This is a genomic window from Pseudoalteromonas undina (genome assembly GCF_000238275.3).
In the GTDB taxonomy this organism is placed as follows: domain Bacteria; phylum Pseudomonadota; class Gammaproteobacteria; order Enterobacterales; family Alteromonadaceae; genus Pseudoalteromonas; species Pseudoalteromonas undina.
In genome coordinates, this window is record NZ_AHCF03000003.1 from 1903157 (window position 1) to 2227500 (window position 324344).

Here is a 324344-nt window from a genome sequence, read left to right on the forward strand (position 1 = left end):
ATAAAAACCGCAATAGCATTAAAACCAAAACGGGTTGCAACCCAAAGGTTGCAACCCGTTTTTTTGCGTTGATAAACAGCGCGTATTAGTTAAGTTTTTCTCTAATACGTGCAGATTTACCAGAACGCTCACGTAGATAGTAAAGCTTAGCACGACGAACCGCACCGCGACGCTTAACTGTTACGCTATCAATAAGAGGGCTGTGCGTTTGGAATACACGCTCAACACCTTCACCGTTCGAGATTTTACGAACTGTGAATGCTGAGTGAAGACCACGATTACGCTTAGCGATTACAACACCTTCAAAGGCCTGTAGACGCTCTTTAGCACCTTCTTTTACTTTTACCTGTACAACTACTGTATCACCAGCGCCGAATGCAGGTACGTCTGTTTTAAGCTGCTCTTCTTCAAGCGCTTTAATAATATTTTGGTTTACTTTTGCCATTATGTTTCTCACTTTCCTAGGTGTAACTGTCTTCTAGCCACAAGCTTTTTGGTACTCTTGCTGAAATTTCGCGAGTAATACCGCTTGCTCCTCAGTCAGAGCTAGGTTATGCAACAAGTCAGGACGGCGAAGCCAAGTTCTACCTAATGACTGCATAAGCCGCCATTTTGCTATCTCTTGGTGGTTTCCGCTGAGTAATACAGCAGGCACCTGTTTGTCGTCCAATGTTTCTGGCCGTGTATAGTGAGGACAATCTAGCAAGCCATCCGAAAATGAATCTTGCTCTGCTGACTGGTTGTGTCCTAAAACCCCTGGCACTAATCGAGCTACTGCGTCAATTAATGTCATGGCAGGTAGTTCACCTCCACTCAAAATAAAATCACCAATTGACCATTCTTCGTCAACGTACGATTCTATTATTCTCTCGTCTATACCTTCATAGCGACCGGCAATTAAAATCAGTTTTTCAGAGCTTGCGAGTTCGCTAGCCCCTTGCTGATCTAGTTTGCGCCCTTGTGGCGACATATAAATTACTTTTGCACCATCCCCTGCAGCCTGTTTGGCTTCAAGAATGGCTTGTTTAAGCGGCTCAACCATCATTAACATGCCTGGGCCGCCCCCGTAAGGACGATCATCTACGGTTCTATGCTTATCAGTTGCATAGTCTCGTGGATTCCAGCAGTTAAAGTCGATTAAACCCTTTTTAACAGCGCGACCGGTTACACCTTGCGTTGTAATTGCATCAAACATATCCGGGAAAAGGCTGATAACCCCTACCCACAACGAACTTGTTTGACTCATTAAAAGCTTGGATCCCAATCTACAGTAATTTCTTTCGCATCATATTTAACCTCTTGAATAACTGAATCAGTTAAAAAAGGAATTAAACGTTCTGCTTGGCCAAATGCATCTTTACTGTTTGCTTTCACAACCAGTACGTCATTTGAGCCTGTCTCCATAAGGTCATCAACAATGCCTAAGTTATAACCTTTATCAGTTACAACCGACATGCCAATGAGATCTCGCCAATAGAATTCACCTTGCGGTAATTCTGGTAGCTGCGCTGAATCCACAGAAATTTCAACATTGGTATAAGCCATTGCTTGGTCTCTGTCGTTTACTTGCGCAAACTTAGCGATAAAGCCTTTGTTGTGGCGACGCCAGTCGACCACTTCTAAGGATTGCCATTTACCTTGCTGCCCTATCAACCACGGGCTGAAATCGAAGATCCCTTGGGGATCATCAGTAAATGAATGCACCTTAAGCCAGCCCTTTATACCATATGGGGCGCCGAGCTTTCCTACGACAATTATTGATGAGGTGTTCTCTTGACTCATGGTTACACTTACGCCTATTAAGCCGCTTTACGAGCGTCTTTAACTAATTTAGCTACACGATCTGAAAGACCTGCGCCTTGACCTAACCAGTGCTCAACACGTGGTAAATCTAAACGAAGTTTTTCTTCTTGACCTGAAGCGATTGGGTTAAAGAAACCTACTTTCTCGATGAAGCGACCGTCACGCGAGAAACGGCTATCCGCAACCACAATTTGATAGAAAGGGCGTTTTTTAGCGCCACCACGTTGCAAACGAATAGTTACCATACCGTCCTCTAAATAGATTGACTGTTTTCATTAATAAGATTTACTCCCCAGTATGGGGAGCCGGTGAATTGTACGAGTTTTTAGCAACAATGCAAGTAAGAAGTGATGCAAAAAGGCAGTTTAGTAGATTAAACCGTGATCCAAGAAGAAAAAGCATGTGAACAAGCTATTCTGTGCATAGTTTATTCAACAATAAAGAGGCAATTTGCCTCTTTATTGATTGCTTTTTATCTCGTATCGGAGATATTAAAGGTTAAATTATTAAAATTTCGGGCCACCGCCGCCCATCATTCCCGGTGGTAACATCCCTTTCATGCCACGCATCATTTTTTGCATGCCACCTTTGCCTTTCATTTTTTTCATCATTTTTTGCATTTGGGTAAACTGCTTAAGCAGCTTATTGATCTCTTGTACTTGAGTACCCGACCCCGCTGCAATGCGCTTTTTACGCGAACCTTTAATGATCTCTGGGCGTGCACGCTCTTTTTTAGTCATAGAGCTAATAATTGCTTCCATTTGAATAAAGGTTTTATCGCCCATCTGGCCTTTTACTGCATCTGGAATGTTTTGCATGCCTGGCAGTTTATCAAGCATCGACATCATGCCGCCCATATTTTTCATTTGCTTTAATTGATCAGCAAAATCATCCAGTGTAAAACCATCACCTTTAAATACTTTTTTCGCTACTTTTTCTGCCTGCTCTTTATCTACTTTCATCTCGACTTCTTCGATTAATGAAAGTACATCACCCATGCCTAAGATACGTGAGGCGATACGATCAGGGTGGAAAGGTTCAAGTGCGTCAGTACGCTCACCAACACCCATAAACTTAATAGGTTTCCCGGTAATATGACGAATAGATAACGCAGCACCACCACGGGCATCACCGTCTGTTTTAGTTAAAATCACACCGGTTAAAGGCAATGCTTCGTCAAACGCCTTCGCGGTGTTTGCAGCATCTTGACCTGTCATTGCATCAACAACGAATAAAGTCTCGATTGGATTAATTGCACCATGAAGCGCTTTGATTTCATCCATCATGTCATTATCAACATGCAAGCGACCTGCAGTATCAACTAATACCACATCAATAAATTTCTTTTTCGCGTGAGAAATAGCAGCTTGTGCTATATCAACTGGCTTTTGTGAAATGTCACTTGGGAAAAATTCTACATCTACTTCTGTTGCTAATGTTTCTAACTGCTTAATTGCCGCAGGACGGTAAACATCGGCACTCACTACCAGCACAGATTTTTTCTTGCGCTCTTTTAAAAACTTAGCCAGTTTACCCACACTGGTTGTTTTACCAGCACCTTGAAGACCCGCCATCATCACAACAGCCGGAGGTTGCGCGTTAAGGCTTAGCTCTTCATTAGCTTCACCCATGGCCTTTTCAAGTTCTTCACGAACAATTTTTATAAATACTTGGCCAGGACTTAAGCTTTTAGTAACTTCAATACCAACTGCGCGTTCTTTAACTTGTTTTACAAACTCGCGAACAACAGGCAACGCCACATCGGCTTCTAAAAATGCCATTCGCACTTCACGAAGTGTATCTTTAATGTTGTCTTCAGTTAGGCGGCCACGGCCACTAATATTTTTTAGGGTTTTACCTAATCGTTCTTGGAGGTTCTCAAACATGTAACGGTTCCGAAAAGACGTTGAAATCAACTCTATTAATAAGGTCGATGTTATTAAAATTCAATTAGAAATAGTATACCGTAAATGGTGGCATACAATACAGTGCTGAAATGCTGCTTATTGAGTTTCTTTTTACAGGGTCTATGCATTTGCTTTGCTATAAAATACAATGGCCACATAACGAACACGAATTATTTGACTTCAATTAAGTGGCCAAAGCAAAATGCTGATTATTAGTTTAACTATTATTGCCAGTTTATTTTATGTGTTAGCAACGTCTCACGTGCTTTCGCGATTGTTTCACCGTCAGGGGCCGAGCCAAAAAGTTACTATTATACTCAGTACTGTCGCTATTTTGGCGCACATGCTGCTTTTAGTAAATTCGGTATTTAGGGCTGATGGGCAAGATTTAAGTATTGTTAATGTGGCATTACTGACATGCTGGATTATCGTGCTGTGTGTCACCACTGTTTCTTTGAAGTTTCCCGCAACCTTGTTACTACCTGTTGTTTATGGCTTTGCTGCGCTTTTAACCATTTCTAGCTTATTTATCCCTCATCATGTTTTATTACAAAGTATTAATGTAGAACTAGCACTAGTAGCGCATATATCACTGTCGTTATTGGCTTACTGTATTTTAATTATTGCGACTTTATATGGTGTGCAATTTTATTTTATTGATAAGCGCCTAAAGCGAAAAGACCTAGCAATAGTTCACAGTCACTTACCACCTCTGATGGTTGTAGAGCGTCAACTTTACCAGTTATTAAACTTAGGCACCGTATTATTAAGTGTGGCGCTGATCACTGGTTTTGTATTTCTCGATGGCATGTTTGCCAAAGAGTTTATTCACAAAACAATCTTATCCCTAGTTGCTTGGGCCATTTTTGCCACAATTGCAGTTGGCCATGTCAAACGTGGTTGGCGAGGAAAAGTTGTGGTAGTTAGTATAATGATTGCCGCTTTTACACTCACACTCGCTTATTTTGGTAGCCGTTTTATACAAGAAGTGGTCCTGAATAAGTTTTAACTTGACTCTGAAAGCTCACTCTAGCTTAATACACATTGGTTTATAAAAAAAGGATCCATCGTTGGACGACATATCGACAAGTACCCTGTTTATCATATTAGGTTTATTGGTGCTTTTTTCTGCTTACTTCTCCGGGTCAGAAACCGGAATCATGTCAATCAACCGTATTCGTTTGCGACACCTCGCTAAAGAGAATCATCGTGCTGCGAAACGCGTTAGTAAATTACTGAGTCGACCAGATAGGTTGATAGGTCTGATCCTAATTGGTAATAACCTTGTTAATATTGCTGCAGCGCAGGTAGCCACCATTATTGGTATTCGCTTGTATGGCGATTTAGGTATTGCCATAGCGACAGGTGCATTAACACTTGTTGTACTAATTTTTGCTGAGGTAACGCCAAAAACACTGGCCGCCCTCTATCCTGAGCGAGTTGCTTTTCCCAGCTCAGTGATACTCAAAGGCTTGTTAAAAATACTCTTTCCGTTTGTAGTTGTTGTTAACTGGATGACCAACGGCATATTACGCTTATTTGGAATTAGTGCTGCACAAATAGATGAGCACAGCATGAGTAAAGAAGAATTAAAAACCGTGCTTAACGAATCTGGAGCGCTGATCCCCGCGCGCCACCAAAGTATGCTGACCTCAATTTTAGATTTAGAACAGGTTACCGTTGAAGATATTATGATACCCCGCAATGAAATTGTGGCGATTGATATCAACGATGACTGGAAAATAATTAGTAAGCAGCTTACTCATGCTCAACATACTCGCGTGCTTTTATACCGCGACAATATAGATGATGCAGTAGGCTTTATTCACTCTCGTGATGCATTGCGTCTTCTTACTAAAGAGCAATTCGATAAACCTTCGCTACTACGCGCTGTACGTGAAATTTACTTTATTCCTGAGGGAACGTCGCTTAATACTCAACTACTGAAGTTTCAGTTATCAAAAGAACGAATTGGTATTGTTGTTGATGAATATGGCGATATCCAAGGCTTAGTTACCCTAGAAGATATTCTTGAAGAGGTTGTGGGCGATTTCACCACTACTCAAACCCGCACACCAAGTGAAGAAGTAACCACACAGAACGATGGCTCTTACATTGTTGATGGTGGTGCTAACGTTCGCGACTTAAATAAAGAAATGGGCTGGGAATTCCCATTAGATGGCCCTAAAACTTTAAGTGGCCTGATTGTTGAGTATTTGGAAGATATCCCTGATGCTAACTTAAGTATTCGTATTGCGGGTTACCCAGTTGAAGTGCTTGAAATAAAAGAAAACATGATTAAACAAGTTAAAATTCAGCCCAATAAACGTAAAAAATAACCCAATAAAAAAGGAGCCAAATGGCTCCTTTTTTAATTAATCTGGGCTTAGATTAGTTAAAAGAATAAACGCTCTAACCAACCTTTGTCTAAATCATCCTCACAGCGTCTTAGCTGCGCTCCATAACGGCTCGCACGGTGTTTTACTTTATTGGCAACGCTCATTAACCATTTTTTCTTACGATAAGTGCCTCGCTTATAACCGCCCCACCCTTCGTGATAATTTAAATACTGTGCGTAGGCATCCCATTTAGAAACACCATTAACTTTGTGGGTTTTATAAACAAACCACGCCATAAAATCGATCGCATCTTCAAATTCATCTCTATCAGCACCACTATTACCTGTTTCACGAATATAATCAGACCAAGTTGGCGTTTTAGCTTGAGAATAACCATAAGCATCACTTGCGCGTCCAGTTGGTATTATCCATAAAAAGTATTCCATGGGCGGTGCAGCATCATGACGAAAAGAGCTTTCTTGATACATCATGCTCATTAATACGTGTTTGGGAGAGCCCCACTTGTCTTGCGCGTCTTTTGCATCAAAATACCAGTCAGACTTCTCTTCAAAGATTTTACAAATATCTTCTGGTTGCTTAGGTGGTGCAGTGGCACAACCAACTAAAGTAAGCACTAGAGATAAAGTAATAATATTTTTTTTCATTTTTTAAGATCTCACTGAACTTTTTAAAAAAGCGTGGGTCTGAATCTATGAATGCAGCAGTACAGCATTGTTTCATCCCTAAAGAATATTTACGCAGCTACTATGAGCTGCGTTTTTTTTTGCCTACGACTTACTTGGGTCTGTTGACCTTTCAAGGTTGAATTTGCAGCAGTCTGTTTGGTATTTAGGCAAGGCAGAACCTATGTGGTGTGGTTATTCCCCATAAATAGGCGATAACGCAGCATCAATGCCAAACAGGCGCCGCCCTTCGGGTTCTGCCTAGGAGCGATTTGCTCTTTGTTGCTCGGTTTTTACTTATTCTTACATGGATGTAAGCCAGTAGAATAACGCAGGAGCAGTTATCGAGCCCACTAGGTTACAAACCTCGCGCCGCGATTAAACCGCTCCTAGTTTGAACAAATTGTAATCCGCAAAGGTCAACTGACCCTGAAATATGTATCTAAAAATGCAGTAAATGATTGATTATCGGCTTGCTCAATTGCTTTTTGAGCTTGGTAAGACTCTGTCGCTTGTTGCTCTAACCACGACTTTGAGAATTCAGTATAACTGGCTATATCATGGCTTTGTTTATACTTTTGAGCAAGTGAGAGTGCATAATGACCATTATCTAGCCCTGATGCTTTTAATTGCTCAACATAACGCCCTGAATAGGTTAATGTAGGATTATGCACCCACGTTGCCATGCGCTTAATAGTGTTTGAGTAATAATCAACCCCGTACGCGCTATCCATCCACTTAGCAACATCAACGAGCTGATTAAATATTTCATCACCCCATGATTCAAGACTGCGCTGCTCATTATTAAAATTAAGCATTAGGCCTTTTTCTCGGCCTTGGTTTACTACTGTATCAAGATTTTCAGTGCTTCGCGCTTGCTCTTCCCAGTCCATAGGGGCTGAGTCTTTTAATAAGCAATAGGTTAAAAATACATCTAAAAAGTGTATTTGCTCTAAATCAATGCCAACTTCACTAAATGGGTTAACATCCAATGCACGAATTTCAATATATTCTATACCCGCTCTTAGTAATGCATCAGTGGGTGTTTCACCATTTTTAGCATTACGCTTAGGGCGAATTGGCGAGTAAAACTCATTCTCTATTTGTAGAATATTTTTATTTAATTGCTTTGGCTCTGCACTGGTATAGTCGTCAATACTGCCATAAATATCTGAAGGCGTATTTATGGCTTTTTTAAGCCCTGCTACATACTCATCTAATGAGTTATACATAACGCGTAATGATGACTGTGCACTGTTGGTATAACCTAAGTTACCTAATCGAAGCGCCGTGCCCACTTCTAAATATAAAGTACCTTTACCCAGCTTTTTAAACGGTAAATCGCTTTTACGCCCCTGCAAAAATGAACTACACAATGCCGGTGACGCACCAAACATATAGCTAATTAACCACAACTCGCGCTTAAAATTACGAATTAATGCTAAGTACCCATCTGATATAAAGTCTTCAAGCTTCGCGCTGCTTTGCTTTTGTGAATGTAGTGACTGCCATAACGTTTCTGGAAAAGAAATATTAAAGTGCACCCCAGCAATTGCTTGCATCATACTACCATAGCGGTTCTTTAAACCTTCGCGGTATAAGGTTTTCATTTTACCAACGTTAGAATCGCCAAATTGTGCTAATACAATATCGTCCTGATGATTTATAAAACACGGCATACTAATTGGCCACAGCAGTTCATCGTCCATATGTTCTAGGGTGAACTTTTGTAAATCTTTCAGCTGTTGTAACGTTTGCGTTGATGACTCGCTAACAGGCGTAATAAACTCAAGTAAAGACTCAGAAAAGTCAGTCGTGATATGTCCGTTGGTAAGCGCGCAGCCAACCCCTTTTGGGTGAGCTTGTTTAGAAATAGAACCATCGGGTTTAATTCTTAATGATTCTCTCTCAATACCGCGCATAATACCTTTAATAGCATGCTGATTATCTGCATTAGATAGCGCGTTGAGCGTGTTCTTTAAATTATAAGTTGCCAAAAAAAAGTTTCCTCGAGCCAAGTGGCTTAATCATAAGGTTATGGGGTCTAATTACCTTTACTCAAGATTAAATGAAGAAAAAACTATATGAATTTATTAGATATAGTTTTTAATGAATTTTAAACACGCTTTGTTTCACGCCATAAAAGATAATCTTGCCATTGCCACCAGCAATATACAATTTCTTTTGCATATTATTTGCCACAATACATCGTAACCTCAAAGCACTATTTCTCCCCGTACGAAAGGGTGAATCACTTGCTAAAAGTTTGGCATAACTAAAAAAATCAATTACTCTTAAAGTTGATAAAGATCATAAAAACATAAAAAAAAATGCCTTACTACTGCTATTTAAAACTTATCACTAACGTACATTAGTTTTAGTAATTACAATAGACACCCCAATAAAGAATGATAAAGGATTACTATGCGTCGTAATCAAAGCTTAATAGATGAAGAGGTCACTTTTGAAGAACATCAAGAGTTAGTTTCAACGACCGATCTTCGAGGTGTTATTACCTATGCCAATCATGAATTTTGCAGTATTGCTGGCTATGAAATGGATGAACTCATTAATAAAAACCACAATATCGTTCGCCATCCTGATATGCCTAAAGCGGCATTTAAAGAGATGTGGGACACCTTAAAGCAAGGGCATTCTTGGCGTGGTGCTGTAAAAAACTTATGTAAAGATGGCCGTTACTATTGGGTTGATGCATTTGTAACACCTATTTTTGAACATGGCCAATTGATTGGTTATCAGTCTGTGCGTGTAAAACTCTCGCAACACGCAAAACGCAGAGCGCAGAAGCTGTATGCCAAAATTAACGCTAATAAGTCACTATTTAGCTGGCGTGAGCACACCTCACTCAGACAGAGCTTGAGCATAGCCGGTGTTTTAGTTTGGTTAGCTAGTGTCGCTATTTGGGGGTCAATCGCGATTGCAGCGGTTAACTTGGTGGTGTGTATTATCATTTTAGCTTTAAATTATGATGAGCTAATAGCAACACCTGCAACTCTAAAGCAGCAAAAAAGCCAGGCAGATTCGGTGTCTCGTTATGTATTTAGTGGTTCACACCCTCACAGTATTAGTGATTACCGAGAGCAAATGCTTTGCGCTAAGTTAAAAACGGTACTCGGTCGTGTTAAAGACTCAACCTTGAGTTTTAATACCATTGCCCAAGGCTTAGATCAGCAATCTACGCTGACCGAACAAGGTATTTCTTCTCAGGGAACCCAGCTTGAGCAAATAGCCACAGCAATGTCACAAATGAGCACCACCATTGGTGAAATTTCTAATAATACTAATGATACCGCAGATAAAGTGGGGATCACCTATCAAAGCTGCTCTGATATAAAAAGTCATATAGCCGATAACAGCAAAATGGTATCTGACTTAGCCATGCAAGTTGAGCAAGCGGCAACCACAGCCACAGGGCTGGCCTCTGAGGCCGATAAAATTGGTCAGGTAATGAGTGAAATAGAAGGCATTGCAGAGCAAACCAATTTGTTAGCACTGAACGCCGCGATTGAAGCTGCCCGTGCTGGTGAGCATGGTCGAGGTTTTGCGGTGGTTGCTGATGAAGTACGCGCATTGTCCTCACGTACTCAAAACGCCACAGCACAAATTCATAGCTCCATTAAAGAGATTCAAGACACCTTGTTCAGCTGGTCTAAAATCATGCAGAGCACAAAACAACAAGCCGATGACTGTGTTAACACCACAGGGCAAACACAACAAGAGCTAGATAGTATTTTCATTCAAATTAGTGAAATCTCACAACTTGCTACCGACATCTCAGCCGCCGCAGAGCAACAACAAGTGGTAAGTCGAGATATTGGCTGCAATGTTGAAAAAATTAAAGGCTTGGGGGATGACAATTTACAGCTCAGTTATAGCGTAGCGCATGGCGCTGCTGAATTGGTCGAAGGCTCACGAAAAGTAAATGATTTACTGCTTACCTTTAAAGTTTAATCCACCCACTTGAATCAAAAACAAAAAAGCCGCTGTTTTCAGCGGCTTTTTACTGTGCTCAGATTATCGGCTAGTAAACTCTAAGCCCTCACTACTTGCATCAATAACAATGATGCAGCCTGGTTGAAAATCATTATTAAGCAGCTTTTGTGCTAACGGATTTTCAATGGTTTGTTGTATTGCACGCTTAAGTGGGCGAGCGCCATAAACCGGATCAAAACCACTGGCAGCAATCCGCTCAAGCGCAGCATCCGTCAATTCAAGTAAATAGCCCATCTCAGTTAATCGTTCACGCAATTTACTTAACTGTATATCTGCGATTTCTTTAATATGACTATGTGCAAGTGAGTGGAACACTACTGTTTCATCAATACGGTTAATAAATTCAGGCCTGAACTCATTATGCAGTACACCCATTACCTTTGCTTTAAGCTCGTCATAGTCATTACTTCCCGATTGCTCTTGGATAATGTCTGAACCTAAGTTAGAGGTCATAATGATAACCGTATTTTTAAAATCAACCGTACGCCCTTGGCCATCCGTTAAACGCCCGTCATCAAGAACTTGTAGTAAAATATTAAACACATCTGGATGCGCTTTTTCTATTTCATCAAGCAAAATAACCGAATAGGGTTTACGACGAACAGCTTCGGTTAAATAGCCACCTTCTTCGTAACCTACATAACCGGGAGGCGCACCGACTAAACGCGCAACTGAGTGTTTTTCCATAAACTCAGACATATCGATGCGTACCATGGCACTTTCAGTGTCAAACATATAGCCAGCCAACGCTTTTGTTAGCTCTGTTTTACCCACCCCTGTTGGCCCTAAGAATAGAAATGAGCCAATAGGACGATTCGGATCAGCAAGCCCTGCACGCGAACGACGGATGGCATTAGCCACAGCAACCACCGCTTCATCTTGCCCTATCACTTTATTGTGCAACTGCTCTTCCATTTGCAATAGTTTTTCACGCTCACCTTGAAGCATACGTGCCACCGGAATGCCGGTCCAACGTGATAAGATTTCGGCTATTTCGTCTTCGCCCACTTGGTTTTTAAGTAAGCTCATTTCTTGCATTTCGGCTTGCGATGCTAAATCAAGCTTACGCTCAAGCTCGGGTATACGGCCATATTGCAGCTCTGACATACGCTGTAAATCGCTTGCTCTGCGTGCCACTTCTAAATCAAGTCGTGCTTGTTCAAGTTCGGCTTTAATGACTTGCGTACCTTGCAAAGACGCTTTTTCGGCATTCCATACTTCATCGAGCTCACGGTATTGCACTTCAAGCTCAGTGATCAGCTCAACCATTTCTGCACGGCGCTTTTGACTCGCCTCGTCTTTTTCTTTAGCCAGGGCGTTATCTTCAATTTTTAATTGAATGATACGACGCTCTAACTTATCTAAGGCTTCAGGTTTTGAATCAATTTGCAGTCGAATAGAAGAGCCCGCTTCGTCAATTAAATCAATTGCTTTATCAGGTAATTGGCGATCACTAATATAGCGATGTGATAACTGCGCTGCAGCAACAATTGCCGGATCGGTGATTTCCACTGAGTGATGTAATTCGTAACGCTCTTTTAGACCACGTAATATAGCGATAGTATCTTCAACCGATGGCTCTTCAATTAATACTTTTTGGAAACGGCGCTCAAGTGCAGCATCTTTTTCAATGTATTTACGATATTCATCTAAGGTCGTTGCACCTACACAATGGAGTTCCCCACGTGCTAATGCAGGTTTTAACATGTTACCCGCATCCATAGCGCCATCACTTTTACCAGCGCCAACAATGGTATGAATTTCATCAATAAACAAAATCACTTGGCCTTCTTCTTTGGCCAATTCATTTAAAACTGATTTTAAACGCTCTTCAAATTCACCTCGGTATTTGGCCCCAGCAACCAACGCGCCTAAATCAAGCGAGAGTACGCGCTTATTTTTTAAGCCCTCTGGTACTTCCCCATTAATAATACGTTGCGCAAGCCCTTCGGCAATCGCGGTTTTACCCACCCCAGGCTCACCAATTAACACAGGATTGTTTTTGGTGCGGCGTTGTAATACTTGGATGGTGCGACGAATTTCATCATCACGGCCGATTACAGGGTCAAGCTTACCTTGCTCCGCCCGCTCAGTTAAATCAATAGTGTACTTTTCAAGTGCTTGACGAGTTTCTTCAGCATTAGGATCATCAACTTTTTGACCACCGCGAATTGCTTCTATGGCAGTTTCAACTTTGTTAGCAGTGATATTAAGTGCTTTAAATACACTGCCAAGCGGCCCTTTATCTTCACATGCAACTAAAACAAACAGTTCGCTTGAGATATATTTATCTTTGCGTTTTTGGGCATACTTGTCACACAGATTAATAAGTGAAACCATGTTGTTTGACAATTGCACATCGCCACCAACACCTTCCACTTTAAATAACTTTTCTATCTCTTGAGATAGTTTGGTATTGAGCTCGTCAATACTAATGCCCATTTGTGCAAACAAGGCACGCACACTTGAACCACTTTGCTTTAATAAAGCATACATAAGGTGAACGGGTTCAATAAATTGATGATCGCGACCTAGCGCTAATGATTGCGCATCTGAAAGCGCAGACTGAAATTTACTTGTAAATCTATCTAAACGCATGGGGGTTTACCTATAAAAAAACGAATTACTTTATAAATGGGTATGTTAGCGGATTTGTTCAAGGTATTGAGGGAAAAATAATCACTTAATAGTAATTTACTTGCGCCAGATCAAACTTGCCATACGACCGGTTTGGCCGTCACGTCGATAAGAAAAAAACTGATTTTTTTGAGAGAACGTGCAGTATTCACCACCACTAATATTCACAACACCCCGTTGGTTTAGCAAAATACGCGCTATGTAATAAATATCAGCTAAATATTTATCGTTATTTTGAGGTTTAAACGCATCATGCAAAGCTGGATTGTTGGCTGTAAATGTTGCAACGACCTCTTGGCCGACTTCAAATTGGTCAGCCCCTATTGCAGGACCTAACCAAGCATGTAAGTTCGTTGGTGCATGCTTAAAATAGCTAACTGTATTATTAATGATTCCTTGCGCTAACCCTCGCCAACCGGCGTGAATTGCAGCCACTTCTTGGCCATCGCTTGAAGTAAGTAAAATAGGTAAACAGTCAGCGGTCATTATAGCTAAAGGTTGATTATATAATTGCGTGTAAAGCGCATCCCCCGTCAGAGTTTGGTTAAAATCAAACCCTTCATCCACTCTAATTACATCAGCGCTATGAACCTGATTTAACCAAACAGCAGGATTAGGTATGTAACTATTTACATGCGCTCGATTGGTTAATACATCTTGGCTGTTATCACCTACATGCAATCCTAAATTCAAGCTATCAAATGGAGGCTTTGATACGCCTCCATCCCGTGTAGTACTCAATGTGCCTACACCCTGAATAGATTGCCATGTAGCTGATAAGCCAGACATAATTAACTAGCTATGTCTGGATTTGCTTTTGTATCTTCACGCAGTGCTTGAGTCATCTGAACCATATCATCAGGGATAGGTGCTTGCCAGGTCATCATTTCACCGGTAATTGGATGAGCAATGCTTAATTTAACAGCATGGAGCGCTTGACGCTTAAAGCTACGCAGTAACTCAAACAGCTCAGGCGTTGCTCCTTTTGGTGGACGAGGACGACCGCCATAAGATTGATCGCCAATTAATGGGTGGTTTAAGTACGCCATATGCACGCGAATTTGATGCGTACGTCCGGTTTCAAGGCGTAAACGCAAACGAGTATGAGCACGGAACTTTTCTGCCACACGGTAATGCGTAATCGCTGGTTTACCCATTTCATGAACTGCCATATGCGTACGCTGAGTTGGATGGCGGCCAATCGCTTTTTCAACCATACCACCGGCAGTCATAGTACCATTACATAACGCTTCATATTCACGTGTGAAATTTTCGCGCTTTTGTAAGGCTTTCACCAGGTGAGTTTGTGCCTGAATCGTTTTCGCGACAACCATTAAACCTGTGGTGTCTTTATCTAGACGATGCACTATACCCGCGCGTGGCACGTTGATAATGTCTGGAAAATGATGAAGTAACGCATTTAACACCGTACCGTCAGGATTGCCTGCGCCCGGATGAACCACTAATCCCATTGGTTTATTGATAACTAAAATATCATCGTCTTCATAAACGATGTTTAATTTGATATCTTGTGCTTCGTATTCACGAGGTGCTTCTATTGTTGTTTCAACAGCCACAACTTCACCACCGAGTAATTTTTCACGCGGGGTGTTGAAAATTTCGCCATCAACGGTGATTTTATCATCTAAAATCCACGTTTTTATCCGTGATCGTGAATAATCAGGGAACAATTGTGCTAATACTTGGTCTAGACGTTTACCACCTAAGTCTGTTGGGACCTCGGCTTGGAGAGATATTTGCTCTGACATTAGTAACTTTACCCAATTTACCAGTGCAAGCTTTGCTTGACTGGGTTAGAATCGCTTTTAATAAAAGCATAACATAATACGCATAGTTTACTCGGTTTTACCCACTTGGCCTAGCCGAAGACATCGAAGGTAACAAATAAAATGATAAATAAAATAGGGAAACGTGCATTCGCCATTGTTTTTTCAGTTTCAGTGCTTAGTTTAGGAGCTTGTTCGTCTGCGCCTGACCAAGAAGATATTCAACGAGTACCAAACAGATCAGCACAAGCACTATACGAAGATGCAAAACAAACGCTTGATTCTGGTTTATACGCACGTGCAATTGAGTTGTTAACGGCAATTGATTCTCGCTACCCGTTTGGCCCGTTTTCAAAGCAAGTACAAATGGATTTAGTGTATGCACATTACCAATCAGGTAATACAGAGCAAGCACTGGCGACAATTGACCGCTTCATTCGCTTAAACCCAAACCACAAAGATTTAGATTACATGTATTACATGCGTGGCTTGGTTAATATTAAAGCTGATAAAAATGCTTTCCAAGAATACTTTGGTGTAGATAGAGCAGACAGAGATGCTAAACGCACCCGTGTTGCTTATACCGACCTATCAACCTTAGTTAAACGTTTTCCAGAAAGTGACTATGCGCCGGAGGCAAAACGTCGTTTAGTTTGGTTATTAAACCGTATGGCTCGTTATGAGCTGAAGGTTGCAACTTACTATTATGAACGTGAAGCCTATTTAGCAGCTGCGAATCGCGGCAAGTATGTGGTAGAGCACTACTCACAAAGTAGCTACCTTGATGCAGCATTAGCCATGATGGAAAAAAGCTACGATAAGCTTGGGTTAACTGAATTAAGTGATAATGCAGCGCAAACACGCAAATTTAACAGTAGAAATAAATAACACAAAAAAGGCGCTACTTTTAAATTAAAGTAGCGCCTTTTTTATACTCAAGACAACGATTATATTGCGTCTTCATCTTCTTCTGCGGTACGAATACGAACAACACGCTCTACCTCAGTGACAAATATTTTACCATCACCAATTTTACCTGTTTGTGCGGTTTTAACAATCACATCAATAGCACGCTCTACATCTTCATCACCAAGCACAATGTCCAGCTTTACCTTAGGTAAAAAATCAACCATATACTCTGCACCACGGTATAGCTCAGTGTGGCCTTTTTGACGCCCAAACCCTTTTACTTCACTTACTGTCATACCCGTAATACCAACATCAGAAAGTGCTTCGCGCACATCATCGAGCTTAAACGGTTTAATGATTGCTTCTATTTTTTTCATATTAGTTACTTTTGAAAGCCTCAGTTGCCTCGATTTTAGACAATCATGAGGTTCATAGCAAACAAAGTGATTGAATAGCACAGGTGAAAAATAATCATGGTATGATTATTTTAATAAAAATAACTATACTAGGGTCTGTTGACCTTTCAACATCATCGAGTTAATGAGATTTATATGAAAACCAAGCATACAGGATTTACTCTATTAGAGTTAATGGTTACCGTTGCTATTGTTGCGATTATAGCGAGTATTGCAATATGGAATAGTAGCGATATGCTGGAAGAAAACCGAGGCGAAAACTTTTTATTGGAGCTAAAGCGTAATATTAGTTTTGCGCGATCACAAGCAGCTAGTACTGATGAAATCGTGGTTATTTGTGCAGCTCAGCATTCGGAGGTTAAAAATAATGATGATAGTATGCAATGCCGAGCAAGGTGGGATGGTAATAAAGTTATTATTACCTTTATTGATGCAGATAATGATGGTCAATACAATTCCTCATCTGACAGCTTAATTCGCGTTATGGAAAAAATTAACCTTAATGATAAGGTAACATTCACAGCTGGAGATAGACGAATACGGTTTAACACCAGCGGTCGTATCACCACTAAACCTGGAAATTTTATTTTTTGCCCTAATGGTACTAATGAAAATAATAAAGGGTTAACACTGTCTCAATCAGGGACTGCTTTTTATATAGGTGACACAACTCAAACCTGCAGCTAAAAGCCATTTCATACTTTGTCGTTTTTTGATTATTTACTAAACTAATATAATGGACTGTTCAATGTAAGGCTTCTGGGATGAAGTTAATTATAAGTGTTCACAAAAACGATGGCGTTACGCTAGTAGAATTACTAATAACCATTTCAGTTATAGCAATACTGAGCCAACTCTCTTTATGGTTTGTTCCTGATTTCTTGGCGCTCAATCGCGCTGATAATCAGGTGAATTTATTACACCGAAATATTAATTTAGCACGTCTTTATGCTATAGAGCATGGCAGCTACGTAACTCTTTGCGCTTTAAAAGATAAACAATGTTTAGATGGTGAGTGGCACACGGGTGTGTCACTATTTACTGATAATGACAAGTCAACATCTTTGGATAATGACGAACGTCTTATTAGTACCTTTGAACATACCCATCCCTCTGATAGCTTAGAGTACCCTCGCACTGCAATAACTTTTAGACCTGACGGCTCTTTAAATGGCTTTCAAAACGGTACTTTTATCTATTGCCCTAATAGCGAAAAAGCAAGCCTTGAAGGGCTTGCTCTATCTATAAGTCAAACAGGTCGCATACGAATAAAATCTACAAATAGATGCAAAAATAACTAACCTGAACTCTGGTTAAAAGATTTACGGATATATTGAATCATAGTGATAGCTAGGTGGATTTTCTATAGCCAGAGACTCACAGTGAAAACAAGGTGGATTTTCGCGTCAATAGCTGGACTATTGCAAGTAAATTCAACGCAATTAGCGCTAAAAGTAGCTACTTGAGATGGGTATATAATCCAGAGTAAGGTTTACCTGCATTATCTACCCCAACAATAATTTATATCTGATTGACCTTTGGTGCCTTTAGCCCCTTTTAAGCCTAAGTCATTAATAGACAGCTCAGTACAATCGGCATCCCCTTTCACCGCTCCAGCGATGGGTTTAGCTGTAATTGTAAATTCATTGCTATCAACCACATTAATTGCCAACTCAAAATGCCCGTTTTCAGTTTTACTTTGAATACCTAAGTCGCTAAACGAAGTCGAATAAACTCGGTTATCTACAAAGTATTGCTCTTGCTTGTTTGCCGCATCTAACAGCGCAGATGCTGCTTCTGCGCGTGATGCCCTTTTTACATACTCAGTGTAATTCGGCAGCGCAACTGCAGCAATGATGCCAACAATCGCAACTGTGATCATTAACTCAATTAATGTGAATCCTTGTTGTGTCTTGTTCATATACAGCCCTTAATTGTTTATTTCGTCGTTTTCTTCACGCTTATAAATATATGTTTGCTGCGTTTTAAAGCCAAAACCAATGGGCTCTTTATCATTAACCAGCTTGATTGTACCGTCAACCACTTTTAAACCAGGTCCTGTAATTTCTACAGGTTTAAGAGGGTTTTCGGCTTGCTCACCTTTTATTCCAGGACCAATTAGAAAAAACTGACTTTCTTCGATAACGTCTTCTTCTGGATTATCATCACACTTTCCATCACCGTTCGAATCGGTACAAGAGTTAGTTGCACCAAAATAAAGCTGTGGTGTATCGGGTACGTCATAACTGGTTGCAAATTTGAGCTGATCATACACTTTTGTACCATAATGCAAATGAAACGCATAAAGCGCACCACCGCCCCCACTTAAAGAACATTGATTCTCTACAACGGCATCAGATGCTGGTGTGAAAGAGGTAAAATAAGCAACCCCACCAACAACAGTAGCTGCAGCTAATGACTTTTCACCTTTGGCTAATTCATAGCGCCACCCTTTCTTTTTTGCCAACTCAGCTTCAACAAGATTAAAACCATCTATGTCATCTAGAGTATTACCAAACGGGTCATCGTTCATAATCATTAAGTCGGATGGTTTAATTGCAGCAGGCGCATTGATTTTAAATGAGCGTGTCAACGTATTTTCATCACGGATCATAAACAATTGATCTTGCTCATTTGTATTCGTTGGTTTTGAACGATTACCACTGCCGATAACAACAGCATCATAAGGAGTATCTAAACGGGTAATAACCTTATCACCGTTGATGGTCGTCTCTGTTACTTTACTAAACAAGGTACGCGCAACTAAAGGCTTATAAAAGAAACGTCTATCTTGGGTATTTTGATTGCTACCAAGCTCTGCAAGTTTGAAATGGCTGAACTCGCTGCTATCTTCTCCTGGCATATCAATTCGCCAAATATTACCACCGGTATCTGAAGCATAAATTCGGTCAATATAGCCGTCATAATCTGAATCAAGCGTAGTTAAATCAGCGGCAATGCTATGCTTACCTTTAAAACCATTGCTATCTGGGGTTAACGCCCAAACTAAACTGCCAGTTTTTGCTTCAACAATATAAATGCCCCGGCCGCTGGTGTCCTCAGACCTAATTGCGGCGTCTTTATTAATATCGTAACCTGCACCAAATACGAGTAAAGGTTTATTACCAAAGGCTTTAATATAAGCTATTTGCGGTTTTGACCATGTTTGTGCTAATTCCGTAAAGTCGCCTTTGCCGCCTTCAATTGGTTTGCTCCAAAGGCGCTTTGGCTGGTTCGGGTTTGTAATATCTAAGCCGTAGTAATTCTTGCCACCACGACGCATACCAGCAAAAGCCCAAACAGCATCTCCTTTACTAGCATCTATAATACCGTCATTTAAACCTTCGCTATTTAAACTCTTATTACTAAAGTAAACACTGATAGGGCCGTCCATACCATATACTTTACTATCCGCTTGTTTATTTCTGAGTGGTTTAATAATGTCAAATAATGCTGAAGGTATAAACGCCCAGCTTTCACTTACAGTCTCACCGGCATCTTTAAACATATGTAAAAATCCAGCATTTGTTCCTATAAGAATTCGTATATCATCATTGCCATAGTCGATGGCAATAGGTTTTGAATGTAATGGGTCGCCAAAAATATCAGAGCGTTGATCTTGTGATGAACCATCTTTATCCTCATCATCAACGTCGACCCCTCTTGCCCAATTCACATCTTGACTAGATAGGAACAACGGGTTATTGGTAACCCCGCTAAGAATGTCACTAACAACCGAAGTATTAAAACTAACAACAGAGCCTTGATTCTCCGTAAATAAATTACGAGCAAGCGGATCTATCGTGCTTAAATAATGATTCACACCACCTTGTGCAACAGCATTACCGTCAGCGGGTTGGCCTGCAGGAAGCCAAAATGTTTTTGCATCTTTTGAGATTAAACCGTCGCTATTAAGAGCAGGCTTGTTAGTTGCGTCAACAATCTGACTACCTGAAACTTTTAACTTTTTGAGGTTACCACGCCAGCGCGCACCAGTTTCTGGATAAAACATTGCAAAATAAATAGCATCACGGCTTCGAGTTTGATCTACGTTATTACTGGCCACTGATGGCGATGAAAAACTATCGTTTACTTCACGAATACGAGAAATCGTATTTTTGAGTGCGTCTGATAATTGTGCTGCAGTATTTGCATGTAAATACTGTCCACCGCCGTAGTTTGCTGTCTCAGTAAGTAGGTTCTTTCCTGAGTTGCTCATACCCGTACCAAAACCAATAGGAAATACACGTCCAATATCAAGCACATTATTGGTTTTGCTATACAAATCAACTTTTACATCATCTGTACCATGGATAATTTTCGCCAGTGCTGCTAAATAACTATTACTAACAGCAGGTGCATTTTCAGAAAAATAGTCATTATGGAGATTATATATATCATTATTTCTGTTAGAGTCGTTTGTAGGGTCACCGTCCGTCATTAAAATAATGTTGATACTATTATCACAACGTAATGGCTCACCCGCTACAGGGGCAAAGGGTGATTTATAAACTCCTGATGACTCTGCGGTAAAATCTCGATTATTAGTATTACCTCCATAGTAAACGTTTTGGCCTGTTATATATAAATACGCTTCCCACAATGTTTCAGTTAATGGGGTTGATCCGCTGGCAGGTAGCTCATCAACTTTATTTAGCAACGTTGATTTTGCAGCACCAACTCTGGCTAGTACATACCCACCATTACTACCATTAAAGCGCATTAAACCAAATTCGATATCATCATTATCGTTCACTAACTGTGTAATCGCATTTTGTGCAACTCTTAAACGACTATCACTACATGTGGCTTCATAATTGTAGTAACTAGTTCTTTTGTAACATTGCTCATTTCGTTTATAGCTATCTTTACTTTCAAAGCAATCAACCTCGTAATAACTATTACCGCTTCTTTTATAGCAGGCATTGCCATCGTTTACATCCCAGGCCATACTTCCCGAGGTATCAAAAATCATAATAACACGTGGCTTTTCATTAGTTTCCACATTGTGGTTAACATAGAGCTCTATGTCTTCACCATTCGCTGATAAACTAATTAATACACAAAATATAGAAATGAGTACTCTCTTTAACGTAAGTTTCATTTTAAATCCCCTTACTTATGCTAGCCATCTCTTGGGCTACGCCGGTCACAATTGTAAGCTGGTGCTTACTTTTAGAGCCATATTCTATGGTTGTTGAAACTTGTACCATGTTGCATGAGATACCAGCAGTAAAACTAAAACGACGAGGGCATTCTAAATCGAGTACACCATTGTTTAAATTAATCATATTGCTTTTCATATCATCACGTTCAGCCATAACAATACCCTTGTCTGAAACTTCTTCAGGGGTCAAAAAGAACTGATTAGCAGCTCCTTTACTGACTTCGTCAGCAATTATGCGCTGCACTTCACCAATTAGTTGGTTTTCTGCAACCTCGCGCTCTTGGGCTGCGTTGGTAATTTTAATATCAATACTACTACTGCTCATTAAAGTAACCGCAATTCCTGTCACTGCTATGACCATAATAAGCGCTGTAATAAGTACAACGCCATGTTGTTTATTTTTCATCTGCGTTAAATACGCCATAAATTTGCACCCACGTTATTTAAACGAATAGTCGTCGTGAAAACAGTTCGTCTGAAATTATCTGAAAAAGTGAGAGTGCGACTATTAGCATCTTCCCCTAATACGTACGTTTGGTTCTTAATTTTAAGACCTGGATCAGGCTGCAATGCTCTGATCAATAAAAAAACTTGTACTGTTAAAATGCCTTTACGATTTTCCCAGTCACTGACATTCATATCATTGATGCTTTTGTATGTATCAACACGGCTGTCGCTGGTAGTATCTAGACCAAAAACAAAACGCATATTTTCCACGCCTTCCATTATGGTTTCAGTGTTTATAGACCCTCCCACCAAACGTTTTCGCATTAGTGCAGGTACAGTAAGGCTCTTATTATTTACCGTATAAGTTTGCTCTGAAATATAATAGCTGTGATGACTATACGGCCATACCGACGCATTAATATTTATGCTAGTAGGGTCAACAACACCTCGCTCAAAGCGAGCACTTTCTTGCTCAGCAATAAAATAATTCTCATCACTTTGCGTTTCATTAACACCTGCGGCATCCACTTCTAGTTGGTTTCCTTGTAAAAACTTAACCTGTAAAATATCAGTGCCTGCTAAAGGGTTATTAACGCAATTAAGTTCACTTGAACTAGTAGCTGTTTTTGCATAAAGCGTTTTAAAGTTACTGCTGCTGGTTAAATCAGGAAAGCTACCGTTATTGAGACCTTCAAAACAATCACCTGTAGGATTCGACAATGATGATGTGTTTATAACGGTGAAAGAATCATCATAAAATGTTCCCCAAAAACCAACCTGCTCAATATCACGTTGCATAATATTTATAGCTAAGCGACCTGATTCTTGTAACTCACCTATAGTCATTGTGTCTTTGGTGGTTACTTTCATACCGATATAAGTAAACATTACCCCACCCAAAATTAATCCCCCTATAAATAGAGATATCATCATTTCAATGAGTGTAAATCCTGTTTGCTTCATTTTAGCTCCTAACGTATACATAGCTATTAAGCACGACTAAGCGACGTTTTTTATCTGCAACACCACAGCTAATTTTACCTGTGGCCTCACTCGCTTTAAATTCTTGGCGACCCTGCCAAGAAACAATAACCTCTATGTTATATGCTTTCCCCCCAGACCCCCCTACAACTTCAGGGTTAATACACACAGTTGCCCCATCAAGTGATCCGGTATTCTCTCGGGCTCGGATAGCACGTTTCCATTGCTCGATATCTAAACTAGCTATTTGTGCGTTACTACAAGAGCTTGTAAAACATGTTTTAGACGGTTTCTTAGTGGTTTCACTGGTAAACTCTACATCATAATGGGTCGCGAGTTGCGATGTATCGTTTGCTCGAATACGTTGAATAATATCATTACCAAGCGCAACAGCAGCAGCACGTTGCATTGAATCAAAACTTGCTTGCTTTGCTTTTGCTTGTAAAGCCACCGCACCGAGTAAGCCAAAGCTTAAAATAATGAAAGCAATCAGAACTTCGATGAGAGTAAAGCCCTTTTGAAACTTAAATACAGTCGAGAACATACTTAAACCAAATAATAATTATCTAACAATAAGTGTATGCAATTAAAAATTAGATTCAACTAGAACCATGACTAACGGTTAATTATGTTGATAAGCGGTTAATGGGTAGGTGTATTAAAGTTCGCTTTTTACGCTTTTGAGTGCTCGACGACTTACAGCTAAAAAAGCGCTACAGCCTTGTAGCTCAATAACATGTTGATGGTTTTTAAGCGTATGTAGGGCAATGATTTTGTTCTTATTCACCAAAGTATGTCGATGAATTCTTAATAAATGATGCGGGTATTGCATTTCAAGATGCTTTAAACTGTCCTCAATTAAAGCTTCCCCTTGATCAAACACAACCTTGGTATACTTTTCCTCTGCGTTAAAATAAAAAATACTCTCTATTTCAATACTTCTGATAGTGCCGGCCAGTTGATACGTTACTTTTTCTGTATGTTGCTGTTGCAGGTGTACTCTGTTTAAACGTCCTAGCTGTTGTAATGCATGTTGCAAACTTTTTACTGATATAGGTTTTACTAAATACCCAGCTGCATTTAGTTGCAGTGCATCAAGTGCATGCTCAGGGTGAGCGGTTATAAAAATAATCGCAGGGGGAACCGCCAAGCCATTGAGTTGATTAGCCACTTCGATGCCATTTAAGCCTGGCATGTCAACATCTAAAAACACTAAATCAGGCTGAAGCTCTTCTATTTTCATTAAAGCGTCATTGCCATTATCGGCCTCACCTTGAACATGAATGGATGTATGGCTTTGACCAAGTAAACGCTTTAAGCGTGCTCTTGCTAAGGGTTCATCATCTACAATCAGTACATTCATAACATGTTCTCTGTTTGTTTTGGGATAACCACTTTAACTCTAAATTTATTTTCTTTGTTGGTTATAGTCAATTGCGCCCGACCTTTATAATAAATACTTAAACGAGAACGGATATTATCAATTGCCATACCGTTATGCTCTCTAGTATTAGCAGTTTCAGTAGGTACAGGGTTAGTTACAATCAAGGTTAAATAATGTGTTGTAACATGCAACTCAATACTAATGGTAGCACCACTTTGGCTGGGCTCTACACCATGACATACTGCGTTCTCTACCAAAGGTTGTAATGTTAGATATGGAATATAGAGCGCAGGGAGGTTTTCTGGTAATGACCACTCAACCTGTAAACGCTCTGCAAAACGCCATGATTCAAGAGCAATATATTGTTTAGTTAATATTATTTCATCACTGAGTAATACACTTTGCCCTGAACGCATTGCAGCTTGCGAAAGCGCTGCTAATGCCAAAATAGCATTCTCAGCAGCTTCAACGTCATGATGCGTTAATTCTGCTGCCGTATTCAAACTATTATATAAAAAATGGGGTCTGATCCGCGCCTGCAAGGCATCAAGCTCCGCTCGAGAGAGTGCTTTGGCTTGCTGTTCTTTTTCAAAATGAATAAGCAAAAATTGTACAAAAAGTAAGGTAAGCAAAAATACAATAATGCAATTACGTAACACAAAAAACGTAAGTTGTTTTTCGTTTTCTATATCAAAAGCAATATGAGAAAAAGCCAGACTAAATAAAGCAGTGCTCAGACTATATACAGCAATAAAAAAACTAAGCTGAATAAACTGAGGCTGTTTTGCAAGAAATCGCCGGCAAATGTATAAAAGAGAGGTACTGACTAATACTGTTACATGAAGAAATAAACTAATCTCTCCCAAGTGCAGCCATATGTCACCGCCAGCATTAGGAGCAAAAGCTAAAATAATAGCCACGACTTGTGTTACTACGAGGGATGCAAGTACACCACGCTCATTAAAAAGGGCCGAAAAAAGTAGTGCATCTGGTGTCAGTTGCTTACTCATTCGGCCCTCCTTTTATCTATTAATAGACTAACGCAGCTCTACTGGTACAGCAAAAACGATGTTTTCTTCTTCACCTGGGTTCTCGGTTACTTGCGTGCCACCAAGCTCTTTTAAGCGAGTAATGACTTGCTGAACTAATACCTCAGGAGCTGAAGCACCGGCAGTCACACCTACACTATTGATACCATTAAACCATGATGCTTCAACATTACTAGCATCATCAATTAAATAGGCTTGCGTACCCATCTTATCTGCCAGCTCTCGTAAGCGATTAGAGTTGGAACTGTTTTTAGCACCCACAACTAATAACACATCTACTTTATCAGCTAAATCACGAACCGCATCTTGACGGTTTTGCGTTGCATAACAAATATCATCTTTACGTGGGCCATCGATTGCAGGGAATTTACTACGTAAAGCATCAATCACATCGGCAGTATCATCTACAGATAGAGTTGTTTGGCTGCAGTAAAAAAGATTATCCGCATTTTTTACATCAAGCTTTAATACATCATCAACCGTTTCAACAAGGTAAATACCACCTTGCTCGTTATCGTATTGACCCATGGTACCCTCAACCTCAGGGTGTCCGTGGTGGCCAATTAAGATGCATTCAATACCTTTTTTACTAGCACGAGTTACTTCCATATGCACCTTAGTCACTAACGGACAGGTTGCATCAAATACTTTTAACTCTCTGCGTTTAGCCTCTGAGCGAACAGCCTGAGATACACCATGAGCGCTGAAAATAACAATGCTATCATCAGGAACCTGATCTAGTTCTTCAACAAACACGGCGCCGCGATTTTTTAAACCATCGACTACATAACGGTTATGCACCACTTCGTGTCTTACATAGATTGGTTTTTCAAAAATATCTAAAGCGCGCTCAACAATACTAATTGCGCGGTCAACACCGGCGCAAAAGCCTCGTGGATTAGCTAGTAATATTTCCATTAACCTTGTACCTCAATAATATCAACCTCAAACGTTAAACGTTGACCTGCTAATGGGTGGTTAAAATCGATAGTGACTGACTCACCTTGCACTTCACGAACCAGGCCTGGAAGCTCAGTACCATCAGGTTGAGTAAAGGCAATAATCGCACCTACTTTAGCCGGTGTTTCTGCACCAAACTTACTACGATCTACATAATAAATATTATCTGGATTAGGTTGACCAAAGGCATCTTCAGGCTCAAGTTCAAATGTTTTGCTTTCACCCGCAGTTAGGCCAAGCAAACATTTTTCAAAGTTAGCGGTTAAGCTGCCATCACCCATAGTGAGCTTAGCAGGTTTGTTATGTACTTTTGTTGAGTCAGCGGCAGAGCCATCTTCTAGTTTAATAGAAAAATGAAAAATAACGTCTGAGTTTTCACCAATTACAGCTTGGCTCATGCTTTATGCTCCTTTGGTTCTTCGCCTGTAAAGGCGTCAAATAGTAATAATGCAGCGCCTATACAAATAGCGCAGTCTGCAATATTAAATACGGGGAAATGTGAGTCTTCGTAAAACACATGTAAAAAGTCAATAACGTATCCATAAGCAACACGGTCGTATAAGTTGCCGATAGCACCCGCTAACACTAACGAATATGCACTGCACAATACTTTATTAGATGCAGGAAGGCGCTTTAACCACCATACCAACAAACAACTAATTGCGATTGCTATTACACTTAAAAACCAACGTTGCCAGCCACCCGCTTCGCTTAAAAAGCTGTAAGCTGCACCGTAATTATGTACATAAGTGATACTAAAAACAGGCAGTAGATTAATTGACTCACCATAAGCCATGGTGTTTACAACCAGTGTTTTACTGGCAAAGTCTATTACTAGTAGTAATAGACTCAACCAAAGCCACACTAAACCACTTTTTTGGGCTAGTTTGCTCACTAAAAACAACTCCTAAGCGAATTGACGCTTTTCACCTTCACCGTCAACGTTACTAACACAACGACCACAGATTTCAGGGTGCGCAGGCTCAATACCTACATCTTCACTATAATGCCAACAGCGCTCACACTTTTTAGCATCAGTTGCTGATACGCTAATGTATAAACCTTCAATTTCGGTTGCTTGTGAGTCTGCTGGCTGGCTCTCTACTTCAGTAACATTTACAGCTGAAGTGAGTAACACAAAGCGCAGTTCATCGCCCAATGCCGCCAGCTTAGCTGCAAGTTCTTTGCTTGCAAACAAGTTAACCGTTGCTTGTAATGTAGCGCCAATCACTTCTTCTTTACGTGCAGCTTCTAGCAGACGGTTTACTTCGTCACGCACATTTAAAATAGCTTGCCAATCTTCATTACTAAACTTGGTCGTAGTTGGCGCTTGTAAGCCCTCATACCAAGTTGAAGTAAATACATAGTCACTGCGCTCGCCTGGAAGTGCTTCCCAAATTTCTTGTGCTGTAAAGCTCATGATTGGTGCCATCCAACGCGTCATTGCTTCAGCAATGTGGTACAGCGCGGTTTGACAAGAACGACGTGCATGACTGTCGCTTTTTGCCGTGTACTGACGATCTTTTATAACGTCTAAGTAGAACGAACCAAGCTCACCGGTACAGAAGTTCATTAGCTTTTGCGTTACTAATAGCATTTGGTAGCTATCGTACGCTGCTAAAATGTCATCTTGTAACTGTGCTGCGCGCCCTACAATCCACTTATCAAGCTCAACCATATCATCAACAGCAACTTGATCCGTTTTTGGATCAAAACCGCTAAGGTTAGCAAGTAAGTAACGGCTGGTGTTACGAATACGACGGTAGCGATCTGCTGAACGTTTGAATATTTCATCTGATACCGTCATTTCTGCCGTGTAATCAGTTGATGCTACCCATAAACGTAAAATATCAGCACCTAGTTTATTCATCACATTTTGTGGTGAAATAACATTACCTAATGACTTAGACATTTTGCGGCCGTTTTCATCAACCGTAAAGCCATGCGTTAGCACTTGTTTGTAAGGTGCATGACCATTTATTGCCACTGAGGTCATCATTGATGACATAAACCAACCACGGTGTTGATCTGAACCCTCTAGGTATAAATCAGCAGGACCGGTTAAATCTTCACGCGCATCAACAACACAGGCATGAGTTACACCTGAATCAAACCACACATCGAGTGTGTCTTGCACTTTCATGTATTGTTGTGCGTCTTCTTCACCTAGTAAAGTAGCTGGGTCTAAGTCATACCAAGCTTGAATACCTGACTTTTCAACAAGCGCTGCTGCTTGCTCAATCAGCTCTTGAGTATTTGGGTGTAATGCACCCGTGTCTTTATCAACAAACAGCGCAATAGGTACACCCCAAGTACGTTGGCGTGAAATACACCAATCAGGGCGGCCTTCAACCATGTTGGCAATACGGCTTTCGCCCCATTCAGGTAACCATTGGGTATTTTTAATTTCAGCCAGTGAGTCTTGGCGCAAGTTAGCCTGATCCATGCTAACAAACCATTGTGGTGTGGCACGGAAAATAATAGGTGTTTTATGGCGCCAGCAATGTGGGTAGCTGTGCGTTAATGCATGATGATGCATTAGGGCATTATTTTCTTTTAATACCTCAATTACACTCGCATTGGCTTTAAACACATGTTGACCGGCAAATAATTCAGTATCAGGTAAGTACACACCGTTTGCGCCAACAGGGTTAGCTACTTCAAGATTGTACTCAAGACCTGCCACGAAATCTTCTTGACCATGACCTGGTGCAGTATGCACGATACCCGTACCAGAATCTGTTGTTACGTGCTCAGCAACAATAACAGGAACATTAAAGTCATAAAAAGGATGTGCTACGGTTAAGTTTTCAAGTGCTGCGCCTTTAACATAGCCAAGGATATGGAAATGGTTAAAACCAAAACGATCCATCGCATCTTTAACCAGCTCAGAACCTATAATAAGACGTTGCTGAACGCCTTCATCTTCTACTTGTACTAGCGCGTATTCTAAATCAGCATGCACAGCTACCGCACGGTTTGCTGGCAAAGTCCATGGTGTCGTAGTCCAAATAACGGTTCCTACGCTACCTGTTCCTGTATGGCCAGCCGCTAAATCAAACGCATTAACCACCGCATCTTGATCTGTAAAAGTAAAACGTACATCAATAGCTGGAGATTGTTTATCTTGGTATTCAACTTCTGCCTCAGCTAATGCTGAACCACAATCTGTACACCAATGCACAGGCTTAGCACCTTTATGTAAGTGACCATTTTTTATAATGCGGCCTAGTACACGAATGGCATTAGCTTCAAAGTCAAAGTTCATGGTTAGGTAAGGTTTATCCCAATCACCAAAAACGCCTAAACGTTTAAAGTCTACTTTTTGGCCTTCCACTTGCTTTTTAGCATAGGCACGACATTTCTCACGAAACTCTGCCGCAGTTACCTTAACACCGGGTTTACCGACTTTTTTCTCAACCATTAACTCGATTGGTAAACCATGACAGTCCCAACCTGGTACGTATGGCGCATCAAAGTCTGATAAGGTTTTAGACTTAACAATAATATCTTTTAATATTTTATTTACTGAGTGGCCTAAATGGATATCGCCGTTTGCATACGGAGGGCCGTCATGCAAAATGAAAGTTTTTTTACCTTTCTTCGCGCTGCGAATTTGACCGTATAGGTCGTCTTCATACCATGCTTTAAGCATTTTTGGTTCACGTTGTGCCAAATTGCCACGCATTGGAAACATTGTTTCCGGTAAATTCAAAGTATGTTTGTAGTCGCTCATTAATCCTACTTTCCGTTTCTATCGGCTACCTAATTTAAACCAAAACACTGCTTAGCGGCGGCAACATCGGTTGCTATTTGTGCCGTCAGTTGTGTTAATGTCTCGAATTTTTTCTCATTGCGGAGTTTTTCAATTAGCTCCACATGCATAAATTGTCCATAAATATCTTGTGCAAAATCAAAAAGATGAACTTCTAATAAGGCACGAGTTCCATTAAACGTGGGTTTGTTTCCAATGTTAGCCACCCCAAAAACTTGCTTTCCTGCGATCATCACTTGAACCGCAAATACACCATTGACCGGACAAACTTGACGTTTTAGCGCAATATTTGCCGTTCTAAAACCCAGTTCGCGGCCTTTTTTCCAGCCATGAATAACACGTCCAGATATTGCATAATTATGCCCAAGCATAACTTTTGCACTAACTAGGTCACCTTCTGCAAGCGCCTCTCGTATCAAGGTGCTGCTTACTCTAGCATTTAATTGCCTAAAGCTGGCAGTGCTTTTAACACTCATTCCCGCTTGGGTGCCCATAGTTGCCAATAGACTAAAGTTACCTTGGCGCTGTTTACCAAACCTAAAATCATCACCAACCGTTAATGCTTTAACGCCCAGCTTTTTAATTAAAATATCGCTAACAAACTGCTCAGCATGCATGTTTGCAAAAGCCTGATTAAAGCTAATACAAATAACGCGTTCAATTCCTAAGTTACTCAATAGGCGTAGTTTATCACGCAGTCGAGTAAGCCTAGCCGGAGCGTTATTTTTTGCAAAAAACTCTTGTGGCTGAGGCTCAAATAACATTACGGTGCTGGGTAAATTATTTTCTTTTGCATCAGCTAAAAGCCCTTTTAATACGGCAGCATGACCCAAATGAACACCATCAAAATTACCAATGGTCAGCACACAACCAAAGTGTTGTGGGCGTATATTGTGTATACCTCTAATTAACTCCATGCCACCTAATGCCTTTTTCAGCGAGCGATAAAATGCGACCTCGGGCCGCAGAGTGTCCGATTATAATCTTTTTTTTAATTTGATTCAGTAATTGCTACACTTTTTATCGTATTTAGTCTAACACCCATCAAAAACAACATAAAAAAGTAACTAACAATCGCAATAATTAATAACACAACCAATAACATAACTTGTTCGCTAAAGTGCCAACTAACCCAGTCATATTGCCTACTAGTAAACCAAACCAATGCGCCCATTGTTATACTTGCCAACAAACACTTCAAAGTGAAGTAGCCACTCATGCTGGAAAACTGATAAACATTCTCTTTTTTAAGCTGTCGATACAGTAAGTAGGCATTACAACTTGCCGACATTGAGGTTGCCAGTGCCAAACCTAAATAGCCAATAAATGGTGCCAGCATAATATTAAACACCATATTTAGTACCAAAGTAATAATACCAATGCGTACCGGTGTTTTAGTATCTTGGCGAGAATAAAACCCAGGCGCGAGGACTTTAATTAACATAAAACTGACTAATCCCACTGAGTAGGCAACCACCCCTAAGCTCACCGCCTTAACATGATCGATGCCCGCTTCTTTGAAAGCGCCATGATCAAACAGCACGGTAATAATAAGTGGGCTTATAATCATCAATCCTATCATTGCTGGAAGCCCTAAAAAAATCACAAACCTCACTCCCCAATCTAGGGTATGTTGAAAGTCGCTACTTTTTTTACTGCTGTGTAATTTTGACAGCGCAGGTAAAATAACCGTCGCAATACCAATGCCAAATAAACCAAGTGGGAATTCAATCAGTCTATCTGAGTAATACAGCCAAGCGATAGAGCCTGTCATCAATAATGAAGCTATTACCGTATCGAGTAATAAGTTAATTTGACTAATTGATACACCAAATAAGGCTGGGAGCATTAACTTGCGTACTTTTTTCACATTTTCATCTTGCCAACCCCAGCGCGGGCGCGCTAGCATTTTTGCTTTATACAAAAACGGCAGTTGAAATAATAGCTGTACCACGCCTCCTAAAAACACGCCAACAGCTAACGCATAAGCGCCTACAGAAAACTGATCATGTAATAAAATGGCACAACTAATGATGGATACATTGAGTAACACCGGGGTAAAAGCCGCAACGGCAAAACGATTATAAACGTTCATCACAGCGCCACTGAGCGCCACAAGGCTTACAAAAAACAAATAAGGAAAAGTCAATTTTAATAGCGAACTGGCAAGCTCAAACTTTTCTGCGTCAGGGCCACCTTGCCACCAATCAATAAACCAACCAGTGCCGAATAAAGCAGCAATAACAGGTGACGCTATCACACCAAAGAGCGTCACTATCAGTAAAATAGTGCCTAACGTGCCGGCGGCTTGGGCAACAAATATTCTGACCTTCTCATCGCCTTGCTGCTGTTTAATTTCACTTAATACCGGTACAAATGCTTGCGCAAAAGCCCCTTCGGCAAATAAACGGCGTAAAAAATTAGGAATACGGTTAGCAAATAAAAATACATCGGCCGCAGCGCCTGCGCCCAACAAGTTAGCTACGACGGCATCTCGTACTAGCCCTAAAATACGCGAGATCATTGTCATTGCACTTACAATCATCCCAGAACGAAACAAACCTTTTGACACTATGAATCCATATTAAAAATCAGCAATTAAGTTAATTATGCCATAGTCTTTTTTATAAATCGCTTTAAAGCACTAGGCTGGAACCCCTTGCTTTGTTACAATAGCGCTATTAACTGCTAAAGCGGCAAATTGATGTTCGTTATAAGGAGCAGTTTTTCTTGGATTGTTAAAATTAAATTGACATTCATGATAAAAACAGGCATATTCCACGGCCTTTAATTTAAGCTTTATTTAAGATTGTTAGGAGCAAACCTTGGCTAACATCAAGTCTGCAAAAAAACGCGCTATCACAAGCGAAAAAAACCGTCAGCACAACGCAAGCCGTCGTTCAATGATGCGTACTTACTTCAAAAAAGTAATCGTAGCTATTGAAGCTGGCGATAAAGAAGCTGCACAGCAAGCTTTTTCTGTTGCTACACCTATCCTAGACCGTTACGCAACTAAGGGTCTAATCCACAAAAACAAAGCTGCTCGTCATAAGAGCCGTTTAGCTGCTAAAATTAAAGCGCTATAATTTGTTTTTGCAAGATTAAAAAAACCGGCTTTTGCCGGTTTTTTTTTGCCCAAAATAAATGCGCCTATTAAACGTTATCAAGCTCTGGGTAAAACTTTTTCAACATCGCCGCAATTTTCTTTGGAGAAAATGGCTTAACTACAAATCCTTTAGCCCCTCTATCTATCGCATCCTTCACATTTTCAACGCCTGAATGAGCCGACACCATCACCACGTTTGTTTCTGGTGATAACTCATTAATTTGCGCAATAAGCTCTTTACCGTCGCCATCAGGTAGCTCTATATCTAAAAATATAATATTAAAATTGGCTGCACGACACTCGCTAATGCACTGCGCGGCCGTTGACGCCTCTTTTACATTCTCTATCCCTAAATGCATCAATGTTTGACTGAGAAAGCTACGCACCGTGCTAACATCATCAACTATTAAAATAGATAGCTGCGTATTCATATATAATCCTTATAGGCTAAAGCCATGTCTGCGAAATTGGTGATTTGCTTAAAATACAAATATTTACTTTATTATAGAGAGCTAAGCTAAAAAGGCCAGATTTGCTTTATGTCGAAAACCACAAAAAAGAGTCGCCGCAAAAAAAATAAAACGATTACTGTTAAACCTACACCCACTAATAAGCTTGCAAACCTTGGCCCACAATTAAAGCCGCAATCAAAGAACACTAAGCGTGGTATCAAGCTGACCCTGTTTTTTATTTTCACGATATTATTACTTATACTTGTTTTAGTGCCAAAGCCAAGCTTACTTACTTATAAAAAATCATCTATGGTAAGCCAAAGTGTGTATTGGCCTGGGTTGTTTTCAAGCGAACCAAAACTACTGGACTCAACCCTCCACCCGCGACTGGATAAGGAGCATAGAACCCTTTACCTATGTATTGATTTACAGCAACCGCAGAGCTGCCAAAAATATCGAATTATTGCTGAGGAAGGAATATTTTCAGTATTGCTTACTTACTTTTAACATTAAAAAAACTAATCTGAAAATTTAAAATTACTTGGTTGAAAGCTGTGCAAAAGATCAACATAATGGCGCTCCTTTTTTCAACAACTGAACTATTGAAACGACCATGCTAAACGAGCTAGATTGGCTTTTAAATACATTACTACTTGCACTAGGTTTAGGTGCATTCTTTATTAACCAACTGACACTGCTTCGCGTTGCTGCGATTAGTGCTTGTGGTTTGTTATTCCTATCATTTAGCTTAGATCTTATGTCGTCGAGTATTATTTCAAATATGAGTTTAGTTTTGATCAACACATTTTACTTGTTCAAAGTTTATACATTTGGGCAATTTACTGTATCTCAACACTAATTACTTCCCCTTAGAATATTTTATAGCCCAGTTTTTCTGGGCTTTTTTTATCCCACAGCTTTAAAAATCTTGGGTCTTAGTTTGAACTAAGTTAAAATTTATCTCGTATTAGCCTAATTTGAGATAAGCCCATGCCGTTGTCAGATTTCGATTTATTCTTATCCTCTATGGAAGATGTTACCCCTATCAATCACGACACCGTGACATTACCATCTAAAAGCCATAAAACGGGTATCGCACAGCAAGAAAAAAACAAAGCTGCACAATTAAACTTAAACAGTGAACAATTTAATCCGTTAGATGAACCACTTGAATTGCTCGACCCACTCGCCATATTAAGCTTTAAACGAGATGGCGTGCAAAGCCCGGTTTTTAAAAACGTAAGACTAGCTAAATATCAGCTCGATGCGACATTAGATTTACACGGGCAGCTTTTAAAAAATGCCCATGATTCGTTGCAGGCCTTTATTAAAGATTGCCACCAGCGCAATATAAGAATGGTTCTTGTTCGTCATGGAATAGGAATTAAAAATAAAGCCAAACCGGGTATTTTAAAAAGTTACGTAAACCAGTGGTTGCAAACTATTCCCTGTGTTTTAGCATTTCATACTGCACTCAGGCAGCATGGAGGAAGTGGTGCAACGTATGTCTTACTGAAGAAGAGTGATGATAAGAAGCATCAAAACCGAGAAATCCACAGCAAGCGTAGCTAATTCCTACTGTGGTAATAAGAGTTAGTTGAGCAGCACTGTCGCATTGGCTTGGTTAAACCAAGCAGATATTCCTAATATAATGATAGATACAACCACAATGCTGATTTTTGCGCCCCCTTGACTGGGTTTCATAATTCATCCTATTTATTATTATTGTTAGAACGGCTTTTAACAATAATAAAAATTACAAATGTTAACAAGCTGTTTCTATTAAAAGTTAAACAAATTTTAATGCTTTAAAGTCAAACAACTCTAAACTAATAACCTTGCTGCTTATTAATGCAATTAATTAATGGCTGTCTCGCTTTTAAGCGCAAAATATTATCTGCTATTTGTTCAACAACACTATCTAGATCTGACAACGCAGCACAATGCGGCGTTAAAGTAATATTTGGGTGCTGCCAATAAGGGTGTTCGCTTGGTAGTGGCTCACTGGCAAATACATCAAGCGTTGCTGCTCGTAGACGTGCGTTGTTGAGCGCATCGAGCAAATCAGCTTCAACAACATGCTCACCTCGGGCCACATTAATTAACACTGCGTGCTCAGGAAGTTGCTTAAGCAACTGTTGATTAATAATACCTTTGGTATTACTAGTAAGTGGCAGTAGACAGATTAAATAATCTGTATTCACTAACGTATCATTTAGTCCCTGATCACCATGGTAGAGTGTTGCTATGGTTGATGTTTTAGGACTTCTGCTCCAAGCATTGACTTTAAAAGCGTTACTAACCAGCCTATGTGCACATGCTTGACCTAGTTCGCCAAACCCTAAAATACTCACTTGATTATGTTTATGCGCTCTTTTGGGTTTCCATTCACTTTGCTGTTGTTTTAAAAAATATTCTTTTAATCGCAATTTTTGCGCTAATACATGGGTAAGAACATATTCAGCCATGTCGTTGGCTAACTGTTTATCGACAATGCGCACTACTTCAACATGTGCAGGTAGTAAACTTAAATCGATACTATCAACCCCAGCACCAAACGATGACACCGCTTTCAAATTTATCAACTTTGGCCATAAAGACGCGGGCGCATTCCAAGCCAGTACAAATTCCACACTTGCAAAATCTTGGCAATCATCAAGCTGCTCAATTTGAATATTGGGTAATTGTGATTGCATTCTTGCAATTAATTTTGTGTTATCTCGACCGGTAATCGCGACTAAAACTGACATGATGATTCCTTAAAAAGTAACCGTAAATAATAGTACTGGTATGATTTAATTCAATAGTAAGTAAACGGTTTTAAAAAGTCACACAACTGACCGCGTATTGTCATATCCGCACTCTAAGCTAAACATATTGGCCTTAGCCTAGTATAAAAAGAGGTGCGTATGATCAGTGTAGATAAAGTAATAGCAACCAATTTACCACAGTTAACTAACTCATTTAAAATAAAAAAACTGGTAAAAAAAAGTCTTAGCTACTTATTACATGAACAAGAATTTACAAACTTTGCAACTGCCTATCCCCACCTTCAAGGAATAGAATTTGTAGAGCAAGTACTTGATGAACTTGATTTTGAAACTCGTTATAAAGCTAAGCAAATAGAAAATATTCCCAGTGAAGGAAAAATTGTCATTATTGCAAACCACCCTATCGGCTCCTTAGATGCGCTTGCATTAATTAATGTGTTATCAACGGTAAGAGCCGATTTAAAAGTAGTGGCTAACCGTATGTTAATGACCGTTGACGCCATGCATTCGTTATTACTACCCGTTGATAACCTATCAGGGCAAAGTAAAAAACAAGAGCTGAGTAATATCCACCAGCACTTAAAAAATGAAGGAGCGTTACTTATTTTCCCTGCCGGTGAAGTTTCTCGACTTCGTCCTACGGGTATAAAAGACTGCAAATGGAACAGTGGCTTTTTACGCATTGCTAAAAAGGCTAACAGCCCTATTTTGCCTATCTATATTAAAGCCAGAAATAGTCCGCTGTTTTACGGCGCATCAATGCTTTATAAACCACTGGCTAGCTTATTACTGGTAAAAGAAATGTTTAAGCAACGTCAAAAATCACTCGAGTTTGAAATTGGCGCTTCCATTGCTCCTGAGTCTTATTTAATCCCAGACTTAAAAGACAAAGAAGTGGTTGAGCTAATCCGTAAGCAACTATATCGTTTAACCACAAAAAAAACGCTACCATTAAAAACTCATGCTCCAATTGCCTCTCCTGAATGTAAAAAAGAATTAAAAAAAGCCATAGAATGCTGCGAACATTTAGGTAAAACCAGTGATGGCATGGTGATTTATTTGTACCAATACCAAGGAAGCTCTCCCTTATTTCGTGAACTGGGCCGCTTACGAGAAATCGCTTTTCGGGCTGTAGGTGAAGGTAGTGGAAACCGCCGAGACATAGATAAATACGATATGCACTATCAGCACTTAGTATTGTGGGATGAACATGCACTAGAGTTGGTGGGTGCTTACCGATTAGCTTGTGCACAGGATGTGATTGAACAACACTCACAAAGTGGGCTTTATACCGATAGCCTATTTAATTATACCCAAGATATGACTCCTTATTTTAAACAAGGCATAGAGCTAGGCCGAAGCTTTGTACAACCTAAATATTGGGGCAGAAAAAGTCTCGACTACTTATGGTATGGTATTGGCGCTTTTATAAATCGCTACCCCCAATACCGTTACTTATTTGGTGCGGTGAGTGTGTCAAACGCACTACCTGAGCAGGCAAAGTCTTTATTAGTGCATTATTATCAGCACTATTATGGCTGTGAAAAATCACTCGCAACGCCTAACAATGCTTTTCGTCACACACCTGATCAGCAAACTCAGTGCACTAACTTGTTCGAGGGTAATAATATAAAAGAAGATTTTGTAGAGCTTAAACACATACTCGCTAACATGGGCACGCATGTACCCACACTATTTAAACAATATACAGAGCTATGCGAACCAAATGGTGTTAAATTTTTAAGCTTTAGTATTGATCCACAATTCAATAATTGTATTGATGGCCTAGTATTGGTTGATCTTGAAAAAGTAAAACCAAGCAAAGCAAAGCGCTACTTGGGTACTGATAAATCAGCATCAGCAAGTTAAAGCGTTAACCCTTAATCGAATAACTATTAAAGCGGCATTAAGCGGCGCTTTAATAGTTATTAATACTTCAAGGCTGAGTAAAAATACCATCGAGTAATTGCGTATAAATCTTTTCTATTTCTAACAAGTCGCAAATCGGTACATGTTCATTAACCTGATGAATACTATGGTTTCGTACCCCACACTCTATGACTTGTGTTTTTTGCTGTGCAAAAAATCGTCCGTCCGACGTCCCACCACTGGTGCTTAATAAAGGGTAATTCCCCGTCACTTTAAAAATTGCTTGCTCTAACTGAGCGAGTAAGCAACTCTCAATATTATGGCTTGTATAATAAGGTTCACATGGACGCTCCCACTGTATAACCAAATGCTCGCTGAAATCCTTCAGTGCAGCAAACACACGTTGCTTAACATGTTTACTTTTATACCCATGGCTATAGCGAATATTAAAAGTAATATCACACTGAGCTGGCACGAGGTTATCTAGCACATTATCAATATTAATACCGGTGACTTGCAGCGTTGTTTTTGAACTAAGTTCATCTAAAGGCCAGTCTATTTGTGTGAGCCTATTGACCACTTCAGCACTGATGTGCGCAGCATTAATGGTATTCTCAGGATAGGCTACATGCCCAGCCTTTCCTTGAATAGCTAATCGCGCAGATAAGGCTCCACGTCGACCATTTTTTATAGTGTCACCTACCTGCAGGTGGCTGGTTGGCTCACCAACAATACAGCCATCAAGCACAACGCCCTGTTGTGCTAATCGCTTGGCAATCAACACAGAGCCATGCTCCGCCTCACCTTCTTCATCTGAGGTGATCAGCCAAAATAATGTTCCCTGCTTTTGCTGCGCGCTGTTTATTAACGTCTGCGTTGCACTAAGCATCGCGGCAATGCCTCCTTTCATATCGGCGGCACCACGCCCATAAATTGCATCGTTAATTATGTGTCCACCAAACGGATCGGCTAACCAGCCACCTTGCGTTGCGGGTACCACATCAATATGGCCAGAAAATGCCACCACGGGGCCTGCCCCAAAGGTTATTTTTGCAATTAAGTTTGTCACATTATTAGAACTAAATTGCTCTGTACTAAAGCCTAACTCAGTAAGGTGGTTCGCAAGCCACTCAATGCCACCAGCTGGATTAGGAGTAATCGATTTAAATCGGATCAGAGTTTGTAAGTGACTCACTGTTTTTAACTGTGCAATAGTTAAGTACGGCGCTTGTGCTTTTGTATTGATAGCTTTTGTCATAATAAACACACCTCGTTTTAGCAGTGTATTTATTACAACGACTTTTTATGACCGCATTATGAATTTACTAGCTAACGTGCGCCCTCTTCTATTAATGTTTCTCGTGTAACCTGCACTATGTGCTTATCTTCTTTAGTTAACTTGGTTTTTTTCCAAGAGCCACGCATAAACCATGCAAATGCTATCAATGCGATGGTTATGTTAGTAATTGCAAAAGAATACCAAATGCCTTGATCGCCAAGCTCAGTATGATTAGAAAGAATATAAGCGGCAGGGAACTGCACTACACATTGTGATAATAACGCGATAACCATTGCATTGAGCATATTACCTGAGGCACGAAAAGCAGCAACAATACAAAGTTGCACCCCTATTCCACCCCAACTTAAGCACATTACTTGCACAAATTGCGCGCCTTTAGTAATAACGTCATTATCGTCAGGAATAAAAAATGCAACTAATGAATCTGCATATAAATATGCAATGGCGCCAACACATGAGAGCCCTAACAAGCCCCACACACTAGCAAGTTTAGTGATCTGCTCAGCCCGCTTGATATTACCAGCCCCCATGTTTTGCCCAACCAAGGTTGATACCGCCATTGATAAGCCCATAGCGGGGATCATTACCATTTGCAAAATATTAGAGCCAACACCATAAGCAGCAATTGTCGTAGTACCAAAGCTGGCAACTAGAAATGACATGATGATCAAACCAAATGCACGTGTCGATAATTCAATAGAGCCAGGCGCTCCCAAGAAAAAAGCGCGCTTAATATAGTGCCAGTCGGGGTAAAAGCTTTTTAGCTGTAATTGAATACCATGGCGACCACGTAAAAATATAATGATGCCCGCAAGCGCCGCTAAGCTCTGTGTAACCAATGTTGCTAGCGCAGCGCCCATCACACCAAGCCCCTCAAAACGACCATAGCCAAATATGAATAACGGATCGAGTATAAAATTAAGTAACACGGTTGTGCTGACTATAATTAACGGCACCTTCGTTTGCCCTATACCCCGCATCAGCGATTGAAACATGGCATAAATAAACACAAAAATAACGCCAATAAAAGATACATGCATAAACTTAAGTGCATCACTATATACGGCCGCTTCAACCCCCAGTAAGGTTAAAAAATAAGGTGATAATGCATAGCCTAGTAACCCAAGTAATAGTGCAACTAATGTCACCATTAACACCGTTTGCGCGGCAACATGGTTGACCTTATCTTGTTGTCCCGCCCCCATGTATTGGGCCGATAAAATCGCCCCAGCCATAGCAAATCCTGAACCTATCGCAATAACTAAAAATGTGACAGGCATACTAATCGATACAGCAGCCACTTGCGCAGCCCCTAACCGGCCAACCCAAAAAGCATCTGTAAGCTGATAAGCAGACTGCAAAATATTAATGAGGACAATAGGAATGCCTAATTTTAATAGCGCTTTGGCAATAGAGCCTTGAAGAAATAGTTGACCAGAGGGAGTCATGAGGCCGCTTACTTTTATTAAACCGTGAACATAGCCTTAGTTTAACAAAACTAGCTGATTATATTCTGAATACTTCGTTTACGGCCGGTATTTAAGTGATCAGTCAATAATTTTTGAGCACTAAGTAAGTAAAAGTTTAATCTAAATCAATAAATAGAGGCTCTTTACTTATACGCTTTTGAAACTTTGATCTAGAACAGGTTTTTATTTTTAAACTCGAGCGATAATAGCCTCAATCAACAAATAGTCACACAGTAGTTCACGGAGAACAACATGAAAACTAAACTAAGCATTGCAATACTTACTTCTTTACTAGCTCTTTCTCCTGCAGCACACGCTAACTTTAGCGTTAATGTTGGCGCAATTAATGTTAACCCTGATAACGATGGCTCAAAGATTAACGAAGCACCTACTCTTGGTTTAAAAGGTGATTCAAATACTCAGTTAGGTATTACTGTAGATTATGCATTTAACGACCAATGGGTGTTAGAGCTTATTGCAGCAACGCCATTCTCTCATGATGTAGAAGGTACAGGCGGTTTAGCTGGTAATAAAATTGCCGACATTAAACATTTACCACCATCACTGGTTGCACAATACCACTTTTTAGACAGCAGCTACGCACTTCGTCCATTTGTTGGTGTAGGTATTAACTATACGACGTTCTTTGACGAGCAGCCTTCTGCAGCACTTAAAGCAACTTTAAATACTGACGACGTGGAAGTAAAACTAGATGATTCATTTGGTTTTGTTGCTCAAGTAGGTGCTAACTACAAGATTGATGAGAAATGGGGCCTACACGCTATGGTATCTATCATGGATATAGATACTGATGCGACTGTATATGCTAATGGCGCAAAAGCATTAACTTCAACCGTGTCACTTGACCCTGTTGTAGCTATGTTTGGTCTTAAATACTCGTTTTAATAACGATTATGTGTGTGTTAAAAAGGCCGTAAGGCCTTTTTTTTGCGTGTAATTAACGAGGTAAGTTATTTACTTTTTTTTGCTCAAGCATTTCTTTCCAATGAATTATTTCTGCCGGTAAAATAGGTGCTACGCCTTCAAAACCAGCAACCTCCAGCATATGCTCAACGCTTACCACCCCTTTTTTACTTTTAAATACGCCACGTACATAGGCAATTGCATGTAAGCCACGCTCTGAATGAAATTTTTGTTCAATATAAAAGTATTTATGATCCCAGCCGACTAAACGGGTACTAATGGTAAAGCGCTGCATAGGCTTAATATCACGGATATAAGTAATGGCGGTTGCATTAACAATAGGAAACCAACGACGCTTCATTATTTGCTTTAGTAAACCAACTCGCTCGGTCATCCATGTGCGCGATAAATCCATCATTGCTAAATAGCGTGAATTAGTTAAGTGCAAATTAATATCACAGTCACTTGGCAGTGCTTTGTAGTCTATATCAACCGTGTCTAACAATGATTGATAATCACGATTACGTTTAATTTTGAAAAATAATAGTAGCAGTCTAAAATATAAATTCACAGTAGAGGTCTTACCAGTTTGTTTTTTGTGAGTGTATCATAGCAATTGATCCCCTAGGGTATTTTTACACCAAGGGGTCAATCACTAAGAAAGGTTGTTTTAATATCTATCTTTAAACTTTAACCGTTTTACGATTAATACCGTAATCACGTAGTTTATTAGCTACCGCTGTATGGCTTAGCCCTAAGCGCTTAGCTAACTGACGTGAACTTGGATAAGCTGGATAAAGCTTACGCAATAAGGTAGCTTCAAAACGCTTAACCGCTTGATCAAGCGAGCCCTCAAAATCAGACTCTAAATAGCCTAAATCATGGGTAAAGGTCGGCAGTTGTAAATGCTCAACTCGCAATTCACTGTCTTCTAACAACGATACCGCACGGTAAATAGCATTTTCTAATTGGCGCACATTACCTGGCCATGGGTAATCTTGTAAAAACGTTAAACATTCTTCAGATAGCTCAGGCACAGTATGGCCATTTTGCTGCGCATATTTTTGAATAAAGTGTTCAGCAAGTGGGCCAACATCGGCTTTACGATCTCTCAGTGGTGCAATTTCTAACGTTAGTACATTAATGCGATAGTATAAGTCTTCTCTAAATACGCCTTCTTGCACCATTGCAGGTAAATCTTTTTGGGTAGCAGCAACTATGCGAACATTTACTTTAACTTCGTTTTCGTCGCCTACTTTTCGAAACGTACCGTCTTGTAAAAAGCGCAGTAATTTAGTTTGGAGCTGAGTCGACATTTCACCCACTTCATCTAAAAATACTGTTCCACCATCCGCTTGTTCAAGTACACCGCGTTTAGGCGCTGCATTTTCTTCATATCCGGCGTAACCAAAAAGTTCTGACTCAGCAACATCATCTGGTAACGAGGCACACGATAAAGCAATAAACGGTTTTACTGAGCGGTTAGATGCATAGTGACAAGCTCGCGCTAATAACTCTTTACCTGTGCCGGTTTCACCGGTGATAAGAATAGGGGCTTCAAGTTGCGCCATTTTACGCGCTTCGCGTACAACACGACGCATCGCCGTACTAAAATTGTGAATTGTCGCAAAGCTTTCTTGGCCATAGCGTCTAAACGCACTCACTTGCTGACCTAGGCGGCTTTGCGATTTTATATTAATTACCGCACCCGCTAACACATCCCCCTCACTGCCTTGTGGTACAGCAATAGGTAAAATATCGGCAATAAAGTCTTCACCTGCCACTTCTACACGGGTAGTTTGCCCAAGTACTTCTTTGCCTTCTAACCAACGGGTAAAATTAAAACCTTTAAGTAAATTATTGATATTGGCGCCAATGACTTCTTTTTCTGTTAGCTGTAAGTCTTTACACGCCGCGTCGTTACACAAACGCACCCAGCCTTTAGCATCAATAGATATAACACCATCTGGCAGTGCTCTTAATAAGGTGTTTAATTCATTGTGCTCACGTTCAGAAGGTAAAAACGCGGTGGTACGTACATCATGTACACCATCGATCAATCGAATTGAAGGCATAATTTTTTGAAATTGTTCAAATTCAATTTCAGGAAAACTCACATACATACGGCAATTAACTGAGTCGACTTCAATTCCTTTCAAGTCAACATTGTAGCTAACTAAAATATTAAGAATCTCTTGAGCAATACCAACTCGGTCTGCACAGTGAATATCTAAACGCATACACCCTCAGGTAAGGAAAAAACTAATTGGCGTGAATAATACGCTAACTATGATTATCAGCATAGTTTATTGTAAAGAAATTTGGACGAAAAATGTTTTTTTACTTCCTAGAGCGCTTTTTCAAGCACTTAAAATATTTAATCTTGGCTGCTCACTAAAAGTCGGGGTCATTACATGTAAATATAGCCAAACTAACTTTGTATAAATTATATTCTCCAATGGGCTAATCATTGCTGTGCATCCGCTAATATTTGCTCATGTTTAATCTAAACGGTGATTATTAAAATAAAGTAGTAAAGGTTAACGATTGTTGAATAACTTGGTGCTTGTAACCCCCCGTAAATAAAGCGGTTTTATATTTTTTCAATAAAACTTAAAACCGGATAAAAGATAGCTTTGCAAAGACAATGTTACTTGTGTTGTTAAATATCTTTTTTGATAAGTTTAGGTGTTTAGTGCAACAACTAGAACTTTAGGTGTTGGTATTTAACAATTACATAACGGATGTGTGATAGCGCGCTCAACGCTTCCCCTCGTACAAAGGTCTATGTATACTTAAGCGCAATTGTAACTAGGATAAGGGTGTGACTCTTACCTAAACGTATAGCTGCGTTTAGCAAACCATTACCTTAGCTGCATAAAAACACTGATGATCGAGCATTTATTATACTTTTTAGAAGTAACAATTTAGCTAAATAAAAAACCACAAGGTCATCAAAACAATAATGAATTAGGAAGTAAATATGAGTTCAAATTCTGACAGTGGCTGGTTTGGTCACCCTAAAGGACTTTCAACCCTGTTTTTCACAGAAATGTGGGAACGAATGAGTTACTACGGTATGCGAGCTATGCTCGTATTATTTATGACAGCAAGTTTACAACAAGAAGGCTTAGGATTTACCGTTGCTTCTGCTGCTGCAATTTATGGCTTATACACAGGTTCAGTATACTTTTTAGGTTTACCTGGTGGCTGGTTAGCAGATAGATTATTTGGTGGTCAAAAAGCAGTATGGTACGGCGGTATCATCATCATGTGTGGCCACATTATTTTAGCCGTTCCGCATGAATATTCTTTTTTCATTGGTTTAATCTTTGTCGCAACGGGTACTGGTTTACTTAAACCTAATATCAGTGCCATGGTTGGTCAGCTTTATACTGACGAAGATGAACGCCGTGACGGTGGTTACGCTATTTACTACATGGGTATTAACTTAGGTTCTTTAATTGGTTACTACGTTTGTGGTTACTTTATGGAAAACGTAGGTTGGCACTGGGCATTTGGTGCAGCTGCTGTAGGTATGGCTATTGGTTTAATACAATACAAACGTACACTTAATAACTTACCAGAACATAGCTCGTTACCTGCGAATCCATTAAGCCCTAAAGGTGCTTCACGCGCCTGGGGCGGTATTGCTGCGTTTGTAATTGTTGTTGCCAGCGTGACTGCTGCTGCGATGACAGGCGCTATAGTTATTAACCCGACTATTGTTGCAGGTTACACAGCAGTTGTATTTACTGTTATCTTTTTCATTTACTTTGGCCTTGTTTATTTCAAAGGCAAACTAACCGACGCTGAAAAGCAAAGAATGTGGGCGCTATTTTTAGTCTGTGTCGCTTCTGCGTGTTTTTGGTCTGGTTTTGAACAAGCGGGTTCTTCATTAAACCTATTTGCTCGTGACTACACAGACCGTCTTATTGGCACATTTGAAATTCCAACGACTTGGTTCCAATCTTTAAACTCGCTATTTATTATTGCCCTATCACCATTTTTTGCCGCTCTTTGGATTAATTTATCTAAGAAAATGGTTTCGCCTACTTATAGCGTAAAATGTGCGTTGGGCTTAGTTATTATGGCTTCAGGCTTTTTAGTTATGTTTATGGCAGCACATTACGCAGCTGAAGGCTTAAAAGTAGCTCCTTACTGGCTGGTTACAACGTATTTTTTACATACAGTGGGTGAGCTTTGTTTAAGCCCAGTCGCATTGAGTGCGGTAAGTAAATTATCTCCTCGTCGCTATACGGGTCAAATGATGGGTGTATTTGTACTGACATACTCAATTGGTAACGTAATTTCAGGATTACTTGCTGGTAACTTTGATCCTAACAATGTTGCAGAAATTCCTAACCTTTACTTACAAATTGCATTATTTAGTATCGGTGTAGGTATCATCTTAGTACTGATGAGCTTCAAAGCTAAGGTATGGGAAAAACAAGGTTTAGAACAAACCGCACCAGCACAATAATTTAAATTAATCACAACGCGTAATTATGCGCTTTGACTAATGATATTAAATACCCCCTGCAGCTAACTGCAGGGGGTATTTTTATGGCTAACTAACCTGAACTCTGGATAATAGATCTCTTAGCCAGAGTTCAGGTTAACTAAATTTGTTGTTACAGCGTAATACTACAGAGTAAGTGGAGTTAATGAATCAAACCCTCAATATCTATTGCTTTGTTAATGTTGTGAGCAGCTACGCTCAGGTTGAGTGTAAACAATAGAATACAAAAACCACTCTTTTTTTAGTATGAAAGAACTAAAAAAACAGATGGGCAATTAAATTTAAAACAAATAAATTCAGTAACATACATGAAAAATACGTACATTATCCGAGCTAGCTAATTTTTACTTACCTCGGCACGTATGTAAATAAATATCATACTTTGCTAACCGTCCCGTAAAATTTACACACGCGCTATTTACTAAATAACAACACCCTCTTCCCCAAAGCAGTAATCTGGTTAATCATGCAGGCAATACGATAACTAATAATCGCAGTGCTTAATTGCGGGAGTAATTATAATGAGTGAAGTAAATAATCCTTTAGGTTTGGTTGGTATTGAGTTTACTGAATACGCAACACCCGATGCCGATTACATGGACAAAGTGTTTACCGATTTTGGTTTTTCAAAATTAAAAAAATTCAAAGGTAAAGACATTGTTTATTACAACCAAAACGATATTCATTTTTTACTAAATAATGAACGCGACGGCTTTTCAGCTGAGTTTGCTAAAAATCACGGCCCAGCAATTTGTTCTATGGGCTGGCGTGTAGAGAACGCTCAAGCAGCATTTGAAGCAGCGGTTAAGCGTGGCGCTAAGCCTGCCACTGATGCAGCTAATAAAGACTTACCATACCCTGCTATTTACGGCATTGGCGATAGCTTAATTTACTTTATTGAACAATTTGGAGATAAAGGCTCTATCTACGATAATGATTTCGAAGATCTGAGCGAGCCAAACAAAGTTGAGAGTAAAGGCTTCTTACGTATCGACCACCTAACCAACAACGTATATAAAGGTACTATGGAAACATGGGCTAACTTTTACAAAGACGTGTTTGGTTTTACCGAAGTACGTTACTTTGATATTAAAGGCCAAAAAACAGCCCTGCTTTCATATGCATTAAAATCACCATGCGGTACCTTCTCTATTCCAATCAATGAAGGTAAAGGTAACGACAATAACCAAATTGATGAATACCTAGGTGAATACAATGGCCCAGGTGTGCAGCATTTGGCGTTCTTAACTGACGACTTAGTAAGCTCATTAGATAAGCTTGATAAATCGACTATCGCTACTTTAGATATTATTCCAGAGTACTACGATACTATTTTTGACCGTGTTCCATGGGTTAAAGAAGATAAAGAGAAAATCCGTGAACATCAAATCCTTGTTGATAGCCAAAGCGAAGATTGCTACTTACTGCAAATTTTCTCTAAAAACTTATTTGGTCCTATCTTCATTGAAATGATTCAACGAGTTGATGATGGCGGCTTTGGTGAAGGTAACTTCCAAGCGCTATTCGAATCAATCGAGCGAGATCAAGAACGTCGCGGCGTTTTATAAGCAAATAAAATAACTTTAAAAAGCAGCGTATTTCGCTGCTTTTTGTCGTTTAATCGTAATTGAGAGGTAAAACTATCTCTCTGTGTGTTTAAATCGCGCTTTTCATCACCATATAGCTAGGTAATAGATGAAATTAACGGGTGCTATATTCTTATTTAATAAATTGATATTTATACTGATAAGCGCGACCAACTAAACCAAAGGAAATGTAATGAGTTTAATTAACGAAACCCATGATATAAATTTAACTAGCTGGGTAGCATCAGCAAATGATGCACAATGTGACTTCCCTATTCAAAACCTACCTTTTGCAGAAGTACGTCGCAAAAATAGCAATGAAGCTTTTCGTGGTGCTGTTGCCATTGGCGATCAGGTTATTGATTTAGCAAAAGTAAATGAACTCGGTATTTTTTCAGGTGACGCCCAAACAGCCGTTGCATCTGCAAGTAACCCGACTTTGAACGAGTTTATGGGATTAGGTGAGCAATATTGGTCTGCGCTTCGTTTAGCACTGTCTAAGGCATTACGTGAAGGCTCTGCTCATCAAGAGCAACTAGCACAAGCGCTTATACCACAAACCGAAATTGAATTTGCTCTACCGTGTCGCATTGGCGATTACACTGACTTTTACACATCAATTTATCATGCGACTGCCGTAGGAAGTTTATTCCGTCCCGATAACCCATTACTACCAAACTACAAATGGGTGCCGATTGGTTATCATGGTCGCTCATCGTCTATTGGCGTGTCTGGACAGCAGTTTCATCGCCCTAAAGGACAAACTAAAGCGCCAGATGCAGAAGTTCCTTCATTTGGTCCATGTAAGCGCCTTGACTACGAGCTGGAACTAGGTATTTACCTAGGTAAAGGTAATGATCTAGGCGATGCAATCGCAATTGAAAATGCTGAAAAGCATGTATTCGGCTTTTGTGTTTTCAACGATTGGTCAGCACGTGATTTACAAGCATGGGAATACCAACCGCTTGGTCCATTCTTAGCGAAAAATTTCGCATCAACCGTGTCTCCATGGATTGTTACCACCGAAGCACTTGCACCATACAGAACAAGCTGGACGCGTGATGAAAATGATCCGCAGCCACTTGAGTACTTAGAATCAACGGCTAACCGTGATCAAGGTGCATTTGATATTCAAATGGATGTTAAAATTCAAACACAAAAAATGCGTGATGAAGGCTACAACCCAACTCAAGTGTCTAAGTCTAGCTTTAAGCACTCATACTGGACTGTAGCGCAAATGGTAACTCACCATACCGTAAACGGGTGTAACTTTATGCCAGGCGACATGCTGGGCTCTGGCACGCAATCAGGGCCTACTCACGAAGAAGCGGGTTCATTACTTGAGCTTTCTCGTGGTGGTAAAGAAAAGATTACTTTAAGCAACGGCGAGCAGCGTAGCTTCTTGGAAGATGGCGACAACGTTATAATGCGTGGCTGGTGTGAAAAAGAAGGCTTTGCACGTATTGGCTTTGGCTTTGTAGAGAGCACCGTACTACCAGCAAAATAATATATAAAATCAATAAACTAGTAAAAAAGGGTTGTTGAATAAGCAGCCCTTTTTTATTAATTAAGCCGAAGTTACAATTTTTTTCTGGCTTTTTTAGTTCAAATTGCTATCTTGAATCCGTTAATAGCCAGTATTTATGTGACATGCCTGTATTTATAAAGTCTTTTTTTAATAAACATTTCCCAGCTCGTCAGCTGCTCATTCGCCAAAATGGTGAAGTAAAGCATGTTGTTTTGGCGCCTTGGTTACAGGTTTCTGCGCTTGCTATTATTTTCATTGCTATTGCATGGATCAGTGTTTCGAGTATCCGTGTTTATATGCAAACACACCAAATTTCTCATATCGAGCAAACTCAGCTTGATAAGCAAGTACAATGGCAACAAAAAGTAAAGCAACAGCAACAACGCTACGCATTGCAGCAAGAACAGTTAGCTGAACTTGAACAAAAACAAGCTTTACTTCAAGGTATGATTGAATCACTCCCAGCTTCTATCAGCAAAGATGTAATAAAATTAGAGGGTGAGCTTGAATCTTCTCCTATTAATGAGAACGAAAGCGAATTTCATGAGCCGCTCGAAGAAGATAAAACACAAAATAAGCATGCACAAAACAGTTTAACCAGTTTTGAGCAGCGCTACATCATGCTAAATCAGCAGTACGATACTAATTTCACGTTATTGGCTGCGCAGATTAATCAGCGCCATGATGCGATTATAGAAATACTCAAAGGCACGGGTCTTGAAAATGCACTGGCACAACATCTCGCGTTAAGCACGCAAACAACGGCGCAAGGTGGCCCGCTAGATATACTCGATGAAAGTAAAATTCCTAGTAACTTTCTAGTCATTGCAGATAAGTTGTTATTGTTAAACCAGCTAGAGAGCTTTTTAACTGAGTTGCCAAGTACCCTGCCCTTACCTGCTGCAAAATATTATATTTCCAGTAATTTTGGACTTAGAAAAGACCCAATGAATAAAAGGCGCGCTTTTCATAAAGGCATTGATTTAGCTGGGTGGCATAAAACAGAAATTTTTGCCCCTGCCGATGGCACGGTTCGTCGAGCTGGCCGTAATGGCGGTTATGGTAACTTTATAGAGTTAGAGCATAAAAACGGTGTTGTAACGCGCTTTGGTCACTTAAACAAAATTAATGTTAAAAAAGGTCAATTAGTCACAAAGCACGATGTCATTGGCTTAATGGGCAGTACCGGAAGAAGTACAAGTACTCATTTACACTATGAAGTATTAATAGACGACAAGCATGTCAATCCACTAAAAATAACAAAGGCGCTTTCTCGTGTTTGGTAAAAATAAACAAGCAAAAACAGACTCATCTATTAAGAGAGTGAGTCACACTCCCTCAATCATTTCTAATGATGTGCGTATAACGGGCTCTTTGGTAAGCCAAGGTGAAGTACAACTCGACGGACGTATTGATGGTGACATTAAGGCCGAACATTTAGTGATTGGCACCTCTGGTGTTGTTGAAGGCGTTGTTGAGGCAAGCAGTGTCGTTGTTAAGGGTAAAATCATCGGCTCTTTAAATGCAAGTGAAGTAAAGATCGAAAATAATGCTCATGTACTTGGCGATATATTTCATGACACCCTGAGCATAGAAGCAGGTGCTATTATTGAAGGCAGTTTAAAGCAGCGCTTTGAAAAAGAAGTGATTGAGCATGCTAAAGATAAGCCAAAACCAGCTCACGACGTAAAAGCCATTGTTGATAATGAAGACAGCGGGCTTTCGTTTGTTAATAAGCAGCCTGCAGCTAAAAGCTAGCTACATTAGTTTATAATGGTTTAGCCTGCCTGTTGGCTAAACCATTAATCACCTCTTTAAAATCCCGTTAGCGGCTTATACTCTTACTTTTTCTGTGTTATATACATGGTTATGTCTGCGGTAAAAACCAGTTCGTTACGCGTATTGTAAAGCTTTACCGGTACGACTAAATCTTCTTTATCAATCCATTGATGAGGCAAGTCAATTTCAGCGATAGCGGTAACATCAGTGTCTACCTTAGCCAGGTACTGTACTGTCATTCCCTTAGGGATCCAACGGTGGGTTTTATAAGGTACTGTTGCATCAACCATCACCCCCGCACACAGCTCAGCCAAATTACATTGTGCGATAGCGTGAATAGTGCCAATGTGATTGTGTACACGGCGTGTGTTTTTAACCACAGCACTACAGTGCCCTGCTTTTAAATCTAAAATAGTAGGTTTCATAGAGCCAAAGTAAGGCGCTTTAAAACATACGGCTTTACTAAACAGCCAGTTACCAAACGGCAGCTTTTTAAATTTATGCCACGTTTTTATTAATGCAGACTCATTACTCATTATTGTTTTCCCATTGTCTTTGCTTAAAAAGCAAATTAACACATCGGATCAGTTTAAAGAAGTGTGATACTTAAACAAAAATAATCATAATAAAGTTAAAAGTAGGTAACATGTCTGATGCATCGGTCATAAGCCCTTTCTTTTTCATCAGTCGCCACTTAAAATACCGACAAAAGGAGACCTGATGCAAACACAGCCCGCTAAACCAAACTTAATTTTATTACTGATCTTAGCGTTACTCGTCATTTTTTGTCCTATGGGCATTGATATTTATTTACCTGCCTTTCCTACTATTGCAGAGCAATTTTCAGTGAGCGAAAAACAAGTACAACAAACGGTGGCTATTTTTATGCTTACTGTTGGTTTGGGGCAATTAATTGCAGGCCCTCTTGCTGATCGTTTTGGACGTAAGCCGGTAGCCTTAACCGGTGTAACTTTATATGGACTGGCGGCATTAGGTGCATACTATGCTCCTAGCTTTTTAATACTGATGTTTGCTCGTGCAATTCAAGGGTTAGGCGCATGCGCCACCTTTGTTGTTGCTTTTGCAATAGTAAGAGATAAGTTTGGTAGTGAACGCAGTGGCCAAATAATTACCTACCTAAACGGGATCGTGTGCTTTATTCCAGCGTTAGCACCCATTTTAGGTGCGTGGTTAACCGTGCAGTTTGGTTGGCAAATGAACTTTCTATTTCTAACTGGTTTTGCATTATTAGGATTTATTGTCACCTTATTATTGTTTAGAGAAACACGCCCAGTAGACAGCCATTACCAGGGGCATATCTTAGATCTAAGGCGCTTTATCCCTATTATTTCAACTCCGTTATTTTTATTTAATAGCTTGCTATGTATGGTCACTATGTCGGCTATATTAGTATTTGTAACATTGGCTCCTGGTTGGCTTATTACTGAATTAGGGGGCAGCGTAGCCGACTTTACCTTTTGGTTCTCGCTTAATGCAGTGCTTAGTATTCTTGCTAGCTTTATCATGCCTATTTACATTAAACGCCAACCAAAAAGAGCACTAAAAGCAGGTCTTGTGTTGTTAGTGAGTGCAGGCTTACTGATGCTAGTATTAAGCCAATATAAAACCCCATTAGCATTAATGATCCCTATGTTTATTGCTGCCTTTGGTTTTGCTTTAACACTTGGCTCTGCCGCTGGACGAGCTTTAAGTCTGTTCCCTAAGCAAGCTGGCACCGCCTCAGCTCTTTTAGGAGCGATGCAAATGAGTGGGGCAAGTTTATTGGTGTTTATTACTCAATATTTAAACTTATCTACACCCGAGCTTATAGGCACACACTTTTTATTATTAATTCCCTTTTCTTACTTACTATTTCGTTATACTAAATATGCTTAGGCGCTAAAGCGTTTTCTATTACTCTTCAATTTTGGCTAATTCAGGTATTACCTGATTAGCCGCCCCTAATTCAAATACAAATGTATATTTTTTGTTTAATACTGGCTATTTTAAAGTTAAATAGTTTTGTTTTTGTAGATAAAATAGCTTGTTTTATGCTTTATATTATTTTACTGTCTGCTAAAGTTAACAATTAGTTAACCAATTAATTCTAGGATAATATAATATGAAAAAGAATAAACTCGCCTTAGCATTAGTTCTTACTGGTATTTGTTCAACAGGTGCTGCCCAAGCTGCGAACGATCGCTTCATCATCCAAGTTGATAATAATAAAAAAGGTGTTGTTAAAGCGCTGACTAAAAAACTAGGTGGTGACATTAAAGTAGATGGCAATGGATTCATTGCAGCCAAATTTACTGGACAAGATTTAAGTAGCTTAAAAGGCCTGCTTAACAACCCGCATATTAAACTCATTGAAGAAGATCATAAGCGCGTTCCTATGTCATTATTTAACGATGATGTAGGTGATGCCATGCAGCAACAAATTACGCCATATGCGGTTTATCAATCACAGGTTGATCAAGTTACTTTTGATGCCAATGCAGGCATGAAAGTATGCGTTATCGATTCAGGCTTAGATAGCTCAAACCCTGATTTTGTTTGGGGTAACATTACTGGCGATAACGACAGCGGTACTGGAAATTGGTTTGATAATGGCGGTCCACACGGGACGCATGTCGCCGGTACGATTGGTGCTGCAGATAATAACCTCGGTGTTGTGGGTATGGCACCGGGTGTGGCAATGCACATTATTAAAGTATTTAACGAAGCGGGTTGGGGTTACTCATCTGATTTAGCTCAAGCGGCTGATTTATGTTCTCAAGCAGGTGCAAATATTATTAGCATGAGCTTAGGGGGCGGTGGCTCAAACAGTACAGAGTCAAATGCGTTTGCTAACTTTACTAATGCTGGCGGCCTTGTAGTTGCTGCAGCGGGTAACGATGGTAATAACGTACGTTCTTATCCTGCGGGCTACTCATCGGTGATGATGGTCGGCGCTAATGATGCCGATAATCAAATTGCTGACTTTTCACAATTCCCAAGCTGTTCATCTGGCCGTGGTAAACGCGCAACTAATGATGAAACAATTTGTGTTGAAGTAACTGCTGGTGGTGTTGATACTCTATCGACCTACCCTGCGGGCATGGCAACAGCAGCGAGTATGTCGGCTGATGGCACAGCATATAATTCATCAGCAATGGAAAATGCAGGTCAAATCACTGCGAGTACCTACTTTATGGGAACTGGCGAAACAGTTGATCCAGCGGCGGCTGGTAAAGTATGTATGATTGACCGCGGCGTTATTTCATTTTATGACAAAGTCGCTAACTGTGAAAACTCAGGCGGTGTAGGTGCGGTTATTATCAACAATGAAGCTGGCATGTTATACGCAACACTAGGTGATACCAACGATACTACAATTCCCGCTGTAGGCGCTGCATTTGAAGATCGTAGTGCATTAGTCGCTAGTACAAACGTGACAATTAATATTGGCGCAACTGATTATGGCTTTATGAGTGGAACGTCAATGGCAACTCCTGCGGTTTCAGGTATTGCTGCGCTAGTATGGTCTAATCATAGTGACTGTACAGGCACAGAAATTCGCGATGCGTTAAAGGCAACTGCGCAAGATCAAGGGGCTGCTGGTCGTGATGATTACTTTGGCTACGGTATTGTAAAAGCGGCTGACGCTGATGCTTACCTTACAGCAAACGGCTGTGCGGGTGGCGATACTGGTGGTGTTGATCCAGAGCCAGGCGTAGATGCTATCCCTCTTAGCGCTTCAGGTTACAAATCAAAAGGCACTAAATTTGTTGATTTAAGTTGGAATGGCGCGGCAACAAGCCAAGTTGATATCTACCGCAATGGTAACAAAGTCATTACCACTGCAAATAATAATGCCTACACCGACAGCATTAATACTAAGGGTGGCGGTACCTATACATATCAAGTGTGTGAAGCGCTGAGCACTACGGTGTGTTCAAATAATATCACCGTTATTTTTTAATAAATTTAGCACTTCATTATGTTTAAAAGCATAACGACTAGTTTTAAAAGAACTTAGTATCATCAACTTAGCGGGCAATATGCCCGCTTTTTATTTTCCTCATTGCTTGATAAAATCATTTACCACTTCTTTTTTGTACTATTTAATGATCAACCCCGACTTTTTGCTCTCATTTTTACTCGCTAGCTTTTTAATGGCCGTTGCGCCTGGGCCATCAAACGCGTTTTTAATGGCGCAAACTTTTGCAAATGGGCGAAAAGCAGGTATGCAGAGTGCTTTTGGCTTTGCGTTAGGTGGCGTAGTACATACATTTTTTGCGGTTGTCGGTTTAAGCGCTATTTTAAAAGCTTCTGAAACTGCCTATGCCAGCGTACAATATGCAGGTGCAGCCTATTTATGTTACTTAGGGTTTATGATGCTTAAAGACACCTTTAAGCCCCCCATTTGCGAGCAAGAAGATAAGCCTCATGTTACCACCAGTAAAAACAAAAACGTGATGTTTCAAGCTATGATGACCGAAGTACTAAATCCTAAGGTGGCTTTGTTTTTTATTGCTTTTATCCCACAATTTGTAGACCCTAGCTTGTCATCTGCAACTTTTCAGCTGGCGTTTTTTGGGCTACTGTATCCAATCTTTGCTTTTCCTATCGACTGCACGTATATTTATTTCGGCGATAAAATAGCCCAGTTTTTTAAAAGTCACCCTAATAGCCAACTTTGGATAGATAGGTTCACAGGCATTGTATTTATTGCCTTGGCTATCAATTTATTACTCTAACTAATAAGAATCAGCATGGACCAAAAAATACAATCTCTTCCAGCTAAGAAAAACATAGCCCTTGTTGCACATGATGGAAAAAAAGCCGCGTTAAAATTATGGTGTGAAAAACACACTCCAATGCTAAGTAAACATAAGCTATACGGCACTGGTACAACCGGACATTTAATAGAAAAAACCACCGGTTTGAATGTCGTGCAATTACTCAGTGGACCTATGGGGGGTGATCAGCAGCTTGGTGCTAAAATAGCGGAACATGAAATTCATGTGTTAATCTTTTTTTGGGATCCTCTGGCATCTCAGCCGCACGACCCCGATGTAAAAGCATTGCTTCGATTAGCCGCAGTGTGGAACATTCCTGTTGCTTGTAATGAAGTAAGCGCTGATATGTTACTAAGCTCTCCCCTTATGGACACCGAGTTTGAGCGTTCTTTGCCAGATTACGAAAAGTACCTCGCAACCCGACAAATCTCTTTATAACAGCTTATTTATAAAGCATACTCGCCCATTTAGTCAGACCAGCGGTGACACTGCCAAAGTGATCACCGTTAACCATTTTAATGTCACCTAAGTGGTTTTTTAAAGCCGCTTTGATCAGTGGTGATTGCGCGCTACCACCCGTTAAATAAATTACATCTGGGGTGGTGTTTGCATCTGCAATGGCCTGTTTTGCTAATGTCACTATTTGGCTAATACTATCGTCAACGGCTAATGCTAATTCATTAATAGAAATATCTTTATCAAGTGATGAATCTAAAAATGTTAAATCACAATTAAAGTTTTCAGACGAGCTTAGTGCAATTTTTGCCGCTTCAGCTTGTTGAACTAATTGATGACCTTGCTTATTTTGCTGTAAATGGATGAGCCGTTTATATAAATCGGGCGCACTCACATCGCGTAGCTGTGCACTCAGTTCACGATAATGCTGAGCACTATAAAACTGACTTTGTAAATTCACATCGTTAATTTTACATGCTTGCCAAAATGCCTGATTAGGTAATGGTAAACCCGATTTAAAAGTACTGCCTAAGCCAAGTAACGGCATTAAACCATGATAGCTCAGAGCAATATCTAAATCATTACCGCCTACTCGCTTTCCGCTATGTGCTAAAAAGTCTGCATCTCGCTGTTGTTTATTTCTAAAGCTGGGCCCCATTTGTACAAATGAACAGTCACTTGTACCACCACCAATATCTATTACCAGCACTTTTTGGTCTTGCGTTAAATCACTTTCATAGTCAATCCCAGCGGCAAGTGGTTCATATAAAAATTCCACATCTTTAAAGCCGGCTCGGTTTGCTGCGCGTGTTAAAATACCCACGGCTTGTTGGTTTGACTGCTCACCACCAACCGCTTGAAAATTCACTGGGCGACCAATAACAGTTTGGCTCAGCGTATACCCTAACGATGATTCGGCACGTTGTTTTATTTTTAAAATCATTGCAGTGGCAATATCTTCAAAAAAATTAATTTGTCCTTGCTTTAAACCAGTAGCGCCAAAAAATGATTTAGGGGATTTTACAAAATAACCTTCTTCAGGAAATTGCACATATTCACTAATCGCCTCTCGGCCGATGAATAGAGTCTCGTCGCCGGCTTGTAGGTCTAGGTCTGATTTAATTCGCGTAAGCGTATTAAGTAATGGTTGGCGCGCGGTTTTATAGCCATGCTCATGCTCTGAGCCCTGCAAGTGCTGCGCTACAAAATCAACGACTAAGGCACTATGATGTGTGTATAACGTTGATGGAAGATAATGTTTGCCTTGCTCTAAAGGAATGAGCTGAACACGCTCTTCGTTTAAAACACCCATAGCACAATTAGAACTACCATAATCAAAACCAACGAACATAGATCACCAAACATCACTAAAAAGGCCGCGCAATTTAGCATAATTGCTAAAAAATATATACTGAATTGGCCTACACTCGTTATTTTTCGGGTCTTTCCCGTAAGAAGCTGGCAAAACGCGGCAAGCCATTTTTAGTGTACCCGTGGTATCGATAAGTAATTGTTGCGCCTATAGCTGGCGGATACTTTCGCTCTTTATCGCTAAAACCCGTACCAATAGAAAATGTCAGCCCTTGTTTTGTCTGTACTTTCAATGCACCAAGCATTCCTGCGTATTTACCTTTACCCGGTAAATGTTCAATCACTAACGCTTCGGCATCTAAATAAGGCTTGAGTTTTAACAATGCACTAGAGCGACCAGTTGTATGCTTAGCCTCTGCTAAATGAAGCATAACGCCCTCGCCGCCTTGTTTAGTAACCTGATTAAAATAATTACTGAGTTGCTGATTGTCGCTAAATTGATATTGCTTAACCGCTTTAATATGGGGACTATTTAGCTTAGTAATAAGTGACAAGTAATTTTGATAACGACGGTGAAAAGGCATGCTTGTATCTGGCATATCAAACACCTGATAAGTAACGGTTTGCCATTGCAAATCGTTGGGTATTTTTGTTCTGACAATACCACTGAGTACAGAAAATTGACCTCGTTTGGTCCATAACTCACCATCTAACCAAATATCTGGCAAAGGGGCTGTAAACCAATCAGGCGGGTTTATGGAGTTGCCTTGACGGGTTACAAACTGCTTTCCCGTCCAGATTGCTCTTACTCCGTCATACTTTTCACTCACCAAATATTGACGAATATCCTCATGCTTAGTTTCATCGTAAACATTAGCAAGTTGCACTGGAGGCAATTGCGCCAATAAGCCCGTACTAATGAGGGTTAAAAAAGTAAACAGCGTTGCTTTAATCATTGCTGCATCCTTGCAAATTTAAATATGGCTTAAACTATAGTTGAGATTGAAGCCAGTGCCAAAATTCTTCAAGGCTTTGCATTTGCTGTGTTGCTTTACTAAGGTCGTGCTCCTGTGTATGTTTATTAGCGATAGCTATCACAGCTAAAGCAGCATTATTCGCTGCGGTTACACCGGTGAAAGTATCTTCAACGGCAATCGCATTTTGTGCAGCAACCTGCATATTTTTAAGTGCTAATAAGTAGGGATCACCGGCAGGCTTTGGATTAATTACATCATCTTTAGTTACCACGGTATCGAATAAATTATAAAACCCTAATCCTTTTAGTATTGGCTCAGCTTCATGCCTTGCGCTGCCTGTTACTAACGCCATTTTTAAACCTTGCTCTTTAACCGCTAACAGAACATTTTCAGCATAAGGCATTAAAGGCGGTAAATTGGTTTTAACGTACTCACTAAATAAGCGATATTTTTCATCCGCTAAATAGCGGCTATTTACCGACAAATTATGAGCTTGTTTTATTTCCTTTGCAGTGTCAATAGTAGGACGTCCCGAAAAGCGCCGACAAAAATCATCTTCTTTATAACACACACCAAAAGGCGCAAGTAATTGGCTCCAACAGTTATAGTGCACACTTTCAGAGTCAACCAAAGTGCCATCCATATCAAATAATACCGCTTCAATTGACATACTTTTCTCCTTGTTATTTAACCTAAACTTTAGGTAATAAAAAAGGTGCCTAGGCACCTTTTATTAATTTGTGTTACTCAGCCAAACCTGCTGGCGGCTCAGCATAAGCGTCTTCGCCGGTATCTACATCAACTAACTCATAACCTCGGGCTTTGCGCATTACTTTAAGTATCGGCTTTTCGAAGGCGGTTTTTAAGCGCTCAGCATCATCTTTTAACGCATCTAATGTGGTTCCAAATGGTGCAGCACCAGTCTCTGACCAGTTAGTTACTTTACCATTTAAGTTATATTCCACTTCGTGTATTTGATATTGCGCCGCTTCATCTTTGGTTGCTTCACAATAAATTACACGGTAATTCCAAAATCCAGCCATTACTTTTTCTCTTTAATAAACATATGAGCGCTACTTTAGCAGCTCTACAAAAATAAAAAAGCCTGCACTAGGCAGGCTTTTATCAATAATTACAATTTAACGTTAAATTTATCGATTAGAAAAAGTTAACTTTAAATTCAGCGCCAATATAACGCTCTTCGTTAACCATGGCTGTATTGTTATTAAAATCAACACCACCAATTGCTTGCTGCTCGTCAAACATATTACGCACGAATGCTGATACTTCATATTCGTAATCGCCTTGTGCCCATGCATAACCGGCACGTAGACCAACTTCAGTTAGTGGCTTACCTTCAAACTCAACTGATTCATATAAGAAAAAGTCAATTTCACTGCGGTACGACACATCAGCGTAAGCAAAGAAATCACCTTCAGCGAGTTCTTTAGTGTAACGAAGTGTGATGTTAGAGATCCACTCTGGAGCATGCGGTAAGCTGTTACCATCTAAAATAGCACGATCTTCAGGACCAAATGCACCTGGTACTTGGAAGGTAGGATCAGTAACAGTACACTGTGCACACACTGCAACGGCTAAATCTTTGTCTTTAAGCTCTGTTTTGTTGTAGCTTAAATTAAACGTTGCATTTAGCTCATCCGTTAACACCCACTCAGAATCAATTTCGAAACCGTAGCCAGTTGTTTTATCAGCATTTAATAGGCGGTTAAAGTTAGCACCACCACCTACAGCAGTTAGCTGTTGGTCATCCATAGTGTAATAAAATACGGTTGCATTTACACGGCCTTGGCCATCTAACACATCAGATTTAATACCTGTCTCGTATGACGTAACAGTTTCTGAATCAGCAACGGTTACTTCATCACCAAATAAGATACGACCCTGAAGACTTGGTGCACGGAAACTGTTAGCAATACGACCATACCAGTTTACGTCATCGTTGATTTTGTAGTTAGCTGATAAATCCCAGCTTACGTGATCATCGCTAACATTTTTTTCAATGTAAGTAGCAGCACCACCTACAGGGCTAAGCGTACGATTTGCTGAGAATTCTTTCTCATCGTCTGAATAACGAAGGCCCGCGGTTACTTTCAAGTCATCAGTAATGGTGTAATCAACTGAGCCGAATACAGCCCATGCTTTAGTATCTTGCTGCTGACTAACAAAACCGTTTAATACGCCATTATTGGCTGTATCATAGCTAAAGTTTTCAATCGTTAATGCTTCGTCGAAGTAAAAAACACCCACCTGGTAATTTACGTCACCGGCAAAGTTGCTTGATAAGCGAAGTTCTTGCGTGTATTGGTCTTGATCTGGAATACCATCAGCACTTTCTGAAGAGAAAGGAATAAAGCCAGGGCCCATTGCAACTGGAACATCATTGATAGAGAACCCACCGTAGCCACCATCGATGTCAGCACGAGAGTAAATTTCTGCACTTTCCCAACCAGAAATTGACGTTACTGTATGATTAGCTAAGTCCCACTCAAGCTTAAGGCTTGCACCTTGCGATTCCACTTGCTGCGTCGCACGAGATGCGGCATCGTGATACACCACGTCATTTTCAAAACCATCAACTAAATCGTTAGTACCAGGTTTGATAGTGTTAGCACGAAAGGCAATTGGAGAGCCATCTAAATCACGAACATGGTAATTAAATAATCCAGTGAAATCGTCACCTTCATATAAAAATTGAATACGGGCTGCTTGTTCAGTGTAGCCACCTAAGGCATCTTTTTGCTCAAAACCTGGTGCACGAATATCAATGTAATCGTCTTTATCTTGCCAAAGTACTGAAACACGTGTTGATAAACGATCTGTTAATGAACCACCAACAGCACCTTCAAAGTCAACAGCACCACGACTACCGTAAGATACAGAGCCATAGCCTTCAAATTCTTGGCTTGGTTTTACGGTATCAAATTTAACTAGACCAGCCGGTGTATTACGACCAAATAATGTACCTTGAGGACCACGAAGCACTTCAACACGTGCTACGTCAAATACAGGGAAACCTTTTAAGATTGCGTTTTCTTGTACAATTTCATCAACCACAAGCGACACTGGTTGCGAAGCATTCAAATCGAAATCAGTGTTACCAAGGCCACGTACATAAAAGCGTGGGAATGAACGGCCAAATGAAGATTCAATAGATAAACTTGGGATTTTCGCATTCATAAAACGAATATCCATACCAGCTGAGCTGTAAGCATCTAAGCTATCGCCTTGCAGGGCTGAAACAGCAACAGGCACTTCTTGAGCGTTTTCTACTCGTTTACGAGCAGTAACTTGAATAACTTCTAGTTGGTTCTTCTTAGCAGTAGTTTCTTGCTCAGCAGCTACGGCTGAAATTGACGTACCTGCTACGGCAGAGAACAACGTTGCATTGATAAGGGTTGCTAACGTAGATCTTTTCATTGCTTTCATGTCGGGGTTAACCTTTTTAGTGCACTCTTGTTCAACGGTTGATGTGTTGCGCAATTAAATAATTACGGATTCAGTCAATTTTTCGCGACTTGCTCTATGCGGCGCGGACCTTATTACCGAGAGTACAAAAACGGCATAAATAAGGCTGACTGAATGCGCGAGATTATATCATGCTGTAATATATTTACCGCATATTGAACACTAAAAAATAAACTTATTTTTAACACTTAACCGCACTATCCCGACATTTAGTGTACTTTTAGCAACTAAACAACCAAAAAGCGGACATATGTCCTTACATTGGGTTGTTAAAAAATATAGCAAAATAACGCGACACTTTTTTAAATACTACTTTTTCACTAATGAGCGTTTAAGAACAATTTCACCATCAATATGAATATCTCGCTGCGGGAATGCAATCACCACATCGTGTTGTTCAAACACTTCATAAATACTAAAACGAATATCACTGCGGACTTGTCTTAATCGAGTTTCTGATTCAGCGCAGACCCAAAAAATAGCATTAAAAACTAACGAGCTATCTGCAAAATCATCAAACAATACGGTTGATTGAGGCGTTGCCAGTATTGCCTCATGCTCATCTAATACTTGCTGAATTAACTTTTTAACTAATAACACATCAGAGCCATAAGCTACGCCTACGCTCACAGATGAGCGCGCATTACCGTCAATAAGCGTCCAGTTGGTAACTGTGTTTTCTAATAACTGGCTATTGGGTATTAGCATATGAACACCGTCGTTCCTGCGAATACGAGTAGAGCGAGTATTAATGGTTTCAACCACCCCTTTTGCAGTGCCAACCTCTAAAAAGTCGCCAATACGGATTGGCCGCTCCCACATTAATATCCAGCCACTAATAAAGTTATTAATAATATTTTGTGCACCGAACCCCACACCGATGGCAATGGCACCCGATACAAAGGCAAATGCGGTTAGTGGAATGTTGAGCACCTCAAGGGAGGTAAAAAGTAAAATCGCAATACTTAAAATGAAATAAAAACGCGTGAATAAATGCACTGCATCTGGGCTCATTTTTCGTGCAAGTAATGACTTTTTAATTAACTTGCCAATCTGAGTCACCACAACCCACATAGTAAACAAAATTAGGGGTACTTGAATTACTTTTGCCACGGTAATGTGAATGTCGTTGTAGCTAAACAATACGAAGGCGAGAATGTGATTAATTTGTTCTAAGTTCATTTATTTTCCATGTATAAGGTCGCACACAAACGATTATTTTTATGCGCTAATAATACCCCAAGTTTAGCATGCGGTTAGCTTAAATACGCAGCAACAAACTTAAAGCTAATTGCATAATTGCTGTATTTTTCTACTTTTTTATTTACATACCGAGTTTTTATCACCTAATTTGCGTTTAAATCCCGCTTTAAATCGATAAACTTTGTTGTATATAAGTCAAAATTTGGTAAGTTAACTGGGTTTTCGACTCGAAAAGCCTATTTCGGCTACTATTTTTTATGGAGTTATTATGCGTAAAACACTGATCGCCACTACGATTGCTAGTGCACTTTTATTATCTGCCTGTTCTTCTGAAAGCACCCAAGAAACAAAACAACAAAGCACAGCACAAGTGCAAGATATCAACGCAAGCAATGTATTATTTAAACCAAGCCCATTGCAATACATGGCTCCTGAGTTTGATAAGTTTGGTACTACTGAATACGAAGCTGCATTTGATGCAGGTATTGCACAACATAATGCAGAAATTTTGGCAATTGCCAATAATCCAGAACCAGCTACTTTTGAAAATACCTTGGTAGAAATGGAGCTTGCTGGTGAACTATTAAACCGCGCATCAGCTGCATTCTACAACTTATCAGGTCTTATCTCTAACGATGAGTACCAACGCATTGATAAAAAAATGGCGCCTGTGTTCTCAGCACACTCTGATGACATTTACCTAAATGGTGCATTATTCGAACGTGTACAAACAGTATACGACAGCAAAGATAAGTTAAGCGCTGAAGATCAACGTCTTGTTGATTTTTACTACAAACAATTTGTTAAAGCCGGTGCTAAATTAAACGATGCTGAAAAAGCAAAAATGCGTGAAATTAACGCTGAGCTTGCAAAGTTATCAACAGAGTTTTCTCAAAACGTATTAAAATCGTTTAAAGAAGACGTCATTTTAGTAACAGATAAAAGCAAACTAGCTGGTTTATCTGAAGGTGAAATTGCAGGTCTTGCAGCAGCTGCTAAAAAAGCAGGCAAAGATGGCTACATGATCACCCTAGTGAACACCACACAACAGCCTATTTTATCTAGCCTTGAAAACCGTGAACTGCGTGAGCAGATTTTTAAAGCATCAACCAACCGTGCAGCTAAAACCAACGGCCCTATCATTATTAAAGAAACTAACCTACGTGCACAAAAAGCAGAACTGTTAGGCTTTAAAGATTGGGCTTCGTATGTAATGACTTCACGCATGGCTCAAACCACTGATAACGTGTACGGTATTTTAGATGACCTAGCGCCAAAAGCAGTTGAAAAAGCGCAAGCAGAAGCAAAAGCGATTCAAAAAGTAATTAACGATTCTGGTGAAAGTTTTGAACTAAAACCATGGGATTGGTCTTTCTATGCAGAAAAAGTGCGTGCTGAAAAATACGACCTAGATCCAGCCTTAGTTAAGCCTTACTTTGAAATGCAATCGGTTATTCATAACGGTTTATTCTTTGCAATGGAAAAACTTTACGGCATTACATTCAAAGAGCGTAAAGACCTACCGCTTTATCACGAAGACGTCATGGCGTTTGAAGTATTTAATGCTGATGGCAGCGCAATAGGCTTATTTTACATGGACCCATATGCACGTGAAGGTAAACGTGGCGGTGCATGGATGAGTGCATACGTAAGCCAAAGCGGCTTAAAAGGCACAAAACCGGTTATTTATAATGCACAAAATATTCCAAAGCCAGCAGAAGGCGAGCCAACGTTAATGACGTTTGACGAAGTGTCAACTATGTTCCATGAGTTTGGTCATGCAGCACACGGTTTATTCTCTGACGTTAAATACCCAAGCCTAGCAGGTACTGCTACAGCGCGTGATTTTGTTGAATTTCCATCACAAGCACATGAAGACTGGATGATTGAGCCAAGTGTATTAGCTAACTACGCTAAGCATTACAAAACAGGTGAGCCAATTCCTCAAGCACTACTTGATAAAGTACTTGAGTCGCAAAAGTTCAACCAAGGTTTTGGTACCACTGAATATTTAGCTGCAGCACTACTGGATATGGAATGGCACTCATTTGGTTCTGACAAAAAAGTAACTGATGTACAACAGTTTGAAAGTGAAGCGTTAAAGGCACACGGTATTGATTACTACCCTGTACCACCTCGTTATAAATCAAACTACTTTAGCCATACGTTTGCAGGTGGTTACTCAGCGGGTTACTACGCTTACCTGTGGACTGAAGTATTTGCAGCCGATGCGTTTGCTCACATGGAAAACAACGGTGGCTTAACGCGCGAAAATGGCGATAAGTTCCGTAAAGAGATCCTATCAAAAGGTAATAGCCGTGACTTAATGCAAAGCTACATCGAGTTTAGAGGCCAAAAACCAACGACTGATGCATTACTTAAGCGCCGTGGTTTAGTTGATTAATTAATATTTTTAATCAACTGATATAAAAGCCCGCTTGCGGGCTTTTATTGTTTATAGAACAATATATAACAGATAAACTGACACCATTACTTAAGACAAGATGAGTGTTATGGGCTATTTATTTGCAGTTACCCTTCTTTGGGCGTTTTCGTTTAGTTTAATTGGTGTGTATTTAGCTGGCCAAGTTGATGCGTGGTTTAGTGTGCTAATTCGTGTGGCTTTAGCAGCGTTAGTATTTTTGCCTTTTTTAAAGAAAATCCCTACCCCACTTGCGTTTAAACTCATGCTGATAGGCGCACTGCAACTGGGGGTTATGTATGGCTTTTATTACCACTCATTTTTGTTTTTAAGTGTGCCAGAAGTGCTGTTATTTACTGTAATGACCCCGCTTTACATTACGCTTTTAAACGATGCGCTAAATAAACAGTTTAATCCGCAGTTTTTTATCGTCGCGTTTATTGCCGTGTTAGGGGCTATTACCATTCGTTATGAAAACTTAGACAGCAACTTTTTAGTCGGATTACTACTGGTTCAAGGCGCTAATATTAGCTTTGCTATCGGCCAAGTAACCTACAAGCGATTAATGCTTAATAAACAACTCGATGATAAAACCGTATTTGGTTGGTTTTTTATTGGCGCACTAATTGTTGCAAGCGCCTGTTACGCCTTATTTGGTGATCTTAACAAATTACCAAGTACCTCAACTCAATGGGGCATACTGATTTATTTAGGCATTGTGGCCTCCGGTTTAGGCTACTTTATGTGGAATAAAGGCGCGACGCTTGTTAATGTTGGCGCGCTGGCGGTGATGAACAACTTGCTTATTCCTGCCGGTATTATTGTTAATGTACTTATTTGGAATAGAGACGCAGACCTACTTAGATTAACTATTGGCGCGGGAGTGATGCTGTCTGCCTTAGTGGTAAACCAAATAATGGCTAAATCAGCAAATTAATCACTCTGTAGTGAAATTGTCATTAATAATTAGTAAGGTAGCGTCCACTTTTATTTTTAAGGACAAATAATGAAGCGCATACCTTTTCTAACAACTTTTTTATTATTAAGCTCACTCGCTGGCTGTGATGACGATGTAAAAATAGTCGAAAAAGAAGTGGTTGTTACCAACACTGACGTTGAAATTGTTGAAGTACCTACCCCTGTTATTGTTGAAGTAGCTCAAGGCACCAATACGCAACTAGGTACTCGCCCCGACTACTTAATTGACGATATGGCTGACAGCGCACTAAAAACACAATTAGAATCGTGTAAAGAAGGCCCTTTTTATCGTACTGATTTTTCAATTGGTCACCGTGGTGCCCCCATGCAATACCCAGAGCACACACAAGAGTCTTACTTAGCGGCTGCTCGTATGGGCGCTGGTATTGTCGAATGCGATGTAACCTTTACCAATGATAAAGAGCTAGTATGCCGCCATTCTCAGTGCGACTTGCACACCACCACTAATATTTTAGCTATTCCAGAACTTGCGGCTAAATGCAGTGAGCCATTTACTCCAGCAAACTCTAACAGTGGCACGCCTGCTTCAGCTAAATGTTGTACCAGTGATATTAGCTTGGCAGAGTTTTTAACCCTTGAGGGTAAAATGGATGGCGCAAACACCAGTGCCACCAATGTTAGCGATTACATGAAAGGTACACCAAGTTGGCGCACTGACTTATACGCCACCTCAGGTACTCTCATGACCCATAAACAAAGTATTGCACTATTTAAACAGCTCGGAGTAAAAATGACCCCAGAGCTTAAATCACCTCAAGTGAGTATGCCCTTTAACGGTATGACCCAAGCGCAATACGCACAAAAAATGCTAGATGAATACACGCAAATGGAGGTACCCGCTTCGCGTGTTTTTCCGCAATCATTTAATTTAGCTGACGTACAATATTGGATTAATACTAACCCTGAATTTGCAGCGCAAAGCGTTTATTTAGATGGCCGAGACAGCGATGCAGGGTTTGATCCTAACAATCCCGACACATGGCAACCTAGTATGGCTTCGCTTTTTAATGACGGTGTTAAAATTATTGCTCCACCCATTTGGATGCTATTAACCATAGATAATGAAAGTAATATAGTGCCATCACAGTACGCTATTGATGCTAAAGCCGCAGGGCTTAATATTATTGCATGGAGTCTTGAACGTTCAGGACCGCTGAATAATGGAGGCGGATACTATTACCAGTCAATTAGTGATGTTATAGATAACGATGGTGACATGATGGCCGTGGTTGATGTACTTGCAAAAGAGGTTGGTGTAATCGGTATATTTTCTGATTGGCCAGCTACGGTTAGCTATTACGCAAGTTGCAATAAAATGCCTGCAAGTATTTAAACTTTAGGGCGTGTTTATTTGACCGCGCTCAGCTATTATATTTATTTTACTGAGCGCTTTTATGATCATTCAACACCATAACGCTGACTTACCAACGCCTACAGGGTTAATGCGAACCACTATTTACCGCCCACAAACATCGGGGCAATACCCTGCCATTATTTTTTATTCTGAAATTTTCCAGCAAACGGCACCTATTGCCCGCAGTGCAGCTATTTTAGCCAGTCATGGTTTTGTGGTACTTGTGCCAGAAGTGTTTCATGAGCTTAACCCTATCGGAACTGTGCTGGCTTATGATGACGAAGGTAAAGATAAAGGTAATAACGATAAATGGGCTAAACCTTTAGAGCATCATGATAGCGACACACAAAGCCTTATCGACTTTGTAAAACGCCAAAGTTATTGTTCAGGAAATGTTGGGGCTATGGGAGTGTGTATTGGTGGGCATTTAGCTTACAGAGCCGCATTAAACCCACTCATAAAAGCTGCATTTTGTTTATACGCCACCGATATACACAGTAATACACTGCCCGCACAACCCGGTAATAACTCATTTGAACGCATGGCCGACATACTCGGTGAAATTCATTTTATTTGGGGTAAACAAGACCCTCATGTACCACAAGATGGCCGAGACAAAATATACCAACAAGCTGTTCGTACTGACATAAATTACCAATGGCAAGAAGTTAACGCGCAACATGCCTTTATGCGTGATGAAGGCGAGCGCTACGATGCAGCTCTTGCCATAGCAATGTATCAACAAGCTGTTGCCTTATTTAACCGAGCGCTAGCCCTTACGCATACCTAATGCCGTATGCTGTTTTACAAAATACGCTTTTAAATAATCAACAAACAAACGTAACTTTTTAGACCCCGTCGCTCCTGGCGGGAAAACTCCGTACAATTCAATGTCTTTGCTTTTGTAGTCGTCCATTATAATTTGCAGTAAACCCGCTTGTACTTTTGGCCATGCATCGTATAGCGGTATACGCCCTATGCCATGTCCTGCCTCTACAAATGCAGTCCGTGCAGCGGCATTATTGGTACTGAGCGATCCTTGCATAGTAATGTCGACTTTTTTACCGTCTTTTTGCAAGGTCAAGATTTTGCTCCCTAACTGATAAACCACCCACTGGTGCTGTGCTAATTCATCGGGCGTAGTGGGCTTACCATAATGTGCAAAATAATTAGGCGCGCCACAAATACAGGTACTCATAGTGGTTAACTTAGTTGCCTGTAGGTTTGAATCGCGCAGCGCAACCCCCCTAATAGCAAAATCAAAGCCGTGTTTAATAATATCCACCACATCATCAGTTAGCTGTAAATCTATATCAATTTTGGGGTATTGGCGCTTAAAGGTATTAATTGCAGGCACTATTAATTGCATCCCCACATTAACCGGGCAACTAATTTTTAATAACCCTTGAGGCTCACTTTTTATATTTTCTATTTGTTGATTGGCAGCATTAGCCTGCTCGGTAATAACTCGGCAACGCTCATAGTAAGCCATACCGGCTTCAGTAAGGGCCATGGTCCGTGTTGAACGATTAAGTAAGGTTACTTCAAGTTGCGTTTCTAGCTTTTTTAAATGATAACTGGCTACCGCCCGTGTTAACCCTAGTTGCTTTGCCGCTGCAGTTAAACTGCCCTGCTCAACTATTTGTGCAAATACCACCATACTTTTTAATTGTTCAAACGAGACTTTCATGGACGCTCCAGTGCGGTTTTAACTTCAACCCCTAATTGTATCAATTATTAAATCAATAAAGTTAAATTTATCATCGTTGTTTAAGGTTGGGTTAGTGCATATAGTAATTGCTAAGCAAAGATTACAATTTTAAATCATCAGAAGGAAAAAATAATGGCTAAGAAAATACTAATGGTACTTACTTCACACGCTGATTTAGGCAATACCGGTGAGAAAACAGGTTTTTGGGTAGAAGAATTCGCCGCCCCTTATTATGCATTTGTAGATGCTGGCGCAGAAATCACTCTAGCTTCACCAAACGGTGGCCAACCACCAATCGACCCAACCAGTACACTAGCCGACTTCCAGACTGATGCAACCAAGCGATACGACAACGACAGTGCAGCGCAAGCATTAATGGCAAACACAAAAGTACTAAGTGAACTGAATGCTTCAGATTTTGATGCGGTATTTTATCCAGGCGGCCATGGCCCATTATGGGATTTAGTAGATAACACAGATTCAATCTCGCTCATCGAAGATTTTGTAAAATTACAAAAGCCAGTGGCAGCAGTGTGTCATGCGAGCGCCGCATTTTTAAATACAAAAGATGCTGATGGCAATGCATTGGTTGCGGGTAAAAAAGTTACCGGCTTTAGTAACACTGAAGAAGCCGCTGTACAATTAACAGATGTAGTGCCATTTTTAGTCGAAGACGAGCTGATCAAAAAAGGTGGTGACTATCAAAAAACCGACGACTGGGGCGTGCTTGCGCTTGAAGACGGTTTAGTGATCACCGGTCAAAACCCTGCAAGCTCTGAGCTAGCAGCTAAAAAATTACTTACCAAGCTTGGTTAATTACAATTAATCAGCATAAAAAGCACAGTTTAATCGCTGTGCTTTTTAATTTGCTTTTCATTACTCACCACTATTCCTATACTGGCCACTCTTAATATAAATAAGGGCACCGTATGCAAAATAAACCATCCACCTTGTCGTTACTTAGCAGTACCCGTTTTGCCATTATAAGTATTGTGACTATTTGTTTTGTGTTGCAACTAATTAATAGCCTGCCAGGCATTAGTTTAAATGGTTTAGGTATTTACCCACGCAGCATTCAAGGGCTGATTGGTATTCTTTGCGCTCCCTTTTTACACGGTAGCTGGTGGCATTTTGCTAGTAATATGCTGCCCTTCATTGTTTTAAGCTGGTTAATTTGCCAATACAGCGTAAAGCGTTTTTATAGTGTATTTATATTCACCGCATTAGTCGGTGGATTACTGGTATGGATGTTTGCTCGTGGCAATATTCATGTCGGCTTAAGTGGCGTTATTTATGGGTTATGGGGATTTATTTTATGCTATGGCATTGTAAGACGTTCTTTTAAATCTATTTTTATAGCCGTGGTGGTGGCCTTTTTATACAGTGGTTTTATTTGGGGCGTGTTACCACAGCGGTTTCACATCTCGTTTGAAAGCCATCTGTTTGGCGCACTTAGTGGATTCTTTTTAGGGTATAAATTAGCAAAAGCAGATAAATTAAAAGCAACAACGGGCAAAGCAAATACGTACGTTTAAACTATTAGAGGCTATTTATGAGTGATAACAACGACTACACCCCAGCAAAAGTATGGACATGGGACAATGAAAGTGGCGGTAAATTTGCAAACATTAACCGCCCAATTGCAGGTGCAACTCACGATAAAACACTGCCTATTGGCAAACATTCATTTCAGCTTTACTCATTAGCGACCCCCAACGGGCAAAAAGTCAGTATTATGTTTGAAGAGCTATTAGAGCTTGGTATTACTGAGGCTGAGTACGATGCTTATTTAATTAATATTGGTGAAGGCGACCAGTTTGGCTCTGATTTTGTTGATATAAACCCAAACTCAAAAATACCTGCGTTGATGGATCACTCTACAACACCAGCAACCCCTGTATTCGAATCAGGCGCTATTTTACAATACCTTGGCGAAAAGTTTGATGCGCTTATTCCTAATGATTTTCAAGCTAAAACACAATGTCGTAATTGGCTGTTTTGGCAAATGGGATCGGCGCCTTATTTAGGTGGCGGCTTTGGTCACTTTTACAGCTATGCGCCAACCAAAATGCAATACCCGATTGATCGTTTCACCATGGAAACTAAGCGTCAGCTAGATGTACTAAACCGCCATTTAAGTGACAACGAATACATGGCAGGCAGTGAATATTCAATTGCCGACATTGCCATATGGCCATGGTATGGCTCACTGGTATTAGGCGACATATATGATGCCGCTGAATTTTTAGATGTTGCATCTTATACCCATGTGGTTCGTTGGGCTAAGCAAATAGCTGTGCGCCCAGGTGTAAAACGAGGCCGCCGTGTTAATCGTACTTGGGGCCCAGAAGAAGAACAAATGGCAGAGCGCCACAGCGCCCAAGACTTTAAATAAAAGTCAAAACAGTTCAATAAGCCAGCTGCTTAGCTGGCTTTTTTATGCCCATTAATAAAAAATATTGAATCATATTTCAGGTTTATATTTTTATAAAAAAATTAAATAATTTCCTTTTAAAACAGGAAAACACGCCAAAATAGACTAACTTTAATAAAAATTACTAACATAAAGTTTATTATGCGATCTTTGGTTTGTGTACTCCTCTTAAGTGTACTTTATATTGCAGCATTTCCTTTAAGTGCACGCAGCGAAGATGTAAAAACATTAACGCTCTATCATGACTCAGATTATTCAAACCATTACGAATCGGCCTATGCAATGAAGATGGGGGTGCTGACTGCTTTAGCTGAGATTAATAATAACGTGCAAGATTATCAGCTCACACTGATTGAAAAAGACAACCGAGGTAATTCGAATCGCAGCTTATTGCACATGCAGCAGTTTCTAAAAGACCGCAATGCACTGGTTTTTATTGGTGGATTGCACTCCACGCCATATATAAAAAACAGAGACTTCATCAATAAAAACAAACTATTACTACTACTGCCTTGGGCTGCCGGAGGGTCTATTACCCGATACCCTAGCGATGATAACTGGGTATTTAGGCTCTCAGTAGATGATACAAAAGCCGGCTATAGAATGGCCCAATTTGCAACGAAAACTCTAAATTGCAAAAATCCGCTCTTACTTTTAGAAGACACGCCATGGGGAAAATCAAACAACAACACCATGCTTAAGGCCTTTGGTGATATAAAACCACAAGTGGAATGGTTTAACTGGAACACAAAAATAAATAACGCCAAATTAATGCTGCATCAAATAAAAAATACACCTGCAGAGTGTATTTTATTTGTTGGAAATGCCATTGAGGGGGCTGTATTTATAAATGCGATGGCAAGTTTTGCCAAAAATGAACGCCTTCCTATTGTTAGTCATTGGGGAATAACGGGTGGGGATTTTTTTGCCAACGTTGAGCAAGCCATAAAATCAAACTTGAGCTTACATTTTATACAAAGCTGTTTTTCATTTTTAAAAACGCCGCAAACCGCTTTAACTAAAAATGTTGTAGCACAAAGCTTATCCCTTAAGCCTACCCCTGTAGCACCCACTGAGTTAATTTCTCCGGCTGGATTTATTCATGCCTACGACTTAACAAAACTATTGTTACAGGGCATATCACAAATAACTTTAACCGATAATACAGAGCACAACAGAGCAAAAATCAAACATGCACTTGAAAACTTAACCATGCCAGTTAATGGCTTAATAAAACAATACCAACGTCCTTTTGCTATGTGGTCAGCTAATAATATTGATGCCCACGAAGCACTTGGTTTTGACGATTTATGCATGGCAAATTATCAGCCGGATGGAAAAATACACATTATCGAAAACCCAATAGGCAATGTTGAGTAATGCGAGCATTAATAAATAAAAAATTTAAGCTCTCAACAAATAATGCTTTTTATACTTTTTTAGCATTGAGCTTAATATTATCAGTGACTATTTCTTTACTGTTTGTTGGCCATCGCGCAAATACAGCTATCTATGATTTACAAAGTAAAAGTCTTGAGATTGAATCTAAACTCACCACCAGCTACCTCACACTATTTTTAGAAACAAGAACACAAATTCTTAATGACCTTGCTCGTCAACCTATTTTATCTAACGCCATAATGGGGTCAGACACCTCAAAAGCGCTACTCCAAGATTACCTTTTTCAATATAAAATAATGGGTAGCACCGAAAAAATAACGATTATAAACGTATTAAAAGAGGTGGTTTTTAGTAACGACCCTTTGCTTAACGAGCTGAGTATAATTGAGCAACCATGGATAAATAGCTTACTTGAAGAGCAAACAGAAAAGGCGGTGATATTAAATAAGCCAACCAATACCGACCTATTCACCATTGCGGTGCCTATAAAATATAATAACTTTACTGAGGGCGTGCTTATGGTGCAATTTAATACGCCAATGACCCAGTTACTACCGACCGACTTTGACCGTGAAAGCCATGGACTGACTTTAGCAGGCTCATGGGTTTATTATTCTAATTTAAATCAAGGTGACGAGTATGTCAGTATTAACCAAAACCTCATTGGCAATACAGATATAAGATTAAACTACTACATTACTGCCAATTTAATTGCTGCTAAAACTACTCGCTTCATAATCGATATTGCTATATCAATTATTGTAAGTATGGCTTTATCGTCGTTATTCCTGTTTGTATTTGGCAGGCACTTACTACTAAACCCGTTTAAGCTTTTAGAATCCTCAAGAGAAGCGATAAAGCAAAGTGAAGCGCGTTACGAACTGGCGGTTAAGGGCAGTAATGATGGTATTTGGGATTGGGATATTGTTACAAATGAAGTATATTTTTCTCCCCGTATTAGCGTATTGCTTGGCTACGACGAAAACGATAAAAACGCTTTACCTCACTGTACTGATGCACTTTATAAGTTACTTCACCCTGATGATATAACCAAGCATAAAAAGCAAATAGCAAATCACTTAATTAGCAACATTCCCTTTAATTACGATTATAGATTAAAGACTAAATCAGGCGCTTATCGTTATTTTACAGTAAAAGGGATGGCACTGCGCAATGAGCATAATAAAGCAATTAGAATGGCAGGCTCTGTAACTGACATTACTGAGCAAAAACGTTCTCAAAAAGCATTAAAACAAGCAAAAGAGCAAAATGATTTATTAGCGCAGGCAATCGAATCGTGTAATGTGGGTATTTCTATAGCCGATGCGAGCGTGCAAGGCTTTCCTTTAGTATTTTTAAATTCTGAATTTGAAAAAATCACAGGCTATAGTAAAGGGGAAATGCTAGGAATAAATTGCAGCTTACTTCAAGGGCCAAACACAGATAAGAACGCAATAGATATTATTACTCATGCAATAAAAACATTAAAAACTCAACGTATAGAGATACTAAATTATAAAAAAGATGGCACGGAATTTTGGAATAGCCTACAAATCTCACCTGTTTTTAACGAGCAGCAACAGCTCACAGCTTATGTGGGAATTCAGCAAGATATCACTGAGCAAAAAGCAGCGAATCAATTATTAATTGAAGCAAAAGCGGCGGCTGAACAGGCTAACATTGCCAAAAGCGAGTTTTTAGCGGCAATGAGTCATGAAATTCGCACGCCTATGAATGGCGTATTAGGCATGCTTAATTTGATTTTAGATAGCTCATTAAATGAAAAACAACATCATCAGGTAAGCATTGCACTCAATAGTGCAAACTCCTTATTAAATATTATTAACGATATTTTAGACTTTTCAAAAGTGGATGCCGGTAAGCTTGAGCTTGAAGAATTGGAGTTTAACCTTTGTAACATGCTCGACGATTTTATCGAAACAATAGCAATTCATGCTCACAGTAAAAATATTCCGTTAATGCTAGATATAGAGCATATTGAATACGCTTTTGTCATTGGTGACGCCGGACGCCTCAAACAAATTTTAACAAACTTAGTAAATAATGCGCTTAAATTTACCCATGAAGGCGAAGTGCAAGTTATTGCTAAACTCACACCGATTAACAACAATCAAATGCGTTTTAGCTGCCAAGTAATAGACTCTGGAATTGGTATTTCTGCAGCTCAACAAGCCAAGCTATTTAAATCATTCTCTCAAGTTGACTCTTCAACAACACGAAAATATGGTGGCACGGGCTTAGGCTTAGCGATTGTTAAAAAGTTATGCCACCTAATGGAAGGTGATATACAGGTACAATCTAAAGAAAATAAGGGCAGTAACTTTAGCTTTAATGTTGTTCTAAAACGCAGTAAAAACCCACAAAAAGTATTCCCCCCTGTAGATATGTCATCGTTAAATATTTTAATTGTGTGCAGCAATCAAACTCAATCTTCTATTTTACACAAGCAGTTTACTAAATGGGGAGCAACAGCCGTAATCAGCCCATCCGCAAAGCAGGCTGTGAAAACATGTCAGCAATATATCGAAAAACAAAACCTTTGTTTTGATTTAATTATGATTGATATGCAGCTAAGTGACGGCGATGCGTTAACCTTAAGTAAAACCCTTGATAAAGAAGTAGATCTTATGGCTGCGCATGTTGTTTTAATGACCACGGGTGAGCTAAATAAACAGCGCGATTTATATCAAGCGTCTCGGTTTTCAGCCATTGTTACAAAGCCCATAATCACACAAAATCTTTTTAAGATGCTATCGACCTGCTTTAGCGGTAAACAGCAAAGTAATAACAGCCTCATTACTAAGGGTTTATCTGACACTCACCCTTTGTCGAGCGATGATATTGTGTGGGACAAAAACATTCGTATTTTACTAGTTGAAGATAACAACATTAATCAAATCGTCGCCTCTACCACGCTTAAAAAAATAGGAATTAATAGCATTGATATTGCAGATAATGGTCAGCACGCGCTCGAATATTTAAAACAAACAACTTCCCATAACCCGTACTCACTCATTTTAATGGATTGCCAAATGCCAGTGATGGATGGTTACCAAGCCACAACCCATATAAGAGTAAATGAAGTTGGAAGTAAAAATCCCCAAATTACTATTATTGCTATGACAGCAAACGCTATGGTGGGCGATGAAGCTAAGTGCTTACAGGTTGGAATGAGCGACTATATTTCTAAGCCCATTGCACAAGACATATTATTTAAAAAACTTCTAAAGTGGTTGCCATATGAACTTAAAAACAATGAGTAAAGTAGATATGTTAACCATATCATCTTAATATATATAAATATTTGTACTTATACAGCGGTAAAATAGAGTGAAAAAACTGACAAAAGAACAAATCTATAAACGCTTAAACAATGAAGAAGACGCCCGAGCTTGCAAGGCCATCGACGACAATGCCTGTCAGGAAGTACCTGGTAATTTTATTATTTTACTCATTAGCCAGCTGTTTAGTAAATTTGCCGATGCACTGCTTAATCCAAAAATAACGCTGCCGTGGTTAATGCAAAGCTTAAATGTACCAGCGAGTTTTATTGCTTGGTTAGTACCAATTAGAGAATCGGGTTCATTGCTGCCCCAACTTGCTATTGCTAACGTTATTCGCAAACTCCCCGTTCGTAAATGGGTATGGGTAATAGGTGCAGTGATGCAAGCAGGATGCATTTTAGCCATGGTTGCGGTGGCGTTCACCCTCAAGGGCGCACAAGCAGGCTACGCCATTATTGGCTTATTAATTTTATTTAGCCTTGCCAGAGGGTTTAACTCTGTCGCTGCAAAAGATGTGCTGGGCAAAGTTATTCCTAAACAGCAACGCGGTAATATTAGCGGGCTTGCTGCGAGTATTGCCGGTTTTGCCACCTTAACGTTTGGTCTCATGATGTGGTTTTTTTCACAGCAAAAAGATCAAGACATTGTGATCATCGCTTTACTACTGGGTGCATTAATGTGGCTGATTGCCGCGTTTTTTTATGCACAAATTAACGAATATAGTGGCGCTACCGAAGGAGCTAATAATGGCCTATTGCACGCGTTTTCAAAGTTAAAAATTTTATACCAAGACAAACAGTTTGCGCATTTTGTTATTACACGTGCCTTACTGCTTTGTTCAGCATTGAGTGCCCCTTTTTATATTATTTTAGCCAGTAAACAGTCGTTTGAATTTTCTTTACTTGCCACCTTTATTGCCGTTTCCGGCTTTGCAAGCCTAGTCTCAGCGCCGATTTGGGGGCGCTTAAGTGACTTATCTAGCCAGCGAGTGCTGGTACTCAGTGCCACTTTGGTTACCATTAATGGGCTGGCTGTATTTGTTATTGCAACTTGGTATAACGAGCTGCTACTAAATTGGTGGGCTATGCCTATTTTGTACTTTTTACTCTCAGTTGCGCACCAAGGAGTACGCTTAGGGCGAAAAACGTACCTCGTCGATATGGCAGAGGGTAACAAACGCACCGATTATGTGTCGGTTAGTAATACCGTTATTGGGGTTTTATTACTGATGTTAGGCAGTATAGGCTTATTAGAATCGTTTTTATCAACCGCAGAGCTTATTTTGCTTTACAGTGGGTTAGGTTTTTTGGGGGCAATGAGTGCACTGTTTTTACCAAAAACAGAGTAAATAGCGTGCTGTTTAACCTGATGTAATTAAAGCGCTCACCTTTAAAGTTGTGGGCGTTTTAGTACAAACTTATCTTTGGTGGTGCTAAAGTAATCGCCGCCCATTTTACCTACTGCATCTAAACGTGTCGGATCTATGTAGCCATTTACCAACGTGGCGTCATCTATAAAAATTCCCACTACATCTAAGAGCATCATTTTGCCACCGCTTGGTTCATCTGAAATAGTGATCACTTCTCGAAGCTTACATTCATAGCGTACTTTTGAAGCTGCAACACTCGGCGGATTAACTAACTGGCTTGGGACTCTCTCTATGCTGGCCTCATCAAACTCACTGACATTATTAGGGTAATTAGCGCAGCTTTGGTTCATTTGCTCTACTAAGGCATGACTAACAATATTAACCACACATTCTTTGGTGGCTAGTAAATTTGTCAGTGTATCTTTATTGGCTTTATCGCTGGGGTTAACTTGAGTAACACTTAGCACTGCAGGCTGACAACTTGCTACGGTAAAAAAAGAGTAAGGTGCAATATTGCTTACCCCCTCATTACTTAGGGTGCTTATCCATGCAATCGGTCGTGGACTAATACCGCCAACTAAGTAGCTATAAACAGAGCGGTTGTTGTTTTGAATTAAATCTAAAAACATTATTTCTCACTTTTAAGTTAAAAACTAAACCCTAGTACTAGGCAATACGTACTTATAGATTGGATCTTCATTAATACTACACCGTTAGCAAATAGTTTAATTTCATGCGCCAAAAAATAAACATTGTCTGGTTTAAACGCGATTTACGCTTAAGCGATCATCAACCGCTTAAACATGCGTTTAGCAATGGGCTTCCAACATTATTGCTGTACAACTTTGAGCCGCTGTTACTCGAAGATGCTCATTATAACGAGCGACATTGGCGCTTTGTGTATCAGTCACTATGTGATTTAAACCAACAACTTGATCGCTTTAATAGCTGCGTGTACATATTTAAACAAAATATGCAGTCGTTGCTTGAAGAGCTACTCACCCAGTTTGAAATAATTAATCTCTTTAGTCACCAAGAAATCGGCTTAAATAATACATTTGAGCGCGATAAAGCGATTAAAGCATGGTGCCAACATAATCAGATTAACTGGTTAGAGTCACCAACGGGGGCTGTCATTCGGGGTAAAAAAAATCGCAATAATTGGAATGAATGCTGGCAACAAACAATGCAAGCGCCAATTGCCATCCCAGATTGGAAACACATTAAAACAGTGACACTCACACACTACCAATCGCCAGAATTACCAGACAATTACACAGCTGACGATGACAACTTTCAACTCGGAGGGCCGCGACTTGCCCGTGAAGTAATGCAAAGCTTTTTTGCTGAACGCGGTAAGGGTTATCAAAAAGGAATATCCAGCCCAAGCTTAAGCCGTACGCATTGCTCTAGGTTATCGCCCTATTTAGCGTGGGGAAATATCAGCCTGAGGCAAGTGTATCAAATGGCGATTGACGCATACCATTCAACCCATCCCGATAAAAAAGGGTGGAAGCGTCCACTTGCCGCGTTTGTATCGCGCTTGCATTGGCATTGCCATTTTATGCAAAAGTTTGAAAGCGAGTGTACCATGGAATTTAAAGCGTTAAATCCGGGTTACCATGCATTTCCGTATCGTGATGACGCTAAGGTTACTAGCGATATTGAACGCTGGGCACAGGGGCAAACCGGTATTCCTATTATTGATGCCTGTATGCGCTGTTTAAAAGCCACCGGTTATATCAACTTTAGAATGCGCGCTATGCTGGTTAGCTTTGTAACGCATCATTTAAACATTAGCTGGCAACAAGCAAGTTTTCCGCTGGCTAATTACTTTTTAGACTTTGAACCGGGGATTCATTACCCGCAAATTCAAATGCAAGCCTCTGTCACCGGTATTAATACTATTCGTCATTACAACCCAATTAAGCAATCGGAGGATCAAGACCCAACCGGTGCGTTTATAAAAAAATGGTGCCCTGAACTTGAAAAGCTCCCCATTGAATATTTACATCAACCTTGGGAGCAAGCGCCCATGGAAGCGCTATTTAACGACTTTAAACTAGGTGAAGACTACCCTGAGCCGATGCTTGATTTAACCACCGCCTCAAAAGAAGCCCGCGAACGGCTATGGCAATACCGAGAGCGGCCCGATGTAAAACGCGCCATAGGTAAAATTCTTAAAAAACACGTGACTCCGACTCAAAAAATCACCCGTGTAAAACGCAAAACTCGCAGTAACAGCAATAAAGAGAACACCTAATTATGGCGCACAAAAAACTTAACTTACCGCAAAAAATTTGCCCAGTATGCAATAAGCCGTTTGCGTGGCGTAAAAAGTGGCAACGAGATTGGGATAACGTTATTTATTGCTCAGAGCGGTGCAAACGCAGCAAATAGCCGCTTATAAAAACCAATACACGCATATTCGCTTTAATCTCACTTTATATCTTACATAGCTGTTATAGTGGTTAACGTTTCAACTTGTTATTCAATGCAAGTTAACACTCTACCCTCTGCCTGCTCAACATTCATTACACCTAGCACAGCTAATTAAAAGAACACCCTTTACCAAGCATTATTTTTACAGCCATGGCGTGAGCTTGCCTGTAAAACCCCTCTTTGTTTGTTAGCGATGTAGCATTATTCGTTTATAAACTCAGCATACTTTAATCAAGGATATAGCATGAGTGAATTAACTATTGGCGTAATTGGAACATCACGTAAAACAGATGAAAGACGCTACCCTATTCATCCTGCGCATTTAATGCGTATACCTGAAAAACTCAGAAAAAATATGATTTTTGAGCAAGGTTATGGCGCGGCATTTAATATGAGCGACGAAGAAATTGCAGCACTGACAGGCGGCATTGCCACCCGCAGTGATATTTTAACCCAATTAGGCACCGTCATTATTGCCAAACCAGTGCTTGCTGATTTACAAGAACTTAAAGAAGGCGGCACAATTTGGGGCTATGTACATTGCGTACAACAACAAGCAATTACCCAAGCTGCCCTTGATAGAAAGCTTACTCTTATTGCCTTTGAAGACATGTTTGTATGGTCACCACAGGGAAATGTTGGCCGTCATACTTTTTATAAAAACAATGAAATGGCTGGTTATTGTGCGGTGTTACATGCTCTGCAACTAAAAGGCATTGATGGCCATTACGGTAATCAACGTAAAACCATTATTTTTAGTTTTGGCGCTGTTAGCCGAGGCGCTATTTATGCATTAAAAGCTCATGGTTTTAGAGATATTACAATTTGTATACAGCGCCCCGATCATGAAGTGCGTGAAGAAGTACTTGATTGTCATTATGTTAAAGTACGCCCAGGCATTGAAGGCGAAGCTCGCATGATGGTGGTTGAGCACGATGGGTCGCAGCGCCCGCTTACTGAGCTTATTAGCGAAGCTGACATTATTGTTAATGGCACCTACCAAGAAACCGCAAACCCCGTCAATTTTGTGATTGAATCTGAAGCCAATTGCTTAAAACCCAATAGCCTTATAATAGATGTAAGTTGTGATGAAGGAATGGGATTCTTTTTTGCAAAGCCAACAACATTTAAACACCCGATGTTTAGCTATAAAACCACGGATTATTACGCGGTTGATCATACCCCTAGCTACTTATGGGAAAGTGCAACGCGCTCTATTTCTGCCGCGCTCATTGTATACTTGCCAACTGTTTTAGCCGGTCCAGAGCAATGGCAAAAAGACGAAACCATTCGCCGCGCTATCAATATTGAACACGGAATAATTAAAAACAACGCTATTTTAGCGTTTCAAAACCGTGAAAGTACGCCTCCTTATCACCTGCAAATAGCTGACATAACCTAAATTCGGGATAATAAATAATCCCAAACGTAACGTGAGTTTTGTTTATTAAATTATTTGGCTTCTATTTTGCAACTATCTATGTAAATAACGCTTTTTAGCTGTTTTACCGTGTAGTGTTTACAACGTATTGCAAACACTACATGGTATGACTAATTAACCTAAAAAGCCTACACCCTCAACAAGGAGAACATAATGACGATTAAAAAATCTGCACGTTCAACATGGTCTGGTGATATTAAAAAAGGGAAAGGTTATATCTCAACGCAAAGTGGCGCATTAGATAACCAGCCGTATGGGTTTAATACCCGCTTTGAAGATAAGCCAGGATCAAACCCTGAGGAATTAGTGGGTGCAGCACATAGTGCCTGTTTTGGTATGGCTTTATCGCTGGCACTTGGTGAAGCGGGCTTTACCGCTGAGAACATAAACACCGAAGCAGTGGTTAGTTTAGACGAAGTGGATGATGGCTTTGCCGTGACGCACATTGCCCTTGAAGTAAATGCAACCATTGCAGATATTTCAAATGAGCAATTTCAAGCCCTGTGTGAAGACACCAAAAAAGGCTGCCCCATTTCAAAATTACTCAATACCAGCATAAAACTAACGGCAACACTTAACTAATTTTGTAAACCAATTATACTTTTTGCGTAGCAGTAAGATTATGTTTTAGCATAACCTTACTGCTAATTTTTCATGAATTAAATAAAAACTTTATTATGAGTTATATTAATGTTCGCTAATATAATTATGTAAAATCTCAATACTTTGTTAGGATTACAAGAAACTTAACCACCTTTAAGTGTGGGTTAAATTCAAAGGTGGATGCATGAACGAGAAATCACAAAGTTGCGAAAAAGTATCTTGTAGCAACTGCGCTGATTCTAGCGAACTAGATTTTGACTTTACTATGGCATTTCAGCCTATTATAAATTGCCAGAGCAACACTATTTATGGGTATGAAGCATTGGTTCGTGGTTTAAATAATGAGTCGGCTTATTCTATTATTTCCCAAGTAAACGACGACAACCGCTATACCTTTGACCAACTGTGTAGAATTAAAGCCATTGCACTTGCCTCTAAGCTAGGCATAAACACCATGCTAAGCATTAACTTTTTACCCAACGCTATTTATAAGCCTGAGCGCTGTATTCGCACTACCCTAGAAGCGGCTAAAAAGTACAATTTCCCTACAACTAATATTATGTTTGAATTTACAGAAGTCGAAAAAATAGAAGACAGCGCACATGTAAAACGTGTTGTAAGCTATTACCAAGAGTTAGGCTTTAAAACAGCCACCGATGACTTTGGTTCAGGCTATTCTGGATTAAACTTATTAGCCGATTTTCAAACTGATATTATCAAGCTTGATATGGCGCTGATCAGAGATATCGACAAAGATAAAAATCGCCAAGCAATCGTCACCCACTGTTTAAACATGTTTAGCGCGCTAAATGTTACAGCTCTGGCTGAAGGCATTGAAACAGTTGAAGAGTATCACTGGTTAAAAAGTGTCGGCATTGAATTAATGCAAGGTTACTTATTTGCAAAACCTGGGTTTGAATGCTTGCCTGAAATAAACTTTCAATAGCACACCGTTGCTATAAAAAAACCGCCGTTACGGCGGTTTTTTCGTATTTGATATAGGTTATATATCCAAAATTACATATTTCCCAGCTCTATCATCATAGCGGTGTACATACGTAAATTAAGTGCTAATTGCTCAAGGGTAATAAATTCATGCTCTGAGTGCCCCGTATAACGTTTACCCGGCATTGATGGGCCAAACGACACAGCATTATCAAATAATTTAGCGTTGGTACCACCACCAATCGACACAAAACCTGCGTCTTGATCGCCAGTAAAATGTTTAAAAATATCAAGTAACTTCTGCGCATGAGGCGCTCCATCAAGCAGCATGGGTGTGCCAATGGTAGTTTTAACATTTGCCAATGTTACTTTATTATCAGCTTGCCATTGGGTAAGCGCACTATTAATTTGCTGCTCAAGTAAGTCAGCCTCTTTACCCATAGGGCGACGAGCATTAACCGCTAACGTTAGGTTATTACCGTCTCGTTCAATAACCGTGGGCGCTACTGTCATTGGCCCCATAAAGTCATGTTTATACGCAATATCACCAAATTGTTTACCGTATATATCTAGGCCTATTAGCTGATTTACAAACTTAATGAGCTGCCCATCGCTGTTGTTTTCAAGCTCGACGGCTTTAAATAGTTCAGCCAAATAAGCAATGGCATTAACGCCTGATTCTGGTTCAGATGAATGTGCCGATACCCCTTTTACACTAATTAAAGTTCCATCTATTTGTTCGTCAAAGGTAAACTCTACTTGCTTAAGAGCCGTGGCGGTTTGTTTTAATTGAGTCACTAATTCAGCACTGGCGTTATGCAAGGTTAAGCTGGCATCTTCAGGAATTTGGCTCGCAAAGGCACCACCCGTAACATTACTTACATACACACCGGTTTGCGCTGATGTAGCTGCAAACGTAGGCGAAATTAAGCTCCAGCCTTTTTCAGCAACCACCACGGGATATGAGGCATCAATGGTGACCGCATACTTTGGTTGCTCATAAGTTTTCATAAATTCGGTTAAAGGCCCCCAATCAGATTCCTCGGCTAAATAAACCATCAGCTCAATGCGGTTATCAAGGGTTATACCTTTATCTTTTATGGCTTTCATCGCATATAAAGCGGTGGCTATAGCGCCTTTATCGTCTTCGGTACCTCGGCCAATTAATTTACCCGGCTCTGAGGTATCAATAATAAATGGGCTTTGTTTCCATTTGCTGGCGTTTGCAGGTTGTACATCACCGTGAGTCACTATGGTTACTTTTTCTTTTTGCTCACCCATGCCTATGAGTACCGTATAACCTAAATCTTGGTAGTCAAAGCCCAGTTCAGCGGCTTTCATTTTTAATAACGCTTTAAAGCCTATAAAGTCGGGGTTTTGTGGTGCGCTGATCTCACTTTTATTAACCGTAGGAAACGATACTAAATTAGTAAGCGTATGCACCTGTGCATTTTGGTAGCTATTAACTGCGTAATCGGCCACGCTTTCACTGTGTTTATTTAATTGTGCATGAGCGCTAAATGCACATAAGGCAATACTTGCTAAAGCGAGCTTGTTCAAAACAGATTCCATTTAATTAACAATAAAGAGCTCTAATTATAACCTCCTTGTAAAGTGACAAACAGCGCTTTGCGGCAGACCTACAAGCAAAACTTATAATTTGTCTAACAGCTTTGAACAAGATGCCTGTATAATGCGCAGCTCAAAATTACGAGGTGAATCATGAATCGCAGAAAAAAGATCATTACAAAATTTAATAACAAAGATAAGCGTGCTAATGCCAAGCTACATAAAAGCAACAAACCGGCTTATATTTCAAAAGCAGAGCGCGCAAAGCTTGCTGAGCAAGATGCCGAACAAGCAATTGAGCACGAGGCTAACGAGGTAGTGCAAACAAGCGTTTAATCGTTATTGTGATAGGGTGAGAGGCTTAAATTGAGTGTTAAAAAGCTTAAAGTGAGCCAAATAACGAACCGCCACATAGCAAACTACCCCACTTGCCACAATCAGTTCAAACGTTGCTAAATACTGTATTTGTTTAACAAACTGCAAATCAATACCCTCTGCATGCATCCATGCGGCAAGTTTAAATAACGCGGTAGCACCAATGACCATAGGAAAAGTAAACGCAGCGTAACCTGGGCAAAATGGACGGCGCAGTAATTTAAAAAATGCGACGTAAATTATAAAGGTCATCAGTACCGCAATTCCAAATAACAAGCCAATAATAACCGGTGACGGCTCGCTGATAACTGTAAAGTAACCAGCTAACGATAAACTTGCTGGCGCCGCTAAAATAGCCAGTGTAGGTTGTGCAGCATCAGGAATGTGCGCAGCAAAAATGATTCGATAAATCATCATAGGCAACATAACTGCATACATCAGCATGCCAAAATAAAGCGCCCCTTGTGCTAAAAATAGCAGAGCCGGATTCCCTGAAAACGCGACATCGGCAACAATGATCCCAACCGGCGGTACAAACCAGCTTGGCACCATATGCTCAATTTTAAATTCAATCACGCGATGAGCAATAAAGCTGATTAAAAACACCACATGCAATAAAAATGCACCAACCCAAAGCATATCTCCCGCAAGGGAGTAAAACTGCCCTAAAGAATTAGACACCACTAAAGTAGCCATAGCAAAAGTAGGCACCACACTTCCCACAACCGGATGGGCTAAATCGGCTTTAAGCAGCTGAGGATGCAATAAAAACTTAAGTGCTAACAATAGCAATAATACGCTCGCAATAGCGGCACCTGTATATTGCGCTACGCCATTTAGGCTAAACATACTCTCCCAAGCCCAACCTAGGCTGGCAATACCTAATGCCAAACCGCCCATTGGTGTTGGTGCGCCTGATACTTTTGTTTTTATATGTTTAAACATCTCTATTCCACCCTGTGGTTGTAACTTACAGAGAAGTTTACGCTTGCATTTTGTTTAATTAAATCTAATTATATAGAACACACGTTCAGGAAAACTAAACATGGCATAATGAATATTTCACTTAAGCAACTTAAAGTATTTGTAGGCATAACCCAGCACAACACCCTTACAGCAGCGTCTGAGTCACTGTTTTTATCTAAAGCGGCGGTGAGTATGGCGCTTAGCGAACTTGAAAAGCAGTTAGGCCATCCGTTATTTGATCGTGTAAATAACCGATTATTATTAAATCAAGAAGGGCAAAAGCTACTGCCCCTTGCTGATGAGCTATTAAATCGGGCAAACACTATCGACACCTTGTTTTTAGACAACGCCCCTGCCAGCGGAACTTTAAAAATTGGTGCCAGCGATACTATTGGTAATCATGTATTACCTGCTTTACTAAGCAAATTTAGAGCACAGCGACAGCATTATTCACAGCAAATACTGATTTCCAATTCGACGCTTATTTGTCAAAAACTTATAGATTACGAGCTCGATATAGCACTTATTGAGGGCCAAGCCCATCAAAGCGATTTAGTCTCTAATGTGTTTAGCCATGACGCTATGTGTATTATTGCGCCAATAAACCACCCATTGGCTGCAAAAAAGCAACTTAGCTTTAACGACTTAAATAGTAGCCAATGGGTATTAAGAGAAACTGGATCCGGCTCGCGTTCTTTCTTTTTACATAGCCTTGCACCACATATAAAAAATTGGGCACAAAGCGTAGAACTCAACACCACTGAAGCGCTTATAAACTGTGTAGCGAATGGCTTGGGCTTAGGATGCTTATCATCACTCGCCGCACAATATGCCCTAAAAGATGGACGCGTTACACAGCTTAATTTAAACCACCCCATGCAAAGGCAGTTTTGGCTAGTAATGCATAAAGACAAATACAAAAACCCGCTATTAACGCAGTTTATTGATTTTTGTCATAAGCAGACTTAAAAATTAATGGCAATAAACCGTCAGATCCGGTTTAAGCTAAAATCGAATCTAACGGCTGGTACTCACTTACTCTCTCACTTTAAAACGCGTAACTCATGGCTAAATTTATAGAGCGCCCCTGCCCTGCCAATTGGTTAAAGCCCTGCGACATATCTTGTTTAAATTCTGCAATACTTACACCTCCTAGTGGTAATTGATAATACTCATCAAGCAGATTGGTAATATCAACACTCACAGTAAGTGCATCCCAACTGGCTTTTGAGCTTAAATTAAGTAAATGATACTGCTCAGTTTGGTTTTCTAGGCGGTTACTATCTACGCGAGTTTTACTATCGACCCACTGCCACGTGAGTGCGTTTTCAAAGCGGCCAACTTGCTGGTTAATGGCAAATTGGCTTTGCAGCGGCTTAATTTGATAAAGCGGCTGATTGGTATCATCGCGCTTACCACGGGTATTGGTAATGTTAGCTTTTAACGACCAACTACCATACTGCTTAGACTCGTGCAGTGCTAAAACTGCATCGAGCTTTACGCCATAAAGCGTAGCATCTACGTTATTAAACATAAGTACATTACGGGTATTAGCAGCAAGCGCTGTGCGGTTAAAGCTTCTTACTATGTTGGCATCAATATAGTCATTCACGTCGCTCACCCACGCATTAGCACTTATACGCCAGCTGTCGTCTTTTGCCATGCGGGTGTACGTGCTGCTAAGCGTGTGTGCGGTTTCTGGTTTAAGGTTTATATTACCAATATAGCCGTTGCCATCGCCGTACCATCCAATCATAGTGGTGGCCATATTACCTACGCCCCAGCTGTAGCGTTCGTATAAATTAGGCGCACGATTTTTACGGGCTAAGCCAATTTGTAGTTCGTCTTTATTGCTTAGTTGATAATTAATCAGCACGTTTGCATCAACTAAATTATCTGTTTGTTTTTTACTTTGGTTATTAAACTTTTTAGCCGCCATTGCATCGCTTGGCATCGCCATGGCCATTGCATTCATTGCAGCCATGCCTGCATTATATGCTTGTACATCATCAGTGTTGGTCATTACATTTTCAAATCGAATGCCTGCATTTACCCACCAGCGAGTATTTAGTTGGCTTTCATATTCTCCAAGCAAAGCAATACGCTGACGTCGGCCATTATTAATATTTTTATAGTCATTTGGTCCCATCATCATTGAGCCCTCAACTGCAGGCCACCAGTCATCTAATTTCATGTGGTGATACTCTTGCGCGAGTAGTAACTGGCTATTGTTATCAAGCGCTAGTCGCCATTTTAACTGGGTGCTTATATCTTCGGCGTCGGTTTTCATTGGCATTTTTCCGGTTTTTTCTGCGCTAAAAAACCCCATTTCATGCTTTACGTTATGCCAATTTAACTGCGCTTCAAGCTCACTGTTTGTAAAAGTGCGCTTATACTGGGCCACAGCACCATAGCTGGTGTTATCTGTCATATCCATATATTGATTAGCAAAGCCTTGATAGGGTATTTTTTGATGACTTAGCTTAACCACTAATTGTTGCTTATCATCGCGCATGGCAGCACTTAAACTATGGTTTTGCGCGCGGTATAGGGTATCGAGCACTAAATCGCCGTTACCATCTTCATAACTGTTAGCATCGCTATAAGCACCTTGATAATTAAAACTGAGTACATCGCTGGCAATGCGCATACCTGCGCCGACCTTTTTGGCGTTATCAAGGGTGTTGTACTGGGCTGACACATAACCTGAATGCCATGCAAGTTCGCTGTTTTCACTGTACTGAGGTGAAACGGAATTAACAGCAATCACACCTGCAATATTATCGCCTCCCGCGCTTACTGGAGAAACACCTGCAACCACTTTGTAGCTACTAATTTGATTGGCTGAAATATAAGACAGTGGCGGGTTCATTTGGTTAGCACAGGCGGCGGTGATTTGCGCCCCATCAACCAGTACCGCCACTCTATCGCCCATTAAACCATTTAAAACAGGTAAATTGGCCATACCACCAGCGGCTGAAAAGTCCACTCCTATATCGGTTAATAGCGATTCAGACGAGCCTAATGATAGGTGTTTATTTTGTGCTTGGCCGTGCACTTCAATCACTTCAATTGAGGTGTCATCTGCAAAAGCAACTGGCGATAATACGCTACTTATAACAAGCGCTAAAGGGGATAATAAATAAGAGGTTAAAGAATTTTTTTTATCAGTCATTATTGTTTACCACAAAATTTTTGTGGGTAAATTATACGTGCTGCGGCAAGTTAAAAAGCGCGACATATTGTCGCACTTTGTTAATTTTTAACCCTGTTCGTCGTCAAAAATATCTTCTATTTTTAACTCAAACAACCTTGCTGCCTTAAAGGCCAGTGGCAAGCTGGGATCAAACTTACCTTTTTCAATCGCATTAATAGTTTGGCGAGAAACATCAAGCAGCTCGGCCAACCTTGCTTGGGTGTAGTTATGCTCGGCTCTTAATACCTTTAATCGGTTTTTCATTCATCACCTGCACAATAGTGTTTGTTAAGCACATACACGCTAATTAAATACACTGCTCCCATTAAAAACATTAAATCGGGTATTTGTGCTTTAAAATCAATTAAGCCACTCAATTGCAAATTAGTGTACGCAAGCCCACCTACCAATATTGCACCTAGGGTAAACCCCATGGCACTGAGATGTATTTTTTGCATCAGCTCATCCATCCCCTGTAAGTAACGTTTGTTAGCCAAAATCATTACAATGCCGGCTATTACATTTACAACTATAAAAAAGCCGCTAATTATCTCGGCGCGATCCCAAATTAATGTCGGGCCAAAGCTACATAACGCTAAGGTGAGTAACCAAATCAAGGTACATTTAACCAAGTAGCTAGTATTTTTAATTTGGCGTTGTTTTAAATTTAATTCTGTTTTCATTGCTTTAATCCTGTTTCAAAAGTAATGTTTACTTTACAAATATCATTCATACCATACAAAAAGTCAAGTTAGCATTGCATTTAAATCTAATATATCTTGTTTTTAATGAGCGAGTGGCTTGCAAGCCCATATAAACCAGCCTTTCGTTTGCTTAAGTTAAATTTTATTCATCTTAAACTATGGTTTAGACCATGACGGGAGGAGGCTTTTAATTTAAAATGTCAGTCTCTTTATTCCTCATTCCCATATTCAATTTTAAATAAACGTGTGTGTTGTATTTTTTAAACGTACAGGCGTTTTGTTTGCTATTAAATTTTATTCAATACCTTCAAGGATTTTACATGGCCGTTGATATTATATCGCCGTCGAGTCAGCCCAATAGAGCCGCTATTTTAGTTGTACTTGCGCTAGGCACCTTTATTTTGGGTTTATCTGAATTTTCTATGATGCCTATGTTGCCATTAATTAGTGAAGCATTTGGTAGTACCCCATCACAAAGTGGTTATGCCATTAGTGCTTATGCTCTGGGGGTAGTTGTTGGCGCGCCTATTTTAATGTTGGCAACAGCAAACATGCGTAAACAAAAAGCGCTGTTACTATTTTTAAGTTTAATGTGTATTGCTAATAGCTTAAGCGCCTTAGCTAGCTCATTAGAGCAACTTGTACTGTTTCGGCTTTTAAGTGGTTTACCCCATGGCGCATATTTTGGCGCAGCCTTATTATTGGCCTCAGATATAGCGCCTGCTGGAAAGCGTGCTAGCTTTATGTCAAAAGTATTTATGGGGCTGACAGTCGCAACCATTGTAGGTGTACCTGTAGTAACGCTCGTTGGGCAAAATTTGAGTTGGCGCTATTGTTTAGCCGGGGCAGGTGTACTGGCGTTTATTGCCTTTATTTTTGTTTATTACGTGGTACCCAATGTTAAAAATACTCAAAAATCTAATTTACTAAACGAGTTAGGGGTATTAAAAAATAAACTGGTTTGGTCTATTTTGGGTATTGTTATTATTGGTTTTGGTGGCGTATTTTGTATTTATACCTACGTGGCCGACACTATTTTAGATGTAACCCAATCACCCGCCTATACTATTTCAATTGCGATGGTGATGTTTGGTATTGGCTCCACACTCGGTAATTACATACTAGGAAAAGCAGCCGATAAATCGGCAATTAAAACCACGGGACTAACCCTTGCCTCAACTATTATTTTTGCATTTGCGTATGTAAGTGCCAGCTATAATATTTACTTACTTTATCTGGTGATCTTTTTTATTGGCTGTAGCTTAGGGCTTTCTACTTTAGTGCAAACACTGTTAATGGATGTATCGCCCAATGGCCATGCCATGATTGGTGCTCTCGTACAATGTGCTTTTAATATTGCTAATGCAATTGGCCCATGGGTAGGCGGCATTGCTATTGCACAAGGGGCACAACCAAATCAAACCGGGTATGTTGCAGGAGTATTATTTTTAGGCGGGTTATTTATGTGGTGGCTTAGCTTTATACAAATAAACAATAAAAGCGCAAAACAAACGGCTGCAGCGTATTAAGTATAAAAAGAGCCGCGTATAGCGGCTCTCGTTATATTCATTATTTTAATTATACGTCAATCGACGCCATATCAATAACAAAACGGTAGCGCACATCTGAGCGTTCCATGCGCTCATAAGCGGTGTTAATTTCGTCTATATTGATCATTTCACACTCAGGTAATACATTGTGCTCACCACAAAAATCGAGCATTTGCTGTGTTTCTGCAATGCCACCAATTAAGGATCCTGCCACTCGACGACGACCCATTAACAATGGCACTGTGTTTAGCTCATCAACAGGGCCTACTTGGCCAACAATCACTAACGTGCCATCAATATCAAGTAGCGGTGTATACTGTGATAGGTCGTGCTTTACCGGTATAGTATCAATGATCACATCAAACGCTGATTGTGCATTTTTCATTTCATCTTCGTTGTTCGATACTAAATAGTGCTGTGCACCTAGCTCAATAGCATCTTCTTTTTTAGATTCAGTGCGGCCAATAACCGTAACCGTTGCACCCATTGCCACGGCATTTTTAACCGCCATATGGCCAAGCCCTCCAAGGCCGACAACTGCAACACGGCTACCTTTTTTAACACCCCATTTATGCAGCGGTGAGTAAGTAGTAATGCCAGCACACAATAAAGGCGCCACTCGCGATAGCTCTAAATTTTTAGGTACTGAAAGCACAAATTCTTCACGCACCACTACATGCTTAGAGTAGCCACCTTGTGTCATTTCACCGTTTATTCTGTCTTTGCCACTGTAAGTGCCAACCATGCCTTCACGACAAAATTGCTCTTCGTGATTATGACATTGGTCGCAGCTTTGACATGAGTCAACCATACAGCCTACAGCAACGGTATCGCCTTGCTGATATTTAGTAACATCGCTACCAACCGAAATTACTTTACCAACAATTTCGTGCCCTGGTACTAATGGGTATTTACTGCCACCCCAATCGTTTCGCACTGCGTGTAAGTCTGAATGACAGACACCACAATATAAAATCTCTATTGCTACATCGTTATTTCGTAAATCGCGGCGCTCAAAAGAAAACTCTGTAAGTTCAGAACCTTGGCTTTTTGCTGCATATCCGACTGTTTTCATAATAACTCCATAGTTTATTAAAATTTATAACTCACACAGTATGCATTATCAGCTCTGAACATGAACTGACGTAGCAACTGCAAAAAACCCAGCATAGTGCTGGGCTATTTTTATTAATTACTGCACCACAACGGCGTTTAACTCGTCAATCAGAGCACTAATACGCTGGGCATTTTTGCCTAAATCACTTTTACCAATGCGAGATTTACTGCGTATGTCTACCACACGCTTACTGCCTTTGTCGTTAATACGCACTACAACATCATCTTTAAAGCCAAACCAGGTTGTGGTGTCTGTGGCTTCAACAATACCATTATTAACATCACTATTAACCAGTTCCCAACCAAGGTTTTCAATGGCTTTTGTTGTGGCTGCCACTAACTCTAGTTGCGTTTGGTTGTACTCGAGCGGTTTTAGCTCTGGGTATGCTTTTCGTTGTTGCGCTGCAGTTTCTTCACCGGCGTAAGCAACAGGGTTGGGTGCATAAGCACGCAAAGGCACAACCGCAACAAACTCAGGTGGGTTAATTAAATCGGTAGAAATATCATGAATTGGCGGAACACTTTTTGCGGTATTCATCATGTTAAGCGGCATTGCAATAGCAACAGCTGCAAAAATAACCGTGATCACTGCACTGGCTAGGCTTACTGTTTTACGCATGAATAGCACTTGAACTAATAATAAGGCTAATGCTGCCCCACCAACATACACGCCTAATCTAAAACCAGCAAAGGCAGTGCCTAGTTCAACAATATTAAATTTATAAAGGGGTCCCGGTAGTACTACCATTAAAAAAGCGATAAGCCCAACTAAGGTCACTAAATGTTTCATTGCCTACTCCGTTATTGTTATATGGTTATTGTTTTTTAAACAGCTTTATACTGTTAACACTCCAATTTAGATTACTATGACTGATAAGTATCTATAAAGTCATAATTTATTACCCTTTTAAAGTAGATAACTTGACTCCTTGGTAAAAATCAACAAACTACGTGGGTAAAATTATCAGGGTATTATTATTTATGAAAACAGAGATTAGTTACCGATTTGAGTCATCACAAGTGGCCAATCGCTTTTTACACGAATTAAAAGATTGGCCAGTCAATGACGTAAAAACACGTCTTTTTAATGGCGGCGACAGCGTTAAAGTAAGCTACGAATATGATGAAAGCGGGTTTGATTATACCGTTGCCGAACTTGATGATTTAGCCGAGCAACACGGCGGACAAGAAGTGTCGAGTTAAGATACTAATACCTAAGCTCAATAGCCACAACACACTTTGTAGCCATGCCTGTATTGTAAACTTTAAGCTTACAAAGTTATGTAGTAATAGGTATTACACAACGTATTAAAGACCCCTTACCCACTTCACTTTCAACCTCTATAGTGCCATTGTGCTCTTTAAGTACATTGTAAACTATAGCCATTCCCATACCTGTGCCTTGGCCTACGGGTTTAGTAGTAAAGAAAGGATCGAACATTTGTTTAAGTGTATCAGCGTCCATCCCACAGCCGTTATCTGCCACTTCTATGTAAATATTGCCTTTATTGGCAAACAGCTTAATAGTTATTTTTCCTTGCTGATCGCGCAAGTCATCACAAGCGTGTTTGGCATTAATTAATAAGTTTACAAAGACTTGTTTCATCGATGATATATTACACTGTGTTAGGGGTAACTTTTCAATGTGTAACTCTATAGCACACGTTCCCAGCTGGTTTTCGAGTAACTTTAGCGTGCCATTTAATGATTCTGTAATATCTGCCATTGTTGTTACGTTGTCTTTTAGGCTCGCAAAGTCGACAAGATTACTAACAATATGAGCGATACGCTCTAATCCCTCTTGGGTATCATCAACTAAGTCATCAATATCATCCACAATAAAGCTTAAGTCGTTCTCTCGGTTGAGCTGAACTAAAATAGACTCTAACTGCGTTACTGAAATCGATTTATCTACAAATTGTTGAGCCGCCGTCATTAACGAAACCAACACGGGCTTTATAAATTTTATACTTTCTACATTACTGGTTATGTAAGCAAGCGGGTTATTTATTTCGTGGGCCATACCAGCAGAAAGTGTGCCTAACGTGGCCATTTTCTCACTTTGCATTAAGGTTATTTGTTGGTTTTTGACCGTTTCGAGCTTTTCTTCCAGCTCTTGATTAGCAATAAACAACGCCCGTGTTTTATCTTCTAGTAGGGTTTCTAATTGATCTCTGGCTGATTTTTCGCGCAAATACGCTTTTTTATAATTGTAGTCGTCTTCAGCCATGGGGAGTCTCATATTTTATTTCAATTAAACACGAATCAAACCCATCATGCATGCACTGGGCATGATTAAGTTTAGCATCAACCCCATAATGAGCCGCAGCACCAAAAATAAGCCCTTCGGCGCACATACAAAGCTGTCGCTTAGAGTTGTAACGCATTAAAATAAACCCGTCTTCAATAATTTGGGCGTCAATTTCAGGTAAATTAGGCTCATGATAAAGCTTAGCTACTTCAACATGAATTACTTTATCAATACTAATAATGAGATCAGCAAAACTATTAAAGCTGTCTACTATAGCTGGGTGACGTGCCTTTAAGTGAGAAAATAAATACTCTCCAAAGGCCTTTAATACCTCTGGCATAGACATAGAAAGTGCAGTTGCTACATCTTGTGCCAAACCAACTATTTCCTCATCTGGATAACTTTCTGCAGAAATATAAACACGACCTTCAGGTGCATTTTTTTCAAGTAAGTCGTCCCATGCAGCCATGCCACATTTTTCAATAACCAGTGCCTCAAGCCCTCTAAAGATAACGCCTTTCATGCATGTTCCCTCTATTATCACTTTTAGATTGTTAGCTGCATCTTCAATTAGTTACAAACGCTCGCTACCTTACGGCTCATATGTACAATAGCGTAGTAAGTCTTACTCTGTAAAATGTCAGCATTAAAGTAATAGTAGTTTAGTCGCTTGTAAAACGCCCAGAAAAGTTCGTTATTTGCATGGTCAACGTTTAACACTAAGTAAAGGTAAGAAAGCGTGATCACATTCTGCTTTTTACTCTATTAGTGGCAACGCTATTGGCTGGATCGTCTGGCCAAAAATGTTTGGGGTAGCGCCCTTTCATCTCTTTTTGTACCTCACGGTAACTACTATTCCAAAAATGTGCTAAGTCTTGAGTTAACTGTAATGAACGCTTGCCTGGAGATAACAACTCCATTAGCAGTGTTAATTTACCGTTAGCTAACATAGGCGTGCTGGTTAAACCATATACTTCTTGCATGCGCACACTAAGCTTGGCAGGTCCATCAAGTTGGTATGCAATCTTTATGTTAGAGCCACTTGGTACTGTTAGTCGCAATGGGAGTAAAGATTTAAGCTCGCTTTGCTGTTGCCAATTAAAGCAGTTTTGTAGTGCTTCAAAATAATTAAACTTTTTAAGCTGCTCAAGGGTTTTAATATCTTCAAGGTATACCCCTAACCAATCACCTGCTGAGTCAATTAGCTGCTGCTGACTAATAACAGGAAACTGTTCTGGCATCAATTTACTAGCTAAGCACATTCTAATAAGTAACTGCTCACTTTCTTTTTGCTCGTTAAACAGTGAAAAGCCCTGTTTGGCAAACAAACTAAGCCATGCCTTGGCCCGTTCTGTTTTATCAAGCTTATGTTTACTTGGTTGGCTACTAAGGGTAATTTCCCCAAGTTTTACTTCATCTTGATGAATAAACCGAGCGGCTTTTTCATCAAACTCGCAGCGGGTCAACTCAGTGAATAAATGCGGTAAATACTCTTTAAGCGCTAATGGATTTAGCGCCGTGGCTGCAAAAACTCGCCCGCCTTTATGCCCGCCCATACTGGCAATAGCTATATATTCGTCATTATGCCAGTAGTCAGGGTTTAGCTCAGCCCCTGCGCCATTTGCTAATAAGTAGCCATTGCCGCGTTTTTTAGCGATGCGATCTGGATAGCCAAGCGATACTAATAAGCTTAAATATTCAGTGTTTAAATCTGTGCGGCTATCGGTAAATTTTAAGCGTTTTAACCAATAATTTAATTGCTGCTTAAACACCGGATGTGGCCGTTGTTGTTGACTATGCAGTGCTAGGTTGAGCTCATTGGCAGTGCTAACTCGGCTTTCTAGTAAGGCGACTAAATAAATAGCTAAGCGATAAATCCCACTTAACTGTGGTTCTAACATTTGCGCTTTTAATAACATATGCGCTAAGCGAATATCGGCACCAAAGCCCAACATTTTACTACCCAGCGTGGTGAGCTTACCGTTACTATCTATGGCTTCAAGCATAGATAATAAATTAGTAGCTTGGTTGCATTGTTGCTCACTAGGCGGATCAAGTAAGGTGAGTTCACTAATACTTGCGCCCCACTGCTTCGCCTCAAGCATCAGTTGGCTAATATCTGAGGTAAGAATATCAGGGTTATCGTGGCTGTTTCGTCGCTCAAAAGTTTGTTTTGAACCTAAACGATACACAACCCCAGGTTCTATTCGTCCTGCACGCCCTGCGCGTTGTACTGCCGATGAACGCGATATACTTTGCGTAGTGAGCTCAGTGACACCGGTTTTTAAATTAAAGCTGGCTGCACGGCGCTTGCCGCTATCAACAACAATTCTAATACCTTCAATGGTTAAACTTGTTTCGGCAACATTGGTCGTTAATACTACTTTTCGCATCCCTTGAGGCGCAGGTGAAATTGCAGCTTGTTGATTAGCTTTATCTTGTTCGCCAAATAATGTTGCAACAATACAATTACTGGGCAAGTCGATCAACGCTTGCTGCACTCGCAGTATTTCACGCTGGCCGGGTAAAAATACCAGCGCACTGCCTGTTTGCTCATTGAGTGCTTGTTTTATTATTGGTGGAATAGCATCAAGCCAGCGGCTTTCATCTTTTATTGGGCAATATATTTCGTCAATGGGGTAACTTCGCCCGTTTGATTGAATTACTGGGCAATTAAAAAACCCAGTGTAGCGTTCGCTATCAAGGGTGGCCGACATCAACATAATGGTTAAATCTTCACGCAGTGCCGCTTGCGATTCTAAAGCAAAAGCCAGTGCGGTATCTGCTGCGATGGAACGCTCATGAAACTCATCAAAAATAAGTAAATCAACATCACTAAGCTCAGGATCATTTTGTAACATGCGCGTAAGCATGCCTTCGGTAACTATTTCAAGGCGAGTTTGTGTGCTGACTTTACTTTCACCTCGCACCCGTAAACCGACACTTTGCCCTAGCGTTTCGTTTTGGCAGTGCGCTAAATAGTTAGCAATATTTCTTGCTGCCAAGCGCCGCGGCTCTAACATGACGATGTGCTTATAATGCCCATCGCGCATAAGCTGTAATGGCAACCATGTTGATTTACCAGCACCAGGCGGCGCTTGCAGTAAGGTGATTGGGTTGGCTTTTAAAGCATCAATGAGTGAAGTATAAATTTCTTGAACCGGCAGCACGCTATTTACCCTAAATTACTTTGCAGCCATTGTAGCAAAAATTAGCAGTTATTTATGCAGAGTACGACTATGTGCTTGGCTGATCATTTCGTCTAACGTTTTAGCCTCTTGCTGCTGCGCTTTATTTTGATCAGCACGATGCCTATTGCTTACTATACCTTCTATGCCTTTGGTGAAGCTCATTTGCTTAAAACAAGCTTGCTGCTGACGTAATTCATCTTGCTGTGAATCATCAATACGCGCTTGTTGCTGCGTCGATAAGCCAGACAAAATACGCTTCATACCTGATAAATTTTGTAAGCTCAGCGCCGAGCTCATTTGCTGGTTTTTATCCATACTGTTTATGTGCTGCTGAAGCTGCGATAAGCGTTGCTGCTCTAGGTTACTTCTTTGTTGTAACTGAGTTTGCTCGGCCAGCATTTTATCTAATTTTTGTTGTTGTAATCCTAAAAATTTATTAAGCATTCAGTTTACCCATCACTGCATTTAATTGAGTTATTGACTGTGAAAAATCCACTTGTTCATTCAACCCTTGGCATAGAAATGATTCGATTTGTGGATACAAATTTACCGCACTGTCGAGTTCCGGATCTTTACCTGCCTGATACGCCCCTAAAGGAATAAGCTCATGCACTTGCATGTAGCGGCTATAAAGCTTTTTCAATTTATAACAAAAACTTAGCTGCTCATCACTTACTATATTTGGCATTACTCGGCTAATCGATGAACCAATATTAATGGCCGGATAGTGGCCCTTTTCTGCTAAGGTGCGATCCAATACTATATGGCCATCAAGAATTGCTCGGGCGTTATCGGCTATTGGATCTTGTTGATCGTCGCCTTCAGCTAATACTGTATAAATGGCGGTCATGCTGCCTTTGCTTTTTTCACTATTACCCGAACTCTCGACCAGTTGAGTCAATTTACTAAATACCGATGGCGGGTATCCTTTGGATGCAGGCAGCTCACCTACCGATAAGCCAATTTCCCGCTGTGCTTGCGCATACCGGGTTAATGAGTCCATCAACAGCAATACATTTGAATTTTTATCTCTAAAGTAGGCCGCCAATTTATGGCTAAGTTCGGCCGCTTTAATACGCAGTAAAGGGGAATCGTCTGCTGGGGATGCTATTACAATGGCCTTTTTTAAGCCTTCTTTACCTAGGCTTTGCTCAATAAAATCTTTTACTTCCCAACCACGCTCACCGACAAGGCTTACAATAACCACATCGGCAGAGGTAAAGCGGGTCATCATGCCAAGCAACTTACTTTTACCTACCCCCGAACCTGCAAATAACCCTAAACGCTGGCCTTTACCTACACTAAATAAGCTATTAATAGCACGAATACCCACATCTAACGGCTCGATAACGCCTTTGCGCTCCAGCGGCGTTAAAGAATAATCGTTACCCAATTTACTGGCGTTTTTTGTGCTGTCTTGTTCAAGTGGGCCTAAGTTATCAATCGGCTGCATTTGCGCATCGAGTACACGCCCTAATAACTTTTCTGAAATAGCCACATGGCTGTTTTTTATAACTGGCCTAACGCGTCCACCTGAATATAAATTTTGAATTTTTTTCAGGGGCATTAAATAGGCTTCATCTTGATTAAAACCTACTACTTCAGCGTCATACCAGTGACCATCAACACTTTCTACTTGGTATTTTTCACCCATAGCAAATTGCCCACCGGTAGCGGTAAGCGTTAAACCATTAACTCGTGTTAAACGGCCATAGCTTTTAACTAATTCAGGCGGGGTTAGCGCTTTCAGCGCAGACTTTAAGCTGGTATGTAAAGGGTTAGTCATGCGGTTGCGCTTTTAAAATTTCAGGTATCACTTCATCCAAAAGGCTTTGTAATCGCTCTGAAAAAGAAAATCGATGTGTTTGTTGCTCTGCCACCAGTTCAACGTCTCCACTACTTAGTGCTTCGTCAAAATAAACCGGCACCGAAAATTCAGCTAAACGTGCATCATTAAAGCAGTGGCGATCAGAGCCTGAGAACATAACTTTTGTTACTACATCGCGATTGCTAAGCAAGGTAATGGCTTTTTCAATAAGCTGCGCGCGTATTTCGGGGCGTACTTTTAGCTCGCAGTCAATAACGTGCTCAGCCAAGGTACTTATCATTAAGGCAAGGTCTTGTTTAAACTCATCATTAAAGTTAAGTAGCTCATTATTAGCTTTATCAAATAAAGTATTAAAACGTTCAATAAGCTGTGTTTTTTGCGCTTCAAGACGTTCAGCAACCCGTAGCTCTATTTGTTGCTCCATTTGTTGCTCTAATTCGCTTTGCTTATTGGCAGCCCCTTGCGCGAGCCCTTCTTCATAGCCCTGCTGTAAACCAACACGCTGAGCAGCATCTAAACGCTCTTGCAGCGTTTGATGTTGCTCATTTTTATTTAAAGTGGGAAACCTAAATGCTTGACTCATAGTTAGCCTGCAGTCTCTTCTTCAAATAAGCGATATTCAATATCACCTTGTTTACTCATGTCTCTAACTATCGACATAATTTCTTTTCTGGCGGCAATCACTTTGCTCAGTGGTTGCGCGCTTAAACCATCAATTTGCTGCTGGTACACTTGCGCTAAACGTTTAGGTAGTGCACCTAAAACACGCGCTAAAAACTCGCTGTTTACACCCTTTAACGACATCGTCCATAACTCATCAGGAATGTCATTAAGCAACAAGGTTAGTGTCTCGTCTGTTTGCTTAATTAAGCCATCAAAGTCGTACATTTTCTCTTGTATTTCATCAGCTACGTTAGTGTTATGTTTTTTCATTAGTTCGATAATTTGGCTCTTATTACCGTTGTAACGATTCATAATTTCTACCGCTTTATCGACACCATTCACTTGTGCGCCTACTTGGCGGCCAACAAACTCAATACACGACTCAAGCGTTAAGCGCACATCATCAATAACGTGTTCGCTCACTTCACGAAGACTGGCAATTCGATACAGTAAATCATCATGCTTCGATTCTGGAAACAGTACAATAATGGCTGAGGCTTGCTCTGGGGGTAAAAAGGCCAAAAACAGCGCTTGCATTTGCACATGTTCCTGATCTAAAAAGCGTACAATAAGCTCTGGCGGGATCCACTCTAAACGACGTAAATCGTCATTCATTGCACCACCATAAATATCATCAAGCATAGTTTTGGCAAGCTTACGGCCGACAGCTTTATCAAGTGCTCGCTCTAAATACACACGCGACGCGCCATTGACGCCACTTTCATTGCGGTAGCAATCAAAAAATTCACTCAAGGTGCCTGCAACATCCTGTTGAGTAACGTTTGAAATTTTAGCCATACGCTCAGAAATAGCCTGCACTTCACGGCGGCCTAATTTACGAATGACACTGGCGGCATTTTCCTCGCCCATACTTAGCAATAAAATAGCGGCGCGATCTAGCGCCGGTAATTGTGAGCCTTTATCAAGCTTTTCTTGATTCAATTTCAACTCCTTGTTCTACCCAATATTTTATTACCGACGTAACACGCTCGGTTTCTTTGTTAGCAAGTAACTGCATGTGCGCTATTTGTTCTTCAAAGTCATTGCCTATTTGCGGTAACGACATATTTTGATGTTCGCTTGCGCCCTCTTTGGCGGTTAAGTTTTCTATTTGCGATTTAGCATTAATGGCGTCATCAAGCGGACTGCTTTGTCTTTCTGTTGTAGAGGCTGATTTAACCTCATTATCAGCGGTTGCCATGGCGTTGTTTGCTTCGTTACTTTTACCTTTTACTAAGTGATTAACTAAAGGGCGCACACCAAATAAAATCAGCAATAAACTAATTAAAGTACCCACAATATAACGGGCATACTCTTTAAGCTCGGGCATTTGCCACCATTCAAGACCTTCACCTGGGGCTAGTATTTTTTGTTCTACAAAGGCAAAGCTAGTTATGTTGAATTGATCGCCGCGTGCGTCGTTAAACCCCGTGGCCTTTTTTACCATTTCACCTAATGAAGCCAGCTTTTCTTCGCTCCAGCCATCAGCTGTTCCAGCTACTTGCTCATTAATAAGTACCGATAAGCTCATGTTTTTAATGCGGCCTACTTCAAATTGGGTATGAGTTACCGAGCGACCATTTTCAAACTGTCGCTTACTCTCATTTCGTTGTGAAGTTCGCTCGTTGTTTTCATCTTCAGCTTGTTCGTTAGGCACAGGTGGCTCATTAGCTAAAGAGCCCGGAATACCAGCCGCCAGCTGATCTAGGGTGCTATCAGATTTAATAAACTCTTGTGTTAATACATTTTGTGGGTCAACCATTTCGCGTGTTTCTTCAACCACACTAAAATCAACATCACTAGAAACCTGAATTCTAAAATTACCTTCACCCAAAATTGGCAACAACATAATAGAGGCGCGTTGCTCTATGTTGCGCTCAACTTTTTCAATAAAGGCGAGCTTTTTATCGGTTTCTTTGCCTACTGGGGTGGTATCAAATAAGTCGCCGCTGAGTAATTTACCACGCTGATCCACCACCGACACAGAACGAGAATCAAGCCCAGGCACACTGCCAATAATCAGTGCAATAATGGCTTCCACTTGCTCTGGTTTAAGTTCGTGTCCTGGCGCTAAATCAACCATCACAGACGCTGCGGTTTTTTGCTCAGTACGCCCTACAAATAAGCTGCGCTTAGGGACTGCCAAGTGCACGCGCGCATTGCGTATGCCTTGCATGTTAATAATGGTGCGTGCCAACTCACCTTCTAAGGCATGCTGGTATTGCATAGATTCGATAAATTGACTAGTGCCCATAGACACTTTGTCGCTAATATTCTCAATACCCTCAGGCATAGAGGCTTTTATTCCTCTAGCCGCAAGCGTGATTCGCGCATCAGCCAATTTTTCTTGCGGCACTAAAATATTACCGCTATCGGTATCGATGCGGAACGTGATTTGTTCTTTATCTAAAATTTCTAAAATATTGGCTTTATCGTAGCTTTCTTGATTACCGTAAAGCGGTACGTAGTTTTTAGCCGAGGTCCATAAAATAAGGACTATAGTAGCCGCTACTAACGTCGCTAGTAGAGCAATGGTCGCGACACTTCTGTCACCTGAGTTGCCGAAGTTTAATTTGTTGGAGAGATTAACCACTCTTTCTTTTAGGTTGCTCTCATTTTGCTCAGGTACTTTTGCTAATTCTCCTTTCATATTAGCCTCTACAGTGACATGCGCATGACATCATCAATGCCATTGAGCACTTTATTGCGCATTTCCATCAGCATAGAAAAACTAAGCCCCGCTTTTTGACTGGCGATCATCGCGCCTACCACATCTTCACTTTCACCAGTATCAACGGCTTTAACCATTTCACCGGCAATATTTTGTTGGGCGTTGATAGAGCGAATAACATGCTTAAAGTCTTCACTAATATTTACATTTTGATTACTGATAGCAGCCGGCTCTATGCTCTCTGGACCTGCAATTTTTTGCATGTCCATCATTTTGCCCAGCATCATTTGTTGACTTTCAATTGGCGACATTCTTTTTTTCCTTCAAATTATGCAATTGCATCAATATCAATACCGCATTCACGCATAGCGGCAATTTTGTATCTTAATGCTCGGGTAGTTACGCCAAGCGCCTGTGCTGTTTGAGTACGATGACCTTTAAACCGACTCAATAAACTGTATATATAATCAAACTCCGCCTGCTTTTTATTCTCCTTTAACTGCGTGGCACAAAAAGCCGCCGCTGCAGGTGAACATTGCGGTAAATTTAAATCTTCAACCTGAATTTCAACACCTCTGGCCATCACTAATGCACGTTGAATCACGTTTTCAATTTCTCGTACATTGCCCGGCCAGTTGTAACAAAGCATCACATCTTCTGCTTGTTTACTAATATGGAACTCAGAGTTGCCATATTTTTTGATAAAGTGGTAAGCCAATGGAATGATGTCATCAACACGATCCCGAAGTGCAGGCCAACTAAGCGGTAATACATCTAAACGGTAAAATAAGTCTTCACGAAAAGCGCCTTGCTCAACTTGTTCACGCAATATGCGGTTAGAGGCGGCAATAATGCGTATATCTAATTTTATTTTTTGATGACTACCGAGTCTTTCAACTTCGCGCTCTTGCAATACCCGCAGTAATTTAGCTTGTAAATCCAATGGCAGCTCAGTAATTTCATCCAGTAAAATAGTACCGCCATTAGCCAGTTCAAATTTTCCCGGCTGAGCATTTACCGCACCGGTGAATGCCCCTTTATTAAATCCAAATAACATGGCTTCGAGCATATTTTCTGGGATTGCAGCACAGTTAACTGCAATAAATGGCTTATCTTTACGGTCTGAGGATTTATGAATAAAGTGCGCTAACTTCTCTTTACCTGTTCCCGATTCGCCGGTGATTAACACCCCTGCGGCGGTTTGAGCTGCGCGATTAGCCAAACGCAATACTTGCTGTGACTTAGTTGAAACAGCGATTAAATCTTCAAACCCATGCTTCATTGAATCAGTGTTTCTGATTGTTTTTTTAAGCTGTTCTGCAAAGAAAGGTTTTAATAAGTAATCAACAGCGCCACCGTTATTAATAGTTTTTGAAGCAATTTCACTTTGTGAAGAATCGACTAACGTCACAATTTGCGAAGTGGGGCATGTTTTACGCAGTAATTTTACTAATTCAACCAGTTCGAGTTGTTGAGTATCTGCATCAACAAACACAAGCTCTGGCTTACTTATAAGGCAGTGGCTAACCGCATCGCTGATGGAATTTGTATGCAGAAACTTAAAGTTTTCGGCAAATACAACTTGCTGAATCTCAGGCGTTGGCTGCTGCTCACTGATCCATAAAAGGTATCTTTGACTCATATTTTTCCTTTGCAGTGCAATTAACTTGAGTGTCGGAAAAGACGAACTAAAACACGGCGATTAGACGATGCGCCCTGCTCCGAGTTTTTTATAATGGGATAACGTTGACCATGCGCTCTTACTTCTAACATGTCTTTGGGTAAGCCAAATTCAATGAGTCTGGCAGCTACGTCATCTGCTCTTTCTTTTGAAAGCAACCGATTTGACAGCGGCGAGCCCGTATTATCTGTGTGGCCATCAACTAGCACTTTACTTACGCGACTGTCTAAAGAAATGTAACGCACTAAATCTTTTAAAAATTTAAGGTCTTTAGCCGTTGTTACTGTGCGCTGCCCACTGGCAAACTGTAATTGATGATCGCGTGCTTGCTCCCAAGAAAGCGGCGATAAATTAGCTAAACACTGTTGATAATCGGAAACTATTTCATCGCTATGGGTATTAGTAAAGGTCAGGCGAAGTTGTTCATCACCGAAGCTTACTAGCGTGTCTAACCAACCGCCTTGTTTAATCACACGAAGTAATGCGGTCATATCGGCAGAAAATTGCACCTTGTTATCTTCGACATTAGAGGATACAAAGTTCACGGCAGTAAGAATGGTATCTGCAGATTGCCAATCTGCTTTACGAGATAAAACGTGTAAACCTACTATTGGTTTATCTTGTAAAAGCCAAGTAAATTCCAATTGTTGAGTTTTTGCTGGGAGGGTTTTTACTTCAAGTAACGCATAATTATCAAAGCGCTGTTTGAGTGAACACTCAAACGGGTTACTACTTACTGACCAAATAGAGCTTTCGTAGTTTTGCACCAGGTTTTGCTCTGATGTGTGTCCCTGCGAGGACATAAACACAGCACAGGGCAATGCAAATTTAATCAGCTGAGTTAATCTATTCATGTATATTCCGTATAAAGTTAAATAGAACAATTAAGTTTTTTAAATCAATAGCGAAATACAACAAATACAAACACAGTATTAATGGATATCACTAAGTTAATGTAACCCCACGATCGTAGCGATTGCCTTAGACTGGGAGCTTTGCGTCCTATGCTTTCGCATAGTTTGCCATTTAATTTACTTAAGCATTATTTTAAACCAATATAAAAACTAGTAACTATGTACAATAAAAACAACAGACTATAGTTAAATATCATTAAATGCAAATATTACTATGTAAAATTCATAGTCAGTTCATTTTATGCTCATTTTACAGTCATTCATCCCAACGAACCGAGTATATCTACCCGAATGGTATCTGGAATTTCATTATAAGAAAGAACAACTAAGCTACCCTTAGTAAAGGTTTTTGCGTAACGAGCTAATAGCGGCCGAAGCTGCGGCACTACAATTAATGTAGGCGTTACCCCTCTTGATTTCATGTCTTCGACTATCATCGGCATTGTGCGTTGAAATTGCCCTAGTAAATTAGGGTCTACCGCAAAACTATCTAGTACAACTTTGCCAGCCTGCATAGCTTGATCAAGTGAGCTTTGTAAGGTGCTTTCTAGTTTTTCATCTAAGCTGTAGGCACTGAGTTCATCACGATTACCCATCACCTGTTTTACCAATACTTTTTGCAGTGCGCAGCGTACGTCTGAAACCAGTAAAATCGGATCTTTAGTTACCTCAACACTGTCTATTAATGTGCCGGCGATAGTGACTATGTCTTTAATACTTATGTGTTCTTTTAGTAGTAAACGAATCACTTTTAGCTGTAAATTAGTCGGTAATGCTTTTTCGAAGGTTTCGGCTAAGCTAGGTGAGATTTCTTTTAGTCGCTCATTAAGCTTTTGTACGTCTTCATAACTAAATAGCTCATCTAAATGTTCTTTGATCACTTTGCCGGTATGAGTAGCAATAATGGTGCCTAAATCAACCACTGAGTAACCCATATTCAATGCTTGGGTTTTACTGTCATCTTTTATCCAAACAGCCTCAAGCCCATAAGCAGGATCAGTGGTTAATTCACCATCTAAGCTGCCGTATACATCACCGGTGTTTAACGCGAGTAATTCTTTGGCGTTTACATTAGCACTTGCAACAGGCACACCGGCTAAGTTTACTTTGTATTCTTGTGGATTTAATTTTAGGTTATCTTTTATTCTGATCTCCGGTAATAAAAATCCAAGCTGCTCAGAAAGATTTTTACGTACACCTCTTAAGGTTTTTACCAGCTCTTCCCCTTTGTCTTTATCGGCTAAATAAACCAAACGAAAGCCAAGCTCAACCGATAATTTATCAACATGAGAAATATCTCCCCATTCTAAGTTAGCCTGTTGCTCACTTAAAATAGTGTCGGTCATTTGTTCGGCTTCAATTAAAGAGTTATCGGGGAGAGAGCGCTGTAATCGCCAAGCAACATAAAATAATGGCGCGGCAAACCCTAAAAAGGCGACAGTGGGCATCCCGGGCACAATACCAAGCGTAACCATAATTAATGCAGCAGTAAAAATAACACGTGGAGAGGCAAGTAACTGCTTACCTACTGCTTCACTTACATCGCCTTCATCGTTCATACGCGTAACAATAATTGCAGCAGCAACCGCGAGTAATAACGAAGGGATTTGCGCAACTAAGCCATCACCTATGGTTAACAGTGCAAAACGCTGAAACGCTTCGGCTAAGCTTAAACCATGTTGAAAAGCACCAATTGAAACACCGCCCAACAGGTTGATCACTAATATAATTAAGCCAGCTATAGCATCACCGCGTACAAACTTAGATGCACCATCCATAGAGCCATAAAAATCGGCCTCTTGGGCTATAGTACTGCGTCGCTCTTTTGCTTGCTCAGGGCCAATTAATCCGGCATTTAAATCCGCGTCAATTGCCATTTGTTTACCGGGCATGGCGTCTAGAGTAAAGCGTGCAGCCACCTCAGAAATACGCTCACCGCCTTTGGTAATAACCACAAAGTTAATCACCATTAAAATAACAAACACCACAATACCAACGACGTAGTTACCGCCTATAACCACTTCACCAAACGCTTGAATAACGCGACCTGCCACATCTGAGCCTTCATGACCATGCAGTAATACCACACGTGTTGAAGCAATGTTTAGGGTTAAACGCATCAAGGTGGCGACTAACAAAATAGTCGGAAATACAGAAAAATCGAGCGGCTTTTTAGTAGACACAGCGACTAACAATACAATCACCGACAATACAATGTTAAAGGTAAACAATGCATCTAATAGCCATCCTGGTAATGGCAAAATAACCATCGACAAAACAGCTAACAGCAAAATAGGAATAGCGGTATAAGGTTGAGTAAAACTGCGCCAGTTCAAATTATAACTCCAACATCTAAGGTTTCTGTAAGTTTTTAGGGATTGTTAATTCAGGTAAAGCTGCGGGTGCTTGCCCACGTCCTTGCTTATATGCTTTTAGTTGCAATACATAGGTCAGTACATAGGCAACGGCGCTGTATAGGCCGTTGGGCACTTCTTGGTCGACCCGGGTCGAAAAATAAATAGCCCGTGCTAATGCGGGGATCTCTATTATTTCTTTGTTATTCATACGGGCCACTTCGCGAATTCTCAGCGCCATTTCATCTACGCCTTTAGCAACAACATAAGGGGCTTTAGCCGCTTCTTCACTGTATTTTATTGCCACAGCATAATGAGTAGGATTGGTCACTATCACATCGGCAGTGGGTACACGCTCTTCAATTTTTCTATTCGATTGCTGATATTGTATTTGCCTAATTTTATTTTTTATCTCAGGGCTACCGTCTGAAGATTTACGCTCTTCTTTTACTTCTTGGTGGGTCATTTTTATTTTATCGGCAATCTGTTTTTGCTGAAAAGGCACATCAATAACTGCAATAAAAAGTAGTAAGGTTACGGTGATCATTAACGATAAAAATAACAACTCAATGCCTTGGCCTATCGCCACTTTTATATCTAAGTTTTGTAACATCATCAGCTGCATCCACAGCTTAGTTAAGAAGGTATATAAGCAAATCGCCAGTAAGGTTATTTTTAGTATTGATTTAAGTAGCTCAACTAACGACTGTTTACCAAACATTTTGCCTAACCCGGTTAGTGGGTTGAGCTTGCTCATTTTTAGCTTCACGAGTTTTTTTGAAAACACAAACCCGCCAGGTAAACACCCAGTGATCCACATTGCGCAAAAGCTTAATAATAAAAACGGCGTAAGGGTTGATAGCATATTCATAATGGCGTCGCCCAACGCGATGGGCATCATTTTTTTATTATTTATAATCGTATGATCCAGCACCATAGTGCTGTTCATTAAGTTAACAAATAAGCTGTAAAATAAATTGGCAAACCACAATAGCCCAGCAATACTGACCATTAATAAAATAGCGGTATTGAGTTCTTTTGAGCGCGCGACTTGGCCGTCTTCTTTGGCTTTTTTTAGCCGTTTCTCTGTGGGTTGTTCTGTTTTTTCTTGCGAGCTATTTTCAGACATACCGCTACCTCATCGCCTGTGCAAAGGTTGTTAGCACATGATACGTTAGCCTTGAAAACGCACTTCCTGTGTACTCTAAAGTCATAAATACGCAGAAAAACCCCATCAATAGCGACATAGGGAAACCCAATACAAAAATATTTAATGACGGCGCCGCCCTACTTGCTACACCAAAGGTTAAGTTAACCAATAACATGGCGACTATCCCTGGTAGCGACAGCAATAAAGCAGAGGAAAACATCCACGCAAACAACATAATAATCGCCTGAATATCAAACTCATAAATACTGCGACCAATCGGAAAGCTATGAAAGCTCTCTACCATAACTTGTAGAGTTATTAAGTGACCATCTGCGGCAAAAAACAGTAATGCACACATAATCCAAAATAACTGTCCCAATAATGCCACTTGGTTACCACTACCGGGGTCCATAACAAGCGCCATTGATAAACCCATCTGCATGGATAAGATCAGCCCTATCATTGCCATTACTTCAAACAAAATACGCAGCGATAACCCCATCATTACCCCAAAAATAATTTGCTCGAAGGTTAAGATGGCGGCATCTAAAGAAAACAAGTCAATAGCAGGTGCAAGTGGTAACTGCGGAGCAACTAAAAAAGCCAACATCATAGACACTAAAATACGAGAGCGCGGCGTTACTGCCGGACTGTCAAATACCGGCATAGACCATAAAAGTGCAGAAAAACGTACAAATGGCCACCAAAGCGTGCCCATCCAGCTGACTAAGTCAGTAGACGTTAAAGCAAGTAATGAGCTCAACCAAATACTCCAGGTAACATAAATTTGAGCTTATCAAACCAATCAATCAAAATTTGTAGCATCCAATGCCCCGCAAACACCACCATTAATAAGGTTAATAACATACGTGGTAAGAACGTTAGGGTTTGCTCTTGAATAGAGGTCGCACCTTGAATAATGGCCACCACAATACCTAGTATTAAACCCGGCACAATTAAGACTAAAATCAGTTTTATAATGGTATAAACCGCGCTTGAAATAAGCTCTACCGACATTTCTGGGGTCATGGTGACATTCCAAATGTTGCTGCCAGCGTACCTGCTATCATTGACCAGCCATCGGCAAGTACAAACACCATTAACTTAAACGGTAAGCTAATGATCAGCGGTGATAGCATCATCATACCCATAGACATCAGCACACTACTGACAACTAAATCTATAATTAAAAAAGGAATAAACAACATAAAGCCAATTTGAAAAGCGGTAGTAAGCTCACTTAATACAAACGCAGGCATTAATACTTCAAACGGAATCTCTTGCGCGGTGAGTGTAGTTGGCTCATTGGCAATTAATAACACTTGGCGTAATTCACTTTCGCGAGTTTGTCTAAGCATAAAAGCACGCAAAGGTTTTTCTGCAGTGAGTAAAGCTTCCTCTAATCCTATGGTTTGCTGCTGAAAAGGCGTATATGCATTTTGGTAAATATCCTGCCAAACTGGTCGCATAATCAACATAGTGAGCATCAGTGAGATGCCAATCAAAATTTTATTCGGTGGGCTTTGTTGTAACCCCATAGCTTGGCGCAAAATTGCCAATACAATGATGATTCTGGTAAACGACGTTAAAACCATCAATAGCGCAGGTAATAAGCTCAATACCGTCATTAGCAAAAGTATTTGCAATTTAACGCTATAGTCTTGCCCGTCGGCCGTATCTTTTAGAGAAAACAGCGTAAGTTCTTCCGCATTTAGCCAGCTTGGTAAAAACATCATGATCAACAGTAGGCTAACTTTAAAAATTACGCGTTTATTCATTTGTTTACTGATCCTTTGCGGTATCTGTTTGAGCAAATTTCAAACCATACTGCCCTTCAACCATTACCACTTCTGCTTTAGCAAAAAATACCCCATTAACTTTTACATCAAGCGCTTCACCGGCTACTTTGTCTAGCTTAAGCACATCGCCTTCTTTGGCTTGGCTAAGCTCGCCTAAAGTAATTTCAGTACTTGCTACTTCAAGAGTGACGAGTAAAGGAACATCTTGAAAAAATGACATATTTCCTTCGTTAGTTTTATTAGCAGATTTATCATCAAATCCATCAAAAGCATCAAGCTCTAAGCCCGCCAAGGCGCTATCAAGGTTCTCGTTCATAATTTAGTTACTCGTTGTATTGTTTGATAATTGTGTGATTTGAAATGCTAAGCCAGTCTCTTGCTCAACAACTTGGCCTTTGAATATTTGTTTATGACCTAGGTTAAATAGTGCAGCTTCATTAAGTTCAATTGGTAATACCCCGCCGGCTACACAGGCCTTTAATTGCTTTAAAGTGACTTTTTTCTTCGCCATTTCAATCTGACCTTGCACCGCAAACTGTGCCCACATCTCAGTATTGAGTGTTTCGTTATTTGCTGAATCTTGCTCGCTATCAGCTGCGCAAAAAAAGCTAATTGGCAGCCATAAAAACCAACTTATTACTTGGTTTTCTAATATAAACCGCACTTTAAAGGCTAAATATTGTAATGCTTCAGGTAAGGCATGAGACTTTTGTATCTCACCTAATAACGCTGAGCGTTCTCTAAATAATAAGCCTTGAATGCCCTGCACTTGGCGCTGTAGTAAGCGACCACAAATACGGCTTTCTGTTGAGCTTAATTCGTTATTCACCTCATCAGAGACTTGCTCTGTGCTGTTCACATTATTAAATTGCCCACCTAAGCATAAATCCGCTGTTTTATATGCACTTTGATAATCAAGCGCTAAATAGGCCTCACCTTGAGTAGGGGCAAATAAAGGGCAGGCAAGAAATATCCTTGAGGATTCTTTAAACCAACTGCTAATAACCGAATGCGAACAAGGCGAAATTTCTACATCAAAACGGCTGTCGTTAAATAATTGGGCTAGCTCTAACTCCAAAGTTTTACGAATATTAACGTTTATATGCGCTGCTTTTTGTTGTGCTTGTTCATATGCTCTTTGCTCAAGCGTGAGTGCAAATGGCGTAATATGCTCAGAATCTTTCGCTTTAATTAACTTTGTTTTAGCGTTTAACGTTTTACTCATACCACTGTTTTTCCTGATTCATTTATATTCAGCTTATGTTCGTTTTTTTGCTTTTTTCAATTGGGCTTGTAGCTGTAAACGATTAACTATATCGCTGCGTAAGCGCTCATTTTTGCTTATCCACTCAACCCCTAAAAACATTAATTTTTCACTCACTGCACGGCGATACATCACCTTGCCAGCCAATCGATTGGTTTTATCAAACACCACAATAATTTTATTGGGGATCGTCTTTTCAGCAGGTACTAATAACCCCACACCGCCCACGCTAATGTCTTTTGCCACACCATGGCATAGTGAAATATCAATAAAACAACGGCGTAATAACTGCACGCCTACTCCGCCAAGCTGAACTGACTCAGGCTCGTAATTATCTTTAAGGTTTAAGTTCCATCTTTTGTAACTTCGTTTGGTGTCTGGTTGGTTACTCATAATTCTCTTCAAGACGTAGCACGGGTTTGTTAGCCGTTGCCGCACCAGCCGCTTTTTTTATAGGATTGTTAATGTTGCTATCATCAAATAATTGGTTAAATTTATCCTGAGCATCTTTGGTTAAGATCAGCAGTTCAACACGTCTGTTTTCGCTGGCTTTTTTATTTTCTTTATTAATTGGTCGATTTGATGAAAACGCATTTACTTGAAGCACCTGACTTGATGGCATTCCGCCCATAGTCATTACTTTTCTTGCTTGCTGCGCTCTATCGCCAGAAATGTCCCAATTACGAGAGCTGCCATCAACAAATAAGCTGGCATCGCTGTGCCCAGAAATAATGATTTTGTTATTAATGTCTTTAACTAATCCGCCAAGGTATAGAAACAGATCTTCAAAAAATGGAGTCATTTGCGACTTTGAGCGTTCAAACATTTGGTGGTGCTTGTCATCTCTAATGATCACTCTGAGCCCCAAGGGCACTTCTTCAACTAGTAAGTTATTTTTTAGTAACTCTTCTTTACTGAGTTCATCAATACTTTCCAGTAATAAGCTCAGCTCAGATAAAGCTTCAAATTGGCTATCAATCGCTGAATTTAACTTCTCGCCTTGCCCTGCTTTAGGCTCAACGGTGCCATCGGGCACTTGTAATACTTCACTCATTCCAGGTTTTGGAGAGTCCGGAGGCGTAATTCCCGACTCTAAGTGCTTAATTACAGAAGGAGAACCCCCTAAATCAACGGGGAATGGGCTGTTTTGAGGATCAAAAATAGCGGGGCCACCATCAAAAATTGAGTGAGTTCGCATATAGTGTGCTATTTCTTCACGCTCAGATTCATTGGTGATCGCCATGATCCACATCACCATAAAAAACGCCATCATCGCCAAAGTAAAATCGGCAAAGGCAACCTTCCAAGCACCACCATGAGGCTTTTCGGTTGCTCTTCTACGAGAGCGTTTGATGACGATTTCTTGATTTTTGTTTTCCATCATTAAGCCGCCTTGTTAGTAATCCACTCTTCCATGGTGGTAAAGGTCGGTTTAATTTCTTCATTAATTAATTTTCGGCCTGAATCAGTCGCCACAATAGGCACATGCCCTTTAGCATGCGCCACTAACATGGCACGCACACATTCAAACATTGCCACTTGTTTTTTTACATACTGCTCCATCGCTGAGGCAAGGGGTGCAATTAAACAGTAACAAGCAAAAATACCAATAAAAGTACCCACCAACGCCGCTGCTACATGGTAGCCAATTTCACTTAAAGGTCCATCAAGATGCTGCATGGTAATAATAATGCCGCCAACCGCTGCTAAAATACCAAAACCTGGCATAGCTTCAGCTATATTAGCAAGTGAATGAGAAGGTTTAAGACGTTGCTCTTCAATGGTATAAATCTCTTGCTCTAACATGGCATCAAAGTCATGAGAGTTTATTTTTCCCATACTAAATAAACGTAAGTTATCGCAAATAAAAGTAACTAGCTGTGGGAACTCATACACTTTAGGGTAGGCAAGAAAAATAGAACTGGTTTCTGGGTTTTCAACATGCTCATCTAATCCTTTAATGCCTTTCACTCTGGCTAAGTCTAATAAAGAGTAAATAACGAGTAGTAAGTCATGGTACAGCTCAGACGTATCGGTTCCTTTACCACTAATAAATTGATACTTTAATTGCGATAGCATTTCTGTCAGTACATACTTTGAATTACCCACAATTAGCGCCCCTAAACCTGCGCCAAAAATAATTAAAAACTCGTATGGCTGCCACATAGTGGCAATGTTGCCGCCCGCAAACGCAAAACCACCTAATACTGTTGCAAGTACTACTATTAACCCTATAACTCTTTGCATTCTTTATTCCTTAGGTATTAGATTTTTTGAAGCGCTTGTGTAAGCGCTTCAAGTGCTTGTTTATGAAGTTGGCAAACACGTGCCTCGGTTAAATCGAGCGTTAACGCTATTTCTTTCATATTCATTTCGTGCATGTAATATAATTGCAAGAGCAGCTTTTCTCGGGTATTCAGTTTGCTCATCGCCACTTTTAGCGTCGCTGCTGTCTCTTCTTTGTCGTGTGTATGTGCAGAGGTGAGCGCTAAATTAGGGTTAGCTTCCAATAGCGCTTCAAGGCTATCAAATGCTTCGGCTTGCTCACTGTAATGCAGTTGAATAAGCTCTTTATGGTTAATTCCTAACGCCTCACACATTTCGGTGTCTGTTGCATCACGACCGAGCTTTTTTTGCAGTGAACGGCTCATATCACGAAGCTGATGAGACTGCTGCCTTAACTGTCGTGGGCGCCAATCGACACGCCTAAACTCATCTAACATAGCACCACGAATACGCTTAAACGCAAATGCAGCAAACTTCTCATCTAAATCCCGACCATAGCGACGAATAGACGACAACAGCGCAATAATGCCTATTTGATAAATATCATCATTATCGACAATAACACCCACTTGAGTGCGCATGTGCGCAGCCGCTCTATTCACCAAAAAAGAGTACTGCGATAATAGTTGCGTCTCTTTTTGTGGCGTTAAGGTGACTGGTGGTTCTGTTATTAACTCGCCCTACTCTTCTTGCAGCATCATAGCGATGGCCTATTGAATGAAGACGTTCGTAACAAGTACGTTATCCAATCGAACAGATACCGTATTCGCTAACACTAAATTAAACTGCTCTAATAAGTTTTTTTGTACAGCATCTATATCTTTAAAAGCGGCTTTTGCTTGGCTATGACTCATATTGGCAAACTGTTTTACCAGTACATTTCTTACAAGCGGCTCCATCGCCTCTGTGCCTGTGTTGTATACAGAGGGTGAAGTAACAAGCACCAAGTCGAGCACTAAATAACGGGCAATTGAGTCCTCTGATACGCTTATAATAAAGCGCTCCATTTCGTGGTATTCAACTTTTGTTATATCTGCTTGCGGAGCTTCTTGTGATGAGTCACTGTCGTTAAAAAACTGTCCCGCAAAAAATGCAGCCGCAATAAGTGCAATTACAGTTAGGGCTATTATTATTTTTTTCACTTTTATCTCTCTTAATCCAAGGTAGTTATACTAATAAATCCAACCAATCTAATGGTGACTTAGGTGTGCGAGTGCTGTTGTCATCATCCATTGAAGGCATCTCGGTATGATTATTTGCAATGTCGCTATTGTCGCTTTGCTGTTGAGGTTGCTGCTGTTTATCACTCAAATTAACATCCACTGTGGTATTTGAGTTTTGCGACAAAGACTGACGTAACTGCTCTAAAGTTTGCGCTATGGCATCTCTAACCTGCGCATTACTCGTAGTTAAACTGACTGAGGTTTTATCCCCTTCAATATTGATAGATATTTCAATACTGCCTAGGTTTGGAGGATCTAATCTAATTTGCGCACGCTGAAGTTGCTGGCCTATTTGCAGCTTTACCTTATCGCCAAGTACATGCAATAAACGCTGCCCCCATTCACTGGGAGCCTCTTTTAATTTCTCTTTTTGCCATTCAAAGCTCTCTGTCGCAGGTGCGGCAGATGAAAAAGCATTCACTAATGCTGATTTTTGATTGCTGCCTTCACGAGATTCAATGTTGAGAAGTTTCGATTGCGTGTTTTGTGTCAGTGCAGCAAGCTCGAGCTTACTGAGCCCAATACTCGGTTGTGCAGCTAGTTGCTCATTGGTTGGGCTACTTGATTGCGCGTGTCCATAAGTATTCAACACTACCGAAGGTTGATTTAATCGATTCAAAAGCGCTTGCGAATACAATGTTTGTGGTGCTTTGGCTAAATCGAGTGTATTTAATTCTTTATTAATGGGTGTATTCGCTGGCGTTACATTTATAGCTGCAGCAGGCACAGTTAAAACATCACTATGCACTGTCATATTTTGTACAGACGCAGTTTTAGCTGACTCTTGAGTTATAATGCCTTCTTCGTGCAGAGTCTCTAAAGGCTTACTCTTTAACTGCTCATCAATAACAAGTTGTGCTGGTGGTGTTTCCACTGCTGCAGTGCCGTTATCAAGAGCAAGGTTACTATTTGAGTTGAGTAAATTTGTGACAGGCGCGTTTATTTTATTGCTATCAAGATTATAATTTGCAGTGTTTAAAAAGTACGGATTTATTATTTCTTGTGTTTCTGCACTGGCATCTTCTTGCGCTAGTTGTTCTGAACTTTCTTGAGGTTGTTCACCTTGCACATTTTGCTGTTTTGTTTGCTGTTGCTTTGAAGAAAGCGTAAACGGCTCAAGCTCGCTCTGTAGTTCTTGCGCATCTGCAGGTGTACTACTTTTTAATATGGTTGGTTTATTAGTGGCACTGCCAAAGTCAGTCTTTGTCGCCATAGTATTTGCTTGGATACTCATAGTGACTGTCCTTGTTGTACTTTTTTATACGCAATTAAACCTTCTTTATCTTCCTGGTGGCGCTGCATTTGTACTTTAATAGCCGCTTGTTTTTGGCTCACTAGGTCGATTAAGTCAACGTAACGTGCTTTTAAGTTATTTTGTTCAGCCTTCATTGAACTAAAGCAAGGCATATTTTGCAGCTCATTATAAAATGCAAGCAGCTGCTTATCGGCTGATTTAACCTCATACCAATTACTCTCATGGATAGCATCTTCCATGGTGCTAAGTAATTGTTCCATTTTTTGCGCTGCGTATTTTTGAGAGTGTTCCATTAGCAATACTAAATTCATTATAAGTTCATGTTTCATTTAGCAATAAACAAGCCAACTTTAAGGCGCTGTTTTATAACAAAAAATAAAATAAAAACCCAAAAAGCGGAAGCGGAACTTCCACATCGGAAGGAAGTGATATGTTATTAATAATGAATTGAATAATTATTTAGCCAGCGGGGGGAGATATAAAAAAGCCGTGTTAAAAATGAAAAAACCAGCTATTGGTAGCTGGTTTAGATTTGTTTATTGTGTGCCTAAGCCTTGCCACCCTTCTTGCAAGTTGGTCATCACTACACGGGTGGAGTCAATATAGCTCAAGTCATTTTTTATACTGGCTTGCAATAATGCTTGCCCACAATGCTGATAAAGGTTTTGCATGTTTTGCGCTACTTCACCGCCTTTTTCAAGATCTAATGAGGCCTCAAGCCCGCCTAAAATGCGCATTAGTTTTTCGATGCTTTCGGCTTTTTTATCGTATCTTTTTTGTTTTATGTGGCCTGTGACTTTTTCAAGCTCATCTGAAAAACCATCAAATAACATCAATACTAATTTATGAATATCGGCACTGGCCGCTTTTGCATCTACTGATGTACTTTTATAGGCTGAAAAGCCATCATTTAAATCTAACATCTATGTTTAGCTCCCAAATTGACCCATTGTAGATTCTAATTGTGCAATAGTCTGTTGCATTTGTGTAAACTGCGACAAGTAGCGTTGGTACACTTGCTCCATAGACACTTCATGATCTTTTTGTTGCCTATTGACTATATTTAAGCTCGCTTGCAATGACTGCTTTTTATCCGTCATCAAACCATAGCTTTTAGTGAAAGGCTCAACGCGGGTTTCTAGCTTAGACAATAAACCGTTTTCACCTGTGAGCATGCTGGTTAACTGTTCAGGATTAGTAGCCATAGCTTCTTCAAGTTTTTTATTATCTATTTTTAAGTTACCGCTACGATCAAATTCAATACCCACAGAGAACAAGGTTTTACCTTCAAACGTACCCTGAAAATCGTTGCGTAAAGAGCGAGCAAGGCCGGCAGCCATATTATCTCGTTTTAAGTACTGGTTACTGGTAATGCCATTGGTGAGCGAATTAAATTTATCCACAAAACTTTGAATGTTTTCTTTAGAGCTTTCTTGATCTTGGGTAATTGATATATGAATTGGCTGATCGCCCAGCGACTGCGCCTGCGTTAAATCAATCGTTACACCATCAATAACCGTATCGAGTTTATTACTGCTTGAAGTGATTGTAAGTGCTGAGTTAGCCCCTAGTTTGACAATCGCATCTTGCGCTAAGGTTAAATCTTGTTTGTTTGTTATAGCATTGGTGATATCACTGCCATTGGCATCCGTACCTTCAGTAAAGCTCACCCCCACCTGATTAGCAGCACCCGACTCAGCACTGGTTAAAGTTAAAAAGGTTTCTGTGCCAGAGCGCACAACAGAGGCTTTAACACCGCTATTATCAACATGTGAGTTGATGGCATTAGCAACATCAGTTAATGATGCATCGGCGCCAAGGCTTGCAAAGTCAACACTAAACGCACTGCCTGCCAAATCAATACTCAACTCACCATCCGTGGTTAAAGCTTTAGCCGGATCAAAACTCAATGCCACTTGGTGTGCTTGTGCTAATTGCTCAACAAATACATCGTACTCACCGCTGGCTGCTGTGCCGCTTGCTGTTACTGCTAATGCGGATGAATTGCTCACCGTAGCGGTGTTAGCAAACAAGCTACTGGTATCTTTAATATTGGTTTGTAAGTCATCAAAAAAGTTTGATAAATTACTTTTCAGGCTATCAAACGCCTTAATTTGATTGCTAAAAAGGCTACTTTTAGTACTTAATTGCTGATCTTTAGCGCTACGCTCAATTTGTGTATATTGTGAGGCTAATTGCCCAGGATTGATTCCTATTGCAGAGCTCATTTTAATCTCCAAGCATTTTAGTTATAAGCAAAAAAATCTAAAGTAAATATTTTTACTTATGACTATAAACAATAATAGCTACACCTTAGGTGTAGCTATGCATACTTAATTGATTAATCACTATTAACGAAGTAGTGAACCAATCATTTGTGTTGTGCTGTTAGCTGTGCTCAGTACCGAGATACCAGAGTTCATTAGCAATTGTTGCTTAGTCATGTTTGATGTTTCAGCAGCAAAATCAGCGTCCATTAACGTACCTACAGCAGCTTGAGTGTTTTGCTTCATGTTAGATACGTTAGTCATTGTATGGTCAAGACGGTTCATTGATGCACCAAGCGTTGAACGTGCAGTACCAATTTCGCCAACTAAAGTATCAACAAACGCAATCTGCGCTTGTGCTGTTGCAACGTCAGTAAATGCAGCAGCAGAACCAATGGCTGTTGTTACAGCACCTAACTGAGTAGAAATATCAACATTAAGGGTTTCTGCTGCACTTGAACCTACTTGGAAGTTAACCGCACCTGCACCAAACTTACCAGTAGCTGCTAAAAGTTTAGTTCCATCACCAAACGATGTGTTGTCCATGATGTTTGTAAGCTCAGTAGCTAGTGCTGTGTATTCTGCACTTTGTGCAGCCCATTCTTTTGCACCGTTTGTATCACTTGAACCTTGAGTAGCAAGTTCTTTCATGCGGTAAGCAATGTTAGTCATTTCATCAAACGCACCTTCAGCAGTTTGCATCATAGACATAGCATTGTTACCGTTATATAAACCAGCGTCTTGACCACGTACCTGTGCGTTTAAGCGTGAAGCGATTTGTAGACCAGCCGCGTCATCTTTAGCAGAGTTAATTTTAAAACCAGAACCTAAACGCTCAAGTGCTGTAGACAAATCGTTGTTGCTACGACCAAGTTGGTTTTGGATTGACATTGAAGCCATGTTTGATTGAATTGATAAAGCCATGTTTATTTCCTCTTTAAATGAATAGCTAAAGTAATTAGTGAACCTAAATCACCTTCTAATAACTAAGAGCGACCATATTTTTAATTACCTAAACTTTTTTCTAATTATTTTTTATATTTTTTTAAGCAATGTATTCAAAGCGGGTAAAATAGGCATTTTCGCTAGCTAAAAGCAGATAAGAGGAATAATAGAAATAAAAAAAGATGCAGCAATACTAGCTTGCTGCATTAAAAAATTAAGTGAGTGAGTATTGCACCATATTACGGGTAATGTTTGCCTGCGACATAATCGCAGCTACACTATTTACCCCAGGGTTTTGCATATGCTGTTTAACCCCTAGACTTAAAGCAAGTAGTTCATCAGTGTTAGCTAATGAACTAGCAGAGTCAAGCTGCTCTAGTTGGCTTTGTAATTGTTGTTTTTGTGCCTGAATTTTTATTAAATTCGCTTTTAAATGGCGCTGCGCACTTTGGATTTGCTCTCGGTGCTGAGCAATAGTGGCATTTTTATCGGCTATTTTAGCAAGTTCATTCAGAGGGTTATCTAAATCATTGAGCTGCAAAGAAATCGGGTTTCCTGCAGCAATTCGTACACCTTGACCACTCATCACCCAAGGCTCTAAAAGTGGAGCCGCATTATCTTTTTGCGCACTAAAAAGCAGACGGTTTTCACGATTAAGCTCAACATTTATATGATGTGGTGCAAACGCATTTTGAATGGCAGTTAAATTGGTTTTTTCATCTTGATAGGCTGGTATCTTTAAGCTTAATGATTTGCCCGAGCGACCCATCACTAACTGGATATTTTCTTCATGTGGACGTGCGCTAAGCAGGTCTATATTTGCATTAAGCTGTTTGCTAATAGCGCGATTTGGATCCGTTATTTTCAGCTGGGTATCAAGTCCTGAGCCTTTTTTATTTGCTGTGTTTTGTAATGACGCTATTTGCACTTTAATTTGCTGTTGTTGCATGGGTTGTGGCTGAGTGTTAGCAGCTTGGGTATTTAATTGTTGTGCTAATTTTTCAAGCCCCATATACAAATTACGAATAGTGCTTTCGCTTTGTTCGGCTTTTGCTAGCGCTTGACTCAGTGCCCCGCGCTGCGCCCAGCCAGTCAGTACTTTAACTTGGTCCTCTCTGGCAACAATTTTGTTTTTCCACAAATTGTTAGCAGAATCCTTTGTTGATGTAACGAGTGCATCCGATTTATTGGTATTAACCAAGTCAATTGCTTGCGCTTTTTCGCTACTTTTAACCAGCATAGTTAGTTCCTGAAAGTATTATAATTTTAAATGTATGAAAACAATGAAAGTTTACTTACTGTCGAGTAAACCTGCATCGATGATTCATACGCCGCCATAGATTCATTCATCGAAATAAACGCTTCTGGATAATCTACAGCACTCAAATCGTCCTGCAAGTTAACCGTAAATGTGGTGATATCTAGATTACTGGTAGTAATCGAATCAAGCGAAGCCATAGTAGAGCCTATGGTGGTCACTTGGCTACTAATAGTACCTAAAAAGTCAGCTAATTTATCTATCATCACCCGTGATTGATTGCCAACACCACCTGCTGGCGGATTATTTACATCAACAAGATAGTCTTGCATGGCATTTAAAAAACCGGCACCGGGGTCTAAATCATCACCCATAATATTGTTTTTTACACTTGAGTCGTCAGATACAGCGACTTCTCTGACAATATCGTCACCGGCATAAACATAATTGCCCGTCGCATCAATTTGAAACGGTTTTTCATCGGTTTTACTACCCGAAAAATAATATTGTCCATCGCTGTCGGTTGCATTTAGTAAATCAACAATTGCCGGAAAAGCCACACTCATTTCTTGGCCGAGTGCTTTAATTTCTGCCTCGCCCATTGAACCATCAGCTGCAGTGGTAATTAAACTTTGCAGTGAATATATTTGGTTAACAATACCGGTTAGCTGTACTTCTTGTTGACCTAATGAAAAGTTAACTGCATCCATATTGGTTTTGTATTGCTCTAACGATTTTATTTCTGAACCTAGGTTCATGATCATTACAGTGCCAAGCGGATCATCTGAGGGCTTAAGAATACGCTTATTGGTTGCTAACTGAATTGATTTTTCGTTAAAGTTTTCAGTATTACTTTGAATGTTTTTGATTGAATTTAAATGAAACTGATGACTACTAACTCGCATAACATTGCCCTTTTAAAACATTTGCAGTAAAGATTTAAACATTTGATCTGCTGTGCTGATCACTTTGGCATTGGCACTGTACATTTGTTGAAAATGCATTAAGTTTGCCGCCTCTTCATCAAGGTTCACCCCGCTGTAGCTATCGCGCGCAGCAATGGCGTTTTCACTTAAATTAGTAGCGGTGGTAATGCTATTTAAGTTTTGCTTACTAGTAATAGCAAGATCCCCTACTAATAACGTAAACTTATCGCCTTTTCCTGCCATTGAAGCAACAATATTAGCAATATTAGAGTTATCACCAGGTCCTGAGGTACTACTGTCTTTAAAACCAAGTTTATCAGTGGTGATCGCAGGGTTAATCTCAATCGTCCCTAATGGGTTTAATGGGTTGTATGTAAACAGTGCTTCACCGGGGTCGTTATTTAAATCAAAACCACTTTGTAATGCACCGTTCATATCATCGGCAAGGTCGGCAACTAAGCTATTTAAGGTTGCAAGAGTTGGTTTTATTACATCGTTATCAACGCTTATTAAGCCACCAAATTGACCACCAACGTTTTTATCAAGGGTGAACTCTTGACCAATAAAGTTACTCGTTACTGTTGTTCCATTTACTGAGATTGATGCCGCTTTACTCCCTACCACCAGCGGGGCACCACTTAAGGTACTAATATCAATAAAGCCATTATCTCGCTCAACAATAGATACGCCAATATGCCCTGATAACTGGTTTACTAGGCGTTCTCGATTATCTTTTAACTCTGCGGTTGATTGCTTGTTTGCTGTTGCTAATCCAATGCTACTGTTAATTTCGGCTATTTGCTTAGTAATAGAAGACACATTAAGCGCCACATTACTCATTTGTGCATTTAACTTTGTTGCTTGTCCTGCCAAAGCGCCATTAATTTGCGCAATATCTTGCATAAAGCCCTCTGCAGAGGATAAAAATTGTTGCCTGAAAGCCTGTGAATCAGGCTTGGTTGCTGCAGCATTGAGTGCATCTGTTAGGCTTGCAAGGGAGTTATTTAAGTTTAACGAGTCGGTACCAATGATTTGCTCAATAAAACCTAGATATGACTGTTTGTTTTCATAATAAGTGGTATCAGAATTAGTGCGCCAAATATCGTCATTTAAAAAGGCGTCAACAACCCGATCAACAGACGCCACCTCAACCCCGCCTAAATATACATTAGAGGTTTTAAATTGAGCTTGCTGACGCGAATAACCCTCAACGGCTGCATTCGCGACATTTTGCCCTGACACAGTCAGTGCAATATTTGCAGCATTGAGGCCGCTTAACGCGTTATTTAACATAGACATAATTAACTACCTAATCGTATTAGCATTCAATGGCTGAACAAATGCCGATCCCGCATAAATATCATAGCTTTGGGTTGGCTCAACGCTTTCAGCACCTTTATATTGATCATTAGCGACCAAGCTTTGGCTATTCTTAAATGTATTTTCTATGGGGGCAATTTTCTCATCAAACTGCTTAACAATCGCTTCGGCTAAACCCAGTTGATGAGTTGACGCTAAATGCTGCGCGGTTTGAGCATTATGCATATCTCTAAATTGCGCTTGCTCGTTACTATTAAAAAAACCATTGTCACCGGCCATAGTTTTGGTGGTGCTATCCATACTTTTTAATACCAGCTGTAAAAAAATGGCTTCAAACTGCTCTGCTGCCTGTTTAACGCCAGCTTCACTGTTGCCGGTAATATTTTCTAGATGGGTCGGGTCAATCGCTAATGACTGAGATAATTGGGTTGATGACTCTATTTTCATGGCTATTTCCTTTAAATAACTAATAGCTCGGCTTCTAGAGCCCCAGCATTATCAAGTGCAATTAATATCGACATAAGCTCGGCTGGCGTTGCGCCAAGTGCATTTACCGCTTTTACAATTTCATCTAATGAGGTGCCTTCAGGCCACAACAGCATATTTTTTTGTTGTTGATCTACTGTGATATCACTTGATTGCGTGGTCGTAGTTTGGCCATTTGAAAACGGCCCTGGTTGCGACACTTGCTCTTGTTCACTGATGGTAATGGTTAAATTGCCATGGTTAACCGCAGCCTGATTAACTCGCACTGTATTGTTCATTACGACAGTACCTGTGCGGCTATTAAATACAATTTTTGGGCGCTCAGAACCTTGCTCTACAGTAATATCTTGTAGCATCGACATAAACGTGTTGCGACTATTGGCATCGCTTGGCGCACTAACCACTAAGCGCGCCCAGTTTTCAGCAGTAGCTACATCAGGCCCAAATACTTTATTAATAGCACGTACAACATTGCGGGCAGTTTGATAATTTGGATCTTTTAAATTAAGAATTACATCACTTTGACTTTCATACATAGCCATAACACTGCGCTCAATAATGGCACCATTAGGAATAAGCCCTGAAGTAGGCACATTAACAGTCACCGAGGAGCCACTTTTACCGCTAGCATTAATACCGCCCACCACTAAATTACCTTGTGCTAGCGCATACACTTTGCCATCAACCCCTTTTAACGGGGTCAACATTAAGCTACCACCATGTAAGCTTTTTGCATCGCCTAATGAGTTCACAGTTACATCAATGGCTTGACCTGGGCTTCCCATTGGCGGTAACGTAGCATGGACAGCAACAGCCGCTATATTTTTTGATTTTGGTAATCGCTCTTCATCTACAGAGACACCAAATTGCTTTAGCATATTACTTAGCGATTGGCCGGCAAATTTCACTTGAGCTTTATCACCCGACCCCGGCAAACCCACTACTAAACCGTAACCCACGAGTTGGTTTTCTCGCACACCTAGCACATCAACAATATCTAATAATGGACGTGCTTTGGCGGTCACAGTTGCAGGCGCTAATAGGCTAAAAAAGCACACTAGCATTAATAGTAAATATTTCATTAAAACCTCAGTAATCCCTTAGAACGGGTTTAAGAATCGGGTAAATAAAGTGGTAAACCAACCCGGACGATTCGCATCAGCCAATGTGCCTTTGCCGGTATAGCTTATTTGCGCTTCAGCAATACGAAGCGACGAAACACGGTTACTTACATCAATATCGCCAGGGCGAACTAGCCCTTCAATTTCAATGTATTCGTCACCTTGGTTAAGTTTAATTTGCTTACGCCCTTTAATAACCAGCGACCCATTAGATAAAACATGATTAACCCGCACGGTAATAGCGCCACTGAGGAAGTTTTGTTGGCTAGCGCTGCTTTCCCCGTCAAACTTGGCACTCGAGCCTATACCCAAATTAAAATCAGCTACATTGAGTGCACCAGCAACTGGCACTGAAACATCCAAGTCGGTACTTTTATCTAAACTCGAATCGGCACTTTTACTTGATTGCGTGCGCTCGTTAAGCACCACAGTTAAAATATCGCCAACTCGGTAAGCACGTTTATCTGCATACAAAGAAAACATATAGTTATCTTGAAATAAGCTACCATCTTGCTGATTCAAACCCTGTGCATAGGCATCTTGGCTTATTTCATAGTCTTGAACTGATTTTTGAGTGGTGTTTTGTGGACATTTCACTTCCCCATACACCACTTCGCATTCCACCATTTGGGTTTTTGACGGGGTATTGCTACAACCAGCAACACCCAAAAGCAGCAAAAATAATGTTAACTTATTCATCATAATCATACGTTTTGGTTTATAAAGCGCAGCATTTCATCTGCTGCAGAGACCACTTTAGCGTTCATCTCGTAAGCGCGCTGTACGGCAATCATGCTTACCATTTCATCAACAACGCTCACGTTTGAGCCTTCAATAGTAAATTGTTGCAAGCCACCAAAAGCATCTTCACCGGGGATCCCCTCAACAGGTTCACCAGATGCTGCTGTTTCGCGGTACAAATTGCCACCTAAGCTTTGTAACCCTGCTGGATTTGCAAAGTTAACCGTTAACATTTGGCCTAACTCAACCGCTTGCGCATCCTTACCCACTACGGCAGTAACGGTGCCATCGGTGCCAATACTCACTTTAGTGGTGCCCTCTGGTAGCGCAATATTTTGTGCCAATGGTAAGCCGTTGCTGTTTACCAGTAATGACTCAGAGTTAAGCTGAAACTGACCGTTACGGGTAAATAATAACTCGCCATCAGGGCTTTCAATTTGAAAGAAGCCTTGCCCTGCAATGGCCACATCTAACTGGTTACTGGTTGTTTCAAAACTACCTTCGGTAAATTGCTTTTGCGTACCGTTAATACGAACACCGGTTCCCACCTGAATCCCAGATGGCAGCTGATTAAGCTCATCTACCTGCGCGCCAGGCTGTTTTTGTACTTGGTAAAATAAGTCTTCAAATACCGCTCTGTCTTTTTTAAAACCGGCAGTGCTTACGTTCGCTAGGTTATTAGATATTGTTGTCATTCTTAAATCTTGCGCTGCAAGACCAGTTTTACTCACCCATAATGCTGAATTCATGTTTGGCTTCCTATTTACCCACGTCCACTGATGAGCTTATTACCGCTGGTCGCTAATTCGTCAGCAGACTTCATCATTTTTACGTTCATTTCAAATTGGCGGCTAATATTCATTGTTTTGATCATTTCAGCCACGGCATTCACATTAGAACCTTCTAAAGCACCGGTTCTTACTGTAATTGTTTCGTCGGCTTCAAGCGGCTGTAAATCGTTAGCTCTGAGTAAGCCATCAGCACCTTTAATTAAGTTTGCATCGGTACTGGCTAATTTAATTTGCGCATCTTCTGCAATTACACCACCGCCAATGGGGGTTAGGTTGATCATGCCGTTTGAGCCAATTTCAATATCACCAAACTCAGGAAGTTGAATATCGCCACCGTCACCTTGCACACGTCGGCCATTAACAGTAATAAAGCCATCGGCATCAACCACTAAATTACCCGCGCGGGTATAAGCCGGTTCGCCATTGTCATCCATCACCTCTAAATAACCGCCGTTGCTCAGTGCTAAATCAAGATTACGGCCAGTGTCCATGATTGGCCCTGACGATAAGTCAGTAGTTACTGGTGTTAGTTGCGCGTGGTAACGAGTACGAAAGCCCTCGCCTTGTACCATCATTGATTGCGCTTGCTCTAAGTCGGCCTTAAAACCTACGGTGCTAACATTTGCTAAGTTATTTGCAGCAACGCGTAAGGCGGTATTATTAAGTTCAGCACCCGAAACGGCGGTATAAATTAACTTTTCCACGCTCAGCTTCCTTAGGTGTTACTAAATAAAATTTGCATCATTTCATCAGCACTGCTGATGGTTTTAGCATTGGCTTGGTAATTTTGTTGAAATGACATTAAGCCAACCAGCTGTTCACTAATATCAACATTTGAGCCCATAAATGAACCCGACAGTAATTTACCCAGTGAGCCACTTTCAGGCTCGCCATAAAGTGCAGAGCCTGACTCTTCAGTTTGATACCACACGGTATTACTGCCTTGCTCTAAACCATCAACGTTCGCAAACGAGGCAAGTACAACTTGGCCTTGTAATTTAGATTCACCGTTAGTAAATGTTGCAAATACACGGCCGTCGTCTTCAACCTTCACACCAGAAAACGCCCCTGAGGTATAGCCGTTGGCATCATTTTCGTTAACACTGAAACTTGAACCAAACTGCGTTGTACCATCGAATTTAAGCGCGATATTTAATGCTGCTGCGCCACTGGTTATTTCTGCATTACCTGGCGTTGAAGTAATAGGCACCTCTAAATCAACCGCCGTTAAGTCGCCTGAAAACGGCACCATTTGGCCATCGGTATCAAAGTTAAGTGTAATGGTACCGGCGTTAATTGAACCACCAGCACCATCATCAATAGCTTGAGTACCTGTCGTCGCACCAAGCGCTGAAAGCTGAGCTTGAGTAAGGGGTTTACCATCTAAGAAAAACATCGCTTGCCATTCGTTGCTACCCGTATGGTTAAAGTACTGGGTCATTACATGGCTATTACCTAATGAGTCGAATACTTCGGTAGATTGAGAAAAGTTATATTGACTACCATCTTTAGGATCAAATACCGCAGGAGCTGTAGGATAAGCAATCACGTCACTAGAAGAACTTAAGTTACCGTTAAAGTTAATATTGGTACTGGCTTGTGCTTCTATGTTTGAGGCTTCAATTTTTAAATCGGTTAATACACCTGGTACAATTGTCGGATCACCACCATCAACCTGAGACACGCCAAAACCTTGCAGTTTGCCGCCGTTGGCATTAACAATATTTAAGTCGTTATCTAACTGAAACTGGCCTGCTTGGGTGTAAGCTGTTCGGCCGTTTTCTGATATGGCAAAAAAACCTTGGCCATCAATAGCAATATCCAGCGCATTACCGGTGCGCACAATTTCACCACCGGTGACAAAATCTTCTTTAACATTGGCAACTTTAACGCCGCCGCGTTGACTGCCGTTATACACTGCGGCAAATTCTGCGGTGTTATTTTTATAACCAGCAGTACCCGAGTTAGCAATATTATTACTGGTTACTTCTAATCCTGTTTGGGTACTTTTAAGACCACTTAATCCTATATTGAACATAGACATATTATTTATTCCTCTTATTTATGCCACTTGATTAATTTCAGTGATACCAAAATTACCCAAACCATCGACTTGTAATAAAATATCTTCTAACGATTTACCTACAGAAACACGCTCAACCTCACCACTTAGCCAAGTATCAAGCTGCTTTGGTACCTCTTCAGTAGTGGCATACGCTCTCACTGCATACGCACCGGCTTCTTGGTTTTCAAATTCAAAACGCAATGAACCGACTCCAGAATAAGGCAGTTGTTTTTCTTCAACTAATTCACCATCTTGGTTATAAAGTTGCACAGTGACAGAGTCTGCGGGTTCCCCTAAATTAACCATGCCAGAGACACTGCCATCTTGTTCAAGGGCAATACTGCTTGCTTGCACATCAACCGTTTGACCAACCATATTAGTGGCTTCAAGCACCGCTAAGCTGCTCACATAATCCAAACCATCGGCGGTGTTTTGCCGAATGCTTTGTAACGACTCAACATTAGAAAACTCCGCAAGCTGGCTCACATATTGGGTGCCGTCCATAGGCTGTAATGGATTTTGATTGCTGATTTGCGCAACGAGTAACTCTAAAAACATGGTCGACATTTCATCTGCTGAACTATTACCGGCAATATTCGTGGTGTTTTTTGCCCCGTCGGCTGCGCTTGGAACGGCTGAATTAACTTGCATAAAATTATTGTCCTAACTTAAGAATGCTTTGCTGCATGCTATTTACACGCCCCATAACTTCAACAGATGTTTGGTAGCTGCGACTTGCAGACATCATGTCGGCCATTTCTTCGAGTGCATTTACGTTGGAGTAAAATACATAACCATCGTTGTTAGCAATTGGGTTATTTGGCTCGTAGCGCTGCTCTACCGCACGGTTTGACTCAGTGATCCCTAATACATCAACCGAGGCTGAAATTGATTGGCTGTCTTGTGTTTGTTTGTACAAAGCAGAAAATACTGGTTTAAGTGCCTTGTAAGCGTCGGCTTCTGAACCGGCTGCGGTATCGGCATTGGCTAGGTTAGATGCAATGGTATCGAGGCGAATAACTTGAGCGCGCATGGCGCTGCCGCTAGCGTCATAAATTGAATTAAAAGACATTATGATTTCCCTGAAATAACTTTATGTAAGCCATTTATTTTCATATTTAAGAATGTCAAACTGGTTTGAAAATCCATACTGTTGCTGGCAAATTTTGCTTGCTCAATATTTAACTCAACAGTGTTGCCATCACTTGATGGTTGATAAGGAACGCGATATTTAAGTTCATCCGTTTGTACACCAGCAAAATCAACATCTCTGTTTTGCGAAAAACTGGATGAAACACTTTGCATAATTTGACGGTAATCTACATCTCGAGATTTAAACCCAGGCGTGTCAACATTAGCCAAGTTACTGGCAATGACTTCTGCTCTGTCTAACCTTAATTTCATTGAAAAAGGGTGAACACCTAACGCTTTATCAAATAGTTCCATTGTTGCCTCTAATTTTTGTTTCTTGTATGCTTTCGCGCTTCGCATACACTTTCTACCTTGTGTATAACAACCTTTATGCCAACTTTTAAAAGTATATTTTTTTCAATGACTTACATAAAAAAAGAGCAAAAAACAGCCCAACACACGGAAGCTAAGCTTCCCCAAGGGAAGCGTTGGCTTTTCCGCTTACTTTTAACTATTGGACTTCTGCCAGCTCATGCTATGGCCATCCCCATTAATTTTGATAAAGAAATTCGGCAGTTTTTGCACAGTGAAATTAAGAGCTATTTGCGCTCAGTTAATTCGCAAAGTCAGCGACAAGATATAGAATTATTTATTCCTAAAGGCAGCGAAAATTTAAGCTGTGATGAATTGCAAATCACTCGCTCACAAAGTCACACGCCACCTGCAGGCAGAGTAAGTGTTTCTGTATCTTGCCCATCGCCTGCTTGGCGCTTTAGGGCCAGTGCCAAAATAAGTGTGTGGATAAACCTAGTAGCTGCCAAGCACACTTTAAACCGAGGTAAAGTGCTTAATAAGCAAGACTTAGAATATAAAAGCGTGGATTTAGGCAAGCACCGCCATCAAGGCGAAACCGGTATTGACCAGCTAGTTGGACTTACCGTTAAACGCGAGATTGATAAAGGAACGGTGATCTCCACCCGCTACCTAGAAAAGCAGTATTTAATCAATAAAAATGAGCATATTTCACTGCAAATAAATACCGCAACTTTCTCGGCCAATGTTAAAGCCATTGCTCTTGAAGATGGCCAGCTTGGTGAGGTTATTAATGTAAAAAATTTATCATCAAAAAAAGTAGTTCAAGGCAGAGTAATTGCGCAAGGTGTGGCAGAGGCGACATTTTAAAAAATGTCGAAATAAAAGTTAAGTAATGCTTGTACTTGGTCGCTGATATAAACTAAGCAATATAAATTCGATAAACGAATTAGGTAATAAACAATGAATATAAGCGCAATAACAACCACTGCGGTTGATCAAAGCCAAAAAACAAACCAGCGTTCTTCACTGGATGCAAAACCAGAACAACAACCTGTAGCGACTAAACAAGAGCAAGCAAACTCAGTGAGTGCATTAAGTAAATCAATAGACTCAACATTTCAAGATTTAGCTGCAAAGCCAGACGTTGATATGGATAAAGTAGCCATGATGAAAGCGGCAATTGCCAGTGGTGAATTTAAAATTAATATTGATGAAACCGTTAACGCTATGGTTGAACTTCATAAAAAATGAAAACTGTAAAAGAGTATATTGTAAGTCTGCAACAAGACATTACTAAGCTAGACGCGTTAATTGAATTACTTGAAACGCAATACGAATTGCTAAGCCAACGTAATGTGCAGCTAGAAACACATAATAAAAAAATGCTCGGCTTTTTAGAAAGCTTAAATGAATCGCACAACCAGCGCGATGGCTTTTTGGTGAGTTTAGGCTTGCAAGGTGGCAAAGAAGGTTTAGCACAATTAACCGCGCTTCTACCTGTTGATATAAACACCCTTACTACTAAGCTATTGCATCAGCTTGAACTAAAAACTAAAACCTGCAAAATAATGAATGAACGCTCAGGGCAATTACTCTCAAGCCAGCGTCGGTTGTTACAGCGCTTAACTGGCGGTGAAAACAAACAAGCTTACCCAGAAATGCCTTTATAAATACGTTACATAAAGGCATTTTCTTGTTTAGTCACTTTGCGCTATATTTTTACTTTACTCCTATTATTACCTTTTAAAACCCTATCTTGAGTCCAAAAATAGTTGTTCCGCTAAAACTTAGTATTATTAGCTTTTGTGCAACTTTGCGGCTAATTGTATTTATAATAAGCAAATAGCGGCTAACGTCACCTTTATTAGACTAAAGAATGATTGCTGCTGAATCTGCTGATTTTATGACCTTTTCGCTATTCTGCATGACAAGATCACACTGTAAAAACAAAACAATAAACCACTGAATTTAAAGACCTTTTAAATTTAACAAGCCAGTTACAACACATCCCTTTGCTATTTTTGTTAACATTTACAAAGCGTTAAACTGGGCTATGCACGACCTTTTGCCTAATTACAATATGTAGCAAGCTGTTTTACCCTGCGCACTCAACGTTCATTTGCTTTGTAAAAGCTGTATTTTTATTTTGAGTTAGCAACTAAGTTGCAGGAGAAGTCATGACCACCAAGCCGCTAGATGATAATTCATCTGATGCTATACCAGGAGCGGATACTCAAACCGCGTCCGATAGCTATGAAAATCTTCATAAACCCAGCTCTGAGTTTGAAAGCCGCGACGCTTATCTAGAGCACGAACTGCAAATTATGCAGCCAAAACGCTGGCGTCCAAATTTACCGTTTAGAGATTATCGCTTTGAATTTGAAGACACCATTCCAGCAATGGCCGCTACTATAGGTAAAGTTGTGATGGTTGCAGCCATTGCTGCCACGTTTGCAGGCCCTTTGGGGTTGAGTGATGGCTTTGTACTTGAAAACGTACGCTACGAACTTTTAATTGTTTCGTTATTTATTTTACTATTTTCTGGCTTTATTTTACCGACCGCTAACTTAGCGGGTACTCATGGCCCACTCATTCCATTAATTCCTATTGTGGTTGCCGCAGGCGGACACCCTATGGCCTTTGGTTTGCTCATAGGAGCCTTTGGATTGATATTAGCATTTAGTAAAGGCGGCAGTCTCATGGCAAAGCTCACCAGTAAAGGGGTGTGTGGTGGCCTACTCCTCTATTTAGGCTTTGTGGGTACCATTTCACAAGTTAAAAAGCTGTTTGCATGGGCTGAAGAAATTCAAATGACCCATATTGCCTTTATCGTAATCTTAGCCACAATTTTACTTTATGCTTTATTGGAGCATTATAAAAAACGCTGGTTAGCCGTGCCACTGAGCTGTTTAATTGGTGGTTTTACTGCTTTTGCATTGGGTGCACCGTTTGAGTTTCATACTGCACCGGGCTTACCAAACATGAACCCTATGTACTGGTGGGGCGAAAACACCGGCTGGATGCTTGGCTTACCAACAGCTGAAAGCTTTGTAGTTGTACTTCCTTTTGCAGTTTTAGCAGTTGCTATGTGGTCGCCTGACTTTTTAGGCCATCAAGTATTTCAAAAAATTAGTTACCCAGAGCGTACTGAAAAAGTACAAATGAATATTGACGATACCATGCTTAGCGCATCAACAAGACAAACCTTTGGCTCGCTTTTAGGCGGTGCTAACTTTGCGTCATCTTGGGGCACTTACATTGTTCCTGCTGCTATTGCAAAACGCCCTATTCCTGCAGGCGCAATTTTAACTGCGTTATTTTGTATTATCGCGGGTGTTTGGGGCTATCCAATGGACTTAGCTATTTGGCAGCCAGTATTATGTGTTGCATTAATTGTAGGGGTGTTTATTCCACTACTTGAAGCGGGTATGGAAATGACCCGTGAAGGTAAAACCACCCAATCAGCCGCCATTGTGGTGTTTGCATCAAGCCTAGTAAACCCTGCACTTGGTTGGTCACTAACTATGCTACTTGATAACTTGGGCCTTATTGGCTGTAAAGAAAGAAGTGCTGATTTATCGCGAATGAGCCGCTGGGTCATCCCACTTATTATGTTTGTGCTATTAACCGGTGTAATGGCACTGGTAGGTATGCTACCAGGCATTCCTGCGCTAATGCCAAGCTTTAGACATTAATTCCTTTATTAAACAGCAAAGCGAGCTTTAATAGCTCGCTTTTTTATTGTACTTATAAAAAACCAGCACAGTGTTCCTGTAATAATCCCCCCTGAAGTAACAGTCCCTGAAATAATTACAAGCCACCCTGCAGAATTTTTATAAAGCTCGCCACCAGCTAAAAAGCTTTACACACCAAAATATCATAACTGCTTGATATATAGTTAAAACTTAATATTTCACTTTCTGGTATAGGCTTTGCACCTTTATAAGTGAACGTTAAAAATCATTTTATTAGTAACGCTTTTAAAATGAAAAATCATCACTCTTAATAAGGAGCTAATTATGAATAGCGATCGTATCGAAGGAAACTGGAAAGAACTTAAAGGTAAAGCGCAGCAAAAATGGGGCGATCTTACCAACGATGATTTAGATAAAATTGAAGGTAGCCGTACCGAGCTTGTTGGTAAAATTCAGCAAAAATACGGTAAGTCGAAAGAGGAAGCCGAGCGCGAAGTAAATGACTTTGAGAAAGGTCATTAATATAAAGCGTGTTAACAGCTTTACTTGCTAATAAAAAACCGCCAATTGGCGGTTTTTTTGTTATCTCAAGCTTAACTATTTTGCCAGCGCTAACTTCACTGCTGCCTCGGCATGTATTTTGGTGGTATCGTAAAGCGGAACCTGCGTATGTTGTGGCTTTACCAACAAGGCGATTTCAGTACAACCTAAAATAACGGCCTGTGCGCCTTGTGCAAATAAGCGCTCTATAATGCGTATATAATCAGCTCGCGAATCGTCATCAATAATCCCTAGGCATAACTGCGAATAAATAACCTCGTGCACTCGCTTTCGCTCATTAGGCTCAGGTATTAATACCTCAATGTTATGCTTATCGGTTAAACGCTCTTTGTAAAAGTTTTGCTCCATTGTAAATTGCGTTCCCAACAACCCTACTCGCGTAATGTTATCGTGCTTTAGTTGCTCAGCGGTGGCATCGGCAATATGCAAAATAGGAATGGTAATATTACTGGCAATCTCATCGGCCACTTTATGCATAGTGTTGGTACAAATAAGTAAAAAGTCGGCACCACCAGCCTCTACAGATTTAGCCGCCTCGGTGAGAATATTGGCTGTTTGTTGCCAATCGCTCTGATGCTGTAGCGCTTCAATTTTTGCAAAATCGACGCTCACCATACAAATCTTAGCACTATGTAGCCCACCCAATGAGTTTTTAACGCCTTCGTTTAAAGCTTTGTAATAGCTGGCTGTTGACTCCCAACTCATACCTCCGAGCATGCCAATCGTTTTCATAAAATTGCCTTGTTTAAAAGTGGTTAAGAGCAAGCCGATTACTACACAGATATGCGACAAAACAATAAGCAAAGATACCTGTAAAGCCTTGTATAGCGATTCCTCTGACTCATTCTGCCTTACTGTTTTGCTAACTATCAGATGTTTACTTAACAACGAATTTTTCGAATACACAATTTAGTGGGAAATAAATTACCAAATAAATAGCTAGGAAAAGTAAAAACTCCATATAAAAAGGTAGATCTTTTAGGTTTATTATTGAATCAGTTAAATAGCGGCTAACAAACGATGTAATGAATGCAGATAAAAATATAATGACTAAGTTTGAAGTTTTTTTATTCATGTAAATCCTTTTAAAAAAGCTAATTGCACAACCAATTTCATTATCGTAGTTTATGCGACTACAATTATTGTTTTAATATTTATATATAAGATAATTCAATATCTACTTTTACCACATCATTTTTAATAGCCCATTGAAAAGCATCACTATTTTCAATAAACGCCCTAAGACTATCAACCTCATTTAACGCAGAACACCACTGACTCGTTGTTGAAAGCGCAAATGCAGCCTCGCTTGGTAAAAATTTAAAAGTCGTACTAAGTTGCTGCATAGCATCTGTAGCTTCATCTATGTCGTCTAAATCAGGAATAATTTGGCGTGTAATATCAACAATAAAGTAGTCTTTACTCAGGCTATCTTCCCCGCACTGAAAAAGAAGCATATCGCCGTCATTTTCTAAAATAGTATTTTCAATTCTGTAGCTTTCATATAAATCAATAACCAGTTTAATCAACTGTTTAATATCATTGTTTTTATAAAATTCAGAGCTTTCAATTTTTATCTTGATATCTTCTATTTTCATATTTTATTTCTAATTCTGTTTAATCATTAGTAACTATGTACTCTTTTCGCTACTGTATTAACCTTTACTTACAACGTCTTCAAATAACAATTGCTTATCGTTTTTATATACTTCAAGCCAACCTGGTGGTGAGGTATCACAGCCAATTACAGTAACGTGTAATATGTAACTATAGCGCCCATTTTTAAACGTATAACTGTGATTACCGCCACTGCCACTAAACGTTATCTCACCATGAATTAAAACGATATCAGGCCTATCCCTTGGGCTTTTATCAATATTCCACGACGCATAACGGAAGTTTCCATCGCCTAAATTATCAATGCGAACACGATAGTTAGCTGTTTTCCAATCAAGTATTGGTTTTTGAAAGGTTTTAATACTTGAATGGAGTGATTGTTTATCTTGAGCGATTAACTTTTCTGCATGTGCTTGCTCAGTGGTATTTTGTGTATTCACGGCAATAACTTTGCCGTCTGTATCTACCCACATTACGCCGTTATTTAGCATAATGCCGCGCCAACCAACTTTATTCCAATCGGTATTAATATTAGAGCTGCCAATAATAGTAACAAGTTCATCGTCAAACACTTCATCAAAGCGGTTAATAAACTCAGCTTCATTTTTAATATCAGGCAATGGGTATCGTCTTTTTAAAGGGTAGCGAATATGCGCAGCAATCGCAGTTTTATCATGTGCTTTAAAAGCAGAAATAACAGGTAAAACACTCTCGTGATACTTTTGCTCAAGCGCAAACATGTTAGATGTGAAAAGTAGAGATAGGAAAAGTAATATGTAATTTAGATACTTCATGAATAGTCCTCTAGTTTAAAGTACCTGTACAATTTTATGAGAGTTAATATTAGTGAAAAGCCGCTTTAAAACATTCTAAAAATAACTACTCAAGCAAAAAACAATTTAAAAGTAGTTTATTTCAGTTTTTTGTAAAAAAATAATATTTTCGCCCAGTAATTCCCAGCATAATACCCAAAGAACCCAGTATGATAAACCCCTCTACCAGATGAAAAATTAAAAGCAATAAAAACAATAACTTACAAAATTTGACCAATTAAATATCTAAACATACTATTAACTCAACAATAACTGAGGAGAAGTATTATGCGTGAGTTTACAGAATTATTTTTACTATTTACTATCACTCTTGAAAGGGTAATTAGAGTTATCAAACTATTAAAAAGCAAAGGTAAATAACTGACATTAATCTAACCTTACAATTTTATACTATTAATTAATAAGCCAATAAAAAACGAGCCTACCTTGGCTCGTTTTTGTTTTAACTGATAGCTAACAGCTAAAAACTGACCGCTGCTCTTTTATTCCGGATCATACCCCAAGTTAGGCGATAGCCATCTTTCTGCCTCTGCGAGCGTCATATTGGTTCGCTTGGCGTAGTCTTCTACTTGGTCGCGTTGTACTGCCGCTACCGCGTAGTATTTCGCTTGTGGGTGTGAAAAGTACCAACCTGATACCGCTGCACCTGGCCACATGGCGTACGAGCTGGTGAGCTGCATACCAATACGTTTTTCGGTATCGAGCAACTGCCAAATTTTCTTTTTCTCGGTGTGCTCTGGGCACGCTGGGTAACCTGGCGCTGGGCGAATACCTTGGTAGTTTTCGCGGATTAGCTCATCGTTACCTAGGTTTTCATCCGGTGCATAACCCCAATACTCTTTACGCACTTGTTCGTGCAAGTATTCAGCAAAGGCCTCGGCAAGCCTATCAGCAACCGCTTTAATCATTATTTTATTGTAGTCGTCTTGCTGTGCGTCGAACGCATTGGCGAGGTCATCTTCTTCTAAACCGCCTGTTACCGCAAACGCACCAAAGTAATCGGGTGTGCCTTTTGGCGCAATGTAATCGGCTAGGCAGTAGTTAGCAAAGTCGGTTTTTTCGGTTTGCTGGCGTAAATGACATGAGGTAGTTAATAGCTCTTTGCGGGTTTCGTCGGTGTAAATTTCTATATCATCGCCCACACGGTTTGCTGGGAATAAACCAATAACACCTAATGGTTGCAAAGTGCCTGACTTTTCAAGCTCATCGAGCATATCGTTGGCGTCTTTAAATAGGCTTTGTGCTTGTTCGCCCACTACTTCGTCGGTCATTATGCGCGGATATTTACCGGCGATTGACCAGGTCATAAAGTACGGCGTCCAGTCTATGTATTTGCGTAAAGTCGCGATTGATACATTTTTAAACTCGGTCACGCCCAGCTTTTTAGGCACTGGTGGCGTGTAGTTATCCCAATCGAGTTTTGCAGCATTATCGCGGGCGCGCTGTATGGTAACCGGTTTTGAGCGCGGCTTTTTGCGTGCTTGTTGTTCGCGTACTTTGTCGTACTCGGCGGTGGTTTTAGCTAAAAATTCTGCTTTATGCTCTTTTGATAATAAATTAGACACCACACCCACGGCGCGGCTGGCGTTATTTACATACACTACGCCTTTGTCGTACTGCGGCTCTATTTTAACTGCGGTATGCGCTTTTGAGGTGGTTGCCCCACCAATCATGAGTGGTAGCTCAAAGCCACGACGCTTCATTTCTTTGGCAACATGTACCATTTCATCAAGCGATGGGGTAATTAAGCCCGAAAGACCTATAATATCGGCTTTTTCGTCAATCGCGGTTTGCAGTATTTTATCTGCTGGCACCATTACCCCAAGGTCGATTACTTCGTAGTTATTGCATTGCAGTACTACGCCTACGATGTTTTTACCTATGTCGTGCACGTCGCCTTTTACGGTGGCCATAACAATTTTACCGTTGGTCGCGCCCTCTTCTTTTTCGGCTTCAATGAATGGGTCAAGGTAGGCGACCGCGCGTTTCATTACACGGGCCGATTTAACCACTTGGGGTAAAAACATTTTACCCGCGCCAAATAAATCCCCAACCACGTTCATGCCGTCCATGAGTGGCCCTTCAATGACGTGAATAGGTTTATCTGCGCCAGCACGGCACTCTTCTGTGTCTTCATCTATAAAGGTGGTTATGCCTTTTACTAGGGCATGCTCTAGGCGTTTTTCAACCGACCAAGTGCGCCATTCTAAATCTTCTACCCGCTCAGCTTGTGCCATGCCTGAATATTTAGGCGCAAGTTCAACAAGGCGCTCGCCAGCACCGGGGTCGGTGTTAAGAATTACATCTTCTACGGCTTTGCGAAGTTCATCGGGGATGTCGTCGTAAACCGCAAGCTGCCCTGCGTTTACTATGCCCATATCCATACCCGCTTTTATAGCATGGTATAAAAACACCGAGTGAATCGCTTCACGTACTGGGTTATTACCTCTAAACGAGAACGATACGTTTGACACCCCACCCGACACTTTACAGTGCGGTAAATTTTGCTTAATACGGCGGGTGCCTTCAATAAATTCTACGGCGTAGTTGTCGTGCTCTTCTATACCGGTGGCAACGGCAAATATGTTGGGGTCAAATATAATGTCTTCTGGCGGGAAGCCAATTTCGTCGACCAAAATACGGTAGCTGCGCTCACAAATTTCAAACTTACGATCGGCGGTATCGGCTTGACCTTCGGTATCAAACGCCATCACAACAGCGGCGGCGCCAAAGCGTTTTATAATTTTAGCTTGGCGAATAAACGGCTCTTCACCCTCTTTAAGTGAAATGGAGTTAACAATGGCCTTGCCTTGAATACACTTTAAGCCTGCTTCGATGACTTCCCACTTTGAGGAGTCGACCATTATAGGTACTTTAGAAATATCAGGCTCTGAGGCAATTAAGTTTAAAAACTTAACCATGGCCGCTTTTGAGTCCAGCATGGCTTCGTCCATGTTGATATCAATAACCTGTGCGCCATTTTCTACTTGTTCGCGGGCCACATTAAGAGCGGTCTCGTAGTCTTCTTCCATGATCAAACGTTTAAACATGGCCGAGCCAGTTACGTTAGTACGCTCGCCGACATTGGTAAATACTGCAATTTGTTGGGTCATTGGCGGCTCCTTAATTTAAGTTACAGGCTTCTAGGCCTGATAAACGCATACGCACTTCAAGCTCTGGTAATTTTCGTGGTGCTGCGCCTTCAAGCCCTTTGGCAAAGGCACGAATGTGCGCAGGCGTAGTGCCGCAGCAACCGCCAACAATATTAATAAAGCCCGATTTACCCCAATCTATGATCTCTTTTGCCATGTCGTCTGCTTCTAAATCGTATTCTCCAAACTCATTAGGTAAGCCCGCATTAGGGTGAACAGAGACAAAGGTTTCGCACACGCGCGATAGCTCTTCAACGTATTGGCGCAGTAAATCTGGCCCAAGAGCGCAATTTAAGCCAATTGAAAGCGGCTTAATATGGCGAATAGAGTTATAAAATGCTTCGGTGGTTTGCCCTGAAAGCGTGCGGCCTGAGGCGTCAGTGATAGTGCCTGATATCATCACTGGTAATGTACGCCCTGCTTGTTCGAACGCCTCTTCTACTGCGAATGAGGCGGCTTTTGCATTTAGGGTGTCGAATATGGTTTCGATTAAAATAATATCTACACCGCCTTCCATAAGTGCAAGGGTCGACTCCACATACGCAGTCACTAACTTATCAAAGGTGATATTACGATAGCCTGGGTCGTTTACATCCGGCGATAACGAGCAGGTTTTAGACGTTGGCCCTAAAACACCTGCTACATAGCGCTGTTTTTCTGGGGTTTTAGCGCTAAATTCATCACATACGGCGCGAGCTAACTTAGCCGACTCTAAATTAACTTCACGGCTTATGCTCGCCATATCGTAATCTTCCATCGAAATGGTGGTCGAGTTAAAGGTGTTAGTTTCGATAATATCGGCACCGGCGGCTAAAAAGCTGCGGTGTATATCAGTAATTATTTCAGGCTTGGTTAGGCTTAATAAATCGTTATTACCTTTAATAAGCACGTGCCAATCTTTAAAACGCTCACCACGGTAGTCTTGCTCTTCAAGCTTATGCGCTTGGATCATGGTTCCCATTGCACCATCTAAAATTAAAATGCGCTGTTTGAGCGCAGCGCTCAGCTCTTGATGTTTATTGTTTTGAGGATTATTCGGCATAGTTGTTAGTCCTTACGTCTTGGCTAACTAAGTTAATATCATAGGGTGTGGTTTGGTAAACGTAATAGTTTAACCAGTTTGAAAACAGTAAAAACGCGTGGCTTTGCCATGTTTTAGAGGGTTGTTTGCTGGCATCGTCATCAGGAAAATAGTTTTCGGGCTTTGGCGCATCGGGACTTTTTTGTAAATCGCGCTCATATTCGGCTTTTAAACTGTCGGCATCGTATTCGGGGTGGCCGGTAATAAACACTTGGCTGCCGGATTTATTTTTAAGTAAATACGCCCCTACTCGTTCAGAGCCCGCTAATACCACCAGCTCTTCACAGGCGTTTATTTTATTAATATCTATGTGGCCATAGCGTGAGTGGGGTACTAAAAAGGTATCGTCAAAGCCGCGGGTAAGTGCACCATGGGCAAAGTAACATTGATGGGTAAACACCCCGCAGAGTTTATTGTCTTTTAAATCGCGCTTTAAATTATAACGGTGGTATAAGGCCGCGTGGGCAGCCCAGCACGAAAACAAGGTAGAAGTTACATGTTGCTCGGCCCAATCAATAATTACTTTGAGCTCTTCCCAATACGCTACTTCTTCATACTCTAAATGTGCGAGCGGTGCACCGGTAATTAACAGTGCATCGTAGTTGTTGTTTTTTACTTCTGAGAAATAACGATAAAAAGTATCTAAGTGTTGCTCAGAGTTGCTACTACTGCGGTGCGTATCAAGGCGCAATAGCTCAACATTTACTTGCAGCGGAGAGTTAGCCAACAAGCGAATAAACTGTACTTCGGTTTCTACTTTATTAGGCATAAGATTAAGAATAGCTAAACGCATAGGGCGTATTTCTTGGGTTTTTGCACGCGTTTTTGGCATTACAAACACGTTTTCATGACGTAAACGTGCAATAGCTGGCAATTCGTCTTCTACTGTAATTGGCATTCTTAAAGCTCCTGCTCATAAAAACCGAGAGTTAATACGCTCTCATTATGAACAGAATGCCAAAAATATCAACCTCTAGATGTATAGATGTCTAAATGAAATTTATTCACGCGGTTTGTATAAATTGAATATGTACTTTAAAACAGTGCCATTCGTTGACTGTTTCACCTGTGAGCCACTACAATACAGCATTGAAATTTTTATTATTATTTGAAGGCTTCTTCCATGGTTTTACCTGATAAGTTTATATTCTCGATGAGTCGAGTATCTAAGGTTGTGCCACCAAAACGCACTATCTTAAAAGATATTTCGTTGCATTTTTTCCCAGGCGCAAAAATTGGTGTGCTAGGTTTAAATGGTTCTGGTAAATCATCACTACTTCGCATTATGGCGGGTGTTGATGAAGAGTTTGAAGGTGAAGCTCGCCCTCAACCAGGCACTAAAATTGGTTACTTACCGCAAGAGCCTGTTTTAGACGAAAGCAAAACAGTTCGTGAAATTGTTGAAGAAGCTGTAGGTGAAGTAAAACATGCCCTTAACCGCCTTGACGAAGTGTATAACGAATACGCAATGGAAGGTGCTGACTTTGACGCACTGGCTAAAGAGCAAGGTGAATTAGAAGCGGTTATTCAAGCCCACGATGGTCATAATATCGATAACGTATTAGAGCGTGCTGCCGATGCACTTCGTTTACCTGAGTGGGATGCTAAAATTGAGCACCTATCGGGTGGTGAGCGCCGTCGTGTTGCTATTTGTCGTTTGTTACTTGAAAAACCAGACATGCTGATTCTCGATGAACCAACTAACCACTTAGATGCTGAGTCGGTTGCCTGGTTAGAGCGCTTCTTACATGACTACGAAGGCACTGTTGTGGCAGTAACGCATGACCGTTACTTCCTTGATAATGTAGCAGGTTGGATTTTAGAGCTTGACCGTGGTGAAGGTATTCCGTGGGAAGGTAACTACTCGTCTTGGCTTGAGCAAAAAGATGCCCGCTTACAACAAGAGCAAAAATCTGAAAAAGCACGTCAAAAGTCGATTGCACAGGAACTTGAATGGGTGCGTTCAAACCCTAAAGGTCGTCAAGCTAAGTCAAAAGCACGTATGGCGCAGTTTAGCGAGCTACAACAATCTGATTACCAAAAACGTAACGAAACCAACGAATTGTTTATTCCACCTGGCCCACGTTTAGGTGACCAAGTATTAGAAGTAAACAACTTACGTAAAAGCTTTGGCGACCGCGTTTTAATTGATGACTTAAGCTTTAGCATGCCTAAGGGCGCTATTGTGGGTATTATTGGTGCCAATGGTGCAGGTAAATCAACGCTATTTAAAATGTTAAGCGGTGAAGAGCAGCCAGATAGCGGTAATATCAGCATTGGTGAAACAGTAGAACTGGCAACTGTTGATCAGTTCCGTGGCAACATGGACGAAAGCAAAACGGTATTCCAAGAAATCTCTGACGGCCAAGATGTACTAAAAATTGGTAACTTTGAGTTCCCAAGCCGTGCTTACGTTAGCCGTTTTAACTTTAAGGGTAACGATCAGCAAAAGTTTGTTAAAGACTTATCTGGCGGTGAGCGCAACCGTTTACACCTAGCTAAACTGTTAAAAGCAGGCGGCAACGTGGTGCTTCTGGATGAGCCAACTAATGACTTGGACGTTGAAACATTACGTGCTCTTGAGAATGCTATTTTAGAATTCCCAGGTTGTGTAATGTGTATCTCGCATGACCGTTGGTTCCTTGACCGTATTGCTACACACATTTTAGATTACCGCGACGAAGGCCAAATTAACTTCTTTGATGGTAACTATACTGAATACGAAGAGTGGCTTAAAAAGACTCTTGGCGCAGAAGCTGCACAGCCTAAGCGCATAAAGTATAAAAAAATTGGCTAACAGCCACAGTGAATAAGTTAAAAGCCCTGCATTTAATTCGGGGCTTTTTTTATGCGAGCTATTTTTATCTTTAAGCAAATTGGCGTGTTGGGCATTACCAGCTATGCTTATTATAAATAACAGCTTTATAAGATTATTATGCAAAACCGTCGGCAATTTTCTCGTATTATGTTCTCTACAGCAGCGCAACTAGTTATGGCTAGCAGCCAGTATGAATGTACCCTACTAGATATTTCTTTACATGGTGCGCTTATTACTAAAAGCGATGCATTTACTGGGAACAAAAATGACGAGGCAGTACTGCGCTTTACTTTGCCACAAAGCGATATTGAAATAAAAATGCCGGTGGTTATTCGTCATATAGAAGAAAACCATATTGGTCTTAAATGCCATAGTATTGATATAGACAGTATCACGCATTTAAAGCGCTTAGTTGAGCTAAACCTTGCTGATGAAACATTATTACACCGCGAGCTTGAAACGCTTATTCACCAAACATAAATAGACGCACTGCGTGAAGTTGATTACCATAACCAAAAATAATTAAACGACGCAGATATGAGTTTAAACCCCAATCTACCTTTAGTTTATCATCCTAACTACTCGTTTAGTTTTGATCCCAAGCATCGCTTTGTAATGAGTAAATTTGCTCAGCTACACCAGCATGTTAAAACCCTTGGACTTGCTGGCAGTAATATCACAGAACCACCACATGGTAGTGTAGAAGAGCTAGAAATAGTACATTGTGAAAACTACATTCACGATTTATGGCATAACCGCCTAGATGAAAAAGCCATGCGCCGTATTGGCTTGCCTTGGTCACAAGCACTAATGAACCGCACATTTACCGCTCCGTTGGGAACACTTCAAACCGCGCGTTTAGCGCTTAAAAATGGGCTTGCGTGCCACTTAGCAGGCGGCACTCATCATGCCCACAGTGATTTTGGCTCGGGTTTTTGTATGGTTAACGATTTAGCTTTTACCGCACAAACGTTAATTCAAAACCGGGAAGTTACCAACGTACTGATTTTTGATTTAGATGTTCACCAAGGCGATGGCACCGCAGCTATGTTGTCCCATCAACCATATGCGTTTACCTGTTCAATACACTGTGAAAAAAACTTCCCATTTAGAAAGTCCCCTAGCGATTTAGATATTGGTTTAGCTAATAATATGCAAGACGCTGAATATTTAGGTATTGTTGACGATACGCTGCAATTTTTATTAAACGAGCTTAACCCAGATCTGGTTTTATACGATGCTGGCGTTGATATTTGGCAAGAGGATGGCTTAGGCAAACTGGATATTAGTTGGCAAGGGATAGAAAAGCGCGATCACTTAGTGCTTAAACGCTGCCTTGCAAATAATACTCCTGTTGCCACTGTGATTGGTGGAGGCTATGACAGAGATCATCAGCGCCTAGCAAAGCGCCATGGCATTGTTATAGAGCAAGCGGCTAGTTTTTAATTATATTTTTAACTGACTTGGCGTAATGCCGGTCCAACGCTTAAATGCTCGGCGAAAGTTAGGAATATCATAAAATGCAAGCCGATCAGCCACTCGTTCATTACCTTGCTGGCACACCCCCAGTAAATGCAGGGCTTTAAGTTTATTTTGCTCATCTTGTAATTGAGAGTAACTGACACCGTGTTGTTTTAACTTACGTTTAAACGTAGCAGAGCTCATGGCAAAATGCTCAGCACTGTTAGCAAGGCTGTTGTTTTTATCACGGTAAATGCGCTGGCACACAGCCTCAACAAAAGACTGTGATACATTCTTATGTAACTCACTTTGCGCTATGCACTGCTGCCACCTAAGCTGACTAGCCTCTGGGTTTGTGCACTTAAGTAGTTGTTTATTAAAGTGCCAACGGGTATAGGGTTGTTCAAACCGTATTCGTAAGCCTAAGTGCTGCTCATATTCTTGAATATGCCGAGGGCGTTTACAAGTAAAGTCAAAATAACAATGTGGATACACATTACATACTCGTTTTAGTAAGCTCATTAACGCAGCGCTGTATATTTCAAAACAATAATTTTTTAATGACTCGTCCATACCGATACTCGGTTGCAAGTACAGATATAAATCGTCTTTAAATATATGCTTACGGGTAAATAATAAAGGGGCAATAACGGTACTAATTTGTTGTAATTGCTTCAAAGCTATACCTAAACTGGGGCTTAAACGCACACTTTGCACTGCTGGGCTAACGTCATTAACCAATTGATGACCCAGTAAAAAGCCACTATCATTACTCTTCATTAAGGCTTTAAACTGGCTAATTAAAGCCAATAACTGGGATAAACTAAAGCGCTGTGATAGATCATATAAATCTTGCTCAAAAATACCCGTACCACGCAGCAATTTATGCAGCGGGATCCCTCGTCCTTGAGCAAGCTCCACCAGCGCAGTGATTATTCCCTCCGCGCTGAGGTATTTATCATCTAGGCTAATATACTGCTGCACCTACAAGGGCCTTTTCTTGTTGTAATTGTTGATGTAACTGGCTGGTTTGCTGCACTGGATCTTGCGCTAAATCCATTGCCATGGTGGCGGTTAAAATATGCTGGAACTGTGCGCCTTTGCTTTTTGCGACTTTAAACGCACAATGGTTAAGCGCCGCTTTCATTTGCGCTAGTAATTCTTTGGCTTGGCTTTGGCTGGTATTCGGCATAAGCACAATAAAACAATCGCCAGCATAGCGACAAAGCACATCATTCAAACGGCAATTCATTACTAATAAATCACTAATTTCTCTTAGTAACCTATCACCTTCACTAAAACCAAACTGCGCATTAAACTTTGCAAAATCACGAATATCAATAACACCTAAAGTGCCGCCTTGCTGCTCTGTTTGTTGTTGCTGCATGAGTGAATGTAAGTAGTTAACTCGGTATAACCCTGTTACAGGGCAGACTTTTTCATGCTCTCGCAGATGCGCTTCACGACGACGTAACTGACGATTTAGAACAAACTGTTCTTGGTGCCAATAATAAAGCCCAGCGCTGGTAAGCGACATACCAAACGGCGCTGGCAGTGATTCAAACCAGGTGAGCCATAATTGTGAAGGTTGCTTTAACCACTCATCGAGTAAATCGAGCGTGGCTGAGAACATAAACAAACCTAAACCTAACACTAATAAGGTAGTTACTTTGCCTGGCGGGCGTGAAATAAGTAACGCAACTATCCAGCTGAGGGTCATCAACACAATACCGCCCTCACCGACAATATCGAGCCACGCAATTTCTTGCCATTGCTTAAGTTCGCCAAAGTAAGCGCATATTGCTACAGCAATAACCAATAATAAAATTATGGTGTTGGTTAATTTTGCATGGCTGGTAAATGGGTTATATCGCATTGTTTAAGTCTTCTAAGATTTACACTATTACGTATGCTAGCGCGGTACTGATTTATTAGGCAGAGTCATTTTGGCTCATTGATATGACATTGAGATTAAAATTTATAAGTATTTAACCTAGTAATAACCATTTTTAGTGCGCTGGAGCCGTGTTTAAACAGCTCAAATGTCTGTTTGAAAAGTACTAAGTTGGCGTTTTGTCAGGAATTAACTGTAAAACTGTCACATTAGCGTCATTAACTTTTTTTAGTTTGCTCACCAAACCAAGGACAACCGGAGCAAACCAATGAAACAATTTAAGTTAAATGCTGTTGTAGCGGCATTAGCACTGAGCCAATTTAGTGTAAGCGTGAATGCAGAGGAACAAACATCGTCAAGGGAACCTGAAGTAAAGGTTTCTGAAGAGCTTGTGGTATACGGCGAGATTGGTTATCGCAACCGCTCGCAAGAACTAGCACCCACGCTGGAATACTCACAAGAATACTTTCAACGCTTTGAGCCACTTACCGCCGGTGATGCGCTAAAGCGTGTTCCTAGTGTGACTTTTTTATCTGACGTACTTGAATCAGACGGCGCACGTATGCGCGGCTTGAGCCCGGCTTACACAAAAGTACTTATTAATGGCGAAGAAGTACCGGGTGCCGGTGCTGACCGTTCATTTTTTGTGGACCGTATTCCAGCAGAATTAATTGAGCGTGTAGAAATTATTCGTTCATCTAGTGCCAACCGCTCTGCCGATGCCATAGCAGGCACACTTAATATTGTACTTCGCGATGGCTATAGCTTAGACGGCGGTTATATTCGCGCTGGTGGCTTACGTTACGATGACGGCGAACTAAAAGAAAGCTTTGCGGGCGTTTACGGTACTGAGTTTGCAGGTGGCCGTTTACTAGTAGGTGCCAATTTACAAGGTCGTTATAACCCAAAACAAAAATCAAGCAGACGTTATGGCGATAGCCCTGAAAATAACCCTAATTATGCAACAGACGATTTTGATAACCGTGAAGATCAATCTGATACTCGTGATGGTGATGATACCTCTTTAAATGCCAGCTTTGAAAAGGTGTTTGATAACGGTGGCAAGTTTGATATTAGCGCCATGTGGGTTGATACCGACCGTACCGAAGATGAGCGCTCTTTTGAATACGACGACGCATCTGCAACCTCAGGCTCTGTCGTTGAGGGTGGTAATTTAATCTCAGATAACGCAAACGTTTCGTTTATTGATCAAACCAACTACAACATTAATTCTGGCTATGAATTACCACTACTGGGCGGTACCAGCAAATTTAAGTTAGGTTATGCCAGCTTTGAAGAATCAGTGTATGAGCAAGAGGTTGAACTTGATACGTCAGAGCTCCCAATGGTGTTTGAAGAAGCTGAAGAAACCGCTGATATTGATGATAAAGAGTGGTCATTACAATGGCAGCACAGCTTACTGGTAGGTGACTCGAAAGAAGTTCAGTTTGGTGCTTTTGTGCAAGGCAAAGAACGCGATACCGCCATTTTTGTCGCTGAAGATGAGCTGGAAAAAGACTTTACCAATTGGGAGCAATTCTCTCAGAATCCACTGACTCTTGCCGGTTTTAATAACGAATTTGAACCAGTAGACGGCGGGGTTAATAAACTTGAAGAAGATCGTTTTGATTTATTTGCGCTAATCAAGCACGAAGCGGATGTGTTCTCGTGGGAGATGGGGGTGCGGTGGGAGTCAACTGACTCAAGCATTACCGATACCAATGAAGGCGTTACTGCCGAAAATGATTATGACTTTTTCTTACCGTCGGCTCACTTTCGTTACAGCGTCAGTGATAACGGACGAGTCAGCGCCTCTGTTGCTCGCAGCTTACGTCGCCCTGACTTTGACTACATGACACCCGCCCTACTTGAAGAAGAGCTCGCTGATAATGACTTTTTAGGCAACCCAAGTCTTAAACCAGAATCATCTTGGGGTATCGATTTAGGTTACGAATACCGTTTAGGTAAAAGTGGCGTTGTCGGTGTAAACGTATTTTACCGTGACGTTAGCGACCTTATTGAAATTGCCAGTACCGGTGTTGAAGGCTCAGAAGGCGAAGGCACATTTGTACTGCAACCACAAAATACTGGTGATGGCACAGTACAAGGTGTTGAATTTGATTTATCAACGCCACTGAGCGCCTTGAACATGCCTAATACAGGTATCTTCTTAAATTACTCTTGGCTCGACAGTGAAGTTGAAGACAGTTTTGGCAAGCGCAAATTTAACGACCAGTCTGATTATGTTTATAACGTTGGCTTTATCCAAGATTTACCAACACTACGCGCATCATTTGGGGCAACGTACCGTAATCAAGGTGATGCATACGGGCGCTTCGTGGGTGAAGAAGTAACAACTTCTTACGGAGCTGATTTAGAGCTTTTCGTTGAAAAGCGCTGGGATGACATCACTCTTCGCCTTGTAGGTTCAAACTTACTGGATGCCAGCAAAGACGAAGTTTTCAATAAGTTTGACTCGCTTGATGATCAAAACAATCGTGCCTTTGATGAGTACGAGCTTGAATCGGAAGAAGCAGGCCCTGTGATTCAAGTAATGCTGCGTTACGCATTCTAATCACACGTATTGTCATTTTAAGCACGTAATGGCAAACCATCGCGTGCTTTTTTGGAGTTAAAACATGTTTAAATTGTCTTTCATAATGGCCGCGATACTGTGCTCATCAGCGCTTAGTGCAGACGAGCCTGTTGTTTATAAAGATGCGCTATACCAACAACAAAAAATAGCTAAGTTAACTACGTTGCCTAATAGCCTTAACTTTATGGTTATTGGTGATTGGGGACACAACGGCCACTTTTACCAAAAAGAAGTCGCTCATCAGCTAGAAATTGCTATGTATCAAACCGATGCCGATTTTATTGTCTCGACCGGCGATAACTTTTACCCAAATGGCGTGGCAAGTGTGAACGATCCTCTTTGGCAATCAGCCTTTGAGAACATATACCATGGCCCGCACACATTTGAAGATTGGTATGTTGTTTTAGGTAATCACGATTACTTGGGTAATGCCCAAGCACAAATTGACTACACCGAAAAAAGTCAACGTTGGCAGTTACCTGCAAGGTACTACAGTAAAACATTTGCGCTTGAAAACAACGAGCAAGTGTTAATGGTGTTTTTAGATACCAACCCAATTCAGCCTGAATATAAAGACCGTGATAAATACCGTTCAACCCAAGGACAAGACTATAAAACCCAACTTACTTGGCTTGAAACCCAACTTGCTGGCAGTAACGCAAAATGGAAAATTGTGGTAGGCCATCACCCGCTTTATTCAAGTGGTAAACGCTTTGGCCGCAACCAAGGGCTTCGCGACATTTTAGAACCTATTTTGGAGCGTCATAATGTGCATGCTTATATCGCAGGGCACGAGCACGACTTGCAATACAATCAACCAAAAAATAGCAAGGTGGCTCACTTTGTCTCTGGTGGTGGCAGCGAAGCGCGGTTTGTAAAACAACGTGAATTTACCCGCTACGCAGAAGCAACACCTGGTTTTTTAAGTGTCTCTATCAATGGCGAAACTCTCAGTGTAAGCGCGATTAATCACCTTGGTGAAGTACGTTTTAACACTGAAAAGCACATAGATAAGTAAAGGATAAAATAATGAACTTTAAACTAAATACAATTTCAGCGGTGCTATCAAGTGCTGTGCTTGTAACTGCGCTTAGCGGTTGTACAAGTAATGACGATACGCAAAACACGACAGAAATAGCAAAGCCGGCTGTTGAGGCTAAGTTATTTGGCCCACAACAAAACATGCAAGGCTCACAAGCAGCAGCGCTAGGTAATAATCAATGGCTAATGGCGAGCGAAAGCCAGGGCTTATTACTTGCCGATAACGAGAAAAGCAGTGTGCTGTTAGCCGGTAACTTTGAGTCAATTTCACTAAAACAATTATCAGCGCAGCAATTTATATTAGCCAGTCTTGATAAAAGCCAAGACAACGTAGCCATTTTTAAGCTGATAAAGAATGGCCAAACTTGGCAGCTAAATGAACTCACTCGTATTAGTCCGCCTCAAGCCCAGCCAGATGCTGTGTGTTTATTTAAAAACACCAATACCGAGACTGTATCAGCGTTTGTGCCGGATGTTCGAGGCCTGATCAGCGAAACGGTTATTTATGATTTAGCCACTAACCAAGCTAAAAATATCGCAGTACGTGAATTCTCAGCGGTCACTGAGGCTTCAGGTTGTGCAGTAAATGACGACACAAAAACCCTGTATGTGGGTGAGGCAGAGCTCGGAGTGTGGGCCATTAATGCTGATGCAGAATCAGATGCCAATAAGCAGCCTGTGGCTTTGGTACAGCCATACGGCGAATTAAAAACTGAAATCGGGGCTTTATCAGTATCACAAGACGGTACTTTATGGCTCAGTGCCACTGACGATAGTATGGTTTATGCTTACCAAGCCCAAACAGACACGCTTAGCCAATGGTCACTGTCAGGTGAACACACTATTGAGTCTGTTGCAGCGAGCTTTATTAATGACAATCAAGCGCAGCTAGTTTTGATTGATGATGAAACCGGCGCTTATATTCAAGCAAACGTTAACTACACTGCGCAAACAGCTACTTCACAAAACAAAATGGCTATGACGCACATTCATGCCAGCGCACAAACAACACCGGTTGCAGCGTTTGGTGATGCAGCAGATGACCCAGCAATTTGGATAAATGAGCAAGATGCTAAAAACAGCTTAATTTTAGGCACAGATAAACGCCGCGGCTTGATGGTTTATGACCTTGCTGGTAACAAAGTACAGTCGCTCAATATAGGGCGTTTAAACAATGTTGATGTGCGTCAACATCAAAGTATAAACAACCAGACCAATACTTGGATCACTGCCAGCAACCGTACGCTTAATAGCATTAGCGTATTTACTGTTGATGGCGATAACAAACTAAAACATGTAACAGAGGTCGCGACTAACCTACCTGAGATTTACGGTATGTGTATGTATTCGTCTGATTCTGGCCATTACGTGTTTGTTAATGATAAATCAGGTTTATTTCAGCAATATAAACTCACTGGTGAGCAAAGTAATTTAAGCGGTGAAATGGTTAGAGAGTTTACCCTACCAAGCCAACCTGAAGGCTGTAGTGCTGATGATAAACTAGGCCAATTATTTGCAGGTGAAGAAGATGCAGGTATTTGGTATATCGGTGCAGAGCCTACCGCTGGTAACAAAGCAGTAAAGCTACAAAGTGTTAATGAGCAACTGGTGGCAGATGTAGAAGGTATGGAAATTTATCATGCTAATGATGGGCGCTATTTAGTGGTATCAAGCCAAGGCGATAATAGCTATGTGCTTTACAACATATCAGATGATACACAGCCTAGCCTCAGCTTTGCAGGTAAATTTAATGTGATTGCTAACCTAGATAAAGGCATTGATGGCGTAGGTGAAACGGACGGCTTAACCGTTACAGCAAAAGCTTTACCAGGTTATCCTGAAGGCATGCTTATAGTGCAAGACGGCTACAACCGCATGCCACTGCAACCGCAAAACTTTAAAGTTATTGACTGGCGCGAAGTGAAAAAAGCAATTAAATAATAGCTAACTCTAAATATACTGATACACACTAAAGTTTTAGTGTGTATCACGTTTAAGCCTTACTAAAATTTAACTAAAGATAATTTTTTATAAATGTATACTACACTTTATATCTATAAATTAATTGAGGTTATTATGCGGCTACCCTACTTCGTATCTTTATTTATCAGCATTGTATTTTGTACCAGCTCGCTTGCTAGTGCCGAAGAGCCACCAGAACTTCCGCCATTAAACCCCAAATATGAAGCTGAGCATGCCATGGTATTGGTTAATAAAGGTTCAAGTGTATACGCCATTAACATTCCAAGCTTTGAGCTTCCCTTTGATATGCATGTTATGTACAAGGTAGATGTATCTGATATTCCATTTTTAGATTTAGTACGTGATGCTGAGTTAGTTACCGTAAAATCAAAGCCGTTTAATATTCAACGCTTAATGCGAGGCGAAGAAGTCGCAATTACCGCAGATGTGTATCTTGGAGATTATAGACAAGGAGGTAGCTTAGTTTACAGTGATAAATTAATAGAGCTTAGCGAGCAGTTATTTACTCGTGAGCTAACTGATTTAAGTCCAGCCTCGAAATGGCAACAGTACGACATGGTTACGCTAAAAAATAACGAGCGCATTTACATTCACCAAATAACTCAGCCACCAAGCTATCATCATATTATGTTTGTTGATTTAAGTGGTGCCTGTTTACAAAAGTTTCGCACCTCAACTGAAGTGCCCTCTGCTGGTGAGCTCAATTATAAGTTTATAAATTGTGGCACATTGAAACCGATGTTTTATGATGCTGAAAGCTTAAGCAAATAAGCTTTATTTGAAAACGTGTTCAGCAATCAATTCAAGTCCAGCTTGCATCGCCAAAGTTGATTGCCCAGCAAATCCTAAACGTACATAACTGTGTTGCTTAGGTATTAAACTACGTTCTGAGTCTTTAAAGTAAAATTCAGGCTCAACCTGTACATACACGCCTTTACTTTGCAGTACTTGCTTTAATTGGTCCACCGGTTTATTTAAATTAACCCACATCGCCATGCCACCGTCGGGTTTTATATATTCAATTGGATAGCCTGATAATTGCAGCTGCGTTAGATAATCACCCATCGCTTCATAGCGCTGCTTATAGAGCTTTGTCATACGCTTTAAATGGCGTTCAAAACCACCTTCTTTCATCCAGTGTGCGACAGCTAATTGCATAACCACATCATTTTTATGGTTCGTTAGCTGCTTCCATGCGGTTAATTGTGCAATTACCCCAGGCGCTGCACAGATATAGCCAATCCTTGCTGCTGAAAACATAATTTTTGAAAACGTTGATAGATATATCACAATGCCTGCGGGGTCATCGGCAGCCATGGGTTGCAAAGGCTGGCAACGGTAGTGAAATTCATGGTCGTAGTCATCTTCAATAATCATCACATTATGGGCATAACACAGCTGATAAATTTGTAAGCGCCGGGTGGGTGATAAGGTCACAGTCGTTGGGTATTGATGCAGTGGCGTTAAATACAGAAGTTTAATGGGATAGCGTTCGAGCTGAGTTTTAAAATCATCAACACACAACCCTTCATCATCTTGTTTTATATCTATAAGCTGCGCGCCACATGCTGCAAATGCTTTACGAGCAGGCGGGTAACCTAAGGTTTCGGTTGCAACATAATCGCCTTTATTAATAAAGGCTTTTGATACTAAAAAAAGCGCTTCTTGAGAGCCATTACACATAAGAATATCGGCTGTTTTTAGGTTTCGTGCTTTGTGTAAATAATGACTAATTTGCGATTTTAAATTAGGCTGCCCAGCCACATTACCATAGTGAAATTGGCTGGTATCTAAATGATTAAACACATGACTTACAGAGCGTTTAAATTCTTTATAGGGAAAGCGTGTTAAATCGGGTAAGCCTCCAGCAAAGTTATAAGCATAGTTATTTAAGTCCATTGTAGGTTCTGACACCGTAAGCGTGGTAGCAAATCGATACGGCTTAGGATCCAATGCTTGAGACTGAACTGTGTTTATACTGTTTTGAATAGGCAATGTATTGGTAACGCTGTAGCCTGATCGTTCATAGGATTCCAACCATCCTTCTGCGACAAGAAGTTGTAGGGCATTCATTATTGTATGACGGTTTAATCCGTATGCTTGTGCCATATCGCGTGCAGAGCAGAGTTTGCTGCCAGCGAGAATGTCCCCTTTTATAATCGACTCCCTAAGTGCATCTGCTATTTGCAGGTATTTAGCTTTACTCTGGCTAGTGAGCTTTATATTAAGTGGCTGCATAAACACCTTCCAAACTGGTATAGGTAAAAATTAAATTTTGGTTGTTTTTAATAAACCAATAAAGCGTACATTTGTTATGAATAAATAGCAAAATATGGGGCTTATAATGTTCACAACGCAAATTCATCAAACCAACAAGGTCGCCTTAGAGCCACTTAAACTCAAACATCTCGAGGGTCTATATCAAGCAGGTAAACATCCACAAGTTTGGCAGTGGGTATTAAGTAATTACACACAAACCCAAGTTAAGTTGGAGCAATGGTTTACACATAGCGCGCAGTTTAATCAAAACGAGCAAGTGGTTTTTGCCATTATTGATAAACATTCACAGCAAGTTGTTGGCACAACCCGTTTATTTAGGTTAGACAGTAACAACTTAAGCGCTGAAATTGGCCATACTTTTATTAGCTTCACTGCACAGCGAACATACGTAAATACGCATGCAAAATATTTACTTCTGAGATATGCATTTAATCAACTTAATTTAGTACGGATTAGTTTTAATACCCATGAGCACAATCAACAATCACGCAATGCCATTGCCCGTTTAGGCGCTAAGTATGAAGGAATCGCCCAAAAAGACCGACGTCTAGAAGATGGTTCATATCGCAACACCGCAAAATTCAGCATTATTGACGAACAATGGCCAGCTATAAAGTTACGACTTGAGGAGCTATTATAATGTACCCACCCGAGCACTTTATGCAAAAAAATACCGAGCAATTGCATGCGCTTATTAATAACTTTCCATTAGCAACAATTTTTATGCCCTGCTCAAATAGTCAATTAAATAACATTTGTCATGTACCTATGTTATTCAACTCTTTAGAAAATATGTTTATTGCACATGTAGCAAAGCATAATCCACTATCAAAGCTTGATAATAAACAGGTGAATTTACTCTTTAATAGTGACAATTGCTATTTATCACCCTCCTATGCGGATAATCAAACATTGCCTAGCTGGCTTTACGCATCGGTGTTAGTGACTGCAAAAGTACATATTATTAAAGATGAGCTAAAAAAAGATCTCGTAATGCGAACCCTTACTAGTCATTTTGAGAAAACATTTGAGCCTGAGTGGAAAATTGATGAAGTGCCTGAGCAGCATCGCAATACAATGTATCAACACCTGAGTTTTATAGAGCTTACGCCAATTCACTGGCAAGGTAACTTCAAACTCAGTCAAAATAAATCAGCAGCTATAAGAAATAAAATAAAACAAAGTCTGGTAGATGCCAATAAGCACTCAATAGCGGCCTTGTTTTAGGAATGAAAAAAGGCTCCTCGCAATGCTCAGAGCCTTTGGTTAACTTTGGGAATTAACTCGGTTCATTGATCAGATAAGATCAGTTTAGCGCCACTAACTGTGGCGCAATTGTTTGATAATCTACCGCCATGGCGATACTCAAAGCGGTAATATTAATAATTGAAAACGCAAACACTTGGCGTGCCCAACGGGTGGTGTCTATGTTGTAGCGATACCCTCTAAGTGCCATGAGTAACCACCAAAAACTGGTGATACAGGCAACGGCCATAAAGGCAGCACCGGTATAACCACTAATTGGCAATAGCATCACCACTAAAGCATATACGGCAATATAAAGCACAATATGGCGCTTAGCTTTATTAACACCTTGTGCCACGGGCAATACTGGAATATTAGCGGCTTGGTAATCTTTAAAGCGAAAAATAGCAATTGCATATGAGTGCGGCATTTGCCACAAACTAAACATCACCAGCAGTATTAATGCGCCCATATCGAACACACCCGTAACGGCGCAATAGCCAACAACAGGTGGAACTGCGCCCGACAGACTACCAATAAAGGTACCGTAAACAGAGTTGCGTTTCATGTAGAGGCTGTAAACCCCTACATAGATGACATAGCCAAAGGCGGCAAAAAATACCGCCGCTTGAGTGGTAAAGGCAATTAATAAGCCAAAGCCAATTAGCCCTAATAACACCCCATGGCTTAAAGCGGCTTTTGCAGACATTTCGCCAGTTACAGTCACACGTGAGCGAGTACGCGCCATGGCAACATCAATGTCTCTATCAATAACATTGTTTATGGCACATCCCGATGCAACAACAAGCGATAAACCAACCAAGGTAACCAACATTAACCATGGGTCTATATCACCGCGGGCGGCGAGTAAAAAACCACCGGCAACGCTGATCAAATTCCCCATAATAATACCTGGCTTAGTAACAGCTAAATAACGACGAAACATCTGAAACCTCTAATACATCATCATTGCGTTTGATTCATAAATGATCCAAACAGACAGTCCAACCACCATGACGATGATCAACGCGCTAAACAAGAAGGTAAAGGTATTTGCTTTACCTTCATCAGTGGTGAAATTAAGGTGTAAAAAGTATTTTAAATGCACCCAAATTTGCACGATTGCTAAAGTAACGATACTCCAGAGTGTGGTGACCTTTGAAAAGTCGCCCTCCATCACCATCCAAAATGGAATGGCCGTTAAAATCACTGATAAGACAAAGCCAATCAGGTATGTTTTAACACTACCATGTGATTGATCATGATGTTGGCTTTGCATTTGCTCTAAAGCATGTGTTTCGCTATGGCTCATTACATTGCCCCCATTAAATAAACAACGGTAAATACACAAATCCACACAATATCTAAAAAGTGCCAAAATAAGCTTAAGCAACTTAAGCGCGTGACGGTTTGTTTACCTAAACCGCGCTTAATCACCTCAATCATCATTATGCTCATCCAGATAAGGCCTGCAGTTACATGTAAACCATGCAAGCCCACTAATGAGAAAAACGATGTTAAAAAAGCACTTTGCTGTGGGCCATTGCCATGAACAATTAAATGATGAAACTCATAAATTTCCATACCAATAAACACCGCGCCTAAACAAAAAGTGACCGCGAGCCAACCAAGCGTCAGCGCCTTTTTTTGCCCTTGAGCGGCAATCATGGCAAAACCAAAAGTAATACTACTTATAAGTAGCGCCGCAGTTTCAACGGCAACAAAATCAAGCTCAAAAATATCTTTGCCCGATACACCGCCTGCGGTGTTCATATAAAGCACTGCGTAGGTTGCAAAAAATGAGGCAAATAAAAGGCAATCGGTCATTAAATAAAGCCAAAAGCCAAAGATTGTATCGCCTGAGGTATCGTGATGTTCATGCGTATGACTTACGCTATGAGGCTCTAAATTTACATGGCCTTGAGTTGCAGATAACGTACTCATGCGCTTACCTCCTTCGTGTTACTGGCAATATGCGCGCCTTCAATTTGTAATATTTCATCGTTTTGCACGTAGTAATCTACATCACTGGTGTAAGCACGGTTAATAAACAGCGCAATCGCGCCAATAAAACCAAGCCCTGCTAGCCACCAAATATGCCAGATCATGGCAAAACAAAACGCCGTTAAACTCGCAGCAATAAGCACACCCGATGCGGTATTTTTTGGCATATGAATTGGGCTATAGCTAGATTTACCTTGATAAGCTAGGCCTTTTTCTTTCATATCAGTCCATGTATCAATATCATCAACATGCGGGATTTCAGCAAAGTTATAGTATTGCGGTGGTGATGACGTTGACCATTCAAGGGTGTGACCGTTCCAAGGATCGCCAGTGGTATCATCAAGCGCTTCGCGGTTTTTAAAGCTCACATATAGCTGAATAATTTGGCAAATAATACCGAACATAATAATCACGGCCCCCACTGCAGCAATATAAAGCCAGATATTCCAATCAGGATTATTAGAGTGGTTTAAGCGACGCGTCATGCCTAAAAAGCCGAGTACGTACAATGGCATAAAGGCTACGAAGAAACCGATTAACCAACACCAAAATGACGCTTTACCCCAACGCTCATCAAGTTTAAAGCCCATTGCTTTTGGAAACCAAAAAACAAATCCGGCTAAGTAGCCAAATACTGCGCCACCAATGATGGTGTTATGGAAATGAGCGATTAAAAATAAGCTGTTATGCAATACATAATCGGCACCAGGGATTGCCAGTAATACCCCCGTCATACCACCAATACTAAAGGTAACCATAAAACCAAGCGTCCAGAGTACCGGTACAGTAATGCGCAAACGGCCACGGTAAATAGTAAACAACCAACTAAATAACTTAACCCCAGTAGGCACAGCTATGACCATGGTCATCACCCCAAAGAAGGCATTTACATTAGCGCTTGAGCCCATAGTAAAGAAGTGATGTAACCATACAATAAAACCAAGAATAGAAATGGCACCGCTGGCATATACCATCGATTTATAACCAAATAAACGTTTACCAGTGAAGGTCGACACTATTTCAGAGAAGATACCAAAAGCTGGTAATACTAAAATGTATACCTCTGGGTGACCCCATGCCCAAAACAGGTTGATATACATCATGGCGTTACCGCCGGCTTCATTAGTGAAGAAGTGGAAATCTAAATAACGGTCTAGCGTTAGCATGGCCAGCACTGCGGTTAAAATTGGAAATGATGCCGCAATTAAGATATTTGCCCAGGTACATGCCCATGTGAAAATTGGCATTTTCATCAGTGTCATACCAGGGGCACGCATTTTAAATACTGTCACTAGGAAGTTAACAGCGGTTAATAGCGTACCGAGCCCCGATATTTGCAAGGCCCAAATATAATAATCGACCCCCACCCCAGGGCTAAAGGTCAACTCCGACAACGGTGGGTAAGCAACCCAGCCTGTTTTAGCAAACTCACCAAATATCAGCGATAAATTTATTAAAATGGCGCCACTGGCAGTAAACCAAAAACTTAAATTATTTAAAAATGGAAAAGCCACATCGCGAGCACCAATTTGCAGTGGTACAACAATATTCATTAAACCAATCATAAATGGCATCGCCATAAAGATGATCATAATAACGCCATGGGCGGTGAATATTTGGTCGTAATGTTCTGGTGGCAGATAACCTGGCGCGCCACTGGTAGCAAGCGCTAACTGCGCACGCATCATAATGGCATCAGAAAAACCACGAAACAGCATGATTAGCGCTAATAAAATGTACATAACGCCTAAGCGTTTATGATCAACCGAGGTGATCCAGTCGCGCCAAAGCACACCCCATTTTTTATATTTTGTTATTAGCCCAGCTATAATAAGCCCGACAACAGCAATCACCGCCATGGTAACCATGATAATAGGTTCATGAAACGGAATTGCATCTATAGATAATTTACCTAAAAACGACATGATTATTCCTCGCCCTGGCTGTGTGATGATGGCATTGAATGATTACCCATTGCCTGATGCTCATTACTCATCTGCTGATGTTTACCCATCGAGTGGTGTTTTTTGTTCATATCGCCATGCGCCTGCATGTATTTCATCACTATGGTATGAAATAAACCGTCATCAACCTTGCCATAATAAGCGACGGGATTGTTTTCACTTGCTTTGGCAAGCTCAACATAATTGGCATGAGTAAGGCTATTAGCGTTGGTTTTAACCTGTTCAACCCACTGGTTAAAGTCAGCTTTTGTTGGTGTTGCGATGGCATTAAATTTCATACCAGTAAAACCCGCACCACTGTAATTAGCCGAAAAGCCTTTAAACGTGCCTGGCTCATTAGCGATTAAATGCAGCTTAGTTTCCATGCCCGCCATTGAGTAAATTTGACTACCTAACTGGGGGATGAAAAACGAGTTCATGGTACTTTCTGACGTGATTTTGTATTCAACCGGAACATTAGCAGGAAATACCAATTCGTTTACCGTAGCAATACCTTGCTTAGGGTAAATAAATAACCACTTCCAATTAAGTGACACCACTTCAACAGTTAAGTGTTCACCTTTACCCTCTATCGGTTTATAAGGGTCAAGCTCTTGAGTTGACTGCCAGGTGATCACACCTAAAATAACAACAATAACAATAGGAACCGCCCATACAACAGCCTCAATCTTATTAGAGTGAGCCCATTTTGGTGCGTAAATTTCATGGTTTTGTGTGTCTCTGTATTTCCAAGCAAAATATAAAGTCATCACAATAACGGGGATCACAACTAACAACATAAGCACAGTAGCGATGATGATCAGATTTTTCTCATCAATACCTATCTGCCCTTTTGGGTCGAGTACCCCGCCATTACAGCCTGATAGAATCAGCGCCATACTAGCTAAAGCAATATTAAAAAGGTTACGAATTAACAAGGGACTATCCTAAAACCTAAAGAGTTTTTATTAGCTGCCAAAAATATTTAGCAACGATATTTGATAAAAACCCAAGTTAATTAAGATTGAATTACAAATAATGCAGAGCGAATGCAAGCATGAAGTATTGACTACTGGCTTAATAAAAAACACCTAGCAGAACCAACCCAGCTTTTTTAAACACATTAATATAACGCAATAAAAATTAACTTGGGTGAGGTGTGGTTGGCTGAGAGTGTGTAAAAACACTAAGCTACAATGAAAGTAATCGTTATTTACAGCAAGAATAAATAATTAGATACCACAGGTGTAACCTATACCCATAAAAATTAATGAGTAAACAGACAACCTGTAAAGCTAGGTGGAGCACGACAACCATGTGCAGCTTGCACGGGTTGCTGAACTTTAGCCTCGCTAAAAGCAAAGGCTGCTTTACGGAGGATTATTCCAGCACGACGCGCTGGAAACATGTGGAACAATAGCCAACAAAGGCCAATAAGTAACTGACACGATAAGATAGGATGAGCTAAAAATTCGGCAATAGTCAGTAATAATGGCTCTATAAAAAAGCCATCACTGATCAATGCTTCAAGCCTAAAGGCATCCTCGATAGCGCCACTAAGCAACATAACGGCATTAAAAACTAATAATGTTACAGCCACACTCACGCCTCTTTTCGCTTTATTAAAGCGCTCATGCAACACTGACTTACCTAAGGTAAGCAAAGCGCTGGTATGAAACAAAGAAAATGAGTTCAAAAACATTAACCTATTAAAATGACTAATAACAAAATTAGGTATACACCGTGGCAACAAAAACAAGTTGCAGCCGTAAAGCCTTATACAGTGACATGAAATACAGTCTCAACGCATTAGCACTATTTTGCTAAGCTAGAATTGATCCGAATCAATAGAACTTTCAAAACTTACTGAAAGTTCGGGCATGAGTATAACAAAGAGAGTTTTCTGTTCAAGATAAAAACACGATTATTTTATCAGCTGGTGATTTATTTATGACGATATAAATAAAAAACCTCCCGTAGTGAGCTACGAGAGGTTTTTTGTTTAAACAGAAATAAATCTATTTAAAGAATTTGGTTTTCTTTCCATACTTGCTCTTTGGCTAGACGCTTTTTGCGTTTATCGCATGGATCATCGCAATCACATGCTTTATCAATACCTACAGAGCCTAAGCCTCCGCAGCTACTCGCCATCGATTTTCTTTGAACTATCATGCCTATCGCCATCGCAGCGACAATTAAAATAAGTAAGCCAAAGGTTAGAAAAAAAAGTGACATTGCTTAGCCCCTATTGTTCAGCAATAAAATGAGCTCAAATAGCGTATTTGAGCTCCGTATATTATATACCCTCATGCTAAGGATATAAACCTAAAGACTATAAATAAGGCTTAAACGCAGGACTTGAATAAGTGACTAAACCATCAGGCGATTTAGCAATTAAATACACTGGTAAATCATGCTGCTGCGCATAACGTTGTGCTTTTTCCATTCCCATAACCGTTAAAGCAGTCGCTAAACCGTCGGCCGTCATAGCGCTAGGGTGTAAAACTGTAACAGAAACTAAGTCATGCTTAATTGGCATCCCTGTCATAGGATCAATAAGGTGAGTATAGGTTTTGCCATCCATTGTATAAAAGATTCGATAATCACCTGAGGTGGCAATACCGTTATTGCCTGGTGCAAGTACACGGTGTACTTTTCGCTCACCTGGGTTTGCATCAGGTTGTTCAATTGCTATTCGCCATGCTTGATTGTCTGGTTTTGTACCAGCAATACGTAACTCCCCGCCAATCTCAACCATGTAATCTGTAATGCCTTTGCTTTGTAATAGCTCAGCCACTTTATCAATACCATAGCCTTTTGCTGTAGCTGAAAACGACAACTCTAAATCAGCCATCGTTTTTGCTAAGCCTTGCTCGTTAAGGACCAGCTTATCTATACCAATGTTATTGATCATATTTGCCAGAGCTTCATTCGTTGGGCGCTTTGTTGGTTTTTTATCTGGGCCAAACCCCCATAAATCTATCAACGGCCCCATAGTCACATCTAGGGTCTTAGTTGAATTACCTATACGCATAGATTCACTAATAACTGCCCTGAAGTCATCACTGATTGGCATTACTTCGTTGGCATCTAAACGGTTAAAGGTGTTTATTTCTGAATCTTCGATATAGGTCGACATAGACTGGTTGATATCAACTAAAACCGCATCGATTTCTGCTTGTACTGCTTGAGGGTCAACTTGCTCAGCGTAAAACTTAATGTGATAAGTTGTACCCATCGTTTTACCTTCTAAGTAGGTTTCCTGTGGGACTGATTTTCCACATCCAGATAACAGTAAAGTCAGCGTGATTATAAATAAGGCGATTATGCCCTGGGGAGTATTTACTTTGTTCATAACAACCCTACTTAATAGGTTAAAAATTAATATAAAAAAGCCTCGTCACATAAAATGCGACGAGGCTGGTATTTTAACTAAATTTAATCAGTTTGGGTATTAGCCACCGAAATCATCTAGTAAGATGTTTTCTTCTTCAACACCTAAGTCTTTAAGCATAGTGATAACAGCCGCATTCATCATTGGAGGACCACACATGTAGAACTCACAATCTTCAGGCGCTTCGTGATCTTTAAGATAGTTCTCAAATAACACGTTATGGATAAAGCCAGTGTAGCCTTCCCAGTTATCTTCTGGTTGCGGATCTGAAAGCGCAGTATGCCAAACGAAGTTTTCGTTTTGCTCAGCTAGGCCGTCAAAATCTTCAACATAGAACATTTCACGTTTAGAACGCGCACCATACCAGAAACTAATTTTACGCTTAGAGTTTAAACGCTTAAGTTGGTCAAAGATATGTGAACGCATTGGTGCCATACCTGCACCACCACCTACGAATACCATTTCAGCGTCTGTGTCTTTAGCGAAGAACTCACCAAATGGACCAGAAATAGTTACTTTATCGCCTTCTTTAAGTGACCAAATGTACGAAGACATTTTACCACATGGTAGGCTTAGGTTTCTTGGCGGCGGCGTAGCGATACGCACGTTAAGCATGATGATGCCTTCTTCTTCTGGATAGTTAGCCATTGAGTAAGCACGAATTGTTTCTTCGTCTACTTTTGACTCCAGATCGAAGAAACCAAAATGGTTCCAATCGCCACGATACTCTTCAGGAATATCGAAATCTGCATATTTAACATGGTGAGCTGGCGCTTCGATCTGGATGTAACCACCCGCACGGAACGGCACTGACTCGCCATCAGGAATTTGTAGCTTAAGTTCTTTAATGAACGTCGCTTTGTTATCGTTAGAGATAACTTCACAATCCCATTTTTTAACACCGAAAATTGACTCTTCAAGTTCAATTTCCATGTCGTTTTTAACATTAACCTGACACGCTAGGCGACAACCTTCACGTGCTTCACCTTTAGAGATGTGGTCAAGTTCAGTTGGCAGAATATCACCGCCGCCTTCTTTAATGTGTACGCGACACTGGCCACAAGAGCCACCGCCACCACATGCAGAAGATACGAAAATACCTGACTCAGATAGTGCACCTAATAGCTTACTACCTGCTGATGTTTTGATGGCTTTGTCTGCATCGCCATTAATGCCGATGATGATATCACCGCTTGCAACTAGCTTAGATTTAGCACCAATGATGATTAAAACTAGTATTACAACGATAGCGATAAAAACACCAACGCCTAAGAAAATATCCATGATTGACCTCGCTATTATTACAGTGAAATACCAGAGAATGACATAAAGCCAAGACCCATCAAGCCAACAGTGATGAAGGTAATACCTAAACCACGTAAACCATCTGGTACGTCTGAATACTTCATTTTCTCACGGATACCTGCAAGTAATGTAATTGCAAGCGCCCAACCCACACCAGCGCCAATACCATAAACAACAGACCCGCCGAAGTTATAGTTACGCTCAACCATGAAGGCTACCGCACCAAAAATCGCACAGTTAACTGTGATTAGTGGTAAGAAAATACCTAATGCGTTGTAAAGCGGTGGGAAGAACTTATCTAATGCCATTTCAAGAATTTGCACTAGTGCTGCAATAACACCAATGAAAGTTAAGAAACGTAAAAAGCTAAGATCTGCTTCTGGGTAACCAAGCCACTCTAGTGAACCTGGTGCTAATACCGCATGGTAAACCAAGTTGTTAACCGGTACTGAAATACCTAATACAACAATAACCGCTACACCTAAGCCAATTGATGTAGTTACTTTTTTAGACACGGCTAAGAAAGTACACATACCTAGGAAGAATGCTAACGCTAAGTTTTCAATAAAAACGGCTTTTACAAATAAACTAATATAATGTTCCACTTATCGCCCCTTACGCTTTAGCTTCTACTTGGTCTTTCTTATAAGTACGAAGTACCCAAATGAATAAACCAATGATGAAGAATGCACTCGGTGGTAAGATCAATAGACCCATAGGTTGGTACCAACCACCATTTTGTACTAATGGAATAATATCAACACCGAATAGTGAACCTTTACCGAATAACTCACGAATAAAGCCAACAGTAAGTAACACTACAGAGTAACCTAAGCCATTACCAATACCATCAAGGAAAGACATTAATGGCGGCGACTTCATTGCATAAGCTTCAGCACGACCCATTACGATACAGTTAGTAATGATTAGACCAACGAATACTGATAACTCTTTTGCCGTAGCGTAAGAGAAAGCTTGTAGTACTTGGTCAACCACGATTACTAATGATGCAATAATCGTCATCTGTACGATGATACGTACTGATGAAGGGATATGGTTACGAATAGTCGAGATAAAAAGGCTAGAGAATGCAGTTACCAAGGTCAATGCAATTGACATGATTAATGCATTTTTTAAGCTAGACGTTACCGCTAGCGCAGAACAAATACCAAGTACTTGTAATGCGATTGGGTTGTTAGCGAAAACTGGACCAAATAGGACCGCCTTCATTTCTTTAGTATCAGCCATTAGTTCAATGCTCCTTTACGTACTTTCGCAAGGAAAGGGCCAAAGCCATTTTCGCCAGTCCAAAAATCAACTGCATGGTCAACACCATTAGACGTTAATGTAGCACCTGAAAGACCATCGATCTTATGCTCATCACCGGCTGCAGTCCCTTTAACGATTTGGATTGGTAACTCTTTACCTTCCCACGTTGCAGTCCACTGTGGGTTTTGAATTTCACCACCTAGACCAGGTGTTTCGTTATGTTTGTAGAAAATGATGTCTTTAATAGTTTCGCCATCGCTTTCAAGCGAGATAAAACCGTACATTAAACCCCATAAACCATAACCCTGAATAGGAAGGATGATTGCATCAGTAGAGCCATCGTCTTTTTTAGAGATATAAACAGGCGCACGCTTGGTAATACGTTGAATACCGGCGATGTCTTTAATACCATTCTCTTTTAAAGATTTACTTAAATCAGCATCGTATTTGCTTTTTTCAAAGTCAAAATCTTCTACCGGCTCAGCAAACTCACCACTTTGCATATCAACAAAGCGAGTTTCGATTTTAGCATCAAACGTTTCGGCAACGTTATCAACTTTGCCAATACCAGCAGCAGCTAAGATATTGCTTTGAATATCTTTTGCTTTATTTGCTTTTTGCAGAGGGCGTAGTTGTACAGATGTTAGCGATACAATAACTGCACACACTAAACATAATGAGACAACAACAGCTAGCGTTTTGCCAATTGATTCGTTATTACTAGACATTACGTGCCAACCTCCGCTTGATATTAGCTTGCACTACAAAGTGATCGAATAAAGGTGCAAACAAGTTAGCAAATAAGATTGCTAGCATGATGCCCTCTGGGTATGCAGGGTTAACAACACGGATCATGATAACCATAAAGCCAATAAGCGCACCGTATGCTAATTTACCTTTATCAGTAAATGCAGCAGATACAGGGTCAGTTGCCATAAAGAACATACCGAATGCAAAACCACCCAATACCATGTGCCAGTACCAAGGCATAGCAAACATCGCATTGGTTTCAGAACCAATGGTGTTCAGTATTGATGAGGTTACTACCATACCTAGGAATACACCTAGCACGATACGCCAAGACGCGATGCGCACGTAAATTAGGAATAAACCACCAATAAGTACAGCTAGTGTAGACGTTTCGCCCATAGAACCTTGAATGAATCCGTAAAACGCATTCCACCAAAGCTCAATATCAGTCGCGTAATTTAACGTACCAGCAAACGCTTGACCAAGCATAGTCGCGCCAGAGAATGAATCTACGGCAGTCCATACTGTGTCACCTGAAATTTGTGCAGGGTATGCGAAGAATAAAAACGCACGACCAGCAAGCGCAGGGTTTAAGAAGTTACGGCCTGTACCACCAAATATTTCTTTTGCTATAACTACACCAAAAGTAATACCTAGCGCAACTTGCCATAAAGGAATCGTTGCAGGCAGAATTAATGCAAACAATACAGAAGTTACGAAGAAACCTTCATTAACTTCATGCTTACGCACAGAAGCAAATAACACTTCCCAGAAACCACCAACAATAAAGGTAGTTGCATAAATAGGTAGGAAGAAACAGGCTCCGTAGAACATTTTCGCCCCCCAGCCTGCATCAACGGTTAATTCACCGCCAAGTAACTGGAATAAACCTACTTGCCAAATATTCGCTAGCTCAAAGCCATTACCAAGTGCAATTGCCGCTTGATGACCAATGTTGAACATACCAAAGAACATGGCAGGGAACGTCGCCATCCACACTAAAATCATCATGCGTTTTAGGTCGATGTTATCACGAACGTGAGTTGAACCTTTATTTACATAACCTGGCGTGTAAAAAATAGTCGCAGCAGCTTCATACAGCGCGTACCATTTTTCATGCTTACCACCTGGTTCAAAATGTGGTTCGATATCTTCTAAGAAAGTTTTTAAGCCCATTTTAGCCTTCCTTCTCGATCGTAGTTAAGCAATCGCGTAGGGCTGCGCCGTACTCGTATTTGCCAGGACAAACGAAGGTGCATAACGCTAAATCTTCTTCATCTAATTCAAGCGCACCTAATGAAATTGCACTGTCTAAATCACGAGACAATAAGTCACGTAATAAAAGCGTTGGCAAAATATCAAGTGGCATAACACGCTCATAGCTTCCAAGTGGAACCATGGCACGTTTTGAACCGCCTGTAGACGTTGTCATTTTAAATAAACGACTCGGTGTAAGGTGAGACAAGAATGTACGCGTTACAGAGAATTTATCACTACCTGGTGCAATCCAGCCAAACAACTCTTTTTCGCGACCTTCAAGTAATACAGATACTTGAACGTGGTAACGACCTAAGAATGCATGAACACCAGACGACGTAGCACCTGCAAGTACAGAACCAGAAATAACACGGTTATCACCGTCTTCTAATTCACCTGCAACTAAGTCATCTAGAGAAGCACCTAATTGTGTTTTCACTAAACGAGGATTCTTAACACGCGGACCTGCAAGCGAAATCACACGGGCTGTGTAAATTTCACCAGTAAGGAAAAGGTGACCATACGCAATAACGTCTTGGTAACCAATGTGCCAAACTTGCTTACTAGCAGATACTGGGTCAAGGTGATGGATATGAGTGCCAACAAGGCCAGCTGGGTGCACGCCACCAAACTCATGTACTTCTACTTGAGCAATAGGTGAACTAGGAACTTGACTGCCTGCTTGCTTACAAACAAATACTTTGCCATCGGTTAAACGTGACACGACAGCCAAACCTGCTTCAAACGCTTTCGCATTTTCAGCAATAACTACTGCAGGATCTGCAGCAAGTGGATTGGTATCGATAGCTGTCACAAAAATAGAGCTAGGATTTGCATCCAATGCCGCTATTTTACTAAATGGGCGAGCACGAAGTGCTGTCCATTGACCCGATTGAACTAGTACTTCTTTAGCTTTTTCACGGTCTAAGCTGTTAAGCTCAGTTTCCGAGAAAGAACCAAAGGTGATTTGCTCACTGCCGTTTACTTCAATAACAACAGATTGCAGAACACGTTTAGCACCGCGATTAATTTCTTTTACTGTACCAGAAGCTGGTGCAGTAAATAATACGCCTGGGTTCTTTTTATCTTCAAAAAGTACCTGGCCTTTTTTGACTTGGTCATCCACACGAACATGCATGGTTGGACGCATACCGATAAACTCTTCACCTAGCACAGCTACACGTTTGACGGCAGAACCATCATGAATAACTTGCTGAGGTGCGCCCTCTAAGGGTAAATCCAGACCTTTTTTTATATTGATCATACGCACTTGCACTACATTAACGGAAAGAAACTGAAAAATCGTACCAACCACGCCGCTATTTGTATTATTGCAAGCTATAAAATGACTCGCTATAGATACCAAACAAGCAGCGCAGTAAAACTCCTCACATATTGCTTTGATTTTAACATTATTGTGACTGACTATGCGAGTGTATTTATGAAAATTATACGAGAGAAACGTTTATTTAGTTTTGTAATTCATAATTAATAAAATACAAGCTAGACCAAAGTGGTAAATAAACCAACAAATAGCAAAATTTTTTTCAAATCAAGGCTAAAAAACAAAAAAGTCGCACTAGGCGACTTTTTCAAAATTGCATTACTAGCTACAGATTAATCAATCATATTTGCAATTGGCGCAACAGGATTAACATCTTGCTCGTAATCAACCGTATCAATGCCAAAACCAAATAGGCGTAAAAACTCATTATGGTAGCCCACGTAATCCGTTAACTCATCAATTGAACTTGTGTCTACACTATCCCAAATAGTTTGAACACGTGCTTGAACGTCATCTTCCAGCTCTTTGTAGTTTTGGAATAAATGTCCGCCCTCATCAAAACGTGGTGAATCACCGTATAGGTTTTCATTAAATAACGCATGAATTTGCTCAATTGTGCCCTCGTAAGTGCCATCAGCCTTCATCACTTTAAATAGTGCCGAAATGTAAAGCGGCATTATTGGGATTGCCGAGCTTGCTTGGGTAACAACCGCATTAAGTGAAGAAACGTAAGCTTCGCCATTTAAATCTTGGGTAGCGGCTTTAATAGCTGCAGTGGCACGGTCTAGATCTTCTTTTGCCTTACCTATGGTTGCATGTCCATATATTGGCCAAGTTAGTTCTTTACCAATGTATGTGTAAGCCGTTGTTTTAAAGTTATCTGCTAGTACATCAGCGTCTTTAAGGGCGTCAATCCACATTTCCCAGTCTTCGCCACCCATTACTTTAATGGTGTTGTCGATATCGTCTTGGTTTGCTGCTTCAACAGTTACTTCATCAATTTCACGCTTTGACGTATTTAAGTTTTTAGTCGTTACCGCATTACCAATTGGCTTAAGTGTTGAAGAAAACACTTCCCCTGTATTTGGATCAGTACGACGAGGTGATGCTAAGCTGTAAATAATACAGTCAACTTTACCTAATTCAGCTTTAATGGTGTCGATTGTTTTTTGTTTGATTTCGTTAGAAAACGCATCACCATTAATATTTTTAGACCACAAGCCTTCAGCTTCAGCGGCTGCTTGAAATGCCGCCGTGTTGTACCAACCCGCAGAGCCTGTTTTACGTTCAGTGCCTTCTTTTTCAAAGAACACACCCAATGTTTTAGCGCCACCACCAAATGCAGCGGTAATACGAGATGCAAGGCCATAACCTGTAGACGCACCAATAACTAATACATTTTTAGGCGCATTTTTTAATGCTCCTTGCTGCTTAACATAATTAATTTGTTCTTGAACATGCTCTGCACAGCCAACTGGGTGTGCATTGGTGCAGATAAATCCGCGAATTTTAGGCTTAATGACCATTGATCATCCTATATCTTTTACAATAAAAATTAGCGCTAGTTTAAAGGCTAAAACAAAAAAACTGATCTGATCAGTTACTCACTGCTCAAACCAATCCACTATTACCTGTTATCCAACTTTTGAGCCGCCCATACAATTAGGCGATTGCGGTGCCTCTCCGTCGTGCTCGGTAAACTCTTCAGGAGTGTAAGTGTGCATAGCAAGCGCATGAATATGATTTGCCAGCTCATCTTTTAAAATTTCATTAATTTCACGATGACGCTGCAATAATCGCTTACCAGCGAATTCTTCACTGACTACAATCACTTTAAAGTGAGATTCAGTCCCCGCACTGTGCATATGGCTTTCGTTAATAACATTTAAATGCTTACACGCAATAGCATTTGCTAGCTTGTCACGTATTTGTTGTTGCATTGACATAAAAACCACCCTCAAAATTCAGTTATATGGTTACTATAACAACTGCGGCTACACCATGGCTAATGCTATTTAACTGAAACTATTATTAATATAGCGAAACGTTAAACTTATCCGCGGGTGTTTAAGCGTAGTTTGTTTAGGCAACGCATGTTGGTAATTTTGTTGGCTCTGTCCGTTCATTATTAAACAACTACCACTTTGTAATTTGATGTTAGTAATGCTGTTGCTTACTTTGTGTTTAAGTTTAAATAACCGCTCTGCACCAAGCGACACACACGCTATGGTAGGCTCAGGCCCTAGCTCAGCCTCGTCATCGCTATGCCAACCCATACAATCGTGGCCATCCCGATAATAATTAACCAAAATTGAGTTAAATGGTTGCTGTAGGTGATTTTCTAAACGTGTTCGCATGGCAAGTAATACGTCTGGCCAAGGCTCTAAGTCGAGTTTATGCCCAGAATAACCGTACTCAAGATTTTCTTCGCTGATAAAACATTGTAGCCTAGGTATTGGCCCCGTTTTACCAAACACTGTAATGTTTGGCTGTTGCCAATTCAGGTTTTGCTGCAAATAATAAAATAAATCGAGGCTTTTTTGTGCGCTAAGTACCTTACTTTGATAAGAAAAGCCATTTGGTAACAGTTGGGGGTTGGCGTTTGGCGGTTGCATGTTAGAATTTACCTATCATTTGATTACCGATCATTAAACTATTATGACTACGCAAGCTACGCTCGGCGATAACACTTTTACTCTTGAACGCTTTCCTTTGGATCAAAAAAACCGCAGCTTACAAGCGTGGGATTCAGCAGACGAATACCTTATTGACTATGTTAATGAACACTATCCTGATTGTCGCTCGTTACTGATCTTAAACGACAGTTTTGGAGCACTTAGCTGCTACTTTAGCAAGCAACAATTAACAGTTTGTTCAGTAAACGACTCATATATTAGCCATCAGGCGGCTGCTTATAACTTAGCGGAAAACAAAATCGCGACGACTGCGTTTAGCCAGCTTGATAGTTTGTCGGCTCTGCCTGAGCAAGTAGACCTAGTGTTGGTAAAAGTACCACGCACGTTGGCTTTTTTACAATATCAGCTATCTGAATTAAGCGAGGTTCTCGCGCCAGATACGCCAGTTATTGGTGCTGCAAAAACTAAAGACGTACATAACTCTACTATTAAAGCATTTGAAAACTTTATTGGTGAGACGAAAACAAGTCTTGCAGTAAAAAAATCACGTTTAATTATTAGCCAAGCCGCTGGCGGTTATAAAGGCGCAGATTTCCCAGTCAGCTGGCCACTTGAAGGCACTGATTTTACAATAAGTAATCATGCAAATGTGTTTTCGCGTGATTCACTTGATATTGGCGCACGTTTCTTTTTCAATTACTTGCCGCAAACAAATAAAGCAAAAAATATTATTGATTTAGGCTGTGGTAATGGCGTGGTTGGTTTAATGACATTAGCGCGCTGTCCTAATGCTCATATTAGCTTTGTTGATGAGTCGTATATGGCGGTTGAATCAGCTCGACTCAACATTGAATTAAACATGGAAGACAAGTTTGAACAATGTACTTTTATAGAGAATGATTGTTTAACTGACTTTGAACGTGAAAGTGCTGATATTGTATTGTGTAATCCGCCATTTCACCAAGCACAAGCGGTTACCGACCACATCGCGTGGCAAATGTTTAAACAAGCAAAAGACACATTAAAAGAAGGTGGCGAGCTGCGTATTATTGGCAATCGTCATTTAGATTATCATGACAAACTAAACCGTATGTTTGGTAACTGTACTTTATTAGGCTCTAATAAAAAGTTTGTGGTACTCAGCGCAACTAAAAATAGTGGGACGTTATAAATGAAACTCTTAAAAGCATTATTGAGCTGTTGTACTTTAGTGATTTTTTCGGGATGTGCCAATCAGCCTAATCAGCTTATTCTCAATCCCGTCTATAAAAGTGGACAAATAAGCTCAATCAATAACAGCTTAAACACCAGCGTGATTGATTTACGTGGTGACAGTGCAACCTTAAAGCTTATTGAATCAAGCAAAACAAAAACCATTGCCAGCACGGGTATTACTGAGTCAGTTAAAAGTGCGCTAGACAGTGCGCTTAGTCGCAATGGCGCTAGCATTTCTAATTTAGCGCAATTGCGCTTTGAGTTAGATATTCACGCACTGCAAGCTGTGGTTACAGAAAAGCTAATGAGCCATACCAGTGATGCCAAGATTGAATTTGAAGTACGAGTGATTCGCCCTACCAGTAATTTCAGTAAGCGTTATAGCGGTAATGCTAATTTATCTGGACCACTTGGTCATGATAGGGCAAAAATTGAAGGTCAGCTCAATAAGTTGACTGAGCAGTTAATTACCCGCATTGTATCTGACCCTGAATTAATTGCATTTTTAGAAGGTTAATAATGAAGCAACTTTTTTTAATCTGCGTAAGCTTATTTTTTAGCGTAAATAGTTTAGCGGCACAAGAAGGCCGCTTTGTGCAAAAAGATAATATTTTCCCTCGAGTAGAAATTGTGACATCGTTGGGTAGTATTGTGGTTGAGCTAGACCGCTCAAGAGCCCCTATTACGGTTAATAACTTTTTGACTTACGTGTCTGATAAAAGCTATCAAGGCAGTGTGTTTCATCGTGTAGAACGCGATGTAGAAAATGATCGTGATTTTGTAATTCAAGGCGGTGGTTATGATAAAGATTACGATGGCCTGCATGAAAACGACCCTATTTTTAATGAAAGCGGTAACGGCCTAACTAACGATATGTATAGCATTGCTATGGCCTATCAAGATCGAGAACCACACTCAGGAACGCGTCAGTTCTTTTTTAACATGGATGACAATGACCATTTAAATCCAGGGCGAGATTGGGGATTTGCCGTGTTTGGCAGTGTTATGGAAGGTTATGAGACGCTCGATAAAATCATGGCTGTAAAAACGGGTTTTAATGATAAAATTGGCTACAACTTTGTCCCTGAAAAACCGGTTGTTATATTAAATATCAAGGTGCTTGAACAAGTTCCTTTATAACTTTTTATCAGAGCAGCTTTGGCTGCTCTTTCTATGAGCCAATGAGCCCCTATGAATAGCACACTTTCTGTTCGCGAATACTTTTCTTATTTTAAAGATAAACGTTTAATTAATGTTTTTATATTTGGAATGAGCAGTGGTTTTCCGTGGGTGTTAATTGGCTCGGTAATGTCGGCTTGGCTTAAAGATGAAGGTTTAAGTCGCAGCATGATAGGCTTATTTGGCATTGTGTTTGGTGCCTATAGTATCAATTTTTTATGGTCGCCTTTAATAGATCGCACTAAACTGCCCTTTTTGTACAACTGGCTTGGTCAGCGTCGTAGTTGGATCCTGTTTTGCCAAAGCTTTATTTTACTTGGCACGTTACTACTTGCAGGGCTTGATCTAAATGCAAACCTAGCGATTGCCGCCGCACTTTGCTTGCTGATCGCCATAGCCTCTGCAACGCAAGATATTGCTATAGATGCTTTTCGAATAGACACCCTTAGTGAAAATGAATCTCACAAAGCCACCGCAGCCGCCGCAATGGCTACATCAGGTTGGTGGACAGGTTATGCTTTATTAGGGGCTGTGCCCTTTTACATGGCAGATATGCCAAACATAGACTGGCCGCAGGTCTATTATTTTTTATCTGCGATTATGCTGTTATTAATTAGCTGTGTGTTTTGGGCTAAAGAGCCGCAATCAAATCGCGAAGCCGTTCATGCCGAGCTAGAACGTGTTTACCTTGAAAAGCTCGCAACAACTAAACAAACTCCACTGACAAAAACGCTTGCATGGTTAGGCGTTACCGTGGTTGACCCATTTAAAACCTTTTTTGCTAAAAATGGGGTTAAAACCGCTTTAGCACTGCTGGCATTTATTTTCTTATTTAAAATTGGTGAAGCATTTTTAGCACGAATGTCGATTGTATTTTATAAAGAAGTGGGCTTTAGTAATACCCAAATAGCAAATTACTCCAAGCTGGGCACGGGTTTAATCACCATTGTATTTGCCTTTTTGGGCAGTATTTTTAACCACAAATATGGCATAGTAAAAGGCTTATTTATTAGTGGTGTAGCCATGGCTGCATCTAACTTAATGTTTTCTTGGATTGCCCTAGCAGGGCCACAAGAACACTTATATGCAATGGCGATTGTAGTTGATGGTTTTACCCAAGCTTGGTCTTTAGTGGCGATGGTTGCTTTTATATCTATGCTGTGTGACAGAGCATTTAGCGCCACTCATTATGCGCTATTGGCATCCTTAGGGAACTTAGGGCGTACGTTATTATCGAGTTACAGCGGCGTGGTTATTGATGATTGGCTGATGGGGAATTGGTCATTATTTTTTGTTTTAACAGCACTTATGGTTTTACCTTCATTAATATTTTTATATCTAATTAGGCACAAACTATATGCATTAGAGCAAAATTATCATAGTAGGTAACACCTAATGCATCCCTGCATTAGTATTGGCTGTAGACGTTAGATTTAACTTTACGATTACAGCCTAACAGCGTTAGTCAGCTTTAATTAAGCTTAATGCTTCATACGGGTCGACTTCTAATGCATTACAGTAGCGAACAAACTCAATCACATCTAAGCGACGCTCTTGATTTTCAATTTTGCCAATAAAAGAATGTGGCGTACCCAAAATTTGCGCTAGGCTGCGCATTGTGTAGCCTTTTTCATGGCGCTTAGTTTTAAGCCACTTTGTTAACTTTGCATTTTCTTCCGAAGATACGGTTTTACCCATCATATACAACTCCTACTCGTTGTTTAACTGTACATATTGCCAAGTGCTCATTGTGATCAACACTATAAACTCACTGCCACTAACTAAGGCGCAGTGTAAACGCTTACAATTCAATCAACAAAAACACTAAAATATGTACTAACTCTTTATTATTGTGAAAAATGAAACCTTGCCCGTTTCATTCTTGGATACATTATATACCATTCACCGTTGATCTGAATGATTAATTGGTAATTCTACGATTAAAGTTTAACAACAAATATTTACTAAGTCTGAATAAGGTTAAATATTTTATAACTTTTTTGTTTCATTTAAATATAAGCTGTTTATTATTAAGGTCTATTGACCCTAGCTTATAGAGATCAAATCATGTTTAGACTACTCTTTTTACTACCTATTATTTTGTGCTTAGGTTGGTACTTTTTTTTACGCCATTATGCTATTCCATTAAAGCAGGGTAAAAAAGGCTTTATCTATATTTTAGCTTTCTCTGCGTTTGTGCTTGGCTTTTTTGTGTTAATGATGCAAATAACAGAGTACAGCCCAACTGAGTTATGATTTTTTAAGCACATAAAAAAACCGCTGATTAAGCGGTTTTTTTGGATAACGATATTTTTATACGCTAAAACTAGCACCACAGCCACACGTTGTTGTGGCATTAGGGTTAGAGACAAAAAAGCGTGCCCCCTCTAATCCTTCAGTGTAGTCAACTTCGCCATCAACTAAATACTGGATACTCATAGGGTCAATGACTAAGGTAACCCCATTTTTAACAATTTCTAAATCGCCAGGATTCGCTTTTTCATCAAAAGTAAAGCCGTATTGAAAACCTGAACACCCACCGCCTGTGACATAAACACGCAGTTTTAGATCTGGGTTTTCTTCTTCGTCGATTAACTGTTTAACACGCACAGCGGCTGCGTCGCTAAACTTAATGGGTAATTCTTCAGACATCTTATAACCCTCAATACCTTAATACTAATGCGCGAGATTATCTAATACCTGAGTATTTTAATCAAGTATAGTTAATCCATGCTTCCACGCCCCAATGATAACATGGCTTGTTTAGCTCACTCTGTGAATAGGTGCAGATTAAATTAAATTTAAATTAATCTGTTGTTAAAAATCTCAAGGACTTCCCTAGACTATTTTGATAAACTTGACGCCTAAAAATGCTACGGGGAAATAAAGCATGTGGCTTGAGCGACTGAGACGTCGATTAGCAAAACCAAAAACATCCGTACAATTATGCTTATTAGGCGTAAGTGCCGGATTAATTGCTGCATTTTTTATTATACTGTTTCGTTTAACCATTTTATTTTTTCAAAGTTTATTTCTAGAAACCCCTGACGATTTTACCACCCTTCCCACTTTAGAACGGGTATTAATGCCTTTAGTTGCAGCGTTATTAATAGCTACATTTGCGGCTTTCACTGGCTTTAAACATTACCGCTTAGGTATTCCTTTTGTAATACACAGAATTAAGCGCCATTACGGGCAAATGCCACTGTATAACACGGTTAATCAGTTTGTTGGTGGTGCACTGGCGCTGATCAGCGGTTTCTCTGTTGGCCGCGAAGGCCCATCAGTTCACATGGGGGCTGCCGGGGCAAGCATATTAGCGAATAAATTACACTTACCTCACAACGCTATGCGTACCCTCAGTGGATGTGGCGTTGCTGCGGGAATTGCTGCGTCGTTCAATACCCCGCTTGCTGCGGTTATTTTTGTAATGGAAGTGGTGCTCAGAGAATACAAAGTGCATATTTTTGTGCCGATAATGCTCGCAGCCGTTACCGGTGCATTAGCCACTCAATTTGTATTTGGTGAAGGCTCAGAACTTGCGCTAATAAGCATTGCCCCTTTAAGTGGGTGGCATTACCCCTATTTAATTTTGTGCGGCATGGGGCTGGGCGCGGTGGCTTATGCTTTTAATCAAAACTTAATGCTGATTATTAAAACCTTTAAACCACTAAGTATGTTTCCTCGTTTAATAATTGCAGGGTGTATTGCCAGCTTAATTGCCTATGCAGTTCCACAAGCTATGGGCTCAGGGATGAGTGCGATAACCATTGCTGTAGAGTCACCTGAAAACATGCAACTACTTACCACTATTTTAATTGCTAAGTTATTAGCCACCTTGTTTGCTATTGGCTTAGGTATTCCTGGTGGGTTAATTGGTCCGGTTATTGGACTTGGCGTTTTAACCGGCACTTTAATGGCATTTTTTGCCCAGTTTATTAGCCCAGGAACTGACATAGCTGGTACTTATGGGGTGCTCGGCATGGCAGGCTTACTAGCTGCCACATTGCACTCTCCCTTAGCGGCACTAACTACCGTGATGGAGCTGACCTCTTCACCTGAAATTATTGTACCGGCGATGATCGTCATTACCACCGCCTACGTTACAGCTTTGCAGGTGTTTGGTAACCGCTCTATATTTTTACAGCAATTAGACTTTCAGGGATTACCTTACCATGTATCTCCGGCCACTGAGGCATTACAAAAAGTAGGGGTGATGGATGACATGGATGAAGACTTTAAACTGCTCTACTCTGACGATAAAGAGCAAATAAAAAACAGTCTAGATGCCATGGACAGCCAAACACCGTTAATTGTGTTTGACGAGGAAAATGGTTATCGCCTAGCTGAATATGACTTAAGTTTAATGTCTGATCAGGCGGTCAATATAAAGTACATTAGCTTACAAGGTATCAGCAGCCAGGCCACTCTTGCAGATGCCTTTGAAATTTTAAATGATAAACGCAGTGGTGCACTTTATGTATATAACTTATTAGATAATCAACAAATTATGGGATTACTAAGGTGGGATCAAATCCATCATATTCTAACCATACGTAACAGTTTACTTTAACAATAATGAGAACAGTATGAGCGCATTATTAATTTACAAAACCTTGCACGTATTTTTTATGATTGCTTGGTTTGCCGGTATTTTTTACCTACCTCGACTTTTTGTTTATCACGCTATGAGTGAAGAAAAATCGTGTAACTCAATGCTAAAAGTAATGGAACGTCGGCTGCTTTATTTTGTTACCCCCTTTGCTGTGCTTACCGCAGTGTTTGGCGTATTAACTATTGTTGAATACGGCCGCGAATGGTTTCGTTACAGTATGTGGCTCCATTATAAACTAGTGCTGGTAATCATTTTATATATTTATCATGGCTACTGTTTCAAATTATTAGCTGATTTTAAACACGATAGAAATACAAAAAGCGATCGGTTTTACCGAATTTTCAACGAGCTACCTGTTTTAGCGTTACTCGTTATAGTTGCTTTAGCCATTATTAAGCCAAGCTTTTAAATACAGGATTATAAATTACACTGCCAAGTCGCAAACTAAGTTTGTATAATACGCGCGATTGCGTGCTCCTTTATGGATTATCGCGCCTTTTTGAATAACTAGGAATAACCCCATGTTCAGTTTCCAAGGTGAAAATATACTCTCTGTTAATCAACTCGATCGAGACTGTATTGAACGCATATTTGCTGTAGCAAAAAAAATGGAGCCATACGCAAAAAAACAAAAGCGTACCAATGTGCTTGAAGGCGCTATTTTAGCGAATCTATTTTTTGAACCTAGTACGCGTACTCGTGTTAGTTTTGGCACTGCGTTTAACTTACTCGGTGGACTGGTTCGTGAAACCACCGGTATGCAAAGCTCTGCGCTTGCTAAGGGCGAGTCACTATATGATACCGCACGTGTTATTTCAGCCTATGCTGATGCGGTTGCAATGCGCCATCCAGACTCAGGCTCGGTAGCTGAATTTGCAACAGGTTGCAGCGTACCAGTAATAAACGGTGGCGATGGACCCAATGAGCACCCTACTCAAGCACTGCTTGATTTATTAACCATTGAGCGTGAACTTAGCCGCTTCGATCAAAATATTGATGGTATGCACATTGCGCTAGTCGGCGATTTAAAATATGGCCGAACCGTTCACTCGCTATCAAAGCTACTATGTCATTACAAAAACATTCGCTTTTCAATGGTTGCCCCTTATGGCTTGCAAATGCCTGACTCAATTTTATCTGCCGTTGAAAATGCAGGACATAAAATTGAACTGGTTGATAAAATGGAAGGTAACTTAGCGGCCGATATTGTTTATCAAACACGCATTCAAGAAGAGCGTTTTCCGTCTCAAGAGGAAGCTAATAAATACCGTGGTGGATTTAGAATTAGCCAGTCTATTTACAATTCCCATTGCAAACCGAACTCGGTGTTAATGCACCCGCTTCCTCGCGATAGCCGTTTAGAGGCAAACGAACTTGATAACGACTTAAATGCTAACGACAATCTAGCAATATTCCGCCAAGTACAAAATGGCGTACTTATTCGTATGGCGCTGTTTGCTTTAACCCTCGGCGTAGAAAACAAAGTCGAGCAGTATGAAGTAGACGTTCCTTGGTTTAGCCGCAAACGCGATAGCTAAGCTTTTAATTTTAAAGTGATAAAACAATAGGATTTTTCATGACAATTAGCCAAGACTTATTTAAACGAGCTCAAGACTCTATTCCTGGTGGCGTAAATTCACCAGTGCGTGCTTTTAATGGTGTAGGTGGTACTCCGCTGTTTATTACTAAAGCACAGGGCGCGTTTACATTTGATGCTGATGGCAACCGTTACATTGATTATGTGGGCTCTTGGGGCCCAATGATTATGGGCCACAATCACCCTGAAATAAAACAAGCAGTGCATGATGCGGTAGAAAATGGTTTAAGCTACGGTGCACCTACCGAAGCTGAAATTTTAATGGCTGAAAAAGTTAAAGAGCTAGTCCCATCTATCGAAAAAGTACGTATGGTAAGCTCAGGTACTGAAGCAACAATGAGTGCAATTCGCTTAGCTCGTGGTTTTACTGGTCGTGACAAAATTTTAAAGTTTGAGGGTTGTTACCACGGCCATGCAGATTCACTGCTAGTAAAAGCCGGCTCTGGTGCATTAACTATGGGTGTACCTAACTCTCCAGGCATTCCTGAAGATTTAGCTAAGCACACCCTTACGGTTTCGTTTAACAATATTGAAGAAGTGAAAGCAGTTTTTGCTAAATACGCCGATGAAATCGCGTGTATTATTGTTGAGCCAGTTGCAGGTAACATGAACTGTATCCCACCAGTACCTGGCTTTTTAGAAGGACTGCGTGAAGTCTGTGATCAGTACCAATCTGTGCTTATTTTTGACGAAGTAATGACAGGTTTTCGTGTAGCCCTTGGTGGCGCTCAAGCTTATTACAACATCAAGCCAGACCTAACCTGTTTAGGTAAAGTAATTGGTGGTGGCATGCCAGTTGGCGCATTTGGTGGTAAAACAGAGATTATGGATTACATAGCCCCTGTAGGCCCTGTTTATCAAGCAGGTACACTGTCAGGAAATCCAATTGCGATGGCTGCAGGTTTAAAATCACTTGAGTTACTTAGTGCACCTGGCGTTCACGAAAAACTAGAAGCCATTAGTAAAGCGATTTGTGAAGGCTTTGAAGCCGCAGCTAAAAAAGTAGGTATTGCCTTAACTACTAACTACGCTGGCGGCATGTATGGCTTTTTCTTTACTGATGCAGAAAAAGTAACTACTTACCAACAAGCTACTGAATGTGATTTAGAGCGCTTTAAAAAGTTCTTCCACTTAATGCTTGAAGAAGGTGTTTATTTAGCGCCTTCAGCGTTTGAAGCTGGTTTTGTTTGTGCTGCGCATACAGAGCAAGAAGTTCAGGCAACGATTGAAGCGGCAGAGCGCGCTTTTGCTAAACTATAACGTTTAGCTCATAAGATCGCTTACCCATAAAAAAAGCCCTTTCGGGCTTTTTTTGTTTTTATTACTTAGCGAATACATTGGGGCCTTGGTTTAAACTCACTGGCCCTAAGCGGTAATTGAATCACTTTGCCACACCCTGGTGGTGCTTGCTTCCCGGTTTGCTCGTTTACAAATGCCCACCGAATTGAAGGTGGACGGGTATCGGCAATTGCTTGCGGGTTTAAGGGTTTTAAATAACGAATATAGGTTTCAAGCGCGCCGACACTGCCGGTTAAGCCAGTACTTTTATTATCATCACGACCTAACCATGCAACCGTCACTGTATTTTGATCAAACCCAGCAAACCAGCTGTCGCGTAATTCGTTACTGGTACCTGTTTTTCCTGCGAGCTGAATCGACGGAAAATGTAAATTTAAGCGTTTAGCGGTGCCATCTTTAGTTACTCGCTTCATAGCGTATTTGGTCATGTACATGGCATCTTTATCAAAGCGTTGTTCGTTACTCACTTTATGCTTATAAAGTACTTTACCAACAGAGTCGGTTAATGCCGAGATAGACGTCAGCTCTCTGTATTCGCCATCAGCAGCAATTGTGGTATAAAGCTGAGCCACTTCAAAACTCGACATTTCAATAGCCCCTAATAGCAGCGACGGATATTCATTAATATGGCCTTTAGCACCTAGTCCTCTGAGTGTATTAGCAACTTTATCAACCCCAACATCAAGCCCTAAGTTAACTGCCGGAATATTAATGCTGTGGCTGAATGCTTTATAAAGAGGCACGGCACCTCGATATTGATGATCAAAGTTTTCTGGCTGCCATACTTTTCCCTCTTCATTGGTGACTTGCACGGGTGAATCATCAAGCAACGTCGCTAAATTATAATGAGGAAGCTGCAGTGCACTTAAATACACTGCCGGTTTAACTAATGAGCCAATATTGCGCTTGGTATCAAGTACGCGGTTAAAGCCTGAATAGCGCACATCACGTCCAGAGACTAACGCTGATACACCAGCTTTTTCAACATTAACGGAGATCATCGCCGCTTCTAATTCTTTGGTATTTGGACGCCTTTCCAAATAAGGTAAACTGGCCTTAATCGATTCTTCCATTGCGGTTTGTTTTTGCAAGTCGAAGTAGGTAAATACGCGCACCCCTGCATCTAATACTTCTTGATCAGGTAGCAGCTGTTTCAACTCGCGATTAACCAACTCCAAGTAACCTGGGTAAGACTTTTGTAAGCTGGCTTTCATTGGCGCAATATCAATTGCGCGCTTTAACGAGGATCGATACTCTTTAGTGGAAATAAGTTTGTTATCGACCATTAAACGCAGCACTAAGTCACGACGCTCCATAGCACGTTCTTTATAACGTCTAGGGTTATAATAAGAAGGGCCTTTAACCATGGCCACCAGCAGAGCAATTTGGTCGTACTCAAGTTCATCAACGGGTTTTGCAAAGTAAAACTCAGCAGCCAGCCCCATCCCATGTACTCCTTGGTTATAAGACTGACCTAGGTAGACTTCGTTTAAATAGGCTTCGAGAATCTGATCTTTTGAATAACGATAATCAAGAATAAGCGCAATAAAAGCTTCATTGATTTTACGTACTAATGAACGTTCACGGGTAAGGTAAATATTTTTAGCTAGCTGTTGCGTCAGTGTGCTGCCCCCTTGCACGGTTCTTCCTGCGCGAATATTGGTATATAAAGCCCGTAAAATAGAAAATACCGATACCCCGTGGTGATCATAAAAATCGCGGTCTTCGACCACTAACAAAGCATTCTTAAGCATGTCTGGAAATTTATCTAATGGCACAAATTCGCGGTCTTGTTTTGAGTCATTACCTATACGGGCTATTTGTACAGGCTCTAATCTGGCAGTGTTTAAGCGACGACCAAATTTATCCTTAATACTGGCAACCTTTTCCCCAGAGAAACGTAATTCAATTACATGAGCATTTTCTAAACCATCATAAAATTCAAAATCACGACGAAAAATCTTAATACTATTAGCTGTTTTAATATATTGCCCTGTGCGGCTCAAGCGATTAACTGCCGTGTAATTTAAACGTTTAAGCTCCCATAAAACTTCTTGCTCAGATAAAAACTGCCCAGGAAAAAACGTCATTGAACGCGCATACACTTGGGCTGGAAGTTGCCATTTGTTGCCTTCAAATTGGCGGGTGATTTTTGCATCAAGATAAATAAAGTAAAGTGCTACAGCGATGAAAGTCGCCAGACTCAGTTTCCAAAAAATAGAAAACAAAGTTTTTAAAAATGGCCGTTTAGCCGAACTTGCGGTTTTTTTTGCAGCACTTTTTCGCGCTGATGTTTTAGATGACTTAGTAGCACGCTTAGTCGAGGATTTACTGGTCGGTGTTTTCTTTTTTTCAGCCATTTAAGTGTAATACATTCCAAAGGTTGATTTAACGCGAGGAGCTTATCACATTACTCTAACACCTGAAAAATTAACCCTTCCTGAAATCAAAAAAGCCCTAACTGAGTAGGGCTTTGATTGAACACACAATACTTTTACTTTTAATTACTTCTTACTGAAACAAATTCTGGGTAAGCATCAATACCACAATCATGTTGATCCATACCGTTTAGCTCTTCCTCTTCGGTAACACGAATACCCATGGTTTGTTTTAAGACTGCCCAAACAATGAATGAAGCGATATACACAAAGCCAATGATACATAGTAAACCAATTAACTGTGCCACAAGGTTAGCCTCGGCATTAGTAACCGGCACTAATACCACACCTAATATGCCACATACACCATGCACAGAGATGGCACCTACAGGGTCGTCAATTTTCACTTTATCAAGTGCCACAATGCTTAGTACAACCAAAGATCCACCTAGTAGGCCATATAAACACGCCATTAATGGTGATGGTGATAATGGATCTGCAGTAATAACCACTAAGCCTGCAAGTGCGCCATTAAGTACCATGGTTAAATCTGCCTTACCCCATAATAATTTACATAAGAACAAGGCTGATATTGCACCCATAGCTGCAGCAGCATTGGTGTTAAGTAGTATTTGACCTACTGCAGTTGCATTTTCTTTATCTGAAATTAATAACTGTGATCCACCGTTAAAGCCAAACCAACCCATCCATAAAATAAATGTACCCAATGTAGCAAGTGGCAAGTTTGAACCTGGAATTGGGTAAATTTCACCATTTTTACCATATTTACCTTTACGTGCACCCAGTAGAATTACACCCGCAAGCGCTGCAGCTGCACCGGTTGCATGGACAATGGCAGAACCTGCAAAATCAACAAAGCCTAATTCAGATAGGAAGCCGCCACCCCATGTCCAGTAACCTTCAATTGGGTAAATTAATCCTGTAAGTACTACTGTAAACACTAAGAAAGCCCATAACTTCATACGCTCCGCTACGGCGCCAGATACAATAGACATAGCCGTTGCAACAAATACTACTTGGAAGAAAAAATCAGACTCTAGTGAATGATCGGCGTCTGCCGCTTGACTACCTATTAGGCCACCAAATGAAGGAATTATTCCGCCTTCAACGTTGTCTACATACATAATGTTGTAACCGACCAACAAAAACATAGTACAAGCGATAGAATAAAGTGCGATATTTTTAGTTAGAATTTCTGTGGTATTTTTTGAGCGCACTAAACCTGCTTCTAACATTGCAAAACCAGCTGCCATCCACATAACTAGGATGCCAGAGATTAAAAAGTAAAACGTATCGAGCGAAAACTTCAGCTCTATAATTGTATTTTCCATGTTGCCCCCTTAAATAGCATCATCATCAAGTTCGCCAGTACGAATACGGACAATTTGATCTAAGTCGTAAACAAAAATTTTGCCGTCACCAATTTTGCCCGTTCCAGCAACTTTGGTAATGGTTTCTACAACGCGTTGGCAATTTTCACTACGAGTGGCAATTTCAAGTTTAATTTTAGGTATAAAGTCAACTTGGTACTCTGCACCACGGTATAACTCTGTATGACCTCTTTGACGTCCAAACCCCTTAACGTCAACCACGGTCATTCCTTCGATGCCTAAATCAGCGAGTGCTTCACGCACATCATCTAGTTTGAATGGCTTTATTATTGCACTGATCATTTTCACAAAGGCCCCCTTAGGACACTAGCTTGTTATTGTATTTGCTCTATGCAATCCAACCTTTGTGCCACCTTTAAATTACAAATAAAAACAGAGGGTTATTAAATTAAATAATATAAAAAACAAAAAAGCGCACCATTTAGGTGCGCTTTTTTTAAGCAAAATACAGAATTGGTGCGAGTCGATAAATACGCAAATAATCGTCTTTAACTAATCGTTACACTCTCGCCAAATACACATTGATAATGTATTTAAGATTAAAGTTACTCTGTCGCATCGAAAGACAAAGCCGGTTTTTTAGCATCACTTAGCCATATTGACTCCATAGTTTGCACCACTCGAAAGTGAAACTCTTCATGGGTGAAGGGTTTAGTTAAAAAGTCATTCGCACCTGATTTAATAAATCGTGCAGCAACGCCATAACTATATACATCAGCTAAACCAATAATGGCCAATTGCTCACGGCTTTTAATATTACGAATAGCTCTAATTAATTCAAAACCATTCATACCTGATAAGTTATGGTCAGTGATCACTAAGTTGATAGCCTGATCATGCTCAAGTATATGAAGAGCTTGCGCACTATTATCAACAGTAATGACGTCAAACAATTGTTTTTCGAGCATTTGCTTAACCAAGCTACTGCTCAATAAGGAATTATCTACAACCAGCGCTTTGCGCCCCTGGTTACGCAATAACTGTGCTACAAATTTTATGGCGTAAAGATAAGAGTCGCGATTATCTTTAATGACGTAATCGATAATACCTAATTCCAGCATTTTTAAACGTGTATGTTCATCTGTTTGCGTTGTCATCACCAACGTAGGGATACCTTGCGACAGTGTAAAGCGAGTTATATCAGTATCGATTTGACCACCAACAGATAAATCAACTAACGCGAGCGAGTAACTAGTTTGATTTAGTAACTTTTTACATTGAGTAAGTGACTGAGCGAAATCAACCCGCACATCAAGATAATGAGCAGCAATATGTTTGAGTACCTGTTGTACCCTTATATTATCTTCAACAATTAAAACCCGTTGCATAAACTCCCTTTCATTTACGTTCACCCTTTATGGTAATAAACCTAAAAATAAATCACTCTCAAGCATCCATTTAAAAACAATTAAAGCGACCAATAACCTAAAAAACTTAATTAATAATTAAATTTTTTAATCGCCTTAAACTTACAGTATGGCATACACATCAAGTATATTTCGCCCGTTTGCTATGTTGAGATTAATCTTAATTACATAAACTCAACGATTATTATCGGCAGCTAGTCTCAATACTTTTGTTTTTTACTCAAATATCGCTATAACTGCAGTACATAAAACAAAAAGGGTTAGTTATGAAATTTAGTCGAAGTCTATTTTTACCCATTGCCGCTATTGCACTTACATTTTCGAGTGCAACGTTTGCCGATAATCAACGCCGTATTGATATCGACAGTAAAGTAGTTACTCAGCACAAAGCAAAAATAAATAACGAACGATTTTCTTATACGGTAGCAACAGGCACACAGCCAGTATGGGATAACAAGGGTGATGCCATTGCAACCCTTCAATACACTTACTACACCCGCGATAAAGTAGATGATAGAACAAAGCGTCCATTACTTATTTCATTTAATGGTGGCCCTGGTTCAGCATCAGTTTGGATGCATTTAGCTTACACCGGCCCTCGTGTTTTAAAAATTGACGACGAAGGCTACCCAATTCAACCTTATGGTGTAAAAGATAACCCTTATTCGGTTTTAGATGTAGCGGATATCGTTTATGTAAATCCTGTAAATACAGGTTATTCACGTGTTGTAGAAGATAAAGACGGTAACCTTTTACCCAAAGATAAACAAAAAGAGCTATTTTTTGGCGTTAATGCCGATATAAAGTACCTCGCAGAATGGCTTAATACTTTTGTATCTCGAAATGAACGTTGGCGCTCTCCAAAGTTTTTAATTGGTGAAAGCTATGGTACTACTCGTGTATCGGGTTTAGCGCATGAGCTGCAAAATAGTCAGTGGATGTACATTAACGGTGTTGTACTCGTATCTCCTACCGATATCGGTATTAAACGCGACGGACCAGTAAAAGCAGCTAACCGCCTACCTTACTTTGCAGCTACTGCATGGTACCACAAAGCATTAAACGCCGATTTACAAGCAAAAGATTTAGACGAGCTATTACTGGAAGTTGAACAGTTTACCGTTAATGAGCTTATTCCTGCGCTTGCAAAAGGCGGCTTTATTGCGCCTGAAGAAAAACGTCGTATTATTAAAAAAATGGCTGAATATGCGGGTTTATCTGAAACATTTGTTAGTCAAAACAATTTAGATATTCCAACACAGTTTTTTTGGAAAGAGTTATTGCGTGAACGCGGACAAATGGTTGGTCGACTGGATTCGCGCTATTTAGGCATAGATAAACGCGATGCTGGTGAGTCACCAGATTACTGGGCAGAGCTTACATCATGGCTGCACTCTTTCACTCCTGCAATTAACTATTATCTTCGTGAAGAGCTTAATTACAAAACCGATATCAAATATAACTTATTTGGTAACGTTCACCCATGGGATAGAAGCGGAAATAATACCGGTGAAAATTTACGCTTAGCCATGGCTCAAAACCCTTATTTAAATGTAATGGTTCAGGCGGGCTACTTTGACGGTGCAACCAATTACTTTGATGCCAAATATACTATGTGGCAATTAGATCCAAGTGGTAAAATGCAAGATAGATTAAGCTTTAAAGGCTACCGCAGTGGCCATATGATGTATCTACGCCACGCAGATTTAGAAAGCTCTAATAACGATTTACGCGAGTTTATAAATCAGTCTTTACCCAAAGACGGTGAATCCGCTAAATACTAATTAGCTTTTACCCACTAAAAAGTGACCTCTTAGGTCACTTTTTTGCTTATAACTGCGGCGGTTCGGTATGTGTGCAATTACCGGTGCGAATAACGGTTGGCTTTGCTATGTACTGCTTAGTAGTGAGTATTTCAGCAAGATTTATTAGCGTCTTAAGGTTACTTTTTAGGGCGATCCGATTATTTAACCACGTGGGTATCTTACCGCCTGGTAACGCATATACCTGATAACTAATGTGCAAATTTTTCGCCTGTTGAGTTAACAGCCACATTGCATCTAAGGTGCTTATTCTTATTGCCCCTTTAGTTTTAGGTAAAAAATCTGGGCGCGCGTGAATACTAAGCTGCGTTTGCAACGAACTCACCCTTGTATAGCACGAATAAGTAATCACATCTCTATTGCTAACAGGCCACGGGCTATCAATATAACTGTAAACTAAGTTTTCTGAAGGGCTTAAACTTTTGAGTAACGTGACCTTAGTAATGTTTTCTATCCAGCTAGGGGCTGTATCGGTATCACTAAGTAAAGCAACTAAATCCTCTGCGGTGACATTGTTAACCACCGTTTCAGCTTTCATTTTTAAGGTATCGTCAGTTAAACGCTGAAAATAAACACTTACCCCTTGTTTACTTTCGTAAAGTTGCCAAGATGGCTGTGAACACACATAGGTAGCAAAACACAAAAGTGAAAAAATCATGCACTTTTGCAGCAAAGTCCGGCTACAAAAGTGCTTAGCCATTAAAGCCAATAAGGTTCTGTATCAAATGAGGCGTGTCGACTTTGCTCCATGGCACTGACTAAAAAGTCAGATTTTTGCTCTAACCATAGTTGTATTTTTGCCAATTGAGCATCCTCTTGCCCGCCACATAGCTGTTTTAAATAATCAAGCGTGCTTAACTCATACATCCCATGAGAAATATCCAACCAAGGAAGCCTAAACTCTAATCGCTCATCTTTATTAAACAGTGCCCCTAAACAGTTACCACTGAGTAAACTATTTTCTAATTGAGTGCGGAAGTTTAAGTAATCATTGCCTGCTAAGCTTTGCTCTTTAGGCAGTAAGCGATGTAAGTTTTTCCAATCTTTATCAAATAGGCGGTGAGCAATATCTACGATAGGTTGCTCTGCATTTTGAAGCTCTGCTTGGCTCCAATCTTTACGCCACTGCTTGTTTATTAACCATGTGGTTAAGCTCAGCAATAAACGGTTGTAGCGTGCACTATGAAAAAGCGAAAAAATATCGTCAATGCTCGGCTGTAACTCTTTTAAATCGTTAATAACTTGCGTTAACGCTGGGGCGCTATTTATTTTTTTATAAAAAGCATGGCGCTTAGAGGTATAAGTTTTTAACTGAATTGCATTTTCAACCCATGCTAACTCACTTAATAGCCACTTGAGTTCTGTTCTGAGTTGCTCGGTACTTTCTTTACTAACAATATCGTCAAACAACCAAAAGTTGTGTCTAATTAAACTAATGCCGTCGGTTACACGTTTTAATGTTTTTAAACTTGGCTTATCGAAATAGCATTGCTCGTGTTTTTGCACAAAGCGAATACCAAACCCCATAGCTTCAATAAGGGCTTGCTCTTGAGTGGCTTGCTTATTAAGTTTCACAAAGCCGATTGATTTACTTGGTTGAAGCGGCGTGTCATCCGCAAGGCGGTAGCCTCTTGCTGCTTTTGAATAGAGCCCTAAACGAATGCTGTTTTGGCTCACTAATATATCTGCAAAAGCAAATAGCTCCTCACGACTACCTTCAACCAGCTCGATTTCAAGCTCGCTGATGATTTCTACCTTACCTGACGCAGCAATTTCACCTTTATCTAATACCACTTCAATTTTGGCACCATTTGGGGTTTCTATTAACCACGTACGGCGAATAAAATTAGTACTAAAAATAGGGAATAGATTTTGTGATATGGCATCAATTTGCATACCGTGAGGCCAAATTGATGAATCAAACGCCATTAGATTTGGCCGGTTTGTTTCTATTGGAAGATTGTACTCTGGGCGCTGATGTAAGCCCCCTACCACTTCTCCAGCTAGCTTAATTGTTTGCTCACAGCGCTCGTCTGTACAACGCGTTCTAAAGCCAATATCGAGTGCTCTTAACTCTCTGCTTGGTGTATCATAATAAGCATTTTGCAAACTTTTAGAAGGTTTGTTTGTGACTGTTTTTGCAAATTGAGTAATTAGTGAGGGGATCAGTGGAATGACGTCATCTGATACCAAAAATTTCAGTTCTATCTCAGTATCCATTAGGCTTGCGGATTACCCTTAAAATTAATAAGTGCTCAAAATAAACAAAGCAGCCCTATATTGCAAATTTTTTAGTCATAAACACACAAGCAAAATGCTCTGGTTACAATATCTGTCTTGCTATTAAACTATTAAATCCATACTATCTATATACTTATGCGAAATAAAAATCACGTTCACAACGGACACTGCTAGATTAACAAGGTAGATAAATGCTAAAACACTGTTTACTATGGCTGCTTTTAACAGCCGCCCCGTTTATGAGCCAAGCAGAGGAAGCTCAATCAACGTCGCCGACTAATGCTAAAACAGCTTATATAATCGATAATTTGTATACTTTCATGCGCTCAGGTGCCAGTAAAGACTATCGTTTACTTGGTTCAATAGATGCAGGTACGCAACTCACTTTATTATCTGATGAACAAAATGGTTTTATAAAAGTTAAAGATGATAAAGATCGTGAAGGCTGGGTAGAAGCTAAATTCATTAGTGAATCAGCTGGTTTAAAACAACAATACCAAGCCCTCAATAATGAAATAAGCACTATGCAAAATAGACTTCGTCAAGCGCAAGTTGAGTTACCTGAGCTGCAAGAGCAAAACGCACAGTTAACCGAACAAAACGCGCAACTATTAGCACAAATTAGTCAGTTACAAGGTGAGCTTTCTCAAGAACAACAGCTAAAACAAGCAACCAGTGCTAAAGAAAAACGCCAGTTACTTACTTACGGTGGAGCCATTGCATTTTTAGGTTTGTTCTTAGGAATTATCTTAACTATCGTGTTATCACGCAGAAAACGCTATGAAGGTTGGGCATAAGCTTAACTTAATACAGCAGGCATAAAAAAAGCATCATATGATGCTTTTTTTATGCCTGCTGTGTTTTTTTTAAAAGAATATCTACGTTATATATCTAAACGAAGCCCAGGGTCTTGTTTGATTTTTTCTATTACCATGTAAGTGTGGTGTGTGCCCACTCCCGGAATATCAACCAAATCACCTAATACTTCTCTGTATTCATCCATGTTGGAAACGCGAATTTTTAATAAATAGTCATAACCACCCGCTACCATATCACACTCAACAACCTGCTTAATTTTAAGAATGTGTTCACGAAATACTTTAAATACGGCTGTATTTGAAGTAACTAATGATACCTGCACATGGGCCACTAGGCTTTGATTAAGTTTTTCCTCACTTAATTTAGCGAAATACCCCTCAATATAGCCCTCTTGCTCTAAACGTTTAACCCTATCTAAACAGGGACTGGGGCTTAAATTCACCTGCTTTGCGAGGTTAACATTTGAAATTCTACCATTGCGCTGCAAAACGTCTAAAATTGATATATCGATACGATCAAGCAGGCGTAATCTATTCGGATTAGTCATATCAGTATTTTATATGGATAAGTTAATAATATGCCCTGTAAATTATCGTAAAACGGCGAAATTAACCAGCATATTCTGCTGGATTTTAATTAGAATGCACGCTTTACACCAACAACATTTAGCGGTAATTAACAATTATCCTAAGTCTTAACACTCCTGAGGGTTGCTTATGTTATTCAATGGCGATTTAACAACGACTTGTCCGATCAGACAAAAGATCCGTGACTTTTACCGTATTGATGAAAATGCGGTTATTGATCACATTTTACCACTTGCAGAAGTCGGTGTTAAAGCACGAAGCCGTGCATGGGAAAGAGCTCGCCAAATAGTATTAAACATTCGTAAAGACCAAGATGGTCAAAGCGGTGTTGATGCGCTATTAAATGAATTTTCACTATCGAGTGAAGAGGGTGTGGTATTAATGTGTTTAGCCGAAGCATTGCTTCGCGTTCCTGATAAAGCAACTCAAGAAACATTAATACGTGATAAATTAGCAAATGGCGATTGGAGCTCTCACTTAGGCAGTAGTGATTCTTTATTCGTTAATGCTTCGTCTTGGGGATTATTAGTAACCGGTAAAATGGTTAACTATAACGACAAAACGAAAGAGCAACAATTTGGTATGCTCAAAAAAACCATTGGTCGTTTAGGCGAGCCTGTTATTCGTAAGTCTGTGAACTTTGCCATGAAAATTATGGGTAAACAGTTCGTAATGGGCCGCACTATTGACGAGGCCATTGAACGTGCAGCCGATACAGAGAAAAAAGGCTATGTATATTCTTACGATATGCTAGGCGAAGGCGCTCGCACAATGAAAGATGCTAAGCGCTACTTCGACAGCTACATGAATGCAATTCATTCTATTGGTAAAGCAGCAAATGGCCGTGGTCCAATAAAAAGCCCGGGCATTTCTGTAAAGTTATCAGCTATTCATCCGCGTTATGAATTTACTCATAAAGAACGCGTGATGGAAGAAATCGTTCCAAAACTAAAAGAACTTGCACTTGCCGCTAAAAAATACGACATCGGGTTTACTGTTGATGCTGAAGAAGCTGACCGTTTAGATATTTCTCTTGATGTTATTGAAGCGGTATTTAGCGATGAAGACCTTGGCGATTGGCAAGGTTTTGGCTTAGCGGTTCAGGCGTATCAAAAGCGCGCTATTTTTGTTATTGAATGGCTAACAGACCTAGCAACCCGTGTGGGTCGTAAAATGATGGTGCGTTTAGTAAAAGGCGCATACTGGGATACCGAAATCAAAACCACACAACAAGATGGTTTAGACTTCTTCCCGGTATTTACCCGTAAAGCAACCACTGATGTGTCATACAAAGCATGTGCGATTAAAATGCTTGAAGCACGAGATGTACTTTACCCGCAATTTGCAACACACAACGCCTACACTGCTGCAACTATTTTAGAAGTAGCTAAAGGTGATAACCAAGGTTTTGAATTCCAACGTCTACACGGTATGGGCGAATCTTTATTTGACCAAATCGTTAATGCAGAAAAAATCCAGTGTCGTGTATACGCACCAGTAGGCCAGCACGAAGACTTACTTGCTTACCTTGTTCGTCGTTTACTAGAAAATGGTGCTAACTCATCTTTTGTAAATGCCATTGTAGATACCACTCAACCGGTTGAAGCATTATTACCAGATCCTGTTGAAACGCTGCAAGGTTTACGTAATAAATACAACACGCAAATAAAAATGCCAATTGATTTATACGGTGAAGAACGTGCCAACTCAAAAGGTATGGATTTAACTGATATTAACGTGATCACCCCGTTTAAAGAAAATTTAGACACTTGGTTTGAAGAGCACTTAATTGAAGAAAGCCAAGTACCAGAAGGCGCGCTGGCAGTTAAAAATCCAGCAAACCATAAAGAAATTATTGGCCACGTAAAATTACAAAATAGCGATGAAATGAAAGTGTTGCTAGCCAATGCTGAAACCGCTTTTGAATCATGGTCACAAACACCAGTAAAAGAGCGTGCTAATCTATTGCGTCGCGTTGCTGATATTTTAGAGCGTCATCATGATGAGCTTGTTGCTATCTGTATTAAAGAAGCAGGTAAAGTGGCACAAGATGGTATTGATGAAGTACGCGAAGCGGTTGATTTTTGTCGTTACTACGCAGCCCGTGCTGAAGAGCTTGCTCAAGATGAGCGCTTTGAAGCTCGTGGTGTGATTTTATGTATTAGCCCATGGAACTTCCCACTCGCTATTTTCTTAGGTCAAGTTGCAGCTGCTATCGTTACGGGTAACACAGTAATTGCAAAACCTGCAGAACAGACGAGCTTAATTGCTCTACGCGCTATTGAATTAATGCTTTCTGTTGGTTTACCTGAGCACGTTGTACAGCCTGTGGTTGCTCGCGGTAGCGAAGTAGGTAAAACCATTGTGCCAGATGAGCGCATTCAAGCAGTTATGTTTACAGGTTCAACTGAAACGGGCACGCTTATTTCGCAAACATTAGCGGCACGTAACGATATTCAGGTGCCTTTAATTGCAGAAACTGGCGGCCAAAACTGTATGATTGTTGACTCAACAGCGCTGCCTGAGCAAGTTGTTGATGATGTAATCAGTTCTGGTTTCCAAAGTGCAGGTCAACGTTGTTCAGCATTACGTGTGCTCTTTATTCAAGAAGATGTTGCTGATGGCATTATCGACATGCTCAAGGGCGCGCTTGCTGAATTACACATTGGCGACCCATCATTACTCTCTACAGACGTAGGCCCTGTAATTGATGAAAAAGCGCTGAAAACACTCAACGACCATGTTGAATACCTAAAGGGTAATGCAACACTTCACTATGAGTGTAAAATTCCTGATAACAGCGAAAACGGTGCGTTTTTCTTTGCCCCACGTTTATACGAAATCAAAGACTTATCGGTATTAAAGCGTGAAGTATTTGGCCCGTGTGTACACGTGATCCGCTTTAAAGCAAGTGAGCTTGATAGTGTTGTCGACCAAATTAACAACACCGGTTACGGCTTAACAATGGGTATTCATTCTCGTATTGAAGAGCGCTGTGAACACTTAGCTAAAATGTCGCGCGCAGGTAATGTTTACGTAAACCGTAATATGATTGGTGCGATTGTTGGCGTGCAACCCTTTGGCGGCCGTGGACTATCAGGTACTGGCCCTAAAGCCGGTGGACCAAACTACCTACAACGCTTAATCAAAGAAAAAGCATCACCAGATAACGTACAAATGACTAACCTAACGCCAGACGAGCTTGATTTACACCACTACAGTGGCGCAAATGAGCAAGTAGAAAAGCTAATGGTTAACTCTATGCGCGATGAAAAAATTTGGCGTGCAACACCACTGAATGACCGTGTTTCTGCGGTGCGTCAGTTATTAGCGAAAGTAGCAACCGTTGAAATTATTGATGACCTTGCAGACGATTTAGCGTTAACACTTGCCGATGCACGTGCTCAGTTAAACCGCTTAGAAAAGCACATGCGTAAATATACAACATTGCCAGGGCCAACGGGTGAATCGAATACACTTCACCTTGAAGCACGCGGCTGTGTAGTATGTTACGCAGATAAGAGCACCTCATTTAACTTTTGGGCACTATCGATTATTACCGCGCTTGCTGCTGGTAACACGGTAATAACAGTAGCATCTGAAATATTTTATGATGAAGCGGTTGCTTTTAGAGATAAGTTTATTGCAACCGGCGTTGCAGAAGGTGTTTTCCAAGTAGCTAAACCAAATCAGTTACAAGCGATATTAGCGCATCCTCACCTAGCCGGAGCGGTAGTTGCTGCACGTTCTTCTCGCTTAGGCTACTTCAGCCAACAGCTTGCACAACGTAAAGGCGCTATACTGCCAGTGATCAGCTCTGAGTATTACGACACGCTAATTAAGCGCTTAATTACTGAAAAAACAATCAGTATAGACACGACGGCATCAGGCGGTAACACCTCCTTGATGACCCTTGTTGAAGATGATGAATAGAAAATAATCATTATTTAATTAAAAAGGCATCAAATTGATGCCTTTTTTATTTCTAAATGTGAATTTATTTGTTACTTTCTCTAATCATACTTGTTAATAAGAGTTCACTTTGAAAACCATTCCAACTTCACAGCTTAAGCCTGGTATGTTTGTACAAAAAGTTGTTAAACAAACTGGTAGCATTAGAATAAAAAACCAAGGCTGGGTTAAAACTCAAAGTGGAATTGATAAATTAATAAAATCAGGAATTTTAGAGGTTGAAATCGACCCTGATAAAATGCTCGCCTCTGAAGAACCTGAAACACAAACAACCTTACCTACTCAGCACGAAGTCAAAAAACGCGATCCTTGGTTAATTACCCACAGTGCTGAGCAAGAAATGAGTAAAGCTAAAAAGCTTTACGATGAAGCAAAAAACCTGCAAACCAAAGCGTTTGGCGATATAGAGTCTGGCCGCACTGTTGATGTTGCGCCTTTTAAAGAACTGGCTAGTGGGTTTATTGACTCCGTATTTAGAAATCAAGATGCGCTGGCGTGCATCACGCAAATGCGCCAAAAAGATGCCTACCTGTTAGAGCACTCGATAAATGTGTCTATTTTGATGAGTATTTTTGCTAAACATCTCGGTATTGAAAAACCGATCATTGAAGAACTTGCCACCGGCGCCCTTTTGCATGATATGGGAAAAATAAAAATCCCTGATGCTATTCTCAACAAACCAGGCCGCTACAGTGACGAAGAATTCAAAGTGATGCAAAATCATGCGCTCTTTAGCAAAGAAATACTAGAAGACGCAGGATTAACGGGGATTGCCGTAGATATTGCTGGTATGCATCACGAGCGCTTAGATGGCAAAGGCTACCCCTTTGGTAAAAAAGGCGATGAAATAAGCCAGTACGTCCGCATGGCGTCTATTGTTGATGTTTATGATGCATTAACTGCTGAACGTGTTTATAAAGCAGGTATGGAACCAATTAGAGCATTTAAAATTTTAAAGCAAGGCTGCCCAGATAGCTTTGATGGAGTGCTACTTAATAAGTTTATTCAGTGCATTGGTATTCACCCTGTGGGCACACTGGTAAAACTTTCTAGCCAAAAAGTGGGACTCGTTACTCAAAGCAATCCTGCAACACCATTAAAGCCAGTAGTAAAAACGTTTTTTAATGCAAAGCATGGGCGTTACACTGAAGTTCAAGACGTTGACTTATCAAATAAAAGAACGCAGGACACGCTTGAATCAGCAATAAAACCCAAAGAGTATAATATAGATTTAGAAGGCTTTTATAAGCACTCTATCTTTAGTTAATTGGCCACTATTGTGGCCAATCTTGCAGGGCTTTTAAGCTAAATTCATAACCGTCAAAATCAAGTACGCTCTGATCTGGCGCTATTTCTAACACCTTCAACGCACCAATAGACTCCCCTTCATATAGCTCTCTGCCATTGAGCTTTATCCAGCGTTTATCCGCCGCTGAAGAATAAATGTGCGCCTGATATTTAATGCTTGGTAACATACTTTGTAAGCCATCAGGAAGTAGCTCAACAGGCTGTACTCGTGATGAAAGGCGAGAGCCTTGAGTTACTTCATAGTCAGCTGTTGTTTCTGTGCTATTAACGGCTTGCGCAAACGCATTTCTCAGCGTGTCGGGAACCGTATCGAGTTCATCATTTAACTCTGGCTGCGCAGGCACATTTTGGTTAAGTGGTTTACCTAACACCTTGTATTTACTCAACTCATCTGCAGTGATTGTTCTTTTCGCCGGTTGAGTTGGTACACTTTGCGGTTGGCTGCTCGGTGATTGAAAACTAGATGAAGCGTTATTCTGCGTCGAGAAATTTTGCGTTTGCCCTTGAGACGCTTGATTAACGCTCATAGGTAAATATTGTCCTTGTGGCGTCAGCAACATTTGCTGCACACCCGTTGAGGTTTGTACATAAACCAACTGCCCTGCCAGCGGCACAGAATTGTTAGGCGCAGCTGTTACAATGGGCACTTGAGGGGTTGTTACTGTTTGAGCAACCGTTCTTTGTACCTCTTCTGCGCTTGTTGGTTTTTCTACAACCCCTGACTCTTTTTGACTAAGGTCATTTTGAACAGGCTCATTTTTAACGGTTACATTTTCTTGTTGCGCCCACTTGCCGACAAAGAAGCCACTGGCCAATATACCCGTTGCCAATAAACTTCCTGCGAGTAGAAAACTAATTCGACGATAGGTCATCAACTGGCGTTGTTGTTTTAATTGTTGCGCTTGCAAGTCATATTGCTCAGCGCTCATGGTATCGTGCTTTGATTGCTTTAACGCATCTAATAAATAAGACATGAATCACCTAACTAAAAAATAAAAGACAGGCCAATTCCTGCACCAAAAAGCATTAACGCAGCAGCGCTATAAGGCCAAATCGAACCAGCTTTACTCACCTTCTTATTTGTAACAATAAAGTCGATAGGTAAAGATTCACTCGCCGCTTGCTTAACAATATCACTGCCAACAATTTCTTGTTGTTTCGAAAATGCCCCTACTAATGCGCGTTCACATACCAGATTCATTAATCGTGGCACACCGCCTGTGAGCTGATGCACCATTTGCATTGCTTCCATTGAAAATATTTTCTTGTCACAACCTGCAATATGCAGCCGATGTTGAATATAAGCAATGGTTTGCCCTGGTGTTAGTGCTAACAAGTGATATCTGGCAGTAATACGCTGTGCCAGTTGCCTTAACTCATTTCGCTTTAGAAGTACCTGTAACTCAGGCTGCCCTACTAATACTATTTGTAATAACTTTTTATGATCCGTTTCAATATTGGTTAATAAGCGAAGTTGTTCTAGCACATCAGGGGCAAGTAACTGTGCTTCATCAATAATCAAAATAGTATGCCCCCCCGCTTTATTATTAAACTCAAGGTGCTTTTTAATGACATCCGTTAGACTTTTCAGCGTTGCATTTTTGGCGTCGTACGTTATTTGTAATTCATCGCAAATACTGGCTAACAGTTCAAGCTCTGATAACGCAGGATTATGGATCATGGCTACTTGGGTATTTTCAGGCAGTCGCTCTAACATACTACGTGTTATTGTGGTTTTACCCGTACCCACTTCACCTGTTAACAGCACAAAGCCGCCGTCTTCACCTAACCCATAGGTAAGGTGTGCTAATGCTTCTTTGTGGCGTTCACTTAAAAATAAGTAGTGGGGATTAGGCGAAATTGAGAATGGCTTTTCTTGTAAACCAAAATAGCTTAAATACACCTTTATAGTCCTTGGTCGTTAATTCACGGCCTATAATGGCAAAAAAATAGCCTGGGTGACAACTACAACCAGGCTTTATTATTAAAATAGTGTAAATAAAAAGGCTAACCGTAAATAAAAGCGCATTTTTAGATTCGCTAATACATTAATTAACTACTTTTCATAACGTACTAGGCGTAAATATACGTTACTTGTTTTAGCATGTAAGCTATTTAAACCACTGGAAAATTGATAAACCCATGCCGAATTTATGTTGCTAATACCCGAGGTGTTAGACCAATAATTTTGCGACTGCGTTGCTAAAAAAATACCCGCATTAATACTTGGATCGGTACAACGGTGATCTACTATACTGGCTAACTCTTTAATACTTGGTACTTGCCAGTCGTTATAATCTGCTGTGCTGTCATTAACTGCGCCTTTAAGTGAAGCTTGCCAATTTAATGGTTGAGTATCACCATCGCAGCTAGTTGTTTCGCTATTATAAACTTGACCATAATTACAGCGCTGCCACATTAGCCCTGTTTTAGTATCTGACACAGTGCCATCAATATTAATCACAAATCGGTCGGTATCATCGCTAGTCGCTACCTCTTCATAACACTGCTGCGCTGCAAGTGACTGGCTCAATCCCAAGGCTAATAACATAGAGACTTTAATTAATTTCATAATAATCACCTTAACGATTTCTAACTAAGCGCACGTAAGCGGTATTATCTTTTGGATAGGCTAAATCATTGCCATCCATCATATCGATAGTGTAAGCCTGAGATAAACTGGCACCATCAACTGCGGTCTGTGAGGTCCAGTAGCGTAAATGCCCGACACTATTAGTCGATAGTGTATTAGGAAAAAATGCAGTATCTATCAATACATTTTGCCCTTGTTTACCGTAGTCGATTAAACCTAACAGCTCAGTATAAGTAGGTAAACGCCAATTACTGCCGCCACAAAAATCAAGCGTGTTAACCTCATCAATATAGGTTTGCAATCCACAATCAGTACCGCTCGGGCACGTAGTATTAGCACTACCCGTTACATCGCCACTATTGACAGTCCCTTGCCAAATATAGCGGTTTTGTCCATCACGCAGTGAGGTATTTGGTAACACACCGGAATAAGGACTTTTCACTTCCCAAACAAGGCCGGTAGTATTATCGCGAATACAGCTAAAGTTCGACGCATCATCAAGAAGCTCATCGGCAAACTCATTAAGTTTTGTGTAATCAAAAGCCAAATTCCCTTTACCCACTTTACCTAAACGATTGGCAAAACTATCACGCCCAAGATCAGCATCTTGAGCTGGAAACTCATCATTATTACAATTAATACGTTGAGTATTATTATAACACTCACCTACTCCGGTATCGTTTATTAACCCAAGCGCTTTAGGTGTTACATCAATAAATACGGTATCTGTGTCGGTGCGCCCTTTTAAGTCCATAACTTGTACTTCAAAGCTAAGGGTTGCATTTAAATCAATATCAGAGGCAAAAAAGCTGGCAGTACATGACTGTGGTTCAAGAAGAGCTTCGGTATTTCCGGTAAGTTGTTGCCACTTACATTGGTAAGTCTGAGTTGCCGCTTCGCTTGCCGTCGCATCTAAAATAACCTTATCAAACTCTTCTACTGTTTGGTCTGCACCCGCATCGGCAATAATCACTTGGGCTGTTTTATTAAGGGTCATATCAAATTGTGATGCAGATACTCCGCCCTCATCATCAGTTACGGTGAGTTGCCATTTTAAGTTGGTGTTATTTTCTAATAATGGATGAGGAAAACTAAGCGTTGGATTGGTATAGCTATCAATTGTTAAATCAGGCCCAGATAATAATTGCCACAAGTAACTACTAATTTCGCCATTTTCATCGGGGTCTGCGGAGGTTAAACCACTAAGGGTTACAGTATCTTTATAAACTGAGGGTAAGTTTGCAGGAGCAACTTGAGTAACAACAGCAAGAGGAAGCTGATTATTAGAGGCAATGAAAACACTCAAGTCGTCATTCACTAAACTACCATCTGGCGTTTGATAGCTTACTCTTAAGACCAATTCACTATCAGATTTTACATCCGGTGCAGTGATGGTTTGTTCAGCCCCTTCAAGCGGAAACACATCTATAAGAGGACCGCTTACACGCTGCCAAGTAAAAGTACCATCTGCAGGAGAGCCTTTTGCAGAAATAGTAAACTCTGATTTTTCTACAACTTGGAGATCGTTACCTGCAAATACTGACGTTTTAATATCACTGTTATCAGCACCGCCTCCCCCTCCACATGCAGCCAAAAGCAAGCATGCCATAAGTGGTATTAACGAAATTGCTTTCATACTAAGCACCTTTGTGTCTTATAATTATCTAATAAGACTGTGAAGCAAAAAAAGTGCCATTATGAGTTATAAATAGCTATCTTGATGAATACGAACAAATAATTTAGTGCCAACTTTACTGTAATCTACTTTATATTCGCGGCCATCTAAGGATTGAATAAACAACAACTGTTTTTCCTCGCTAAATACATCTGGACTTGCGATATAAACCATATCTAAGTAGCGCTCTTTTGCATCACGGCGGTTTTTTGGCAGCTCTTCTTTAAATGGTTCTAGACCATTCGCTGTTACTTTAATTCGAGGATGTTCCTCACCATTAACAATCACTAAATCTAGTTTTCTATCTTTATGAATTATGGTGTTTCGACCACTTTTAATAAAAGATCTGTCTTGGCTCATAGTTATTCCTAATCCCGCAGTGAGTGCTTATATTATTATTCACACTGCGACTTGATAAACTGAGAGGGATCACGCTTCCATTTATTTAAATTTGCGCAAAATTCCCAAATATCACTTTCTATTACACTGGCAGGTAACAGTAAGTCATACCCTGTTAAAAGCTGAAGATGCTTAGCCCTATTAGCAAACATCGCTATAAGCCCATTATAGTCAATTCCTTTTTTTGACCTAAATTTATTATCTTCAACTAACCATTCTGATGGGCAATGCCCATTTTTGCAATTTTTTTGAACAACTTGCATAAATAAGTGCCGCTGTTCTATTAGTAATTTACCCGCAATTCTTGGTGCTAAAGCAGCTAAAAATGTATCTATATCATTTAACTTAATACCAATCGCGTTAAGCTCAAGATGATCAATACCGTTATCAACTTTAGGAATACCGCAATGGTGGAGATTTTCTTGGTGTAAATCCCATTGCCCGTACTTATGCTGATATGTTAATTGCTGCTCAGTTAAAATAATACTATAAAAAGGTTCTTGTGTTTTAAAAAATCCAATTAAAATTGCTGCAATACATAAACTTACTAAAAAAATTTCAATAATACTGATTTCACCTGGACGCAATAAATTAAATAGCATGATAAAGATTAAACCAATGCTACCTACAACCAGTATTTCAATCCCATTTTTAGCGCCTTGCGCTCGGTATTTAAGTGTGTGTTTTTTTATATTAGCCATACTGAAAAAACGCCATATAAAATATAAACATAATAATAGCCCACAATACTAACTTTCTCAGTGTTAAACAGCGTTTGCATGATGTTTTGAAGTTCATCAATTAACTCCTATTATTACTGTTAAATAAGCGCAATGACTAAGTATCAGTTATTTTTACGCCTAACGCACAAATTAATGAGATACATAACCGCCTTTTTTTGTCCTGATTTCGTACAATACTTATAATCTATTTTCAGGTATGAAAACAATGCACTCTAAACAATCCGGCAAAGCCCTATTTCCATTTATTATTTCGGTATTAATAATTTTTAGCGTTTATTTATATTTGCCCGCATCACAGGGCGAGCAAGCTGATTACTCGGCAATGACAACACAAGTCTCTGCGCACACTGTCGAGTCGCAAGAAAATGCCATTATGATTGAAGCCATTGGCAGTGCCCGTGCTAATCAGGCTATTTACATTAAAAGCGCACAAAACGATTATGTCACCAGCATTTACTTTGAAGACGGCGACTTGGTCAGCAAAGGACAAAAATTAGTGCAACTGCAAAACCAACAAGAACAATTTGCAGTAAAAGAACTTAGCATTAATTTACAAGAAGAAAAACGCCAATTAGCTAGGCTTACCGAACTTTCTCGCTCACAAGCGACTGCCAAGTCGTTACTTGAAGAACAGTTAGCCCGTGTTGATGCCAGCGAAGCTCAACTTGAAAGTGCCAAAACTAAACTCAATGAAATGGCTATTACCGCGCCTTTTTCTGGGTTACTCGGTAAACGCGAAATATCGGTAGGCGCTTATATTAGTAACAGTACGATAATTACAACCTTAGATGATATCAGTATCATAAAAGTTGATTTTAAAGTGCCTGAAAAGTATTTAGCTCAACTGAAAAATGGAATGACGGTTCGCACTCAAAACGATGCTTACCCTGATCAAACCTTCACCGGTAAAGTAACCCATATAAGCTCACGTATTGATTCAATCACTCGCAGTGTAGAAGTAACAGCTAGTTTTGCTAATAAATCGGGTTTACTTCGCCCTGGTATGCTACTTAAAACTGCACTAGAGCTAAGCAGCAATCAAGCGCTCATCGTGCCTGAAAAAGCAATTATTCCTCTGCAAGATAAACACTATGTTTTTCAAATTGAAGATGGCATAGCTAATCGCATAGAGGTACATGTTGCAAGTAGAAACAATGGCTGGGTTGCAATAGACAAGGGGTTAAAGAACGGCGAGCAGATTGTTACCGAGGGAATAATCAAAATCCGCTCTGGTAGCAAAGTAAGCGTTAAGGGGTAACACGTGAAAATTACCGATACTAGCGTCAAACGCCCCGTTTTTGCGATTGTTATTAACTTACTGTTACTCACTTTTGGCTTAGTTGCTTTTAGTATGCTGCCTTTGCGTGAGTATCCAGATATTGAAACACCGATTGTAAATATTAGTACTGAATATACCGGTGCATCTGCTGAAATTATTGAAACAAAAATAACCCAAGTTATCGAAAACCGTATTTCGGGGATTGAGGGTATTAAAAGTATTAACTCATCGAGTCGTAATGGCCGCTCAAACATTACCATTGAGTTTAATATTAACCGCGACATAGACGATGCCTCTAACGATGTACGTGAACGTGTTGCACGGGCATTAGACAGCCTACCAGAGCAAGTACGCCCTCCTGAAGTATCAAAATCAAATAGTGACGAAAGCCCTATCGCGTGGTTTGTACTTAACAGTGAAACCATGGATTCATTGCAGCTTTCTGATTATGCACAGCGTTTTATTGTCGACCGTTTGGCCGTTGTTGATGGTGTATCAAATGTGCGTATTGGGGGAGAGCGAAAGTATGCTATGAAAGTATGGCTTAACCGCCAAGCGATGGCAGCTCGTGGCATTACCTCTAGTGATATAGAGCAAACACTTCGCAGTGAAAATGTAGAGCTTCCGGCGGGTGAAATTGAATCGGTAGACCGTGATTTTACTGTGCGCACTGCACGCAGCTATAAAAACCAACGTGATTTTCAAAACCTTGTCATTAAGCGAGGTGAAGATGGTTATTTAGTACGTCTAGGCGAAGTGGCTGACGTAAAATTAGAAGCCGCCGATGATGAAAGCTTATTTCGCGGAAATGGCCGTAATATGATTGGTATGGGTATTGTTAAACAAGCCAAAGCAAATACCCTTACAGTAGTTGATAACGCCCGCAGTGAACTGGAAAAAATAAAACGTAATTTACCTGAAGGCACTACTATAGAAGACAGTTACGACTCTTCAGTATTTATCAAAGAATCAATTAATGAGGTTTATAAAACTTTAGCAATATCTATGGGGTTAGTAGTGCTTATTATCTTTATATTTTTAGGTAATATTCGCGCCACACTTATTCCTGCGGTCACCGTACCGGTCGCCTTAGTCGGTAGTTTTATGTTTTTATTAGCAATGGGTTATTCAATTAACTTATTAACTCTACTGGCACTAGTATTAGCAATAGGCTTAGTGGTAGATGATGCCATTGTAATGCTAGAGAATATTCACCGCCGCATAGAGCTTGGGGAGCCGCCTTTATTGGCAGCTTATCGCGGCGCCCGTGAGGTAGGCTTTGCAATTATAGCCACCACCCTAGTGCTGATCTCTGTGTTTGTACCATTGGTGTTTATGGAAGGACGAATAGGCGCACTATTTACAGAATTTGCAATGGCAGTAAGTGCCGCCGTGTTCTTCTCCAGTATTACTGCATTAACACTCTCTCCGGCATTGTGTTCAAAGGTTTTAAAGGCCTCTGAAAAAGAAAGTAAATTTAGCCAAGCAATGGATCGCTTTTTTACTAAATTAGAAAATGGATACCGTAATGCTTTAGCGTCAAACATGACCCGTAAATGGGGCTTAATGCTGAGCTTAGTTTTGGCTGGGTTTGTTAGTTATTCACTATTTTTACAAATACCGTCTGAACTTACCCCTAAAGAAGACCGTGGTACCTTTTTTGTACTTATGAATGGCCCTGAAGGCGCTAGCTATGAGAATAATGCCGCTAATATGGCAAAGATAGAAGAACGCTTAATGCCTTACTCTGAATCTGGCGAACTAAGCCGAGTTTTAGTGCGAGTTCCAGGCTGGGGTGGCAGTGGTGGTGTAGCCATTGTTGGTATGGCGGATTGGGATAAACGCAAACGCTCAACCTGGGAAGTCATGGATGAAATTAGCGGTAAAATGCAAGAGGTCACCGATGTACGTGCTTTTGCAATTATGCGCCGTGGTATTGGCGGTGGTGGTTCATCGCGACCGATAGAGTTTGTTTTACAAGGTAATGATTATGCTCAGCTAGCTGATTGGCGCGATAGAATTATTAAACGTGCAGAGAAAAACCCTGGGTTAGTGCGCATTGATCATGATTATAAAGAAACCTTCCCACAGTTTTTAGTCAGTATTGATAAAAATAAAGCCGCTGATTTAGGCGTATCAGTCTCAGATGTGGGTCGTACACTTGAAACCATGCTTGGCCAACGCCGTGTAACCACTTTTATTGATCGCGGTGAAGAGTACGATGTAATTTTAAAGGGAACTAAAGAAGACTTTGCAAACCCTACTGATATTTCAAATATTTACCTTAAATCTCGCAGCAATGAATTGGTGCCACTCGACAGCCTTATAAGCTTGAAAGAAGAAGCCACCGCCTCGCGTTTAAATCGCTATAATCGTATGCGTGCAATTACTCTAAGTGCCAACTTAGCTGATGGCTATACGCTAGAACAAGCACTAAACTTTTTAAACAATGTTGCCGCAGAAGAAAATGACATTGATGGCGCCATTGATTACAAAGGTGAGTCACAATTGTTTTATGAAGGTGCCTCAGCCATGACCTATGTGTTTGTGCTGGCATTGACCGTGACCTTTTTAGTACTCGCTGCTCAGTTTGAAAGCTTTATGCATCCGCTTGTTATTATGCTCACCGTTCCACTTGGGCTAATGGGCGCTATGTTTGGCCTGTGGAGTATGGGCTTAACACTTAATATATACAGCCAAATTGGTATTGTGATGCTTATCGGGTTAAGCGCTAAAAACGGTATTCTGATTGTTGAATTTACCAATCAGTTACGTGATAAAGGGTTGGAATTTAGTGAAGCTATTTTACAAGCCGCTACCCAGCGTTTACGTCCTATTATAATGACCTCCCTAACCACAGTTATGAGTGCAGTACCTTTGGTACTCGCCTCAGGGCCTGGCTCGGAAAGTAGAATGGTAATTGGTGTGGTGGTATTTACCGGCGTAACGGTTGCCACCATACTGACTCTGTTTGTGGTGCCAGCTGCCTATTACGCACTAGCGCGAAATACACAATCACCAGAGTTTTTACAGCAAAAGCTAGATAAACAAGCAGCTGAAAAACCACTTAAAGAGATCTAAGTCACTCTGAGCGTCGTAATTAGCTGTTACGGCGCTATTTTGGTGCATATAACCATATAATTGAGGAAGTACTTATGAGTTCGACCACACAGGTAGCAACACTAGGCGGCGGCTGTTTTTGGTGTATTGATGCGGCATTTAGGCGTGTTAGAGGGGTACTCAGTGTTTGTTCTGGTTACACGGGTGGACATACTGATAACCCAACCTACAAAGCCATTTGCACAGGCAACAGCGGACATGCCGAAGTGGTTAAGGTTGAATTTGATTCTAGTGTGATAAGCTTTGAAACCTTACTCGCAATGTTTTTTACCTTGCATGATGCCACCCAGTTAAATCGCCAAGGTAACGATATAGGTACTCAATACCGCAGCGTTGTGTATTACCATGATCAGCAACAACAATTGCAAACACAGGCCGTTATTGCAGAGCTGCAAACTCATGTTAGCGAGCCTATAGTAACAGAGGTAAGCCCAGCAACCACTTTTTACCCTGCTGAAAGTTTTCATCAAGACTATTACAATGAAAACCCAGAACAAGGCTACTGTAGTATTTTAATTGCGCCTAAGTTGCACAAGTTTGAAACCGAATTTAGCGAGTTTTTAAGTGAATAAAGTGCTTTAAAGCGCTAACCAAATAGCCCAGCAATTTGCTGGGCTATTTGTTTTTCGGCAACTAAAAGTGATAATTAAAACTGATAATTTGCCCCCACAAAGAAAGTTCTTCCTGCGCTGTTATAACCTAATAGCTCACCACTGGCAGCAAACCCTGTTGCTGCAGTAAAATATTCCTTATCAGTAATATTTTCTATTCGAGCAGCTAACGACAAATTATCGAGCAACTGGTAATTGGCTGCTAAATTAAATACCGTATAGTCAGCGAGTTCAGAATCATAATACGCAATTGATGGACGCGATGAGCGATACTGCATATCTAAACTAGCATCAAAATCGCCCCATGACTTAGCGAGTTGATAATTAAACGACTCTGAAGGCCTGCGTGGTAAATCTGTATTCGTCTTTTCATCTGTAGCATCTAAAAAACTAACATTAACAGAGTGTTCAAAGCCTAACGCTGAAAACTCAGCCGATAATTCTATCCCCTGCATAGATACTTTATCTATGTTAGTTGCAATATATTTACCTGAGTCTGCATCATAATTATTACTAATTAAATTATTGATACGGTTATCGAAAATAGCAATATCATAACGTCCCCATTGAGTTTCTAGGGTAACACCAAACTCATTGTTTAAGGCTTCCTCTGGCTTAATATTATTATTTGGTAGATAGTATGGGCTGTTAGTTACAAACGCATTAATTAAAGACGGCGCCCTAAATGCGGTGCCATGATTTAAACGTACCGTTACATACTGATTCGCTTTATATCCAAGCCCAGTACTGTAAGTATTGGCACGGCCGTGAAAGTCATAATCATCGGTTCTGATAACCGCATTTGCTAACCATTGTTCATGACTATAAAACGCGCCTATAAACAATGCGTTGTTATCGCGTTTTTCTTCTGATGACGTTGCTGACGAGTTTGATAAATCCTCAGACAAGTAATTAAAACCACCTGATAAATCAAGCTCTTTCGTTAGGCTATAAAGCCCTCGGTATTCAAACTCAACACGCTCTGTGCTATACACTTGCTGAACATCGGTGCCAGTTTGAGTATTTTCTTCTTGCGATATACTCAATGAAGTACTTTGGGTATATATTTCTGAGGCTTTTTTCCAGCCTAGCTTAGCGGTATAGTTTTCAAAATCGTAGGCATCGTTACCCCATGCGTTATCATACTGCGCTTCACCTTCACTGTACTGAGACTGTAAGCTCAACTTACCTAGTTCAGCCAGTTCATACGCTAAATTAAAGCCAATGTTTTTATTTTTGTAGCCATCATCATCGTGATCTTTGGTGTATTCAGCCACAGGGTCTTTGCCAGTAACATCAAAACCATCTGTCTCTTCATAGCCTAGATTATAATTAAAGCTAAGCGCCTCTTTTGCAAGCCCACCAGCAAGCTGATAATTACTGTAACTATGACTGCCCAAAGTAGCCGAAAGCGTATTATTTGAGGCTTTACGGGTAATGATATTAATTACTCCGGCTACCGCATCAGAGCCATAAATAGCTGCTCTGGCACCTTTAATAACTTCAACACGCTCGATACTATTAACTGGAATATTAGTTAGCGATACACTACCTGAGCTTGCATCGCTCACTCTTACGCCATCAACCAATACTAAGGCATATTTAGCGCTAGCACCGCGAACAAATATATCTGCTTTTTGACCTAATCCGCCGTTACGGACAATATCAATACCAGCAATGGTATTTAATATTGCAGGTAAGTCTCGGTAATTCGCTTTTTCAATATCAGCGCGGTCGACAACTGCCACACTTGCTAATACATCATTTATAGGTTGTTCAAATTTATTTGCAGTAACGGTTATTCTTTCAATTGTTTGCTCTGCAGATGCAGAAAAAGACAGCGCAGCCGAAATAGCCACACCCAATGCAGTTTTATTTATCATGATGTTCCCTATCTCTGCCCACCGCAAAGATGTTAATAAGTAAGATTACATCAAGGCCGGTCTCCGGACTCAGTTACCATAATTTAATACAGCATAACTTTACCGTTGCGGGGGCAGTGTTGGGATTGACTTCATCAATGAAAACGCACCAACTTCCCGATTATCCTACTAAAAAAATCACACCGTTGAAGTGTTTAGCAAGCACCTTGAAAATAGGCAGCTATTGTTATCTGTTTACTAAAAAATGTCAACGGACGTCTAAACATCTACAAATCGGGGTTTGGGGTTCGATGCTCGATGCTCGATGCTCGATGCTCGATGCTCGATGCTCGATGCTCGATAATTATCATAGGTCCAAAAATAAAAAAGCCAAACAATATAACGTGTTTGGCTAAATACATGTTGCTTTGAACTAAGCGCCTATAGTGCCTAGCTCGAAACAATAAATTAATCGCGGAAGTTTTTAAACTGAAATGGCTGACCTAAATCGGCAGTGCGTACAACTTGCATAGCAGCTTGTAAGTCATCACGCTTTTTACCCGTTACGCGTACTTCTTCGCCTTGAATAGCCGCTTGCACTTTTACTTTAGAATCTTTAATGGCTTTTACTACTTTTTTAGCCATATCTTTTTCGATACCCTGCTTTAGTGCAACGTTACGAAAAACATTTTTGCCTGCGCGAGAAATCTCTTGAAGTTCTAGGCTCGCAACATCCATTCCACGCTTTGAAACTTTTCCAGCTAAAATATCAAACAACTGCATAACCTGAGCATCTGCTTCAGCTTTTAATTTAATTGTTTTATCGTTTAATTCAATTGAGGCATCGACCCCTCTAAAATCAAATCGTGTTTCTAATTCACGATTGGCGTTATCAACCGCGTTTTGTGCTTCGTTCATTTCTACTTCAGATACAATATCAAATGAAGGCATGATGTTCTCCTAACTAGCTAATCTTAATTTTATGCGGCAATTATAACGTTAAAATGATAAATCTTTACATTTTTCTGCATCTTGTTCAGGTGCGATACTAATTTAGTTTGATATACTGAGGCTTCTTTTTTATACGATTTTAGGATTTTTTGTGACGAGGCGTGTTTACCAAGCTATTTTTTTAATTAGTATTGTCGCATTTACCTTCTTATTTGCTAAAGAGGTAAAAGGGGCTGCAAACTTATTTCCGCATGTAGATAAAGTGGCGCATTTTGGTATTTTCTTTTTACTTGCCATTATAATGGATAAAGCCTTTAAACTGCCGTTATATGCACAAATATTGCTGTTAGCCGGCTATGGTGCCGCAATAGAAATTATGCAAGATAGCCTCCCTTACAGACAAGCATCACTGGCCGATTTTGTTGCCGACTTTATTGGTGCGGCGAGCTACTTTTTAGCTAAAGCCCTATTAACACTGCGTAAAAAGAAGCATTATGGCTAACATACTCGTTGTTGGTGATGGTGCTATAGGCTTGTTATTTAGTCATTTCTTAGCTAAATATCACACAGTTTATGTTCTTACCAAAAAAGGCACAGTAAATACTCGCTTTTACAGCCACAGTAACGCTGCGTCTGAAAAAATTAACGCCACTTTCATCTCACAACAGCAATTAGCCCAAGCTCCCGAGTTTGACATTGTTTTATTCACTGTTAAAGCGTTTGCAGTGCAACAAGCCTATGCCCAAGTAAAGCCTTATCTTGGTAATAATACCCATATTGTACTGAGTCATAATGGCATGGGTAATGTTGAACAATTAAATGCACAGTTAACACAGCAGCAGTCGTTGTACTTTTTAACCACCAGCATGGCTGGGTTCAAATCAAACCCTAATATTGTGCAGCATACCGGAAATGGACAAAGTGTATTAGGGGGCTGTAATCAACTAGCTATGCAAAATCTTCAACAGTTTAGTGCGCAATTACACACTATTCCGCAATTAATTGTCAGCAACAATATTGAGCAACTTAGGTTTGAAAAGCTACTAGTTAATATTGCCATAAATCCATTAACCGCTCTGTACAATATAAAAAATGGCCAGTTGCGTGCGCCACAGTTTAATAGCTCAATTATTAATTTATTAACAGAGGCGTGCCATATTGCGACCGCGCTTAAACTTAATATTAAGCTTATCGATGCTCTCGAGCGCGCCTACAAGGTAATGAGTTTAACGACAGAGAATTACTCATCTATGCATCAAGACGTTTTGCATAATAGGCAAACTGAGATCATGGCAATTTGTGGTTATATTAGTGAGCAAGGCAAGCGACATAATATTGCGACCCCGTATAACGACGCTTTACTTGCTGAAATTCTGACAAAAAAAAGCGCGGAATAAATCCGCGCTTTTAAAATATTTAGCCATTAACGACGATAGACTTTTACAGTGGTAAAGCCTTCTTCGTGAAGAATAAGTGCTTGTAACTGGCTCATTACCCCTTTTTGGCAATATAAGTAATAGTCTTTACCTTTAGGTAAATCACCAAACTTAGTTGCTAAACGGAAAAACGGTAAATGAATAACTTCAATACCATCAATTTCAAGCGGAGCGGCATCTTCTTCCTCAGGTGAGCGAATATCAACAACAACCGCTCCCTCTGGTAACTCTGTAACTGACTCAGCTTCTTTAAGCTCTTGCTTAGCTTCAACATCGATATCGCGCACATCCATAACACGGGCGTTATCAATAACGGTATTTAATACATCAAAATCAAACTTCTCTTCTTCTGCTTTAATGACTTCAATTTTGGCTTTAACCGTCGGCTTTTTAGAGATCACACCACAGTATTCAGGCATCGTTTCTGCCATTTCTGCAGTGCCTATTTGGCGCGCTATATTAATGATCTCTTGCTTATCATGTTGGATAAGTGGACGTAAAATCAGCGTTTCGGTTACACGGTCAATCACACTTAAGTTAGCTAAGGTTTGGCTAGACACCTGACCTATACTTTCACCCGTTACCAAAGCTTGAATATTTAGTTTTTCAGCAACGGCACTACCCGCTCGCATCATCATACGTTTAAGCACAACACCCATTTGGCTGTTCTCAACGTTTTCTAAAATTTCCGCAACAACTGGTTCAAAATCAACAGTAATAAACTTAACTTTATGCGTAGAGCTGTATTGTTTCCATAGGTAGTAGCTCGCTTGCTTAACCCCAATTTCGTGGGCAGCACCACCTAAGTTAAAGAATAAAAAGTGTGTACGAGCGCCTTTACGGATCATCTGATAACTGGCAACGCCAGAATCAAATCCACCAGACATAAGCGATAATACATCGTCTTGTGTTGGCAGTGGAAAGCCCGCCATTCCTAAATGGGTTTGCGTCACTATGTAGGCTTTTTCGTCTTTAATTTCTAAACGAATCGTTACCTCAGGGCGGCTTAGCTTTACTCGAGCTCCTTCAACATGTTGATTAAGCCCGCCACCAACGTAGCGCTCTAGTTCAGTTGAAGTAAAATCATGTTGACCTATGCGCTTAGCACGTACACAAAAGGTTTTACCAATAATAGTGTGGCCAACTAACGCAATGGTTTTTTGATAGATGTCATCAAGGGTTTTAAAGTCTGTTTCGGTCACTTCAATAAACTGTACGATGCCAGGAATGCGCTGCAAGCTATCAATAAAATCAAGGCGAGTTTGAGCATCATCTAGTTTTGTAACAACTGAAATATTATCCCAGTTATTACGTACTTGTACTTTTTCGTCAACACGACGCAATACAATTTTAATGTTATTTTCTAACACTTTGGTAAAGCGTTTACGGACTGAACGGCTTTTAATGGCTATTTCAGGGTGAAGTTTGACGATAAATTTAAGCATAGTTCAACTCTTAGACTGCGGGAATTCGCGCACCCAGGCATTGGGCGCGGCGGATTATAGCAAAAAATTTAGCGCCTAGGAACTAACCAACTCAACAGGCTTAAGGATTCTGGGGGGCAGCATTTGCTAAAAGTGCGTACTTGTCTCTTAACTGATTAATTTTATTTGCGCTTTTTTCTGTACTGTAAGCCTTAAATAAAGTCAGTACTTTTACAATGCCAGGGTAAATATCTTGCTCAACCAGCACACCACTTAGTCTTCTTGCTTTCATATAGGGTGTCCAAAAGCTAACCGTTAATTTTAGCGTATGAGCAAGTTCAATGGCATCTTGTTCATCAATGGCAATAATTTCACTATCCCGCAAGGCCAAAATGATGTTACGTACCTGCTCAAGTAATTCCTGCTGAAAATCAATGTAACCCTGTTTTAAATGGCTATCGCGAGCAAGAATATCGCCAAGGTTGTCGTAAAAAAAATGATAGCGCCACATTAATTCAAATAGCGAATCTAAATAAGGGCCAAGATGCTCAAAAGCATCGTCGCCTTTATCAACTGGCTTAAAGTGAGTACTTAAATGATCACGATAAAGTGCAAATATATGGCGAATAATGTCTTCTTTATTTTTAAAGTGGTAGTAAAGATTACCCGGACTCATGCCTAAACTCGATGCAATATGATTAGTTGATATTGCTCTTTCACCATGTTCATTAAACAATGAAATACTGGTTTGAATTATTTTATCCTTGGTATTCATATACTCATTACTCAATTTTCGAAAATACGATGCTGCATTAAAACAATCCACTAGTATAAACAAATAGTCAGCGTTAAAACAATCAAGGCATGAAGTTCTTCACAATTTACTTACAAGGCTGCTTTGCACACTAAACACTGCTACACTACGGCTAAAAATAATAACACAGTAAATATTATGAAAGTGACCGCAATCTACCCAGGCACATTTGACCCTCTTACCAACGGCCACACTGATTTAATTCAGCGTGCGGCTAAAATGTTCGATACCGTTATTGTTGCTATTGCTCATAACCCGAGTAAAAAACCGTGTTTTACTTTAGAAGAACGCGTTGATTTAGCAAATGAAATTTTAAGCCATTTAGATAATGTAAAAGTGATTGGCTTTTCAGGACTGCTGGCTGATCTCGCTCGTGACCATAACGCAAATGTATTGATTAGAGGTATAAGAGCGGTTTCTGATTTTGATTATGAATTTCAGCTCGCAAATATGAACCGCCGTTTAAACCCTGATTTAGAAAGTGTATTTTTAACACCTGCTGAGCGTAATACCTTTATATCATCAACGCTCGTAAAAGAAGTTGCACGCCATAACGGGGATGTGAGTGAGTTTGTTGATAGCATAGTAATGAAAGCATTGCAGTCGAGGCTAGGGAAAACCAAGCATTAATAATTTTTTCAGAAAGTAGCGTATAAATGAGACGCTACTTTTAGACTCCTAAAATAAAACGGCCTTTAAATTTCTTCCCTAACCAGAGTATTTTTAATACGTCTTTATTTATGATTAAAACTATCGCCATAACACAATCACTGACAACTTGACCTATTGCATAAAGCGCCCAAAACCACCAGTAATCGGTATTATCCTGCATGCTGACATCGTAATGCATACCTAAAAACATGAGTGCATTAAAGCTAAGCCCTACAATAAGGTAATAAAAAGCAACAGGAATAATTTTGCCCTTAATAAAGTATCCCCAAATAACTAGCAAAACAATAGTCACTATATCAAACATAAACATTTTAAGATGAGGTGTCTCTGTAGTTGGATCAATAAACATGCTTGAAGTGTAAGATAGCATCATAATAAAAGAGAGAAGCAAAAGGTTTTTATTGCGATTGTTTATACTTGTCGATAGGTTATACAAAAAAGAGATTACAAATAACCAAGTTATAAAAATCGACATATAATCAAAAATCGCGACTAACTGCCAAAGAAAATCAGCCATTAATAATAGCCTTATTAATACTAATTTTTACAAGCCAATTTTTAAATTTCACTACTCTCAAAAAGTCTTTATTGATAAAGAAAATGGCTATCATCATAAAATCCATAAGATTAATTCCCAAAGAATAAAATGACCAGAACCACCATGGTGAGCTGTTACTAAAAACAAATACATCCAGATGCATGCCAAAAAATAACAGTGAGTTTATGCTTAGCCCTAATAATAGATAAGAAGATATAATGTTTTTATTTAAGAAGTTACTTACAACCAAAATAGCCAAAATAGTCATTAGATCAAAAAGTAATAGTTGCATGTAAGAAATGTTTTGAATATCAATAAACAAGCTGGAAGAATATGAAACTGACATTATCAGTGACAGCCATAAGGCCTCTTTTTTGGGTTTATTTATACTCGTTACTAATGAGTATAAAAAAGCCATTAAAAAGCCCCACTGAACAAATGCGCCGAGGTAAAGAGATACATATGGGTTGAGCAAAAAATTATCCATTTGAAGGATTATTTCGAATAGCTAAATTAAGTTGCTTTTTTACCTGTCGTTTTTTTAAGATATTTGTATTTATTACCAAAGAAATAATCATTAATACATCAATAAAATTTACTCCTAAAGAGTAAACACTCCAAAGCCACCATTCATCAATATTATCACGTACAAATAGGTCATAATAAATGAAAAATGTTAGCAGACTATTTATTAGTAAGCCTGGGATAATATAATAGCTAGCGAGGGGAGCTTTAAGGCAGAAATTCAATAAAATGAGAATAATAGAAATGGTTATATAATCGAAGAGGATCCAATCTAAATATACATTTTCTAATATCGGAAAAAAATCACTACAAAAGTAAGAGGAAAACATAATAGCGGCTAAGTATGTTAACGACTTGTCTGCCTTATTTATACTCGAAACAAGTGAGTATAAAAACGCCATTAAAAAACCCCATTGAGTGAAGGCACTTACGTAATCAACCATGCTGTAATCGATATACAACTTAGTTACAATCCCTTGCTATTTTTGGTCTTTGAAATGATGGTAGTATTTTCTTTTTGAACTTATGTAATCCCAAGAAATCTCTATCAACAATTAATACAACTATCATAATGAAGTCTACAAGATTAACTGTATATGTATAAGCATCCCACAAAAACCATGGTTCTTTGTTTTTTAATATATAGATATCTAGATACATGCAAAGAAAAAGGATTGAATTTATTGATAGACCAATAATTAAATATATAAAAGATGGGGTTGTTTTCTTTATAATTTTATACATGCATGCGAGAGCGATGATCGTGACAATATCATACATGGCCCAATCAAGATAAATTGAATCTTTCATCGATAGCCACGTATAAAAATAATCAGGAAGGGTATAAGATACCATCATGATAAATGAACTGAGTAAGAGAGTTGTTCCCCTTTTTACATCTAATGAATATACAAATATATTAAAAAAGAAAGTCATTAGAAATCCCCACATCGTAAAAGCAGACAGTGAGAACAACCCAAAAAGCTCAGTTAAAATCATTTAAAACCTTTATAATTATTTAGGTTTCCATGTTGGTATAACAGTACCACCACCTCGCTGTAAATCCGCAGTAGCAGCCGTCATCGCCTCTTTAGAAAAGCTTACTGTATCAGATTGTAGGGTTTTAGGGCTAGCAGTTTGTTCCATTGCAGGCTTTAATTGTTGCGTTTTATTGTATGCTTGCATTTGTACTTGGCTATTAGCTGAAATTTGCATGTAATTAATCCTTTTGAGTATTAAATTTATTATTGGCGCAAATTTAAATCACACCACCTTAAGCAGTACTAAGTAACTGCTGTAACGTACTGCATATGTTAGTTAATTGACTAATGAACACGTTACACAAAAATAAAGCAAACAACATGCCAACCTTAACTTTTCAACGTAAATATTTAAAAATCATTTTATTTTACTCAAAAAAAAACGCATCGGGGTCACCGTGCGTTTTTTATCCTAGGGATTGCTCAAGCCACGTTTTTACAGGGGATCTCCATGCTATTACTTGGCTTTAACATATATTCCATTGCGACTTCATCACAGTTTTCTTTGCGTAAACATAGCTCGCAATCTTTCATTACTTTTTCAGGTAGGCTCTCTTTATTACAGAAACTAAACCGCTGATTTTCGAAAAAGTCAGGTACACGAGTCAGAACAATGACACGCTTGAGTGCCAACTTTTTGGCTTTCACTAATAAGTGTTCAACCAGTTCTCGTCCCTGCCCCGTTACTGCGCTTTTAGGATCAATGCCTAATGAACGTATTTCAGCTAACCCTGTGTCGTAAATATAAAGTGAAGCACAACCCGATACCTGACCGTCTATCTCGGTTACGGCAAACTCATTAATTGAGTGCACCATATCACTTTTAGCTCGCGGTAAATTTTCGCCGACTGTTGCCCAGTGCTGTACGAGTTTAGCAATTGCTTCTACGTCATCTAAGTTGGCATCACGAACCGTTATTTGCTGTTTTTTTTTCGCGTCTTTCACCGCTTTGCTTACTTGCTCTAATGATGTACCGCCAAGCGCTTGGCGTGCTTTTATACAGGCGTCAATTTCAAGTACCGGATACACGTCATCTTCAAACACTGGATTTACTGATTTATACTGCTCTAGTGAAAGCTCCTCTAACGTTTTACCTTCACTAATAGCTAATTGCACCAACACCCCAACAATATGATGCCCTTCTCTGAACGGCACTCCTTTAGCGACTAAGTAATCAGCAAGTTCGGTTGCATTCGCGTGGCCACCTTTTGCCGCTGCAAGGGTTTTATCTGCTTTCACTTTTATACCTTTGATACACGCTTGTGCCATATGAATACACGCAAGCCATGTTGGCATGGCATCAAAAATGCCTTCTTTGTCTTCTTGCATGTCTTTATTGTAGGCAAGCGGTAGTGCTTTTAGAGTCATCATCATTGCGCTAAACGCACCAAACACCCGGCCAGTTTTACCGCGAATTAGCTCTAATGCATCTGGGTTTTTTTTCTGTGGCATTAAAGATGAACCCGAGGTCACATTATCGGCCAGTTCAATAAAGCCAGCTTCTCCCGAGTTATAAAAAATCAGGTCTTCAGACATCCGCGATAAGTGGATCATCGAAATAGACGCACAGCTTAATAGTTCCACAACAAAGTCACGATCAGATACACCATCTAAACTATTTTTAGTCGCGCCAGTAAATCCTAACCCTTGTGCAAGTGCATGGCGATCAATCGGGTATGCAGTGCCCGCAAGTGCACCACTGCCGAGTGGGCAATAATTCATTCGTGCTTGGGCATCTTTTAGTCGGCTTTCATCACGCTCAAGCATTTCTACATAAGCCATACACCAATGACTAAATAACACCGGTTGTGCACGTTGTAAGTGGGTATAACCTGGTAATATTGTGCCAAGCTCACGTTCAGCTAAGCCAATAAACTCTGCTTTAAGTTGCGCAATCGCTTTTAAAATATGATCGGCGGTATCGCGGCACCAGAGTCTAAAGTCGGTAGCAACTTGGTCGTTACGGCTTCGGCCTGTGTGTAACTTTTTAGCTAAGTCACCTACTTTTTCAATTAGTGCAGCTTCAACATGCGAGTGAATATCCTCTGCACCTGAAGTGGCAACAGCGTGTGGATTTGCTTTTACTTCTTCAAATAACTCATAAAGTGCCGATACCAGCTTTTTGTGCTCATCACTAGATAACACATTCACTTGTTCTAGTGCGCCAGCCCATGCAACAGAGCCAATTATATCTTGCTCTGCTAATTGATAATCGAAGGGAAGTGAATCGTTAAACTGTTTAAACGCTTCATCTGGACCCGTAGAAAAACGTCCGCCCCATAATGCCATGAAATTTCTCCAAACCCGATAATAGCCCCTTAATTCCAAGGGGCATAAAAAATTACTTTTTAGCTAATGCTGAAATTCTGCTTGATAGCGAGAATAAACGAATAAAGCCTTCTGCGTGCGATTGGTCATAAACATCGTCTTCACCAAAGGTAGCAAAATCTTCGCTATATAAACTGTTAGGTGATTTTTTCTGAACCGCAGTGACTTGGCCTTTATAAAGCTTAAGTACCACTTCGCCCGTTGCTAATGTAGACAGCGCTTCTGCACCGACTAAAATAGAATCTTTTAGCGGCGTAAACCAACGACCGTCGTAGACTAAGTGTGAAAATTCACCACCGAGTACTTCTTTCCATTTGCGGCTCGCTTTATCAAGTACTAACTCATCAATAGCTTGCAGCGCTGCCATGATCACAGTACCGCCTGGCGTTTCATAACAACCACGCGATTTCATGCCCACTAAACGGTTTTCTACAATATCGACACGGCCCACACCATGAGGTGATGCAATATCGTTTAATTTAACTAAACAATCATAAGGTTTAAGCTCTTCGCCATTTACAGCAACTACTTCACCTTCAACAACCGATAAAGTGACGTGTTCAGCTTTATCAGGTGCTTGCTCTGGTGAATTAGTCCAGGTCCATACTTGCTCACTTGGTTCACACCAAGGGTCTTCAAGTTCACCGCCTTCGTGAGAAATATGCCATGCGTTAGCATCACGACTGTAAATTTTAGTTGCTGACGCAGAACATGGAATGTCACGTTCAGCTAGGTAATCAAGCAATGATTCACGGCTTGATAAATCCCACTCACGCCATGGCGCAATCACTTTTAAATCAGGTGCGAGTGCGGCAAAACATGACTCAAAACGTACTTGGTCGTTACCTTTACCCGTACAGCCATGAGAAAGTGCATCGGCACCTACTTTACGTGCAATTTCAACTTGCGCTTTAGCAATGATTGGACGCGCCATAGAAGTACCAAGTAAATAAGTCCCTTCATATATAGAACCCGTTTTAAGCGTTGGGTAAATATAATCGCTTACCATCTCATCTTTTAAATCAACCACGTAACACTCAGATGCACCAGACGCTATAGCTTTAGCTTCTACGCCTTCAAGTTCTTCAGCTCCTTGGCCAACATCGGCAACAAAGGCAATAACTTCACAGCCGTAGTTCTCTTTTAACCATGGCACGATAGCCGATGTATCAAGACCACCTGAATAGGCTAAAACGACTTTTTTAATTGAACTCATAGGTGTTCCTTAACAAAATTTGGATTTAACAATGTAACTAATAGCGCATTTTGCGCATGCATGCGGTTTTCTGCTTGCTGTATAATTTTTGATGCAGGGCCATCCATTACCTCAGAAGTAATTTCAAACTCACGGTGTGCCGGTTGGCAATGTAATACCGTAGTTGCACCGGTTTTTTCTAACAATGCCTGGTTTAATTGATAAGGCATGTATTTTTCTTTTACTTGCTCAAGAGGAGTTGTATCCCCCATTGATACCCAGGTATCGGCGTAAACAACATTAGCGCCTACGGCAGCCTCAACCCTGTCACTTACCATTACAGAAGCGCCATTCATCGCTGCTATTTGCTCTGCTTTTTTAAGTACTTGCGAATCAGGTGAGCTGCCTTTTGGTGTTACAGCGACAAAGTCTGTTCCTAAAGTAGCGGCTAATAGCATTAATGAGTGCGTTACATTATTGCCCTCACCTAGGTAGGCAAGCTTTAACTGGCTAACATCACCATGTACTTCTTGTAGCGTTAAAAAATCAGCTAATGCTTGGCATGGGTGATATAAATCACACAAACTGTTAATCACAGGAACGGATGAATACTCACCGAGTGTCGTTAACGTACTGTGCTGATTAACCCGCGCAACAATCCCGTCTGCCCAAGTCGAAATATTTAAGGCAAAATCTTTTATTGATTCGCGGGCGCCCATTGCACCATTTTGTTGGTCAAGGTAAACCGCATGGCCCCCTAAACGGTTTATACCAATATCAAATGAAAGGCGAGTACGTAAACTTTGCTTTTCAAACAAAGTAACCACTGACTTACCAGCTAGCACTTGGCTATATTTACTTGGGCTTTCTTTAATATCTTGCGCTAACTTTAATAAATTTAGTGCGCCTTGTTGGTCTAATTCTAGACCCGTTAAAAAATCTTTAAACATGTTCAACCTATGGTGTTACTTTAGTTCCGACATGCTCGCCTTGCAGCAAAGCAGTTAAGTTTTCTGGCTTTTGCCAGCTGGAAATGTACACACCGCGTCGTAAATGTTGGGCAGCGTGAAGACTGGTCTTAACTTTGACCTCCATCCCGCCCAAAATTACTCCCTCTGCAATTAAAGTATCAATGTGTTTTGTGTCAAGTTGATGTAAAGGCTGCTTATTGGCATCAAGTACCGCCTCTACGTCCGTCATAAAAATAAGTTCTGCATTTAAATTATTTGCCATTGCGGCGGCTGCTTCATCGGCATTAACGTTGTATAACAAGCCCTGCTCATCAAAGCCGATAGAACTGATGATTGGTAACCGGCCAGCACTGAGTAAATCATTAATAATAGAATCAGCATTGTTGTGACATTGACCTACTTGACCCAATGCTTTTAATTTTTGCGAGGCGGTGATCCCTGCTTCATATAAACTTAACCCCACCGGCTTATGACCAACACTAATTGCTTGCGCCATGAGTTGTTTGTTTGCCGCACCCGCAAGGGCTCCAACAATATAAGGCATCTGTTCTTTAGGGCTAATACGTAAACCTTGGTGTTTAGCACTGGCAAAACCAGCCTCTTTTAACCAGCTATCAACTAATGAGCCACCACCATGCACAATTACAAACTGAGCATCATCTTGCTCGTTGAGTATTTCAAATAATGCTTTAGCGGCATTTTCAGTATTGAGTACTGCACCACCGAGTTTAATAACCCACGTTTTACTGCTCATCTAAACGCTCCTATTAGACCTGTAGTGTGGGGAAGCCCCATTGATAAATTAATACATTGCAAAGCCTGACCAGCTGCCCCTTTTAATAAGTTGTCAATTGCTGCCATTACTATTAACTGTGAGCCTTGCTGCTGCCACGCAATATCTACATAAGGTTGTTTGGCCACCCCTTTAATCGAAGGGATTTTGCTGCCAAGCAAACGAATTAATGGCTCATCAGCCAATACTTGATAAGCTTTAGCTACTTGCTCACTGGCCACACCCGGCTTTAATTGCACATAAATAGTTTCTAAAATACCGCGCGGGAAATTACCTAAATGAGGAGTAAATAACACCTCATGACCTAGGTGCTGTTGTATTTCAGGCCCGTGACGGTGATTAAACAAACCATAGGGTGCAAGTGATACCTCACAAAAATGCGTACCGATGCTGGCTTTTCGCCCTGCGCCAGTTACGCCAGAAACCGCATTAATAATAATTTTTTCATCACTCAATAAGCACGCTTGTTGAAGAGGCTTTAATGCATTTAATGCAGCCGTTGGATAGCAGCCAGCAACAGCAATTAACTGAGCATCAGCAATGGCTTTACTATTCCATTCAGCAAGACCATATGCCGCTTGATTAAGTAGTTCAGGGTGTTGGTGTTCAAAACCATAATAAGTAAGGTAATCATCATTACTTGCAAGACGATAGCCACCGGAAAGGTCAAATACCTTTTTGCCCATCGCTAAAAACTGAGGCGCTAAATCCACACTTACTTTATGATCGGTGCACAGACAAACGTAATCTGCTGAATGAGTGATATCAGCAAGTGCATGTTCATTTAGTGGCTGCAGAGGTAAATCAAGTAATCCTAAATGCTCAGGATACAATTCACTAAGCAATTTATGTTTATCTAAACTTTGCGCTGATACATAACAACCAGTTAGCGAAAGAGTTGGATGTTTTGCTACTAAGCTAGCCAGTTCTGCGCCGCTGTAACCGCTGGCACCTATAATTACTACGTTCATTATTTACTCTTTATCTAAAATTAGTGACCACATTCCATGTTGTTTGTTTACACTAGGGTATAACCCAGCCAAACAGGTTAAATTTATGAGTGATAACTATCGTCGTATTATTTTCATGGCGTAACTTCAACATATTTATGCTTAAAAAGTGAATTGATATTCATAGTAAATACTTTTATATTGTTATGCAATTAAAATGAATACTTATTTTGGAATTTTTTATGTCTCTGCCGTCATTTATTTCGATGTACCAGCAATTGATTGCTGCCCCCTCTATCAGTGCCATTGAAGATCATTTATGTATGAGTAATAAAAGTGTCATTGAATTGCTAGCGCAATGGTGTGAAAGCTTAGGTTTTAACTGTGAAATAATAGAGTTAGAAGGCAACAAAGGTCGCTACAACTTATTAGCAAAACGCGGTCAAGGCGACGGCGGTTTAATGCTGGCAGGTCACACTGATACGGTGCCATTTGATGATAGTCGTTGGAATCACAACCCATTTAAGTTAACTGAGCGAGATAACAAACTATTTGGCTTAGGTAGCATTGATATGAAAGGTTTTTTTGCTTTTGTACTGCAGGCTATTAGTGAGCTTGATGAAAAGCAACAAACACAACCAATTTTAATATTAGCCACCGCAGACGAAGAAACCACTATGGCTGGCGCACAACAAATCTGTAAGCACCCAAATTTAAAGCCAAGTCGCTGTATTATTGGTGAACCTACTGATATGACGCCAGTATTTACTCATAAAGGTCATATGAGTACAGCAATAAGAGTTGTCGGCCGTTCAGGACATAGCTCAGATCCCGAACGGGGTCTTAACGCCATCGAAGTGATGCATAAAGTGATTACAAAATTGCTAATCTTAAAAGAACAACTTAAGAATAAATATTCAATAAATTACTTTGAAATTCCTCACCCAACGCTCAATTTAGGTAATATTCATGGGGGCGATAATGCAAATCGGATTTGCGGTTGCTGTGAAATGCACATTGATATGCGCCCTCTTCCTGGCTTAAGTGTACAAGAGCTGCAAGCATTGCTGCTTGATGCAACCTACGATATAAATCAGCAATACCCAAATTCGGTCAGTGTGATTGATTTACATGAGCCAATTCCAGCATTTACAGGAAGCACAGACAGCGCGTTAGTTAAACTAGCCGAAAATATAGCAGGGCAAAAAGCGGTGGCTGTTAATTACTGTACTGAGGCACCATTTATACAACAACTGGGTTGTGAAACCATCGTCATGGGACCGGGTTCAATTAACCAAGCGCATCAGCCCGATGAATATTTAGCGATGGAAAAAATAAAGCCTTCGCAACAAATTATCAGCAACCTCATAAAGGCGAGTTGCTTTTAATCAGTAACAAAAAAGACGCTATTAAGCGTCTTTTTTATAGCATTTATATTTAACCTGAACTCTGAATAATAAATCTATCTCAAGCAGCTATTTTTAGCGCTAACTGCGTTGAATTTACTTGCAATAGGCTAGCTATTGACGCGTAAGCTCGCCTTGTTTTCACTGAAAATCTCTGGCTAGAGAAAATAAAAATAAATATCATTTTTAATTCAATATGTTAATAAACCTCTTAACCAGAGTTCAGGTTAGTTACATATATTTTCGTAAATACTTTTTAAATACAGGGTCGGTTTGAGCTAGTTCTTTCTGCTCTTCTAATATCTCTTTTAATATTGCACCTGATGTAAGCGGATTCGCAAGCACCACTCTAAATACCACGGTTGGTTGGTTATCATATTGAACTGGCGTTAAACGTGTACGCGATACAAACGAGCGACCTGATTCACGTTGACGTTTTTGCATGCTTGCAGTAAAACGATTAAGCGCGGCAAAGATATCTAAACGGGTTTGTGCGTCGGCCTGTGCTATCGCATTTTTAATTTGCTTAGGGACATAACGATAAGTTAGCAAACATAGCTCAGGTTCTGATATTAATTCAAAGTCTTCATCTGCTTTTATCAAATCAGCAAAGTAACGTGCTTTTTTAATACTGCGATCGATAAGCATTTCGTAGCCTTTACGACCAATAACACGTAAGCAAGCATGCACTAACATAGCCATACCAGGGCGGCTTCCCTCAAGGGTATGGCTGCCTAAATCTTTAGAGCCTTTACGTAAAATATACTCAGCATGGTGTTCGATGGCATCAGTTGCAGCAGGGTCTTTAAACAGCACCAAACCTGCCCCCATCGGTACATACATTTGTTTATGCGCATCAATCGTGATTGAATCTGCATGCTCAATACCTTTTAAAAGGTGCCTATGGGTATTAGAGAGTAAAGTAGCTCCGCCCCACGCCGCATCAACATGAAAGTGGCAATTAATCTCTTGTGCTAAATTAGCCATGTCTTCTAGTGGATCGATATTACCAGTTTCAGTCGTTCCGGCTACGCCAATAATTGCCATCACTTTAATGCCTTGCGCTTCAAGCTCTAGCGCTTTTTCTCGCATAGCAGCTACATCAACTTTATTATCAGCCGATGTTTTAATACCAATTAAATTCTCACGGCCAATACCTAATAAATCAACCGATTTGCCTAATGAGTAATGACCTCGCTCAGAGATTAAAACCGCCAGTCCTTTGTAACCATAGTGGAGCATTCCCGCCACTAAACCTTGTGCAGCAATGCCTTTAAAGTTGCCATCCGCTTTCAATAAGCGGTTGCGGGCAATCCAAAGTGCTGTAATGTTAGCTACTGTGCCACCAGAGCAAAATGCTCCTAAAGAGGTTTTTGCACTGTGCATCCATTTAGAATAAAAGCCATCATTTTGTCCATAAGCTAAATGATGCATCATTCCTAAAACTTGACGCTCTAATGGGGTAAACGCTTTTGAGGTTTCTATTTTTACAAGGTTTTGATTTAGCCCAACCATTAATTTCGATAACGGCAGTAAAAAATGTGGCAGAGCAGATGTCATGTGACCAATAAAGCTTGGCGCTGCGGTATGTACAGAATGAGCAACCAGCTGTTCCATAATATCTTGGGCATAGCAAGACACAAACGTTGGCTCTTCAGGGATAGCCGCAGATTGAAAATCTTTTTCTATTTCATGTAATGGTTTTTCAATTGCCGCGATATTTTCGTTTAAGAAACCTGCTAAATTACTCGAAATTTCAAGCTCTATTTTGCTCAAAGTTGAGTCAGGGGCCTCTGGAACGGTAAATATCCGTTTGAGGCTTTCTTTAGAGGCGACGGCACAACGCTTTTGATCCATCTTCATACCTAGTGTGTGACTAAAACACCTGTTAGTTTGTAAAACACGCTAATTTAAGGTGTTTTTAAGCAACGGCATTTCTAAAAAATTGCGCTAACTTTACTGCAATATGACAAAAATGTCTCGTTTTAAGCCATAAAAGACAATACAAAATAGATAACATTTCACTATTTTTTATATTTAGTACAAAGGGTAATTAAAATATTGGGCATTTATAATTTTTAAGTATAATAAATCTAACAAAAAATAAGGATGTTACATGCTAAAAGGAAATCTAAAATTAACTCGGTTGGCGCTCGGTACCGTCTTTTTTTTAGTCAGCTTAATAATCTACAGTTACTACACCTACACTGCCATCAATAATGATGTGATACGCAGCATTGATAATCGTTTATTAAATGCAGCCACCAGCGTAAAGTACATTTTAGGTAGTGATTATCACGATAAAGTAGCGCAAGAAATTAGCTTTTCAAGCTATCAAAATAAAGCCGACCAGCTTTCGGCATTGGCCAATGATTTAAATATAGATTATTTATATTCAATGGTACTGATTGATGAGAATGTTTATTTTACTGCCTCTAGCTACACTCAAGATGATCAAAATAACGGTAAAGTTACTCAGTTTTTAGATCTTTATCCCGAAGCCACGCCAATAACTATGGCTGCATTTTTATCAACGGCCCCTATTTTTGAAACCTCAACAGCGCATCGCGGCCATTCTAAAACAGTATATATTCCTCATCTGGCAAAAAATGGCAGAACCTATATTACAGCTGCAGATATTAGCGTTGATAAAATTAGCAATGCGTTAAAAACAGACTTATATCAATCTATGTTTCATTTTTGCTGCGTCATTATTATTTTATTAATAGTTTATACTCTTTATTACTATGGAGTACGTCGTTCATTAATGAGCGACCATGCAAGCGGATTCGAAAATCATATTGCCTTAGAAAAACGGCTAAAAAAAAGCAATGAACATCATTTACAAATTGCGATTATTTTAGTGAACGAAATTGATAATATCAGCCGTTTTTTTGGCACAAAAACAGCCGATGAAGTGATGAAAAAGCTGCTCACTCACTTTAAGCAGCAAGCCCGTTTGCACGCACGTATTTATCGTATTGCAACTAATAAACTCGCTATTTTGACTGATAAAGAAACTCCCTTTGATGAGCTATATAGCATCATACAATCGCATAATAAAAATATACCGTTTTTAAATCAGCCTTTTATTTATATTACACTTAACGCTGGTGTAGCTAGAGGCAATAAGTCATTACTGCTTAAGAATGCTCATATTGCGTTACTGCAATCTAAGCAGGGCGATCAGAGCATAGTTAACTACTGTGAGGCAATTAACGACGCTAAATCTCTATATTTATATAATGTTGAAATAGCAAAAGAAATTCGTGAAGCATTTGATGCTCATCGTGTTGTCCCTTACTTCCAGCCGGTTATAAATACTCATACCGATGAAGTTATTAGGTATGATTGCTCACCGAGAATAGTCACTTCACAAGGGGAGATTTTAACCCCTGATACCTTTGCAAATGCACTAGATAGACTGCGTATGAATGGCATGTTAACCCATGCTCTGTTTACTCAATGTGTTTCACGTTTTCGTAAATCAGCAATTTGTTGGGAGTTAACGCTGTGCGCTGAAAACATTGCAGATCCCACTATTTATGATCATATTGCGTATGAGCTTCATCGCTACCCTAATCCTGAAAACATTACTATTTCGATTTTAGAGTCGCAGGTTATTTCACATTACTATGAAATAAAGTCATTTATCGCAATGGTAAAAAGTAAGGGGGCAAAGGTGGTGATGCACTGCTGGGGTAATGAGTTTATTAATACTCTTAATACTTTAAAAGTGGAGGTTGATGGTATAAAACTCGATGGAGCAATCACAAAGCAGCTATTAAATGATGCAAATACGTCGCTATTTATATCCTACATCACTGATATAGCCCAGCAGCTTGAACTTGAATTGGTTGTTGAAGCGGTAGAAAGTAATACGGTTGCAGAGTTACTCAGTCAACTAAATGTGACGCTGATGCAAGGTAGTTTCCTTGGCAAACCAACGCCACATGTTACTGAGTTTAAAAAAGCAATGAATTAGTTATTAATATTAATGGCTAGTCGGTGGCTTTGCTGACCACTGGCCCAGTACTTACGCTCAAAAGGTGTAATTGCTTCGTCTGATTCAAACAATTCGGTTTCACATGGATGGCCTGCTAATTCGAGCGCTCTGGCGAACTCTTTAACATAGATATCCCAATTACTTCGCACTTCAAGTAAACCACCTAGCTTTACAATAAACGGGAAGATAGCCGCCCCATGCCAGCGCCGTTGAATGTGCTTAGACTTAGGCCACGGGTTAGGGTAAAGCAAATAGTGATGGCTAGGCTGCCAATTAGCAGCCACCGCTAAACGCCAAAAATCATTTAAGTCAGCTTGCACCAAAATGTATTGACCACTCTCAGTTTGTTTATACTCAACATCGTGCTTATCAAGTCGATGAGATGACTTGTCAATGCCTACCACTAACGCTTCAGGATGACGTTTCGCTAAATTAGCAGTGCTTTCGCCAACGCCACAACAGGAGTCTAGGATAAGCGGTCCATCAAAAGCTTGCACCTTAGCATTAACTTCATCAAATGCGGTTTGAGTATGCGCTGCAATTGGCTTTTTAAACTCGGCTTGTAAGTGTTTATTAACTATTTCATCAAGCTTTTCATGAAGTCCCGCTTGATTAGATACAATACTACGTGAATTTGCATCGCTCATTAGTGTCTTAGCCCCACACCTTTTTTAATTAGCGTCAGTGCTAAAGTAAATAATACGCTGATAAACACCAACAACACCGCAATCGCAACTGTTAAATCAACATCAGAAACACCTAAAAATCCGTATCTGAATGCGTTAACCATATAAATAATTGGGTTTATTTGCGATACCATCTGCCAAAAATCAGGCAGTAAAGTGATTGAGTAAAACACCCCGCCTAAATAAGTTAGAGGCGTTAAAATAAAGGTCGGAATAATACTTATGTCATCAAAGCTGTTTGCATAAATAGCGTTGATTAACCCGCCCAAGGCAAACACCGCCGAGGTAAGAATAACAGTGGCTATAATCACAAAAATATTATGTATTTGTATATCTACAAAAAATAAAGAAACGCACGTTACAATAAAACCCACCATAATGCCTCGGGTCATGCCTCCGCCCATATAACCCAACACAATGATGTAATTAGGCACAGGTGCAACCAATAACTCTTCAATACTTTTTTGAAACTTAGTTGAGTAAAAGCTTGAAGCCACATTCGAGTAAGAGTTTGTTATGACTGACATCATAATAAGGCCAGGAACAATAAACTCCATATAACTAAAGCCGCCCATATCACCAATACGCGAGCCTATTAAGTTCCCAAAAATAACAAAATATAAGCTCATAGTAATCGCTGGCGGCACTAAGGTTTGCACCCAAATACGCAAAAAGCGAATACACTCTTTAATCCAAATACTTTTTAAGGCTACGCCATACTTAAACATTTATTCGCCCCGCCCTTGCTCTAATAAACCTACAAATAATTCTTCTAATCGATTCGCTTTATTACGCATGCTTAGCACAGTATTACCTTGTTCGGTTAACGCGCTAAATACAGCATTAAGCCCTTGTGATTTAGCCACCTCAACTTCAATGGTGTGATCATCAGTCATGGTAAAATTATACCCTTCAAGCGTCACCGGATTGGTAGGCTGTTTTAAATCCAATACAAAGGTTTCTTTGTCTAATTTAGCCAACAAGGCCTTTATGGTGGTGTTTTCAACTATACGGCCGGTATCAATTATAGCGATGTTTTTACACAGTAATTCGGCTTCTTCAAGGTAGTGAGTGGTTAAAATAATGGTCACACCTTGTTCGTTAATTTGCCTTAAGAAGTCCCACATTGAGCGGCGCAGCTCTATATCAACGCCCGCTGTTGGTTCGTCTAAAATAAGTAACTTTGGTTCATGCATTAAGGCGCGTGCAATCATCAAGCGACGCTTCATACCACCAGAAAGGGTACGCGCTTGCTTATCTTTTTTCTCAAGTAGCCCAAGCTGTGCTAAGTACTTGTCAGCACGTTTGTGCGCTTCGCCGCGCGGTACACCGTAGTAACCTGCTTGATTAACGAGTATTTGGGTTAGGGTTTCAAACTGACTGAAGTTAAACTCTTGTGGCACTAAGCCCAAGTTGGCTTTCGCCGCTTCAAGGTCGGTATCAATATCATGACCAAATACTTCAACTTTACCTTTGGTCTTATTAACCAAAGAAGATATCACCCCAATAGTGGTTGACTTACCCGCCCCATTTGGACCTAACAGTGCAAAAAAGTCACCTTCATGCACTTGTAAATCAACACCTTTTACTGCCTCAACCCCATTTTTGTAAACCTTGGTAAGGCCTTCAATATTTAAAGCAATATTTTGCTTATTCATTTCTTACCCTCACCATAACCCCAGCGCTTTGTGAGATTATGTTCAATATTTAAATGATCTAAAATTCGCGCCACCATAAAATCAACTAAGTCTTCTATGCTTTGTGGTTGATGATAAAACCCAGGTGCAGCGGGCATGATAGTGACCCCTAAACGCGACAATTTAAGCATATTTTCTAAGTGAATTTCGCTAAACGGGGTTTCGCGTGGCACTAAAATAAGTTGACCTCGCTCTTTTATCACCACATCGGCAGCGCGCTCTAATAAGTTATCTGATGCGCCGATTGCAATCGCAGACACTGACCCGGCACTACATGGACATACTATCATTTTTTTCGGTGCTGCTGAGCCCGAAGCCACCGGACTGAACCAGTTATCTTTGCCAAATACCTTTAATTGTTCAGGCTTGGCGTTAAATAATGCACTTAACTGCTCGGTAGCTTTATCTTCATTCCCTGATAGCTTTATATTGGACTCGGTATCAAAAACTACGCGCGCGGCACTTGAGATAAGCACATACACTTGAAATTGTTGTTCAAGTAACACTTCCAACAGCCTTAACCCATATGGTGCGCCTGATGCGCCACTAAATGCTAAGGTAATTGTATCTTTAAATTGCACATTATTCTCCGCTGTATTTATCGGTCAAACCATCAACAAGTTGCTGATGAAGACCATTAAAACCACCATTACTCATAATTAAAACATGTTGATTTGGCTCAACATTCTCAAGCACTGTATCAATAATAGCGGTTGTAGAATCAAAGCACTGCATACCCGTTTTGTCAGCTTGCTCTTTAAGTGACCAGTTTAAATTTTCTGGTTCAAATAACAGCACATCATCTGCATCGCGAAGTGAATCGAGAAGTGTAAATTGATGCACTCCCATTTTCATGGTGTTAGAGCGCGGCTCTAAAATCGCAATAATTTTTTCATCCCCCACTTTAGCACGCAGCCCCGCAAGTGTTGTTTGAATCGCGGTAGGGTGATGGGCGAAATCGTCATACACTTTAATATGATTAATATCTGCTTTAAGCTCCATCCGCCTTTTTGGGCTGATAAACTCGCCCAAAGCTTCAATACTGTGCTCTATTGCAATTCCCACATGACGAGCTGCTGCAATAGCCATCATGGCATTTTTAACGTTATGCTCACCAATCGCTTGCCAGCTAACAACGCCTTGTAACTGCTTATTTAGTAAAACATTAAATTGAGAACCATCGGCTTTGAGTAATTCATAATTCCAGTCATCGCCTAGAGTTTCGCTCTCGCTCCACAAGCCTTTTGTAATCACATCGCTCAGTGCTTCATCATTTTTTGGCCACAGCACTTTGCCGCTTTGCGGTAGTGTACGAATCAAATGGTGAAATTGTTTTTTAATTGCGTTTAAATCTTCAAAAATATCAGCATGATCAAATTCAAGATTATTTAAAATAAGTGTTCGAGGTAAATAATGAACAAATTTACTGCGTTTATCAAAAAAGGCCGTGTCGTACTCATCGGCTTCTATAACAAAAAATGGCGTTTGCCCAACTCGCGCAGAAAGACCAAAATTTTGTACAATTCCGCCAATTAAAAAGCCAGGCTTTAAACCCGCATATTCAAGTATCCACGCCAACATACTGGCGGTGGTTGTTTTACCATGAGTTCCTGCCACAGCCAGCACCCACGAATCTTGTAGTAAGTTATGTTTTAGCCACTCAGGTCCTGAAGTATAAGGCAGGCTCTTATCGAGTACATATTCAACACACGGGTTACCACGGCTCATAGCATTACCAATAACAACGATATCTGGAGCTGGCTCTAGTTGAGATACGTCATAGCCCTGTGTTAGTTCAATACCCAGTTCTTGTAGCTGAGTACTCATTGGTGGGTAAACGTTTTGATCTGACCCAGTAACGTGGTGACCCAATGATTTTGCTATAGCGGCAATACCACCCATAAATGTGCCACAAATACCCAAAATATGTATATGCATTTACTATCCTTTCATCCTGCGCGGAGTTTGCTCTAGGGCAAAATTTAATGGCGCTATAATGCCAAAATTTAGCTTAAGTTACCATTAACCCTTGGCGCAAATAAAAAAGCCTCCCAAAGTGGGAGGCTTTCCTGAAGATTAATAGCTTATAGCATTAAAAAGAATATTAAACCGACACCTAATAATAAACGATAAATAACAAATGGTAGCATTCCCATTCGCTCAATCACTTTTAAAAACATAAAAATACAAGCATAAGCTGATAAAAACGACAGCACTACACCTAACAATAATGCCGTCCAATCTACGATATGATCGCCAAGGGCAAGCTCTGCAGTATAATAAAGACCCATCATTGAAATGATTGGAATAGCTAATAAAAACGAAAAGCGCGCTGCACTTTGTTTGTTCATACCTAACATTAAACCCGCTGTCATGGTAATACCTGAACGTGAAGTGCCAGGGATCATTGCAACGGCCTGTGCAAAGCCAATAATGAGGGCCGTTTTCCAGTTTAGCTGATAGATTGTTTTTATTTGCTTACCTTTGGCATCGGCGTACCAAAGCAATAGACCAAATACGATTGTTGTGGTCGCAATCACCCATGCACTGCGTAAGTACAGTTCAACAAAATCTTTTAATAACAAGCCTAAAATAGCTGCTGGCACAGTACCTAAAATGATCCACCAACCTAGTTTGCTATCATCTGTTGTGCCCTGCACGCCAAACGATTTAAACCAAGCACCGAGTATATCGGCTACTTCTTTACGGAAATAAATAACAACCGCAATTAAAGTGCCTACGTGAACAGCAACATCGAACGCTAACCCTTGATCCTCCCAGCCTAAAATTTGTGATGGTAAAATTAAGTGTGCCGAACTCGATATAGGTAAAAACTCAGTAAATCCCTGAATTAGGGCTAAAACAATTATTTCTATAATACTCATGGGTTAGAAAACTCCACCTTCCATAGTTTTTGTTGAGGGTTGTTATATGCATTCCATATTTGGGCAATCGTTTGTTTTGCGACCGGATGATAAAAATCAGGGGCCACCTCAGCTAAAGGCTGTAAAACAAAGGCGTTTTTAGTAATTTCGTCACGCGGTAATTGTGCTGGGCTCTCGCAAATCACATCATCATAAAAGAGTAAGTCGAGATCCAAAGTACGTGGGCTAAATTTTTTATCATTTGCTTGGCGGCCATTGTCGCGTTCAATTTGTTTTAATAACGCGCACACATCAACCAGCGCCATGTCAGTGGTGGCGGCAAGCACTGAGTTATAAAAGTTATTACCGGCAAAACCCACAGCTTCACTTTCAAATACTGATGAGTGATGTGTGTTTTCAAAGTGCTGATTTAACGCCACTAGAGCACGCCGAATATGCTCAGCTTTATTAATGTTTGACCCTAGGCTAATAAATATCTGCGCCATTTAAGCCGTAGCCTTAATGCGCGTAATCTCTACACCCACTGTTTGCGCTTGTGGAACTGCAGCTGGCTTGCTAACTTTTATTGTTACTTGAGGAGTATTATATTCGGTTAAGATAATTTGCGCTAATTGCTCCACCAGCGTTTCTAAAAGCTCGACTGGTTTAGCAGTGCTGTGCTCGATAACTCGCTCACTCACCTTAGCGTAATCTAATGCTAAGTTAATATCGTCGTTTTGTGCTGCGGGCTTAATGTCGCTTAGCATCTCAATATCAAAGTACAGGCTTTGTTTACTTTTCTTTTCAAAATCATACACCCCGATAATCGTTTCGACATGCAATTGTGATATAAATACCTTGTCCATTGATACTCCAAATGACTGTAACAAGTCACTGAGTTAATTACATATTGTATCAATCAAATTAATACTGTATATACTTTAATCAGTGTTTAAATATACTAAAATTACTTCTACAATAGAATAGTTACAAAATTGCGAGTAATTTAAGAAGCCCGTAAATTTTGACGCCAATAATAGCTTAAAAGTAATGATTAAAAAATAAGGAAGCGCGTGTTAGTCATTTTAATGTTTGTATTAGCCTATTTGCTCGGCTCGATTTCATCGGCCATTTTAGTGTCGCGGCTATTCAAACTTCCCGATCCACGCACAAATGGCTCCAATAACCCAGGAGCAACCAATGTCTACCGTTTAGGCGGCGCTCTCCCCGCATGCTTAGTTTTAATATTTGATATTTTAAAGGGCACTATCCCTGTTTGGGGCGCTTACTTTTTAAAACTTGAGCCGCTAGAGCTTGGTTTAATTGCGGTTGCAGCATGTTTAGGGCACATGTACCCATTATTTTTTAGTTTTAAAGGGGGTAAAGCGGTCGCAACAGCATTTGGCTCGTTACTGCCGATAGGGCTCTCTTTAGGTGGGTTATTGATTGGTACTTGGCTGATTATTGTCGCGATTACCCGCTACTCATCCCTTGCAGCGTTAGTAGCTGTGACGCTAGCGCCTTTATATACATGGTGGATAAAGCCGTTATATACCTTACCAGTGACCTTTATTACGCTACTGATCATTATTAGGCATCGCACTAATATTGTGCGTTTATTTAAGGGTGAAGAACCAAAAGTAGGGACTAAACAAGCCCCTACAAATGATAAGAAGTAATAACTAACCTAGGTTCTGGTTAACTATATTGCTTCTAAGCTATCGATTGGCCAGCGCGGTTTAGTTTTCATATCAAGCGTAGCAAACTGCCCCGCTTTTAAACGCTGCATACCAGCATAAGCAATCATTGCGCCATTGTCGGTACAAAACTCAGTGCGTGGGTAATACACTTCGCCCTTCATACCTTGCATCACACGCTCTAGTTGCAAACGTAGTTGCGTATTAGCACTTACACCACCGGCTATTACTAAACGTTTAATACCCGTTTGTTTTAGTGCTCGCTTACACTTAATCACTAAAGTATCTATAACGGCTGTTTGAAATGCATGGGCAATATCTGCTTTAGTTTGCTCGTCACTATCATTTTCACGAATAGCAATCGAAGCGGCGGTTTTTAAGCCACTAAAGCTAAAATCAAGACCAGGTTTATCAGTCATCGGGCGTGGAAAAACAAATCGTTTGGCAACGCCTTGCTCAGCCATTTTAGCTAAACGAGGACCGCCAGGGTAATCAAGCCCAAGTAATTTAGCAGTTTTATCAAATGCTTCACCTGCAGCGTCATCTACCGACTCACCCAATACTTCGTATTGGCCAATGCCCGCAACCTTTACCATCATGGTATGACCGCCAGATACGAGTAAAGCAATAAATGGAAATTCGGGAACGTTTTCCTCAAGCATTGGCGCTAATAAATGCCCTTCCATGTGATGCACTGCCACCGCAGGAATATCCCAACCATACGCTAAAGAGCGACCAATTGAGGTACCTACTAACAAAGCCCCTACTAAACCTGGTCCTGCCGTGTAGGCAATACCGTCTAAATCTTCCGGTCCACAGCCAGCTTGCGCAAATGCCGCATCGATAAGCGGCAATGTTTTACGTACATGATCGCGAGATGCAAGCTCAGGTACCACACCACCGTAATCAGCATGTACTTTTACTTGGCTATATAATTGATGAGCCAGTAGCCCTTTTTCATCATCATAAATAGCAATACCAGTTTCATCGCATGATGATTCAATGCCTAAAATTCGCATTGTTAATTCTCCTGCCACCTAACAAGGTGTTTAAAACAAATAACTTAAAGTGCTAAACCAATGTTAGTTTGGCCATCAGCAAGGACATGCTTTTTCAATGCTTTTACATTTTCAGCAGTAATACGCCCCATTGCCTCTACAAAATCAATTAGTTCACCTAATACCTCTATTTCGTATTGCATTAGTGGGTGTTCACGTACTGCTTTATTATCAGCAACCCCCCCTTCAACCGTCATCTGATACTCAATAAAGCGAGCCACAGTTGCCTGCGATATTTTACTCACATTAACAAATTCTTGCTCGTCTTGTGCTAAAAGGCCATGCATTAAGCTCAATAATGAAGTTGCAGCGTCAATGGCAGGGTAAGTGCCAAACATATCAAAATCAGCAAGTTCAGGTACATTAGGTTCAATTTTTTCGACTTGCTTTTCTAAATCAATCTTACTTTTAGGAAGCAGTATCTTTTCCCAACATACATTTAAAGCATTACGTAAAATAACCTCATCGCCAAAACCGGTAGCCTCACTAAATAGTCCATAATTAGGCAACATACGCTCTATTAACGCACTGGCCAATACCGCTTTTTGCAGGTAATTTAACTCTCTAATACGCTGAAAATTATTCGCTTTTGTCATTCTTTAAAGTCCCACATGACCAACAAAAATCAAATGTTGATCCATTATGCTCATTACAGTTAGGGCACACCCAATCTGGAGCGGATTGTTTTACTTGCTGATAGTTTACCAATATTTCGCGTGCATGGCGCTCTTTTATCGCATAAACCTGCACACTTACTTGTGTTTGCTCAAACGGGATCTCGCCCATTGCACCTTGCAGCATTTCGCCTTTAATTTGACACTCAATTCCCGCATTCAGAATCAATCCTTTTATTATATTGGCCTCTAAACTATTTTCTGCGTTATAAAGCGTAACCCAATCAAATGATGTTATATTTGAATCGCTATTATTAATATTTTGCAATATCCACCTCATTTACTTTATGTGTACAATTTGCCTGCGTAACCTAAAGCAAATAATATGATTTAAGGACACATTATGACGCTAACTACTCCAGGTTTACTTTTTCCAGCAATCTCGTTGTTGTTACTCGCCTATACAAACCGATTTTTAGTGCTAGCGCAACTAATACGAGAACTGAATGCACGTGAAGGGGAATCTATTCGTCCTGTTGTGGTGGCGCAAATAACCAACCTTAGAAAGCGAATAAAATTAATAAGAACCATGCAAGTATACGGAGTGGCTGCTTTTTTATTATGTACGCTATCTATGTTCGCATTATTTATAGAATTTAATACCACGGGCATTATTTTATTTGGTGTCAGTTTAAGTTGCTTAAGCTTATCTTTGCTTACTTCATTATTTGAAATTCACATCTCTTGTGATGCCATAGAAATTGAATTGCAAAACATTGAAAATAAGCCTTTAAGTAACCGAGTAAGTAAAAATTTTATTGAGCCCAATCCTAAAAGCAAAAGCAGCAATTAACAAACCGAGACTTTAATAAAGCTGTTATAAAATTGCATAAACTTGGTCAATAATAAAACCCTACAGTTATTTAACATTACCCAAAGGTATAACAACTTTTAGCAACTATTCTCTTTAAATACGATGAAAAGAAAGTTAATCTAAGGAGGTGGTTAAAAACATTATTTCAACTGATCTGTAGGGATATAAAGTCAGTATTTAATCTGCAATTCCCCTAGCTTACCTATAAAAAAGGACTATATAGTGAGATTTGAACAATTAGAACAGTTTGTAGCGCTTGGCCTACTTCGTCATTTTAGGCAAGCTGCAGAACAAACCCAAATTAGCACATCTGCGTTAACTCGAAGTATTCAAACTCTTGAAACAGAGCTTGGCTACGAACTTGTTACCCGCTCTACTCGCTCGGTTAAATTAACTCAAGCAGGCGAACTTTTCCTCGACTTTGCAAAAAATACCCTCAATGAGCTAGAGCAAATAAAACATCGCGCTTTTCAGTCAATTAATGGCACTGAAGAGAAAAAATTGGTCATTGGTTACACCACAACAACCAGCAGCATAGTACCAATTACCTGCGGTGAATTTTTAAGCCAATACCCGCATATTAAAATCGAAATGCAGCTACAAAACAAAACTGAGCTTCATAGAAAGTTACTTCAGGGTGAAATTGACATTAGTGTATGCTCGCAAATAGTCAATAGCATTGGTAGCGACATACAATTACCTGATCAGCTTATTTTATTTTGTTCAAAACAACACCCTTTAGCAAATAAAAGCGATATTAGTAAAAAAGAACTCGAAAGTTATCCAATGTTCAGTTGTTTTTCACAGTCAAAACAAGTGCAATCAATGCTTAATGAAGTAATAGACTCATTAAATAAAGTATCAACTATTAAAGTGGGCAGTATTGATCAGGTAATGGCCGGACTTGAAAAGTCAGACCATTTTGCCATTGCCGGTATTGAACACACCAGTTCTGTGGCAGAAAACCATAACTTGATTCAACTTAAAACTAATAACGATATTAGCCATGAGCAACTTATTGTGCAAACCAGCCAACAAATAGAAGCAGGTGAGCATGTTGACCACTTACTCTCGCTAATAAATAAAGTCTCAAAAGCATAACATTACACCATGCGCTTTGGTGAACGCGATAAATTTGTAGCTTTAAAGTTTTTTTACATTAAACTAACGCTCCCTACTATTATGACTAGCGTTAATGAACAACTTTACAGCTTCTGGAATTTATCTAGAGCAGATTGAAACGCATGGTTATGCCATTATTGAAAACGCCATTGATAGTGACCTAATCTTTGATTTAATGGCAGATTGCTACAGAATAAATCCACACTTTAGCCTTGCTGGTATTGGTCGATTAAATAACTTGCAAATTGATAATACAGTTCGTAAAGACAAAACCTATTGGTTTGATGGCAGTTCAAATGCACAACTTGGCTACCTGCAAGTAATGGAAGCAGTTCGTAATACGCTTAATCGAACTTTCTTTATGGGTTTGTTTGATTATGAATGTCACTATGCAAAATATACGCAAGGTGATTTTTATAAAAAACATGTAGATGCATTTAAAGGTCGTTCAAACCGTGTTTTTACTACCGTATTATATTTGAACTCTCCAGAGAAAGGTGGAGAGCTAGTTATTTACAAGCCTAAAAGTAAAGGCATAGAAATAGTAATAAAACCCACGGCAGGCACTTTGGTATTATTTGAAAGCGAACGCTTTGTACATGAAGTACTTCCTGCTGTTGATAACCGCTATTCGATTGCTGGTTGGTTCAGAAAAAACGCGTCAATTAGTGGCATTATCGACCCGCCCCGTTAAGCAAAAACGGGGTAAGAAAATAATAAACCAATAAAAATAGCCAGTCCTACGTAATGGTTATTTAAAAATGCTTTAAAACAATTATCTCGCTGGCGTAAATGAATCAAACGCTGTTGATACACAAGTAACATTGCTGCAATAGCTAATCCCAACCAAAAACTAAATCCTATTTGATTCATCAACCCAATTAAAACCATCAACGCAAAAAAGCTAAAGTTAAGTAGCGCTATAATATGGCGGTCATAACTGGCGAATAAAATAGCGGTTGATTTTACTCCTATTTTTAAATCATCGTCTCTATCAACCATTGCGTACATAGTGTCGTAAGCCACCGTCCAGCAAATATTGGCAATAAATAGCAACCATGCCTGCACGGGTAGAGAGTTTATTGATGCCATAAAAGCCATAGGGATTGCCCAACCAAAAGCCGCGCCCAATACAACTTGAGGAAGTTGTGTGTAACGTTTCATAAAGGGATAACAAAACGCTAATCCAAGTGCACCAAACGATAACAAAATAGTATTGGTATTAAGCAGTAATACTAATATAAAAGCGATGACAACGAGTAATAAAAACAAACTAATGGCTTCGCCACTACTTACCGCTCCGGTCGCTAGCGGCCGCTGACAAGTACGCTTTACTGAGCCATCAATTTTTCTATCGGCAAAGTCATTGATAACGCATCCTGCGCTTCGCATAACTATTACTCCAAGGGTAAACACAATGAAATTCGTTAAGCTAGGCAGACCATCATTCGCTATCCATAATGCCCAATAAGTTGGCCAAAGTAGCAATAAAGTGCCTATGGGCTTATCAATTCGCATTAACTGGATGTAATAGGGCATATGATTAACAGACAAAGCGGCTAGTTTCATGAGTATAAGTAAGCTCCTGGTAAAAAAACCTCACAGACCAAAAATTGATAGTTATGTAAAGAAAATACGCTGCGTCTGCCCAGTAAAGAGTGATTCGGTAAATTAAGTTCGCTCACCAGTGATTGCAATGAGTGATTATCATCAAAGCGAGCAATTTCAATATCAGTGCGCCTTAACGCAGGATCTTGAAAGATAACATCACCTAACGGGCGTTCTCCCATATTGTGCAGCTGATTGTTTGTATTATTGCTTGTTACTGGCAACCAACTTTGAGCATAAACAATCGGTTGTTCATCACACAACAGTAGCACTTCACGGTTAAGTACTGTACTTACCTGCTCACTTAATAGCGTTTGCTGTGATTGAGAAAGGTCTACTTTTTGCTCACTCAATACTTTTACAGCAAAACGCTGAGACTGACTTTTTAATTTAGCTGTTAAAGAATGCGGTTCAAATAACCACTCTTTCTCAGCGTTAGATAAGCCAGTCACTTGAGCGGTACTCTGCCAATTGGCAGATAAAGAAAGAGGAAAAGTAATCACAATAACTCTACTTGAAAAAAATCAGAGAGATCATAACATTGCCAACGAATTTGAAAAAGCGCGATTTACTCAATACCAAGCACATCCTGTGTCATAAAAAGCTAATCAGCATTTGACTCTCGCTATTGCCTATCCCAAACTTGAATCCAGAGTACTTTTACAAACACAACAAATAACAGCATCTTGCTGTATCTTATTTACTAATAAGTATAAACTATTTGTAACCAGTTTACGGAAACGCTTTTGAAATGAAAAAAACAGTATTTACAGGCCTTTTTATTCTTTTAGTCAGCCTAACTAGCTTATCAGCACGTGCTGAGTCTACTGTGGGTTATTTTGGGTTTGAGCCAGACATTATTACCAATTACATTGGTCCATCAAGTAAAAAAATGGGTTACGTTCGCGTCACGGTAGATTTAATGCTAAACAAAACATCCGATATTGCCATTGTAGAACATCACACCCCGCTGTTACGTGATGCGCTAGTAGAGATATTATCAAAAGAGCCTGAAAACAAAATAAAGTCTTTAACAGGGCGTGAGCAAATTCGCCTTAAAAGCGCAGAAAAACTAAAAAGCTTACTTAAGGAAGAAACAGGCCAAGAAATAATCCGAGACCTGTTATTTACTAAATATTTATATCATTAGGCGCTTTTTGTTTTAAAAAGCTGAGCGGTATAGGCAAAAGCCATACCGCTAACAAGCCCACCTAAGTGTGCCCAATTAGCCATTCCAACAAATAATACATCTGCAAAACCAAGTACTAACCATACCAGCATAAAACCAACAATTGCGGTTGTAACCAGTGCAGGCTGTTTAGGGTTAAGCGCGCTGTAAATCCAACAAAAGCCTAACAACCCATATACAACACCGCTAAGCCCACCAAAGTTAGGACCGACCATTAAGTACTGTGCCCAATTACTTATTAAAGCGGTAACTAAAAACAGCCCGATTAAACTCGACTTACCACATTGCTTTTCAATGTTGTCACCCAGTGATACCCACCAAATTAAGTTAAACACAATATGCATAGCGCTAAAATGCACAACAGCAGGTGTTAACCAGGTAAGTGGTGACGCAGGATTGAACTGCAACGCCATATAAATAGGCTCAAACGCACCAAATAAAAAGGCAATATAAACAACAATGCTGAGAATACTAACACCTTGATTAAGCCAGCTTAAGGCTTTAAAACGAGCGACTAAATTAAGTGACTGCCCTTGATACTTTAACGGTGACTGCGTAGTACCTACTTGCCATGATGCTTGTTGGTAACGCTCATGATTAGGGTTTTTAGCAAATTCGTTCCATAAAGGCTGCACTGCATGGAAGTCTTCAGGTGCCACACTAATAACAAGCGTATGACCATCCTCAGTACGAATTTGCCCTGTAAGCCCTTGGCTTTTTAGGTAATCTATAAAGCCCTGTGCAGCACGGGGGTTAGTTAGACTGCCTAGCTCTATCATCGTGCTACTTTATCCTTGTAAGCGGCTTCCCACGCAGTAAAACCGCCATCCATGCTGTAAACATCTTCAAAGCCTTGCTCTACTAAGTAACTTGCTGCACCCTGTGAGCTCATGCCGTGATAACAAACAATAATAATCGGCTGGTCAAACTCTTTTTCCATCATAAATTGGGCGATATTTGCATTTGAAAGCGCTTCAGAGCCAGGAATGTGCCCTGTCTGATACGAATTAGGATCGCGAATATCGGCAATCACCACATCTTCTTTGTCTAGTAGTTCGAGGGTTTGTGCGATTGATATATGTTTAAATGCCATAGTACTCTCTTATAATTACAAAAAAGGCGACAAATGCCGCCTTTAATTCTCTTAACAGGGGATAATTAATCCCAGTTAAGAATTACTTTACCCGATTGGCCTGAAATCATCATATCAAAGCCAGCTTGGAAGTCATCAATTGAATACTGATGAGTAATAATTGGTTTTAAATCAAGCCCTGATTGAATCAAGCTAGCCATTTTATACCAAGTTTCAAACATCTCACGACCGTAAATACCTTTGATCACTAAGCCTTTAAAAATAACTTGATTCCAATCGACCGCCATATCTGAAGGTGGAATACCTAACATGGCAATTTTGCCGCCATGATTCATGTTATTTAGCATGGCATTAAATGCACTCGGAACACCTGACATCTCTAAGCCAATGTCAAAGCCTTCGGTCATACCTAGCTCTTTAGCTACATCTTCAAGCTTTTCATTCGCAACGTTTACAGCACGCGTTGCGCCCATTTTACGTGCTAAGTCTAGGCGGTATTCATTTACGTCGGTGATAACCACATGGCGTGCACCTACATGTTTGGCTACAGCCGCGGCCATAATACCAATAGGGCCTGCACCAGTGATTAATACATCCTCACCCACTAAGTCAAACGATAATGCAGTATGTACAGCATTACCAAACGGGTCAAAAATAGAGGCCAGTTCATCGCTAATGTTATCTGGGATTTTAAACGCGTTAAATGCTGGAATAACTAAGTACTCAGCAAATGCACCTTCACGGTTAACACCCACACCGGTTGTATTACGGCATAAATGAACACGTCCAGCACGGCAGTTACGACAATGACCACAGGTTATATGACCTTCACCAGATACACGGTCGCCAACTTCGAAACCGCGAACTTCTTGGCCCATGTCAATTACTTCACCCACATATTCGTGGCCAACCACCATAGGTGTAGGAATAGTGTTTTGTGCCCACTCATCCCACTTGTAAATATGAACATCGGTACCACAAATGGCTGTTTTACGAATCTTAATTAACAGATCGTTATGACCTACTTCAGGCTTTGGTGCATCTGTCATCCAAATGCCTGGCTCTGCTTTTAACTTTGATAATGCTTTCATAATCCACACTCAATTAAAAAATCGCGACTTTAGCCGCGATTTAACAAGAAAATTAAATAACACCAATCTCTTTACCAATACGGGTAAAGGCTGCAATGGCTGTATCAAGCTGCTCCTTGCTGTGCGCTGCAGAAATTTGGGTACGAATACGCGCCTGACCTTTTGGTACAACAGGGAATGAAAAGCCAGTTACATAAATCCCTTCAGCCAATAGTTTATCAGCCATAAGTGACGCCACTTTTGCATCCCCTAGCATCACTGGAATAATCGCATGATCTTTACCTGCACAGGTAAAACCTGCCGTTTCCATTTGCTCACGGAAGTATTTAGCGTTTGACCATAGCTTAGCGCGAAGCTCACCGCCATTTTCAAGCATTTCTAACACTTTGATTGACGCTGTTACGATTGAAGGCGCTAATGAATTTGAGAATAAGTATGGACGTGAACGCTGACGAAGCCACTCAACAATTTCTTTTTTGCCTGAAGTATAACCACCAGAAGCTCCACCAAGCGCTTTGCCTAAGGTGCCAGTAATAATATCAACACGGTCGAGTACATTACAGTACTCAGGCGTACCTTTACCGTTTTCGCCAACAAAACCAACGGCATGTGAGTCATCAACCATAACAAGCGCGTCATATTTGTCGGCTAAATCACACACTGCTTCTAAATTACAAATGACGCCATCCATTGAGAACACGCCATCAGTAGCAATTAGTTTAGTTTTAGCACCGGCTTCATCGGCTGCAATTAATTGCTTTTCTAAATCAGCCATATCGTTATTTGCATAACGGAAACGTTTTGCTTTACATAAACGCACGCCATCAATAATAGATGCATGGTTTAATGAATCAGAAATAATCGCATCGTCTGCACCTAAAATAGTTTCAAACAAGCCTGTATTCGCATCAAAGCATGATGAGTACAAAATGGTGTCTTCAGTTTCTAAAAATTGACTGATTTTTTTCTCAAGCGTTTTATGAATATCTTGGGTACCACAAATAAAACGCACTGAGGCAACACCAAAGCCATGGTCATCTAAGCCTTGTTGGGCAGCTGCAATTAGCTCTGGGCTGTTAGCTAAACCTAAGTAGTTGTTAGCACAAAAGTTAATAACCTTATCACCTGATGCCACTTCAATTTGAGCTTGCTGCTGTGAAGTGATAACACGTTCATTTTTGTACAAACCTTCAGCTTTGACGTCTTCGATTTGCTGTTGTAATTGGCTAAAAAAAGCAGATGCTCTCATCTGTGATCTCCATTTGGTTGAACGGGTTAAACAGCAGACGTGTTGCTGCTATTTATAATGCGGGTATTGTAAAAGTTTAAGCGCGAAATTGCACTGTTTGTCATTCGTCGCAAATTAGCTAACTGGCAGGAAAAGCTGCCAGTTTACAGGCGTGAGGTATGCACTAAAGCAGATCAGCAAGCAAAACAGGAAGTTCCTTGATTGAGTCACAAACATAGTCAGCAGACTTTACGGCTTGCTCATCAACTGCTTGCCCCGAACGTACCAGTATTTTAGTACGGATATTAGCGCTCATAGCAGCTTGCATATCACCTCGTTTGTCTCCCACCATCACACTAAGTGCAGGGTCGATATGATGATCTTTTATTCCTTGTAGCAACATACCAGGCGCTGGTTTTCTGCAATCGCAATCTGTTAAATACGCTGGCAATGCATTTTTAGGGTGATGAGGACAAAAATAAACATCAGTAATTTCAATTTGATGATGACTAAACTGCGCTTTCATCCATATGTTAAGAGCAAAAAAATCGGCTTCTGAGTAATAACCTCGACCAATACCTGATTGGTTCGTTACAACAATTATTTTATAGCCCGCGTCATAGAATGCTTTACACGTTGAAAACACACCCTCTATAAATTCAAACTCTTCGCTTTTAAATACATAGCCATGATCAACATTTACTACACCATCACGGTCTAAAAAAAGCGCCTTATTTGTGTGTTTACCATTCATAATAACGACTCTTTTTTAACAACATGGTCAAACATTTCTTTTACTGTATCCGTAGTTACTTGACTCATTAAATCATCGCCCTTAACCCGAGTACCCCAAGGTAATTGCTCGGCGGTTTTACCTGTGTGCTTTAATAAGTTTTGGTGATAAACCTCAACCACGTAATCTTGGTATAAATAAGGCCCCGTTCGCGCTGGGTTTGAATGCGCATATAAGCCAATAACCGGTGTGCCCACAGTCACCGCCATATGAGCTGGTCCTGTGTCAGGTGCCAGTACTAAGTCTGCACGCTTAAGTACGCACAATAATTCTTTGAGTTTTGTTTTACCCACCAAGTTCAGAATGGGTGAATCAGAGTGTTTAATGATGTTATTTGCTAAATTAATTTCCAGTTCAGTCGGTCCACCAGTTAATACTATTTTAAACCCCTGTGTATGTGCATAATCCGCAAGCGCGGCATAGCGTTCGGCTAACCAGTTACGCTGTGCTTTACTTGCTGCTGGCGAAATAACGAATAGCTTATGTGATAAATAATCATCACCTAACAGCTCATCAGCTTTAGCTTGATCTTTGTCGGTGTAGGGCATATTCCAAACAGGGACATAATCATCAACACCAATCGCTTGAGCAAAACCTTTAAATCCCTCTAAAACATGTGCCTGAGATTGGGCTTTAATGCGTTTATTAATAAATAAACTATGCAACTCTTTTGAGCGAGCCCAGTCAAAACCAATTTTAACTTTGGCAGGAATACAGCGAGCGACAAAACCAGCTCTTAAAGCCACTTGCATATTAAGTAGTACGTCAAAACACTGCCCTTTGAAGGTTTGCTTTAACTGTTTCAGTGCCGCTTTACCTTGTTTTTTATCAAATACAACAAGCTCAACGCCAGGCAAATCTGCTAAAAGCATCGCCTCGACTTTCCCTATCACCCATGTAATTTTAGCATTTGGATGCGCTTTTTGAATTGCTTGTACCGCACTCACTGCATGGCATACATCACCAATGGCAGAAAGACGTAAAATACAAATAGATGTGTAAGTAGGCGCTGAAGTCACACGTTTCCTTGGAGGTAAAATAATAAAACCTGATCTTAAATTATAATCGCGTCATTGCAAGTACTTATCCTTAGCCTGAAAACACGTTAATATGTGCACATATTTAAGCGAATCCTATGAGCTATGTTTAATCAACACGTCAAAAATAACCATGTCATTTTAAGCCATCCTCAATATAGCGCCAAAATAGAGTTAGATTGGTTTGAGCCCAATTTCTGGCAACAACAGCAAAAAATTGTCGGCGCTAAAAAGGGGCGTGCAACTGCTTGGTTTTTTAAACACGCAGATTTAACGGCTGTGTTGCGCCATTATTGGCGTGGCGGCCTAATAGGAAAACTACTTAGTGACCAATATTTATATTGGGGACTAGAGCATACGCGTGTTTATCAAGAATTTAGCTTAATGACGCAATTAATAGAGTTAGGCTTAAATGTACCAAAGCCTATTGCAGCTAAAGTGAGTCGCTATGGCTTCATTTACCGAGGTGATATTATTACTGAAGCGGTTAGCGGTGCTAAAAGTATATTAGATATACTGATTGAACGCACATTGAGTGAAGCTGAGATAAAAAAAATAGCACAAACTATTGCCCAATTTCATAGTAAAGGGGTTTATCACGCTGATTTAAATATTAATAATATTTTATTTGATGACTCTGGTGATGTTTACATTATCGACTTTGATCGTGGCGAAATAAAAACACCCGATATAAAATGGCAACAGAGCAACATGTCTCGCCTACAGCGCTCCTTTTTAAAAGAGCAAAGCCGCAACAGCCACTTTCATTGGCAGCAAAACGATTGGCAAACATTACATAATGACTATAACCAAGAGCTCGAATGCTAATATTCAGCGCGCCATTGCTAAATATTGGTCTGCTACAGCATCTGCAGAGACCTTTTTCAAAATAGTGGCCTTTTTCATATCGGGGCTATCAATTAAAACGTCTTCAATGGCCTTTGCTAATAAGTCACTTTGCTCTGTTGGTACCAGATATTTGCTTAATTCTTCGGTTAATATTTCATTGGGACCAAAATTACAATTAGTACTTACCACGGGTGTACCTATGGCTATAGCTTCAATTAATACGGTTGGTAGCCCTTCAAAGTCAGAACTTAATACAAGAGCTTTAGCCTGCTTAATCCAGTTATAAGGATTTTGTTCGAATCCAGGAACAATAAGTTGATTTTCGATTCCGTATTGTTTGGCTAACTTAAATGCTTTCTCTTTCTTATTACACAATAATACTAATTTATATTTTTTATCTAATTTAGCAAATGCAGCAAACAGAACATCATGACGTTTTTGTTTAGCAAATCGTCCAACATGAATAAGATAAGGAGAGGTCGGTATGTTGATATTTACCTCATTTGCTTGCTCATTCATAATTTTAAAATTAAAAGGATTGTAAATAGTTGTCATTGCGCTGGGGGTAATTAAAGGGCTCTGGCGTATTTCCTCTTCAACACCTTTTGAAACACAGATCAAAGACTTCCCATTTAAATTTTGTTTGCTTCTTTTAAGATATAAATAAGAAAATGGACCTAATTTTTTTTGCCTAGCAAGTTCAGCATTAACTGAGTTATGAACAACAAAATGGATATTTTCTATTTTACTTTTTGCTAATAAGTTATTACTACGATCTAAATTAGAAAGTACTAAATCAATAGAACCAAGTTGAAGTAACTTTTGCTCAAACCATGTCTCTAATACTTTAACATTCTTTTTTATCTGCCAAAATCGATCAACTTTTGTTGCTCGACCTGAAAATAAACTTTCAACAGATAAGGTGTTTGGAATGTCATATTCAATATTTTGCGCCAATGACAAAATAGTCACATTGTGGGCTTTTGATACCATTTCCTGCGCCAAAGTAAGCATTACTTTTTCAGCGCCACCACCAACGAGGGAGTCAATTACAATAACAATATTCATAGCTTATTTCCTATTAACAACGCTTTTACTCCTTTCGTTATGACATCAAAGCTATGCACACTTTCTAACGACTTGTATTGGCCAACCGTATTATTATAATTTGGTTCCAAGAGTAGCTCTTTTATTTTTTGGGTAATATCTAAAATATCAAGCTCAGCCTCTTTAACAACACCGGTACTCGCACAACGAACAACTCGCTCATTTTGATCTTTTGAAATAGCACATGCTATCGTTGGCGTTTGTAAAGCAATGGCTTGAAGTAAAGTATCGCCCGCGCTTAATAATGCCACCTTAGCCTGACTTAGTAAGGCTAAAAATTCAGTCCCCTCTTGGCTTGGCAAACAAATTAACTCATCGCTTTTAGGTAACGACTTAGTGTAATTAGGACCAAACACCACAACCCCTTTTAAACCTGTTTCTTTCGCAATATTCAGTCCTGCTTTATAGTAGATATCAGCACAGTTTTGTCCATTAAGAGTGTGCCCACCAGAGCCTGCGTTAACAATAAAGAACTCTTTCTCTTTCAATTGATAACGGGTTAGTGCATCGGATTTTTGTTGCGCTGATGCAAACACTGTAAATGGCCCGACATTAGCAGGATAGGCCAGAGACAACATGCTCAATTTTAGCTTTTCATACCACGAAAGAGGTTCAATACAGTAATCAGGCTGAACCACCCAATGAGTATCAATAAGGCCCGCTCTATTAAGCTTTAAACCTTTTGCTCGCTTTTTTGCATGCTGTGAAATAAAAACAACTTTAGCACCCACTTTTTTTGCAGCTTTCATTTGCTCAGCGCGTCCTGCACAATCAAATAGCACCGCATCTGGTTTGTATTGCTTAATAAACTGACATACGTGCGTATTTTCTTTTGTTGCCGATTGATTTAACAATAAGGTAGGGAATGGGCAGTTTTTAGCATAAGCCGTATGTTTATTTAAAATAAAATGAATATCTAACTGCTTGCCATACTCAGCCTTTAAGGTTTGAGCTAGCTGTAACGAGCGCATATATTCACCAATACCTTCTGGCGATGACACGGGAATAAATAAAAGTCGTTTGTTGCTCATTACTATCTCTATTTTTTCTTTGCTGCGAGTATATCAACGCCATCTTTTTAGCGATAGAGCCGCGGTGTTTTAATCTAATATATAGTAATATTTTTTTCTAATATCTCTTTAATGAGTTGATTTAATTACTGCAATAAAGGACGTAGATTGCTAAACTTGTTAGCAATTTCAATCATAAGGATCTGAGCTTTGCGAAACAAATTTTTTATACTTTCTTCGCTTTTTTGTGCCGTAACTACAACCGTAAATGCTGAACCTTGGGTAAAGCCTGATGATTATGCTCTTAGAGCAGATATACAACAGCTTGCCGATGCAGGTATAATTTTAGCGCCAGTAACAACGTACCCATTAATGTGGAAAAGCTTTATTAATGATGTAAACAATACTTCGTTAGAACAGTTATCTCCTCGCCTGCAGGATGCGTTATTACGTGTAAAACATCGTTATAAGTCAGAAAATAGCGGTTCGCATAGTGTACAGCTTTCGGCATTTGCCAGCTCAGATCCTCTTGTAGCCACTAGCTTTGGTGCCACCAATAGCCAAGAATCAGAGTTAACTGCTGCCTACGCTTATTTAGGACATAACTTTGCAGCTAAAATAGCGATTAATCATCGTAGTGATGGCAAAAACTGCTTAGTCGACGGTAAAACAACTGATGATATAGCTCAAAACGAGCAAGCACTAAAAGACTGCAATGATACCTCTCTAGATGACAGCTATTTAGCGTATCGTATGGGTAATTGGATTGTAAGAGCAGGTGCCGTTGAGCAATTTTGGGGGCCGGGTGTTGATAACAGCTTAATTATGTCTGGTAATGCAAAACCTTTACCTGCCATTAGTATTTCTCGTGAGCAAAGTAGTGCCTTTGAAACACCTTGGTTAAGTTGGATAGGTCAGTGGGGGTTTACTGCACAAATGGCTAAGCTGGAATCAACCCGCGTTATTCCTGATGCGTTATTGTGGAGCACTCGGGTTAACTTTCGCCCCGTTCAACAATTAGAAATAGCACTGAGCTGGTCAGCACAATGGGCTGGTAAGGGACAACCAAGCTCGGCTGGTGACTTTATTGATATGATTACCGGTGATACAAAATGTGTTGATGGCACTACTAATTGTGATAGCCAGTTAGAATCAAAAATAGGTAATCAATTAGCAGGTATTGATATTCGTTGGTCAGACACATTATTTAACCAACCTTATGCCGTTTATGCCAGCACGATTGGTGAAGATGCGAGCTCACAGTTTAAACCAGCTGATAGAGCGTACTTATTTGGCTTACAAACAACACATCGCGTTTACGAGCAGAATTTACTAGTCAACTTAGAATATATTGATACAGGTGTGTCTTGCTCTGCGGGGTCAACGACCGAAAACTGCTATTATGAGCACACTGATTACCAATCAGGGTATCGTTACCATGGTCGCCCTATCGGCTCTACCTATGATAATGATGCGCAATCGCTAGTGTTAACCGTACTTGGGCAACTCTCAAGCGGAACTGACTGGCAAGTAAAATTACGTGATGTAGACTACAACAGCGACAACCGTGATAGATACCCAAATAACCCAGACTTAGGTAACTCGATTACCAAAACAGCATTTAGCTCTAAACAGCTTGAAGTACGTTACAGAATGCTTGCCATGGGGGGGCGCTTAACCCTTGGCGGACTTGCCTCTAATAACGATGGAGCAGAAAACGATACGTCTGCATTTGCAAAGTTCGAATATAACTTTTAGTTTTGCAAGCATTAAAAAAGGGGATAAACCAAAGTTTATCCCCTTTTTTATTTCACTAACTAGCTAGCTTTTAATTTTGCTAATCACTTTTGATGTAGAGCAACCATCTAAAAACTCAAGCACTTCTACTTTTCCGCCATGACGCAACACGTGCTCAGCACCGGCAATTTGCTCAACAGTGTAATCACCACCTTTAACAAGAATATCTGGGCTAATTTGCTCAATTAGCTTTGCTGGTGTGTCATTTTCAGCCTCACTGCCAAACGGAATAACCCAATCAACTGAGGCTAATGCACTTAAAACCATAGCACGCTCATCTAATGGGTTAATTGGGCGCTCAGGGCCTTTTAAACGGGCAATGGATTCATCGTTATTTAAACCAACCACTAATCTATCACCACGCGCTTTAGCTTGCGCTAAATAGCGCACATGGCCTGCATGCAAAATATCAAAACAACCATTAGTAAATACAATGGTTTCTCCATTTTGCTTTGCAAATTCAATATGTTGTAATACATCATCAAATGGGGTTTGATAATGCTCGCCAGTGGCTTGTAAGTATTGGCCTAACTTGCGGCTCAACTCTTCAGGAGAAACCGTAGCCGCTCCCAATTTACTTACTGCAATACCGGCAGCTAAGTTTGCAATTTCGACTGCATCTTTGGCGGTCATACCCGCACCTAGCATTACAGCTAATGTAGCAATAACAGTATCGCCCGCACCGGTTACATCACTTACTTCGAGTTGTTGCGCTGCAAAGTCATGCTTTTGCGTTGCATCAATTAGCGACATACCTTGTTCTGAGCGTGTTAGTAGCATGGCGTTAATACCCGCATCACTAATCAGGGTACGCGCGCTGCTAGCAAGCAACTCTTCTGAACCAACCTGACCACCCGCTAATTTAAACTCATTTAAATTAGGGGTTATGTAATCAGCTCCACGGTACAACTCTAAATCAGATGATTTAGGGTCAACAAGCACGGTTTTACCTGCATCTTTAGCAACCGAAATCATTTTTTGGATTAGCGCGAGTGAGCCCTTGTTGTAATCAGAAAATACAATAAAGTCGTAATCACTCAGCACCAGCTCTAATCGATTTAATAACAACTGGCTATGAGACTCATTAAAAGCCTCTTCTAAATCTAAACGCACAACTTGTTGATGACGACTGATCACCCGCATTTTAGAAATAGTCGGCAAATCGCATACACTCACAAGCTGTGAATTTATTTTTTCACCCTCTAGAATGTTTTCTAAAATTTGTCCGCTTTCATCCTCGCCAATTAGGCCAAGTAAACCCACTTTGCCATCTAGTCGGGCTATATTTTTAGCCACATTGGCGGCACCACCGGCTTTGTCTTCAAATTTACTGACTTTTACAACGGGTACTGGTGCCTCCGGCGAAATACGGCCAGAATCACCATACCAGTAGCGGTCTAGCATAACGTCACCAACCACTAAAATACGCGCTGCTGATAAGTTTTTTAATAGCGATAAATCCATTACTGCTGCTCCGCAACAACCATATCCATGGCTTCACACAACCAATGGCCGATAAACATATGCGCCTCTTGGATACGGGCTGTTTCATCATTTTTAATGATAATAGGTAACTTGGCGATGTCTTTTACTTCCCCCCCATCGCGACCTGTAAATGCAACAGTGAATGCTCCTATTTTATTAGCGGCTTCTAACGCTAAATTAATATTATTACTGGTGCCCGATGTGGTTAAGCCAATTACAATATCTTCAGGTTTACATAGCGCCTGTACTTGGCGTTCAAATACTGTGTCAAAATGATAGTCATTACTATGCGCTGTTAAAATAGAGGTGTCTGTGGTTAGAGCAATAGACGCTAACGGTCCTCGCTCTAACTTATAACGTACCACAAACTCTGCAGCCAAATGCTGAGCATCAGCCGCACTGCCGCCATTACCAAACCAAACAACCTTACCACCAGCCTGTAAAGCACTATGACATGCTTCTAACAACTGCATTACCTCTTGATGATACGCCTCCATGGTTTCGAACAATACTTGGTGACGATTTAAACTTTCTAGGTAGCTAGTTGCCACTGAATCTATAATTGACATGAGATATTCCTCTTGGAACTGAAATGGCAGGAAAAATTAATTTCATTATTCCATAATTTTATAGCCAAATCACCTCTATATAACTAAATTAAAGTACGGGTAGAAAGTTATTATTCAGATAAAGAAGGTTTTTATCGTTGTTACCTTTTTCAAGTTGCTATTTTATATTTGTGTATTTAGAAAAAAACGATTTCACGCTAAACTAGCGCCACTTTCATTTATACAAAGCAACAGTATGGCACGCATTTTTTATTCACTCGCATTAATTATTATTAGCCCACTGATTGTATTTTACTTATATGTACTAAGAGGTAAAAAAAACGCAGGATATCGCGCTCACTTTAAGGAACGTTTTGGCTTCATAAGCCGCGCTTCATTTTCAAACAACAAACCAGTTGTATTTCATTGTGCTTCTGTGGGCGAGGTGTTAGCTGCAACCCCTTTAATTAAAGCCCTACAACATGAACAACCGCAGTTAAATATTTTAATTACCTGCAATACTCCAACAGGACGAGAGCAAGTTAGCGCACAATTTAAAAACAGCGTTGCTGTTAGTTATTTACCCATTGATTTTCCAATGGCCACCACTCGCTTTTTAAAACGAGTAAAACCGCAATTACTCTGTATTTTAGAAACTGAACTATGGCCGAACTTAATGGCTAATGCGCACAAACAAAATATACCTGTATTGGTAGTTAATGCACGACTATCTGAAAAGTCTCAGCAAGGCTACGAAAAAGTGGCCCAGCTAACTCGCAGTATCATGCAATCAATTACCGCACTTGCAAGTCACGACAAAACCGATGCAAATCGCTTTATTGAATTAGGGCTACCTGCTGAAAAAAGCCATGTAACGGGATCAATAAAATTTGATATTACCCCAACCACTGCACAACTCGATAAAGTAGCCTCTTTAAAGCAATATTATAAAAAAGCAGAACGCTTTATATGGGTCGCAGGTTCTACACACCCTATAGAGCATGAGTTTATTTTAGCAGCCCACCAGCAACTACTAGAAACACATCCTGACGCTTTACTGATCATTGCGCCACGTCACCCCGAACAATTTGATAAAGTTGCAGAGCTACTGACTCACTCGAATCTTAGCTTTAGTCGTCGCAGTCAAAAAAATTATAATAATGAACAAATTGTGTTAGCCGACACATTAGGTGAATTACAATATCTATATGGTGCCGCTAATATTAGTTTTATTGGTGGCAGTTTAATTCGTCGTGGTGGCCATAACCCATTAGAGTCGGCAGCTTTTTCAGTGGGTGTACTTACCGGCCCTCATACCTACAACTTTGACCATGTTTACCCTGAACTTATTAAACTCAAAGGCGCCCATGTGGTTGAAAATACTGACGAACTGGTGCTTGCATTGCTTCGCTTGATTAAAAACACCAAAGCGTGTGATATTCTTGGCAGTAAAGCAGCTCAGTGCGTTGCTAAAAACCAAGGCGCTATTGCCAAAACGCTTGCCATTATAACTCCTTATTTAGAGCCAAAATCGTGACCAACTTAGCTATATCTCAAACCCGTGAATGGGTAAGCGCTGTGATTGTAAAATACAATTTTTGTCCATTTGCCCGTAAAGAAGTTGAAAATAACTGCATTCACTACACCATTAGTAACACCTCAAAAATTGATGATGCTGTTATGGATATGCTTGAACAATGTACCCAGCTTGACCGTGATCCTCAGCGTGAAACAACTTTGTTAATATTTGATAATGGCTTTACTGATTTTGAAGATTTTTTAGACCTTGTTGACTTAGCCAATGCGCTATTAGTTGCACAAGGTTTTGAGGGGAAGTACCAAATTGCAAACTTTCATCCTGACTATGTTTTTGCTGATAGTGATGAAGATGACGCTGCAAATTATACTAATCGCTCGCCTTTTCCTACTTTACACTTAATACGTGAAGCAAGTATGAGCGCGGCACTAGATGAATACAACGAGCCGGAGTCAATTCCTGAACACAATATCAACTTAGCTCGCCGTAAGGGAATTGACTTTTGGCAGCAGCTACTTAAAAATTGCAAAAAACCGAGCGCATAAGCTCGGTTTTTGGTTTTTAATAATGCGCAGAGTTATTTTTTAACCCACTCACCATTAACTTCAACGAAATGCCCTGCTTGGGTTTTTTCAATGGTTTTTGCCGCCGCTAGTGCTTCTACTTGAGCAAGTGACAAGTTGTTCTTTTTCGCAAGTTTTAAATATTGTGCTTTGCGCTTTGCGTTAATTTCATCAACAACCGCTTTAGCCTCTGCATTTTGTACAACCAAACCTAAATAACCTGAGCTATTTTCACCCACAAGCCCTTGGTTTTTAGCATCATCTAAACTGATTGCCCAAGCAGAAAATGACAATAAAGCGGCACTTAAAAGTGTGATCACGTTTAACTTTTTATTTTTTAATAAACTCATAATTGCTCCTTAGAATAACTCACTGTCATCGCTAAATAAGTCATCTAGCTCTTTATCAACTTTTACGCGAATTTCATGATCAACCTTCACATTTAAATTAATGGTGATAGGCTCTTTCGCTGCCACTTCAACGCGGTGCGTACATGCACTAAGCAACCCCAGTGCTGTAAGTATTATCAGCCATTTAGTCATTTTTAGTTCCTTTTGTTGAATACTCTTGTTCAACTTTTTGAGTAATTTCATCACTTAAGCGCAATGCTCTTAAGAGTGTAAAAACATTTTCTTCATGGTTGTAATTAAAGTTAACTTGCTGCGCCTGTTCCTTATTGTATCCCTTTAAGTTTACACCTAAATAAAGCCAACCGTCAGGCTTTAAGTCAACACTACTGTTTAAGCTCTGAATGTCTAAATCTTCCAACAAGCTTAAAATCGGGTCCAGTTCTTGTTGCTGAGCTTTAACTGCATCAAAAGCTGCATTGTCAGTAATAACTAGTTTACCTGTTCCTTGGTTAGATAATTCACCAGATTTTACCGAAATACCTTTTTGATCAAAGTAAACAGGTAAGCGGCCATTCACTCGACCAGTTAGTGTAATGCCTGATTTATCATCTAAGGTAATAAGTTTACTCGCATCAATATTTTCAAATGTGACCAAAGACTGCTGCGCTTTTTCCGTCACTTTGTAGCTATCCAAAGCAAAACGACCACCAAGTACATCAGCAGTTATTTTTTCAGCGCGAGCAATAGAGTTCTCAACACTAAAATTACCGACAATGTTACTCACAACAGCACCTGCTCGTAACTCATTTAATTCAAATGTAGTAGGAGCCACATTAAGCTGCCCTGAATCATAAGAACCCGTTAAGCGAGTGCTAAAATGCTTAGCTAAATAATCGTTGTATAAGCCACTTACCTGTTCGACTTGAAATGCAAAATCAGCCTGCTGTAAATTAACATCTCCGCGAACAACCCCATTAAAGCTACCATCGGTCAGCGTGGCTAATGGTTCAAACTGCTGTAAAACAGGGTTAAATTTAGTCACAGCTTGATCTGCAACTGTTATCTCAAATGGGTGTTCCACAGCAGATATGTGGTGACTGGCTACCAACTCAATACCATCAATAAATACATGATGTGAGGCTTGAAGCGCCCGACTTTGCAGGCCTTTAGAGCTTATGCGAATATTACTTAGGTTTAAAAAGTCACTGTTAAGTTGGGTAAGTTTAGTTTCACTGTTTAAATCGACAAATAATTCGCCAACAGCCAAACTAGAAGATGCTGATAATTGATTATTTACACCACGCACTTGGTATTGCTCATAAGCCGCTGAGCGTAAATGGCTATCCAAGCTTGCGTTGATATTTTGTTTATCGTCAATCTCAGTCGTAAACTGTGCCTTGTAGCCCTTTACTGTTAATTTATCAAAACTAAGCTCAGCAAAACCAATCTCGCTGGTTATTTTCGCATTTTTTTTATGTTGTAAAACATTCTCTATTTGAAATAGGCCAGTGCTTGCTACCTTTTTAGCTGATGCGGGTAAAAAACCAGGCAGCTCATCGACGTTTAATTGGTAGTTGCCATTCACAGCCAAGTTATTTAAAGCTGCATCTATTTCTATATGCTCAATGTCTTCACTGATAAACAATAACTTAATATTGCCTTTGGCATACTCTAACGGCTGCTGAATATTAATTGCTAGGTTTTTCAGGCTCAGCTTCGTTTCACTATTTTTAGTGTTTAATAGCATTGACGGTATAACAAGTTGTCCGTTTTCAAACTTTACCGTATCACTGAGCATCAATTGCCATTTTAACGGCAGTTGCTTGGCTACAAATTCACGCTGTGATTGATTGTTTATAAGCGCCAAACAATCACTATCAAACGTTACCAAGCTGGTTAATTGTTGTGTATTTAACAAGGCTTTTTTATCGTTAAAGTGATAGTAAATATTCATATCACCAAAAGCCTTTAGCGTTACTGGGCATTTACTAAATTGCTGTGTAAACTCAGCATCTATGTTTGATTTTATATCAACGGATAACCCATCAAAGGTGAACTCATGCCCACTGTTTAATGAAAGCGCGGGTACCGGCTTTATCTTTCTTAGTAATCCATCAACTAACTTAAAGTGACCAGTAATTTTATGATTGCTGACTGTTACCTCTGCGATTGCATCACCTGAAATCACAAATGTATTTAGCTTCTCTTCACCAATGCTAACTACCAGTTCATCATGAAGTTGTGGGTGGGTAATTAACAATCTTTTGATATCAATTTTCGGCCGCTCTTTGGGTAAACTAAGTGCCAGCTTTTTGAAGGAATTATTACTTGCTGAGACACTCTCGCTATCATTTAAACGAAGATTAGCGCGGCCAACAGTTATTTTTTTTGTATCAGCCACAATGCCACCAAGCTCAATTTTATGGCCTTGGTAAGTCAAACATAATCGGTTTACGTTTAAGCTAATATTTGAGTTTAGTGACCAATCTAAACAATGTAGTTCAACGCCAGATTGGCTCAAAGATGGCGCTATAGCCCATTGAGTTATAGGCATACGAAATACATAACCCAGTGTTAAAACACTCAGAAATAAAAACACGATTCCCCATGCGATGCGTTTGATCATACTATCCTTATTGAACCTTGAACCTTGAACCTTGAACCTTGAACCTTGAACCTTGAACCTTGAACCTTGAACAGTCTAAACAAAAAAGGCTGCACAAGGCAGCCTTTTTATCTTACATTTAGATCATGAATCCAGCGTGTATATTAACCTACATTTTTACGCGCATTTCTAAACATACGCATCCATGGGCTATCCTCGGCCCACTCATCTGGGTGCCAAGAGTTAGCAACCGCACGGAATACACGTTCAGGGTGTGGCATCATTACAGTTGCACGACCATCTGTTGATGTAATACCGGTGATCCCTTCAGGTGAACCATTCGGGTTTGCTGGGTACTGTGTTGTTGGGTTACCGTAGTTATCAACGAACTTAACTGCTACGGTGCCGCTTGCAAGTGCAGCCTTAGTTGCCGCATCATTTGCAAATTCTGCATGACCTTCACCATGTGAAACTGCAATTGGCATACGTGAACCTGCCATACCATTAAAGAACACCGATGGGTTTTCTTGAATTTCAACCAGACTAAAGCGTGCTTCAAAACGCTCTGACTTATTAGTTACAAAGCGCGGCCAATGTTCAGTACCTGGAATCAACTCTTTTAATGTTGATAGCATTTGACAACCGTTACATACACCTAAGCTAAAGGTATCTTCACGATGGAAGAAGCTTTGGAACTGATCGCGTGCCATATCGTTAAACAATATTGACTTAGCCCAGCCTTCACCGGCGCCTAATACGTCACCGTAAGAGAAGCCACCACACGCCACTAAACCTTTGAACTGTTCAAGCGTTAAACGACCTTCTAAAATATCACTCATGTGAACATCTACCGCAGCAAAACCAGCACGGTTAAACGCAGCAGCCATTTCTAGGTGCGAGTTAACGCCCTGCTCACGTAAAATAGCCATTTGTGGCTTAGCACCTGTCGCAATGTACGGTGCAGCAATATCTTCGTTTAAGTCAAAGTTAAGTTTAACGTTTAAGCCTGGGTCTTTTGCATCAAATTTAGCGTCAAACTCTTGCTTAGCACACTCAGGGTTATCACGACGCGCTTGCATCTGATAGGTTGTTTCGGCCCAAATTGTACGAAGCTCAGTACGAGTATGATTAAGTACTGTTTGCTCACCACGATTAAATACAATGTTATCGTCATTATTAAGCGAGCCAATCACATGGCTAATTGCGGCAACACCATGCTGCTCAAATACAGCATTTACAGCATCTAAATCAGCATTTGCAACTTGAATTACAGCACCTAACTCTTCGTTATAAAGCGCTTCAATATCCGAGCCAGTCAAAGTCGCTAAATCAACGGTTACACCGGTGTGGCCGGTAAACGCCATTTCAGCGATAGTAGTAAACAAGCCACCGTCTGAACGATCGTGATACGCAAGTAGCTTACTATCAGCCACTAGCGCCTGCATAGCATTGTAAAAGCCTTTTAGTAACTCAGGGCTGTCTACATCAGGAGTAACATCACCAAGCTGCTTATAAACTTGTGCAAGGCTTGATGCGCCCATACGGTTTTTACCCGCACCTAAATCAACTAATATAAGCGATGTCTCGCCTTTATCAGTGCGCAGCTGTGGAGTCACCGTTTTACGCACATCATCAACGCGGCCAAACGCTGTAATAATCAGTGATAAAGGTGATGTTACTGATTGCTCAGTTGTATCATCTTCATTTTTCCATGTCGTTTTCATCGACATCGAGTCTTTACCTACAGGTATAGTTAAACCAAGTGCTGGACATAACTCTTCACCAACAGCTTTTACCGCTTCATATAAACCTGCGTCTTCGCCAGGGTGACCCGCAGCCGCCATCCAGTTTGCAGATAACTTAATGTTTTCTAAGTCACCAATATTAGCACCAGCAATATTTGTAAGAGACTCAGCCACAGCCAAACGTGCTGAGGCGCCATAATTAAGTAATGCCGCTGGAGTACGTTCACCTAGTGACATAGCTTCACCGTGGTAAGTATCGTAAGTTGCTGCGGTAACTGCACAGTTAGCCACAGGCACTTGCCAAGGGCCTACCATTTGATCGCGCGCTACTAAACCAGTTACAGAGCGATCGCCAATAGTAATCAGGAAGGTTTTTTCTGCAATGGTTGGTAAACGTAATAAACGCTGCGCTGCATCCGCAGGATTAATAGCATCCATATCAAGTGCAGTGCCTACTACTTGTTGCGAAGTAACATCACGATGCATTTTAGGTGCTTTACCTAATAATACATCCAGTGGTAAATCTACAGGGCTGTTATCAAAATGACTATCCGCAACCGTTAAATGACGCTCTTCTGTTGCTTCACCAATAACTGCATATTGTGCGCGCTCACGCTTACAAATTGCTTCAAAGCGTGCAAAGTCTTCAACGCCCACAGCAAGCACATAGCGCTCTTGCGATTCATTACACCAAATTTCGTGTGGAGCCATGCCTGGCTCATCATTAGGGATATCGCGCAGCTGGAATTTACCACCACGGCCACCATCATCTACAAGCTCAGGGAATGCATTTGATAAACCACCAGCGCCCACATCATGTATAAACGCAATAGGATTTGCATCACCTAGCTGCCAACATTTGTCGATCACTTCTTGACAACGACGTTCCATTTCTGGGTTTTCACGTTGAACAGAAGCAAAATCTAAATCTTCGTTTGATTGACCCGATGCCATGCTAGATGCAGCACCACCGCCTAAACCAATGTTCATTGCAGGGCCGCCAAGCGCAATCAGTTTTGCGCCTACTGGAATATCGCCTTTTTGAACATGATCAGCACGAATATTACCTAAACCACCGGCAAGCATAATTGGCTTGTGGTAACCACGTACCTCTTCACCATTGTGACTCGTTACTTTTTCTTCGTATGTACGGAAATAACCTAAAAGATTAGGACGGCCAAACTCATTATTAAACGCAGCACCACCTAATGGGCCTTCAGTCATAATGTCTAGGGCATTAACAATACGGCCAGGCTTACCAAAATCACTCTCCCAAGGCTGTTCAAAACCTGGAATACGTAAATTAGATACAGTAAAACCTACCAAACCCGCTTTTGGTTTTGAACCACGGCCAGTTGCACCTTCATCGCGAATCTCACCGCCCGACCCTGTTGCCGCACCAGAAAAGGGCGCAATTGCCGTTGGGTGGTTATGGGTTTCAACCTTCATTAATATTTCAATGTCTTCTTGATGATACGCATATTCACCTTGCGCATTCGGGAAGAAGCGACCCGCCTTTGAGCCTTTCATTACGGCTGCATTATCTTTATAAGCAGACAATACATTTTCAGGATTATGCTCAAAGGTATTTTTAATCATTTTAAACAGCGACTTTGGCTGTTCAATACCATCAATAGTCCAATCAGCATTAAATATTTTATGACGACAATGCTCTGAGTTTGCTTGTGCAAACATGAATAATTCGATGTCGTTAGGATTGCGCCCTAACTTGATGAAGTTTTCAACTAAGTAGTCAATTTCATCATCAGCAAGTGCAAACCCTTGCTCTATATTGGCTACGGCTAATGCTTCACGGCCGCCACCTAAAATATCAACTGATGACATTTGGCGAGGTGCATCACTGCGAAATAACTGCGCGGCATCTTCTAATTTACTATGAGTAGCTTCGGTCATACGGTCATGAAGAAGCACTGTAACCTGTGTAAGTTGCTCGGCGCTTAAATCACCTTCAACATAGTAAGCAATACCACGCTCAACTCGGTGAACTTGCTTAAGCCCACAGTTATGAGCGATATCAGTCGCTTTTGAAGCCCATGGCGAAATAGTACCAGGGCGAGGCGTTACTAATACCAACTGACCCGCTGGCGCATGCTCAGCAATTGTTGGTCCATAGGTTAATAACTTCTCAAGTTTGGTTTGCTCATCATTGTTTAATGGCGATGTTAAATCGGCAAAGTGAGCGTATTCGGCATATACATTGGTGACAGGAAGTTGCAATTGTTGGCAACGCGCTAAAATTTTATTAACTCTGAACTCTGAAAGTGCTGGTGCACCACGAAGGATCAACATAAGTAATTTCACCCGGGGTTAGGGATTGAACGATATTTTAGGCGCGTATTATAGTCCAAATTACTCTCAGATTTAACTCAAAAATGCGCTTTTCATTAAATTAACTTTTTCTTTTTGTTTACACCTATTTTTTACTGGCTGCGATTAAACGGTAAGTGACGTAATCAGTAAGTTTTGTTATAACAGGAGATACGATGCTAAAGAGGCGAATATGTTGAAGATAAAGCTAATAACAATCATTACGTTAGTCATCCTTTTGTGTGCCTGTAACACACAAGAGCAGTCAACACAGCTCGCCCAAATTAAATCAGAAAATAAAATTCGCGTTGGTACACTTGCCAGTGCAAGTAATTATTATCAAGCTGTTCAAGGAGAACAAGGCTTTGAATTTGAACTCTCTCAAGCATTCGCCGACTACCTTGGGGTAGAGCTTGAAATTGTGCCCTTTTTTAATTTATCCGATATGTTTGCGCGCTTAGATAGTGGCGATCTCGATTTAATTGCCTCTGGGCTTACTTTTAACAAGGCGCGCGCCAAACGTTACCGCTATGGCCCAACTTACAGAACGATAAGTCAAAAATTAGTTTTTAAACAAGGGCGTGAACGCCCTCGTGATTTTGATGATTTAACCGGAAACTTCACCGTTATCGCTAAAAGTAGTCATTCATTAACATTAGAAGAAATAAAACAAAACAACCCAGATTTAACTTGGAGTGAAACCGAAGAGTTTGATGAAGAAGAGTTATTACAAGCCGTTATTGATGGGGAAATAGATTACACCTTAGCGGATTCACATACATTAGCGTTGTTTAGGCGCTATCACCCTAACTTGAGTATTGGCTTTTCAGTTACCCGTAATGATTCAATTGCATGGATACTAAGAAAGTCGAATGATGACTCATTGTACGCATTGCTAGTTCCTTTTTTTGGTGAAGCAAAACAAAACAATCAACTTTATGTACTTGAAGAGAAGTACTTTGGCCATGTCCGTCAGTTTAATTACGTTAATACCTTAGCCTACATAGATGCAATAAAAGAGACACTGCCTAAATATCAGCCTTGGTTTATACAATATGCAGGTAGCCTTGATTGGCGCTTACTTGCTGCATTGAGTTACCAAGAATCGATGTGGAACCCACGAGCTAAGTCACCAACGGGTGTACGCGGTATTATGATGCTAACAAGGCGCACAGCAAAACAAGTCGGTGTTACTAACCGCTTAGAACCAGAACAAAACATACGTGGCGGTGCAAAATACTTAGCTAAATTAATCAAGCGTATACCTGATAGAATCCCGCAACCTGATCGTACTTGGCTTGCACTTGCCGCTTATAATGTTGGTTGGGGGCACGTCAACGATGCCCGCATAATTACTGAGCAACAAGGCGCTAGCCCTGATAAATGGGCTGACGTTAAAAAGCGCTTACCATTGCTAGTAAAAAAACGTCACTACCGTAATACCCGCTATGGCTATGCTCGCGGTGATGTTGCAGTGACTTATGTTGATAATATTCGTCGCTATTACGATGCGCTTGTTTGGTTAGATGAAAATAATGCAATGGCAACTATACCGCCAACTTCCGAAACAGAAAAAGAAACAAAAGATAAAAGATAAAAGCATTAAACCAGGTGATGCAAATCAACGTATAAGTGATGGCGTAGAAAAAGAAAAATAAAAGCGCTGTGAAAATTTCGCGCTATATTAGCTACATGTTAGAAAAGCAAATAGTTGTTTACTTGCAATCAATTATTCAATAATCTGGCTCAATTGTATTAAAATCTGTGTCATCACCAAGCACATAAGGATAAGTAATGCTTAAACGTAGACGTACACATCAGCTTAAACGTTGTATAAAACACTCAACTGCCACTCGTCGTCGAGTGATGTTAAGAAACTTACATAAAAAGATAATTTGGCGCCGTCGTATGTTTGCTATGCAGCAAATGGCTGAGCTAGACGCCTTAATAGCAGCTGCAGACTAATCGTTGTTAAGGTTGCGAGCGGCTAGCTTTGCGGCTTTAATTTGTGCTCGGCGACGCTTAAAAAAACTAGAAATAGTCTCAGCACATTGTGTCTCTAAAACCCCACCCGTTATTTCTACTTGATGGTTTAAACGAGGTTCTTGCAACAAGTTCATAATAGAACCAGCAGAACCCGTTTTAGCATCGGCTGCACCAAATACTAAACGTTTAATTCGGCTGTGCACTAACAGACCTGCACACATAGAGCAAGGCTCTAACGTGACATACAAAGTACAGTCAATTAAGCGATAGTTGTTAAGCACTTTTCCGGCTTCTCTTACCGCTATCATCTCAGCGTGGGCAGATGGGTCATTATCGGTAATTGAGCGATTATAACCCGCGCTTATAAGCTGATTATTTTTGACAATAATGGCGCCTACCGGGATCTCATCGAGTTGCTCTGCTTGTTTTGCATACACAAGGGCTTGTTCCATCCAATATTGGTCGTCAAATGGCTCTGTCATGATTATTACTTAACTATTTTTTATGCCGTAATTATACCAACTTAGCGTAAAAAAATGCGTAATTGATCACTTTATTGCAAAAATAAAACAAATTTAAGTGGTTTACCATGGCCCATAAGGCGGGATTTACGCTATAATCTCTCGCTTTTTTTATTTAGCTCACAACACGGGTAGCAAATGAAATTTCCTGGACGCCGCAGGCATAAACATTATTTTCCAGTGGAAGCCAAAGATCCACTGACCAATCAACTTAACGCCACAGAACGATTACACCGCAGCTATATTACGGGGATCGATCAAATCGTTGTTGATATAGAAGCTAAGGTTGACCAAGCTTTTCTCGATGAATTTCAATTGCGCCGAGGGATGTCGCAAGTTATAGATAATGACATCACTAATGCTTTATACGATCGCTTAAAACTAAACGATATGGTCGATTACGAATTCGCAGGAGGAACCGTTGGCAACACGATGCACAACTATTCCGTACTTGCTGATGATCGTTCGGTACTATTAGGCGTAATGAGCGAAAATATAAAAATAGGCAGTTATGCTTATCGATTTTTATGTAATAACTCAAGTCGTGTAGATTTAGACTACTTACAACCAGTCGATGGTCCTATTGGCCGTTGCTTTACCTTGATTGATGAAACAGGTGAGCGCACGTTTGCTATTAGTGCTGGCCTGATGAATTACCTAAAGCCAGAGTCAATTGATAAAGAGCTAATAGAAGGCTCATCAGCATTAGTCATTAGTGCTTATTTAATGCGTACTCAAGGTGATGAAACCATGACCGAAGCGACCATGCAAGCAATCAAGTACGCTAACGATGCAAATGTACCGGTGGTATTAACTCTAGGAACTAAGTTTCTTATCGAGCAGGACCCGACATGGTGGGCTAACTTTGTAGAAAAGCATGTTGATATACTTGCTATGAACGAAGAAGAAGGCCAAGCAATTACTGGATATGAAGATCCACTTCTTGCTGCTGACAAAGCATTAGACTGGGTTGACTTAGTTATTTGTACAGCCGGTGAAAAAGACTTATTTATGGCTGGCTTTGTTGATGACAGCTGCAAACGTGAAACAGAGTACCCATTATTACCGGGTGCTATACCAGATTTTAATCGTTATGAATTTTCACGTGCAATGCGTAAAGTTGACTGTGAAAATCCTATAAAGGCATATAGCCATACTGCGCCGTTTATGGGTGGGCCTGACTCGATTAAAAATACCAATGGTGCCGGTGACTGTGCTTTAGCCGCGGTTTTACATGATTTATCAGCGAATGTTTATCATAAGTTGAATGTTGCTAATTCAGCAAAGCATCAGCAACAAGCCATTACCTACTCTTCGCTCGCACAAATTAGCAAATATGCTAACCGTGCAAGCTTTGAAGTACTTGTACAGCACTCTCCTCGCTTATCTCGTGGTTTGCCTGAGCGCGAAGATTGTTTAGAACAAGTGTATTGGGATCAATAAGATCCCATTACGCTAAACAAAGCTAAAATATAGATATATCAAGCTTTTTAGATAGCAGCTCTAATGCTGCTATTCCCGCCACTGAGTTACCAAAAGAGTTTAATCCCGGTGAATAGACTGCCACTGTAAATCTATTCGGCAACACCGCTAATATTGTTCCAGAAACACCCGATTTACCTGGCATGCCAACACGATAACCAAAGTCACCTGCTGCGTCATATAAGCCACTGGTAAACAACAACGAATTTAGTTGCTTGTTTTGACGACTAGAAAGTACTCGTTTATTCGAGCTGTAATCTATCCCTTTATTGGCTAAAAAATTGTACGCCTTGGCAAGTTCAATACAATTAAGTTCTATGGCACAAAAATTAAAATACGACCAAAGGACATCATCTACTTCATTCTCAAAGTTACCGAATGATTTCATTAAATGTGCCATTGCCGCATTTCTATGCCTAAACTCATATTCTGAGTTAGCCACTTGCTTGTCAATTACAATACTGCGATTACCTGATAAATCGCGAAATGTTTCAAGCATAGAGTGCATAGGTGCAGATAAACGACTATACAAAGCATCACAGGTAACAATCGCTCCCGCATTAATAAATGGGTTACGTGGAATCCCTTTTTCAAACTCAAGCTGTGTCAGAGAGTTAAACGCCGTACCAGAAGGCTCTTTGCCAACTCTATTCCATAATTCATCGCCATAGCGTTGCAACGCTAATGTCAGAGTCATTACTTTAGATACAGATTGAATTGTGAAACGTTGCTCACAATCACCGGCGCAGAAAATTTCTCCGTCCGTAGTATAAATAGCAATAGAGAACTGCTCAGGAGAAACCTCTGCCAATGCCGGTATATAATCGGCAACTTTACCCTGCGTTAGTAAAGGCTTAACCTCTTGAGTTATCTCATTTAACACTCGTTGGTAATCACTCGTTGGCAATCGACACCTCAATAATACGAAATCTAAAATCAAATTTTAACACGTCAGATCCATAACCGCATGGTAATGTTGAGCAAATAGGGGATTCGCTGATATCAATGAAAATATTTCACTACAAACTTAGAAACTATTACAGCATAAGTAAACCATAGTAAGGGCTTTAAGTTCCTACTTTTTTTACTTTAATCTGATGCCTTCAATTAGAGTCGGTGGGCTACTTCGTAGCGACAGCGCAGTAGAATGTCGTAGTGCCCACAGCGGTAAAAAGTCACATAGAAAATGCGATACTATCATTGTGTCGGGGCGGCCTTCCGCGGGGCTCGCCTTCGAGCTGTTTTGTTTGACTACTGAGTTTGGCATGGGCTCTTAGATATTTACTAAAACCTAGATAGCAAAAAACCCGTTACATTGCTGTAACGGGTTTCTTTAATTAGATCCTCGTAATGTCATGGTGCCCACAGCGGTAGAAAGTCACATAACAAATGCCACACTATCATTGTGTCGGGGCGGCCTTGTGCGGGGCTCGCCTCCGAGCTGTTTTGTTTGACTACTGAGTTTGGCATGGGTTCTTGGCTATTTACTAAACCCCAGGTAGCAAAAAACCCGTTACATTGCTGTAACGGGTTTCTTTAATTGGATCCTGGTAATGTCCTACTTTCACATAACAAATGCTACACTATCATCGGCGCTGTTTCGTTTCACTACTGAGTTCGGCATGGGGTCAGGTGGGTCCAAAACGCTATTGTCACCAAGCAAATTTGGTTGTCAGTCCGTATCGCTACGTACTAACTAAAATTTGGAATTCTGATAATAAAGTCTTCTAGTATCTACTTTAGTCTATTAACTTCTTCGCTTGTTTCACTATCACATAAAACGCGTTTGGCGTTGTATGGTTAAGCCTCACGGGTAATTAGTACAAGTTAGCTTAATGGCTCACACCACTTCCACATCTTGCCTATCAACGTTGTAGTCTTCAACGGCCCTTCAGAGACTTTAAAAGTCTAGTGAGAACTCATCTCGAGGCCTGCTTCGCGCTTAGATGCTTTCAGCGCTTATCAGTTCCGAACGTAGCTACCGGGCAATGCCATTGGCATGACAACCCGAACACCAGCGGTTCGTTCACTCCGGTCCTCTCGTACTAGGAGCAACCCCTCTCAATTCTCAAACGCCCACGGCAGATAGGGACCGAACTGTCTCACGACGTTCTAAACCCAGCTCGCGTACCACTTTAAATGGCGAACAGCCATACCCTTGGGACCGACTTCAGCCCCAGGATGTGATGAGCCGACATCGAGGTGCCAAACACCGCCGTCGATATGAACTCTTGGGCGGTATCAGCCTGTTATCCCCGGAGTACCTTTTATCCGTTGAGCGATGGCCCTTCCATTCAGAACCACCGGATCACTATGACCTACTTTCGTACCTGCTCGACGTGTCTGTCTCGCAGTTAAGCTGGCTTCTACCATTACACTAACCGTACGATGTCCGACCGTACTTAGCCAACCTTCGTGCTCCTCCGTTACTCTTTGGGAGGAGACCGCCCCAGTCAAACTACCCACCAGGCACTGTCCGTAACCCCGATTCAGGGGCCAACGTTAGAACATCAAAACTACAAGGGTGGTATTTCAAGGACGACTCCAACAAAACTAGCGTCTCATCTTCAAAGTCTCCCACCTATCCTACACATGTAGGTTCAATGTTCAGTGCCAAGCTGTAGTAAAGGTTCACGGGGTCTTTCCGTCTAGCCGCGGGTACACAGCATCTTCACTGCGATTTCAATTTCACTGAGTCTCGGGTGGAGACAGCGTGGCCATGGTTACACCATTCGTGCAGGTCGGAACTTACCCGACAAGGAATTTCGCTACCTTAGGACCGTTATAGTTACGGCCGCCGTTTACCGGGGCTTCGATCAAGAGCTTCTCCGAAGATAACCCCATCAATTAACCTTCCGGCACCGGGCAGGTGTCACACCGTATACGTCATCTTGCGATTTTGCACAGTGCTGTGTTTTTAATAAACAGTCCCAGCCACCTGGTCACTGCGGCTCCAATCAGCTTAGAGAGCAAGTCTCATCACCAATCGGAGCGTACCTTCTCCCGAAGTTACGGTACGATTTTGCCTAGTTCCTTCACCCGAGTTCTCTCAAGCGCCTTAGTATTCTCTACCTGACCACCTGTGTCGGTTTGGGGTACGATTCGGTATAATCTGAAGCTTAGAGGCTTTTCCTGGAAGTATGGCATCAGCAACTTCATCACCGTAGTGACTCGTCTCGTGTCTCAGCCTAACAGCAACCCGGATTTACCTAAGTCGCTAGCCTACACACTTTCACATGGACTACCATCGCCATGCTTGCTTAGCCTGCTCCGTCCCCCCATCGCAATTATACCAAGTACGGAAATATTAATCCGTTTCCCATCGACTACGCCTTTCGGCCTCGCCTTAGGGGTCGACTTACCCTACCCTGATTAACATGGGATAGGAACCCTTGGTCTTCCGGCGTGCGGGTTTTTCACCCGCATTATCGTTACTCATGTCAGCATTCGCACTTCTGATACGTCCAGCATACCTCCCGGTACACCTTCAACCGCTTACAGAACGCTCCCCTACCACTCAGAATAAATTCTGAATCCGCAGCTTCGGTGCATAGTTTAGCCCCGTTACATCTTCCGCGCAGACCGACTCGACCAGTGAGCTATTACGCTTTCTTTAAAGGATGGCTGCTTCTAAGCCAACCTCCTGGCTGTCTGGGCCTTTCCACATCGTTTCCCACTTAACTATGACTTTGGGACCTTAGCTGGCGGTCTGGGTTGTTTCCCTCTTCACGACGGACGTTAGCACCCGCCGTGTGTCTCCCGGATATTACTTTACGGTATTCGGAGTTTGCAAAGGGTTGGTAAGTCGGGATGACCCCCTAGCCTTAACAGTGCTCTACCCCCGTAAGTATTCGTCCGAGGCTCTACCTAAATAGATTTCGGGGAGAACCAGCTATCTCCCGGTTTGATTAGCCTTTCACTCCTAACCACAGGTCATCCCCTAACTTTTCAACGTTAGTGGGTTCGGTCCTCCAGTTGATGTTACTCAACCTTCAACCTGCCCATGGCTAGATCACCGGGTTTCGGGTCTATACCTTGCAACTATTCGCCCAGTTAAGACTCGGTTTCCCTACGGCTACCCTAATCGGTTAACCTCGCTACAAAATATAAGTCGCTGACCCATTATACAAAAGGTACGCAGTCACCCTCGAGGGGCTCCTACTGCTTGTACGTACACGGTTTCAGGTTCTATTTCACTCCCCTCACAGGGGTTCTTTTCGCCTTTCCCTCACGGTACTGGTTCACTATCGGTCAGTTGGGAGTATTTAGCCTTAGATGATGGTCCACCTATATTCAGTCAAAGTTTCACGTGCTCCGACCTACTCGATTTCACTTAAAATGCATTTTCATGTACGGGACTATCACCCTGTATCGTGGCACTTTCCAGAGCCTTCCATTAACACATAATAAGCTTAAGGGCTGTTCCGATTTCGCTCGCCGCTACTATCGGAATCTCGGTTGATTTCTTTTCCTACGGGTACTTAGATGTTTCAGTTCTCCGCGTTCGCCTCGTTAACCTATGTATTCAGTTAACGATACCTGCAAGCAGGTGGGTTTCCCCATTCGGAAATCCTAGTCTCAAGTGCTTTTTACTAGCTTGACTAGGCTTATCGCAAGTTAATACGTCCTTCATCGCCTCCAACTGCCAAGGCATCCACCGTGTACGCTTAGTCACTTAACCATACAACCCAAACGGGTCTTTGTTTCGTGACAGTTTAACTTCGCCAGAAGTTAATATTGAATACTAAAGTAGATACCAATTAATCCGAAGATTAAATGGCACTGAATGATACTGCTATCATTCTTTTTTACTTTTGAAAACTCTGTACAAATACAATGTATTCATACGAATTTTATTATCAGCTTTTCCAAATTTTTAAAGAGCATATTAATTAGTTAACCCAAAGGGTAAAACTAACTAACAATCATCTGTGTGGACACTACGAACAAATAAGTTCTAAATCGTATAAGGAGGTGATCCAGCCCCAGGTTCCCCTAGGGCTACCTTGTTACGACTTCACCCCAGTCATGAATCACTCCGTGGTAAACGTCCTCCCGAGGGTTAGACTATCTACTTCTGGAGCAACCCACTCCCATGGTGTGACGGGCGGTGTGTACAAGGCCCGGGAACGTATTCACCGCGTCATTCTGATACGCGATTACTAGCGATTCCGACTTCATGGAGTCGAGTTGCAGACTCCAATCCGGACTACGACGCACTTTAAGTGATTCGCTTACCTTCGCAGGTTCGCAGCACTCTGTATGCGCCATTGTAGCACGTGTGTAGCCCTACACGTAAGGGCCATGATGACTTGACGTCGTCCCCACCTTCCTCCGGTTTATCACCGGCAGTCTCCTTAGAGTTCTCAGCATTACCTGCTAGCAACTAAGGATAGGGGTTGCGCTCGTTGCGGGACTTAACCCAACATCTCACAACACGAGCTGACGACAGCCATGCAGCACCTGTATCAGAGTTCCCGAAGGCACCAAACCATCTCTGGTAAGTTCTCTGTATGTCAAGTGTAGGTAAGGTTCTTCGCGTTGCATCGAATTAAACCACATGCTCCACCGCTTGTGCGGGCCCCCGTCAATTCATTTGAGTTTTAACCTTGCGGCCGTACTCCCCAGGCGGTCTACTTAATGCGTTAGCTTTGAAAAACAGAACCGAGGTTCCGAGCTTCTAGTAGACATCGTTTACGGCGTGGACTACCAGGGTATCTAATCCTGTTTGCTCCCCACGCTTTCGTACATGAGCGTCAGTGTTGACCCAGGTGGCTGCCTTCGCCATCGGTATTCCTTCAGATCTCTACGCATTTCACCGCTACACCTGAAATTCTACCACCCTCTATCACACTCTAGTTTGCCAGTTCGAAATGCAGTTCCCAGGTTGAGCCCGGGGCTTTCACATCTCGCTTAACAAACCGCCTGCGTACGCTTTACGCCCAGTAATTCCGATTAACGCTCGCACCCTCCGTATTACCGCGGCTGCTGGCACGGAGTTAGCCGGTGCTTCTTCTGTCAGTAACGTCACAGCTAGCAGGTATTAACTACTAACCTTTCCTCCTGACTGAAAGTGCTTTACAACCCGAAGGCCTTCTTCACACACGCGGCATGGCTGCATCAGGCTTGCGCCCATTGTGCAATATTCCCCACTGCTGCCTCCCGTAGGAGTCTGGGCCGTGTCTCAGTCCCAGTGTGGCTGATCATCCTCTCAAACCAGCTAGGGATCGTCGCCTTGGTGAGCCATTACCTCACCAACTAGCTAATCCCACTTGGGCCAATCTAAAGGCGAGAGCCGAAGCCCCCTTTGGTCCGTAGACATTATGCGGTATTAGCAGTCGTTTCCAACTGTTGTCCCCCACCTCAAGGCATGTTCCCAAGCATTACTCACCCGTCCGCCGCTCGTCATCTTCTAGCAAGCTAGAAATGTTACCGCTCGACTTGCATGTGTTAGGCCTGCCGCCAGCGTTCAATCTGAGCCATGATCAAACTCTTCAATTAAAAAGTTTTATGTCTTTCGACAGCTCAATGAATTCTGAATTTATTTAATATCTTTCGATATTGAATTGACTGTGCTGAATAACTACCTTAGTAATTATTCTGTTGGTCACTCAGTTTCAATTGAGACTCTAAATTTTTTTGCCTCACTACCTAAGTAGCTTGGCTGTTAGAACTCAATCTGTACGAGTGCCCACACAGATGATTGCTTTATATTGTTAAAGAACGTTGCGATTAAAGCGTTAAACTTTATCTCGCTAGGGCTGCGCATATTACGCTTTCCTATTTTTTTGTCAACACTTAATTTTGTTAAACTTTAAAGTTTTCAGAACTAAGTTTTACTCGACTCACTGAGTAGCTCCTGCCTCGCTATGCGTTGGCGTTCCCCGTCTCAGTGGGGTCGCATTATAGGGAGATCCGAAAACAGATCAACCCTTTTTTGCAGAAAACTTGAAATAAATGACTGTTCGCTGGAGATTTGAACGATAGGTGCTAAAAACACAACATAACTATCAATTTATTAACAATAAACGCGAAACTTAAGCCTTTAATCATTGTATCAACTTGAATAAGCTTTATTAAAACACTCGCAACTAAGATGATCATAATGATCACTAGCAATAATCTACCCGAATAGATCCCATATATAACAAAGTCTGGAAAATAAGACGCTGCAGCTAGCATACTGTTAATGTTACTACGGTGAATTGAAGTAGGTAAGAGTGATACCACAGTATTAATAAAATCACGGCTATTAATAGTGCCTACCTGAAGGTGGCTTTTGTTTATGTGTATTAGCAAAGCCTTAATATAAGTAGGAGTTACTGTTGCTCTATTTTAGGCAAAATAAAGCCCCGCATTTGCGAGGCTACTATTTATGCTACACCGTATTGATCCCGGTAAGCTTTTACCGCGGCTAAATGCTCATCCATAGTTCCTTGGAGCTCTAGGTAACTAATTAAATCAGCCAATTTAACGATTGAAGTAACTTGAGTATTAAAGTCACGTTCTACTTCTTGTATAGCAGAAAGCTCTGCTTTACCTTTTTCTTGACGATCAAGTGCAATTAAAACACCACTTAAATCTGCGCCATTATCCGCAATAATTTCCATTGACTCGCGAATAGCTGTACCGGCGGCGATCACATCATCAACTAACATGATCTTACCTTTAAGCTCAGATCCAACTAAGCTACCACCTTCACCGTGTGCTTTTTTCTCTTTACGGTTAAAACAATAAGGTACATCTTTATTATAATGATCAGCTAACGCAACTGCGGTTGTTGTTGCAATTGGAATACCTTTATAAGCAGGACCAAATAGTACATCATATTCAATTGCTGCATCTTCAAGTGCCGCTGCATAAAAGCGACCTAAGCGCGCTAAGTCACGACCTGTATTAAACAAACCCGCATTAAAGAAGTAAGGGCTAGTACGACCAGACTTTAAAGTAAACTCGCCAAACTTTAATACCTGCTTTTCTAAAGCAAACTCAATAAACTCTTTTTGATATTCTTTCATTGCCAGTTACCTATTTATGCTAGTGCTTGCTTTTGTACATCAATAATTTCACGAATTGAATGCTTAGCGAGTGTAAGTAGCTCATCAAGTTCGTCAAACGAGAAAGGTTCACCCTCAGCGGTTCCTTGTACCTCAATAATTTTACCGGTTTCAGTTAAAATTACATTCATGTCAGTTTCAGCGTCAGAATCTTCTAGGTATTCTAAATCGCTAATCGCTTGGCCTTTATATATACCAACAGAAATAGCAGCGATCATATGTTTAAGTGGGTTTGAGTTAATCATCCCTTTTGCACGCATATACGTTAGTGCATCAACTAGCGCAACGCATGCACCGCTTATAGACGCTGTACGTGTACCACCATCAGCTTGAATTACATCACAATCAATAGTAATTGTGTTTTCACCGAGTGCTTTTAGATCGATTGCTGCACGTAAAGAGCGAGCAATCAGACGTTGAATTTCCATTGTACGACCGCCCTGCTTACCTCGCGTTGCTTCACGACTATTACGTGTGTGTGTTGCGCGCGGTAACATGCCATATTCTGCGTTTACCCAACCTTTACCTTGGCCTTTCATAAAGCGTGGTACGCCAGCCTCAACTGTCGCAGTACAAAGTACCTTAGTGTTGCCAAACTCTACCAATACTGAACCTTCAGCATGCAGAGTGTAGTTACGTGTAAACGTAACCGGTCTAATTTGATTAGGTGTTCTTTCGCTTGGACGCATTGACGATCCCCTTAATTCTGAATTTGCCACATTATATGTTGATGTGAATACAGATGCCATGTTGATTTATATTAAAGTGTGTTTAAAAAACACTCAGCAGTGTTAAATTTTCTTTAGAGCTTGAGCAGTGTTACGGTATAATAATCGTAATATTGTATTTAAAAATGTAGGAAAACATCCATGATCCACAGTATGACAGCTTATGCGCGTCGCGAAATAAAAGACGAATGGGGCACTGGCACGTGGGAAGTTCGCTCAGTGAACCAACGTTATCTTGAAACCTTTATTCGTGCACCAGAGCAATTTCGTGGCATGGAGCCCGTTATACGCGAGCGTCTGCGTAAGCACTTACAGCGTGGTAAGGTCGAAGTTTTCTTAAAATTTGTAGCAAACCCTGCACATGTTGGTGAATTATCAATTAATCAATCTCTTGCTGAGCAGCTAATTAATAGTGCTAAGTGGGTACAACAACAAAGCAATGGTGATATTAATCCTGTTGACATTTTGCGTTGGCCTGGCGTGATGGAAGCGCAAGAAATTGATATGGATAGTGTAAATACAGCGCTCATTACTGGGCTTGACCAAGTAATTGAAGACTTTAAATCGGCACGTGGTGATGAAGGTGCAAACCTTGAAGAAATGATAACTACACGATTAACCGCCATTTTAGAGCAAGTTGATATTGTTGAAGCCCACATGCCAGAAATTACTAAATGGCAACGTGAAAAGTTAGTACAAAAACTTGAAGATTTAACAACAAATATTGATGAGTCACGTCTTGAACAAGAACTGATTTATCTTGCACAAAAGCAAGATGTAGCAGAAGAACTTGATCGTTTAAAATCGCACGTTAAAGAAACACGTAAAATTTTGAGTAAAGGTGGTGCTTGTGGTCGTCGTTTAGATTTTATGATGCAAGAGTTTAACCGTGAAGCAAATACCCTAGCTTCTAAATCAATCAACAGCGACATCACCAATGCTGCAGTTGAGCTAAAAGTATTGATAGAGCAAATGCGTGAGCAGATTCAAAACATCGAATAAGGTTTTCAGGTGTTTCCCGTTGATTCGAAATGTTTAAAAGCCCTTGTTTAAAAGGGCTTTTTTGTTTTTAAAACTTAAAATTAGTTTCGCTTCGTTTCATCAAAATGGTGACAAAGTTGGTGACATAATGTAGATTGCAATCATTGTTTTATTATTTTTGTCACCACAATGAATGTACAAGAAATAAAATCTTTAATTCGCAAAGGACAAGTAGGCAGATATCAAGTCGACGACAACCTTTACTTAAGAATTTCTAGCAGCAAAACAGCGAGCTGGACATTTCGGTACAAAATTAATACAAAAAGAAAAGAGCTGACCATTGCTAAATTTGGTGATGAACCGTTAGGCTTGCCGCTAGTAAAAGCGAAAGCGGTGGCAGCTAGCTACAAAGCCTTGGTACGTGATGGAATAGATCCTAAAATACAAAAGAGTAGAGACTTACTTTCAGATCTAAAAACAGTTGATCAACTTGCAGAAAGTTGGCTTAAGGACTGTAGAGAAAGACTTAAATATCCAAACATACCTGATCGAGTTTATCGAAAAGACATAGCGCCCCACATTGCTGAACTACCGATAGTAGAGGTTACTCCTTTAGATATAAAAAAAATTATTCGGACTATTAAAGAGAGCGGACGCCCTACAATTTCAAATGATGCGTTGGTTTACTGTAAACAGTTATTTAATGAGGCTATTAAACTTGATTTAATTTCTTCAAATCCAGCCCTCCCCTTCGATACGAAAGATGCAGGTGGTAAAGAGCACTCAAGAGATCGAGCACTTTCACTTACAGAAATCGAGCTTACTTTTAAAATAATGAGAGATAATCAGGACTGTTTCGTTAGACAGAATTATCTAGCATTTATACTACTTATTTGCCTTGGTTGCCGAAAGGGAGAGTTATTAGCTGCAAAATGGTCAGAGTTTGATTTGAAGAAGCACGTTTGGAATATGCCCAAAGAGAGAAGCAAAACCGGAGTATCAATAACTTACCCCTTACCTATTAAACTTGTAATAGTTTTAGAAGAGTTGAAAGTTCTTTGTGTTGGCTCTGATTACGTATTTCCAAATAGAAGAAAAAGCATTCGATTCCCGCATATTTCTATGGATACATGGAATGCTGCATTATCAAGTTTATTCAAAAAAGATATACTAAAAATTCCTCATTTTACAATTCATGATCTGCGTAGAACTTGCCGTACGCTGCTTGCAACTGTAGGCACCGCGCCACATGTTGCAGAGCGGTGTTTAAATCATAAGCTTCCAAAAATTATGGCTGTTTACGAACAATACGATTATTTTGAAGAGCGAAAAGAAGCTCATGAAAAACTAGTTCAATACCTATCTTCATGCTTTTAATTTAAATTAGAAGCATATGCTCTTAACTGTTGATCTTATTGTGTTCGTTTAAGCTTAAATCCAGTTGATTTTTGGGTTACTTGAGAACCTTCAAAATGCATCGGTTTTATTATATCTGAATTCATTTTATTTCGTTCAGCCTCAGTATAAACCTTTGGCCTAACAAATCTCTTATCCGCGAATTTAAAAATAAGGTAAGAGTCTATCCATAACTGCTTGTCGATCCCGTACTGTTTGGACTTCCCAACTTTCACTAGACAGTTTTTTATTCGACTTTTGATAAATTACTGATGCTACAGACAAGTATTCTATCTATTCATCCATACCAACACAGAGATAGATTTTGCTTTCGTAGAAAGCGGATTAAATAAAAGAATTATTTGTACCAGAATTAATCATATTTAAAAATTTTAATCGGAGATATCATTTTTTCTTTTTTGCTCTGATTCATATGTCCAGATTCCTCTTTTCTCTCTTTCCATTTTGATCTTCTGAGGAAACAAACAATTGATATTACTTCGTATACTTTCGAAATACTCTTTCTCTTCGTCTAATTGCTGAAGACGATCGATAATTATGTCACAAGGTCCCAGCTCTGCTCCTATCCATTTTCTGTTTTTAAGCTCTGCAACCGCATAAGTTGTTCCTGATCCACCAAACGGATCAAATACTATGTCACCTTCATTTGTAGACATTTCTATCACTCTATCTAATAATTTTATAGACAGTTCATTCGAGCCTTCACGCTTCTTGTATTTAGCATGCCTTACAGGTGAAATATCTTGCCAAACGTCTGTAAGACTAACCCCTTTAGGATTCATCTTATGCTTATAGCCACCGTAATCTTTCACTTCTCCATAACATTTTGGACATGTTTGCATCGGCATACGATCTGAGTTGAATGTATTAGGTTTTTCACCCTTTATGAAATATAAAAGAGAATAGTGAGAGGGGTAAAGTTTGTTTTTTATTGGAAGGCTATATTTAATGTCTGTAGCAATCCAATGACGAAAGCTTAACCTAGTATGTAAATAACCAGTAAGTTTACTATTCCACAATGGCAGATTCCAAGTGAAAAATGCCCCCCCGGGTTTTAATATTCGAATACATTCAGCGATCCATTTTTCTGACCAAGATAAATAATTCTCAACTTTAATATTATCATCCATTTTTGATGGATAAAGTTTGCTTAAATTAAACGGAGGATCAGCAAAAACTAAATCAACAGAGTCACTTTCTATTTGACTCATAACCTTTAGACAGTCGCCTTCAAATAATTTACCTAAACGGGTTTCAAAGACTAATTTTGAAGTACCTATAGCCAAATTATTTTTAACTTCATTATAATCATTTTGAAGTATTTCAATTATTTTATTTGAATTACTTTGCATCGCATCCAGAACCGCATGATTAATTCTCCCCATATTAATCATTAATTCCAACTCAGTAATTCCTAGATTTTCTCCAATACTTTCCAAATCTTTACCCGAAGGGATAATATTTTTTTCATTGTAATATTTTAATTGGGCCACAGAGATAGAAGTGGCTCTTGCGGCGGACTTTATCTCTGCACTAGAGCTAGGCTCAACATTTATAGCTTTAAAAAATTGGTTTGAATAACCCATGTTTTACACCTTAATCATACCTTTAAAGATTCTACCATGAAGATCTCAAGCCTTCACTAATAAAGTCCTATAGGACCACCGACAAAACCCCAAAAAAAGGTCCCATAGGACCTTACCACATTAACCCGCCATAAGTAATCTATCAATATTCTATTAGAAACAATTAATTTGGATAAGTTTTTGAGGACTTCACAAGAAAATAAGTTCAAATCTCAGCTTGGCTTCGAAATTAGGGCAATTAGAGAAAAAATGGGAATAACCCAAGAACAGTTAGGTGCAAGTTTGCGATTGGACTCCGCATATATTTCAAAAATTGAACGTGGCATCAAACCTATTCCGTTGCAAAGCCTATTCGAATTATTTTCGTTCTGTGATGAGGAGTCAGTTAACGAATTGATTATAAATATTATTGATAAGGTAAAAAATTATGATAGTTACATTGGAAAGAACTGGTGACTTTATACCTGATGAAGTAAGTAATGATATCGTTGCAATAGTGACTGATACACTTAATGGTATTAAAACGACAGATACTGAATTCATTATAAATGACAAGCTTTGCTTTAAAACTCAAACAAACGGGAAAGTGACTCCCTGTGTCACTAATTCAGCAACTTTTATATCTAGTAAGTTCCAAAGTTTACTTTCAGAAAAAAATGGGTGTAAGGGTGAAACAAAAATAAATGGCCAATCTTTTGATGGTTTTATACAGCGTTCTTATAATCATGTAGGATACAAGATTATAGATAGGAATAATCTACTAGAAGTCATCTTTAGCTATATCGCCGAAAATAAATTAAAAGATGCTATGGTGCATACTTTATTTCCAAAATTCTATGGTATGTATGTTGAGCGTGGCTGCTTTAACATTAGTAACTTGCCCATCTCGACTCACTGCTTATTTCAAGAAGAAATAGTGACTTCACATTTTCGAGTTGGAGTAGAGTTTGAAACTGGTAATGTTGCGAGTTCGTTTAGGGCAATTAATAAACTGGGTATCTTATACCAGCAAGGGTTTATTGATGCTGGAGTATTTGTTACAAGTGCTTCTAGACCTAGAATCTGGCCTACATCGAATAGAAATGGTTCATTTCCAGAACTTATAAATAGGGACTATGAAAACCAAATTTCACTGCCACTAATTTGTATAGGCTTCTCACCTGATAAGTACGATCAATCTGCCCCTTTCCTTAGTCGTTCAGGGGACACTTATAATTTAGTAAGCTTAAATAAAATGGACCCTACAGGTATTTATCGTGTCTATCAAGGTCAGAATAATGAAGAAATATTAATACCAGAATAATAAATATATACACACTTTTATCAATAAACAGCCCTGAACTCAGCAACCCTATCATTTAGGTTTTTTAAGTCAGCATATAAATCTGTATGATTCGGTCCATACTCAAGAGCTTTTATATTGTAAGTTTCATTCCAATCATTTTTAGCTATTTCACTGTTAGCATCTTTTTTAGTGATCACATAATGAGGGAAAGTACTAGAAGAGGTAACTTTTACTTCTTCTAATGCTAATAATATATCTGGGTCATCCATGCTACATCCAATAAACACACATGTATGAGTAAGGAAAATAGCTTTGAGTAATTCATAAAACTGAGGGTGGTTCTTTTTAGCACTATGATATTGTGCTTTCGTAAAAATCATAGAGCGAGAATCGTTTATACAACCGTGGGCTTTAATTATCAATCTCGTATCGGATCTCAATAAGTCACCAAGATCTTCAGATTTATATGTTAATACTCTATATCCATCATTAGCGGTGTGATGGCAGTAACTTTCGTAAATCTTATCAAAGTTAGTGGTAACAACTATCTCTAAGTCTAAATCTAAAATATGCTCATGTAACTTGCTAGCTTTAAACTTAGGGTTATTAAAGCTTTGGTTCATCAACGCATCATATTCTGCTGGATTTGCGCTATTTTTTATAGCTTGAAGTGCTAGTAGATATTTTTTTTGCCCAATTAACTCTTCAACTTCATCTTTAAGTATATTATCAGTAATTAATTGACTTGCCATATTCATAAATTGCAGCCAAGTTTGCGGAGCATCGCCATCAGTATGTATTGCAGAAGCAGAAACTCCTGCACCTAAAAAAACAAATGCTCTTCTCCTGCCTATCTCACGAACTAAACTGGCTGGCCAATCAATCATAATTCATCACCTATATTCTCAATTAGCTTGTGGCAAATATCATTCATTAGCTCACTATATGATTTGACTTGTTTATTTTGGGCTCCAACAATCCCCTTAGAGCTATCAAGTTGATGTATTGGTGATTTATTTGTTTGAGATAACGGTACTAAGCTATTTACGTATGGTATATGACCTAATTCAAAATTAATATTTTTACCTTTTACTAGGAAGTCTTTCATAGAAGTATTAAATGTATCTGGGATTTGCTTCATCACTTCATCGTAAGCTTTGACGGGACGATGTCCTGTTTTGAAACTTCTTTTGACATATTGTTGAACGGAAAATCCTGCAAACCTAAATTTATCAGATGTATCTTTAATTATATTAAATGCATCTAGATCATTTTCTTTACCATCCTCAATGATGTCATAAATTGTTTTCTTATAATCCTTGTTCCAGTTGTTAATCCACCCAGCTATGTTTTTTATACCAAGCAAGCTAAATATATCGCAGCCAAATGGAGTGACTATATAATCGCTTTCCAAAATAATTGAACGGTTTAAGGCACCTAATGATGGGCCCACATCAAAAACAATATAGTCATATTTATTTTCAAAACTTTTAGTTAAATGATGACACCAGTTAGTTATCCTAACTCCACCCATTTGCCGCGCTCTTAATGTCCCCCATGCCTCACTTAACCTATCTTCAATAATTGACATACTCGGATGGCCCGGAATTATATCTGTTTGAAAATAATTACTTGTTCCAAGAATAGGAGTGATGTTTGTATTAATCCTAGGCTCACCATTTTCCAGTGGCTTTAATGCTGTATAAAGAGTGTCATATTTTGGGGTGTCTCTGAAATAAATATCTTCACATATATCATCCCCTAAAATCATTTGGGTAGAGTTGCATTGGGGATCCGCATCAACAAGTAATACTCGTTTACCTAGATAAATATTCAAGTATGAGACTAAATTACATGCCAGAGTAGTTTTTCCGACACCTCCTTTATTGTTAAAAAACAATATCGTTTTCATCTAATCCTTCCCCTGTCAATCATATCTTATGAGATTAATGTCAATTTAAAACTAGCCTATAGACAATTTTGTCATTTTTGTCATTTTAAGTCATTGATTTATTGTATATGTAAAACACTAAGGAAGTCACTGGTTTGAGGTTATAAACAATAGAGTAACGATGAAAGCGGGAGATGTAATGGTGACAAAAATGGTGACAAAATAAAATAAAAACTATAAAAAAACAAGAAATCACCACCATCAAAGGGATTAGTGAATTTACAAACAAACAGATCTAGAATATTGAATAACAAACTATAACGTTAGAAAAGGCCATGATTATTCCTAATTATGGCCTTTTTTATTACCGGCTATAAAAGCGTACTTAAAGACGCTTTTAAGGTTTCAAACTTAATAGGCTTGGTAAGCACTTTATTAACACCAACTTTAAAACATGATGCCTTGTCATCGGTTGAAGCATTTGCGGTTAGTGCAAAAATAGGAATATCACTTAACAGCTCATGACGAATATGCTGCGTGGCGCTTAGTCCATCCATGGTCGGCATCATGATGTCCATTAAAATTAAATCAAAATGTTTGAGTTTCATAAACTCAATTGCTTCCACTCCATCATTTGCAATCGTGACTTTGTGATTTAGCTTTTGTAAAAACGCCTTAATAAGCACTTGATTGGTTTTATTATCTTCAGCAACCAGAACTGATAGTACAGGCTGTTTTGATGAAAACTCGGGTTTAATTTCATCAATAATCGCTTCTTTAAATGGCAGTAAAATAGTAAACGTACTACCTAGCCCTAACTGCGTTTCAACATTAATAGAGCCCCCCATAAGTTCAATTAGATTTTTTGAAATACTGAGGCCTAACCCTACTCCTTCATTTTTTCTGTTTATACCTTCGTTAACTTGTCGAAACGGCTGAAATATAAAGCTTAGATCTTTCTTTGCAATGCCCAACCCTGAATCTTCGATAGTAAATTTTAGTTTGTCATCTACAATATTTGCACATAATGCAATATGTCCTGAGTGAGTAAACTTGAATGCGTTGCCAATGAGATTAAATAGTATCTGCCCCAGCCTAAATTCATCACCCATAATATAGGTAGGGATATCGTCATTAATCGAAACTGAAAAAATAATATCTTCACTGTCTTCAATAATATGCAATTGCCCAACGATATTCTCAATAAGCAGCTTTACATTTAGCGGTTTATTGGCGATTAATACAGTCCCTGATTCAATTTTTGAAAAATCTAATACGTCGGTAATTAATCCATAAAGAATATCAGCACTAGAGTTTGCATAATTCAACCATTGGCGTTGCTCTTGAGTTAAATCGGTATCTATTAATAACTCTATCATCCCCATAATCGCATTCATGGGGGTCCTTATTTCATGCGACATGATGGTTAAAAATTTTGTTTTTGTTTTACTGGCTTCCTCAGCTTTAAGCTTTTCATTTTCAAGTGCAGTCTCTCGCTCTTTTGAGACTGTGATATCTTTGGCAATACCTAAATAGCCAATGAAATTTCCGTTTTCGTCAAATTGCGACTTACCATTGAGCGATACCCACAAAGGTATCGGGGCCTTAACCTCAAATTCAAAACCATTAAAATCCTCATGCTCAGCGACTAGCGCAGCAAAAGCTTGCCATTTCAGCGTGTTTTTTTGCTCATTTTTAGTACGCAAAGATTCAATGGTTTTATTAATAAATATTTGAGCATAGGTATTATCTTCTCTTTCTAAATTGTTAACGCTGGTAAAGGTCATATCTGGCTCGGTTCGCCAAAACCACTCACTGGCTAATTCTTTAAATAAAGTAGAAAGCTGAGAAAACTTATCAAGTAGTAAAACAGATTGATGGGTTTGCGCATGTAACTTATTTAATTGAAGAAAAGCGTGAAATACTTGCTGAAGAAACAAAATTATTGAGTGTGAAGCCAAAATATTATGGTTAACATTATTGATCACATGGGTGAAAATAAATAAGCACTGCTCTTTACCCGTATCAATCCCGATTAACAACGCTGTCTTTTTGTTCTGGTTATTCACCTCTTCTGATAAAGCAAATAATTGTTCTGGCAAGGGATTGCAACTATATGAGTAACCTTTTTTTAGAGCCTGAATAAATGCAGCACATGGTGGCCATGTTTTCTCATAAAAATCGATATTAGTTGTGCCGATAGTTAAAAAATGATGATGTGTTTTCTTTAAAACTATGCAGTCTTGGTATTGAAGCAATGGCTGTAGTAAAGCTGACATAGTGGCTAAAATATCAATTTCATCATCACACTGGTGCAATAACGCTAACTGCTTCTGTAGTTCCGTAAGAGTCATTAATTCATTACGTTGCATACCCATTCCCTCAGCTAAAATGCATCGCGTTTTGCAAAAAATACCAAAATCGATGTTATGACTAATAAATATAGAACAAAATTTAATATAAATCATTGAGTTATTTTTTTGGCACGATGGAATGATTTCTGCTTTATTAATATAAATAAATACATTAAGGCATAGCTATGAAGATAGTGTGTATTGGTGGGGGTCACGGATTAGCGCAAGTATTAAGTGCGATAAAACCCTTATGTAGCCACCTAACAGCGATTGTAGCAACTACCGATAATGGTGGTAGCACTGGACGCATTAGAGAGGAGCAAAATTGTATCGCTTTAGGTGATATAAGGCGCTGCTGTGTTCAACTTGCCGGTGAAGGTACCCAAGCCCAGGCTATGTATGAACATAGGTTTACTCATGGTGATATGGCGGGTCATTGCTTAGGAAATTTAACACTGCTGGGGTTAATCCAGCAAACACAGTCTCCCACTGAAGCTATTGCTGCTTTTAACCATTTGCTTGGTAACAAAGAGACTGTGTTGCCTATGTCTGATTTACCCACAGATTTAGTAGCTGAGCTAAACAATGGTGAGAAAATATTTGGTGAATGCGCGATTGATGCCTTAAACGAGCTACCAAGCACCGTTTACTTATCAAAAGCAGTACCGCCAGCAACAGGTACTATTGAGGCTATTTTAGATGCCGATTTAATAATCATTGGCCCAGGTAGTATTATTACTAGCGTAATGCCTGCTTTTTTAATTACAGAAATCACTGAAGCAATAAATAAAACCTCTGCGTGTAGAGTATTTATTGAAAACACAGCGAAAGAAAGCAGCGTGATGCAACATACAAAAATTGCCGGCATTGACTGGTTACAAAAGAAGCTCGGCACTAAAGTATACGATTTAAGTATTTCTCCTTCTGCCATTATTGAAATTTTACAACAGGGAGAGAAGTGTGAGGAAGCAGGCAAGCATTTACATAATATTAATGAACTAAAAAATGTATTTTCAGAGTTATTAAAAAGCTCTTTTAATACTGAAAAACACGCTTAATGATTTTGGGTAAGTTCTCTCATATGTTCGAAGGTTTTTTTACTTTGTGCATCAGCTAACTTTAAGAGGGTTACAACCTCGGTGTCTAAGCCATTAACCTTAACTTGCTGCTCAATAAGCTGGCACGTTTGCGCTAATCTTGTTGCACCAAAACTATAACCGCTACTTTTTAAGCTATGAGCGCACAGTTCAATTTCTGCGGCATCGGTTGAGGAAAGCATTTGCGCCACTAACTTTTTAGACTCATCAACAAAAACGTTTATCAGTTCAATGGCCATACTATCACCAACATCATACTTTAGTTGTTCTATTACAGATGTATCTATCATAATTTTCTTTTGGAGCTCATTGTGAATAATCAGATTATATTGTTTGTAGACTCTTCAATGATTGGTGGTATTGAAACTCATATTATAGAGTTATACAAGCTGCTTCACAAAAATCAGGTTAGTTGTTCAATTTTATTTTATAAAAATCATGGGAATAATGAGTTTTACGAGTTACTTGATAAGCAAAGCATACAGTATAATTTTCTGCAAGGTACACTCATTAGTTTAATCAAGCGGTTTCACAGTTACGATCGCAATACAGTTATTCACACCCATGGATACAAAGCCGGTATTTTAGGGCGTTTAGTTTGTAAAATCACAAATAAGCATTGTGTTAGTACCTATCACGCGGGGGAAACTGGCAAAGGAAAGATGTGGCTTTATAACAGACTAGATTTATGGCTTAGTCGATTATCAACCAACTTTGCGGTATCTGAAAAAATTAGTAAAACAATAAAAAACGCCCAATTACTGGAAAACTTCATAGCAATAACCAAACCTCCCAGCACTGATTTTGCACAACCGTTACTTAGAATCGGGTTTGTTGGGCGCTTATCTTATGAAAAAGGCCCTGATATATTTTATGAGTTAGCTGAAAGTATGCAGACTAATAAGCAGGTGCAGTTTCACCTTTTTGGTGATGGCCCAATGCGTGATCGTATTCCACAGCTAAACAACCTTAATTACCATGGTTTAACACCCCGAGATGATATTTGGCAACATTTAGATGCCCTACTTATTTGCTCAAGAGAAGAAGGGCTTCCTATGACGCTTTTAGAAAGTATGGCGAATTATAAAATAGTTATTAGCAGCCCTGTGGGTGCTATTCCTAGCATTATAAACAATGGGGTTAATGGCTTTTTAATGAAATCAGCAAATACACTAGAGTGCCAACAATCGATAGAAGCATTACTCACCTTATCTACAATGCAAAAAAGTGAAATAGCACACTCAGCATACACTATGCTTAAGGAGCGTTTTTCAGGTAAAAAACAATTTAACTTGCTGCAAAGTGCTTATACAGCAAAAACAATATTATAAATTTTCTTCCCACCCTTTAATTTTTCGGTACAGGGTTGAAGGGCTTACATCTAAAAGAGCGGCAGCTTTGGGAATATTAGTTGCGCATATTTTTATGACCCGCTCTATATATTCTTTTTCGGCGATCCACAAAGCCTTAACCTCACTTTCAACCTGCGGTAACTCTTCAAACTCTTGAACTGGTAACGATGTATGTTGCTCTTTAACCAGCCCCTCGTTACCTGACTCTTTTTGCGGGCTTTGTGGCAATGCTGGTAGCATAGATACATCAATCCACTCTTGTGGGTTAAGCACTAAAATATTACGGATCACATTTTCCAGCTGCCTAACATTACCAGGCCAATCGTATTGTGCTAAAAAGTGCTTCACATCATCGGTTATCCCTTTATAAGGATGTTGCTCTTCCTTGGCTATTTTAATAAATAGCGCTTGCGCTATTTCGATAATATCTCTGCCGCGCTCTCTAAGTGGTGGCAGCTCAATAGGAATAACATGCAGCCTGTAATATAAATCTTCTCTAAATCGACCTGCCTCAACCTCAGCAAGCGGGTTTCTATTGGTTGCACAAACAAATCTCACATCAACCTTAACTTGTTTTTCGCTACCGACTTGTTGATAAGTACCTGTTTGAATAAAACGAAGTAATTTACTTTGTAAATTAATATCCATTTCACATAACTCATCTAAAAACAATGTCCCCCCATCCGCCTGCCCTGCAGCACCTAATCGGTTTGCAATTGCTCCAGTAAAGGCACCTTTTAAATGGCCAAATATTTCACTTTCAATCAAATCTTTGGGGATAGCAGCACAATTAAGTGCAACAAAGGGCTTGTCGGCACGATTAGAGGCTTGATGAACTGCCCGTGCACAAAGCTCTTTGCCAGTACCACTTTCACCGGTAATAAAGACTGTGGCTTTACTCGCTGCAGCAGAGCTAATAACTTGATACACCGATTGCATTTGCTTGGAGCTACCAATCAAGTCAAAGTAACGGCCATTTTCATAAATATTTTTATACTTGGTAACCGTTTGTTTTAAATTTTTTATTTTGAGAGTGTTGTTAATAGTTATACGAAAACGTTCTGCCTCTACAGGCTTTTCTAAAAAATCACTAGCGCCTAACTTAATCGCTTGAATCGCCATTTCTTTGGTAGCATGCCCAGTTAATACAACAACTTGCGGAAAATTATCAGGTTCTAGCTGAGCTAGAATATCTAGCCCGTTCATGTCGGGTAACATGACATCAAGCACTATCAGGTCGGGTTTTATTTTATTAATAATATCAAGAGCGGTTGCCCCATCATTTGCCACCAGTGTGTTTACACCTGTCGGTAAAAGATAAGACTGATACATCATAGCAAGCGACTGAGTGTCTTCTACAATCAGTATTGTTGGTGGCATAATCCCATTCCTTTTAGCGACTCGCTAAGAATTATTTAGAGAAAAAATATTAACTTATGGATATTAAGTTAACTATACATAGTTAATTAAATCAAATTCAATTGATGATTATTAATGAGGCATCATCCACTTCTTTAGAAAGCGCAACCTGTGAATTTTTCCATAACGAGTGTGCAAAATCCTCTGCTGAGGAGCTTTGCATAGGGATGATTTTTTTTAATTCGGTCATTTCGTCTTTATCGGTAAAGCGGTTATCCGTCCAACCATCAGTGTAAAGTATAATATGTTCAACATTATCGAGCTTGGCTTCATATAAAGTATATTGATGATCATTAGACAGCCCAAGCAATGGTCCGGTACCATTTAGCTGAGATAGCTCACCATTTTTACTGATAATAACCGGTGCGGGATGGCCAGCATTGAGCCAATACAACTTATTATTTTCTAAAAAACAAATCATTAAAGTGACTAAGCTTGATTTACATAATTGCTGTTTATAAAGCGCATTATTCAGCGCAACGAGCATTTCTTGATACGCTAACCCGGTCGCTAAAAAGCCACTTATAAAACCTTTTATAGCAAAGCTTTCTTTGAGCGCTTGTAAGCCATGGCCCATCATATCACCGAGTATAAAAGCAGTACCTTCATCATTAATTGGCATAAAAAAGTCACCGCCATTACCCACACTAATAGAGCCAAAAATATGCGCTGTTTTACCATGCCCTAAAAGCACTTTAGAAGGTGTTAATCCGAATGTACTTTGATAGGACAAGTATGCAAATCGATGAGTTACTCGCTCTATGCTTTGTAATAACTTATTTTTTTTAACTGGTTTTATTAAGTAATCATCAACCCCTAATCGATTAATTTTACTGATCACTTCTTCGCTATCATCGCCAGTTAACATCACCACCGATAACTGAGATTTTAAATTCGATTTATTAAGCTTTTCCAGTAATGGCTCACACGTTCCTTGTTTAAGTTTATGATCAAGTAACAATATACTAGCATCAGAGGTTAAAATAGCTTGCCAACCAGCCTCTATGTTTTCGCAGGTGATGACATTAAATTTATCTTTTAGGTAGGCGCTCATTAATGCCAACTGAGTGATGTCATCGTCGACATAAATAATACTCGGTCGCTTATCAATGTTAGTTAAAGGAAAAGAAAAATAGTTTTTACCTGCTCGCGTGTCATAGGTAGCATCAGCAAAGTAATGGCGAATAAGCTCGACCCCCATCCCACCTTCTACCAACTCATCCGATGCTAATGTCCATGATGAGTTGTTTTGTTTAAATAAATTATAAGGCTTAAGTTCATCTATAAAAGTTAATTGGTAAGTATCATGATTTATTTGGTTAATACGCAACATTATAAGCTGCTCATCGCCCTCATTATGGCGAATTAAGTTAGTTAGGTATTCGGTTGCAACTAAGCCTGCTGCATCCGCTTCATCTCTGGTCACCGATAAAGCGCCCAGTACATGCTTAAGTACTTGGCGTATTTCAGTTAAGGTCGGCCATAATAATTCAAAACGCCGCTCAAATAATATATCCATAAAAGTCTCAGTAATGTTTAAACAACCACTTTTGTTTATTTATTTTGCTGGTTAAAAAAGCGCACAACCTTGGCCATTTTGGAGAGTGTCGTTGTAAGAGCAGTAGCATGCGCTCCCCTAAAGGAGCAAAGCTATGTTGACTTACCAGTAACTTTATATTGCTATGACCCGCTTGCTTAAGCTCTGCAACGCCTTGACATAACGACTCTTCATTATTAATACCTAGCGCAATAGTAACCAAGGTCAGCTCGCTACATAAGCTTAAAGAATGCAGTGGTACATTATTACGATTTAACTTTAATGCTGGCGACATATCCAGCAACACATAATCATATTCTTGCTTTAAACGCAGTACCGCTTCATTTAAAACATGTTTGTTTTTTGCTGAATCAATTGACTCTAAATTGTGAATTGTAAGTACTTCAATACCTTGATAAGGCATAACACTGAGCTGACAGGAAATATCATCAAAACGCCACAACTTAGTCAATGTTGGCAGCTGTTTGTCTAAACGAAACGAACTAATAGGGTTAAGGTCGATAACGAGTACTGACTTATTTTGACTTTTTAAACGTTGAGCAACACTAATACAGGCTGTGGATGAACCTTCGCCACCGTACAAAGAAATAAACGTCACGCACCGTGCTTCATCATCAATCAAGGTGTTACAGATGGTTTCTAGTTCATGATACTGCCCAGGTATCAAGTTCATAAGCTTATCACCAAAGCAATTATGGTTATAAAGTCGAGGAAGTTATCTTTAAATTGACTAATTAGGTCTTGACCTTTATCGGGCACATATAGCGTATCCCCAGCTCTAAGTACCGGAATATTGGCCGAGTTTGGAGACTTTATAAATTCCTCAAGATTAAACACGCGAGATTGTTCTTTACAGCATGAATGGTTCACAACCACTATTTTGTCAATGAGAGCTGAACTTGACGGCCCTCCAGCTTCAGCAAGCACATCTAAAATAGACATCGTATCATCAAAGTTATATCGACCCGGCTTTTGCACTGCTCCCATAATACGAACAACACGCTCTTTAGGGGTACGTAACCAATCTTTGTCTTTTTCTGGAATAAATATTGTGTCGCCGGGTGACACATGAGGAAATAACGTTTCATCACCAGTTTCAAAATACATCGCTAAATCAAGTTTGCTCACTCGAGCGCGATTACCATTACGGTGCGTAACTCTAATATTACGAATATCCGCACTACCATTAGGACCATCTGCTGCTGCCAAAATATCAATAAAATGCATATTGTCATTGAACGCATAGCGCCCAGGGGAACCTACTTGCCCCATGATATAAATAGACTTGCTCGATTCTTGACGTATCCATTGCGATTTATTGTCTCCGGGGTCTACTGGTAACTCTTCAACAATAATAGTATCGCCAGCAATTAAACTCGGCAGCGCAATTTCACCGTTAGTAATGGTGTACTTTTCAAGATCAAATCGCTGGGTGACATCGCCATTTCGCAAAATTTTAATATCGTTCACGTTAGCCCCTTTAGTAGGGCCACCAGCATGCGCTAACAAATCAGTAAAGTCCATTTCATCACTCCACTCATAACGACCAGGAGATTGAATAGCGCCTATAATTTTAATCGCTCGTTTTGTCGGAATTTTTAACCAGCTTTTTTCGTTAACATCTGTTTTTTCAGGAACAAATATTACATCACCGGGGTTTAAATCGGGCACTTTAGCGGTGGTTAATCCCTCACTATAACCCTGTAAATCAAAAAGAATGCTCTCTCCAGCAGGGGTTAATATTTTTATTTGCCGTGTTTCTGCAAAGCGCGTTGGGCCCCCTGCATTTGCTAAAATGTCTAAAAAGTTAGTACTGTCGGCAGCCTCATAGGCACCGGGCTTTTGTACCTCACCCATAATATAAACCGTGCGCGATGTGGTATTTACATCATCCACCATAATCGGCACATATATGGTTGATCCCGCTTTTAGTAGCGGCATGTTGTTATCAGTAGGTTTATCTAAATATGCTTTTAAATCAAAAATAACAGGAGCTTTATCAACAATCACTCTAATTTTAGTTACATCCGCATAGCGAGTAACCCCTTCCGCACGCATCAGCGCATCTAGAAGCGTCATATTTTCTTTAAACGAAAAACTACCAGGGTTGTGCACTTCACCAAGCATAGTAATGGCACTGTTGTCGCTTGCATCCCCTGTAGCACTAAGCGTTTGTGCATCAAAATCAATTTGTACGTTACCAAGGAGTGGAGAAACAGGCACAAACACAGTATCTTCACTTTTAAGCTTTGGTAATAAATTTATGTCGCCTGAGTCTAAATATGCTTTGTAATTAAATTCAATTACTTCATCTTTGCGCCTTATTTGTAAGCGATCGAGCTGTGCGCCAGGTCTTAGGCCATTTGCTTTAGCTATCACCATTTGAATATTACCATCATCGGGAATACTCACCTGTGAGGGTGTGATCACATACCCTAAAACATTAATAAATATATCTCTGCTTCTCAGCTCCACATAAAAGTCATCTATTGCAACAAACAACTCTGCAAGAATAGGTTTAAGTTCTGCCTCTATTTGCGCAACCGTTTTATTACCTACCTGAAACTGCCCCACCTCAGGTATATTAATTTGACCTTTTTTGTCGACCTCAAAAGTTGTTTCAAATTCAAGTTCCCCTGGCACATATAAAAACAGCTTATTACCTGCTTGTACTATGGATTCATCGGCTTGCGCTGCAAACGCAGAGTTCGTTATTAAAAAGAAAAAAACGAAGACAGTAAAAATAAATCTCATACATTACTCCTTTTTCTTTTCAATAATTTTAGTCCAATTCATTAGTGACTTTACTTGTTTGCTATTTTCACTTTGCGCGTTAGCATCTAATATAATAGCCTCAACTCGGCGGTCTGAATGGCGTTTTTGCTCACTTTGCTCCGACTCGCTAAATGGTTTTAAACTGCCTTGGGTTAAAGTGGTAATGTTATAGGTAGGCACGCCATAAACACCCAGCCAATGCTTAACAGTTTCAGCGCGCTTTAAAGCCAGCTCATAATTACTATTTTTACTGCCTACAGAGTCAGTATGCCCGATAAGCAAAATACTAATACTTTCTAATTGTTTAATTAAATCGGCTGCTTGAGCAACCCGTACGGCATATTTAGGGGTTATTTCAAAGGCATTGAATGCAAATTGGTTATCACTATTTAACAACTCCGCTATTTGCTCTTTTACATTAACTAAAGCGGGTTGTTCATCAGTCGATGCAGCGCAATTAGTCAACTTTCTAACGGTATCAAAGTGATTAGCTAATTGATTAAGGCCATGATAATGAATTAATAAGTCGTGCTCCGCGTCTTCCCACATTTGGGCTGCAATTAAACGTCGGATACGATTTTCATAAATTTGAGCTTTTAATAACTGCGCTGGCATACAGGCATTAATATCTTGCGACTTTAATAATTCAAGCTTAAGTTCTAAGTGCTCAAACTCACTACGAACAATACCCTCAGGTTGATTAAATGTTTCATCAAGCTGCTGATCATCTAATGGATAGTTTTGGTATTTTTCGGCCATACCTCCTTGTCCTTCATCCGGCCAAGAAGCACACCCACCTAAAAATATGAAAATGACAATTGCTATGCGCGCCTTCATAAAACTCTCCCTGGTAACCTCTACACAGCGTCAATAAATGGAATGGTTTTATCCACTCTTAATAAATTCATTAACTTAAACGGTTGTCCTGTGACATTAAGTAAAGATAGCTTATTACTATGTTTTTCAATTCTTTTATATAGAAAAACAATAGCACCTATTCCTGAAGAGTCGATAAATTCGGTTTTAGAAAAGTCTAAAACAACAAAATTCGAGTCTTGCTCAACGAGCAGCTCAAACTGATCTTTTAGCTCATCGACAGCAAAGCCTGAAAAGTCATCAGGAATGGTAATAACGGTTTGATCGGTTTTGTTGGCTACATTTTTCATTTTAATTACCTATTAAAAGTATGAACTCAAATAGACAGTTACAAGAAGAATGCCAAACTTAAACCACTGAAATATATTAACTTTAATGATTTGTTAATTGATTTTTGAAATAGAAGTGCATAATGCAATTGCTTTTTGGGTGTGCAATTGCATTATGCGAAGCGGGTTATTGGCCTTTACCAGTAAAAATAACAACCAATGTTTTAAATAAAATAGTCAATTCCATATAACACCAGCTACGAGCTGATGAAGTGCTCAACATATAGGCGTAATCCCAGCCAATTTTATTGCGTGCATCATCAATAGTTTCATCATAACCATTCATCACTTGTGCTAACCCAGATATGCCTGGTTTTATGCCATAGGTACGCTGACAAAAATACGGAATATCTTTTTCAAGCTTGGAATAAAAAATAGGTCGTTCAGGACGTGGCCCTATCAGCGACATATCGCCTATGAGTACATTCCATAATTGTGGTAATTCATCTAATCTTGTTTTGCGAATAAACCGCCCTACCGAGGTAATACGCGGATCATCTTTACTTGCCCACACCGCTCCACTTTTAACCTCAGCATCAACCACCATAGAGCGAAATTTTAATACGTTAAAAAGTGCCACAAAGTCATCATCACTCTGCCCTACTCGTAACTGTTTAAACAACACTGGTCCTTTAGAGCTGAACTTAATCACCAATGCAACCATGAGCATTACAGGAGACAGAATAATTAGGCCAATAGTGGAGCCTAAAATATCAATGCCGCGCTTTACTGCTCTAATCACAAGATTATTAGACTGCTTAGTTTGGTGAACGCGCTGCCAATGCTCACTATATTCACCGCGTTCAAATTTAATAATCCCCCAAAAAGCACACAAGTATGCCGCTACAATATAGTTAATACTGTCGATCACCGGCCATTTAGTCTTTATGCTCAAAAGCTGTTTTAATGCACCCAGTCCATGTACAACGGCTAATGTAATACAGGCTACTTTGGCTAAAAACACGTTAGAAAAAACCGCCAGAAAAATTAGTAATCCATAAATCAATACCAGTATAATGGGCATAATGCCACGTAATACCTTGTGCGAAATATAATTAAAGCTTACCCAGCCTAATTTTGGATTAAATAGCTCAGACAGCATTTTAATTTGTTGCCAATTGCCAGCACCTAACCTTACTCTTCTTGCGTAATCATGGCTTTGTTTATCGCATTCACGTTCAACAATGTTGATCTCGCTATTTACTAGCGCTTTACCACCTTTATTAAGTGCTTTCATCGACAAAATAAAATCATCGTTTATAGTGCTCGCATCTAATAACTGAGCATATTCGGCGCGTATAGCAAACATGGCACCAGGTACGCCAATAACAGCGCCTAATGATGACTCCATACTTTTTACTTTATTTTGATATTGCCAATACTGTTGCTGCTCTTTGGTGGCTAAGTCATCTAATATATAAACCCCAGTGATCACATTGACCTGAGGGTCTTTAAAATCAGTATCAATTTTATTTAGTACATCAACGCTCAGTAACGCACTAACATCGGTGAACAGCAATACATCGTAATTTGGCTTGGTTAGTTTTATTAACTCATTAACACCAAACGACTTGCCTTTATTGATCTTATTAAAATGCAAATGGCACACTACATTTTGCTTTGCAAGATGCGATTGAGCAATCATTGCCTCGTCATAGGTTTTGTCTGTACAGCCATCAAGGTAGATATGAATAGCATACTGCTCTGTGCTGTATAACATAGAGCCAAGGTTATAGAGCTTTTCACGAATATGTTTTTGCTCGTTGTAGGCGCACATTAAAATACCAAAGCGCGTTGTTGGCAGGGTAGCGCTTGATTCGACGTTTACTTCATCGTTACTAAAAAGCTTTAATAACAATAAGTAACCAACATGATGGTACAATACCAACACAATCAAAATCGCCAATGTAATCAGTAAAAAAGTCATTGTAATCCCCTTATGAAGCTAAACCATTATAAAAATGGTCATAGGCTTCACTCATTGTGTTTGCATCCGCAATTGAGAGAATATACTCTCGAATGCATTGCCCGTGCTTCATTTCCAATGCTTTCAATAGGGCAAGTTTTAAGCCAAAAGAATCATTAGGCTTTACTAAAATACCCTGCTCATTACTGACCACTTCGCTAATGCCACCGACATCAGTTGCCACTATTACTTTGCCACATGCCATCGACTCTAAAATAGATAGAGGTAAGCCCTCTCGTTGCGAGTACAAGCACATCACATTAATGGCAGAATAAAATAATTCCATATGCTGCACATTTCCTAAAAAATGTACTCGCTCTACCACACCTAGTGACACTGCAGCACTCATTAATGAAAAACGTAAACTGCCATTACCAGCAAATACGAGTTCAATCTCTTTGGGTAGCGCGGGCAGTAATTTAATTAAATCTAAATGACCCTTACCTGGCTCTAAACGCGCAGAACAGCCAATAAGTTTTTTGTCGTGCGGTAAGTTAAGCTTAATCCGTGCAGTAGCGTCATCTGTATCTATAAACTGCTGAAAATCAATGCCGTTAAGAATAGTACTATCAGCTTTAATAGCAGTTTCGTTATAAAACTCATTAGCGACCACGTTTGCATCAGCCACCCAATGGATTTTAGTTAGCTTATTCAATACCTTTGTGATCACTCGCTGTTTAAAATTTTTTAAATACCACGCATCATGAATTGTCGATACGTGTTTAACACTCGGGTTAACTAAACAGGTGAGGCTAGCGTAAAGCATTGGGCCAATGTGATGGCTATGAATCACTGTAATATTATGTTTTTTAATTATTTCACTAAGCTTTTTAATTACACTTAGTTCAAATTTAGGGGCTTTGTTTAAGCTTATAAGTTTTTGCTCAAAGGCTGACAGTGCTGGCCATTCATTTATTGCGTCCCGTTCTGTCCCTTCCAAAGAAACAATAATACTAGTGTCTGCAAATCGACTTTTTTGCATTAAAGTCACGGCCATTTTTTCCAGCCCACCTATTTTAAAGTGTTGAACTAAATGTAAAACGTTCATGTTAATTTCCCTCGCTAAGGAAGTGCATTGATGGACTAACCCCAGCATGTATAGTGCTGTGACCAACAATGGGTAAAATGGTAACCACGTCTAGTGACGATAGTTTTTCAATGGTTTGAATATCTTTTAAATGACTGTCGAATAAGGTAGCAACAAACACACAGGTGACACTGGTAAATATGCCTAAAACAATACCCATAATAATTGCCACCACGAGTGAAGTATTAATTGGTTGAGTAGGACTATAAGCTCGCTCAATGGTTTTAACTTTGTCAGGGCCTTCATACTTAACCAGCTTGCCTGTCACTTTTGCCATTTCGTAACGCCCTAACATGTCTTTGTATAATGACTGTTTAACATCGTAGTCACGCTCGAGCTTTCTAAGTTGTTTTTCTATATCACTGGTTACTAATAAGCGATCACTTACTGAATTGACTTGTTTTTCTAACATGTCGTATTCTTGCTGATGCTGCAGAACATTATTTTTAGCTTCTTCTAGAGCGAGTATTTGTGACACCAACACATTACTTTCATTGTCATTTCCACTGGGTAAGGTATTAGCCATTTGCCAAAGCTGATCAATATTAGTGGCATCAAGGCCTTTACCACTTTCAATTAACGCTTGTTGCCGCGCTCTAATGCTGAGTAGTTCGCGCTTTTTTGAAACCACTTTGCTGTGTTTATCGGTATAGCGGGTTTTTAAAAAACTGAGCTCTGATTCTGCAGTAATTATTTTCTCTTCTATACGACCGAGAATCGGGTTTGCTTGACCCATTTTTGTAGTAAGTGCCTCAAGCTTGGCATTAGCGCCTGAGAGCACAATGGACTTTTGTTGTTGATCACTTAATAACTTATCGAAAGTTTGCCTATTACTGTGTAAAACAGCGGGTAAGGTATTACTGTTTTTTGCTTTAAAGCTTGCCAATGAAGCCTCAGAAATCTCCAACTCTTCTCTTAAACTTACCAGTTGCTGATAAAAAAATTGCTCAGAGGTATCCAGTGATGCTTTCGTTGGGGCTAATAAACTTTCTATAAATTTCTCTACCACTTTTTCTAGCACCGCCTTCATTTGGGTTTGGTCATGCCAAATAAAGTTAACCCGAACTAGCTCGTCTCCCACCAATGATAAGGAAAGCGCCTGTGAAAGCTCTTGATGTATTTTTTCTATTTTGGCGGGGGATGCATCCTTTGGTACTAAATTGGTTTCTTTTGCCACGGCAATCAGAACTTTGCGGCTGATCACTAAGGTGCGCAAAGCTGCCATCCTATTTGATAAATCAAACGAGAACGACAAATCATCTAAATAGGGATTAAGCAGCGCCGATTCTTCTATAAGAATAGTGGCGTGGTTTGTATATTGTTTTTGTGACGTTGCCGCGAGTACAATCACTACTACGGGTACAATCAGCAACGGCAAAACAAATAACTTTGCCCTGGTGTAAACAGCGTACAAAGCTAAATAAAGTAATCTTTTTATTTGCTCTCTGACTAACATATTCGCTACCCATTGATTTGCATATTGCTATGCGAAACTTTGCGGCTATTTGCAAAATAAAAATTTACAGCGTAAATAGCCTTCTTTAATGGAGTAGTTGCACAGGGCGCGCCAATATTATAGTTATGGTTTAATCGGAGGGATTATTTAATATTTGTAGATCGTTGATCACAGTGAGTGCTTTTACCGGCCAGCTATGCTCTTTCGCTATGTTTTTTTGGACTGCATGCAATAAACTTAATTTTGCTTGACTGAGTGACAACGCCTGATCAATTTTTTCAATAAAGTTATTCTGTGACTGAGCGATAAAAATTTGCGAGTGATAATGATTCACTGCCGCGAAATCGGTTGCGACTATCGGTTTGCCTACCGCTAAATATTCTTTTAATTTAAGCGGGTCGCAAGCCCTAATTTGCTCATTATCAACAAATGGTAAAATAGATACATCCCAATGAGCCGAGAAAGATACCAACCGTTTATGCTCAACCGCACTAATATGCGTTACATTTTCAAACTGCAACAACCCTGAAATGGGAGTGGTAATATCGCCAACTAATACCAATTGATATTGCGGCCTAGCAGTAGCCAACGCCATTAATAAAGGGATATCTAGCCAGGTATTGATACTGCCATAAAAGCCAATAATGGGGGTTTTAATAGCGCTGATTTCTGCGGCTTTGTCGACATTACTCGTAAATAAATCAAAACTCACGCCATGTGTTAGTAACTTAGTTTTTTTAGCAGGCATTTTAGTTTTTAATAACTCGCTGATCACATAAATAAGATCTGCGTTTTTAATCAGCTGCTGCTCAAAAGGCGCAATCAGCACAGGATCAACCCCAGCCAGCGCACTAAAATCGTCACCACAATAATAAATTAACGAGTCGGCAGCTCTTTTATCAAACAGATAGCATGCCGTTGGCACACTTAACCAATATACAATAGGTTCACTGGTTTTATGAGCACCAATATGACGAGAGAAAACCCAACGGTTATAACAGCGCACTAAGCGATTATCATGCCATGGTAAAATAGGCAGTTTATATACCGTCATATTTTTAGGCGTGGCTATTTTACTATTATTAGAGGGTTGAAATAGCTGCTTAAATTTATTAAAAATACGTTTTATATCGTGCAGCTTTACGCTAGGTTTACGCATTCCTACAGAATTAACCCAATTCACTTGCTGTCTTTTTGCAAGCTCTGAAAATAAATGCTGAGTACTACTAGGGTGGCTCCCCCAATCTTCTGCAAAAACAATAAATTTCATTCGTTCACTCCACTATATTTTTAACTACTCTAGCCGGATTACCTGCCGCAATAGTAAAATCGGGAATATCTTTGGTTACCACACTGCCCGCCCCTATAATGGCTCCTTTACCTATGGTTACTCCAGCAAGTACCGTAACACCGGTCCCAATCCATGCTCCACGCTTAATAATAATATCGCCAATTTGACTCTCGTCATCACTTTGGCCGTTCGCACGACGTTCACAATCAATTGGGTGACCAGGAAAGCCTGCTAAAAAAACACGTCCCGCAAGTCTTACATCATCTTCAAGTACAATTTTTCGTCCTACCGAAAACGCATTTTGCCAGCCAATATCAACATTATTACCAATACTTAATAGAGGCTCACGCTCATTACTTACACGGCCACACAAAGTGCTGATCCCCGAGATCCTGACATCGTTTTTACATTCAACCCTTAATTTACCAATTACCTGAGGCATACCCGAATATAAATATAAACGTTTTTTACTGCCTTGAATTTGGCTTTTAAATAATGGGGTGTAATAAAATATTCTCAGCAGTTCATGAACAAACTGCTTTATAAAGTGGTGCAGATGATAAAGCCCACTGTGTAGTAGAGGAATAACGGGTAGCTGTGGATTACGCAGCGACTTTGCAAATTTAAACAAACGTTTTGCCGAGGGGCTGTTACTATTTTTTAGCCAATACTTTAGTTGGGTCACCATAAGACGAATCCTTATTACTATCGATAGTCAGCTTTTCTAGGGCAATGGTCAGCGACAAAATGATGTACAAAGGCCACGTAAAAGCTTGAGTTAAAAACGTACCTGCAACCATAAAACCAATTAAACCGGCTTTTAGCGCATTAGCATTCACTGTCACTTCAGGATTAAAGTTAAGCTTATTAATGCAAAATACTCGAGACAAGCTGCGATAAATACTGGCGATAACCAGTAAAAAAATACATATACCAACAAAGCCTGTTTCACCAAGCACCTGAAACCACGTACTATGCACTGCATGGTTCTTGCCATCCCAGTGCGGGCTATAAAAGTAATAGTTTACGAAGAAGTTATTTACCCCAACTCCTGTTAGAGGGTTAGCAAGCGCCATGTTTATTGCAGCTTGCCAAGCATATATTCGACCCATAGCAGACTCGTCAACTCCACTTTCAGCAGCACCACCACTTTGCCTATCTGAAATCCCCGCAAAGACCATCATGGCAAGCATGGCAACTGCCCCACATGCAGCCACAACCACTGGATTTTTTACCTTTTGATATAAAAAGAAACTCAAAATAGCAGCAATACCTAATAGGCCGCCTCGGCTTTGCGTAGCTATCACTCCTGAAATAGCCAAAATTAAACCAACGCCTGCAAATAATCGTCGATATGGATTGTTGTATGTATTAAATAATTCAGCAGCTAAAAAAGACACAGGAAACATCAGCACTAAAGATAAATCATTAGGATCGCCCAGTTGTGAACGATACTCTCGAGAAATAGTGACTCGGGTGCCCTCAACTAGCCCCACACCATTAATTTTGTTATTCAGTGCCACCAGCGCAATGGCCACACCAGAAATCATAATTCCTAGTCTTACGTAACTAAAGTGAGAAAATCGCGTTAACCACCAGCTGATCACAAACACCATAATAAAAACTTTAACCAACACCCCAGACCAATACTCAATAGCAACGCCACGGTTTGAAGCCGAAAACACACACACGGTAAGCCACACAAACCAAATGACAAAAATAAGATGGGTTGAGCTCCAATGCGGTTTTAATGTTTTGGAAATAAATAAATGCCAGAAAATGGCCAGTAAAGAGGCTAGCGCTAATAATTTAGGGATTTTAAGCGGCATTAAAAACACAAATGCCTCATGAATCCTAAAATAACTAAATAAAATAAATAAGATGATAAACACAGTACTAACACGCACGGCTAATACACCAGCAAATGGCAACAACAATAAGGCAAAAGCAGCTATGGGCCCAAATAACGAATATAAGCTTAAAATAAGCGCCGTTATCACTAAGCCATTTATTAATAAGTAATGCTCTTTATACCAGTTAACCATGCGCCTTCCTTGCTAAAAGCCGTTGCAATATTCCCGTGATGTGGTGTTTATACTTTTTAAATAACACCGCAAACAAACATATCAACACAGCAACCTGTCCTACAATGTAGTAAGACACTTGCGTCACACTTAACGAAAACACAAGAATAAAGCACAGCCAGCTAGGGAGCAGACTGTGTACTTTAAATGCTAAATGCTCTAGCTTTTGACTAATAGCTACAAACAGTAGCGTTTTTAAAATTTGCGCCAACGCAAGCGATACAACCGCACCTAATATTCCCCATTTTGGCACTAAAAAACTTAATGCAATTAATACGCTTGTAGCACTCACTGCATTAATAATAGTCACAAACAAACCGTTATAATGAATATAACAACCAATATTAAGTAAATCGCTATGGTGCCTCAGCACAACAATGAGTATTAAACTGGGTAATAGCCACGTATTAAGTAAATAACCTTGTGGTAAAACGAGAGTGAATAAGTGCGGGGCTACAAGTAGCATGATGCTGCAAAGGGCAATCGCAATTTCGAGGCTTAATTCACATAAAAACACATAGTGACTGCGGCTTGAGGTTAACTCGTCAAAACGGCGTGAAAACCACCACATTCTGATTGGCTCAAATGTGAACGAGGTCATGACTGCAAATTGCAGAGCGACATAATATTGAGCGAGCTTTTCTTTGCCCACACTGGCTGCAATATACCAGTTTTCTGCGCCATTATTAGCGTACACAAAGAGCGAAGAGATAATAATGCTTAACAAAAACAGCGTATTCTTAGGCGTAATATTCCATGCGATACATTTAAAACTAATATTAATCGTGCGTGCTATTTGCCACAGTGACAATATCAGTACAATAAAACTCGCTACCACACCAGATAGCATAACGCCGGTTACACCAAAGCCTAGATATAGCAAGACGATGGTGAGTAGAGTTTGCCCTACCCCTTGTAAAACAGCTAAATAGCAAAACTGCTTAGCCATTTCGTAATACCTAAAAAAACAAAATACAATCGACAATACCGACGAAAATGCCAAGTTAACGGCTAATAGTTGCAGATCTATCTGGTTAACAAAGATAGGTAATAAATTCAGCAATAGGTCAGCAAACAATACAACAGCAATTACAAATGCAGTGCTTAACATACTACATAAAATCAACGCATCCCTAAATAAAGCCTGCTTACAAACAACGCTTTTCATTTGCTGTTTAAAAAGCAGTTCAGGTAAGCCTAGGCACAACAACAAAGACATTACGGCTGAAATAGAGACTAAAAAATTAAGTTCACCAAACTGTGCAGGGCTTAAAAGACGAGTCGATATAGGGAGTAAAGCAAAGCCAAGCCCTTTGAGCAATAATGTTGATAATCCAAAATAGGCTATTTGCTTCAGTCCGTTCATCTTCATTCCTTAAGAGTTTTGCACCCAAGATGACAGCTTTTTAGCTTGTGAGCTGGCATTAAATTTATTTGCAACCAACCGCTTAGCATTGATACCTTTGGCATATCGTTCATACGGATTAAGCTCACAAAATTGAGTTAAAATAGTCTCTAAACCAATAATGCTTGAAGGCTCACACTTAAAGCCAACAGAATCATTTACAATTTCTTTTGCCCCCATAAGCTTAGTTGTTAGCACAGGAATACCACTTGCCATAGCTTCTTTAAGAACTACTGGCCCAGTGTCTCTGTCACCATTACTAGATACACAAAATGGCGCAACCAGTGCCGAGTAATTACTGGTATTTTTTGATAACCAAAGAGGCGTACGACGCCCCAAAAAGCGAACATCTTTATCAAGCCCAAGCTCTTCACACAAAAATTTTAAATCATTCATTAATGGGCCTTCGCCAACGATGTCTAAGCATATTGCGTATTTTTTACTTAATTTTTTTATAGCGGGTAATAGAAATTGCAGTCCTTTTTTTTCAACTAAGCGTCCAATAAATAACAGTTTAACTGACTCATTAAGTCGATTTGGAGTGCAGCTAAATAAGCTTAAATCAACACCGCAATGCAATAGCTCAACTTTTCCTACCTTATAATTACTTAGCTTTTGAGCCATGTCTTTACACACAGCAACCGAGAAATCACATAACGAAAGTTTAAGTTTTAGATCGGTATCGTTTACATACACATCATGACCATGGCCGATTGAAGAGACACTGATACCCGCAATTTTGCTAGCAACAATCGAATATGCCAGCGGTGCATGCATAAAGTGACAATGTATATGGGAGATACCGTGCCGCTTAATTATTTCTGCGATGTTTAACCCATACCCTAGAAGCGACATGGCTGAGATTGAGGTAAAGCGAAAAGCAATTTTGGTAGCATTAAGTGCTGCTAACGGTTTCAAAGTTGCAAATTTAGCAGCAGCACCAAAAGACTTTTTAATAATAATTACATTTACACTGCTATCAAGGTTGGCACTGGTATTTAAATTTTCAAAGGTAATAACACTTACTTTATGCCCTGCTTTAACAAGTGCATTTATTTCTGTGACCACAAAAGTTTCCGACGGGATATGGAAGCTTGGTACAACAATACCTATATGTTTCATGCTAAATACTCCAAAAGATTCTAATGGTTATTTCGCAAGAACTGTGCCCGGTTAAAAAGCACTGAAAGTGGTAAGATTTAAGTCAATTTGCGAACATATATTGCAAAATGCAAAGCATTAGACAAAAAACACCCCACAAAGCTATAAAAATACTTGGCGCTTAACTTGCGTAGTACTTACCTAGTTAATTAATAGAAGCCAGGGTGCAGCTCATGAATATAGAAATAAGCGTTATTATCCCAAACTACAATTGCAAACAGTATTTAGCAAAGGCACTGAGTAGTGTTATTGCTCAAAAAAATGTCAGTCTAGAAATTATCGTTGTAGACGATGGCTCAACCGATGGCAGTGTTGATTGGTTGAGAAAAGCGCAGAACACATTTCCACAGCTGGTTATTTTAGAACAAGAAAATACCGGTGTAGTTAATGTACGCAACCGCGCTATTGCAGCTTCTAAAGGGGACTATATTGCATTCTTAGATGCCGACGACTATTGGAGTGATGATAAGTTGTATGAGCAATTAGGTTATATGAAAGAAAACCCCGAATGTGTTTTAAGCTTTACTAACTATATGCATGTAAATGAAGATTATGAGCCTATTGTGGATTGCTTTTCTTTTTGGCCTGAGTTTTCAAAATTTGTTGATAAGAAAGATATGGGATACCAAAACTTAAAATCGCCAATAGACTTACTTATTTTTGCCAATGTGATTGGTACCTCTTCGGTTATGGTTAAACGTTCAGCCATTAATTATATCGGCCGATTTGATAACATATTAAACAGCGCAAGTGATTGGGATTGCTGGTTAAAGCTTGCAAGAATTGGTGATGTAGCTTTTTCGCCGCGCGTAGCCATGGATTACTTGATGAGAGCGGGCTCTATTACCGCAAATCGTAAAAACAGGCTCAATGCGATGAAAGAAATTGTTTCACGCTGCAAAAGAGATGCTGGAATGATTGCACAAATAAAAGCACAAGCACGTATATTAGAATGTTACGGTGAATATTATCGAGAAATAGGCTCAAAGTTCAAAGCGTTATCAATTACAACAGCCGCGTTTACGCTATTCCCGCATAAACGTAATTTACGCCATTTATTACATGATTTAAAAACCACATTTACTACTGCACCATAATTACTTTGCTAATACACAACAAGTAGCGTTTAAGCTACTTGTTGTGTATTAGCCTAAAATAAATACTTCATCTAACTTTTTAAGTTTAATGTATAACTTAATATTTTATGATCGCTTCCTTTAAACTCACTCACTTCCAAAGAAGATAAATTAAACTCTTGATTAAAAATACAATGGTCAATTGGCAAGCCCGTCATTAAAGTGTGCTCTATTGCAGTAGGTGCAAAGCTGGTATATGCATTTGCAGCTGCATAACAACTTTGGGCATTAGACCAATTAAAATAGCCAGACCAGGGAACAATATTTAGATCTCCCGCAATAAACCAAGGATCTATCTCTTTTGTACTCGCCTCGTTAATTACTGATAATAATCGATTACGATTATGCCAATGAGTAGCAGTTCTAGGTGAAGGTGGGTGGGCAATAAAAGCGGTAATTGGGTGCTTATCTAATAATAGCTTAAGCTTTATATAACCTAATCGGTCGCCATCTAATTTAACTTGCTGTCTGTGTATAATCGGTAAACGCGAAATAACTACAATCCCGTAAGGGATCCCTTCGACTTCGCGATAACCAAACAAACTGGCTTTATTTAAAAAAGGCGTGAGTAAATGCCGGTTTAAATCGCTAAACTCTTGCAAAACAAGCACATCCCATTGCAGGTTTTGTAAGTTTTTTAGATGCATGTCTACATAGGGATTATTGTAATTTAGATTAATTTGCTTAACTGTTATCGCAGCCTTCGAGGGAACGACTTCTAATGAATGCAGCGGCACCAGTGAACTTAAATTGATAATACAAATAATCGCAATCACTCCCCCTAGCCATAGTTTTTTTAGCGCAAGCAGTAACAATGCAAAAAACAACGCAGCAGCTAACAAAGGAAACCGAAAGGATATTAATAAATCAGCGTAATAAAATTGCCACGGATTAAATGCGGCAACAATTAGCATAAATGCAATTACTGTAATGACAGCAATGCTATAACCTCTTTTTGAATTACACCGCCTACTCGAAATAACCTTGAACATGAACGCCCCTTTTAACAATAAAAAAGAATATACCTGAGTATATTCTTTATCTTAACTTTGAGTTTTATCAATTAAGCCGATAAAACTTAACCAGAATTCGACATAAGCTGATGTTATCTAATCTCAAACAGTTGGTTTTGTGTTTGAGCATCAAACTGCCAAGTAAAAGCAAGTGGTTGGGTGCTGGTATCGTAAAACCAAATTTCCGCTACTAGCTCTATATCTTGTCTGCTCATCGCAAGGGTAGTTGTGAGTGCCCCTTGCGTTAAAGGGGCTCTAAATAAGCAATTATTGTAATCTGCTCGCTCTGCATTCGATTTTTTCTGACAAATATTCAGATACGCTCTTTCATCACCTCTAGAAAGCGCTACATCAATAGCTAAATTAAATTTTGTTGATAAGTTAAAGTCATTATTGATAACTAAGTTTGCCATTCCTTGGGGCTCGGCTGTTACTGGATCAGCAACTGGTGGAGCTATATTAGTCGGGGCAGGTGCTGCACTTTCATCGCCTCCGCCCCCGCAGGCTGTTAACAGTGATAATGAGCATAAGATAACGGTTAATTTATTCATTACTATTCTCCTTTAACAACCACACTCGGTGCGTTGTAACTGTTGAACCACTGCGGCGCTTGCTGACCTGACGACTGCGCAAAATTAGCAAAACGATCATAAGCGTTGGTGATGTCTACCCCTTCAAGTGGATGTAGCCACTGCATACCGACTTCAATCGCCCATGGAAGGCCATTTTCAGTTTGAAAAAATAACTCAGAGGCTTGCTGAGTGGCATCATCTGCACCATTAACAGCGAATAAACTACTATCGAAAGCCTCTGTTGGCGCTTGGTTTTTTAGATGAACTTCCCAGCTTCTTGCATTTTTACCAACTAAAAAGTCACCATGATAAAATCCTTCGGCACCAAAAATGAACGGGTCGAGTAGCGTACCAGGTGCATTCGCTAGCGCTTTAGCTGCTTTTAATGGAATAGTCATACTAAACGTTACTTTACTGTTTACGTCACAATTGCTTTCGGTTCTAAAGTAATCGCAGCCAGCTTGCTTCGTAATATGTTGCCAAGTATCTTGCATAAAAATCAAAATTGCCTGATCACGGTTTGCTTCTAATGGCGAGCCTAGTTGCGGCTCTCCATTGATAGTGTAAATGATATTTTGCTCATCAATTTCACTGCTTAAAATAGTATTGGTTGTGCTAGTAGTAGTTTCTGTAAGTCTTACAGCAAAACCATTGTGATAAGTTGCGCCCACTCCAACAAGTTGACCATCAATTTTATAGCCAACCACATTACTTCCTTCAATCAGCTGCGTAGTACGATAATTTACAACCACATCATTAAAGTCGTAATCGCCTGAAAACGGCCATTTATCTTCATAGGCAAGCGTTACCCAATCGTTTTCACCAGGATAAACAGCGCTAGCAAATGTGGTTATTGGATAATCTTCCACTTCGCCACCTAGCACCCCACCCGTGGCAGTAATTAATGATGCCTCAGAGCCATCAGTAACTCGAAAGCGAGCCCATGTTTGCCCTGCTTTAACATTGCTCGGTACGCTAACTAAAATACTATTATCGCCTTTGTTAAGCGGATACTTAGTTACCATGCGCTCAGATTCACTAAAGCCACCATTTTGATCCCAGTCAAACCAAGCATATAAAAAGCTATCAGCTGACGCGTTAACAATAATTTGGCTATCTTGCCCTGCAGCAATCGCGGTTACAAAACTAACCCCGTCATCGGAGTCATCTATGGGATTCTTGATTAAATCATCATTCGTATTGATGTTTTCACCATCGACCGTTTCACCCAAGTAAATAAGATTACTGCCAGTACTACTAGGATCAAATAAGTGTCGAGCACCACTTTGCTCAAGACTCGTGTTATATGGACGAGGAGCATCACCAAAATCGATAGAACTATCGGTAACTGCAACTTCTGCAATAGCGCATCGCGCACCATCATTTTGACTAGATTTAGGTCCTGAGGTAAATACGTTTGCTGTTGGTGTGTAGTCAACTACGGGGCTAATACTTAAATCAACCTTATGTATTTTTCCGCTTTTGTTATTACTAAAGTAAAACTGACCGTCAATGTCAAAGTAAGCAGCACCAAATGCGCCCGTATCATCACCAATATCGAGCTGAGTTATAAATTTAGAAGTATTATTAGCAACGTTAATTTCATGCAAATCACCATTTGATTCAACTGCATAAAGTAAATTACTTTGTGGATGAAAGGCAAAATCATAAATTCCTAAATTCCAGTTAGCACTATTAGGTAAAAGCTGTGCAGTAATTTCAGCGGTTAGATCTGAGTTTAAATCGATTTCGTAAAGGCCAAACCGAGGAGTATAAACATAATATGAAACGCGCTGGTTTGCTGCATCGCCTGTTACCTGAATGTCACCTACATAAAAGTTAGTATCTGGCAGCCCTGTGATATTTAAGCGAGCCATTTGGTAGTTACTGTCTATTTGCACCACACTTTTTGGTGCTTGGCGACTAAAGCCATACAAATACTGATCTTTATAATTAAAGCCAATGGCATTTACGCTCTCATTGTTTGCCTCAGTAGCAAACGTTAAAGTCGCGGCTAACACCGTAGGCTTAGCCGATACTAAGTCTATACCGTATAACTGTGCTTTGGCATCTTGCATTAAAAAAGCCTGGCTTGGACAATTCTCAAATGGCTGACTAAAAACGGTGCAAGGCCACAATACACAGCAAACTTTTCCGAGATGGGTTAATTTCATACGTAAGCCCTCTATAGTTACATAACTTAACTAATGCAGACTTCATTCCAAATATTAACCTATTGAATTTAAATAATAATAAAAAATTACGTCACTTGAACATGCAAGTTGCAACACATGTCTTTGCATTATGCGAGAGTAAAAATCACCTTCACAAACTCTCTGTATCTATGCTCTTAGACACGGGCTATTTGCTCTAAGTATGCAGCAGTTGAGTAAGCTTCATTAAATAAAGTACAATAGTAAAATTAAGGCAGGCCTTTTTAACGGCTGTGCTTGTTCATTTTAGGTAAAAAATCATGGCACACTCTCGCGGAAACTTATTCATTTTATCGGCACCTTCTGGGGCAGGTAAATCTAGCTTAATAAATGCACTACTTAAAAAGCATGCTGATATGAAAGTATCGGTATCGCACACCACTCGCGCACCGCGCCCTGGTGAAAATAATGCAGAACATTACCACTTTGTATCAGTTGATGAGTTTAAAGCGTTGATTGCCAAAGATGATTTTTTTGAATGGGCACAAGTATTTGATAACTATTATGGTACTTCTAAGCAAGCGATTGAAGAGCAACTCGCCGCAGGTATTGATGTATTTTTAGATATTGACTGGCAAGGCGCTCGCCAAGTTCGAGAAATAATGGACGACGTAAAAACTATCTTTATTCTTCCGCCATCAAAACAAGAACTAGAGCAACGTTTAAATAATCGCGGCCAAGACTCTGCTGAAATTATTGCAGGTCGAATGGCGCAAGCTCAATCAGAAACCTCTCATTACAACGAATACGACTATGTTGTAGTGAATGATGATTTTGATACTGCTCTATGCGATTTAGAAACCATAGTAATTGCACAGCGATTAACGCTAAAAGCACAAACAACACGTCATCAAACTTTAATTAATGAGCTGCTCAAGTAATCTAAATTACGATTAATTTTCGGTTCATGCCTTAAAATAGATAAAAATTAACCACTGGCTATTGGCGAAACTTGCTGCGTGCAGTAAACTACGCCTTTGCTTTTAAATTATTTTGGAGTGCTAAGATGGCTCGCGTAACAGTTGAAGATGCAGTAGATGCAATTGGTAATCGTTTTGACTTAATTTTAGTTGCGGCCCGTCGTGCCCGCCAAATTGCTGTTGGTGGTAAAGATCCACTAGTGGATCCTGAGAACGATAAGCCGACAGTTGTTGCTTTACGTGAAATCGAACTTGGTTTAGTTGATAATTCTTCAATGGATGTTATTGACCGTGAAGAGCAACAACATCAAGAAGCGGCAGAACTAGCTGCTGTTGCTGCCATTGTTGGTGGCAACCAATAATCAACCGCCCGGTCTGATTTAGCTAACGGCATAGTTTTTCAACTATAGCCGTTGGCAATCCTTTGTTTTCATCGTATATTCGTAACTTATCCTAACTTATTTGCTTCACGAGAACATTGGAGTGTGAATGTATCTTTTTGAAGGTCTTAAAAAGAAAATCTCAAAATACTTGCCAGCAGACGATGTTGAGCTAGTTCAAAAAGCCTACGTGGTAGCCCGAGAGGCTCATGAGGGTCAAACTCGTTCAAGTGGCGAGCCTTACATTACTCACCCCGTTGAAGTCACTCAAATATTAGCAAGCATGCATCTTGACCATGAAACGCTCATGGCAGCACTCATGCATGATGTGATTGAAGATACCGATTTTAGCCAACAAGATTTAGCTGAAATATTTGGTGAAACAGTAGCAGAACTCGTAGAGGGTGTGAGCAAGCTTGATAAATTGAGCTTCAAAGATAAAAAAGAGTTCCAAGCTGAGAACTATCGAAAAATGATTATGGCAATGACCCAAGATATTCGGGTTATTTTAATCAAGCTAGCTGATAGAACACACAACATGCGCACATTAGGCGCACTTCGTCCTGATAAACGCCGCCGTATTGCTCGTGAAACCCTTGAGATTTATGCACCAATTGCTAATCGCTTAGGTATTCATGATATAAAAAATGAGCTAGAAGATTTAGGTTTTCAAGCACTGTACCCTATGCGTCATCGTGCACTTAAATCGGAAGTGGCTAAAGCGCGTGGTAATCGCAAAGAAGTTATTTCAAATATTCAAACTGAAATTGAAGCTCGCCTTGAAGAATCTGGCATAAAAGCGACCGTATCAGGCCGTGAAAAGCATCTATACAGTATTTATAAAAAAATGCTCAACAAAGAGCTGCTGTTTAACGAAGTCATGGATATTTACGCATTTCGTATTGCAGTAGACTCTATGGATACCTGTTATCGCGTACTTGGTGTAGCTCATAACTTATATAAGCCAATTGAAACCCGCTTTAAAGACTATATTGCTGTACCAAAAACTAACGGTTACCAATCATTACATACTTCTTTAGTTGGCCCGCATGGTATTCCAGTAGAAATTCAAATTCGTACTTTAGATATGGATCACATGGCTGATAAAGGGGTCGCAGCTCACTGGATGTATAAAAAGTCGGGTGATAATGCGGGTCATACTGCACAACAGCGCGCACGCCAATGGATGCAAAGCTTATTGGAATTACAACAAAGCGCAGGTTCCTCGTTTGAATTTGTAGAGAATGTAAAAACAGAGCTATTCCCAGAAGAAATTTATGTCTTTACCCCAGATGGTCGGATTATTGAACTTCCTATGGGTGCAACAGCGGTTGATTTTGCTTATGCCGTTCATACTGATGTAGGTAATACTTGTGTCGGTGCACGTGTTAACCGCAAGCCTTATCCTTTAAGTAAAGCCATTGATACAGGGCAAACAATAGAAATTATTACCAGTTCAGGCGCTCACCCTAACGCAACATGGCTTAACTTTATTGTTACTGGCAAAGCACGCTTAGGCGTACGCAACTACCTTAAAAGTCAACAGCATGAAGAAGCGTTATTACTTGGTCGTCGCCTACTTGACTCAGCGCTAGGGGAAAACAAATTTGATAACCTGCCAGCTGAAAATATTACCCGAGTGCTTGAAGAGCATGAGCTTTCCTCTACCTTAGAATTGCTAGTAGAGATTGGCTCAGGTAACTTAATGAGTATGCTGATTGCTAAACGCTTATTACAAAACGACAATGATGATTTAAACGATATCGCAAAGCGTGCCAAGGCAACCATTATTGGTACCGAAGGCATGTTGGTTAATTATTCTAAATGTTGTCGTCCTGTACCTGGAGACGCTATTACTGCCCATGTTAGCCAAGGTAAAGGTTTAACCGTTCATCGCCAAGAGTGTAAAAATATTCGTGGTTGGGAAAATGATCGTTCGAAATACCTAGTCGTAAAATGGGATGATAATCCAGAAAAAGAATATATAGCGGCTTTAAGAGTAGAAATCATTAACCACCAAGGTGCGCTGGCTAAATTAACCAATGTGGTCGCCACTACGCAGGCCAATATTGTAGAAATAGCTACCGATGAAAAAGAAAGTAATTTATACGTGATAGACTTAGGGATCACAGTTAAAAACCGTATTCATGTCGCCAATATTATGCGCCGCATACGTGTTATGCCCGATGTACAAAAAGTCTATCGTAAAAAATAAAATAGGAACATCATGAATAAAGCATTTATATCAACGGATAAAGCACCTGCAGCAATTGGTACATATAGCCAAGCAGTAAAAGTGGGTACAGCTGTTTATTTATCAGGGCAAATACCACTTGTCCCAGAAACAATGGACGTTATTTCTGAAGACTTTAGTGAGCAAACACATCAAGTATTTAAAAATATCAGTGCGGTTTGTGAGGAAGCTGGCGGTTCTATTCAAGACCTAGTAAAAGTTAATATTTACCTTACTGATCTTTCAAACTTTGCCATTGTGAACGAAGTTATGAGCCAATATTTTAAACAGCCTTACCCTGCGCGTGCAGCTATTGGCGTTCGTGCACTCCCTAAAGGTGTACAAGTAGAAATTGACGGCATTATGGAACTTCCTTCAACAAACTAACCTCTATAAGCTATGAGCGCCGCTCATAGCTTTTATCCCATTCTATAGCTACACTTTGATGAATTCTTGACTCAAAACTAAAATTCTAGCACTCTGTAATCACGTTATTTTATTAAACCTTACTTTTGTAGTAGAAAAGGATAACTTGTGTTTAAGCTTGCTCATAATGGCAATGTATTGCTCGATACGAGTAAATCTGCACCCACCAGTGCTGCTTTTATCATTGAAGCAATTGAACAATCGCCTTACAGCGAGTGTGAAATCGATCATGACGCCATAAATAACTATTTCAGTAGTGCAACAACTGAACGAATCTTAGTCGTTGCAACACGCCACGATGCAACCTTAATCGTTGAAATCAGCGATGATAAAATGCTAGCCACTGGCACGCTCACTCTCGCCAAAGGTGGCGCAACACTCAGTTTTGATGAAGCTAAAAAAGAATTAGTGAAAGCGCATGTTGCTAGAGGTTATAAACAAGCATTTTTAGAGCAGCTTTTACAAAAGCAATTTGAGCTTCCTCCGGGCTCTGTAGTTAGCGGGCCACTTGCTAAGGGACGTTTACCTACTGACGGCCAAGATAGCAAATTTAAAGCCATGGTTAAAACCTTAAAAGACCGCCTTAAAGCACCCAAATTAAAAGAAGACGGTAGTGTTGATATGCGTGATTTTGGTAAATTAGCAAGTGTTAAACCGGGTGAATTACTAATCCAGCAGCAACCAGCTACTCCTGGTCAAGAAGGATTTACCGTGATAGGTGATGTTTTACCAGCCAAACCAGGGCAAGTTCATGCCCTAATTGCAGGTGAGGGTACTGAAATATCAAAAAATAACCCGATGGAATTACTTTCAACTATTGCCGGCGTGCCTGTTGAAATAAATAACGGAATGCGTGTTGACGATATTTTCACTGTTAACGATGTGTCTGTAAAAACAGGCCATATCGACTTTGAAGGTAGTGTAATAGTTAGTAAAAATGTAGAGCCAGGGATGAGGATAAATGCAACAGGTGACATTACCGTTTTTGGTACAGTCGAATCTGGAGAATTAACCGCCGGTGGCGATATACTTGTAAAACAAGGGGTGATTGGCCATCAAAAGCCTGAAGATAAATCACTGTCTTGCAGAATAATTTGCGCAGGTGATGTGCATGCCTCACACTCTCAATATTGCTACATTGAAGCTAACAGCATATTGCTTGACCGCCAAGCCAGCCACAGCTCAATGAAAGCAAAAAATATAATTCAAATTGGTCAATCAGAACTACCTAAAGGAAAGTTATTTGGAGGTGAAATTTTAGATGCCACTAAACTAATTGCCGGAGAAATTGGTAACGAATCAGGGGCTAAAATGGCAATTAATTTAGCCGCTTCAGCTACTCAAATGACCAAAGATATTGATAAATATTTTAGTGAATTAACAGCTGCAAATGAACAGGTTGATAGCTTACAAGCTGCATTAGAAAAAGCAGATTTAATTAAAGATGCTGATAAAAAAAGCGAGCTCATGAATAAGATTGGATCAACTCAGATACATCATAGTCAACAAGCTGAACAACTAGAAAAGCAGATAGCGAGTTTAGAGCAAAAACTAAATACCATGCTCGATGAAGCCATTTTAACCGTAAATACCGTTTTACATTCTGGAGTGGAAATCCATATATTCAACAAGTTACTTAAAACAACTCGCAACTTTCCACCAAGTAATGTTAAGTTAGAAAACAATAAAATAGAAATTGAGTTTAAAACTTAATTATAAGGGGCTGTTAGTAACAGCCCCTTACTCTTTATAGTAAGCCGTCTACACTGTCATAGGTTTGCGCTGGCCACACACCTACCTGTACTTGCCCTATGTGTTGTTTTTGTAATAACAGCATAGCCAAGCGAGACTGACCAATACCACCACCAATTGTTTGAGGAAATTTACTTTCTAACAATGCTTTATGCCAATCAAACTCTAAACGGTCTTCGTCACCGGTAATTCCCAATTGAGCTTGCAAAACTTCAGGGCTCACTCGAATTCCCATAGATGATATTTCGAAAGCATCTTCAAGAATTGGATTCCATACTAAAATATCGCCATTTAATCCCATATACTGATCACATGTTGGTGTTGACCAATCGTCGTAATCTGGCGCTCTCACATCATGAATTTTACCATCACTTAATGCTCCGCCAATACCAATTAAAAACACAGCACCATATTCTTGAGCAATCGCTTTCTCACGCTGCTTAGCGCTAAAGTCAGGGTACATTTCACGCAGTTCTTCACTGTGTACAAAAGTAATTTTAGCTGGCAAAAATGCTCTTAAGCCAAAGCTTGCACTAACATATTGTTCAGTGGCTTTAATAGCTTGGTAAATTGTTTCAACCGTTTGCTTGAGAGTAGATAAAGAACGCTGCGTACTTTCACAAATAACTTGCTCCCAATCCCATTGATCAACATAAACAGAATGGATTGGGCTTAGTGAATCTTCATCGGGTCGCAACGCTTTCATTTGCGTATAAATTCCCTCACCTTGTGAAAAGCCATATTCACCCAAGGTTTTACGCTTCCACTTAGCAAGAGAATGCACCACTTCGTAACGGCTATCTGCAATCGCTTTAATATTCACAGCCACGGCGTTCTCGTGCCCACTTAAGTTATCCTGTGTACCGTCGCCTACTTTAGCCAAAATAGGCGCTTGAACTTCAATTAAGCCCAGTTTTTGTTCTAATTGCTGCGAAAAGAACTGCTTAACTTTACTTATTTGCTGCTGCTGCTGCACATAATGTGAACTCATAATAATTGGCCTCATTCCCAGTTATTGTATTTACTACTTAGCGCAAATTACGCTTCAATGAGGTTATCGTAACAATTAAACTATTTAATTCAATATCCCATAATAAAAATAGCTTTACGATATTAAAACCATTAAAAAAGTGGTATAAAAACAACTAATACCATAATTAAAGACGGTTAAATCTATGGAAAATTATCAAATCGATAATCTTGATAAACAGATTCTGCATGCATTAATGGATAATGCGCGTACACCTTATGCTGAATTAGCAAAACGCTTTAGTGTAAGCGCAGGAACAATTCATGTGCGAATCGAAAAAATGAAACATGCAGGGATCATCACAGGTACTCAACTAACCATTAATACAAAGCAATTAGGTTACGATGTGTGTTGTTTTATTGGTATTAATTTGAACAACGCGCGCGATTATCCGCAAACACTTATAAAATTAGAATCATTAGAGGAAGTGGTCGAAGCATATTACACCACTGGTAATTACAGTATTTTTATTAAAGTAATGACCCGCTCTATCGATCATCTACAAGATGTACTAATCAATAAAATACAGGCAATAGAAGCCATTCAATCAACCGAAACCCTGATCTCATTACAAAACCCGATTAGTCGAACAGTGGTGCCTTAAGGTGAAAAATCTCGTATAATTTGCCGAAAAAGAGGACTCCAATGCAGCAAACTCGTTACCAAAGAATCGAAAGTGTACTTTCACGTCGTCAAACCGACCTTACCGTGTGTTTAGAAGACGTACACAAACACCATAACTTATCAGCAATTGTTAGAACGGCTGATGCCGTTGGTTGTCATCATGTGCATGCCGTGTGGCCAGAAAAACAAAAGTGGCTAACCAATAATACCTCTGGTGGTAGTAAAAACTGGTTAGACACACATCTTCACAGAAACATAGATGATGCCGTTGCAAGTATGCGTGCTCATAATCCTGATGTACAAATTTTAGCTACGCATTTAAGTGAAGATGCTGTCGACTTCAGAGAAATTGATTACACTAAACCGACTGCAATTATTGTCGGTCAAGAAAAAACGGGGATCTCTCCACAAGCCTTAGAGTATGCAGATCAAAACATCATTATTCCAATGCAAGGCATGGTGCAGTCGTTAAATGTATCCGTTGCAGCAGCCCTAATTTTATTTGAGGCGCAGCGTCAACGTGATCTAGCTGGTTTATACAATAGAAATATGCTGAGTGAAGAAATTAAGCACCCAATGTACTTTGAAGGCTGCCACCCAATTATTGCAAGGCAATGCAAACAAAAAAACCTACCTTACCCTGCTCTTGATGAAAACGGCGAAATTGTTGCTGATGAACAGTTTTGGCAGGCGTTAAAACATACTTGATGCATATACAGTGTATCAGTACACTTAACTTACTAAATAATAATAATTGAGCCTACATTGTCTAAACCTAGCTTAAGCCAATACCCAATCACAGAACTTAAAGGCGTTGGTCCTAAAATGGCTGAACGGCTTTTAAAGCTAGGTATTAGTACAGTACAGGACATGCTATTTCATTTGCCGCTTAGGTATGAAGACAGAACCCGTATTTATACAATTAGTGAGTTGACCCCTCATAGCCACGTAACTGTTCAAGCAACCATTGAAACCAGTCAAATAACCTTTGGAAAGCGGCGCATGCTGGTTTGCCAAATAAATGATGGTACAGGTAGGTTAACACTACGATTTTTTAATTTTACCGCAGCACAAAAAAATGCATTTAGCACAGGCAAAATAATTCGTTGCTTTGGCGAAATACGTCGCGGACGTATTGGCTTTGAAATGAGTCATCCTGAATACAGTATTAGCGACACTTTTGAACAACAACCAACATCATCAACACTTACGCCAGTCTATTCAACAACCGAGGGGTTAAAGCAGCTCTCTATTAGGGCGTTGAGTGAACAGGCAATAGAATTACTTCAAAAGTATGCAGTAGAAGAGCTACTTCCCCAACAATGGCAACCATCGCAACTACCGTTAAGTGATGCGTTATTATTACTGCATCGCCCTCCTAATGATGTTGATATAAGTGCGCTTGAACAAGGGACTCACCCAGCTCAGCAGCGACTCGTATTTGAAGAATTACTGGCGCAAAATCTCAGTTTATTAAAAGTAAGAGAACAGGGACAACAAGTTAAAGCCGTTGCACTTGAGCCCACTAATTCATTAGAAACACAATTTTTAGCACAATTACCCTTTGCGCCAACCAATGCACAAAGCCGTGTGGTATCAGAAATAAAAGCGGATTTACAAAATGCGTACCCTATGATGCGACTTGTCCAAGGGGACGTTGGCTCTGGTAAAACACTAGTCGCAGCACTGAGCGCGTTAACTGCGATAGCAAAAGGCTACCAGGTCGCATTAATGGCGCCAACAGAGATATTGTCAGAGCAACACGGAATCAACTTTTCTAGCTGGTTTGAAAGCCTTGGAATAACGGTTGCTTGGTTAGGTGGTAAAACAAAAGGTAAAGAGCGCGTAAGTACACTTGCAATGATCGCCTCAGGTGAAGCGCAAATGATTATCGGTACCCATGCGTTATTTCAAGATGAAGTGAAATTTAACAATCTTGTACTTATCATTATTGATGAGCAACACCGCTTTGGGGTTCATCAACGTTTATCACTGCGTGAAAAAGGCCGCTTTGCTGATTGTTACCCACATCAACTAGTAATGACAGCAACACCAATACCGCGTACGCTCGCAATGACCGCCTATGCAGACTTAGAAACCTCGGTGATTGACGAATTACCACCTGGGCGGACTCCTATCACTACAGTTGCGATTCCTGATACTCGTCGAGATGACATTATTAGTCGCGTAAAACTTGCCTGTAACGAACAAGGTCGACAGGTTTACTGGGTATGTACACTAATAGACGAGTCTGAAGTACTACAATGCCAAGCAGCGGAAGACAGTGCATTACAGCTAAAAGAAGCATTACCTGAGCTTGCTATTGGCTTAGTCCATGGGCGAATGAAAGCTACGGAAAAGCAAGCCATTATGAGCGACTTTAAAGCGGGTAACATTCATGTACTTGTGGCAACAACCGTGATCGAAGTTGGGGTTGATGTGCCTAATGCGAGTTTAATTATTATCGAAAACCCTGAGCGCCTAGGTTTAGCACAGCTTCACCAACTACGTGGCCGCGTAGGCCGTGGAGCTACGGCATCTCACTGCGTGCTTTTATACCATGCACCACTTTCACATACCGCACAGAAACGGTTAGGAGTACTGCGCGATAGTAACGACGGATTTGTTATCGCAGAACGTGATTTAGAAATACGCGGCCCAGGTGAAGTTCTTGGGACCAAACAAACCGGCTTAGCAGAATTTAAAATTGCAGACTTAACAAGAGATAAGCAAACCTTAAATCAAGTTAGACCCATAGCACAACAGATGTTGAAGCAATATCCTCAGTATGTAGACCCTCTCATTCAACGCTGGTTAGGCAACAAGTCAAATTACGCACAAGCTTAGTAACTTATTCGCATAAAGCCATATATTAATTTTCCCAACTAGTTATTCCCTATACCACAACTATTTCCCTACACCTTGCTCCTGTGTTTTCACTTTCCTGTAGACGTAAAAAAGCCCGACTCTTTTGAATCAGGCTTGCTTGTATTTAGAGTCGGTGCGCTACTTTGCCCATGGGGTTCTAGATACTCAACCCACGCTACGATGGTCAGGTTAACGCTGTGCAGCTGACGGCTGACGGCTAATACTTTCACTTTCCTGCAGACGTAAAAAAGCCCGACTCTTTCGAATCGGGCTTTCTCTTATTTGGAGCCTGGTAATGTCCTACTTTCACATAACAAATGCTACACTATCATCGGCGCTGTTTCGTTTCACTACTGAGTTCGGCATGGGGTCAGGTGGGTCCAAAACGCTATTGTCACCAAGCAAATTTGGTGTCAGTCCGTATCGCTACGTACTAACTAAAATTTGGAATTTCTGATAATAAAGTCTTCAAGTATCTACTTTAGTCTATTAACTTCTTCGCTTGTTTCACTATCACATAAAACGCGTTTGGCGTTGTATGGTTAAGCCTCACGGGTAATTAGTACAAGTTAGCTTAATGGCTCACACCACTTCCACATCTTGCCTATCAACGTTGTAGTCTTCAACGGCCCTTCAGAGACTTTAAAAGTCTAGTGAGAACTCATCTCGAGGCCTGCTTCGCGCTTAGATGCTTTCAGCGCTTATCAGTTCCGAACGTAGCTACCGGGCAATGCCATTGGCATGACAACCCGAACACCAGCGGTTCGTTCACTCCGGTCCTCTCGTACTAGGAGCAACCCCTCTCAATTCTCAAACGCCCACGGCAGATAGGGACCGAACTGTCTCACGACGTTCTAAACCCAGCTCGCGTACCACTTTAAATGGCGAACAGCCATACCCTTGGGACCGACTTCAGCCCCAGGATGTGATGAGCCGACATCGAGGTGCCAAACACCGCCGTCGATATGAACTCTTGGGCGGTATCAGCCTGTTATCCCCGGAGTACCTTTTATCCGTTGAGCGATGGCCCTTCCATTCAGAACCACCGGATCACTATGACCTACTTTCGTACCTGCTCGACGTGTCTGTCTCGCAGTTAAGCTGGCTTCTACCATTACACTAACCGTACGATGTCCGACCGTACTTAGCCAACCTTCGTGCTCCTCCGTTACTCTTTGGGAGGAGACCGCCCCAGTCAAACTACCCACCAGGCACTGTCCGTAACCCCGATTCAGGGGCCAACGTTAGAACATCAAAACTACAAGGGTGGTATTTCAAGGACGACTCCACAAAAACTAGCGTCTCTGCTTCAAAGTCTCCCACCTATCCTACACATGTAGGTTCAATGTTCAGTGCCAAGCTGTAGTAAAGGTTCACGGGGTCTTTCCGTCTAGCCGCGGGTACACAGCATCTTCACTGCGATTTCAATTTCACTGAGTCTCGGGTGGAGACAGCGTGGCCATGGTTACACCATTCGTGCAGGTCGGAACTTACCCGACAAGGAATTTCGCTACCTTAGGACCGTTATAGTTACGGCCGCCGTTTACCGGGGCTTCGATCAAGAGCTTCTCCGAAGATAACCCCATCAATTAACCTTCCGGCACCGGGCAGGTGTCACACCGTATACGTCATCTTGC

General features: G+C 40.2%; 296 protein-coding genes, 5 rRNA genes and 2 riboswitches (1 of these 303 cut by a window edge). Of the genes, 102 read left to right on the forward strand and 199 right to left on the reverse strand.

What is annotated here, in order from left to right:
• Window positions 1-85 precede the first annotated feature (85 nt).
• From rplS to ffh, 5 genes are all read right to left on the reverse strand, one after another.
• The gene (rplS, locus tag PUND_RS12400; protein ID WP_008114473.1) at window positions 86-445 is read right to left on the reverse strand and encodes a 50S ribosomal protein L19; all 360 of its coding nucleotides are present in this window, start codon (window positions 443-445) and stop codon (window positions 86-88) included.
• A 33-nt stretch (window positions 446-478) separates the two neighbouring features.
• A complete protein-coding gene (gene trmD / locus PUND_RS12405; protein ID WP_013464494.1) occupies window positions 479-1246 on the reverse strand; it encodes a tRNA (guanosine(37)-N1)-methyltransferase TrmD in 768 nt (255 codons plus the stop codon).
• Window positions 1246-1782: a ribosome maturation factor RimM gene (gene rimM, locus PUND_RS12410; RefSeq protein ID WP_008114470.1), complete on the reverse strand. Its 537-nt coding sequence runs from the start codon at window positions 1780-1782 to the stop codon at window positions 1246-1248. Before rimM ends, trmD begins: the two co-directional genes overlap by 1 nt.
• Window positions 1783-1799: 17 nt before the next feature.
• On the reverse strand, window positions 1800-2048 hold the full coding sequence (gene rpsP, locus PUND_RS12415; RefSeq protein ID WP_008114468.1) for a 30S ribosomal protein S16: 249 nt from the start codon (window positions 2046-2048) through the stop codon (window positions 1800-1802).
• Window positions 2049-2309: 261 nt separating this feature from the next.
• Entirely contained in the window at window positions 2310-3689 is a 1380-nt protein-coding gene (ffh, locus tag PUND_RS12420) for a signal recognition particle protein (protein ID WP_010391303.1), read from the reverse strand.
• Between the two features lie 223 nt (window positions 3690-3912).
• On the opposite strand from ffh, the gene PUND_RS12425 reads away from it, so the two are divergent.
• Together PUND_RS12425 and PUND_RS12430 are read left to right on the forward strand one after the other, a co-directional pair.
• A complete protein-coding gene (locus PUND_RS12425) occupies window positions 3913-4719 on the forward strand; it encodes a cytochrome C assembly family protein (protein WP_010391302.1) in 807 nt (268 codons plus the stop codon).
• Window positions 4720-4780: 61 nt separating this feature from the next.
• Complete coding sequence (locus PUND_RS12430; protein ID WP_010391300.1) at window positions 4781-6049, forward strand: HlyC/CorC family transporter; 1269 nt, start codon at window positions 4781-4783, stop codon at window positions 6047-6049.
• A 56-nt stretch (window positions 6050-6105) separates the two neighbouring features.
• On the opposite strand, the gene PUND_RS12435 is transcribed toward PUND_RS12430, so the two are convergent.
• Both PUND_RS12435 and gshA read right to left on the reverse strand, forming a co-directional pair.
• Window positions 6106-6714: a transglycosylase SLT domain-containing protein gene (locus PUND_RS12435; protein ID WP_010391298.1), complete on the reverse strand. Its 609-nt coding sequence runs from the start codon at window positions 6712-6714 to the stop codon at window positions 6106-6108.
• Between the two features lie 437 nt (window positions 6715-7151).
• Window positions 7152-8729 carry a glutamate--cysteine ligase gene (gene gshA / locus PUND_RS12440; RefSeq protein WP_010391296.1) on the reverse strand — a complete coding sequence of 526 codons (1578 nt, stop codon included), beginning with the start codon at window positions 8727-8729 and terminating at the stop codon, window positions 7152-7154.
• 427 nt (window positions 8730-9156) lie between these two features.
• Here gshA and PUND_RS12445 point away from each other — a divergent pair, with 427 nt between their 5' ends.
• Window positions 9157-10704, forward strand: coding sequence for a methyl-accepting chemotaxis protein (locus tag PUND_RS12445; RefSeq protein ID WP_010391294.1), 1548 nt, complete (start codon window positions 9157-9159; stop codon window positions 10702-10704).
• A 63-nt stretch (window positions 10705-10767) separates the two neighbouring features.
• On the opposite strand, the gene clpB is transcribed toward PUND_RS12445, so the two are convergent.
• From clpB to rluD, 3 genes are all read right to left on the reverse strand, one after another.
• On the reverse strand, window positions 10768-13344 hold the full coding sequence (clpB, locus tag PUND_RS12450; protein ID WP_010391293.1) for an ATP-dependent chaperone ClpB: 2577 nt from the start codon (window positions 13342-13344) through the stop codon (window positions 10768-10770).
• A gap of 96 nt (window positions 13345-13440) precedes the next feature.
• Window positions 13441-14172, reverse strand: coding sequence for a peptidoglycan editing factor PgeF (gene pgeF, locus PUND_RS12455; protein WP_010391292.1), 732 nt, complete (start codon window positions 14170-14172; stop codon window positions 13441-13443).
• Between the two features lie 2 nt (window positions 14173-14174).
• Window positions 14175-15152 carry a 23S rRNA pseudouridine(1911/1915/1917) synthase RluD gene (gene rluD / locus PUND_RS12460; RefSeq protein ID WP_010391291.1) on the reverse strand — a complete coding sequence of 326 codons (978 nt, stop codon included), beginning with the start codon at window positions 15150-15152 and terminating at the stop codon, window positions 14175-14177.
• Window positions 15153-15293: 141 nt separating this feature from the next.
• On the opposite strand from rluD, the gene PUND_RS12465 reads away from it, so the two are divergent.
• Complete coding sequence (locus PUND_RS12465) at window positions 15294-16058, forward strand: outer membrane protein assembly factor BamD (protein ID WP_010391290.1); 765 nt, start codon at window positions 15294-15296, stop codon at window positions 16056-16058.
• A 59-nt stretch (window positions 16059-16117) separates the two neighbouring features.
• Here the strand turns inward: PUND_RS12465 and PUND_RS12470 are convergent, their stop codons facing one another.
• Entirely contained in the window at window positions 16118-16456 is a 339-nt protein-coding gene (locus PUND_RS12470; protein ID WP_008114445.1) for a P-II family nitrogen regulator, read from the reverse strand.
• 174 nt (window positions 16457-16630) lie between these two features.
• Here PUND_RS12470 and PUND_RS12475 point away from each other — a divergent pair, with 174 nt between their 5' ends.
• Entirely contained in the window at window positions 16631-17182 is a 552-nt protein-coding gene (locus PUND_RS12475) for a GspH/FimT family pseudopilin (RefSeq protein WP_010391289.1), read from the forward strand.
• 77 nt (window positions 17183-17259) lie between these two features.
• Window positions 17260-17796 (forward strand): GspH/FimT family pseudopilin, encoded by a 537-nt coding sequence (locus PUND_RS12480; protein WP_010391288.1) that lies wholly within the window; start codon window positions 17260-17262, stop codon window positions 17794-17796.
• A gap of 200 nt (window positions 17797-17996) precedes the next feature.
• On the opposite strand, the gene PUND_RS12485 is transcribed toward PUND_RS12480, so the two are convergent.
• From PUND_RS12485 to murJ, 13 genes are all read right to left on the reverse strand, one after another.
• The gene (locus PUND_RS12485) at window positions 17997-18416 is read right to left on the reverse strand and encodes a type IV pilin protein (protein ID WP_010391286.1); all 420 of its coding nucleotides are present in this window, start codon (window positions 18414-18416) and stop codon (window positions 17997-17999) included.
• A gap of 9 nt (window positions 18417-18425) precedes the next feature.
• Window positions 18426-21599 (reverse strand): pilus assembly protein, encoded by a 3174-nt coding sequence (locus PUND_RS12490; protein WP_010391284.1) that lies wholly within the window; start codon window positions 21597-21599, stop codon window positions 18426-18428.
• Window position 21600: 1 nt separating this feature from the next.
• The gene (locus PUND_RS12495) at window positions 21601-22086 is read right to left on the reverse strand and encodes a hypothetical protein (RefSeq protein ID WP_010391282.1); all 486 of its coding nucleotides are present in this window, start codon (window positions 22084-22086) and stop codon (window positions 21601-21603) included.
• Window positions 22074-23072 (reverse strand): PilW family protein, encoded by a 999-nt coding sequence (locus tag PUND_RS12500; RefSeq protein ID WP_010391281.1) that lies wholly within the window; start codon window positions 23070-23072, stop codon window positions 22074-22076. The genes PUND_RS12495 and PUND_RS12500 overlap by 13 nt, the downstream gene beginning before the upstream one ends.
• 1 nt (window position 23073) lies before the next feature.
• Window positions 23074-23634, reverse strand: a complete 561-nt coding sequence (gene pilV / locus PUND_RS12505) for a type IV pilus modification protein PilV (protein WP_010391280.1) — start codon at window positions 23632-23634, stop codon at window positions 23074-23076.
• Between the two features lie 114 nt (window positions 23635-23748).
• On the reverse strand, window positions 23749-24453 hold the full coding sequence (locus PUND_RS12510; RefSeq protein ID WP_010391279.1) for a LytR/AlgR family response regulator transcription factor: 705 nt from the start codon (window positions 24451-24453) through the stop codon (window positions 23749-23751).
• Window positions 24450-25484 (reverse strand): sensor histidine kinase, encoded by a 1035-nt coding sequence (locus PUND_RS12515; RefSeq protein ID WP_010391277.1) that lies wholly within the window; start codon window positions 25482-25484, stop codon window positions 24450-24452. Before PUND_RS12515 ends, PUND_RS12510 begins: the two co-directional genes overlap by 4 nt.
• A 27-nt stretch (window positions 25485-25511) precedes the next feature.
• Window positions 25512-26441 carry a 4-hydroxy-3-methylbut-2-enyl diphosphate reductase gene (gene ispH / locus PUND_RS12520; protein ID WP_010391276.1) on the reverse strand — a complete coding sequence of 310 codons (930 nt, stop codon included), beginning with the start codon at window positions 26439-26441 and terminating at the stop codon, window positions 25512-25514.
• Entirely contained in the window at window positions 26441-26881 is a 441-nt protein-coding gene (gene fkpB, locus PUND_RS12525; RefSeq protein WP_010391275.1) for an FKBP-type peptidyl-prolyl cis-trans isomerase, read from the reverse strand. The genes ispH and fkpB overlap by 1 nt, the downstream gene beginning before the upstream one ends.
• The gene (lspA, locus tag PUND_RS12530; RefSeq protein WP_010391273.1) at window positions 26878-27378 is read right to left on the reverse strand and encodes a signal peptidase II; all 501 of its coding nucleotides are present in this window, start codon (window positions 27376-27378) and stop codon (window positions 26878-26880) included. Before lspA ends, fkpB begins: the two co-directional genes overlap by 4 nt.
• Before the next feature lie 12 nt (window positions 27379-27390).
• The gene (gene ileS, locus PUND_RS12535; RefSeq protein ID WP_010391272.1) at window positions 27391-30219 is read right to left on the reverse strand and encodes an isoleucine--tRNA ligase; all 2829 of its coding nucleotides are present in this window, start codon (window positions 30217-30219) and stop codon (window positions 27391-27393) included.
• 29 nt (window positions 30220-30248) lie between these two features.
• The gene (gene ribF, locus PUND_RS12540; RefSeq protein ID WP_010391271.1) at window positions 30249-31175 is read right to left on the reverse strand and encodes a bifunctional riboflavin kinase/FAD synthetase; all 927 of its coding nucleotides are present in this window, start codon (window positions 31173-31175) and stop codon (window positions 30249-30251) included.
• Between the two features lie 74 nt (window positions 31176-31249).
• Window positions 31250-32788 carry a murein biosynthesis integral membrane protein MurJ gene (gene murJ, locus PUND_RS12545; RefSeq protein ID WP_041709107.1) on the reverse strand — a complete coding sequence of 513 codons (1539 nt, stop codon included), beginning with the start codon at window positions 32786-32788 and terminating at the stop codon, window positions 31250-31252.
• 295 nt (window positions 32789-33083) lie between these two features.
• Between murJ and rpsT the strand changes: the two genes are divergently transcribed.
• Window positions 33084-33344, forward strand: coding sequence for a 30S ribosomal protein S20 (gene rpsT, locus PUND_RS12550; RefSeq protein ID WP_008114420.1), 261 nt, complete (start codon window positions 33084-33086; stop codon window positions 33342-33344).
• 67 nt (window positions 33345-33411) lie between these two features.
• Here rpsT and PUND_RS12555 read toward each other — a convergent pair whose 3' ends face one another.
• Complete coding sequence (locus PUND_RS12555) at window positions 33412-33795, reverse strand: response regulator (protein WP_008114419.1); 384 nt, start codon at window positions 33793-33795, stop codon at window positions 33412-33414.
• Window positions 33796-33903: 108 nt separating this feature from the next.
• Between PUND_RS12555 and PUND_RS12560 the strand changes: the two genes are divergently transcribed.
• The 3 genes from PUND_RS12560 to smrA all read left to right on the forward strand — a co-directional run bounded on the left by PUND_RS12560 (window position 33904) and on the right by smrA (window position 35388).
• On the forward strand, window positions 33904-34323 hold the full coding sequence (locus tag PUND_RS12560; RefSeq protein ID WP_010391267.1) for a hypothetical protein: 420 nt from the start codon (window positions 33904-33906) through the stop codon (window positions 34321-34323).
• A 106-nt stretch (window positions 34324-34429) separates the two neighbouring features.
• A complete protein-coding gene (locus tag PUND_RS12565; RefSeq protein WP_008114416.1) occupies window positions 34430-34675 on the forward strand; it encodes a hypothetical protein in 246 nt (81 codons plus the stop codon).
• 131 nt (window positions 34676-34806) lie between these two features.
• Window positions 34807-35388, forward strand: a complete 582-nt coding sequence (gene smrA / locus PUND_RS12570) for a DNA endonuclease SmrA (protein ID WP_010391266.1) — start codon at window positions 34807-34809, stop codon at window positions 35386-35388.
• Between the two features lie 257 nt (window positions 35389-35645).
• Here the strand turns inward: smrA and PUND_RS12575 are convergent, their stop codons facing one another.
• A complete protein-coding gene (locus tag PUND_RS12575) occupies window positions 35646-36566 on the reverse strand; it encodes a 2-hydroxyacid dehydrogenase (protein ID WP_010391263.1) in 921 nt (306 codons plus the stop codon).
• Between the two features lie 159 nt (window positions 36567-36725).
• Between PUND_RS12575 and olsF the strand changes: the two genes are divergently transcribed.
• The gene (gene olsF, locus PUND_RS12580; protein ID WP_010391261.1) at window positions 36726-38456 is read left to right on the forward strand and encodes a bifunctional ornithine lipid synthase OlsF; all 1731 of its coding nucleotides are present in this window, start codon (window positions 36726-36728) and stop codon (window positions 38454-38456) included.
• Between the two features lie 67 nt (window positions 38457-38523).
• On the opposite strand, the gene dapE is transcribed toward olsF, so the two are convergent.
• Window positions 38524-39714: a succinyl-diaminopimelate desuccinylase gene (gene dapE / locus PUND_RS12585; protein ID WP_010391259.1), complete on the reverse strand. Its 1191-nt coding sequence runs from the start codon at window positions 39712-39714 to the stop codon at window positions 38524-38526.
• Between the two features lie 71 nt (window positions 39715-39785).
• On the reverse strand, window positions 39786-41204 hold the full coding sequence (locus PUND_RS12590) for an MATE family efflux transporter (protein ID WP_010391258.1): 1419 nt from the start codon (window positions 41202-41204) through the stop codon (window positions 39786-39788).
• A 273-nt stretch (window positions 41205-41477) separates the two neighbouring features.
• On the opposite strand from PUND_RS12590, the gene PUND_RS12595 reads away from it, so the two are divergent.
• Window positions 41478-42131 carry an OmpW/AlkL family protein gene (locus tag PUND_RS12595; RefSeq protein WP_010391257.1) on the forward strand — a complete coding sequence of 218 codons (654 nt, stop codon included), beginning with the start codon at window positions 41478-41480 and terminating at the stop codon, window positions 42129-42131.
• 52 nt (window positions 42132-42183) lie between these two features.
• Here PUND_RS12595 and PUND_RS12600 read toward each other — a convergent pair whose 3' ends face one another.
• Window positions 42184-42720, reverse strand: coding sequence for a thioesterase family protein (locus PUND_RS12600; protein WP_008109547.1), 537 nt, complete (start codon window positions 42718-42720; stop codon window positions 42184-42186).
• Window positions 42721-42832: 112 nt separating this feature from the next.
• The gene (tyrR, locus tag PUND_RS12605; RefSeq protein ID WP_008109548.1) at window positions 42833-44389 is read right to left on the reverse strand and encodes a transcriptional regulator TyrR; all 1557 of its coding nucleotides are present in this window, start codon (window positions 44387-44389) and stop codon (window positions 42833-42835) included.
• Window positions 44390-45132: 743 nt separating this feature from the next.
• Here tyrR and PUND_RS12610 point away from each other — a divergent pair.
• The 5 genes from PUND_RS12610 (at window position 45133) to PUND_RS12630 (ending at window position 51543) form a co-directional block, all read left to right on the forward strand.
• Window positions 45133-46632, forward strand: coding sequence for a peptide MFS transporter (locus PUND_RS12610; protein ID WP_008109550.1), 1500 nt, complete (start codon window positions 45133-45135; stop codon window positions 46630-46632).
• A gap of 560 nt (window positions 46633-47192) precedes the next feature.
• Window positions 47193-48239 (forward strand): 4-hydroxyphenylpyruvate dioxygenase, encoded by a 1047-nt coding sequence (gene hppD / locus PUND_RS12615; RefSeq protein ID WP_008109551.1) that lies wholly within the window; start codon window positions 47193-47195, stop codon window positions 48237-48239.
• A 211-nt stretch (window positions 48240-48450) separates the two neighbouring features.
• Complete coding sequence (gene fahA, locus PUND_RS12620; protein WP_010391256.1) at window positions 48451-49764, forward strand: fumarylacetoacetase; 1314 nt, start codon at window positions 48451-48453, stop codon at window positions 49762-49764.
• A gap of 143 nt (window positions 49765-49907) precedes the next feature.
• Window positions 49908-51071, forward strand: a complete 1164-nt coding sequence (locus PUND_RS12625) for a M23 family metallopeptidase (protein WP_010391254.1) — start codon at window positions 49908-49910, stop codon at window positions 51069-51071.
• Complete coding sequence (locus PUND_RS12630; protein ID WP_008109555.1) at window positions 51061-51543, forward strand: bactofilin family protein; 483 nt, start codon at window positions 51061-51063, stop codon at window positions 51541-51543. The genes PUND_RS12625 and PUND_RS12630 overlap by 11 nt, the downstream gene beginning before the upstream one ends.
• Before the next feature lie 83 nt (window positions 51544-51626).
• Here PUND_RS12630 and PUND_RS12635 read toward each other — a convergent pair whose 3' ends face one another.
• Window positions 51627-52100 carry a hotdog fold domain-containing protein gene (locus PUND_RS12635; RefSeq protein ID WP_008109556.1) on the reverse strand — a complete coding sequence of 158 codons (474 nt, stop codon included), beginning with the start codon at window positions 52098-52100 and terminating at the stop codon, window positions 51627-51629.
• Between the two features lie 184 nt (window positions 52101-52284).
• Here PUND_RS12635 and PUND_RS12640 point away from each other — a divergent pair, with 184 nt between their 5' ends.
• The 4 genes from PUND_RS12640 (at window position 52285) to PUND_RS12655 (ending at window position 56786) form a co-directional block, all read left to right on the forward strand.
• Complete coding sequence (locus PUND_RS12640; protein ID WP_010391252.1) at window positions 52285-53460, forward strand: multidrug effflux MFS transporter; 1176 nt, start codon at window positions 52285-52287, stop codon at window positions 53458-53460.
• Between the two features lie 226 nt (window positions 53461-53686).
• Window positions 53687-55528 carry a S8 family serine peptidase gene (locus tag PUND_RS12645; protein WP_010391251.1) on the forward strand — a complete coding sequence of 614 codons (1842 nt, stop codon included), beginning with the start codon at window positions 53687-53689 and terminating at the stop codon, window positions 55526-55528.
• A 145-nt stretch (window positions 55529-55673) separates the two neighbouring features.
• Window positions 55674-56306, forward strand: coding sequence for a LysE family translocator (locus tag PUND_RS12650; RefSeq protein WP_010391250.1), 633 nt, complete (start codon window positions 55674-55676; stop codon window positions 56304-56306).
• A 15-nt stretch (window positions 56307-56321) separates the two neighbouring features.
• Window positions 56322-56786 (forward strand): methylglyoxal synthase, encoded by a 465-nt coding sequence (locus tag PUND_RS12655; RefSeq protein ID WP_008464686.1) that lies wholly within the window; start codon window positions 56322-56324, stop codon window positions 56784-56786.
• A 4-nt stretch (window positions 56787-56790) separates the two neighbouring features.
• Here PUND_RS12655 and yegD read toward each other — a convergent pair whose 3' ends face one another.
• From yegD to PUND_RS12685, 6 genes are all read right to left on the reverse strand, one after another.
• Complete coding sequence (gene yegD / locus PUND_RS12660; protein ID WP_010391247.1) at window positions 56791-58155, reverse strand: molecular chaperone; 1365 nt, start codon at window positions 58153-58155, stop codon at window positions 56791-56793.
• 79 nt (window positions 58156-58234) lie between these two features.
• Window positions 58235-59071, reverse strand: coding sequence for a DNA ligase (locus PUND_RS12665; RefSeq protein WP_010391246.1), 837 nt, complete (start codon window positions 59069-59071; stop codon window positions 58235-58237).
• Window positions 59072-59105: 34 nt separating this feature from the next.
• A complete protein-coding gene (locus tag PUND_RS12670) occupies window positions 59106-59762 on the reverse strand; it encodes an HAD family hydrolase (protein ID WP_010391245.1) in 657 nt (218 codons plus the stop codon).
• 73 nt (window positions 59763-59835) lie between these two features.
• Complete coding sequence (locus tag PUND_RS12675) at window positions 59836-60135, reverse strand: hypothetical protein (protein WP_008109576.1); 300 nt, start codon at window positions 60133-60135, stop codon at window positions 59836-59838.
• Between the two features lie 115 nt (window positions 60136-60250).
• Window positions 60251-62539: a TonB-dependent receptor gene (locus PUND_RS12680; RefSeq protein ID WP_010391244.1), complete on the reverse strand. Its 2289-nt coding sequence runs from the start codon at window positions 62537-62539 to the stop codon at window positions 60251-60253.
• A gap of 348 nt (window positions 62540-62887) precedes the next feature.
• Window positions 62888-63760 carry a mechanosensitive ion channel family protein gene (locus tag PUND_RS12685; RefSeq protein WP_010391243.1) on the reverse strand — a complete coding sequence of 291 codons (873 nt, stop codon included), beginning with the start codon at window positions 63758-63760 and terminating at the stop codon, window positions 62888-62890.
• A gap of 289 nt (window positions 63761-64049) precedes the next feature.
• Here PUND_RS12685 and PUND_RS12690 point away from each other — a divergent pair, with 289 nt between their 5' ends.
• The 4 genes from PUND_RS12690 (at window position 64050) to PUND_RS12705 (ending at window position 69346) form a co-directional block, all read left to right on the forward strand.
• Window positions 64050-66185, forward strand: a complete 2136-nt coding sequence (locus PUND_RS12690) for a M3 family metallopeptidase (protein ID WP_010391241.1) — start codon at window positions 64050-64052, stop codon at window positions 66183-66185.
• Window positions 66186-66294: 109 nt separating this feature from the next.
• Window positions 66295-67140 carry a carboxylate/amino acid/amine transporter gene (locus tag PUND_RS12695; protein WP_010391239.1) on the forward strand — a complete coding sequence of 282 codons (846 nt, stop codon included), beginning with the start codon at window positions 66295-66297 and terminating at the stop codon, window positions 67138-67140.
• 69 nt (window positions 67141-67209) lie between these two features.
• Window positions 67210-68535: a glycerophosphodiester phosphodiesterase family protein gene (locus tag PUND_RS12700; protein ID WP_010391238.1), complete on the forward strand. Its 1326-nt coding sequence runs from the start codon at window positions 67210-67212 to the stop codon at window positions 68533-68535.
• 61 nt (window positions 68536-68596) lie between these two features.
• Window positions 68597-69346 (forward strand): dienelactone hydrolase family protein, encoded by a 750-nt coding sequence (locus PUND_RS12705; protein ID WP_010391236.1) that lies wholly within the window; start codon window positions 68597-68599, stop codon window positions 69344-69346.
• On the opposite strand, the gene PUND_RS12710 is transcribed toward PUND_RS12705, so the two are convergent.
• Window positions 69326-70246 carry a LysR family transcriptional regulator gene (locus tag PUND_RS12710; protein ID WP_010391235.1) on the reverse strand — a complete coding sequence of 307 codons (921 nt, stop codon included), beginning with the start codon at window positions 70244-70246 and terminating at the stop codon, window positions 69326-69328. The genes PUND_RS12705 and PUND_RS12710 overlap by 21 nt on opposite strands.
• Before the next feature lie 153 nt (window positions 70247-70399).
• Here PUND_RS12710 and PUND_RS12715 point away from each other — a divergent pair, with 153 nt between their 5' ends.
• The 6 genes from PUND_RS12715 to PUND_RS12740 all read left to right on the forward strand — a co-directional run bounded on the left by PUND_RS12715 (window position 70400) and on the right by PUND_RS12740 (window position 78755).
• Entirely contained in the window at window positions 70400-71083 is a 684-nt protein-coding gene (locus PUND_RS12715; RefSeq protein WP_008108786.1) for a type 1 glutamine amidotransferase domain-containing protein, read from the forward strand.
• Window positions 71084-71196: 113 nt separating this feature from the next.
• A complete protein-coding gene (locus PUND_RS12720; RefSeq protein WP_010391234.1) occupies window positions 71197-71802 on the forward strand; it encodes a rhomboid family intramembrane serine protease in 606 nt (201 codons plus the stop codon).
• A 17-nt stretch (window positions 71803-71819) separates the two neighbouring features.
• The gene (gene yghU, locus PUND_RS12725; RefSeq protein ID WP_010391232.1) at window positions 71820-72662 is read left to right on the forward strand and encodes a glutathione-dependent disulfide-bond oxidoreductase; all 843 of its coding nucleotides are present in this window, start codon (window positions 71820-71822) and stop codon (window positions 72660-72662) included.
• A 180-nt stretch (window positions 72663-72842) separates the two neighbouring features.
• Window positions 72843-74081 (forward strand): ABC transporter substrate-binding protein, encoded by a 1239-nt coding sequence (locus PUND_RS12730; RefSeq protein WP_010391231.1) that lies wholly within the window; start codon window positions 72843-72845, stop codon window positions 74079-74081.
• Window positions 74081-77386 (forward strand): response regulator, encoded by a 3306-nt coding sequence (locus PUND_RS12735; protein WP_010391230.1) that lies wholly within the window; start codon window positions 74081-74083, stop codon window positions 77384-77386. The genes PUND_RS12730 and PUND_RS12735 overlap by 1 nt, the downstream gene beginning before the upstream one ends.
• 67 nt (window positions 77387-77453) lie before the next feature.
• Window positions 77454-78755, forward strand: a complete 1302-nt coding sequence (locus PUND_RS12740; RefSeq protein ID WP_010391229.1) for an MFS transporter — start codon at window positions 77454-77456, stop codon at window positions 78753-78755.
• A 41-nt stretch (window positions 78756-78796) separates the two neighbouring features.
• On the opposite strand, the gene PUND_RS12745 is transcribed toward PUND_RS12740, so the two are convergent.
• Window positions 78797-79405 (reverse strand): flavin reductase family protein, encoded by a 609-nt coding sequence (locus PUND_RS12745; RefSeq protein ID WP_010391228.1) that lies wholly within the window; start codon window positions 79403-79405, stop codon window positions 78797-78799.
• Between the two features lie 104 nt (window positions 79406-79509).
• Between PUND_RS12745 and PUND_RS12750 the strand changes: the two genes are divergently transcribed.
• From PUND_RS12750 to PUND_RS12770, 5 genes are all read left to right on the forward strand, one after another.
• Window positions 79510-81039, forward strand: a complete 1530-nt coding sequence (locus tag PUND_RS12750; protein ID WP_010391225.1) for a cryptochrome/deoxyribodipyrimidine photo-lyase family protein — start codon at window positions 79510-79512, stop codon at window positions 81037-81039.
• A gap of 2 nt (window positions 81040-81041) precedes the next feature.
• The gene (locus PUND_RS12755; RefSeq protein ID WP_010391223.1) at window positions 81042-81176 is read left to right on the forward strand and encodes a DUF2256 domain-containing protein; all 135 of its coding nucleotides are present in this window, start codon (window positions 81042-81044) and stop codon (window positions 81174-81176) included.
• A 286-nt stretch (window positions 81177-81462) separates the two neighbouring features.
• Window positions 81463-82620 carry a N(5)-(carboxyethyl)ornithine synthase gene (locus tag PUND_RS12760; protein WP_010391222.1) on the forward strand — a complete coding sequence of 386 codons (1158 nt, stop codon included), beginning with the start codon at window positions 81463-81465 and terminating at the stop codon, window positions 82618-82620.
• Window positions 82621-82812: 192 nt separating this feature from the next.
• Window positions 82813-83241: an OsmC family protein gene (locus PUND_RS12765; protein ID WP_010391221.1), complete on the forward strand. Its 429-nt coding sequence runs from the start codon at window positions 82813-82815 to the stop codon at window positions 83239-83241.
• A gap of 205 nt (window positions 83242-83446) precedes the next feature.
• On the forward strand, window positions 83447-84208 hold the full coding sequence (locus PUND_RS12770) for an EAL domain-containing protein (RefSeq protein WP_010391220.1): 762 nt from the start codon (window positions 83447-83449) through the stop codon (window positions 84206-84208).
• A gap of 71 nt (window positions 84209-84279) precedes the next feature.
• Here the strand turns inward: PUND_RS12770 and PUND_RS12775 are convergent, their stop codons facing one another.
• Window positions 84280-85767: a dipeptidase gene (locus PUND_RS12775; protein WP_010391219.1), complete on the reverse strand. Its 1488-nt coding sequence runs from the start codon at window positions 85765-85767 to the stop codon at window positions 84280-84282.
• A gap of 162 nt (window positions 85768-85929) precedes the next feature.
• Between PUND_RS12775 and PUND_RS12780 the strand changes: the two genes are divergently transcribed.
• Window positions 85930-86112 (forward strand): DUF2986 domain-containing protein, encoded by a 183-nt coding sequence (locus PUND_RS12780; RefSeq protein WP_010391218.1) that lies wholly within the window; start codon window positions 85930-85932, stop codon window positions 86110-86112.
• A gap of 3 nt (window positions 86113-86115) precedes the next feature.
• Here the strand turns inward: PUND_RS12780 and PUND_RS12785 are convergent, their stop codons facing one another.
• Window positions 86116-87096, reverse strand: coding sequence for a TDT family transporter (locus PUND_RS12785; protein ID WP_010391216.1), 981 nt, complete (start codon window positions 87094-87096; stop codon window positions 86116-86118).
• A gap of 108 nt (window positions 87097-87204) precedes the next feature.
• Between PUND_RS12785 and PUND_RS12790 the strand changes: the two genes are divergently transcribed.
• Complete coding sequence (locus tag PUND_RS12790; protein WP_010391215.1) at window positions 87205-88086, forward strand: LysR family transcriptional regulator; 882 nt, start codon at window positions 87205-87207, stop codon at window positions 88084-88086.
• Window positions 88087-88165: 79 nt separating this feature from the next.
• Here PUND_RS12790 and PUND_RS12795 read toward each other — a convergent pair whose 3' ends face one another.
• From PUND_RS12795 to PUND_RS12805, 3 genes are all read right to left on the reverse strand, one after another.
• On the reverse strand, window positions 88166-90292 hold the full coding sequence (locus PUND_RS12795) for a TonB-dependent receptor plug domain-containing protein (protein WP_021033110.1): 2127 nt from the start codon (window positions 90290-90292) through the stop codon (window positions 88166-88168).
• 87 nt (window positions 90293-90379) lie between these two features.
• Entirely contained in the window at window positions 90380-90577 is a 198-nt protein-coding gene (locus PUND_RS12800) for a helix-turn-helix transcriptional regulator (protein ID WP_008108814.1), read from the reverse strand.
• Window positions 90574-90996 carry a hypothetical protein gene (locus PUND_RS12805; RefSeq protein ID WP_010391213.1) on the reverse strand — a complete coding sequence of 141 codons (423 nt, stop codon included), beginning with the start codon at window positions 90994-90996 and terminating at the stop codon, window positions 90574-90576. The genes PUND_RS12800 and PUND_RS12805 overlap by 4 nt, the downstream gene beginning before the upstream one ends.
• A gap of 341 nt (window positions 90997-91337) precedes the next feature.
• Between PUND_RS12805 and PUND_RS12810 the strand changes: the two genes are divergently transcribed.
• Window positions 91338-92546, forward strand: a complete 1209-nt coding sequence (locus PUND_RS12810) for an MFS transporter (RefSeq protein ID WP_010391212.1) — start codon at window positions 91338-91340, stop codon at window positions 92544-92546.
• A 49-nt stretch (window positions 92547-92595) separates the two neighbouring features.
• Here PUND_RS12810 and PUND_RS12815 read toward each other — a convergent pair whose 3' ends face one another.
• Window positions 92596-93642: an NAD(P)-dependent alcohol dehydrogenase gene (locus tag PUND_RS12815; RefSeq protein ID WP_010391210.1), complete on the reverse strand. Its 1047-nt coding sequence runs from the start codon at window positions 93640-93642 to the stop codon at window positions 92596-92598.
• Window positions 93643-93759: 117 nt separating this feature from the next.
• The gene (locus PUND_RS12820) at window positions 93760-94473 is read right to left on the reverse strand and encodes a DUF1499 domain-containing protein (protein ID WP_010391208.1); all 714 of its coding nucleotides are present in this window, start codon (window positions 94471-94473) and stop codon (window positions 93760-93762) included.
• A gap of 191 nt (window positions 94474-94664) precedes the next feature.
• Here PUND_RS12820 and PUND_RS12825 point away from each other — a divergent pair, with 191 nt between their 5' ends.
• Complete coding sequence (locus tag PUND_RS12825; RefSeq protein ID WP_008108632.1) at window positions 94665-94886, forward strand: hypothetical protein; 222 nt, start codon at window positions 94665-94667, stop codon at window positions 94884-94886.
• Window positions 94887-94962: 76 nt separating this feature from the next.
• On the opposite strand, the gene PUND_RS12830 is transcribed toward PUND_RS12825, so the two are convergent.
• From PUND_RS12830 to flgB, 40 genes are all read right to left on the reverse strand, one after another.
• Window positions 94963-95913 (reverse strand): sensor histidine kinase, encoded by a 951-nt coding sequence (locus PUND_RS12830; protein WP_010391205.1) that lies wholly within the window; start codon window positions 95911-95913, stop codon window positions 94963-94965.
• A complete protein-coding gene (locus PUND_RS12835) occupies window positions 95906-96457 on the reverse strand; it encodes a heme NO-binding domain-containing protein (RefSeq protein WP_010391204.1) in 552 nt (183 codons plus the stop codon). Before PUND_RS12835 ends, PUND_RS12830 begins: the two co-directional genes overlap by 8 nt.
• A 220-nt stretch (window positions 96458-96677) precedes the next feature.
• A complete protein-coding gene (gene hrpB, locus PUND_RS12840; RefSeq protein WP_010391203.1) occupies window positions 96678-99104 on the reverse strand; it encodes an ATP-dependent helicase HrpB in 2427 nt (808 codons plus the stop codon).
• Between the two features lie 48 nt (window positions 99105-99152).
• Window positions 99153-99569, reverse strand: a complete 417-nt coding sequence (locus tag PUND_RS12845) for a hypothetical protein (RefSeq protein ID WP_010391201.1) — start codon at window positions 99567-99569, stop codon at window positions 99153-99155.
• Complete coding sequence (locus PUND_RS12850) at window positions 99562-100911, reverse strand: FliI/YscN family ATPase (RefSeq protein ID WP_010391200.1); 1350 nt, start codon at window positions 100909-100911, stop codon at window positions 99562-99564. Before PUND_RS12850 ends, PUND_RS12845 begins: the two co-directional genes overlap by 8 nt.
• Window positions 100904-101536, reverse strand: coding sequence for a FliH/SctL family protein (locus PUND_RS12855; protein ID WP_010391198.1), 633 nt, complete (start codon window positions 101534-101536; stop codon window positions 100904-100906). The genes PUND_RS12850 and PUND_RS12855 overlap by 8 nt, the downstream gene beginning before the upstream one ends.
• Window positions 101537-101538: 2 nt before the next feature.
• Complete coding sequence (locus PUND_RS12860) at window positions 101539-102558, reverse strand: FliG C-terminal domain-containing protein (protein WP_010391197.1); 1020 nt, start codon at window positions 102556-102558, stop codon at window positions 101539-101541.
• Window positions 102539-104266: a flagellar basal-body MS-ring/collar protein FliF gene (fliF, locus tag PUND_RS12865; RefSeq protein WP_010391196.1), complete on the reverse strand. Its 1728-nt coding sequence runs from the start codon at window positions 104264-104266 to the stop codon at window positions 102539-102541. The genes PUND_RS12860 and fliF overlap by 20 nt, the downstream gene beginning before the upstream one ends.
• An 8-nt stretch (window positions 104267-104274) precedes the next feature.
• A complete protein-coding gene (gene fliE / locus PUND_RS12870; protein WP_010391195.1) occupies window positions 104275-104598 on the reverse strand; it encodes a flagellar hook-basal body complex protein FliE in 324 nt (107 codons plus the stop codon).
• Window positions 104599-104615: 17 nt separating this feature from the next.
• Entirely contained in the window at window positions 104616-105929 is a 1314-nt protein-coding gene (locus PUND_RS12875; RefSeq protein ID WP_010391194.1) for a sigma-54-dependent transcriptional regulator, read from the reverse strand.
• Between the two features lie 20 nt (window positions 105930-105949).
• Complete coding sequence (locus tag PUND_RS12880; protein ID WP_010391193.1) at window positions 105950-106822, reverse strand: OmpA family protein; 873 nt, start codon at window positions 106820-106822, stop codon at window positions 105950-105952.
• A 97-nt stretch (window positions 106823-106919) separates the two neighbouring features.
• Window positions 106920-107002, reverse strand: a riboswitch (cyclic di-GMP riboswitch).
• Window positions 107003-107142: 140 nt separating this feature from the next.
• Window positions 107143-109218 (reverse strand): flagellar biosynthesis protein FlhA, encoded by a 2076-nt coding sequence (flhA, locus tag PUND_RS12885; RefSeq protein ID WP_010391191.1) that lies wholly within the window; start codon window positions 109216-109218, stop codon window positions 107143-107145.
• Window positions 109219-109234: 16 nt separating this feature from the next.
• On the reverse strand, window positions 109235-110365 hold the full coding sequence (gene flhB, locus PUND_RS12890; RefSeq protein ID WP_010391190.1) for a flagellar biosynthesis protein FlhB: 1131 nt from the start codon (window positions 110363-110365) through the stop codon (window positions 109235-109237).
• A gap of 4 nt (window positions 110366-110369) precedes the next feature.
• Window positions 110370-111149 carry a flagellar biosynthetic protein FliR gene (fliR, locus tag PUND_RS12895; protein ID WP_010391188.1) on the reverse strand — a complete coding sequence of 260 codons (780 nt, stop codon included), beginning with the start codon at window positions 111147-111149 and terminating at the stop codon, window positions 110370-110372.
• A complete protein-coding gene (locus PUND_RS12900) occupies window positions 111146-111415 on the reverse strand; it encodes a flagellar biosynthetic protein FliQ (protein WP_010391187.1) in 270 nt (89 codons plus the stop codon). The genes fliR and PUND_RS12900 overlap by 4 nt, the downstream gene beginning before the upstream one ends.
• Complete coding sequence (fliP, locus tag PUND_RS12905) at window positions 111412-112164, reverse strand: flagellar type III secretion system pore protein FliP (protein ID WP_010391186.1); 753 nt, start codon at window positions 112162-112164, stop codon at window positions 111412-111414. The genes PUND_RS12900 and fliP overlap by 4 nt, the downstream gene beginning before the upstream one ends.
• A gap of 4 nt (window positions 112165-112168) precedes the next feature.
• Window positions 112169-112501, reverse strand: a complete 333-nt coding sequence (locus tag PUND_RS12910; protein WP_010391185.1) for a FliM/FliN family flagellar motor switch protein — start codon at window positions 112499-112501, stop codon at window positions 112169-112171.
• Window positions 112502-112504: 3 nt separating this feature from the next.
• Window positions 112505-113410, reverse strand: a complete 906-nt coding sequence (locus tag PUND_RS12915; RefSeq protein WP_010391184.1) for a FliM/FliN family flagellar motor switch protein — start codon at window positions 113408-113410, stop codon at window positions 112505-112507.
• Window positions 113411-113443: 33 nt separating this feature from the next.
• Window positions 113444-113842: a PilZ domain-containing protein gene (locus PUND_RS12920; RefSeq protein ID WP_010391182.1), complete on the reverse strand. Its 399-nt coding sequence runs from the start codon at window positions 113840-113842 to the stop codon at window positions 113444-113446.
• Window positions 113835-114833: a flagellar motor protein MotB gene (locus PUND_RS12925; protein WP_010391181.1), complete on the reverse strand. Its 999-nt coding sequence runs from the start codon at window positions 114831-114833 to the stop codon at window positions 113835-113837. Before PUND_RS12925 ends, PUND_RS12920 begins: the two co-directional genes overlap by 8 nt.
• Window positions 114833-115696 (reverse strand): flagellar motor stator protein MotA, encoded by an 864-nt coding sequence (gene motA, locus PUND_RS12930; protein ID WP_010391179.1) that lies wholly within the window; start codon window positions 115694-115696, stop codon window positions 114833-114835. Before motA ends, PUND_RS12925 begins: the two co-directional genes overlap by 1 nt.
• 17 nt (window positions 115697-115713) lie before the next feature.
• On the reverse strand, window positions 115714-116406 hold the full coding sequence (locus PUND_RS12935) for a FliA/WhiG family RNA polymerase sigma factor (protein WP_167660607.1): 693 nt from the start codon (window positions 116404-116406) through the stop codon (window positions 115714-115716).
• 39 nt (window positions 116407-116445) lie between these two features.
• Window positions 116446-116877: a flagellar basal body-associated FliL family protein gene (locus PUND_RS12940; RefSeq protein WP_010391177.1), complete on the reverse strand. Its 432-nt coding sequence runs from the start codon at window positions 116875-116877 to the stop codon at window positions 116446-116448.
• A 25-nt stretch (window positions 116878-116902) separates the two neighbouring features.
• Window positions 116903-118192 carry a flagellar hook-length control protein FliK gene (locus PUND_RS12945; RefSeq protein ID WP_010391176.1) on the reverse strand — a complete coding sequence of 430 codons (1290 nt, stop codon included), beginning with the start codon at window positions 118190-118192 and terminating at the stop codon, window positions 116903-116905.
• Window positions 118189-118506, reverse strand: a complete 318-nt coding sequence (locus PUND_RS12950) for a hypothetical protein (RefSeq protein WP_235575561.1) — start codon at window positions 118504-118506, stop codon at window positions 118189-118191. The genes PUND_RS12945 and PUND_RS12950 overlap by 4 nt, the downstream gene beginning before the upstream one ends.
• 243 nt (window positions 118507-118749) lie before the next feature.
• On the reverse strand, window positions 118750-119136 hold the full coding sequence (gene fliS / locus PUND_RS12955) for a flagellar export chaperone FliS (protein ID WP_010391173.1): 387 nt from the start codon (window positions 119134-119136) through the stop codon (window positions 118750-118752).
• A gap of 6 nt (window positions 119137-119142) precedes the next feature.
• Entirely contained in the window at window positions 119143-120441 is a 1299-nt protein-coding gene (gene fliD, locus PUND_RS12960; RefSeq protein WP_010391171.1) for a flagellar filament capping protein FliD, read from the reverse strand.
• A 123-nt stretch (window positions 120442-120564) separates the two neighbouring features.
• A complete protein-coding gene (locus tag PUND_RS12965; protein ID WP_010391170.1) occupies window positions 120565-121404 on the reverse strand; it encodes a flagellin N-terminal helical domain-containing protein in 840 nt (279 codons plus the stop codon).
• 235 nt (window positions 121405-121639) lie between these two features.
• Window positions 121640-122665 (reverse strand): hypothetical protein, encoded by a 1026-nt coding sequence (locus tag PUND_RS12970; RefSeq protein ID WP_010391168.1) that lies wholly within the window; start codon window positions 122663-122665, stop codon window positions 121640-121642.
• A gap of 26 nt (window positions 122666-122691) precedes the next feature.
• Entirely contained in the window at window positions 122692-123588 is an 897-nt protein-coding gene (gene flgL, locus PUND_RS12975; RefSeq protein WP_010391165.1) for a flagellar hook-associated protein FlgL, read from the reverse strand.
• A gap of 12 nt (window positions 123589-123600) precedes the next feature.
• The gene (gene flgK / locus PUND_RS12980; protein WP_010391163.1) at window positions 123601-124908 is read right to left on the reverse strand and encodes a flagellar hook-associated protein FlgK; all 1308 of its coding nucleotides are present in this window, start codon (window positions 124906-124908) and stop codon (window positions 123601-123603) included.
• A 6-nt stretch (window positions 124909-124914) separates the two neighbouring features.
• Window positions 124915-125376, reverse strand: a complete 462-nt coding sequence (locus PUND_RS12985) for a rod-binding protein (protein WP_010391160.1) — start codon at window positions 125374-125376, stop codon at window positions 124915-124917.
• 11 nt (window positions 125377-125387) lie between these two features.
• Window positions 125388-126497 carry a flagellar basal body P-ring protein FlgI gene (locus PUND_RS12990; RefSeq protein ID WP_010391158.1) on the reverse strand — a complete coding sequence of 370 codons (1110 nt, stop codon included), beginning with the start codon at window positions 126495-126497 and terminating at the stop codon, window positions 125388-125390.
• Between the two features lie 18 nt (window positions 126498-126515).
• A complete protein-coding gene (locus tag PUND_RS12995; protein ID WP_013464383.1) occupies window positions 126516-127238 on the reverse strand; it encodes a flagellar basal body L-ring protein FlgH in 723 nt (240 codons plus the stop codon).
• Between the two features lie 2 nt (window positions 127239-127240).
• Window positions 127241-128026, reverse strand: a complete 786-nt coding sequence (gene flgG / locus PUND_RS13000; protein WP_010391154.1) for a flagellar basal-body rod protein FlgG — start codon at window positions 128024-128026, stop codon at window positions 127241-127243.
• A gap of 14 nt (window positions 128027-128040) precedes the next feature.
• A complete protein-coding gene (locus tag PUND_RS13005; RefSeq protein ID WP_010391152.1) occupies window positions 128041-128772 on the reverse strand; it encodes a flagellar basal body rod protein FlgF in 732 nt (243 codons plus the stop codon).
• 11 nt (window positions 128773-128783) lie between these two features.
• Window positions 128784-130112: a flagellar hook protein FlgE gene (locus PUND_RS13010; protein WP_010391149.1), complete on the reverse strand. Its 1329-nt coding sequence runs from the start codon at window positions 130110-130112 to the stop codon at window positions 128784-128786.
• An 18-nt stretch (window positions 130113-130130) separates the two neighbouring features.
• Window positions 130131-130784 (reverse strand): flagellar hook assembly protein FlgD, encoded by a 654-nt coding sequence (locus PUND_RS13015; RefSeq protein WP_010391147.1) that lies wholly within the window; start codon window positions 130782-130784, stop codon window positions 130131-130133.
• A gap of 4 nt (window positions 130785-130788) precedes the next feature.
• Window positions 130789-131205, reverse strand: coding sequence for a flagellar basal body rod protein FlgC (gene flgC, locus PUND_RS13020; RefSeq protein WP_010391144.1), 417 nt, complete (start codon window positions 131203-131205; stop codon window positions 130789-130791).
• Window positions 131205-131624 (reverse strand): flagellar basal body rod protein FlgB, encoded by a 420-nt coding sequence (gene flgB / locus PUND_RS13025; protein ID WP_010391142.1) that lies wholly within the window; start codon window positions 131622-131624, stop codon window positions 131205-131207. Before flgB ends, flgC begins: the two co-directional genes overlap by 1 nt.
• Before the next feature lie 60 nt (window positions 131625-131684).
• Between flgB and flgA the strand changes: the two genes are divergently transcribed.
• The 5 genes from flgA to PUND_RS13050 all read left to right on the forward strand — a co-directional run bounded on the left by flgA (window position 131685) and on the right by PUND_RS13050 (window position 135796).
• Window positions 131685-132446 carry a flagellar basal body P-ring formation chaperone FlgA gene (flgA, locus tag PUND_RS13030; RefSeq protein WP_010391140.1) on the forward strand — a complete coding sequence of 254 codons (762 nt, stop codon included), beginning with the start codon at window positions 131685-131687 and terminating at the stop codon, window positions 132444-132446.
• A gap of 93 nt (window positions 132447-132539) precedes the next feature.
• The gene (gene flgM / locus PUND_RS13035; RefSeq protein WP_010391138.1) at window positions 132540-132830 is read left to right on the forward strand and encodes a flagellar biosynthesis anti-sigma factor FlgM; all 291 of its coding nucleotides are present in this window, start codon (window positions 132540-132542) and stop codon (window positions 132828-132830) included.
• Window positions 132827-133249, forward strand: coding sequence for a flagellar export chaperone FlgN (flgN, locus tag PUND_RS13040; protein ID WP_010391136.1), 423 nt, complete (start codon window positions 132827-132829; stop codon window positions 133247-133249). The genes flgM and flgN overlap by 4 nt, the downstream gene beginning before the upstream one ends.
• A gap of 507 nt (window positions 133250-133756) precedes the next feature.
• Window positions 133757-135274 carry a DUF3360 family protein gene (locus PUND_RS13045; RefSeq protein WP_010391134.1) on the forward strand — a complete coding sequence of 506 codons (1518 nt, stop codon included), beginning with the start codon at window positions 133757-133759 and terminating at the stop codon, window positions 135272-135274.
• Between the two features lie 324 nt (window positions 135275-135598).
• A complete protein-coding gene (locus PUND_RS13050; RefSeq protein WP_010391132.1) occupies window positions 135599-135796 on the forward strand; it encodes a CsbD family protein in 198 nt (65 codons plus the stop codon).
• 75 nt (window positions 135797-135871) lie between these two features.
• Here PUND_RS13050 and PUND_RS13055 read toward each other — a convergent pair whose 3' ends face one another.
• From PUND_RS13055 to PUND_RS13080, 6 genes are all read right to left on the reverse strand, one after another.
• Window positions 135872-136567: an aspartate/glutamate racemase family protein gene (locus tag PUND_RS13055; RefSeq protein ID WP_010391130.1), complete on the reverse strand. Its 696-nt coding sequence runs from the start codon at window positions 136565-136567 to the stop codon at window positions 135872-135874.
• Window positions 136568-136989: 422 nt separating this feature from the next.
• Window positions 136990-137433 carry a hypothetical protein gene (locus PUND_RS13060; protein ID WP_010391128.1) on the reverse strand — a complete coding sequence of 148 codons (444 nt, stop codon included), beginning with the start codon at window positions 137431-137433 and terminating at the stop codon, window positions 136990-136992.
• 57 nt (window positions 137434-137490) lie between these two features.
• Entirely contained in the window at window positions 137491-138246 is a 756-nt protein-coding gene (locus PUND_RS13065; protein ID WP_010391126.1) for a hypothetical protein, read from the reverse strand.
• Between the two features lie 521 nt (window positions 138247-138767).
• The gene (metH, locus tag PUND_RS13070) at window positions 138768-141398 is read right to left on the reverse strand and encodes a methionine synthase (RefSeq protein WP_010391124.1); all 2631 of its coding nucleotides are present in this window, start codon (window positions 141396-141398) and stop codon (window positions 138768-138770) included.
• Window positions 141399-141408: 10 nt separating this feature from the next.
• A complete protein-coding gene (locus PUND_RS13075; RefSeq protein WP_010391121.1) occupies window positions 141409-142479 on the reverse strand; it encodes a homocysteine S-methyltransferase family protein in 1071 nt (356 codons plus the stop codon).
• Window positions 142469-143416, reverse strand: coding sequence for a homoserine O-succinyltransferase (locus PUND_RS13080; protein WP_008111930.1), 948 nt, complete (start codon window positions 143414-143416; stop codon window positions 142469-142471). The genes PUND_RS13075 and PUND_RS13080 overlap by 11 nt, the downstream gene beginning before the upstream one ends.
• 225 nt (window positions 143417-143641) lie before the next feature.
• Here PUND_RS13080 and ettA point away from each other — a divergent pair, with 225 nt between their 5' ends.
• The 3 genes from ettA (at window position 143642) to PUND_RS13095 (ending at window position 146782) form a co-directional block, all read left to right on the forward strand.
• The gene (gene ettA / locus PUND_RS13085) at window positions 143642-145315 is read left to right on the forward strand and encodes an energy-dependent translational throttle protein EttA (protein WP_008111928.1); all 1674 of its coding nucleotides are present in this window, start codon (window positions 143642-143644) and stop codon (window positions 145313-145315) included.
• A 138-nt stretch (window positions 145316-145453) separates the two neighbouring features.
• A complete protein-coding gene (locus tag PUND_RS13090) occupies window positions 145454-145816 on the forward strand; it encodes a PilZ domain-containing protein (RefSeq protein WP_008111924.1) in 363 nt (120 codons plus the stop codon).
• A gap of 57 nt (window positions 145817-145873) precedes the next feature.
• Window positions 145874-146782, forward strand: coding sequence for a histone deacetylase family protein (locus PUND_RS13095; RefSeq protein ID WP_010391117.1), 909 nt, complete (start codon window positions 145874-145876; stop codon window positions 146780-146782).
• Here the strand turns inward: PUND_RS13095 and PUND_RS13100 are convergent, their stop codons facing one another.
• Both PUND_RS13100 and PUND_RS13105 read right to left on the reverse strand, forming a co-directional pair.
• Window positions 146783-147781 (reverse strand): AraC family transcriptional regulator, encoded by a 999-nt coding sequence (locus PUND_RS13100; RefSeq protein WP_010391115.1) that lies wholly within the window; start codon window positions 147779-147781, stop codon window positions 146783-146785.
• Complete coding sequence (locus tag PUND_RS13105; RefSeq protein ID WP_010391112.1) at window positions 147765-148673, reverse strand: GGDEF domain-containing protein; 909 nt, start codon at window positions 148671-148673, stop codon at window positions 147765-147767. Before PUND_RS13105 ends, PUND_RS13100 begins: the two co-directional genes overlap by 17 nt.
• Window positions 148674-148959: 286 nt before the next feature.
• Between PUND_RS13105 and PUND_RS13110 the strand changes: the two genes are divergently transcribed.
• The 4 genes from PUND_RS13110 (at window position 148960) to PUND_RS13125 (ending at window position 155082) form a co-directional block, all read left to right on the forward strand.
• A complete protein-coding gene (locus PUND_RS13110; RefSeq protein ID WP_010391110.1) occupies window positions 148960-151266 on the forward strand; it encodes a TonB-dependent receptor plug domain-containing protein in 2307 nt (768 codons plus the stop codon).
• 64 nt (window positions 151267-151330) lie between these two features.
• Window positions 151331-152305, forward strand: a complete 975-nt coding sequence (locus tag PUND_RS13115) for a metallophosphoesterase (RefSeq protein ID WP_010391109.1) — start codon at window positions 151331-151333, stop codon at window positions 152303-152305.
• 11 nt (window positions 152306-152316) lie between these two features.
• Entirely contained in the window at window positions 152317-154269 is a 1953-nt protein-coding gene (locus PUND_RS13120) for a phytase (protein ID WP_010391108.1), read from the forward strand.
• Between the two features lie 135 nt (window positions 154270-154404).
• Entirely contained in the window at window positions 154405-155082 is a 678-nt protein-coding gene (locus tag PUND_RS13125; RefSeq protein ID WP_041709101.1) for a hypothetical protein, read from the forward strand.
• Window positions 155083-155085: 3 nt separating this feature from the next.
• Here the strand turns inward: PUND_RS13125 and pdxR are convergent, their stop codons facing one another.
• On the reverse strand, window positions 155086-156549 hold the full coding sequence (gene pdxR / locus PUND_RS13130) for a MocR-like pyridoxine biosynthesis transcription factor PdxR (protein WP_010391106.1): 1464 nt from the start codon (window positions 156547-156549) through the stop codon (window positions 155086-155088).
• A 106-nt stretch (window positions 156550-156655) separates the two neighbouring features.
• Here pdxR and PUND_RS13135 point away from each other — a divergent pair, with 106 nt between their 5' ends.
• Together PUND_RS13135 and PUND_RS13140 are read left to right on the forward strand one after the other, a co-directional pair.
• Window positions 156656-157231: a GNAT family N-acetyltransferase gene (locus tag PUND_RS13135; protein ID WP_010391105.1), complete on the forward strand. Its 576-nt coding sequence runs from the start codon at window positions 156656-156658 to the stop codon at window positions 157229-157231.
• Window positions 157231-157818 (forward strand): FMN-binding negative transcriptional regulator, encoded by a 588-nt coding sequence (locus PUND_RS13140; protein WP_010391103.1) that lies wholly within the window; start codon window positions 157231-157233, stop codon window positions 157816-157818. The genes PUND_RS13135 and PUND_RS13140 overlap by 1 nt, the downstream gene beginning before the upstream one ends.
• Before the next feature lie 79 nt (window positions 157819-157897).
• Here PUND_RS13140 and cyoE read toward each other — a convergent pair whose 3' ends face one another.
• The 17 genes from cyoE to PUND_RS13225 all read right to left on the reverse strand — a co-directional run bounded on the left by cyoE (window position 157898) and on the right by PUND_RS13225 (window position 173658).
• On the reverse strand, window positions 157898-158782 hold the full coding sequence (gene cyoE, locus PUND_RS13145; RefSeq protein ID WP_008111919.1) for a heme o synthase: 885 nt from the start codon (window positions 158780-158782) through the stop codon (window positions 157898-157900).
• A 9-nt stretch (window positions 158783-158791) separates the two neighbouring features.
• Entirely contained in the window at window positions 158792-159148 is a 357-nt protein-coding gene (gene cyoD, locus PUND_RS13150) for a cytochrome o ubiquinol oxidase subunit IV (protein WP_008111918.1), read from the reverse strand.
• Window positions 159148-159780, reverse strand: a complete 633-nt coding sequence (gene cyoC, locus PUND_RS13155) for a cytochrome o ubiquinol oxidase subunit III (RefSeq protein ID WP_008111916.1) — start codon at window positions 159778-159780, stop codon at window positions 159148-159150. The genes cyoD and cyoC overlap by 1 nt, the downstream gene beginning before the upstream one ends.
• Entirely contained in the window at window positions 159777-161765 is a 1989-nt protein-coding gene (gene cyoB, locus PUND_RS13160) for a cytochrome o ubiquinol oxidase subunit I (protein ID WP_010391101.1), read from the reverse strand. The genes cyoC and cyoB overlap by 4 nt, the downstream gene beginning before the upstream one ends.
• A 2-nt stretch (window positions 161766-161767) precedes the next feature.
• Complete coding sequence (cyoA, locus tag PUND_RS13165; protein WP_010391100.1) at window positions 161768-162721, reverse strand: ubiquinol oxidase subunit II; 954 nt, start codon at window positions 162719-162721, stop codon at window positions 161768-161770.
• A gap of 329 nt (window positions 162722-163050) precedes the next feature.
• A complete protein-coding gene (locus PUND_RS13170) occupies window positions 163051-163479 on the reverse strand; it encodes a hypothetical protein (protein ID WP_010391099.1) in 429 nt (142 codons plus the stop codon).
• Between the two features lie 326 nt (window positions 163480-163805).
• Window positions 163806-164018 carry a (Na+)-NQR maturation NqrM gene (gene nqrM / locus PUND_RS13175; protein WP_010391098.1) on the reverse strand — a complete coding sequence of 71 codons (213 nt, stop codon included), beginning with the start codon at window positions 164016-164018 and terminating at the stop codon, window positions 163806-163808.
• Between the two features lie 97 nt (window positions 164019-164115).
• The gene (locus PUND_RS13180; RefSeq protein ID WP_041709067.1) at window positions 164116-165138 is read right to left on the reverse strand and encodes an FAD:protein FMN transferase; all 1023 of its coding nucleotides are present in this window, start codon (window positions 165136-165138) and stop codon (window positions 164116-164118) included.
• Between the two features lie 99 nt (window positions 165139-165237).
• Window positions 165238-166461, reverse strand: a complete 1224-nt coding sequence (gene nqrF, locus PUND_RS13185; protein ID WP_008111899.1) for an NADH:ubiquinone reductase (Na(+)-transporting) subunit F — start codon at window positions 166459-166461, stop codon at window positions 165238-165240.
• 17 nt (window positions 166462-166478) lie between these two features.
• Window positions 166479-167087 (reverse strand): NADH:ubiquinone reductase (Na(+)-transporting) subunit E, encoded by a 609-nt coding sequence (gene nqrE / locus PUND_RS13190; RefSeq protein ID WP_010391096.1) that lies wholly within the window; start codon window positions 167085-167087, stop codon window positions 166479-166481.
• 10 nt (window positions 167088-167097) lie between these two features.
• Window positions 167098-167730: an NADH:ubiquinone reductase (Na(+)-transporting) subunit D gene (locus PUND_RS13195; RefSeq protein ID WP_006791491.1), complete on the reverse strand. Its 633-nt coding sequence runs from the start codon at window positions 167728-167730 to the stop codon at window positions 167098-167100.
• Window positions 167730-168479 (reverse strand): Na(+)-translocating NADH-quinone reductase subunit C, encoded by a 750-nt coding sequence (locus PUND_RS13200; RefSeq protein ID WP_008111895.1) that lies wholly within the window; start codon window positions 168477-168479, stop codon window positions 167730-167732. The genes PUND_RS13195 and PUND_RS13200 overlap by 1 nt, the downstream gene beginning before the upstream one ends.
• Window positions 168472-169677, reverse strand: a complete 1206-nt coding sequence (locus PUND_RS13205; RefSeq protein WP_008111893.1) for an NADH:ubiquinone reductase (Na(+)-transporting) subunit B — start codon at window positions 169675-169677, stop codon at window positions 168472-168474. Before PUND_RS13205 ends, PUND_RS13200 begins: the two co-directional genes overlap by 8 nt.
• 1 nt (window position 169678) lies before the next feature.
• Entirely contained in the window at window positions 169679-171022 is a 1344-nt protein-coding gene (locus PUND_RS13210; protein WP_010391088.1) for a Na(+)-translocating NADH-quinone reductase subunit A, read from the reverse strand.
• A 353-nt stretch (window positions 171023-171375) separates the two neighbouring features.
• On the reverse strand, window positions 171376-172569 hold the full coding sequence (gene fabV, locus PUND_RS13215; protein ID WP_010391087.1) for an enoyl-ACP reductase FabV: 1194 nt from the start codon (window positions 172567-172569) through the stop codon (window positions 171376-171378).
• 108 nt (window positions 172570-172677) lie between these two features.
• Entirely contained in the window at window positions 172678-172989 is a 312-nt protein-coding gene (locus PUND_RS13220; RefSeq protein ID WP_010391086.1) for a BolA family protein, read from the reverse strand.
• A 69-nt stretch (window positions 172990-173058) separates the two neighbouring features.
• Complete coding sequence (locus PUND_RS13225; protein ID WP_010391085.1) at window positions 173059-173658, reverse strand: alpha-ketoglutarate-dependent dioxygenase AlkB family protein; 600 nt, start codon at window positions 173656-173658, stop codon at window positions 173059-173061.
• A 43-nt stretch (window positions 173659-173701) separates the two neighbouring features.
• On the opposite strand from PUND_RS13225, the gene PUND_RS13230 reads away from it, so the two are divergent.
• From PUND_RS13230 to PUND_RS13245, 4 genes are read left to right on the forward strand one after another with little or no spacing between them, the layout of a single operon-like run.
• Window positions 173702-174850: a methyltransferase gene (locus tag PUND_RS13230; RefSeq protein ID WP_008111883.1), complete on the forward strand. Its 1149-nt coding sequence runs from the start codon at window positions 173702-173704 to the stop codon at window positions 174848-174850.
• The gene (locus PUND_RS13235; RefSeq protein WP_010391084.1) at window positions 174851-175411 is read left to right on the forward strand and encodes a YajG family lipoprotein; all 561 of its coding nucleotides are present in this window, start codon (window positions 174851-174853) and stop codon (window positions 175409-175411) included.
• Between the two features lie 2 nt (window positions 175412-175413).
• Window positions 175414-176034 (forward strand): peptidylprolyl isomerase, encoded by a 621-nt coding sequence (locus PUND_RS13240; RefSeq protein WP_008111880.1) that lies wholly within the window; start codon window positions 175414-175416, stop codon window positions 176032-176034.
• Window positions 176035-176085: 51 nt separating this feature from the next.
• The gene (locus PUND_RS13245; protein WP_010391082.1) at window positions 176086-177462 is read left to right on the forward strand and encodes an AmpG family muropeptide MFS transporter; all 1377 of its coding nucleotides are present in this window, start codon (window positions 176086-176088) and stop codon (window positions 177460-177462) included.
• Window positions 177463-177534: 72 nt separating this feature from the next.
• Here PUND_RS13245 and PUND_RS13250 read toward each other — a convergent pair whose 3' ends face one another.
• Entirely contained in the window at window positions 177535-177774 is a 240-nt protein-coding gene (locus PUND_RS13250; protein ID WP_008111877.1) for a helix-turn-helix domain-containing protein, read from the reverse strand.
• Between the two features lie 366 nt (window positions 177775-178140).
• Between PUND_RS13250 and PUND_RS13255 the strand changes: the two genes are divergently transcribed.
• Window positions 178141-178329: a hypothetical protein gene (locus PUND_RS13255; protein ID WP_010391080.1), complete on the forward strand. Its 189-nt coding sequence runs from the start codon at window positions 178141-178143 to the stop codon at window positions 178327-178329.
• Window positions 178330-178386: 57 nt separating this feature from the next.
• On the opposite strand, the gene erpA is transcribed toward PUND_RS13255, so the two are convergent.
• Window positions 178387-178725 carry an iron-sulfur cluster insertion protein ErpA gene (gene erpA / locus PUND_RS13260; RefSeq protein ID WP_002958911.1) on the reverse strand — a complete coding sequence of 113 codons (339 nt, stop codon included), beginning with the start codon at window positions 178723-178725 and terminating at the stop codon, window positions 178387-178389.
• Window positions 178726-178963: 238 nt separating this feature from the next.
• On the opposite strand from erpA, the gene PUND_RS13265 reads away from it, so the two are divergent.
• The 4 genes from PUND_RS13265 (at window position 178964) to hemL (ending at window position 183545) form a co-directional block, all read left to right on the forward strand.
• Entirely contained in the window at window positions 178964-180646 is a 1683-nt protein-coding gene (locus tag PUND_RS13265) for a chloride channel protein (protein ID WP_010391078.1), read from the forward strand.
• A 16-nt stretch (window positions 180647-180662) separates the two neighbouring features.
• Complete coding sequence (locus PUND_RS13270) at window positions 180663-181097, forward strand: CopD family protein (RefSeq protein WP_010391077.1); 435 nt, start codon at window positions 180663-180665, stop codon at window positions 181095-181097.
• 112 nt (window positions 181098-181209) lie between these two features.
• Entirely contained in the window at window positions 181210-182226 is a 1017-nt protein-coding gene (locus tag PUND_RS13275; protein ID WP_010391075.1) for an aspartate carbamoyltransferase, read from the forward strand.
• 38 nt (window positions 182227-182264) lie between these two features.
• Complete coding sequence (hemL, locus tag PUND_RS13280; protein WP_010391073.1) at window positions 182265-183545, forward strand: glutamate-1-semialdehyde 2,1-aminomutase; 1281 nt, start codon at window positions 182265-182267, stop codon at window positions 183543-183545.
• A gap of 65 nt (window positions 183546-183610) precedes the next feature.
• On the opposite strand, the gene mrcB is transcribed toward hemL, so the two are convergent.
• The 4 genes from mrcB to PUND_RS13300 all read right to left on the reverse strand — a co-directional run bounded on the left by mrcB (window position 183611) and on the right by PUND_RS13300 (window position 188702).
• The gene (gene mrcB / locus PUND_RS13285) at window positions 183611-185944 is read right to left on the reverse strand and encodes a penicillin-binding protein 1B (protein ID WP_010391072.1); all 2334 of its coding nucleotides are present in this window, start codon (window positions 185942-185944) and stop codon (window positions 183611-183613) included.
• A 140-nt stretch (window positions 185945-186084) separates the two neighbouring features.
• A complete protein-coding gene (locus tag PUND_RS13290) occupies window positions 186085-187314 on the reverse strand; it encodes an ammonium transporter (protein ID WP_010391071.1) in 1230 nt (409 codons plus the stop codon).
• 9 nt (window positions 187315-187323) lie between these two features.
• Entirely contained in the window at window positions 187324-187662 is a 339-nt protein-coding gene (locus tag PUND_RS13295) for a P-II family nitrogen regulator (RefSeq protein WP_010391070.1), read from the reverse strand.
• Window positions 187663-187919: 257 nt separating this feature from the next.
• Complete coding sequence (locus tag PUND_RS13300) at window positions 187920-188702, reverse strand: response regulator (protein WP_010391069.1); 783 nt, start codon at window positions 188700-188702, stop codon at window positions 187920-187922.
• Between the two features lie 305 nt (window positions 188703-189007).
• Here PUND_RS13300 and PUND_RS13305 point away from each other — a divergent pair, with 305 nt between their 5' ends.
• Window positions 189008-190525: a S10 family peptidase gene (locus PUND_RS13305; RefSeq protein WP_010391067.1), complete on the forward strand. Its 1518-nt coding sequence runs from the start codon at window positions 189008-189010 to the stop codon at window positions 190523-190525.
• Between the two features lie 46 nt (window positions 190526-190571).
• Here the strand turns inward: PUND_RS13305 and PUND_RS13310 are convergent, their stop codons facing one another.
• A complete protein-coding gene (locus PUND_RS13310; RefSeq protein WP_041709063.1) occupies window positions 190572-191264 on the reverse strand; it encodes an START domain-containing protein in 693 nt (230 codons plus the stop codon).
• Window positions 191264-192784, reverse strand: a complete 1521-nt coding sequence (locus PUND_RS13315; protein ID WP_008111845.1) for a CYTH and CHAD domain-containing protein — start codon at window positions 192782-192784, stop codon at window positions 191264-191266. The genes PUND_RS13310 and PUND_RS13315 overlap by 1 nt, the downstream gene beginning before the upstream one ends.
• Before the next feature lie 212 nt (window positions 192785-192996).
• Between PUND_RS13315 and PUND_RS13320 the strand changes: the two genes are divergently transcribed.
• Window positions 192997-193602: a TIGR04211 family SH3 domain-containing protein gene (locus tag PUND_RS13320; protein WP_008111843.1), complete on the forward strand. Its 606-nt coding sequence runs from the start codon at window positions 192997-192999 to the stop codon at window positions 193600-193602.
• A gap of 86 nt (window positions 193603-193688) precedes the next feature.
• Here PUND_RS13320 and PUND_RS13325 read toward each other — a convergent pair whose 3' ends face one another.
• Window positions 193689-194171 (reverse strand): winged helix-turn-helix transcriptional regulator, encoded by a 483-nt coding sequence (locus tag PUND_RS13325; RefSeq protein WP_010391063.1) that lies wholly within the window; start codon window positions 194169-194171, stop codon window positions 193689-193691.
• A gap of 169 nt (window positions 194172-194340) precedes the next feature.
• Here PUND_RS13325 and putA point away from each other — a divergent pair, with 169 nt between their 5' ends.
• Complete coding sequence (gene putA / locus PUND_RS13330; protein ID WP_010391062.1) at window positions 194341-198144, forward strand: bifunctional proline dehydrogenase/L-glutamate gamma-semialdehyde dehydrogenase PutA; 3804 nt, start codon at window positions 194341-194343, stop codon at window positions 198142-198144.
• Between the two features lie 109 nt (window positions 198145-198253).
• Window positions 198254-199450: a cyclic di-GMP phosphodiesterase gene (locus PUND_RS13335; protein WP_010391061.1), complete on the forward strand. Its 1197-nt coding sequence runs from the start codon at window positions 198254-198256 to the stop codon at window positions 199448-199450.
• A gap of 7 nt (window positions 199451-199457) precedes the next feature.
• Here the strand turns inward: PUND_RS13335 and PUND_RS13340 are convergent, their stop codons facing one another.
• The 6 genes from PUND_RS13340 to PUND_RS13365 form a co-directional block, all read right to left on the reverse strand.
• Window positions 199458-200465: a general secretion pathway protein GspB gene (locus PUND_RS13340; protein ID WP_010391060.1), complete on the reverse strand. Its 1008-nt coding sequence runs from the start codon at window positions 200463-200465 to the stop codon at window positions 199458-199460.
• Window positions 200466-200476: 11 nt separating this feature from the next.
• The gene (locus tag PUND_RS13345) at window positions 200477-201394 is read right to left on the reverse strand and encodes an ExeA family protein (RefSeq protein ID WP_010391059.1); all 918 of its coding nucleotides are present in this window, start codon (window positions 201392-201394) and stop codon (window positions 200477-200479) included.
• A gap of 153 nt (window positions 201395-201547) precedes the next feature.
• Entirely contained in the window at window positions 201548-202063 is a 516-nt protein-coding gene (locus tag PUND_RS13350; protein ID WP_010391057.1) for an Lcl C-terminal domain-containing protein, read from the reverse strand.
• A gap of 10 nt (window positions 202064-202073) precedes the next feature.
• Window positions 202074-203720, reverse strand: coding sequence for an Lcl C-terminal domain-containing protein (locus PUND_RS13355; protein ID WP_010391056.1), 1647 nt, complete (start codon window positions 203718-203720; stop codon window positions 202074-202076).
• Window positions 203721-203786: 66 nt separating this feature from the next.
• Window positions 203787-204119 carry a hypothetical protein gene (locus PUND_RS13360; protein ID WP_010391054.1) on the reverse strand — a complete coding sequence of 111 codons (333 nt, stop codon included), beginning with the start codon at window positions 204117-204119 and terminating at the stop codon, window positions 203787-203789.
• Window positions 204120-204154: 35 nt separating this feature from the next.
• Entirely contained in the window at window positions 204155-204859 is a 705-nt protein-coding gene (locus PUND_RS13365; RefSeq protein ID WP_010391053.1) for a DUF2982 domain-containing protein, read from the reverse strand.
• A gap of 247 nt (window positions 204860-205106) precedes the next feature.
• Between PUND_RS13365 and PUND_RS13370 the strand changes: the two genes are divergently transcribed.
• From PUND_RS13370 to msrA, 3 genes are all read left to right on the forward strand, one after another.
• On the forward strand, window positions 205107-206159 hold the full coding sequence (locus PUND_RS13370; RefSeq protein ID WP_010391051.1) for an efflux RND transporter periplasmic adaptor subunit: 1053 nt from the start codon (window positions 205107-205109) through the stop codon (window positions 206157-206159).
• 3 nt (window positions 206160-206162) lie between these two features.
• Window positions 206163-209261 carry an efflux RND transporter permease subunit gene (locus PUND_RS13375; RefSeq protein WP_010391050.1) on the forward strand — a complete coding sequence of 1033 codons (3099 nt, stop codon included), beginning with the start codon at window positions 206163-206165 and terminating at the stop codon, window positions 209259-209261.
• A gap of 74 nt (window positions 209262-209335) precedes the next feature.
• Window positions 209336-209872: a peptide-methionine (S)-S-oxide reductase MsrA gene (msrA, locus tag PUND_RS13380; protein WP_010391049.1), complete on the forward strand. Its 537-nt coding sequence runs from the start codon at window positions 209336-209338 to the stop codon at window positions 209870-209872.
• A 74-nt stretch (window positions 209873-209946) separates the two neighbouring features.
• Here the strand turns inward: msrA and PUND_RS13385 are convergent, their stop codons facing one another.
• Together PUND_RS13385 and PUND_RS13390 are read right to left on the reverse strand one after the other, a co-directional pair.
• Window positions 209947-211794, reverse strand: a complete 1848-nt coding sequence (locus PUND_RS13385; protein ID WP_010391047.1) for a TonB-dependent receptor domain-containing protein — start codon at window positions 211792-211794, stop codon at window positions 209947-209949.
• Between the two features lie 37 nt (window positions 211795-211831).
• A riboswitch (cobalamin riboswitch) is annotated at window positions 211832-211997 on the reverse strand.
• Window positions 211998-212241: 244 nt separating this feature from the next.
• The gene (locus PUND_RS13390) at window positions 212242-212724 is read right to left on the reverse strand and encodes a YajQ family cyclic di-GMP-binding protein (RefSeq protein WP_008113183.1); all 483 of its coding nucleotides are present in this window, start codon (window positions 212722-212724) and stop codon (window positions 212242-212244) included.
• A 151-nt stretch (window positions 212725-212875) separates the two neighbouring features.
• On the opposite strand from PUND_RS13390, the gene PUND_RS13395 reads away from it, so the two are divergent.
• Complete coding sequence (locus PUND_RS13395; RefSeq protein WP_008466003.1) at window positions 212876-213226, forward strand: VanZ family protein; 351 nt, start codon at window positions 212876-212878, stop codon at window positions 213224-213226.
• Window positions 213219-214121: a ketopantoate reductase family protein gene (locus tag PUND_RS13400; protein ID WP_010391045.1), complete on the forward strand. Its 903-nt coding sequence runs from the start codon at window positions 213219-213221 to the stop codon at window positions 214119-214121. Before PUND_RS13395 ends, PUND_RS13400 begins: the two co-directional genes overlap by 8 nt.
• Window positions 214122-214147: 26 nt before the next feature.
• Here PUND_RS13400 and thiI read toward each other — a convergent pair whose 3' ends face one another.
• On the reverse strand, window positions 214148-215605 hold the full coding sequence (gene thiI / locus PUND_RS13405; RefSeq protein ID WP_010391044.1) for a tRNA uracil 4-sulfurtransferase ThiI: 1458 nt from the start codon (window positions 215603-215605) through the stop codon (window positions 214148-214150).
• 100 nt (window positions 215606-215705) lie between these two features.
• Window positions 215706-216359, reverse strand: a complete 654-nt coding sequence (locus PUND_RS13410; RefSeq protein ID WP_010391043.1) for a TetR/AcrR family transcriptional regulator — start codon at window positions 216357-216359, stop codon at window positions 215706-215708.
• Window positions 216360-216536: 177 nt separating this feature from the next.
• Here PUND_RS13410 and coaD point away from each other — a divergent pair, with 177 nt between their 5' ends.
• Window positions 216537-217028 (forward strand): pantetheine-phosphate adenylyltransferase, encoded by a 492-nt coding sequence (gene coaD, locus PUND_RS13415; RefSeq protein ID WP_010391041.1) that lies wholly within the window; start codon window positions 216537-216539, stop codon window positions 217026-217028.
• Window positions 217029-217068: 40 nt separating this feature from the next.
• On the opposite strand, the gene PUND_RS13420 is transcribed toward coaD, so the two are convergent.
• The 8 genes from PUND_RS13420 to argC all read right to left on the reverse strand — a co-directional run bounded on the left by PUND_RS13420 (window position 217069) and on the right by argC (window position 225431).
• Complete coding sequence (locus tag PUND_RS13420; protein ID WP_010391040.1) at window positions 217069-217587, reverse strand: hypothetical protein; 519 nt, start codon at window positions 217585-217587, stop codon at window positions 217069-217071.
• Window positions 217580-218095, reverse strand: coding sequence for a hypothetical protein (locus tag PUND_RS13425; protein ID WP_010391039.1), 516 nt, complete (start codon window positions 218093-218095; stop codon window positions 217580-217582). The genes PUND_RS13420 and PUND_RS13425 overlap by 8 nt, the downstream gene beginning before the upstream one ends.
• Window positions 218096-219147: 1052 nt before the next feature.
• Window positions 219148-219348, reverse strand: a complete 201-nt coding sequence (locus PUND_RS13430; protein ID WP_010391035.1) for a hypothetical protein — start codon at window positions 219346-219348, stop codon at window positions 219148-219150.
• A 248-nt stretch (window positions 219349-219596) separates the two neighbouring features.
• Window positions 219597-221462, reverse strand: a complete 1866-nt coding sequence (gene argH / locus PUND_RS13435) for an argininosuccinate lyase (RefSeq protein WP_010391033.1) — start codon at window positions 221460-221462, stop codon at window positions 219597-219599.
• A gap of 52 nt (window positions 221463-221514) precedes the next feature.
• Window positions 221515-222717 (reverse strand): argininosuccinate synthase, encoded by a 1203-nt coding sequence (locus tag PUND_RS13440; protein ID WP_010391032.1) that lies wholly within the window; start codon window positions 222715-222717, stop codon window positions 221515-221517.
• Complete coding sequence (locus PUND_RS13445) at window positions 222714-223646, reverse strand: ornithine carbamoyltransferase (protein WP_010391031.1); 933 nt, start codon at window positions 223644-223646, stop codon at window positions 222714-222716. The genes PUND_RS13440 and PUND_RS13445 overlap by 4 nt, the downstream gene beginning before the upstream one ends.
• 7 nt (window positions 223647-223653) lie before the next feature.
• On the reverse strand, window positions 223654-224421 hold the full coding sequence (argB, locus tag PUND_RS13450) for an acetylglutamate kinase (RefSeq protein ID WP_010391030.1): 768 nt from the start codon (window positions 224419-224421) through the stop codon (window positions 223654-223656).
• A complete protein-coding gene (gene argC / locus PUND_RS13455; protein WP_010391029.1) occupies window positions 224418-225431 on the reverse strand; it encodes an N-acetyl-gamma-glutamyl-phosphate reductase in 1014 nt (337 codons plus the stop codon). The genes argB and argC overlap by 4 nt, the downstream gene beginning before the upstream one ends.
• Window positions 225432-225652: 221 nt before the next feature.
• Between argC and argE the strand changes: the two genes are divergently transcribed.
• Window positions 225653-226798, forward strand: coding sequence for an acetylornithine deacetylase (argE, locus tag PUND_RS13460; protein WP_010391028.1), 1146 nt, complete (start codon window positions 225653-225655; stop codon window positions 226796-226798).
• A 249-nt stretch (window positions 226799-227047) separates the two neighbouring features.
• Here the strand turns inward: argE and panP are convergent, their stop codons facing one another.
• Window positions 227048-228673: a pyridoxal-dependent aspartate 1-decarboxylase PanP gene (gene panP / locus PUND_RS13465; protein WP_010391026.1), complete on the reverse strand. Its 1626-nt coding sequence runs from the start codon at window positions 228671-228673 to the stop codon at window positions 227048-227050.
• 259 nt (window positions 228674-228932) lie between these two features.
• On the opposite strand from panP, the gene PUND_RS13470 reads away from it, so the two are divergent.
• A complete protein-coding gene (locus tag PUND_RS13470; protein WP_010391025.1) occupies window positions 228933-230801 on the forward strand; it encodes a GGDEF domain-containing protein in 1869 nt (622 codons plus the stop codon).
• On the opposite strand, the gene trmB is transcribed toward PUND_RS13470, so the two are convergent.
• The 8 genes from trmB to folB all read right to left on the reverse strand — a co-directional run bounded on the left by trmB (window position 230798) and on the right by folB (window position 236935).
• The gene (trmB, locus tag PUND_RS13475; RefSeq protein WP_010391023.1) at window positions 230798-231469 is read right to left on the reverse strand and encodes a tRNA (guanine(46)-N(7))-methyltransferase TrmB; all 672 of its coding nucleotides are present in this window, start codon (window positions 231467-231469) and stop codon (window positions 230798-230800) included. The two genes, PUND_RS13470 and trmB, sit on opposite strands and share 4 nt — an antisense overlap.
• A complete protein-coding gene (locus PUND_RS13480; RefSeq protein ID WP_010391022.1) occupies window positions 231469-232236 on the reverse strand; it encodes an ABC transporter permease in 768 nt (255 codons plus the stop codon). Before PUND_RS13480 ends, trmB begins: the two co-directional genes overlap by 1 nt.
• Window positions 232237-233166 carry an ABC transporter ATP-binding protein gene (locus tag PUND_RS13485; protein WP_010391021.1) on the reverse strand — a complete coding sequence of 310 codons (930 nt, stop codon included), beginning with the start codon at window positions 233164-233166 and terminating at the stop codon, window positions 232237-232239.
• Window positions 233163-233786, reverse strand: coding sequence for a flavin prenyltransferase UbiX (locus PUND_RS13490; protein WP_010391020.1), 624 nt, complete (start codon window positions 233784-233786; stop codon window positions 233163-233165). Before PUND_RS13490 ends, PUND_RS13485 begins: the two co-directional genes overlap by 4 nt.
• Before the next feature lies 1 nt (window position 233787).
• The gene (gene mpl, locus PUND_RS13495) at window positions 233788-235143 is read right to left on the reverse strand and encodes a UDP-N-acetylmuramate:L-alanyl-gamma-D-glutamyl-meso-diaminopimelate ligase (protein ID WP_010391018.1); all 1356 of its coding nucleotides are present in this window, start codon (window positions 235141-235143) and stop codon (window positions 233788-233790) included.
• A gap of 146 nt (window positions 235144-235289) precedes the next feature.
• Window positions 235290-236090: an undecaprenyl-diphosphate phosphatase gene (locus PUND_RS13500; protein ID WP_010391016.1), complete on the reverse strand. Its 801-nt coding sequence runs from the start codon at window positions 236088-236090 to the stop codon at window positions 235290-235292.
• Window positions 236087-236575: a 2-amino-4-hydroxy-6-hydroxymethyldihydropteridine diphosphokinase gene (folK, locus tag PUND_RS13505; RefSeq protein ID WP_010391015.1), complete on the reverse strand. Its 489-nt coding sequence runs from the start codon at window positions 236573-236575 to the stop codon at window positions 236087-236089. Before folK ends, PUND_RS13500 begins: the two co-directional genes overlap by 4 nt.
• Window positions 236576-236935 (reverse strand): dihydroneopterin aldolase, encoded by a 360-nt coding sequence (gene folB / locus PUND_RS13510; RefSeq protein ID WP_010391013.1) that lies wholly within the window; start codon window positions 236933-236935, stop codon window positions 236576-236578.
• Between the two features lie 207 nt (window positions 236936-237142).
• On the opposite strand from folB, the gene plsY reads away from it, so the two are divergent.
• Window positions 237143-237748 carry a glycerol-3-phosphate 1-O-acyltransferase PlsY gene (gene plsY / locus PUND_RS13515; RefSeq protein ID WP_010391012.1) on the forward strand — a complete coding sequence of 202 codons (606 nt, stop codon included), beginning with the start codon at window positions 237143-237145 and terminating at the stop codon, window positions 237746-237748.
• Between the two features lie 23 nt (window positions 237749-237771).
• Here plsY and tsaD read toward each other — a convergent pair whose 3' ends face one another.
• Genes tsaD through PUND_RS13530 form a run of 3 tightly spaced genes read right to left on the reverse strand, consistent with a single transcriptional unit; the run spans window position 237772 to window position 239766 of the window.
• Window positions 237772-238785, reverse strand: a complete 1014-nt coding sequence (tsaD, locus tag PUND_RS13520) for a tRNA (adenosine(37)-N6)-threonylcarbamoyltransferase complex transferase subunit TsaD (protein WP_008115610.1) — start codon at window positions 238783-238785, stop codon at window positions 237772-237774.
• A 44-nt stretch (window positions 238786-238829) separates the two neighbouring features.
• Window positions 238830-239420: a YjaG family protein gene (locus tag PUND_RS13525; RefSeq protein ID WP_010391011.1), complete on the reverse strand. Its 591-nt coding sequence runs from the start codon at window positions 239418-239420 to the stop codon at window positions 238830-238832.
• Window positions 239404-239766: a putative signal transducing protein gene (locus PUND_RS13530; RefSeq protein ID WP_010391010.1), complete on the reverse strand. Its 363-nt coding sequence runs from the start codon at window positions 239764-239766 to the stop codon at window positions 239404-239406. The genes PUND_RS13525 and PUND_RS13530 overlap by 17 nt, the downstream gene beginning before the upstream one ends.
• Before the next feature lie 75 nt (window positions 239767-239841).
• On the opposite strand from PUND_RS13530, the gene PUND_RS13535 reads away from it, so the two are divergent.
• From PUND_RS13535 to PUND_RS13545, 3 genes are all read left to right on the forward strand, one after another.
• Window positions 239842-240291: a DUF2721 domain-containing protein gene (locus PUND_RS13535; RefSeq protein ID WP_010391008.1), complete on the forward strand. Its 450-nt coding sequence runs from the start codon at window positions 239842-239844 to the stop codon at window positions 240289-240291.
• 243 nt (window positions 240292-240534) lie between these two features.
• Window positions 240535-241413 carry a LysR family transcriptional regulator gene (locus PUND_RS13540; RefSeq protein WP_010391006.1) on the forward strand — a complete coding sequence of 293 codons (879 nt, stop codon included), beginning with the start codon at window positions 240535-240537 and terminating at the stop codon, window positions 241411-241413.
• Window positions 241414-241507: 94 nt separating this feature from the next.
• Window positions 241508-242128 (forward strand): 2OG-Fe(II) oxygenase, encoded by a 621-nt coding sequence (locus PUND_RS13545; RefSeq protein WP_010391005.1) that lies wholly within the window; start codon window positions 241508-241510, stop codon window positions 242126-242128.
• On the opposite strand, the gene ubiA is transcribed toward PUND_RS13545, so the two are convergent.
• On the reverse strand, window positions 242125-243003 hold the full coding sequence (gene ubiA / locus PUND_RS13550) for a 4-hydroxybenzoate octaprenyltransferase (protein ID WP_010391003.1): 879 nt from the start codon (window positions 243001-243003) through the stop codon (window positions 242125-242127). The genes PUND_RS13545 and ubiA overlap by 4 nt on opposite strands.
• A complete protein-coding gene (locus PUND_RS13555; protein ID WP_010391001.1) occupies window positions 243000-243545 on the reverse strand; it encodes a chorismate--pyruvate lyase family protein in 546 nt (181 codons plus the stop codon). Before PUND_RS13555 ends, ubiA begins: the two co-directional genes overlap by 4 nt.
• A gap of 248 nt (window positions 243546-243793) precedes the next feature.
• Here PUND_RS13555 and PUND_RS13560 point away from each other — a divergent pair, with 248 nt between their 5' ends.
• Entirely contained in the window at window positions 243794-244192 is a 399-nt protein-coding gene (locus PUND_RS13560; RefSeq protein WP_008115596.1) for a flagellar basal body-associated protein FliL, read from the forward strand.
• Here the strand turns inward: PUND_RS13560 and glpG are convergent.
• The 6 genes from glpG to PUND_RS13590 form a co-directional block, all read right to left on the reverse strand.
• Entirely contained in the window at window positions 244189-245010 is an 822-nt protein-coding gene (gene glpG, locus PUND_RS13565; RefSeq protein WP_010391000.1) for a rhomboid family intramembrane serine protease GlpG, read from the reverse strand. The two genes, PUND_RS13560 and glpG, sit on opposite strands and share 4 nt — an antisense overlap.
• Entirely contained in the window at window positions 245007-245324 is a 318-nt protein-coding gene (gene glpE, locus PUND_RS13570) for a thiosulfate sulfurtransferase GlpE (protein ID WP_010390998.1), read from the reverse strand. The genes glpG and glpE overlap by 4 nt, the downstream gene beginning before the upstream one ends.
• 65 nt (window positions 245325-245389) lie before the next feature.
• Window positions 245390-246415, reverse strand: coding sequence for an L-threonine 3-dehydrogenase (gene tdh, locus PUND_RS13575; RefSeq protein ID WP_010390995.1), 1026 nt, complete (start codon window positions 246413-246415; stop codon window positions 245390-245392).
• A 52-nt stretch (window positions 246416-246467) separates the two neighbouring features.
• Window positions 246468-247664 (reverse strand): glycine C-acetyltransferase, encoded by a 1197-nt coding sequence (locus PUND_RS13580; RefSeq protein ID WP_010390993.1) that lies wholly within the window; start codon window positions 247662-247664, stop codon window positions 246468-246470.
• Between the two features lie 163 nt (window positions 247665-247827).
• On the reverse strand, window positions 247828-248397 hold the full coding sequence (gene gmhB / locus PUND_RS13585) for a D-glycero-beta-D-manno-heptose 1,7-bisphosphate 7-phosphatase (RefSeq protein ID WP_010390991.1): 570 nt from the start codon (window positions 248395-248397) through the stop codon (window positions 247828-247830).
• Window positions 248394-249455: a glycosyltransferase family 9 protein gene (locus PUND_RS13590; RefSeq protein ID WP_010390989.1), complete on the reverse strand. Its 1062-nt coding sequence runs from the start codon at window positions 249453-249455 to the stop codon at window positions 248394-248396. Before PUND_RS13590 ends, gmhB begins: the two co-directional genes overlap by 4 nt.
• A gap of 123 nt (window positions 249456-249578) precedes the next feature.
• On the opposite strand from PUND_RS13590, the gene PUND_RS13595 reads away from it, so the two are divergent.
• Window positions 249579-250301, forward strand: coding sequence for a 3-deoxy-D-manno-octulosonic acid kinase (locus PUND_RS13595; protein ID WP_010390987.1), 723 nt, complete (start codon window positions 249579-249581; stop codon window positions 250299-250301).
• A gap of 3 nt (window positions 250302-250304) precedes the next feature.
• Here PUND_RS13595 and PUND_RS13600 read toward each other — a convergent pair whose 3' ends face one another.
• Both PUND_RS13600 and PUND_RS13605 read right to left on the reverse strand, forming a co-directional pair.
• Entirely contained in the window at window positions 250305-251390 is a 1086-nt protein-coding gene (locus PUND_RS13600) for a glycosyltransferase (RefSeq protein ID WP_010390986.1), read from the reverse strand.
• Entirely contained in the window at window positions 251387-252460 is a 1074-nt protein-coding gene (locus PUND_RS13605; RefSeq protein ID WP_010390984.1) for a glycosyltransferase, read from the reverse strand. The genes PUND_RS13600 and PUND_RS13605 overlap by 4 nt, the downstream gene beginning before the upstream one ends.
• A 189-nt stretch (window positions 252461-252649) precedes the next feature.
• Between PUND_RS13605 and PUND_RS13610 the strand changes: the two genes are divergently transcribed.
• Window positions 252650-254197 (forward strand): capsule assembly Wzi family protein, encoded by a 1548-nt coding sequence (locus PUND_RS13610; RefSeq protein ID WP_010390982.1) that lies wholly within the window; start codon window positions 252650-252652, stop codon window positions 254195-254197.
• Window positions 254198-254260: 63 nt separating this feature from the next.
• Here the strand turns inward: PUND_RS13610 and hldE are convergent, their stop codons facing one another.
• Together hldE and PUND_RS13620 are read right to left on the reverse strand one after the other, a co-directional pair.
• Window positions 254261-255700 (reverse strand): bifunctional D-glycero-beta-D-manno-heptose-7-phosphate kinase/D-glycero-beta-D-manno-heptose 1-phosphate adenylyltransferase HldE, encoded by a 1440-nt coding sequence (gene hldE, locus PUND_RS13615; protein ID WP_010390981.1) that lies wholly within the window; start codon window positions 255698-255700, stop codon window positions 254261-254263.
• Complete coding sequence (locus tag PUND_RS13620) at window positions 255700-256290, reverse strand: D-sedoheptulose-7-phosphate isomerase (RefSeq protein ID WP_010390980.1); 591 nt, start codon at window positions 256288-256290, stop codon at window positions 255700-255702. Before PUND_RS13620 ends, hldE begins: the two co-directional genes overlap by 1 nt.
• Before the next feature lie 235 nt (window positions 256291-256525).
• Here PUND_RS13620 and waaA point away from each other — a divergent pair, with 235 nt between their 5' ends.
• Both waaA and PUND_RS13630 read left to right on the forward strand, forming a co-directional pair.
• On the forward strand, window positions 256526-257806 hold the full coding sequence (gene waaA / locus PUND_RS13625; protein ID WP_010390978.1) for a lipid IV(A) 3-deoxy-D-manno-octulosonic acid transferase: 1281 nt from the start codon (window positions 256526-256528) through the stop codon (window positions 257804-257806).
• Window positions 257803-258351 (forward strand): DUF1415 domain-containing protein, encoded by a 549-nt coding sequence (locus PUND_RS13630; protein WP_010390977.1) that lies wholly within the window; start codon window positions 257803-257805, stop codon window positions 258349-258351. The genes waaA and PUND_RS13630 overlap by 4 nt, the downstream gene beginning before the upstream one ends.
• Before the next feature lie 32 nt (window positions 258352-258383).
• Here the strand turns inward: PUND_RS13630 and PUND_RS13635 are convergent, their stop codons facing one another.
• From PUND_RS13635 to purL, 4 genes are all read right to left on the reverse strand, one after another.
• The gene (locus PUND_RS13635; RefSeq protein WP_010390976.1) at window positions 258384-258719 is read right to left on the reverse strand and encodes a YdbL family probable chaperone protein; all 336 of its coding nucleotides are present in this window, start codon (window positions 258717-258719) and stop codon (window positions 258384-258386) included.
• 9 nt (window positions 258720-258728) lie between these two features.
• Complete coding sequence (locus PUND_RS13640) at window positions 258729-258911, reverse strand: YnbE family lipoprotein (protein ID WP_008115575.1); 183 nt, start codon at window positions 258909-258911, stop codon at window positions 258729-258731.
• The gene (locus tag PUND_RS13645) at window positions 258904-261345 is read right to left on the reverse strand and encodes an intermembrane phospholipid transport YdbH family protein (RefSeq protein ID WP_010390974.1); all 2442 of its coding nucleotides are present in this window, start codon (window positions 261343-261345) and stop codon (window positions 258904-258906) included. Before PUND_RS13645 ends, PUND_RS13640 begins: the two co-directional genes overlap by 8 nt.
• 143 nt (window positions 261346-261488) lie before the next feature.
• Window positions 261489-265379 carry a phosphoribosylformylglycinamidine synthase gene (purL, locus tag PUND_RS13650; RefSeq protein ID WP_010390970.1) on the reverse strand — a complete coding sequence of 1297 codons (3891 nt, stop codon included), beginning with the start codon at window positions 265377-265379 and terminating at the stop codon, window positions 261489-261491.
• A gap of 211 nt (window positions 265380-265590) precedes the next feature.
• Here purL and mltF point away from each other — a divergent pair, with 211 nt between their 5' ends.
• Together mltF and PUND_RS13660 are read left to right on the forward strand one after the other, a co-directional pair.
• Window positions 265591-266994, forward strand: a complete 1404-nt coding sequence (gene mltF / locus PUND_RS13655) for a membrane-bound lytic murein transglycosylase MltF (protein ID WP_010390969.1) — start codon at window positions 265591-265593, stop codon at window positions 266992-266994.
• Window positions 266995-267191: 197 nt separating this feature from the next.
• Window positions 267192-267362: a hypothetical protein gene (locus tag PUND_RS13660; protein ID WP_008468235.1), complete on the forward strand. Its 171-nt coding sequence runs from the start codon at window positions 267192-267194 to the stop codon at window positions 267360-267362.
• Here PUND_RS13660 and tadA read toward each other — a convergent pair.
• On the reverse strand, window positions 267359-267865 hold the full coding sequence (gene tadA, locus PUND_RS13665; protein ID WP_010390967.1) for a tRNA adenosine(34) deaminase TadA: 507 nt from the start codon (window positions 267863-267865) through the stop codon (window positions 267359-267361). The genes PUND_RS13660 and tadA overlap by 4 nt on opposite strands.
• A gap of 177 nt (window positions 267866-268042) precedes the next feature.
• On the opposite strand from tadA, the gene PUND_RS13670 reads away from it, so the two are divergent.
• Complete coding sequence (locus PUND_RS13670; protein ID WP_010390965.1) at window positions 268043-269347, forward strand: inosine/guanosine kinase; 1305 nt, start codon at window positions 268043-268045, stop codon at window positions 269345-269347.
• A gap of 22 nt (window positions 269348-269369) precedes the next feature.
• On the opposite strand, the gene glsB is transcribed toward PUND_RS13670, so the two are convergent.
• The 6 genes from glsB to rph form a co-directional block, all read right to left on the reverse strand.
• Window positions 269370-270293, reverse strand: a complete 924-nt coding sequence (gene glsB / locus PUND_RS13675; protein WP_010390961.1) for a glutaminase B — start codon at window positions 270291-270293, stop codon at window positions 269370-269372.
• A 638-nt stretch (window positions 270294-270931) separates the two neighbouring features.
• Window positions 270932-271046 (reverse strand): 5S ribosomal RNA (gene rrf / locus PUND_RS13680).
• 136 nt (window positions 271047-271182) lie between these two features.
• A 23S ribosomal RNA gene (locus tag PUND_RS13685) occupies window positions 271183-274067 on the reverse strand.
• A gap of 286 nt (window positions 274068-274353) precedes the next feature.
• Window positions 274354-275887, reverse strand: a 16S ribosomal RNA gene (locus PUND_RS13690).
• Together the 16S, 23S and 5S rRNA genes form the textbook arrangement of a ribosomal RNA operon.
• Window positions 275888-276759: 872 nt before the next feature.
• Window positions 276760-277404 (reverse strand): orotate phosphoribosyltransferase, encoded by a 645-nt coding sequence (gene pyrE, locus PUND_RS13695; RefSeq protein ID WP_010392902.1) that lies wholly within the window; start codon window positions 277402-277404, stop codon window positions 276760-276762.
• A 14-nt stretch (window positions 277405-277418) separates the two neighbouring features.
• Entirely contained in the window at window positions 277419-278132 is a 714-nt protein-coding gene (gene rph, locus PUND_RS13700; RefSeq protein WP_008111261.1) for a ribonuclease PH, read from the reverse strand.
• 180 nt (window positions 278133-278312) lie between these two features.
• Between rph and PUND_RS13705 the strand changes: the two genes are divergently transcribed.
• Window positions 278313-279173 carry a YicC/YloC family endoribonuclease gene (locus tag PUND_RS13705; protein ID WP_010392903.1) on the forward strand — a complete coding sequence of 287 codons (861 nt, stop codon included), beginning with the start codon at window positions 278313-278315 and terminating at the stop codon, window positions 279171-279173.
• Between the two features lie 168 nt (window positions 279174-279341).
• Entirely contained in the window at window positions 279342-280529 is a 1188-nt protein-coding gene (locus PUND_RS13710) for a tyrosine-type recombinase/integrase (protein WP_010392904.1), read from the forward strand.
• 410 nt (window positions 280530-280939) lie between these two features.
• Here PUND_RS13710 and PUND_RS13715 read toward each other — a convergent pair whose 3' ends face one another.
• Window positions 280940-282154, reverse strand: coding sequence for a DNA-methyltransferase (locus PUND_RS13715; RefSeq protein WP_010392906.1), 1215 nt, complete (start codon window positions 282152-282154; stop codon window positions 280940-280942).
• A 180-nt stretch (window positions 282155-282334) separates the two neighbouring features.
• Here PUND_RS13715 and PUND_RS18470 point away from each other — a divergent pair, with 180 nt between their 5' ends.
• Together PUND_RS18470 and PUND_RS13725 are read left to right on the forward strand one after the other, a co-directional pair.
• Window positions 282335-282610 (forward strand): helix-turn-helix domain-containing protein, encoded by a 276-nt coding sequence (locus PUND_RS18470; RefSeq protein ID WP_010392908.1) that lies wholly within the window; start codon window positions 282335-282337, stop codon window positions 282608-282610.
• A complete protein-coding gene (locus PUND_RS13725) occupies window positions 282582-283457 on the forward strand; it encodes a PDDEXK family nuclease (protein WP_010392910.1) in 876 nt (291 codons plus the stop codon). The genes PUND_RS18470 and PUND_RS13725 overlap by 29 nt, the downstream gene beginning before the upstream one ends.
• 20 nt (window positions 283458-283477) lie before the next feature.
• Here PUND_RS13725 and PUND_RS13730 read toward each other — a convergent pair whose 3' ends face one another.
• The 3 genes from PUND_RS13730 to PUND_RS13740 all read right to left on the reverse strand — a co-directional run bounded on the left by PUND_RS13730 (window position 283478) and on the right by PUND_RS13740 (window position 287702).
• A complete protein-coding gene (locus PUND_RS13730) occupies window positions 283478-284326 on the reverse strand; it encodes an SIR2 family protein (RefSeq protein ID WP_010392911.1) in 849 nt (282 codons plus the stop codon).
• A complete protein-coding gene (locus PUND_RS13735) occupies window positions 284323-285351 on the reverse strand; it encodes a ParA family protein (RefSeq protein WP_010392912.1) in 1029 nt (342 codons plus the stop codon). The genes PUND_RS13730 and PUND_RS13735 overlap by 4 nt, the downstream gene beginning before the upstream one ends.
• A gap of 350 nt (window positions 285352-285701) precedes the next feature.
• On the reverse strand, window positions 285702-287702 hold the full coding sequence (locus PUND_RS13740) for a response regulator (RefSeq protein ID WP_010392913.1): 2001 nt from the start codon (window positions 287700-287702) through the stop codon (window positions 285702-285704).
• A gap of 167 nt (window positions 287703-287869) precedes the next feature.
• Between PUND_RS13740 and PUND_RS13745 the strand changes: the two genes are divergently transcribed.
• The gene (locus PUND_RS13745) at window positions 287870-288742 is read left to right on the forward strand and encodes a gluconeogenesis factor YvcK family protein (protein ID WP_010392914.1); all 873 of its coding nucleotides are present in this window, start codon (window positions 287870-287872) and stop codon (window positions 288740-288742) included.
• Here the strand turns inward: PUND_RS13745 and PUND_RS13750 are convergent.
• Window positions 288739-289071, reverse strand: a complete 333-nt coding sequence (locus PUND_RS13750) for an Hpt domain-containing protein (RefSeq protein WP_010392915.1) — start codon at window positions 289069-289071, stop codon at window positions 288739-288741. The genes PUND_RS13745 and PUND_RS13750 overlap by 4 nt on opposite strands.
• Window positions 289072-289092: 21 nt before the next feature.
• On the opposite strand from PUND_RS13750, the gene PUND_RS13755 reads away from it, so the two are divergent.
• Window positions 289093-290112: a glycosyltransferase family 4 protein gene (locus tag PUND_RS13755; protein WP_010392917.1), complete on the forward strand. Its 1020-nt coding sequence runs from the start codon at window positions 289093-289095 to the stop codon at window positions 290110-290112.
• On the opposite strand, the gene PUND_RS13760 is transcribed toward PUND_RS13755, so the two are convergent.
• The 14 genes from PUND_RS13760 to PUND_RS13825 all read right to left on the reverse strand — a co-directional run bounded on the left by PUND_RS13760 (window position 290107) and on the right by PUND_RS13825 (window position 307501).
• The gene (locus PUND_RS13760) at window positions 290107-291513 is read right to left on the reverse strand and encodes a sigma-54-dependent transcriptional regulator (RefSeq protein WP_010392919.1); all 1407 of its coding nucleotides are present in this window, start codon (window positions 291511-291513) and stop codon (window positions 290107-290109) included. The two genes, PUND_RS13755 and PUND_RS13760, sit on opposite strands and share 6 nt — an antisense overlap.
• Window positions 291514-291610: 97 nt before the next feature.
• Entirely contained in the window at window positions 291611-293071 is a 1461-nt protein-coding gene (locus PUND_RS13765; RefSeq protein WP_010392921.1) for a SpoIIE family protein phosphatase, read from the reverse strand.
• 7 nt (window positions 293072-293078) lie between these two features.
• The gene (locus tag PUND_RS13770; protein WP_010392923.1) at window positions 293079-293783 is read right to left on the reverse strand and encodes a cellulose synthase operon protein YhjQ/BcsQ; all 705 of its coding nucleotides are present in this window, start codon (window positions 293781-293783) and stop codon (window positions 293079-293081) included.
• Entirely contained in the window at window positions 293780-295864 is a 2085-nt protein-coding gene (locus tag PUND_RS13775) for an SLBB domain-containing protein (RefSeq protein WP_010392925.1), read from the reverse strand. The genes PUND_RS13770 and PUND_RS13775 overlap by 4 nt, the downstream gene beginning before the upstream one ends.
• Window positions 295865-295867: 3 nt before the next feature.
• Window positions 295868-296722 (reverse strand): OmpA family protein, encoded by an 855-nt coding sequence (locus PUND_RS13780; protein WP_010392927.1) that lies wholly within the window; start codon window positions 296720-296722, stop codon window positions 295868-295870.
• A gap of 20 nt (window positions 296723-296742) precedes the next feature.
• Entirely contained in the window at window positions 296743-297051 is a 309-nt protein-coding gene (locus PUND_RS13785) for an STAS domain-containing protein (RefSeq protein ID WP_010392928.1), read from the reverse strand.
• Window positions 297052-297217: 166 nt separating this feature from the next.
• Window positions 297218-299017, reverse strand: coding sequence for a sugar transferase (locus tag PUND_RS13790; RefSeq protein WP_010392931.1), 1800 nt, complete (start codon window positions 299015-299017; stop codon window positions 297218-297220).
• Between the two features lie 10 nt (window positions 299018-299027).
• A complete protein-coding gene (locus tag PUND_RS13795; RefSeq protein ID WP_010392934.1) occupies window positions 299028-300104 on the reverse strand; it encodes a glycosyltransferase in 1077 nt (358 codons plus the stop codon).
• A gap of 1 nt (window position 300105) precedes the next feature.
• Window positions 300106-301599: a GumC family protein gene (locus tag PUND_RS13800; RefSeq protein WP_010392938.1), complete on the reverse strand. Its 1494-nt coding sequence runs from the start codon at window positions 301597-301599 to the stop codon at window positions 300106-300108.
• 130 nt (window positions 301600-301729) lie between these two features.
• Window positions 301730-302869: a glycosyltransferase gene (locus PUND_RS13805; RefSeq protein WP_010392941.1), complete on the reverse strand. Its 1140-nt coding sequence runs from the start codon at window positions 302867-302869 to the stop codon at window positions 301730-301732.
• A gap of 4 nt (window positions 302870-302873) precedes the next feature.
• Window positions 302874-303578 carry an acyltransferase gene (locus PUND_RS13810; RefSeq protein ID WP_010392943.1) on the reverse strand — a complete coding sequence of 235 codons (705 nt, stop codon included), beginning with the start codon at window positions 303576-303578 and terminating at the stop codon, window positions 302874-302876.
• Window positions 303544-304935, reverse strand: a complete 1392-nt coding sequence (locus tag PUND_RS13815; protein WP_010392945.1) for an O-antigen ligase family protein — start codon at window positions 304933-304935, stop codon at window positions 303544-303546. Before PUND_RS13815 ends, PUND_RS13810 begins: the two co-directional genes overlap by 35 nt.
• Window positions 304928-306340 (reverse strand): lipopolysaccharide biosynthesis protein, encoded by a 1413-nt coding sequence (locus tag PUND_RS13820; RefSeq protein ID WP_010392948.1) that lies wholly within the window; start codon window positions 306338-306340, stop codon window positions 304928-304930. The genes PUND_RS13815 and PUND_RS13820 overlap by 8 nt, the downstream gene beginning before the upstream one ends.
• A 9-nt stretch (window positions 306341-306349) precedes the next feature.
• On the reverse strand, window positions 306350-307501 hold the full coding sequence (locus PUND_RS13825; protein ID WP_010392950.1) for a glycosyltransferase: 1152 nt from the start codon (window positions 307499-307501) through the stop codon (window positions 306350-306352).
• Window positions 307502-307713: 212 nt separating this feature from the next.
• Here PUND_RS13825 and PUND_RS13830 point away from each other — a divergent pair, with 212 nt between their 5' ends.
• Window positions 307714-308637: a glycosyltransferase family 2 protein gene (locus tag PUND_RS13830; RefSeq protein ID WP_010392951.1), complete on the forward strand. Its 924-nt coding sequence runs from the start codon at window positions 307714-307716 to the stop codon at window positions 308635-308637.
• 71 nt (window positions 308638-308708) lie between these two features.
• Here the strand turns inward: PUND_RS13830 and PUND_RS13835 are convergent, their stop codons facing one another.
• From PUND_RS13835 to PUND_RS13845, 3 genes are all read right to left on the reverse strand, one after another.
• On the reverse strand, window positions 308709-309668 hold the full coding sequence (locus tag PUND_RS13835; RefSeq protein ID WP_240539511.1) for an endonuclease/exonuclease/phosphatase family protein: 960 nt from the start codon (window positions 309666-309668) through the stop codon (window positions 308709-308711).
• A gap of 113 nt (window positions 309669-309781) precedes the next feature.
• On the reverse strand, window positions 309782-310240 hold the full coding sequence (locus tag PUND_RS13840) for a hypothetical protein (protein ID WP_010392957.1): 459 nt from the start codon (window positions 310238-310240) through the stop codon (window positions 309782-309784).
• Window positions 310241-310242: 2 nt separating this feature from the next.
• Complete coding sequence (locus PUND_RS13845; RefSeq protein ID WP_041709619.1) at window positions 310243-312435, reverse strand: LruC domain-containing protein; 2193 nt, start codon at window positions 312433-312435, stop codon at window positions 310243-310245.
• Window positions 312436-312734: 299 nt separating this feature from the next.
• On the opposite strand from PUND_RS13845, the gene gmk reads away from it, so the two are divergent.
• The 5 genes from gmk to PUND_RS13870 all read left to right on the forward strand — a co-directional run bounded on the left by gmk (window position 312735) and on the right by PUND_RS13870 (window position 318146).
• Window positions 312735-313355 (forward strand): guanylate kinase, encoded by a 621-nt coding sequence (gene gmk / locus PUND_RS13850; RefSeq protein ID WP_010392962.1) that lies wholly within the window; start codon window positions 312735-312737, stop codon window positions 313353-313355.
• Between the two features lie 125 nt (window positions 313356-313480).
• Entirely contained in the window at window positions 313481-313756 is a 276-nt protein-coding gene (rpoZ, locus tag PUND_RS13855; protein WP_008108220.1) for a DNA-directed RNA polymerase subunit omega, read from the forward strand.
• Between the two features lie 127 nt (window positions 313757-313883).
• Window positions 313884-315989, forward strand: a complete 2106-nt coding sequence (gene spoT, locus PUND_RS13860; protein WP_010392967.1) for a bifunctional GTP diphosphokinase/guanosine-3',5'-bis pyrophosphate 3'-pyrophosphohydrolase — start codon at window positions 313884-313886, stop codon at window positions 315987-315989.
• Window positions 315990-316001: 12 nt separating this feature from the next.
• Window positions 316002-316394, forward strand: coding sequence for a RidA family protein (locus PUND_RS13865; protein ID WP_010392969.1), 393 nt, complete (start codon window positions 316002-316004; stop codon window positions 316392-316394).
• 147 nt (window positions 316395-316541) lie between these two features.
• The gene (locus PUND_RS13870) at window positions 316542-318146 is read left to right on the forward strand and encodes a DUF342 domain-containing protein (RefSeq protein WP_010392972.1); all 1605 of its coding nucleotides are present in this window, start codon (window positions 316542-316544) and stop codon (window positions 318144-318146) included.
• Between the two features lie 34 nt (window positions 318147-318180).
• Here PUND_RS13870 and asnA read toward each other — a convergent pair whose 3' ends face one another.
• The gene (gene asnA, locus PUND_RS13875; protein WP_010392975.1) at window positions 318181-319176 is read right to left on the reverse strand and encodes an aspartate--ammonia ligase; all 996 of its coding nucleotides are present in this window, start codon (window positions 319174-319176) and stop codon (window positions 318181-318183) included.
• Window positions 319177-319360: 184 nt separating this feature from the next.
• On the opposite strand from asnA, the gene asnC reads away from it, so the two are divergent.
• The 3 genes from asnC to recG are packed head-to-tail and all read left to right on the forward strand — an operon-like array spanning window position 319361 to window position 322686.
• Window positions 319361-319819 carry a transcriptional regulator AsnC gene (asnC, locus tag PUND_RS13880; protein ID WP_008108204.1) on the forward strand — a complete coding sequence of 153 codons (459 nt, stop codon included), beginning with the start codon at window positions 319361-319363 and terminating at the stop codon, window positions 319817-319819.
• A gap of 41 nt (window positions 319820-319860) precedes the next feature.
• Window positions 319861-320547, forward strand: coding sequence for a tRNA (guanosine(18)-2'-O)-methyltransferase TrmH (trmH, locus tag PUND_RS13885; protein ID WP_010392977.1), 687 nt, complete (start codon window positions 319861-319863; stop codon window positions 320545-320547).
• Between the two features lie 57 nt (window positions 320548-320604).
• The gene (gene recG, locus PUND_RS13890; protein WP_010392979.1) at window positions 320605-322686 is read left to right on the forward strand and encodes an ATP-dependent DNA helicase RecG; all 2082 of its coding nucleotides are present in this window, start codon (window positions 320605-320607) and stop codon (window positions 322684-322686) included.
• A gap of 308 nt (window positions 322687-322994) precedes the next feature.
• Here the strand turns inward: recG and rrf (PUND_RS13895) are convergent.
• Window positions 322995-323109, reverse strand: a 5S ribosomal RNA gene (gene rrf, locus PUND_RS13895).
• Window positions 323110-323245: 136 nt separating this feature from the next.
• Window positions 323246-324344, reverse strand: a 23S ribosomal RNA gene (locus PUND_RS13900); it runs 1786 nt beyond the window's last position.

Excerpts from the sequence above, each read along its gene's own strand:
- rplS (WP_008114473.1), bottom strand. The coding sequence starts at position 445 with ATGGCAAAAGTAAACCAAAATATTATTAAAGCGCTTGAAGAAGAGCAG.
- trmD (WP_013464494.1), bottom strand. The coding sequence starts at position 1,246 with ATGAGTCAAACAAGTTCGTTGTGGGTAGGGGTTATCAGCCTTTTCCCG.
- rimM (WP_008114470.1), bottom strand. The coding sequence starts at position 1,782 with ATGAGTCAAGAGAACACCTCATCAATAATTGTCGTAGGAAAGCTCGGC.
- rpsP (WP_008114468.1), bottom strand. The coding sequence starts at position 2,048 with ATGGTAACTATTCGTTTGCAACGTGGTGGCGCTAAAAAACGCCCTTTC.
- ffh (WP_010391303.1), bottom strand. The coding sequence starts at position 3,689 with ATGTTTGAGAACCTCCAAGAACGATTAGGTAAAACCCTAAAAAATATT.
- PUND_RS12425 (WP_010391302.1), top strand. The coding sequence starts at position 3,913 with ATGCTGATTATTAGTTTAACTATTATTGCCAGTTTATTTTATGTGTTA.
- PUND_RS12435 (WP_010391298.1), bottom strand. The coding sequence starts at position 6,714 with ATGAAAAAAAATATTATTACTTTATCTCTAGTGCTTACTTTAGTTGGT.
- PUND_RS12445 (WP_010391294.1), top strand. The coding sequence starts at position 9,157 with ATGCGTCGTAATCAAAGCTTAATAGATGAAGAGGTCACTTTTGAAGAA.
- clpB (WP_010391293.1), bottom strand. The coding sequence starts at position 13,344 with ATGCGTTTAGATAGATTTACAAGTAAATTTCAGTCTGCGCTTTCAGAT.
- pgeF (WP_010391292.1), bottom strand. The coding sequence starts at position 14,172 with ATGTCTGGCTTATCAGCTACATGGCAATCTATTCAGGGTGTAGGCACA.
- rluD (WP_010391291.1), bottom strand. The coding sequence starts at position 15,152 with ATGTCAGAGCAAATATCTCTCCAAGCCGAGGTCCCAACAGACTTAGGT.
- PUND_RS12465 (WP_010391290.1), top strand. The coding sequence starts at position 15,294 with ATGATAAATAAAATAGGGAAACGTGCATTCGCCATTGTTTTTTCAGTT.
- PUND_RS12470 (WP_008114445.1), bottom strand. The coding sequence starts at position 16,456 with ATGAAAAAAATAGAAGCAATCATTAAACCGTTTAAGCTCGATGATGTG.
- PUND_RS12475 (WP_010391289.1), top strand. The coding sequence starts at position 16,631 with ATGAAAACCAAGCATACAGGATTTACTCTATTAGAGTTAATGGTTACC.
- PUND_RS12480 (WP_010391288.1), top strand. The coding sequence starts at position 17,260 with ATGAAGTTAATTATAAGTGTTCACAAAAACGATGGCGTTACGCTAGTA.
- PUND_RS12485 (WP_010391286.1), bottom strand. The coding sequence starts at position 18,416 with ATGAACAAGACACAACAAGGATTCACATTAATTGAGTTAATGATCACA.
- PUND_RS12490 (WP_010391284.1), bottom strand. The coding sequence starts at position 21,599 with ATGAAACTTACGTTAAAGAGAGTACTCATTTCTATATTTTGTGTATTA.
- PUND_RS12495 (WP_010391282.1), bottom strand. The coding sequence starts at position 22,086 with ATGGCGTATTTAACGCAGATGAAAAATAAACAACATGGCGTTGTACTT.
- PUND_RS12500 (WP_010391281.1), bottom strand. The coding sequence starts at position 23,072 with ATGAAGCAAACAGGATTTACACTCATTGAAATGATGATATCTCTATTT.
- pilV (WP_010391280.1), bottom strand. The coding sequence starts at position 23,634 with ATGTTCTCGACTGTATTTAAGTTTCAAAAGGGCTTTACTCTCATCGAA.
- PUND_RS12510 (WP_010391279.1), bottom strand. The coding sequence starts at position 24,453 with ATGAATGTACTGATTGTAGATGATGAACCCTTAGCAAGAGCACGCTTA.
- PUND_RS12515 (WP_010391277.1), bottom strand. The coding sequence starts at position 25,484 with ATGAGTAAGCAACTGACACCAGATGCACTACTTTTTTCGGCCCTTTTT.
- ispH (WP_010391276.1), bottom strand. The coding sequence starts at position 26,441 with ATGGAAATATTACTAGCTAATCCACGAGGCTTTTGCGCCGGTGTTGAC.
- fkpB (WP_010391275.1), bottom strand. The coding sequence starts at position 26,881 with ATGAGCCAAGCTGTAATTGGTGAAAACTCAGACGTTATTTTTCATTTT.
- ileS (WP_010391272.1), bottom strand. The coding sequence starts at position 30,219 with ATGAGCGACTACAAACATACTTTGAATTTACCGGAAACAATGTTTCCA.
- ribF (WP_010391271.1), bottom strand. The coding sequence starts at position 31,175 with ATGGAGTTAATTAGAGGTATACACAATATACGCCCACAACACTTTGGT.
- murJ (WP_041709107.1), bottom strand. The coding sequence starts at position 32,788 with ATGACAATGATCTCGCGTATTTTAGGGCTAGTACGAGATGCCGTCGTA.
- PUND_RS12555 (WP_008114419.1), bottom strand. The coding sequence starts at position 33,795 with ATGAATACGCAGCTATCTATTTTAATAGTTGATGATGTTAGCACGGTG.
- PUND_RS12560 (WP_010391267.1), top strand. The coding sequence starts at position 33,904 with ATGTCGAAAACCACAAAAAAGAGTCGCCGCAAAAAAAATAAAACGATT.
- PUND_RS12565 (WP_008114416.1), top strand. The coding sequence starts at position 34,430 with ATGCTAAACGAGCTAGATTGGCTTTTAAATACATTACTACTTGCACTA.
- smrA (WP_010391266.1), top strand. The coding sequence starts at position 34,807 with ATGCCGTTGTCAGATTTCGATTTATTCTTATCCTCTATGGAAGATGTT.
- PUND_RS12575 (WP_010391263.1), bottom strand. The coding sequence starts at position 36,566 with ATGTCAGTTTTAGTCGCGATTACCGGTCGAGATAACACAAAATTAATT.
- olsF (WP_010391261.1), top strand. The coding sequence starts at position 36,726 with ATGATCAGTGTAGATAAAGTAATAGCAACCAATTTACCACAGTTAACT.
- dapE (WP_010391259.1), bottom strand. The coding sequence starts at position 39,714 with ATGACAAAAGCTATCAATACAAAAGCACAAGCGCCGTACTTAACTATT.
- PUND_RS12590 (WP_010391258.1), bottom strand. The coding sequence starts at position 41,204 with ATGACTCCCTCTGGTCAACTATTTCTTCAAGGCTCTATTGCCAAAGCG.
- PUND_RS12595 (WP_010391257.1), top strand. The coding sequence starts at position 41,478 with ATGAAAACTAAACTAAGCATTGCAATACTTACTTCTTTACTAGCTCTT.
- tyrR (WP_008109548.1), bottom strand. The coding sequence starts at position 44,389 with ATGCGTTTAGATATTCACTGTGCAGACCGAGTTGGTATTGCTCAAGAG.
- PUND_RS12610 (WP_008109550.1), top strand. The coding sequence starts at position 45,133 with ATGAGTTCAAATTCTGACAGTGGCTGGTTTGGTCACCCTAAAGGACTT.
- hppD (WP_008109551.1), top strand. The coding sequence starts at position 47,193 with ATGAGTGAAGTAAATAATCCTTTAGGTTTGGTTGGTATTGAGTTTACT.
- fahA (WP_010391256.1), top strand. The coding sequence starts at position 48,451 with ATGAGTTTAATTAACGAAACCCATGATATAAATTTAACTAGCTGGGTA.
- PUND_RS12625 (WP_010391254.1), top strand. The coding sequence starts at position 49,908 with ATGCCTGTATTTATAAAGTCTTTTTTTAATAAACATTTCCCAGCTCGT.
- PUND_RS12635 (WP_008109556.1), bottom strand. The coding sequence starts at position 52,100 with ATGAGTAATGAGTCTGCATTAATAAAAACGTGGCATAAATTTAAAAAG.
- PUND_RS12640 (WP_010391252.1), top strand. The coding sequence starts at position 52,285 with ATGCAAACACAGCCCGCTAAACCAAACTTAATTTTATTACTGATCTTA.
- PUND_RS12645 (WP_010391251.1), top strand. The coding sequence starts at position 53,687 with ATGAAAAAGAATAAACTCGCCTTAGCATTAGTTCTTACTGGTATTTGT.
- PUND_RS12650 (WP_010391250.1), top strand. The coding sequence starts at position 55,674 with ATGATCAACCCCGACTTTTTGCTCTCATTTTTACTCGCTAGCTTTTTA.
- PUND_RS12655 (WP_008464686.1), top strand. The coding sequence starts at position 56,322 with ATGGACCAAAAAATACAATCTCTTCCAGCTAAGAAAAACATAGCCCTT.
- yegD (WP_010391247.1), bottom strand. The coding sequence starts at position 58,155 with ATGTTCGTTGGTTTTGATTATGGTAGTTCTAATTGTGCTATGGGTGTT.
- PUND_RS12665 (WP_010391246.1), bottom strand. The coding sequence starts at position 59,071 with ATGATTAAAGCAACGCTGTTTACTTTTTTAACCCTCATTAGTACGGGC.
- PUND_RS12670 (WP_010391245.1), bottom strand. The coding sequence starts at position 59,762 with ATGTCAATTGAAGCGGTATTATTTGATATGGATGGCACTTTGGTTGAC.
- PUND_RS12675 (WP_008109576.1), bottom strand. The coding sequence starts at position 60,135 with ATGGCTGGATTTTGGAATTACCGTGTAATTTATTGTGAAGCAACCAAA.
- PUND_RS12680 (WP_010391244.1), bottom strand. The coding sequence starts at position 62,539 with ATGAAAGCAATGAAAAGATCTACGTTAGCAACCCTTATCAATGCAACG.
- PUND_RS12685 (WP_010391243.1), bottom strand. The coding sequence starts at position 63,760 with ATGAACTTAGAACAAATTAATCACATTCTCGCCTTCGTATTGTTTAGC.
- PUND_RS12690 (WP_010391241.1), top strand. The coding sequence starts at position 64,050 with ATGCGTAAAACACTGATCGCCACTACGATTGCTAGTGCACTTTTATTA.
- PUND_RS12695 (WP_010391239.1), top strand. The coding sequence starts at position 66,295 with ATGGGCTATTTATTTGCAGTTACCCTTCTTTGGGCGTTTTCGTTTAGT.
- PUND_RS12700 (WP_010391238.1), top strand. The coding sequence starts at position 67,210 with ATGAAGCGCATACCTTTTCTAACAACTTTTTTATTATTAAGCTCACTC.
- PUND_RS12705 (WP_010391236.1), top strand. The coding sequence starts at position 68,597 with ATGATCATTCAACACCATAACGCTGACTTACCAACGCCTACAGGGTTA.
- PUND_RS12710 (WP_010391235.1), bottom strand. The coding sequence starts at position 70,246 with ATGAAAGTCTCGTTTGAACAATTAAAAAGTATGGTGGTATTTGCACAA.
- PUND_RS12715 (WP_008108786.1), top strand. The coding sequence starts at position 70,400 with ATGGCTAAGAAAATACTAATGGTACTTACTTCACACGCTGATTTAGGC.
- PUND_RS12720 (WP_010391234.1), top strand. The coding sequence starts at position 71,197 with ATGCAAAATAAACCATCCACCTTGTCGTTACTTAGCAGTACCCGTTTT.
- yghU (WP_010391232.1), top strand. The coding sequence starts at position 71,820 with ATGAGTGATAACAACGACTACACCCCAGCAAAAGTATGGACATGGGAC.
- PUND_RS12730 (WP_010391231.1), top strand. The coding sequence starts at position 72,843 with ATGCGATCTTTGGTTTGTGTACTCCTCTTAAGTGTACTTTATATTGCA.
- PUND_RS12735 (WP_010391230.1), top strand. The coding sequence starts at position 74,081 with ATGCGAGCATTAATAAATAAAAAATTTAAGCTCTCAACAAATAATGCT.
- PUND_RS12745 (WP_010391228.1), bottom strand. The coding sequence starts at position 79,405 with ATGTTTTTAGATTTAATTCAAAACAACAACCGCTCTGTTTATAGCTAC.
- PUND_RS12750 (WP_010391225.1), top strand. The coding sequence starts at position 79,510 with ATGCGCCAAAAAATAAACATTGTCTGGTTTAAACGCGATTTACGCTTA.
- PUND_RS12755 (WP_010391223.1), top strand. The coding sequence starts at position 81,042 with ATGGCGCACAAAAAACTTAACTTACCGCAAAAAATTTGCCCAGTATGC.
- PUND_RS12760 (WP_010391222.1), top strand. The coding sequence starts at position 81,463 with ATGAGTGAATTAACTATTGGCGTAATTGGAACATCACGTAAAACAGAT.
- PUND_RS12765 (WP_010391221.1), top strand. The coding sequence starts at position 82,813 with ATGACGATTAAAAAATCTGCACGTTCAACATGGTCTGGTGATATTAAA.
- PUND_RS12770 (WP_010391220.1), top strand. The coding sequence starts at position 83,447 with ATGAACGAGAAATCACAAAGTTGCGAAAAAGTATCTTGTAGCAACTGC.
- PUND_RS12780 (WP_010391218.1), top strand. The coding sequence starts at position 85,930 with ATGAATCGCAGAAAAAAGATCATTACAAAATTTAATAACAAAGATAAG.
- PUND_RS12785 (WP_010391216.1), bottom strand. The coding sequence starts at position 87,096 with ATGTTTAAACATATAAAAACAAAAGTATCAGGCGCACCAACACCAATG.
- PUND_RS12790 (WP_010391215.1), top strand. The coding sequence starts at position 87,205 with ATGAATATTTCACTTAAGCAACTTAAAGTATTTGTAGGCATAACCCAG.
- PUND_RS12795 (WP_021033110.1), bottom strand. The coding sequence starts at position 90,292 with ATGACTGATAAAAAAAATTCTTTAACCTCTTATTTATTATCCCCTTTA.
- PUND_RS12800 (WP_008108814.1), bottom strand. The coding sequence starts at position 90,577 with ATGAAAAACCGATTAAAGGTATTAAGAGCCGAGCATAACTACACCCAA.
- PUND_RS12805 (WP_010391213.1), bottom strand. The coding sequence starts at position 90,996 with ATGAAAACAGAATTAAATTTAAAACAACGCCAAATTAAAAATACTAGC.
- PUND_RS12810 (WP_010391212.1), top strand. The coding sequence starts at position 91,338 with ATGGCCGTTGATATTATATCGCCGTCGAGTCAGCCCAATAGAGCCGCT.
- PUND_RS12815 (WP_010391210.1), bottom strand. The coding sequence starts at position 93,642 with ATGAAAACAGTCGGATATGCAGCAAAAAGCCAAGGTTCTGAACTTACA.
- PUND_RS12820 (WP_010391208.1), bottom strand. The coding sequence starts at position 94,473 with ATGAAACATTTAGTGACCTTAGTTGGGCTTATCGCTTTTTTAATGGTA.
- PUND_RS12825 (WP_008108632.1), top strand. The coding sequence starts at position 94,665 with ATGAAAACAGAGATTAGTTACCGATTTGAGTCATCACAAGTGGCCAAT.
- PUND_RS12830 (WP_010391205.1), bottom strand. The coding sequence starts at position 95,913 with ATGGCTGAAGACGACTACAATTATAAAAAAGCGTATTTGCGCGAAAAA.
- PUND_RS12835 (WP_010391204.1), bottom strand. The coding sequence starts at position 96,457 with ATGAAAGGCGTTATCTTTAGAGGGCTTGAGGCACTGGTTATTGAAAAA.
- PUND_RS12845 (WP_010391201.1), bottom strand. The coding sequence starts at position 99,569 with ATGCTTAATAAATTTTTAGGATTACAACAACAAAAATTAGATAAAATG.
- PUND_RS12850 (WP_010391200.1), bottom strand. The coding sequence starts at position 100,911 with ATGACTAACCCTTTACATACCAGCTTAAAGTCTGCGCTGAAAGCGCTA.
- PUND_RS12855 (WP_010391198.1), bottom strand. The coding sequence starts at position 101,536 with ATGAGTCAAGCATTTAGGTTTCCCACTTTAAATAAAAATGAGCAACAT.
- fliF (WP_010391196.1), bottom strand. The coding sequence starts at position 104,266 with ATGAAAGGAGAATTAGCAAAAGTACCTGAGCAAAATGAGAGCAACCTA.
- fliE (WP_010391195.1), bottom strand. The coding sequence starts at position 104,598 with ATGTCGCCAATTGAAAGTCAACAAATGATGCTGGGCAAAATGATGGAC.
- PUND_RS12875 (WP_010391194.1), bottom strand. The coding sequence starts at position 105,929 with ATGAGTCAAAGATACCTTTTATGGATCAGTGAGCAGCAGCCAACGCCT.
- PUND_RS12880 (WP_010391193.1), bottom strand. The coding sequence starts at position 106,822 with ATGAATAGATTAACTCAGCTGATTAAATTTGCATTGCCCTGTGCTGTG.
- flhB (WP_010391190.1), bottom strand. The coding sequence starts at position 110,365 with ATGTCTGAAAATAGCTCGCAAGAAAAAACAGAACAACCCACAGAGAAA.
- PUND_RS12900 (WP_010391187.1), bottom strand. The coding sequence starts at position 111,415 with ATGACCCCAGAAATGTCGGTAGAGCTTATTTCAAGCGCGGTTTATACC.
- fliP (WP_010391186.1), bottom strand. The coding sequence starts at position 112,164 with ATGAATAAACGCGTAATTTTTAAAGTTAGCCTACTGTTGATCATGATG.
- PUND_RS12910 (WP_010391185.1), bottom strand. The coding sequence starts at position 112,501 with ATGAACGAGAACCTTGATAGCGCCTTGGCGGGCTTAGAGCTTGATGCT.
- PUND_RS12915 (WP_010391184.1), bottom strand. The coding sequence starts at position 113,410 with ATGAGTAAAACGTTAAACGCTAAAACAAAGTTAATTAAAGCGAAAGAT.
- PUND_RS12920 (WP_010391182.1), bottom strand. The coding sequence starts at position 113,842 with ATGAGTAACCAACCAGACACCAAACGAAGTTACAAAAGATGGAACTTA.
- PUND_RS12925 (WP_010391181.1), bottom strand. The coding sequence starts at position 114,833 with ATGATGGAAAACAAAAATCAAGAAATCGTCATCAAACGCTCTCGTAGA.
- motA (WP_010391179.1), bottom strand. The coding sequence starts at position 115,696 with ATGCAAAGAGTTATAGGGTTAATAGTAGTACTTGCAACAGTATTAGGT.
- PUND_RS12945 (WP_010391176.1), bottom strand. The coding sequence starts at position 118,192 with ATGAGTATCCAAGCAAATACTATGGCGACAAAGACTGACTTTGGCAGT.
- PUND_RS12950 (WP_235575561.1), bottom strand. The coding sequence starts at position 118,506 with ATGGAACACTCTCAAAAATACGCAGCGCAAAAAATGGAACAATTACTT.
- fliS (WP_010391173.1), bottom strand. The coding sequence starts at position 119,136 with ATGTTAGATTTAAATGATGGCTTTTCAGCCTATAAAAGTACATCAGTA.
- fliD (WP_010391171.1), bottom strand. The coding sequence starts at position 120,441 with ATGAGCTCTGCAATAGGAATCAATCCTGGGCAATTAGCCTCACAATAT.
- PUND_RS12965 (WP_010391170.1), bottom strand. The coding sequence starts at position 121,404 with ATGGCTTTATCAATTCAATCAAACATGGCTTCAATGTCAATCCAAAAC.
- PUND_RS12970 (WP_010391168.1), bottom strand. The coding sequence starts at position 122,665 with ATGCTGGTTAAAAGTAGCGAAAAAGCGCAAGCAATTGACTTGGTTAAT.
- flgL (WP_010391165.1), bottom strand. The coding sequence starts at position 123,588 with ATGCGAGTTAGTAGTCATCAGTTTCATTTAAATTCAATCAAAAACATT.
- flgK (WP_010391163.1), bottom strand. The coding sequence starts at position 124,908 with ATGTCTATGTTAAATAACGCGTTAAGCGGCCTCAATGCTGCAAATATT.
- PUND_RS12985 (WP_010391160.1), bottom strand. The coding sequence starts at position 125,376 with ATGAAAATAGAGTCATCAACCCAATTATCTCAGTCATTAGCGATTGAC.
- PUND_RS12990 (WP_010391158.1), bottom strand. The coding sequence starts at position 126,497 with ATGAAATATTTACTATTAATGCTAGTGTGCTTTTTTAGCCTATTAGCG.
- PUND_RS12995 (WP_013464383.1), bottom strand. The coding sequence starts at position 127,238 with ATGATGAATAAGTTAACATTATTTTTGCTGCTTTTGGGTGTTGCTGGT.
- flgG (WP_010391154.1), bottom strand. The coding sequence starts at position 128,026 with ATGAATTCAGCATTATGGGTGAGTAAAACTGGTCTTGCAGCGCAAGAT.
- PUND_RS13010 (WP_010391149.1), bottom strand. The coding sequence starts at position 130,112 with ATGTCTATGTTCAATATAGGATTAAGTGGTCTTAAAAGTACCCAAACA.
- PUND_RS13015 (WP_010391147.1), bottom strand. The coding sequence starts at position 130,784 with ATGCAAGTTAATTCAGCCGTTCCAAGCGCAGCCGACGGGGCAAAAAAC.
- flgC (WP_010391144.1), bottom strand. The coding sequence starts at position 131,205 with ATGTCTTTTAATTCAATTTATGACGCTAGCGGCAGCGCCATGCGCGCT.
- flgB (WP_010391142.1), bottom strand. The coding sequence starts at position 131,624 with ATGCGAAGCGCGAAAGCATACAAGAAACAAAAATTAGAGGCAACAATG.
- flgA (WP_010391140.1), top strand. The coding sequence starts at position 131,685 with ATGACTTACATAAAAAAAGAGCAAAAAACAGCCCAACACACGGAAGCT.
- flgM (WP_010391138.1), top strand. The coding sequence starts at position 132,540 with ATGAATATAAGCGCAATAACAACCACTGCGGTTGATCAAAGCCAAAAA.
- flgN (WP_010391136.1), top strand. The coding sequence starts at position 132,827 with ATGAAAACTGTAAAAGAGTATATTGTAAGTCTGCAACAAGACATTACT.
- PUND_RS13045 (WP_010391134.1), top strand. The coding sequence starts at position 133,757 with ATGACCACCAAGCCGCTAGATGATAATTCATCTGATGCTATACCAGGA.
- PUND_RS13050 (WP_010391132.1), top strand. The coding sequence starts at position 135,599 with ATGAATAGCGATCGTATCGAAGGAAACTGGAAAGAACTTAAAGGTAAA.
- PUND_RS13055 (WP_010391130.1), bottom strand. The coding sequence starts at position 136,567 with ATGAAAACGATTGGCATGCTCGGAGGTATGAGTTGGGAGTCAACAGCC.
- PUND_RS13060 (WP_010391128.1), bottom strand. The coding sequence starts at position 137,433 with ATGAAAATAGAAGATATCAAGATAAAAATTGAAAGCTCTGAATTTTAT.
- PUND_RS13065 (WP_010391126.1), bottom strand. The coding sequence starts at position 138,246 with ATGAAGTATCTAAATTACATATTACTTTTCCTATCTCTACTTTTCACA.
- metH (WP_010391124.1), bottom strand. The coding sequence starts at position 141,398 with ATGACCCAACAAATTGCAGTATTTACCAATGTCGGCGAGCGTACTAAC.
- PUND_RS13075 (WP_010391121.1), bottom strand. The coding sequence starts at position 142,479 with ATGCCGAATAATCCTCAAAACAATAAACATCAAGAGCTGAGCGCTGCG.
- PUND_RS13080 (WP_008111930.1), bottom strand. The coding sequence starts at position 143,416 with ATGCCAATTACAGTAGAAGACGAATTGCCAGCTATTGCACGTTTACGT.
- ettA (WP_008111928.1), top strand. The coding sequence starts at position 143,642 with ATGGTTTTACCTGATAAGTTTATATTCTCGATGAGTCGAGTATCTAAG.
- PUND_RS13090 (WP_008111924.1), top strand. The coding sequence starts at position 145,454 with ATGCAAAACCGTCGGCAATTTTCTCGTATTATGTTCTCTACAGCAGCG.
- PUND_RS13095 (WP_010391117.1), top strand. The coding sequence starts at position 145,874 with ATGAGTTTAAACCCCAATCTACCTTTAGTTTATCATCCTAACTACTCG.
- PUND_RS13105 (WP_010391112.1), bottom strand. The coding sequence starts at position 148,673 with ATGCGATATAACCCATTTACCAGCCATGCAAAATTAACCAACACCATA.
- PUND_RS13110 (WP_010391110.1), top strand. The coding sequence starts at position 148,960 with ATGAAACAATTTAAGTTAAATGCTGTTGTAGCGGCATTAGCACTGAGC.
- PUND_RS13115 (WP_010391109.1), top strand. The coding sequence starts at position 151,331 with ATGTTTAAATTGTCTTTCATAATGGCCGCGATACTGTGCTCATCAGCG.
- PUND_RS13120 (WP_010391108.1), top strand. The coding sequence starts at position 152,317 with ATGAACTTTAAACTAAATACAATTTCAGCGGTGCTATCAAGTGCTGTG.
- PUND_RS13125 (WP_041709101.1), top strand. The coding sequence starts at position 154,405 with ATGCGGCTACCCTACTTCGTATCTTTATTTATCAGCATTGTATTTTGT.
- pdxR (WP_010391106.1), bottom strand. The coding sequence starts at position 156,549 with ATGCAGCCACTTAATATAAAGCTCACTAGCCAGAGTAAAGCTAAATAC.
- PUND_RS13135 (WP_010391105.1), top strand. The coding sequence starts at position 156,656 with ATGTTCACAACGCAAATTCATCAAACCAACAAGGTCGCCTTAGAGCCA.
- PUND_RS13140 (WP_010391103.1), top strand. The coding sequence starts at position 157,231 with ATGTACCCACCCGAGCACTTTATGCAAAAAAATACCGAGCAATTGCAT.
- cyoE (WP_008111919.1), bottom strand. The coding sequence starts at position 158,782 with ATGTTTCGTCGTTATTTAGCTGTTACTAAGCCAGGTATTATTATGGGG.
- cyoD (WP_008111918.1), bottom strand. The coding sequence starts at position 159,148 with ATGAGCCATAGCGAAACACATGCTTTAGAGCAAATGCAAAGCCAACAT.
- cyoC (WP_008111916.1), bottom strand. The coding sequence starts at position 159,780 with ATGAGTACGTTATCTGCAACTCAAGGCCATGTAAATTTAGAGCCTCAT.
- cyoB (WP_010391101.1), bottom strand. The coding sequence starts at position 161,765 with ATGTCGTTTTTAGGTAAATTATCTATAGATGCAATTCCGTTTCATGAA.
- nqrM (WP_010391098.1), bottom strand. The coding sequence starts at position 164,018 with ATGTCACTTTTTTTTCTAACCTTTGGCTTACTTATTTTAATTGTCGCT.
- PUND_RS13180 (WP_041709067.1), bottom strand. The coding sequence starts at position 165,138 with ATGAACAAAGTAAATACTCCCCAGGGCATAATCGCCTTATTTATAATC.
- nqrF (WP_008111899.1), bottom strand. The coding sequence starts at position 166,461 with ATGGATATTTTCTTAGGCGTTGGTGTTTTTATCGCTATCGTTGTAATA.
- PUND_RS13195 (WP_006791491.1), bottom strand. The coding sequence starts at position 167,730 with ATGGCTGATACTAAAGAAATGAAGGCGGTCCTATTTGGTCCAGTTTTC.
- PUND_RS13200 (WP_008111895.1), bottom strand. The coding sequence starts at position 168,479 with ATGTCTAGTAATAACGAATCAATTGGCAAAACGCTAGCTGTTGTTGTC.
- PUND_RS13205 (WP_008111893.1), bottom strand. The coding sequence starts at position 169,677 with ATGGGCTTAAAAACTTTCTTAGAAGATATCGAACCACATTTTGAACCA.
- PUND_RS13210 (WP_010391088.1), bottom strand. The coding sequence starts at position 171,022 with ATGATCAATATAAAAAAAGGTCTGGATTTACCCTTAGAGGGCGCACCT.
- fabV (WP_010391087.1), bottom strand. The coding sequence starts at position 172,569 with ATGGTCATTAAGCCTAAAATTCGCGGATTTATCTGCACCAATGCACAC.
- PUND_RS13220 (WP_010391086.1), bottom strand. The coding sequence starts at position 172,989 with ATGTCAATGCAACAACAAATACGTGACAAGCTAGCAAATGCTATTGCG.
- PUND_RS13225 (WP_010391085.1), bottom strand. The coding sequence starts at position 173,658 with ATGCAACCGCCAAACGCCAACCCCCAACTGTTACCAAATGGCTTTTCT.
- PUND_RS13230 (WP_008111883.1), top strand. The coding sequence starts at position 173,702 with ATGACTACGCAAGCTACGCTCGGCGATAACACTTTTACTCTTGAACGC.
- PUND_RS13235 (WP_010391084.1), top strand. The coding sequence starts at position 174,851 with ATGAAACTCTTAAAAGCATTATTGAGCTGTTGTACTTTAGTGATTTTT.
- PUND_RS13240 (WP_008111880.1), top strand. The coding sequence starts at position 175,414 with ATGAAGCAACTTTTTTTAATCTGCGTAAGCTTATTTTTTAGCGTAAAT.
- PUND_RS13245 (WP_010391082.1), top strand. The coding sequence starts at position 176,086 with ATGAATAGCACACTTTCTGTTCGCGAATACTTTTCTTATTTTAAAGAT.
- PUND_RS13250 (WP_008111877.1), bottom strand. The coding sequence starts at position 177,774 with ATGATGGGTAAAACCGTATCTTCGGAAGAAAATGCAAAGTTAACAAAG.
- PUND_RS13255 (WP_010391080.1), top strand. The coding sequence starts at position 178,141 with ATGTTTAGACTACTCTTTTTACTACCTATTATTTTGTGCTTAGGTTGG.
- erpA (WP_002958911.1), bottom strand. The coding sequence starts at position 178,725 with ATGTCTGAAGAATTACCCATTAAGTTTAGCGACGCAGCCGCTGTGCGT.
- PUND_RS13265 (WP_010391078.1), top strand. The coding sequence starts at position 178,964 with ATGTGGCTTGAGCGACTGAGACGTCGATTAGCAAAACCAAAAACATCC.
- PUND_RS13270 (WP_010391077.1), top strand. The coding sequence starts at position 180,663 with ATGAGCGCATTATTAATTTACAAAACCTTGCACGTATTTTTTATGATT.
- PUND_RS13275 (WP_010391075.1), top strand. The coding sequence starts at position 181,210 with ATGTTCAGTTTCCAAGGTGAAAATATACTCTCTGTTAATCAACTCGAT.
- hemL (WP_010391073.1), top strand. The coding sequence starts at position 182,265 with ATGACAATTAGCCAAGACTTATTTAAACGAGCTCAAGACTCTATTCCT.
- mrcB (WP_010391072.1), bottom strand. The coding sequence starts at position 185,944 with ATGGCTGAAAAAAAGAAAACACCGACCAGTAAATCCTCGACTAAGCGT.
- PUND_RS13290 (WP_010391071.1), bottom strand. The coding sequence starts at position 187,314 with ATGGAAAATACAATTATAGAGCTGAAGTTTTCGCTCGATACGTTTTAC.
- PUND_RS13300 (WP_010391069.1), bottom strand. The coding sequence starts at position 188,702 with ATGCAACGGGTTTTAATTGTTGAAGATAATATAAGGGTACAACAGGTA.
- PUND_RS13305 (WP_010391067.1), top strand. The coding sequence starts at position 189,008 with ATGAAATTTAGTCGAAGTCTATTTTTACCCATTGCCGCTATTGCACTT.
- PUND_RS13310 (WP_041709063.1), bottom strand. The coding sequence starts at position 191,264 with ATGGCTAAGCACTTTTGTAGCCGGACTTTGCTGCAAAAGTGCATGATT.
- PUND_RS13315 (WP_008111845.1), bottom strand. The coding sequence starts at position 192,784 with ATGGATACTGAGATAGAACTGAAATTTTTGGTATCAGATGACGTCATT.
- PUND_RS13320 (WP_008111843.1), top strand. The coding sequence starts at position 192,997 with ATGCTAAAACACTGTTTACTATGGCTGCTTTTAACAGCCGCCCCGTTT.
- PUND_RS13325 (WP_010391063.1), bottom strand. The coding sequence starts at position 194,171 with ATGACTAATCCGAATAGATTACGCCTGCTTGATCGTATCGATATATCA.
- putA (WP_010391062.1), top strand. The coding sequence starts at position 194,341 with ATGTTATTCAATGGCGATTTAACAACGACTTGTCCGATCAGACAAAAG.
- PUND_RS13340 (WP_010391060.1), bottom strand. The coding sequence starts at position 200,465 with ATGTCTTATTTATTAGATGCGTTAAAGCAATCAAAGCACGATACCATG.
- PUND_RS13350 (WP_010391057.1), bottom strand. The coding sequence starts at position 202,063 with ATGAAATTAATTAAAGTCTCTATGTTATTAGCCTTGGGATTGAGCCAG.
- PUND_RS13355 (WP_010391056.1), bottom strand. The coding sequence starts at position 203,720 with ATGAAAGCAATTTCGTTAATACCACTTATGGCATGCTTGCTTTTGGCT.
- PUND_RS13360 (WP_010391054.1), bottom strand. The coding sequence starts at position 204,119 with ATGAGCCAAGACAGATCTTTTATTAAAAGTGGTCGAAACACCATAATT.
- PUND_RS13365 (WP_010391053.1), bottom strand. The coding sequence starts at position 204,859 with ATGGCTAATATAAAAAAACACACACTTAAATACCGAGCGCAAGGCGCT.
- PUND_RS13370 (WP_010391051.1), top strand. The coding sequence starts at position 205,107 with ATGCACTCTAAACAATCCGGCAAAGCCCTATTTCCATTTATTATTTCG.
- msrA (WP_010391049.1), top strand. The coding sequence starts at position 209,336 with ATGAGTTCGACCACACAGGTAGCAACACTAGGCGGCGGCTGTTTTTGG.
- PUND_RS13385 (WP_010391047.1), bottom strand. The coding sequence starts at position 211,794 with ATGATAAATAAAACTGCATTGGGTGTGGCTATTTCGGCTGCGCTGTCT.
- PUND_RS13390 (WP_008113183.1), bottom strand. The coding sequence starts at position 212,724 with ATGCCTTCATTTGATATTGTATCTGAAGTAGAAATGAACGAAGCACAA.
- PUND_RS13400 (WP_010391045.1), top strand. The coding sequence starts at position 213,219 with ATGGCTAACATACTCGTTGTTGGTGATGGTGCTATAGGCTTGTTATTT.
- thiI (WP_010391044.1), bottom strand. The coding sequence starts at position 215,605 with ATGCTTAAATTTATCGTCAAACTTCACCCTGAAATAGCCATTAAAAGC.
- PUND_RS13410 (WP_010391043.1), bottom strand. The coding sequence starts at position 216,359 with ATGAATACCAAGGATAAAATAATTCAAACCAGTATTTCATTGTTTAAT.
- coaD (WP_010391041.1), top strand. The coding sequence starts at position 216,537 with ATGAAAGTGACCGCAATCTACCCAGGCACATTTGACCCTCTTACCAAC.
- PUND_RS13420 (WP_010391040.1), bottom strand. The coding sequence starts at position 217,587 with ATGGCTGATTTTCTTTGGCAGTTAGTCGCGATTTTTGATTATATGTCG.
- PUND_RS13425 (WP_010391039.1), bottom strand. The coding sequence starts at position 218,095 with ATGGATAATTTTTTGCTCAACCCATATGTATCTCTTTACCTCGGCGCA.
- PUND_RS13430 (WP_010391035.1), bottom strand. The coding sequence starts at position 219,348 with ATGCAAATTTCAGCTAATAGCCAAGTACAAATGCAAGCATACAATAAA.
- argH (WP_010391033.1), bottom strand. The coding sequence starts at position 221,462 with ATGGCATTATGGGGCGGACGTTTTTCTACGGGTCCAGATGAAGCGTTT.
- PUND_RS13440 (WP_010391032.1), bottom strand. The coding sequence starts at position 222,717 with ATGAGTTCAATTAAAAAAGTCGTTTTAGCCTATTCAGGTGGTCTTGAT.
- PUND_RS13445 (WP_010391031.1), bottom strand. The coding sequence starts at position 223,646 with ATGTTTAAAGATTTTTTAACGGGTCTAGAATTAGACCAACAAGGCGCA.
- argB (WP_010391030.1), bottom strand. The coding sequence starts at position 224,421 with ATGAGCAGTAAAACGTGGGTTATTAAACTCGGTGGTGCAGTACTCAAT.
- argC (WP_010391029.1), bottom strand. The coding sequence starts at position 225,431 with ATGAACGTAGTAATTATAGGTGCCAGCGGTTACAGCGGCGCAGAACTG.
- argE (WP_010391028.1), top strand. The coding sequence starts at position 225,653 with ATGTCTCTGCCGTCATTTATTTCGATGTACCAGCAATTGATTGCTGCC.
- panP (WP_010391026.1), bottom strand. The coding sequence starts at position 228,673 with ATGGATCAAAAGCGTTGTGCCGTCGCCTCTAAAGAAAGCCTCAAACGG.
- PUND_RS13470 (WP_010391025.1), top strand. The coding sequence starts at position 228,933 with ATGCTAAAAGGAAATCTAAAATTAACTCGGTTGGCGCTCGGTACCGTC.
- trmB (WP_010391023.1), bottom strand. The coding sequence starts at position 231,469 with ATGAGCGATGCAAATTCACGTAGTATTGTATCTAATCAAGCGGGACTT.
- PUND_RS13480 (WP_010391022.1), bottom strand. The coding sequence starts at position 232,236 with ATGTTTAAGTATGGCGTAGCCTTAAAAAGTATTTGGATTAAAGAGTGT.
- PUND_RS13485 (WP_010391021.1), bottom strand. The coding sequence starts at position 233,166 with ATGAATAAGCAAAATATTGCTTTAAATATTGAAGGCCTTACCAAGGTT.
- mpl (WP_010391018.1), bottom strand. The coding sequence starts at position 235,143 with ATGCATATACATATTTTGGGTATTTGTGGCACATTTATGGGTGGTATT.
- PUND_RS13500 (WP_010391016.1), bottom strand. The coding sequence starts at position 236,090 with ATGAGTATTATAGAAATAATTGTTTTAGCCCTAATTCAGGGATTTACT.
- folK (WP_010391015.1), bottom strand. The coding sequence starts at position 236,575 with ATGGCGCAGATATTTATTAGCCTAGGGTCAAACATTAATAAAGCTGAG.
- folB (WP_010391013.1), bottom strand. The coding sequence starts at position 236,935 with ATGGACAAGGTATTTATATCACAATTGCATGTCGAAACGATTATCGGG.
- tsaD (WP_008115610.1), bottom strand. The coding sequence starts at position 238,785 with ATGCGAATTTTAGGCATTGAATCATCATGCGATGAAACTGGTATTGCT.
- PUND_RS13525 (WP_010391011.1), bottom strand. The coding sequence starts at position 239,420 with ATGACAAAAGCGAATAATTTTCAGCGTATTAGAGAGTTAAATTACCTG.
- PUND_RS13535 (WP_010391008.1), top strand. The coding sequence starts at position 239,842 with ATGACGCTAACTACTCCAGGTTTACTTTTTCCAGCAATCTCGTTGTTG.
- PUND_RS13545 (WP_010391005.1), top strand. The coding sequence starts at position 241,508 with ATGAACAACTTTACAGCTTCTGGAATTTATCTAGAGCAGATTGAAACG.
- ubiA (WP_010391003.1), bottom strand. The coding sequence starts at position 243,003 with ATGAAACTAGCCGCTTTGTCTGTTAATCATATGCCCTATTACATCCAG.
- PUND_RS13560 (WP_008115596.1), top strand. The coding sequence starts at position 243,794 with ATGAAAAAAACAGTATTTACAGGCCTTTTTATTCTTTTAGTCAGCCTA.
- glpG (WP_010391000.1), bottom strand. The coding sequence starts at position 245,010 with ATGATAGAGCTAGGCAGTCTAACTAACCCCCGTGCTGCACAGGGCTTT.
- glpE (WP_010390998.1), bottom strand. The coding sequence starts at position 245,324 with ATGGCATTTAAACATATATCAATCGCACAAACCCTCGAACTACTAGAC.
- tdh (WP_010390995.1), bottom strand. The coding sequence starts at position 246,415 with ATGAAAGCATTATCAAAGTTAAAAGCAGAGCCAGGCATTTGGATGACA.
- PUND_RS13580 (WP_010390993.1), bottom strand. The coding sequence starts at position 247,664 with ATGAGAGCATCTGCTTTTTTTAGCCAATTACAACAGCAAATCGAAGAC.
- gmhB (WP_010390991.1), bottom strand. The coding sequence starts at position 248,397 with ATGAATGGTAAACACACAAATAAGGCGCTTTTTTTAGACCGTGATGGT.
- PUND_RS13595 (WP_010390987.1), top strand. The coding sequence starts at position 249,579 with ATGTTTAATCAACACGTCAAAAATAACCATGTCATTTTAAGCCATCCT.
- PUND_RS13600 (WP_010390986.1), bottom strand. The coding sequence starts at position 251,390 with ATGAATATTGTTATTGTAATTGACTCCCTCGTTGGTGGTGGCGCTGAA.
- PUND_RS13605 (WP_010390984.1), bottom strand. The coding sequence starts at position 252,460 with ATGAGCAACAAACGACTTTTATTTATTCCCGTGTCATCGCCAGAAGGT.
- hldE (WP_010390981.1), bottom strand. The coding sequence starts at position 255,700 with ATGGATTTATCGCTATTAAAAAACTTATCAGCAGCGCGTATTTTAGTG.
- PUND_RS13620 (WP_010390980.1), bottom strand. The coding sequence starts at position 256,290 with ATGTCAATTATAGATTCAGTGGCAACTAGCTACCTAGAAAGTTTAAAT.
- waaA (WP_010390978.1), top strand. The coding sequence starts at position 256,526 with ATGGCACGCATTTTTTATTCACTCGCATTAATTATTATTAGCCCACTG.
- PUND_RS13635 (WP_010390976.1), bottom strand. The coding sequence starts at position 258,719 with ATGAGTTTATTAAAAAATAAAAAGTTAAACGTGATCACACTTTTAAGT.
- PUND_RS13640 (WP_008115575.1), bottom strand. The coding sequence starts at position 258,911 with ATGACTAAATGGCTGATAATACTTACAGCACTGGGGTTGCTTAGTGCA.
- PUND_RS13645 (WP_010390974.1), bottom strand. The coding sequence starts at position 261,345 with ATGATCAAACGCATCGCATGGGGAATCGTGTTTTTATTTCTGAGTGTT.
- purL (WP_010390970.1), bottom strand. The coding sequence starts at position 265,379 with ATGTTGATCCTTCGTGGTGCACCAGCACTTTCAGAGTTCAGAGTTAAT.
- mltF (WP_010390969.1), top strand. The coding sequence starts at position 265,591 with ATGTTGAAGATAAAGCTAATAACAATCATTACGTTAGTCATCCTTTTG.
- PUND_RS13660 (WP_008468235.1), top strand. The coding sequence starts at position 267,192 with ATGCTTAAACGTAGACGTACACATCAGCTTAAACGTTGTATAAAACAC.
- tadA (WP_010390967.1), bottom strand. The coding sequence starts at position 267,865 with ATGACAGAGCCATTTGACGACCAATATTGGATGGAACAAGCCCTTGTG.
- PUND_RS13670 (WP_010390965.1), top strand. The coding sequence starts at position 268,043 with ATGAAATTTCCTGGACGCCGCAGGCATAAACATTATTTTCCAGTGGAA.
- pyrE (WP_010392902.1), bottom strand. The coding sequence starts at position 277,404 with ATGAAAGAATATCAAAAAGAGTTTATTGAGTTTGCTTTAGAAAAGCAG.
- rph (WP_008111261.1), bottom strand. The coding sequence starts at position 278,132 with ATGCGTCCAAGCGAAAGAACACCTAATCAAATTAGACCGGTTACGTTT.
- PUND_RS13705 (WP_010392903.1), top strand. The coding sequence starts at position 278,313 with ATGATCCACAGTATGACAGCTTATGCGCGTCGCGAAATAAAAGACGAA.
- PUND_RS13710 (WP_010392904.1), top strand. The coding sequence starts at position 279,342 with ATGAATGTACAAGAAATAAAATCTTTAATTCGCAAAGGACAAGTAGGC.
- PUND_RS13715 (WP_010392906.1), bottom strand. The coding sequence starts at position 282,154 with ATGGGTTATTCAAACCAATTTTTTAAAGCTATAAATGTTGAGCCTAGC.
- PUND_RS13725 (WP_010392910.1), top strand. The coding sequence starts at position 282,582 with ATGATAGTTACATTGGAAAGAACTGGTGACTTTATACCTGATGAAGTA.
- PUND_RS13730 (WP_010392911.1), bottom strand. The coding sequence starts at position 284,326 with ATGATTGATTGGCCAGCCAGTTTAGTTCGTGAGATAGGCAGGAGAAGA.
- PUND_RS13735 (WP_010392912.1), bottom strand. The coding sequence starts at position 285,351 with ATGAAAACGATATTGTTTTTTAACAATAAAGGAGGTGTCGGAAAAACT.
- PUND_RS13740 (WP_010392913.1), bottom strand. The coding sequence starts at position 287,702 with ATGCAACGTAATGAATTAATGACTCTTACGGAACTACAGAAGCAGTTA.
- PUND_RS13745 (WP_010392914.1), top strand. The coding sequence starts at position 287,870 with ATGAAGATAGTGTGTATTGGTGGGGGTCACGGATTAGCGCAAGTATTA.
- PUND_RS13750 (WP_010392915.1), bottom strand. The coding sequence starts at position 289,071 with ATGATAGATACATCTGTAATAGAACAACTAAAGTATGATGTTGGTGAT.
- PUND_RS13760 (WP_010392919.1), bottom strand. The coding sequence starts at position 291,513 with ATGCCACCAACAATACTGATTGTAGAAGACACTCAGTCGCTTGCTATG.
- PUND_RS13765 (WP_010392921.1), bottom strand. The coding sequence starts at position 293,071 with ATGGATATATTATTTGAGCGGCGTTTTGAATTATTATGGCCGACCTTA.
- PUND_RS13770 (WP_010392923.1), bottom strand. The coding sequence starts at position 293,783 with ATGAACTTGATACCTGGGCAGTATCATGAACTAGAAACCATCTGTAAC.
- PUND_RS13775 (WP_010392925.1), bottom strand. The coding sequence starts at position 295,864 with ATGAGATTTATTTTTACTGTCTTCGTTTTTTTCTTTTTAATAACGAAC.
- PUND_RS13780 (WP_010392927.1), bottom strand. The coding sequence starts at position 296,722 with ATGAAGGCGCGCATAGCAATTGTCATTTTCATATTTTTAGGTGGGTGT.
- PUND_RS13785 (WP_010392928.1), bottom strand. The coding sequence starts at position 297,051 with ATGAAAAATGTAGCCAACAAAACCGATCAAACCGTTATTACCATTCCT.
- PUND_RS13790 (WP_010392931.1), bottom strand. The coding sequence starts at position 299,017 with ATGACTTTTTTACTGATTACATTGGCGATTTTGATTGTGTTGGTATTG.
- PUND_RS13795 (WP_010392934.1), bottom strand. The coding sequence starts at position 300,104 with ATGAACGTTTTACATTTAGTTCAACACTTTAAAATAGGTGGGCTGGAA.
- PUND_RS13800 (WP_010392938.1), bottom strand. The coding sequence starts at position 301,599 with ATGTTAGTCAGAGAGCAAATAAAAAGATTACTTTATTTAGCTTTGTAC.
- PUND_RS13805 (WP_010392941.1), bottom strand. The coding sequence starts at position 302,869 with ATGAAATTTATTGTTTTTGCAGAAGATTGGGGGAGCCACCCTAGTAGT.
- PUND_RS13810 (WP_010392943.1), bottom strand. The coding sequence starts at position 303,578 with ATGGTGACCCAACTAAAGTATTGGCTAAAAAATAGTAACAGCCCCTCG.
- PUND_RS13815 (WP_010392945.1), bottom strand. The coding sequence starts at position 304,935 with ATGGTTAACTGGTATAAAGAGCATTACTTATTAATAAATGGCTTAGTG.
- PUND_RS13820 (WP_010392948.1), bottom strand. The coding sequence starts at position 306,340 with ATGAACGGACTGAAGCAAATAGCCTATTTTGGATTATCAACATTATTG.
- PUND_RS13825 (WP_010392950.1), bottom strand. The coding sequence starts at position 307,501 with ATGAAACATATAGGTATTGTTGTACCAAGCTTCCATATCCCGTCGGAA.
- PUND_RS13830 (WP_010392951.1), top strand. The coding sequence starts at position 307,714 with ATGAATATAGAAATAAGCGTTATTATCCCAAACTACAATTGCAAACAG.
- PUND_RS13835 (WP_240539511.1), bottom strand. The coding sequence starts at position 309,668 with ATGTTCAAGGTTATTTCGAGTAGGCGGTGTAATTCAAAAAGAGGTTAT.
- PUND_RS13840 (WP_010392957.1), bottom strand. The coding sequence starts at position 310,240 with ATGAATAAATTAACCGTTATCTTATGCTCATTATCACTGTTAACAGCC.
- PUND_RS13845 (WP_041709619.1), bottom strand. The coding sequence starts at position 312,435 with ATGAAATTAACCCATCTCGGAAAAGTTTGCTGTGTATTGTGGCCTTGC.
- gmk (WP_010392962.1), top strand. The coding sequence starts at position 312,735 with ATGGCACACTCTCGCGGAAACTTATTCATTTTATCGGCACCTTCTGGG.
- rpoZ (WP_008108220.1), top strand. The coding sequence starts at position 313,481 with ATGGCTCGCGTAACAGTTGAAGATGCAGTAGATGCAATTGGTAATCGT.
- spoT (WP_010392967.1), top strand. The coding sequence starts at position 313,884 with ATGTATCTTTTTGAAGGTCTTAAAAAGAAAATCTCAAAATACTTGCCA.
- PUND_RS13865 (WP_010392969.1), top strand. The coding sequence starts at position 316,002 with ATGAATAAAGCATTTATATCAACGGATAAAGCACCTGCAGCAATTGGT.
- asnA (WP_010392975.1), bottom strand. The coding sequence starts at position 319,176 with ATGAGTTCACATTATGTGCAGCAGCAGCAGCAAATAAGTAAAGTTAAG.
- asnC (WP_008108204.1), top strand. The coding sequence starts at position 319,361 with ATGGAAAATTATCAAATCGATAATCTTGATAAACAGATTCTGCATGCA.
- trmH (WP_010392977.1), top strand. The coding sequence starts at position 319,861 with ATGCAGCAAACTCGTTACCAAAGAATCGAAAGTGTACTTTCACGTCGT.